Genomic DNA, 461373 nt, shown 5'->3' with positions numbered 1-461373 from the left:
CGTCGTCACGATCGGGCTGGCCTGCTGCACGACGGCCAGGACGCTCGCGGCGCCGTTGAACTGCTGCGCGCCGATCTGGCTCGTGAGCGAGCCGAGTTGCAGCGAGATGACCGCGCCGAACGGGATCGACACGAGGATCGCCGGGGTGATCGACACACTGGCGATGAACCAGAACTGCTGGATGAACTCGCGGATCTGCACCGGGCGGCGGAACATCGCGAGGATGACGTCAAGCCCCATGGCGCACATGCGGCCGAATTCGCGCAACCCCGCGGCGGCCTTTTCCGGCGCGCGGGCGAGCAGGGCGACGGGATTGGTCATCGTCAGGCTCCGCATCCGTTGGGGGGCGGGCCCGAACCGACGCACCGCAGCTTGAGGTTGGTGACCAGGGTGTTGCCGGGGCCGGAAACCAGGCCGGTGAGCAACGGGCTCAGGTCCTCACGCACCCCGCATCCGGTGAAGCCCGGTGTCGAGAAGGTGCTGGTGGCCTTGACCGACGGGGCCGGGAAACCGAGCGGCATCAACGCTTTGATGTTCACCGCGACCGACTGCGCGGTCCGGCAGTTCGGGCCGACGTCGAGGACCTTGCCGTCCACTTTGACGTTCGACAGCTTGATGAACACCTTGTTGGTGACATCGGAATCACCGCACAGGTTGGTGCCGACGGCCTTGCAGTTGGTCGTGGCGCCGGTCTTCACTTCGACCGTCCCGGTGGCGTCGCCGTCCGGGATCAGCTCGACCGTGCCGGTGGCGGGCATGAACCGGAAGGACACGAAGTAGCTCTCCGTCGACGGGATGACGAGCTTGCCGGTGATCGGCACCTTGCCGGACAGGCCGAGGAGCGAGCCGTCGAACCGGCCCTGCGGGAACGTGATGTCGGAACCGAGTTTGGCGACGTGGCTCGTCGTGGCCTGTTTCTCGTCGCCGACGTAGAAACCGAACGGCAGCCCCGCCGCGGCGGCCGCCACCGGCTCGGGCCGGGCCTGCTGCACGGGGGCGGGTTCGGCGGAGGCGGAAGCCAGGGAAAGCGCCCCCAGCCCCAGCACCGCCGGGAGCAGGAAGGCGCGCGGAACGCGCCCGGTCAGCACTGACATTCGGGCTTCCTCACTTCGACTTCTCCGGCCGAACGGCCAACTCGTGCAGACGCTACTGGCGGATGTTGTGCCACACAAGTAATGCGTGGCAGGGGGTTCCGGAAACGGGAAAGGTTGTAATGGGGGTAACTGTTTTGGCGTGGAAGTCGTGAGTGGTAATGACGGTTCTGACCGTCATTACCACTCACGAGACTCGACCTACTTCTTGGTGAGGTTGATCTCCAGGCTGTTCCCGTCACCCGAAGCCATCGCGCTGATCAACGGCGTCAGCAGGCCACAGCCACGGAATTGCGGCAGCTTGTACTCGGCGGTCAGCTTGCCGCCCTTCAGCGGGTTGAAGCCGTGCGCCGAAACCAGCGGGATGTCCGCGGGCCGGTCCGTCTTGCAGGTCGAGCTCGCCAGGATCGGGAAGCCGAACAGCCGGACGGTGAGCAGCTTGACGTCGGCCTTCGTGTCGGCCTTCACCGCGCCGGCGTTGACGGTGCCCGTCACGTCGCCGACCTGGTTGATCTTCACCGTCGCCGAGGCCGGGAAGAACCCGAGGAAGCGGAACTGCACGTTCGACGGCGGCAGCGACAGCTGACCGGTGAACTTGCCCGACTGCGCGTTCAGCTTCGCGGTGAACTCACCGGGGCCGAGCGGGAGCTTCGCGTTCAGCCCGGCGATGGTGGTCTTGCCCTTGACGCCGTAGGTGATCTGCGTGTCGCCCGGCGGCTGCGTCGTGGTGGTGGTCGGCGCGGTGGTCGGGCTCGTCGTCGGCGTCGGCTCCGTGGTGGGCGTCGGCTGCGTGGTCGGAGTCGGCTCGGTCGTGGGAGTCGGCTGGGTCGTGGGAGTCGGCTGGGTCGTGGGAGTCGGCTGGGTCGTCGGAGTGGGCTCGGTGGTCGGTGTCGGCTCCGTCGTCGGGGTCGGCTGGGTGGTCGGAGTCGGAGTGGGCTCCGTGGTCGGCGTCGGCTCCGTCGTGGGAGTCGGCTGGGTGGTGGGGGTCGGCTCGGTCGTCGGTGTGGGCTCTGTGGTGGGCGTCGGCTGCGTGGTCGGCGTCGGCTCCGTGGTGGGAGTGGGTTCCGTCGTCGGGGTCGGCTGCGTCGTCGGCGTCGGTTCCGTGGTCGGCGTCGGCTGCGTGGTCGGCGTCGGCTCGGTCGTCGGCGTCGGCTGTGTGGTGGGCGTCGTCGGGGCGGTCGGTGTCGTCGTGCCACCACCGGCGGGTTTGATCTCGAACGTCCCCAGCTGCTGGTTCTGGCCCGGCTGGACGACGCAGTCCGAGGTGAACGTGCCGAGGTCGGTCGGCTGACCCTGCGCGTTCTTCGGGGTCATGGTGGTGCTGAAGTTCCCGACCGTCACCGAAGCGGTGCCGGGGCTGGGGAACGTGACCGCGGGCGCCTTGCCGCTCGTCTTGACGTGGAACTCGCCCGACTCCGGCACCGGCGTGACCGGGATGGCCAGCGGCAGACCGAGGTTCAGCGTCTTGTCGACCGGATACTTCAGCACCGCGGCGGCCTTCGCGCTGCCTTCGACGGTGGTGGCGCCGACGAGCGTCAGTCCCGAGGTCGCGTCCGCCGGGACGGTGACGTCGACGCCGAACGTGATCGGGGTCGACGTCTTCCCGGCGACGGCGTCGTCCGGCAGGACGGTGTCGATCTTCACGACCAGCGTCTGGTCGCCGATCAGCGGGAACGGGCAGGTGTACTTCAGGGTCAGCGACGCGGGCGCCGCTTCGCTCAAGCCGGCGCCGACGACGCCCAGAGTGGCCGCGACGGCGGCCACCGTGCCGGCGGCCAAGGCTTGCACGGATCTTTTCGACTTCAGTGGGAACTTCACAACGGTCACTCCCGTGGAATCGGGGAAATTGCGTGACACAGCCGAAACGGCGTGGACACGGAAGCGGTAAATTACCTGTGCCCTCGCGCACCGGCAAGGACACCGAATCCGTTTGTCATCCAGGTGGGATCAGGTGACCGATTAACTGGCATCGGCACCCCGCGTGAAATCGCTTTTGTCACTCACGTCAGCGGCGACGGGCGCGCAATTGTCACGCGTGTCCGGAGTCCGTTCACGTTCATTGCGGCCGTACCGAAAGTCCCGCTACGTTCGGCGAATGGAGCAGGCTGCCATCGAGGTGACCGGCCTCGCCAAGCACTACGGTGAAGTGACGGCTCTCGCCGACGTCAGCCTTCGTGTCGGCCGCGGCACCGTGCTCGCGGTGCTCGGCCACAACGGCGCGGGAAAGACGACACTGATCGACATCCTCAGCACCCGCGTCAAACCGAGCGGCGGCAGCGCCAAGGTCTGCGGTTTCGACGTCGTCCGCGCCGGGCAGCACGTCCGGCGGAGGATCGGGGTCACCGGCCAGTTCGCGGCGGTCGACGACGCGCTCTCCGGCCGAGGCAACCTCGAACTCGTCGCCCGGCTGCTGGGCGCGAACCGGCACCAAGCACGGACACGCGCGGCCGAACTGCTCGCCATGTTCGGCCTCGACGACGCCTCGGACAGGCCCGCGAGCACGTACTCCGGCGGGATGCGGCGGCGGCTCGATCTCGCCGCCGGGCTCGTCGGCTCGCCCGCCGTCCTCTTCCTCGACGAACCGACCACCGGCCTCGACCCGGTCAGCCGCGCCGGCCTCTGGGACGGCGTCGAACGGCTCGCCGCACGCGGCACCACCGTCGTGCTCACCACGCAGTACCTCGAGGAGGCGGACAGACTGGCGGATCACGTCATCGTGCTGGGACTGGGGCACGTCACGGTTTCCGGGCGGCCGTCGGAACTGAAGGCCCGGCTCGGGGAACGCACCGCGACCCTGACCTTCGGCACCGGCCTCGCCGCCCGCCGGGCGCTGGCGGCGCTGCACAGACTCGGCATGAGCTGCACGCCGTCGGCCTCCGGCCTGGTGATCGGCGTCGCGCTGTCCGGGCCAGCCGACATCACCGTGCTGGTCCGCGCCCTCGACGCGGCGGGCGCGCCGATGAAGGACCTGACCGTCGCCGAGCCGACGCTCGACGACGTCTACCTTTCCCTGCACCGGAATCCGGCGGTCCGGTCATGACCGAGGCACGGCACCGCGCTCCGGTCACCCCGATGCCGTCCGAGCAGGCGCCCTGGCCGCCGAGCACCTTCACCACCCAGGTCCGGGTGCTCGCCGCCCGGTCGCTGAAGACCGCGTTCGGCGACCGGCGGCTGGTCTTTTTCGGGCTGCTGCAACCGATCGTGCTGCTCCTGCTGTTCAGCCAGGTCTTCAACGGGGTCAGCACGCTGCCCGGTGTCGCGGCCTACCAGGGGTACGTGAACTTCCTCGTCCCGGCGACACTGGTGAACATCGCGATGACCACCGCGATGAGTTCGGGTGCCGGCCTGCTCGCGGAGATCTACAGTGGATTCACCGGACGGCTGCGGTGCATGCCCATCAGCCTTTCGGCCGTCCTGGTGGCCCGCACCATCTCCGACTCCGCCCGGCTCGGCGTGCAACTGCTGGTGACGGCGCTCGCCAGCGTGGTCCTGCTCGGTTTCCGGCCGACCGGCGGCGTTTTCGGTGTCACCGCGGCACTTCTGCTCACACTCGTCGTCGGGTGGTGCCTGAGCTGGATCTTCGTCGCCATCACGACTTGGCTGCGGAAGGCCGAAACCCTGCAGATGGCATCCTTCGTGGTCATGTTCCCGCTGATGTTCTCCTCCAGCGCGTACATGCCGCTCGAGACGATGCCTGCCTGGCTGCGGGTGGTTTCCGCGCTCAACCCGCTGACCTACGCGATCGACGCGACGAGGGCACTCGCGCTGGGGCGGCCGTCGGGGTGGTCGATCCCGGTGTCGCTCGCGATCGCGGCCGTGGCCGCCTTGGCGGGCGGGTGGATCGCTGCCCGGACCTTCCGGTCACCACGGGAATCGGCTCCGCGCTGACTCCTGGTCCCTCGATATCGTGGTCACCGACCAGAACCGAACGAGGACAGGAGCGGGGATGACCGACGATGTGGCCTGCCAGGTGATCAAGGCCGAGCGGGACCGGATCCGCTGTCTCCTCGACGTGGATCGCGACACCTACGACCGCTTGCACGCCCCGGAGTACCGGTTGTGCAACCCGACCGGCACCGTGTGGACGAAGGACGAATACCTGGATCTCCTCACCACCGGGCGGGTCGCCTACCGGGAGCTGGGGCTGATCGGCGACGTGGACACCATCGTCGGCACCGACGTCGTCGTCCTCCGCTACCGGTGCGTCATCGAACTCACCGTCGACGGCGCGGACATCCCGAAGCACGAGGCCTGGCACACCGACGTCTACACCGATACCGGCGGCACGTGGCGTTGTGCCTGGTCGCAAGCCACCGGCATCATGGACCTTCCGCCTGCCGCGCCCTGACCTGGCAGGACCTAGCGCGGCAAGGACTCCAGGTGGTCCACCGCGGCCACCACTCCCCCGGCCGCCGCGAACGAAGCCCGCACCCGCGCGGCAGCCGCGACGTAGGCGGGCTCGGTCAGCACCTCGGTGACCGTGGCCCGGATGTCCGGCGCCTTCACCCGGTCGAAGCGCAGCCGCAGTCCCGCGCCTGCCGCCTCGACCTGCTGGGCCAGCATCGACTGATCGTCCCGGATCGGCGCGATCACCAGCGGCAGCCCGGACGCGAGGGTCTCGCTGACGGTGTTGTGCCCGCCGTGACAGATCACCGCCGCCGCCTTGCGCACCACGTCCGCCTGCGGGATCCGTCTGGCCGTCAGCACTGTTTCGCTGAGCAGTTCGCCGGTGGGGTCGACGACCAGCCCCTGGACCTCGGGCATCCCGGCGAGCGCGTCGACGCATTCGGACAGGAAGCGGCGGCCGAGGGCGGCGTTGGCGGTGCCGAGGGTGGCGAGGACGAGCGGGCGGCCGTCGAGCCGGTCCCACGAGAAACCCACCGGGGGCGCGGGAGCCAGCGCCGGGCCGACGAACCGGACAGCGCCGTCGTCGGCGATCGGACCGGTCAGGGACACGGTGGTGAAGGCCAGGACGAGGTCCGGGGAGAACCGCAGGTCGCCGCAGGACACCTTGTGCCGTGTACGGAGATCTCCCTGCAGCTTGTCCACCCAGGCGGCGATCTTCGGCATGGCCGCCAGCGGATCGCCGAGTTCGGTGGACGTCGACGCGGACGTCACCCAGGGCAGGGCGCGGCGGCTCGCCACCAGGGCTCCCGCGAAGGCCTGCTGATCGGCGATGACGACGTCGGGACGGAACGCGGCCACCGCCTTCTCGACCCCGTGGACCATCCCGTCCGCGAGCGGGACCAGGTACTGCTCCCACAGGAACTTCAGCGCCGCGAACCCGCGCAGCCCCTCGGGACGCCGCTCGACGGCGAACTCCAGCGCGTCCCCGGCCGGGTACACCCGGCCCGCCCGCGTCAGCTCGGACGTCGTGGGTTCCGGGCCGCACCACGCGACGTCGTGACCTCGCCCCACCAGTTCGGCGGCGACCGCGCGCAACGGTGCCACATGTCCGGTGAGCGGTGGGACGACCAGCAGGAAGCGGCTCATCCGCGCGGCCTCCCGTGCCGGGAGATCCAGCTCAGCAGCAGCTCCCGTACCTCGCGGTGCTGCTCGACGAGCACCGAATGCCCCTGGCCTTCGAACACGTGCAACTCGCCTCGGGGCAACAAGGACGTCAGCGCGTCGAGGTCGTCGGCCTGATAGCCGTGACTGCCCAAAATGGACAGTACGGGGCAGTCGATCCCCGCCACCTGGTCCAGGGTCAGCAACGGCCCGAGCGGGACCTCCTCGGCCATCGACGTGGCCATGATCCGTTCGGCCGCCATTCGCGCGAGCCGCCGGTGGTGGGCGCTGTAATTGGCCTCGATCCACTCGAAGCTTTCCTCGACCTTCAAGAACCGCACGGTGTGCTCGAGGATCTGCGCCATCTTGTCCGCCCACAGTTCCGTCGCGGGCTCCGACTCGATGCACACGATGCTACGCACCCGTTCCGGTTTCGCCACGGCGTAGCTGTAGGCGAGGGTGCCGCCGAAACTGTTGCCCACCAGGTGGACCGGCCGGTCGAGGTCGAGCTGGGCCAGCAGGTCGTCGAGGTCGGCGACGAAATCCGCGATCGTGTAACCACGTTCGGGACGTTCGGTCTTGCCGTGCCCGCGCAGGTCGTAGCTGATCACGTCCACCCCGGCGGCGGCGACCGGCGGGGCCAGCGTGAGGTAGAAACTCGCCAGGCTGTCGGTGCCCATGCCGTGCAGGAACACCACGGTCTCCGTGCCCCCGCCGGGCACGAGCTGCACGTTCGTGCGCAGCCCGTTGACGGTCATCGTCGGCACCGCTTCAGCCCCGTTCGCAGAGGCGGGCGGCCACGTAGTCCGCGATGTCGCCGACCCGGAGTTCGATCACGTCGTCGAGATCCTTCTCCGCCAGGAACTCCGCGAGGTTGACGTCCGCGCCGAAGAACTCGGCGAGGATGCTCGCGAAGGTCACCAGGTCGATGCTTTCCAGCTGGAGATCCTCGTGGAAGGTGGTCCGCGGGGTGATCTCGATGCCGAGGACGTCGACATCCCCGACCAGTTCCCTCAGCAACTCCGCCACGGTGCCGAAAACCGACGCCGGGCTGTGCTGTTCGGACGCCGGACTGTGCTGTTCGATCGTCATGTTCTGCTCCTGTTCCTACCCGCGATTCCAGGCCACCACGTAACCGGGGATTCCGGCGAACTCCGCTCCGACACCGATCTCCTCGGCCAGTCCGGCCGGCTCTCCTTCGGCCCGGACCGCGATCCGGGGCGGCGTCGTGCTCTCTTCCCGGACGAGGGCGACCGCGACCTCTCCGGCGGTCGCGACGGCCACCGCCAGCGGCGGCACCACCAGCCCGTGGAGCCCGGTCACCCTGGTCCCGTCGGCGCTCACCCGCAGCTCCGCCGGGTACACGCCGTCCAAGCCGAGTTTCGCGCGGACAGCGTCCTTGATCGCGATCCGTTCCAGCAGCCAGCCGCGCTGCCTCCGGGGCGCGCACGCGGCGAATTCCGCGCGTTCCCCGGCTCCGAGGTAGACGCCGGCGTAGATGTCGCGCGCGGCCGGGCTCGGCCACCGGTCGGTGACCACCGTCCAGCCGCCGGGGTGGTCCTCGGAAAGCCGGTGCCGGTCTGGGAAGGCGTAGACGCGGTGGGCGGGCCGGTCGCACGGGAACCGGATGTCTCGCCACTGCTCGATCCGGGCCAGCACCACCCCGTCCCGCACCAGTTCGGCGTCCATCTCCAGCACGTCCGGCCGCGGCAGCCGGACCCGGACCACGCAGCCGACCGTGGTGCCCGGCGCCGGTTCCGGGCCGTACCAGCTGATCCGGCCCATCGATGTCGGGAACGCCAGCAGCGCGTCCGCCTTGGTGGCCATCAGCCAGCAGCCCAGCAGCTGGCCGACGTTGTCCAGCAGCGCACCGGGCGCCGACGGGACGATGAGTTCGCCGCGGATGTGCCGCTCGCCGAGCCCGATGAGCCTGGCGAGCCCTTGGTACGCGGGACCGTGGAACATCTCGCGGCGCGAGTAGATCTCGGCGGCGCTCAGCGGCGGCGCGGTTTCCGGTCCCGGCGGCGGGGAAGGCCGGGGCGACGTCGGATAACGCCGCGCCAGGTGGACGTCCATACTGGCGTGCGGTCCTATTTGGACGCTGATCCGGCCGCCCTCGCGGGTCATCGAAACCGGCACGCGCGCCGCCGGGGCGGCGATCAGCCACCGGGAGAACGCCGCGTTGCTCACGCCGGTCGCGACCGTTCCCGGCCAGGCCTGTTCCGCCGCCCGGCAGGCCAGGTCGACCAGGGTCGTCGCGGGGACGGTGGGGCGGAAGTCCACCTCGTCCGGCCAGTCCTCGCGCTGGCGGAAGAACCGGTGATCCACCAGGTACGGCATCGCGGCGAGCGAGACGTCCACAGTGGATTCGAAAGTGCGCCGCGCCGCCGCGTTCACCACGCTGGCCGCGGCCTGCCTGGTCTCGGCGAGCAGCGCGGTGAACTCGGCGACGATCGCGTCCGGGATCCCGTCGGCCAGCTCGGAGACCTCGTCGGCGTTCGCGAACATGCCCTTGGCGTCGCCGTCGACCGAGAGCAGCGTGCCCGCCGTGTCGATCCGGGTCCGGCGTGGCTCCAGCGCGTCGAACGCGGGCCGTCCCCCCTCCACCCAGACCGCGGTGGCCACCCGGCGCAGCTGGGCGAGACCGGGCCTGGTGCCGGAGGACGCCGGAATGACCAGATGCGGCCGCGTCCCCAGCGTGTCCGCCACGAACGAGCCGACCTGACCGGCGCCTGCCTGCACGAAGACGCGGGCACCGTCGGCGTGGAGCGCGTCGACGAGTTCCCGGAACCGGACCTTGCGCACCAGATGCGCCAGGTACAGCTCGCGGACCTCCACCGGATCCGCGGGGTACGGCCGTGCCGTGGTCGCCGACCAGACCGGGATCCGCGGCGGCTTCAGGTCCAGTTCCGCCGCGAGCCGGGTGAACGGGCCGAGCCGCGAGCGCATCAGCGGGGTGTGGAACCCGGACCGGAACGGCAGGGTCCTGGCGACGACGCCGTGCTGCGTGCACAGCTTGGCGAGCCGCGCCGCGGCCGCCGGGTCACCGCAGACGATCGTCTGCCGTGGCGCGTTCTCGTGGGAGACCATCAGTTCCGGTTCGGCGGCGAGCAACGCCTCCGCCCGCTCCGCGGAACAGCCGAGTACCAGGAATTCGGCGTCCGGCAGGGTGAATCCCTGCGGCCAGTACCGGTTCAGCATGTCCTCTGTGGACTGTCCGGGGTACATCCCGGCCGCCTGCATCGCGGTCCACTCGCCGACACTGTGCCCGGCGAGGAGATCCGGCGTGATGGCCAGCCGTCGCAGCGCGCTGTCGAGCAGCAACCCGACCTGGGACACGCTCGACGCGCGCGAAAGCACGCTCGTCGTCGACCACTCGGGCCGGTCCAGGCCGAAATGCCGGGCGACGTCGGCGCAGCGCGGCTCCGCGTCCGCCTCCAGCCCTGGGTAGATGAAAGCGGTCTTCGCCCCGGCCTGCTCCAGCAGGGGCGCGGTACTGCACCAGATGTCGTTGGGCCCGTGCCAGGACTGGCCCTCGGCCGCGACCTTCGCGAGCACCCTGCGCGCGACTTCCAGCCGTTTCCCGGTCGGCCCGACGATCCCGATCCGGCACGGGCCGTGCCCGGCGGTTTCGGGGTCCGGACGATCGAGCAGTGCGCGCAGTTCGTCCGGGGTGGACGCCGCGAGCCGCAGGATCCGCTCGGGTTCCCCGGTCACCTTGGCCCGGCGGGGCCGGGCGGGCGCCGGGTCGGCCTCCTCCAGCACCACATGCGCGTTGACGCCACCGAAACCGAAGGCGTTGACCGCCGCCCGGCGCGGGACGTCACCGGCCGCCCAGGGCTCGGCGACAGACAAGGTCCGGAACCGGGTCTTGTCCAGCAGCGGACTCGGATCGGCGCAGTTCAGGGTCGGCGGCAGGACGGCGTGGTGCAGCGCGAGCGCCGCCTTGACCAGTCCGGCGGCCCCGGCGGTCGGCATCGTGTGCCCGATCATCGCCTTCACCGCGCCGATCGCGGCGCGGGGCCCGTCCGGCGGGCCGAACACCTCGGCGAGGGTGGCCAGTTCGGCCGCGTCGCCGGTCGGCGTCGCCGTCCCGTGCGCCTCCAGCAGGCCGAGCGCGCCGGGCTCGGTGGGATCGAGGCCCGCCGACGCCCACGCGCGGCGCAGCGCCAGGGTCTGGCCCGTCACGGCCGGGCTGAGCAGGCTCGCGCCCTTCCCGTCACTCGACGTCCCCGAACCGCGCAGCACCGCGTAGACCCGGTCGCCGTCGCGGCGCGCGTCGTAGAACCGTTTCAGCACGACGATCGCGGTGCCCTCACCGATCAGCAGGCCGTCCGCGTCCCGCGAGAACGGGCTGATCCGCTGGCTCGGTGACAAGGCGCCGAGCTGGGTGAACATCGACCAGAGCGTGTCGTCGTGGCAGTGGTGCACCCCGCCCGCCAGCACGACGTCGCAGCGGCGGCGGGCGAGTTCGCCGATCGCCTGGTCCACGGCCAGCAGCGAGGACGCGCAGGCGGCGTCCACCGTGTACGCGGGACCGCCGAGATCCAGGCGGTTGGCCACCCGTGACGCGGCGAGGTTCGGCACCAGCCCGATCGCGGTGTCGGGCCGGAACTCGCCGAGCGGTTTCAGCAACGCGTCCCGGAGCCTGTCGAGCATCTCCGGCCGCGCCGACGGCAGGAGTTCCCGTACGGCGCCGGTGATCTGGCGGACCGACCGGACCCGCTGGTCGAACCGCTGGAGCCCCGGCGAGAGATAGCCGCCCCGGCCGAGGATCACGCCGACGCGTTCGAGGTCGCCCAGCCGTCGCAGGCCACCGGCGTCGTCGACCGCGGAAGCGGCCACGGCCAGCGCGACGAGCTGATCGGGCTCCATCCCGTCGACGGAGCTGGGGGCGATGCCGAGCGCCGTCGCGTCGAAGTCCAGGCTGTCGGAGACGAAGCCGCCTCGCCGCCCGTAGGTGCGGTCGGGGGTGCGGCCGTCACCGTCGTGGAAACTCGGATCCCAGCGGTGCGGCGGGATCTCGGTGATCGCGTCCGTACCCGAAACGATGTTCTGCCAATATTCGTCCACAGTGGACGCACCGGGAAGGAACACACCCATCCCGACGATCGCGACGGCCTCTTGGTTCACCATAGCGAGGCCGTGTACAGCACCGAGCGGACGTCGGCCGGGCCGTAGGCCAGCTCGAGCAGGAGCGCGGCGGTGCCTTCCTCCGGGTCGATCAACTCGACTTCGCGTCGTTCGTACTCACGCGCGAGCTCCGGTGACACCATGCCGCCGTGGTCGTCCGAGGGCGCCCACGGTCCCCAATGGACGGTCAGTGCCCGGCAGCCGGTGCGGTCGGCCCACTGCTCGCCGAGGGTTTCCAGCGCGTCGTTCGCCGCCGCGTAGTCGGTCTGGCCACGATTGCCCAGCACGGCGGCGATACTGCCGAAGAAGGTCACGAATCCGGGGCGGACACCGAAGTGTTCCAACGCGTCGAGCAACGCCCGCGCACCGTCCACTTTGGTCCCGTACACCGTGCGGAACGACTGCTCGTCCTTGTCCGCCATCAGCTTGTCGTCGATCACCCCGGCCGCGTGGACGACGCCGTCGATCCGGCCGTGCCGGGTGTGCAGGTCCTTGACCACCTGCCGGACGGCGGCGGCGTCGCGGACGTCGAGCGACCGGTAGGCCGCGGTACCACCGGCCGCGCCGATCTGGTCGAGGGTCCTGGCGATCTCGCGCTGGGCCAGCACAGTGCGCACCCGGCGTTCGATGTCCACCAGCGAACCGCCACGCGCGGCCAGAACCGAACGCATCCCCGGTGCGTCGTCCGGCAAGTCCTCGTCGCCGGGTTCGGCCGGCCACGGCGTGCGCCCGGCCAGCTCGATCCGGCATCCGCTCGACGCGAGCGCGACCGCCGCCCGCGCGGTGATCCCGCGGGCACCGCCGATCAGCAGCAGCACCGAATCCGGGGTGAGACCGAGCGCCTTGACCTCCCCGCCGCCGGGCCCGGCGCCCGCGTAGGCGACCGATCCGAGAGTGACGGCGGACGGCTCGAAAGCCGCGCGTCCGGCGGTGTCGTACCGAACGGCGGCAGGCCCGTCGGCGATCACCTCCTCCAGCACTATCCGCGCGAGGTCCACTGTGGACTCCAGCTCGACCAGCCGGACCGGCTCGTTCCGTTCCCGCGCCGCGGCACGGACGAGGCCGCGCAATCCGGCGGTGTGCGCGGATCCTGGCCGCGCCACCACGACCACCGCTCCCTTGGCCTCTTTGATCAGTCCGAAGACCTGCGCCGCGACCGGTTCCTCGGCGTCCGCCAGCGGATTCAGCACGAGGACGATTTCGGCGTCACGCCGCTCCCCCGGTACGGCGCCCGCGTCGGCGAAGACCGCGCGAACGGACTCGGCCAGGTCCTCCTGGCCGGGTTCGAAGCTCACCGCGACCGTTTTGCCGCCCACCCTGGCGAGGTCGGGCGAGCCGAGCGGCGCGGCCACCCTGCCGATCAGGTACCGGCCTGGCGCGCGGCCGGCCGTGGCCTCGACGGGAGCCGGTGTCACGGCGGCCGGTTCGAGCCATTTCCGCAGCCGGGCGGTCAGCGCGCTCGCCGTCCGGTCGCGACTGAGCTGATCCTGGGCGTCGTCGTGCACGCGCCCCGAAAGCCCGAGCTTCGCCAGCAACGACCCCGCGATCTCGGTGCGTTTGATCGAGTCGATGGAAAGATCCGCTTCGAGGTCGAGATCGGCGTCGATCATTTCGGCGGGGTAGCCGGTGCGCTCGCTGATCGCGCCGATCACGGTGGCCAGGACGTCCGTCACGGCGGTCTCCACGACCGGTTCCGGCTCGACGACGGCCACCGGCACGACCGGCGCCTCGACCGGCGGCAGCAGCGCCGGCACGACCGGGGCCTGCACCGAGACCGGAGTGAGCGGGACGGTGCCGAGGTAGCCCAGCATCACGTCCCGTTGCGCAGCCAGCATTTCCCGGCTGGTGCGGAGGAATTCGACGACGGCCTGGTCACGACCGGGCGCGGGCTGGTTCATGGTCGTCCTCGGGATTCGTCGGGCGGGCACGAGCCCATGGGCGGGGACCTCGCCGCCGGGCGCGCGGACGGTCTGGCCGTCCACGGTCCAAGCGGGTCCGGGAAGCGGGCCGACACGGACACGGCCCCGGAAAAGCCGTTCTGTCCGCACGTCGACACCCGTGAGCGCGAGACGCGCGAGCGCCGTGAGGAACCCTCGCAGCCCCGGCCCGCCGGGGTCGCACGCGACCGCGGTGTACGGCCGCTCACCGAGGATGTCCTTGACCAGCCGGGAAAGGACCTGACCGGGGCCGACCTCGACGAACGTGCGCGCGCCCGCCGCGTACATGTCCTCGATCAGTTCGACGAAGCGCACCGGCGAACCGATCTGCGCGGCGAGTTCGGCGCGCACGTTCCCCGGCTCGTACGGCCGGACGGTGCGGTTGGACCACACCGGCGGCCCCGGCTCGCCGATCTCGGCGTTGTCGAGATCGACGGCGAACACGTCGCTCGCCCCGGCCACCAGCGGGCTGTGGAAGGCGCAGGCGACGGGGATCCGCTTGGCCCCGATCCCCTGGTCCCGCAGCTCGCGGACGGCTTCCTCCACGGCGGCCGTTGGTCCGGAAAGGACGGTCTGCCCCGGCGCGTTGTGGTTGGCCAGGACGACGTCCGGCCGGTCGAGGGCGGCCGCCAGTTCCTCGCGGGACGCCTTCACCGCGGCCATCGCGCCAGGGTCAGCGCCCGCGACTTCGGCGATCGAGCGGGCCCTGGCGCGGCTCAGTGCCACCAGGGTCGCGGTGTCGAACGCGCCCGCGACCGACAGCGCGGCCAGCTCGCCGTAACTGTGCCCCGCCAGCAGATCCGGCCGGACACCGAGGTCGGCGAGCAAACCGCACAAGGCCGCTTCGACGAGCCCGAGCGCGGGCTGCGCGACGCGCGTGTCCTTCAGCGCCTCGTCCTGCGCCACGCGCGCTTCCTCGGTGAAGGCGCGCGGCGGGAACGTGGTCGCGGCGACGTCGGGGGCGAGCCGCAGGACGTCGGCCAGCTCCGGGAAGTGCACGAACAGCTCCGCCAGCATCCCCGTCCGCTGGCTGCCCTGACCGGGGAACAGGAACGCGACCTTGCCCGCTTCAGTGTCGCCCGCGGTGAGCCCGCCGCCAGTTTCAGCGGCCTCGCGCAGCTCCGCGACGTCACTCGCGACGACGGCGAGCCGGACCGGCTCGGAGCCGCCCTGATCAGCGGCGAGGGCGGCGAGTTCCCGCAGCGGGCGTCCTTCGTTCGCCGACAGCAGGTTCCGCAGCGCGGCACGGGCGCCGTCCACGTCGGGACCTCGGAGCAGGACCAGCTCGGCGTCCCGGTCGCGCGGCCCGTGCCGTCGTCCCGGTGGCACTCCCGGTGCGGCCAGGACGGCGTGGAAGTTGGTCCCACCGAACCCGAACGCGCTCACTCCGGCGAACTCGCGTCCGCGCGGAACCGGCGTCGGCCGGGCGCCGGTGGAGAAGGTGAAGGGACTGCTCTCGGCGTCCCAGGCGGGGTTCGGCTTGCTCAGGTGCAGCGTGGGCGGCACGACCTCGTGCCACAGCGCCAGCGCCGCCTTCATCAGGCCCGCCAGCCCCGCGGCGCATTTCGTGTGCCCGATCTGGCTTTTCACCGAACCCAGCGCGCAGCTGCCCGGTCCGGCGCCCGCGTCCAGGAAGAACTCGGTGAGCGTGGTCAGTTCGGTGGCGTCGCCGACGACCGTGCCGGTGCCGTGCGCCTCCACCAGCGAGACGTCCGCCGGGGACACCCCGGCGTCGCGGTACGCCCGTGCGAGGGCTCGCCGTTGCCCCTCGGGACGCGGCGCGGTGAGGCCGAGCGCCTTGCCGTCGCTGGCGGCGCCGACCCCCTTGACCACGGCGTACACCCGGTCACCGTCGCGTTCGGCGTCGGCGCGCCGCTTGAGCACGAGACACGCGACGCCCTCGCCGAGCGCGATCCCGTCCGCCGCCGAGTCGAACGGACGGCACCGGCCGGTCGGCGACAGCGCGCCCGCGGAGGTGAACATGAGGTAGTCGTTGACGCCGTTGTGGAGGTCGACCGCGCCGCACAGGACCATCGAGCTCGTGCCCGCCCGCAGTTCCTTCACCGCGAGATCCAGCGCCGCCAGTGAGGATCCGCACGCGGCGTCCACCGTGTAGTTGGTGCCGCCGAGGTCGAGCCGGTTGGCGATCCGGCCGGAGATGACGTTGGCGAGCGTGCCGGGGAACGAGTCTTCGGTCAGTTCCGGCAACTGCGCGAGCAGCTCTTCCGGGACGTCTTCGAGGTAGCTGGGCAGCAGGGCGCGCACGACACCCGCGTTGGCCAGGTCTCCCCCGGCTTCGGCGCCGAAGATGACGCTGGTGCGCTCGCGGTCGAAGCCGCCGTCGCCGTAGCCCGCGTCTTCCAGGGCACGCCGCGCCGTCTGCAGCGACACGAGCTGGGCCGGGTCGATGCTGCCCATCGACTTCGGCGGGATGCCGTAGGCGAGCGGGTCGAAATCGACGGGTGGTAGGAACCCGCCCCATTTCGACGTCGACTGGTCCGCGTAGACCTGCTTGTCCCAGCGCTGATCCGGGACCTCGGTGACGGCGTCCGTACCGCCGAGGACGTTGGACCAGAAGGCCGGGAGATCCGGTGCGCCGGGGAACACGCAGGCCATGCCGACGATGGCGACGTCACCGTCCACAACGGACTCTTCGGAAGTGGCGCGGGCGGTGAGCAGTTCCGCCGCGCCTTCGGTGACTTCCCGGTGCAGGGCGGCGATGTCGGTCCGCCGCTCGCGCAGGACCGTCACCTGGCCCGCCATGTACATCCCCTCGGCGAGCTGGCCGAGGGTGTCGACCTCGACGAGGGCGTCGCCTTCCCGCCGGAGGCCCTTGCTCGCGATCCGCAGCCGTCCGGTGTTCAGCTCCTCCAGCCGTTGCCAGCTCTCCTGAGGCGGGACGCCGTCCGCGTGGAGCCCGGCCTTCAGCGCGGCGAACTCGTCGGTGTACGGGCTGGGCAGGCAGCGGGTGAGGTGTCCGGGCGCGGTCTCCAGGGTGACCGTGGATCCGGCGCCGAGCACGCGGTCCTGGAAGACCTCGGTGATGGCGCCGTGGGTCACGGCCTCCTCGGTGAACAGGTACGCGGTGCCCATCAGGACACCGATTCCCGTGAGCGGCCCCGCCATCGCCGCGACCATCGCGGCGGACCGGGCGTCGTGGATACCGCCCGCGAACAGCACCTCGACGTCCTCGGCGCCGTGTTCACGCAGGACGTCCAGTTGCTGCTCCCACAGCACGAAACTCGACCTGGGGCCGATGTGCCCGCCGCATTCGGCGCCCTCGAAGACGAACCGGCGGACGCCCGCGTCGAGGAACTGCCGCAGCAGGATCGGCGACGGCACGTGGAGGAAGGTCGCGATCCCTTCGGCCTCCAGTGCCTTGGCCTGCGCGGGTTTCCCGCCCGCGATCAGGACACAGCGCGGGCGGGCGGTGCGGACGGCGGCGAGCTGTTCGGCCCGCAAGGCTTCCGGGACGAACCCGAGGATGCCCGCGCCCCATGGCCGTTCGCCGAGCGCTTCGGCGGTGCGGCCGAGCAACTCGGCCGTCTTGGCGCCGTTCGCGGTGGCCACGGCGACGAACGGGAACCCGTCGTGCGCGGCGACGGCGGCGGCGAAACCGGGCTGGTCGCTCACCCGCGTCATCGGTCCCTGCACGACCGGCAGCCGGGTCCCCAGCGTGCGGCACAGCCGTACGCCTTGGCCAGAGGGGCTCACCGGCGGCCGTGTGGCGAGGGAACGCACAACGGATCGGACAGCGCTTTCCGCGTCCTCGAAACGCTTCGCTAGCAGCGCCGACAGCCCGTCGTCGGCCCTGGCCAGTCCGTTCCGTGCCTCGACGGGCACGTCAGCCTCCGGGAACAGGCCGAGCCCGTCGAGGACCACGCCCGCCGCGCCTCCGGCGATCGCGGCCACCGCGGTCCTCGGCCCGATGCCCCCGTACGCCCACACCGGGACGTCGCCGAACCGCTCCAGCAATCGCTGCAGCAGGACGAACGTGGTGAGGTCGGAGCCGCCCGCCTCGGCGCCCTTCGCCACGAGACCGGAGGCGCCGGCGTCGAGCATCCGGACGGCCTGCTCGACGCCGGTCACCTCGGCCAGCACGGGAAGGTCGTCCCTGCCCCGCCGAACTGCCCCTTCGGCCAGCAGGACGAGCCCCGCGCCGCTTTCCCGCACCTCTTCGTCCCGCACGTGACGGCCCGCCGGGATCCGGACCCCGAACGGGACCTTGCCGTCCATTGTGGACCCGATCTCCACGATCCCGAGACCGCCACCCCTGGCGACGGCGGCCGCCAGCCCCGGATCCGGGCGTCCGAGCGGATTGACGCCGAGTACCCGCATGCGCGCCGTCACCTGACTCACCGGCGGACCTCCTGTTCGGCTTGGCTGGTCGGACCTCGCCGGGTTCGGCGATCTTCAGCGGGATTCCCAAGAAATAACCTACTTGCCGCAGAGAGCGCAATACTCTCGTGTGAAAACTCGGAAAACAAGGGAACGCATGCTAAAGTCCGGCGCCGGAAACAAATATGTCGACACGATCAGAACAAGCCTCTGACCTGCACTTTTATCATCCGCATTCCAGGTTTCGGCAGCGCGTCGCTCACCGGCATAACAAAACAGAAGAATTGTCATAGAACGCAGAATCGATAAGCATGGAGCGCATGTGGAAGTGACAGGACGAGTCGTCGTGCTGACCGGCGCGGCACACGGTATCGGCGCCGCCATGGCCCGGCGTTTCGCCGCCGAGGGCGCCGCCGGAGTGGTGGTCTCCGACCTCGACCTCGAGGCCGCGGAGAAGGTCGTCGCCGGGATCACGGCCGCGGGCGGTGCCGCGATCGCGCGCCACGCCGACGCGTCGTCCAAAGAGGACTTGAAGATGCTGGTGACCGAAGCCCGCGCGGAGTTCGGCCCGGTGGACCTGTTCTGTTCCAACGCCGGCGCCGCGTTCGGGACGGGCGTGCACGCGGCCGACGAACAATGGGCGCGATCGTGGTCGATCAATGTCATGCAGCATGTGCACGCCGCGCAGGTGGCGCTACCCGCGATGTTGAGCCGCGGTCACGGCTATCTGCTGATCACGGCCTCGGGCGCGGGCCTGCTGGGCACCCCCGGCGACGCGCCGTACTCGGTGACCAAGCACGCGGCCGTCGGGCTCGCCGAATGGCTGGCCATCACCTACCGGCCGCGCGGAGTGCGGGTCAGCGCGCTGTGCCCGCTCGGTGTGCGGACCGCGTTGCTGGAACCGGGGATCGCCGCCGGGCACCCCGCCGCGCTCGCGATCGCCGCCGCGGCGCCACTGCTGGAACCGGAGGACGTCGCGGAATCCGTCGTGCACGGCCTGGCGTCGGAGGAGTTCCTGATCCTGCCGCACGAATCGGTGCGGGAGACCTATGCCCGCAAGGCGGCCGGTCTCGACGCATGGATCGACCGCACCATCCTCGAAACCGGCGCGCGGAAGAGGTGACCATGGAATACCGCAGGCTCGGCGCGAGCGGACTGTCCGTCAGCGAGATCTCCTACGGCAACTGGCTCACGCACCGCGACGGCGCGGAATGCGTCCAGGCCGCGCTCGACGCGGGCGTCACGACCTTCCACACCGCCGCGGCCTGGGACGGTGGCGCCGCCGAAGAGAACCTCGCCGCGGCGCTGACCAACGCGCGTCGCGACGATCTCGTCCTGTGCACCGGCGTCTTCTGGCCCGAAGGCCCTGGTGTCAACGACGCCGGGCTCAGCCGCAAGCACCTGGTCACGTCGCTGCACGGATCGCTGCGGCGCCTGCGCACCGACTACGTCGACGTCTACCAGTTGCTGCGCTTCGACTACCGCACGCCGCTGGAGGAGACTTTCCTCGCTCTGTCGGATCTGGTGCGGCAGGGGAAGATCCTCTACGTGGGCACGGCGGAATGGACGGCCGAACAGTTACTGGAGGGCCGGTCGATCGCCGACCGCCACGGTGTCCCGCTCATCGCGAACCAGCCGCACTATTCGATGCTCTGGCGGGTCGCCGAAGCCCAGGTGATGCCGGTATGCGAACGCGCCGGGATCGGCCAGTTCGCCTCGGTCCCGCTCGCGCAGGGCGTGCTGACCGGCAAGTACCGGCCGGGCGAGATCCCGCCGGACTCGCGGGGCGCGAAATCGGCCGAGGCGCGGCCACTGCTTCTGCCGGACCTCCTCGAACGCGTCAGCATGCTGCGCGGCGTCGCCGATGAAGCCGGGCTGACCATGGCGCAGCTGGCGCTCGCGTGGACGTTGCAGCACAACACCGTCGCGTCGGTGGTGACCGGGGCGAGCACCGCCGCCCAGATGACCGAGAACGCGAAGGCGGCCGGGGTGGTCTTGGACCTCGACGCGCTGACACGGATCGATCACCTGCTGGGCAGCTTCGTCCAGACGGACCCACGGCTGACCTGGTCGCCACCCGCCGTCGCCTAATTCGCCTACCCGCAGGAATATGCTCTCGCGTCGGTGTCTTCGTGCTGGACGGAAGGTGTGACGGGGACACGCGAGTCGTCCCACCAGACACGCGTGTCGTCCATCAGGTCACATGTGTCGTCCATCCCGTCACGCGAGTCGTCCCGCTGGACACACGACACCGCCACCCGCGCACCACGAACCCTTGCCCCGCTTACCACTCACGAGCCCAGGGCGGTCCGCAGGATGGCCTCGAACCGTTCCGCCATCGGTGGTTCGTCCCGCAGCAATCCCTGCAGCAGCAGCCCGTCCACCAGCCCGACCAGCATCTCGACCCGCACCGGATCATCGGTGTGTCGTCGCGCGAAGTCGGCCAGGGCCGCCATCCAGCGATCAGTCGACTCACGGAGTCTCGGCTCCCGCGCGGCGAGGAGGTACAGCTCGTACTCCGCCAGCAGATGCCCTGGTTCCGCGGCCACCCTGGCCAGCAGAGCGGCGAATTTCGGCAAGGCGTCTCCGCCGGTTTCCTCGGCGAGGACGCGCATCCGCTCGGCGTCTTCGTCCATGCAGCGGGTGAGCGCGGCGGTCAGCAGGTCTTCGATCCCCCGGAAGTGGTACGCGGCCGCCGTCGCGGGCAAACCCGCCTCACGGGCGACCGTGCGGTGACTGACCCCCGACGCGCCGTCCCTCGCGACGATGCGCAGAGTCGCCTCGATCAGTTCCCGTTTGCGTTGCTCACCTTTGGCGAGGCGGCCGTCGGTCACCAGGTCACCTCCTCGCGGATCGTGGTCTTCCGGCTCAGCAGAGGATACGAGAGCAGGGCGATCAGGATGATCAAGCCACCGGCGACGACCGCGACGGTGAAGCCGCCATCCGGCCCGAAGCGGTCGACGGCTTCTCCCGACACCGCGGCACCGAGGGCGACGCCGATGCTGAGGCCGGTGATCGCCCACGTCATCCCCTCGGTCAGCTTCTCCGCCGGGACGATCTTCTCGATCATCCCCATGACGACGATCATCGTGGGCGAGAAGAACAATCCGGCGACGAAGACCACCGCGCACAGGCCGATGACGTCGTCCACGACCAGCAACGGCACCGCGCTCGCGGCCGTGCCCGCGGTACCGATCAGGAGCAGCCGCGGTGGCGCCGTCTTCAGCTTGAGCGTCCCGAAAACCAGTCCCGAGATCGCGGAGCCCACGGCGTAGACCGAAACGACGACGCCCGCCGCCGACGGCGCCCCGGCCTGCCCCGCGAACGCCACGCTGACGACGTCGACCGTGCCGACGATGACGCCGCCCGCCACCAGCGTCAGCACCAGGACCCGCACCGCGCCCAGCCGGATCGCCGAACTCCCCGACGATCCGCTCGACGGCAGGACAGGCGGCTCCGTCGCGCGCTGCGAAACGAACAACAGCACCCCGGCGGCGAGGAGCAACAGCGCGACCAGCGGTCCCGCTTCGGGGAAAACGGTGGTGCACAACGCCACCGAAAGCGCGGGCCCGATGACGAACGTCAGTTCGTCGACCACCGATTCCAGCGCGAACGCCGTATGCAGCCGCGGCGAGTCGCGATAGAGCCCCGACCAGCGGGCCCGGACCATCGCCGCCATGCTGGGCATGAACCCGGCGAGGATCGCGCATACGAACAGCGTCCAAACCGGCGCCTCGAACCGGGCGCAGAGCAGGAGCGCGCCGAGCGCCAGCACGCTGATCCCCGTCACCGGCAGCAGGATCCGGCCCTGCCCCCGGCGATCCACCAGTCGCGAGACCTGCGGTCCGAGCAACGCCATGGACAACGTGAACGCCGCCGAGACCAGTCCGGCGAGGCCGTAGTCGCCGCGCGTCCGCGCCAGCATGGTGATGATCCCGATCCCCACCATGGGGACCGGGATCCTGGCGACCAGCCCTGCGGCAGAGAAGGCGAACGAGCCCTTCGCGGAGAACAGCTCTCGGTACTGGCCTGCCACGGCACACTCCACAACTTGAACAGTCGTTACATTTTGAACAGTCGTTTCACTTTATACACGCGCCCCCTCTGGACCCGCAACGAGCGTCAGCGCCTCGGCCAGCCCGGCCGTCTCGCCGTCCGGCGCGGCCCACGCGACGTACCCGTCCGGCCGCGCCAGGAAGGCCGGACCGGAGTCCGCCTCGACGATCCGGACCCGGCCGTTCACCATCTCCCGGACCTCTTCGGTTCCGGACGCCAGAAGCGCGCGGCCGTCCTCGGACACCAACGGCACCGGAGCGAAGCGGCCGACCAGCGGATGCGCGGAGTCCGGCGCGTAGTCGATGTCGGTCCCGTTCCCCATCTCGATGAAGTGCCGCATGGCCTCGGGGATCCCCAGGGTCTCCCCCAGCACCTCCCGCAGCGCGGCGACCTGCGGACCGGGCCGCATCAGCGCGACCTGGGCCCTGGTGTTGCGCAAAACTCGCTCTCCCACCGGATGCCGCTCCGCGGTGTAAGTGTCCAATAAGGACTCCGGCGCCCGGCCACTCACCACCAGGCCCAGTTTCCAGCCGAGGTTCATCGCGTCCTGGAGGCCCAGGTTCAACCCCTGACCGCCGATCGGCGAATGCACGTGAGCGGCATCGCCCGCCAGGAGCACGCGCCCACGCCGATAGGTGGCCGCCTGGCGCGTGTTGTCACTGAAGCGGATTCCGCCGTCCAGCCTGGTGACCGTCACGTCGACCCCGCTGACCCGGCTGATGCTCGCCCGCATCTCCTCCGCCGTCATCGGCGCGTCCCGATCCCCCGGCCCGCCGTCGAACTCCATGGTGGCGATCTCACCCGGCACCAGCGAAACGTGCACCATCCCGCCGGGGCCGTGCATGGACGACTCCACCGCGCCGGGATCGGCGAGTTCCGCCACGGCGACCCGTCCGGTCATCGTCGCGTCCGTGCCGGGGAACGCGATCCCGGCCCGCTTCCGCACGACACTGCGGCCGCCGTCGCAGCCCACCAGGTAGGCGGCCCGCTCGGACCCGCCGTCGGCGAGCACGGCGCGAACCCCCGAATCGTCCTGGACGATGTCGATGACCTCGCGGCCCGTCCGGATCCGGACGCCGAGCCCGGTCGCCCAGTCGGCGAGAATCCTTTCCAGTACATGCTGTTTGAGAATGAACCCACCGGCCGCGCCAGGCTGTACCTCGGCCTCGACGAGCGGCAAACCGGCGAAATGCCCTCGGGCCCGATTCCCTTTCATCAGCGGAGGAAGTCCTCCGGCGACGGCGAACAGCTCATCCTGCGCCTCCGAGAACGCGTCGGTCAGGCCGCGCATCCGCAGCGATTGCGAGGTGCGGCCGTTGATCCCGCGCAACCCGTAACTCCTGTTCCGGCGCAGCGCCCCGTCCGCCACCTCCAGGACGAGCGGATCCGCGCCGGCCAGCAGCAGCTCGCCTGCCAGCAGCAGGCCGACCGGTCCCCCACCCACGATGATCACGTCGTTCACGACACCCCCAAGGTATTTACAGCGTATATTTACACCGTAAATATGATAGATACACCGTAAACCTGTCAAGCGAAGGATGTGAGGATGACGCGGAGAGAACCGCTGAACCGGGAGAAGGTCCTGGACGCGGCGCTCGCCTTGGCCGCCGAAGAGGGCCTCAAGGGGCTGTCGATGCGCAAGCTCGCCAAGACACTCGGTGTCGAAGCGATGGCGCTGTACAACCACGTCCAGAACAAGAACGACATCCTCGACGGCATCGTGGAACGCGTCTACCGCGGGGTCGAACGGGCCGACCCCGGCTCACCGTGGCCGGAACGGGTGCGGGTCACCGTGCTCAACATCTACCGCGCGCTCGCCGAGCATCCGGCCGTACCGATGGCGTTGGCCACCGACGCGGCCAATCCGAACTCGCTGCAAGCCCTGCTGCCGTTCGACGATCTCATCGGCGCGCTCTACGACGCCGGTTTCGACGACGACGGACTCCGTCAGGCACTGGGCGCCTTGAACAGCCTCGTCTTCGGCTCACTGCTGCTGACGACCACCGGCTTCACCAAGGCACGCAAGGGCGAAGCCGAACGGGAGCAAGAGCAACAGCTTCTCCGGCGAATCGACCCGTCGGTCCTGCCGAACTTCAGCCGCGCGATCCCCGCGCTGAAGGCGCACGACCCCGAGCCTGACTTCATCCGGGCACTGGACCTGCTGATCAGCGGTCTTGTCGCGGCCTCAACATCGGGACCAGGAACCGCCTAGCCACCTCGCGGACCTGCTCGTCGTCGTCCAGATCGACGACCTGGCTGGGCGTGACCAGGAACGAGGCGGAGACACGGGTCATCAGCTCGGCGACGAGTTCGACGTCGACGTCCTCCGAGACGTTGCCCGCCTGCTGCTCGCGGCGGAGCTGACCCGCGACGAACCGCTGGACCGTCGCCAGAGTGCCACCGCCGTCGCTGACCATCGACGGGACGAGCACGTCGGGCTCGACAGCCATCAGCCCGCCGATCAGCGGGTTGCGCCGGATCGCGCCCAGTGCGCTGGCGAACCCCAGCACGACCCGGTCCGCCGCGGTTTCGGCCTGCTGGATGTCGAGCAGGAACCGGTCGAAGTAGCGGCGGAACTCGCGGCGCACCACCTGTTCGACCAGCGCGTCCTTGGTCGCGAACCGGCGATAGGCGGTGATCCGGGAGACGCCGGCCCGGCGCGCGACGTCCTCCATCGTGGACCGCCGGATCCCCATCCGGCAGAACTGCTCGTAGGCGGCGTCGAGCAGCCGAAGCGCGATCTCGTCGGTTTCGTCGGCGCGTTCGAGCGCGTCGGCGAGCGCGCGTTCCAGCAGAGAATCCGGGTCTGGCGTCTTCGCGATGATTGTGCTCTCCTTGAGATACGCGGTTGCACTACTTGTATCACAGTATCAATCCGCAGGTCCGGGACTCAAGGAGGAGTACTGGCGCATGACCGAACTCAATCGACGCAAGATGCTGATCGTCAGTGGCGGAGCGACCCTTTTGGGGGCCATGGGGATGGCCCAGCCCGCCTGGGCGTGGAGTCCGAGCGGTTCGGTGGCCGGGGCGGGGGCGGGCACCGATCCGAAATGGGTGTGGGACGCCGAAGCCGATCCGGTGGTCGCCGCGATGCTCGACCGGGGCGAGGTCGCGGCGGTCAACCAGGCGCTGCGGACCTGGACCAGGAACGACCAGCCGACGCCGTCCGGGCTCCCGCCGGACCTGCGGGAGTTCGTCGATCACGCGCGACGGCTCCCCGCATGGGCCGATCAGTCCACATTGGACTCGGCGGCGGATTTCATGAAGGTCAGCGGACGGTTCGTCAACCTGCTGAACGGACTCGGCGGCGGAATGCTGAGCACCGCCATCCCGAACGAGGCCAGGGCCGTCTACTACTCCAAGGGCGGCGCGGACATGAAGGACCGCGTCGCGAAGACGGCCAAACTCGGCTACGACGTCGGTTCACTCAACGCGTACCGGCCCGACGGCCAGATGATCGTCTCGGCGGTGAAGACCCGCCTGGTGCACGCCGCCGTCCGGCATCTGCTGCCGCGATCACCGCACTGGCAGCAGGGAATCCCGATCAGCCAGAACGACATGCTGGTCACCTGGCACACCTTGCCGACGTACACGATGCGCAAGCTGACCGACTGGCGCGTCCGGGTCTCCCCCGCGCATTCCGCCGCGTATCTGCACAGCTGGCAGGTGACCGGGCACATGCTCGGGATCCGCGACGAGTACTTGCCGTCCACTTGGGACGCGGCTTACGCGCAGTCCGAGCAGGTGCTGGATCCGGCGATGGGGCCGACCCGCGAGGGCGTCGAACTCACCGACATCCTCCTCGACATGCTCGCCGAGCAGACCAGCCCCGGCCGCGCCGACCGGCCGATGGTCAACGCGCTGGCCCGCCACATCATCGGCGACCGGTTCTCCGCGTGGAACGGGATCCCGCGCGAGCCGGTCTGGGACCCGCTGATCGGCACCGCTTTCCCGGCGCTGGTGGCGTTCCACGAGAAGCTCATCCCGCTGCCGCTGGTGCCGCAGGCCGCCTGGGTGCTGGACGAGGCGATCCGGCGGTACATCCGGTTGTGGCTCTCGGAGGGCAGGCCGGTGAACATCGAGATCCCGGACATGAACCGCCCCTCCTGACCTCGTGAGTGGTAAGGACGGTTCTGACCGTCCTTACCACTCACGGGACCCGCGATCCCCTGGGGTCCAGTGCGGTCTGGCGGGGAGGGCGTGTTGCGAAAGCCACTTTCGCAACCTTCAACGTTGCGAAAGTGGCTTTCGCAACGCGACCAGCGGGGCGTGTGCTTGGACCGTCGGCAGGGCTGGTCGTGAGTGGTAAGGCTGGTTCTGACGGACCCGTATTTGCCTACCCACTGATGCGACTGGCGGTCGAGTGTGGAGGATTCGGGACGTTCAACGTCCTGATTCCTCCACGCTCGGTCTCGGTGACGAGGGACTCGGGACGTTGTACGCCCGGAAGCTTCCCCCGTCGCGTATCTGCCACCGGTCGTGACCGGTGCGACCGCGATCCGCTCGACGGTGAAGGAATCAGGACGTTCAACGTCCTGATTCCTCCACCGTCAAGCCCGACAGCCGCGGAACCGCCACCTTCGCTCAGGTCAGGCGTGGGTAGGTAAATGCTGGTCCGCTCTGACCGTCCATACCACTCACGCGGGCCCGCTCAGCCCAAACTGGAGCAAGGCCTCGCATCGGGATCCTGAGCACCCTTGGGCACCCACCGCACGTTCGCGAACGAAGCGGAGAACTTGCCGTCGGTGTACACCAGGAACGGTGTGTTGACGTTCTCCAGGTCCAGCCCGTTGGCGAAGCACGAAACCGGGATCTTCACCGTCGACTTCGGCGCGCCAGCCAGGTCGGTGAACAGCTTGGTGGCGTTCACCTCCGAGAAGCACGGGTAGACACAGTGCATGCTGATCACCGTCCGGTTGGCGGGCGCCTCTTGCACGATCGTGTCGAACTCCAGCGCCGCGTCGGCGTTGAGGTATCCGCGCAGATCGTTGGTACCGGCCGGGTTCTGGAAGTAGAGCTGCGCCGGGCCGGTGCCGGTCCAGGTCGACTTCAGGCCGTCCTGCTGCACGTTGACGTCGGACTGCACGACGGTGATCTCGGCGTGCGAGGCGGTGCCGTCGGGGCCGATCTCGGTACCGCCCCAGTTCTGCGCCGAGCCGATGAAACCCTTGTACGGCGCGACATCGGTGCGGTTGAAGACCTCGAGGTCCTCGGTCGCCGTGCCGCCACCGCCGGTCGAACCACAGGCCACCGGGCCGGCGGTCTCGTCCAGCTGCCCAATGGTGACACGCTGACCGGTCTTGAGGCCGTAGCCGAGTTTGAACAGCGGGTCGTAGTCCGCCGAACCGGGGTTCAGCGGCGTCTGGCACGCGCTCTTCGGCCACGAGTACGACAGGGTGCCCTTGAAACCGCCCTTGACGAGGACGTCCGCGACGCCACCGCCTTCGGTGCCTGGCAGCCATGCCGCCACGAACGCGTCGGAGCGGTTGATCTCCTTGTTCAGGTACAGCGGGCGGCCGCCGACGTAGACGGTGACGACCGGAGCGCCCTTTCCGCGGACCTTGTCCAGCACGGCCAGGTCCTCGGGGTACAGCTTCGAGGCCTCGAGGGTCTTGCGGGTCAGGTCGCCGACGCCTTCCGCGTACGGGGTCTCACCGATGACGGCGATGACGGCGTCGTAGCCCTTCGGGTCGGTGTCGCCCTTCTCGTCGAAGGTGACGTTGACGTCGCCGAGCTGCTGCTTGAGCCCGGCGAGGATCGACGTGGCGTTGGGGAAATCGGCGTTGGTGTTGCCGGTCCCCTGCCAGCTCAGGGTCCAGCCACCGGTCTGGTTCTGGATGCTGTCCGCGCTCTTGCCGACCACGAGGACCTTCGACTTCGGCTTCAGCGGCAGCACGTTGCCGTTGTTCTTCAGCAGCGTCTGCGACGAGCGGACCGCGTCCCGCGCCAGCCACGTCTCCTTCAGCGCTTCGTCGGAGTTCGCGTAGGAACGGTCCGACGGCTTCTGCGACTCGTACAGCCCGGAGCGCAGCTTGACGCGCAGGATGCGGGTCACCGCGTCGTCGATCCGCGAGACCGGGATCTGGCCGCCGTTGACCTGGGCGACGGTGTTGGTGATGAACGCCTTCCAGTCGTTCGGCACCATCACGATGTCGATACCGGCGTTGATCGCCTGCGGGCACGAGGCGTTCGTGCAACCGGGGACCTGGCCGATACCGTTCCAGTCGGACACGACGAGGCCGTCGAAGCCCATCTTGCCCTTGAGGATCTGGTTCAGCGCCTTGTCGCTGCCGTGCAGCTTGCCCTCGTCGATGCCGAGGTCCGCGTTGGTCCAGCTGTTGAACGACACCATCACGGTCTGGGAACCCGCCGCGAGCGCGCCGTAATAGCCCTGGCCGTGAAGGTTGATCATCTCGGCCTCGGACGACGGGTTGACGCCCTGGTCCTGCCCCTTGAGCGTGCCGCCGTCACCGATGAAATGCTTCGCGGTGCCGATCACGCCGTTGTAGCCGATGCGTTTGGTCGAGCCGTCCTGGAGGCCGTTGATCGCCTCGTAGCCGTAGGCACGGGTGATCCGCGGGTCCTCGGAGAACCCTTCGTAGGTGCGGCCCCAGCGGTCGTCCCGCACGACGGCCAGCGTCGGCGCGAACGCCCAGTCCTGGCCGGTGGCGCGGATCTGCCGGGCCGTCGCCGCGGAGACGTCACGCACCAGGCACGGGTCGTGCGCCGCGCCCAGACCGATGTTGTGCGGGAAGACGGTTGCGCCGTACACGTTGTTGTTGCCGTGCACGGCGTCGATGCCCCAGATCACCGGGATCTTCGTCCGGCCGGCCTTCGAAGCGTCCCAGTAGGAGTCGGCGAGTTTCAGCCAGTCCTGCTGGGACGCGTGCTTGTTCTGGTTCGGCCACGAGCCGCCGCCGTTGAGGACCGAACCGATGGAGTACTGGCGGACCTCGTCGGGAGTGATGGCGGCGATCTCGGGCTGCGTCATCTGCCCGACCTTCTCCTCCAGGGTCATCCCCTTGAGAATCTCGGCGATCCGCTGCTCGTCACCGGCCTTCCCCTTGAACCGGCTCTCGACCTTCGGCCAGTCGGCGAGCGTCGGCAGGCTCTTCTCGATCCGGGCGCAACCGTCCCGGTCGAGCGCGGGCTTCCCGATCACGGGCTGCTCGGCGGCGACGGCGCTGGGCGTGGCCGCCAGGGCCCCGCCGAGCAGGGTGAGACTCATCAAGGCGACGATCGGACTTCGGCGCGCGCGAGGACGTCTTGCCATGGTCTGGTCCATTCTGCGGGAGGCGGGGACCGGCCGATCCTCACCGGACCGGACCGCCGCGTCAAGAGTTTCCGGCCGGTACGGATGGTGTTAATTTTTGCCATAAACTAAGATCCGGCGAGTCACCCGGACACGCTCCGCCTGCTGCGCCGCTTGGCGGTATACGGCAGCGCGAACAGGTAGAGGCCGCTGAACATCAACAGGAAGAGCGGCGGCAGCGGCGTGTAAAGCACCCATTGAGCCGAACTGCCCACCGCCACGACGACGAAGCACACGATGACGGTGGCGACGAAGACGAGGGACGTCCACCGGTGGAACGTCCGGATCCGCTTGCTCACGAGAACCTCCTGGAGTCGTTTTGCCTGTGGCGAAGACGCTAGGGATTCCGCGGGCGCAAACGCTTCTCGATTCCTGACCGGTCCGCTTGACCTCCACATTACTTGAGATTTTACCTTCGCGGAAAACGAAGGGAATCAACCATGACCGTCTTGGTGACCGGGGCCACCGGGAACACTGGCCGCCACGTGGTGGCCGAACTCGTCCGGCGCGGCGAACGCGTCCGGGCACTCACCAGGAATCCCGCCGGAGCCCGGCTTCCGGCGGGCGTCGAACTGGTGAAAGGCACGCACACCGCACCCGGAACGCTGTCCTTCGACGGTGTCACCCGGCTGCACATCACCGTGACCGCGGGCCTCGCCGACGTCGGCGCCGAACTGGTCGAACGCGCTGTGGACGCGAGTGTACGGCGCATGACCATCGTGTGGGGCGGTTACGTCGGCCCGACGGAACAGGCCATGGCCGAGTCCGGCGTGGAATGGACCCGGCTGGAGCCGCAGGAGTTCATGTCCAACGCTCTGACCTGGGCCGACTCCGTCCGCACCGACGGCGTCGTCCGGGAGCCGTTCGACCTTCCCAGCGCGGTGGTGCACGAGGGGGACATCGGCGCCGTCGCCGCCACCGCGCTCGTGGAGGACGGGCACTCGGGCAAGGTCTACAACCTCACCGGACCGGAATCACTGACCACGCGCGAACGGATCGCGATCCTCGGCGCCGCCCTGGGCCGCGACATCGGCCTGGAACAGATCACGCGGCAGCAGGCGATCGACCGGCTGCTGGCCGACGGCGTCTCAATGGCGGACGCCGAATACGTGATCGGCTGGCACAGCGATCCGCCGGTGGAGGCGAGGACCGTGGACGCCACGGTCGAGCAGGTGCTCGGCCGTCCGGCGCGGACGTTCGCGCAGTGGGTCGGCGAGCACTTGGACCGGTTCTAGAGCTCGTGAGTGGCAAGGGTGGTTCCAACCGTCCTTGCCACTCACGAGTCCTCCCGGAACCACGTGCCGATGCCCGCCAGCGCACCCGGACCGTAGTCGCCCCTGACGTCGTCGGCCAGATTCGCGATGGTGACCTCGCGCAGCGCCGCGCGCCACTGGACTTCCGCGTTGGCCATCGCGCGGCTGATGGCGCACGGCGCCGTGCACGCTTCGGGCGGTGTCGCCATCGGCCCGCGCTGCCGGATCTCGGTGCAGATGAAGGCCGGGCCGGGACCTTCGATGGCCTCGACGACGTCGAGCACCGTGATCTCCGAGGGCGGCCGGGTGAGGACGTAGCCGCCGGCCTTCCCCTGCACCGACCGGATGAGGTCGGCCCGCGAAAGCGCCTGGAGCTGCTTCGCGAGATAGCTCGGGGAGACGTCGTGCAGCTGCGCCAGGCGCGCGGCGGGCGCGGGTTCGTCGACCGAGGTCAGCACGACGCAGCAGTGCAGGGCCCACTCGACCCCGCCGGACATCTTCACCCGGATGACTCTAACCCGCCTCTTGACTCGGACACAATGTGTCTGAGTATTATCTCGGACATGAGGTGTCCGAGTTAGCGGGCGCTCACCGAGGAAGGACACGGGGTCATGAAATTCGCGATCATCGGCGGGACCGGGCTGATCGGCTCGCAGGTCGTGCGGAACCTGAACGAAGCCGGACACGAGGCGGTGCCGCATTCGCCGTCCACCGGGGTCGACCTCCTCACCGGCCAGGGCCTGGACGCCGCGCTCGACGGCGCCGACGTGGTCGTAAACCTCTCGAACTCCCCGACCTTCGACGACGCCTCGCCCGCGTTCTTTCAGACGTCGATGGACAATCTCGTGGCCGCGGCGAAGAAGGCGGGCACCGGGCATTTCGTGATCCTGTCGATCGTCGGCGTCGACCAGGTCCCCGAACTCGACTACTACCGGGCCAAGACGCTGCAGGAGGACATCCTCAAGAGCAGCGGTGTCCCCTACTCGATCGTGCGCGCCACGCAGTTCATGGAATTCGTCGGCGCGGTCCTGTCCTGGACCTCCGACGAGAACACGGTCCGCCTGCCCAGCACGCCGATCCAGCCGATCGCCGCGGCGGACGTCGCCGCCGCCGTTTCCGAGGTCTCGGCGGGGAAACCCTTGAACGGAACCCTCGACGTGGGCGGCCCGGACGTCTACCCGCTCGACGAACTGGGCCGGATCACCTTGTCCGCCAAGGGAGACACGCGTCCGGTGACCAACGACGAGACCGCGGGCATGTTCTCCGCCGTCCGCGGTGACGTCCTCACCACCAAAGACGGCGCCCGCATCGCCGCTACCCGCTACCTGGACTGGCTCAAGTAGCCGACGAAGTCCGTGAAGGCCTCCTTGAGGGACCAGTATTTGCTTATCCACTGCGGCTGGCGGTCGAGTGTGGAGGATTCGGGACGTTGAACGTCCCGAATCCTCCACAGACGGGCCCTGTTTCGCCTTGCCGCCGAGTGGAGCTTGTGCGGGATGGCGGTGTAGTCGACGGGGGAAGATTGTCCGCCACAGGGCATGACAGGCACGACCTTGATCAACGGAAGATCGGGGACGTTGAGTGTCCCGGATCTTCCGTTGATCAAGACCTGCAACCGGATGTACCCGCGCAACCACCACCCTTGCGCAGGTCAGGCGCAGGCAAACAAGTCCGTGAAGGCCTCCTTGAGGGACTCAGAGTCCCTCAAGGAGGCCTTCACGGACTGACGTGGTTCAGCTGGGCAGCAGCGCCGGGGCGGCGAGGCGGCTGGCGTTCGCCGCCTCGTCGTCCGGCTGGGCCTGGGCGGAGCGTTCCGCCTCGACCCGCGCGAGGTAGTTGGTGACCTCACGCTCCTGCCGGTGCGAGTCCCAGCCCAGCAGCGGCGCCATCAGCGCGGCCACCACCGGCGCCGCCGTCACCCCGCGGTCCCGCTCCTCGATGGAGATCCGGGTGCGGCGCGTCAGGACGTCCTCCAGGTGCAGCGCGCCCTCGTGCGAGACGGCGTAGACCGCCTCTGCCTTCAGGTACTCCGCGGTCCCCGGAATCGGCTCGGCCAGTTCCGGACGCTCCGAAATGGACTCCAGGATGTCGTCGATCGCGGTGCCGTAGCGCTGGAGCAGGTGCTCGATCCGGCGGATCGGCAGCCCCGTGCGCTGGACGAGCGCGTGCCGCGCGCCCCACAGTTCGTGGTAGCCCGTCGCGCCGACGATCGGGAGGCGCTCGGTCCACGACGACGGCGCCGGGCGCCCGAGGTCCTCCACCGCGACGTCGACCGCGTCGGCGGCCATCACCCGGTACGTCGTGTACTTGCCGCCCGCCACGATCACGAGACCCGGCACCGGATGCGCCACGGCGTGCTCCCGCGACAGCTTCGTCGTCGACGTCGCCTTCGCGGCCAGCAACGGCCGAAGCCCGGCGTACACGCCTTCGATGTCGTCAGCGGTGAGCGGCGTGCGAAGGACGGCGTTGAGGTGGCCGAGCACGTAGTCGACGTCCGCCTGGCTGGCCGCCGGATGCTCGCGGTCGAGGTCCCATTCGGTGTCGGTGGTGCCGACGATCCAGTGCCGTCCCCACGGGATGACGAACAGCACGCTCTTCTCCGTGCGCAGGATCAGCCCGGTGTCCAGGTCGATCTTCTCGCGCGGCACCACCAGGTGGATACCCTTCGACGCGCGCACGGTGAACGGCGCGGGGATGCCCGCCGCTTCCGCCATGTCGTCACTCCACACACCGGTGGCCGCGACGACCGTCTTCGCCCGGACCTCGATCTCCGCGCCGCTCTCCCGGTCGACGACCTTGGCGCCGACGACGCGTTCGCCGTCACGGATCAGCGAGGTGACGCGGGCACGGGTCAGCACCGAAGCGCCTTGTTCGGCAGCGGTCCGCGCGATCGTCATCGTGTGGCGGGCGTCGTCGACCTGCGCGTCGTAGTACTGGATGGCGCCGATCAGGGCGTCGTCCGCGAGGCCGGGCGCGACCTTGCCCGCGCCGCGCTTGGACAGATGCCGGTGCCTCGGCAGCGCGCGAGCCCCACCGAGGGTGTCGTAAAGCGTGACACCGGCGCCGATGTAGCCGCGTTCCCAGACGCGGTGCTTGAGCGGCACCAGGAACTTCACCGGCCGCACCAGATGCGGGGCGAGGGTCTGCAGCAGCAGGCTGCGTTCCTTCAGCGCCTCCCGGACCAGCTTGAAGTCCAGGTTCTCCAGGTAGCGAAGCCCGCCGTGGATCAGCTTGCTGGACCGGCTGGACGTCCCGGCGGCGAAGTCGCGGGCCTCGACCAGCGCGACGGAGAGCCCGCGCGACGCCGCGTCGAGCGCGACGCCGGCACCGGTCACTCCCCCGCCGACGACCAGCACGTCGATCTCTTCACGGGCGAGCTTGCGCAGCGTCTCGGCCCGGTAGACCGGGGAAAGCGGTACGGATGACACCTTGTTCCTCCTGTTCATCGGGCTCACTCGACCTCGACCCAGTCGAGCGTGCGGCCGACGGCCTTCTGCCAGCCCGCGTAGCCCACGGCGCGCTGTTCGTCCGTCCAGGACGGCTCCCAGCGCTTGTCCTCGTTCCAGTTCTGTTCCAGCTCGTCGGTGGACTTCCAGAACCCGACGGCCAGGCCCGCCGCGTAGGCGGCTCCGAGCGCGGTGGTCTCGGCGACGACCGGCTTCGACACCGGCACGCCGAGGATGTCGGCCTGCAGCTGCATGCAGAGTTCGTTCGCGGTCACGCCACCGTCCACCCGCAGCACGTCGAGCGTGACGCCGGAGTCGTTCTGCATGGCCTCGACGACGTCGCGGGTCTGGTAGCAGATCGCTTCGAGCGTCGCCCGCGCCAGATGCGCGTTGGTGGTGGCGCGGGTGAGGCCGACGATCGCGCCGCGCGCGTCCGAACGCCAGTACGGCGCGAAAAGACCGGAGAACGCGGGGACGAAGTAGACGCCGCCGTTGTCCTCGACCTGGCGGGCGAGGCTCTCGCTCTGCGACGCGCCGCTGATGATGCCCAGCTGGTCGCGCAGCCACTGCACGGCGGAACCGGTGACGGCGATGGACCCTTCCAGCGCGTACACCGGCTTCTCGTCACCGAACTGGTAGGCCAGCGTCGTGAGCAGGCCGTGCTTCGAGCGGACGACCTCGTGCCCGGTGTTGAGCAGCAGGAAGTTGCCGGTGCCGTAGGTGTTCTTGGCCTCGCCGGGCCGGAAGCACACCTGGCCGACGGTCGCCGCCTGCTGGTCGCCGAGCACGCCGGTGATGGCGACCTCGCCGCCGAGCGGGCCGTCCGCGCGGGTGACGCCGAAGTGGCCGTTGTTCGACGACGGCCGGATCGACGGCAGCATCTGCTTGGGGACGCCGAAGAACGACAGCAGTTCGTCGTCCCACTCCAGCGTTTCGAGGTCCATGAGCATGGTGCGCGACGCGTTGGTCGGATCCGTCACGTGCACGCCGCCGTCGGGGCCGCCGGTGAGGTTCCAGATCAGCCAGGAGTCCGTGGTGCCGAAGAGCGCGTCGCCCTTCTCCGCGTCTTCGCGGACGCCGTCGACGTTCTCCAGGATCCACTGCAGCTTGCCGCCGGAGAAGTAGGTGGCGGGCGGCAGACCGGCCTTGCGGCGGATGACGTCGCCCTTGCCCTCGCGTTCCAGCGCCGAGGCGATCCGGTCGGTGCGGGTGTCCTGCCACACGATCGCGTTGCAGTACGGGCGCCCGGTGCGGCGGTTCCACACGACGGTGGTCTCACGCTGGTTGGTGATGCCGAGCGAAGCCAGGTCCGCGGCGGTCAGCTTCGCCTTGTTGAGCGCGGTGGCGATGACCGAACGGGTCCGTTCCCAGATCTCGGTCGCGTCGTGTTCGACCCAGCCCGGCTTCGGCAGGATCTGCTCGTGCTCCAGCTGGTGGCGGGCGATCTCGTTGCCGCCGTGGTCGAAGATCATGAACCGCGTGCTGGTGGTGCCCTGGTCGACGGCGCCGATGTAGTCAGGCATGGTTGCTCTCCTTAGGAAACGCGCTCGATGTCCTTGGCGGGCAAAGCTTCCGGTGCGGGATCACCGGGGAGGTACCGCTCGATGAAGAACTTGTAGATCGCGCCGCCGATGACCGCGCCGATGACCGGCGCCACGATCGGGATCCACCAGTACGGGTAGCCGTATTGGTCGGTGAACGCGGTGTCGTAACCGGTGAGCCAGGACATCAGCCGCGGGCCGAAGTCACGGGCGGGGTTGATCGCGTAGCCGGCGTTGGTGCCCCAGGCCATGCCGATCGCGACCACCAGGAAGCCGACGACGACCGGGGCCAGGTTCGCGGCGGGCGCGGTGTTGCGGAGGTCGGTGATGGCGAAGATCACCAAGGCGAGGATGGCGGTGCCGATGATCTGGTCGCGGAAGGCGCCCCAGTCACCCACCGGAAGGGTCCCGTTACCCGGAAGGGTGGAGAAGACGCCCTGGGTCTTGATCGTCAGGCCGGGGTCCGCGGCGTTGAGCACCTCGGTGTAGTTCCAGCGCACCAGCAGCGCGCCGAGGAACGCGCCGGCGGTCTGCGCCAAGGCGTACGGGGCGACCTTGCGCCACGAGAAACCCTTGAACACCGCGAGTGCCACGGTGATGGCCGGGTTCAGATGGGCGCCGCTGATCCGTGAAGCCACGTAGATACCGAGCGTGACACCGATGCCCCAGGCCCACGCGATGCTGTCGTGATCCCCGATACCCGCGGCGGCGACCTGGGCCACCACCCCGCAGCCGAACAGGATGAGGATCATCGTCCCGACGAACTCCGCCGCCAGTTCGCCCGCGAGTCCGCGAGCCTTGAGGTTTCGCACCATTGCTTCCTCCACAAAGGACACCGTTGCCCTGTTGAGGCCGAAGTTAAGTTCGCGGAAACGCGGGGTCAACGGACACCGGTCGGCATTGTCGAACGCGTGAAGACGATGTTCGACATTGTCGAATCAGGGCCGGTCGGGCTACGGTTGGGCCGTGCCCGGTCCGATCCAGTCCATCGAGCGCGCCGCCGCGATCCTGCGGTTGCTGGCGCGCGGTTCCGGCCGTCTCGGGGTCGGCGAGATCGCCGATTCCCTCGAACTCGCCAAGGGAACGGCGCACGGGATCCTGCGCACCCTGCAAGGGGTCGGGTTTGTCGAACAGGACCGCGACACCGGGAAATACCAACTGGGCGCGGCGCTGCTGCACCTCGGCACGAGCTACCTCGACGTCAACGAACTCCGGTCACGCGCGATCAACTGGGCCGACGCGCTGGCCGCGCGCAGCGGTGAAGCCGTCCGGATCGGCGCGCCGCTGGAAGGCCGGGTCCTGGTGGTGCACCACGTGTTCCGGCCCGACGACAGCCTGCAGACGCTCGACGTCGGCACGCTTCTGCCATTGCACGCGACGGCGCTCGGGAAAGTCCTTCTGGCCTACGACACCGGTCTCGTGGCATCGTTGCGCACCGGCGGGCCGGAGTCCTACACCCGCCGGACCCTGGTCACCCAGACCGCGATCAAACGCGCCTGCGGCAAGGTGCGCGAGGCGGGCTGGGCGAGCGAGAACGGCGAGATGATCTCAGGCGAGGCCGGGATAGCGGCACCGATCCGCGGGCACGGCGGCATCGTGGTCGGCGCGATCGGGGTGTCCGGCGCGGCGGAACGGATCTGCGAAGCCGACGGCAGCCCGATCCCGCGGCTGCTCGGCCACGTGCGCGACGCGGCACGGGCGGTCTCCCGCGATCTCGGCGCGTCCCGATGGTGATGGAGGTGCTCGCGTGGTCCAGCGCTATGTGATGTCGATCGACCAGGGCACCACCTCGACGCGGTGCATCCTGTTCGACGCGCGCGGCAGGCTGGTGTCGGTCGCGCAGCGCGAGCATCAGCAGCACTTCCCCCGGCCGGGCTGGGTCGAACACGACGCGACGGAGATCTGGCGCAACGTCGCCAGGATCGTGCCCCAGGCGCTCGCCGACGCCGGCGCCGAAGCCGGGCAGGTGGCCGGTCTCGGCATCGCGAACCAGCGTGAGACGACGGTGCTGTGGGACAGGCACACCGGCAACCCCGTCGGGCGCGCGATCGTCTGGCAGGACACGCGCACCGACGCGATGCTCGAACAGCTCGCCCGCGAGCCGGGCGCGGACCGTGTCCGGCGGCTGTGCGGGCTGCCGCTGGCCACGTACTTCTCCGCGCCTCGTATCCGCTGGATGCTCGAAAGGACCCCTGGCCTGCGGGAACGCGCCGAGCGCGGCGACGTCCTGTTCGGGACCGTCGAGAGCTGGCTGATCTGGAACCTGACCGGCGGCCCCGAGGGCGGCGTCCACGTCACCGACGTCACCAACGCCTCGCGCACCATGCTGATGAACCTGCGGACGCTGTCGTGGGACGACGAGCTGCTGGAGTTCTTCGACGTCCCGCGCGCGATGCTGCCGGAGATCCGGCCGTCGACCGAGGTGTACGGGACGACGTCACGGGTGGTGCCGGGGATCCGGATCGCGGCAGCGCTCGGTGATCAGCAGGCCGCGTTGTTCGGCCAGACCTGTTTCGCGCCCGGTGAGGCGAAGTGCACCTACGGGACAGGCAGCTTCCTGCTGCTCAACACCGGTCCGACGCCGGTGCTGTCGACGCACGGCATGCTGACCACCGTCGGATTCAAGATCGGCGACGAGCCCGCCGTGTACGCCCTCGAAGGGTCGATCGCGGTCACCGGGTCGCTCGTGCAGTGGTTCCGGGACGGGCTGGAGCTGATCGGCAGCGCGCCCGAGATCGAGACGCTGGCCCGCACGGTCGAGGACAACGGCGGTTGCTACATCGTGCCCGCCTTCTCGGGGCTGTTCGCGCCGCACTGGCACAGTGAAGCGCGCGGGGTGATCGCCGGGCTGACGTCGTACATCACCAAAGGTCACCTCGCCAGGGCGGTGCTCGAAGCCACCGGCTGGCAGACCCGCGAGGTCGTCGACGCGATGAACGCCGATTCGGGGCTCGCACTGTCGACGCTCAAAGTGGACGGCGGGATGACCGCGGACAACCTGCTGATGCAGTTCGTCGCAGACGTCCTCGACGTGCCGGTGGTCCGCCCGATGGTCGCCGAGACGGTCTCGCTGGGCGCGGCGTACGCGGCCGGGTTGTCGGTCGGATACTGGCCGGATCTGGAGGGCCTGCGCCGGAACTGGCATCGCGCCGGGCAATGGCTGCCGTCGATGAACCCCGCCCGCCGGGACAGCGAGTACTCGCACTGGCGCCAGGCCGTGGAGCTGACGTTCGGCTGGATGCGCCCCGGTCCGACGGCCGCTCCCCCCGGCTCCGACCTGGTCGAGGTCGTCCTGGCCGACCATCGCCGGATCGAGCAGCTCTTCCGGGACCTCCGCAACGACGAGGCCGACCGTCCGGCGCTGATCGCGGAGCTGTCGGCGTCGCTGGTCGCGCATGCCACCGCGACGGAACGGATCGTCCGTCCCGATGCGACGGAGAGCGGCTTCGCGGAGGAACTGCTGGCCGTACTGGAATCCACCGGCTCCGAGAAGGCGTTGGCAGCACTGGAGAATTCGGTGGACGCGCATATCCGTTCCGAGGAACGCGGACTGCTGAACGAACTCAGGCGCACACTGTCCACTTCGGACCGCACCGGTCTCGGCCGGGCGTTCGTCGCGGAACGGCAACGCCAGCTGGACCTCGGCTGCGGGTCCGTCGCGCACGTCCGGGAACAAGGGCCCCGGCTGCGGCTCTCCTGACTTCCGGCGGGGCGTGCTAGCCTGTCGCCGTGCGCCGCTTCACTCGACTCTTCACTCGACTCGTAGTCAAGCGCGCCGGCTGAACCAGGTCGCCGGCGCGCATTCCGGCGACCCCTCGACACGGGGTATCTCGCGGGACCTGGCCCTCCATGGCCTGTTCGTTTTCCCGCCTTTGGAGACCACGATGTCGCTCACCGCTTTCCAGGTTCCCGCCCCTCGTTCGGCCATGCTGGTCCGCCGCCGGATCGCCACGTATTTCGTCGGCGGCGTCGAGCAGATCCCCGGCCTGGTCGACGCGCTCGGCTGCCTCGTCCACGACCTGTCGGTCGACGTGCGCGACGGCGTCCGGGAAAGCACGATGACCTGCGCCGTCCTCATCGCGGCCGACGAGGTCGAGCCGCTACTGGAGCGACTGCGGACCCTCCGCGCGGTCGTCTCGTCCGAACTGCTCTAGATCAAAACTCGTGACTCGCGTGATCAGAGGCGGATCTCGCGTGATCAGACGCCACACACCGAGATCGCCGTCTGATCACGCGAGTTCCGCCTTCAAGCACGTGAGTCACGCCCGCTTGCATGGTTCCATGCAGCCGTCGCCGACTTCTTGACTTAGTTAGGAAGCCTTCTTAACTTCAATTTCATGGCCGAAACTCCCCGGAACAGCAGGTCCCAAGCCTACCGTCGGCTCAGCCTGGCCGAGAAACACGACAACTTCGTCAACCAGTACTCGAGGCGGACCCTGTTCCGGGTGGGCGCGGTGAGCGGCGCGGCACTCACCCTCGGCGGCGTCCTGCAGCCCGGCACCGCCTTGGCCTCCCCCGGACCGACCGTGCTGCTCAACGCGGACAAGGTCGCGGGGTCGGCGCTGCGGCCCTTCGGACGGCACATCGCCTACGGGGCCGACCCGTCCCAGCAGGTCGTGGTCTCCTGGCAGGTGCCCGCGGCGGTGACCGCGCCGTTCGTCCGGATCGGCACGGTGCCCGGCGACTTCAGCCCGCCCATCCAGGCCGAGGTCAGGGCGCTGACCAGCCAGATGTCCTGGCAGCACCCGGTCGAGGAAGTGCCGCCGAACAGCCCGAAGGCGATCACCCAGTACTACCTCCACGCCAGGATCGACCGCCTGCTGCCCAACACCACCTACTACTACGTCGTCGGCCACGACGGTTACGATCCCGCCGCCAGGCTCGGCGAGATGGCGAGTTTCCGCACCGCCCCGGCCCCCGGCGGCGACGGCACGTTCTCCTTCACGGCCTTCGGCGACCAGGGCGTCGGCTACAACGCCGTCGCGACCAGCAGCCTGATCGCGGGCCTCGACCCGGCCTTCCACCTCGCCATGGGCGACCTGAGCTACGCGCTCGAGGGCGAGGGCGGGCATCCGGAGGAAGACCAGTACGACGCCCGGCTGTGGGACTCCTTCTTCGTGCAGAACGAACCCGTCACCGCCGGGATCCCGTGGATGATGGCGCTCGGCAACCACGAGATGGAGGGCTGGTACTCCGCGGACGGGTACGGCGGCGTGCGGGCGCGGTTCACCATGCCGGACAACGCCTGGAACGGCTCCACCTGCATCTACTCGTGGCGGTACCAGAACGTCGGCCTGATCAGCCTCGACGGCAACGACGTCTGCTACAACAGCCCGTCCAACCTGGACTACACCAAGGGCAAGCAGCTCAAGTGGCTCGGCAAGACGCTCGCCGCCTTCCGCGCCGATCCCACGATCGACTTCATCGTCGTCTACTGCCACCAGTGCACGTACTCCACCTGCCATTCCAACGGCGCCGAACTCGGCGCGCAGACGGACTGGGCCCCACTGTTCGACAAGTACCAGGTCGACCTGGTACTCAACGGGCACAACCACATCTACGAGCGCACCGACCCGATCCGCGCAGGCAAGGCCGTCAAGAAGGTGCCTTCGCGCGGAATGACCAACCCGGTCAAGGACGGGACGACCTACATCACCGCGGGCGGCGGTGGCGGCAGTGTCTCCGAGTTCCCGGCTCCCGACACCTACCTCGGCCATGAAACCCCCAACGACTCCCCCGTCCCGATGAAGTACTCCGAACGGGACGGCAAGGACCGCACCAAGAAGGTCACCTGGTCCCGAGTCCGGTTCCGGGGGTACAGCCTGGTCGCGGTCGACGTCGTCGCGGGCACGGGCACCACACCGCCCAAAATGGACGTCCGCGCGATCAGCGCCGACGGCACCCTGGTCGATCAGATCATCGTGCAGCGGTCCTGACCCGGCGGCGGCCCCCGGCACCGCCGAGCACGGGGGCCGCCGCCTTCCCCGCATCGACCGGGAAGTCATTCCACATCGGCCGATCGGCCGGTATCCGGACACGATGTCCGGCCCGGTTTCCGAAGCGCCGAAAGTGTTTCCGTGCGGTCCGCCGCTGTTACGGATTCATGACAAGAACGAGACGGGACAACGATGATCGTCTCTGAACATCGGCATCATGTTCGACGACGAACGAACCAGGCCGATCGCCGTTCCCGGCGCGAATCGGCGGCTACGCCTTCGCGTGACGGTCCTGACCGCTTTTCTTCTGGTCACCGGGATCCTCGGTTACGTGATCTTCCAGGCCAACGCGGAAAGCCTTCCGGCATCGGAAGAACGTGCCGCCACCGTGGTCTTCGACCGCACAGCGGGCAAGCAGGTGATCGACGACAGGGGTTCGGAAAGATTCCGCACGGCGTCGGTGGTGAAACTGTTCATCGCGCTGGACGCCATCACCCGCAAGTCGAGCAAAGCCGACGAATCCCAGCTTTACCGGATGCTGGCGAAAAGCGACGACGCCATCGCCAACACCCTTTGGACCAAGAACGGCGGGCCCGCGATCGTGACCAGGACGGTGGCCGCCGCCGGGCTGAAAAGCACTTCCGCCCCCGCCGACGCGGGCCGCTGGGGCGACACTCTGTCCACTGCGGACGACATCGCCCTGGTGTACCGGCACATCCTCAAACTCCCGAAGGCCAAGCGGAACGTGATCCTCAAGCCGCTACGGGAAGCGACCCGGACCGCCGCCGACGGGTTCGACCAGCATTTCGGCATCCCCACGGCCTTCCAAGACCGGCCTTGGGCCGTGAAGCAGGGCTGGGCGTCCGGACGGGGCGCCGTGGACGCGCACACGACCGGACTCGTCGGTGAGGACGACCGCTATGTCGTCGTCATCCTGTCCAGTTTCGCCGAGGGGACCGACCTCGGTGCGGCGACGGCGAGGGCTACCTCGGCGGCCGTGTCCCTGGCTCCCCGGCTGGAAAAGTGACTTCGGCCGCGTTCTCGACCGAGGTTCTGAAAGCGCTTACAAGAAGCTCGGCGAAACAGGCCCGTGGAGCGGCCGAAACACCTCCGGTCTGAGCTTTCAACACCGCCAGCTGCTCGCCTGCCAGCGGGGCGACCCGATCGAGGAACTGCCCGAGGAACCGCAAGGCCGCGAGCGGCGGGATCCCCGCGCCCGCGAGGTCCGCCACCGCCCGCGAAACGGCCGGGCGCACGACGGCGGGCGTTCCCGCGTCGTCCCGGCCGACCACCCCGTGCCGTTCCAGGCACCGGGCGACGGCGGGCTGGTCGCGGGCGATGTCGGCCACCGCCGCCGCCAGCCGCTCGGCGCCGCCGTCCACTGTGGCCGCTCCGAGCATCGCGCCGATGGACACCAGGTTGAAGCCCTGTTTCTGCAGCGTCGTGATGCGCCGCAGGCGTCGCAGATGAACCGGACCGTAATAGGCGGATCTGCCGTGGCGGACCGGCGGGGGCACCAGACCTCTCGTCTGATGCGCCCGGATATTGCGCGCCGACATGCCGACGATCGCGGAAAGTTCTTCGATCGTGTATCCGGCCGGCCTCGGCGAAAAGGGCTTCACGCCGACCAGCTTAACCAATGGTCGGATGAGTACACCACGAAGCCGGTGCAATGGCGTCGCCACTGTCCACCGGCTGAATCAGCAAGTTGCCATAACCTCATCGGTTCCCGGCCTCGGCCACAAGGTCAACCGGGATGTTTACACGGTTCCATGCCAGCAAATGCCGGATTTGGGCGTTCTCCGCCCCTCGATTACTCCAGTCAGGCGATCTTGGTGGGCCGAGGACTTCACTGCCGTTTTAATGCAGCCAAGACATCTGATGTCTCGACTCTGTCGACGCCCGCGGAGCGCCGCTGAACCCGATGGCCGGTCGTCAAAGTTTCAACCTTTTCACCGGGAGGTTTCTCATGTTCTGGAAACGGATAGCGGTCGCGGCCGTCGCCGCGACCGGCCTGGCCGCGGCGCTGGTGGTGTCCCATCAGGACACTTCCACCGCCGCGATAGAGCCCGTCGCGGCGAAGGTGCCCGCGTTCGACCACATCGTCCTCGTGATGTTCGAGAACAAGGACTACAAGGAGATCAACGGCAGTTCGAAGGCACCGTACTTCAACAAACTCGCCTCGCAGGGGGCGAAGTTCACCAAGGCGTACGGGACGACGCACCCGAGCCAGCCGAACTACATCGCCCAGTTCGCGGGTTCGACGCACGGCGTCGACAGCAACAAATGCCAGGATCTGGGCAACAAGGAGAACATCGCCTCCCAGCTGGCGGGGATCGGCAAGAAGTTCGTCGGCTACGCGGAAAGCATGCCGTCCGACGGCTACACCGGCTGCGAAAAGGGCACCTACGCCCGCAAGCACAACAGCTGGGTCAGCTTCGGCAATGTCCCCGCCTCGGCGAACAAACGCTTCTCGTCGTTCCCGAGCGACTTCACCAAGCTGCCGCACGTCGCTTTCGTGACCCCGGATCTGTGCAGCGACATGCACGACTGCTCGGTCGACACGGGCGACAAATGGCTGAAGAAGAACCTCGACGCGTACGCGCAGTGGGCCAAGACGCACAACAGCCTGCTGATCGTCAATTTCGACGAGGACAGCGGGACGTCGGTGAACCAGATCTACACCACCTTCGTCGGCGCCCACGTGAAGCCGGGCAGCTACAGCGAATCCATCAACCACTATTCGATCCTCCGCACGATGGAGGCGGCGTTCGGCCTGCCGGGCATCGCCAACGCGGCGAACAAGTCGCCGATCACGAGCGTGTGGCAGTAACCGGGTGAACCCCGCGGGCGTGTCCACTGTGGACGCGCCCGCGGGCGGGGAAAGGTGGTCCGCAGCGTGTATCTGTCCACGATCGGCCGCCGGGAGCATCCCGGTGGCGTGTCCAAGAAATCCTTCGCCCTGCTCGGCGGGAACGTCTTCGCCCTGGGCACCGTCAGCCTCGTCACGGACATCTCCTCGGAGATGGTGACGGCCGTGCTGCCGGTGTACCTGGTGCTGGGGCTGCACCTGGGCCCGGCGGCCTACGGCGTGGTGGACGGCCTCTACACCGGCGCGACCGCGCTGCTGCGCCTGGTCGGCGGCTACGTCGCGGACCGGGTCCGGCGGCGCAAGGCCGTCGCGGGCCTTGGCTACGCGATGTCGGCGGTGGCCAAACTGGGGCTGGTGGCGGCGGGCTCGTCGGCGACCGCGATCGGCGTGGTGCTGACGGCGGACCGGACGGGCAAGGGCCTGCGGACCGCGCCCCGCGACGCGCTGATCACCCTGTCGGCTCCCGAGCACATGCTGGGCCGCGCCTTCGGGGTGCACCGGGCGATGGACAGCGTCGGCGCGTTCCTCGGCCCGCTCGCCGCGGTCGGCGTGCTGGCCGTGGCGGGTTCGGCGACCGGGACCGAGGGGTTCGACGCGGTCTTCGTGACCAGTTTCTGCATCGCCGCGGCCGGGGTGCTGCTGCTGGCGCTGTTCGTCCGCGACCACCGCGCGCCCAAGCCGCCGTCGGGAACCGTGTCCTTGCGGGCGGCGGCCGGGCTCCTGCGGGGCGCAGGCGTGCGACGGCTGCTGATCGCCGCCTGCGTCCTCGGCCTCGCGACCATCGGCGACGGGTTCGTGTATCTCCTGCTGCAGGCCAAGGAGGACATCGCCACCGGCTGGTTCCCGCTGCTGGCCGTCGGGACGAACCTGGGTTATCTCCTGCTGGCCGCACCGCTCGGCGCGCTGGCCGACCGGCTCGGCAGGCTGCCGGTGATGCTCGCGGGCTACGGCGCGCTGATCGCCGTCTACCTGCTGCTGCTCAGCCCGCTGACCGGCTGGGCGCTGTTCGCGCTCACCCTCGGCCTGTACGGCGTGTTCTACGCGGCGACCGACGGCGTGCTGATGGCACTCGCCGGCCCGTTGCTGCCGGAGGCGTTGCGCACCACCGGCATCGCGATCGTGCAGAGCGGGCAGGCGCTCGCCTACTTCGTCTCGTCCGTCCTTTTCGGACTCTCATGGCAGTTCTGGGGTGCGACGGCGGCGATCGCGATCGCCGCCGGGACGGTGCTGGTCGCCGTCGCCGCCACCTTCGTTCTCTTGGCTCCCCTCAGGAAGGCACGACCGTGAACACCCGCACCCGCGTCCTGATCGCCGTCACCGGAGTACTCGCGCTGGCCGCGGCCGCCGTGATCTACGTCGGGGTGGCCGGAGCGCGCAACCAGGACACCGCGTCGGCGGGCACCAGCGGCGCCGTCACCCTCGAAAGCGGGCGGTTGCTGTTCCGCAGCACCGCCGACGCCGACCGCGGGCACGTGTCCAGCGTCGCCGCGGCCGATCCGGGCGGCGCGCGGGCGGTGTCGACGGTGTCCTGCAGCCGGGTGTACGCGGCGGGCGGCACCGGGATCTGCCTGCGCCCGGAGACCGGCCTGACCACCTACCAGCTCGCCGTCCTCGACAGCCGTCTCACGGTCACGCAGGAGATCCCGCTGGTCGGGCTGCCCAACCGGGCACGGGTCTCGGCCGACGGAAAGCGGCTCGCGTGGACGGTGTTCGTCACCGGCGACTCCTACAACGGCGGGCGGTTCTCCACCCGCGCCGGCACCCTCGACCTCACCACCGACAGCGTCGAAGGCACGCTGGAGGATTTCGCAGTGACCGTCGAGGGCAAGCCGTACAAAGCGGCCGACTTCAACTTCTGGGGCGTCACCTTCACCCGGCAGCCGGACCGCTTCTACGCCACCATGTCCACCGGCTCCCACCGGTATCTCGTCGAAGGCGACTCCGCGGCCCGGACCGTGAAGACGCTGCGGGACAACGTCGAATGCCCGTCGCTGTCGCCCGACGAGACCCACCTCGCCTACAAGTCGGCCGTCGACGGCGATCCCGCCAAGGGCTGGCGGGTCTCGGTGCTCGATCTCGCGAGCGGCGCCGTGACCCCGCTGGCCGAGACCCGGAACGTCGACGACCAGCCCGCGTGGCTCGACGACCGCACGGTCGCCTACGCCCTCCCCCGCACCCAAGGACATTCCGACGTCTGGACCGTTCCCGCCGACGGCACCGGGGCGCCGCGGCTGCTCATCCCGGAGGCCGAATCGCCCGCCGCCCTCTGACCCTCATTGCCACTCACGACCCGCTGTACCGACGTCTCACCGCCGCGTGCCCGGTCGGACGACACATGTGATCAGACGGACGACACGCGTGACTGGCTGGACGACACGCTCGCCACCAGGGTTCCGCCACGTGCCGTCCGCCCCGTCACACGTGTCGTCCGTCTGATCACGTGAGACGTCCATCTGATCACGCGAGACCGCAGGTACCGAGACACGCTTGGCTCTGATCCGAATCGCCACTCACGACCCGCTGTACCGACGCTGTCCGGCGGCACCCGGTGTTGCGAAAGTGGCCTTCGCAACGCTTCCCGACGAGGCCACGTGCCGGCTTTCCGCTGGCCTAGGCTGACGCACATGAGAGCCGCGCTGCTGATCGTCGACATGCAGGAGATGCTCGTTCCGCTGGTCTGGCGCGGCGAGGAACTGGCGGCCCGGATCGCCACACTGGCTCGGAAAGCCCGTGAGCTGGGCGTTCCGGTGATCGCGCTGCGGCAGATCGGCGCGCCCGGCACCGACTTCGATCCCGCGTCACCGGGCACCCGGCTCAGCCCGCTGCTCGGCCTCGAACCGGCCGACGTGGTGGTCGACAAGACCGCGACGGATTCCTTCCACCGCACCGGCTTGGCGGGCCTGCTCGTCGACCGCGGGGCGGACACGGTGGTGCTCACCGGGCTGGCTACCGACTACTGCGTCGACGCGACCGCGCGGTCCGCGCAGAGCCACGGTCTGGACGTCGTGCTGGTCGCCGACGGCCACGCGCCCTCGTCCGACGGCGATCCCACCGTGGGACTGACCGCCGAACAGGTCATCGCCCGGCACAACCTGCTCCTGGCCACCGCGATCCATCCCGGCGGGCGGCTGCGCGTGGTGCCGGCGGCGAAGGTCGAGTTCACCGCCTGAGCGGGCGTGATCATAGGATCAGCCCGCCATGATCACGAACTTCCTGCTCGACCACTCCGCCCTGGTGCCGGTCGCGATCCTGCTGGTCGCGCTCGTCTGCGCCGGCCTCGGCCTGCTGTTCGCGGGCAGGCGCCGGATCCTGTGGGCCCTCGCCGGGGTGTCGCTGGTCCTGGTCTTCGCGCTGACGCTGGTGCCCACCGGCCGCACGATCGACGAGGTCGGGTGCACGGTCCAGTTCTGGCTGCCCACGCTCGGTGCCGTGGAACTCCTGGCCAACATCGCGCTGTTCCTGCCGCCGGTCTACTTCGCCGCGCTGGCCTCCCGGCGCCCGCTGACGATGCTCGCGGCGGGCTCGGGGCTGTCCGTCGTGGTCGAGGCCCTGCAGGCGTTCGTGCCCGCGATCGGCCGTGCCTGCGACACCAACGACTGGCTGATGAACACCATCGGCGCCGTCCTCGGCGTCCTTCTCGCGGCGGGAACGGTGTGGCTGGTGAACCGCCGCGCTCAGTCGGGCAGTTCGACCGGCGCGATGTCGTCGTAGACGTCGCCCGGACCAGGGTTCGCCGGATCCGTCTCGCCACCGAAGTGGTGCAGGACGCCCCACACCGCGTTGAGCGCCGTCTGGACGGCGCCTTCGGCCCAGCCCGCCGTCCACGAAACGTCGTCACCGGCGAGGAAGAGACCGCGGTGGCGTTCCTCCAGCCTGTCCTGCTTGAAATGCGTGAACAGCCGGTGCTGGTAGCGGTAGTGGCCGGGCAGGTTCGCCTTGAACGCGCCCATGAAATGCGGTTCGGCCTCCCAGGACACGGTTACCGGGTCGCCGATGATGTGCCGCCGGACGTCGACGCCCGGATAGATCTCCTTCAGCGACTGGAGCATCACCTCGACCCGCTCGGACGCCGAGAGCGGCAGCCACTTCAGCGAATCGTCGGCCCACGTGTAGGACAGGCAGATCACCGCGGGCGCGTCCGGATCGTCGCCGAGCAGGTAGGTGCCGCGCGGCATGCGATCGGTCAGCGTCATGCTCATCGTGTCGCGGCCGGTCTCGGGGTCCTTGTCCAGCCAGAACGGCCGGTCCACCGGGACGAAGACCTTCGACGACTCCATGTAGTGCGTGCGCTCGATCGCCGTCCAGTGGTCGATCGGGAACAGCGCCTCGTCGCATTCGATCTTCGACAGCAGCATCCAGCTCTGCGCGGTGAACACCGCCGCCGGGTAGGTGCGGATGCGGCCTTCGGTGTCGGTCACGGTGATGTTGCCCGGCGCGGTGCGGTGCAGCCGGGCGACGCCGGGGTTCGGGCTTCCGCCGTGCAGCGAGCTCAAACTCGTCCCCGCCTGCCAGTACGCGATGTCCTCGGGCGCGTGGTCCCACAGCCGCAGCGGAAGCTGCCTGCTGCCGCCGGTGATGCTGCGGTGCTCGTCGTCGGCGCCGGTGTAGACCACCCGCAGGATCTCCAGGATGGAGTTCGGGAAGTCGGTGTCCCAGCCGCCGGTGCCGAAGCCGACCTGCCCGAAGATTTCGCGGTCGCGGAAGGAGGCGAACGCGGGTGACTGGCAGAGGAAGCCGTAGAACGTCTGGTCGTCCAGGCGTGGCACGAGTTCGTTCCACAGCCGCTTGATCGTCTTCGTGTCGCGCTCGCGGATCGCCTTCTGCATCTCGGTGAACGCGGCCTGCTCGGCCAGCGTGCTGTCCCAGGCGGCCGCGACCTTGCCGAAGTCCGCGGGGAGTTCGTCCGCCGAACGCGCGTAGTGGCTCTCCCCCTTGAGATCGACGACGGTGCTCGAGGTTCCCGGCGCCAGCGGGTTCGGGAACGGCGTGGTCTCCAGGCCGACCTTGTCGATGTAGTGGAAGAGCGCGGTCGACGCCGGCGGGAAGCGCATCGCGCCCATCTCCGCGACGAGGTCGTCCGGGCAGCCCGGGAAGGTGACCGTGCGCAGGCGGCCGCCGATCTCGGCGATCTCGTAGACCACCGGGCGGAGGCCGAGTTTCATCAGCTCGTACGCGGTGACGATGCCCGAGAGGCCGCCGCCGATCACCGCCACCTCGGTGCCGTGCCGGTCGGCGGGGAGCGAGCCGAGACCGGCCGGGTGGGCGAGGAAGTCGTCGTAGGCGAACGGGAAGTCGGGCCCGAACATGGTGATCGGGCGGCCTGCCGGTTCGTCGTGGTGGATCGCGGTCGGGAGGGCGGAGGTCATGCGGAAAGTCCTCGGTACAGATCGGGCCGTCGGTCGGCCAGGTGGGTGTTCTCCAGTCGTGACGCGACGAGCGCGTCGCGGGTGACGTCGGCGCTGATCAGCTCCGGACCGGCGCCCGCGCGGGCGAGCATCTCGCCGGTCGGGGCGACGACGCAGGATCGCCCGCAGTAGGTCAGGTCCTGTTCGGTGTCGCAGCGGTTCGCGTACGCGACGAAGAGCTGGCTTTCGTAGGCGCGGGCGGGCACCAGCGTGTCGGCGACCAGTTCGTACGGGCTCATCAGCGCGGTCGGCACCACGAGCAGTTCGGTGCCAGCCAGCGCGTGGGCCCGCACCAGTTCGGGGAACTCGACGTCGTAGCAGATCAGCAGGCCGATCCGGAGGCCGTCGAGCTCGGCCTGCACGACCGCCTCGGCGCCCGGCTCGAACCAGTCGCGGTCGATGTCGCCGAACAGATGGGTCTTGCGGTAGTTCGCCAGACGGCGTCCGTCCGGGCCGATCAGCTGGACGGCGTTGTACACCCGGCCGCCGTCGGACTCGGGGTAGCCATAGGCCAGCGCGGTGCCGGTTTCCCTTGCCAGCGCGGACATCCGGGCCGCCGTCGGGCCGTCGGCCGGTTCGGCGAGCTCATGGGACCCGGCGCCGATGTGGTAGCCGGTGGTGATCATCTCGGCGGCGACCACGAGGTCGGCGCCCGACACCGCGACGGCGGACGGCAGCTCGGCGTAGGAGCCCTGATGAACGGCGATCTTCACGCCACGACGATATCTACCGTTTTGATGCGCAGAAAAGGGCGAATCATTGCGTATGACGTTGGCAGACCATTGACCTGATGCGGTTCGGCGCAATTCTGCGGCGATTTGTTGTCTTGGTCACCCGCCGGGCGGGGACTCCTCCGCCTGGTCGTCAGCCCAGCCGAGCGCCTCGGTGATGGCCTTCTCCGCGATGGCCGACATCGTCGACATGTAGGTACCGCTGACGTGGTTGTCGTCGAGGTAGACGAGCACGTTGCCGATCACCGGCGGGCAGACCTCGGCCGTGCAGAAGTAGTCGCTGAAGTCGATGAACCGCACATTCGGCGGCAGATCCGACAGCGTCTCGTACGGCGGCTCCTCCGCGTAGAGGTCGTAGCGCGGGGTGGCGCACTCAGGCGCCTCCGCGCCGCGGCTCTCCACGCAAGCCGACGGCGACTGGCCGAAGCGCGGGTTGTCCCGCACGGCCAGCACCGGGATCCCCGCCTCGTCGACCTTGCGCCACTGGGCGACGTAGCCGCCGGGAACCCGCTCCTCGACACCGGTTCGCACGTCCCTGGTGCCGATCGTCATCACCGCGTCGGGCCGGGTCGTGACGATCTCGTCCACCACGGCGGAGTTCCAGTCGATACAGGCCTGGTCACCCGGCACGGCGTCGGAGTCGGTGGAGAACGGGCAGCCGCCGCGGAGGATCGAGGTCACCTCCCAGTTCCGCTGTTCGGCGATCGGCAGCAGGGCGCCGAGGAACTGCCCCGCGTGCGAGTCTCCGGTGACCACGATCCGGCGGGTGGGATGCCCCGAGGTCTCCGAGGTGCAGACCTCGAGATCGGCGTTGCGCGGGGACACCCCGCAGCGGGCCGGGTCGATGCCCGCCCAGTCTTCGGACACGGCGACGAACGACGGGACGAGAGCGGCGTCGGCGGCGCCCCAGTACTTGAAGCCTTCGGTGTGGGCGAGCGCGCCGGGGTGGTCGGGGTCGTCGACCGCGATCGAATAGGTGTCCGCCTGGCTCACGCTCACCCACTGCCAGGCACCCGTCGCGGCGAGCACGGCAGCGAGTGTCGCGACGCCGAATCGGTAGGCGCCCCACCGGGTCCGGGCTCCGATCTCGGACGCGCGGATCGGTTTTTCGACCAGGTGGTGGGTCAGCACCGCGAGGACGAAGGCGAGCGCGATGATCACCGCGCCGCCGCGGAGGCCGACCTCTACCCGGTCACGGGCGACGAGGTAGAACACCAGGACCGGCCAGTGCCAGAGGTAGAGCGCATAGCTCAGGTCACCCAGGTACTTGAGCGGGCGGCTGGACAGGAAGCGGTCCGCGCCACCCTTGAACCCGGTGTCGCCGGCGAGGATCACCAGCGCGGCCGAAAGCGTCGGCCACAGCGCGAGGTAGCCGGGGAAGACCGTCCCGACCTGGAGCACCAGCCCGCAGGAAACGAGCCCCGCGACCCCAGCCCAGCCGAACACGACCCGCGCGGGCCGGGCGACCCGGACACGGTCGAGGACCAAGGCGAGCAGACCGCCGAGCGCGAACTCCCAGGCCCTGGTCAGCGAATCGAAGTACGCCAGCGGCTGGTCGACCGCGGTGAGCCACACCGAGTAGGCCAGCGAAGCCGCGAACACCATGCCCAGGGTCGTGAGCAGCAGCGGAAGGACGTTCCGCCCCGCCTTCTTGGCGATCAGCAGCACCAGCCCGACCAGCAGCGGCCAGACCACGTAGAACTGACCCTGGATCGACAGCGACCAGAAGTGCTGGACCACGCTGGCCGAGTTGTGCTGCGCGAAGTAGTCGGTGGAATCCGCCGCCAGCTGCCAGTTCTCCAGGTAGAGCGCGGAGGCGACGACCTCCTTGATCGTCTGGAACCAGCGGTTCTGCGGCAGCAGCACCGTGCTCGCCGCAATGACCAGCAGCAACACCGTGAGCGCGGCGGGGAACAGCCGTTTGATCATCCGGCCCCACATCGGCCGGTACTCGATCTTCCCGCGCGACGCCGCGCGGTAGAGCTGGCCGGTGACGAGGAACCCGGAGATCAGGAAGAACGCGTCGACGCCGCCGGAGATCCGGCCGAGCCACACGTGGTAGACGACCACCAGCACACACGCCAGCGCCCGCAGCCCCTGGATCTCCGGGCGAAACCGCCGCTCCGTCTCCCGCACACACCACCACCATGATCACCGGGCACCGACGGGCGGGGACCCTACGGCAGGAAGCTGTGAACGAGCTTAGTTCGGATGATCGGATGACTCGCCGGTGGCGCGACACCGATCACGCGTGATCAGACGGACGACACTCGGCGACGGCCGAGTCCTACGCGTGTCGTCCGTCTGATCACGCGCGCCGTCCGCCCAGTCACGTGTGTCGTCCCACCGGTCACGTGAGTTCGCCGTCTGATCACGCGAGTTCCGTCTCTGATCACGCGAGTCACGGGGAGTCGTGCGGGTCAGGTCGACTTCTGGCCGTCGATGCTCTCGCGCAGGATGTCGGCGTGACCGGCGTGCTGCGCGGTCTCGGCGATGACGTGCGTCAGCACCCGGCGCACGCTGCGCACCGCGCCCGGCGGGTTCCACGGCGCGTCCGGCAGCGGATGCGCCGCGGACAGGTCGGGGATCGACGAGACGATCTCCTTCGTTCGCGTGGCCACCTGTTCGTAGCGCTCGAGGATCGACGCCAGGGTGTCGCCGGGCAGCATCCGGAAGTTGTTCTGGTGGTCGATCGCCCACTGCGGGTACTCGCGGGCGGTCCCAGCGCCGAGGTCGGCCCAGGTGACGCCTTCCGGCAGGTCGTAGGCCATCGCGGACGGGCCTTCGACCGCGAAGCGCAGCCACATCTCCTCGATCGAGGCGACGTGTTTGATCAGGCCGCCGAGGCTCAGCTCGCTGACCGTCGGGTGCTCGTCGAGCTGTTCGTCCGTGAGCCCCTTGACCGTGGCGGTCAGCGTGGCGCGGACGGTGTCGAGGGCTTCGAGCAGGTCGGCGTGTTCGGCGTCGAGGTTGGTGGCGGTCATCGGGCCCTCCGGGTTGTCGTTTTCTGGCACACGACAACTCTCGCAGGAGTAGAGGACAGGGTGTGGCCGCTACTGGCGGCATCATGGAAAACATGCCGAAGACTTCCGCACGTCTGCTGTCGATGCTCTCGTTGCTGCAGGCCCGCCGCGACTGGCCGGGAGCGCTGCTGGCCGAGCGGCTCGACATCAGTCCGCGCACCGTGCGGCGCGACGTCGACAGGCTTCGCGAGCTCGGCTACCCCATCGCGACCGTCAAAGGTCCCGACGGCGGGTACCGGCTCGACGCGGGATCCGAACTGCCGCCGCTGCTGTTCGACGACGATCAGGCGGTCGCGCTGGCCGTCGCGCTCCAGATCGCCACCACCAGTGGCGCGGGGATCGAAGAAGCGGCGATGCGGGCGCTGCACACCGTCCGGCAGGTGATGCCCTCGCGGCTGCGGCGCCGGATCGACACCCTGCGGGTGACCGCCGTCGAGTCCCCCGCGAGCCGGTCGGACCCCCGCGTGGACGGCGAAGTCCTGCTGGCGCTCGGAGCGGCCGTGCACGCCCGCGAGATCCTGCGGTTCGACTACGCGGGAGCGGCGACACCGCGCCGTGCGGAACCGCATCATCTCGTCACCTGGCACGGACGCTGGTACCTCGTCGCCTGGGACCTGGACCGCGCGGACTGGCGCACCTTCCGGGCCGACCGGATCACCCCGCGCACCCCGGCCGGTCCGCGCTTCACCCCGCGTGACCTGCCCGCCCCCGATGTCGCCACCTTCGTCGCGAGCCGGTTCCAGGGCTCGTCCGGAACCGGCGAATGGCCGTGCCGGGGCGAGGTGATCCTCGACCTTCCCGCCGCGGCGGTGGCCCATTACGTCCGGGACGGTGTCGTCGAAGAGGCCGGGCCGGATCGGTGCCGTCTGGTGCTGGGTTCGTGGTCGTGGGCCGGGCTGGCGGCGAGTATCGGGCGGTTCGACGCGGACGTCGAGGTCGTCGGGCCCGCTGAGCTGAAGGAAGCCTTCGCCGTCCTGGCCCGCCGATACGCGAAGGCGGCAGGGCCACGGACGAGGTCCCGAGCGCCACGCTCGAGACGTTGAGCGTCCCGTGCGTGGCGCTCGAGACTCTCGGCACCGTCATCCGCTCACGACTTGTGGTGCACCTCCTGCAGGCCGAACACCGGCGTCGGGATGCCCTCGTAGCGCGCTTTCAGCTGTAGTGCGAGGTAAAGCGAGTAGTGCCGGGACTGGTGCAGGTTCCCGCCGTGGAACCACAGCCCCTCCTGCCGGGTGGGCTTCCACATGTTGCGCTGCTCCCCTTCCCACGGGCCGGGGTCCTTCGTCGTGTCCGAGCCGAGGCCCCAGCACTTGCCGACCAGGTCCGCGGTCTCCTGACCGACGAGGTCGGCGACCCAGCCGTTCATCGAGCCGTAGCCGGTGGCGTAGACGACGACGTCCGCCTCGAGTTCCGTGCCGTCGGACAGCACGACCGCGTCACGGGTCAGGTGGTCGACCTGGCCGTGGGCCAGGTTGATCTTCCCGTCGGCCACCAGTTCCGACGCGCCGACGTCGATGTAGTAGCCCGATCCGCGGCGCAGGTACTTCAGGAACAGGCCGGATCCGTCATCGCCCCAGTCGTGCCGGAACCCCGCCGCCTCCAGCCGCGCGTAGAAGTCCTTGTCCCGCTCGCGGATCGCGTCGTACACCGGGATCTGGAACTGCGGCATGATCCGGTACGGGATCGACGCGAAGATCATGTCCGCCTTGTCGGTGGTGATCCCCGCCTGGACCGCGCGTTCCGAATACAGATCGCCGAGCCCCAGGTCCATCAGGGAATCCGACTTGACGATATGCGTCGAGGACCGCTGCACCATGGTGACGTCGGCGCCGTGTTCCCACAGCGCGGCGCAGATGTCGTGCGCGGAGTTGTTGGAGCCGACCACGACGGCCTTCTTGCCCGTGTAGGCGTCCGGGCCGGGGTGCTGTGACGAATGGTGCTGATCGCCCTCGAAGTCGTCCATCCCCGTGAACGACGGGAGATACGGCTTGCCCGACATCCCGGTTGCGAACACCACGTGCCGCGGCGTGAGCGCCAGCTCCTCGCCCTCGCGCACGACGGTCACCAGCCACTGCTGTTTCTCCTCGTCCCAGGACGCGGAGGTCACCTCGGTGCTGGTCCAGTACGGCACCTCCATGAGCCGCGTGTACATCTCCAGCCAGTCGGCGATCTTGTCCTTGGGCGCGAACACCGGCCAGTTGTCCGGGAACGGCAGATAGGGCAGGTGGTCGTACCAGACCGGGTCGTGCAGGCACAGGTTCTTGTACCGCTTGCGCCACGAATCGCCCGGCCGTTCGTTGCGTTCCAGGACGAGCGCCGGCACGTCGAGCTGCCGCAGCCTGGCTCCGAGCGCGATACCGCCCTGCCCGCCGCCGATGACGACGACGTACGGCTGCACCTCGTACCCGAGCCGGGTCTGTTCCTCCTCGCGCTTCTCGGCCCAGGACTTCCGGCCGCGCACGACGCCGTGCTCGACACCTTTCGACCGCTGTTCGTTGCGCCGATCCTCGAAGCCCTTCAGCTCGCGCAGGCTCGTCAGCAGCGTCCAGGCGCCCTCGTCCTTCAGCCGCAAGTGGCCTTTCGCGCGCCCCGTCGCGGTTTCGAACTCCAGCCACGCTTCGGTCACGCCGTCGGCTTCAGTCGGCGTCTCGGTGGTACGGAAGCCCGACGGCTCGATCCGGTCGAGACAGGCGCCGAGCAGGCCGGCGATCCCGTCGCGACCTTCGACCGTCTTGATCGTCCAGGTGAACGCGACCAGGTCCCGCCAGTAACTGTCGACGGCGAAGAGCGCGGCGGCGGCTTCGGCGTCACAGGTGACGAGGGCCGCTTCGAACCGGCTCAGCCAGGCATCGACCCGAGCCTGCGGCGAGCCCGTCGCCTCGATCCGGTCCACCGTCTGTGTCATGGCCACTCCCAAACCTCGGCGTTTCGGCTGTTACCCCGATCACACGCCGCGGGCGGGCGGAGCGGCAAGGGTTGCAGCGTGTTGCAGCACGGCTCCATGGCGCACTCGGTCCGGCCGACCTATGCTGATCCGTCGACGCGATGGTGCGGAGGTGACCCGTGGGCGTGAACAGCTCGGTCCCGCCCGGCGCCGACCTGCCGATGCACGCCCGCGACCTGGTCCGGATGCACGAAGCCGTGATCGGCGGCGGCCGCCCGCGCGTCCGGCCCCGGCCGCTGGTGTCGCGGTCGTGGTCACGCGCGCTGAGCCTGGGGCTCGCCGCCGACGGCGTGAACACCCGCGATTCCGTTTCGCTCGACGAGGTCGCCCGCCGTCGCCGCGCCTCGCCACTGCGGCATGTCGTCGAAGTCCTTGGGCAGGTGCTCGGGACGACGTCCGACACGGCGAACATGCTGCTGGTGGTGACCGACGCCGAGGGCGTCATCCTCTGGCGGGCGGGCTCGCCCTCGGTCAAGCGCCGCGCCGACACCCTGGGCTTCACCGAAGGCGCCGACTGGACCGAGACCAGGGTCGGCACCAACGCGATCGGCACCGCGCTCGCCGAGGCCGCGCCGGTGGAACTGCTCGCCGGGGAGCATTTCGAACAGGGCCAGCATCCCTGGTACTGCACGGCGTCGCCGGTGCACGATCCGCGCACCGGCGACCTGCTCGGGGTGATCGACGTCAGCGGGCCCGCGCTGACCCTGCACCCGGCGATCGGCGCGCTGGTGGAGACCGGGCGACGGCTGGCCGAATCCGAACTCTGGCGGCATCACCAGCAGGGCCTGGACAGGCTGCGCCGAACCGCCGAACCGGTGGTGGCGGGCGCAGGAGGCCCGGCGCTGCTGGTGGACGACGACGGCTGGGTGGCCCATTCCGCCGGCATCGTGCCCGGAGCGCGGATCGCCGCCCCCGTGGAGGGCCGGATCCTCGCCGTTCCTGGATTGGGCGCCTGCCTGCCCGAGCGGCTGACCGAAGGCTGGCTCGTGCGCCCGGCCGACACCGCGCGCCGGGTCCGGCTGGACCTCGAACTCGGGCACGCGCCACTGCTGCGGATGCGGTCGGGCGACGTCGGCTGGGTGCGCACCGTGACACCCCGGCACGCCGGGATCCTGGTGCAGCTCCGCACGGCCGGCCCGGCCGGGCTTTCGGCGGAAGCGCTCAGCCGGGCGCTCTACGGCGACGCCGAACACCTCGTCACCGTCCGCGCCGAGGTCTCCCGGCTGCGACGGCTGCTCGGCGCCATCGTGGACACCCGGCCGTACCGGCTGGCCGCGGGCGTCGATCTATCTGTCCATAAAGGACTTGAAGTCGGCGGCTGAGCGTCCGCCCCAGCACGCTCCCTCAGCACCAGGTGTCGCGAAAGCCACTTTCGGGACACCAGACGTCCCGAAAGTGGCTTTCGCGACACCTCAAGACGCACGAGCAGCCGAACACGACGCGGTTGCCTTACCCCTCACTAGACGCGGGGCTCGCGGCGCCACTCCCGACCTTCGAGCCTGGCCTTCACCCGCAGCAAGGTGGCCGCGATATTGGCCTGGTTGATCCCGGCGCGATCGGGTTCACCGGTGATGAAGATGGCCATCGGGATGAACCACCGCGGCACCCGGAGCCAGTTCGTGACGGTGACGCGGCTGCCGTCGCCGTCGGGCTTGATGTCGTACTCCCAGCGGGAAATCGGGACGAAGAACGGGGTGCGCACCCGGTAGGCGAACCGGCGTCCCGCCTCGGCCTCGACGATCTCGGCGTGGGTCACCCAGCGCCGCAGGCCGTTGCGGTTGCTGCCCGCGAACCAGTTCCCGACGCGTGCCTCGGTCGCGCCGCGGATCCAGCGGGCCTTGCGCAGTTCCTCGGTGCACTCCGCCATCGCGACAGGATCGCTGACGAGCCGGTACACCTTGTCGGGCGCTGCGTCGATCGTGACCTCGCCGGTCGCGATCGGTTCGCTGTAGGTCAGCTTGTCTCTCGGCTTGGTCACCATCGCGCCCTCCCGGTCGGCCTCGTCAGCGCACCAGCACGAGGGCGGCCGGTCAAGACCGGTCGCGAGAAGGGCGCACTTTCGCATAAATCCCGGTGGGTCAGGTCGTCGGTTCGGCAGGAAAAGTGACCTCGAAGCCCAGTGCCCGCAACAGCCCGGTCAGCATCGCCTTGGTGTTCGCCCTTGCCCGTTCGATCAGTCCGGAGTGCTGCGCGGCTTCGGCGATCCGCTTCTCGGCGGCGACGTAGAACTCCCGCTGGTCCTGCGCGGACACCAGCGCCGAAAGCCTGTCGAGCAGACCACGCTCCTGGCCGAAGACGTAGCTGCGCTCGTTGTCCAAAGCGGGTTTCGCCAGCTTGGGTTCGGGCAGCCGCACTTCGACCGACCGCCGGTCTTCCGAGACGGTGAGGGAATTCTCCACCAGCGGTCCGAAGTCGACGTACGCGTCGACAGAGCCCGCCGCCACGAACAGGGTCCGTTCCCCGGCGATGCTCGACGGCACCCACTTGACGTCCTTCTCGATGTCGACGACGACCTGGTAGTCGCCTGCCGCCGCGTGGTACTGGCTCAGATCGCGGACCGCCTGGAGCACCGCGGGCTGCGAACGGTCCACAGTGGACGTTCCGAACGGGTCGAGCTTCGGCAGCAGCCCGGTGAGCTGCAGTGCCGCGCCGACGATCAGGATTCCGGCCAGGGCGAACGCCCCGAGGCGCACCCAGCGTTTCTTCACGCCCACCACCCGCCTCTCCAGTGCAGGGAGTACCCGGCGGACGTCGTCCCGAAGCGCCGGAACCGGTTTCTCGGACGATCGGCGGAACCGGATTCCGCACTTGGAGTAGTTTGGCCGCATGCAGAACGTCTTGCCCGCGCCGGAGAAGACCGGGCTGAACATCTCGGTGCTGCACTGGTCGGGTTTCCTCGGAATCGCCGTGCTGGTGCTGGTCACCTCCGGGATCGGCCTGCCCTCGGTGCTGGTGGTGGCGCTCGGGGTCACCGGCATGGCCACGCTGGCGCTGTCCTGGCTGGGCATCGGACGGCTCGCCGCCTGGCTGCCCGAACGGCGGCTGCACTGGATCGCGGCCTCCTGGTGCGCGCCGCTGCTTCTCGCGCGCCCGCTGTTCAGCGGTGACATCAACAGCTATCTGGCGCAGGGCCTGATAGCGGCCAAGGGGTTCGACACCTATCTCGTGGGACCTGCGGAGGCGCTCGGCGCCGACTCGCCGGTGACGCTCGCGGTCAGCCACTACTGGCGGGACACCCCCGCGCCGTACGGTCCGGCGTTCGTCGCGCTGGCCCGCACGATCGCCCACATCGCGGGCGACGGCTTCGTCCCGACCCTGCTGCTGCACCGCCTGCTGGGGCTGGCCGGTATCGCGCTGATGGCGTGGGCGCTCCCCCGGCTCGCCCGCCGCGCCGGGGTCTCGCCGTCGATCGCCTTGTGGCTGGCCCTGCTCAACCCGCTGGTGCTGTGGCACATCGTGGCGGGCGTGCACAACGACGGGCTCATGGTCGGGCTGATGGTGGCCGGGCTGGAACTCGTCCTCATGGGCGCGGCGAAGACCGGCGCCGCCCGGCCCGCGCTGATCGCGGCGGGCGTGGTCGCGGTGAGCACGGGCGCGAACGTCAAGATCGTGGCCGTCGCGGGCCTGCTGTTCGTCGGCGTCGACCTGTTCCGCCGAGCGACGTCGTCAGGCCGGGTCGCGGTGGCGCTCGGGCTGCCCGCCGGATTCGCGGCGGTCACCGTGGCGATCTCGCTCGGCAGCGGGCTCGGGTTCGGCTGGATCCGCGTACTCTCCGGGGTTTCGGGCCAGGTGCACAGCTGGATGGCGCCCACCAACGAACTCGGCTTCCTCGTCGGCGGGGTGGGCAAGATCTTCGAAGCGGATCTCACCGACGGCGCGATCAAGCTGTTCTCGCTCGTCGGCGCGATCCTCGGCCTCGCCGTCGGGGCGAGGCTTTTGTGGCTCACCTACCGGGAAAAGATGCACCCGCTCTACGGCGCGGGGCTCACCTTCGCCGCGATGCTGGTGCTCGGTCCGGTCGTGCAGCCTTGGTACCTGCTGTGGGCGGTCGCCCTGCTCGCCGTGAGCCTGACGACCGACCGCGGCCGGTGGATCCTCGCCGGGATCAGCGCGCTGTTCGGCGTTCTGCTCCCGCCCGCGAACGGCGGCGCCGTGTCACTCGCGCTGGGTTACCTGATCGCCGTCGTGCTCATCGGCGGCACCCTGTTCTTCCTGAAGCGGCGGAATCTGTTGCCGGAGATCAGGTTCCGCAAGAGCCGGACGTAAGGGCTCCAGCGAGCGGGTGCCCGGACCGTGCCGGTGAGTTCACGCTCGGCACGGTCCAGGCAGTCCTCCAGCAAGGCGTCGTGCATCGGCCGCCACAGCAGCGGGTACGTGAGCCAAGCGGGATTCCGGAGCTTCAGCACCATGAGGTGCACGAGCTCGGTCTCCTCGGTTTCCGTCGCCCGCGTCGTGAACTCGTGGAACCCGTCGAAGCCGCGGGGCGCGGTGAACCGGAACCTCACGGACTTCCCGGTTTCGTAGGACTCGACGCGATACCGCACCGGCCCGTGCCCGCCGTCGGCTCCGGCACCGAGCGGCCGGTCGAACCGCATCGGCGGCCACGCGCCGACGGGCCAAAGCCTGTCGTCGTCAGTGGACAGTGTGTCGATCAGCTCGCCCACGCGCTCTTGCGTCACGTCGACGATCCGGGAATGCCTGTTCCACACGCGCATCGCGCCTCCCAGTTCTAGAGACCTTCCACTAAAACCATAGTAGAGGATAGTCTCTGAAAATGGGACGGCCACCGCGGCACACCGCCGACGACTTCCTCGACGCCGCCGTACGGATCTTCGCCACCGAAGGAGCCGCCGGGGTGACCATGTCGGCCGTCGCCCGCGAGGTCGGCGCGCCAAGCGGATCGATCTACCATCGCTTCCCCGGCCGCCCGGCCCTGCTCGCCGCCGTCTGGTTCCGCACCCTGACCCGCTTCCAGCAGGGCTACCTCGAAGCCCTCGAACGGGAACCGGTCACGGAGGCCGCCGTAGAAGCCGCCGCCCAGGTCGTCCGCTGGTGCCGCGCCCATCCCGCCGAGGGGAAACTGCTCTACGGGGGCGATCGCGTGCTGGGCGTCGACGACTGGAGCGCCGAAGACCGCGCCCGCGCCGAAGACGCCAATCACCGTCTGGACGCGGCGATCACCAAGGTCGTCCGACGGCTGCGTCCGCTGACCGGCCGGAGCACCGACGAGCTGATGCTGGCCCTCGTGGACCTCCCTTACGCCGCGGTCAGGCGACACCTCGATCGGGGCGAGGCACCGCCGCCACGCACCGTCGACCTGGTCGCGAGGACGACCCGCACACTGCTGTCCGGCTGAACTCAGGACCGGACCGGGATCGCGATGGAGAACTCGCCGCCGTCGATCAGGTCGAGCAGCAGGCGGACGGCCCGGCCGGGCGGCCGCCCTCCCCTGGTGGCGATGGTCAGCGGCCAGGCGAGGCCGGGTTCGTCGAGCGGGATGGTCCGCACCCCGGAGAGCAGCCGGAGATCGGGCACGACGGCGATGCCGAGCCCCGCGGCCACATAAGCGGGCACCGCGCGCAGGTCGGCGACCTCGACGACGACGCGCCGCGGGGTCCCGATCGCCTCGAAGGCACGGTCCAGCGCGACCCGGTTTCCGAAGCCGCGCGGATTGTCCACGAACGACTCGCCCGCGAGATCCGCCAAGGTCAGCGACCGCCGGTCACGGAGCCGGTGGCCCTCGGGCAGCACGACGACGAACGGCGCCGAGCCGACCAGCTTGGTGTCGAGCCCGGCGAGATCGGATTCGGGCAGCCCGAGCAGGGCGATGTCGAGCCTGCCCTGACGCAGGTCCTCCGCCAGTCCGGTCGATCCGGCGATCGACACCGTGACCTGCAGTTCCACCAGCGGATACCGCCGGTGGAAGGCGCCGAGCAGATCGGGCAGGTCGAGGTCCCCGACGCTGGTCAAGGTGCCGACGCGGAGACTGCCGCGCAGGCCGGCGGAGGCGTCGGCGACCACCTCGCGCGCCCTGTCGACGGCTTCCAGCGCGGCCTTGGCCTCGGGCAGGAACACCGTGCCCGCCGCGGAAAGCGCGACCCGCCTCGTCGACCGGTCGAACAGCTTGACACCCAGCTCGCCTTCGAGGGCCTGGATCGTCGCCGACACGGTGGACTGGACCGCGTACAGCCGTCGAGCGGCACGGGTGAAACTGAGTTCCTCGGCGACGGCGACGAAACATTCGAGCTGACGGGTCTCCACGACCGTGAATTATCGCAGTTTCGGATAACTGTGACCAGTATTGTTCGTTGGACTTGGATGATCCGCGGACGCACAGTGGAGACATGCTGAACAGCGCCACTCTCCCCCGTCCCGCGCTCGGGCGGATCAGTCACGGCCGAGGCTTCTGGGTCATCGCGGCCGCCTACGCCGCCTCACTGGCCTTCTCCACCGTCCCCACTCCCCTCTACGTGCTCTACCAGCAGCGTGACGGCTTCCCGACCTACGTCGTGACCATCGTGTTCGCGGCGTACGCGGTCGGCGTGATGGGCAGCCTGTACCTCGCCGGTCACGTCAGCGACTGGCTGGGGCGACGGCGGGTGATCCTCGCCGCGACCCTGGTCCAGGCGCTTTCCGCGACGCTCTTCCTGGTCTGGCCTGACGTTCCGGGACTGATCCTGGCCAGGCTCGTCGGCGGCGCGGGGATCGGCGCGCTGACCGCGACCGCCACCGCGCACCTGTCCGAGCTGCGCGCCGTCGCCCGGCCGCGCGAGGACCACGGCCGGGCCGGGCTGATCGCGACGGTGGTCAACATGGGCGGGCTATCGCTCGGCCCCTTGTTCGGCGGCATCTTCGCGAGCTACTCGGCCGAGCCGCTCACCACGCCGTTCGTGTTCTTCCTGGTGCTGCTGCTCGCCTCGGCCATCGCGGTCGCGCTGGTGCCGGAAACGGTGGAACGCGCCGAAGAGCGGCCCGCTTACCGGCCACAACGCGTCTCGCTGCCGTCGAGCGCACGACCCGCTTTCTTCGGCGCGGCGATCGGCGCGTTCGCGGCCTTCGCGATCACGGGGCTGTTCATGGCGCTGACACCGACGTTGCTGGCGCAGGGCATGCACGAAAGCTCCCGGATGCTGGCCGGTCTCGCGTCGTTCTCGGTGTTCGTCGCGGCGGCCGGGGCGCAGGTGGTCTTCACTGGTCTGGCGAGGCGGACCCAGCTGCGGCTCGGCCTCGCGCTGATGGTGACCGGGCTGGTGGCGTTGCCGGTCGCGGTGACGGCGTCGCAGCTGTGGCTCTTCCTCGCGGGTGGGATCGTGGCGGGCGCCGGGGTCGGGCTCGGTTTCCGCGCCTCGGTGGCCACCGTCGCCGCCCTCGCCGAGCCACCGGTGCGCGGCGAGGTGCTCGCGGCACTGTTCCTCGCCGCCTACGCCGGACTGGTATTGCCCATCCTGCTCGTCGGCATTTCGCTGATCTGGCTGCCGAGCGCGTGGGCGCTGATCGGGTTCTCCGTACTGGAACTGGGTTTGCTCGCCTGGTCCGCGCCGAAGGTGCTGACCGGCTGACCGTCCACAGTGGCCGGTCCCGGTGGTGATCCTCGTCAACCCGCGGGCACCCGCAAGGAAAGTGTGCGATCCTGGTCGTGGAACCTCCTGATCGAGGTCCCCGGACGAGTGGGTGCCGTACCCGGCCAGCGACAAGACGGCACTCTGGGAGCGCGTCATGTCGTGGCTTGTCCTTGTTGTTTCGGGTGTTCTGGAAGCCGTGTGGGCCACCGCCCTCGGCAAGTCCGAAGGATTCTCCCGGCCCGTACCGTCGGTGATCTTCGGCGTGACGCTGGTGGCGAGCATGGCGGGTCTCGCCTACGCGATGAAGGATCTCCCGGTCGGCACCGCCTACGCGGTCTGGGTCGGGATCGGCGCCTCGCTCACCGTCGCCTACGGCATGTGGTCCGGTGCGGAAACCGTTTCACTGGCCAGAATCCTGCTGATCGTGGGAATCGTCGCCTGCGTGGTGGGCCTGAAAGTCCTGCACTGAGCCGGAAAGGGGACCGCCCCCGACGCACGGACGACGTCGGGGGCGGTCGGTCCGGGCTCACCCCTGCGTGTGGCCCGGACGGCTAGGCGGTCAGGCGCGCGCCCAAAGCGCGGGGACGTTCGGCGGCTCCCAACCTGCCTGTGCGGTGTGCCCCTGGAGGGCGCGGTAGGAAACGCCGTTGTAGGTGACCGTCGCACCCGCGGCGTAGGTGGTACCGGCCGCCCAGGTTCCGGTGGGCGGGTTCGACGTCGTGTTGGTCGGCGTCGTGGTGGTGCTGCTCGGCGGGTTCGAACCCGAAGTCACCAGCCGCAGGCCGTAGACGCTCAGGATCACCGAGACCGGCTGGAAGTAGAACGTGCCGCCCGAGGTGCAGTTGCCGGAACCGCCGGAGGTGACGCCCTGGGCCTGGTCACCCGCGAGCCACGAGCCGCCGGAGTCACCCGGTTCGGCGCAGGCGTTGGTCCGGGTGAGGCCGGTGACGGTGCCCTGCGGGTAGCTCACCGAGGCGTTCTTCTGCTGGATGGTGCCGCAGTGCCAGCCCGTGGTGGAACCGGAACGGCAGACCGAGGCGCCGATCGCGGCCTCCTGCGAACCCGCCACCGGCACGGTGCCGGGGTAGCGGTTCACCAGCGGCTGCGGGGTGTTGCCCGCGTCGACCCGGACCCACGCGTAGTCGTTGCCGGGGAAGGTGGAGCCCGCGACGGTCCCGCTCGGGTTCGAGGTCCGCGTGCCGGTGGTGCCGCAGTGCCCGGCGGTCACGAAGCCGCCCTCGACCGAGAAGCCGATCGAGCACCGGCCCGAACCGAAGGTGTAGGCGTTCCCGCCGATGACGTCGATCAGCGGGACCGGGCTTTCGGTGCTGGTTTCGACCCGCACCGCGTCGGCGCGCACCCCGGACGCGGTCGCCCACGACTTCGCGGCGGCCTCGCCACCGGCGTGGGCCAGCACGACGATCGAGTTGGTGGTGGTGTCGACGTACCAGCCCGGCACGTTCTTCGGCGCGCTGGTTCCCTTGGCGTCCAACGACCGCTTCGCCGCGTCGAGCTGGGCGGCACTCCGCGCGACGGTCTTCGGGGTCGCGCCTGCCGCACGGACGGTGCCCTCCAGCGCCGCGTCGGTGACCGCGACGGTCAGGTTGGTCCCGGCCGCGTCCAGCCACGATCCGGCGTAGGACGGACCGAGCCGGGTCTTGAGAGCACTGTCGGCGAGCGCCGCCTTCTGCTCTTCCGCGAGGCGGGACCTGGCCTGCTCCGGGCTGATCTTCAGGTCGCGCGACAGGGCCGCGACGATCTCCGACTGGACCTGGTCTGCGGCCGTGACGGTCTGCCCGGCGCTGGCGCTCGGCGTCAGCGCGACGGCCGTGACCAGGCCCGCGCCGGTCAGGGCCGCCGCGGCGGCCGCTACGATCTTTCGGTTCATTTCAGGCGTTCCCTCAGCGACGTTCCGGAAGAAGATCTCGTCCAGACGGTACGAGGCGCCTGCTACAAAAGGTACATACCATTTAGGTCATATCCACCAAGTGGACTGGACCTTTCGACAACTTCCGCGCAGGTCAGCGCACTCCGGCATCCGTGTAGTCCACGCCGTAACCAGGGTTCAACTCGAGATACTTCGAGTAGGTCGGCCGCCGGTCGATCAGTTCGCCGTACACCGCGCGGGACAGGGCGATCATCTCCGCGGCGAAGGGCCCCATCTCCCCCCGTTCGGACCAGCCGACGAGATTCCGCCAGCTCAACGGATTCCCGGCGATCGGGACGGCGACGATACCGGGGATCTCATGGAACAGCGGCTGGCACAGCACCACCGCGTGCCCCGATTCGACCATCTCGATACAGGTCAGCACGTCGGTCTCGTACAGCGAACGCGGCGTGAATCCCGACCGGGCGCACGCGGACGCGAAACAGTCGCCGAAACAGCCGTCCCCCGGCGTCGCGCACCATCTTTCCTCCGCCAGTTCACCGAGTTCGACCTCGTTCTGCTGCGCGCGCTCGTCACGCGCCGACATCAGCACGAACACCGGATGATGTGCGAGCGTCCGCCAGCGGAGACCGGGCTCCGGCGGCGGACCGGCGTCACCGCACACACCGACGAAGGCGAAGTCAAGCGCGCCCTCGAGGGTCATGTCCGCGAGTTTGTTGGACGACCACGACGTATGCGTCGCGACGTGGATGTCGGGATGGGTGGTGCCGAGGCGTTGCAGGAGTGCCCCGAGCATCGGTCCCGTCGCGGAACCGAGCCGCAGGGTCATCGGCTCGCCGGTGCCGGCGTGCTGGGCGAGGCGCGCGGCCTCGTCATGCAGCGACGACACGGCGGGGAGCACCATCTTTGCCCGGTCGAGGACAAGGAGGCCGAGCGCGGTCGGCCTGGTACCCGTGTGATCCCGGAGGAAGAGCTTCCCGCCGAGCGTCCGTTCGATGCGTTTCAGTTGCGCTGTCAGTGCAGGCTGCGCCATTCCGAGCGTGTTCGCCGCCTTCGTGATACTCCCGAGTTCAGCGATCGCGCACATGATGCGCAAGTGGCGCAGTTCCAGCTCCATCCCTCTACGTTAGTAGACATAACTGGACTGGACCAGGCAAACAATTGAGCCAAATGGCTTCGTATCGTCTTTGTTCGTGGTTGCCAACGATGTCAGCGATCTCGGGACCGGCGTGCGGTGGGACTCCTCATCGGCCACTCGAGGACCGGGACAGCGCAGGACATCCGGTCGATTCTCGACGTGGGCGGACGAAGTGATCGCGTAGTCGCGGATCACCGGATATCGCAAGGCCTGATCTGTATCCGGTACTACGATTCCACTGTGAACGCCGGCCCGCTTCGCCGGTCGGCCGGTCGCGCAGGCGGATCGCGAGCGGCAGATCACCCGCGACGCCGCGGGCGCAGGCCAGATCGTTCCGTGAGTTCAGCATGTCAGGGTGATCAGGACCCAGCACGCGCTCGCCGTCTTCCACGGAGGCCTCGAACAACGTGATCGCCCTGGTCAGGTCACCGGCACCCTGGTAAGCGGACGCCTCGGTGTTCCGAGCGCGCAGGGTGAAGGGATCGTCGGTAGAGCCGTTCACAACCGTTGCTCCCCCGTGCCGCGAGCACGATGGCCGTCGTGGGATCGCAGGACGGCTTGGAAGACTTCGATCGTTCCGGCGTCGGGGGTGATCGAGACAGGCCCTGGCTTGTTCGACAGCCAGTGGCAGCCACCCGAGTCCGGCGGCGTCGGCCAGTACCGCGTCCGGCCACCCGGCGCGGACCGTCCGGCCGAGCAGCTCGGCGGTGACACGGTGCTGACGTCCCGCCAACAGGAAAACCACGTCCGGCCGGGCCGGACGGCCACGTCGTACGACCACCGGATGTCGGCGGTCCGACGCTCACCGTCACGGGCGGTAACGGTTCGGGAACGGCACTCGTCCGCGTCGTTTCCACTCTCATAAAGTGCCTTTTTCGCACCCAGGGGAGGGTTCGTGCACATCCACGCGAGAAGGCGGTCCATCAGTTTCAGCGGCCGGACGGTCACGATCAAGGCGGCCGTCAAGGGGCTCAGCAACCGGAAGCACACGTTCAGCGTCGAGAAGATCAGCGGTATCAAGAACATCCCGCCGACGGCGTTCAAACCGGGAAGGCTCATCTTCGAAGTACCCGGCGCCCCCAAGACGATCGTCGAAGACGTGCCCATGTACGCCGACAAGGTGGACTTGAACACCTTCACCTACGGCGGCATGAATTCCAGGAACGTGAAAGAACTCGAAGCGGCGATCCGGAAGGTGATGGACACCTGAGTGTCCGGGTGGCAAGTCCGTGAAGGACTCCTTGAGGGACTCTGAGTCCCTCAAGGAGTCCTTCACGGACAAGGGAACTAGGTTTTCGCTTTGCGGTTCAGGAAGGCCGAAGCCCCGATCCCGTGCGCGGCGACGCTCGCCAGCACGGTCACCGCCATGACGCTCAGCGCGATGTCCGCCGCGTCCCCGTCGAGGGAGTTGTAGGCCAGCAGCCCGAACACGATCGACGCCGCGCCGCGCGGCGCCAGCAGGCCGATGGTCATCCGGTCCCGCCACCGGAAGTCCGTGCGCAGCAAGGTGAGCAGCACCGGGATCAGCCGGGCCACGGTGAGCGCGACGACGCTGACGATCACCACGCCCCAGGTGAGGCCGAACGACAGGACCAGCACCGCGGTGCTGCCGAAGACGAACCACATCAGCAGCCCGCACAGCGAACTGACGTCTTCGGCGAGCCCGAGTTCGTCCTCGTCGGGGTGCCTGGCGGTCTTGTAGGCGATACCGCAGATGAACGCGGCGACGAAACCGTTGCCGCCGATCGCGACGGCGGCGGTGTAGGTCAGCAGCGGCAACGCGACGGCCGCGACCCGCGCCGAGTGCCGGGTCGACCAGCCGTGCCTGCCGGTCACGTTCATCACCACCGCGGCCACCGCGCCGATGACCGAGCCGGCCAGCACGGCGAGCAGCGCCGCCGGGATCGCGGCCTGCAGCGCCTCACCCGGCGTGTTCGCCTGGTGTTTGCTCCCCGCCAGGGTGAGCGCGAAGATGAACACCGGTGCGACGACGCCGTCGTTGTACCCGCTTTCGACGTTCAGCAGGTGCCGCACGCGTTCGGGCACCCGGACGTCGTGCACCACCGATGTCGCCGGGGCGAAGTCGGTGGGCGCGATGATGCAGGCGATCAGCAGCACCGCCACCCAGCCGAGGCCCGGCAGCACCAGCAGGCCGACACCCATGACGATCAGGATCGTCAGCGGCAGCGCGATCAGCAGCAGCCGCACCGCGGTCTTGGCGTCGTGGCCGAGATAGCCGCCCTTGACCGCGGTGGCGTCGACGAACAGCAGCAGCGCGAGGATCAGTTCCGCCGCGTTGAGCGCGATCTCGGTGTTGAGCCCGTTGCCGAGATCGTTGCGGGTGCTGAACCCGATCGCCAGCCCCGCCGCGACCATCGCCATCGGCGCGGTGATCTGCCACCGTTCCAGCCGTGCCGCCGTCATCGTCCAAGCCAGCACGACCACCGCGCCGACGAGCACGCTCTGGATCATCTACCCCGCCCCTCGTTCCCGGTGGACTCCCCTGCCACCGGGAACGAGCATAGAGGCCGTCCACAAAGGATCGCCGATCACACCACCGCGCCGTTGTCGTCACGTTCCCGCGCCCGCGACGGTTTCCGAACCGGACGTCCTGCCCCTGGCCACCGCTTGTCGAGAAGAATCGCGACCGGGGCCGCGGTGGCCACAGTGGACACTGTGCCGGCGATGAGACCGAGCAGGAGCGCGAGGGCGAAGTCGGCCAGCGAACCGTCCCCGAGGAACAGCAGCGCCCCGAGCACGAACAGCACGCCGATCCCGGTGTTGATCGTCCTGGGCAGCGTCTGCAGCACCGCCGTGCCGACGACGCGGGCGAACGGCTCCTTGCGGCGCAGTCCCCGCACTTCCCGGACCCGGTCGAAGACCACCACCGAGTCGTTGACCGAGTAGCCGATCACCGTCAGCAGCGCGGCGAGGAAGACGCCGTCCATGGACTTGCCCAGCCAGGCGAAGATCCCGAGGATGATCAGGACGTCCTGGGCGAGCGCGGCCACCGTGGCCAGCCCGAGGCGCCAGTCGAACCGCACCGCCAGGTAGATCAGCTGCGCCAGCACCGCGAGGCCGAGCGCGATCACCGCCTTGGTGCGCAGTTCGGCGCCGAGGCTCGGGCCGATCTGCTCGTCGCGGATCTCGGTGGCGTCGCCCGCGACACCGGCGACGGCGGCCCGGATCCGTTCGGTGGCGGCCTCGTCGATCGGCTCGGTGCGGACGGAGATGTCCTTCTCACCGGACAGCTGGACGACGGCGCGGGGGAAGCCCGCGTCGGAGACCGCGTCGCGGACCTGTTCGACGTCGGCGGGCGCCGACGTGCTGTATTCGACCACCCGGCCGCCGGTGAACTCGACGCCGAGGCTCGGCCCGGCCACGAACAGTCCCGCGATCGCGGCGATGACGACCGCGCCCGCCACCATCAGCCAGCGTTTCGGTTTGCCGAGGAACTCCGGGTCACGCCGGTTCACCCAGTGGCGGACCTTGCCCTCGTGGGTGAGCCCGGAAAGCCGCGGTTTGCGCGCGATCACGCCCCGCATCGTCAGATGCAACAGCCAGCGCGTGAGCACGAGCGAGATGAACAGGGCGACGATCACGCCGATGGACAGCGTCACCCCGAACCCGCGCACCGGGCCGGACGCCAGCCAGAACAGGAGCCCCGCGGCGAGCAGGGTGGTCACGTTCGAATCGACGATCGCCGACAAAGCCCCGCTGAACCCCCGGCTGACCGACCGGGTCAGCGTGCCTCCTCGTTTGACCGAGTGTTCCTCTCTCGCCCTTTCGAAGACGAGCACCGTGGCGTCGACGGCCATGCCGATGGCCAGGACGAACCCGGCGAGCCCCGGCAAGGTCAGCGTCGCGCCGACGGCGAGCAGGGCGGCATACGAAACCGCGGCGTAGGCCACCAGCGCGCCCACCGCGACCAGTCCGGCCAGGCGGTACACGGCCAGCAGGAACAGCGCGGTCAGCGCCAGGCCGAGCACGGCGGCGCGGGCGCTGGCGTCGATCGCGGCCTCACCGAGGGTGGGGCCGACGGTCCGCTGCTCGATGATCTCGACCGGTGTCGGCAGCGCGCCCGCGTTGATCAGCAGCGCCAGATCCTTCGCCTCGGCCGGGGAGAACCGCCCGGTGATCTGGGTGCTCCCGCCGACGATCCCGACCCCGCAGGCGACCTGCGTGCCGACCTGCGGTGACGAGATCACCTTGTCGTCGAGCGCGATCGCCACCCGGCGGGTCGGATCACCGGGTGGGGCGCAGGCGGCCTGCCCGGTCAGCCGCTCCCAGGCGCGGCCGGAGTCCCCCTTGAAGTCCACGGAAACGAGCCAGCCGCCGCCACCCTGCGAATCGATCGACGAGCGTGCCTCGTCGACGCCTTCCCCGGTCAGCGCTGCCGGGCCGAGCGCGATCTGCTGACCGCTTTCGTCGGAAAGGACGCGGGCGTCCGGTGCGGCCCCCGCGCCGAGCACGGGATGGAAGGACAGTTGCGCGGTGCGGCCGATCACCTCGACGGCCTCACGCGGATCCCGCACGCCGGGCAGTTCGACGATGATCCGGTTGTCCCCGGAGCGGGCCAGCATGGGCTCGGCGACACCCAGCGCGTCGACCCGGCGGCGCAGCACCTCGAGCGTCCGGTCGGTGGTCTCCGCGCCGGCGGTGACGGTGGGCGAATCCTTGGTCTCCAGCACGATCTGCGTGCCACCACGCAGATCGAGCCCCAGACGAGGGGCGGTGGTCAGCAACAGGTACACGGTCGCGGCGAGGACGACCAGCGAGACGACGGCTCGCCCGGTCATGCCCCGCCGCGCGGTTTCGCGCGGCAAGAAGGTTTCTCCTCGATGAGTTCACCCGCGCGGAAAAGGCGCGCGGATTCCCGGTCCGGGCACGCGAAAGACGTGCCCGGCAGCTTCAGACGGCTACCGGGGAAGGAGGAGCGCGATCCCCCAGCGCGAGGCGGTTCGCCGTGCGCGAGGGAGGAGTGACGTCGTCGTGGAGTTCGCTGAGCCGGAGCAGCGTCGTCGACGCCGGTCCGTGCGGGACGGTGCCGAAGAGAGGAAGGTCACCGTGACCGTGCACACCCAGCAGCGAGGGTTCGGCGGCGAGCCTGCCCATGGCGCGCACCGGCGCCACGGCTTTGGAGACCGAGGAGTCGACCGTCGCGTTCGCCCCGCGCGACTCGTCCGCCGAAGCGGAATCACCCGAGTGGAGCGCGAGGAACAGGCCGAGCGCGGTCAGCACGGCGGCGCACAGGACCAGCACGGCCTGCCCGGCCGTCCGGTACCTCCGGCTCTCCAGCCGCTGCGCTGTCATCGACACACTCCCAGGTTCTCGCCGACACCATACCGATGACAGATACGGAAGTACGTATTAAAGTAGTGCTTCACTATGAAGCAAGTAGATGATTTCGCCCGTGATCGCGACAACCTGCTGTTCGACCCGCGGGTGCGGACCGCGCTCACCGGGTTCGCCGCCGACGGCGATCTCGGCGTCCTGGAGGCGGCCGCCGCGATCCGGGCGGCGGCCCGTGGCCTGGACAAACTGCGGTCGGCGGGAACCGACAGCCGCGGGCTCAGCCCCGGCGCGCTGGACATCCTGATCCGCTTGGCGGGCACCGGGACCGGCGTCAGCATCAAGGATCTCGCCGCCTCCGCCGGGGTGAGTTCGAGGAACGTGACCGGCCTGGTCGACACGCTGGAACGGGGCGGCCTCGCCGAACGCGTCCCCGCGCCGGAGGACCGGCGTTCCGTGCTCGCCAGGATCACTCCGGCGGGCAGGACCTGGCTCGACGAGTTCCGGCGGCCGTCACGGCTGGCGATGGCGGAGGTCTTCCGCGATTTCACGCCGGCCGAGACAGCCTTGGTGCGGCATCTCTGCCTGCGCGTGGTGGAAAACCAGGACCGACTGGCCCGTTATCTGGAGGAACGTTCATGACCGGCACGGCACGAGAGACAGTCCAGGCCTATCACCGGGCGAGATTCGCGGGGGACGTGCCCGCCGCGACCACCCTGCTCGGTGACGCCTTCACCTTCCGGAGCCCGATGATGACCGCCGACGCCGACGGGCACCTGGCCGGACTACCCGGTTTTCTCCAGGTCGTCACCGGCGTGGACATGATCAGCGAGCTGTACGGCGACGCGGAGGCCACCCTCGTCTACGACGTGCACACCGTCCTCCCGATGGGGATCCAGCGCACCGCCGAACATTTCCGGCTGCGGGAGGGCCGGATCGAGTCCATCACGCTGATCTTCGACGCGACTCCCTGGCATCCGGCGCTGGCCGCGGAAGGCCCGGCCTGATCAGCCGGAAGCCGCCCGCCGCCACAAGCGCGTGATCCCGGCGCGGACACGGTCCTCCCCCAGTTCGGGCAGCAGCGTGGTCAGATGCTCGGCCGCCAGCGGGGCCAGCAGTGCGTGCGCGGCGTGTTCGGGGTCGGGGACGCCGTCGAGCAGGATCGCCACGTGCCGGTGCCAGAACCGGTAGGCGCCGATGCGGTAGCGCGCGCCGGGCGCCGCCGTCTCCGACATCCGCACCAGGGGCAGGTGCTTGAGCACATAGTCGGCGTACGCGTCGGCGAAAGCCACGAGCCGCTCGACCGGCGGAGCACCGGGACCCAGCGGCGGCGGGCCGTGCAGGATCCCTTCCTGGAGCAGCCGTTCCCGCGCGTCCAGCAACGCGACTGCCAGGCCCGCCTTGTCGCCGAACCGGCGGAAAAGCGTCCCCTTGCCTACCCCCGCGGACGCCGCGACTTGATCCATGGACACCGTGTCGACGCCGTGCTCGGCGAACAGTGCCGCCGCCGCGTCCAGGATCGCGGCCCGGTTGCGCGCGGCGTCGGCACGCTCCTTGGGCGGCGGCGTGCGCAGGAGTTCCAGTGACGTTGCAGAAACGGACTGCGGTCCGCTATGGTCGGGAGGCACATACGGACTATAGTCCGATTAACCGGAGGTAGCGACATGACCGCACTCATCACCCGCGACGAGCTGAAGGCCGCGATCGACGCGAAGACCGTGACGGTCCTCGACGCGCTGGGTGGCGAGTACTACGCCAAACAGCATTTGCCCGGCGCCGTCCCCCTGGTCCTCGCCGACGTCGACGCACGGGCCGCGACCGTGCTGCCCGATCGCGGGGCCGCGATCGTCACCTACTGCTCGAACCCCGCTTGCCCCAACAGCGGACAGGTCGCCGACCGGCTCACCGCCCTCGGCTACACCGACGTCCGCAAGTACCGGGAGGGCATCGAGGACTGGGCGGACGCGGGACTGCCCCTCGAACAGGGCTGAGCCTCAGTCCTGCGGCGGGACACGCCGCCGCAGGATCGGGACCCCGTCGCCGCGGAGTTCGGGCAGATAGGCCGCCCGTCCGGTCATGGCCATGATCAGCGCCAGGGTCGTGCCAGAGACGAGCGGCCCGGACCCGGCGGCGAAGGGGCCGTCGGTCGCTTCCAGCCGCAGCCCGCCGATCCGGCCTTTCGCCATCACCACCAGGTCCGCGCCCTGGTAGTACCCGGCCAGCGCGGTGAGGACGGGAATCGGGTGCTCCCGGCGGATGCCGAGCGGTCGGCGGATGTCCTCGCCGTGGACGATCGCTTCACCGAGCATCGCCATCTTCGGCAGGGGCGGTTTCGTCGTGCTGCTGACGACACGGCGGAACCGTTCGAGTGTCTCTGCGCCGTCCTCGCCCAGCTGTTCGGCCAGTCGCACGGCGACCTGCTTGTCGAAATCGAACCGGCAGCGGATCACCCCGGCGAACCACCGCGCCGGGGTGAGGCTCGCCCCCGCGGTGAGGTGCGCGAGCACCTCCCGCACCGTCAGCCCGGCGCACAGCGACGGCGTCGCCCACTGCTCTTCGGTGAGCCCCGCCAGGTCGTTCGCCAGCGCCGCCCGTTCGGTGCGGATCAGCGGCCAGACCCCGGTCGCGGCGCGATCACGCGCCTTCGGTCCTGAATCCGTCATTCGGAGTCCCTCCAGTCTGCATTCGAAGGTGAGACTCCCGTCGCGGCACGGAATCATCGGTCCTCGATAATCAGCGGCGAAGCACGCCGTGCACCGAGAAAGTGGGGACCGATGATCCAGCGCTGGAATCCGGAGACCGTGGCGGCACCGATCGGGCTGTACAGCCATCTGGTCCGGGTACCCGCCGATCACGAACTCGTCGTCGTGTCCGGGCAGATCGGTGTGCTGCCCGACGGAGAACTGGCGGGACCCGACGCCGAGTCCCAGACCCGCGCGTTGCTCGCCAACCTCGAACGGCTGCTCGAAGCGGCGGGCGCCGGGCCGGAGCGCCTGGTCAAGGTGTTCAGCATGCTCTCCGGCACCGAGCACCTCGACGGCTTCCGCACGGCGATGCGCGAGACCTTCACCCGCTGGTACCCGGAAGCGGACTGGCCTGCCCAGTCGCTGATCGTGGTGGCCGCGCTGGCACGACCCGAACTGGTCGTCGAGGTCGAAGCGCTGGTCGCGGTGCCCAAGCTCGTCCCATGACGATGGGTACGGCGCTGCTCCTCCTCGGCGGCGGGATCCTCCTGGTCATCCTGCTGCTCCTCACCGTCGGGATGCTGCTGGGACGCCGGGTCCGGCGCGGCAGGAAGCGGGGTCGCTACCCCTACCGCTCCGGACCCGGCACCTACGACAACTCGTCGACAGGCGGCCCGCACTGAGCCCGATCAGGACTCCCGGCGCCTCCGTCCGGCGAGGAGGAGCAGGGCGCCGATGGCCAGCATCCCCAGTGCCAGCACCGACATCGTCTTCAACGGCGAGCCGGTGACGGCCAGTCCGGGCGGACGCGGGGTGTTCGGCGGCTGCGGGTTCGGCTTGTCCGGCGGCTGCGGCGTGGGCGGCACCCTGGTGTCGGTTCCGCAGTCGGGGTTCTCCGAACCCGGCGGGCAGTTGCCGCCGGGGGTTTCGGAGGTGACCACGTTGCGAAGGCGGTGGTCACCGGTCGCCGGCTTCCGCACGGTGACGGCGTAGGTGACCGTGGCCTTCTCCCCCGGCTTGAGCTCGCCCTTCCAAGTGAGCTTCGGCGCAGAGTAGGTGACGGTGCCCGTGCTCGCCTTCACGGTGCCGTCGAAGGTGGCGTCGTCCAGCACCTGGGTCAGGTCGTCGGTGAACGTCGCATCGTCCACCGCGGCCTGTCCGGTGTTCTCCACCGTGACGGTGAACGTGACGACCTCGCCCGGTTCGGCCTGGGTCTTGTCCACCGTCTTCTTGATCTTCAGGCTGGACAACGGTGTCGTCGTGCCGCACTTCGGATCCTTGCTGCCCGGCGGGCAGTTGCCGCCGGGGGTGTCGGTGGTGATCACGTTGGTGAGCTTGCCGTCGCCGCCGGTCTTGGTGACCTTGACGCTGTAGGTGACCGTCGCCGTCTGCCCGATCTCCAGATCACCGGTCCAGGTCAGCTTCGGCTCCTCGTAGGTCACCGAACCGATGGTCGCCGCACCGTCCTTCTGGAACACGGCGTCGTCGAGGACCTCGGTGAGGTCGTCGGTGAACGTAGCGCCGGTCAGTTTCGTCTTGCCGGTGTTGCGCACCGTCACCGTGTACTTGACGACGTCGCCAGGGTTCGCCGTGGCCTTGTCCGCCTTCTTCTCCAGTGAGATGCCGGGCACCGGGGTGACGGTCGAGCACGCCGGGTCGCCGGACTGCGGCGGGCAGGTGCCCGGAGTGTTGGTGCTGACGGTGTTCCGCAGTTCGTGGTCGCCCGTGACCGGGTTCTTCACCTTCACCGAATACTTCAGCGTGGTCGACGCCCCCACCGGGAGATCGCCGGTCCACACCAGGTTCGGCGCGGTGAAGGCGAACGTCCCGGCGACCGGCGCCGAAGCGGCGTCCTCCCGGTAATCGGCGTCGTCCAGGACCTCGGACAGATCGTCCGTGACCCGTGCGGCGTCCTCGCCGACCAGGTCGACCTTGCCGGTGTTGGTGACGGTCACGGTGTAGGTGACGACGTCGCCGGGGTTCGCGGTCTGCTTGTCCGACGTCTTCTTGACCGTCAGTTCGCGGGACGGCACGTCCGCGACACAGTTCGGGTCGGTCGAGCCCGGCGGGCAGTTGTTGCTCGGCGTCTCCGAAGTGACCACATTGGACAGTTTCTTGTCGCCGGTGTCCGGGTTCTTGATCTTGACCGTGTAGGTGATGGTCGCGCTCTGCCCGATGCCGAGGTCACCGGTCCACGTCAGTTTCGGTGCCGCGTACGAGACGCCACCGATGGTCGCCGCGCCGTCGTTCTGGTAGTCGGCGTCGTCGAGGACCTCGGTCATGTCGTCGGTGAACGTGGCGCCTGCCTGTGCGGTCTGCCCGGTGTTGGTGACGGTGATCGTGTACTTCACCGTGTCGCCGGGGTCGACCGACTTCTTGTCCGCGGTCTTCTTGATGAGCAGGCCCGACACCGGCGTGGTGGTGCCGCACTTCGGATCCGTCGAACCCGGCGGGCAGTTGCCGCCAGGAGTCTCCGACGTCACCACGTTCTTGAGCCGGTCGTCGCCGGTGTTCGGGTTCTTGACCTTGACGGTGTAGGTCACCGTCGCCGTCTCGCCGATCCCGAGGTCACCGGTCCAGGTCAGCTCGGGTTCCGCGTAGGACACCGCGCCGATCGACGCCGCACCATCGTTCTGGTAATCCGCGTCGTCCAGGACCTGCGTCAGGTCATCGGTGAACGTCGCGCCGGAGATCTTGGTCTGCCCGGTGTTCCGGACGGTCACGGTGTACTTCACGACGTCGCCGGGATTCGCCGACGACTTGTCGACGGTCTTCTCGATGAGCAGGCCCGACACCGGGGTTTCCGTGCCGCAGGCCGGATCCGTGGATCCCGGCGGGCAGTTCCCGCCCGGCGTCTCCGACGACACCGTGTTCTTGAGCCGGTTGTCACCGGTGTTCGGGCTCTTGACCTTGACGGTGTACGTCACCGTCGCCTTGTCACCGACTCCGAGGTCGCCGGTCCAGGTCAGCTTCGGCGAGGCGAACGACACTGCGCCGATCGTCGCGGCACCGTCGTTCTGGTAATCCGCGTCGTCCAGGACCTGCGTCAGGTCATCGGTGAAGATCGCACCGGTCAGCTTAGTCTGGCCGGTGTTGGTGACGGTGACCGTGTACTTCACCACGTCACCGGGGTTCGCCGACTGCTTGTCGGCCGATTTCTCGATCAGCAGACCCGACACCGGAGTCGTGGTCCCGCACTTCGGATCCGTGGAACCCGGCGGACAGTTGCCACCCGGAGTCTCCGAAGTGACCGTGTTGTTGAGCTTCTTATCGCCGGGGACAGGGCTCTTGACCTTGACGGTGTACGTGACCGTGGACGTGGCGCCGATCTCGAGGTCACCGGTCCACGTCAGCTTGGGTTCCGCGTAGGACACCGCACCGATCGACGCCGCGCCATCGTTCTGATAATCCGCGTCGTCCAGCACCTGCGTCAGATCGTCACTGAAGGTCGCACCGGTCAGCTTCGTCTGACCGGTGTTCGTGACCGTGACCGTGTACTTCACGACATCGCCAGGGTTCGCCGAGGCTTTGTCGACGGTCTTCTCGATCTTCAGACCGGAAATCGGCGTCGTCGTCCCGCACTTCGGGTCAGTGGATCCCGGCGGGCAGTTTCCGCCCGGAGTCTCCGACGACACCACGTTCTTCAACTGGTTGTCACCGGTGTTCGGGTTCTTGACCTTGACCGTATACGTCACCGTGGACGTCTCGCCGATCTCGAGATCACCGGTCCACGTCAGCTTCGGCGAAGCGAACGACACCGCACCGATCGACGCCGCGCCATCGTTCTGATAATCCGCATCATCGAGCACCTGGGCCAGATCGTCGGTGAACGTCGCACCGGTCAGCTTCGTCTGGCCGGTGTTGGTGACCGTGACCGTGTACTTCACGACGTCACCAGGGTTCGCCGACTGCTTGTCGACCGACTTCTCGATCGTCACACCCGACACAGGAGTGGTGGTGCCGCACTTCGGATCCGTGGACCCCGGCGGGCAGTTGCCACCGGGCGTGTCCGAAGTGACCACATTGGACAGTGTCTTGTCGCCGGGGTTCGGGTTCTTGACCTTCACCGTGTACGTGACCGTGGACGCCTGGCTGATATCGAGATCGCCCGTCCACGTCAGCTTGGGCGCTGCGTAAGACACCGCGCCGATGGTCGCCGTGCCGTCGTTCTGGTAATCCGCGTCATCGAGCACCTGCGTCAGGTCATCGGTGAACGTGGCACCCGGCAGCTTGGTCTGCCCGACGTTGGTGACCGTCACGGTGTACTTCACGACATCACCGGGGTTCGCCGACTGCTTGTCGACCGACTTCTCGATCAGCAGGCCCGACACCGGCGTCGTCGTCCCACACTTCGGATCCGTGGACCCCGGCGGGCAGTTGCCACCCGGCGTCTCCGAAGTGACCACATTGGACAGTGTCTTGTCACCAGGGTTCGGGTTCTTGACCTTCACCGTGTACGTGACCGTGGACGCCTGGCCGATATCGAGATCGCCGGTCCACGTCAGCTTCGGCGAAGCGAACGACACCGCACCGATCGACGCCGCACCATCGTTCTGGTAATCCGCGTCGTCCAGTACCCGCGTCAGGTCATCGGTGAAGGTCGCACCGGTGAGCTTCGTCTGGCCGGTGTTCGTGACCGTGACGGTGTACTTCACGACATCACCGGGATTGGCCGACTGCTTGTCGACGGTCTTTTCGATCTTCAGGCCCGACACCGGTGTGATGGTGCCGCACTTCGGATCGGTCGAACCCGGCGGACAATTCCCGCCCGGAGTCTCCGACGTGACCACGTTCTTGAGCTGGTTGTCGCCGGTATTGGGGTTCTTCACCTTGACGGTGTAGGTGACCGTCGACGTTCCACCGACGTCGAGGTCGCCCGTCCAGGTCAGCTTCGGTGCCGCAAAGGACACCGTGCCGATCGACGCCGCACCATCGTTCTGATAATCCGCGTCATCGAGCACCTGCGTGAGATCGTCCGTGAAGGTCGCGCCGACGATCTTCGTCTGGCCGGTGTTCGTCACCGTCACGGTGTACTTCACGACATCGCCAGGATTCGCCGACTGCTTGTCGACAGCCTTCTCGATCTTGAACCCCGACACCGGTGTCGTCGTGCCGCACTTCGGATCCGTGGAACCCGGCGGACAATTCCCGCCAGGAGTCTCCGACGACACCACGTTCTTCAACTGGTTGTCACCGGTGTTGGGGTTCTTGACCTTCACCGTGTAAGTGACCGTGGACGCGGCACCGATTTCGAGGTCGCCGGTCCAGGTCAGCTTCGGCGCCGCGTAGGACACCGCGCCGATCGACGCCGCACCATCGTTCTGGTAATCCGCGTCATCGAGGACCTGCGTCAGGTCATCCGTGAAAGTCGCACCGGTCAGCTTCGTCTGGCCGGTGTTCGTGACCGTGACGGTGTACTTCACGACATCACCAGGATTCGCCGAGGCTTTGTCGACAGCCTTCTCGATCTTGAACCCCGACACCGGAGTGGTCGTGCCACACTTCGGATCCGTCGAACCCGGCGGACAATTCCCGCCAGGAGTCTCCGACGACACCACGTTCTTGAGCTGGTTGTCACCGGTGTTCGGGTTCTTGACCTTGACCGTGTAGGTCACCGTGGAAACCGCGCCCACAGCGAGATCGCCGGTCCACGTCAGCTTCGGCGAAGCGAACGACACCGCACCGATCGACGCCGCACCATCATTTTGATAGTCCGCGTCGTCCAGGACCTGCGTCAGATCGTCGGTGAAGGTCGCGCCGGTCAACGTGGTCTGACCGGTGTTGGTGACGGTGACCGTGTACTTCACCACGTCACCGGGATTCGCCGACTGCTTGTCGGCCGACTTCTCGATCGTCAGACCTGAAACCAGTGTGGTGGTACCGCACTTCGGATCGGTCGAACCCGGCGGGCAGTTGCCGCCGGGCGTGTCCGAAGTGACCACATTGGACATCTTCTTGTCGCCGGGGTTCGGGTTCTTGACCTTCACCGTGTACGTCACCGTGGACGTGGCACCGATCTCAAGATCGCCTGTCCACGTCAGCTTCGGCGAAGCGAACGACACCGCACCGATCGACGCCGCACCATCGTTCTGATAGTCCGCGTCGTCGAGAACCCGCGTGAGGTCATCGGTGAACGTCGCACCGGCGAGCTTGGTCTGCCCGGTGTTCCGCACCGTGACCGTGTACTTCACCACGTCGCCGGGGTTCGCAGACTGCTTGTCCACCGATTTCTCGATCAGCAGCCCCGAAACCGGTGTCGTCGTCCGGCACTTGGGATCCGTCGAACCCGGCGGGCAGTTACCACCAGGAGTCTCCGACGACACCGTGTTCTTCAACTGGTTGTCGCCTGTGTTGGGCTTCTTCACCTTGACCGTGTAGGTCACCGTGGACGTCTCACCGACGCCGAGGTCGCCGGTCCAGGTCAGCTTCGGCGCGGCGTAAGTCACCGCACCGATCGACGCCGCACCGTCGTTCTGATAGTCCGCGTCGTCCAGGACCTGCGTCAGATCGTCGGTGAACGTCGCACCGGTCAGCTTCGTCTGCCCGGTGTTCCGCACGGTCACCGTGTACTTCACGGCATCGCCCGGATTCGCCGAGGCCTTGTCGACTGTCTTTTCGATCAGCAGACCGGAAACCGGCGTGGTCGTGCCGCACTTAGGATCCGTCGAACCCGGCGGGCAGTTACCACCCGGAGTCTCCGACGTCACCACGTTCTTCAGCCGGTTGTCGCCGGTGTTCGGGCTCTTCACCTTGACGGTGTAGGTGAATTCCGCGCTCTTCCCCGCCGCGAGCGTGCCGGTCCAGGTCAGCTTGGGAGCCGCATAGGACACCGAACCGGGCGACGCGGTGGCGTCGTTCTGGTAGACCGCGTCGTCGAGCACACCGGTCAGATCGTCGACGACCTTGAGATCCGCCGCGGTCACCCTTCCGGTGTTGGCGACGTTGACCGTGTAGCGGACGGTATCGCCGGGGTTGGCGGACTGCTTGTCCGCGGTCTTCATCACCGTGTAGGACGGAGCGGGCACCTTGGTCTTCGCGCACGCCGCGGCGGGATCGTCCGGGCACCGGTTGCCGGGCGGGACGACCGGCGGCGGTCCGGTCGGGACGGTCGCGCGGTTCACCAGTTCCTTGCCGATGGCGGCTTCGTCGACCTTCACGCGAACTGTCAGCGTGGCCGTCTCTCCGACGGCGAGGCCGTTGACGCTCCAGTCGATCGGCCCGGTCCCGGCCGCCGTGCCCTTCGAAGGAGTGGACGACACGTAGGTCGTACCCGGCGGAAGTGTGTCGCGCACCGTGAGCGCGGGCACGGGGATCACGCCGGTGTTCCGCAGGCCCACCTGGTAGGTCAGGGTGTCCCCCGGTATCGCCTCGGCGAGGTCGACCGTCTTCGTCAGCTGGTATCCCGGCGAGGCGACCGTGTTCCGCACCGTGTTCGACGTGCGTTCCTGCGGGCGGCCGGTGTCCTCGCCGCGGAAGGTCAGTTTCCCGGTGTTGTCGAGTTTGGTGCCGTCCGGCACCGAGGCGCCGACCTTGACCTTGAAGGCGACCTTCTGCGACTGCCCCGGATCCAGGTTCCGCACTCTGCAGGTGACCGCCTGCCCGACGGCCGAACAGTCCGGATTGGACCCGGCCACGAAGGTGACCCCGTCCGGCAGGGTGTCGGTGATCACCACGTTCGTCGCGGTGTCGAGGTCGGTGGTGGTGCCGTCGGCGTGCCGGTTGGCGACGTCGAAGGTGTAGGTGACGTCGCCGCCCTTGGCAACGTACCCCGGCGGGCTGTCGTTCGTGGTGCCTGCCGGGTCGTTGGCCTTGGTGATCTGCAGGTCCGGTTCGAGCGCGTCCGTGACGAGCCAGACCGTCTGCGGGTACAGCGCGTCGCCGACCGTCCCGATCTTCACCTGGAGCGCGCTGGTCCCCGCCGGGACCTTGCCGGTGATGTCGATGCTGCGGGCGTCGTAGCCGACGTTGTTGACCGGATTGGGGACACGCGTGGTGACGTTCGTTCCCGAGCCGTTGGCCGCGACCCGGTCGATACGGCTGCTGAACGCGTTGTCCGTCGAAACCCCCGCCGGCGAGGGCATGGAGACGGTCTGCAGGCTCGACGCGTTCGGGCCGACCTGGAGGTAGTCGCCGGTGATGGGCGCGTCGCCGTCACCCGCGACGATGCCGAGTTCGACGTTGGGCTGGCGCGAGTTCGGGGCCTTGATCCCGCTCAGCGCGATGGTCGCCGCGCTGGGCGCGCCGCCACCGGCGACGCGCTGCAGGCCATCCCACACCTGCAGGTAGCGCAGCGGTTCGCTGGGCAGTTCGTAGGCCACCACGAGCGACCAGCCGCCCCAGCAGCCCAGGTTGGTCCCGCTGATCGACTGCCCCATGCAGGCCTGGATGTCGGCGACCGTGTACTGGCCGACGCCTGCCTTGACCACCGCGTCCGTGACGTCGGCCGCGCCGCCGTAGGTGTACGGGACCGGGAAGCCGGACGTCGCCAGCGCGGGGAACCAGTCGTAGGTGTCGGCGGTGATCCGCTGATACGAGCTCGAACCGGGGGTCTTCATCGAGACCTGGTTGCCGCGGGAGCCGTCGCCGGAGATCCCGTCGGAAGCGACCGGGTTGAACTGCCAGTACAACCGGGCGTTGAGCACCTTCGCACCGGGCGGGACGATCAGGTTCGCCGCGGAGGCGGTGTTCCCCGGTGCGGCCGGGTCGGTCTTGATCCACGACACCGGGCTCGCGTTGCTCGCGGTCTCGTTGCAGATCACCCCGACGCCACACTGCACGACGGAGTTGGCGGCCATCGTGATACCGCCGTGCGCCAGGCCGGAGTACACCGGTTCCGGGCCGATCGGCCGTTCGGTGCCCGCTCCGCGCGGCTGCGTCTGGGCGGTCGCGGGCAGCGGGGCGCCCATCAGCAGGGCCACGACGATCACCGTGAGCAGCGCCATCGCCCGGCGCCACCGATTCCGCCCACGACGTTCCGCCATGCCGCCTCCGCCTCACCCCTCGCTCCCGTCGGCCCAGGTCAGGACGGCGGGGACAGCGAGTCCGATAAACGGTCATCCTGTGTCGGCAAGATCGTCCACGGCAACCGGGATCGACGGTGTCACCTGGATAAAACCCGTTGAGTGGCCCCAAAACCCCCGGACGGGTGATACACCGTCCACAGCGGACGGAATGCGAAGGGAGTGGCGTTTCACGGCGAAAACTGCCATTGTCGAACGCGTGATCGATCTTCCTTACCGTGGTTCCGGTCCTTATTGCTACACGAATTCCCTCGCGATGATGCTCGGCTCCGAAACCCCGCCGACGGACGTGCTCGAAACCGTGACCGGCAGCCCTTTCGGCATGCAGCTGGTCGGCGGTTCGTCGCCGTTCTTCGACGCCTTCGGCTGGGATCCCGACCTCGGCATCGGCGAGGCGCTCGACGTCCTCGGCTGGACGGCCGAAACCGTGAGCGAACCGGATCCGGAGGCCGCGTTCGCCCGGCTCGTCGAAAGCCTGGCCGACGGCCCGGTCCTGATCGGCCCGGTCGAAATGGGGCACCTGCGCCATCAGCCGGGGATGACCGGCCCGATCGGCGCCGACCACTTCCTCGTGGCGCTCGCCTCGGACGCCGGGTCGGTCCTCGTCCACGACCCGCAGGGCTACCCGTACGCGCGGATCCCGCGAGAGGATTTCGCCGCCGCCTGGCGTGCCGAAACCGTCGCCTACGGCAAGCCGCACACGATGCGCGCGAACTTCGCCCGCCACACCGTCGTCACCGACGAAGCCGCGATCAGCGCGGCGCTCCCACGGGCGATCAGGCGGCTGAGCGGCGAGGCCGGCACGGACCTCCCGCCCGGCAGTCTCGGCAACGCCGACGCGGCACTGGCGCTGGCCACCCGGATCGCCTCCGGCTGTGACCCGGACCTGCGCGGCATGCTCATCCACTTCGTGATCCGCGTCGGTGCCCGCAGGCTGTCCGACGCGGCGGTGTGCCTGCGCCGGGTCGGCCACGGCGTGGCGGCGGAGGTCGCCATCAGGCAGGCCCGGCTGATCGGTTCACTGCAGTACGACCTCGTCGTCGAGGACGACGTGCGCGCCGCCGGGACACTCCGGGCACTCGCCCCGGCCTACGAAGAGCTCCGGCTGGCCCTCACGTCATCCTGACGATCTCGCGCACGATCACCTCGGGTTCGGTCTTCGGGACGTAGTGCCCGGACAGCTCGGCGATCACGTGCCTGCCACCGGGCGAGAGCGCCACCCGGTGCGCGTGGGACGCGTTCGCCGCCGCCCGCATCCCGGCGGACATCCCGCCCCCGCCGCGTCCGCCCGACACCACGGTGAGCGGGATGTCCCCGAGCACCGGCGGATCGTGCCGCCAGACGGCCAGTTCGTCGAGGAAGGTGCGGGCCTGCTCCCGCTGGGTCCGCGTCGTCCCGACGGTGAACGCCTCACGTTCGAGGTCCCGGCGGACGTCGTCCGGGATGCCCTTCAGAAGGCCGCGAAAGAGGACTTTGAGCAGGCCGAGCCGCGCGAGTACGGCGCCGGTCCTGAGGATGACGCGTTCACCGGTGCGGAAGGCACGGCCGAAGAGCACCTCCGCCGCCTCGTCGGTCGGGTCGACCAGCACGAGCCCCGCGATCCGCTCGGGACGGCGGGCGGCGGCCTGGCGCACGATCGGCCCGCCCGCGCTGTGCCCGGCGAGGACGTACGGCCCCGTGCCGAAGTGGTCAAGGACGTCGTTGAGGTCGTCGGCCATCCGGCGCAGCGTCCGGCCGCCGGGGTCGGGTGCGCTGCGGCCGAGCCCGGAACGGTCGTAGACGATCGCACGGGCATGCCGGGCGACCTCCGGTTGGACCGCCGCCCAGGACGACCGCGTGGCGGCGGCCCCGGCTTCGAACACGACCGTCGGCCCGGTGAAGCCCTCAGGCCCGTGGAGCACCATCGCGTGGAGCCGACGGCCGTCGCGGGTGACGACCCATTCCGGCTCGCCTTGGGTGTGGCTCATCGCGCGGCGATCCTCCAGCCGGTGGCGTCGAGCTGCCGCCGCCAGAAATCGGCGAAACGTCCTTGCCGCGCAAGGAGTTCCTCGACGGTGCCGTCCTCGGTGAGCTGCCCGTCCTCCAGGAAGACGACCCGGTCGGCGTGCCGGATCCCGGCGATCCGGTGGGTGACGATCACCCGCGTCCTCGGTACGGGATCGGCGCTGAGGGACCGGACGACGGCGTCCTCGTTCTCGGTGTCCAGCGCGCTGGTGGCCTCGTCGACCAGCAGTACCGGCGCCGGTTTGAGCAGCGCGCGGGCGATGGACACGCGTTGCCGCTCACCGCCCGACAGCGCGCCGCCCGCCTCGCCGACGGCCGTGTGGTCCAGCAGCTCGTCGACCCTGGCGAGCGTGACGACCTCGGCGATCCTTTCCTCGCTCGCCGAGGGATCACCGGCCAGGACGTTCTCGCGCACCGAACCCTCGAACAGGTACGGCTGCTGGAAGACGACGGTGACGAGCTCCCGGCGGCCGGCCGCGGACAGCTCGGCGAGATCCGTCCCGTCGGCGAGCACGCGTCCGCTGGTGGGCTGGTGCAGCCCGGCGAGCAGGGCGAGGACGGTGCTCTTGCCGGAGCCGGACGGTCCGACGATCGCCGTCGTCATCCCCGGTTCCAGGGTGAGGTCGAAGTTCTCCAGTACGGCTTCGGTTCCGGGTGAATACCGGAAACCGACGTTCTCGAACCGGATCCGCGGAGCCCGCTTCCCCGGCTGGACGGCCTCGCCCGCCGGGGCGACGGGCGCGGTGAGCACGGTGCGGATGCGGCCGAGCGTGGTGGTGGCGGTCTCGATGCCGGGGGCGAGATCGCCGAGCGCGCTGAACGGCTCCAGGTACCGGGCGATCACGACGATCAGCGCGATCGCCTCGGGCACGCTCAGACCGTTTCGCGTGGTGAGGAGGACGGTCGTCCCGGCGAGCAGGACCAGTGCCAGCTGACCGGCGACGCCGAACAGCACCTGACCGGGGATCTGCAGGCGCAGCAGCCGGACGGTCGCGCCGTGGTGCGCGGCGAGCGCGGCGCCGGCGTGACTGCGCGCGGGTTCGACGCGGCGGGCGGCGCGCAACGTCTGCTGGGTGCGGGCGAACTCGACGATCCGCTCGGTCAGCGTGGTGTTCGCCTCGGCCGCCGCCCGGTCGGCGCGCCGGGTGATCCGCCCGGTCGCCCACAGCGCGCCCAGCAGCACCGGGACCCCGGCCAGCGCGGCGACCCCGAGCGGCCAGGCGATCGGCAGCAGGGCCAGCGCGATCGCGACCGGCAGCAGGACCGCGCCGATGAGCGGGGTGAGCAGGTAGCCGACCAGGCCGACGAGATCGGGACCGGTCGCGGCGATGGCCTGGCGGGCGGTCTGGGTGTTTTCACTGTCCAACCAGGACAGCCGGACGTTCGTCAGATGCTCGGCGACGTCGTGCTGGGCGTGGTCCAGCACGCCGAAACCGAGTTCGAACCCGAGCCGTCCCACGACCGCGTCGACGGCCCAGCCCGCCGCGGTGACGGCGGCGAGCGCGCCCAGCCAGGGCAGCGCTGCCCGGTGATCGGCGCCGAACAGGGCACCCACCAGCGGTACGAGCAGGACGACACCGGTGGCGCGCAGCAGCACCGAAAGCACGGCGAGGACGAGGTAACGCCGGAACGCCGGGCGTTTCGCCTCGGGGATCAGGCCCAGCAGCGTGCGGATCACGCGGTCACCCCCGCACCGGCTCCGGCCTGCCACAGCCGGGTGTAGCGGCCGTCCGACGCCAGCAGCTCTTCGTGGGTCCCGCTTTCGGCGATCTTCCCGTGGTCGAGGACCACGATCCGGTCGGCGCCGGTGACGGTGTGCAGGCGATGGGCGATGACCAGGACGGTCCGGCAGGCGGTGAGCCGGTCGAGTGCTTGTTGCACGAGGTACTCCGACTCGGGATCGGCGAAGGCGGTCGCTTCGTCGAGGACGAGGACAGGGGCGTCCGCGAGGATCGTGCGGGCGATGGCGACCCGCTGGCGTTCCCCGCCGGACAGCTGGGAACCGGCGCCGAGGACGGTGTCGTAGCCCTGGGGCAACCGCAGGATCCGCTCGTGGATCTGCGCGTCGCGGGCAGCGGCGGTGACCTGCTCTTCGGTGGCGCCGGGGACGGCGAGGGCGATGTTCTCCCGCACGGTCCCCTGGACGAGCTGCGGATCCTGCAGCACGAACCCCACCCGGCCGTAGAGTTCGTCGGCGGCGAAGGACCGGACGTCCCGGCCACCGACCCGGATCGTCCCCTCGGTCACGTCGTGGAACCGTGCGACCAGGGCGGCGAGAGTCGACTTCCCCGCTCCCGACGGGCCGACCAGCGCGGTCACCGTGCCGGGTCGCAAGGTCAGGGAAACGTTCTCCAGCACGGGAACCCCGGTGCGGTAGGCGAAGCCCACGCGGTCCAGCTCCACCGTGCCCGGCTCGACACCGTCCCTGACTTCAAGCTCCACTGTGGACAGTTCGGGTTCGTCGAGGACGACCTGGATCCGGCGGGCGGCGAGCATCCCTTCACGGACGCCGCCGAGGCCGTAGCCGATGCCCAGCAGCCGGGCGCCGAACGTGGTGCCCAGCAAGAGGAACGAGATCAGCGTCACCGGCTCCATCGCCATCAGGATTCCGGCGCCGGTGATCAGCAGCAGGAACGTGGCGGGCCGGGTGGCGAAGTCCAGCATGGTCTTCTTGCCGGTGAACGGGCGCTGCCAGTCGCCGAGGAAGCCGATGTACCCGTCGAGCCGCCGCCGGAACGACGACGCCGCCGCGCCGCCGAACACCCGGATCACCGGCTGTCCCTCCAGGTACGCGCCCGCCTCGCCCGCCATCCGTTCCGCCCAGCGCATCGCCTGGCCGGTCTTGGGTCCCGATTGGACGACCATGATCGACGTGGTGACCAGGTAGACGAGGATCGGGACGAGCAGGACGAGGGCGAGCCGCCAGTCGACCGCGAACAGGTACACCAGCACCGCGACCGGCGCGACGACGGCGGCCACCGCGTCGGGAACGGCGTGCGTGACCAGGTAGTGGAGCGAGAGCGTGTCGCCCTGCACGAGTTTCGCGACCGTTCCCGAACCGCGGGCGGTGAACCAGCCCAGCGGAAGCCTCGCGAGCTTGCCCAGCAACCGCTGCCGCAGGTCACGGGCGAACCGCGCGTCGGCCGCGTGCAGCCAGAGCACGAGCGCGGACTCGAGCAGTGTTCCCACGCCGAGCAGCACCAGCGCCGCAACACCGATCGCCCACAGCGATTCGCCGCCCGTGAGCAGCCGCCGGACCAGCTCCACCAGCAGCACGAACGGCGTGAGACCGATCAGGGTCACGATGGCCTGCAGGATCCCGGCGAAGATCAGCGTGCGCCGCACCGGCGCGAGCAGCCGTCCGGCGGCCTGTGCCCGCCAAGCCCCCTTGGTCGCCTTCTCGACCGGCTTCGGGGCCTCGGGCGCCGGTGCTTCCTTCTCGCCGCGGAACCCGCCCATGGCCCGGCCGTAGTACCAGTACGCCCGGCCGTGCACCTCGGACTTGGGGAAACCGAACGTGTCCCGCAGGCGGGTCTTGAGATGTTTGAGCGAGCCCGCTTCGGGTGCCAGCCACGCCTGCCAGTCCGACCAGTCGCGCGTCTCGATCGCCGCGGCCAGCGACGTCGCGTCCAGGCGCGGCACCCAGTGCACGGCCAGCCTCGCGTGGTGGCCCAGCGGGATCAGCCGGTCGGTCTCGTCGTGCTCTTCGAGATAGAGCTCGACGGGGAGGTCCGCCGGGACCACTTCGAGGATCGCGTTGATCGCGGGGATCGAGGCGGAGTCGCCGATCAGCAGATAGCCGGCGGGCGGTTCGGCAGGCACCGCGAAGGACGACGAACCCAGCGACATCACCGGAACCGTCGACCCCGGCCGCGCTTCCCGCAACCAGTGCGACGCGGGACCGGCGGGTTCGTGCAGGACGACGTCGATCGCGAACCTGCCCGACTCCGGATCGGCTTCGGTGAGCGTGTACGCGCGCTGGAACTCCGTCTGGCCGCCTTCCGGGTCCGGGAACCAGAACCGGAGCCAGGCCGTCGGCTCCACGACGACGTCTTCGAACAACGTCGGCGAGACGAACCTGACCCGCACGAAACCCGGCGTTATCTCTTGGGTTTCGACGACGGTCGCTTCGTGGTCCCTGGCCCCGAAACCCCGCATCACCGCGCCTTGGAACCCGCGCGCCATCACAGCCCCTTCCCGGTGGACGCCAGATCGGCCACCATCTCGGCGACCGGCCTGCCCGGCGGGCAGGACCCGATCAGGCCGCGGATCGACGCGGTCAGCAGCAACCGCACGTACTCGGGCCGCGGCACCTGCGGCAACGCGGCGGACGGCGCGGCGAGCCGATCGTCGACGGCCAGCCGGTCGCGGACCGCCTGCCGCTCCCGGTCCAGCCCGTCGCCGTCGGCCTCCTCGGCCGCCATGCTGTTCTCCTCGGACGCCGTCATCGCGATGGTCAGCGACGCGACCGCGCCGCTGAGCACGATCGCCTCGGCGGGCGCGTACCCCCGGCGGACGAGCGCGTCGACCTCGGTGTTCAGCAGGCGCTGACCGCCGTCCCCACGCGGGAACAACAGCTGCAGATAGGTGACCAGGCCCGGCTTCTCCAGCACGAAGGCCCGCATCTGCAGGGCGAACGACAGCAGGTGCTGTTCGAGGTCGTGGTCATGATCGTCCTGAAGCCGCAGCTCGGCCAGGATGCTCTCCCCGACCAGCCGCTCCAGCCCCCACCGGCCGTCGACGTGCCGGTAGAGAGCGGTCGCGGTCACCCCCAGCCGGGCCGCGACCGCCTTCACGCTGAGCCGTCGCATCCCGAGCTCCCGTCCGGCGCGCAGGATGTCGTCCCTCGCGATCTTGGCCGGACGGCCCCCGATATTGGACATCCCACCCCTAGCCCTAGAAAGTTACAGGGGGAAACTAAGGGTAGACTTACTTCGCTGTCAAGTGTCGGCTCACCCGAGGGCACCTGAGCACTTTGCCCGGCTTCACAATGGGGTCGTGAGTGGCGATTCGGGTTAGAACGGACCCGTATTTGTCTACCCGCTGGTGCGACTGGCGGTCGAGTGTGGAGGATTCGGGACGTTCAACGTCCTGATTCCTCCACGCTCGGTCTCGGTGATGAGGGATTCGGGACGTTGTACGTCCGGAAGCTTCCCCCGTCGCGTATCTGCCACCGGTCGTGACCGGTGCGACCTTGATCAACGGAGGATCGGGGACGGTGAGCGTCCCGGATCCTCCGTTGATCAAGATTCAAGACCGGGCGACCGCCCGACAGCCGCGGAACCGCCACCCACGCGCAGGTCAGGCGCGGGTAGGCAAATGCTGGTCCGCTCTAACGCCCCTTACCACTCACGACCCGTCACTCACGACGGCACCGGCGGGGCAGCCGAAGCGGGCCCCGCCGGTGCTTCCCTCCCCGCCCTGCCGGCGAGTCTCAGTGGGTTCAGAACGTGACGGTGAAACCGTCGATGCTCCCGGTGTCGAACCGGTACACGTCCTGCGCGCTCAGCTTCCAGGTGCCGTTGGCCGCCTCACCGGAGGCGTCGACCGTGAAGGTCTGGTGCACCCCGTCTGCCGAGCCGACACCGCCGGAACCCTTGAGCCGGTAGGCCTTGCCGCTCGGCCCGATCAGGTCGAGGACGAGGTCGGCGCTGTAGGTGTGCGACACGTCCACCTTGACCGGCAACGACGCGGAAGCCTTGCCGTCACAGCCTTCCTGGGTCACCGAACTGGTCACCGCCGCCCCGGCGTCCGGAATGGACACCGGCGTGGTGTTCGACTTGGCGCCGCACTTCGGGCCGGGGCCGCCGCTGCCGATGGACGACACGTTCAGCAGCTTGTTCGGCGAACCGCTGCCCGCGTTCTTGATGACACCCGAGCTCGCGCCGTTCACCAGCGCGTCCCGGACCTGCTGCGGCGTGGCGCCAGGATTGGCCGACAGGTAGAGCGCGGCCGCGCCGACGACGTGCGGCGTCGCCATCGAGGTCCCGCTCATACCCGCCGAACCACCGTTGTTCGGGCTCAGCGACGTGATGTTCGTGCCGGGCGCGAAGATGTCGGTACAGCTGCCGTAGTTCGAGAACGACGACCGGTTGTCGCTGGAGTCCGAAGCGTTGACCGTGATCGCTTCCGGCACGCGGGCCGGGCTGGTGTTGCAGGCGTCGGTGGAGGCGTTGCCCGCCGCCACGCCGTAGACGACGCCCGAGGCGATCGACCGCTTGAGCGCGTCGTCACCGACGCCGGGAGCGTCCATCGTCAGGCTCATGTTCGCCACGGCGGGCTTCTGCGCGTTGGCCGTCACCCAGTCGACGGCGTCGATGATGCCGGAGTCCGGACCGGTGTTGTCGCAGCCCAGTGCCTTCAGCCCGACGATCTTGACCTTCTTCGCCACACCGTAGGTCTTGCTGCTGATCGTGCCAGCCGTGTGACTGCCGTGCCCGTTGCAATCCTTGCCGTCTCCGCCCATGAAGTCCTTGCCGAGACTGGCGCGGCCTTCGTACTCCGGGTTCGACGGGTTGATGCCGCTGTCGATGTCGTAGGCGGTGACGCCCGCGCCCTCGTTGGGATAGGTGTAGGCCTTGTCGAGCGGGAGGTCCTTCTGGTCGACCCGGTCCAGGCCCCACGTCGGGTTCTGCTGGGTGCCCGTGCCGCGTGCGGTACCGTCTTCGTAGACCGCCTTGACCGACGGGTCCGCGGCCAGTTTCCGCGCTTCGGCCGGGGTCATGTTCTTGGCCGAGAACCCGCGGACGGCCGTGGTCCACACCGAGCGGACCTCGCCGCCGTACCGCTTCGCCAGATCGGCGGACACCGCCTGCCCGGCCGCGGCGACGTCGTGAAGGACGACGATGTACTGGTCGCCGTAGTGTTCCTTGGCGGGAATCACCGCACCTTCGGCGGCGACGGCGGTTCCGGCGCCGAGTGCGAGCAGCGGGATCGACAAACCGAGTGCCAGCAAGGATTTCGTCTTGTCACGCATGGTGGTCACCTCTGTTTCGGCGAAGTTCACTGGACGGTGAGGGTGTACGTGGCGGTCGCGGTCTTGCCGCCGCTGTCCTTGGCGGTCACCGTGACCGGGTACGTGCCCGGCCGGAACGGCGCGAAGACCTGCATGGTCGAGCTGCCGCCGCTGGACACGCTCCGCGGCGAGAACATCGGGTTGATCGGCAGCCCGGAACCACTGGCGGACAATGTGATCGAGCCGCTGCCGCCGGTCGCGGTGACGGTGGCGCTCACCAGCGAGCCCGCGCGGCCGGAGCCGGACGACGGGTTCACGGTCACCTTCAGGTCGCCCGCGGGAGGTTCGCCCGACCCGACGGTGAGGGTGAGCCCGGCGGTGGCCGTCTCGGTCGTGCCCTTTCCGGAAATCGTGACCTGATAAGCTTTTTCCGGCGTTCCGGCGGCGGTCTCGATGGTCAGTTTCGCCACTTCGCCCGCCTTGATCGTGGCGGGCTGGAACGTGGCCTTGGCGCCCTCGGGCAGCCCCGATGCCGAAAGCGTGACGTTCTCCGCGCCGTTCTTGCCCGGCTTGCTCGTGACACTCGCCGACACGTACTTCCCCGGCAGCACCTTCACCAACGAAGGCGACGCGGCGAGGGTGAAGGCGTCTCCCGGCTGCTCGCCGCCGATCTGCTCGGCGACCCAGTCCCCCATGTCGTTGTTGAGCCTGCTGTAGACGCTGTACCAGCGGAAGTCGCTGCGGCTCCAGGAGGTGATCCCGACGACCTTCCCGCCGACGACGAACGGGCCGCCGCTGTCACCGGGCAGGACGGTCTTGCGGCCGTCGGAGTACCCGGCGCAGATCATCGTCTTCGGGTCGACGCCGTTCTCCACGCCGGTGCACTGGCTCGCGTCGACGATCGGCAGGGTCAGCTTGTGCAGGGTGACGTCCTGAGCGGAGTCGTTGATGTCCTTCTTGCCGTAGCCGAGGCTGAACCCGTCCTTGCCGGGCGTCTCCAGGCCGGTGTCGGCGGAGGTGGCGACCTTCGCGTAGCCGCCCGGCGGGGCCGGGATGTCGCCGTCGACGGTGATCACGGCGACGTCGTAGCCGTTCCAGGGCTGGGTGAACTTGGGGTGGAGCTTGTAGTCGACGGCCTTCAGCTGCGTGCCGCCCGCGCTCTTGAGGTCGTCGAGTCCATAAAGGACGCTCTTCTCGCCCGCCAGTTCCTTGCAGTGGGCCGCGACCATGACCTTCCGCGGCGCGATGACGGAGCCGGAACAGCTCTGCCCCTTCGGCCGCGAGCCACCTTCCCGCAGGGCGGCGATGACGTACGGGTAGTCCTTCACCGACGCGGGCGAGCCGCCGATGCTCTGGCCGTGGACGCCGCCCGAAGGCAAGGACGCGACATCGGTGGGGGCGACGGCACGGGAGGAGTCGGCCGCGACGGCGATACCCGCCGCCGGTGCCAGCGCGGCCAGGGTCAGGGCGACCACGCCGAAGATCCGTTTTCTGCTCACGGTGATTCCTTTCAGGGAAATCGCGAATGCAGGACAACTGTCGGCCGACGGCGGAAACGGAACAATAGTGGAGCGCGGCACCGGATCCACTATTTAAAGAAACAGCCTCTCACCTGGGGTTTCTTCACGAATTACCCAGCGAATCGCCGAATACGGACCCCTAGGGAATGGGGTCAGGCGGTTTTGGAACCTTCCCCGGTCGCGGTACGGAGCAGGTCCTCGGTCAGGACGGTGCGCGACGGCAGTCCCAATTTGCGCAGCGCCCGTCCGACGTGGATCTCGACCGTCCGCGGCGAGAGGAACAGCCGCTCGCCGATCTCCCGGTTGGTGAGATTCTGCGCGGCGAGCCGGGCGACCTCGAGCTCCCTCGGCGACAGCCCCTCGCCGTACCCCTTGCGGCCGCGTCGGGGCATTTCCGGATCACACCGGCGCAGTGACCGGCGGCAGCGGAGCGCGTCGACGGCGGCACCGAGGCTCGCGTACACCGTCTCCGCGGTGGTGAAAGAAGCGACGGCGCGCGCCTGCTCTCCCGCTTCCGAGAAGCAGACGGCCGCGAGTTCGTCCGCGTAGGCGGCGAAGTACGGGAACGGCAGGGCGCAGTACGCTTGCGCGGCGCCAAGCAGCAGATCACCGGCGGCCAGTGTCTCGCCGCGCGCCTGTGTCAGCATCCCCCGGCACAGCAGCGCCGACGCGTTGGCGACGGGCGCGTCCTTGCCGTCGATGCCCTGCCGATACTCCGCGAGCAGTTCCCTCGCCTCGACGTGCTGTCCCAGCCCGAGCATGGTGCGCACGGCGAACGGCATCAGTTCGGCCGCCCAGACCCAGTTGTTCTTGCGGCGCACGGTCTCCAGGCCGTACTCGGCCAGGCGCCGGGCGGCTTGCAGGTCCTTGCCCGCCTGATGGACCGCGACGCGGCCCGCGTACGCCGAAGCCTGCACCGGAACACTGCCCGCGGAAAGCGCGAACGCCGCGTCGAAACTGCGCAGTGCCGCCGTCGGCCGGTGCTGCCCGTACTCGTACCAGCCGAGCACGAGCAGCGGCTCGGCGGCCAGCGAGCTGTCCTTGTCGACCCGCGTCAGCATCGCCCGAGCCTTCTCGGCGACACTCGCCCACTCCCCCATCGCGAGGTCGAGGCGCAGTTCCGTACCGTCGGCCAGCGCGTCGAGATAGGGCTGGTGGTCGTCGCGGATCAGCCGCCGCGCGGTCGAGAGGTAGGCCCGCGCGACCGGGTAGTGCCCGTTCCACGCCACCGCGTCGGCGAGGTTGATGTAGGTGCGGGCCACCTGGCGGCAGACTTCGGCCGATTCCGGGGCCCTCGGGAGGTCCGCGATGTCTTGCCAGGCCTCCGGATCGGCGATCTGCATCCGCGCCGAGAGCCGGTTGGCGGCGATCGCGGCGAGCAGCCCGGCGTCGTGCTCCCCCTTGCTCGCCCGTTCGGCCTCGTCGAGCCAGCGGAAGTTCTCTTCGACCGGGACCGTCCCGATATGCGGCAGCGCCAAGGTGACCAGTCCCCTGGCGAGCAGCGCCTGCCGCCTGCCGAGGTCGGCCGCGCCCAGTTCGATCTCGAGCCTGCCCGCTTCCACCTTGCCGACCTGGTTGATCAGCACCTGGCCGAGGTGGACCCGGATCTCGCCCCGCGCGGCCTTGCTCAGCGGCCATTCGCGCAGGATCTCCCGCAGCAGCCGGACCGTGCCGGCGTGCGCGATGCTGCGCGGCAGTTCCCGGCCGAGCCGGACGGCGAACGACTCGCGCGCGCTCCGCGGCAGGTCCGTGTCCCGCAAAGCGGCTTCGAGCAGACGGCTCGCTTCCTCGGTCCGGCCGTCTTCGATGGCGTTGTCGACCGCGACGCCGGTCCATTGTGTCCACGCGTCGATGTCACCCGCGAGCCGCGCGTGGCGGGCGATGAGCGACGCGAAGGGCTCGGCACCGGACGCGAGCCGGGCGGCGGCGCGTCCGTGCATCGCGCACCGCGAAGGACCGGGAAGCAACGCGTAGACCGCTTCGGCGATCAGCGGGCTCCCCGAGACGTACCGGCCGCGGCCGAGATCCCGCAGCAGTCCCGCCTCCACGGCTTCGGTGACCGCTCCGGAGATCCCGCCGGACGACGCCGACACCGCGCCCAGATCCGGTTCCCCGGCGGATGATCCCAGCACCGCGGCCGCGCGGACGACGTCCTGCGCGGCCTGCCCGATCGCCGTCATCAGCCCGGCGACCCGGCTCCGCACGATCGGCGGCACGGTCGCCGATGCCAGCCTGTCCGCCGAAAGCGCCTCGGCCGTGTCACCGACGCTCTGGACCAAGGCCGTCAGGTCGACGGCGATCCCGGACGTCCGCCGGTGCGCCGCTTCGGCGAAATCCGGCGCGCAGCGGCCGAAGGAGGCGTCCAGCAGTGTCCGCACCTGGTCGGCGGTGAACGCCGGGAGCGAGAGCTGCGCGGCGGTTTCCCGCAGCGGCGGGAATCGGCGCGGACCGCACGCCGCCGCGCTGACCACCACGCTCAGCGACGTCGCCGGGGACGCCGCGAGACCGCGCAGGAACTCCCACGTGTCGTCGTCGGCGGCGTGGACGTCGTCGAGCACCAGTACCGCCGGACCGCAGCCGGTCAGTATTTCGCGCACGGCGCGGAACTCCTGCTGCCGGACGGTGTCGGCGTCCGCGTTCTCCGGGAACGACGGCAGCCACGGCGACCATTCGGGGATCAGCCGTCGCAGGACGCCGGTCACCGGGGAGAAACCCGCCGCATGGGCGGCGGCCACCTCGCTCTTCCCGAGCAGCGCGTCGACCAAGGGCGCCAGACGGCACGGTCGCGCGAAGGAACCGCATCGGGCGGACCAGACCACGCGCGACGCGATCACGGGATGGGCAGCCAGTTCTTCGAGCAGGCGGCTCCGGCCCACACCCGGTTCGCCCTCGACGACGGCGACCGACGGCGGGCTAGCGGCGACGCGCACCAGTTCGGCCAATTCGGTGTCGCGGGCCACGAACACCGGTGCCGCACCGATCGTCGGCATGCTCGGGACCATACCGATAGGACACCCGCCGAAAGGCGGGAACACGAACAGTGACCACGGGCCGGGGGCTTTCCGCTGGTCCACACCACCGGAGTCACGACGTTAGCTCGATCGGGCGACGCCGACCTGCGCTACGCGAAGGCCCGCATCGGCAATACGGACCCTTAGGTATTGCCGCGAACCTTGCCACGAGGCCACCAGAGGGTGAATCTCAGACTGTTCACAGTGCCCCTGTGTCACCTCGTCACAGCGCAAGTCCCCTGCTCGCGCCGGTCGGCCACCCAGTCGGGTAGCCGAAGTCCCCACCAGTCTCTTCCGGGTAGCCGCCCGCGCGTGCTTCGCGTTCGACCATCCAGTTAGGAGTGTTCCGACGGTGAAGATCTCACTCAGGCGCGGGCTGGCCACGGCCTGCGCCGGTGTCGCCGCGATGGTCGCCCTGCAGGCGCCCGTCTCCGCGGCGCCCGCGATCACGGCGGCCACCACGATCCCGATCAAGATGCAGGCGCAGGAGAAGAGCAACTGGTGCTGGGACGCCAGCGGCAACACCATCGCCGCGTACTTCGGGCACTCCATCTCCCAGACCAAGTTCTGCCAGGTCGCGCACAACGAGTCCGGTTCGGACTGTGCGAACAACCAGGGCTACCTGAGCGATCAGCAGCGCGTGTTCCGGTGGCTCGGGTTCAGCAACGTCGGCAGCTACAACTCCTCGGGCCAGACGCTGAGCTTCGCGACCATCAAGGCCCAGGTCGACGCGCGGCAGCCGATCGGCACCCGGATCGGCTGGACCAACGGCGGCGGCCACATGCACGTGCTCTACGGCTACGACAACACCAATGGCGCTACGACGGTGTACTACGGCGACCCGTGGGGTTCGAGCCCTCGCTACAACCAGATGAGCTACAACGCCTACCGGTCCAACAACTCGTTCACCTGGACCCACACCGTCTACGGGATCAAGGACTGAAACCATGAAGCGAACCTTCTTCGGCGCCACGATCCTCGCCATCGGACTGTCACTGGCACTCGGCGGCCACGCGTCCGCGGCCGACGCCCCCAGCGGCGCGCCCACCACCGCCGACCTCGCCGCGGTGTCCACAGTGGTCACCAGTGACGCGACCACCCAGCGGCTCGCCAAGGCGGTGTTCCCCGGCGCCGCCAAGGCCGACACGGCCATCGCGGCCAGGACCGCCAAGGCCGATCCGCGCACGCCGGTGGCGGTGTACCAGCCGACCGCGGGCTTCATCGCCGGAACGTCGGCCGTCCCCGCCGAACTCGCCTACGTCGCCACGCCTGCCACGCTGGGCAACGGCGACGCGGCGACCGTGTGGTCGCAGCGTGAGGGCTCGGGCTGGTCGGTCTACAACGTCGCCTCGGGTGACGTCGAAAAGCGTCTCGCGGCGCGGGCGGGCAAGGGCTATCTCCTGAGCGAGCCCCAGGCAGGCGCCTGGTACTCCGTCGACGGGGACACCGTGACCGTCCTCGACGGCTCTTCGGTCGCGAAGACCGGCGAGAAGATGACACTCGCCGCCTACCGCGAGGCCCTGCAAAGCCGCTACGGCGACAAGCTGCCCGGCTCGACCTACGACCGCACCGGTGCCGCCGGTGGTTACGGCGCCGCCCCGGTGGGCGACACCTCGGTGCCGTGGTGGCCGTACGCACTCGGCGCGGTCTTCCTCGCCGCGGCGGGCGCGCTCGTCACTCTCCGGCTCCGCAGGCAGTAAGCGCCAAGGGTGCCGGGACCGCGCGGGGTCCCGGCACCCTCGCCACTAGGCGAACGTGTAGTCCTCGACCGGGAAGTTCTGTGCCTCCTTGATGGCGTTCAAGGTGGACGACGGCCTCAGCAGGGTCGCCTCCCCGTGCGGGTTGAAGTAATAGCTGTTCGCCGGGGCGCAGTTCCCGAGGGTGAAGATCGAGTCGCCGAGGCGTTCGGTCATCCGGTCGAGGAACGCGTCGTTGGCCTCCTGGGTGACCTCGAACTCGGTCGCGCCGCGCCGCCGCATCGTGCCGAAAAGCCGGTCCATATGGCGCATCTGCGTCTCGATGGTGGTGAAATAGGACAGTCCCGAGTAGGAATACGGGCTGTTGAGTGAAATGAAGTTGGGGAACTTGGGGATCGCGACCCCCTCGTACGCCTGGAACCGGTTCTCCCGCCACCACTTCCCGAGATCCCGGCCGCCGCGCCCGATGATCTCGACCGCCGGGAAGTTCGCCTCCCACAGGTCGAATCCGGTCGCCAGCACCAGGACGTCGATGTCCCGGCGCTTCCCGTCCGCGGTCTCGATCCCGGTCTCGTCGATCCTCGCGATGGACGTCGTCTCCAGATGCACGTGGTCCTTGGTGAAGGCCGGGTAGTACTCGTTGGAGAACGTCGGGCGCTTGCAGCCGAACGAATAGCGCGGCGTCAGGTCCGCGCGCAGTCCCGGATCCCGCACCTGACGGCGAAGGTGCGCCTGGCACCACAGCCTGCCCAGCCGGTTCGCCACCGGGAGCTGCTTGTAGTGCAGGACACCGGAGACCATCATCAGTTCCAGCAGCGCGGTCCCGGTCAGCCGGGCGATCCGCTGGGTGAACGGGACCGCGGCGAACGCGCGCCGGACCGCCTTGGGCACCGGGAAGTCCAGTTTCGGGCTCACCCAGATCGGGGTCCGCTGGTACACGGTGAGCTCCCGCGCGACCTTGGTGATCTCGGGGATCAGCTGGACCGCGGTCGCGCCGGTGCCGATCACCGCGACCCGTTTGCCCGCGAGGTCGTAGCCGTCGTCCCATGCGGTGGTGTGGATGACCTTGCCGCCGAAGGAATCGATCCCGGCGATGTCGGGCTTCTTCGGCTGGGAAAGGAATCCGGTCGCGGTAAGGAGGTACTTCGCGGTGACCGGCTCGTCTCCGGCCCGTGACACCGTCCAGTGCGCGTTCGCCTCGTCCCAGACCGCGCCGGTGACCACCGAGCCGAACCGCATGTAGCGCCGCAGCCGGTACTTGTCGGCGACGTGTTCGGCGTACCGCTTGAGTTCCGCGCCCGGCGCGAAGAGACGCGACCAGTGCGGGTTCGGCTCGAACGAGTACGAGTAGGTGGCCGACGGGATGTCGACGGCCAGCCCCGGATAGCGGTTCACATGCCAGGTGCCGCCGAGATCGGACTCGCGGTCCAGGATGAGCAGATTGTCGTAGCCGAGCCGGTTGAGCTGGATCGCCGCGCCCATCCCGCCGAAACCGGCCCCGACGACGACGGCGTCGTACTGCGTGGTCATGCGTTTTCCTCCCGGTGGGTGTCCTGGTGGAGGCGGGCGCGGTAGCCGTCCCGCTCCGGCGGATCGGCGCGCAGTGCCCGGTCGTCCCGCACCAGCCGCCGGAAGGCGTTGAGCGCCGGTTCGGGAGTCACGGCCGCGAGGGTGGCGAGCGCGCCGACGTAACCGGGCACGGCGATCTCCGCGGCGCGGGTGCGGACGGACGCCACGACGGCGTCGGCGATCCGGCCCGGTTTCACCTTCGGGATCGGCCGCATGTCGAGCCCGGAAGCGAGCGCGGTGTCGACCGCCGACGGCAGCACGGCGGAGACACTGATGCCGTGCGGCGCGTACTCCAGCCGGGTCGCCGCGGTCAGCCCGACGACGGCGAACTTGCTGGCGTTGTAGATCGCCAGTCCCTTGACGGGGAACTTCCCGGCCAGCGACGCGACGTTGACGATGTGTCCGCGACCGCGCTCCAGCATGCCGGGCAGGGCCAGCCGCATACCGTGGACGACGCCGAAGACGTTGACCTCCATGGTCGCCCGGTTCAGCGCGTCGGAAAGGTCGAGGAAACCGCCGTTGGGCATGATCCCGGCGTTGTTGACGAGGACCGCGAGCGGCCCGTTCGCCTCTTCGGCCTCGCCGACGAAAGCAGCGAAGGAGGCCTGGTCGGCGACGTCGAGGTGATGCGCTGTCCCGCCGATGTCGGCGGCGGTGCGCTTCGCGGCTTCGAGGTCGAGATCACCGATGGACACGCGGGCGCCGAGTGCGGCCATGCGTTCCGCGGTCGCCCTGCCGATGCCCTGCCCCGCGCCGGTGATCGCGACATGCGCGCCGTCGAGGTCGAGGTCCGGGTACTTGCTCATGCGCGTACTCCTTCTCGTTCGAAGGCGTCGGCGACCAGGCCGGGCGCCGTCCTCGACGCCGTGGCGAGCACGTGCTCCCGCCGGCGTCCGTCCATGAAGTTGGCGCCCATGGCGGCGAGATCGGCCGGTGCCGGCTCGATCCGGACCACCCGGACACCGGCCGCGCGCAGTTTCCGCGTCTCGTCGTCCACCCGCTTGGTCATCGCCGTCCGCAGCAGGCGTTCCAGCCGGGCCGGGCCGCGTGCCGGAGCGCCGCCTTCGCTGCTCATCGGCGCGATCAGCACGACCTCGCCGACGTCGTGGGTGAGCAGGAGATCGGCCGAGGTCGGCGAAACCGTGCCACCGTCGAGCAGCGGTTGTCCGTCCACAACGGACGGCGGGAACCAGCCGGGGATCGCCCAGGACGCGGCGATCGCCTCACCGAGCCGGGCGGGTGGCGCGTCCGGAGAGCCGAGCGCGACCCGCTCGCCCGACGGATCCGCGGCGATCAGCCAGGTCGCGGGATGCGGGACCCAGCCGCCGGGGGCCAGCGCGTCCCCGAGTTCACAGAGCCGGCCCGCGTCTCCCCTGCCACGGGGCAGAAGTCCGGCAAGACCGGCAAGCGTGTCGACGTCCCGACGAAGCGCGGCGCGGACCAGCCCTGTCGCGGGCCAGCGCGGGGACGGCACGGGCGGGAACCGGTCCGGCACGCGCCGGACATGCGCGGCGACCACGGCATCGCCGCCGGGCGCGCCGGACACCGCGTCGAGGATCGCCTTCGCCTGGATGCCCGCCCCGAGCATGGCGACCGCCTCGGCGCCCGCCGAGGTTCCGACCAGGACTTCCGCTTCACGGGGGTCCCAGCCTGCACGGGTGTGCAGTGCGTCGAGGACCGCGGCGGTCCAGGCGAAGCCCAGGGTCCCGCCGCAGCCGAGCACCAGCGCCCTCGCGGAATGACGTGTCATTTCCGGAACGGTATGTCATTTGAATGCGCGGGGCAATAAGCTGGCGGAATGACGACGGAGACCCCGGTCAGCAGGGCCGCACGGAAGAAGCAGGAACTACGGCGCGAGATCGTGGAGACCGCGTTCGACTGTTTCGCCGAACGTGGCTACCACGCGACCGGGATCGCCGACATCGCCGCGCGGCTGGGCATCGGGCACGGCACCTTCTACCGGTACTTCCAGAACAAGCGGGACATCGTCGACCACGTGATCACTGACCTGGTCGAGAAAGTGGTCGCCGCGCTGGCCGCGGACAACGCGCCGGACGCGGTCAACAGCCTGGCCGAATACCGCAGGCAGAGCGCCCGGATCGGCGACGCGCTCGCCCGGATCTTCGGCAGCGACCCCCGGATGGCCCGGTTCCTCCTGCTCGAAGCGGCGGGCATCGACGCCGAGATGCGGGAACGAGTACTGGACTTCTACGGGACCGCCGCCGAGCTGACCGCGGGCTATCTCCACCACGGTGTCCGCCTCGGGTATCTGCACGAGGATCTGGACGTGGACTCCACCGCCCGCGCGATCAACGGGATGATCCTCGCGTCGGTGCTCTCCGAACTGCGCGATCCGTCACCGGAACGGCAGGCGGCGATGAGCCGAGCCGTCCGTCGTGTCATGTACGACGGGATCGCGGCGTCCCGCTGAAGGAACCGGCCGGCCGGTCCGGGAAGCGACGCACCAGCGGGCGGGGTCCGGGCCGTGCTGGTGGACAGGGTCCATGAAACCGCTCGCCCCTCGCGCGGGTCTAGCGGCGAAAACGCACAGCGGAACCGACGAAAACGAACGTCAAGGTCTCCGCAGGGTTTGGCTGGGCGACTCGCCGAAGGCCGCGCGGTAGTGCGAGCTGAACCGGCTGCCGTCGAGGAAGCCCCATTTCGCCGCGACACGGGTCACCGTCGTGCCTTCACCGGCATCGCGGAGCTCCGCACGGGCCCGGTCCATCCGGACCTGGCGCAGATACGCCATGGGGGTGATGTCCAGATGCCGCCGGAACGCCAGCTGCAGGGCGCGCACCGAGACCCGGCAGGCGCGGGCGATGTCGGCGACACCGAGATCGAGATCCGGATTCGCCTCCATGAAGGCGATCCCGCGGCGCACGGTTTCCGGGACGGCGTCCCGGCGGTCACAGGGCCGGTCGTCGCCCGCACCCGCGGTGAAAGTGTTCAGCGCCATCGCGGCCACCAGCCGCCCCGCCGCGCCGAGCACCAGCGGGCCGTTCACCACGTCCGGCGAGGAGAACAGCCCGGTGACGTATTCGACCGTGCTGCGCCATCGCTGCGCCTTCTGCAGGCTCACCGGTTCGTAGCGCAACCGCTCGATCGCTCCGCCGTCCTGTGCCGGGTCGATCCCGGTGAACAGCGACAGATCCATACTGGTGATCTGCAGGCGCGCGCCCTGCATCCCGGTCCGGTACCCGGTGCCGGGGTGCGCGGCGACGAACACGTCGCCGGTGGCCAGTCTGCGGTCGCCGAGATCGTCCTCGACCTGCACCTCACCCCCCAGCACTCGCAGGAGCACCACTTTGCCCAGCGGCTGGATGACGACCTCGGTGGTCAGCGTGTTGTGCAGCAGGTCGAATTGCAAGTCCCCCACGTCGCAGCGGTTGTGCTCGAACCGGTAGTTCGAGACAGCGCCCCGTACCCGCAGCCGGTTGTCCTGATAGGCCGCGGCGATCAGGGCACGCGCCTGTTCCGGATCGGTGGTCACGAATTCCGTCACCAGCGGTTCGTGCATCGGACCACGCCTCCTTTCCGTTCACCGTAACGAAAAGTCCGCTCGACGGAACGCTACCGCCATGCGGCGGGCACTACCAGGACGGATCGGCGTCATCCGGCTGGTCGGAATGGCTCACCCGCGCGGTCGAGGATCGCCCTGGCTCGCAGTTCGACCGGCTTGTCCACCAGCTGACCGTCCGCGACGGCCACCGAGCCGTCGCCCACGAGTCCGGCCACGCTTTTCGCCCACTCGATTTCGCTTTCCGACGGGGCCAGCTCCCGGTCGGCGACGGGGACCTGGCGCGGGTGCACGCAGAGTTTTCCGGTGAAGCCCAAGGTCTTGGCGTGACCGAGGTCCGCGATGAGCGCCGCCTCGTCGTCGAGTGCCGTGGTCACGCCGTCGATCGGGGCCGCCCTGCCCGCGGCCGCCGCGGCGACGACGAGCGCGGATCGCGCGTACCGCAACGCCTCGTGCGATCGATGGTCGACACCGAGCTGCGCGGCCAGGTCGACACTGCCGAACGCGGGGCGCACCACCGCGTCCGCGCCGCAGACCGCCACCGCGTCGGCGATCCCGGCCGCCGTTTCCACCAGCGGAAGGATCGGCATACCGGGCAGCCGTCCGGCGAGGGCGTCGATCTCGGCGCGGTCTTCGGCCTTGGGCTGCATCACCGCGAGCGCGCGTCCGACGCCCGCGACATCCTCGTGGTACCAAGGGGTTCCGGCGGCGTTGATCCGGACGACCGCCTGATGGCCTTCCGCCAGCCAGGCCCGGACGTGCTCGCGCGCCGCCCCTTTCCGGTCGGGCGCGACGGCGTCTTCCAGGTCGAGGATCACGACGTCGGCACCGCAGGCGGCGGCTTTGGCGAACCTGTCCGGCCGGTGACCGGGCACGAACAGGAAAGTCTTCGCACTGACGAGAAGATCACTCATCGGCGCACCGTTCCGGTGGCTGTCCGCCGACCGTGGCGATCACGGACGGCGGTGACGGTCTCTTCTGCTCCGGCTTCGGCCTGGACGACCATGCCCTGATGGTCGAACAACGGCGAGACGAGACGGTAGTCGAAGGCCAGCCTCCCGCTGATTCCCTGCCGCCGCGCGGCCTCGGCCATCGCGAGTGCCTGCAACGGCCCGTGGGTGAGCAACCCCGGATAGCCCTCGACGTCCCGCGCGTAGTCGCGGTCGTAGTGGATGCGGTGCGCGTTGTAGGTCAGCGCCGAGAACCGGAACAGCAGCGTCGGCGAGATGTCGATCGCCCATTCCCCCTCGGCCACCGGCACCTCCGGTTGCCCGCCGTCCACCTCGGTCCGCCCGGACGCGGCATCGCGATAGACGAGGTCCAGCTCCTCGTCGACCACGACCCGGCCGTCCTGGACGATCTTGTGGCCGGTGACGACGAAGGTCAGCCGCCCGGTCCTGCCCTGTTTCTCCCGCACGGAAAGCACTTCCGTGTGCCGGGTGGCGGACAGCCCGCAGCGCAGCGGCCCGAGCGTCCGCACCCGGCCGCCCGCCCACATCCGGCGTCGTCCGGGCTCCGGCGGCGTGGGGATCGTGGCGCGGAACGGATGCCCGTCCGGCCCCAGGTCTGCCTGCGCCGGCCGGTCCAGCAGGTAGAACCAGTGCCACAGCAGGGGCAGGCCGTCGCGCTCCACGTCCGGCAGTTCGACGTCGAGCAGCGAGGCCAGCGCCTCCGCCGGGCCGGACTGCAGAATTTCCTTCACGCTCGGTCCTCCTCATCGGGGCCGAACTCGGCCCGGATCGACTCGTTGTGCGCCCCCAGCGCGGGAACCGGTCCCATCACCGGTTCCCGGCCGTCCACCTCGACCGGCGGCAGCAACGCCTCCAGCGCGCCTGCCGGGGTTTCCACCGCGCGCCAGCGATTCCGCGCGGCGAGCTGCGGATGCCGGGTGAACTGCTCGGGCGTCCGCAGCCGGGCGTTGGCGATCCCGGCACGCTCCAGCAGGTCTTCGACCTCGTCGGCGGCCAGGCAGGCGAAGGTCTCTTCCAGGATCGCGGTGAGTTCGTCGTCGTTGCCGACGCGGTCGTCGTTGGTCCGGAAGCGCGGATCCTCGACGAGTCCGGGGCGCCCCAGCACGTCCCGGCAGAGCACGACCCATTCCCGTTCGCTCTGCACGCTCAGGAAGACCTTGTCGTCACCGGTGCGGTACGGCCCGTACGGCGAGATCGACGGATGTGCCGCGGCCGTGCGCCGCGGTGGCTCCTTGCCGTAGCGGGAGAAATAGGCGGGCTGGCTCATCCACTCACCGAGCGCGTCGATCATCGCGACGTGCAGGCTCGCGCCCTTGCCGGTGCGCTCGCGGTCGTACAGCGCGGTGAGGATGCCGGTGTAGGCGTACATCCCGGTGGCGATGTCGGCGATCGAGATCCCCGCCTTGGCCGGGGTCTCCGGCGTGCCGGTGGACATCACGAGCCCGGTTTCGCACTGAACCAGCAGGTCGTAGGCCTTCTTCGTCCGATATGGGCCTTCGGGGCCGTAGCCCGAGATCGAACAGTGGATCAGCTCCGGACGTTCCGCGCGCAGCGTCGCGGCGTCGAGGCCGAGCCGTTCCACGGCGCCGGGCACGAGGTTCTGCACGAAGACGTCCGCCCGGCCGATCATCGCGTCGAGCAGAGCCCGGTCGGCCGGATCCTTGATGTCGAGTTCGACGCTTTCCTTGCCCCGGTTGAGCCAGACGAAGTAACTCGACTGCCCGTGCACGGTCCGGTCGTAGTCGCGCGCGAAGTCGCCGGCGCCGCGGCGTTCGATCTTGATGACCCGCGCGCCGAGGTCGGCGAGCTGCCGCGACGCGAACGGCGCGGCGACGGCCTGTTCCAGCGCGACGACGGTGATTCCCTCGAGTGGTGGGCGCATACTGCCTTCCTCGCTGTTCAGGACGGGATGCGGTGCCGTTCGACCAGCTGGCGCGCGATCACGCCGCGCTGGATCTCGTTGGTGCCCTCACCGACGATCATCAGCGGCGCGTCACGGAAGTACCGTTCGACGTCGAACTCGGTCGAGTAGCCATAGCCGCCGTGGATCCGGACGGCGTCGAGCGCGATCTCCATCGCGGCCTCGGAGGCGAACAACTTCGCCATCCCCGCCTCCAGATCCGCGCGCTCACCCGAGTCGTGACGCCGCGCCGCGTGGTGCACCAGCTGACGCGCGGCCTCGAGCTTGGTCGCCATATCCGCAAGATAGTTGCCGATCGACTGGTGCTGCCAGATCGGTTTGCCGAAACTCTCCCGTTCCTGGGCGTAACGCAGGGAATCCTCCAGCGCCGCGCGGCCGACGCCGAGCGCCCGGCAAGCGACCTGGATCCGGCCGATCTCCAGGCCCCGCATCATCTGGGTGAAGCCGCGTCCCTCCTCACCGCCGAGCAGCGCCGTGGCCGGGGCACGGAAACCGTCGAAGGACAGCTCGCAGCTCTCGACGCCCTTGTAACCGAGCTTGGGCAGATCCCGCGAGACCTGGAAACCGGGTCCCTTCTCCACCAGCAGGACGGAGATCCCCTTGTGCGCGGGTTCGGCGGCGGGGTCGGTCTTGCACAGCAACGCGACCAGCTGGGACCGGCGCGCGTTGGTGATCCACGTTTTGCTGCCGTCGACGACGTACTCGTCGCCCTCGCGCCGCGCCGTGGTGCGCAGCGCCTGCAGGTCCGAGCCGCCACCGGGCTCGGTGAGCGCCATCGTCGCGCGGATCTCACCTGTCGCCATCTTCGGCAGGTAGGTGTCCTTCTGCTCCTGCGTGCCATACATGGCAAGGAGTTTCGCGACGACGGTGTGGCCGCCCATCGCGCCGGCAAGGCTCATCCAGCCGCGCGAGAGCTCCTCCGTCACCAAGGCGTAGCACTGGGCGGAGACCTGCGTCTCGCCCCAGGGCTCGGGCACGGCCAGGCCGAAGACACCCATCGCCTTCATCTGGTCGATGAGTTTTTCGGGATAGGTGTTCGTGTGGTCGAGCTCCTGGGCGACGGGCCGGACCTCGCGATCCACGAATTCGGCCACGAGCGCGACGATCGCAGTCTCTTCCTCGGTCATACGGCTATCATGAGCGATGATGACAGGTTAAGTGAAATACCTAATGGTGATAGCCGCATACCGGACCGCGATGTGAAGGGGCGACGGTGGACTTCAAGCAGCTCAAGGCGTTGGTGACGGTCGCCGAGGTCGGCAGTGTGACCCGCGCGGCCGAACTGCTGCACCTCGTCCAGCCCGCCGTCACCCGGCAGATCCGCACCCTGGAGCAGGAACTGGGGGTGCCGCTGTTCGAGCGGACGCGGCACGGGATGCGCCCGACCGAGGCGGGCGCGACGCTGGTCGAACGCGCCCGGCGAGCGCTCACCGAACTCGACCGGGCCCGTGCCGAACTGACCCCGGCACCCGGCGTGGTCACCGGAATCGTCACGGTCGGCCTGCTGGAAAGCGCCGCCGAACGGCTCGCCGCGCCACTGACGGCGGCCGTTCTGCGCGACCATCCCGGCATCGAGCTGCGGCTGCTCACCGCGTACTCGGGGCATCTTCAACGGTGGATCGACGACGGTGACGTCGATCTGAGTCTGCTCTACAACCTGACCAGCACCCCGTCGCTCAATGTCCGCCCGCTGGTGCGCGAACGGCTGTGGGCGGTCGCTCCCCCGTCGGCCGGGCTGGAGCCCGCGAGGGCGGTCCCGTTCACCGAGGTGGCGGCGCATCCGCTGGTCATGCCCTCCGAGGGGCATGCGCTGCGCACTCTCATCGACGGCGCGGCCCGCGAGGCGGGCGTCGAGCCGGTGGTCACCGTGCAGACCAACTCGATGACGCTGCAGAAACGCCTCGTGCTCGGCGGGCACGGCTGGACGATCCTGCCCGGCATCGGCATCGCCGCGGACGTCGCCGACGGCACCCTGAGTGCCGCGCCGGTCAGCGCACCGGAGGTCTGGCGCACCGTCGTCCTCGGCATGCCCCGGACAGGCCGCGTCACCCCCGCCGTCGACGCCGTCGCGCGGGCCCTGGTCCAGCAGATCCACCGGACCGTGCACGAGGGCGAATGGCCTTCGGCGCGGCTCTGGGACGACCGAACAGGAGAAGGATGACCACGCTCCCCCGCACCGGCCACGCCGTCGCCGCCGACGGCACCCGGCTGGCCTACCAGTGGCACGGCACGGGCAGGCCGCTCGTGCTGCTGGCCGGGCAGGCGAACGACCACACCTGGTGGGACCGCACGCGCGGGGACTTCCCGAGCACGATCACCATGGACTACCGCGGCACCGGAGCCAGCGACGCACCCGACTCCGTCTATTCCACAACGGGTTTCGCGGACGACGTGCTCGCCGTCCTCGACGAACTCGGAGTCACCGAAGCCGATGTCTACGGCACCTCGATGGGCGGCCGCGTCGCGCAGTGGGTCGCCGCGCGCGCTCCCGGCCGGGTGCGACGGCTCGTCCTCGGCTGCACTTCGCCAGGCGGCAAGCACGGTGTCGAGCGGTCGAACGACGTGCGGCTGGCGCTGGCCCGCCGGTCCTCTGTGGAGGCTCGGGAAACGCTGGAGGATCTGATGTACACGCCCGCCTGGCGGGCCGCCAACCCAGGGCCGTACCGGGTGCTGGGGGCGCACGGCATGCCGCCGCACGCGGTGCGCGGGCACCTCGTCGCGAGCAACAGCCACGACGCCTGGGACGTGCTCCCGGAGATCACCGCACCCACTCTCGTTCTCCACGGCGACGACGATCTGCTCGCGCCACCGGCGAACGCGCCCCTGCTGACCGGACGAATTCCCGGCGCGCGCATGCATCTCTTCGCCGGGGCACGGCACGCCTACTTCGACGAGTGCCGTCCCGAAGCGAGCGATCTGGTCGGCGACTTCCTGGGATAGACCATGCCGACCGGGTATGTGCCCATCGCGGATTTCTATTTCTCAACCGCAGGGATCACAGCTCATGATGGTCGGCATTCCCGGAGCGAAGGAGCTTCCCTTGCCGCACAAGAACCCCGGTGTCGTGGCGAACGTGGTCCGCGGCTGCCTCGGCAACCTGGTCGAGTGGTACGACTGGTTCGTCTACGCCTCGTTCAGTATTTATTTCGCGGCGAGTTTCTTCCCCGAGGGAAACCTGACGGCCCAGCTGCTGTCCACGGCCGTCGTGTTCGCGGTCGGCTTCCTGATGCGCCCGCTCGGCGGCTGGCTCCTTGGCCTCTACGCGGACAAGTTCGGCCGCCGGTCGGCGCTGACCCTGTCCGTGACGCTGATGAGCTTCGGTTCGCTGACCATCGCCCTCACGCCCGGCTACGCGTCGATCGGCATCCTCGCACCCGTGATCCTCGTGGTCGCCAGGCTCGCTCAAGGCCTCTCGGTCGGCGGCGAGTTCGGTTCGAGCGCGACCTACCTGTCCGAGATCGCCACTCCGGGGCGACGCGGGTTCTACTCGAGTTTTCAGTACGTCTCGATCACCGTCGGCCAGCTCGCGGCCCTGCTGGTGATGATCGTGATGCAGTCGCTGCTGACCGAGGCGCAGATGTATGCCTGGGGTTGGCGGATCCCGTTCGTGCTCGGCGCTATCGCCGGACTCGTGGTGAGGTACCTCCGGCGCAGCATGATGGAATCGGAGCACTTCCAACGCTCTTTGGCCGACAGCTCGCCCTCCCGCGGTGGTCTGCGGGTCCTGCTGCGTTCGCATCGCCGCCAGGTCTTCGCCGTCCTCGGCCTCGCCATCGGCGGGACGGTGGCTTTCTACACCTTCACCAGCTACCTGCAGAAGTACATGGTGAACACGGCGGGAATCCCCAAGCCCACCGCTTCGCTCATCGGTTTCGCCGCCCTGTTCCTGTTCATCTTCATGCAACCGGTCGCCGGCGCCCTCTCCGACCGCTGGGGCCGCCGCCCGGTCATGTTCGGCTTCTCCGTCGGCGGCATGCTCCTGACCGTGCCGATCATGACGCTCGTCGGCAAGACCGGGAACCCGTGGATCGCCTTCCTGCTCATGATCACGGCGCTGGTGTTCCTCAGCGGCTACACGGCTTTGTCGGCGATCATCAAGGCGGAAATGTTCCCCACCAACGTCCGCGCCCTCGGCGTCGGCCTTCCGCACGCACTGGCGACCGCTATCTTCGGTGGGCTCTCGGAACCGATCGCCTTGGCGCTGAAGCAGGCCGGGCACGAGAGCGTGTTCTTCTGGTGGGTCACCGGCTGTATCGCGCTGACTTTCGTGGCTACGTTGGTGGTGCGGGAACCTTCGCGGGGATCGGCTTTGGAGGTTACGGCTTTGCCTGCTCGGGACTCTGTCGCGGGGTGAGGTTTTGGTGGGGCGGGTTGTGGTCGGTTTTCGGCAACGGCCGCTTTCGTGGGATGGTGGCGTGCCGCGGCGGGCGGGTGGGGCGTGGCCGTTTTTCGGCAACGACTGTTTGGCCGGGGCACTCAGGGTGCAGGTCGCATCATCGGGTTGGCGCGCTGCGGGTGTGACAGAGGTCGGTTGCGGAGGGGGCGTGTGGTCGGTTTTCCGCGACGGCCGCCAACCAAAGTGACGAGTCGTGGCCGGTTTTCGGCGACGGGGTTCTGCCAGGGCAACGTAACGGGTCCCGTGTGGAGGCGGCTCGTACGCTCGGCATCGTCGTCGTTTTCCGGCGACGGGCTCAGAACGGTGGTGGTTCGTCGGCGGTGGGCGCCGGTGGCCGGGGTTCGTGCAGTGGTGGTGGTGAGCTGTCGTAGGTCTGCCCTGTCGGGGTGGTGACAGTGAGCGTGCCATCAGGAGCGAGCGTGTAGATCCAGCCGGGTTCGTCCTTGAGCCGGTGATCGCGGCGGCACAGGTCGACCAGATCGTCAGCGCTGGTATGGCCACCGAACTGCCACGGCACGGAATGGTCGAGGTCGCAGGCCTGCGCGACCCGGTGACAGCCGGGTCTTCGGCACTCACGATCCCGCACCCGCACGAACTCACCCAACCCGGCAGTGGGCCGGTACCGCTCCCGCCCCAAGTCCAGTACCTGCCCGGACAACGGGTCGGTGATGATCCGCCGCAGCACCGCGTCCGGACCCGAAGCGATCTCCCGCGCCAGCGACGCCGGGATATGGCCATGCCCGGCCAGATCCGCGGGATCCTCGTTCAACCCGAGATAAGTATTCAAGTCCATATACAGAAACACCTCCGACCGTTCACCGGGCCCACCCTGCCCACCGAGCAGGAGATCGAGAGCGACATCGGCACGCAACTGGTCCAGCGTCCGGGTCTCACCACCCGCCCGCAGCGCCCGCGCCTCCCGGTCGATCCGCGTGTAAGCCGCGGCCACCCTCTCCACCGGGCCGTCCTCGACCTCGATCGACGCGACCCCGGCCTCGCCGTGGCGCACCCGGAGACGACGGCCCGCACGATTGTGCTCGGTACGCCGCTCCGCCCCTTCCCGATCCACGATCCCTGCCACGTGACTCGCCGCTTTCCGGATCTGCTCGGTGTTCTTGCCCTCCAGCCGATCCTCCAGCAGAGCGTCGGCAGCGCGGGCGTCGTCGTCGGACAGCCATCCGGTCGCGGCGGCGACCTTCGCCGCACCCGCACCACTCACCAGCCCCCGGTCCATCAACCCCAACGTGCGAGGCAGCCGGGTCGTCAACGCCTCCGCCGTCGACACCAGCGCCCCCGCGTGACCGTCCACAACAGACAATTCGAAAGCCACCTCCTGCACCACGCTGGAAGCTCCGTCACGATGACGGCTCAACTGTGCGATCGCCCGGAACCGGACCGCCTCCAACCGCGCGATATCCGCCGACGCCTCCTTCGCGACAGCGACGCATTCCACGTCGGTCAGAGCAGAACAATCCTTGTATGAAGCCGAAAAGGCCGAGTAGTCTTCCACGAGAAGAACCGTACAACCGCCCACCGACAATTCCGGGCCACAACGCACATCGCCGTATTTCGGCAACATACCGCGGAAGCAGGGACTCTCAGCAAAGGCAGTCCGGCGGTGAGCAAGCATCCAGCAACAAGGTCGCCGATTTCCGGCAACGATCAGTCCACTTCGAGCAGACCCGCCACACCGTTCTCCAGCCGCCGCGCGAATTCCTCCGAACGGGGAAGCATGGTCTTCTCGTAGACCGCGACCGCCTCGCCGAGACTGGCGGAACCGGCCAGCGCGAGAGCGAGTTCGCAGGCATCGAGCATGGCCAGGTTGACGCCGACGCCGAGCGGAGGCATCAGATGGGCGGCATCGCCGAGCAAGGTCACCGACGGCGTGTGCTCCCACGCGTGCGGGACCGGCAGGACATACAGCGGCCGATCCACATACGGTCCGTCGTTCTCCGTGATCATCCGCAACATCGATGGCGACCATCCGGAAAAGGCGTCAAGCAGATGAGCGCGGATCTGCGAGGTGCCACGGGAACCGACCCAATCCGCGGGGAGGCGCTGGATGATGTAGACCCGGATGTGGTCGCCGCTGTTGCGCTGGGCGAAGAGGCAGCGGTCGCCGTCGGCCGCCGTCGCGCCGCCTTGGCCGACGAGCGCGGCGAGTTCGGGATGCGCGTTCTCGACGTCGTCGAACCAGGCCTCCAGGAAGGTGAACCCGGAGTACTCGGGCACCGCAGCCGACACCGCCGGGCGGACCCGTGACCACGCGCCGTCGGCACCGATGACCAGATCCGTTTCGACGGTCGTCCCGTCGGCGAACCGCAGACGCCCCGGAAGGTCGACCCTCTCCAAAACAGAACCCCACCGCACGGTGCCCGGCTCCAGCGAGTCGAGCAGCAGGCCACGCAGCTGGCCTCGGTCGATCTCCGGTTTGAACAGCTCCCCTTCGGCCGGGACGTGGTGTTCCAGGAGCCGCCCGTTCGCATCCAGCTTGCGCATCTCCTGCCCTTCCGGGCGGGCGAGCGCGTAGAACTCGTCGAGCAGACCGGCTTCGCGCAGCGCGAACTGTCCGTCGTTCGCGTGCAGGTCGAGGTTGCCGCCCTGGTTACGGGCAAGCGGATGCGGGTCGCGGTCGTAGACCGTCACGGGGATGCCGTGCTTCTGCAGGATGCGGGCGCAGGTCAGGCCGCCGGGGCCCGCTCCGATGATGCTGATCGTCATGAACCCAGAAAAGCAGAACGACTTAAAAAGTGCAATGAGTCAACTTAGTGACCGTGACAACTCATGAGGTAGAGTGCAGCGTATGGAGACACCGGGACGGCGCGAACGCAAGAAGGCGGCCACCCGCCAGGCCTTGGCGGACGCCGCCCTGAAGCTGTTCCTGGAGCGGGGCTACGACCAGGTGAGCATCCGCGACATCGCCGACGCGGCGGACGTGTCGACCACGACGCTGTTCAAGCACTTCACCGGCAAGGAAGCGTTGGTCTTCGACGAGGCTCAGGACCGCGAAGCGAACCTGATCGCCGCCGTGCGAGAGCGCGAAGCAGGGCAGAGCGTCGTCGAGGCCCTACGCGAGTACGTGCTCGCCACTTGGCTCCCGCTCACGGCCCATCCCCAGTACCCCGAGTTCACCGCGCTGGTGAGCGGCACCCCCGCGCTGCAGGAGTACGGCGAACGCATGTGGACCCGGCACGCCGCGGCCCTCGGCGCCGCCATCGCCGAAGACGCCGGCGCGGACCACGACGACGTGGCCTCCCGCGCACTCGCGCGGTTCGTCTTGGACATCCCGGCGCTCACCCGCGGCACATCGGACCCGAGGAAGGCCGTCGAGGAGATCTTCGACCTCCTCACGCACGGCTGGCGCTAGTCCTCTTCGGACGGACGAGAGCCGCGCAGCGACCCCGGATGCGCCTTGGCGGAGGGATCGTTGCGGGTCTTGAGCAGACTCGCCACCGTCACCACGACGAGGATGCCGATGATCACCGCGAGGCTGACCGGCGTCGAGATCTCCGGGACGTTCTCGTTTATGTCCACATGGGCCCAGTGCAGGATCAGCTTGATCCCGATGAACCCGAGGATCACCGCGAGCCCGGCCGACAGATACACCAGCCGGTCCAGCAGGCCCTTCACGAGGAAGTACAGCGCGCGCAGGCCCAGCAGGGCGAAGGCGTTGGCGGCGAAGACCAGGTACGGCTCGTCGGTGACACCGAAGACGGCGGGGATCGAGTCCAGCGCGAACAGCAGGTCGATCCCGCCGATCGCGAGCAGCACCACCACCAGCGGCGTGCCCACCCGCTTGCCTTCGAGCCGGGTGAACAGCTTCCCGCCGTCGTAATCCTGCGACAGCGGCAGCAGGCGGCGCGCGGTCCGCACCACCACGTTGTTCTCGACGTCCGGATCCTCGTCCCGGTGCCGGAACAGCTGGATCCCGGTGTAGATCAGCAGCAGCCCGAACAACAGGAACATGAAGGAGAACAACGAAAGCAGCGTGGCACCGAGCGCGATGAAGATCGCGCGCATGATCAGCGCGACGACGATGCCGAACGTGAGCACCTTGTGCTGATGTTCCTCTGGCACCGCGAAGGTGCTCATGATGATCACGAAGACGAAGAGGTTGTCGACCGACAGGCTCTTCTCCACGATGTAACCCGCGAAGTACTGCTGCCCGAAGTCGCCGCCGTGCGCGAGCGTCAGCCAGACGCCGAACGCCACCGCGACCAGGATGTAGCCGATCGACCAGGCCACCGCCTCGCCGAAGCCGACCTTGTGCGGCCGCACGGCCGCGAGAATGAGATCCAGTGCCAGGAGCCCGAGTATCAACCCGATCGTCAGGGTCCAGGTGAGGCCATCGATCTGGAGCATCCGCACCCTGTCTTTCCTCCGACGGCAGGTGCCAAGATCCTAAGTGCGACTCCCCCGGTCCGCATTCGCATCACCCGGCGCCGCGTCCAGCAGGGCCGCGAGCACGGCCTTGATCAGCGGGTGATCCGCGCTCCCCCGGCGGACAGCGGCGAACACGCGGCGCAGCGGCGGCTCACCCCGCAAGGGGATGGCGACCGAACCGGGGACCGCGGTGAAAGCGTTGCGCGGCACCAAGGCCACGCCCTCACCCGCGGCGACCAGGGTGGTGATCGCGCGGAAATCGTCGGAGACATGCCGGATCTCCGGGTTGGCGCACGCGATCATCAGCACGTCGCGGCAGGGATTCCCTGGCTTGGGGGCGATCCAGTCGTCGTCGGCGAGTTCGTCGATGTCCACTTCGGACGCTTCCGCGAGCCGGTGCGCGGTGGGCAGCACGACGTCGAACGGCTCCACGTACAACGGGAACCGGGTGAGCCTGCTTTCATCCGTCCGTGGCGAGAGCCGGTACTCCTCGGTGATCGCCAGATCGACCTCGCCGTCGAGCAGCAGCGGGATGCTCGCGTGCCCCTCGACGTCCTGCACCTGAATGGAGACCCCTGGCGAACCGGCGCGCAGCGAGGCGATGGCCGGTGCGACGACCATGGTGATCGCGGAGGCGAAACTCGCCAGCCGCACCATCCCCTGGACACCGGAGTCGAGCGCGGCCAGCGTGGCGTGCGCCCGTTCCAGTTCGGCGGCGACGGCGTTGGCGTGTACCACCATCAGCTCGCCGGCGGAGGTCAGCGAAACCCGCCTGCCCCACCGGCGGAGCAGCTGCTGGCCGCACTCGGCTTCGAGGGCGGCCAGCTGCTGGGAGACCGCGGACGGCGTCAGGTGCAGCGCCTGTCCCGCCGCCGTCACGGTGCCGTGGTCGGCGAGGGCGCGCAGCACGCGCAGCCGTCGCGGATCGATCATTCCTCCATCATGGACCTTGCTGTCACGAACGCGTCGACGGCCCGGTTCACGTCCTCGGTCGAATGCGCCGCCGACATCTGCGTCCGGATCCGGGCCTTACCGTGCGGAACCACCGGGTACGAGAAGCCGACCACGTAGATGCCCTGGTCGAGCAGCAGATCCGCCATCCTGCCCGCCTTGGCGGCGTCGCCGATCATCACCGGGATGATGGGGTGCTCGCCGGGGAGCAGGTCGAAGCCCGCTTCGGTCATCCGGCGGCGGAACAGCTCGGTGTTCGCCCGCAGCTTGGTCAGCAGCTCACCCGAGGAGCCCAGGAGTTCCAGCGTGGCGAGCGCGGCGGCGGTGATCGACGGCGCCAGCGAGTTCGAGAACAGGTACGGCCGCGAACGCTGGCGCAGCATCTCGACGATCTCCGCGCGGCCCGAGGTGTAGCCGCCGCTCGCCCCGCCGAGCGCTTTGCCGAGGGTGCCGGTCAGCACGTCGACCTTGTCCTGGACGCCGAACAGCTCCGGCGTGCCACGGCCGGTCGGGCCGGTGAAGCCGACGGCGTGCGAGTCATCGACCATGACCAGCGCGTCGTAGCGCTCGGCCAGCGCGCAGATCTCGTCGAGCGGCGCGAGGTAGCCGTCCATCGAGAACACGCCGTCGGTGGCGATCATCCGGTACCGCGCACCGGAGGCCTCCTTCAGCCTGGCTTCCAGGTCCGCGACGTCGCGGTTGCGGTAGCGCATCCGCTTCGCCTTGCACAGCCGGACGCCGTCGATGATCGACGCGTGGTTGAGCTCGTCGGAGATGATGACGTCCTGGTCGGTCAGCAACGTCTCGAAGAGCCCGGCGTTGGCGTCGAAACACGAGCTGTAGAGGATCGTGTCCTCGGTGCCGAGGAACTCCGAGAGCTTCGCCTCGAGTTCCTTGTGCGGCTGCTGGGTCCCGCAGATGAACCGCACCGAGGCCATGCCGAAGCCCCAGCGGTCCAGTGCCTCTTGCGCGGCCTTGACCAGCACGGGGTGGTCGGCGAGACCGAGGTAGTTGTTGGCGCAGAAGTTGAGGACGTCGCCGTCGGCGACACTGACCGAAGCCCGTTGCGGTCCCTGGATCACCCGTTCGCCCTTGTACAACCCGGCTTCCCGGATCTCGGCGAGCCCGGCCTTGAGGTCGTCGCGCATCGCGCCGTACATCAGTTCTCCGTCCAATCCAGGATGACCTTGCCGCAGCGGCCTTCCCTGGCCGTCGCGAACGCCTTTTCGTACTCGGTGTAGCCGAACCGGTGGGTGATCACCGGCGAGATGTCGAGCCCGGCCTGCAACAGCACGGACATCGAGTACCACGTCTCGAACATCTCACGCCCGTAGATCCCCTTGAGCTGGATCATCTTCAGCACCACGGACGCGATGTCGACCGACACGTCGGACGCGGGCAGGCCGAGCAGTGCGATACGGCCGCCGTGGGACATGTTCGAGATCATGTCCCGCAGCGCCTCGGGGCGTCCGCTCATCTCCATGCCGACGTCGAAACCCTCGGCCATGCCGAGCCGTTCCTGCGCCTCGGCGATGGTCGACGAGGAGACGTCCAGCGCGAGATCGACGCCGACCTTGCGGGCCAGTTCCAGGCGGTGCTCGCTGACGTCGGTGACGACGACGTTGCGCGCGCCCGCGTGGCGCGCGATGGCGGCGGCCATGATGCCGATCGGGCCGGCGCCGGTGACCAGCACGTCCTCCCCGATGACGGGGAAGGACAGCGCGGTGTGCACGGCGTTGCCCAGCGGGTCGAAGATCGCGGCGATGTCCAGGTCGACCTTGGTGCGGTGCACCCAGGCGTTCATCTCGGGCAGCACGGCGTACTGCGCGAACGCGCCGTCGGTGTGCACGCCGAGGCCCTTGGTCCTGGCGCACAGATGACGCCGTCCGGCCTTGCAGTTGCGGCAGCTTCCGCAGACGAGGTGCCCCTCGCCGCTCACCAGGTCGCCCACCTTGACCGTCGTCACCGACCGGCCGATCTCGACCACCTCGCCGACGAACTCGTGGCCGATGACCAGCGGCGCGGCGATGGTGCGCGCCGCCCAGTCGTCCCAGGAGTCGATGTGCAGATCGGTGCCGCAGATACCGGCGCGCAGCACGCGGACCGCGACGTCGCCGGGGCCGACGGCGGGGTCCGGAACGTCGGTGAGTTCCAGACCTGGTGCTCGGTCGGCTTTGACCAATGCCTTCATGGCGCGAAGTCTGGCCTGGCGGCGCTGTTCAGTCCATCGCGAGTTTCTGAAATCCCTCGTTAGCGTATCTTCACAAGGGCGGGTACCAGCGCTTCGCCACCTTCGGATGCGAACGAAGCCACCCGATCAGGGCGTTCTCCCCGTAGGAAGCGAGCAACGGGTTGTCCTCGTCCTGGCTGACCCCGCGGGCGGCCGCCGCCAGTTCGGCGGGCAGCTCCAGCGGTTCGACGACGGCGTCGAGCCGTGGCGCGAGGAAGAACGGCACCGAGTAGCGGTCCACTCCGGCGGGCGGGCTGAGCACCCGGTGCCGGGTCGCCCGCAGGTAGCCCTGGGTCGCGATCTCCAGCATCTCGCCGATGTTGACCACGAAACCGCCGGGGATCGGGGTGGCGTCGATCCACCCGCCGTCGTCGTCCAGCACCTGCAGACCACCGATCTCGTCCTGCTGCAGCAAGGCGAGATAGCCGTAGTCCTTGTGCGAGCCGACGCCCTGTTCCTCGTCGGCGGCCTGCCTCGGCGGATAGTGGACGATCTTCAGGTGGGTAGCGGCTTCCTCGTCGAACCAAGCGTCGAAGTAGCCCTCGTCCTGCCCCAGGCTCGCCGCGAGGGCCCGGAGCACCTCCCGGCTCACCCGTAACGCCTCCGCTTGCCACGCCAGCGTGATCTCGCGCAGCTCCGGTACCGCGTCAGGCCACTGGTTCGGGCCGATCAGCCGTACCCAGGCCGGATCGCCGGGCGCGGGTTCGACCGCTTCGCGTTCCGGGCCGACGTCGATCTGTTCACGCCAGTCGCGGGAACCGCCGGTGTATTCGTTGCCGGTCCGGGTGTAGCCCCGGAACTGCGGCGACCCGACGTTCTCGATCGTGAGCTTGTCCGACTCGGGCAACGCGAAGAAACGGCGTGCCACCGAAAAGATCTCTTCGCTCAGCTCCGGAGGCACCCCATGCCCGACGATGTAGAAGAACCCGACCTCGCGAGCCGCCCGGCGGAGGTCGGCGAGGAATTCCTCACGATCACCGGGGTCGCGGAAGCGTGAGAGATCGAGTACGGGCAAGGTCGTCATGAGAGCTTCCTTCCGGGACACGGACCAGCACGAAGTCCGGCCGGGGCACGAGTTCGAAACCGATCGACTGGTACAGGCGGATGGCCGAGGTGTTCGACGCCGCCGCGTGCATCATCGGTGTCTCGCCGCGGGCCCGGATCCCCGCCGCGACCGCGCGGATGAGCCTGGTCGCCAGCCCCTGACCGCGATACGCGGGGTCGGTGCAGACGGCGCTGATCTCGGTCCAGCCGGGCGGGTGCAGCCGCTCCCCCGCCATCGCGATCAGGGCGCCGTCTCGCCGGATTCCCAGATAGGTCCCCAATTCGACGGTCCGTTTCCGGAACGGCCCCGGTTTGGTCCGCTCGACGAGGTCCAGCATCTCCGGGACGTCGTCCGGTCCCAGCCGGATGGCTTCGGGATCTTCGGCGGCTTCGAGCGCGACGTCGACCAGCCGTACCCCGCCGATCCTGTCGACGACCTCCCACTCCGGCGGGACGGGCAGCGAGTTGTGCACGGTGACCGTCGCGCCCGGACCCGCCAGCGCGGCGACGTCGGCCCAGACCCCGTCGTCCGGTTCGGGTGGCAGGGCGAGGAAGGGCGCGACGTCGACCTGGTAGCGCAGGACCTGGCCGGAACGTTCGGCGAAACGTGTGTGCTGCCCGGTCAGCGAAGCCCAGACCGGATCGTCGAGAGGGATGACCATGACGGCTGCGACATCGGCGGGCGGGCTTTCATTCCCGCTCCCACATCCTGAACAAGCGTGCGCGACACCGGTCCGGCCGTTAACTCTCGAAAGATCTGGACGAGAGGCGGTATGCGATGACTTCCCGGACTGACGGCAGCCCGGTGCGCCTCGCGGTCGAACTCGACGGCGACGGCGCACATCCCGCGGCGGGACTCGGTGACGAGCGCCCGGTCGCCGAACGACTGAGCCCGCACACGCTGGTCGATCTCGTCCTCGCGGCCGAGATCGCGGGGTTCACGCTGGTCACCTTCGACGATTCGCCGCTGCCGCCGCCGAGCGGTCTCCGGCTGGAAGCGCTCGGCCGGGCCGCGTACGTCGCCACGCGGACGAACCGGATCGGCCTCGGCGCGACCGCGCACGTGACCACCACCGAGCCGTTCCATGTCGCGACCCAGCTGGCGAGCCTCGACCACGCGTCGCACGGCCGGGCCGCCTGGCTGGTCGGCGCGGCCGACGACGCGGACTCCCTCGCCACCGTCGGCGTCGGTCCGCTGGATCCGGCGGGGCTGAGCCGGGAGGTCACCGACGTCGTCGACGTGGTGCGGCGGCTCTGGGACTCGTGGGAGGACGACGCCGTCATCAAGGACGTCGAGTCCGGCCGCTACCTGGATCCCGACAAGGTCCACCACGTCGACTTCGAGGGCACGGCGTTCTCGGTCAAGGGCCCGCTGATCACGCCGAGGCCGCCGCAGGGCCTGCCGGTCGTGATCGCCCCGGAACACCTGGTGGACGAGGCTCGGCCCGACGTCGTCCTGGTCGGCGGCAGCGGACTCGACGACCTGCGCCGCCGGGTCCATCGGGCGCGGGAATCCGGTACGCCCCGCGTCTTCGCCGAAGTCGAGGTCCTGCTGAACACGAAGGAGACGGCCGAAAAGCGGCTGCGGCGCCTCGACTCGTCGATCCGCTGGGAGCACACCGAACGCCTGCGGTACACCGGTTCCACCGACGGTCTCGCCGATCTGCTCGCGTGGCTGGGCACGGTCGTCGACGGTGTCCGGCTGCATCCGGCGGAGCTGGCGGCCGATCTGCCGCCGCTACTCGAAACCGTGCTCCCGAAACTCCGCACCCAAGGGGTGCTGAGCGTGCCCGAGCCGGGCACGACCCTGCGCGCGGCACTCGGCCTGCCCCGCCCCGTCAACCGTTTCGCCGCTTCGAGGGGATGATCGTGAGCGAACACGCGCAGCTGCACCTCGGTGTCTTCTACGTCGGTGTCGGCGCCCAATACCTGTGGGACGACCCGTCGAACGGGGCGCACACCGAGATCGAAACCTACGTCTCGGTGGCCCGGACGCTGGAACGCGGCCTGTTCGACGCGTTCTTCCTCGGCGACGGCCAGCGCGTCCGCGAGAACCGGGGACGGATCCTCGCCCTCGACGTCGCCGGGCGGCCGGACGCGATCACGCAGCTTTCGGCGCTCGCCGCCGCCACCACGCACATCGGCCTGGTCGCCACCCAGAACACCACCTACAACTTCCCCGCCGACCTCGCCCGCCGTCTGTCCACACTGGACTTCCTGTCCGGCGGGCGAGCAGGCTGGAACATCGTCACCACCGACAACGCCTGGACGGGCGCCAACTTCCGCCGGGGAGGCTGGCTCGACCACGAACGCCGCTACGACCGGGCGGACCAGTTCGTCGAGGCCGCCTCCGCGTTGTGGGCGGGCGATCGTGCCGTGATCGAGCGGCGGACCGACCTCGTCGGCCTGCGTGCCGCGGCGACGGTCCCCCGCAGCCCGCAGGGGCGGCCGGTGCTGTTCCAGGCCGGTGATTCCCCTGGCGGACGCGAACTCGCGGCGAAGCACGCCGACGTCGTCTTCTCGGCGAACACCGCGTACGACAAGGCGCTCGCCTACGCCACCGATCTCCGGGCGCGGCTGGCCAGGCACGGGCGTCCCGCCGACGCCGTCCGGATCCTGCCCGGCGCCACCGTGGTCCTCGGCGACACCCCGGCCGACGCGGCCGAACGCAGCGAGGACATCCGGCGGCGGCAGCTCAACCCGCAGCGCGCCATCTCGTTCCTGGAGCAGTACTGGGGCCGGGACCTTTCCGGGTACGACCCGCACGGCCCGCTGCCGGACGTCGAGCCGACCGAGGAGGAACTGGATCCCTCACGCGGGACCCTCTCCGTCGAGCATCGCACCGGCAAACTCGACCGCATCCGGCAGTGGCGCGAGCTCGCCGAAAGCAAGAACCTCTCGATCCACCAACTGGTCCTGGAGGTCCAGCCGCGCGAGCACTCCTTCGTCGGCACGCCGGGGCGGATCGCCGACGAATGGGCCCGCTACGTCCGGGACCGCGCCGTCGACGGGTTCAACATCAGCCCGCATCTGGTCCCCGCGGCGCTCGACGACATCGTCGACAAGCTGGTGCCGGAACTCCAGGACCGAGGGGTCTATCGCACCGCGTACGAAGGCACGACGCTGCGCGAGCACCTGAAGCTGCCGAAGGCCGGCCTACGCCGATGAAACCGTGAGGTCCGCGCCGGGGTTCGGCCCGAACCAGTCGAGGCAGACGACCATCGCGTCGTCGGCGGCGGGCCCGCCGCCGCGGTGCTCGCCCAATTCGGCGAGCACCGCCCTCGGCACGTGGGCCGCGGGCAGATCGGCGGTCGCGACGATGGCCTCGGAGAGTTCACGGTCGCCGTAGAGCTCACCGTGCGGGCCGGCCGAGTTGTAGACGCCGTCGCTCACGAACACGAAGCGGTCACCGGGCGCCGCCTGCAGGCGTTCGACGGTGTACGAGGTGTCCTCGAAGGTGCCGAGCGGCAATTGCTCGTCGAAGGTGACCCGCTCGGTCTCCCCGTCGCGGAACCGCCACAGGCGGGGCGATCCGGCGTCGACGGCGTCGATCGCGCCGGTGGCGAGGTCGAACTCCAGCAGGAGAGCCGCGACATGCTCCTGGCCACGATGCTGGGCGTAAAGGGCCTGGTCGGCGAGTTCGGCCTGGGCGTCGAGCGGGATACCTGCCCGCCGGGCGTTGCGGAGCGCGTTGACGGCGAGGTTGGTCAGCAGTGCCGCGCTCGCGCCGTCCCCCATGCCGTTGACCAGCGTGACCGACAGCTTGTGCGCCGAGGCCGACCAGTCGAAGCAGTCGCCGTAGATGGCGTACGCGGGTTCGAGCTGCCCGCCAAGGGCGAATTCGGGGCGGGCGCAGGCGCGGCCGGGGAGCAGCTGCCATTGCATCTCGGCGGCGAGCGTGAGCCGGGACGACCGGCGTGCCTGCACGTAGAGGTCGGTGTCGCGGTCGGCGACGAAGACCTCGTGCGCGAGCGCCTCGGCGAACCGGCCGAGTTCCGCCCACACCGGCGGCTCCTGGTCTTCGGGGAGGGTGACGACGAGGACGCCGAGCCGGTCTCCGCGCACGGACACCGGGAGGTGGGCGCGGATGCCGTCCTCGACGGTCTCGAACGTCGCGCCCTGCGTGGTGAAGGCCTCGCCCGCTGTCGTGTCCGCCACCGGCACCGGGTCGGTGGTGTAGGGCAGCACGGTCACCCGGCGCAGTTCGGCGAGACTGTAGTCGGCCATCAGCAGGTCGACGGCGACGGCGTCGAAATGCTCCTTGAGCGCCGAGCGCAATCCGTCGAGCAGCTGATGCGGCTGAACGCCTCTCAGAATCCGCTCGACCGCCAAGGATCTGTCCACCTCATCGCCTCCCGCACCACGCCGTGCGGGCCGGCCGATGGGCGTACCGCGACCAGCTGAGCTGACAGTTCAGCATAAGGATGCGAGAGTGGGTGTCGTGAATCGGTCCTCCGAGCCGCCCGGCACCGAAACGGTGGCGGCGGCGGTGGCCGAGACGGCCGAGTTGCTCGAGATCATGTTCGAACGCGCTCGCGAGGCGTCACCGCGTCCGCTGTCGACGTCCCAAGTACGTGCCGTCGTGGCGCTCGACCACCACGACGGCCTGAACCTGCGCGCGCTCGCCGAGCTGCTCGGTTCGACCCCGCCGCTGGTGAGCCGCCTGTGCGACCGGCTGGAGGCGGTCGGATTCGTCGACCGGCTGCCCGGTACGAACAGCCGGCGGGAGCTCACCTTGCGGCTCAGCGACCGAGGCCGCGCCTACCTGCGTGACCTGCGGGCACGCCGCCGCGAAAGCCTGGGGGCGGTGCTTGAGAAGCTCACCCCGGAGGCCAGGACCGCGCTCGCCACCGGGCTTCGCGAGTTCCGCGAGGCGGCGGAGTTCTGAAGCCGGGACGGTGGTTTGTCCGCCGCTGGAGTAGGGTCACTGTTGTCATATGACAACAGTCGTGCCACCGTGGACGCGGGTGCGACACGAACACCCTGGAGGTGTGGTGCCGGAGACCGACGACTCCGCCGTCCGGGACCTGCTGTCGCGGATCTTCGACGTCGGCCAGGAAGACCTGATCGACGACTGGGTCCGCCGGCAGCTGACCGATTCGCCCGCCTGGACCGGCGAGCAGGAACTGCGGCGCGAGGCCAAAGAACTGCTCGGCGCGCTCCGCGGGGCCCTCGACACCGAGCTGCGCCTGGAACGGATCGTCGACCGCGACGAAGCCGTCCGCGCCGCGCTGCGGGGGTTGTCCGAGCGACGGGCGCGGGCCGGTGCCGCGCCGACCTCCACCGCGATGGCGATCCTCGGCCTCAAGCGGACCACGCTCGCCGCCATCGAAAGCCACACCGGGGACCCCGAGGTCCGCTACCGGGCTTCCTTGCAGGTCAACCGGTTCCTCGACGCCGCGAGCCTGCTCACGTTCTCGGTGTACGTCGAAGGCCGGGAAGAGATCATCCGGCGGCAGCACCAGCAGATGCTGGAACTGTCCACCCCGGTGGTGCGGCTGTGGCGCCAGGTGCTGGCCGTTCCCCTGATCGGCACCCTCGACAGCTCCCGCACGCAGGTGGTGATGAACAGCCTCCTGGAGGCGATCCAGGCCCACGAGGCCAGGGTGGCGATCATCGACATCACCGGCGTGTCCACAGTGGACACCGCGGTGGCGCAGCATCTCCTGCAGACGGTCAGCGCGGTCCGGCTCATGGGCGCGGAATGCCTGATCAGCGGTGTCCGGCCGTCGATCGCGCAGACCGTCACCCAGCTCGGTATCGACCTGTCGCATATCGAGACCCGCGGTTCGCTCGCCGACGCGCTGGCCACGGCGATGCGGCTGATCGACGACCACTCGCGGCCCGGCGTGGTGACCGGGTGAACCCGCGCGCGGGTCTGCCGATCCTGCGGCTCGGGGACATCCTGATCAGCGGGCTGCTCAGCGATCTCGACGACACGACCGCGCTGCAGTTCACCGACGAGCTCACCACCCGGATCTCCGACGAGGGGATCCGCGGGGTCATCCTCGACATCTCCCGGCTGGAGATCATCGATTCGTTCGTCGCGCGCGTGCTGATGGAACTGGCCGCGACCGGACGGCTTCTCGGCGCCAGGATGATCGTCGCCGGGATGCGCCCGGCCGTCGCGATCACGCTGTCCGATCTGGGCTTGCGGCTCACCGGCGTCCAGACCGCGCTCAACGCCGAACAAGCCATGGAACTCCTGGGATGGCGACGTCCCGCCGAGGCCGCCGAAGAGGCGCCTCGTGCTTCCTGACGAGCTCATCACCCCGGAAGCGCGTGACCACGCCGTGCGCGCCGAAGAGGATCTGCTCACCGCCCGCCACGCGGTCCGGGCCGACGCGGTCGCGGCCGGTTTCTCGATCGTCGACCAGACGAAGATCGTCACCGCCGCGAGCGAACTCGTCCGCAACGCCTACATCCACGGCGGTGGCGGCACGATGACCATCGCCGCCGTACGGGACCGCCGGGGACGCGTGGGGATCGCCCTGTCCGTCCGCGACGAAGGTCCCGGCATCGACGACGTCGACCAGGCCATGACCGACGGGTTCAGCACCGGCGCCGGCCTCGGGCACGGCCTCGGCGGCACCCGGCGGCTGGTCGACGAGTTCACCATCGACACCAGACCCGGCGAGGGCACCACGGTCACCGTCGTCCGCTGGAAGCCATGACCGTCGTCGACGCGGCACTCACCCGGCTGATCCACATCGACCACATCAGCGCGGTCTACGCCGCGACGAGGGCCGCTCGCGAGGTCGCGGCCGAAGCGGGTCTTCCCGAAGTCCTCGCCGAACGCACCGCCGTCGTCGCCTCGGAGCTGGCGACCAATCTCGACAAGCACGCCGCCGACGGCGCCGTCTTCGTCCAGCGCTCGCTGGCCGGGCCGGGAGTGGAGGTCCACGCCGTCGACACCGGCCCTGGGATGGACGATCTGGCCCACTGGCGCGTCGACGGCAACACGACCACCGAAACGCTCGGCACCGGCCTCGGCGCCGTCGGCAGGCTCGCGACCGAGTTCCGCATCCGGTCCGCGGCGGGCGTCGGCACCGTCGCGGCCGCCAGGATCCTCGCGCCCGGACACCAAGGCGCCGATGTCGCTCACGTCCGGCTCCCCCGCGAAGGCGAAGAGCGGTGCGGAGACGCGCTGGCCGTCTCGGCGATGCCCGGCGTCCGCACGGCCGTCCTCGTCGACGGGCTCGGTCACGGTCCCGAAGCGAGCGACGCCGCGGAAGCTGCGATCGCCGTGTTCCGCCGCGATCCGGACCGGGCGCTGCCCGAGCACCTGAACGCCATGCACCGGGCACTGCGGCAGACCAGGGGCGCGGCGGTCGCGCTCGCCCGGCTTTCCGAACGCGGGCTCGAGTTCTGCGGTGTCGGCAACATCAGCGGGCTCGTGCTGACGCCGGGGCACACCAGGCCGTTGCTGAGCGTTCCCGGCGTCGTCGGCCTCACCCTGCCGCCTGTGCGGGTGCGGACGCTTTCCTTGACCGGCCAGGAACTTCTCGCCCTGCACACCGACGGGATCGGCACCGCCTGGCGCGGGCAGGCCGCGCTCGGCCCGCTTCCGGCGACGGCGCTGTTCGCCGCGGATCTCGCGCACCGGCACCGCGACCTGCGCGACGACGCCGCGCTGATCGCTTTCGGACCGGGAAAGGGACTTTCGTGACAGACGTCGTCCGGTTGCGCCGCCGGGTGCGCGAGGCGTGCGCGGCCGCCGGTGTCCCGGCCGATCAGCGCGCGCGGCTGGTGCTCGCGGTGACCCTGCTCGCCGAAAGCGGTCCCACGACGGAACTCTCGTCGGCCATGGCCGACGGCAGGCTGTCCGTCACGCTGGAGTCCGCCCGGCCCGTCGGGCAGCCTGAGCGCAACACCCTTCCCCTCCTGCCCGCTCCCGGCGACGGCGCGAGCCTGACCTGGCATCTCGACGCGGGCACCGGGCCGCTGCCGGTGCCCGGCGACGACGAGACGGCCACACGGGACGAAATGCTGGCGCTGGTCGCCCGCGCCGACGCGGTCGCCAAGGAGCAGCGCGAGCTCAAACACGAACTGGCCGAGACGAACAGCGGCGTGCTCGCGATGTACGTCGAGCTGGAGGAACGGGACGAACAGCTCCGGAAGGCGCACGCGGTGATCTTCCGCGAACTGGAGGACGCGCTGCGCCCGCCGCCACCGCCCGCCGGGCCCTTCGAACTGGCCGTGCACTACGCGCCGAGCCAGCAGGATTCCCCGACCGGCGGGGATCTCTACGACTGGTTCGTCCTTCCTGACGGCTGTGTCCACATCACGCTCGTCGACGCGGTCGGGCACGGTGTCACCTCGACCCGGCACGCCCTGACCGTCACCCACGCGATCCGCACCCTGGCGCTGGAAGGCCATCCGTTCCGCGACCTGATCGGCCGCACCGCCCGCACGCTGGCGACGATCGAACCCGAGCTGATGGCGACCGTGCTGCTGGCGCGGCTGGATCCGGCGACCGGCGGCGTCACCTTCGCCAACGGCAGCCATCCCCGTCCCGTCCTGGTCACCGCCGACGGCGGCACCGAACTGCTCGCCGCCGCGACGTCGGGCCGGGGCGTCGGTTTTCCCGACCCCGGCAGCGAAAGCCTCATCCACCGCACCCTCGCCGACGGCGACCTGCTCGTCATCTACACCGACGGGCTGGTCGAAAGCCGCAAAGACTTCCAGGAAGGAGAAGAACGACTGCTCGCGGCCGCGCGGCGCAACGCCGGACGGCCGACCGCGGAGATCCCGGACGCCCTCGCCACCGAGATGCTCGAAATCGTCCTGCACGCCGACGACACCGTGGTCATCGCGATCCGGCACCGTCCGGGTTACGGTGACGCGTGATGAGGGAAGACGCCGAGCGCGACGCAGCGGACGCCGCGCTGCTCGACGCCCTCCGCGCCGGTGACATCGCCGCCGGCGAAGCGCTTTTCCGGCGGCACGCCGAACCGCTCCGCCGGATCGCGGCGGGCTGGGTCGCCGAGCCCGCCGAACGGGACGATCTCGTGGCCGAGGCCTTCGTGCGCGTGCTGAGCGTCATCCGCTCCGGCGGTGGCCCGCGGGAGAACCTCCGGCCCTATCTCGCGGTGACCATGCGGAATCTGGTGGTCAAATGGAGCCACCACCACAAGCGGGTCGAGTTGTACGGCACGACCCCGGCGACCGAGGAGGCCATCGGGACCGTGGGCGCGGAAGAACTCCTCATCCTCCGCTCGAACGCCCGGCTGGCGTGGACCGCCTACTGCGCGCTCCCCGGCCGCTGGCGGACCGTGCTGTGGCGGACCGAAGCCGAGGGCGACTCGCCGAGGGTGGTGGCCCCGCTGCTGGGGGTGTCTCCCAACGGCGCTTCCGTCCTGGCCCTGCGCGCCCGTGAAGGACTGCGCCAGGCCTTCCTTCAGGCGCAGGTCCCCGAAACGGGAACGCCGTGCTGCCAGGAGGCACGGCGCCGGATGGGCGCGTGGCTCCGCGGCGGGGTTCCCGGCCGCCGGGCGGATCTGATCGCCGGGCATCTGGCGGGCTGCGAACCCTGCCGGACCGTCGCCACCCGGCTCGACGAGGTCAATCGCGAGATGCCCCGCTCCGTCTCGGCCTGATCGCCTCAGCCGGGAACCGGGGTGCTCTCCCCCGCGATCCGCAGCGCCTCCACCAGTTCGCGGTACAGCGTGTCGGTGGCGAACAACTGTTCGTGGCTCCCGCTCGCCCGCACGCGGCCGTCCTCCATCACCACGATGGTGTCCGCGTCGATCACCGTGGACAGCCGGTGCGCCACGGTCACCACGGCACCCTCGCGGGCCAGCCGCCGGATGCAGCCGTGGATCGCGCTCTCGGTCCGGCCGTCGACCTGCGCGGTCGCCTCGTCGAGCAGCACGACGTCCGGCGTGCGAAGGATCGCCCTGGCCAGCGCGATCCGCTGGCGTTCCCCGCCGGACACCGACGTCGACGAGAGCGGCGTGTCCAGGCCGTCGTCGAGTGCGGCGATCTTGTCGCTCAGCCGGACTTCGGCGAGCGCCCGCCGCACCTCTTCCCCGGTCGCGTCCGGATGGGTGAAGAGTAGGTTCTCCCGGATCGTCCCCGGCACGATCGGCGTCTCCTGCTCGACGTAGGCCAGCCGCCTCCGCACCTCCGCGTACGGCAGGTCCGCGTACTCACGCCCGTCCAGCAGCACGGACCCCGACAGCGGATTCACGAACCGCATGATCAGCGACAGCATCGTGGTCTTGCCCGCGCCGGAAGGCCCGACGATCGCGGTGTGCCCGCGTCTCGGGATCGTCAGCGAGACCTCCCGCAGCGCCGGATCGCCGCCGTAGCCCGCGGTCACTTCGCGCAGTTCCAGTACCGGGCCGTCCAGCTCGCCCGACGGCCGCGAGCGCGCGGAGGCCTTGTCCTCTTCGTCCTCTTCGACCTCCAGCGCGTCCATGTCCCGGATCCGCCCGGCCGCGGCGAGCCCCGCCTGCAGCGCGGTCATGTTCTGGCTCAGTTCGGTGATCGGCTCCATCAGCGCGAACGCGTACAGCAGGAACGCGATGAGGCTCGACACCTCCAGCAGGCCCGCGTCGACGCGCCAGGCGCCGAGGCCGAGGATCACCAGGATCGCGCCCTGGATCCCGGACCAGGCCACCACCCAGGCGACCGCCTGTCGCCGCACCGCGCGAACGCCGTGCACGGTCGCGGCCTCCGCGTCGACCAGGATCCGTTCGGACTGCCGGGTTTCGGCGCGGCTGGCCTTCACCGTCCGGATCGCCCGCAGCGCGCCTTCCAGCACACCGCCGAGCCTGCCCACCCGGTCTTGCGCCTTCTCCTGTTCCTTCGCGATGGCGGGCATGAGCCACGCGAACAGCGCGATCACCACGAGCACGGCCGCCACCGTCGTCGCCAGCAGGACCGGGTCGAGCACGCTCATCAGGACCAAGGTGCCCGCGAGCATGACCACACCGTTGATCAGGCCGATCACGCTGGACGACGCCGCTTCGCGCAGCAGCACCGTGTCCGAGGTGACGCGGGTGACCAGCTCCCCTGTCGGCCTCTTGGTGATCGCCGGGATGGTCGCGCGGAAGAACCGCCGCACCATCGATTCCCGCGCCTTCAGCACCACCCGCTCGCCGACCGTGCCGAGCAGGATCCACTGCGTCAGCCAGATCACCGAACCGACCAGCATCAGGCCGAGCAAAGCCAGTACGGGTCCGGCCGGCGACGTCGACGAACCAAGCGAGTCGAGCACCCACTTCGTGACCATGGGCGTGGCGAGACCGGTCGCGGAGCCGAGCAGGGCGAGCACCAGGCCGATCGCGAGTGCCCCCTTGTGTGGTCTCGCGAACGACCACAGCACCTTCAATCGTGGAGTGTTCATGGTTCCTAATGGAACACGCATGTTCTAAAATCGTCAAATGAGTTCCATATCGGCAATCGAGGTACGGTACTGGCCATGAGCGAGGGTGTGGTCACCGAGACGGGTGTCCGGGCGAGGACCCGGCGCGCGATCCTGGACGCGGCCATCGAGACGTTGACGAAGCAACCGGGCGCCACGCTGGCCGACATCGCGGCGGCGGCGAACGTCGGGCGCACGACGGTGCACCGGTACTTCGCGGAACGCTCGGACCTCATCGACGCCATCAGTCACGACGCCCTCGACAAGATCTCCCGGAGCACCGAACGGGCCCGGCTCGACGACGGCCCCGCTCCGGCCGTGCTGGCGAGGCTGTGCCAGGAGTACTTCGAGCACGCCGACGTCTTCCAGCTGCTGTTCACCATGCCGGATCTGATGACCCGCCCCGAATGGGAAGAGGAGAGCGACGACGACCGTGCCCTGCTGGGGGTCATCGAACGCGGGCACGCCGAGGGCTCGATCGATCCGGCGATGACGAAGGAATGGCTGCTGCAACTGCTGTGGAGCCTGCTTTACACGGCGTGGGGCCTGGTGCGCGAGAAGACACCGAAGCACGACGCGCTCACTTTGTGCTTGCGCAGCCTGGAAAAGGTCATCGCGGTCGGCTGAGGTCCTCAGTAACCGTATGCGCCGCCACGCAATGCCGTGGCACCGCCGGGGCAGGTGAAGATGATCCGGTACTCCCCCTGGCCCCGGCCGTAGGCGTACCGGTCACCGTTCGAACAGTCGACGAAGACGTGGAAGTCCGTTCCCGAGCAGGAAAGCGCGTAACCCGATCCGGAAAGCCACGGATCCCGGCAATCCAGCGAAGGGCCACGTGGAGGTACTTCGGCTTCGGTCCCGGACGACCGGGCGGTGGTGCCGCTGTAGCCCCGTCCGGTGATCAGGTCGAGCCACGTGTAGCCCGCCTCGGCCGCGGCATCGGCCGCCGGGGCCGATCCCACCGCGATCGCGACGGCGCACAACACACTGATTCCCAGCGAATTCCGGAACTTCATACCGATCACTCCCCCTTGCCTGTCCGGGACAAGAGCAGCTTGGCGAGGACGGAAAATCAGGGCAAGAGCCAAAAGGGCCGTCCGGAAGGGAAGACTTGTCGAGGGCAAGCCAAATATGGCGCACTGCCGAGTTCCTGGCGTGCGCCCATCCGGCCGCGACGCACCTCTGAGCCTCCGTCACCTGAGAACCACAAGACCCGAGGCGAAGGACACCTTCCATTCGTGCAATGAGGGGAAAGCCCCCTTCCGCTCACTCATCGCCGACAAGCACCCATCCGCGTCCCTGGCACGACACCTTGCCTTGCCCTTCGATAAGTCCTCCGAAGGGATGACGCGGACGCGCGCCGCTTCGATGATCCTTTCCCGGTGATGGAAAAAACCGACACCCGCACGGGTGCCGCCTGGGGAATCCTCTTCGGAGGGCTCGCGGTCTTCGTGGCCGTGCCCGCACTGCTGCTGGCGACCGGGTACGACACGATCAAGCCGTCCGCGGATTCGGCCGCGGAACTCTCCCTCGCGGGCGCACTGATCCCCGCGCTGGCCGGGATCCTGCTGATCCGCGGGATCCCGCTCCACGCGCCGAGACTGCTCCCGCGGGTGCCCGACAGGCGCGCGCTGAGCAGACAAGCGACGGCCTTGGCGTTGATCGCCTTCCTGTGGCCACTGGCGTTGTTCCTGGTGTCCGAGATGGGACAGCACGCTCTGGTCCGCGACATCTGGGCGCTCGCCAAACCGCTCGTGTTCCTGGTGCTGCCACTGGTTCTTCTGCGAACCCTCCGGCCGCGCGAGGAACCGGATCCGTTCCGGCTCACGTGGCTGCCCCGGCAGGCCTGGCAATGGCTCGCGCCGATCCCGGCGGTACTCGTGTTCGGCTGGCTCTACATTCTGGGACCATTCTCGCCGCCGCTCCCCAGCGCGGACGACTATCCCGATCCGGTCTACCTCGCAGTGGGCGCGACGCTGACCTTCTTCACCGCGAACGTCCTCGAAGAGGTCTTCTTCCGCGGCATGCTGCAGACCCGCTCGAAGCGCTTTTCGGGCGCTGGCCCGGAATCCTGCTCTCGTCACTGCTGTTCGCGTGGCTGCACCTGCCGACGCACGGCCAGGGAACGCTTCCGCTCACCCTCGGCGCGATCGTGGCCTTCCAAGGGTTCTTCGGCCTGTTCACCGGCTACCTGTGGTCGCGCTACCGCAACCTGTGGGCGCCGATCGCCGCGCACACCGCGATGAACACCCTGCCCCTGCTGTTGATGTGAGCCTGCGACTCGGTCGCGTGCCTGGTCCGTGAAGGCCTCCTTCCCTACCTTCAGGGTAGGCAAGGAGGCCTTCACGGACCGAACCTGCGATTATGACCGGCTGGGCCGGTTACGCGCCGATGGTGGCCGCGTCGATGACGAACCGGTAGCGGACGTCGCTGTTCTCGACCCGGTCGTAGGCCACGTTCACCTGGTCGGCCGAGATCGTCTCGATCTCCGCGCCGATCCCGTGCTCGGCGCAGAAGTCGAGCATCTCCTGGGTCTCGGCGATCCCGCCGATCATCGAACCGGCGAGCACCCTGTTCCCGCCGAGCAGCGAGAAAGCGTTGTAGGACAGTGGTTCGCCGGGCGCGCCGACGTTCACCATCGCGCCGCCGACGCGCAGCATGCCGAGGTAGGAGTCGACAGGCAGGGTCGCCGAAACGGTGTTGAGGATCAGGTCGAAGCGGCCGCGCAGCGTCTGGAACGTCGACGCGTCACCGGTCGCGAAGTAGTCCTTCGCACCCAGCTTCAGTCCGTCTTCCTGCTTCTTCAGGCTCTGGCTGAGCACGGTGACCTCGGCGCCCATGGCGACCGCGATCTTGACCGCCATGTGGCCGAGCCCGCCGAGGCCGACGACGGCGACCTTCTTGCCGGGTCCGGCGCCCCAGCGGTTCAGCGGGGAGTAGGTGGTGATGCCCGCGCACAGCAGCGGGGCGGCGATGTCGAGGCCGATCCCCTCCGGGATCCGGCAGACGAAGCCGTCCTTCACCACGATCTGGCGGCTGTAGCCGCCGTAGGTGTTCTCGCCGTCGAAGCCGACACCGTTGTACGTCTGGATGTTGCCCTTGACGCAGAACTGCTCGGTGCCCGCAAGGCAGCACTCGCACTCGCCGCAGGAATCGACCATGCAGCCGACCCCGACACGGTCGCCGACCTGGTACTTCGTCACCCCGGAGCCGACCGCGGCGACGACGCCGGCGATCTCGTGGCCGGGCACCATCGGGAAGATCGCGCTGCCCCAGTCTTCCTTCACCTGGTGGATGTCGCTGTGGCAGATCCCCGCGTACGCGATGTCGATCAGCACGTCGTCCGGACGCAGGTCGCGACGCTCGATCGTCGTCGGCGACAGGGCGGCGCCAGGGGATGGCGCGGCGATGGCGTGCGTGGTCGTCGTCATGAAACCCTCCGAAGGAAAACAGTGAGACCATGTAAGAGGTCACTTACAACTACGTAAGAGGGCTCTTACATATTCCACGACCGGGACGGTGTGATCCACGACATGGGCGGCAAGTACCACCACGGCGACCTCCGCGCCGAACTCGTGCGGGTCGCGCTCGACCTGATCGCCGAGCAGGGACTGGGCGCGTTCTCCGTCGCCGAGGTCGCCCGGCGCGCGAAAGTCAGCCCCGGCGCGCCCTACCGGCACTTCCCGGACAAGGAGAGCCTGCTGGCCGCGATCGCGGCCACCGTCGCCTGCCAGCTGGCCGACAAGGTGCACGACGCCATCGAGGCCGAGGCTGAGCCCGTCGCGGCCCTCGCCGCCGCCGCCGGCGCGTACACGGAGTACCTGATCGAGCGCCGGGCCGGGATGAACATCATCTACTCGGACGGCCTGCAGGGCCCCGAGCACGCCGGACTGCACGAGCAGACCCGCCGCCTGACCGACCAGTTCGTCATGCTCTGCCTCACCGTCGCCGACCGGCCACAAGACGGGCTGGAGCTGATGGAGCAGTTGTTCACCCAGGCACACGGCTACGGCACGTTCTATCTCGACGGCGTCTTCACGAAACAGGGCTACTCCACCGAAGTCGTCGTCCGGAAGTCGGTCGAGGCCGCCCGCGCCGCGATCGAGGGCCGCGCGAAAATGTGACGTGATTCACGTCTGATTTGTCCGATTACCGGGGCTCCCCGCGCCGACAGGATGCAAAGCGCAATCCACTCGACAGCGAGGAGAAGCGCGTGAGCATCGGGCAAGACATCGGATCGTGGCGGGAACTGGGCCGCCATACGAGTACCGCGGCGGTACTGGCGGGTGGTGTGCTCGTCGGCGCGATCACCATCTACGTGGCGGCGAGCCTGCTGCCGACGGCGATCGAGGAGATCGGCGGACGGCCGTTGTACGCCTGGACCATGACGGCGTTCCTCATCGCCCAGGTCGTCGCGACCATGCTGGTGGGCCAGTCCCTTTCCCGGTTCGGGGGCAAGGGTTCCTATCTGATCGGCTTCGGCGTCTTCGCCGCGGGCTCGGTGCTTTGCGCGGTGAGCCCGTCGATGCAGGTCCTCCTTCCCGGCCGTGGGATGCAGGGGCTCGGCGCCGGTCTGCTGACCGGACTGGGCTTCGCGCTCATCCATTCGGCGCTGCCGTCCCGGCTGTGGAGCCGCGGAAGCGCCCTGATCTCCGCGATGTTCGGGGTCGGCAACTTCGCGGGCCCGGCACTCGGCGGGTTCACCGCCCAGTTCGGTTCGTGGCGGTCCGCGTTCGTTGCCCTGGCCGTGGCGGCGGCCGTGCTGGCGATCTTCGTGCCACGGGCGCTTCCCGGCGGCGAACGGGCGGCGCAGGCACCGCCGGTCCCGGTCGCGTCGCTGTCCCTGGTCGTCGGTGCCGCCGGAGCGGTGAGTGTGGCCGGGATCCTCTCCGACACCCTCGCCATGGCGGCCTTCATCGCGCTGGGTCTCGTCCTCGTGGCCGCTTTCCTGGTGACGGAGAACCGCGCGACGGCGAGTGTGCTGCCGGGGTCGGTGTACCGGCGGGGTTCGCGGCTGCGGTGGATCTACCTGACGATCATGGTTCTGGCGTCCGGTGTGGCCGTGGAGACGTTCTTGCCGTTGTTCGGCCAGCGGCTGGGCGGGCTCCCGCCCGCGGCGGCGGGATTCTTCGCCGCAGCGCTTTCCCTGGGCTGGTCCGTGAGCCAGCTCTTCAGCGCGTCGGCCCATAAGACCCGGCGGCTCGTCCTCGCCGGGCCCGCCTGCCTCGCCGCCGGGTTCGTCCTGCTGGGACTGCTGCAGGCCGATCGGCCGTCGCTGCCGGTGGTGCTCGCCTGGCTGCCGGTGCTCTTCTTCGGTGGCACGGGAATCGGCATCGCGATGCCGCATCTGTCCGTCGCGGCGATGACTTCCGCACCGGACGGCGAAGGCGGGAAGGCTGCCGCCGCGATCGCGACGATCCTGACGATGTCGACGGCGTTCGGTGCAGCGGTCGCCGGCCTGCTGGTCAACCTTGGCGGGTCTTCGGTGGTCACCTCGGCCCGATGGCTGCTGTTCGGCTTCGCCGCCGTCTCGGCCCTCGGCCTGTTCACCGCGCGCCGGGCCGTCTGAGTCCGATCAGCTCCGGGAGCGCTTCCCGCGCACGCGCGGGGGCGCTTCCGGGCAACGGCCGTCACAACGGATGTGCGCCCAGACGATCTTCCCGCCGCGCAGCCGCTCGCGCCGGACACCCCACTGCACCGCCACCCCGTCGACGACGAGCAGACCCCGTCCGCGGGGATCCTCGATCTGCGAACAGCGCGCCCGTGGCTGCTCGATGCTGACGTCCGCGACCTCGATGCGGACCGCGCACGGGGTGACGCCGCGCCACAACTGGATGTGGCGTGCGCCACCACCGTGCACGTAGGCGTTGGCGACCAGTTCCGTCGCCGCCAGCAGGACGTCGTCACGATGGCCCTCGCCGAGATCCGGCAGGCATCTGACCACCCAGGCGCGCATGTCCGGCAACGCCCGTGGCGTCGTGGCTCGCAGGTCAAGCACCCAGGTTCCCGGCACCGGATGCTCCGCGATACTGATCATGGAGCCACCCTTCCCCGTTACGCGACCTCGCTGCTGAAGTCGCACGTTCGGGTTACCCAGAACACCCGTTGGTCAACCACGGCCGTCAGGGCGCGATGCTCCGGAACCCGCGCAAGCGCAGGCTGTTGAACACCACGAAGACCGAGCTGAAGGCCATCGCGGCACCGGCGATCATCGGGTTGAGCAGGCCCGCGGCCGCCAGCGGAAGCGCGCCGACGTTGTAGGCGAAAGCCCAGAACAGGTTGCCCTTGATGGTGCGCAGGGTCCGCCGGGAAAGCCGGATCGCGTCCGCCGCCGCCCGCAGGTCACCGCGGACCAGCGTCAGGTCACCGGCCTCGATGGCGACGTCGGTGCCGGTGCCCATCGCCAGGCCGAGGTCGGCCTGTGCCAGCGCGGCCGCGTCGTTGACGCCGTCGCCGACCATCGCCACGACCTTGCCCTCGCCTTGGAGCCGCTTGACGACGTCGACCTTGTCCTTCGGCAGCACCTCGGCGATCACCGTTTCGATCCCGACCTCGGCCGCCACCGCGCGGGCGACGGCCTCGTTGTCGCCGGTGAGCAGCACCGGGGTCAGCCCCAGCCCGCGCAGCCGGGAGATCGCCTCGGCGGACGACGGCTTCACGGTGTCCGCGACGACCAGGACCGCCCTGGCCTCCCCGTCCCAGCCGACCACGACCGCCGTGCGGCCGAGCTTCTCCTCCGCGGCCTTGGCTTCCGCCAGCGCGGGCGTCAGGTGATGACTCCACTGCTCCAGCAAGGCACTCCGGCCGACCAGCACCGCCGAGCCGTCGACGATCCCTTGCACACCAAGGCCTTCGAGGCTGGTGAACTCTTCGACGGCCGGGAGTTCCCCGGTGCGTTCCCGTGCCGCGCGGGCGATGGCTTGCGCGATCGGGTGCTCCGACGCGTCTTCCAGCGCGCCCGCCAGCCGCAGCGTCGTCTCCTCGTCGGCACCTTCGGCCACGTGGACGGCCACCAGCGACATCTGCCCCGTGGTCACGGTGCCGGTCTTGTCGAGGACGACCGTGTCGACGGCGCGGGTCGATTCCAGCACTTCCGGGCCCTTGATCAGGATCCCGAGCTGCGCGCCCCGGCCGGTGCCCACGAGCAGCGCGGTCGGCGTCGCCAGGCCCAGTGCGCACGGGCAGGCGATGATCAGGACGGCGACCGCCGCGGTGAACGCGGCCGCGACCGAACCGCCGGTGCCGAGCCAGAACATCAGCGTGCCGACGGCGAGCGCGATCACGATCGGCACGAACACCGCCGACACCCGGTCCGCCAGCCGCTGAACCTGGGCTTTTCCGGTCTGGGCCGCCTCGACGAGCTTCGCCATCTGCGCCAGCTGCGTGTCGGCGCCGACACGGGTCGCACGGACGACGAGCCTGCCGCCCGCGTTGACCGTCGCCCCCGCCACCGGGTCACCGGGGACGACCTCCACCGGAACACTCTCGCCGGTGAGCATGCTCGCGTCGACCGCCGACGCGCCTTCGGTGATCACGCCGTCGGTCGCGATCTTCTCCCCCGGCCGCACCACGAACTCCTCGCCCGTCGCGAGTTCGCCGATCGGGATGCGGACTTCCTTGCCGTCACGGAGCACCGCGACGTCCTTCGCGCCGAGTTCGAGCAGGGCACGCAGTGCCGCACCCGCCCGCCGCTTGGACCGCGCTTCGAAATAGCGTCCGGCGAGGATGAACGTCGTGACACCGGCGGCGACCTCGAGATAGATGTTGCCGTCGCCCGCCATCCGCTGGACGGTGAGCTCGAAGGGATGCGTCATCCCCGGCGTTCCGGCCGTGCCGAACAGCAAGGCGTACAACGACCACAGGAACGCGGCCAGCGTGCCCATCGAGATGAGGGTGTCCATTGTGGCCGCTCCGTGGCGCAGATTCGCCCATGCCGCCTTGTGGAACGGCCAGGCCGCCCACACCAGCACCGGTGCGGCCAGCGTCAGCGAGATCCACTGCCAGTAGGTGAACTGCAACGCGGGCACCATCGCGAGGAGGATCACCGGCACCGACAGCACGGCGGAACCGATCAGCCGCTGCCGCAGCGGAGCGGTCGGATCGCTCTCCTCGGCGGGTTCTTCCGTCTCCACCGCGGGCAACGCGGCGGAGTACCCGGCCGCCTCGACCTGTTCGATCAGCAGGCCCGGCTCGATGTCGGCCGGGTAGCTGACCTTCGCCTTTTCCGTTGCGTAGTTGACCGTCGCGGTGACACCGTCGAGCTTGTTCAGCTTCCGCTCGATGCGCATGGCGCACGAGGCGCAGGTCATCCCGGTGATCGCGAGTTCGACCTCGGCGTCGGCCACCCGTGCGGTTCCGGTGCTCATCGGTGGCTCCCTTCCCCTGTCGCGACGGTGAATTCGGCGGTCCGGACCTTGCCGTCGTGCTGGAAGTCCAGGAACAGCCGGTAAGTTCCGCCCGTCGGGACCTCCGCGAAGAACGTCACCGCGGGCCCGGCCGGGGTCCGGCCGTCACCGGGTTCGCCGTCCGGGTGGACGTGCAGATACGCGAGGTCGCCGCCGCGCAGCGCGACCAAGTGCCCGTAGGCACCCAGGTACGGCTGCAGATCGGTGACGTCGCGGCCGTTCTTGGTGACGGTGAGCGTCACCTTCGACGACGCGCCCGGCGCGAGTTCGCCGTCGAGGTGAACCTGGTAGCCGTCGACCTCCGCGACGTGCGAGGGCCGGTACCCGGCGGGCTGGAAGTCACCGGCGGCGAAGACGTCGGCGCCCAGGGTCGTCGCCTCTCCGCCGCTGGGCTTGAAGTCGGCGAAGACGCGGTAGATCCCCGCGTCGCCGACGGTCAGCGGCACGGTCCACGTGCCGTCCTCGCCGAGTTCGGGGTGGATGTGCTGGAAGCCCGCGGTGTCGCGGCGGACGACGATGAGATGCATCCGCTTTTCGTGTTCGACGTCGTAGGCGGTCACCGGCGCGCCGTCGGCGCCGAGGATCCGGAAGGTGAAAGGGGCCGTCGTGCCGGGAGTGAGCGTCGTGATGGTGGGCGTGAGGGTGTAGCCGCCCCTGGTCGACGCGAGCCCGGCGGGTTCGTGGTCCTGTTTGCCGTGCGCCGCTTCCGTGACGGTGCCGCCGTGGGTGTCCGAGTGCCCGGTGTCCTCACCACCTGGCACGCCGGCGGCGCCGGCAAACGGACCGACAGCGGTGCCTGCCGCCCAGGCGCCACCGGCGACCAGGGCGAGGACCACACCGTAGACGGAGAGCTTCGCTGCTGTGTTCATCGTGGAAGTCCTTAGTGCGGGTGCCAAGCCGCTCAGGCGGTCAGCTGATATCCGGCTTCTTCGACGGCGGCGCGCACTTCGGCGGCCGCGGGTTCACGGGAACCGGTGACGGTCACGGCGCCGGTCGGCAGATCGACCCGGACGCCGGTGACGCCGTCGATCTTGGAGACCTCTTCGGTGACCGAGGTCGCGCAGTGGCCGCAGGTCATCCCGGTGACGGTGTAAGTCGTTTCGCTCATGGACCCAACGTACATACCCCAGGGGGGTAACGCAACGGCCTAAAGGTACCCCGGCAGGGTATCGTGCGTCACATACCCCTGAGGGGTAGCCTGGCGATCAGCCGCGCGCCCGGATCGCCGTCCGTCGCGCGCAGCGATCCGCCGTGCCGGACGGCGATGTCGCGGGCGAGCGTGAGGCCGAGGCCGGTACCTCCCGCGTCCCGCGCGCGGGCGTCGTCGAGCCGGGCGAACCGGTCGAAGACGCGCTCGCGATCAGCGGCGGGAATGCCGGGACCGTCGTCGATCACTTCGAGGACCGCCTCGCCCGCCTCCCGCCGGAGCCGCACGGTGACGGACGAGCGCGCGTGCCGCACCGCGTTGTCGAGCAGGTTCCGCAGCAACCGTTCCAACTGGACGGGTTCGCCGGGCACCGGCGCCGGACCGTCCACATCGGACACCACGATGGGACCTGGTTCGAGCGCGCGTTCGGCGACCTGCTCCCCCACCACGTCGGCGAGGTCGACGACGTCTTCCGGGATCGCCGCCGGATCGACGGCCAGCTGGAGGAGATCCGCCGTGATGCGCTGCAGTCGCTGGACGTCGAGCAGCGACCGGCGGGCGACGGCGGGCCAATCCGCGCGATCGGCGTGGGTGAGCGCGACCTCCAGGCCGGCGCGGAGGCTCGCCAAGGGACTGCGCAGTTCGTGACTGGCGTCGGCGACGAAGCGTTCCTGCTGGTCATACGCCTGCTGCAGCCTGTCGAGGGTCGCGTTCGTGGTGGTGGCCAGCCGGGCGACCTCGTCACGGGACGGGGGCACCGGGACCCGGCGGTCGAGCCTGCTCCCGCTGACCTCGGCCAGTTCACGGCGGATCGCCTCCACCGGGCGCAGCGCCCGCCCGGCGGCGAGCCAGGCGGCCAAAGCGGTGATCAGCACCGCGAGCGGGACGAAGAACCGCAGGGTGTCGTCGAAGGTCCCCAACGTCCGGAGCGTCTCCCACGGCAGCACGAACAGATAGACCGTGAGCCGACGGCCACCGCTGTCGATCACCTTCCCCACCACGGTGTATTCGCGATATTCGCGCCACTGCGGATGGTCACCGGGCTTGAGCGTGGCCTTGGTGGTGACCTCCCAGTCCGCGGGCGCCCCGGTGGGCGCGGGCGGCAACGACGTCCACGCTGGATCCCAGCGGCGCAGGTTCTCGCTGCTGGCGACCGGTCGCCCGGCGTCGTCGACCACCTCGAACAGGGCGTCACCGGCGAGCGGCACCGGTTGCCCGGTCCGGTAGCCGTCGGCGAGGCTGGTCAGCTGAACCCTCGTCGCGTTCACGGCGCTGCCCGACAGTTGCGAGCTCAGCAGCTCGCGGGTGCTCAGCCAGCCGAGGGTGAACACGATCGCGCAGAGCAGCGCCGCCGAGAGCGCGGTGCTCCTCCGCACCGACGAGGGCCACCAGCCGGTCATTCGCTCACCAGCCGGTAGCCGGCGCCGCGCACGGTCGCGATGGTGTGCCGCCCGAACGGCGTGTCCAGTTTGCGCCGCAGCGCGCTCACGTAGACCTCCACGATGTTCGGGTCGCCCCGGTAGGCCAGATCCCAGACCTGGTCGAGGATCTCCCGCTTCGTCACCAGCTGCGCGCCGTTCCGCACCAGGCATTCGAGGACCGCGAACTCCTTGGTGGTCAGCGACACCGGCGTCCCGGCGCGGCGGCACGTCCGCTTGGCCGGGTCGAGCACGAGATCACCGAACTCCAGCACACCCGCGGACCCCGAGGCGCCTCGCCGGATGAGGGCCCGCAGCCGGGCGGTGAGCACGACGTACGAGAACGGCTTGCTCAGATAGTCGTCGGCGCCGGTGTCGAGCGCCTCAGCCTCGTCGTACTCGCCGTTCTTCGCCGTCAGCATGAGGATCGGCGTCCTCACCCCGCGTTCCCGCAGCGCCGCGCAGACGCGGTAGCCGTTGAGCTTCGGGAGCATGATGTCCAGCACGATCACCTGATACGGGTGCAGCTGGGCGAGTTCGAGCCCTTCGAGACCGTCGTGGGCGAGGTCGACCGCGTAGCCGTCGGCCTCGAGTCCCCATTGGAGGGTTTCGGCCAACCGCATTTCGTCTTCCACCACGAGCACGCGCATGCCACGATCTTCGCAGATCGCCGCCACTGTTCCTGAAGCGTTCTTCAGGTTGTTTCAGGAACCGTTCAGGTGCTTCCCGCCATGATCGCGGAATGAACACAATGGACGGACACGCCGCGAGCGCGGTCGATGTCGTGAAGGTCTACGGCCGGGGTGACACGGCGGTGCGGGCGCTGGACCACGTGACTTTGGACTTCCCGCGAGGCCGGTTCACCGCGATAATGGGGCCTTCGGGTTCGGGCAAATCGACCCTCATGCACTGCCTCGCCGGACTGGACACCGTCGACGGCGGCCGGGTCCACATCGGACGAACGGACCTCACCGGCCTGTCCGACGCCGAGCTGACCAGGCTGCGCCGGGACCGGGTCGGGTTCGTGTTCCAGTCGTTCAACCTCCTGCCGACCATGAACGCCGAGGAGAACATCCTGCTCGGGCTCCGGCTCGCGGGCCGCCGCCCGGATCCGGCGTGGTTCGACACCGTCGTCGGCACCCTGGGGCTCCGGCAGCGCCTGCGGCACAAACCGGGTGAACTCTCCGGCGGCCAGCAGCAGCGGGTGGCGTGTGCCCGCGCGCTCGTCGGCAGGCCGGACGTCGTGTTCGCCGACGAGCCCACCGGCAGCCTCGATTCGCGGTCCGGCGCCGAGGTGCTCGACTTCCTGCGCACCTCGGTCCGCGAACTCGGCCAGACCGTGGTGATGGTGACCCACGACCCGGTGGCGGCCTCGTACACCGACCGCCGGGTGGTGCTGGCCGACGGCCGGATCGCCGAGTTCTCCGGGCTGGGGGCGTGATGCTGCGAACCGTGCTCGCCGGGTTCAAGGCCCGGCCGCTGCGGCTGCTGCTGTCGGCCATCGCCGTCACCCTCGGCGTGACCTTCGTGGCCGGTTCCTTCGTGCTCACGGACGCCGTCGGCGCGGGACTGCGGGCAGCGGTCTCCTACGAGACGCGCGGGGTGGACGCGTCGATCGAGGCGAAACGGGGCGCCGACCTCGACGACGCGACGCTTGAGAAGGTCCGTCAGGTACCGGGGGTCGCCGCCGCTGAGGGCCGGACCACCATCAGCGCACCCTTGCTCGGCCCCGACGGGCGTCCGCGAGACGCCGCCGCGACCGCGTTGAGCACCGACGAGAAGCTGCGGCCGTACGACCTCGCGAACGGCCGCTTTCCTGGTACCACCGGGGAAATCGCGATGGAACGGGACAGCGCCGACGGCTTCGAACTGGGCAAGCCCGTGACCGTGCTGGACGAAACCGGCGGCCGTCACACGCTGACACTGGTCGGCACGTTCCACCGTCCCGCCGGTCTTGGCGGGACGAATTTGCTGGTGTCACCGGAAACGTTGCGGCAACTGGTCCCCAAGGCGACATTCGGCCAGATCGTCGTGCGTGCTTCACCCGGCGTCGGCCAGGCACAGCTCGTCGCGGACCTGAAGAAGACGCCGGGCGTCTCGGTGATGACGGGGAAAGAGGCCGCCGCGCAGCTGCTGCGGGAGACCGCGCCGGACACGGCCGGGCTGGCGAAGTTCTTCACCGCCTTCGCTGTCCTCGCCATGGTGGTGGCCGCGATGGTGATCACCAACTCGTTCACCATCCTCGTCGCCCAGCGATCGCGCGAGCTGGCCTTGCTGCGGTGCGTGGGCGCCAGGAAACGGCAGGTCTTCGGCAGCGTGCTCGCCGAGGCGGCGGTGGTGGGCGCGGTCGCGTCCGCGGTCGGGCTGTTCGGCGGGCTGGGTGTCGCCGCCGCGCTGCAGGCCGTCGCGGGTCAGGAGACCGTGTACCTTCCCTTGACCACTCGGACCGTGGTCGCCGCCGTGGCCATCGGGATCCTGGTGACCGCGCTCGCGGCGGCGATCCCGGCGTGGTCCGCGACCAGGGTCGCGCCGATCGAAGCCCTGCGGACGCCCACCGAAGCCAAACGCGCCGGACGGCCTCGCGCGATCGTCGCGGTGATCCTGTTCGCCGCCGGTGTCGGAACGGGCGTGCTGGCCCATCAGTCCACAGTGGAGGATGGCGCCGCCCTCGCCATGGTGGCGATGGTCGCCTTGCTTGGCGCGACCCTGGCCGCCGGACCGCTGGTGGTGGGACCGATCGTCCGCGCGCTCGGCTCGCTCGTGCCGGGGCGGCCCGCCGACCTGGCCGCGCTCAACGCCGGCCGCAACCCCAAACGCACCGCCGCCAGCGCCGCCGCGCTCACCATCGGCCTCGCCGTCGTCGCGCTCGCGACCACCGTGGCCGCGGGCGTCGAGGCTGGCCGGAGCCGAGGACTGGACGACCAGCTCGCCGCGGATTTCACCGTCACCTCGGTGGTCACGACGAAGCCTCTCCCGGCCTCGCTCGCGGACACCCTCGCGGCCGTGCCCGGCGTGACCGCCACTTCGGTCCGCCGCTCGTTCTCGGGAGACTTGGGCACGTACGGCACGTATCAGCTGACCGCCGTCAGCGGCGACCTCCTGCGCCCGACGGTGCTCTCCGGCCGCCTCGGCAGGCTCGGCCCCGGCGAGATCGCCATCGGCAAGGACCTCGCCGACCAGACCGGGCTCGCCGTCGGCGACACCGTGCGCTCCCTGCGCGTGGTGGCGGTCTACGACAGCGTGGACGCTCCGGGAGTCGATCTGGGATTCGCGGTGGTCGATCTCGCGGAGCAGCGAACGCTCGCCATGAACGACGAGAGCTACGACGGGAGCGTGCTCGTCAAGACCGCCGATCCCGATCAGGCCAGGACGGCACTGGAGCAGGCGCTGACCGGCACGCCGCTCGCGAAACTGAGCAGTGTGCAGGAGATCAAGGAACAGGCGGCCGCGCCGTTGCGGGAAACGCTGAACCTCATGTGGGCGCTGACCGCGCTGGCGGTGCTGATCGCTTTCGCCGGGATCACGAACACGCTTTCGCTGTCGGTCCTGGAGCGGACGCGGGAATCGGCGCTGCTGCGCGCGCTCGGTCTCACGCGCGGCGGGCTCGGCGCGGCGCTGACCGCGGAGTCGGTGTTCGTCGCCGTTCTCGGTGCCGCTTGCGGGTTGTCGGTGGGGATCGCCTCCGCGTGGCTGATCACGGAGGTCGCGTCGGGCGGCGGTGAGCCGATCGTGTTCGCGCCACCCTGGGGACGGCTGGGGGTCCTGGTCGCGGCGGCCCTGCTCGCGGCTCCGCTGGCAGCCTTGGTCCCGGCCCGGCGGGCCGGACGAGTTCCCGTCACCGCCGGCCTCGCAGCGGCTTGAGCGCGATGTCCCCAGCGCCACGTTCGAGACGCTCAGTGTCCCGAGCGTGGCGCTGGGGACATCGCCGGCAGGCTCAGGCCAGCCGGAGTTCCCGGCCCGGCAGGGACCGCCGCCGATCCGTCACCAGGATCATGGCGAGGGTCCCGATTCCCAGCCACACCACCAGCTGCACGATCCCCGACGTCAACCCGTCGATGCCCGTCAGCAGCGACCGCAAAGCGACCAGGGCGCCGTTGGTCGGCAGGATGCCCAGCACGGTCCCGAAAAACCCAGGCACGGTCGAGACCAGCGAAGCGCCGACAGTGAGGACGAGGATCGCGAGGGCGGCGAAGCGGCCGGGACGCTTGAAGATCGCCACCAGCGCTTGGTTGACCACGGTGAACGTCCCGGCCGCGAGCACGAGCACCACCAGCAGGGTCACCGCCTTGCCGAAGCTCAGGCCGAGGAACGCCCAGAACACCCCGGTCAGGATCAGGGCGGTCAGCATCGCGAGCGTCGCGCCGGGGACGGCCGCGGCGAGGATGATCCGCCAGCTCGGTTCCCGTGTGGTGCGCACGCTCGGCGGCACCGCCTGGATCACCTGGTACGTCGCCAGCGCGCACACCCACAGCGCCAGCACGAGGATCAGCGCCACCGCGCCTTCGCCAAACGTGCCCGAACCCGCGGTGTCGGCGATCGCGGGGGTGGCGGCGACCTGCTTGAGGTGCTCGCGTTCGGCCTGGGTGTAGTCGGGCACCTTGCCCCGGCCGTCGTTCAGGCCCTTGGCCAGTTCCGAGGCGCCCGACTCGGCACGTTTGCTGCCGTCGGCCGCGGCGCGGGCGCCGGTGGCGAGATCGCCCGCGCCGGTGGACAGGGTGGTCGCGCCGCCCGCGAGCTGACCGGAGCCGTCGGCGAGCTGCCGCGCTCCGGAATCGGCCGCCTTGACACCGGCGTCGAGTTTCCGCGCGCCGTCGGCGGCCGAGCCGATGCCGCTCGCCAGCTCCTTCGACTTGTCCGCGAGCTGCTTGTTCCCGTCGGCGACCTTCTGCGAGCCCGCCGAAAGGTCTTGCACCGCCTTCTTCGTCTGCACGACGGCGTCGCGGATTTCGGCGCGTTTGCCGTCGAGGATCGCGGCGTCGGCCGTGAGCTTCTCCGAAGCGGCTTTCAGGTCGGCGCAGAATTTGGTGTCACCGGTGCATTTCTGCGCGAGTTCGGCGAACTTGCGCGCCGAATCGCCCGCCGTGGGCAGCGCGTCGATGATCCCGACGGCCTTGTCCGCCAGCGGCGAGATCTTGTCGGCCAGCTGCTTGTTGCCGTTCGCGACCTGCTGCGCCCCATCGGCCAGTTCCCTGGTCAGCCGGGGTAACTGGGCGGTGTCCTTCTCGGCCTTGGTCAGCCCTGACGACAACTGCCCGGACCCGGCGGTGAGCTGTCCGGTCCCGTTCGCGAGCTTGCGCGCCCCGTCCGCCAGCTGCCCGGCCGCGCCGCTGAGTTTTCCCGCCCCACCGGCGAGTTCACCGGCGCCGGACGCGAGTTTCCCGGTCCCGTCGGACAGTCCCCGCAGCCCGACGACGAGCTGGTCGCCGCCGTCGGCCGCGGTCACCAACTGCTGATGGATCGAGGAGAACCCGACGTACAGATTGTCCACATAGGTCTCGACGATCTGCCGGTTGAGCGCGGTGAGCGTCGCGTTCGCGACCTCACGGCTGGCCACCGGATCGACGAGACCGGTGCGCTGCGACGTCTCGACGCGCATGATCGCCTGCTTCGCGTCGAGCGGCTTTCCCGTCGTCGACGTGGCCTGCGCGGAGAAGTTCGGCGGAATGGTCACGACCGTCGAATAGGTCCCGTCGGAGATACCCTTCTTCGCGTCCTCGGCGTCGGTGAGCACCCAGGTGTACGCGGAATCCTCGCCGTGCACGAGGTTTCCGGCCAGTTCACGGCCGAGCGGGATCAGCTGCCCGTTCACCGTAACCGGCTCGTCGGTGTTGACGACGGCCGCCTTCGCCGCGCCGTGGTTGTCATCGGGCGACCAGAACGCCCACGCCAGCCCGAGCGCGACGATCACCGGGACGAGCACGATCCCGAGCCAGGTCTTCCAGGTCAGCGGGCCGAAAGCGGTCGCACGGGCGGAACCGGTGAAGAAGCGGGACATCAGCGGACCTCGGCGGGGACGGGAGCGGGCGCCATGGCGAGGCCCGCGACGGCGGTGGTGGGCAGCAGATCCCGCACGATGGCGAGGCTCTGGCAGGACACGGCGAACGTCGCGGCCCTGCTCGCGAACGCCTCTCTCAACCCGGCGCGCTGCGCGGTGGCGACGACGGTGTCCAGATCGTCAAGAAAGACGAGGCCGACACCTTCGTCCAGCGCGCGGCGGACCTCGCCGGCGGGATCGTCGGTTTCCTTGCAGGCGACGAAGGCGACGTTCCGGCGGACGGCGTGCGCGTGCTGCGGCAGCACCCGGCCGAGGACCTTGAGATCGCCGCGGACGTGCGGGACACGGCCGGCGAGCGCATAGAGCAGGGCGCTCTTGCCCGCCGGGCCGGAACCGTGCACGGCCAGGATCTCCCCCGGTCCGATGTGCAGTTCGAGGTCGCGGAAGACGGTCCGGCCGCGGTCGTCGTCGACGCGGAGACCGGCGGCGCTGATCACTTCGAGCGAGCCGGGCGACGGCCAGTCGGCGAGCCGGAGTTCGTGGACGAGACCGTCGCCCTCGGCGTCGAACACCGGGAGTTTGCGGTCCAGCCACGGCGGCAGGCCCCAGGCGCGCGGCCCCAGCAGCGCGAGGATCGCCGGGACCAGGGTCATCCGCACCAGGAAGGCGTCCACGAACACGCCCACGGCGAGGCTGAACGCGATCGGCTTGATCGTCGCGCTGCCGTCGGGGACGAACGCGGCGAAAACGCCCAGCATGATCACCGCCGCCGCGGTCACCACTCTCGACGCGGACACGAAACCCGTCTCGATCGCTTTGTGCGCGTCGCCGTGGTGGACGTAGTCCTCCCGGATCCGGGACACGAGGAACACCTCGTAGTCCATGGCGAGTCCGAAAAGGACACCCATCAGGATGATCGGCAGGAAGCTGATCACGCTGCCGGTACGGGTCACGCCCAGCGCGTCGGCCAGATGCCCCTGGCCGAAGACGAACGACGTGGCCCCGAAGGCGGCGCCGATCGAGAGCAGGTAGCCGAAGGTGGCCTTGAGCGGAACCAGCACCGAGCGGAACACCATCGCCAGCAGCACCAGGGAAAGCCCGACGACCAGGATGCCGAACGGCAGCAGCGCGTCGCCGAGCTGCGCGGACACGTCGATGCCGACGGCGGTGAACCCGGTGACCGCCGTCTGCACGCCGTACCGGTCCTTGAACTGCCCTTCCATCGACCGCAGCCGCTCGACGAGTTCGTCGGTCGCCGCGTCGTAGGCGCCGGTCGTGGGCACGACCTGGATGATCGCGGTGTCGCCCTTGGGATTCGGCGTGGCGAGCGGGACGACGGCGACGCCGGGGACCTTGCGGATGTCGTCGGCGATGCCGTTGGTGATCCCGACCGGGTCGGTGGTCGACAGGATGTCCGCGGTGACGACCAGCGGCCCGTTGAAGCCGGGCCCGAAATGCTCGGCGACGACGTCGTAGGCGACGCGGGCCGGGGTGCCGTCCTCGTCGGTTCCGTTGTCCGGCAGGGCAAGGCGGAGATCCAGCGCGGGTATCGACGCCACCCCGAGCACGCCGACGATCAGCGCGATCGTCACCCACGGGGACTTCGTGGCGAGCCGGACCCAGCGCAGGCTGAACCGCGCCTTCTTCTTGCGCTTGACCTTGCGCGGTTTCTTGGGCCGCAGCCGCTCGCCCGCGAACGCCAGCAGCGCGGGAATCAGCGTGATGGCCACGATCACCGCGACGGCGACCCCGCCCGCCGCCGCGACACCCATCACGGTCAGGAACGGGATCCCGGCGACGAACAGGCCCAGCAGCGCGATTACCACGGTGAGCCCGGCGAAGATGACCGCGGACCCGGCGGTCGCGGTCGCCCTGGCGATGGACTCCTCGACTTCGAGTCCTTCGGCGAGCTGGTCGCGATGCCGGGACAGCAGGAAGAGCGCGTAGTCGATGCCGACGGCGAGCCCGAGCATGACCGCGAGCATCGGTGCCGTGGAGGACACCGTCGCGACCGAAGTCGCCGCGTAGACAAGCGCCACCGAGACACCGACGCCGAGGATCGCCGTCAGCAGCGGCATTCCTGCCGCGATGAACGAACCGAACACCATCAGCAGCACCACGAGCGCGATGACGAGACCGATCCCCTCGGTGGGGCTGAGCTTGGGCACCTTGTCCGAGAACGCGTCGCCGCCCGTGAGCACCTCGGTGCCGTGGCCGATCCGGTTCTCCAGGTCCTGCGCGATCCCGGCGAGCGCGGTCCGGGTCGACGGCTGGATGTCGGCCAGCCCGACGTCGAGCTGCACGGTGACCAGCGCGGCGCGGCCGTCCTTGGACACGGCGTCGTGGACCGCCTCGTCGAAGGGATTCACCACCGTCGAGACCTGCGGCGCCCTGGTCAGCTCGGGTGCCACCGCGGTGACGGCGTCGCGCACGGCGGCGGAGTCGGCCCGCTGCCCTTCGGGGACGAGCACGACCAGTTGCGCCGAGGTGCCGCTCACCTGCGGGAAGACCCGGCCGAGGTGGTCGAGCGCTTCCTGGGACTCCGAGCCGGGGATCGCGAACGTGTCGTCGGTGCCCTGGCCGAACAGCAGCGCCGCCCCGCCCGCGACGCACAGCACCACCAGCCACAAAGCGGTGACCAGGACGCGTCCGCGAGCGGCCAGCCTGCCGAGGCGGTAGAGGAATGACGACACGATCGGCTCCCGGCGCTCGTTGGATACAACGCGTATCGTAATGCACTCTGTATCCGATTCACGATGTATCCTGTCCCACAGCCGGGTGAACCGGGGGCGTACGAAAGAATGGCGAAATGACCGAGGAGCGGGGCGCCACCATGACCAGGCGCCGGGCGGACACCCGCCGACGGCTGATCGACGCGGCGTACGAGGCCTTCTCCGAACGCGGCATCCGGGACACCCCGGTCGAGCTGATCTGCGAGCGCGCCGGCTTCACCCGCGGCGCCTTCTACTCGAACTTCAGCAGCAAGGAAGACCTCTTCCTCGCCCTGTTCCAGGAGGAGACCACGGTCCGGCTCGAGCGCTTCCGTGGCGCCACCGAGAGCGTGCTCGGCGAGGTCGTCCTCCGCGCGGACGACGGCCTCTCCCGCACCCTGGGGCGGATCGCCGACCTGTTCATGGTCGCCCTCAGCGCGGACAAGAACTGGTACCTGCTGTGCGCGGAATTCCGCACCCAGGGCCTGCGGCAGCCGGAGATCCGCGACCGGATCGCCGCCGCCTTCCGGTACTTCCACACCGAACTGGGCAAGGTCCTCGTCGGCGCGCTCGACCGGATGGGCCGGGAACTGACGATCTCGCCGGACGACGCGGTGCTCGTGCTGATCGCCCTCTACGAGCAGGGACTGCAGAACTACCTGCTGGACGGCAGCGAACTCCCCGCCGACGGCCGGTTCGTCAGCGAGCTGATCCCGAAGGTGATGGCCTCCCTCATCGTCCCCGCCCGAAGCTGAGTCACCGCGAGCCTCGCGAGTGGTGAGTCGCGTTTGACCGCACTTCCCACTCACGACCACCCCGAGGCCGTTGCTCAAGACAACCCGGCTCAGGTTGTGAAAGCCACTTTCGCAACCTTCAACGTTGCGAAAGTGGCTTTCACAACACCAGCGCGTTCCGGCAGTGCCGGCGTTTCATCGGGATTTCATGACTCCGACCTACGGTCCGGGCACGGATCCGCACCAGCGGACCGGAAGTACCCGAGGAGACGTGCATGAGCCCGGCAGGCCGGACCCCGTACAACATGGTGACACCACGGGACGACGCGCCGAGTCCCGGTGAACAGGACGGGCTGGTCGGACCGGGCTGGAGCTGGGCCGCGTTCTTCACCCCGTGGGAGGACGGCCGCCCGGCGCCCAAGTACCGGTGGACGCTGTTCGACACGGCCGCTCACGCCGTCGAAGACCTTCGTCGCTGTCTCGAAGACGGCAGCGTCGGCAGGCGCGGTGCCCTGTGCTCGTCCGTGCTCCGGAAACGCGGCGCCCCACGGGAACTGGTGCTGTGCGACGCCGCGGACTGGGCGTACGTCGTCCACGAGGTCCGCGCCGGAGTACACCTGGCCGACGCCGCCGACACCTACTTCGCGCGCTGGCGCCGAGACATGACGGGACACCGCTTCACGATCATCAACGCCGGCGTGCCGACCGTCTGGTGAGGTCCAGGCCTTCCAGCGCGAGCGTGCGCTGCTGGGCGTCACCGTCGGGTCCGATGGTGGTGAGCACCCATTCGAAGTGCTCCCTGGCGGCCACGGGTTCGCCCGCGGCGAGATGGGTGCGGCCGAGCCGGTTGCGGATCTCGGATTCCATCCCGACGATGGTCTCCTCGGTGACCGCCGTCAGCGCCCGCCGCTGGAGTTCGAACGCCTGGTCAAGATTCCCGAGTTCCAGTTCCGCCGCGCCGAGCCGGACGAGACTGGTCGCGATCAGCAGGCCGTCCGTAGTCTCCTCGGCGAGTTCGACGGAACGCCGGAGGTCCAACGCGGCTTCGGCGAACCTGCCGGTTTCGAGGCGGACGGTGCCGCTGTGACACAGCACCCGCGCCAGCATCCCCGGACTGCCGATCTCCTCGCTCAGCTCGCGGGCGCGACCCAAGTGGGCGAGCGCGTCCTCGTGCTCGCCCCGCAGGTAGGCGAGATAGCCGAGCGCGGACATCGCCCGTTCGGCGATCCACCTGTCCCCCACCTCGTCCGCCAGGACCATCACCCGCTGCATCCCTGGGATCGCGCGCTCGTGATGCCCCTCGATCAGGTCCGCCATGGTGAGCCCGCCCAGTGCCCGCGCCTCCACGCCGCGGTCGCCGGAGGCCTGACCCGCCCGCAGCGCGTCGTCGAACCAGCCTCTCGCCCGGTCCAGCTGCCCTTGCATGGCGTAGGCGTAGCCGAGGCAGAATCGCAGCGACGAGATCAGGCGTTCGTCCTCGGCCTGTTCGGCCAACGGCAGCGCGACCTGGAGAGCCGTCCGGCATTCGTGGTACCGCTGCTGGCGCGCGAGATAGTCGACCAGCCCCTCGGCGATCGAGCACGCGAGGCCGTCCAGCCCGGCTTCGGCCGCTTGGGTGACCACCTCGGGCAGGTCACCGGCAGCGTCCAGCCAAGCGGAGGCATCACGCTGCCCGGTGAACGGCCCTCGGCCGGACTCGACCGGGAACCGCGCGACGCCCCATTCGCTCGCTTGGCGGGCGGCGCTGACGTACAGCCCGTACACCCGTTTCCGCGCCGCTTCGGCGGCCTCCTCGGGCATCTCCCCCGCGAGCCTTCGCGCGTAGACCGCCACCAGGTCGTGCAGCCGGTAGCGGCCGCTCGCCGGTTCTTGCACGAGGCTCGCGTCGACGAGGCTTTCCAGCAGGCACTCGGCTTCGGCGGGCGAGCAGTCGAGCAGGGCGGCGACCGAGAGCCGGTCGAATTCCGGCGTCGGGGACAGGCCGAGCACGCGGAAAGCGTTCTGTTCGGCGGGCCGCAGCTGGTCGTACGACAGGCGCAGCGCCACCTCGACGCTGCGATCCTCGGCGGTCAGTTCGCCGAGCCGCCGCTCGTCGTCCGACATCCGGTCCACCAGGTCCTTGAACGTCCACATCGGACGGTTCTGCAACCGGGCGCCCGCGATCCGCAACGCGAGCGGCAGCCGCCCGCACAGTCCGGCGAGCGCGCGCACGGCGAACCGCTCACCCTCCGCCCTCGGCGCACCCACGATCCGGCCGAGCAGCTTCTCCGCCGCTTCGAGGCCCAGCGCACCAAGGGAAACGCGGTGATCGGCGTCCAAACCGGACAGACGGCGGCGGCTGGTCACCAGCACACGGCTACCCGGTCCCGACGGCAGCAAAGGGCGCACCTGGCCTGCGGACTCGGCGTTGTCGAGCACCAGCAGCAACCGCAGGTTCGCGGTCGCCGCCCGCCACGACGCGGCCAGTTCGTCGAGATCGTCCGGCATCACGCCGTCCTCGACACCGACCGCGCGCAGCAACCGGCGCAGCGCGCGTTCCGGCGTCACCGGCTCACGGCCTTCGGTGTAGCCGTGCAGATCCACGAACAACGCGCCGTCCGGGCAGCACTCGCGGAGCCGATGCGCCGCATGTACCGCGAGCGTGGTCTTCCCGGCGCCGGGAACCCCGTCGACGGCGTCGACCGAGACCGCCTCCGGCTCGCCGTCCTCGACGAGCAGCGCGAGTTCCCGGTCCCTGCCGACGAGTTCGCCGTTGGTGGCGGGCAGTTCGTTGCGGATCCGGCGCGGCGTCTCCCGGCGCTGGGCCACGCCGAGCACGGCGTCGTCACCGCGCAGGACGGCTTCCTGGACCTGCCGCAGCTCCTCGCCCGGCTCGACACCGAGCTGCTCCACCAGCCGCGCACGGACGTCGGTGAACACCTCCAGCGCCTCCGCCTGACGCCCGCCGCCGTAGAGCGCGCGCATCAGCAACGCGGCAAGCGGTTCGCTCGGCGGGTCGGCCGACACCAGGGCCGACAGTTCGCCGATCACCTCGTCGAACCGGCCGAGTTTCAGCTGTGCCCACAGTTTCCGGCGCAGCAACAGCAGCCTGCGTTCCTCCAGCCGCCGCCGCTCCCCCTGGACGAACGCGCCGGGCAGCCCCGTCAACGGCTCGCCGTGGAACAGGCGGAGCGCGTCGGCGAAAGTGTTCACCGCGGCGACGAGATCACCCTGTTCCTCGGCGGCCGCCGCGACGACCGCGACCTCTTCCAGCCGCGCCACGTCCAGCCGCACTCCGCCGCTGGCGAACCGGTAGCCGCCGCGGTCGGACACGATCACCGAGTCACGGGGCTTCTCCCCGGAGGTGTCCAGGCATTGCCGCAGCCGCCGGACGTACACCGGCAGCACATTCGACTCCGGCGGCTTTTCCCAGAGCCCGTCGGTGAGTTCGTAATGGCTGACGGTCACGTCCGGGCGCAGCAGCAGCGCTGCCAGCACGGCCTGCTGCCGGACCGGGCCGAGATCCAGCCGTTTCTCTCCGTGCCAGGCCCGCAACGGGCCGAGCACCTCGAACCGAAGGCGCGATTCGGCCATGATCCCCCCGTCGTCGATCATCAGCCCGGCACCACGATCCCGTGATCGAACGCGTAGACGATCGCCGCCGCCCGGTCCCGCAGCTGGAGTTTGGTGAAGATCCGGCCGATATGGCTTTTCACGGTCACCTCCGAGATGACGAGTGCCGAGGCGATCTCCGCGTTGGTCAGCCCTCGGCCGATCGCGCGGAGCACGTCCTGTTCCCGCGGTGTCAGCAGTTCGGGTGACCGGCCGCCGCTGCCGTTCCCGGCGGCCTGCCGGTACGCGACGAGCACCCGGCCGGTGACCCCTGGATCGAGCCAGGCGTCGCCCCCTGCGACCGCCCGCACCGCACGGATCAGGTCTTCGGCGGGGGAATCCTTGAGGACGTAGCCCGCCGCGCCCGCCCGCAGCGCGTCGGCCAGCAGGTTGTCGTCGTCGAACGTGGTCAGCGCGAGCACCGGCGGATGGCCTGCCGACCGCCGCAGCCGCCGGGTCGCTTCGACCCCGCCGACGTTCTTCATCCGCAGGTCCATCACGATGACGTCGACCTCGTGCGCGGCCAGCGCCGCGGGCACCTCCGAACCGTCGCCGCATTCCCCCGCGATGACGAATCCGTCGCGGCGCCGCAGGATGCGCCGCAGCCCGGAGCGGACCAGCTCCTGATCGTCGACCAGCAGCACCTGGATCTCGGCGGCGGTCACGGCTTGGTCCCCGGCACGGTGACTTCCACGATCCACTGCCTGCCCTGAGGACCGGCTTCGAGGTCGGCGCCGAGCTGGGCGGCGCGGACGGCCATCCCCGCCAGTCCCGAGCCGTCCTCGGCCGTGCGCCGGACCGTCCCGGAAAGGGTGTTGCTGACGATGAGCTTCACCCCCGGCCGGCCGGCGTTCAGCCGGACCTCCGCGTTCGCGCCAGGGGCGTGCTTGACGACGTTGACCAGTGATTCCTGCACGATCCGGTAGAGGCCCAATCCGTCCGAGGCGCCTACCCGGCCGAGGTCGCCTTCCTGTGTATAGCGCACGTCCAGCCCGGCGGCCCTGGTGCGTTCCACCAGCGTCGCGATGTCCTCCACGCCCGGCAGCGGCGCGTTTCCCGACGGCTTGTCGGCGAGCAGGCCGACCGTGCGGCGGATGTCGGCCATCGCGGCGCGTCCCACCTGCTCGGCTTCGGTGAGCGCTTCGATCGCCTCGTCGACGTCGCGGTCCTGCTGCAGCGCGTGCCGGGCCCCGGTCAGGTGCAGCAACGTGATGCTGAGCGAGTGCCCGACGACGTCGTGCACCTCGCGCGCGATCCGCTGTCGTTCGGCCAGCAAGGCCTTGTCACGGGAAGCGTCACGGTTGTCGCGTTCGGCGTCCAGCACCCTGGTGTACCAGCGGACCATGAGCCCGCCGCTCAGCCCGAGCAGGATCGCCACCATGTACACCGGCCCGCCGACGAGCCCGCCCCAGATCCCTCCCACGACCAGGACCAGTTCACCCGCGACGGTGACGACGGCGATCCCCCACGTCGTCCGCAGGACACTGCCCGCCTCGGTGGCGGCGACCAGCAGCAGCAACGGCGCGAAATCCGGGAGCACGGGCTCGATGAGCAGGACCGAGGCGGCGGTGATCAGCGCCGTCATCCGCACCCACGGCATGATCCAGTCGGTGGCCACCCAGATCACCGACGGCGCGATCACGATCAGCCCGACGAGCGCCATCGGCTCAGGGGGCAGCAGGGCGTCCCGCTGCACCAGCGCGACCGCCGTGAACACGAAACTCACCGCGCTGGCGCACAACGCCCCCCACCAGGGCAGGGACAGTCCGGCACGGGTGAGGCTGACCTGCACCCGTGCCCGGAACCGGTCCCGCAAGATCTCCAGCACGGCTTCAGCCTAGGAAGTGCGGGGACGCCCGTCATCGTGCGGTGGGCGGCACCCGTCTCCGCCCACGGTAGGAGGCCGGGAAACTCACTCCTTGCCGAGCGCGACCCACTTCAGTTTCTCCTGCTCCCGTTTCGGCAGGCCCGCGACGACCAGGTCGTAGGAGTCCTCGATCAGCTCCCGGACGAAGTCGTCGGTCAGCGAACCGTCCAGGTGGACGGTGTTCCAGTGCTGCTTGTTCATGTGGTAGCCGGGGATGATCGCCGGATGTTCGGCGCGCAGCCGGACCGCCAGGTCGGGCTCGCATTTGAGGTTGATCCGCAGCGGTTTTGCCTTGAGCGGGCTGAGCGCGAACATCTTGCCCGCGACCTTGAACACGCTGGAGTGCTCGTCGAACGGGAACTCCTCACGGGCACCAGGGAAGCCGAGGCAGAGCTTCCGGAGAGCGGCTGGGGTCATGGCGTTCAGCCTAAGCGCCCCCACCGACAGAAAACTGTCCTGTCGTGCTCATTGACCGGCCGTCGGTGATTCCTTGACGATGAACGGAGCCGACTGGGTGGAGGCGGAACACATGCGCGTGAAGCATCTCGCGGTGGCGGGGATCCTGCTGCTGGGCATCGTCCCCGGAGTCGCCGCGGCGGCCCCCGAGACCCCGGTGGAAAGCACTGCCACGAGCGGCTGGGTGGGCACTTGGGCGGCGGCGCCCGCGGCCGGGGTGGCCGGGACGGACAACGGCTACCCGAACTTCTCGATCCGCAACATCGTGCACACCAGCGCCGGCGGGCACGAGGTGCGGGTGCGCCTGTCCAACGCCTTCGGGCGGACGCCGGTGCTGTTCGGCCGGGTGACCGTCGCGGTCGCCGCGGGCCCGGACACGCCGCAGGCGGTCCCCGGCACGATGCGCACGCTGACCTTCGGCGGCGACCGTGAGGTCACCGTGCCGCCGGGCGCCGACATCCTCAGCGACGGCGCGGCGCTGACCGTGCCGAGGGACGGCGACCTCCTGGTGACCACGTACACGCCGACGCCGTCCGGCCCGGTCACCTACCACCCGCTGGCCATGCAGAACTCGTACTTCACCCGGAACGGCGACAAGGCCGCCGACGAGTCGGCCGCGGCGTTCCCGGAGAAGACCGCGGTCTGGCACTACGTGTCCGGAGTGGACGTCCGGGGTCCCGGTCTGCGGGGCAGTGTCGTGGCGATCGGCGACTCGATCACCGACGGCGCGAACTCGACCTGGGGCGCGAACCTGCGCTGGCCCGATCAGCTCGCCGACAAGATCAGCGCGCGCATGGGCGTGCTCAACGCCGGGATCAGCGGGAACCGGCTGCTGCTCGACGGCGGCAACTACGGGGTCAACGCGCTGGCCCGGCTCGACCGGGACGTGCTGAGCCAGTCCGGCGCGCGGACGGCGATCGTGTTCGAGGGCATCAACGACATCCAGCAGACACCGCATCAGGCCGATCCGAACAAGATCATCTCGGCGCTGAAGCAGATCGCCGGACGGGCGCACGACCGCGGCCTGCGGGTGCTGGGCGCCACGATCACGCCGTGGAAGGGCTGGGGTTCGTACACGCCGCAGCTGGAAGAGACCCGGCAGGCGGTCAACCGGTTCGTCCGCACCAGCAAGCTTTTCGACGGATACATCGACTTCGACGCGGTGATCCGTGATCCGGCCGACCCGCAGCGGATGAAACCCGAGTACGACTCCGGCGATCACCTCCACCCAGGGGACAAGGGTTTCACCGTCATGGCGGACGCCGTCCCGCTGCAGCGGCTCAAGTAGGAAAATCAAGGGCTGCGCCAGGCCGTTCCGTGGGGCACGATGAGCTGATGGCGATCACGAATGACTAGCGGCGAAAGCGGTATCCGAGCGACGGCGCGATCGGTCCGGTTCGCCGAACACGAAGCACGCGCGGACACGCTCCGGGCACAGCTCACGGATCTCCACGGGACGATCCGGCTGGCGAAGCGGACGTCGAACCTGTTCCGGGCGCGGACGGCGACCAGCACACCGGGGCTCGACGTCTCGGGGTTCACGAACGTGCTCGACGTCGACCCGCTGGCGCGCACAGCCGACGTCGAGGGCATGGTCACCTACGAGCAACTGGTGGACGCGACCCTGCCCCACGGGCTGATGCCGCTGGTCGTCCCGCAGCTCAAGACGATCACGCTCGGCGGCGCGGTCACCGGCCTCGGCATCGAGTCGTCCTCGTTCCGCAACGGCCTCGTGCACGAGTCGGTGCTGGAGATGGAACTGCTCACCGGTGACGGCCGGATCGTCGTCGCACGGCCGGACAACGAGCACCGCGACCTGTTCCACGGCTTCCCGAACTCGTACGGGACGCTCGGCTACGCGCTGCGGTTGAAGATCGAACTGGAGCCGGTCAAACCGTACGTGCGGCTCGACCACGTCCGGTACGAAGACACCGGAGAGTACTTCGCGGCGCTCGGTGAGGCCTGTCGGGACGGGTCGGCCGACTTCGTGGACGGGACGGTCTTCGGGCCGGGCGAGCAGTACCTGACGCTGGGCACGTTCACCTCCTCGGCGCCCGCGACCAGCGACTACACGTGGCTCGACATCTATTACAAGTCGATCCGCGAACGCGGGACCGACCATCTGAGCGTCCGGGACTATCTGTGGCGCTGGGACACGGACTGGTTCTGGTGCTCGCGGGCGTTCGGCGTCCAAAGCAGGCTCCCCCGGCTCCTGCTGGGCAGGAAACTGCTGCGGTCGTCGGTCTACTGGAAAGCGGTCGCGCTCGACCGTCGCTTCGGGATAGCCGCGAAGCTCCTCAAGCTGCGCGGGCTTCCCCCGGAGGAGACCGTCGTTCAGGACATCGAAGTGCCGCTGTCGCGGGCCGCGGAGTTCCTGGACTTCTTCCGCCGCGAGATCCCGATCAGCCCGGTGTGGATCTGCCCGCTGAAGCAGCGGCCGGGTGGCGTGAACTCACCGCTGTACGAAATGGACCCCGAAACGCTGTACGTCAACTTCGGGTTCTGGTCCGCGGTCCCGCTGGACCCAGGCGAGGCCCCGGATACCCACAATCGGCTGATCGAGGCCGAAGTGACCCGACTCGGCGGGCGGAAGTCGCTGTACTCCGACAGTTTCTATACCGAAGACGAGTTCTGGCGGCTGTACAACGGCGACGCCTACCGGAAGCTGAAGACGGTTTACGACCCCGACGGCCGCTTGCTCGACCTGTACGCGAAATGCGTGCGGCGGCGGTGATCGGGTCCGGGAAGAGAGAGACGAACATGGCTGAGACGACGACCGTCGGGAAGATCTTCGAGCGGTTGCTCGGCCCGAACGCTGAAGTGTCCATCACCGCCTACGACGGCAGCAGGAGCGGCCCGGCCGACGCGCCGGTCTCGATCCAGGTGCGGTCACCGCTGGCGCTGACGTACCTGCTGTCGTCCCCCGGAGACCTCGGCCTGGCACGTGCCTACGTCGCCGGCGCGCTCGACGTGGACGGTGATCTCTACTCGGCGTTGCGCGCGCTCGTGGCGCAGGTCGATCAGCTCAGCCCCGCGGACCGGGTGTGGCTGCTGCGCAAACTCGGTCCCACGCATCTGCGCCGCGTCGCCCCGCCCGCCGAGGAACTGCCGAGCAGGCTCAAGCGCACCGTCGACGGGTTGCGGCACTCGAAAGCGCGCGACAGCAACGCGATCTCGAATCACTATGACGTCTCGAACCGGTTCTACGAACTGGTACTCGGCCCGTCGATGGCCTACACCTGCGCCGCGTATCCGTCCGACGTGTCTTCGCTGGAAGAGGCGCAGGCGCACAAATTCGACCTGGTGTGCCGGAAACTCGGCCTGCGGCCAGGCATGCGGCTGCTGGACGTCGGCTGTGGCTGGGGCGGGATGGTCGAACACGCCGTCGCGCACTACGGCGTCGAGGCGCTTGGTGTCACCCTTTCGCGCGAGCAGGCGCAATGGGCACAGAAGGACATCGTGACCAAGGGCCTCGCGGACCGCGCCGAGGTGAGACACCTCGACTACCGCGACGTCACCGAAACGGGCTTCGACGCGGTGTCGTCGATCGGGCTCACCGAGCACATCGGCGCCCGCAACCTGCCGTCGTACTTCCGTTTCCTCGCCGGGAAACTGAAGCCGCACGGGCGCATGCTGAACCACTGCATCACCAACCCGGACACTTCGGTGGCGCACCGGTCACGAGGGTTCATCGACCGGTACGTCTTCCCCGACGGCGAACTGGAGTCCGTCGGCGAGATCGCCACCGCGATGCACGACAGCGGGCTCGAAGTGCGGCATTCGGAGAACCTCCGCGAGCATTACGCCACCACCCTCGGCGCCTGGTGTGCCAACCTCGACGCGAACTGGGACGAGGCCGTCGCCGAAGCGGGCGCCGGGCGAAGCCGCGTCTGGGCGCTGTACATGGCCGCGTGCCGCCTCGCGTTCGAGCGGCGGGAGATCGAACTGCACCAGGTGCTCGGGGTGAAGGTCGGCGAGGACGGTGACGCGGCCATGCCGTTGCGGCCGGACTGGGGCGTTTAGCTTTCAGTGGCGAAAGGCTTCGGCGAGCCACCACGAGCCGCCGTCGTCGGCGATCTTGGCGTCGATGACGAGCGGCGCGTCCCGTGGCCCGCCGAGCCATTCCTTGACGGCGGCCAGATCACCGACCGACCGCACGGTGACGCCGTCGCAGCCGAACCCGCGGCCGATCGCGGCGATGTCGGTGTCGGGGAACCGGACGGTGGTCATGTCGGCGTCACCGAAGTGGTGGATCTCGGCACCGTACGCGGCGTCGTTGTAGACGACGATCACGAGTGGGATACGTAGCCGTACCGCGGTTTCCAGCTCGGAAACGGCCATGTGGAACCCGCCGTCGCCGACGCCGAGCACCGGTAGCCGATCCGGCCGGGCCAGCGCCGCGCCGATCGCCGTCCCGAGACCGAGCCCGATACTCTGGAACGCCTGGGTGAAGCAGAAGCCGTTCTCGTCGGGGACGGACAGGTACGCACTCGGATAGCCCATGAAGTTGCCGGAGTCGATCGAGACCATACGTTCGGCGGGCAGGATCTCGTCGAGCCGTCGGCTGAGCGTGCGCGGATCGATACGCCCGTCGCCGGATAGGTCGTTATACGGGACGTCGTTCCATCGTGTGCCTGTGGGGGCTTCGCGGCTCCTTTGGTGGCCGCGCTTGTCGAGTTCCGCGTGGACGTCGACAGCGGTGCCGGCGACGTCGCCGACCACACCGAGGTCGATCGGGCGGTGCGCGCCGAGCGCGGCCTGTTCGACGTCGACCTGGACCAGCCGGGCGGCCGGGCCGAGGAGCGTGCCGTGCCGGGTGGTCCACATGTTCAGCGCGCAGCCCCAGCCGATCACGAGGTCGGCGTCGACGATGAGGTCCGCCGTTCGTGGTGACGAAAAGCCGCCCGAGATCCCGAGTGAGAAGGGGTCGTCGTGGAAGAGGCCGTGTGCCACCGCCGAGGTCGCCAGCAATGCACCGGAGATCTCCGCGAGTTCCCGGAGGGGCACCGCGCTCGCCCGCGCGCCGCGGCCGGCGATGAACACCGGCCGCCGCGCTTCGGCGAGAAGATCGGCCAGTTTCGCGACCATCCCCGCGTCCGGCCTGATCGGCGCCGGACCGCGGACCTTCGGTATTTCGACCGCTTCGGGCGCTTCCTGGGCTTGGACGTCGAGCGGGAGGTTGAGCAGGACGGTCCGGCGCTGCTGCACGGCCGTCCGGTACGCGCGGACGGTGTCGGCGACCGCGGTGGGCGCGCTGTGGACGCGTTCCGGCACGGCGCCGACGGCGGTCGCGAGCGCGTCCTGGCCGATCCGGAAGTTCGACAGCACCGCCGACGCCGCGGTGTCACCGGTCAGGACGATCATCGGGGTCCGGCTCTTGGCCGCCTCGGTGATCCCGGTGAGCGCATTGGTCAGCCCGCAGCCCTGGTGGAGACTCAGCACCGACACGCGGCCGCTCATCCGCGCGTACGCGTCGGCCATACTCGCCGCGCCGCCCTCATGCCGCGCGGCGACGAACCGCACTCCGCCCGCCCGCAACCCGTTGGTGACCACGAAGTTGCCGCTGCCCACGACCCCGAACGCAGCCCCAACGCCAAGCTCCGCCAGCGTGCGGCCGACCAGCTCCGCGACGTTCATGCCCGCTCGACCAGTGCGTAGACCCTGGCCGGGCTGCCGGAACCGCCGACGATCGGGAGCGGGCTGACCACCAGCAGGGCTCCGGTCGGCGGCAGGCGCACCAGGTTCCGCAACTGGGTCAGGCCATGTTTTCCCGCCCCCAGAAGGAGTTCATGGCAGGGGAAGGCCGGTTCGAGAGCCGGCGCCTGTCCCGCGTCGGTGCCGACGGTCTCCACCCCGAACCCGGTGATCGGCGCCTCCTCCGCGAGCCAGCGGGCACATTCCGCCGACACGCCCGGCGTATGCGGACCGTTCTCGTCGTTGTTGAGGAAGGTCTCCTGATCGTGCGAACGAGCGTCCCAACCCGTGCGGTAGAGCAGCCAGCCGCCGTCGGGCAACGGCCCGTTCTCGCGCTCCCACTCGCGGATGTCTTCGATGGAGAGCAGGAAGTCCGGATCCTCAGCCGCGCGAGCCGACGCGTCGAGCACCACGGCCGGGGCGACCAGCGAGCGCAGCGGCACCTCGGAAACGTCGTGGCCGTCCTTGCCCGACAGCCAATGCACGGGAACGTCGAGATGGGTCCCGGTGTGCTCGCCGGTGTGGATGTTGTTCCAGTACCAGCGCGGCCCGCGTTCGTCGTAGCGGCTGATCTCCTCCAGGCCGAACGGGATCGTGTTCGCGAACGGCTCCGGCAGCTGCAGGATCGGGGTGCTCGCGCTCAACGGGGCGGTGAGGTCGACGACCTCGATCGTGCCCGTGGTGATCGCGGTGGTCAACTGGGCCAACAACGACATGCCTGCCTCCAGGGGGTGACTGCGGCGTCTCGGCCACCTTAGACGCGTGGTCCGACAAGATTGTCGGATGTCGCTGATACGTTGCGCCGCGGATTCAGGCGAAGTGAGGAGAACATCAATGGCAGAGGTGGCGCTGCGGCTGGTCGAGGATTCCGATCTCGACACCCTGTTCGAACAGATGCGTGACCCCGAGTCGGTTCGGATGGCCGCGTTCATCTCCAGGGACCCCGACGATCGCGAAGCGTTCGACACGCATATGGCGAAGTTGAGGTCTTCTCCGGACATCATCCTGCGTGCGGTGACCGGTGAGGGACGTTTCCTCGGCACCGTAGGCAGTTTCGTCGTGGAAGGCGACACTGAAGTCACCTACTGGATCGACCGTTCGGCGTGGGGGCAAGGAATCGCCAGCCAGGCACTCGCACTGTTGCTCGACATCGTCGAGGTCCGGCCCTTGTATGCCCGCGCTGCCGGCGACAACCTCGGATCGCTTCGGGTTCTGGAGAAGGCAGGTTTTACGATCATCGGCACCGAGAACGCCTACGCGTCCGCGCGGGACACCGAAATCGAGGAAACCATCTTGCGCCTCAGCTAGTTTTCCTCCCGGCCGGAGATCATCTTCGGACAGATTCCGCTGTCTTCAAGGGCAGACTCATAGCAGCGATGCGGCAGGCTCGGGCGGTGTGGTTTTCGTATCCGGCAGATGTCAGGCTGGATCACCACAGAGAGCCAAGGAGCGAGAGATGTCCATGATTCGTCGGATCGCCTCAGCAAGCGTGCTTGCCGCGACAGTGGTGGGCGCCGTCCTGTCACTGGCCGAAGCGCCCAGCCTGGAGACCGGCTGGCCGAGTGCAGCGAGCAGCGCCCCTGACGGAAGCAGCCTGTCTGTCACCTCGCTGAATCCCGACACCGACTATCCGCATCCGAAAGCTGAGAACTCGGCCATACCGCGTGATCGTCGTCAACCGACATCGGTTCAGGTGGCCCTGGCCATCTGAACCGCTCGGCACAGACAGTCGGACGCACGCTGCGGTAGGGGCGGATCCAGGACATGGGTGCCGAACGGGTCGCCCGCCTGCCAGCCGGGAATGCACACTCGACGCCATCGTCGGCAACCGTCCACGCGAGACCATGGGCTGACTCAAACCTCCTGCCGAGGCAGGTGGCACACCAACCCTCGAATTTCGCCCAACAGTTGATCGCGTTCTTTTGTGACCCGCGCTCACCTTGGCAGCGCGGCAGCGACGAGAACACCAAGGGATTACTGCGCCAGTACCTTCCCAAAAGAACCGACCTGTCCGGGTATTCACAAGGCGAACTCGATGCCATCGCAGACGAACTCAACGACCGGCCACGGCAGACGCTGAACGACTCAAGCCGATCGAAGCGTTCGACAAAGTGTCGCCAGACCAGAGGCGGTGCACTCACCAGTTGAAACCACCCAAGAATACTTTTCACATTCGCACACTTGTTCGATTCTTGGTATTATCGTGGGGTGTCCAGCCAACGAATCCTCGAACCGCCACACGAGCTGTGGCGTGCCGGTGCGCGGGAACTCGCGCACGGTGTGGTCGAGCGCATGTCGGTGGCACGCCAGGCGTTGGCGGAGGTCGGTCAGTTTCTGGTGGAGATCGAGTCCCGTGGTCCGATGGAGTTGTTCGGGCATGGTTCGACGGCGGGCTGGTTCGCCGAAACCGCCCGCATCAGCCCAAAGGAAGCCCGCGACACCGTAGCGCGGGCGTTGGCGCTGAACGAGGGCCGGAACTTGGACGGCACCCCCGCGCCTGCGTTTGCTCCGCTCGCGGGTGCGGCCGCAGCTGAGGGGGATCTTGGCCCTCAGCAGCTGGACCCGCTGCTGGCGGTCTTGAAGAGGATCCCGCCTGAGGTGTCGGAGGAAGACCGGTCAGGGGCGGAACAGATCCTGGTGAACCTTGCCCGCCATGCCGGTCCGCAGCAGATCGTCAACGGCGGGGCTGAACTGCTGGGCCACCTCGACCCCGACGGCAGCGAACCCAAGGACGAGGACCTCAAACCACCGTCGCGTGAGGTGCACTTACGCAAACGTGACGACGGCTGGTGGCGCTTGAACGGTCTGCTGGATCCGGAGTTCGGGGCTCGCGCGAATGCGCTGTTCGAGACCTGGGGGCAGCGAAGACCCGTCGACGAGGACGGCAACCGCGACCCCCGCACCCCCGGCGAACGCCACGGCGACGCACTCTTCGACGCCATCCACTACGCGATGACCAACGACAAAGCACCAACCTTATCCGGGGACCGCACCACGATCGTGGTCACCATCCCCCTGGAGACCCTGACGTCGGGACTGGGGTCAGCGTGTGTGGACGAGGTCTCGCAGATCACCGCACGTCATGCCCGGATGTTGGCCTGTGACGCCAAGATCATTCCCGCTGTGCTCGGGTCGGAGAGTGAGCCGCTCGACATCGGCCGCGCCGCCCGCACCGTCACCCCCGCGCAACGCCGGGCCCTGAACCTTCGGGATCACGGCTGTGCCTTCCCCGGCTGTCACCGCAAACCCAAACATTGCGAAGCCCACCACATTCTTCCGTGGGGGCACCTGGGCGATACCGACCTGACCAATCTGTGCCTGCTCTGCCGCTACCACCACATGGTCATCCACGGACAATCCGGCTGGACAGTCCGCATGGCCGCCGACGGACGGCCGGAGTTCGTTCCGCCGCAATATCTGGACCCGCTACAGAAGCCACGACGTAACCATCGCTGAACCCCGAGGGAGCCCGCCACCACCACCGGCGACGGGCCCCTCGGCATGCCCACACCCAGGTCCACCCCCAGCCGCTTCCCGAGATCGATGGCCTGTCGAAGAGGAGCCGATGATCCTCTTCTGTCCCTCCTGGTCGACCTCCACGTACGGCGGCTCATCGAAGAGCCGTACCGCCTTCACGAACCGGGTGAGATGCCCGCCGGGCCGCCCGATCGATAGCACAGGTGTCGCACAAGTCTTCGGCCCATTTGCGCAACCTTCAGGCTCTGCATGAGCCGGTTGTGCAGCACCAGTCGCTCGTTGACCGCGGCAACCTCCGCCACCCCGCCACCCCGCCAGTCCGATTCAGTCCACAATCACCAGATCCAGCCCCTGCAGCCGATCCCGGTCCGCGATGACGTCGATCTCGGTGATCTTCCCGTCCTCGAACGCGAACGCGAGCACCACCGAAGGCCGTCCCTCGTCCGCCATCACCAGGCCGACGCCGCCGTTCACCAACGCGAGCTGAGTGACAGCCGCCCGCACCGACGCGGCAGCCGCACCACGCGCGACAACAGGCGCGCCACGCAGGAAGACCGGCGTGCGCGAGGGGCCCGCCGCCTTGTCGGCACGGAGGACGACGTCGGGGTGGAGCAGTTCCAGGAGTGCTTCGAAGTCTCCGCCGCGGGCCGCGGCCAGGTAGGCGTCGACGACCTGGCGCCGTCGTGCGAGGTCGGGTTCCGCGGCGGTGGAACGGCCTTGGACACGGCGCCGGGCGCGGCTCGCGAGTTGCCTCGCGGCGGCGGGGGTGCGGTCGATCAGCGGCGCGATCTCGTCGAACGGCACCGCGAACATGTCGTGCAGGACGAACGCGAGCCGCTCGGCGGGGGCCAGCGTGTCCAGGACCACCAGCATCGCCAGCCCGATCGAGTCGGCGAGCTCCGCGTCGGCGGCGGGGTCGACCGAGGTGTCCGCGGGCTCGGCGGACGCGGCGTCGAGTGGTTCTTCCCGCCGGTGGTCGCGCGAGCGCAGCACGTTCAGGCACACCCGCGCCACCACGGTGGTCAGCCAGCCGCCGAGGTTCTCGATCTCCGCCGCGTCGGTCCGGTTGAGCCGCAGCCACGTGTCCTGGACGGCGTCCTCGGCCTCACTGGCCGAGCCCAGCATCCGGTACGCCACCGCCCGCAGCCTGACGCGGTGCTCCTCGAAACGTTCCGTCAGCCGATCCACCGCACTCCTCGTTCCCGCAGAACCCCGAGCACATTTAACAACCACCGAGATCGTCGGCGAACCGCACACCCGACGATCGGTACGCGGCGGCCCGGTCGGCGGCCGCCTGCGGTGTCAGGACCTCGTTCTTCGCGTAGTAGACCCAGTCCACCTGTTCGAGGTAGGTGCTCGTGCCGCCGGAGTGCTGGGTGAGGTCGATGAACCACTGGTTCACATTCAGGGACATGTCCTGCCGCGGGTACACGTCGAACGGCCCGCCGCGGTCGTGATCCGCGACCAGCGCGCCGTCGATGTAGTACCGGACATGGCCGTCGGACACGGTCGCGGCCACGGAGTGCCAGCCGTCGATACTGCGGCGCTGGCTGTCGCTCTTGTTCTCGGCGTACCACGGGTCCGGCGTGTAGGTGTGCCAGCTGGTCTGGAAATTCACCGGTCCCGCCTCGCCCCAGCCGCCGTTGGGCAGATACTCGGAGAAGTCCAGTTCGCTGTAGATCGGGTCGTTGTCGTAGCGGAGCGGGCTGATGGTGAAGAACGTCTGGTTGATCCGGTCGCCGTCGGGGCCGGACGACGGCGCGTCGGAGAAGCGGATCCGCGCCGCGTAGGTCCCTTCGAAGAACCGCCGGTCGGGCTGCATGACCTCGGTCTGGGTCGTACCCGCGGGCGTGCCGTCGGTGGCGGAGGCGAGTTGCAGCACCTTGTCCCCTCCGGATGTCGGGAACGTGATGCCTTCCGGAGCCCATCGCGCACCACCGACGCCGGGCCCTCCCACTCCGGAACGCGCCTCCCAGCCGTGCTGAGCAAGGAGACCGTCGGTGTGCGAGGCGTAGTGGAAATCGTCGAACAACGCCCCGCAGGCGGCCGCCCCGGTCGCGGTCCCCGGCGCCATCCCGAGTGCGGCCACCGACAAGGCGGCGACGGCCACAAGACGCAACTTCCCCGGTGCAGACATCGTCGTCTCCTTTACCACTGGTCAGTTTCCACCAAGGTCGCCCGGCGAACTGGTAAAGTCAATAGGTCTAGACAACTTGTCCACCAGCCAATTCCCGGCGACCACTGGGTAGGCTGCGCCTCATGCGGCGAACAGAGGTCAAGGAACGGCTGCGCCACCTCATCGAGCGGCGGCAGCCGGGCGAAGTCCTGCCTTCGGAGCGCGCGCTGAGTACCGAGATCGGCGTCTCCCGTCCGACCCTGCGGGCCGCGATCGACGAACTGGAACGCGACGGTCTCGTGGTCCGCGAGCACGGCCGGGGCACGTTCACCGCACCACGCAAGATCTCCCAGGACCTCGTGCCCGCCACTGGCGGCGAGCAGTTCGCGCCGCCCGCCGAGGGGCATTGGAGCAGCCGGGTGATCGACTTCGCGACCACACCGGCGGGCGCCCGGCTCGGCAAACGGCTCGAGGTCTCCCCCGGTCATCCGCTGGTGGCCGTCACCCGGATCCGCGTCGTCGAAGACGCGCCGATGGCGATCGAGCGGATCCTGGTCCCGCGAGACCTGGTGCCGGACATCACGGCCGCCGGCTTCGAGTCCGGCTCGTTCTACGAACTGCTCCGCACGCGGTACGAGGTCGTTCCCGCGACGGCCGTGCAGGTCATCGAACCCACCGTGACCGACGCCGACGAATCCGGCCTGCTCGACGTCCCGCTGCACTCCCCCGCGCTCCTGTTCGAGCGCACCACCCGCGACGCGGACGGCCGCGTGATCGAGTACACCCGCTCGATCTACCGGGGCGACCGCTACCGCATCACCTCGCACCTGAAGTTCGACCACACCTCCGGCTGACTCCGGCGTGCCGGGGCGGCCCGCCGGAGCGTCCATGTAAGACTGCCGGGCGATGTACACCCCGTCCGATCTCGCCGACCTGCTCGAATGCGAGCACCGCAGCCTCCTGAACCAGGCGCTGGCCGCCGACCTCCCCGGAGCGCCGCGGCCGGGCTCCGGGCCGGATCAGCTGGCCGTCACGCACGGGCGCGCGCACGAGGCCGCGACGCTGGACAAGCTGCGAGGCGAGCGGAGCGCCGTCGTCGAGATCGACGAACGTGACCCGGTCGTCGCCGCGAAGGCCACCGAAGAGGCGCTACGGGCCGGTGCGCCGGTGATCTACCAGGCTGTCTTCCACGACGGCGAGTTCTCCGGCCGCGCCGACTTCCTGATGCGGGACGACGAAGGCCGCTACGAGGTCTACGACACGAAGCTGGCCAGGCACGCGAAGCCCGCCGCGGTGGTCCAGCTGACCGCGTACGCCGACGCCCTGCGCCGGGCAGGCTGGCCCGCCGGTCCGCAGATGCATTTGCTGCTGGGCGATCACAGCACCCGTTCGTTCCGCGTCGACGACTTCCTCCCGCTGGTGGACCGCCTCCGCGCCCGGCTGCGGGACCGGCCGCCGAAGCTGCCGGTCCCGATCTGGGCCGACGAACGACCCGCCTGTGGCGGCTGCTCCTTCTCCTCGCACTGCGCGAGCGCCCGCGAAGCCGACCGCGATCTTTCGCTGGTCGCGGGAATGCGCGGTGACCAGCGGCGCAAACTCGTCGCGGCGGGCCTCGAAACCATCGACGCGCTCGCGGCGGCGGAGCCGGAAGACCGGCCGCGCGACATCTCGACGACGTCGTTCACCACGCTGCGTGCTCAGGCCGCGATCCAGGTCCGGCAGGACGCCACCGGGCAGATCGCCTACGAGATCATCGATCCGGACGCGCTCGCCGAGCTTCCCCCGCCCGCGCCCGGCGACGTCTTCTTCGACATGGAAGGCGACCCGTACGCCCTGGCAGGCGAAGGGCTCGAATACCTCTTCGGCGCGGTGACGGACGAAGACAGCACGAAGTTCACGCCGTTCTGGGCGCACAACCGGTCTCAGGAGAAGCGGGCCTTCGAGGAGTTCGTCGACTTCGCCACCGCGAGGCTCACCGAACATCCCGGCTCGCACGTCTACCACTACGCCCCGTACGAGGTCACCGCGATCAAGCGGCTCGCCGCCGTGCACGGGACCCGCGAGGACGCCGTCGACCACCTGCTGCGCAGCGGCGGCCTGGTAGACCTGTATTCCGTGGTGCGCAAGGCACTCCGGGTCTCCCAGCGGTCGTACTCCATCAAGTACCTCGAACCGCTCTACATGCCCGAAGCCCGCGACGGCGACGTCAAGACGGCGGTTTCGAGCATCGAGGCGTACGAGGAATACCTGACGCTCACGGCCTCCGGCGAGACGGAACACGCGGACGAAGTACTGCGCGGGATCAGCGACTACAACGAATACGACTGCGTCTCCACCCTCCGGCTGTTCGAGTTCCTCCACAAGATCCGGGTGCAGGAAGGGATCCCGCTCGCCGAGCCGCCGGAAGAGTCCGATGTGGACGCTCTGCTCCGCCAGACCGAGGAAGACGTCGCCGCGCAGAAACGCGCCGAACGCGCGGCGCAGCTGGCCGCCCTGGTCGATCCGCTGCTGGACGGACTGCCCGACGATCCGGCCGAGTTCACCGGTGAGGACCGCGCCCGCGCGCTGCTGGCCGCGTCCGTCGGCTATCACCGCCGCGAGACGAATCCGGCGTGGTGGGAGTACTTCCGCCAGCTCGCCGCCCCGCTCGGTGACCTGGAGACCGACAACGCCTGCACCGTCCCGGTCGCCATGGAGGCCGGGGAATGGGTGCCGCCTTCGGGCCGGGTCCGCAAGGCGAAGCGCTCGCTGAGCCTCCGCTGCGACCCGGACCGGCCACATCCCTTCGCCCCCGGCGACGACGTCCGCCTGCGGTACGGCGCCGCCGCACGGGACGCGAAGGTCGTCTCGGCCACCGCCGTCGAACTGACCCTCGAAGAAAGCTGCCCGCCCGACGAGACCACGGCCGACCGGCCGGTCGCGGTGCTGCCCGGCAGTCCCGTCCGGCCCTCCCCCAAGGACGACGCGGTCGCGGATCTCGCCCGGCTCGTCGTCGAAGCGCTGCCGGTGCTGCCCGCCCATCCCGGCGTCGACCTGCTCCGCCGCACGACACCCCGGCTGCGCGACGACGGCACCCTGCCCGAGCCGGGAACGGATCTGGTGAGCACGGTGATCGAGGCCGTCGAGGCGCTCGACGGCTCCGCGCTCGCCGTCCAGGGCCCGCCGGGCGCGGGCAAGACCTACCTGGCAGGCAGGCTGATCGCGAAGCTCGTGCGCGCGGGCAAGACGATCGCCGTCACCTCGACCAGCCACAAGGCCGTGGAGAACGTGCTGTCCGCCGCGCTGAAGAACGCGCCGGACCTGCCGTGCGCCAAACGCGCCAAGCGGACCCCGGATCCGGCCGCGCCCTGGGAGCAGCCGAAGACCAACCCCGCGCTGGTGAAATGGCGTGAGGAGCACGACACCGGCCATCTGGTCGGCGGGACCGCGTGGACGTTCGCGAACGCCGCGATCCGAGAAGAGCCGTTCGACCTGCTGATCATCGACGAGGCGGGCCAATTCGCCCTCGCCGACGCGCTCGCGGTGTCGATGTGCGCCAAGAATCTCCTGCTGCTGGGTGATCCGCAGCAGTTGCCGCAGGTCGTGCAGGGCACGCATCCCGCGGGGGCCGAGGCGTCCGCGCTCGGGCATCTGATCGGCGACGCCGACATCATCCCGGCCGAACTCGGCTACTTCCTCGACGAGACCCGCCGGATGCATCCGGCCGTCTGTGCGCCGGTCTCGCGGCTGTCCTACGCGGGCCGCCTGCACTCGCATCCCTCGGCGGCCGAGCGGGCGATCAACGGTGTCGAAGCGGGCCTGTATCTCGCCGAAGTCGACCATCACGGCAACACGACGCGGTCGGTCGAGGAGGCCGAGGCGGTCACCGCGCTCGTCGCCGATCTCCACGGCCGCGCCTGGACCGATCACGGCGATCCCCGGCCGCTCGGCGACGAGGACATCCTGGTCGTGGCTCCCTACAACCTCCAGGCCCGCGTGGTCGCCCGCGCCCTGGACCAGGCCGGGCATCCCGGCGTGCGGGTGGGCACCGTCGACCGGTTCCAGGGCCAGGAGGCGCCGGTGGTGATCACCACCATGACCTCGTCGTCGGCGATCGATCTGCCGCGTGGCCTGGACTTCCTGCTCTCCCGTAACCGGCTCAACGTGGCGCTCTCGCGGGCGCAGGCACTCGCGATCGTGGTCTGCTCGCCCCGGCTGGTCGAAGCCGACATCCGCACGGTCGACCAGATGCGGCTGGTTTCGGGCATGCTCGGGTTGATGACCGAAGCCGTGCCTTGGCACGCAGGACGGAGTGGACGATGACCGAGAACAGCCCGGACAAGAAGCCGGAGATCCTCGACGCCGAGATCGTGGAGGACGCCCCCACGCCGCCGGTCGAGGTTCCGGAGCCGGACTACAGCGAATCCGGGGTGCCCTCGTTCGACCACGTGCGGGACCGGATCGAGCAGCGGTACACGACGTCGATCGGCTCGACCGAACTCGCCGGCCTCGGCGGCAAGGAGGACGTCGCCTCGCTGGACAAGAAGATCGCCGACCGCGACAAGGCCGCCAAGGACAAGCTCGCCGAGATCCGCCGCGCGATGCGAGAGCAGTGAGCTAACCCCAGTGCGGTGAGCCGGCCTTCATCGCGATGGCGCGTGCCTTCCGATAGTGCTCGGCGGCCGCCTCTCGCAGATCGAGGGCGGTGGCCAGCTCACCGAGGTAGTACGCGACCGGGCGGAGGGTGAGCATTCCGCTTCCTGCCCCGGCGATCTCGCCGTCGGCGGGGAGAAGCTCGGCGTAGAGGCGTTCCATCGCCGCACGGTCGCCGAGTTCGATCGCGACGACGGCGTGCAAGCAGGTGCGGGCTTCGTACAGCAGGTCCCGTGGAGAATCCGGGATCGGGAGGACCGGCCGGCACCAGCTCTCGTAGGCTCCGTAGCTCTCTTCGCGTGCTTCGGGCGGCAAGCCGCGCTGGATCCGGTCACAGAACAGCGCGAGGGCGAGAATCCCGTTGTCCACTCCGGACATCGCCGTCCCGGCGAGCCCCGCCGCCGCGGCCCGATAGGCCGCTTCCCCGCCTTCACCGGTCATCGCGGCCCGCATCGCGCGATACCACCGGGTGAACACGCCGACGAGCGGAAGGCCGTACCGTTCCCCGAGTTCGTCGGCGGCCGCGGCATGCCGGTCCGCGGCCGCGAAATCCGCGAGCGCGCTGTCGGCCTGCACGAGCACGAGGTGACCGAGCACCTCGAACGTCACCAGCCCGTGCCGGGTGGCGAGGTCGACCAGTTCCGCGCCGATCCCGGCCCGCCGCGAGGCGAGGCCCGCACGGTCGAAGGACTGCAGGAACCGGGCGTTGAGCGCGAAGGCCAGCAACGCCGGATCGTCGAGCCGCCGGGCGAGTTCCTCGGCTTCCCTTGCCGCCTCGCGAGCCCGCCGGCCGCCCGCGTTCCGCAGTTCGACGGCGAGTGTCGCCAGCAGACGGCATCGCTCGGCCACGCGTCCGGCCGGCAGCGCGGCGAGGGTTCGCTCGACGGCGTCCGCGATCCGGGAGGCCAGTGCCGGGTCGTCGTTTTCGGTCCAGACGGCGGGGACGTCGAAGGCGCCGATCACCCGCGCGGTCAGCAGCGGATCGGCCGGCTTTTCCGCCAGTTCCAGCGCTTCGGCGCGATGCCGCCGGGACTGGCCGAGGCCGCCTGCCACGGCCGACGCGCGGGCCTTGCCCATGATCAGCTCCAGCCGCTTCTCCGTGTCGGAGGCACCGGACCGGTCGTACGCGGTGAGCGCCGCGTCCCACAGTCTCGCCGCTTCCGCCTGCGCGAAACGCTTTTCCGCTCGCTCGGCGGCGGCCCGCGCGTAATGCGCGGCACGCTCGGGGTGCTCTTCGGACAGGAGGAAATGGTGTGCCAGGGCATCCACGTCGTCCGGGCGGAGATCCGCCAGCGCTTCGGCGATCTTGCCGTGCTCGCGGCCCCGCCGCGAACGGGAGAGATCGTGGTAGAGCGTGTCCCGTACGAGAGCGTGCGCGAACCGGAACCGGCGCGGTGCCCGTTCGATCAGGAACCCGCGCCGGACCGCGATTTCCGCCGCGTCAAGCGCGGTTTCCCCCACCAGGGCCTCGAGTACGTCCAGATCGACGTCCGTGCCGATCACCGCCGCCCGCCGCACCACATCGCGGACTCCGTCCGGGAGCACCTCCACCCGGTGCCGGACGACGTCGCGGACGCCCGGCGGCACCGCGGCCAGGGCGGCCGGGCCCTCGTCGGCCAGCAGGCGGGCGAGTTCGCGGACGAAGAAGGCGTTCCCGCCGCTGCGACGGTGCAGCGCCGCGGCGGTTTCCGGATCGATCTCCTCCCCGGTCGTGGCCCGGACCAGGCGGGCGATCTCGGTCTCGGGCAGGCCGCCGAGGTAGACGCGCACCGGCTCGGCCCGTGCGGCCCGGCCGAGGAACTCCGTCAAGGGGGCGGGCAGGTCGGTCCCGCGATAGGTCGCGACGATCAGCACCGGCTCGTCGAGTACCGAAGTCAGCAACGCCAACGTCTCCTCGCCTGCCCACTGCAGGTCGTCGAGGACCAGCAGCAGTGGCGTGGCACCGGCCAGATAGGACGCGACCGCCTGATGCCAGCGCCAACGCGCGGTCACGGGATCTTCGGTCGCCGGGTCCGCCGTCGGCGCGGCGCCGTACCCGGCGTCGGCGAGGGTGGCGAGAATCCGGCTCCACGCGTAGGCGGGCGGCAAGCCCTCACCGTCGGGATTGCTTCCCCAGGCTGTGGTCCAGCCTCGCGCGGCGAGACGGGCGGAGAACGCCTCGGCGAGCGCGGTCTTCCCCGCGCCGGGGTCGCCGGAGACGAGCACCAGCCGGGACCGGGCCGCGGCTTCCTCGAGTTTCGCCAGCTCCGTGTCGCGGCCGATCAGGGGCCGCTCGGCGATCTTGGGCACGGACGGCTTCAGCCGGGGTGCTTGCGCCAGGATGTCGGCTTCCAGGTCACGCAGGGCCGCGCCGGGGTCGAGACCGAGTTCGACGGCGAGCAGTTCGCGCGCGACGCGCAACACGGCGAGCGCGTCACCTTGCCGTCCCGATCGGTAGAGCGCCAGCGCCAGCAGCCGGGAACCGTTTTCCCGCAACGGGTATTCGCGTACTCGCGGTTCCAGCTCGGGGATCACTTCGGCCGCCCGCCCGAGCGCGAGGAGGGCTTCGGCACGGAGTTCCCCCGCCAGCAGCCGGAGTTCGGTCAGCCGGGAGACCTCGCCGCGCGCCCAGCCCTCCTCGGCGAACCCGGCGTACGCGGGCCCGCGCCACAGCGCGAGCGCGGTGTCCACTTGCGACAGTGCCGCGTCCGCTCGGTGGGCGTCGAGCAGTTCGCGGGCCATGGTGACGGCGGCCTCGAATTCCCAGGCGTCGACGGAGTCCGCGCGCAGGGCGTACCCACGGGCGACGGTGACGAGCAACCGCGCGGGCTCACGCGGCGCGCGATCCGGCTCCAGCGCGCGACGCAAGGCGCCGACGAAGGTCTGGACGGCGCCGACAGCGCCCTCGGGCGGCCGCTCCCACAGGTCGTCGACCAGGCGTTCCACCGGTACGACCCGGCCGCGGGCGATCAGCAGCCTTGCCAGCACCGCCCGGTGCCGCGGGCCCTTGAGCCCGACCTCACCCCGCGCGTCCTCGGCCACGAGCGGGCCGAGCACCCCGAACCGCATCGCCACCTCCCGCTTCACCGACGGTGATCATCGTGCCCCGGCCGCTCGGTCGCCGCTGACCGGGTGCTGATTCGGCGAGGGGACGCTGGTGATCACGACGACCAGGAAGGTACTCATGCGTATCACCGGATTCGACTACCAGCGCGTGCCCGTGGCGGACGGCGTGGCACTCAACGTCGCCGTCGCCGGGAGCGGCAGCCCGATCGTGTTGCTGCACGGCTTCCCCGAGACCCACCTCATGTGGCGGCACGTGGCGGCGGATCTGGCGGCGGACCACACCGTCCTCTGCCCTGACCTGCGAGGATACGGCGAGAGCGACAAGCCCGCCGACACCGGCGAGACCTACTCGAAGCGCTCGATGGCGGCCGACGTCGTCGCCGTCGCGCAGGCCTTCGGCCATGACCGGTTCGCCCTCGCCGGGCATGACCGCGGCGCGCTGGTGGCGCTGCGGGCCGGGCTCGACCACACGGACAAGGTGAGCCATCTCGCGATCCTCGACGTGCTGCCGACACTGGACATGTGGGATGTCCTGCACGGCGTCGGCGCGGCTGTCGGCTTCCACCTCTACCTGATGGCTCAGCCGCCAGGACTGCCGGAACAGCTGATCGCCGCCGCGCCCGACGCGTTCTTCGGTCACTTCCTCGACGCGTGGACACAGCAAGGCGACGCGATCCCCGCCGACATCCGGGCTTCGTACCTGGAGGCCTCGCGGAACGCGGTGACCTCGATCGTCGCCGACTACCGCGCGTCGGCGGGCATCGACGTCGAGCACGACAAGGCGGACCGGGAAGCGGGCAACCGGCTCGCCATGCCGCTCACCGTGCTCCAGCAGGACTGGGGCGCCGCGCTCGGCTACGACGCCGTCGCGCTCTGGGGCGCGTGGGCGAAGGACCTGGACCACCGGACCGTCACGTCGGGACACTTCATGGCCGAGGAATCACCGTCGGAGGTGGTGGAAGCGCTGCGAGCCCTGCTGACGCGCTAGGGACTAGCCCCTGGGTTTCGGCATGGATTTGCTCGGTGCGACGGTCGCGATACGTCCTTGTGTTTCGACCGGCGCCCGTGCGTTCGGGTAGCCGGGCACGGCATGGCCCTCCGCCCCGCAGACGACGGTCGCACCAGGCGTCGTCCAGCGGCCGCTCGCCGTTACAGCACCATCGCCCTCCCTCCGAACTGACCCGAACGGCGCAACCCTCGCATCCACCCGCGCCAATCCGAGGGACCTTCGCGTTTATCCCTCGTTGTGCGGGGTATCGGTTCTCCGCAAGACAGAACGAGGGGCCTGACATGAAACACACCGCCCGACGCGCGCACACCATCGCCCGCGATCTTCTTTCCCTCACCAGATCAGGTGAGGCCGACCGGCTCGCCACCGCGCTGGTGTCCATCGCGTCGTCCCACGGCCGGGGACCGGCGCTCGGGGACGTCGTCGGCCGCCTGGTCGACACCTTCTCCTTGGCGGCCAAGGATCGCCGTCGTTCGCTGCGGATCGGTGAACCGTTCACGCTGCGCCTGCGGGACCCCGCGGGCCTGACGGTCCGGCCCGACAAACTGGACCCGGGGGTGGCCGCGATCGTCCGCGCCATCGCCGCCAGCGTCCGCGACGACCGGGCCACCTGCGCCGACCAGATCGGCGAGGCCTGCGAGAACGCCGATCTGGCCCAGCGGATCCGGGTTCTGGCGCATTGCCTGGTCTGGACTTCGGATTTCCTCAGTACCGACACCACCGCCTATCCCCCGGTGCTGTCCTGCCTGAAGGGATCGCTGCCCGCATCGTCCACAGTAGACATTGCGCGGTTCGGATGACTTCCCGGCGAACAGGTGGACATCCCTTGCGCGGCACGGCAGGCTGGAAGACCGCGCACGAAGTCCGAGTCCCCGATGACGGGCGCACCTTGGCGGCAGTTCCCCCGACCCAGGAGCGCAGACGTGGACGAGGTAGCGCCATCGACGGTACCCGCGGACTCCCGTGCCGCCGCCACGGCGAGACGGTTGCCCAACCCGGACAGCAGACTCGTCCGGGCGGCCGTCGCGGGTGATCCGGACGCGATCCGGGAACTGGCCCGCTTCCTTTCCCCGCACGTGTTCCGCTACTGCGCCGTCAGGCTCGGGAGCGCCGGGACGGGAGCTTGCGACGCACAGGACTGCGCGCAGGAGGTGCTGCAGGCGGTCTTGATCGCCTTGCCCCGCTACCGGTACCGCCCGGACCGGTTCCTCGCGTTCGTCCTCGGGATCGCGGGACACAAGGTGGCCGACCTCCACCGGCGCCGCTCCCGCGAACCGGTCGCCTCCGTCCCCGAGGTCGGCGACGGCCTGGCCCTCTGGGCCCGCCGCGACCCGGACGAGCTCGAACGGCTGGAGCACCGCATGCAGGCCGGGGTCCTGCTGGCCCGGTTGCCGATGCCACACCGGCAGGTGCTCGTGCTCCGGTTCGTGTTCGGTCTTTCGGCCGAGGAGACGGCCGAACGGCTCGGCCTGCCGAGCGCGGGAGCGGTCCGCACGGCCCAGTTCCGGGCGCTGGCGCGGCTGCGCACCCTGCTCACCGAGCGGAACGCCCGTTACGCGACCGATGTCCCGATCATCGGACAGGCCGCCGTACCGGAGCTCGTCCCGGTATAGAACCGTCCACTTCGGACGAACGATTTCTTGTACGGCGCTTGTACGAGAGTCCTCCATCCTGTGCACCTATTCGGGGAAACACTGGAGGACAGAAATGAAGATCCGATCCAGGATCGTCAGAGGCGCCGTCGGCACGATCGCGCTGGCCGGGGCGATCATGCTCGGCGGCGCGGGTGAGGCGCTGGCGGCGTCGGGCACGGTGAACACCGACTCCGGGGTGGCGGTGACCGTGCGGTCGAGCCCGAACACCGGCGCGAGTTCCGTCGGCACGGTCGCGAGCGGCACCGCCGTCACGATCGACTGCCAGACGAACGGCTCGACGGTGACCGGCAAGTACGGCACCACCGACATCTGGGACTACGTGCCGTCGAAGGGCGGCTACATCAGCGACGCCTACGTCTACACCGGCTCGGACGGCCGGGTCGCCCCGGACTGCGCCGGCAGCACCCTCTCCTGCTCCACCGCGGGCACCGGAAACCCGAGGACCTGCGCCGAAGCCGTCGCGTGGGCGAAGGCGCACGTGCACACCAACAACGACCCGGACTACTACCGCTGGTGCGACCGGATCAATTCGTGGGCCTACGGCTGGACCGCGAGCGGCTCGGAGACCGCCTACGTCCACTGGACCCAGCTCCCCAGCTCCTACAAGCACCCCGGAGACACTCAGGTCCCCGCGGGCGGGCTCGCCTTCTTCAGCAACGGCGGCACCGGGCACACGATGATCTCCATCGGCGGCGGCAAGTTCCTGTCGAACGACATCCACGGCAAGGGCAGCTTCACCGAGACCACGATCTCGGAGATCAAGAGCGCGTGGAACTACACCTATCTCGGCTGGTCGCAGCCGTGGTTCAAGATCAACCACTGATCTCGGACCGCCTCGGGCGCTGCCGGACGAAGGGGGTCCTCGTCCGGCAGCGCCACTCCCGTTTGTCAGCCGCGCTCAGCACTCGAAAGCGCCCTTTCGTCGCATCGTGATAAAAAATGGCCACTCCATCGGGTTAGAGTTGCCGGATGGGCACCGGCGCTCTCGCCACTCCCGCACCACGGGAGCAGCGTGTGCTCATGCAGGCGATGCTCACCCGGCTGCCCGAGTTCAGCGACCGTCTCGCCCGGTTGCTCAGCGACGAGGACGAGTTCTACCACCAGGTGGACAGCACCGCGCCGGACGAGTTGCGCAAGGTCTGCCGGGCGAATCTCGAACGGGCGCTGACAGCGCTCGTCGAGGGGCGCGGGCTCCCGCTCGACGCCGCCCGCAAGACCGGGCTGGCGCAGGCCCGGCAGGGTATCCCGCTGCCGTCGGTGCTCCGCGCGTTCCGGATCGGCGGGATCTTCGTCTACGAGCGCCTGCTGGAACTGGCGGGCCCCGGCTTCATCAACCCGGCCCGCACGGTGGAGATCAACTCGAACGTGTGGAAGACCATCGACCTCTACTCCGACGCGCTGACCACCGCGTACAGCGAGGTCGCCGCCGAACTCTCCCACGAGAAGCTCGCCCTGCTGGACGGCCTGCTGCAGGGCCGGTTCGCCACCCAGGCGGAACTCGAGAACGCCGCGAAAGAACTCGATCTCCCGGCGGCGGGCACGTTCGTCGCCGTCGTGACCGAAGCCGTCGAGCCGGACGAGCGCCCCGGCGTCGAGGCGCTGCTGCGGGCCCGGCGCTGGAAGTCGGTCTGGCGGCGGGGATGAGCAAGCCGTTCAACGGATTCCTCGAAACACCGGACGCGGTGCACCGGGCAAGGATCGCCCGTCGTTCGCTGGCCACCGGCGCCACCGGGGTCGCCGTCTTCGGCGACAAACCGGTCACCACGCTGGTCGCGAGCGCGCCGGCGATGTCACGAGACGTCGTGCGCTCGGTGCTCACCGGGCTGCTGGTGCTGCCCAAGGCCGAACGGCAGGTCCTGCTCGACACGCTGATCGCGTGGTTCGCCGGGCACGGCTCCGCGAAGGAGGCCGCGGACCGGCTGATCGTCCACCCGAACACGGTCCGGTACCGGCTGCGCCGGGTGCCGGAACTGACCCGGCGCGATCTGACCGACCCGGTCGACGTCGGGGAACTCTACGTGGCGCTGGAGGCGGTCCGCCTGGCGGACGACCGGGGTTAAGGACGCCTGTCCGGCGCCATGTCGGCGTCGATGATCCTCGCGAGGTCCAGCAGCGTGTGCCCGAGACCGGGCCGCGCGCGGTCGTGGAGACCGGCAAGGTCACCTCGGGATTCGCCAACCTCGTCCACTGTGGACGGCGGCAGGCCGCGGACAGGACGACGTCGGGATGCGGGGACCGCCGTCCGGGACGCCATCGTGATCTCCTGGCGCCGAGGTCACGGATCACGTTCCCGTGCAACGAAAGCAGCGCGGCGACGTCCGCGACCGCGTCACGGAGTTCGACGTCGGTGATGGAATCCGAGTAGGCGCCGATGTCCAGCGCGCGGGGATCGTTCGGGTCCTGCGGCACAAAGTTCCTTTCCACGCACCGGAAGTCGTCCGATGGTGGTCCCGCTCACGTTGTTCCAGGGAACAAACATGTTTGGCTGCCTGCGCCGAATGGCGGCACCCGTGCCGCCAGCGGATCCCGTGCCGGATCCGGCATCCCGACCGGGGAGTCGTCGAGAATCTCTTGCCAGGTCGGAGTCTTCCCCGGCCAGCCGAACCGCCGCGCGGTCTCATCGGGAAGTCCCAGCACCACCGGGGAATTCGCCACCGGCTGACCGGATTCCGGCAGGTTCCACGCACCGGCGTCCCTGGCCTGCGACAGCATCGTGCTCGACTCGGGGACCCAGACGTCGGGCCCGCCGGAGGTGGTGGTCCCGAGCAGGTCGGCGGTTTTGGCCGACTCGCTCGCGGTCACGGTGACACTGAAGCATTCTTGCTGCGGCACGGTCGCCGCGAGCCGCGTGAGCACCGGCGCGATGTCGGGCGCGGCGGTGATCCCGACCGGTGTCAGCGCGTCACAACCGTTGCCCGCCAAGCGGGCCCGGAGATAGTCGACTCCCCACCAGGCGCCGAGCGCGATCACCGGCAACAGGCTCAAGACGACGACGGGCGCGGTGAAACGCCCACCACGCCTCGGGCCTACCTGCATGCGCATGCCTCCGAGGTGCGGTGTGAGGACCTGGGATGTTGCCCAATCCGCCCGCGCACGTCAACCCTCGGGTAACTTAGCGCCCCCGAGTGCGGCGAATGGCCTAACCGAAGTAGCGTCCTGCCCCGATGTGGGCACCGGCCGACCGCCACCATCCGGCGTCGCCGGTGGAATCGATCCCGTCCGCGATCACCGTCGCGCCCGCCATGTTCGCGGTCTCGATGAGGTTCCGCAGCGACCGCTCCGCCAGCGGCTCCGTCCGCCGCTCGGCCAGCCGGGGAGCGATCCGGACCGTCCGGACGGGCACGTCCACGAGGCAGACGACGTCACCGGTCATGCCGAAGTCCTGCAGTTCGGCGTCGACGCCGATCTCGGCGAGGAGATGCAGGTTGTCGACGGTCTCCCCGAGTTCGGCGAGCACGGCACCGGCGGGGAACCCCAGCCGCAGCCGCGAAGGGCCGAGACCGGTCGCGGCGAGCACGCTCCGCACCGAGCCGACGAGATCGGGATCCGCGGCCTGATGCGGGGTCAGCCCCACGACCATCGGGAGCCGGTCGTCCGACTCCTCGCACGCGGTGCGGATGAGCCATTCGCCGAGCGGCACGATGAGCCCGGTCTCGTCGGCGAAACGGACGCAGGTGTCGTGACCGATCCGGCCGTGGCGGGGATGGTTCCACGCGAGCCGCGCCTCGATGCCCGCGGGCTTGCTGTCCGCGAGCCACGTCAGCGGCCGGAAGTCGACCGCGATCTCACCGGTTTCCCAGGCTCCTGCCATGGAGACGGCCAGGCCGAACTCGTGCCGTTCCCTGGTGTCGAGGGCGGAGTCGGACAGTGCCCACTGCCGGTAGCCGTTGGCCTGCGCCCGGCGCAGGGTCATGTCGGAGACGCGCAGCAGTTCGTTCGGCGCGATGTCGCGGGGCGGCCGGTGCACGACCCCGACGCAGGCCGAGACCGCGACCCCGCTGCCTCCTTCGAGGTAGACCGGTTCGGACAGTTCCTGGTTGATCATGCCGATCACGGTGGCGACGTCCGGGCTGGCGGCGGTGTTCTGGATGAGGATGCCGAACTCGTCGCCGCCGATCCTGGCGACGAGCGCTTCCTCGCCGCCTACGACGACCCGGAGCTTCGCGGCGACGTTCTTCAGCAGGTCGTCGCTCTGCTTCTGCCCGAGCCCGCCCGCGATCAGCGAGAATCCGTCGAGGTCGAGGTGGTAGACCGTGACACCGAAGGCCGGGTCGGCGTGCCGCAGCGCCTTCTCCAGGCGGGTGCCGAAGAACTGCCGGTTCGGCAGGCCGGTCAGCGGATCGTGCAGTGCCTGACGGCTCAGCTGCCGCTGGAGCAGCGAGACGTCGGTGTCGCCGTCGACGAGCGTGATCAGCTGCTGGGGTTCGCCCGCCGGGTCGCGGATGACCGCGCCGGTGAAGGCGGCCCACGTCGGTTCCTCGTCGTCGGTGACGAGTCTTCGCGACAGTTCGAGCCGCCGGCTCTCGCCTTCGAGCAGCTTCCGGTAGCCCTCGCGCAGGCCTTCCGCGTCTTCCGGGTGGATCAGGTCGTAGAGGTTGAGCCCGATCAGGTCGGTGACGGGCCTGCTGAGCAGGTCGGCGAACGCCGGGTTCACCCGCTGGACGCGGCCGTCCACCCTGGTGACGGCCACCCCGGTCTTCGAGCCGGTGAGCAGCTGCTCGAAACGCGCCTGCGTGAGGACCAGTTCACGCCTGGTCTCGCGTTCGAGGGTGACCAGCGTGCGACTCAGATCCTCTTGCTGCGTCTGGATGCTCTCGCGCAAGGCCTCGCCGTAGCCGGACGCGAGCGCGCCGAGCACCTGCAGCACCCGTTCGGGGAGCGACTTCACGCTCCGCAACTCCGGTTCGTGCAAGAGCCCCTTGCCGAGTACCTCCATCGTGCGACGCAGGCTGTCCGGCCCGACACACCTGAGCGCGACGAGCCGCGCGCCGGCCTCGGCGGCCTGCGCGGGCTCGGCGTCGTCACTCAGCACCGCCGCGAAGATCTCGTCCAGCAGAACGGAGAAATGCTCTTCGATCTGGGCGTGGGTATACGGAAGATACGCCGTACTGGTGACAAGGTACGCCCATTTGCGAGCGAGCGTCGCCCTGGTCGGCGCGGCATTCTTCCGCTTCGGCGATGCGGAGGATGAAGTTCTCTTCGAGGTGTCCGGCGATACGGAGATCTCATCGCCGTTCGGAAGTGGGGCAGTCACGTCCGCCGGTCCTGGGGTCGTTTTCGTATTCCGCGGTGAAGGAACATCCTCCACGATTTTCTGAGCGTACTCACGGTTTACCGGTCACCCAATCGGGTGGTAACGCTACGATACTGCAACACCGACCGTGTCCCTCAGCCATTCGCGTGTGGCGTCCCGGTACAGGGACGCGTTGCGGTGCAGCGCCAGCGAATGTCCGGCACCGGGCAGAACATACGTGGAAAGTTCGGCCTCGGGCCGGTAATACGGCGCTTCCGCCGGACGCAGCGTCGCGCCGCTCGAACAGTCCCGCAGCGCGAACAAACCGCAGAACAGGATGTCCTTCTCGCCGACCGCCTGGAAAACCGGCACCCGGATCGCTTTCGTCGCGGGCAGCACGATGCCGAACACGGCGACGGTGCCCATTCCGGGGACCGAAACCTGATCCTTTGTCGCCTCGTCCGCGGCAATGACCTGCGGGTCGGCATTTTCCGCCGCGTAGAACAGTCCGGCGCGCGCTCCCGGTTTCGTCGTGAAATAGAGCGGATCGCTGCCCAGTGAACCGAGCCTGTCGTCCGCGAACGCGGGCTGCAGACCGAAAAGCACGCCGAAGGTCAACGCGGGCACCGACGGCAGATGCGTCATACCGGTGAGGATCACGCCGTCCACGTCCTGATACGTCGACGCCTCGGCCGCGACGATGCCCGAACCGACCGAATGCCCGACGATCACGACCTTCGCGAACGGCGTGCCACCGACCCGCCCCGCGCGCAGGTGGCCGACCACCTCGTGCATCGATCGCGCCAGCGCCGGCAGCAGGAGCGGAAGGCTGAGCGGTTTGCTGCTCCCGCCCGAACCGAGCTGATCCGCCGCGAAGGTCGCGTAGCCGTGCTTGGCCATGTCGCGCTGGTACGAATAGTGGTCCGGGTCGTAGGGCAGGTCCCAGTAGGCGCTGTTGTAGGTGCCGCCGTGCACCAGCAGCTGAACGGCGTCGGGGGCCGGGCCGTCGGGCAGGCAGAACCGGCCGTGCACCGTGGCGGGCTCACCGAGCGGGCCGGTGACCGGCAGATCCAGGTCGGAACAACGGATTTCGACGGCCGCGGCCGGGGCGGCGACCAGGAAACCACCGAGGAGCGCGCAGCAGGCGGCCACCGCGGAGGCCAGTTTGAGCGGCATTCTCACAGAACCCTCTCCGGAATCGGAACGCTCGGAAGGAGCACGAACCCTACACCTGGTAATCGAACGCTCACCGTCAGCCCGTACTTCTCGGCACCACGGTCATCGGCAACCGGTTCGGCTGCATCGTCGCTTTGATCTTGGGAAAGACCTTCACCCCCGGTACCGGTTCCAGCCGCCACTTCGCGCCGATCGTCGCCGCCACCAAGGCGATCTCCGCGGGAGCGAACTGATGACCGGGGCACAGCCGGGCGCCGGCGCCGAACGGGATGAACGCGCCCTTCGGCACCTCGGCGGCCCGTTCCGGCTCCCAGCGATCCGGGTCGAACCGTTCGGGTTCGGGGAACCAGCGCGGATCGCGGTGCAGCGTGTGCTGGCTGACCGCGACCTCGGTGCCGGCGGGGATCCGCACACCGCCGAGTTCGACGTCCTCCCGCGCGCGCCGCATCAGGATCACCGGCGGGGTCCGGCGGACGACCTCGTTGATGATCCGCTGCGTGCGGACCAGGCGCGGCAGGTGGTCGAACCGCGCGGGCCCGCCGCCGAGCACCTCGTCGACCTCGGCGTGGAACGCGCGCTCGATGTCCGGCCGCATCCCGATCTCGTGGAAGAACCAGGCCAGCGCGACGGCGGTGGTCTCGGCGCCGGTGGTGAGGATCGTGATGACCTCGTCCTCCACCTGCCGGTCGGTCATCTTCTCGCCGGTCTCGTCGTCCTTGGCCAGCAACAACATCGACAGCAGGTCGCCCTGATCGCCGCCCTTCTCACGCGCCTTGAGCACCGCGTCGCCGATGACCCGCCGGAGCCGCGCGGCCGCGGCGTCGAACTCGCGGTTCGCCGGGATCGGCAGCCGTTCCACGAACTTCGGCGAGAAGGCCCGGACCATGACGTACTTCAGCATGATCGGGATCGACCGCTGGATTTCGGCGAGCGCCTCGTCGCCGAGTTCGGCGGAGAACAGCGTGCGCCCGGAGATGGTCAGCGCGAGATCCTGCATCCGCCGGTCGAATTCGACCACCTCGCCCGGTTCCCAGGAGTCGGCAAGGTCTACAGCGACCTTCGTCATCGTCGTCTCGGCGTAGAGCGCGATGCGGCTTCGCTGGAAAGCGGGCAGCATCATCCGCCGTTGCCGCTGGTTGAAAGCGCCGTTGGAAGTGGCGAGGCCGTCGCCGAAAAGCGGCCGCATCTTGTCGAACACGATGCCTTTGTCGAACTTCCCCGCGTCGACGGCGAGCAGCCGCCACGCCAGTTCCGGCGTGGTGACGAGATAGACCGGCATCGGGCCGAAGTCGAGGCGGACCACGTCACCGTGCGAGCCCAGTGACGACAGCAGCTTCACCGGGTCGCGCAGCATCGGCACGGTGTGCCCGAGCAGCGGCCAGCGGCCTGGTGCGACGGGGACGCCCAGAGGTGGTGCCATCGTGCTCTTCTCCCGGTACCTGGACGCTGAACCCGGTCACTTTAGGACCGCGGGGCCGCGCACGGGGTTCCGCGGCCGCACATCCACACGATCGGACGATGGTCGTCCGGTACCCGCTACACTCCTGTGCCCCAACGGATTCCAACCGAACGGCGGCGACGACGGTGACTTCGAACCTGAGCTGGGTGCCCCCCGAGGTCGACACGACGGTGCCGAATCCCGCCAGGGTCTACGACTACTGGCTCAACGGCGACCACAACTTCCAGGCCGACCGTGACCTCGGCGAACAGATCCTGCGGATCATGCCGGGGATCCGCGACGCGGCCAGGCTCAATCGCGCCTTCCTGCGGCGCGCCGCGCTGCACATGGTGGAGGCGGGGGTGCGGCAGTTCCTCGACATCGGCTCCGGCATCCCGACCGTCGGGAACCTCCACGAGATCGTCCAGGGGATCGACCCGTCCTGCCGGGTGGTCTACGTCGACCGCGAATCGGTCGCCGTGGCGCACGCCAAACTCCTGCTGCGCGGCAACGACCGGTGCGCGGCTATCCAGGCCGACCTCCGCGACGCCAACGACATCTTCGACGCGCCCGAAACACGGGAACTGCTGGACCCTGAGCAGCCGATCGGGCTGTTCATGTTGCTGCTGCTGCATTTCGTGCCGGACTCGTGGGATCCGCACGCGATTCTGGCCCGCTACCGGGAGCGCCTCGCCCCCGGTAGCTTCCTCGCCATCTCGCATGTCGCCGCCGACGCGGACTCGAGCGGTCTCGACGAGGCCATCGAGGCGTACAAGAGCACCCAGAACGACCCCATCCCCCGGACCCACGACCAGGTGCTTTCGTTCTTCGAAGGCTTCGACGTCATCGAGCCCGGCGTCGTCGGCTGCGCGATGTGGAATCCCCAGGGGGCGGGCGACATGTCCAACGATCCGGAGATCAACTCGCTCCCGTACGCCGGGGTGGGCCGGAAACCCTCGTGAGTGGCCGTGATCGAACACCGCACTCGCGTGATCAGAGACGGATCTCGCGTGAGTCACGCCTCAGGGCAGGACGTCGGTCACGGTGTCCTTGATGACCTGCCACTTACCGTGCTCACGGACCAGCGTCAGGCTGATCGTGTAGTGCCGGTCGATGTTCTGCGACGGAACCTTGTAGTAGGCGTCGAGGATCGCGTAGCCCATCGCGCAGTTCTCGACGACGGTGTGGGTCACCGTCCATGGCATGCTGTACTCGTACGGGACCTTGAACTGCTCGTTGACCACCGGGTCGACGTTGGCGTCGTAGCCGATGAACAGCTGCCCCCGGCGCCCGACGGTCACCATGTTCTTGTGGATGATCGCCCGGTAGCGGGCTTCGTCGCGTTTGTTGAAGCTGTCCATGTCCTCCCACACCGCGCGGTCGAACGCGCGCTGACAGGTTTGCCGTTCCCCCTCGGCCCGCTGATCACTGGCCGCCGCCGCCGCGGGCACGCCGATTCCCGCCGCCGCCACGACCAGCCCGGCCGACGCCGCGTAATACCGCTTGCGCATAGGGTTCTCCTCATCACGTCCCGTAATCCGTCCACCGGAAGATTCCCCTGACGGCGCATCACAGCTGCATCACTTCCGCACCGGCGCGGGCGCGAAGCCGGTTAACCTCGCCGGAGGGGGTGTGATGGAGTTCCGGATCCTGGGGCCGGTGCAGTGCCGGAACGGCGCACGGCCGCTGAAGCTGGCGGGTTCGCGGCAGGAGCGCATCCTGGCCGCGCTGCTGCTCGGCGCCGATCGCGTTGTCTCGGTCTCACGGCTGGTGGACGTCGTCTGGGACGAGGATCCGCCCGCCACGGCCATCCGCCAGATCCGCAATCTCACCACGGCATTGAAACGTTCCCTCGTCGCCGAGGGCGCCCCTGAAGACGTCTTGACCGCCGAAGGGCCCGGTTTCGTCCTGCGCCCGCGCGCTTTCGACCTTCGCACGTTCGAGGAGCACGTCTCGCGCGGCGAGTTCCGCGAGGCGCTCGGCTGCTGGCGCGGACCCGCTCTGTCCGGTGTGGACAGTATGGCTTTGCGCGGCGAGGCCGACGAGCTCGACGAGCGCCGTCTGTCCATTATGGAACGTTGTCTCGACGAGGAGATCGCCGCCGGCGAGGATTCCGTCGCGGAACTGACGGCCCTGGTCGCCGAGCACCCGTTCCGTGAGGCGTTCACCGGGCTGCTCATGCGCGCGCTGCACCAGCAGGGCAGGCAGGCCGACGCGCTGAACGTCTACCGGCGGACACAGAGGCGGCTGGCCGACGAGCTCGGGATCGATCCGGGCACGAAGGTGCGCGAACTCTACGAGCGGATCCTCCGCGACGAGCCGGAGTACGGCAAAGCCCGCTGTTTCCTCCCTTACGACGTCCCGGACTTCATCGGGAGAGAAGGCGAGATCGGCAGACTGCTCGACGCGGTCCGGCTCGGCAGGCCGGTGGCCGTCGACGGAATGGCCGGTGTCGGCAAGACCTCGCTGGCCGTCCACGCCGCGCACCGGCTCGCCGCCGATTTCCCCGACGGGCAACTGTTCGTCGATCTGCACGGCCATTCCCCGGCCCGCGAGCCACTTCCCCCCGAGGCCGCGCTCGAAGCCCTGCTCGGGCAATTGGACGTCCCAGCGAGCAGGCTCCCCGGCGGTGTGGACCGGCGAGCCGAGCTGTGGCGGACCAGAACGGCGGGCCGGTCCTTGCTCGTGCTGCTCGACAACGCCGCCGACGCCGAACAGCTACGGCCGCTTCTTCCCGGTTCGGCCACGGTCGCCCTCGTCGTCACCGGAAGGCGCCGTCTGTCCGCCATCGACGGCGCCACGGCGATCAGTCTCGAAGTCCTGCCGGACGAACAGGCGGGCGCCTTGTTCGCGGCCGCCTCAGGACGGCCGGACTCGGGAGTGGCCGCGCTGTGCGGCAACCTCCCGCTGGCGATCCGGCTCGCGGCCGCCCGATTGCAGAATCGTCCACACTGGACAGTGGAGACACTCGTCGCGCGGCTGGGGTCCGAACAGGACCGGCTGGCCGAACTGAAGGTCGCCGGACGCGACGTCGCGGCGGCGTTCGCACTGTCCTATCGGGAACTCGACGCCGGGCAACAGCGGATGTTCCGGTTGCTGGGCCGGAATCCAGGGGCCGACATCGGCGTTCCCGCCGCGGCCGCGCTGGCCGGTACCGGCGAACAGGAAGCCGAACGCCTGCTGGAGGACCTGCTCGACGCCCATTTGCTCAGGCAGCCGGCGCTGGGCCGCTATGGGTTTCATGACCTGATCGCCGAGCACGCCCGCACCTTGTCCCGTGACGACGAATCGGCTCCCGCGGTGAGCAGGCTGCTCGATCACTATCGCGACGGCGGCGGCTCCGGCTGGTACGAGACGGAACGGGCCAACCTGGTCGCGATGACCCGCCACGCCCTCGGCACCGGTCGCGACGAGCATGCCTGGCGGATCGCCGCGGCCACCGCGGAACACCTCCGGGAGAGCGGGCACCTCGACGAACTGCTCGCCGTGGCGCGAACCGGTGTCACCGCCGCCCGCCGGATCGGTGACGCGCACGCGATCCAGCTGAGCCTGGCGAGCCTCACCCTGGCGTTTTGGGAGAACGGACGGCTCACGGAGGGGATGGACTGCGCGCTGGATCGGCTGGCCGTCGTGCGCGGATCCGGCGACCGCGCGGCCGAGGCGATCGCGCTGTCCAGAGTGGGCGCCCTGCACGGCATGCTCGGCCGCTACCCCGAGGCGATCCGGTTCTATCGCGACGGCCTCACCGTCGCGGACGAGATCGCCGCCCCCGAGGTCACCGCCACGCTCTGGACCAACCTCAGCAACGCGCAGGAGGTCCTCGGCAGGCTTGACGACGCGCTGGCCGCCGCCCGGCGGTCGGTGGAACTGCGCGCGGAACCCCGCGGCCGGATCCTGAGTTCGGCCCAGCTCGGCCTTGTCCTCGCCCGGCTCGGCCGGTTCGAGGAAGCGTTCGAGGTCATCGGAGGCTCGATCGCCGCCTCGCGGGATCTCGGGTATCTGTTCGGCGAGGCGTGGAGCCGGATCGACCACGCCGACGCGCTGTTGCTCGCCGAGCGGCCGGGTGACGCGCGCGAGCAGGCCGAACGCGCCTGCGAGATCCTCACCCGGCTCAACCATCCGCTGCTGCTGGCCATGGCGGCCAACAGCCTGGGCACCGCCTGCCGCGCGCTCGGCGAGACGTCGGCGGGGCTCCGGCAGCATCGCCTCGCGCTCGAAACGGCGAGACGGATCGGCTACCGGCTGCAGGAAGCCCGCGCGCTGGCCGGGATCGGGCAAGCCGGCGCCGCGCGCGACCACTATGCCGCGATGGGCCTGCCCGCCGGACCGCTGAAGGTCGTCACCCGAGGAATTCGGTGAGCAGGCCGCGCAAGACGTCCGGCTGGCGGAGGACGCCGTGGTCCTGCCCCTCGACGGTGGCGTACCGGGCGCCGGGGATCGTCTCGGCGACCGCGCGGGCACCTGCCCGCATCCAGGCGTCGCTCTCCCCGCCGTCCATGACGAGCGTGGGCACGGAGATCTTGGCCAGCCTGTCGGCGGGCAGCACGTTGCCGGGACCGCACAGGGCGAGGTCGTAGGGCAGCGTGTGGGCGAGTCCGGCGAACCAGGCCCAGAACGCGTCGTCCCGCATCCCCTTGACGATCTCGGCCGGGGTGTTCGTCCCCTCGACCAGGAAGAGTTCCGCCGCGCCGTCGCGGTCGCCGTCGGCGATCAGTGCCCGGACGCGGTCGAAGAGGTCGGCGGCCGGCCTGGGGCGGCTGTCGTCGACGACGTACGGCGGCTCGTACACGGCGAGCCTGGTCATGGCGACGCCTCTGGCGGCCGCCTCCAGCCCCAGCACGGCTCCCGACGAGTGCCCGAAGACCGCCGCGGAACCGCCGACGTGGTCGATCAGCGCGGCGAGGTCCTCGACCTCGCGCTCCACCGAATAGACCGCACCCGCGCCGCTGCCGCCCCGCCCGCGCCGGTCGTAGGCGATCACGGTGAAATCAGGGGCCAGCGTCGCGGCGAGACCTGCGACCGTCGTCCGGTCGTTGAAGGCTCCGCCTGCCAGGATCACCGGTGCGCCCTCCCCCGTCCGATCGAAGGCGATCAGGGTGCCGTCGGCCGAGTTCACGGTCTCGAACGAGGTGGTCATCAGGTCCTCCACGGGGTCACTTCGACTTTAGCGTCGTCCGTGGGTCGGAGCCGACGACCACCGCTCGACATCAGTTCCGGAGATTCCCGAAGAACGCGCGGAGTTCGGTCACCACGTCGTCCGGGACGGCCATCGCGACCATATGGCTCGGGCTCTCGTGATCCGCCCAGCGCGCGACGTCGTTCTTGCGCGAGGCGATCTTGCGCAGGGCGGCCGGGCCGCCGTGCGAGACACCGGTCGGCACCGCCGTCTGGTCGACCGGCATCGCGGCCGCGCCCTCGTAGTACGGCCACAGCGCGGTCGCGCCGGTCCCGGTCAGCCAGTACAGCGTCGCGTTGGTGAGCAGCAGGTCGCGGTCGATCGGCTCGGCGGGCGCCGCGCCTTCGGGCCAGCCGTCGAACTCCTTGAACCGTTCGACCAGGTAAGCCAGCTGCGCGACCGGAGAGTCGAGGAAACCGAAACTCAGCGTCTGCGGCCTGTTCGTCAGGTACGGCGCGTAGCCGCTGCCGCCCGCGAACCGCTCCATCAGCCCCGTCAGATCGGCCTGGTCCTGTTCGGTGAGCCCTTCGAAATCGGCCGGATCCCCCATCGGGACACCGAGTCCGGACGTGATGTGCGAGCCGATGACGTGCTCGGGCGCGTGCACCGCGAGACAAGGCGTCACCAGCGCGCCGGCGTCGTTGCCGTGCGCGCCATAACGTTCGTAGCCGAGACGGCTCATCAGCACGGCCCAGGTCCGCGCCACCCTCGCGATGTCCCACGGCTGCTCGTCGGCCGGTTCGGGGAACGGCGAGAAGCCGAAGCCCGGCAGGGACGGCGCGACGACGTGGAAGGCACGCGACGGGTCGAGCCCGTGGGCCCGAGGGTCGGTGAGCGGCCCGAGGACGTTCAGGAATTCGGCGATCGAGTTGGGCCAGCTGTGCGTCATGATCAGCGGGATCGCGTCCGGTTCCGGCGACCGGACGTGCAGGAAGTGCACGCGCTGGCCGTCGATCTCGGTGGTGTACTGCGGGAACTCGTTGAGCTGCTTCTCCCACGCTCGCCAGTCGTAGCCGTCTCGCCAGTACTCGGCCAGGTCCTTGAGGTAGGCGACCGGGACGCCCCTGCTCCACTCGGCACCGGGCAGCGCCGACGGCCAGCGGGTGCGGGCCAGCCGGTCGGTCAGGTCGTCCAGATCGGACTGCGGGATGTCGATGCGGAACTGCTCGATGTCGGTCATGAGCCGACCATACGGACCATTCAGGCCAGAAACTGACCTGAATGGTCCGCATTCGGTCGGCTAAACGCGGACGATCTGGGTCGCGCCGAAGGTGTCCTTCACCGGCACCTCCACGGTCTTGCGCCGCACGGTCACGCGCAGGACGTCCTGCCGCTGCGTCGGATCCGAAACGGCCAGCTGCCAGCCGTTCCCCGTCCGTCCCAGCGCCACCGACGCCGGACCGGACACCGACACCTCGTCGACCGAGCCTGCGGCGAAGAAGTTCGCCAGCAGCGTCGCGTTCCACAGCCGGACGGCCTGCACGGTCACGGTGTTGGACCGCACGCGCCACGTCCAGGCCGAGGCGATCGTCTCCAGCACCGACGCGGCGGGCAAGACGGCGTACGCGTAGCTCGCGCCCGAAGGCCTGGCCCCGTGCTCGATCACCAGCTTCTGGTAGCGCCGGGTGTAGGGCACGGTGGTGCCCTTGGTGTTGGCACCCTTGTCGACGTCGCGCCAGGTCCCCGTCCGGTCCTCGCGCAGCGCGGTCACCTCGGCGTCGTCGAGCAGGACGTACCCACCGACCTTCTCCAGGTGCAGCCATCGCTTGCGCCGCAAGGACTCCGAGCCGCCGACGAGATGGCCGTCGGCGAGCAGGACACCCGAGCCGTTCTCGCCGAGGTTGCGGTTCTCGATCGTGGTCCGGATCCACTCGCCCGAAGTGTCGGTGATCCCGGCACCGAGGCACACCACCCCCGACGGCGTGAAGAAGTACGACTTCTTCACGGTCAGAGTGCCGTCCTGCGAGACGAAGTCGAGGGCGTGCGCGCCGTGCCGCGCGTCCCAGCGAACGCCGCCGCAGTGGTCCTTGCCGGTCAGCGGCACCTGCTCCAGCGCCGGGGTGGCGCCGGTCTTGGTGGTGGTGCCCGGCAGCAGCCGCGGGTCGACGGTCGGCCAGTATGCGTCGGTGAAGTGTCCCTTGGCCTTGGGCAGGAACAGGTACAGCGAACCGTCGCCGGTGTACCAGCCGTGCAGGTTCATGGAGTTGACCGACTCGTACCGCGAGATCCGGGTCGAGGCGACGCCGAGCGAGGCCGACCAGCCTTCGCTGATGTGCACCATCCGGTCCTGCTGGCCGAACACGCGGTGCGTCGCGACCGTGGGTGCCGGGCGGATCCCGGTCGCCAGCAGCTCCTGCGCGAATTCGATGCCGGGGATGCCGACGAGGTCGGGGCCCGGCGCGAACCGTTCGGGATCGGGGATCTTCAGGTACGGCGCGAAGGTGTCCTCGGTGATCCATTTCGCGGCGAGCCCGCCGAGTTCTTCCTTGCGTTTCCCGTTCGCCGACCGCGCAAGCAGCACGATCGCGCCGGTGAGCTGATGCCCGATGTCGTGCGCGGATTCCCCTTGCCGGGAAAGGAACCGGCCGCGGACCGACTCCATCAGCGCGCCCGCGTAGACGAACGGCGCGAAGGTGTCGGAAACCAGTCCGTACGCCGCGTCGCGGACGTCGGCGGGCAGCTCGAACTCAGTGCCCTTGGTGACGTGGATGGCGGACGCGACGGCGGTGAGCAGGACGATCCCGTAGTGGCCTGGATACGGCACCGAATCGTGCTGGATGAACGAGCCGTCGGTGTGGAAGCCGTCGCCGGCCGCGCGGTGGAGTTTGGCGATGACGCTCGCCACTCCCCCGCCTTCGACGTCGGTGAAGGCCCCGACGCCGCGTTTGATCCGTTCGGCGTCGCCGAGCATCGCGCCGGACACGATGGAGATCGTCGACTTGTCCGCGCGGTTGGCGCCGGTCTCGACGACGCTCGGGTTGTTCGTGCGGAGGTTCGGGTTGCCGGAGAACTTCAGTACCGGCTTGAGGTACTTGGCGAGTTCGTCCTGGGTCAGCTCGTCGGCGACGGTGGCGAGGATGTGCAGCAGATAGAGCGGGATGCCGATCTCGTAGGTGTACCAGTTGCCGATCTCGGCGGTCTTCTCGCTGTACTGATCGCTGGTGTACAGCAGTTCCAGCGCCGCCTTGATGCGGCCGAGCACGGCCGGGTCGCCCGCCAGCGCGCCACCGGGGGTGCCCCAGTTGACCGCGATCGCGCGGAGCCTCGCGTACATCGACGTCGTGAACTCGCTGCCGGGACCGAGCGGGAGATCCTTCCACAGTGGACCGCTGCCGCTTGTCATGCTGTCGTGATAGGACTTCGCCACCCGGTCCAGGTTCGCCAGCGCGGCGGCGCGTTCCGCCGACGGCCGGTCGATCCCGGTCTGGAGTTCGCGGTAGCCGGTGATGATCGAAGCCATACCCGCCGTCCCCGCAGCCTTTGCTTGAGCTGACGAGGGACTCGCGAGAGCGGTCGTGAGCGCTACCGAAGCGGCCGCGGCCGCGCCTCCCCGCAAGGCCGTTCTCCTGTCGACGTAACCGAATCCGGGCATGGCGAAGCCTCCCAAGGGGTCGAAGACGCGTACTGAGGGCGGCGGCGGGTGCTGCGTCTCGTGAGTGATTTGGGCCGTTGGAACGACCCAAATCACTCACGAGCGTTTCTAGCGTTTCCCGTCGGTCCTGCGGGGCAGGTCCCACGGGTTGTTCTCCTGCAACGGTTCCGGCAGCAGCGCGTCGGGGAAGCCCTGCCAGGCGATCGGCCGCAGGAACCGCTCGATCGCGGCGGTGCCGACCGAGGTGCTGGTCGGCGCGGTGGTCGCCGGGTAGGGACCACCGTGTTCCTGTGCCCAGCTGACCGTGACCCCGGTCGGCCAGTCGTTCCACAGCAGGCGACCGGCGACGCGGGTCAGCGACGGGAGTACCGGGCGGATCCAGTCCACATCGGACTCTTCGCCCTGGATGGTCGCGGTGAGACCGGGTTCCATCACGCCGAGCAGGCTGACCAGCTCGGCCTGGTCCGTGTAGGTGACGATCAGCGACGCGGGCCCGAAGCACTCCTCGCGGACCGTGTCGGCGTCGGACAGGAAGGCCTTGGCGGTGGTGGCGAGCAGGGTCGCGCCGTGCGAGATCCCTTCCGCGCCACCGGATTCCGACAGCACCTCGACGCCATCGACGTCGCTCAGCTTCGCCAGTCCGTCGGCGAAACCGGCCGCGATGCGCTCGTTGAGCATCGGCTGCGCCGGGATCGTCGAGACGGCCTCGCGCAGGGTGTCTTCCAGGCCGTGGCCCTCGGGCAGGAACAGCAGTCCCGGCTTGGTGCAGAACTGCCCGGCACCGAGGGTGAACGAACCCGCGTACGCCTTGGCGATCGCCTCGCCGCGCGCGTCGATCGCCGACTGCGTGACGACGACGGGGTTGACACTGCCGAGCTCGCCGTAGAACGGGATCGGCGACGGACGCGAAGTCGCGATGTCGAACAGCGCGCGCCCGCCCGGCACCGAGCCGGTGAACGACGCCGCCTGGATCCGCGGGTCCTTCAGCGCGGTCACGCCGTTCTGCTGGCCATAGACGACCGCGAAGATCCCTTCCGGCGCACCGGCCTTGATCAGTGCCTCACGCAGGATCTCGCCGGTGCGCGCGGACAGCTCCGGGTGACCGGAGTGCGCCTTGAGCACAACGGGGCATCCGGCGGCCAGCGCCGACGCGGTGTCGCCGCCCGCGACGCTGAACGCGAACGGGAAGTTGCTGGCGGCGAACACCAGCACCGGCCCGATCGGGGTGAGCAGACGGCGGATGTCCGGCCGCGGTCCCATCGGCCACGCGGCGTCCGCGTGGTCGACGGTGGCGCCGAGGAACGAACCGTCGGCCAGCACCTCGCCGAACAGGCGCAGCTGGAACGTCGTGCGCTTGAGCTCACCCTGCAGCCGCGGGGCGACCGGGAGATGCGTCTCCTGGTTGGCCAGCGCGACCAGCTCGTCGGCGGCCGCGTCGAGGGCGTCCGCGGCCGCGTTCAGCCATGCGGCTCGCTGGACTGGGGTCGCGGCCGCCGCCGTGCCTGCCGCATCGGCGGCAGCCGCGAGGATCTGTTCGAGCGTGGCGGGATCTGTTGCCTGGCTCATGGTTTTCTTTTCTCCTCAACGAGTTCTTGTGCGGCGCTGACGGCGGCGATGAGATCCGCCCAGCGTCCAGGGCCGGCGAGGCCGAGGTGGTACAGGTGCAGTTCGGTGGCGCCTGCCTTGCCGAGTTCGGTGGTGTAGGCCTCGATGTCGGGCACCGGGCTCGCCGCCACAGCGGTGATGTAGCTGCCGACGGCGACCTTCTCCGGCAGCTTCGCCCGTGCCGTCGCGACCGCGCCCACGCTGGGGTGACCGGGTACCCAGTTCTGCAGCACCACCGCGTCGACGTCGTCCGGCGCCGACGGCGTCAGCCCCGGCAGCGCGCCGGTGACCCACGGGTCCATCGCGCCGTGCAGCACGATCCGGGGGCCGGACGGGATCTTCGCGAGCACTTCACGCCGGAGCGCGTCCGTCGCCTTCTGGCGGGCGTCGAGCAGAACCTGCCGCAAGGTGGGCAGGATCTTGTCCTCGGTGGCCCGGAGGTCACCGCTGTCGATCAGCCGCCGGACCTCGGCCCGCAGCTTGCCCAGCGCCTTCGCCGGGTCCTGACCGGCGGCGGCCCAGGTGTCGAGACAGGCGTCGCAGCAGCAGATCGACAGCAGCCGCGCCACCGCGGGCGACCAGACGCCGTCGGTCTTCTCGTGCTGGTGCTGGTGCACGGCGCCGAGCGGGCCGCAGGCTTCGAGGATCACCGTGGCGAAGCCGAGTCCGGCGAGGCTTTCCGCCGTCACGTTCGCCGCGTACTCGCGCACCGCGGGCTGGCCGGGGCACAGCGCCCACGGGTACCGCTCGCCGAAGCAGTTCCGCACGGTGTAATCCGGGAACTGGAGGCCCAGCTGCGAGTTGTGCGTCAGCACGATCCACGCCGCGGCCGGGATCCCCGCCTCGTTCAGCAGCCGGACGGCGTCGCCCGCGCTGTCGCGGCTCTCCACCCAGTCCGGTTCGGCGGGCTTCAGCTCACCCCAGGCCTCGTCGCGTACCGGCCGGTACAGCGCCGCGTGGCGTGCGACGACCGAGGTGCGCTCGGGCGACCAGGGCGTCGCCGCGCGGGCGCTGTGGTACGACACCGCGACGGCGACCTCGTCGACGCCGAGTTCCCGTACGCGCTCGACGAAACCGGGATCGTCGACGACGTCCCAGGGGTAGGCGTATCCGGTGACCTTCACCCGGTCACCACCGTGCTGTGTTCGGTTCGAAGTTTCCGACGAACTTCCGCATATAGGTCACGTCATCCCGTTTGGTCTGTCCACTGCGGACATAGTCTTCATGGGCCCGTGCCAGCGCGTCGGGGTCGAGCTCGATCCCCAGCCCCGGCTTGTCGGGCACCGCGACCGCACCGTCGACGAACTCCAGCGCACCCGGCGCGATGACGTCGGCCGTCTTCCACGGCCAGTGGGTGTCGCAGGCGTAGGTCAGGTGCGGCGTCGCCGCGGCCACGTGCACCATAGCGGCCAGGCTGATCCCGAGATGACTGTTCGAATGCATGGAAAGCCCCACGTCGAAGCATTCCGCCGTGATGGACAGTGCCTGAGTGTCCCGCAGGCCACCCCAGTAGTGATGGTCGGACAGGATGACCCCGACCGCTCGCTGCCGGAAGGCGGGCTCGATGTCCGCGAAGCGCACGACGCACATGTTCGTGGCCAGCGGCATGTTCGCCTTCTCGGCGACCCGCGCCATGCCTTCGATACCCGGCGTCGGGTCTTCGAGGTACTCCAGGACGCCGTCGAGCTCCTCGGCGACCCGGATCCCGGTTTCGACGGTCCAGGCCGCGTTCGGGTCGATGCGGAGCGGGTGGTCCGGGAACGCCTCGGCGAGCGCGCGGATCCCGGCCATCTCCTGGTCGGGGTCGAAGGCACCGCCCTTGAGCTTGATGGAGCGGAAGCCGTACTCGTCGACCATCCGCCGTGCCTCGCCGACGAGTGCCTCCGGCGTGGTCACCTCGCCCCACGAGTCCGCCTCGGCGCCGATGTGGGCGCCGAACTTGTAGAACAGGTACGCGGAGAAGTCGACGGCGTCCCGCGCCTTGCCGCCGAGCAGGTCCACCACCGGCCTGCCGAGGTAGTGGCCCTGCGCGTCGAGCGCGGCGACCTCGAACAGCGAGTACACGCTGGCCACGGTCTTGCTGACGGAGAATCCGCCGGTGAGCCCGTGCGCGTCGGCGAAGACGACCTCGCCCAGCGTGGTGGCGACCTTCCGGCGGAGGCCCGGCAGGTCGAACACGTCGTGTCCCTTGAGCTCCGGCAGCACCTTGCGGACCTGTTCGAGGAACGCGAGGTCACCGTAGGACTCGCCGAGGCCGACCACGCCGTCCTCGCAGATCAGCTGGACGACACCGCGCAGCGCGAAGGGCTCGTGCACGCCCATCGCGTTGAGCAGCGGCGGGTCGGCGAAGGCGACCGGGGTCAGGACTACGTCGAGAACCTTCATCTTCAGGCACCGGCCTCGACGGACTTGAGGACGGCGAATCCGTCGTCGACGATCTTCTCCAGGCGGGCGATCTGGTCGCCCGTCGGCTCGACCAGCGGCGGCCGGACCGAGCCGACCTTGTCACCGCGAAGCCGCGCAGCGGCCTTGACCAGCGACACGGCGAAACCCTGTCCCTCGTCCCGCAGCGCCACGAGCGGCAGGTAGAACCCTGCGAGCAGCGCCTCCATGACCGCGTCGTCCTTCTCCGCGAGCGCGCGGTGGAAGCGGGCCGCGATCTCGGGGGCGAAGCAGTGCACGGCCGAGGAGTAGCGCGCCACGCCGACCGCGGCATAGGCACGCGCGGAGACCTCGGCCGTGGGAAGACCGTTGAAAAACAGGAAATCACGGGCGCGGTCGGTGTCGACCGAACGGATCGTGGTGATGATCCGGCTCATGAGTTCGACGTCGCCGAAGCCGTCCTTGAGACCGACCACCGACGGGATGTCGAGGAGCTCAACGGCGGAGTTCGGGGTGAACACACCGGTCGAACGGTGGTACACGATCACCGGGATCGAGGAATCCCCGACGGCGTACCGGACGTGGTCGACCAGTCCGGAAGGCGGACCGGTCACCAGGTACGGCGGCAGGAGGAGGACGCCGTCCGCGCCGCCCGCCTCCGCCGCCGCGATCCCGGCACGAGCCGTCGCGGCACCACCGCCGGCGCCGACCCAGACGGGCACCCGCCCGGCGACGACCTCACGAGCCTTACGCAGGATCGCTGCGTGCTCGTCCGGGGACAGCGAGCTGAATTCGCCCGTACCGCAGGCGACGAACAGTGCGCCGGCTCCGGCGGCCACGTGGCTCTCGACGGTTTCCGCGAACACGTCGAGGTCGAGTTCCAGCCCCTCGGTGAAGGGGGTCAAGGGGAACGCCAGTAGGCCGTCGAGCTCAATCTTGGTCTGCGCCATGGATTTCTCTTTCGTTCTTATCGGTTGATCACGGGTTCGGGTCCCGTTCAGGCGGGCACGGTGGTGCCCTCCTGCGACTTGCGAGGGGTGACGTCGTCGTCGCGGTCGATGGTGTCGATGATCTCGTCGGTGGTGGCCTTGCGCTCGGGCATGAGGTAGCCGAGCCCGATGAACAGCGCCAGCGAGACCAGGATCGGGGTGGACACGGTGACCGCGAGGGTGGCGTTGTAGCCGTAGTAGGCGATCGCGTAGGCGATGAGACCGCCCGCCCACGAGATCAGCGCCGCGCGGGAGCCGGAGCGGCGGAACGCCGGCAGCATGCCGAGCAGCAGCGGTACCGAGATCGGGCCCATCAGCGCCGCGACCCAGAGCACCACGATACCGAGCACACCGCCGAGTTTCTCGGCCTGCGTGGCCACCGCCATGGTCAGCACGACGAAGATCACCGTCGAGATCCGCGCGGCGAGCAGCCCCTGCGATTCGGTGAAGCTCCGGGCCTTCTTCCACAGCACCGGCATCATGTCGCGGGTGATGACCGCGGAGATCGCGTTGGCGTCGGAGGAGACCATCGCCATGGTGTGCGAGAAGATCCCGGCCAGTACCAGCCCGACCAGCCCCGGCGGGAGGAACGTCGTGGTCATGATCGCGTAGGCGTTGTTGGGGTTGGAGATGTTCGGGATCAGCAGCGGGGCGGCGAACATCGGGAACATCATGACCAGCGGCCACACCAGGTACAGGATCGAGGAGAGCCGCGCGCCGCGACGGGCTTCGTAGGTGTTCGGCGCGGCCATGTAGCGCTGCGCCAGGTTCCACATACCGCCGTTGTACTCCAGCGTCTTCACCAGCACGTAGACGAGCAACACCACGGTGGTGAACTTCGACGTGGTCGGGTTGAGGTGGGCGGGCGGGAGGTCTCCCCACACGGTCCACAGGCCGGAGACTCCGCCGAGCTTGTCCAGCACGACCCACAGCATCACGATCGCCGCGATGGCCTGGATGACGAACTGGCCGAAGTCGGTGAGCGCGTCGGCCCACAGGCCGCCGACGGTGCAGTAGATCAGCGTGATCGAACCGGTGATGACGATGCCCCAGGTGTAGGGCACGCCCGCGAAGACGTTGAGGATCGTCGCGACCGCGAACCACTTCGCCGCGATGTCGAAGATCTTCAGGAGGCTGCCGCTCCAGGCCAGCGCCTGCTGGGTGGGCACGTTGAAGCGCTTCGCCAGGTACTCGAGCGGCGAGGCGACACCGAGCTTCGAGCGCAGGCGGTTCCAGCGCGCGGCGAACAGCCAGCTGCCGATGCCGACGCCGATACCGATACTGGCCATGCCCCAGAAGTAGACGGTGATGCCGTCCGTGTAGGCGACGCCCGCGTACGCGACGAAGAGGACCGCGCTGTAGCCGGACATGTGGTGGGAAATACCGGCCAGCCACCACGGCATCTTCCCGCCGGCGGTGAAGAAGTCGCTGACCGTGTTGACCCGGCTGTGCGACCACAGCCCGATCACCACCATCAGCACGAAATACGCGGACACCATGATCCAGTCCAGCAAATGCACCGCTGACTCCTTTCCGCGTTCACGAAGGTCCAGCCCGACCTGTTCACATTCATGAACGGAGTCTGTTATAGTGATTATGTTCATCTATAAGAACGCTGTTCGGGACGCTAATATGGCCAGGGTCACAAGTCAACGGCCGGTTGGAGGAGTGCGGATGCCACAGCAGGGAGCCCCCGCTGTCACGGTGGAGAACGGCGCGTCCGCGGCGCCTGAGCCCGCCGGGGTCAAGTCGGCCCGGCGGGCGATCGATCTCATCGAGACCTTCGCCGCGAACGACGTGTGGCTTTCCCTGTCGGATCTCCACGCGCGGACCGGTTTCCCCAGGTCGAGCCTGCACGGACTGCTCCGCACGCTGCTCGAAGCCGGCTGGCTGGAAGTCGACACCAACACCGCCCGCTACCGTCTCGGCGTCCGCGCGCTGATCTGTGGCACGGCGTACCTGGACCGCGACCCGGTCGTCCCGTACGCGACCGAGGCGCTGGAGCGGATCCGGGAGAAGACCGGTTTCACCGCGCACTTCGCGCGCCGCGAGGGCACCGACGTCGTCTACCTGGAGACACGCGAGTCACGGCACTCGACGCATCTCGTGTCCCGCGTCGGCCGCACGCTGCCCACCCACGCGACAGCGCTGGGGAAGGCTTTACTGGCCGAACTGACGCACGACGAGATCGACGGGCTCCTGACCGGGGAACTGTCGGCGCTGACCCCGAACACCATCACCACGGCCGAAGCGCTGCACGCCGAATGCGCGAAGACCCGCGAACGCGGCTATGCGGCGGAAATCGAGGAAGGCAGCCTCGGTGTCCGGTGCGTCGCGGCCGTGATCCCGTACCGCATCCCCGGCACGGACGCGATCAGCTGCTCCATGCCGATCACCGAAGTCACCGACGCCGACGCCCGGCGCGTCGGCGAACTCCTCGCCGAAATCACCGCGGAACTCGGCCAGCAACTGCGCCGCGCCGGCATCCGCTGATCATCCCGCACTTCCTTTACTGACAAGGGGTTCACATGGCAGACCAGCGCGTCCTGATCACCGGCTCGGCGGGCATCGTCGGCACCCTGATGCGGTCGAGGCTGCGCCGTTCCGGCCGGGTGCTGCGGCTGCTCGACCTGGCCGCGCAGCCCGAAGCCGCGGGCGGCGAGGACGTCGAGCTGATCATCGCGTCGGTGACCGACCCCGAAGCGATGACGAAGGCGTGCGCGGGCGTCGACGCGGTGATCCACCTCGGCGGGCACAGCCGCGAGAGCTCGTGGGAAGCCACGCTCGACGTCAACATCAACGGCACCCACACCGTCCTCGAAGCCGCGCGGGCGGCGGGCGTGCCACGCGTGATCCTGGCTTCCAGCAACCACTCCGTCGGCTTCCGCCGCAACGACGAGGCTGGCGAGAACGGCCTCCCCGCCGACTCCACCCCGCGACCCGACACCTACTACGGCGTCAGCAAGGCGGCCATCGAAGCGCTCGGCAGCCTGTACCACTCGCGGTTCGGCATGGACGTGATCGTCATCCGGATCGGCTCATGCTTCGAAAGTCCGCTCGTCCTCGGCCCGCGCGGCCTGACGACCTGGCTCTCCCCCGACGACGGCGCCCGCCTGTTCGAGGCCTGCCTGAGCTACCCCTCCCCCGGCTACCGGCTGATCTGGGGCGTCTCCGACAACACGCGCCGGATCTACTCGCTCGCCGAAGCCGAGGAGCTGGGCTACAAGTCGCTCGACAACGCGGAAACCTACGCGGACCAGCTGGCGGACATGCCCGCTCCGACCGGGGTGGCGGCCGAGTACGTCGGCGGTCCTTTCTGCACCGCTCCGCTGGGGGCGTACAACCCGCTCTGACCGCTGGTCTCGTTCGGAAGTCCGTGAAGGCCTCCTTGAGGGACTCAGAGTCCCTCAAGGAGGCCTTCACGGACTTGCCACTCACGGCCAGCCGGGGCGACCGAGTTCCCGCAGCGCGGCCAGTTCCGCCGGTGGCCGACCGGGGTGCACGATCCCCAGCCGACGGGTGGCTCTGGTCATGGCCACGTAGAGATCGTTGTGGCCTTGCGCCGCGGCGCCGAGGATTCCGGCCGGGTCGGCGATCAGGACCGAATCGAATTCCAGGCCTTTGGCCTGCGCGGGGGTGAGCAGGACGGCCTCGCCGGTCAGGTCCGGCGGGACGGCGAGGGACAACGCGGCGGCCAGCGGCTCGACGAGGTCGTTCGGGGCGATGATCCCGAGTTGACCGTCGGTGTGCACCGTGGCGAGGTCCGCGACGGTCGCGATCAGGCCGGTCCTGGAGGTGCCGATCCGCCACGGTGGCTCACCGGTCGAGCGGACCGACCGGAGCGGGGGCGTTCCGGGATGGTGGACGGCGAGCAGATCCGCGGTGGCGGCCATGATCTCCGACGGCGTGCGGTAGTTGACCGTGAGCCCGGCGAGCCGCCACCGATCCCCCACATGCGGCCGCAGCACGCGGTCCCACGACGCGGTGCCCGCCGGGCTCCCGGTCTGGGCGAGGTCCCCGACGACGGTCATCGATCTGCTGGGGCACCGGCGCATCAGCATCCGCCAGTCCATTTCGGACAGTTCCTGCGCCTCGTCGACGACCACGTGCCCGAACGTCGCCTGCCCGGCGCCGAGCAAGGCCGCGGCCTCGTCCAGCAACGGGATGTCCGCGGCGCTCCAGCCGTCCGCCCGTTCGCCGAGGAGGTCCGACACCACACGCTCCGGCGTCAGCGGCGGCCACAGCATGTCGAGTACGGCCCGGACGCCGGTGTCGGCGAGCAAGGAGTCCCGCAAACCGGTCCGGTCGATCTCGTCCGACAGGGTCCGCGGCCCGTCGTCCTGGTCGATCACGACGCCGGCGGCGGCGAGCGCGCGCAGATCGGCCTCGCCGAGGCGGCCGTCCGGGCTGCCGCCATCGATCGCCTCCCCCGTTTCGGTGAGCACGACCGCCTCCATCTCCGCGATCAACCGCCGCGCGAGCACTTCCACGATCTCCCGGTGGAAGACCAGCCTGGCCTGGTTGTGCGGCAGTCCGGTCCGCCTGGCTTTCCGCAGGGCACGGCCGCACTCGCGCGGGCCGAGCCGCAACACCTGCTGCTCGAACTCGATGTCGACCGGGTGATCCGGGACCCGGACCCGCGACCGCACCGCCGCCGCCAGCCGTTCGGCCATGACCGCCGCGCCCTTGAACTCGACGGTTCCCGGCGGATCCACCCGGCTGACCTCGACGTCCGGTCTCAGGTCGGCGATGGTCGTGGTCACCACGCTGTTCTCGCCGAGGCCCGGCAGGACCTGGCCGATGTAATCGAGAAAGACCCGGCTGGGACCCACCACCAGAACACCGCGCGTGCGCAGGAGCGGACGGGTGTAGAGCAGGTACGCGACCCGGTGCAGCGCGACGGCCGTCTTCCCCGTGCCGGGACCGCCCTGCACCACCAGCACCCCGCCGGACTCGTGCCGGACGATCCGATCCTGTTCGGACTGAAGGGTGCTGACGATGTCGCGCATCCGACCGGTCCGCTCCGCGGTCACGGCGGCCAGTAACGCGGCCTCGCCGACCAGGCCGTCGTCGACGGCACCGTCCGGGTTCAGCAGTTCGTCGTCCAGCGCGACGACGGTCCGGCCGCGTGTGGTGATGCGCCGTCGTCTCCGCACGCCGTCGGGAGCGTTCGCCGTCGCGGTGTAGAACGCCTGCGCCACCGGCACCCGCCAGTCCACCAGCAACGGTTCGCCGCCTTCGCCCCGGAACAGGCCGAGCCTGCCGACATAGACGCGCCTGCCGTCGTGCAGGTCCAGCCGCCCGAAACACAGCCCCTGCTCCACCGCGTCCAAGCGGGCCACCTCCGCCCGCCAGACACCGGCGGCTTCCCGGTCCCCGGCCGCGGCCAGCCGCTCGGCCGCCTCCTCCCGCATGGCGTCCAGACGGGCGTACAGGGTCGCCACGTATTCCTGTTCCCTGTCGATCTCACTGCCGGGCACGCGTCCCCCTCGGGTCGGCGATCAATGCCATCGAGCGTGCACCGCGACCTCCGGGAGAAACAGTCTTGTTCTTTTCCGCCGCCTCAGCCGGGTTGCTCGACGATCACGGCGAGGACGCGGGCGACCTGAGCCGTCAGCTCTTCGGGGTCGGCGTCACGCAGCGCGGGTGTGCCGATGATCCGGCGCATCAGCCAGGTGCCCGCCAGCAGGGCGAGCCCCAGCTCGGCGCGTTCCCCGGCATGAGCGCCTTCCAGCGCGCCGGTGAAACGCGCGCCGACGTGGTTGCCGATGCCTGCCCGCATGATTTCCGCCGCTCTCGGATTGGCCGCCGATTTGAGCAGCAGTTCGAACGGGCCGAGATGGTCGGCGTCCGGGGCGGTGCGGGCGACGAGAGCGCGGGCGGTCAGCTCGGCGAGGTCGGCCGGGTCGCTCGGGATCATCGTGGGCTGCGCGAACGAGACATCGACGACCTCGGCGAACAAGGCTTCCTTGGAGCCGAAGTAGCGGTTGATCAAGATCGCCGTCACGCCTGCCTCGGCCGCGATCTCGCGGAGGCCGACCCCGTCGTAGCCGTGGCGGGTGAACGCCGTGATCGCCGAATCGAGGATGGCCTGCCGGGTCGCGGCCGCGTTGCGGGCTCGGGGTGTGGTGCGGCTCATGCGAGCAAGTCTACAGGTGGTTACATAACTGAGCGTAGTATACAGCTGTAGACATAGCTCGCCTCGGAAGGATTTCTCATGGATCTGCAGCTCACCGGACGCCGGGCACTGATCACCGGCTCGACATCCGGGCTCGGGGAGGCCACCGCCCGACTGCTCGCCGCCGAAGGTGCCGAGGTCGTCATCCACGGACGTGACACCCGACGCGCGCAGGCGATCGCCGGCTCGATCATCGAAAACGGCGGGAAAGCGGTCATCGCGGTGGGCGATCTCGGCACCGACGACGGCGCGGACCGGACCGCCGAACAGGCACTCGACGGCGGCGTCGTCGACATCCTGGTCAACAACGCCGGCGCCTACGAACATCTGAACTGGGCCGAGGCCACCGCCGATGTCTGGCTGACCACCTACAACGTCAACGTCGTCTCCGGCGTGCGGATGATCCAGCGGCTCGTTCCCGCCATGCGCGAGCGCGACTACGGCCGGGTCGTCACCATCGGAGGCGGGCTGGCCACGCAGCCGTTCGACAGCCACCCGCACTACAACGCGTCACTGGCCGCCCGGCACAACCTGGCGGTCTCGCTCGCCCGCGACCTGGCGGGCACGCGCGTGACCTCCAACATCGTCGCGCCCGGCGCGATCCTCGTCCCCGCCGTCCAGGAGTTCCTGACCGCACTGGCGCCGGAACGCGGCTGGGGCCGGACCTGGGAGGAGATCGAGCACGCCTCGGTCCGCGAGATCGTGCCCAACGACCGCGTCCGCTACGGCAGGCCCGACGAAATCGCCGGCGCCGTCGCCTACCTGTGCGGCCCGCACGCCGAGTACATCAGCGGCGCGACGATCCGCGTCGACGGCGGCACCGTCCGCGGGGCCTTCTGAGGTCTCAGCCGATCACGACGGACTGGAAGGTCACCGGGATCCGCGGCGGGCCCGTCCCGTCACCGGTGCCTTGGGACTCGTCCACGCCGCCACTCGCGACCTTGTCCAGCACCTGCAGGCCCGCGTCGGAAATGCTCCCGAACACCGTGTAGTCCGGGGGCAGTTCCGCCGAACCGAAGACCATGAAGAACTGGCTGCCGCCCGAGTTCGGTGCCTGGGTCTTCGCCATGGCGAGGATCCCGCGACCGTACTTGAGCTCCGGGAAGATCTCGTCCGGAATGGTGTACCCCGGCCCGCCCATGCCGCTGGCCTCCGGGTCACCGCACTGGAGCATCTGCAACCCGGACGTGCCGATCCGGTGGCACGAGGTGCTGTCGTAAAACCCTTGCCGCGACAGCGAAAGGAAGTTCGCCACGGTGCACGGCGCGAGCGCGCTGTCCAGGGTCAGCCCGATGTCACCCGCGGTCGTCCTGAGCGTGACCGCCGTCGTACCGGACGCCGGGGTCGGGCCCGCGGCGGGCGGGGTGGCCTTCTTCGGTACGTGGCCGCCGCTCGTGTCCGCCGGATACGCGCATTCGGTCGGATCCGCCAACGGCGTGGGGCGCTTCGGCAGCGGAAGCCGGTCTGTCGGGATCTGCACCGGGCTCTGCGTAGTCGTGTCCTGGGCACTCGACGTCGGAGCGGCCGACGAAGCCGCGGCCTCGCTCTTCCGATCCGGCAGGAAGAACCCCGGCGCCACGAAGCCCGTGATCGCCACGACGGCGACCACCACGACCAGTCCCAGCACACCCAGCCCGATCCAGAGCGCCGTCTTGTTCGACGCCGGCGGAGGCGGCTGTTGCGGTGCGCCGTACCAGCCCGGCTGCTGGTACGGCTGCTGCGGCGGCTGGGACATCTGTGCTCCTGTCATCCTGAGGATGTGCAGGTCCACTTTGGCCTATCACCACGAGGGAAGTCACGGCATCCCCCACGGAGCGGGGTCCCCGTTCGCCGGAACGGGCCGGATCTCGAGGTCTGGGTGGTCGCCCGCGCGATGCACGACGGCTTCTTCGCCGCGCCGCAGGTCGAGCTGGACGTCGCCGTTCGGCAGCCGCCGCCAGCGTTTCGGCCTCCCCCACCGGTCGCGGACGGTCAGCTCCCCTTCCAGGTCGGTCCGCAGCACACAAGGCGCCCCGGCCTCACTGGTCACCTTGACCCAGCGTGTCCTGCCACCTTGCCGTGAGGCGCTGAGCAGGAACGCGCCCTGCGTCCGGAAGTCGCGCAGCGCGGCGTCCGCCCAGCCGGCGGGTACGGCCGGGAACAGCCGGATGACCCCGCCCCAGCTCTGCACGAGCATGTCGTGCAGCGACTGCGCCGCCGAGAGCGGCGTCTCGATGACCGGGCCGGATTCCTTGTACATCGTGTTCGGCTGGATGTAGCGCCGCTGCAGCTCCCCGAGGTAGAACTCGGCCTTCTCGCCGCGCAGCATCTGTGCCGACATCGACGCGGCCCCGGTGAACGTGTAGCCCTGCAACGCGCCCTCGAAGCCCACCCAGTGGTCGAGCGAGGTCTCGATGACGTGCCGGTGCTCCGGCCGCTCCCAGGTGATCTCGTACAGCGGGTAGATCTGCAGCAGATGCGAGTAGTGCCGATGCGACTTCGCGAACGGCACCCCGGCGCCGATCATGTAGCCGTCGGCGTCGGCCGGATACGGGACCAGCGTGACCAGGACCTCCCGCCACCGCCGCGCGAGCGGGTCTTCGATCCGCAGTTCCGCCGCCGATTCCAGCAGCGTCTTGCATCCCCAGCGGATCAGCGCGAGATCGTAGTTGCAGTCGGGCGCGTTGACGCCGTACTCCGGGGAGAACGTCGGCGGCAGGTGCAGCTTCCCGTCCGGTCCGGGTGCGAGGAAATGCAGGTAGTAGTTGATCGCCTTGCGCAGCAACGGGAACAGCGTGTCACGCAGGAGGCGCCGGTCCATCGTGTGCCGATAGGACAGCCAGACGTTGTGCAGTGCCCAGGTGAGATTGCCGACCTCCGGCGTCGGCGTCTCCTGGCCGGGGACGCCGACCGGGAACCCGGAGTTCGTCCCGGCCGCGCCGTTGAGCAGGTTCATGTCGGTCGTGCGCGGGATACCCGCGGAATCGTGCTGGTACGGCTCGGCGACCTGGCTCGTCAGGTTCGCGCGGTATTTGCCGAGCGAGTGGCTGACGGCGTCCAGTTCCAGGTGGTTCGAGCCGTGGATAAGCCAGTACTCCAGCTGGACGTTGAGGTTCCACCAGGTCGCGGGCCACGGGGTCGGTTCCAGCCACGGTCCGCAGGTCGCCATCACCGGCGCTTCTTTTCGCGCGGCCGAGGCGACCTTGTACAGCTGGATCCAGTAGAAGCTCTGGAGCCGGGTGTCCGGAATGGACAGGAAGCCGTGCCGGTAGTAGTCGTGCCACCAGCGGCGGTGATCGATCGCGAGGACGTCGAACGGCTCGGCCCGGCGGACCGTCCTCAGCGCTTCCCGTGCGGCCGTCCTCTTCGGATGTGACCAGGCGACGGACGTGTACAGCGTGCGCTTGGATCCCCTGGCGACCTCACGCCACGCCGTGACGTGCTCACCGCCCGCCAGCAGGCTCTGCACGGACAGCCTGCTGTCACCACTGGTTTCCAGGCTCGCGGGTGGATTGGCGACGTACCCGGCGGGCGGCGGCTTCCCGAACTTCGGATCCGTTCTCGGGCTCACCGCCTCGGCCGGGTGGAACACCCACGCGAAGCCGCGCTCACCCTCGGTCGGCTCGATCTCGACGGCCAGCAGCGACTGTCCGGTGTGGACGATCGCCCGCACCGAAAGACTGCCCGCGGCGGTGGTGATCGTTCCCCTGAGTTCGGCGTTCCAGAGGTCCATCCGCCAGTCGATCCCGGTGATGGCGCCGACCGGTTCGAGGGTGAAATGGCCGATCGGCAGCCTCGCGAGCCCGAACAGGGAACCGAATTCGGGCCGGTGATCCTGTACCTCGCTGTGCTGGACGTTGAACCGGACAGCGTTCCTGCCCGGTTCCGCGTAGATACCCGAGCCCAGGAAACCGTTGCCCAGGAACGGGCCTTCGTACCAGGTCTTCGGCATCCTCCGCCAGACCAGGTCCGCGGCGGCGAGGAAACCGGGCCAGTCGAGGCCGCTGTCGATCTCCGCCGCCGAGGCGGACGGCGCGAACCCGGCCGCCGCCACACCCGCCAGCGCCCCGCCGAGCACCGTCCTGCGCGTGATGTCCATGCTCAGACCTCCTGGTCGAGTCCCCATGCCGGAGTACCGCGGTCGCCGGGTACGTCGCGAGGCTCCATGACCGGACGAGTGCCGCGCCGCGTGACGACGGCCGTCCCGCCGCGGCCGAGCGGGATCGAGATCGCGCCCGGACCTTCGGCCCGCCAAGGCAATCGCCGCCCGCGCGCGTCACGGACCTCGATGTCACCGGGGATCCCGTGCTGGAGGGTGAGCGGCTCCCCCGCTTCGCTGCGGACGCGGATCCATTCGGTCGCGCCGTTCCGCCGGGAAGCGTCCACCAGGAAGGCGCCCTCCGCGCGCAGGCTTTCGAAGGAGGCGTCCGGCCAGGCCCGCGAAACCGACGGAAAGACCTTCAGGACGTTGTGATCGCCTTGGAGGAGCATGTCCACAACGGACTGCGCGGCGGTGATCGGGCTTTCGATCGCGAGGTTCGCGCCTTCGCGGTACATCGTGTTCGGCGTCAGCTGGGTGTCCGCGACGACGGTCCCGTCGAGGAAGATCTTCAGGTAGCGCAACGCTTCCTCGGGCGCGTCCATCACGGAACTCATCGACGACGCGGCGGCGAAACTGTAGCCGTGCCATTTGTCCTGGATGCTCGACCAATGCGCGAACGTACGGCGCATGACGTCCCGGTCACCGGGGCGGTCCCAGAGTTTCTCCCGCAGTGGATAGAGCCACAGCAGATGCGAGAAGTGCCGGTGTGATTCGGCGAGGGGCACACCGTCGCCGATCAGCACTCCCCGATCGGGATCTTGGTGATACGGAACCAGTTTCTCGCCGATCTCGCGCCACGCGGGTACGCGCGGGTCGTCGATACGCAGCTTGGCCGCGGATTCGACGAGGGTGCGCGCGGCCCAGCGGATCAGCGACAGGTCGTACGTGCAGTCGGCCGCGTCGGCGTACTCGGGCGACCGCGTCATCGGCAGATGCAGCCTGCCGTCCGGTCCGGTGACGAGGAAGTGGCGGTAGTAGTTGAGCGCCTTGGCGAGCGTCGGGTACAGGACGTCGCGCAGGATGCGGACGTCCATGCTGTGCCGGTACGCGAGCCAGACGTTGTGCAGGCCCCAGATCAGGTTCCCGGTCTGGTCGTTCTTCGTGGCCGGGCCGGGGATCCCGACCGCGCGGGTGCCGCCGGGCCGCAGCCGCCAGTCCCCCGGATGCGAGAGCGCGTACGTGTCGCCGTCCCGGTACGCGGGAGGGACCGAGAGTTCGAGATTGGCGTGGTCTCGCCGGAAGGTCTCCGTGACGGCGTCGAGCTCGGGATGGTTGCTGCTGTTGACGATCGGGTACGTGACCTGGACGTTGAGGTTCCACCACACCGCCGTCCAGCTGTTGCCGACCTCCGGGAACCACGGCCCCCATTCGGCGACGACCGGGCCGTCGGCGCGGGTGGCGCAGGCGGTCTTGTACAGCTGGATCCAGTAGAACCGCTGGATCCTTTTGTCCGGAATGGACACGAAGCTGCGCCGGTAGAAGGCGTTCCACCAGCGCCGATGGCGGGCGACGAGCACGTCCGGATTCGACGCCGACGCCCGGTGGACCGTCCTGATCGCTTCGGCCGTGTGAGTCGGTTCGGGAAACCCGTACGCGACCGTCGCCGCCAGGAGCCGTCGCGTACCGATGGTCCGCTCACGCCACGCCGTCGTGTAGCCGCCGCCCGCGTGCAGCGGCTGCTCGCAGTACCGGACAGCGCCCGCGCTGCCGAGCTTGGGAGCGGGATTGGCGGTGTACTCGGGCGGTTTGCGGATCGTCCTGGTCGTGGCCGACTCGATCGGCGTGAACCCCCAGTCCGCGGCCGCCTCTCCGGTGAGCGAGACGAGGAGGAGGTCCTGGTCGTTGTGGACCAGCGCGGAGAACCGCACCGAACCCCGTGTGGTGGTGATCGTGCCGCCGAGTTCGGCGTTGTACAGATCGAGGTGCCAGTCCACCGCCGTGATCGCGCCCGCGAAGGTGAGGGTGAGGTAGCCGATCGGGAGCCGTGAGTACCCGATGCCCGCTTCCCACTGTCCTCGCTGGTCCTGGACACGGGAGTGGCTGAGCATCACCTTGAGGACGTTCGGCGCCGCCCCCGCGTAGAGCTGGACGCCGAGGAAGCCGTTCGCGAGGAACGGCCCCTCCTGCCAGCTCTTCGGCATGCGCTTCCAGACCATGCGCGCGTCGTCGGCCACTCTCCGGTGGACGTCCCCGGACGCCTCCGCCGGAGCGACCCCTCGCGCCCACAGACCGCCGAGCGCGGCGGTCCCCGCGGCAGCCTTCAGCATCGATCGCCTGGACAGCCCGCTCATGGGTCGCCTCCAGATTCATACTACGTTTACCGCAGTTCAAGCCCTGGCGACCGGCATGTTTCCAGAGAACTGCACGCTTTGGCCAGAGCGCTCACCCGGAAAGCGGCAGATACATCCGACCATCGGCCAGTTGCGCGGCAAGCGCGAGCGGTTAAGCGGTACTCAGGCAGCACGACGCGCGCGTGCCTCAGCCGCGCGGTACGCGGCGGCCAGTTCGACGGCCACCTGCTTCGGTTCCGTACGGAGTCGGTTCGGCAGCGTCTGGAGCACCGCGATTCCCGCGGCGGTGTACCTGCCGTTTCGCGCCAGTGTCGCGGCGTACTGCTGCTTACCGAAGTGGAAGTCGTACGAGTCGATCTCCCACGCGAGCCGGACCTTGCCGAAGTAGCCGTCCGGCGTGCCGATGTACTCGCCGTTCTCCGTTCTCAGTTGCCGGTTCCAACTCGGTTCGGGCAAGCCGGAGAGCCGCCACACTTTCATCGCGTCGATCTCCGCGACCGACCGTGCGCCGGCCGCCACGTGCCGGAGCGCTGCTCGCGGGATCGCGGTGCCACGGTTGCTGCCGCCTTCGAGCTCCTCCAGTAATGTCGCCGGCTTTGCCCCGCCCGACTGCACTGCCTCGGCGAGCAAGGCGGAAACCACCGTCGGCGACTTGAGCCTGCGGCACAGGTCAAGAACTGCGCGAACGAGCGGCGCCACGGGAACGCCGTCCTCGAAGACCGCCGTCGGCATTCGGGTAGTGCGCTCGACGACCACGAATCCCGAGCTGCCGATCTTGTGTTCGTGTGGGACCAGGAGATGCACCTCCAGCGGCCCGGCAGGCACCGCACGCAGGCCTTGGCGACGACAGGCCGCCGCGCCGGTCACCACGGCGCCTGGTCCGGCGTACAGCAACGCCGCATCGACCGACTGCCGATAGCTGGGTTCACCGGCGGTGAGCAGGACAACGCCTGGCAGCAGCCTTCGCCAAGGGCGCCCAGGAAGACAGCGCCGATAGCAGGTTCTGGCAGGAACGCCGAGCTCCACGAGCCGGGCGACGGTTATCACCCCGCCACTACTGTGCTGGTGGAGCCGTTCGGGGTCGTCGGCCCAGTCTCCGATTTTCACCCCATGATCGTCAGCTCCTGGACAGCGCCGCCGCCAGCCCCTTCCGCGCCACCTGTGGACAACTCGCCACACCAGCACCACTGTGGATAACTGACCGGCTGTCCTGAAGGCCACCTTTGAGACGTTGATCGTCTCAAAGGTGGCCTTCAGGACAAGCGACTCAAGCCGGAAGCGGAGGCAGCGCCGGAGCGTCCAGCCAGGCGTCGAAGAAAGCGGCAAGCGAGCGCCCAGCGAAGCGTTCCGCGAGCGCCACAAACCCAGCGGTGCTCACCAGACCATGCCGGTTCTCCACCGCCCAAGCCTTCACCAGCGGGAAGAAGACCTCGTCGCCGACGAGAGAACGCAAGGCGTGCAACAGAAGGCCGCCGCGTTTGTACACCCGCTCGTCGAACATCCGCGACACTCCGGGGTCGGCGAGGCGCAGGTCCGCGGGCTTCGCCTTCATCCGCGCGTGCCACGTCTTCGCCCACGCGTGGGCGGTCTGCCCGCCGGATTCCTCGGACCAGAGCCATTCCGCGTACGTCGCGAAGCCCTCGTTCAGCCAGATGTGGCGCCAGTCGGCGACGGTCAGGCTGTTGCCGAACCACTGGTGCGCCAGTTCGTGCACGACGAGCCGCTCGTGGGTGCGCCGCCCGTCGACGTGGTTGGCGCCGAAGATCGACATGCCCTGCGCTTCGATCGGGTCGTCGAGGTCGTCGTCGGTGACCACGATGACGTATTCACCGAACGGGTAAGGACCGAACAGCCGCTGCAGCGAGTCCATGATCTTGCCCTGGCGCCCGAAGTCGCGCGAAAAAGGGCGGCGCAGGCGCGGCGGGACGGCGGCCCGTTGCGGGACCGCAGCGAGCACGGTGTCACCGTCGATGCTCATCCGGTACGCCGAAACCGACGGTTGCGAAAGCCAGCCGGGCTGCGGGCCGGAGACCAGTTCGACGTCGTCGTACCGTCCGATTTGGACACTCATCAGATACGTCGGCGTCGGCTCCGGGCGTTCGAAGACCCACCGCGTGGTGCTCGCGCGCGAAAGCCGCGACACCAGGTTCCCGGTGACGGCCACGAGGTACGGCGAAGACGTCGTCAGCGCGACACGGTAGGTCGCTTTGTCCGCCGGATGGTCGTTGCACGGGAACCACGACGGCGCCCCGACCGGCTGGCTCGCGACGAGCGAGCCATCGGTCAGTTCGTCCCACCCGATGTCGCCCCACAGTCCGGGAAGCGGCCGCGGATTACCGACATAGTGGATCTCCACCAGGAACTCGCTACCGAGAGCCAACGACTTTGCGGGCTTCACCTGGAGCTTGTGCCCGCGCCGCGTGTACTTGGCCGGTTTCCCGTTGACCAGGACCCGGTTGATCCGAAACTCGCCGAAGTCGAGTGTGAACCGCGACAGCGCCTGCGTCGCCTCCGCGGTGATACCCGCGGAGGCCGACAGCCGGTTGGGACCGATCTTGTAGTCCAGCTCCAGATCGTAGTGCCGGACCCGGTAACCGCCGTTACCGTGATGGGGCAGATAGGAGTCGCCGGAGGTGTCCGCGCCGGGCGAGGGCTGCGCGGAGGCCTTCGAAATCACCCGCGAAAGACCCCGCTTCCTCTACTTCGTCCAGGCCGAGATGGGATTGCCCAGCCAGCGCGAGTCGGCGGGAACCGCGTCACCCCTGGTCACCAGAGACCCCGGTCCGACGGTCGTCCGCGCGCCGATGCTCGCGCCAGGAAGCACGATACCGTGCGGCCCGAGCGTCGCTCCCTCGTCCAGGGTCACCGGCGACATCGTCATGATCCGGTCGTGGAACAGGTGCGTCTGCACGACACAGCCGCGGTTGATCGTCGCGCCGTCGCCGAGGCTCACCAAGTCCGACTCGGGCAGCCAGTACGTCTCCAGCCACACCCCGCGGCCGATCTTGACGCCCATGGTCCGCAGCCACGCCGGAAGCAGCGGAGTGCCGCCGAGCGAACCGATCAGCCACGGCACGGCGAGCGCCTCGACGAAGGTGTCGGCGAGTTCGTTGCGCCAGACGAACGAGCTCCACAGCGGGTGGTCGACCGCGCGGAACCGGCCGACCAGCAGCCACTTCATCGCGGTGGCGGTCAGCGCGGCGGCGGCACCGGCGGCCAGCAGCAGCGGCCCGCCGAGCAGCACCGCGACCAGGAACCCGAAGGACGAAGCGAGCGCGAAGATCCCGGCGGCGACCAGCACGGTCAGCGCGACACCGCACATCACCGGCACGATCCGGCACAGTTCGACGAGCGCGCGGGCCGCCTTCAGCCGCAGCGGCGGCGTGTACGTGCGGCTCGTGTCGGACTCGCCGACCGACCGGCGGACCGGCAGCGGCGGCATCCCGAGGTACGAGGAGCCCTTCTTCGCCTTCAGCGGAGCCGAAGACAGCACGCCGACCAGACCGCGTTTGGGCACCGAACGGCCGGGCGCGGCCATCCCCGAGTTGCCGAGGAACGCCTGCTTGCCGATCCGCGCCGGCGCGACGTGCAGCCAGCCGTGGCCGAGTTCGTAGGTGGCGACCATGGTGTCGTCCGCGAGGAACGCGCCACTGTCCACCTGGGTCATCTTCGGCAGCGCGAGAACGGTGGACGCTTCGACGTTGCGGCCGACCTTCGCCCCGAGCATCCGGAGCCACACCGGGGTGAACAGGCTGGCGTACAAGGGGAACAGCCCCTCACGCGCCATACCCATCAGCCGTTCGGTCGCCCAGACCTGCCACGCGACGCGGCCGTGCACGGGGTGGTAGCCCTCGACCATGCCGATGCTCAGCGAACGGACGCCGACGAGCACGAGCAGGGCGTACGCCAGGAAGTACGCGACGGTCGCCAGCGGCGTGAACAGCAGCGCCTGACCGAGCGCGGCGCCCAGCGAAGGCGTACCGGCGATCGCGTAGCCCAGCACCGCGACGGCGGGCAGGGCGGCGACGGCGGGCAGCAGCCCCAGCGCGACCGAGGTCGCGCCGTACACCGACGCCCAGAAGCGTGAACGCGGCGGGCGGCTCGACGGCCACTTCAGCGCGTCCTTGGCGGCGCGGGCGGCGGGCGCACCGGCCCAGCGCTGCCCGGTCGGCACGTTGCCGCGGACGGTCGACCCGGCCGCGATCTCCGCGCCCTTGCCGATCCGCGCGCCGGGGAACAGCGTGCTGCGCGCACCGATCCGCGCGTCGGCGCCGATCCGGATCTTGCCGATGTGCACGAGGTCGCCGTCCACCCAGTGCCCGGTCAGGTCGACCTCGGGTTCGATGGCGGCACCGCGGCCGAGTTTCAGCATGCCGGTGACCGGCGGCGGCGAGTGCAGGTCGACGTCCTTGGCGATCCGCGCGCCGAGTGCCTTGGCGTACGTCGTCATCCAGGAAGCGCCGGCGACACTGTCCGCGCCGCTGAATTCAGCGAGCTTCTCGGCCGTCCACAGTCGCAAGTGGACGTTCCCGCCACGCGGGTAGCTTCCGGGACGGACACCGCGCAGCAGCAGCCGCGCACCGGTCGCCGAGATCGCGATCCGGCCCGCCGGGCTGAACAGCGCGACCCACGCGACGGCGATCCACACCCAGTTCAGCGTCGGCGCCCAGGCGAAACCGGCCAGCGACAGCACGTTCGACAGCGTCGCGGCGATGGTCGTCCAGCGCAGGCCGACCAGGCCCATCAGCGGGATCGTCAGCAACGACTGGATGATCCCGGCCTTGCGCGGGGTCGGGGCGATGTCGCGTCGCTCGGTCTTCTGTCCGCTCAGCGCGTCCAGCATCGACGCGAGCGCGCCGAGCTTCGGGTTGGCGTAGATGTCGTTCACCGACACCTGCGGGTGCCGGGTGCGGATCCGCGCGATCAGCTGGGCGGCCGTCAGGCTGCCGCCGCCGTTGGTGAAGAAGTCGGCCTTCGGGTTGTCGACCGAGACACCCAGGATCTCCGCCCAGCCTTCGGCGAGCCAGCTCTCCGTCGGCGACAGACCGGATTTCGCGGCGTCCACAGTGGACAGCGGCCAGGGCAGGGCGTTGCGGTCGACCTTGCCCGAGGTCCGCGTCGGCAGGTCTTCGACCAGCGCCAGCAGCGGGACGAGCGCGGCGGGCAGCTGCTCACGCAGCCTGGTCGCGGCCTCGTCGTGGTCGAATTTCACGCCTTCGGCTGGCACGACGTACCCGACGAGCACCTGGTTGCCCGCCTTGGTGCGGCGGATCGCGGCGGCGGCACCCTGCACTCCGGGCAGCGCCTGGAGCGCGGCGTCGACCTCGCCGAGTTCGATGCGGCGGCCGCCGAGCTTGACCTGCTCGTCGAGACGCCCGAGGAACAGCAGGCCCTCGGCTTCGGCGCGGACCATGTCACCGCTGCGGTACGCGCGGCGCCAGCCCAGCGACGGCAGCGGCGCGAACTTCTCGGCGTCCTTCTCCGGGTCGAGGTAGCGGGCCAGGCCCACACCGCCGATGACCAGCTCGCCGGTCTCCCCCATCGCGACCGGGTCGCCCGCTTCGTTGACGACGGCGAGCTGCCAGCCGACCAGCGGCAGGCCGATCCGGACGGGCCCTTCCCCGGTCATCTGCGCGGCGCAGGCGACGACGGTGGCCTCGGTCGGGCCGTAGGTGTTCCAGACTTCGCGGCCTTCGACGGCGACGCGTTCGGCCAGCTCGGGCGGGCAGGCTTCGCCGCCGAAGATCAGCAGGCGGACGTCTTCGAGCGCGTCGGCGGGCCACAGCGCGGCCAGCGTCGGAACGGTCGAGACGACGGTGATGCCCTGAGCGACCAGCCAGGGGCCGAGGTCGACGCCGGTGCGCACCAGCGAACGCGGCGCCGGGACCAGGCAAGCGCCGTGGCGCCAGGCGAGCCACATCTCCTCGCAGGACGCGTCGAAGGCGACGGACAGTCCGGCGAGCACGCGGTCGCCGGGACCGATCGGCTCCTCGGTGAGGAACAGCTGGGCCTCGGCGTCGACGAAAGCGGCCGCCGAGGCGTGCGAAACCGCGACGCCCTTCGGCTTACCGGTCGAACCGGAGGTGAAGATGATCCAGGCGTCGTCGGTCGGCGCGGGCGAACCCTCGACGCCGCCCGGCGAGCCGAGGACGGTGATCACGCCGCCGTCGGTGAGGACGGCGGCGACGTCGGCCTCACCGAAGACCAGTTCGGCGCGCTCGTCCGGGTCGTCCGCGTCGACCGGCACGTAGGCGGCGCCGACGGACAGGATGGCGAGGATCGCGACGTAGAGCTCGGCGGTGCCGGAGGAGATCCGGACGCCGACCCGGTCGCCGACGCCGACGCCGTTGGCGGTCAGCTTGCGGCCGTAGGCGTCGATCTCCTCGACGAGCTTGCGGTACGACAGTGTGGTCTCGCCGTCGTCGATCGCGCCCGCGTTGGGGTGGCGGGCGGCGGTCTCGGCGAGGATGTCGATCAGTGTGCGCTCACCGGCGCCGAGACCGGACCAGAACAGGGCACGGTCGGCGACGGGAGCCGGGGACGGGGCGACGGTGACGTCGGCGACACAGGCGATCGGCCGGGAATCGGCGGTCAGTGTCATCGGCTCATCACCACGGGCAGGGCATAACCATGGGCGCGCAAGCCCATCACACACCTTTCGCGAAGTGCGTCATTCGGGCTCGCTCTCCGAATGAGGCGCCCGCTAGCAGACCAATCACTTTACCGCAGGTGAACGACATATCTCGGGAGGGTCTCGGCAGAGTGTCGAAGCTCACCGGCGGACACGCCGAAACCCGAGGTCATCGACGTGTCCACCCTGTGAACTATTCACCTACATAGTGAGAATTCAGCGAGTCTTCGGTTTTCCGGCCGATTTACCGGCCGCTTTTCCGCCGACCTTGGGCCGTTGCTTCTTTTCGCGTACCCGGACATTCACCCGTACGGGGCTGCCCTCGAAGCCGAATCGCTCACGGAACTTGCGTTCGATGAACCGGCGATAGCCCGCCTCGAGGAATCCGGTGGTGAAAAGGACCAGCGTCGGCGGCCGAATGCCCGCCTGGGTCGCGAAGAGCACCTTCGGCTGCTTGCCGCCACGCACCGGCGGCGGGGTCGCGGCGATGAGGTCGGCCAGCCAGCCGTTCAGCTGACCGGTCGGGACGCGCTGGTCCCAGGACTTCAGTGCGGTCCGCAGCGCGGGCGCGAGCTTACGGACGGACCGGCCGGTGAGCGCCGAGATGTTGACCTTGTCCGCCCACGGCACCCGGACCAGGCCGCGTTCCAGTTCGCGGACCATGGCGTGGCGGCGGTCCTCGTCGACGAGGTCCCACTTGTTGAAGGCGAGCACGCACGCGCGGCCCGCCTCGACGACCATCGTCAGCACCCGCAGGTCCTGCTCCGAAAGCGGTTCGGCGGCGTCCAGCAGCACGATCGCCACCTCGGCGGCGTCGATCGCGGTCTTGGTCCGCAGCGACGCGTAGTACTCCGCGCCATTGGCCGAGTTGACGCGCTTGCGCAGACCCGCCGTGTCGACGAACCGCCAGATGTCGCCGTCCAGTTCGACCAGCGAGTCGACCGGATCGACGGTGGTACCGGCGACCGAGTCCACGACGGAGCGTTCTTCGCCCGAGATCTTGTTCAGCAGGCTGGACTTGCCCACGTTCGGCTTGCCGACCAGCGCGACCCGGCGCGGGCCGGCGGTGGCGCGTTCGCCGTCGCGCGGCATCGACGGCAGCGCCTTGACGATGGCGTCGAGCAGGTCACCCGAACTGCGGCCGTGCAGCGCGCTGACCGGATGCGGTTCGCCGAGGCCGAGCGACCACAGTGACGCGGTGTCGGCGAGCAGGCGGTCGTCGTCGACCTTGTTGGCGACGAGCAGCACCGGCTTCTTCGAGCGGCGCAGCACCTTCGAGGCGGCCTCGTCGGTCGCGGTCGCGCCGACACTGGCGTCGATGACCAGCAGCACCGCGTCGGCGGTGGCCATCGCGATCTCGGCCTGCGCGGCGACGGAGGCCTGCAGCCCGGTCGCGTCCGGCTCCCAGCCGCCCGTGTCGACCAGGGTGAACCGGCGGCCCGCCCAGAAGGCGTCGTAGGCGACGCGGTCCCTGGTCACGCCGGGGACGTCCTGCACGACCGCCTCGCGACGGCCGAGGATGCGGTTGACCAGGGTCGACTTGCCCACGTTGGGCCTGCCGACGACGGCGAGGACCGGCTGCGCGAGCTGCGCTTCCTCCTCGGCCTCGCCCGCGGCGATCTGGGCGTCCAGCGCGGTGAATTCGGACTCGTCGGACCAGGAGCCGTCGACCTCGCCGACTCCGTCAAGCTCTGTCATTGCTTACTTCACATTCTGTCGCGTGTCTTGGAGCCCGTGCTCCAAGCGCCATTCGTCCAGTGCCTTCACGAGGTCCGCGAGCGCGAGGCGAAGCCGCTCGGTTCCCTCCTCCAGCCCTGTCCTTCCCTTCCCGATCTCGGGAGTGAAAGGTTCGCCGACCATGATGTCGACGCGTGGCCGCCAACGCCTCTTGGCGCCGGCGGGTTTGTACGTCCCCCGAGTGGCGACCGGAACCACGGTCGCCTTCCCGGCGCGGACCAGGAAGGCCGCGCCGCGCTCGAAGTTTTCGGCGTCACCGAGTCCTCGGGTGCCTTCGGGGAAGATCCCGACCGCACCGCCGTCCTCGAGCACCTTGACCGCCATCATCAGCGGTTTGCGGTCCACCGCACCCCGTTTCACCGGGATCTGGCCCAGTTTCGGGAAGAACCAGCCGACGAACCCCCGGAAGAGTTCGGCCTTGACCAGGAACGCGGTGCGCCGCGAGAACATTCCGAACAGCAGCGCCGGTTCCGCCATCGAGCTGTGATTGGCCATGAACACCACCGGCCCGGACGCCGGAACGCGCTCGGCGCCGTGCACCCGGACCCGGAACGCGGGCCGGACGATGAACTTCGAGATCCCCCGGCCGAAGGTGTGGTACGGGTCGCTCGCGCCCTCGGGCAGTCCTTTCGCGCTCACCGCGCGGCCTCGGCGGGGCAGCCTTCGAGAATGCCGCGGTGCAGGGCCAGTTCCGCCAGCGCGACGATCACCTGATCGATGTTGAGCGCCGAGGTGTCCACCTCGACGGCGTCATCTGCCGCGCGCAGAGGCGAAGCCGCCCGCGTGGAGTCCAGGCGGTCGCGCCGTTCCACCGCCGCCTTCGCGACATCCACGGTGGATTCACGACCGGCGGCGGAGTCCTGCGCGCTGCGGCGCGCGGCACGGACCTCGGCCGAGGCGGTGAGGAAGATCTTGAGCGGGGCCCCCGGCGAGACGACGGTGCCGATGTCACGGCCTTCGACCACGATGCCGCCGACCCGGCCGAGCACCTCGTCGATGATCTCGCGCTGCCGGGCGACCAGCAGTTCTCGGACCGCGGGGACGGCCGAAACCGGGGACACCGCCGTGGTGACGTCCGAGCCGCGGATCTCGGCGGCGACGTCCTCGCCCGCGAGGGTCACGGTCGCTTCGTCGGGGCTGGTCCCGATGCCGAGTTCGGCCTTCCTGGCGACGTCGGAGATCGCGTCCGCGTCGGCCAGGTCGGTCCCGGCGCGCAGGACGGCGAGGGTGACCATGCGGTACATCGCGCCCGTGTCGAGGTAGCCGGCGCCGAGCTTCGTCGCGAGCTTCCGCGAAACCGTGGATTTCCCGGTCCCGGACGGGCCGTCCATCGCGACCACACCACGCAGGGCTCCCGCCACCGAAACTCTCCTCAGCTCATCCGTCGCTCATCTGATCGACGTCCATTCTGCCTGGTGGCGAACGACACGCCTCAGCCGCCCACGGCGAAGTCGCCGAATCTGCCCGCTAGCGCCGCTAGACAAACTATCGACACTATTGCTAGCGTTCACATTGTTCCTAGCGCTGCTAGCTTCCGGAGTCGGAGACCATGACCAGAATCAAGATCGCTTACGGCCTGTCCATCGCCCTCGTGCTCTTCGTCCTCTACTTCGGCACCGGTTACGTGTTCTTCCCCGCGACCCAGACCGGCGGCTTCGGCCTGCCTGTCATGCCACCCGAAGGCGATCCGATCCTCGCGGTCAAGGGCGTCCGGGACATCGGCACGGCGCTCGTGCTGCTCGCGCTGCTCCTGTTCAGGAATGTCCGCGCGGTGGGCTGGGGGCTGCTGGCGCTGGCGTTCATCCCGGTCGGCGACATGCTGATCGTGTTGACCCACAACGGTTCCCCCGCCGCCGCGTTCGGCATCCACGGCGCGACGGCCGCGGTGATGGTGCTGATCTCGGCGTTGTTCCTGATCCGCCCGGCGCAAAACGGACAGTGAGTTATCGTTGTTCACGTGAACGTCGAAGTGACCCCGCTCCCCGGAATAGGCGTCCGCAAGGACTTCGCCACCCGCCACGGCCGCCGTGTGGGTGTGGTGACCCATCGTGACGGACACGTCGAGCTGATCGTGTCCAAAACGGACGATCCCGACGCCTGTCTGGCCTCGCTTCCGCTCACCACCGACGAGGCGGGCGCGCTGGCGAATCTGCTCGGCGCGCCCCAGCTGGTCGCCCAGCTCACCGAAGAGCACCGGGACCTGCCTGGCATCAACACCAAGCAGCTCCCGATCAAGTCGTCGTCACCGTTCGACGGGCGGACGCTGGGCGACACGGCCATGCGGACGCGGACGAGCGTCTCGGTCGTCGCGGTGATGCGGGCAGGCCAGGTGCACCCCTCCCCCAACCCGGACTTCAACCTCACCGCGGGCGACGTGCTCGTCGCGGTCGGCACGTCCGAAGGTCTCGAAGCCGCCGTCAAGATCTTGAAGTACGGCTGATCGCGGATGGATCACACCGCACTGTCCTTGATCGAACTCGGGGCGGTCTTCTTCGGGCTGGGCGCGTTGGGACGCCTCGCCGGGAAGATCGGGATGTCCCCGATCCCGCTGTACCTGATCGGTGGCCTGTGCTTCGGGCAGGGCGGGCTCATCCCGCTCGGCGACATCGGTGACTTCACCCACCTCGCCAGCGAGATCGGTGTCGTCCTGCTGCTGCTCCTGCTGGGCCTGGAGTACTCGGCGGCCGAACTGTTCACCGGGCTGAAACGCTCGTGGATGGCGGGCGTCGTGGACATCGTGCTCAACGCCGCGCCGGGCGCGATCGTCGCGCTCATCCTCGGCTGGGGCCCGATCGGCGCGATCGTCATGGCGGGTGTCACGTACATCTCGTCGTCCGGGATCATCGCGAAGGTACTCGGCGACCTCGGGCGGCTCGGTAACCGGGAAACGCCGGTGGTGCTGTCGATCCTGGTGTTCGAGGACCTGGTGATGGCGCTGTACCTGCCGATCCTCACCGCGGTGCTCGGCGGCGTGAGCTTCCTCGGCGGCCTGAAGGCCGTCGGGATCTCGCTGATGGTGATCACGGTCGTCCTGGTGATCGCGCTGAAGTTCGGCCGGTACGTCTCCGCGGCGGTGGACAGCCCGGACCGCGAGGTCTTCCTCCTCAAGGTCCTCGGCGCGGCCCTGCTGGTCGCCGGCGTCGCCTCGGCGATGCAGGTTTCGGCCGCGGTCGGCGCGTTCCTGCTCGGCATCGCGATCTCGGGTTCGACGGCCGAGAACGCGACACACATGCTCGAACCGCTGCGAGACCTCTTCGCGGCCGTGTTCTTCGTCGTGTTCGGGCTCAACACCAACCCCGCCTCGATCCCGCCCGTACTCGGCTGGGCGGTCGTGCTGGCGGTGGCGACCACCCTCACGAAGGTCGGCACCGGCTGGTGGGCCGCGCGGAGACAAGGCATCGGGAACATGGGCCGGGCGAGAGCCGGGGCCGCGCTGGTGGCACGGGGCGAGTTCTCGATCGTCATCGCCGGGCTGGCGGTGGCGGCGGGCGCGGTGACCGGCGAACTCGCGGCGCTCGCGACGGCGTACGTGCTCCTGATGGCGATCCTCGGCCCGACGGCCGCGCGGATCGTGGAACCGGTGGCCCGCGCCTTGCAGCGCCTGCCTTTCGGCTCGAAGAGCCCCGCCTCCCAAACCGGCTGACCCTTCGGTCCCGAGTGGCGATTCGGGTTCTACTGGGCCGAAAGTCAAAGGTGGCGTGTCGAGCGGATCTCGCGTGATCAGAGGCGGATCTCGCGTGATTGGAGACGGAACTCGCGTGATCAGACACCGCACACCCGAGATCGCCGTCTGATCACGCGAGTTCCGCCTTCAAGCACGTGAGTTCCGCCTCCAAGCACGCGAGTCACGTCTCCCGTCCCGGCGCCCCCCACTCACCTGAAGTACATGAAGGCCCCCTTCCTTGCGCCTAGGTACAGGAAGGGGGCCTTCACGGACTGGACCTGCGAACGACTTAGCCGCGTTCCAGGCCTGAGACGGTCGCCGGAGCGATCTGCGCCGGAGCCACCGGAAGCGCCGCCGGAACGGCCGACGGACCCGAGCCCACGACCGGCAGCGCCAGCGAGGTCTTGCCGAGGTCCACCGTGATCTTCGGGTACTGCGACGGCCCCGAGATGAACGAGCCGTCCGTCCCGCCGATGATCAGCGCGAGCTGATGTCCTTGCGGGACAACGTGATCCGTACTCGCCAGCCGGAACGTCATGGTGTACGGCTGCCCCGGCGTCAGCGGCGACTCCTGGCTCAGCGAACGGTAGTTGGCCAGATCCGCCCAGCCGCGGCTGATGACGTTCAGTCCCACCGAGACCGCGTCAGTGCTCGTGTTCAGGTAGCAGGCGTCGTTGCCCGTCGCGCTCGAACCCCAGCACGACTGCGTCAGCTCGTTCTTGATGCCTTCCTTGGGCCCGGTGTAGTTCCGGATGGTCGCCGGGCCGTAGTCCACCAGGATCGCCGAAAGCCGCGCCGTGGAGGTCGACGGCGTCGCGGTCACGGTCACCTTCGCCGTCCCGGACACCTGGAGGTCCTTCGCGAGCGCGCCGGTGCTGAACAGCACGCGTCCGCTCGCGGTCTCCGTTGGCCTCGCGGCCCAGCTGTTCGACGTCTGACCCGAGGAGTCCGTGAACGACGCCGTCCCCGTTCCCGCGGTCGTCCCGAGCGTGCCGACACCCGGAGTGCTGCCGGACGCGGGACGCAGGGTGACGGCGTTCCCCGCGGGCCACGCGGCCTGGTCCACCCAGACGTCGGGCTCGCGTTCCACGCTCGCGCCGGGGGTCTTCTCGATGCCGTTGTCGACGCCGAGCAGGTAGTGGTCGAACCACTTGTGCAGGGTGTCGACCCAAGCGGACCGCCGGTAGTCGAACGGATCGACGTGGCCGGCCTGCGTCAGCCACACCTTGCGCTCGACGTTGAGCGCTTCCCACCACTGCCCGAAGTTGATCGTCTTGACGTTCAGGTCACCCAGGCCGTGCGAAGCGAGCACACTGGCCTTCACCTTCGAGGCGCTCTGTACGTAGTCCCTGTCGAGCCAGAACGCGTTGTAGTCGCCGTTCGAGGTCGCGCCCGCGGTGAGCTTCTGGTTCGCCGCGCCGCAGTTCTGCCCGCCGTTGCGCTGGGACACGGTCTGTGCCAGCCCCGCCGGGCTGCCCTGGCGCAGGCTCGCGCCGTCGGAGCGGTAGTAGTCGTACCAGGAGCTGATGGCGCCGATCGGCACGATGGTCTTGAGCCCGTCGACGCCGGTCGCGGCGACACCGTTGGCCACCGTGCCGTCGTAGGACTTCCCGATCATGCCGACCGCGCCCGTCGACCAGGACGCGTTCGTCCTGGCCGAACCGGTCGCGGTCGTGTAGCCGTTCGCCCGGCCGTTGAGCCAGTCGACGACCTTGCGCGCCGAGTTGATGTCCGAGGGCCCGCCGATGTCGGTGCAACCGCGGGACTTGTTGGTACCGGCCAGATCCACCAGTACCACGGCGTAGCCGCGGGGCACGAAGAAGTTGTCGTAGTAGAGCGGGAACCCGACCGGCCTGCCCGACGGGTCGTAGGTCTTGAGCTCGCTCTCGTTGCCCCGCCCGCAGCACGAGTAGTACGGGCTCGCGTCCATGATGACCGGGACCTTCGTGCCCTGCGCCGCCGGTTCCTTCGGGCGGATGATGTCGGCGGCGACCCGGTCGGAGCGGCCGTCGCCATCCCCGTCGAGGCCGATGTCGACCCAGGCCGTCTCGCGGACGGCCTGGGCGAAGTCGTAGACCGGTTCGCTGCCCCGCGGTTTCGCCGCGGACTGCGGCGCCGCGACCACGGCCGCGGCGACCGCCAAAATCCCTGCCAGCACGACTGTTTTCACGGTTGAGCCCTTCCCCGTCGGCTGAAAGCCCGTCAAGAAGAGCTAAACGCGATGAACACCGGTGCAGTAGAGCGGAAAGTCTTAGAGATCGACGGCGCGGTAGAGCGAGCCGACCTCTCCCCGGTTCAGCCGCCGGACCGAGCCCGACCGCTGGTTGCCGAGCTGGACGTCGGCGAGCGCGGTCCGGACCAGTTTGCGCACCGGATGCCCGGTGGCCGCCATCAGCCGCCGCACGATGTGCTTGCGGCCCTCGTGGATGACCAGTTCGATCTGGGTCCGCCCGGCCAGCATGTCCTTGACCCGGAACTGGTCGACCTTGATGATGCCGTCCGGCAGCTCGAACCCGGCGCGCAGTTCCTTGCCGAGGCCCCGCGGAACGATGCCCTCGACCTCGGCGAAGTAGGTCTTCAGCACCTGGAACGAGGGGTGCATCAGCCGGTGGCCGAGGTCGCCGTCGTTGGTCATCAGCAGGAGACCTTCGGTGTTCTCGTCGAGCCTGCCGACGTGCACGATTCCGGGAGTCTCCTCCCACCGGCCGCGCAGGTAGTCGCCGACGCACGGGCGGCCGCGGTCGTCACTCATCGTGCTGTGCACGCCCTTGGGCTTGTTCAGCACGAGGTAGACGAGGTCCTCGCGGACCTGGACGCGGGTGCCGTCGACGTGGATCACGGAGTTGTCCGGATCGACCCGGCGGCCGAGTTCGGTGACCACCTTGCCGTCCACGCTCACGCGACCACGCACGATCAGGTCCTCGGCCGCGCGCCGCGAGGCGACGCCTGCCTGCGAAAGGACCTTCTGCAGCCGAATGCCGTCGGGATGCGGGTCAGATGTCATCGATGGTGTCCACTTCGGGTAGCAACGGAGCGATGGGCGGAAGGTCGGCCAAGGACGAGAGGCCCAGTCGCTCCAGGAACAGCTCGGTCGTCACGTACAGCGTGCCAGTGGTTTCGGGGTCGGTCCCCATCTCCTCGATCAGGCCGCGTGCCAGCAGCGTCCTGATCACCCCGTCCACGTTCACCCCTCGGACGGCGGCGACCCTGGCCCTGGTCACCGGCTGCCGATAGGCGATCACGGCGAGGCTCTCCAGTGCGGCTCGCGTCAGCTTGGAACGCTGGCCGTCGAGCAGAAGCTTCTCCACGAACGGGGCATAGACGTCCCTAGTGTAGAACCGCCACCCTTCGCCGACTCGGCGCAGGTCGATTCCGCTGGACCGGTCCGTGAACTTCTGCGACATCGTGCGCAGCGCCACGGTCACCCGCGACTCGGGCTGACCGACGGTCTCGGCGAGCGATTCCTCGTTGATCGGCGAGTCGACGACCAGCAGCAACGCCTCGAGTGCCGCTTCGAGCACCTCGTCGGAGGTGACGTCGGGGTAGTCGCCGTCACCGGCCGCCACAAGCCCTTCGTCAGCGGGCGGCTCGGCGACAGGCGCGTCGGGCTCCGAAGTCTCTTCGGGCTCCACCGGGGTCTCTTCGGTCTTCTCGGTCTCTTCGGGGCTCACCCGTACTCCTCGTCCTCGACGGCGGCGCGGTCGTGTTCGGCCGCCACCGACGCCTCCGCCACGGACCCGCCGGTCCAGCGCACATGCAGTTCGGCGAGCGCCTCCAGCTGCTCGAACTGGACCGAAGACTCCCGGTACAGCTCCAGCAGCGCGAGGAACCGCGCCACGATCTCGACGGTGTGCTCGCAGTCCTCGACGAGCTCGCTGAAGGTCGCTTCGCCCCGTTCCGCGAGCTTGAGCCGCAGCAGCGCGGCGTGTTCGCGCACCGAGACCCGGCCCATGTGGATGTGCGCGATCGACACCGTCGGCGGCGGCTTCGGCTTGAAGACCGCGACCGCGATCTCGGAGAACTTCCCCACGTCGACGCCGAGCATCACCTCGGGCAGCAACCCCATGAACCGGTCTTCGAGCGCGACCGAACGCGGGTAGCGCCGCAGCGCGCCTGCCTCCAGCTCGCCGAACAGCGCCGCGACCTGCTTGTACGCCCGGTACTGCAGTACGCGCGCGAACAGCAGGTCCCGTGCTTCGAGCAGGGCGAGGTCGTCTTCGCTCTCCACCTCGGCGGCGGGCAGCAGCCGTGCCGCCTTGAGGTCGAGCAGGGTCGCCGCGATGACCAGGAACTCGGTCGTCTCGTCGAGGTTCCAGTCCGTGCCGAGCGCGCGGGTGTAGGCGATGAAATCGTCCGTGACCCGGTGCAGCGCGACTTCGGTGACGTCGAGCTGGTGCTGCGAGATCAGCTGGAGCAGCAGGTCGAAGGGGCCCTGGAAGTTCGCCAGGTTCACCTTGAACTTGGACGTGCTCAGCTCTTCACTGGCCAGTCCTTCGGGGACCATCCCGCCGTGCACGGTCTCGTGCACGGCGGGGGTCTCGTCTGCTTCTGTCCGCTCGACCGGCTCCGGGCCGCTGGGAGCAGCCGCGGCCGGGTCGTCCATCAGCTCTCGGTCTCTTTCCCGTCCTCGCTGCCCGCCCGCAATCGCTGGACGAGTACCGACTCCTCGCCCGCCGCGTCGAAGTCGGCCAGCAGCACGGCCACCGCCTCGCGGACCAGCCTGCCGCGGTCGAGCACGAGCCCGTGCTTCGCCCGGAGGTTCAGCCTGGCCTGCTCCATCGCCAGCAGTTCGTCGCCGGAGACGTAGACGGTGATCTTCGCGTCGTGCTTGGTCCTCCCCGAACCGCTGCGCGCGGCACGGGTCAGCTGGTCTTTGTGCGCTGTCTCGTCCCCGGAACCGTTCCCGTTGCCGCTCCCCGTCGAGGGGGCCGGCTGCGCGGGCGCGGGCGGGAGATCGAGGGCCGGGCTGGAGGTGATCCTGAAAAGTTCGGACGCTCCGGGCAGGGAAGCTCGCCTGCTCACCGAGCGATCACCTCGCGTGCCAGCGCGCGATAGGCCGCCGCGCCGGCCGATTTGGGAGCCCACGTCGTGATCGGCTCGCCCGCGACCGTCGTCTCGGGGAACCGCACGGTGCGGTTGATCACCGTGTCGAACACGGTGTCGCCGAATGCCTCCACCACTCTCGCCATGACCTCCTTCGAGTGCAGGGTTCTCGGGTCGTACATGGTGGCGAGAATCCCGGTGATGTCCAGTTTGGGGTTGAGGCGTTCCTGCACCTTCTCGATGGTGTCGATCAGGAGCGCTACGCCTCGCAGACTGAAGAACTCGCACTCCAGCGGGATGATCACACCGTCCGCGGCGGTCAGTGCGTTCACCGTCAGCAGGCCTAGCGAGGGCTGGCAGTCGACAAGAACATAGTCGTAGTCGTTCATGACCGGACGAAGCACCCGTAACAAAGTGTGTTCGCGCCCTACCTCTGCGACCAACTGGACCTCGGCCGCGGACAGGTCGATGTTGCTCGGCAGCAGGTCGACGCCGTCCACCCTGGTCTTCCGGATGACGTCGGTGATGCTGACCGAGCGCTCCATGATGACGTTGTAGACCGTCTGGTCCAGTTCGTGCGGCTGAATGCCGAGGCCGACCGAAAGCGCGCCCTGGGGATCGAAGTCGACCAGCAGCACCCGGCGGCCGCATTCGGCCAGCGCCGCGCCGAGGTTGATGGTCGAGGTGGTCTTGCCGACCCCGCCCTTCTGGTTGCACATGGCCATCACCAGTGCGGGACCGTGCCGCTCCAGCGGCCGCGGTTCGGGGATCTCGCGCAGCGGGCGGCCGGTCGGGCCGATGCCTTCCCTTTCGCGTTCCTGCTGCTTCGTTTCTTTGGCGCGTTTGGCCTTGCGGCCACGGGAAGAGATCGTGTCCTCCGACGGTTCGTCGCCGTCGTGTTCGGCGGGGGTTGCGATGGTCACCTGGTGGAGGCTCGCCGCGGCCGAACCAGCGGACGCGGACGGCTTCGCCGGCTCGTTCGGTGTCGACATGGCGCGAAATCTCCTCCTCGGCAGGGTCGTCGGCAGCCTATGCGCGATTCGCGAGTCGTGACAAAGAGGCTCGCCGGGACCGACAGGGTCGATTAGCCGAGCGCGCGGGGATGTGCTGTCGCGTAGACCTCGCGGAGCGTGGTGACCGTGACCAGCGTGTACACCTGGGTGGTGGTCACCGAAGCGTGGCCGAGCAGTTCCTGCACGACACGGACGTCGGCGCCGCCTTCGAGCAGATGCGTGGCGAAGGAGTGGCGCAACGTATGCGGGGAGACGCCTGCCGTGATGCCCGCGGATTCCGCGGTGTCCTTGAGAACCTGCCACGCGCTCTGCCGGGAAAGCCTGGAGCCGCGGGCGTTCAGGAACATCGCCGGTGTCCCCCGTCCGCCCGCGGCGAGCGCCGGCCGCGCGCGGACGAGGTACGCGTGCACCGCTTCGAGCGCGGGACGGCCGATCGGCACGATGCGCTGCTTGCCACCCTTGCCGTCGAGCAGCACGGTCCGTTCGGCGTCGTCGATGTCGTCGACGTCGAGCCCGACGGCCTCGGAGATCCGAGCGCCGGTGGAGTAGAGCAGTTCGAGCAGCGCCCGGTCCCGCAGCGGCCGTTCGCCCTCGGGCGGCGGGGTTTCCAGCAGTCTCAGCACGTCGTCCACCGGCAGCGCCTTGGGCAGCCGCTTGGCCGCCGCGGGCGGGCGGACCTCGCGGGCCGGGTCGTTCTCGGTGATGCCGTCGGCGTGCGCGAACTTGTGCAGCCCGCGCACCGCGACCAGCGCACGGGCCGCCGAGGACGCGGCCAGCGGCTGATGGTCGTCGTCGCCCTCACGCAACGCGGCGCCGAACGAGGTGACGTGCGCCGGGGTGACATCGGTGAAGCGCTCGACGTCGGCGCCGCCGAGATACGCGGTGTACCGCCGCAGGTCACGGGAATAGCTGTCGAGGGTGTTCCGCGCGGTTCCGCGTTCGACCACCAGATGGTCGAGGTACGCGGCGACCACCTGGGCGACTCCGGCACCGCCAGCCCGTGACACACGGACACTCTAGGACCACCGGGCCACGATCGGGGGTTCGCCGCGCGTACCACGCCGCAGGTGTGAAACGGGCTACCTTGTGAGCATGTCCCAGCAACCGGACCCGGAGGAGATGCGCGTCGGCACCGCCGAGCGCGAAGAGGCGGCGCGTCTGCTCGCCGACCACTACAGCCAGGGGAGGATCACGCCGGACGAATACGAGGGCCGGGTCCTAGCCGCGTACGAGGCGGCGACAATCGGCGAACTCCGGCCGCTGTTCCAAGACCTGCCCGCGCCGCATCCGGCGTACCTGGGACGGCCGCGGTTCGAGCCGCCGCCGGTCGTCCCCGCCTACCAGCAGCAGGCCGTGCTCGTGCCGTACTCGCCGAAGTCGAAGGTCGCCGCCGGGGTGCTGCAGATCGTGCTGCCGTTCGGGATCGGGCGCTTCTACACCGGCCATGTCGGGATCGCGCTCGCCCAGCTGGCGGTCGTGGTGTTCACCTGCGGCATCGGGGTGGTCTGGCCGATCGTCGACGGGATCGTGCTGCTGGCGAACGGCGGCACCGACGCGCAAGGCCGCCGTCTGCACGACTAGGGCCTCCCCCGCAGACGTTGTGAAAGCCACTTTCACAACGCTGAAGGTTGCGAAAGTGGCTTTCACAACGCCACACACCGCCGGACAGCGTCGGTGCAGGGGTCGTGAATGGCAAGGCTGGTTAGAACGATCCTTGCCACTTACGAGTCCTAGAGGCCGCGCGAAGCGAACTTCGTCGGCCTGTCCTCCCAAGGAGCGTCCGAAGGCCGCGTCGAAGCAGCTCCCGTGAGCACCGCGTGCGCGGCGAGCACACCGCCGACGGTCGCCCCGTTCACCAGCTCACCGGCCAGCGCCATCCGGACCGCCTCGGCGAGCGGGAACTTCCGCATGACGAGGTCGGCCTCCTCCTCGCCGAGAACCTCCCTGTCCACTTCGGACAGTTCGCGGGCGAGGTAGACGCGGACGACCTCGTCGGTGAAGCCGGGCGACGCCGCGACGTCGACCAGGGTCTCCCAGCGCCCGGCGCTGAGCCCGACCTCTTCGACCAGCTCGCGTTTGGCCGCGCCGACGGGGTCCTCCCCCGCCTTGTCGATCAGCCCGGCGGGCAGTTCCCACAGCCGCCGCCCGATCGGGTGACGGTACTGGTGGATCAGCGTCACCGCACCGTCCTCGTCGAGCGCCAGGACGGCGACGGCGCCGAGGTGCTCGACGACCTCACGGCGAGCGGTGCCGCCGCCGGGCATCACGACCTCGTCGACCCGCAAGCCCACGACGCGTCCGATGTGGACGTCCCTTGTGGACGCGACGGTGAACTCGTGCTTGCCTGGCTCGGTCACCGGGCTCCCGTCTGAGCCGTCTCGGGCAGCTCGACCGGCAGCCGCTCGGCGACCTTGCGGTCCACGACCGCCTTCACGAACGCGCTGAAGAGCGGATGCGGCCGGGTCGGGCGGCTCTTGAGCTCCGGGTGCGCCTGGGTGCCGACGAAGAACGGGTGCTTGTCGGCTGGCAGCTCCACGAACTCGACCAGGTGGTCGTCGGGCGAGGTGCCCGAGAACACCAGACCGGCGTCGGAAAGGCGCTTGCGGTAGGCGTTGTTGACCTCGTAGCGGTGACGGTGCCGCTCGGAGACCTCGGTGCTGCCGTACGCCTTCGCGACCTGCGAGCCCGGCTTGAGCTTCGCGATGTAGGCACCGAGCCGCATCGTTCCGCCCATGTCGCGCTCGCCCGCGACGACGTCGCGCTGGTCGGCCATCGTGGAGATGACCGGGTTCGGGCCGTCCTCGAACTCGGCCGAGTTCGCGTCCTTGATGCCCGCCAGGTTCCGCGCCGCGTCGATCACCATGCACTGCAGGCCGAGGCACAGTCCCAGCAGCGGCAGCCCGTGGGTGCGGGCGTAGGCGATGGCGCCGACCTTGCCCTCGATGCCGCGCACGCCGAACCCGCCCGGAACCAGCACACCGTCCACATCGGACAGCGCGGCGGCCGCGCCGGCCGGGGTCTCGCAGGAGTCCGAGGGGACCCAGGAGATCTGCACCTTGGCGCGATGGGCGAAGCCGCCCGCGCGCAGCGCCTCGGTCACCGAAAGGTACGCGTCCGGCAGGTCGATGTACTTGCCGACGAGCGCGACCCGCACCGTCTCCGACGGGTTGTGCACGCGGTCGAGCAGGTCGCCCCACACGGTCCAGTCGACGTCGCGGAACGGCAGCCCGAGACGGCGCACCACGTAGGCGTCGAGCGCCTCACGGTGCAGCACCTTCGGGATGTCGTAGATCGACGGCGCGTCGGGGCAGGCGATGACGGCCTCGGTGTCGACGTCGCACATCAGGCCGATCTTGCGCTTGAGGTCCTCCGGCAGCTCACGGTCGGCGCGGCAGACGAGCGCGTCGGGCTGGATGCCGATGTTGCGCAGCGCGGCGACCGAGTGCTGGGTCGGCTTGGTCTTCAGCTCGCCCGACGGGGCGAGGTACGGGACCAGCGAGACATGGAGGAAGAAGCAGTGATCGCGGCCGACGTCGTGGCGGACCTGACGGCAGGCCTCCAGGAACGGCAGCGACTCGATGTCGCCGACGGTGCCGCCGACCTCGGTGATCACGACGTCCGGGCTGTTCCCGTCCTCGTCCGCGCCCGCCGCGGCGGTGATCCTGGACTTGATCTCGTCGGTGATGTGCGGGATGACCTGCACGGTGTCGCCGAGGTACTCACCGCGGCGCTCCTTGGCGATGACCTCGGAGTACACCTGTCCGGTGGTGACGTTGGCCTTGCCGTCGAGAGCCCGGTCGAGAAAACGCTCGTAGTGCCCGATGTCCAGATCGGTTTCGGCGCCGTCGTCGGTGACGAACACCTCACCGTGCTGGAACGGGTTCATGGTGCCTGGATCGACGTTGAGGTACGGATCCAGCTTCTGCATCGTGACCCGGAGCCCACGTGCGGTAAGGAGCTGACCCAGGCTGGAAGCCGTGAGTCCCTTACCCAGAGAGGAGGCAACGCCTCCGGTGACAAAGACATACTTGGTAGCCCGCGACTGAAGTCCCACGGGCTTCCACCTTATCGCACGCCCGCCGAAGCGCTCACCGGCCACGCCGCAAGCGTCCGATGGAGTGGAAAACCGCTACCCTCGCGACGTGACAGACGCGCACGACACCTGGACCGCACCGGTCGCGGAAGGCCCGCTGGACGCCGACATCCGCGTCCCCGGTTCGAAGTCGATCACCAACCGGGCCTATGTCCTCGCCGCGCTCGCCAGCGCGCCGACGCGGGTGCGGACCCCGCTCGACTCCCGTGACGCGCGGCTGATGCTCGGCGCCATCTACGCCCTCGGCGCGCACTCGCAGGGCAGCATCGGCGGCTACCTCGTGCACCCGCTCGGTCCCGGCCGCGTCCATCCCGACGAGACCGTCCGGGTGGAACTCGGCAACGCGGGCACGGTCGCCCGGTTCACCCCCGCGCTCGCCGCGCTGGGCACCGGCCCGGCACTGTTCGACGGCGACGAGGCCATCCGCCGTCGTCCGATCGGGCCGCTGCTGAAGGCGCTGCGCGGTCTCGGCGCCCGCATCGACGACGACCGCCGCGAGGCGCCACCGTTCACCGTCTACGGCGAAGGCGGCCTGCGTGGCGGCAAGGTCGATCTGGACTCCTCCGCGTCGAGCCAGTTCCTGTCCGCGCTGCTGCTCGCGGGCCCGTCGTTCCAGCAGGGCGTCACCGTGCGCCTGGTCGGCGGCGCGGTGCCGAGCGAGCCGCATATCGCGATGACCACCGAGATGCTCCGCCGCTTCGGGGCCACTGTGGACCGCGAGGGCGCCGAATTCCACGTCGCCCCGACGAGGCTCTCCTGCCCCGAGTACATCGTCGAGCCGGATCTCTCGACGGCGGCACCGTTCGTCGCCGCGGCGGTCGCGACCGGCGGCACGGTCCGGATCGCGGGCTGGCCGCAGCGGACGACCCAGCCTGGCGACTGGCTCCGCAGCCTGCTGCCCGTCCTCGGCGCGACGGCCGAACTCGACGCGGGCGGCCTGACGGTCACCGGCAGCGGCACGATTCCCGGCGTCGAACTGGATCTGCACGACGTCGGCGAGCTGACGCCGGTGATCGCGGCGCTGCTCTGCTTCGCCGAGGGACCGTCGATCATCTCCGGGGTGGCACATCTGCGCGGTCACGAGACCGACCGCCTGACCGCGCTCGCCACCGAACTGTCGTCGCTCGGCGCCGACGTCCGCGAGACCGAAGACGGGCTGCGGATCACGCCGGCGCCGCTGCACGGCGGGAAGTTCCACACCTACGACGATCACCGGCTGGTGATGGCGGCCGCCGTCCTGGGGCTGCGCGTCGAAGGGCTCGAAGTGGAGAATCCGGGGACGGTCGGGAAGACCTTCCCCGAATTCGCCGAAGCCTGGACCTCGATGCTCGGCTAGCCACCGGCGAACGGCGAGCCGCGCCACAGGGCGAGGGTCCGCAGCAGGTCTTGAGGACTGAGGTGCGGGTCCGGGTGGTCGTGAGTGGTAAGTGTCGTAGGGCGGAGCAGCATTTACCTGCCCACGCCTGACCTGTGCGTGGGTGGCGGTTCTGCGGATGTCGGGCTCGACGGTCGCAGGCTCGCGCCGGTCTCGTTCAACGGCCGGAATCTTCCCCGCTCGACCGCCAGTCGCACCAGTGGGTAGGTAAATACGAGTCCGTGAGAACGACACTTACGCTCACGACCACCCGGCGCCGATAGCCACTCCACGGACAGCCACCGGCGAGGGCGCCAGGCGGTTCAGCCCGCGGAGCGTTCTCCGTCGTCCTCCGGGAACAACGTTTTCAGCGTGACCGCGCGGTTCACCCGCACATGCTCGACAGCGTGGGCCCGCGCGCGATCCGCGTCACCCGAAGCGATCGCGTCGTAGAGGCGGCGGTGCTCGTCGAGCAGTTCGCCCCAGTGCTCGTTCTGGCTGGTGAGCCAGCGCAGCCTGCCCTCGAGCGGGCGGAGGATCTCGTGCAGCAGCCCGTTCCCCGCCAGCGCGACGATCTCGTCGTGAAAGCGGGTGTTGAGCAAGGTGATGCGGGCCGGGTCGCCACTGTCGGTGGCACGCGCGGCCTCGGCGAGCAGACGTTCGAGCACACGGAGTTCCGGTTTACCCGCCCGTTCGGCGGCCAGTCCGGCGGCGAGCCCTTCGAGCGCCTCCCGGACGTCGAACAGCTCCTCGACGTCGGCCTTGGCCAGGTGGCGCACGACGATGCGCCGGGGTGACTGGACGGCGAGGAACCCTTCGGCCTCCAGGCTGCGGATGGCCTCGCGCACCGGGACCCGCGAGACACCGAGGTCTTCGGCGAGTTCCCGTTCGACCAGCCGGTCCCCCGGCTTCAACCGTCCGTCGAGGATCCGTTCGCGCAGCTCGTCGCGGACCCGCTGCCGGGTCGCGGCCAGCGGCTGCCGCGGTCCTTCCTCGGCCACCCGACCCCCTCTCTCAACACTGCTGTAACAGCCCGTAACCCGAGTTTATCGGCAGAAACCTTGACGGCGGGCCACCGCGGGGTGATATTTGGGATGCCAAATTTTGGGATACCAAATCGACCGGAGTTACCCGTCGATCGGAGGCCCGTATGACCGCCGCCCCAGCCACCCGGACCGAAGGCCACGCAGCGGATCAGCCCGATCCCCGGCTTTGGAACGAGGATCTCGCCCCGGCGAAGGAACGCCGCTGGAAGGTCTACGACATCTTCGCGCTGTGGATGTCGGACGTGCACAACCTCGGCAACTACACCTTCGCGGCGGGCCTGTTCGTCCTCGGGCTGTCGGCGTGGCAGGTCTTCACCGCGCTGCTGACCGGCTTCGTGCTCATCTACTTCGGCATGAACCTGATGGGCCGGATCGGGCAGAAGACCGGCGTCCCCTTCCCCGTCGTCGCCCGCCTCAGTTTCGGCACCTTCGGCGCGAACCTGCCCGCGCTGATCCGCGCGATCATCGCGATCTTCTGGTACGGCATCCAGACCTACCTCGCCTCCGTGGCCATCACACTGCTCGTGCTCGCGATCGATCCAGGGCTGAAACCGTTGACAGAGGTGGGTTTCCTCGGTCTGCACGCCCTCGGCTGGATCTGTTTCGTCGCGCTGTGGCTCGCGCAGGCGCTGGTGCTCACCCGCGGTATGGAGGCCGTGCGGAAGTTCCAGGACTGGTGTGGTCCCGGCATCTGGGTCGTGATGATCGCGCTCGCGGTGTGGGTGCTGGCCGCGGCGGACTGGAACATCTCCTTGACGAGCAACCCGAAGTCACTGTCCACAGGGGAGCAAGTACGGCAGTGGTTCGGCGCGGTGGGCCTGATCCTGTCGATCTACGGCACCCTGATGCTCAACTTCTGCGACTTCTCCCGGTTCGCCCCGAACCAGAAGACGGTGCGGCGCGGCAACTTCTGGGGTCTGCCGATCAACTCGACGGCGTTCGCGCTGCTGTCCGTGCTCGTCACCGCCGGCAGCCTCCAAGTGTTCGGCCAGGCCATCACCGACCCGGCCGAACTGCTGGCCCGCATCGACAACACGCCGGTGCTGATCATCGGCGCGCTGACCTTCGCGATCGCCACCATGGGCGTGAACATCGTCGCGAACTTCGTCTCCCCCGCCTACGACCTGGCCAACATCTGGCCGAAACGGATCACCTTCACCATCGGCGGGATGATCAGCGCGGTCGCCGCGTTGTGCGTGCTGCCGTGGAAGCTGTACTCGTCGCCCGCGGTGGTCAACTACTTCCTCGGCGGCCTCGGCGCCTTCCTCGGTCCGCTGTTCGGCATCATGATCGTGGACTACTACCTGGTGAAACGCGGCCGGATCGACGTCGACAAGCTGTTCGTCGCCGGACCGGATTCGCCGTACCACTACAAACGCGGGTTCAACCCGCGGGCGATGGTCACGTTCCTGCCGACGGCGGCGTTGGCAGCGGTCATCGCCCTGGTGCCGTTCTTCGCCCCCGCCGCGCCGTACTCGTGGTTCATCGGCACCGGTTCCGCGGCGGCGCTCTACTTCGTGGTGTCACGCAAGCAGCGGGCCGCGTGATGCGGATCCTGGTGACCAATTGCAACACCACCGAGGCCATGACCAAGGAGATCGAGGCGGGCGCCCGTGCCGCGGCGAGCCCCGGCACCGAAATCCTGGCCAGAACGCCCTTGTGGGGCCCGGAATCGGCGGAAGGGTGGCTGGACAGCTTCTTGAGCGCCGCGGCCGTCCTCGACCTCCTGAACGGGCTGGACGAACCGTTCGACGCGCTCGTGATGGCAGGCTTCGGCGAGCACGGACGGGAAGGCGCCAGGGAACTGCTCGACGTCCCCGTCGTCGACATCACCGAAGCGGCCGCGCATCTGGCTTGCCTGCTGGGAAGACGCTACGGCGTGGTGACCACATTGGACCGGACGTGCGGGCTGATCGAAGACAGCCTGCACGCCTCGGGTGTCGCGCAGAACTGCGTCGGCGTCCTCGGTGCCGGGCTCGGCGTCCTCGAACTGACCGACGAACGCCGGACGGAATCGGCGCTCCTGACCGCCGGGCGCCGTGCACGGGACGCGGGCGCGGAGGTCCTCGTCCTCGGCTGCGCCGGGATGACCGGCCTCGATCGCCGCATTTCGGCGATGCTCGACATCCCGGTGATCGACGGCGTCGCCGCGGCGGTCCGCCTGGCCGAATCGCTGGTGGCGCTGAACCTCAAGACCAGCCGGGCAGGCTCCTACGCTCGCCCGCTCCCCAAAACCCGCACCTGGCCCACCCCTCGCCCACGCGATTAGTCACCTGGATGCGAGTCTCGGCAGGGCCCCGTGCGCTCACGTTGCGAAAGCCACTTTGGGGACGTCAGACGCTGCGAAAGTGGCTTTCGCGACACGCCCTCGGGCAGCGCCCACGAAGGTCAGTTGCCCGCGGCGGCGATACCAGGGGCCGGGGCCTGGGCGTTGCCCGCGATGCCGTAGCGCCCCGCGCCGCCTTCGAGCTGCTCGCGCAGCGCCATGATCGTGGTGACCCGGCCCGCCGCGGTGTCCGCGTTGTCCACAGTGGACAGAATGGAAGTCGACGAGGTGTCGGCGCGGACGACGCCGATCGCGCCGGTGCCGTCGGCGGATCCCGCGTCGCCCGCCAGGACGGTGCCCGCGCCGGAACGGTCGAGCTGCGCGGCGAACCGCGCGACGGTCGAGGCGCGGTCACCGGCGCCGTCGCCGGTGTACTTGGAGCCGGTGAGCACGATCGCGAGCTGCGCGGGCTTCACGTCGCCGCCGGTCTTGAGGAAACCGCCGTCGGTGAGCCCGCCGAGCGCGGCCGCCAGCTCCACCGGGGTGGACTGCGGCTGCGCGTTGTCCTTGTTCAGCAACGCCACCGAACCGAGCAGAGCGCCGGCGAGCGTGCCGGGGTCACCCGCGGTCGGGAACTGGACACCGGCGGGCTGCAGGCGGGACACGACGTCACGCAGCTGGTCGGACCGCATCGGGTCGGAGAACGCCTCGGTCAGCTGGATCTCACCGGTGACGGCCGCACCCGACTGCCCGATGAGCTGCTTGAGCGCGTCGCGGTCCGCGGGCTTGGCGTCTTCCGTGGTCACCAGCACCACGGAACGCTTGTCCAGCTGACCTGCGACGACCTTCGGCCCCATCGCACCGGCGAACGCGTCCGCGTCACCGAGCCGGGCGTTGAGCGAGTTTCGCTGCGCCTCCAGATCCGCGACCTGGGAACCCAGGTCCTCCTTCTGGCTTGCGAGGCCCGAAAGCAGCGAACCGTTCAGCGCCGTGGACCCGAGCACCACCCCGAGCGCGAGCGCCAGGAAGCAGGCGGCGATGGAAACGATGTGGTACCGCAGTGAAATCACGTGAAAAGTCCCTTGCCCCAGGCGATGAACGAGTTCCAGGTCTCGCGGATCCAGTCGAGGTAGACCGAACCGACGTCCGAGACCAGCAGCGCGGCCGCGACGGCCACCAAGGTCGCCACGACCAGCAGGACGATGGCGCCGATGGACACCCGGCTGCGGTGCAGGGTCGCGACCGCCTTGCCGTCGACCAGTTTCGTGCCGAGTTTGAGCCTGGTGAGGAACGTCGACGGGTTCGACCCGGACCGGCCGTGGTCGAGGAATTCCCGCAACGTCGCCTGGAAACCGACGGTGACCACCAGGCTCGCCTCGTGCGCGTCGGCCAGCAGCAGCGCCAGATCCTCGGCGTTGCCCGTCGCGGGGAAGGTGACCGCGCCGATCCCGAGGTCCTGGATGCGCTCGACACCCGGCGCGTGCCCGTCCGGCTGCGCCGGGACGACGACCTCGCCGCCGCTCCGCAGCGTTTCCGCGCCGATCCCGTGCGGGTCGCCGACGATGACGTCCGGCTGATATCCCTGCGCTCGCAGGGTGTCGGCCCCGGCATCGACACCGATCAGCACCGGCCGGTGCTCGGAGATGTACTTCTTCAGCTTCTTGAGGTCTTCGGCGTGCCCGTTGCCGCCCGCGACCACGAGGGCGTGCCGGTCGCGCAGCGGAACCCGGATCTCCGGAACGCCGACGCCGTCGAGGATGAGACTGCGTTCCCGGCGCAGGAACTCGATCGTGTTCGCGGAGAACGCCTCCAGCTGGGTGGACATCCCGGCCTTGGCCTCGATCATCTGATCCGCGACGCTCTCGCGCGTCTGCTGGATCCCCGATCCGAGCTGCCGCTCACCGATGTAGACGACGCCCTCGTGCAGGCGGAGTTTCGTGCCGTCCTTCACCTTGCGCAGCAGTTCGCCGCCGACCGAATCGACCAGCGGGATCCCCGCTTCGAGCAGGATCTCCGGGCCCAGGTTGGGAAACCGGCCGGAGATCGACGGCGACGCGTTCACCACCGCGGCGACTTCGGCCTCCACCAAGGCATCGGCCGTCGACCGGTCGAGATCGAGCTGGTCGAGGACGACGATGTCGCCGGGGCTCAACCGGCGGAGCAGCTCGCGCGTGCGCCTGTCGACCCTGGCGACGCCAATGATCCCAGGCAGGGTCTCTTGGTTACGCGTGAGCAAGCCGGTGAGCTTCATGCGACCGATAGTGACAAATCCGCGCGGCCTTCTGCGTCCGCCACGCCGATGAAAACACGCCGATTAACCCACACCGGATCGGGCTACACGGTCTTGACCGGTACTATTTCGACTTCTTTCGCTTTCCGCCGCGACGAGCCTTCGGCTTGTCCGGCGCGCTCTTGTCGGCCTCGGCGACGGCGAGCAATTCCTCCGCGTGCGCCCGGCCGGTCTCGGTGCTTTCCATTCCGGCGAGCATCCGCGCGAGTTCGACGACGCGCTCCGACTGCTTGAGCACGCGCACCCCGCTGCGGGTCACCCCGCCGCTGGTGCCCTTGTCCACCACCAGATGCTGATCGGCGAACGCGGCCACCTGCGGCAGGTGCGTGACCACCAGGACCTGGTGACTGCGCGCCAGCCGCGCGAGCCGCCTGCCGATCTCGACCGCCGCGCGGCCGCCGACCCCGGCGTCGACCTCGTCGAACACCAGCGTCTGCACGGTGTCCGCATGGGCGAGGACGACCTCGATCGCCAGCATCACGCGCGAAAGCTCACCGCCGGAAGCGGCCTTGTGCACCGGAAGCGGCGGTGCGCCGTTGTGCGCGCGCAGCAGCAGCTCGACGTCGTCGACCCCGTCGGGACCGGCGTGCACGAGCCTGCCTTCGACCTTCACCGCGTGCGAGTCGCTCTCGTCCACGGTGCGCCGCTCGACGGTGATCTCGATCTCCGCCTGCCCCATGGCGAGCCCGGACATCTCGGAAGTGATCGCCTCGGCCAGCTCGGCGGCGGCCTCGACCCGCGCCTCCGACAGGCGGAGGGCGTGCTCGGCCAGCGTCGTCGCGAGTTCGTCACGACGTTTGGCCAGCTCGGCCAGCGCCTCCTCGGAGGTGTCCATCGTGGACATCCGGCGGCGGGCGTCGTCGGCCCAGGCGAGCACACCGTCCACATCGGCCGCGTACTTGCGGGTGAGCCGCTTCAGATCGGCCTGGCGCGCGAGCACCTTCTCCAGCAGCGCCGGGTCGGCGTCGAGCGTTTCGAGGTAGCTGCCCAGCTCGGCGCCCACTTCGGACAGCAGCACCGAGGCTTCGTCCAGCCGGGGACCTAGTTCACGCAGCACGGCGTCCTCGGAACCGGTCAGGTGCCGCGTCGCCTCGCCGATCAGCCCCAGCGCGCCGGGCACGTCCGGATCCCCGTCCGGCGATCCGGCGACGGCGGCGTGCGCCGCGCTCGCGGCCCCGCGCAGCTCGTCGACCGCGGCGAGCCGCTTGATCTGCTCGGTGAGCTCGGTGTCCTCGCCGGGTTCGGGCGCGACGGCGTCGATCTCGGTGAGCCCGTGGCGCAGCAGATCGGCCTGCTGGGCCATCTCACGGGAACGAGTCGATCGCTCGGTCAGCTCGGCGACGACGGCGAGCCATTCGTCGCGCACCGCGCGGTACTGCTCGAGCGGTTCGGTGACGGCCTCGCCGGCGAACCGGTCGATCACCGCGCGCTGCTCGGCGGGCCGCAGCAGCCGGAGCTGATCGTTCTGCCCGTGGACCGCGATCAGCTGCTCGGACAGGTCGGCCAGCACACCGACCGGCACCGAACGGCCGCCGAGGTGGGCGCGGGACCGGCCGTCGACCGAAACCGCGCGCAGCGCGATGACGCTGCCGTCCTCGTCGACCTCCGCCCCGGCATCGGTGACGATCCGGGTGGCGCCCTCGGCACCGCCCAGCTCGAACCGGCCTTCCACGAAGGCCTTCAGCATTCCCGTCCGCACCTTGGACACTTCGGCTCGGCCGCCGGAGAGCAGGTGCAACCCGCTGACGACCATCGTCTTGCCCGCACCCGTCTCACCGGTGACCACGGTGAAGCCCGCGTGCAGTTCCAGCAGGGCGTCCTCGATGACTCCGAGGCCCTGGATGCGCATCTCGGCCAGCACGACGCCCACCGTAGCGGCCCACCCCGACCATTCCCGCACCCGGCACGTCGTGAACGGGCCTTTGACGACGAAAGTTGTCTTCAAAGGCCCTTTCAGGACATCCGTCAGCGGGCGTGTCGCTCCCGCCAGCCCTTGATCGGCAACGAGAACTTGTGCACCAGCCGGTCGGTGAACGGGCCTTCCCACAACCGGATCAGCCGCACCGGCACCCGGCCACAGGTGACCCGCACGGTCGCACCGGCGGGAAGATCGAAGGTCCGCGATCCGTCGCAGGTCAGGACGGCGGACGAGCCGTCCGGATCGATGGCGACGGTGATCTCCGAGTCGCGGGAGACGACCAGCGGCCGGGAGAACATCGCGTGCGCGTTGCTGGGGACCACCAGCAGTGCCTGGACGTCCGGCCAGATGATCGGACCGCCCGCGGAGAACGCGTACGCCGTCGAACCGGTCGGAGTGGCGCACAGGACGCCGTCGCAACCGAAGGACGACACGGGCCTTCCGTCGACCTCGATGAGCGCGTCCAGCACCCGCTCACGCGAGCTCTTCTCGACGCTGGCCTCGTTGAGCGCCCACGTGTGGACGGTCTCCTCGCCGTCGACACTGACCACGACGTCGACGGTCATCCGCTCTTCGACCTGGTAGTCGCCGTCGACAGCGCGCTGGACGGTGTCGGCGAGCTTGTCCGAATCGGCCTCGGCGAGGAACCCGACCCTGCCCAGGTTGACGCCCAGCACCGGGACGCCGTTCGGCCTCGCCAGTTCCGCGGCCCGCAGCAGCGTGCCGTCGCCGCCGAGCACGAACACCAGCTCGGTGCCGGCGGCCGGGTCCTGCTCCGGCGCCATGACCGTGCAGGGCGCGCCGATCCCGCCGTCCGCCTCCAGCATCTCCCGGACGTCCTCGTCGAGCACGCGCAGCCGCACACCGGCCTTGGCGAACCGGGCCGACACCTCGCGTGCCGCGTCCCGTGTCGCGTCCCGGTCCGGGTGCACGACCAGCAGTACCTCGCGATCGCTCATTGGGGTCCCTCCAGGACTGCGGTGCGCACGAGCCGCTCGGCGTCGGTGCCGAGGGTCTCCCCCGCCCCACGGGTAAGCCAGACGAAGTATTCGACGTTCCCGGACGGCCCTGGAAGCGGGCTCGCCACGACGCCGCGCAGGCGCAGGTCCAGCTTCTCGGCCTCGGCGAGCACGCCCAGCACCGATTCGGCCCGCAGCTCCGGGTCACGGACGACGCCGCCGCTGCCGAGCCGGTCCTTGCCGACCTCGAACTGCGGTTTCACCATCGGCACCAGATCGGCGCCGTCCCGCGCGCAGGCCGCCAGCGCGGGCAGCACGAGTTTGAGCGAGATGAACGAGAGGTCCCCGACCACGAGGTCGACCTGGCCGCCGAGGTCCTCCGGGGTCAGGTTGCGGACGTTCGTCTTGTCGAGGACGACCACGCGGTCGTCCGTGCGCAGGCGCCAGTCCAGCAGGCCGCGGCCGACGTCGGCGGCGATCACCGTGGCGGCGCCGTTGCGCAGCAGGACATCGGTGAAGCCTCCGGTCGAGGCGCCCGCGTCGAGGCAGCGCTTTCCCTCGGTGGAAAGACCTTGCGAGGTAAAGGCTTCGAGCGCGCCGAGCAGTTTGTGCGCGCCTCGGGAGGCCCAGCCGGGATCGTCGCCGTCGCGCACCACGATCGGCGCGCCGGACTCGACCCCGGTCGCGGGTTTGGTGGCCACCATCCCGCGGACGGTGACCTTGCCTTCGGCGATCAGCGCGGACGCCTGCTCACGGGAGCGGGCCAGACCCCGCCGGACGAGCTCCGCGTCCAGGCGGGCGCGTTTGGGCACGCGGTCAGACCTTGTCGATGGTGGACAGTGCCACCGTCAGCTCGGTGTGCACGGCTTCGAAACGTTCGACGTGCTCCGAGAGCGGAAGCGCGGTCAGGTCGTCGAGACCGGCCACGGCTTCGTCGATCCCGGCACGGGGATCCGTGTCCTGCTGCGCGAACTGGTCCGGCGGCGGCCCCGGCACCGGCGGCGGGCCGGGAACCGGGGGTCGCGGAACGGGGTGGAAGTGGTCTTGCACCCCACCAAGTTAGCAGCGCTGGTCAGGCGAGGCGCAGCTCGCCGAGCGCGGCGCGGGCGGTGTCGCCCACACCACGGACCTCGGTGATCTCCGACTCCCAGGCCACCGCGCACAACGCGCGCAGCAGGTCGAGGGCGTCGCCTTCACCTTCGGCCTCGAGAACGTCGCCCTGCGCGGTGACCCGCCAGCCGTCCTTGGGCCCGACCTCGAGCAGGTCCGCCCGGCTGCTCAGCCCGGACAGGTCCGCCGCGAGGTAGCGCGGACGCTCCTCGGGCCGCGCCTTCAGCAAGGACGTCGCGTCGGCGACACCGGTCAGAACGCAGAGCGCGTCGAGCCCGGCCGCGACCGCGCCCTCGATGTCGGTGTCCAGCCTGTCACCCACGACGAGCGAGCGCTCCGCACCCGCGTCCCGCGCCGCCGTGGTGAACAGCAACGGCGCCGGTTTGCCTGCCACCAGCGGTTCGACGCCGGTGGCGGTGCGCAGCGCGGCCACCATCGACCCGTTGCCCGGCAGCAGACCGCGTTCGGTCGGCAGGGTCGCGTCGACGTTGGTCGCCACCCATAGCGCGCCCGCGCGGATGGCGAGACACGCCTCCGCGAGAGCGGCCCAGGTGTTCTCCGGGGAGTGTCCTTGTACGACGGCCGCCACGTCCGGACCGGCTTCCCGGACCGTCCGCAGCCCCGCCGACTCGATCTGGGCGACCAGGGACTCCGTGCCCACGACGAGCACCACAGTGCCCTGAGGCAGCCGCTCGCCCAGCAGGGCGGCGGCGGCCTGAGAGCTCGTGTGGACCTCGTCGGGGGTCGCGGGGAGCCCGAGTGCCTCCAGATGCGCGGAGACCTCAGCGGGCGCTTTGGAGGCGTTGTTCGTCACCCACCGGACGGCGGTGCCGTGGTCCCGGAGCGCCCGGAGTGCTTCCGGTGCGCCAGGGACCACCTTGCTGCCGTGATAGACCGTGCCGTCGAGGTCGAACAGGACCGCGTCGTACCCGGCCGACAGGGCGTCAGCCATTCGTGAGCTCCGCGGCGCGCTCGGCGGCGTCGGTCTCGTCCTCCTCGTCGGCCTCTGCCGCGTTGAGGAACCAGCGGATCGCCTCGTCCTTGCGGTCGGCGGCGGCGAGGTTGTCGGCGTAGGCGTAGAACAGCCGGGCGCTCCACGGGTCGCGCTTCTCCGCCTTGAGGTCGTCGCCCTGGAGGGAGACGACGGCGGCGTCCAGCTGGCCGAGGTCGCGCCGCGCGCCCGCCGCGACGATCGCGAGTTCGATCTGGGTCGCCTTGGACAGGCTCTCCTTGTTGACTTCTTTCGCGAGGTCGAGTGCCCGCTCCGGGCGGCCGATGGCACGCTCCGCGTCGGCGATGATCGCGATGTGGTCGTCGGTCCGGGTCATCCGGCGGACGGCCCGCAGCTCGGAAAGGGCCTCCGACCAGTTGCCGGCGTGGTAGGCGACCAGGCCGAGCGCCTCACGGACGATCGGGACCCGCGACGCCTTGGCCTTCGCGTACTTGGCGTGCTCCATCGCGGCTTCGGGGTCTTCGTCGACGAGGCCGCCGGCCGCGACAAGGTGCTTGCCGACGGTTTCCGCGAGCGCCTTGGGCAGCGTGCGGAGTTCCCGGCGGACCTCCTCGTCGAGATCGGAGAACTCGATGCCCTCGGGCAGCTCCGGAGCCGAAAGCAGCTCGCGCGCCAAGGTCTCGTCGTCGACCGGCCGGTCGTCGACGCGCGGCGAGGAACGGAAGTCCTTGCGGCCCTCGGAACGGTCACGCTGGGGACGGTCGCCACGCTTGTCGTCGTACCGCTTCTCCGGACGGTCTCCGGACGGACGGTAGGACGGACGCCGGTCGTCGCCGCCCCTGTTGTCACGGCTGTCACGGCTGTCACGGTCGCCGTAGGACTTGCGCTCGTAGCTTCCACCGCTGCTGGGACGGCGGTCGCCCGAAGAGGGGCCGCGGCGGTCGTCACGGCGGTTGTCACGGTCGCCGTTGTAGCCGCCGGAACGGGAGCCACCGCGGTCGTCGCGGTAGGACGGACGTCGGTCGTCGCCGCCCCTGTTGTCACGGTTGTCGCGGTCGCCGTAGGACTTGCTCTGGGGGCGTCCTTCGTAACGGTTGCCGGACGGGCGGTCGTCGGAGCGGCCGCGGTTGTCCGAGCCGTAGCCGGAACGTGCCGGGCGGCTGTCGGAACGCTTCTCGTACCGGCCTTCGGAACGGCTGTCCGAGCGGTTGTCGGACCTGCTGTCGGAGCGGTTGTCGTAACGGCGCTCGGGACGGCTTTCGGACGAGCGGTACCCGCCGCGGTCGCCACCACGGCTGTCGCGGCTGTCGGAGCGGTACCCACCACGGTCACCGCCGCGGTTGTCCCGGCTGTCGGAGCGGTACCCACCACGGTCACCGCCGCGGTTGTCCCGGCTGTCCCGGTTGTCGGACCGGTAACCACCGCGGTTGTCGCTGCCACGGCTGTCACGACGGTCGTCCGAACGGTAGCCGCCCCGGTTGTCGCCGCCGCTGCGGCTGTCCCGGCGGTCGTCGGACCGGTAGCCGCCTGCCCGACGGTCGTTGTCGCGACCACCGGACCGGTCGTCACGACGGTCGCCGGAGCCCCGGCGGTCGTCGTTGTTGTAGCGCGGACGGCTGTCGTCACGTCCCGCTCCGGCGAACCGGCCGCCACCGGAGCGCTGGTCACGAGGACCGTCGCCACTGCGCGCGGGCTTGCCGGAGTAGCTGCTCGTACCGCGGGCGCCACGGTCGTCACGGCGCGGGCGGCCCTGGTAGCCGCCGTCACGGCCGCCCCGGTCCTGCCTGCCGCCGGCGGAACCGCGCCGGTCACCTCGCTGCGCGTCAGACCGGCCTCCGCGGGGACTGTCGTCCCGGCGACCCGACCGGCCGGACGCGCCATCATCTGAGTCACGTCGACCGAACTCGGACACCTGGCCTCCTGCCACTATTGAAAAAGTTTTCGACACTTGAGCCCACCCGTCGGGCGAGCCAACGGACCATTCTAGTCCGTCCGTGGACATGAAAAGAGACAGGGCCCTGACCGGGGAGAACCTGTCAGAGGTTCTCGACCCTGGTCAGGACCCTGTCCTGAAGTTAGTCCGGCGGTGTCCTACTCTCCCACAACCCTTCGGTTGCAGTACCATCGGCGCTGTCAGGCTTAGCTTCCGGGTTCGGAATGGGACCGGGCGTTTCCCTGACGCTATAACCACCGAAACACTACGAAACAACACACACTCGTTTGTTCCCACAAACAGTGTGGTGTTTCAGAGCTGTAGAGTGGATGCGTAACATCTTTGTGGGCAAGTCCTCGGCCTATTAGTACCAGTCAACTCGACAACACATTACTGTGCTTCCATTTCTGGCCTATCAACCCAATGGTCTGTTGGGGGCCTTAACCCACATGGGGTGGGATACCTCATCTTGGAACAGGCTTCCCGCTTAGATGCCTTCAGCGGTTATCCCTTCCGAACGTGGCCAACCAGCCATGCCACTGGCGTGACAACTGGCATACCAGAGGTTCGTCCGTCCCGGTCCTCTCGTACTAGGGACAGCCTTCCTCAAGTATCCTACGCGCGCGGCGGATAGGGACCGAACTGTCTCACGACGTTCTAAACCCAGCTCGCGTGCCGCTTTAATGGGCGAACAGCCCAACCCTTGGGACCTACTCCGGCCCCAGGATGCGACGAGCCGACATCGAGGTGCCAAACCATGCCGTCGATATGGACTCTTGGGCAAGATCAGCCTGTTATCCCCGGGGTACCTTTTATCCGTTGAGCGACACCCCTTCCACCAGGTGGTGCCGGATCACTAGTCCCGACTTTCGTCCCTGCTCGACATGTCTGTCTCACAGTCAAGCTCCCTTGTGCACTTGCACTCAACACCTGATTGCCAACCAGGCTGAGGGAACCTTTGGGCGCCTCCGTTACTCTTTAGGAGGCAACCGCCCCAGTTAAACTACCCATCAGGCACTGTCCCTGAACCAGATCATGGTCCGAGGTTCAGATTCCCAATCCGACCAGAGTGGTATTTCAACAACGACTCCACCAACACTAGCGTGCCAGCTTCACAGTCTCCCACCTATCCTACACAAGCCGAACCGAAAACCAATACCAAACTATAGTAAAGGTCCCGGGGTCTTTCCGTCCTGCCGCGCGTAACGAGCATCTTTACTCGTAGTGCAATTTCGCCGGGCCTGTGGTTGAGACAGCCGGAAAGTCGTTACGCCATTCGTGCAGGTCGGAACTTACCCGACAAGGAATTTCGCTACCTTAGGATGGTTATAGTTACCACCGCCGTTTACTGGCGCTTAAATTCTCAGCTTCACCCCGAAGGGTTAACCGGTCCTCTTAACGTTCCAGCACCGGGCAGGCGTCAGTCCATATACATCGTCTTGCGACTTCGCATGGACCTGTGTTTTTAGTAAACAGTCGCTTTCCGCTGGTCTCTGCGGCCACCCACCCCTAGCCCGCGAAGGGCTTCAGAGTGTTTGGCCCCCCTTCTCCCGAAGTTACGGGGGCATTTTGCCGAGTTCCTTAACCACAGTTCACCCGATCGCCTTAGTATTCTCTACCTGACCACCTGTGTTGGTTTGGGGTACGGGCCGTGCACGCACTCGCTAGAGGCTTTTCTCGGCAGCATAGGATCACTCTACTTCACCTCAATCGGCTACGCATCACGTCTCAGCCTTAATGAATGGCGGATTTGCCTACCATTCGGCCTACACGCTTACACCAGTACTACCACTCACTGGCGGAGCTACCTTCCTGCGTCACCCCATCACTCGACTACTACGGAATCAGATCCCACGCTCCACACTCGCGCATTCACCCGAAGGCTTCAACACGAGGCTTTGGGTGGTTAGTATCAACCGCCTCATCCTGGGCGCACGTGCTCGGGTACGGGAATATCAACCCGTTATCCATCGACTACGCCTGTCGGCCTCGCCTTAGGTCCCGACTTACCCTGGGCGGATTAGCCTGGCCCAGGAACCCTTGGTCATCCGGCGGCAGAGTTTCTCACTCTGCATTCGCTACTCATGCCTGCATTCTCACTCCCGCACCCTCCACGACTGGCTTCCGCCGCCGCTTCCCTGGATGCAGGACGCTCCCCTACCCATCCACACGACTGGACACTCCCTCAAGGGAAGCATCGATCTGTATGTGTGAATGACACAGCTTCGGCGGTGTGCTTAAGCCCCGCTACATTGTCGGCGCAGGACCACTTGACCAGTGAGCTATTACGCACTCTTTCAAGGGTGGCTGCTTCTAAGCCAACCTCCTGGTTGTCTGGGCAATCCCACATCCTTTCCCACTGAGCACACACTTAGGGGCCTTAGCTGGTGTTCTGGGCTGTTTCCCTCTCGACGACGAAGCTTATCCCCCGCCGTCTCACTGCCACACTCTCACACCACGGTATTCGGAGTTTGGTTGATTTCGGTAACCCGGTAAGGCCCCTAGACCATCCAGTAGCTCTACCCCCGCGGTGAAACATGTGACGCTGCACCTAAATGCATTTCGGGGAGAACCAGCTATCACGGAGTTTGATTGGCCTTTCACCCCTACCCACAGCTCATCCCCTCAGTTTTCAACCTAAGTGGGTTCGGCCCTCCACGTCGTCTTACCGACGCTTCAGCCTGGCCATGGGTAGATCACTCCGCTTCGGGTCTAGACCACGCGACTATATTCGCCCTATTCAGACTCGCTTTCGCTACGGCTACCCCACACGGGTTAACCTCGCCACGCAGCACTAACTCGCAGGCTCATTCTTCAAAAGGCACGCCATCACCTCAACATCACAAGGATGTGCTCGGGCTCTGACGGCTTGTAGGCACACGGTTTCAGGTACTCTTTCACTCCCCTCCCGGGGTACTTTTCATCTTTCCCTCACGGTACTAGTCCGCTATCGGTCTTCAGGAAGTATTTAGGCTTACCGGGTGGTCCCGGCAGATTCACAGCAAATTCCACGAGCTCGCTGCTACTCGGGAACACCAGACAAACAATCCACAACGTGTTTTCGCGTACGGGACTCTCACCCACTCCGGTCGCCCATCCCAAGGCGTTCCACTAACACGCGCAATCATTCCGAGGACTGTCAGATCCTCGACGCTGGGTCCCACAACACCACACACACAACGCCTGACAGCTTGACATGTGCATGGTTTAGCCTCTTCCGCTTTCGCTCGCCACTACTCACGGAATCACGGTTGTTTTCTCTTCCTACGGGTACTGAGATGTTTCACTTCCCCGCGTTCCCTCCACACACCCTATATATTCAGATGCGGGTAACACCACATAACTGGTGCTGGGTTTCCCCATTCGGAAATCCTCGGATCACAGCTCGGTTGACAGCTCCCCGAGGCATATCGCAGCCTCCCACGTCCTTCATCGGCTCCTGAAGCCAAGACATCCACCATGTGCCCTTAATAACTTGACCACAAAGATGCTCGCATCCACTCTACAGTTCTCAAACACCACACCAGAAACAAACAACCAGGGTGTGAACCCCTCGGCGTGTTGCCTCAGGACCCAACAGCATGCCAGCGAACAATGCTTCCAACCTCCCAGGAGCACCCGTTCCACGCACCCGAAAGTGCAGTACTAGAGCGTCCCGGCAAAAGCCGGCGACACCATGACCAGTAGTTCCACAATTCCTTGAGCAACCCAGGCAGAAACACATTCGGTTTCTAGGCCCGAGCCACTCCACAGTCTTGGTCTCGGGTATCCCGAGGACTGTGGATGTGTTGCTCCTTAGAAAGGAGGTGATCCAGCCGCACCTTCCGGTACGGCTACCTTGTTACGACTTCGTCCCAATCGCCAGTCCCACCTTCGACCACTCCCCCCGCTTACGCGGTTGGGCCATGGGCTTCGGGTGTTACCGACTTTCATGACGTGACGGGCGGTGTGTACAAGGCCCGGGAACGTATTCACCGCAGCGTTGCTGATCTGCGATTACTAGCGACTCCGACTTCACGCAGTCGAGTTGCAGACTGCGATCCGAACTGAGACCGGCTTTAAGGGATTCGCTCCACCTCGCGGTATCGCAGCCCTCTGTACCAGCCATTGTAGCATGTGTGAAGCCCTGGACATAAGGGGCATGATGACTTGACGTCATCCCCACCTTCCTCCGAGTTGNCCCCGGCAGTCTCCCACGAGTCCCCGCCATGACGCGCTGGCAACGTAGGATAAGGGTTGCGCTCGTTGCGGGACTTAACCCAACATCTCACGACACGAGCTGACGACAGCCATGCACCACCTGTACACCAACCACAAGGGAAGCCCCATCTCTGGGGATGTCTGGCGCATGTCAAGCCCAGGTAAGGTTCTTCGCGTTGCATCGAATTAATCCACATGCTCCGCCGCTTGTGCGGGCCCCCGTCAATTCCTTTGAGTTTTAGCCTTGCGGCCGTACTCCCCAGGCGGGGCGCTTAATGCGTTAGCTACGGCACGGACAACGTGGATGTCGCCCACACCTAGCGCCCAACGTTTACAGCGTGGACTACCAGGGTATCTAATCCTGTTCGCTCCCCACGCTTTCGCTCCTCAGCGTCAGTATCGGCCCAGAGACCCGCCTTCGCCACCGGTGTTCCTCCTGATATCTGCGCATTTCACCGCTACACCAGGAATTCCAGTCTCCCCTACCGAACTCAAGTCTGCCCGTATCGCCCGCACGCTCCACGTTAAGCGTGGAGTTTTCACGAACGACGCGACAAACCGCCTACGAGCTCTTTACGCCCAATAATTCCGGACAACGCTCGCACCCTACGTATTACCGCGGCTGCTGGCACGTAGTTAGCCGGTGCTTCTTATCCAGGTACCGTCACTTGCGCTTCGTCCCTGGCGAAAGAGGTTTACAACCCGAAGGCCGTCATCCCTCACGCGGCGTCGCTGCATCAGGCTTTCGCCCATTGTGCAATATTCCCCACTGCTGCCTCCCGTAGGAGTCTGGGCCGTGTCTCAGTCCCAGTGTGGCCGGTCACCCTCTCAGGCCGGCTACCCGTCGTCGCCTTGGTAGGCCATTACCCCACCAACAAGCTGATAGGCCGCGGGCTCATCCTGTACCGCCAGAACTTTCAACCAACCCCCATGCGAAGGTCGGTGATATCCGGTATTAGACCCAGTTTCCCAGGCTTATCCCAAAGTACAGGGCAGATTGCCCACGTGTTACTCACCCGTTCGCCACTAATCCACCCGAAGGCTTCATCGTTCGACTTGCATGTGTTAAGCACGCCGCCAGCGTTCGTCCTGAGCCAGGATCAAACTCTCCAACAATGTCAAATTTGATCGAGGCAAATAATACTTGCTCTCAAAGGAACCTCATACGAGGTTACATATACATAAGCTCTACTGGCTTAGTTCACTAGCACACTGTTGAGTTCTCAAGCAACACACCCCGAATCGCACCACAACTAAGCGGCCTTATCCGAAGCAGTCATTCCTAGCAGTTTTTGGTGGGACACCCACTCAATCGCCTGAGGCGAGAGCTTGGTTCGTGTCCCGGTCGGCCACCCGGTTTCCCTGGCGACGAAGAGAACTTTACATGGCCGGAAACCCCCGAAAACAGGGGGGTACCTTAACGACATTCGCGCAGGTCAGAGGCCATAAACGGGCCCGCGCCCGGCGATCACGCGGTGATCGGCCGGGGAGACCCCAGGTGAACTCCCGTGCAAGAACATTGCTCCGAGTACATTGCACCGTATTGATCCCACCGATTGCTCCGATTAGCGTCGGGCTCATGAGTACTGCGGAACTCGACGGCATCTCCGTCGCTTACGACGACCTCGGCACCGGGTTGCCCGTCGTCCTCGTCCACGGCCATCCCTTCAACCGTTCGATGTGGCGTCCCCAGGCCGAACGCTTCAGCCAGGAGGGCTACCGGGTCATCACGGCGGACCTTCGCGGGTACGGCGAGACCACCCTCCCCTCGCAAAGCAAGAAGACGGGGCTCGACGTCTTCGCCAAGGACATCGCCCGCCTCGCGGATCGCCTCGGCCTCGGGCGCTTCGTGCTCGGCGGCCTCTCCATGGGCGGGCAGATCGTCATGGAGTTCCACCGGACCTATCCCGAGCGCGTCGCCGGGCTCCTGCTCGCCGACACCTCCGCACAGGAGGAGACGGAGGAAGGCAAGCGCGTCCGCAACGAGACCGCGGACCGGGTCCTCGCCGAGGGCATCGGCTGGTACGCCGACGAGGTGCTCACGAAGATGGTCTCCCCGGAGAACGTCCGCGCGATGCCGGACGTGGCGGCGCACGTCTTACAGATGATGCGCACGACTCCACCCGATGGAGCCGCTGCCGCACTAAGAGGACGCGCGGAGCGGCCCGACTACCGGGACAGCCTCACCCAGGTGAAGGTGCCGAGCCTGATCGTCGTCGGGACCGAGGACGAGTTCACCCCGGTCTCGGACGCCGAACTCATGCGCGAGCTGATCCCCGGCTCCACCCTGGCGGTGATCGAAGGCGCCGCGCACATGCCTAACCTGGAGCGCGAGGCCGAGTTCAACACCGTGTTCGCCCAGTTCTTGAAAGAGACAACCTGATGACCCAGAAGACCGTTTTCGTGACCGGTGCCAGCGCCGGGTTCGGCGTCGAGATCGTCCGCCGGTTCGCCGCCGACGGCGCCAAGGTCGTCGCGGCCGCGCGCAGCAAGGACCGGCTCGACAAGCTGGCCGACGAGCTGGGTGACAACGTCCTGCCGGTCGAGCTGGACGTCCGTGACGCCGACGCGGTGGCCGCGCTCCCCGGCGCGCTGCCCGCCGAGTTCGCCGAGGTCGACCTCCTCGTCAACAACGCCGGCCTCGCGAAGGGGCTCGAGCCCGCCCACCGGGCGAAGCTCGACGACTGGGACCAGATGATCGACACGAACATCAAGGGGCTCGCGCACCTCACCCGCGCGTTGCTGCCCGGCATGGTCGAACGCGGCCGCGGGCACGTGATCAACATCGGCTCGGTCGCGGGCACCTACGCGTACCCCGGCGGCAACGCCTACGGCGCGACCAAGGCGTTCGTGCACCAGTTCAGCCTGAACCTGCGCGCGGACCTGCAGGGCACCGGTGTCCGGGTGACCAACGTCGAGCCGGGCCTCGTCGGCGGGACGGAGTTCTCGGTCGTCCGGTTCGAGGGCGACCAGGGCAAGGCCGACAACGTCTACAAGGGCACGACGCCGCTGACGGCCGCCGACGTGGCCGAGTCCGTCTTCTGGGCGGCTTCGCAGCCGGAGCACGTGAACATCAACGTCATCGAGCTGATGCCGGTGGTTCAGAGCTTCTCCGCGCTTCATATCCATCGAGAGCAGTAAGACCGAAGAGGTCGAAGAGCGCCTGCTGTTCCGGGCTCCGCTCGGTCAGCAGGCGCCGCGTCCGCGGGCGGCCGCCGGTGGACGGATACCGCAGGACCGTCTCCCCTATCCCCGCGAGACTGTCCATCAGTTCGCGGACCGACAGGTTCATCCCGGCGCGGTCGGCGTCGCGCCGCATGAGGTGCGTGACCGTCGACGCGAGCACCGTGACCAGCGTGTGGATCGCGATCCGATGCGGGGTCCAGTCCCAGCGCGGGGCCGGGCCCGCGACGGCGGGGCCGGTCAGCCAGCGGAACGTCGAGTCGAGGTGGGTCCGGGCCCGGTACGCGGTGACGACCTCGGACACCGGCCAGTCGTGGTCGGTGACCAGCACCTGTTTGCCGAAGAACTCGTCGTGCAGCCGCGACACGGCGGCGTCGTCGACCTTCCAGGTCAGCCGGATCTCCCCTGGCCTGGTGCCCGCGAGTGAAGGTGAGAGCACCCGTTCGACGCGGCGGCCGCGCGTGATCCGGGCGATTTCGGCGTTCACCTGGCCTCGGTCGCCTCGATAGGTGCCCGAGGCCAGCGCGGCGTCGAGGCCGGCGAGCTCGCGGGTCGCGGTGCCGAGTTCCTCGCCGAACGCGCGGGCCTGCGCGTTGTGCAGGGTTTCCGAATGGGTCAGGATCACGCGCCGCCGCACACCCGCGACCGCGGCTCGGGTGTCGAAGGCGGTCAGCCCCGCGAAGCGCTCCGGGTCGACGGGCTTGCGCGCGGACGCCGGTTTCGCGAGCAGGTCCGGGTGCTCCGAAAGCGGCAACGCGCCGACGAAATGCCGTCCGAGGTCCAGTTGCGCGGCCTGGCCCGCGGTGAAGACCAGCGTGACGTCGTCCGCGGGATACAGCGAGCGCAGGTCGTCGGCGAGCGCGGCGAACGGCGGCGCTCCCTCCCTGGGGTACGCGTGCGACACCAGCGGGATCGCGCCGTCCTTGGTCACGACGAGGCCGAGCCCGGCGAGTTCGCAGCGGCAGGGATCGGCCGTGGTGAAGGTGGCGAACTGCGGGACGTCGACGGCGAGCGCGGCGTTCCCCGTCCCCAGTGAGGAGAGCACCGCGTCGGCGACGGTGGTCTCGATCCGTGCGATGCGCTCCGGCGTGAGGCGTTGCAGCGCCCGCCAGTGGTTCGGCGGGTCGGCTTTCAGGAACTCCCGCGCGACGCTGTCGCGCCACCAGTCGGCCAAGGGCGTTTCCGGCGCTGTCGCCCGGTGCAGGACGGCGAGCGCGAGATGCGTCCCCAGGGTGGTCGCGGCGCGCTGGGCTCCGACGGCGTCGTCGACGCGGCGCACGAAGTCGAGCCGTCGCAGAGTGGCCCACACCGCCGCGACGTCGCCGAAGGTCCTGTGCCGTGCTTCGCCGGGTGCGGAGACGTCGCCGTCCATCGCGCGCCCGATCTCCTCGGCTGTGCCGAGGTAGCGCTGGGAAACCACACGGGGCTCGCCGTCGACCCTGGCGGAGGTGACGAGGTAGTAGTAGGTCCGCCCGCCGACCTTCTTGCCGATCACCGAAGCCACACTTTAGGTAATACACTCCGGACAGGCGATGGGCAACCAGGATCGCGCCCTGACCAGCGGAAACGGTGAGCTTACCCACGTGGGTGACAGGGTGGCGGGATGCGCACTGGCAGCTGGAGCGAGTCCGGCCATAGCGTGCGGGAATGGCATCCCCTGCTGACGCGACCGCCCCCACCACCTCGGCGATGCGCCGTGCGCTCGCCAGGGCCCGCGACGGGAAGACACTCGACCTCATCGAAGCCTCGATCCTGCTCCAAGCGCGGGGCGACGATCTCAAGACGCTGTCCGAGCACGCCTCGCGCGTCCGGGACGCCGGGCTCGTCGCGGCGGGCCGTCCGGGCGTGGTCACCTACAGCCGTTCGGTCTTCATCCCGCTGACCCGGCTGTGCCGGGACCGCTGCGGCTACTGCACGTTCGCGACCGTTCCCGGCCGCGTCGAATCGCCGTTCCTCTCCCCCGACGAAGTCCTCGACATCGCGCGCAAGGGTGCCGCGATGGGGGTCAAGGAAGCGCTCTTCACCCTCGGCGACCGTCCCGAAGACCGCTGGACGGCGGCGAAGGACTGGCTCGACGCGCACGGCTACGACGACACGCTGTCCTACGTCCGGGCGATGGCGATCCGGGTCCTCGAAGAGACCGGTGTGCTGCCGCATCTCAACCCCGGCGTACTGACCTGGCAGGACTTCCAGCGGCTCAAGCCGGTTTCGGCGTCGATGGGCATGATGCTGGAGACGACCGCGAAGCGGCTGTACACCGAGAAGGGCGGCCCTCACTACGGCTCGCCCGACAAGGACCCCGACGTCCGCCTGCGGGTCCTCGAAGACGCCGGCCGCAGCTCGGTGCCGTTCACGACCGGCATCCTGATCGGCATCGGCGAGAACTTCGAGGAGCGCGCCGACTCGCTGTTCGCCATCCGCAAGGTCGCGAAGACCTACGGCGGCATCCAGGAAGTCATCGTGCAGAACTTCCGCGCGAAGCCGGACACGAAGATGCGCGCGACCCCGGACGCCGACCTCGAAGAACTCGCGGCGACCATCGCCGTCGCCCGGCTGGTGCTCGGGCCGAAGATGCGCATCCAGGCTCCGCCGAACCTGATCGGCCAGCAGTACGAGCTGATGCTGAACGCCGGCATCGACGACTGGGGCGGCGTCTCCCCGCTGACCCCGGACCACGTCAACCCCGAACGCGCGTGGCCGCAGATCGACGAGCTCAAGCGCCGCACCGAGGCGCTCGGCTTCACCGTGCGCGAGCGGCTCCCGATTTACCCGGAGTACGTCAAGACCGGCGAGCCGTGGCTGGACCCGCGGATGAACGCGCACCTCGCGCCGCTCACCGACACCGAGACCGGGCTGGCGATCGAAGAGGCGATCCCGGTGGGCATCCCGTGGCAGGAGCCGGACGGCGGCTGGAAGGAGGCCGGGCGCACCGATCTGCACGTCGAGGTCGACACCGTCGGGCGCACCGAGGACCGCCGCAGCGACTTCGACTCGGTCTACGGCGACTGGGCCGAGATCAAGGGCAACATCAAGACCGCGCCGCAGCGGTTCGACACCGACATCCGGGATGCCTTGCGCAGCGCGGAAAAGGACCCCGCCGGGCTGTCGGACGACGAGGCTCTGGCGCTGCTGCACGCCGACGGGCCCGAACTCGACGCCTTCACCAAGATCGCCGACGACCTGCGGCGAGAGGTGAACGGCGACGACGTCACCTTCGTCGTCACGCGGAACATCAACTTCACCAACGTCTGCTACACCGGCTGCCGCTTCTGCGCGTTCGCCCAGCGGCGCACCGACGCCGACGCGTACACGCTTTCGCTGGAGCAGGTCGGTGACCGGGTCGACGAGGCGTGGGCGGCGGGCGCGACCGAGATCTGCATGCAGGGCGGCATCCACCCGGATCTGCCGGGCACCGCGTACTTCGACCTCGCGGCCGAGGTCAAACGGCGTCAGCCGGGCATCCACCTGCACTCCTACAGCCCGATGGAGGTCGTCAACGGCGCTTCGCGGACGAACCTCTCGATCGAGGACTGGCTGGCCCAGGCGAAGGCGTCCGGCGTCGACTCGCTGCCGGGGACGGCCGCGGAGATCCTCGACGACGACGTCCGCTGGGTGCTGACGAAGGGCAAGCTGCCGACGTCGGAGTGGATCAACGTCGTCACCACCGCGCACAAACTCGGCATCACGACGACGTCGACGATGATGTACGGCCACGTCGACACCCCGGCGCACTGGGTCGGGCACCTGAAGCTGCTGGCGAAGTTGCAGCGCGAAGGCCTGGAGCGCAACGGGCGGCGCGGGTTCAGCGAGTTCGTGCTGCTGCCGTTCATCCACCAGAGTTCCCCGATCTACCTCGCCGGGCTGGCCAGGGCGGGTACGACGCTGCGCGAGAACCGCGCGGTGCACGCGCTGTCCCGGCTGCTGCTGCACGGGATGATCGACAACATCCAGAGCTCCTGGGTGAAACTCGGCGAAGAGGGCAGCCGCGCGGTGCTGCGGGGCGGGGTCAACGACATCGGCGGGACGCTGATGGAGGAGACGATCAGCCGGATGGCGGGCGCGGCCAACGGGTCGTACAAGACGATCAGCGACATGCGCGCGATGGTCGAGCCGCTGGGCCGTCCGCTGCGGCAGCGGACCACCGAGTACGGCACGCCGACGGCGGAACGGATCGCGGCGGCCGAGGCGTCCGACGGTGTCGCGACCGCGGTCCGGCGGCCGTTGCTGCCGCTTGTCACCAGCTGACGAAAAGTCCCTGACGGCCCCCTGAACCGCGTACAGGCGCGGGGAAGGGGGCCGTCACGTTCCGTGTGGCACCGCTCACAAGGCGCGGGGGTCGCGGGCGTTTTCTGTGCTAAACCCGAGAATCACTTCCGGGCAGCCGAGAGGACGTCGATGACCGCGAGCGCAGTCCAAGTGGCCGACACCGCCCGCTATCCGCTCTCCGAACCGGGAAGCCCGGCGTGGCGCGAAATCGTTTCCCGGACCCGCGCCGAACTGCGGGAAACGGGTTGCAGCGTCCTGGCCGACTTCATCCGCCCGGAGCTCAGAGACGTCCTCCGCCAGGAAGGCGCGAGGATCGCTCCGGAGGCGTACGCGAAGGTCGAACGCGTCAACGCCTACAACATCGCCATCGACACTCCGTTACCGGAGGACCATCCCGGCCGCACGATCATGGAGCGCGGCAACGCCTTCGTGGCGCGCGACCGGATCCCCGCGAACGCGATCATCCAGCAGCTGTACACGAGTCCCGAGTTCCAGCGGTTCGTCGCCGACTGTTTCGAGCTCCCCGCGCTCCACGAACTCGCCGATCCGCTGTCGGGCCTGGTGCTCAACGTGATCGAACCGGGCCGCTCGCATCCGTGGCATTTCGACACCAACTCCTACACCGTCAGCATGCTCACGCAAGAGGCGGCCGACGGCGGTGCCTTCGAATATTGCCCGAACATCCGCTCCGAAGCGGCGGAAAACTTCGACGACGTCCATGCCGTCCTTTCGGGCGAAGGGAGTCACCTGATCCGACGCCTCACGCTGCGTCCCGGTGATCTTCAGCTGTTTCGCGGACGCTTCGCCCTTCACCGCGTGAGTAGTGTTCAGGGGGCAGTCGCCCGCCATTCCGCGATCTTCGCGTACAGCGAGCGCCCTGGGGTCATCGGCAGTCCGGAGCGGACGAGACAACTGTTCGGCCGGGTCCTGCCGGAACACGTCGCTTCCGCGGCGGTCCGGGGCGATCAGCTGCTCGACTAAGTCAGGAGCTTGGCCGTGCCCTTGGATTCGACCGGCAAGATCAATTTCGACGACATCTACACCGAGCCTGATCCCCGTCCCTTCTTCGGCACCTTGCGCAGACTGGACTACGACATCCCCCAGCAGGCCAAGGCCTACTTCGCGAAACTGATCGACGAGTACCGCTCGGAGCGGGACGTCGAGGTCCCGACCGTGCTCGACCTCGGCTGCTCTTACGGTGTCAACGCCGCGCTGCACAGATGCGACACCTCGATGGAGCGGTTGTACGACCACTACGCGGCCGCCGGGTCGCTGAGCCGGGACGAGCTGATCGCGCGTGATCGCCGGATGGTCGAAAGGCTCGCCGTCAGCGACGAAGTCCGCTTCATCGGTCTCGACGCCTCCGCGCCTGCTCTGGACTACGCGCTCGCTGCGGGCTTCATCGACGAAGCGATCCACGCGGATCTGGAGAACGAAGACCCGACAGAGGCACAGCGCGCGCTGCTGGCCGATGTCGACATCGTCATCTCGACCGGCTGCGTCGGCTACGTCACCGAGAAGACACTCGTCCGGATCGCGCAGGAGAACCGGCCGTGGATGGCGCATTTCGTGCTGCGGATGTTCTCCTACGATCCGGTGGCCGCCGGCCTCGGCGAACTGGACTACGAGACGGCCGGGATCGACGGCGTCTTCCGGCAGCGGAAGTTCGCTTCGGAAGCGGAACAGGCCCAGATCCTGAACAATCTGTCGGTCGCGGGCCTCGACCCGCGTGGGCTGGAGGCCGACGGCCGGCTGTACGCGCGGCTGTTCGTCTCCCGCCCGACCGGCGCGGCCGGCGGGCTCGCCTCCGCGCTGAACGCCCTTCCCCTTCGAGATCAAGGATGATCGTGAGCAGTCCGGAACTGTCCACCCGCACGTTCGGCAACGAGGACGTCCTGCCGCGGGTCCCCGTCCCCAGCCTGGAGGACACCTGCCGCCGGTTCCTCGAGTGGTGCTCGCCGCTGCTCACCCCCGGTGAGCTCGCGGAGACCGAAGGCGCCGTCGCCGAGTTCCTCGCGGCGGGAAGCCCTGCACACGAGCTGCAGAGCGCGCTGGAGGCCTACGACAGCCGCGAAGACGTCCGCAGCTGGCTCGACACCTTCTGGCCGTACCGCTATCTCGGCCGCCGCGACCGGATCGCGCTCAACGCGAACTTCTTCTTCCTGTTCTCCGAGTCCCCGCTGGGGCAGCTGGAGCGAGCGGCCGAACTGGCCGCGTCGGCGGTGGACTACAAGCTGAAACTCGACGAGGAACTCCTGCCGCCGATCGTGCTGCGCGGGCAGCCGCAGTCGATGGTGCAGAACAAGTTCCTGTTCTCGGCGACGCGGATCCCCGGCGCCGTGCAGGACACCGCGCGGACGCCGTACCGCGAGGACTGGCCGGGGCCGTCGAGGGCGCGGCACATCGTGGTCTTCCACCGCGACACCCCGTTCCGGATGGACGTCATCGCGCCGGACGGCCGCCCGTACTCCCCCGACCAGCTGGTCGCGGGGCTGCAGGCGATCGTGAAGTCGGGAACCTTCGTCGAGGATCCGGAGACCGCCGCCGGGCATTTCACCACCAAGGCCAGGGCGGAGTGGGCGGCGACGCGTGAGGCGTTGCTGGCCGCCGGGAACGCGTCCGCGCTCGACGACATCGAGACGGCGTTGTTCTGCCTGTGCCTGGAGGACTTCACCCCGGCGGGCACGCAGGAGGCGTGCGACAAGCTGCTGCACGGCGACAGCGGCAACCGCTGGTTCGACAAGGCCGTCTCGCTGATCGTGTTCGAGGACGGCACGGCGGGGATCAACGTCGAGCACTGCGAACTGGACGGGACCACGATCCTCGGGTTCACCGACGCGCTGCTCAGCGGGACACGGCTGGAGCGGCCGCCCGCCGACGGCGTCCCGGCGTCCGAGGTCATCGAGTTCGTCCTGGGTGACGCGCTCCGCGAAGACGCCCGCGCCGCTGCCGCGTCCTTCGCCGCGTACGCCGACGCGACCGCTACGAAGACGGTGTCCTTCACCGACTTCGGCGCGAAGCGGGCGAAGGAGCTGGGGATGTCCCCCGACGGCTTCGCGCAGATGGCGTATCAGCTCGCGCACAAGCGCGCGAAGGGGATCACCGGAGCGACGTACGAGTCGATCGCGACACGGCAGTACCAGAACGGGCGCACCGAAGCGATGCGGGTGGTGACGCCCGAGGTGCTGTGGTTCGTCCAGGTGATGGAGGATCCGGAGGCCGACCGGCAGACGCGTCAGGCGGCTTTCCGCGCGGCGGCCGCGAAGCACGTCACGCGGGCGAAGGAGTGCCAGGCGGGCGACGCACCGGAGCAGCACCTGTGGGAGCTGCAGCTGATCCAGAAGCGGCGCGGCGTCGAGGACTCCCCGTCGCTGTACTCGTCGCCGGGCTGGCTGAAGATGCGCAACGACTACCTGAGCACCAGCTCGGCGCCGTCGGTGAACATCCGGTACTTCGGTTTCGGGTCGACCAGCCCGCAGTGCATCGGGATCGCGTACGTGCTGCTACCGGACAGCCTCAACATCTACCTGTGCACGCCGAAGCACGTGGCGCACGAGATGGAGCTGTTCGCGTCGGAACTCGCCACGGCCGTAACCGAGTTGCAGGAGCTGCTGGCCTGAGGCGTGACTCGCGTGCTTGAAAGCGGAACTCGCGTGCCTGGAGGCCGCACTCGGATGTGCGGCGTCTGAGCACGCGAGTTCCGTCTCCGAGCACGCGAGTGCGGCCTTCAGGCACACCCGCGCGGGTCGATAGGATCCGCTGGTGCTGGGGAAAGCGATCTTGATGGTGGCCGGGACGGCGCTGGTGGTGACGGGGTGCAGTACGCCTCCGCCGCCGCCACCGCGGCCGATCCCGACCATCCACACACCGGAGCCGGGGACGGTCGAACCGGCGGGTTGCCTCGGCACCGGGGTGACGGTGAAGTCCGGGCCGGTCGAGGTCGCGCTCGGGCACCGCGCGGTCGTGCTGACCTTGACCAACTGCGGCACGGCACCGCGCACGCTCACCGGCTATCCCGAAGTCCGCTTGCTGGACAAGGAAAAACGGCCGATGACCGTCGAGGTCGAGCACGGGTCGTCGTATATGGCGATCGATCCGGGGGTCAGCCCGCAGACGGTCCAGCCCGGCGGGACACTGCTGTCGGTGATCTCGTGGTCGAACACCGTCACCGCCGGTTCGCCGGAAGCGGGCGCCTATGTGACCGTCTCGGCCGCCAAGGGTGACCCGGAGCAGCGGATCGCGGTCGACACCGACCTCGGGACCACCGGCAAGCTGACGCTGACGGCCTGGAACGCCGCACTCAAGCACTAGCCGATCAGGAGCCCCTCGAAGAAGTCCGGCGCCGACACGATCACGAATCCCAGCAGTCCCATCGGCACCGCGGCAAGAGCGACCTTGGCGGCTTGCCGGGGCGAGCGGATTCCCCGCCAGGCGACGAACACGATGGCGATCACCGTCGCGACCAGCAAGGTTTCGACACCGAAGCGGTCGGACCGCCGGACGAGGTCGGCGACCAGCAGACCCAGGACGGCCGCGGTGGCCACGGTGCCGCGGCGATCCGTCCGGCCCAAGGCCTCGAACAGAAACCCGGCGACGACACCGCCGGCGACCGCCAGCCCGCACCACAACACGAGCTTCGACAGGTCGATCGTGTAGGGCATGCCCGCGTACTTGATGCTGTACATCACCGCTTTGCCCACGTAGAACGCGAGAACGGCCGCCACCAGCGCGCACACCGCCCGGACCACCGCCCGCCGCCGGGGCAGTCCGGGGACGACCGCGACGATCAGCACGATCCAGATGGTGAAGCTGTGCGCCAGCGGCCGCAACGCCTCGCTGTAGTAGGCGTAGGCACCGAGCGCGCCGGAAGCGGCACCGGCCACGAACGCCACCACATCAGGGAATCTGAAGTAGTCAGACGGGCGCTTCCCCACTTCGACCGGCATTTGTCCCCCTCGCTGATCACCGTAAGTCTTCCACGGGTGCCACCAGGGTGAGCCCACGCGGCTCGTAACCGTCGAAGTACGGCATCGGGACGTGCGTGAGGATCAGGAACAGAGTGGTCAGGACGGCCACCTGCGGGAGCTTCAGTTCGCGGCGGCCGAGCCAGAGCCACAGCACGACCACGAAGTTGGTCACCAGCAGGAATCCCCAGCGGGCGTCGTCCCAGCCGCCGAACGCCAGCAGCGTCGGTGCCGCGATCGCGGCGACGGGGATCACCGCGGTGAACGAAGGCTTGTGCAGGTAGAGGAACCCCGCGACCACCACGATCGCGATCGGCAGCAGGTACAGCAGCACACCGGTGATCGAGTACAGCCGCCAGCTCTCGGCCTGGGTGCGCCCGAAGAGGTTCAGCGCGTCGACCCGGTACTTGAAGTCCGTTGTGGACAGTGATCGCCGGAGAGCGTCGACGGTGCCGGGAGCGGCAGGCGGCAGTGCGAGGATCGTCAGGCCGAGCACCACGGCCGGGGCGAGCAGCGCGCAGGCGCGCCGGAACGGGACCTTCCGCAGCAGGGCGAAACCGAACACCGGAAGCACGGTGAGCAGTGCGATTTCGTGCACCGTCACCGAAAGCGCCATCATCGCGCTCGCGAGCACCGGCCGGTTCCGGTGCACTGCCCACAACGCGCCGAGCAGCAGGAGATACAGCGTCTGGTCGAGGTAGCCGACCTCGTGGAACAGATAGCCGCCGGTCGGCAGCAGGAGCCACGCGACGATCAGCAGCCGCCGGCTTTCGGTGCGGCTGCGGAAGAACGCGAGTGCCACGGCCGCCAGCACCGCGCCGAGGACGACGAAGCTCGCGACCGCGAGGACCAGGTAGCCGTGCCCGAACGGTTTCAGGAGTGTGCCCACGAGGAACCGGCGATGGAAACCGTCGGTCAGGGAAACGGCCTGCAGGGTCGCCGCCCACTCCCCCGGCAGCCGGAACCCGGTGTATCCCGCGACGAGGACGGCGATCCCGAACAGCGCGATGAGGCTCCGTCTTCGCGGAGTCTTCCCGAGAACGGGAGCGGGTTCCCGTTCGAGCAAGGTGGTCATGACGCCAAGCTAGGAACGGATCATGCAGCTCCCGTGACTGTCTCGCGACAGTCCCGCCACAGCTTCGTTACATAGTTGTCGAAGTGAGGAACGCTTGGTCCGCCCCGTCGGCGACGAACGCGGTCCGCGCCTTGCCGTTCGCGGGCAGCTCGCAGGAAAGCCACTTCACCCCGGACGGGACGAGTCCCTTCAAGGACTCGGGCACCGCCGGGGAACCCGCATGGCACTCGTGGTCGTCCAGCACCTTCGCGGCGGCGTCGCCACGCAGCCGTACCACCGCGGACAGCCGGTAATCGGTCGGCCCTGGCGCCGCGGCACGGCCTTCCGGAGCGCCCATCTTCTCTTCGACCCAGGACGCCTCGACGATCTCGCCGACTTCCGGGAACGTCTCGGCGACCGGCCCCGGATCGGTGTGGACGGCCGCTTCTTCCGGCGGTGCCGGGTCACAGGCCGCGAGCAGCAGGACCGCGGCCGTGATCACCGTCGTCTTCCCCATGGTGCGCATGGGGACATCTTGGCTCAGGCGGTGAGCTTCAGGATGTCGATTCCGCGAGTGTTGTCGGCGACGTAGACGTAACCCTTGTGCCAGTAGGGCGCCCACGCGGCGGCGTCCGCCGGGCGGAAGTAGGCGATCTGCTTCGGGTCGGTCGGGTCGCTGACGTCGAGGAACCGCGTGCCCTGCGCGTAGAACGACTGCACGAGGACCTTGCCGCGAACGTCGAAGTAGTGCGCGGAGCAGTCACCCGTCGTCGGGTCGCTGCCTTCCTGCCCGGCGACGCTCCAGGTGCCGACGGACTTGAGGCGGAACGGCTTCTCCGACGTCGAACGCCAGCCTTCGCCGTCGTACGAGTTCTGTAGCGACGAAATCGTCAGCACACCGTCACCGGCGCAGCCGTCGAGGAAGCTCTCTTCGGTGGCGTAGATGAGGTCGCGGCCGTGCCAGCGGTTCGAGTCCGCGCCGTCGGCCGAACGGTGTCCCGCTGGGTGGAAGCTGTTGTGCATGAACTTCGACGGCGCCGCCGTCTCCTCGATCCCGCCGCCCGCGTAAGGGATCGGCTGGAACGCGGTCGCCCGGCGGACCTTGCCCTGCACGGGATCGCGGTGATACCCGCTGGTCCAGTAGCCGCGGACACCGCCGCGCCCGGACACCCACGCCACGCCTTCGTCGTCGACCTGGACGTCGTGCACGTAGTCGGTCTTGCCGTCGTTGCGCGCGAGTTCGATCGGATCCGGCGCCGTCTTGGGGTTGCGCGGATCGCGGATGTCGGTCACCCAGATCGGGCGGCCACCCCAGTCCGCGGGCTGGTTCGCGGCCTTCGCCGGGCCGCCGGTCCAGAGGTACCGGCAGTCGTCGACGCAGCTGGTCGTGTGACCGGCGGGCACCTTGGTGTAGCTCAGGATGGCCGGTTTTTCCGGGTTCTTCAGGTCGATGATGTAGATGCCGGACTCGCCGGTCTTCGTGGTGCCGCCGAAGGCCCGCGGGTCCCTCGCGAGGAAGACGAGCTTGCGCTTGACGTCGACCTCGGTGTCCTCGGTCTCCCACAGTCCCGGCAGGCTGACCTCGCCGATCAGCTTCGGCGCCGCGGGGTTCTTCGTCAGGTCGTAGACCTTCAGGCCGAATTCGCCGGAAACCGCCATGACGTCGCGGTGGCCGTACTGCAGGAAGCCCATGGCGATGGCGCCTTGCGCGTCGGGCACGTTGCCCACGGCCTTGACGTTCTTCACCGCGCCGGGTGCCCCCGCGACCCGGACCTTCTCACTCGCCGGCTTGTCCTCCTCGCCGCAGGCGGCGGCGGGCAGGCCGGTGGCGATCAGGGTCGCGGTGACCGTGGCGATCGCCAGGCACGAACGGAGCAACCAGTTTCCTCGCACAGAAACCTCCCAGGCCGGTTCCTCATCCTATGATCACCACTTTGCTCGCACACTATGATCATCACTTTGCCCGCACAACCGCCATTGGTCGGGGCGGGACTGCTATGACATGACCATGCGCTTGCGTCTTCTGGCCCCGTTCCTCGTCGCCGCCCTGGTCGCCGCGGGCTGCACGGAATCCGGCGAACCGCCCGCACCGGACGTTCTTCGCGTGGGACTGCCGGTACCGGTCTCCACCAACCCGGCGGACGCCCGCGATCAGGCGGGCAGGCTCGTCACGAGCGCACTGTGGACGCCGCTGGCGGACTATGACCCGGTGACCGGGAAGGCGACACCGCGCGCGGCCGAGTCGATCGGCAGCACCGACCGCACGACGTGGACGGTCAAGCTGAAGGACGGCGGGCAGTTCCACGACGGCACCCCGGTCACCGCGCAGTCCTATGTGGACACCTGGAAGGTAGTGGCGGGGGAAAGCTGGGCGGGCTCGAAGGTACTGAAGGATCTGGTGCGGGCCAAGGAGATCACCGCGCCGGACCCGCTGACGATCCGGCTCGTCCTCGACCGGCCGTCCGGGCAGATCCCCGCCCTGCTCTCCTCCCCCGCGCTGGTCCCGCTGCCCGCTTCGGCCTTGGCCTCACGTGACTGGATCCGGTTCTTCGCCCAGCCCGTCGGCAACGGGCCGTTCCGCATGGACGGCGGCTGGCAGCCCACGGGCGCCAAGCTGGTCCGGGTCGCGGACGCGCCGGGTAAAGCGCGCGTGATCGAACTGAAGACCGGCGACGCGACGGCGCTGTACGACGCCGTCAAGTCCGGGAAGCTCGATCTGTCCACCGTGGTCCCCGGTGAGCGGCACGAAGCGATGCACGCCGATTTCGCGCAGCGGCACGTGATGTGGGCGCTCCCGAACGTCTCCTACCTCGGTTTCCCGTTGACCGCGCCACAGTTCTCCGAAGCCACCGTCCGGCACGGTTTCGCACTCGGCGTCGATCGCGCCGCACTGGAGGCCGGTGTCCTGGACAAGCAGGTGGACCCGGCGAAGTCCCTGCTGCCGCCCGCCGTCGCCCCCGGTGAACGCAGCAGTACCTGCCGCCCGTGCACGTTCGACGCCGGGGCGGGGAAGGCCCTGTTGACCCAGGCGGAGTTCCCCGCCGCTCCCGTCCACTTCGGACAGTTCCAGCCCCGCTGGCTGCGCCCGCTGGCGGAGCAGGTCACCAAGGCGGCCGGAGTCCCGCTCTCCCCGGATCCCGGCGAAGGCCCGTTCGCGATCGACGTGGACCTCGTGACGCCGAGCCCGCAGGAGGTGCTGGCCAAGATCGTCGAGCTCACCGGTTACACCAGTGACGGGTTCGCCGACCTGCTGAAATCGGCCGAGGAGACCGAATCCGCCGACAGCGGCGAGGTCTACCGTCTGGCGGAGAACCAGCTGCTGCGGGATCTGCCGGTCGCGCCACTGTGGTCCGGGCACGGGCACGCAGTCTGGGCGGAGCGGGTGGGCGAGGTGAAGGCGACGACGTTCGGGAGCGTCGATCTCTCAGCGGTGACCCTCCGGTAGCCCGAGCGTGCACTCGCCCGCGACGACGTCGATGAAGGCCGAGGTCAGCGGGTCGGGCGCGCTCCGGCAGTAGGCGGCCAGTGTGCGCCGGATCGCCGGTTCGGGCCGCAGGACCCGGCCGTGGAAGCCTTCGGGCAGCACGTTCGCCGGGACCAGCGCGGGACCGAGGCCCGCCGCCGCGAGCACCGGGGCCGCCGCGGTCTGTTCGGTCCGGACCGCGGCCCTCGGCTGGAATCCCGCCGCGGCGCAGGCCTGGTCGACGAGATCGGCGAGCCCGTTGCCCGGCGCGTAGTGCACCCACGCGCAGTCGGCGAGGGTCGCGAGGTCGACGACGCCGGTGCCGTCGTCTTCGCGGGGCCCGTCGATCGGCAGGACGACGACGAACTCCTCGGTGCCGAGTTCGCGGACCGGCCCGTCCCAGCCCGGCGGGACCGGGCCGACCGCGACATCGGCCTCACCCGACGCCATGGCGTCGCGGAGTTCGTCCGCGTGCCGGAACTCCACCAGCCGGACGTCGACCTCCGGCCGCTCCCGGCGCCACACCCGCAACGCGGCGGGCAGGACACCGAGACCGACCGAGTAGACCGTGGCGATCTGCAGTTCCCCGGCTTCCAGCCCGGACGCCTGCCGGGCCGCGCACCGCGCGCGTTCGGCGTCGGCGAGGGTGGCGCGGGCGTGCGGCAGCATGGCGCGCCCCATCGGCGTGAGGCGGACGGTGCGCGGCAGGCGTTCGAGCAGCGGCCCGCCGACCCCCTTCTCCAGCGCGCGCACCTGATGCGACAGCGCGGGCTGCGTCACGTGCAGCAACTCCGCCGCCCTGGTGAAGGAGCCGGTGTCGACGACGGTCACCAGGTATTCGAGCTGCCGCAGGCTGGTCATGAAGAGAGTTTATCGGAGCGGTGATATCTATGCCTTGGACTTATCTCGGCGCCGGGTCCAAGCTCGGTGACATGAACGAAGAACGCAAGGTCGCCCTGGTCGCCGGGGCCAACGGGGTCATCGGCAAGAACCTGATCGAACACCTGGAAGCCCAGCCCGGCTGGCGGGTCATCGGCCTGTCGCGGCGCGGCGGCCCCGGCCAGATCGCCGTCGACCTGCTCGACGCGGACGACACCCGCGCGAAGCTCGGCGGCCTGGACGACGTCACGCACGTGTTCTACGCGGCCTATGTCGACAAGCCGACCTGGGCCGAACTGGTCCCGCCGAACCTGGCGATGCTGACCAACCTGGTCGACGCGATCGAGCCCGCCGCGCCCGGCCTGCGCCACGTCAGCCTCATGCAGGGTTACAAGGTCTACGGCGCCCACCTCGGCCCGTTCAAGACCCCGGCACGCGAGGACGACGCCGGGCACATGCCGCCCGAGTTCAATGTGGACCAGCAGCAGTTCCTGGAGCGGCGGCAGGCGGGCAAGAGCTGGACCTGGTCGGCGATCCGGCCGTCGGTGGTCGGCGGCACGGCGCTCGGCAACCCGATGAACCTCGCGCTGGCCATCGCCGTCTACGCCTCGATCTCGAAGGAACTCGGCCTGCCGCTGCGCTTCCCCGGCAAACCCGGCGCGTACGACAGCCTCCTGGAGATGACGGACGCCGGACTGCTGGCGAAGGCCACCGTCTGGGCCGCCGGCTCGGAGAACGAGGCGTACAACATCGCGAACGGCGACCTGTTCCGCTGGAGCGAACTCTGGCCGAAGATCGCCGCGTACTTCGACCTGGAGGTGGCGCCCCCGCTGCCGATGTCGCTGGACGTCGTCATGGCGGACAAGGAAGAACTCTGGACCTCGATTTCCGCCAAGTACGGCCTCGAGGTGCCGTACAGCGCCGTCTCGTCTTCGTGGGGCTTCGCGGATTTCGTGTTCAGCTGGGATTACGACATGTTCGCGGACGGGTCCAAGGCGCGGCGGGCCGGTTTCCACGAGTACGTCGAGACGTCGTCGATGCTCTTCCGGCTGTTCGACGAGTTCAAGAAGGCGAAGGTGATCCCGTGACTTCGGGGGGCCGGCTGCGCGAGAGCGTGACTCGCGTGACCGGGCTTGGGGCAGTCGCCCGCTAGCCTCGCCCGATGTACGGCATCGCGGTCGCCGTGACGGTCAGGAACTGCACGTTCGCCTCCAGCGGCAGCCCGGCCATGTACAGCACGGCGTCCGCGACGTGGCGGGCGTCGAAGGTCGGCTCCGCCTTGACGCTGCCGTCGGCCTGCGGGATGCCGTCCGCCATCCGCAGCGTCATCTCGGTGGCGGCGTTGCCGATGTCGATCTGTCCACAAGCGACGTTCCAGGCCCGGCCGTCGAGGGAGATCGACTTCGTCAGCCCGGTGACCGCGTGTTTCGTCGCGGTGTAGGCGACGGACGCGGGACGCGGGGCGTGCGCGGAGATCGAGCCGTTGTTGACGATCCGGCCGCCGCGCGGATCCTGCGCCTTCATCAGCCGCACGGCCTGCTGCGCGCACAGGAACATCCCGGTCAGATTGGTGTCGACGGCGCGTTTCCAGTCCGCGAAGGACAGTTCGTCGACGGTCCCGCCCACGGACACGCCCGCGTTGTTCACCAGGAGATCCAGCCGTCCCCACTCCGCGCGCACCGTCTCGAACAACGCGGCGACGGAATCGGGATCGGCGACGTCGGCAGGCACGGGAAGCGCTTTCGCGTCCCCGCCCGCGGTCTCGGCCAGCGCCTCCGCGCGGCGGCCCGCGAGCGCGACCCGGTAACCGGCGCCGAGTAACGCGCGGGAGATCTCCCGGCCGAGCCCCGAACCCGCACCCGTGACGATCGCGGTCCTGCCGTTGTCCATCGATCCTCCTCGCAGACCGTGCCGGACCGATCCGGCTCGGTGATTTTTTTCCGATTACCCGCGTCCGTTCAGGCTAGCGCGCCGTCGCCGGGGCAAAACGTTCACCCGGCGGCCGTCGCGCCTTAAGGAAAACCGGTAACCCCTTCACCACACCGAGGCGATTCACCGGATGTGCCCAGGGGGAATTCACACCGTTCACTCCGACGCGGGAGCGCGGAACGGTGAAGAAGAATCCACGCTTCCAGCTGGTCCAAACCGGTGACCAGACCATCCGATGGCGGCTGCTCGGCGGAAACAACGTGTCGCTGGGTTCGGCCCCCGACGACTATCCGCGAGCCGAGGAATGCCTTGTCGCGATCGCCTGGCTCAGCACGAACATCACCGAGCTGACCAGCGATTTCAGTCATCTCAGCGGGGGTCGCTGGCGGTGGCGCCTGCATACGGAAGACCGCATCGTCGCGATCGCCACTCATGCGTACGGACGGCGTATCGAGGCCCAGCGCGGACTCGACCGCTTCCGGTCGGCCACCACCGAGGCGGCCATCGGAGAAGGGATCGAAACCATCGCCGACTGGCGGCGGAAATACCGTCGCGATTCCGGCGGACATTCACCGAATCGTTCTCCGTGACGGCTGATCACGGAAAGTGCGTTCCCCGGAGATTAACCACCATGACGTCGGGCGGGAACGCGAAGCACCGTAACCGGACAGTGTTGCGGAGCGAGGATTGTGCCAAGTCACGGAATCCCGTGACGACTTGGGGACTAGAGAAAGAGTGCAAACAAGATGCGTGCTCGTACCACTCGGTTTCTCGGCGCCACCGCGATCGCCGCGTGTGCCTGCCTCACCCTGACCGGCACCGCCTCGGCGGTCGCCCCGGCCAACGGCCTCTCCGAGGTCATCGCCGCGGCGGGCTCGGACACCACCGTCGACATCACCGGCGCGATCCTGGCCAACGCGAACAGCGGCGCCTGGAACAGCGACCCCGACAACTACGTCAACGTGCCGCCGGTGCTCGCCGCGGGCCAGACGTTCACCGTCCCGGCCGACCCGTTCGCCGACCAGGTCGTCTACAGCGCGAGCAACCCGGCCCCGAACGGTTCGTCGCAGGGCAAGGCCGCGCTGAAGGCCTCGGCCGAAGCGGGCGACGGCAAGATCGACATCGCGCGGTCGTCCTCGGCCCGCGGCTCGTCGGACCCGTCCACCTTCGAGTTCTTCGCCTTCGCCACCGACGGCGTCACCTGGTCGTCCTCGGCCACCGGTTCCGGTGCGGGCCTGACCCTGACGCTGGCGCAGCTGCGCGGCATCTACGACGGTTCCATCACCAACTGGAACCAGGTCGGCGGCGCCAACTCCCCCATCGCGGTCTACCTGCCGCAGACCGGTTCCGGCACGCTGAGCTTCTTCACCGGCACCGTCCTCGGCTTCGACCCGACCACGAAGCCGGTCACCATCAAGCGGTTCCAGGAGCACGACGGCAACTCCATCCCGGCCGCCGACCGCGCCAAGGCCATCGCGCCGTTCTCCATCGCGCAGTGGATCGCGCAGGGCAACGCGGTGACCGCCGACAAGCGCGCGGGCTTCACCGTCAACCCGCTGACCGGTGCCGGCTTCAACGGCTCCCCGGTCGCCGGTTCCGCCGGTAACTACACCCCGGCCTTCACCACGGCGTTCCTGGGCGCGCGCAGCGTCTACAACGTCGTCGACTCCCGCACCCCCAGCTACGACCAGGCCAAGCGCGCCGTCGGCTTCGACGCCGGTGACTCGGCTTCGACCGCCAGCCCGCTCTGCGGTGGCCAGCTCGCCACCACGATCAAGCGGTACGGCTTCCTGACCGTGTCGGGCCCGAACGGCCTGTCCTGCGTCAAGTCCTGAAGTAACGAAGAAACGGCCCGGTGCGCTGGTGCGCACCGGGCCGTTTTCCTTGGTGAGAACTACTTCTTGGGCGCGACGCCCAGCGCGGCGAGCGCCGGGTCGGTCATGATCACGCCCGCACCGGTGACCGGGTCGTAGCCAGGGGCGCCGAGGTCGATCGCGGTCGAGGTCAGCGCGTTCCTGATCTCCGCCGGGGTCGCGGCGGGCTTGCCCTGCTTCAGCAGCGCGGCGATGGCGGCGGCGCTCGGCGCGGCGGCGGAGGTCCCGAAGAACGGCTGGAACCCGGTCACCGAGGTCGCGACGCCGTCGGCCGCGGTGATGTCCGGCTTGTTCCGCGTCGCGCCACCGGTCGAGGTCACATTGCCGGGGGTGATCGCCGAACCGTCCGGGTTGTAGAACTGGTGACGGCGACCGTCCGAAGTGAACCGCTCCCACTTGCTGGCGGCGGTGAACAGGCCGGGGAAGGGACCGGCCGGGTTCGCCGGGTCACCGGTCTCGAGCGCGCGGCCGAAGGCACCGGCGGCCGGGGCGGCCGCGACACTGAAGGCGTTGACGGCCGCCGAGTGGCCGGAGGTGACACCGTTGGTGCTGAAGGCTTTCAGCGAGCCGGAGGGGACGAAGCGGCCGCGGATCACGTTGAGCGCGATGAACCGGTCGGAGCCGCTGTACTTGACCACGGCGACCTTGAAGCCCGAACCGCTGGCCGGGACCTGGGCGATCTCGTACGGGTTCTGGCTGCCGTTCTGCGCGTTCTCGCTGGAGGCGACGACCGAACCGGACGAGTTCAGGACGAACAGGTCGTAGTCGCTGGTGGCCTTGCCCCACGGGTCGGACCAGAACAGGGTGACGTAGCGGCCGACCGAGTTCGGCGAAAGCGCGTTGTACAGCTGGGTCGTGCCGCTCGGGTCGAAGTCGTGCGGCGTCCCGGTGATCCCGGAGATCTTGCTGGTCGAGCCGCGGAAGTCACCCTCGTAGTAGCCGCTGGTGCCGTCGGTCAGGTTGCCCGAGTTCCCCGCGGAGGAGAAGTAGAGCACGCCCGCGGCGGTCACGTCGTTGACGGCCTGCGCGACCGGGCCGTCCTGGAACGGCGACTCGTCGAAGTAGGACACGTCGTCCACGATGATCGTGCACTTGCCGGTGGTGCGCAGCGCGCGGATGTTGTCGGCGAAGCTCTGCTCGCTGGTGAAGGCGGTCGCGAAACCGAGCGTGGCGCCGGGGGCCATGTCGTGGATGATCTCCAGCATCGCGGTGCCCTCGTCACCGCTGCCCGCCTGACCGGGGAGGACGTCGACGGCGGGGAGTTCGCCGGCGGTCTGGGACGCCTGGAGCGACTTGACGCCGTCCGAGAGCACGCAGACCTTCTGCCCGGCGCCGGTGACGCCGTACTTGGTGCGCGCGGTGTCGTTGCCGTGCGCCTTGTCGCCCTCGGCGACCTGCAGCGCGGCGGCGGTCTGCTTGACGGCGGCCTGGCGCCGGTCCTGCGGCGCGGACTCGTTCCAGGTCATCGCCTGGGAAGCGGCCTTGACCTCGGCGACGTCCCCGCGTCCGGCGATCCCGTCGACGGCGTTCAGGGGAAGGTCGGCGCGGATCGAGCCGGTGGGCGAGGCGTACCGGACGGTGCCGCCCGCGGCCTTGACGGCGTCCACCAGCGACTGCCCGGCGCCCTTGATGTCCACCGCGACGGTGCCGGCGTCGCTGACGCCCAGCCCGGTCCGGTATTCGGGCAGCTTGCCTGCCAGGCCCTTGTCCGCGCGGAGGCGCTTTTCGACGACGAGCTGACTCGACTGCTTGCGCTCAGCCGGGGTGAGGCTCTTCTTGATGCTCTGCAGTGCGGTGATCCCGGACTGCGTGCGCGCCTCCTCCGACGGCTGGGCACCGGAAACCGCGGTCGACAGCAGCAAAGCGCCGACCGCGACCGGAACCGAGCATGTGACCACCCGGCTGAATCTGCTCATCGAACTCTCCCTGTTTTGAAACGACACAGCCCGTAACAGGAATCCCTTCGGTTGCCCGAATGAATTACCCTGACCGGGTGTATTGGGGAGAATCTAAAGAGCTACCGGTGATGAGTCCACCGACCAAAGTCTGGAACGGGCGAAGATCCACAACATGAGACGGATTTCAGTCCGAAAAGACCGAAATCCTGGATTACGCCCAGGCCGGGAACAATCGCCAAAGCGCCAAGGCCGCGAGCGCACCCATCGTGAGCAGCACCGGCCCGGTGATGACGTAGGTCGAAACCGGACGCCACCGGCGATAAAGGAAAGTCGCCCCGGCCGCCGCCGCCACGAAACCGCCGAAGGCCAGCACCAATCCGGCCCAAGCGGCGCCGTCACCGGTCCGGCCGTCCTGCGCGTCCGCCCTGCCGTTCTGCGGGACGGGCCGGAACGGCCGCCCCTCCAGCGCCGCGGTCACCACCGTCGCCTCTTCCGACGCCAGCGGCCACCAGGACGCCGACGTCACCAAGGTCAGCCGGTCGTTCTGGGTCTTGCCGTAGTCGGCGCCCTCGTCGAGCGGCCTGGTCGCCGTCTCGGTCACCCGATAGACGGACTTGCCCTGCGTCGTCGCGACGACGATCTCGTCACCTTGCCGCAGGCTGCCGAGCGCGCCGAACGGCCCGCCGTAGCCGGCGTTGCGGCCGGCGATCACGGCGTTGCCCGGCTGACCGAGCCCGGCCGTTCCCGGCACGTGACCCGGCCCGGACGCGGTCTCGCTGCTCGACGCGCCCTCGATGACCACCTGCTGCACCTTGAGCGCGGGGATCTCCAGGACGGCCACCGGTTTGCCGAACTCGGCCGGTTTGGCGGGCGGCCCGCCTCCGAACAGGCTCTGACTGGCGCCCAGCGCCACCCCGATCTCGCCCCGGATCTCGGTCAGCGCCTTCCGCTGGTCGCCCGACTGCAGCATCGGGCCCAGCGCGTAGACGACCAGCCCCAGCGCCACCAGGGTGGTGACCAGCCAGGCGAACACGACCGTCCCGATCCAGCCGGGGCCGAACCGCAGGAACTGTTTCTCTTCGACCTCCGTGCTCACGCCACGCCGCCCGAGGGCTTACGGCGCAGCAGACCGATCAGCACCGCCAGCACCCTGGTCAACCAGGCGGGCACCGGCCGCCCGGCCGCGACGTACGCCGTCGCGGACGGGAGGGTCGCCAGGATCACCAAGGCCACCAAGGGGATCAGCGCGCCGAGCGCACCGGCACCGGCGAACTTCGGGATGTCGATCGACTCGGCGAGTTTCTTCGCCGCCGCCACGCTTTCCGGGGTCGGGGCGACCGCGGGAACGAGTCCGGCGGCGGCAGGCGCCGTCGTTCCGGCCGACGAACCCTGACCGCCCGAAGGTCCGCCGAGCGAAGGGTTCGAAGCGGGCGTGACCCCGTTCGCCCCCGGCGGCGGCGGGTTCTTCGCCGCTTCCTTTTCCCCGCAGGCCTTTTCGGCGGTGCCGGTGCCGATCTTCGCGACCCGCGCGGACGCGGTGGTGGCCAGGCCGGGGCTCAGGCGGGTCATCCCCGGCGGAAGCAGCGCCTGCCCGAAGCCCGCGGCGAGCCCGGCGAACGACTTCAGCTGGTCCTGCTTCTCCTTCAGCGGCTTGCAGTTCGCGTCGATCAACGGGTTGACCGGGACGGCCATGTATTCGACGAAGGTGAGCGGGTACGCGCCGTCCTTGGTCACGGTGCCGGTCTCGACCGTTCCGTCGGGACCGGTCTTCATCGAATCGGCCGCCAGCTGAAGGCTCTGCTCGGTCGGCGCGACGAAGTTCCCCTTGCCGTCCGGGAGGGCCACCGGCGTCCAGCGATTGATCGTCGCGGTCGCGAGGTCGGTGATCACCCAGTTGACACAGCCACCGTCGCAGTCCGCGCCACGACCGGCGACGGCGTTGTCCACGGTTTTGCGCACCGCCAGCTGCCCGGTCTTCGCGTCGACGTTGTGCACCTTCGCACTGCCGGGGTCGAGCGCGCCCAGATCCTTGATCGTCCCAGGGGACTTCCCGTTCAGCTCGCCGAAGTAGGCCTTGCCGAGCGCGGGGAAGACCCAGTCCGCCGGCGCCGTCCCGGCGAGGACCTTGGTCAGGGCCAACGGGACCGTCCCCGGTCCCGACTCACCGGTCACCCCGAAGAAATCGGCGCTTCCGTTGTAGCCGGAGCGACGGTTCGCCGCGACCAGCCCGGCGGGCTGGCCGTCCTTGATCGCCGAAAGCGCGCCGTTGCGGGCGACCAGCGGCGAACCGTCCTTGAAGACGCCGCCCCGGCCACCGGCGTCGGGGTTCTGCCCGCCCTTCGTGAACATGTTCGCCAGCTCGGCGTTGGTGAACGCCATCGTGCCGGTGAGCTTCGAGCCGAGCGGGTTCCCTTCGTCGTTGACATCGGTCGGGGACCACCCGACCGCGGCGATCACCGCCGCGTTGATCGCGACGGGGACGTACTCCCTGGACCGGACAGTCTGCGCCGCCAGCGCGTTCCCGCTTCCGGTGATCATGAGATCGGAAGCGCCCTTGTCGAACGCGGTCAGCCCGGTGTCCTCGGTCTCGTTCACGATGTTGGCGGGCTGCTCGGCCCCCGTGGGAGCGCACAGCGCCTGGTTCCAGGCGACCGCGGTCCGGCCGAGCCGCTCCGGCATGCTGGCGTCGAGCGTGTTCCTGCCGATTCCCTTGCAGCCCTTGACCCCGATACCCGGCAGGTACGGGGTGAACTTGATCGAGTCGTCGACCCAGGTCACGCTCTTGCCCGTGGCATCCTGCGCGGTGATCTGGATCGTGACGCTGCAGGGATTGTTCTCGTCACAGGTGAAGGAGAATTGCCGCCTGGACTTCGCGCCGGTCACCGGATCGACGACCACGGGATTGTCCGCCCACGGGACCTTGGGGAATTTGTCCCCAGGATTCACCGCTTTCTCATAAGTGGTGTAAAGCGGATCCCAGGCGACGGGATGCGGGCGCAAGGTACCGCGCGGGATCGACGTGTCGAAGACGATGTCGCCGCTCGTGGCGCTCCGCACCCTTTCCATCATCTGCATACCCGCGTTCTGCCCGGCGAATTCGTCGCCGAACTGGTCCTGACAGTAGGACTGCACCCTGGTGAGCAGCGTGCTGTCCTTCTGCCACGGCGGGACGTAGACCTTCTTCATCAAATTGTCCGGCACGTCTTTCGGGCAGATGACGAGTTTCGCCCTCGCCCCCTTGGCCAATCCCGAAAGCGTGATCCGCAGCGGGTCGCCGTTCTGGGCAGCCGAGAGATCGGCGGGCTCGGTCTTGAGCCGGTACGGCGGATTGGTGGGCTGCTGCGCCTGCGCGGCGGGAACGGACACCCCCGCGACCGCCAGTATCCCGCAGATCAGCACGACCCCGGCTCGTCTTGCGCGGACCAGGAACACGGACGACTCCCCAGATTTCACGCGACCCAACGTCCCCGAGTCACCCGTTCGGGGTCAACGGGCTGGAACCGTATGCCCGCACTGATTCACACACGCCCCGTCGGGCGTTCTCCGTGTGGACACCTTTCCCGGCCACGGGCACCACATACTGGCCGCATCGAGGGGCGACGTGGTGTGCCCTGAACTCCTTTACTTGCCAACACGAAGGAAGGCCGCTCGTGACCATCGCGCCACCCCGGCCCGAACCGTCCCCACCGGGAGCCCCGGTGCGGCGGGCGATCACCGAAGTCCTGTCGCGGGCCGACCGCGCGTTCCGCCGGGTCACCACCGGTGCCGGGCTGACCATGCTGGCGATCCTCGTGGTCATCGGCTTCTTCCTCGTCTACCGGTCCGGGCCCGCCTTCGACACCGCCGGTTTCGGTTTCTTCGCCACCATCCGGTTCGATCCGGCCTCGGGTGTGCTCGGCGTGCTCGGCCTGCTCTACGGGACGATCGTGGTCGCGCTGATCGCGGTCCTGATCGCGGTCCCGCTGAGCATCCTGGCCGCGCTGTTCATCACCGAGTACTCCAGCGGGAAGATCCGCGGGTTCCTGACCGGGCTGGTCGACCTGCTCGCCGCGATCCCGAGCCTGCTCTACGGCCTGTGGGGCTTCGCCTTCCTCGGCCCGCAGATCATGCCGATCTCGTTGTGGCTGACCGAAAACCTCGGCTGGTTCCCGCTGTTCTCCGACAAGGAGAACGCGCTGTACATCCAGTCGATGTTCATCGCGGGACTGGTGGTCTCGCTGATGGTCCTCCCGATCACGACGTCGGTGATCCGGGAGGTGTTCGCGCAGACGCCGCCCGGTGAGAAGGAGGCGGCGCTCGCGTTGGGCAGCACCCGCTGGGGCATGGTCAAAACCGTCATGCTGCCGTTCGGGCGGGGCGGGATCATCGGCGGTTCGATGCTCGGGCTCGGCCGCGCGCTCGGCGAGACGATCGCCGTTTCCCTGCTGCTGCCGCAGGTTCCGGAGATCACGAACCACATCCTCCAGTTCGGCGGCGCGACGATCTCCGGGTTCATCGCCAACAACTCCGGCGCGTCCGGGCTCGCGCTGTCCGGCCTCATGGCGGCGGGACTGGTGCTGTTCGTGTTCACCCTGGCGACGAACTTCACCGCGTCGGTGATCATCTCCAAGAGCCGTTCGGGCGCGGGGGTGGACGCGTGACCACGACTCTGACTCCCCCTGTCGCGCCCGCCCCGCGCAAACTCGTCAAACGACGGCCGTCGGAAACCACCAGGCAGGACCGGCTCGCGGCGATCGGCTGCGCGGTGTCGGCCACGCTGCTGACCTGGTTCGTGATGCATCTGCTGCTGGACTCCCCCGGCTGGCTGGCCGACCTGATCGTCACGTACCTGCTCTACCTGGCGATGCTCTACCTGGTCACCCGCGACAGGCTGGGCAGGCTCGCCGCGTCGGACCGGCTCGTGTCCACCGTCGTCGTCACCGGGGCGCTGGTCCTGCTCGCCCCGCTGCTGTCGCTGCTGATCTACATCGTCGTCGAAGGCGCGCCGTATCTACGGCCCGCGTTCTTCACCCACGACATGTCCACGGTCGCGCCGACCGATCCGGTGACCGAGACCGGCGGTCTGCACGCGGTCGTCGGCACCCTCGAACAGACCGCGCTGACCCTGGTCCTGGTGGTGCCGCTGGGCGTGCTCACCGCGGTGTTCCTGAACGAGACGCGGTCCAGGTTCCGGCGCCCGGTGCGGATCATGGTCGACGCGATGAGCGGCCTGCCGTCCATTGTGGCCGGTCTGTTCGTATACGCGGCCCTGATCATCCCCGGCATCCAGGCGGGCGTGGGACTGTTCAGCTACAACGGGATGATGGCCACCCTCGCGTTGACGATGGTCATGCTGCCGACCGTGACCCGGACGGTGGACGTGGTGCTCCGCCTCGTCCCGGACGGCCTGCGCGAAGCGTCGTTGGCGCTCGGCGCGAGCCGGGCCCGCACGGTGTGGTCGGTGGTGCTCCCGACCGCGCGGACCGGGGTGACGACCGCCGTGATCCTCGGCATCGCCCGTGTGGCGGGTGAGACCGCGCCGCTGCTGTTCACGTCGTTCGGCGCGCTCGGGATGAACGCCAACCCGTTCTCCGACCCGCAGGAGAGCATCCCGCTGTTCATCTACCGGTTCATCAAACAGCCGCTGGAGAACGTCCAGCAGCGTGGCTACGTCGGCGCGCTCGTGCTGATCCTGCTCATCTTCGGCCTGTTCGCGATCGCCAGGCTGGTGGGCCGCGACCGGTCGAAACGCAAGGCGAAGAGAACCACCGTCAAGACACAGGAGAACCGGTGACCGACACTGAAGTGTCCTACGTGGACAGTCCGGCGCGCCCGCTGGTCGAGCTCACCGGCGGACCGCCGCCCGGTGCGGCGGCCCTCGAATCCCGTGAGATCGGCGCCTGGTTCGGTGACCGTCTCGTGCTCGAAGGGGTCTCACTGCGGATGCCCGCCAAGGAGGTGACCGCGCTCATCGGCCCGTCCGGCTGCGGCAAGTCGACCTTCCTGCGCATCCTCAACCGCCTGCACGAACTGGTGCCGTCGGCGTCGCTGACCGGCGAGGTCCTGCTGGACGGCAAGGACATCTACGCCGACGGGACCCGTCCGCAGCAGGTCCGGCTGCGGATCGGCATGGTGTTCCAGAAGCCGAACCCGTTCCCGGCGATGTCCATTCGCGACAACGTCCTGGCCGGGCTCAAGCTCGCCGGCGTCAAATGCGGCGACAAGGACGCGCTCGTCGAGCAGAGCCTGGAGCGGGCCGGGCTGTGGCGCGAGGTCCGGGACAGGCTGAGTTCCCCCGGCGGCGCGCTGTCCGGCGGGCAGCAGCAGCGGCTCTGCATCGCGCGTTCGCTCGCCGTGCAACCGAACGTGCTGCTGATGGACGAGCCCTGCTCCGCGCTCGACCCGACGTCGACCCGGCGGATCGAGCAGACTATCGCCGAGATCGGGCACGAGGTGACGGTCGTGATCGTCACGCACAACATGCAGCAGGCCCAACGGGTTTCGGATCACTGCGCGTTCTTCCTCGCGGCCGAGAACGAACCCGGCCGGGTGATCGAGCACGGCCCGACGGACACGATCTTCAACGCGCCGTCGGACGAACGCACCCACGACTACGTGAACGGGCGATTCGGATGATCCGCAGGCTGGCCGCGCTGGGCGGGGTCGCGGTGGCGCTGTCGCTGGTCATCACTCCGGGGGCGGCGGCGCTGACCCCGGTCACCGGCTCCGGGTCCAGCTATGTCGGCCCGGCGATGAACGACTGGCAGAACGGCGCGAAGTCGCGCGGTATCCCGATCAACTACTCGGCCAACAGCTCACCCGCCGGGGTCAACCAGTTCGGCGACCGGACGGTCGACTTCGCCGGGACCGAAGCCGAAGTGTCCTCGATCATCGCGGCGGGCGGCGGCGGACTGTCCGCGCAAACCCGCGGCTACCAGTACGTCCCGGACGTCGCGGGCGCGATCGCGCTGATGTACAACGTCAAGGACCAGGCCGGGAACCGCGTCGACTACCTGCACCTCAGCCGGGAGGTGATCGGCCGGATCTTCAGCCGGGACATCGTCCGCTGGAGCGATCCGGCCATCACCGCGACCAACGGCGGGAAGTCCCTGCCGGATCAGCCCATCACCCTGGTCGGCCGAACCGGCCAATCGGGCACGACGGCGTTGTTCTACGACTTCATCGCGCACGCCGCGCCCGACGCCTACAACCGGTTCGTCTCCCGCAACATCGGCAACGGCATGGGAAACCTGCCCGCGGGCGTCCGCCCCATCCAGCTACCGGGGCAGGGCCCGGACTCCGAGTGGTACCGGCTGCTCGCGGACTCGGACCAGATCGCGACCGCCATGAGTGACGCGACCATCGCGTTCTCCATCGGCTACGACGAGTTCGCCTACGCCCAGCGGCACCATGTGCCGACGGTATGGGTGCAGAACGGCGCGGGCCAGTACACGCAGCCCTACGCGGAGAACATCGCGGCCGCGTTGAAGCACGCGGAACTGCGGCCCGACCTGAGCCAGAAGCTGGACCGGGTCTACACGAACACCGATCCGAAGTCGTACCCGATCTCGGCGTACTCGTACATCATGATGCCGTGCACCAGCGGCCGCGACACCTGCCGCGGCGGCTACGGCGATCCCGGCAAGACCGAGACGATCACCTCGTTCCTGGAACACGTCGCGTGCGACGGCCAGATCAACATGGCCAGGGTCGGCTATTCGCCGCTGCCGCCGAACCTGTCGCAGGAGATCATGAACTCCAACACGCGGCTCACCGGGCAACCGCCGAAGCAGCTGAACGCGGACAACTGCGGTAACCCGACCTTCCGCGGCAGCCTCGGCGCCGGCGCGGCCAGCCCGCCCGACCCGCTCGTGACCGGCGGGATCATCAACCCGGACGGGAAGCCCAAGACAGGTCCGGGTGCCGCGGGCCCCAGCGCTTCCGCCGGTCCCAGCGCGGGTCCGGCCAGCGGCGACAAGACCTCCACCGCGACGGCGGGTCCCGACGACGAGTCCGCGGGCGGCGGCTCGAAGAACTGGCGTGAGGCCTCACCGGCGGCATACGACGAGGGCGGGTTCGGCGGCTTCGGGGGCTGGGCGGCGCTGGTGCTCTTCGTGGCGATCGTCGCCCCCCTGGCCATACGCGGCCTGATCCGAAAGATACGAAGTTCCTGAGCCCCGAGCGCCACGCCTGGGACGCTCAACGTCTCAAGCGTGGCGCTCGGGAGTTCAGGGGAAGGTGAGCACGATCTTTCCGCGTCCGTGGCCGGTCTCGATCTCCCGGTGCGCCGCCGCGGCCTGGTCGAACGGATACGTCCGCCGCACCAGGAAACGCAGCTCTCCCTTGGCGTACAACGACGCCAGCAGCCCCAGCCGCTCGGCCGACCGCGTACCGGTGACCACTCGCGCCCCCAGTTCGAGCGCGCGGGCGTGGTCGACCAGGGTGAGCACACGGTCCGGATCCCCGACCAGCTCCAGCGAGAGGTCGAAGGCGACCCCGCCCGCCCCGTCCAGCGCCGCGTCGACACCGGACGGCGCGAGGGCACGGACCCGATCGGCGAGGCCATCGCCGTAGACCACCGCCTCGGCGCCCAGCGAACGGACGTAGTCCTGGTTCGCCTCGCTCGCCGTCCCGATCACCCGCGCGCCGCGCAACGCGGCGAGCTGGACGGCGGCCGTGCCCACCGCTCCCGCCGCACCGTGGATCAGCAGTGTCTCGCCGCGGGCGATCCGCAAGGCGTCCAGCGCCAGGTACGCCGTCTGCGTCCCGGCGGTGAAACCGCCCGCGACCTCCCAGGGCATCTCCGCCGGCTTCGGCGTGACGTTCTCCGCGGGCACGACGATGTACTCGGCGTAGGCCTGCACGGCGGTGAAGCCGAGCACCTCGGCCCCCGCGACGAGGCCGGTAACCCCGGAACCGGCCTCGTCGACGACCCCGGCGAACTCGTTACCGGGGACACGCGGCCAACGCAGCTCGAGTCCTGCGGGTTCCCAGCCCGCCCGCACGGCCGCGTCGTACGGCTGCACCCCCGCCGCCTTCACCCGCACCCGGACCTCTCCCGCCCCGGCGTGCGGCTCCTCCAGCTCCAGCACCCGGAGCACTTCCGGGCCACCGGCTTCCGTGAACGCGGCCGCTTTCATCTCGTTCCTCCAGTTCGTTCCCCAGCTGTCGGAACCCAGCCTGATACCTCCAGTTAGCTGGAGGTCAAGAACTGTCGGTGTGACGTTCTAAGCTTCGGACGTGACGAGCTACCGCATCTCCAGGGCAAGCGCTTCCGACGCCGTCAAGGTGACAGCGCTGTTGCACGATTCGGCCGCCTATCAAGGGGAGTACGCGTCGATTCTCGAGGATTACCGGGTCACCGAGGACTACATCGCCACCCATCCCTCGTTCGTCGCCCACGCGCAGCGGGACGTGGTCGGCTTCTACAGCCTGATCGAGTACCCCGCCGAACTGGACCTGCTGTTCGTCGCCGACGCGGCTCAGGGCACGGGCATCGGCGCGTGGCTGGTCGAGCATATGCTCGGGCAGGCCGCGGACCTCGGCATGACCGAGATCCGCGTCGTCTCCCATCCGCCTGCGGCCGGCTTCTACGAGCGGATGGGCGCACGCCGGGTCGGTGTCCTCCCGCCCAGTCCGCCGAAGGTCACCTGGGAGCGCCCGGAACTGGTCTTCGACGTCAAGCGTCCACCGCGCGGCTGAACCGGCCGATCAGTTTGCGCAGGTGCCCGGCGAACTCCGGCGAGTCGACGACCTCGAAGTCGGCGTCGAGCAGGCCCAGGTAGAGCGCCAGGTATTCCAGTGTGTCCGCACCGGCTTTGAGCAGGCAGGTCCGCTCGTCGACGGCTTCGACGACGACGGCGGGCGGGACCTTGGCCGCGGCTTCGGCGGCCGGGGCGTGCAGCCGGATCGTCGCGTGGTGCCGCCACAGTGCCGCGCCCACACCGCGTTGGAGGTAGCCCACAACGCCGCCTTCGGGCGGTTCGCGCTGCTCGAAACGCCGCCCGTTGGGGGTGCGCGGCCGCACCCGGTCCGCGCGGAAGGTGCGCCAGTCCTGCTTGTCGACGTCCCAGCCGACGAGGTACCACCGGCGGCTCATGTGCACGACACGGTGCGGCTCGACCTGCCGTCGCGTCTCGGAACCATTGTGCCCCAAGTAATCGAACCGCAAGGTCTCGCTGTCACGGCAGGCGTTGGCGATGACCGTGAGCACTTCGGCTTCGACGGTGGGACCGCCGCCCTGCACGGCGAGCGTCGCGGAATTCAGCGCCTCGACGCGGCGCCGCAGCCGTGAAGGCAGCACCTGCTCCAGTTTCGCCAGCGCGCGCACCGAGGTCTCCTCGATCCCCGCGATCGTGCCGCCCGCGGCCGTCCGCAGGCCCATCGCCACCGCGACGGCTTCCTCGTCGTCAAGCAGCAACGGCGGCATGGCGGCGCCGGCACCCAGGACGTAACCACCGGAGACACCGGGAGTCGCGTCGACCGGATAGCCCAGCCCGCGAAGCCGCTCGACGTCGTTCCGGATGGTCCTGGTCGTGACGCCGAGCCTGTCCGCCAGTTCGGGGCCCGTCCAGTTCCGCCTGGTCTGCAGGAGCGACAGGAGTCGCAGCAGTCTCGCCGAAGTTTCCGCCATGGATCCCACCTTGCCCACCATTGCGGAACGAACCTTTCCGCAATGGCTTCTAGCTTAGCTCTCATGAACGACATCAAGCGCTTCCGCATCGCCATCGACCAGGCCGAACTCGACGATCTCAAGGACCGCCTCGACCGGACCCGCTGGCCGCGCGAGGTCACCGGTGACTGGAGCCGGGGCGTCCCCGTCGCCTACCTCAAAGGGCTGGCCGAGTACTGGGCCGACGGCTTCGACTGGCGTGCCCAGGAAGCGGAACTGAACGAAATCCCGCAGTTCACCACCGAGATCGACGGCCAGACCATCCACTTCCTGCACATCCGCTCCGCCAGGCCGGACGCGCTGCCGCTGATCCTCACGCACGGCTGGCCGAGTTCGCCGTTCGAATTCCGCGAACTCGTCGTTTCGCTGGGCGACGAGTTCCACCTCGTCATCCCGTCCCTGCCCGGCTACGGTTTCTCGACGTCACAGGGCCCCGGCTGGGGCAACCTGTTCCGCGTCGCCCAGGCGTGGATCACGCTGCTGGATCGCCTCGGCTACGAGCGCTTCGGCGTCCATGGCACCGACGCGGGTGCCGGGGTCGCGAGCATCCTGGGGATGATCGCCCCGCATCGCGTGGCAGGCGTGCACCTGACCGGCACCGGTGCCGCCATGCCGCTCGGCCCCGCCCTGGACCTCGACGGGCTGTCCGGCAAGGACCGTGACCGGGCCGAACAGTTCAACCGCAGGCAGCTCGACGGGTTCGGCTACCTGCACCTTCAGGCGACCAGACCGCAGACGCTGGCGTATTCGCTGAACGACTCACCCGTCGGCCAGCTCGCGTGGATGGTGGAGAAGTTCGCCGAATGGACCGACCCCGCCAAGAAGCTGCCGGAGGATGCCGTCGACCTGGATCACCTCCTGGCATCGGTGAGCCTGTTCTGGTTCACCGGCGCGGGCGCGTCGTCGGCGCACGCGATGTACGAAGGCATGCAGGTCTACCGGCAGATGGCACAGGGCGGCTGGGACAGCGACGGCGAAACACCCGCGGGCCCGCCGCGCGGCATCGCCGTCTTCGCCGGGGACACCACGATCCGGAGTCTCCAGGACGGTCCGGTGGCACACTGGACCGAGCATGACACCGGCGGCCACTTCCCGGCGATGGAGGTCCCCGGCCTGCTCGCCGAAGACCTTCGCACCTTCTTTCGCAGGCACCGCTGATGACGACGGAGACCTTGAGCCCGCGAGCGCTCAACCGGGCGACCCTGGCCCGGCAACTTCTGCTGGAGCGCTCCGGCCTGCCCGCCGTCAGCGCGATCGAGCGGCTGGCGGGGCTCCAAGCGCAGGCGCCCGACGCTTCCTACGTCGGCCTCTGGTCGCGGTTGCGGAACTTCCAGGCGGACGACTTGGCGAAACCGCTGGCCGCCCGCGAAGTCGTCCGGTCGACGCTGATGCGGGGAACGGTGCATCTCGTGACGGCCGAAGACGGCCTCGCCCTGTGGCCGACCATCAGACCGGTGGTCGAACGCGGTTTCCTCGGCCATTACTCGCGGGAGATCGCCGGGCTGGATCTCGGCGAGATCGCCGAGGCGGGGCGGGCTCTGCTGGCCGAAGGGCCGCGCACCCGCGCCGAGATCCGGAGCGCGCTGGCCGAGCGGTGGCCCGGCGTCGATCCCACCACACTCGCCTACGCGGTCGGCGGGCTTCTCCCGCTGGCACACGCGACCCCGCGCGGCTTGTGGCGGCAGACCGGCCCCGCCGCGTTCTCCCTGCTCGAAGACTGGGTCGGCGGACGGATCACCGACGGGATCTCCCTCGACGACCTGGTGCGGCGCTATCTCGCGGCGTTCGGCCCGGCGACCGTCCGCGACGCCCAGGTCTGGTCGGGACTCACCAAGCTCAAGGAAGTGTTCGAACGGCTCCGGCCGCGGCTGCGCATCTTCACCGACTCCGCGGGCAAGGAACTGTTCGACCTCCCCGACGCGCCGCGTCCCGATCCGGAAACCCCGGCGCCGCCCCGATTCCTTCCCGAATACGACAATGTCCTGCTCTCCCACGCCGATCGCGTGCGCGTGATCCCGGACGGCCGCCGCGTGCCACTGCCACCGGGTAACGGCGGCCGCCGGGGCACCCTGCTCGTCGACGGTGAATTCCTGGCCATCTGGGCGATCAAAGGGGCAACCCTGACGATCGAATCCCGGAAGCCCTTGCGAGATCAGGATTCGATCGCCGAAGAGGGGCTGCGGCTCTTGGAATTCGCAGTGCCCGGCCAAGACCACGACGTACGTTTCGGCATCGGCGGATAACAGTCCGGCCTTTTGCCGTAACGAAGGGCGCCGTTCGGGCGAAGCAGGCCCCAAAGAGCCTGAAGGGAGCGGGCCCGTGAACAGGAACTACGGATTCATGACGGTGCTGGCGGGGCTGAGCGCGCTCGCGGTCATCGCGGTGGCGGCGGTCTGGCGGTACCCGAACACTTCGGACGTCACGGCGGTGATCACCGCGGCGGGAACGGTGATCGGCACCGTGGTCGGCGCCTTCTTCGGCGTGAACGCGGCGTCCGCGGGACGGGTGAAAGCCGAGGAAAGCCGGGATCAAGCGACAGCGGCTTTGGTCAAGGTCGCCGGTGAGGCGGACAAGGGCAGCGACGTCGCGAAAGCGGCGATGGAAGGCGTGCGCTGACCGTCCCTTGTGGACGCTCAGCCGAGCGCGTCGAGCAGGGCGAGGTCCGGCGGGACGAGAGTGGTGGACAGCACCAGCTCCCGAACCAGGTTGTCGTTCAGCGCGTTGCCGACCGGCTCGCCGACCTCCTCGCGCCGCAGGCCGAAAACGCCGCCGGCGGACAACCGCGCCCGGACGTCGATGACGACGTGCTCGACGCGGCGGCTGGTCCACGTCTCGCCGGGGCGGAGTTCCGTGAGCACTTCGGCCGTCTGCTGGCGGGACAGCGGCTGCGGGTTGAGGTCATGCAGGAGGTAGCGCTGACCGAAGACGACCAGGACCAGGCGTTCCTCCGGGCTGAGGCGCCAGCGGCGGGGCGGCACGGTGACGTCACCGTGCCGGGTGACGGGCTGCCCTCCGTCGGCACCGGCGACGTACAACTCGAGCAGGTGCTCCCGCCTGCCCGACCCGCGAACGAACAACGGCGTGTACCCGTCCGACAGGGGGATCGGCTCCTCACCGCGCGAAAGCCAGCGGGAGTTCGGCATGCGAATGGGCAACTGGCCGGTGTTGCTGACCCACCACTGGCCGCCGGTGAAGTTCAGCAGCCCGTGCCTGCGGCTGACCTGCAGGTCGTTCTCCCCCACGCAGACGTCGACCTGCGGCCGATTGCGCCCGAAGGAGATCTCGCCGCCCTCGCCGGGGTCGACGGATACGCCTCCGGCGAGCGTCAGGGCGAACACCGCGCCAGGGACCGACCGGGGCACGCCGAGCGCCAGGCTTTCGTGCGCCGTCGTGAGCCGCTTCATCGAGCCTCCTCCTGTCCCCCGGCAGTATGCGGCACTCCGCCGGGGACGGGTCCCCCGTCGTGTTCGTCCGTATCGTGGAGACCATGATTGACTTCTCCAAGGACACCGTCTTCAAGCTCACGCCGTGCAAGCCGAAGGACATCGCGCCGACGGTGCAGCCGATCATCATCCCCGGCGAGGAGATCATCTCGTCGTTCAAGGCGGTGCGCGACTTCGTGGTGTTCACGAACAAGCGGCTGATCGCGGTGAACGTCCAGGGCATGACCGGCAAGAAGAAGGACTTCACCTCGCTGCCCTACAACAGGATCCAAGCGTTCTCGATCGAGACCGCGGGCACCTTCGACCTGGACGCCGAACTGGACCTCTGGTTCAGCGGACTGGGGAACGTGCGCCTGGAGTTCCGGGGCTCGGACATCCGGGCGATCGGCCAACTGATCGCGACCCACACGCTCTAGGTTTCTTGCGCGATTAGCCGACTACTTGCGGTCGGTCGATCGGTCGCGGGCGGGCGTGGGTCAGGTTGTCGTGAGTGTCTTGGGCCGTTCTAACGACACTAATCACTCACGACCCCCTGCACCGGCCGTCGGCTCCACACCTTCACTCTCGTCATACGCTCATGGCTGGCGAGGACGGTTAGAGCCAACCGTGTCTTAGGCACCCACAGTCGGACGACACACGTGTCTGAACGGACGACACGCGTGGCTAGGCGGACGACACGCGCGTGTCGTCCGCCTAGCCACGCGTGTCGTCCGTCTGATCACGCGCGCCGTCCACTCAGTCACGCGAAAGTACCGGCGTGGTCGTGAGTGGCAAGGATGGTTAGGACCATCCTCACCACTCACGACCAGCCCTGCCGACGGTCACCAAGCACACGCCCCGCTGGTCGCGTTGCGAAAGCCACTTTCGCAACCTTCAACGTTGCGAAAGTGGCTTTCGCAACGCGCACTCCCCGCCAGACCGCACTGGACCCCAGGGGATCGCGGGGTCTCGTGAGTGGTGAGGACGGTCGAGAACCGTCCTCACCACTCACGAGACCTACATGTTGATCTTTTGATCACCGGTCTGGGGCGACCTGGGCATGATCGCTACTTTGGCCGCTGACCTGCACGGATAGGGCTGGACACTTCTCACGTGTTCTCGCCCCTACTCGACGTCTGACGGCCTGGAGACGGCCTGGCCCTCGCCCACCCCTCCCCCATCTCCCCAATACGAAGCCATCCACGCGGCCTTCGCGTCGGGTCAAGGCACGCTTTCCCGCCTTGACCCGACGCGACGGCCGTTGTGACGATCTGACATCGGGGCGGTGGCTCCGCGTAACAGCCGTTGGGCCGTTTGCGACATCGCTGGCACGAATGTCTCAGCGAGGAGGCCGACGTGCTCATTGGCGTACCTGCGCGCCGCTGGCGGCGGCGACACCTGTCCACGGCTTCAGCGGGTGCACCGCCCGGCCGGTGGGCGGAGCGGAGCGGCAGCCCGCCGTGTCGGGCAAGGTGCGCCCGCAGGCGAGACGCGGACGCAAGGTGACCAGCGCGCCGCCGACGGCGGCGCGCCTTGATCCCATAGAGCCAAGTTCGACACGTACCTCAGTAACACTCCCAGAGACAACTATCGGACCATGAGCGCATTGATATGGAAAGGGTACGAGTGGACGACTCCTGGTATTCGCGAGAGCTTCCCGTCTTGGAAGCAGTGGTAGGAAAGTTTGAAGAATATACAAGCGGGACATACCCAGAGGTCTCGGACTTGGTAGAATCCACAGGATTTAAAATGGACCAGGTCATTAAGGCACTGGACGCTTTGGACGGCGAGTATTTAGAGGTTCGTCGCGGAGTGGGAAATCCCGCAAAATGGTACGTTCCCCGCATATTCTCATCCGCACGTCGCGCCGTGGGCCAGTGGCCGACTGGCGAAAACCTCGCCGATCGAGTAATCGCAGCAATCGATGAGACCGCAAATAACACTTCAGACCCAATAGCCAAGGGGCGACTCAAGAAAGTAAGCGAGACACTAGGCGGAGCAGCAAAGGAGATACTTACTAAAGCACTAGCAGAAGTTGTAGCCCGACAGGTTGGTGCATAGATATGACGTATGATCCCGACGAAAAGTCGGCCACTCAAATATGTCACGAGTTGATTGACCTATGGAAGAGCCGCCAGAACGGCGAGACGAAGTTTCGCGAGCGAGGTTCTCGACCAAACTTGAGAAAGTTCCTCTCCGTCTTCGGGCTCGTTGCTCATACTTACAGAATCGGCGAACAAGCTCTCGTCATGTACGAGTCGAGCTTGGTAATCGAGACCTTTCCCCTCTTGCGTGCGACCTATGAATCTGCACTGACCGCGCACTGGGTAGCACAAAGTTCAGATGGCGCCGAGGCCTTGCTAAATAAGGATGTACAGGGCCGCAAGGCGGCCGCAACAACACTAGCCAAGGCTCGATCAGCAATCTTACGCTCCGGCTCGCAGCAATTTCCAGGCGCAGATGCAGAGTTCCTTAAGACCTCGTCTGGCAACCAGGCGAGAAATTTTGAAAAGCTATGCGAAGATTTGGAACTCGCTGGAGCCGACGCCTACGCCTACTACAGGCTAATGAGCTGGTACACCCATCCCACGGCACGCCTCATCGACCTCTACATAGAGCCGAGCGACGACTTGACAGAGGTCGAATCTCTACGGCAAGTCCCAGAACAAATGGATGCTAATATGTGGGTTCACTTTCTCGCATACTCACTCATCTGGGCCGGTCGAGCTATAGACTTCATCGACGAGGAACACCTTCATAGAAGCAGGATTCGTGAGCTTGCTCGCCTATTGCACATCCCAGACGCCCTAAACCTTTCACCAGAAGCAATCCGTCGATCAGGAAGAGCGGCCAGAGAAGAAAGGAGAGCGAACTGGAAAGGCCCAAGAAAAGCTAGGTAAAAACAGCGGAATCTTGATTCCGTATCGCGTCTTCAATCCGCAAAAGTATCGAAGAATGAATCGACAGCCCACAAAGTTTTAACCTGCTAACCCAAACTACTTCTCGGCTCTCGTCACTAGTTTGCTCAGATCCCCCGATGCGACGAGCACGGAAACAGATTGAGAACTCTTGCCGCACCTCGCCATCGTCGTACGCGATGACGTGGTTCGGATTCGAGTACAACCCAATGACCCCGGTCACCTCGCACTCGATCCCGGTCTCCTCGCGCACCTCCCGAACAGCGGCCTGTGACAGGGTCTCGCCGAGTTCGAGCTGTCCACCAGGGATCGAGTACAGGTCGTTGTCGGTCCGCCGGATCAGCAGAATGCGACCTTCGTCGTCCTGGATGAACGCGGACACGGCGACCGCGATGCTGTTCGCCTTCGGCGCGTTCGGGTCGTTGAGATAGTCAACGCGTGCCATGGGTGGCCTCCCAGAAGGTGGTGGGCTTGGCGGCGAGGTTCCAGACGGCTTCGAAGCTCTCCGAGTAGGTCTCGAAGAGGTCCCCGGCGGATAGCCGGCGGAGGTGCAGGGACGGGGCGTGGGCTCCCTGGAAGCCGTAGACGTGAGTGTTGATGATCATTTCGTCGTCGAAGCGGAAGATCGAGTTGTAGAGCGTGGTGTTGTGGAAGCGCATCTCCACCCCGATCAGCGGCCGGTAGAACGCCAGTGCGTTGCGGATGCGCGCCGCAAGCGTCCCGTCGCCTAGCTGCTCCTCGTCGCCACGCAGAGCGATGCTCTCCCCCTCGGGATCTCCGAAAATCAGCCGAATCTTGGCCCCGGCCTGGGCTTTCGCGGTCAGGTCCTTGATGAACCGCGGGCGCTCCACCAGGAACAGCGCGGCGTGGACCAGGACCTCAACGGTGTCCGACGCTTCCTTGATCAGCCGGTCCCACAGTTCGACGGGGATGGCGTTGCGGTGCGGGAACACGCGCACGACCTCGGCGGCGGCCGTCTCGGCCTTGCGCTCCGGGGCCACCGAGTCCGGCCACAGGTAGGTCTCGGACTCGCGCGCCATCGCGGCGATCTTGTGCCGGTGCTTCGGGTACGGCGTCCGCCCCTTGGTGATCCACCGTTCCACGGTCTTCTGGTCAACCCCAGTGGCGTCGGCGACTTGTTCCAGCGTGAGGCCGTTGCGCAGCAGGGCGTCCCGCAGGCGTTCGTTCGGCATCCGCCCCCCAGGGACTTGCTGGGGCGTCTTCGACCGTACCAAGGACGTCCCTGGATGTCCTGCCATGCGGTTATCGGGTCCCACGGTCTGACGGAGAACAGAAGCAACGAGAGGTGAACGATGAGCCGCAGACACTCCGGGACGCGCATGCCGCCGCAACTGCTCGGCGTCCGCGGTCGGTCGCGGGCATGTCGGAGTGGCTGAAGTTCCATCAAGCCAACGCACGCATGTACAGCGAGGTGGACCGATGGCACCACCACGAACTCAAGGATCGGGTGGGTTTCGAGGAACGCAAGGCCGAGGAGGTGGCCGCACAGATCAGCTTGGTCAAGAACGGGTCGTGAGTGGTGAGGTCGGTCGAGAACCGTCCTCACCACTCACGAGACCTACATGTTGATCATGTGCCCGGCCAGCCCGTGGATGGCTTCCTTCACGGCTTCACCCAGGGTCGGGTGAGCGTGCACGTTCCGCGAGATTTCGTGCACCGTCAGGTCCCACTGCTGCGCCAGGGTCAGTTCCGGCAGCAATTCGGTCACCTCGGGGCCGATCAGGTGCGCGCCCAGCAGCTCGCCATGCGTAGCGTCGCTCAGGATCTTCACGAAGCCGACGGCCTCGCCGAGGCCGTGCGCCTTTCCGTTGGCGGTGAAGGGGAACTTCGCCACCTGGACGTCGAAGCCCTTTTCGCGGGCCTGCTCTTCGGTCCAGCCGAAGCTGGCGATCTGCGGCTGGCAGTAGGTGGCACGCGGGATCATGACGAAGTCGAGTTCCATGGTCTCGGCGCCCGCGATGGTCTCGGCGGCGACGACGCCCATGGACTCCGACGCGTGCGCGAGCATCAGTTTCGCGGTGACGTCGCCGATGGCGAAGATGTGCGGGACTCCTGTGCGGCCGCGCGAGTCGATGGCGATGGCGCCGCGGTCGGTGAGTTCCACGCCGGTCTTGTCCAGGCCATATCCCTCGGTCCGCGGCTGGAAACCGATGGCCTGCAACACCTTGTCCGCTTCCAGGACCCTGGACTCGCCGTTCTTCGACACGGTCACCAGCACGCGGTCGCCGGTGTCGTCGATGGCCTCGACCTTGGTCGAGGTCAGCACCTCGATGCCGAGTTTCCGGTAGCGGCGGGCGAGTTCGGCGGAGACCTCGGCGTCTTCGAGCGGGACCATCCGGTCGAGGTACTCGACGATGGTCACCTTGACGCCGTAGTTGTGCAGCACGTAGGCGAATTCGACGCCGATCGCGCCCGCGCCGGCGATGACGATGCTCTCCGGCAGCTCGTTTTCCATGATCTGCTGTTCGTAGGTGACCACGCGGTCGCTGCGGGTGGTACCCGGCAACAGACGTGCCGTCGCGCCGGTGGCGATCACGCAGTTGTCGAAGGTGATCCGCTCGCCGTTGACCTCGATGGTGTTGGCGTCGAGGAACGTGCCGTGCCCGTCGTATTCGGTGATCTTGTTCTTCTTCATCAGGAAGTGCACGCCCTTGACGCGACCGTCCGCGACCTTGCGGCTGCGGTCGAAGGCGGCCTGGTAGTCGAAGGTGACCTTCCCCTCGACCTGGATCCCGAAGGACTTCGCCTCTTTGGTCACGATGTGCGCGAGTTCGGCGTTGCGCAGCAGTGCCTTCGACGGGATGCAGCCGACGTTGAGGCACACCCCGCCCCAGTATTTCTCCTCCACGACCGCCGCGCTCAGCCCCAGTTGCGACGCCCGGATCGCCGCCACGTAACCGCCGACCCCGGCCCCCAGAACAACGACGTCATAGTGTGCACTCATACGTCGAAACCTACCCCTCACCGGAGCCGTCCGAAGGGTGAGACTGCCTACTCGGGGCGGGAGCCGCGGACCTCGATCAGCAGGTCGGTCACCGCGGCCATGATCCGCGCGGTTGCCTCTTCCAGCACCTCGCGCGACGGCGACGACGTCATGAGGTCCGAAAGGTCCACCGGCGGCCCCGCGATCAGGTTCACCGTCTTGCGGGGGAAGGCGCGCGGCAGCACGGCGTCCGACGGCAGCAGGTGGTGCGTGCCCCAGTTCGCCAGTGGGATCACCGGGACACCGGTCTCCAGCGCGATCCGCGCGATCCCGGTCTTGCCGCGCATGGGCCACCCGTCCGGGTGATCTGTGAAGGTCGCTTCCGGGAAGATGACGACGCATTCACCCTCACGGACGGCGCTGACGGCGTCGCGGTACGCGTCCGACGCGGTGGCCGCGCCTCGATACACCGGGATGTGCCCGCCCGAGCGCATCACCGAGCCGACCACCGGCGCGTCCCACAGGCTCGCCTTCGCCAGGTAGCGCGGCACGCGCCCGTGCGCGAGGCAGTACGCCGTGACCGTCGTCGGATCGGCGAACGAGAGATGGTTCGACGCGACCAGGAACCCGCCGGACGACGGCAGGTGCTCGCCGCCGCGCACCCGGAACCGGGTGAACAGCACCAGGAACGGCCAGACGACGTTGATCGCGAGGCTGAACCAGGCGCCCCGGCCGGCGCGGGCGAAGCGCCGGCCGAAGGCGATCATCTGGCGGAACGTCAGCAAGTCACCCGAGACGGGGCTCAGCGCGGTCCAGCGTTCACGGGGTATCGGCACCATGGACGTAATTCGTAGCCGAACCCGCCCCGGTTCGGCTGGATCCCCGCGCGAACGCGGCGCGGATCACACGCGTTCGAGGACCACCACGGGGATCTCGCGGTCGGTCTTCTTCGCGTACTCGTTGTAGTCCGGCCAGACCGCCGCGAGCTTCTCCCACAGCTTGGCGCGCTCTTCACCGTCGATGGTCCGGGCGCGCGCGGTGAACTTGTCCGCCTTGACCTGCGCCTTGACCTCGGGGTTCGCCTGCAGGTTCTTGTACCAGCCGGGGTCCTCCGGCGCCCCGCCCTTGGAGGCCACGATCACCGGGTTGTTCTCGTCGTCGAACTGGTAGATCAGCGCGAACTTGCGGTCCTCGCCGGTCTTGCGGCCCTTGGTGGTGAGGATCAGGCAAGGCGCGCCCTTCTCCCAGTCGTGGCCCACCTCGCCGTCGGTCTCTTCGTAGCGACGGACGTGCTCGTCACCGAAAAGCATGTCTGCGTTCCTCTCCTCGTGCTCGGGTGTGGCGCCCTGCCAGTCTGCCGCGAACCGGTCGGTCGCGCTGATCAACTCGTGCAGGATGCCGGCCTCATCGAACGCGTGACCGGCGTCGCCGACCATCATCAGTTCCGCGGTCGGCAGCACCTGGCTGAGTTCCCACGCGGTGATGGCCGGGGTGACCACGTCGTAGCGTCCCTGGACCAGAACGCAAGGAATGTCCCGAAGCTTCCCGGCGTCACGGAGCAGCTGGTCCTCGGCCAGCCAGCCACCGTGCCGGAAGTAGTGGTTCTCGATCCTCGCGATCGCGAGGGCGAATTCGGGATCGCTGAACGCGTCGATCACCTCGTCCCGCGGGCGCAGTTTGACCGTTTCCCCCTCCCAGCGGCTCCACGCGATCGCGGCGGGCCCGTGCACGGCGGGATCGGGATGGCTGAGCAGTTCGTGATAGACCTCGATCAGGTTCTCCTGGCGGCGCGAAAACGGCACCGGGGCCAGGAACCGCGACCACGCCTCGGGGAAGAGGAACGCCGCTCCCCCGCCGTAGAGCCATTGCAGTTCCTTCACCCGCAAAGTGGCCACCCCGCGCAGGACGAGTTCCGTGACGTGAGCGGGATGTGTTTCCGCGTAGGTCAGCCCGAGCACACTCCCCCATGAGCCGCCGAAGACCATCCAGTGTTCGATGTCGAGATGCTCGCGCAACCGCTCGATGTCGGCGACGAGGTGCCATGTCGTGTTGACCGAAAGATCGGCTTCCGGGGTGGCACAGTTCGGAGTGCTGCGCCCGCAGCCGCGCTGGTCGAAAAGTACGATCCGGTATCGCTCCGGATCGAACAGTCTGCGATGTCTCGGGCTCGAACCACCTCCAGGGCCACCGTGCAAGAAGATCACCGGTTTGCCCTCGGGATCGCCGCATTCCTCCCAATAGATCTCATTGCCGTCACCGACAGGCAACATCCCTTGGACGTAAGGTTCGATTTCCGGGTAAAGGCCGAGCATGTCCGCCACTATGCCCCAAACGCCAGCTTGGAGGATCGATGAAGGCCCGCCCCCACGTGACGCTGGAAGATGTGGCGCGCACCGCGGACGTGTCGCTCGCGACCGCGTCCCGCGTACTCAACGGCACCGCCACCGTCCGGGGAGATCTCCGCGAACGAGTGATCGCCGCGGCCGCCGACCTCTCGTATACCCCCAATGCTCACGCTCAGGCATTGGCCGGTGGCTCACAGCCCACCGTCGGGGTCATCTGTCACGACGTCGGCGACCCGTATTTCGCCGCGATCGCCGGCGGGATCATGCGCGTGGCGAGTGAAAACGATCTTCTCGTGATGCTCGCGAGCACTTTCCGCGATCCGGCGAAGGAGGTCGCGTACGTCTCGACGCTGCGCGCCCAGCGTGCCTCGGCCATTCTGCTGATCGGTTCCGCGTTCGAAGACAAGGCTTGGGAAAAGGCGATGGCCGCCGAACTGGAGCCGTACCGCCGCGGCGGTGGGCATGTCGCCGCGGTCAGCAGGCATCGCGGGCTCAAAGTGGACACCGTCCAGCCCGACAACCGGGGCGGCGGCGCCGAACTGGCGAAGGCGCTGCTGGACCTGGGGCACCGGCGGTTCGCCGTCCTCGCCGGACCGAAGAGCCTCACCACCGTCATAGACCGCCTCGAGGGCTTCGCCGCGGAGCTGCTGGAGCACGGCGTCGAGCTGGCCGAAGACGACGTCGTCGAGGCGGCGTTCACCCGCGACGGCGGTTACGAGGCGATGGAGAAGGTCCTCGCCCGGCCGCGGAAGCAGTGGCCGACGTGCGTGTTCGCGGTGACCGACGTGATGGCGATCGGCGCGATGGCGGCCCTGCGCGACGCGGGTGTCTCCGTCCCCGGTGAGATGTCGATCGCCGGTTTCGACGACATCCCGGTAGTGCGCGATCTCACGCCCGCGCTGAGCACCGTCGCGCTGCCACTGGAGAAGCTGGGCGAACGGGCCATGGACCTGGCACTCAAGGCCTCGCCAGGAACCCGGCCGCGCGTGGTGCGCATGTCCGGCGAGGTCGTCCTGCGCTCCAGCACCGCTTCCCCTGCTCGCTGAAACCCTTGTGCGGGGCCCGCGGCGTGACTTAACGTGGTCCGAGAAAGCGCTTTCTCACCCCCGCGCCACGGAGACCCGATGACCTTGATCGCCCTGCCCACCGCCGACGGCGGACTGGCGGAGTGGACGCCGCAAGGGGCGGAAACGCCCGCGAAACCGGTGTCACCGCCGACCTCCCGGATCGCCTACGCGGCCGCGCACGTGGTCGCCGACCCGCTCGCCGCCGCCGATCCCGAAGAGGGCGCGGTACTGGACTGGGAAACGACGCTCGCCTTCCGCGAACACCTGTGGTCCTGCGGCCTCGGCGTGGCCGAGGCGATGGACACCGCGCAGCGCGGCATGGGCCTGGACTGGGGCACCACCCAGGAGCTCATCCGGCGCACCGGCGCGCTCGCCGCCGGACGGCCGTGGGTGGCAGGCGTCGGCACCGACCAGCTTCCCGGCGGCGGCGCGACCCCGGAGTCCATTGTGGACGCCTGGCGGGAGCAGCTGGACCTGGTCGGGGAAGCCGGGGCGATCCCGGTCGTGATGGCCAGCCGGGCGCTGGCCGCGTCGGCGTCCGGGCCCGAGGATTACCATGCCGCGTACGGGAAACTGCTCTCCGGCGCGGACCGTCCGGTCCTGCTGCACTGGCTGGGCGAGCAGTTCGACCCGGCGCTGGCGGGGTACTGGGGCCACGGCGACGTCCGCGAGGCCGCCAAGGAACTGGGCAGGCTCTGCGCCGAACACTCCGGCGTGATCGCGGGCGTCAAGGTCTCCGTGCTCGACGCGTCGATCGAGACTGAATTCCGCCGCGCGCTGCCCGAAGGCGTCAAGTGCTATACCGGCGACGACTTCAACTACCCGGAACTGATCGCCGGTGACGACCAGGGCCACAGCGAAGCGCTTCTGGGCATCTTCGACGCCGTCGCGCAGGTCGCGGGCGCCGCGCTCGCCCGGCTCGACGAAGGCGACAAAGCGGGCTTCCACGGCCTGCTGGACCCGACGGTGGCACTGAGCAGGGCGATCTTCCGCGCGCCCACCAGGAACTACAAGACCGGTGTCGTGTTCCTCGCCTACCTCAACGGGCACCAAGACCACTTCCGGATGGTCGCGGGCCGCGAATCGGCCCGGTCCATCACGCATCTGGCCGAACTGCTCCGGCTGGCGGACTCCGCCGGGGCACTCACCGACCCGGAGCTCGCCGTCGCGAGGATCCGGCCGCTGCTGGCCGCGGCGGGGGTGGCGTGATGGACCGGTTGAGCCTGAACCAGATCACCACCAAGGCGTGGTCGCTGCCGGAGGCCGTGGCGGGCTGCGCCGAGGCGGGGGTCCGCTGGATCGGCCTGTGGCGCGACAAGGTCGCCGAGACCGGCGTCGAGGAGACGGCCCGGCTGCTCAAGGAGTACGACGTCGGCGTGTCGTCGTTGTGCCGTGGCGGGTTCTTCACCGGGATCACCCCGGAAGAGTCCCCTGTGGACGGTGTCGCCCAGACCAGGGAGGCGATCGACGAAGCGGCCGCGCTGGGCGCGGACGTCCTCGTCCTGGTAGTCGGCGGGGTCAACGGCGATCTCAAGTCATCGCGGCAGCGGGTCGCGGACGCGGTCGGCGAACTGGCCCCGTACGCCGGTGAGCGCGGCGTACGGCTCGGCCTGGAGCCCCTCCACCCGATGCAGTGCGCCGAACGCTCGGTGCTGTCCACTGTGGATCAGGCGCTGGCGATCGCGCTGGAGCATCCGGCCGAGCAGGTCGGGGTGATCGTCGACGAGTTCCACGTGTGGTGGGACCCGCGGATCGAGGAGTCGATCGCCGCGGCGGCCGGGCGGATCGCCGGTTTCCATGTCTGCGACCAGAAGGTTCCGCTGACCGACACGCTGCTGGGCCGCGCGCTGCCCGGTGACGGCCCGATCGACCATCGGCACCTGAAGGCGTGTGTCGAGGCCGCCGGGTACACCGGGCCGATCGAGGTCGAGGTGTTCGACGCCGACCTCTGGCGCCGTCCCGGCGGCGAAGTCCTCGCCGAGACCATCAAGGCGTACCGCGATCACGTCGCTTGAGACCTGACGAAAGTAAGGAGCACTCGCTGCCCTGGGTGGGCTGTCCGGGCGGCCGTGGTTTCCTACCGTTCGCGGTATGAAACCACGGTTGCTCTGGTGGCTGGGCACGGCGCTGCTCCTGCTCGCCGTCCACACCGAGTGGAACGTCCCCCTCGCCGCCTGGGTGTTCCCGATCTTCCTGCTCCGCTACGCCCGGCAGATCCCCGTCCGGCGCGCGATCCTCATGGTGGGCCTGTCCCTGCTGATCGGGCAGTTGGTCTGGCTCGGGGTCACCGGCCTGCTGTTCGTGCTCTCCGGTCTGCTCGCCTTCACGCTGCTCGCGGTGCTGCAGACGACGGCGTTCCTGGCCGACCGCCTGCTCGCCGACCGAGCGGGGCCGGTGAAGACACTGGTGTTCCCGGTGACGCTCGTCGCGGGCGAGTACCTCTTCAGGCTGATCACCGACTTCGGCGACTTCGGCGCGCTCGGCAGCACCCAGTCCGGGAATCTGCCGCTGCTGCAGACGGCGTCCGTGACCGGCGTGTACGGCCTCACCTTCGTCCTCGCGTGGTTCGCCTCCGTGGTGAACACCGGTTGGGCGGACGGCTGGCCGCGGGTCAAGCGCACGGCGCTCGTCCACGCTTGCGTGCTCGGCCTGGTGTTCCTCGCCGGTGGCGCGCGATTGCTGTTCGACGCCCCGACGACGCATACCGTCCGGATCGCGGGGATCAGTCCCTCGGCCGACGCCAACAAGGCGAGCTCCGACGCGCTGGAGCGGGTCGGCGTCAAGTACTGGCGTGCCGAAGAAGTCAGCGCGGCCGATCCGGTCGCGGTCGGGGCGGCGCTCGCGCCGGTCACCGAAGATCTCGTGACCAGGACCCGGCAGCAGGCGTCGGCGGGGGCGAAGATCGTTGTCTGGCCGGAAACGCATGCCCGTGTACTGGAACGCGACCAGGACGCGCTGCTGAAGCGGGTCGGCGCCGAAGCGAAGCAAGCGGGCATCCACGTGGAACTCGCCTACGCGCTTTACACCAAGCAGGCTCCCTATATCCGCAACGTGGCCGTGCTCGTCGGACCGACCGGCGAAGTGGCGTGGACCTACGACAAAACGCATCCGACGCCGATGGAACCGATGACTCCCGGCCCCGGCACGGTCCCCACCGCGGATTCGCCACACGGACGGCTCGCGACGGTCATCTGCTACGACGCGGATTTCCCCGGTCTGATGCGCCAGGCCGCGGACAAGGAGACCGCGCTGATGCTCGTCCCCGCCAACGACTGGCAGGGATTCGGCTCGCTGCACGCGGAAAAGGCCACGTTCCGCGCGGTGGAAAACGGTTACTCACTCTTCCGCCACTCCATCCACGGAAATTCCACAGCCGTGGACGATCAGGGCCGGATTCTCGGGCACGCCGACTATTTCCGCACCGACCAGCAGACGCTCGTCGCGGATCTCCCGGTACAGCCGAGAACACAGACCGTGTACAGCCGTGTCGGTGACGTGTTCGCCTGGCTGTGCCTCGCCGCCGCCGCGCTCTGTCCTTTGTGGACATACCGGCGGAGTCGCACAGGGAAACGTTAGCGCGCCGTTACGGACGGGGTGGTGTTCGTAACGTCTTGGCCGAAAAGAACAGTGTTCAACGGTTAAGCTCCCCCGCATGCCGAAACTGCTGGTGGTGGAAGACGACGACGCGATCGGTGGCGTCCTCGAATCGACCCTCCGCCTCCACGGTTACGAGGTTTCCTGGCAGCGCGATGGGCGCACCGCGCTCGCGGCCGCGGAGGCCGACGACATCGACTTCGTCCTGCTCGACCTCGGTCTGCCGGATCTGGACGGGGTCGAGGTCTGCCGTCGGCTGCGCGCGGCGCTGCCCGGCGCGGTCCTGGTCATCCTGACCGCCCGGCAGGAGGAGATGGACGTCGTCGTCGGCCTGGAGGCGGGCGCCGACGACTACCTCACCAAACCCATCCGCCTCGGCGAACTGCTCGCCAGGGTGCGGGCGCATCTGCGGCGCGGGACCGCTCCGCCGGAGAGCAGGCCGGCGATCGCCGTCGGCCATCTGCGGGTGGACACCGCCGGGCGGCGGGTCAGCGTCGGCGGCCGGGAGATCTCTTTACGGGCCAAGGAGTTCGACCTGCTCGCGCGGCTGGCCGAACAGCCGGGCGTCGCGGTCAGCCGGGACACCCTGATGTCCGAGGTGTGGGACGCGCACTGGTACGGCTCCACGAAGACCCTCGACGTCCACATCGCCGCGCTGCGCCGGAAGCTGACCGAATCGGCGCCCACCCCCGAGCAGGCGCCGAGGATTTCGACGCTGCGCGGCCACGGATACCGCCTGGAACAACCCTTCGAGGGCTAGCTTGCCGGCCGCGCGGTCGTGATCAGAGGCGTGACTCGCGTGATTGGACACGTGACTCGCGTGACTGGCCTTGGGGCTAGTAGTCGCGTAGGTCCGAGACCTCGTCGCGGGCGGCGAGTCGCGCGATCCACGCTGACGCCGCCACGCACGACACGATCACCACGGCCCCCAGCGTCGCGAGGTATCCGTGCGGGAAGGCCACCCATTCCACCGGCGTGAGCAGGACGAACAACACGCCGAGCAGATGCCCGCCGATCAGGCCACCGCCGCCGACGATGAGCGCGTCGCCCGCGATGAACGTCGCCACCTGACGGCGTTTCCCGCCGAGAGTGCTGACGATCAGCAGGTCGCGGCGCCGTTCGTTGAGCGCCAGCCCGAACGACGGCCCGGCCGCGGCCGCGGCGAGCAAGAGGGATGCCACCTTGTCCACCGTGGCCGCGGTGCAGCCGTCACGGGTGAGGGCGGACGAGATAGCGAACGCGACCGCCAGCGCGACGAGCGCCACCGATCGCGCCAGCAGCGCGCTCCGCCACGAAATGGACAGCGCGAGCACTCCCGCGAGTCCTGAGACCAACGGCCTGAGCGCCCCGCCGATCACCCGTTTGCCCTTGCGCAGCCCCAGTTCCACCAGGCGCCACAACAGCATCGTGCCGCCGGCCCAGCCGAGCAGCGGCCAGAAGAAGGCGAGCGCGAGCAGGACGAAGTCGAGGCCGTAGGGCGACCACCACGGCGGCCCGTCGTCGGCCGGGACGAAATACCACTCGCGTACCACCGGCGGCAGGACGGCGACCGTCGCGACGAGCAGCCCCGCGAACAGCAAGAGAACGATTTCCCAGGTGAGCACCAAGCCGGTTCCGGGGAGAAAACCGCACACCAGCGACAGCACGACGCCGGTGAGGCCACCGGCCAGTCCGGCGGCCGCGGCTTCGGCCGAGGCCAGCCCGAGAACCTGCCGTCCGGTCGCGCCGCGGGCGCGCAGGAGGTCCTGATCCCCCCGCAGCGAACGCTCCGACGGGGCGGCCAGCAGCACCACGAGCACCGTCGCGGGCACCCAGGGCGGCGCCGGATCCCAGGCCCAGCCGTGCACCGCGAGCAACGTGGTCACGAGCGCGGCCCCGGCGGCGGGCACACCGAGCCGCACGGGACGCACGCGCGCGATCCCGCCGACCCACAACGCCATCGCCGCGATCATCGGTCCCGCACCAGCTTCCCGTCGACCATCGCCCAGCGTTCGCCGAACAGCCCGGCCGGGGCCTGGTCGACCGTGGCCACCAGCAGCCCGGCGGCCAGCCGGTCCGCGGCCAGGACGAGCCTGCCGAGCAGCCGCTCCCCCGCCCGCCGGTCCAGCCAGCCCGCCGGATCGTCGGCGAGGATGAGTTTCGGCGCGGGCGCGAGCGCCCTGGCCAGGATGGCCAGCCGGATCTGCTCCCCCGTCAGGTCACGGGGTGCCTTCTTGGCGAAGCCGGTGAGGCCCACCAGTTCCAGCGCGCCGTCGACGGCGTCACGGACCGCGGTGCCGGTCCGGCCCGCGAGGACCAGCGGCAGGGCGACGTTGAGCCGGACGTCGAGGTCGCGCAGCAGCCCGCCGTCCTGCAGCACCAGCCCGATCAGGTCGGGCCCCGGCGGCGACGGCTCGAACGCGGGCCAGTCGACGGTGCCCGCCGTCGGCTTCTTCATCCCGGCGAGCAGGTGCAGCAGCGTGGTCTTCCCGGCGCCCGCCCTGCCGGTCACCACCGCGCGGGTCTCCGCGCCGATCACGCAGTTGACGCCGTGCACGGCCACCACCGCGGTCAGCCCGGAACCATAGGTGTGCGCCAGTTCGTCGGTGCGGACCAGTGGTGCGGTCACGCCACTCTCACGATCCGGTGCGCGGCCGCCGCGATCCCGTGATCACGGGTCGCCACGACGACGGCCGTCCCGCGGGTCGCGACGGCGCACAGCAGATCCATGAGTTCGAGGGCGGCGAGCCCGTCGAGTTCGCCTGCCGGTTCGTCGGCGACGACCACCTCGGGTGCCCCGGCCAAGGCGACGGCGACTCCGGCCCGCGCGCCTTCCAGCGCCGACAGCGCGTCCGGATAGACGTCGCCACGTCCGGCGAGACCGACGAGTTCGAGCAGGTCGACGGCGTTTTCGAGGGAGCGGCGGCCGGCGAGCCGTCCCGCCAGCAGGATGTTCTGCCCGACGGTGAGGTGACCGAAGAGGTTTCCGCGCCTGAGCAGCACGCCGACGCCGGGCGCACCCTCGGGTGCGTCGCCACTTCCGGCGGGCAGCACGGCCACACATTCGCCCGAGGCGGCGAACCGGACGAGGGGGACGGATCCGGGCCTCGGGCCGGCCAGTACGGCGGCACGTCGGCGCATGGCCCCAAGGTAAAGCGAACGGGGTCAACATCGCCTTGAACTCAGGTCAACGGACGGCAAAATATCGCGTCGGGTGGGTGATCCTCACCCTCGTCGGCCACACTCGGTCCGTGCGCCGCCGGATCGTCACCCTCACCGTGCTGGCCGCGGTGCTGGCGATCACCCTCTTCGGGGCGCCGCTGGCCATCGCGGTCGCGCGGTTCCACGAGGGCAACTCGACCCACGACCTGGAACGGGCCGCCGACACGGTCGTCCTCGACGTGACCGGCGAGCTCGCCAACGGCCGGGTCCCGGAACTCAAACCCGTCAAACCGGACAAGGGCCGGATCCGCGGCATCCGGGTCGGGGTCTACACCCCGACCGGCAGGCTCCTGGTCGGCGACGGTCCGGCCACAGAGGACCGGTTCGTCCGCGAAGCGCACTACACCGACATGGCGACCGGGACCCGCGAAGACGAGGTGGTACTGGCCGTCCCGGTGATCAGCGGATCGTCGCTGGTCGGCGTGATCCGCACCGCCCATCCCCGCTCCGAACTGGACGACCGGATCCGGCTGACCTGGTTGAAGATGGTCGGGCTCGCCGTCATCGCGATCGGCGCCAGCTGGCTGATCGCGCGCCGGATCGCCACCCGGCTGGCACGGCCGCTGGAGGATCTCGCCGGCACCGCGGAACGCCTCGGCGAGGGCGACTTCACCGCGCGCGCCCACCGCACCGGGGTCCGCGAGATCGATCAGGTCGCCGAAGCGCTCGACACCACCTCCGTGCGGATCGGCGAGACGCTGGAACGGGAACGGACTTTCTCCTCCGACGCTTCTCACCAGCTGCGGACCCCGTTGACCGGGCTGCGCCTGCAACTGGAGGCGGCACTGGAAAGCCCCGACCGCGACCCCTACGCGACGATCCGCGACAGCATCGCGTCGGCGGACAGGCTGGAACGCACCATCGACGACCTGCTGGCGCTGGCCAAGCAGACCAGGGCCCCACGCGCGCTGCTCGACCTGGGCAAACTCTTCGAAGAGGTCCGCCAGACCTGGCACGGCCTGCTCGCCGGACGCGGCCGCGCGCTGCGGATCAGCGGCCGCGAGGCCCTGCCGGCGCGGGCGGCGGACGCGGCCGTGCGCCAGGTGCTCGCCGTCCTGCTGGACAACGCGGCGACGCACGGGCGCGGCACGGTCACCGTCCTCGCGCGGGACGCCGGGGACGCGCTGGCCATCGACGTGAGCGACGAGGGCGTCATCGCGGACGGGCACGACCCGTTCGTGACCGAGGAGCAGAGCGAGGAACGCGAGGGCCACGGGATCGGGCTGCGGCTGGCACGGAGCCTGTCCGAGGCGGAGGGCGGGCGGCTGCGGCTGACGAGCCCCTCGCCGACGACGTTCACGCTGCTCTTGCCCGCGGAGCGCCCCTCACCGCGTGAAGAAGGCCCGGTCCTGGCGAGCTAGGGGGGGTTACTCGCCAGGCCGGGCCGGTAGGAGGCAAACGCGCCCCGACAGCGCGCACGGCATGCCACCTGAAAGAAGACGGTAAAGACCAGCGGGCCAACAGACGGTACACGCCGGATTAACTGACACTTTGCTTTTAAATGTCACAGAGATTCGATGACCACCCGGCCGGGCTGAATCGATCGTGGGAAGATTGGGCGTATGACCACCGAGCCGACGCCGAGATGGCGGAGACTGGAGCCGGACGAACGCAAGGAACAGATCTTCGCCTGCGCGGCCCGTCTTTTCGGGGAACGCCCGTACTCGGAAGTGTCCACATCGGACATCGCGACCGAGGCCGGGGTGGCCAGGGGTCTGATCAACCACTACTTCGGCACCAAACGCGAACTCTATCTGGAGATCATCCGGCGGGCGCTGACCGTGCCGCGGCTCGCGGTCGAGATCCTGCCGGAAGGCCCGCTCGAACTGCGCGCCGACGTCGCCATCGAATGGTTCCTCGACATGGTCACCAGCCAGGAGAAGATGTGGCTGGCCGCGATCGCGCCGGAAGGCATCGGCCGGGACCTCGAAGTCGAACGGATCCTCGAAGAGGCCGACCGCGAATCGGCGGACAGGGTGCTCGAAGCGGTCGGTCTCTCCCGCGAGAGCGAACACGGCCAGGAACTGAACGCGCTGGTCCGCGCGTTCGGCGGGATGGTCAAGGCGGCGGGCCGCGAATGGCTCGTACGCGGTTCGCTCGACCGCGCGCAGGTGCACACGCTGCTCAGCAAATCGCTGGTCACGCTGGTCGGCGAGGTCTTCCCCGAGATCCAGCGCGCCGCTCCGCGCGGCTGACGTGAGAAGCCCCCGGCACCTCGAGGGGGAGGTGGGTGCCAGGGGCTTCGGGACCGGTGACTGAGCACCGGTATCCCTCCACACTACGCCGATCCGCTGTCAGCGCTCTGTCAAACTTCCGAGCGCGGTCAGCTGGACGAGCCGGTGTTCGAGCCCGTCGAGGCAGCGCTCGACCGCGTAACCGTAGAGCCGCTCGTAATAGCCCGCCGCGAGATCGGGGTCCGCGACCAGCGCCGAGACCGACTCGCCCAGCGCCGCCATCCCCGGCAGATCCGTGCGGGTGCGGTACGCCGCGTAGCCCTCGGTCCGGTCGAGCTGCAGCGCCATCGCGCTCTCGCGGTCGTCCTCCATCGCGACGAACTGGCAGGCGGTGGCGAGCAGCAGGTTGTAGGCGAACGGCGCCTCGCCGCCGAAACCGGCCGCGAGCAGGCGGCCGATGCCGGTGTTCATGGTCGGCACCGCGGCGGCGACCGACGGCCCGAACAGGGCCAGCCGCCGCGCCGAACCGGGATAGCGCCGCAGCACGGTCCGCACGGTGGGCAGGAACCCCTCGAACCAGGCCCGCCACGGCAAGGTCTCGTCGGGCAGGGTCAGTTCGCCGACCACCCGGTCCAGTACCGCGACGACGACGGTGTCCCGGTCACCCACGTGGTGGTAAACCACCGCGGGGTAGGCGTCGACGGCGGCCGCGAGCTGCCGCAGCGTCCAGTTCTCCAAGCCGGACTCGGCCGACAGCTCCAGCGCGGCGTCGATGATCCGGGCCTTGGTGACCGCCGGTCTTCCGGAAGCCACGCGCGACCGCGGCCGGGAACCCGTGTCTTCGGAAAAAGTCGGCATGCGGGCTACCGTATCCGCACTCCGTTGGTACGAAAGTGGGGGCTTCGGGCAGGATCGTGGCATGCCCCGCGCGCGTGTGAACGGCCTCGAGCTCGAGTACGACACCTTCGGCTCCCCCGCGGATCCGCCGCTCGTCCTGGTGATGGGGCTCGGTGCCCAGATGGTCACCTGGGAGATCGGCTTCTGCGAACTGCTCGCCGGTGGCGGCTTCCACGTTGTCCGGTTCGACAACCGCGACATCGGCCTCTCGACCTATCTGGACGATCTCCCCGCGCCGGATCTGGCCGCGCTCGCCGCGGGTGACCTGACCTCCGCGCCGTACCTGCTGTCCGATCTCGCCGCCGACGTCACCGGGTTGTTCGACGCGCTCGGGTTCGACCGCGCGCACGTCGTCGGCGCGTCGATGGGCGGGATGATCGTGCAGCAGCTCGTGATCGACGCGCCGGAGCGGCTGCTCAGCCTCACCTCGATCATGTCGACCACCGGGGACCCCTCGGTCGGGCATCCGGAGCCCGCCGCGCTCGCCGGGCTGACCCGGCCGCCCGCCGCCACCCGCGAGCAGGCGATCGAGGACGGCGTCGCGTGGTTCAAGCTCGTGGGCTCGCCAGGACATCCCTCCGACGAGGAGTTCCTGCGGATGAAGGCCGCGCGCAACTACGACCGGGCGAACCATCCGGCAGGCGGGCTGCGGCAGGCCGCCGCCGTCGTCGCTTCGGGTGACCGCACGGCGAAGCTGCGCGAGGTCCACGTCCCGACGCTCGTCATCCACGGTGAGAGCGACCCGCTGATCAACGTCTCCGGCGGGAAGGCGACAGCGGAAGCGATCCCCGGCGCCGAACTGCTGCTGTTCCCCGGAATGGGTCACGAACTGCCGCGGCAGCTGTGGCCCGCGATCGCCGAAGCGATCATCGCGCACGCGCGCAAGGCCTGAGGCGTCAGGATTTCGTCAAAAAACACCGCCGGGGCGTAGGAAAGCCGTTCACGCGGGCGGCACGACCGGTTACGCGGAGTTGACTGGCCGGATGAGGAATCCCGAGTGCTTCGGTTTCCCGTTCGGCTGTGTGGCCGTCGTCTGCGCCGCTTCGGTGGCCGGTCTGCTCGGCTCGGCACGACATCACGGCTTTTCCTTGGCGGCCTTGGCTTTCGTCGTCCTCGTCGCCGGTGCCGTGACCAGTTTGGCGGCGGCAGCCGGGACCGGGCTGATCGCCTGGAGCGTCCACTCGGGCTTCACCGTCGGCGGGCTCGGCGAGCTCGAATTCACCCCCGAAACCGGCGTCGCCGCCGCCGTCTTCTGCGGGGCGACGCTCGTCGGAGCGGCTTATCGCGGCCGGTGGGTTCAGCGGGCGACGACCATCGCGACCACGGTCGTGAAGGATCCGCCGACGTTCAAGGTCAGCACGTTCCGCACGCCGTCGATCTGAAGCGGCCCGGCGGTTCCCGCGACCTGGCGCGCGGCGTCGTGCACCATCCGCACCCCGGTCGCGCCGACCGGGTGACCGAGCCCGAGCAGCCCGCCGCCGGGGTTCACCGGGAGGACGCCGTCCCGCGCGATCCCGCCGGATTCGACCAGCCGTCCCGCGCATCCCGGCGGGGCGGCGCCGAGGTGCTCCAGCGCCACGAGCGCGGTGATGGTGAAACAGTCGTGCAGTTCGACGACGTCGATCTCCTCGGCGCCGGGGACCTTCGCGCGCCAGTACGCGTCGAGCACCGCGCCCCGCAGATGCGGGAACAGGTACTCGTGCCCTTCGGCGCGATCCAGCTTGCCCCGCAACGACAAATGCGCCGTCCGGTGGCCGAAGCCAGTCAGCCGGGGGACGTCCGAGAGGTCGCGGCCGACGCGTTTCGCCCAGTCCGCGGCGAATCCGGCCGAGGCGAGCACGATCGCGGCGGCCCCGTCGGAGATGCGGCCGCAGTCGTTCTTGCGCAGGACTCCTTCCACGACGGGGTTCAGCCGGTCGTCCTGGCCGAACGAGCCGTCGGGGAACCGCCAGTCCCGCGCCTGCGCCATCGGGTTGAGCGCGGCGTTCGCGAAAGCGTTGCGGGCGAACAGGCCCAGATGTCCGTGATCGAGCCCGTACCGCCAGTCGTAGGCGTCGGCGACGTCGGCGAACAAGGCGGGCCAAGGGAATTCGGCCGTTTGCGCCTCTTCGCCGACCCAAGCCGCGGAGCCGAGATGCCCGGCCGCGGTCCGCGCGTCGGTGTTGCGCATGAGCTCCAGCCCGGTCACCAAGGCGACGTCGTAGCGGCCGGACTCGATATCGGCGCTCGCGGCGAGCACCGCCGTCCCGCCCGAGGCGCACGCGGCCTCGTGCCGGGCACTCGGCACGCCGTCCAGGTCCGGGACGGCCGCCACCAGCAACCCGCCGAGGTGGGCCTGGCCGGTGAACAACTCGGCGGCCAGGTTCGCGACGTGGGCGACACCGATGTCGTTCGCCTCGACCTGCGCGTCGACGAGGGCGTCGGGCACGACTTCCTCGAACATCTCGACGAGCCCGCCGCCCTCCTTCGCGAAGTTCCGTGCGAAATCGGTCTGTGCCCCGCCCAGTACGAAGACCGTCATCGGCCCGATCCACTCCGTTGTGCCGGGTCCGAGTCGCCCCACCCCCTGGAAGGGGCGACTCGGACGGCGGCTTTTCCGGCCCTTCGCCGCCTGCCCACACCCCTCCGGTGGGCGGGCGCGAAGGGGATCACTCAACTACAGGAAGGTTCCAGCTGGTCCGCCCGGACCCAGGTCGCGTGAAAACCGAGCGGGACACGCTGGGGCAACAGGACCCTGGCCACGGGTCCGGCAGCGAGATCGGCGGCGTCGAAGATGTCCAGCTCCGAGCGCCCCTCACGCTCGTCCTGGACAAAGGTCACCAGATAGCCGTCATCGGAATCGGCGGCCGCGCCGTCGCGAGGTGCGAACGGCGCCTCACTGCCCCACCGGCCCGGACCGAAACGGTGTTCGGTCTTCGTGCCGGCACGATTGTCGTAGCACACCAGGCCGTCGAACTTGAGCGTCGAGTCCGGCGAGATGTGCACCGCGTAGGAGAAGCGATTCCGGCCGCCGACCACCCTCGAGTCGACGGACGGAAATTCGGTGTTGTCGTCGTCGAGCTGGTTCTCCAGGCACTGTCCGGTCCGCAGGTTGAACCGGTACCGGTGCAGCGAGGCGTCCAGCCGCAGGTACGAAAGCATCTTGGCGAGCGGGGTGCGCGCGTCGGCGCGCGGTTGCGGACGCTGGACGCGGCAGACGTCGAGGACGATTTCCTCGCCCTGCTCCCAGGAGTTGACGACGTGGTAGATGTAGCACGGGCTGGCTTCGAACCAGCGGATCTGGCTACCGTTACCGTAGCGGGGCAACACCCCGAACCGGCTCGGCAGCGACCGGTCGAACAGCAGCTTGTGCCGTCCGTTGCGCGCCGCCTCCATGTCCTGGACCAGCGGTAAGTCCATCAGCACGGCGTAGTTCTCGGTGATCGCCATGTCATGCGGCAGGCGCGGGCCGGGGAGTTCGATCTCGGTCGTGCTCGCGACCTTGCCGTCCGCGCTGATCACGCCGTAGCGCAGGTACGGCGGCCGCGGCCCGTAGTCGAACCAGAACATCTCGCCGGTGCGCTCGTCGACCTTCGGATGGGCCATCATGTCGCCGACCAGCGTGCCGAGGAAGTCCTCGGCGCCCAGCGTCTCCAGCGAGAGCGGGTCGACCGCGTACGGCGTGCCGCACATGTACCAGGTGGAGAGCACCTGGCCGCGGTGGAAGATCAGGTCGGTGTTGGCGCTGTCCTTGACGTTCAGGCCGTGCGTGTTGCCGAACGGGTTGCCCTTGGGCGACTCCATGACGCCCTTCCAGAGCGCCTTGCCCGCCGCGGATTCGGCCTCGAAGGCCTTGGTGCGGACCCAGCGGTTGCGGTAGCGGGCCTTGCCGTTCTCCAGGTGGACGGCGTGGATCATGCCGTCGCCGTCGAACCAGTGGTAGCGGCCCTCCGGCTCGAACCGCGGGTTGGGCCCGTTGCGCAGGTACACGCCGTTGAGGTCGGCGGGGATCTGGCCGATGACCTCGAGATCGCTCGCGTCGATCTCTTCGCCGACCGGGGCGTAGACGCCCATCAGGTACGGGTTGACCTCGGGTTCCCCGGTGGCGGCTGCCACCAGGATCGGCTGCTCGGAGGTACTGGTCATCGGTTCTCCCCGGTTGGTTCGCGTTGACCGATTGGCTGAGACACTATGATTTCTGTAGTCAGCTGTCAATAGGCTTCTTTTGCTGTAGTCAGTAGTACGCTGACAGCGACACCATCAGAGAGGCACGTACGTGACAGAGGCGACGGCGCACCGCGTCAGGCCGGCGGGCGATCCGCTGCGCCGGGCGCTCGAACTGCTCGGCGACCAGTGGACGCTGCTGATCCTGCAGAGCCTTTTCCTGCGCTTCCGTCGTTACGAGGAGCTCCGGCTGCGGCTCGGCATCTCCCCCACCGCGCTGTCCGGGCGGCTGCGCGAAATGGTCGACGCGGGCATGCTCGTCCGCACGCCGTACCGGGACGCGCGCCGGACCCGGCACGAGTACCGGCTCACCGAACGCGGTCTCGAACTGTGGCCGCTGCTGATCTCGATCTGGGCGTGGGAACGGGAATGGGTCGAGGGACGGCGTGCCGTGCTGCCGACGCTGATCCACCTCGACTGCGAACTGGCCACCTCGGCACCGCTCGGCTGCACCTCCTGCGAACGCCGGGTCGACGCCCGCGACGTCCGCGCGCGACGGCTCGACGACACCGGCGTCGTCGAAGCGACCGCGACGAAACGCTTCCGCCGCAAGGACGCCGAGTCCCTCGCGGGCGATCCGCTGATGTTCTTCCCCGACACCATGGAACTCCTCGGCGACCGCTGGTCGACGGGCCTGGTGGTGAGCGCGCTGCTCGGGGCCCGGCACTTCTCGGAGTTCGAACGCGAACTCGGCATCGGGCCGAGCGTGCTTTCGGGCAGGCTGTCGAAACTCGTGGAGGTCGGCGTACTGCGGACAGGGATCGCGAAGACCCGCACCGACGCGCACGACTACCGGCTGACGGCGAAAGGCCTCGCGTTCTTCCCCGCCCTGGCCTTCATCGCCGAGTGGTCGCGGGGTTTCGAAGCGCCGGGGCAGGAACCCGACATCACCCTGGAACACGTGGACTGCGGCAACCGGCTGAAGCCGATCCTGCTGTGCGACCACTGCTGGCGGCCGCTGCTGCGGAACCGGATCCAGTTCGGTGGTCCGGTCCAGCTGCCCGCGCCGCCCAGGTGACGTAAATCGACTCGCCAATCCGGACCGTTCCTGACAGGCTGACGTGGTCACACGTCGTCACCTCGGAGGTAGCAATGACTGAACCCGCACCGTCCCCAGCGGATGGCGAAGAGGACGACACGAAGCGCAAGTTCCGCGAGGCGCTGGAGCGCAAGCAGGCCCAGTCCCGCTCCGGTTCGGCCCACGAGAACGGCGGCGGGAAGAACCTGCACGCGCACGGTCCGGCCGCGAACAAGCGCACCTTCCGTCGCAAGAGCGGCTGAGTCCCGCCGCCCGTCCGGCCTGCTGGACCATGACTCGAAAGCCACTTTCGAGACACCTGATGTCTCGAAAGTGGCTTTCGCGACGTTGAGCCCGTGACTGGCGTGATCAGGCTCCGCACTCGCGTGCTGCCCGCCCGACCACGCGAGTCCCGCCTCCAATCACGCAAGTGCGGAGTCTGATCACGCGAGCGCGGCCCCCGATGCCATGAACGGTCCGTTCCTGGCAAATTTTGCAAGGAACGGACCGTTCACGGCGTTACGGGACGGGAGACCTACACGGTCAGGATCGACCGCAGGCCGCCGACCTCGGTCATCCGGCGCTCGGCCAGCCTGTCGGCCGCCGCCGCCGGCGGGACCCCATCGGCCTTGGCCAGCGCGAACACCGCCTTGGTGGTGTCGAAGATGGCCGTCGTCTTGCGCTTCGCCCGCGCGAAGTCGAAGCCGTGCCGCTCGTCGTCGACCTGGATCACGCCACCGGCGTTGACCAGGTAGTCCGGCGCGAAGAGGATGCCGCGGTCGTCGAGCAGCTTGTCGACACCGGGGTGCGCGAGCTGGTTGTTGGCCGCGCCGCAGACGATCTTGGTGCGGAGCTCGCCGACGGTCTCGTCGGTCAGCACCCCGCCCAGCGCGCACGGCGCGAAGACGTCGAGTTCGGTGCGGATCAGCGCGTCGAGGTCCTCGACGACCTCGACGGCGGGGTACGCCGCGCGGGTGCGCTCGATCGCCGCCGGCGAGACGTCGGTGATGACCACCTGCGCGCCCGCCTCGATCAGATGCCCGACGAGGATGTGCCCGACCTTGCCGACCCCGGCGACGCCGACCTTGCGGCCCGCGAGGTCCGGGACACCCCAGACGGCGTCCGCGGAGGCGCGCATGCCCTGGTAGGTACCGAAAGCGGTGAGCACCGAGGAATCGCCGGCGCCGCCGTTCTCCGGCGAGCGGCCCGTGACGAACTCCGATTCACGGGCGACGATGTCCATGTCCTGCACGTAGGTGCCCACGTCGCAGGCGGTGATGTAGCGGCCGCCCAGCGTCTGGACGAACCGGCCGAAGGCGCGAAGCAGCGCTTCGGTCTTGTGCTTGTGGGGGTCGCCGATGATGACGGCCTTGCCGCCACCGAGGTCGAGCCCGGCGAGCGCGTTCTTGTAGGCCATCCCCTTCGACAGCGCGAGGACGTCCGCGAGCGCGGCTTCCTCGGACGCGTAGGGGTAGAACCGGGTCCCGCCCAGCGACGGCCCGAGCGCCGTCGAATAGATCCCGATGATGGCCTTCAGGCCGGTGGCCTGGTCCTGGCAGAAAACGACCTGTTCATGGCCGGTGCCTTGGCCGAACACTTCGGTCACTGTGGTGACTCCTTGTCATGGAGTGCACGCTGCTTGTGGCGCACGTGCGAAGTTCCTGGAACAAGCACAGTCCCCGCACGAAGGTCATCCGGCGGCGACGGTGCCACACTCGCAAACTTAGCCGACGATCTCGCCCAAGATGCGAAGTGCGGAGTCGAGTTGACTGTCGGACAGGTACGGTGCCGGGCCGAACCTCAGGTACGGGCCGCGGCTGTCGGTCCGGACGCCGCGTTCGGCGAGCGCGGCTTGCAGCGCGCCGGCGTCGGCGCACTTCAGCGACAGGAACCCGCCGAGGCGGTCGAGCGGTGTTTCCCGGTCGCGGGTGATGACGTCTTCGGGCAGCCCGAGCTTGTCGAAGCCCTCGGCGAGGAACCCGACCTGGTGCCGCGAGACCTCCCGCAGGAACTCGGGCGTGAGGCCCTGTTCGGCGAAGAACCGGAAGACGCGGGCGCCCCGGTAGTGGCTCGTCGGGTCGTAGGTCGCCCCGGCGAACCGGTCCGATCCGGAGGCGTAGGCGGTCTGACCGGAACGGCGCTCGTCCGCGAGCGCGCCGAATTCGGCGTACCAGCCGGTGACGACCGGCCGCAGTTCCTGCGCGTGCGCGGGCATCCGCAGGAAGCAGTTGCCCTCGCCGAGCTGGAGGTACTTGTAGCCGCCGCCGAGGACCCAGGCGTTGGTGAGCCCGAGGTCGTGCAGCGCGAACGGGACGGCGCCCAGCGCGTGGTAGGCGTCGACGACGAGGTTCACCGACTTCGACAGGCAGACGTCGGCGAGGTGCGCCAGGCCCGGCACGAGCCGGGAGGTCTCGAACAGCACGGCCGAGACGAGCACGGCGGCGGTGTCTTCGGTGACCTCGGCCGCGACGCGTTCGGCCAGCGTGCTGACCGGCGACGCGGGCACGCGGACGACCTCGACACCCTCTTCGGCCAGCCTGCCCAGCTGACGGCGCAGCGTGTGGAACTCCCCGTCGGTGGTGACCAGGCGCGGGCGGCGCGGGAGGTCCATCGCCGACAGGAACCGGATCACCAGATCGTGAGTGCTGGCGCCGAGCGCGATCCCGCCGTGCGGGTCACCGAGCAGCGTCCGGAACCCGGCTCGCATCTCGTCGGCCTTCGCGAAGGCGCGGTCCCACTTCGTGTCGACCTCTTCGGCCGCGTCGGCGAAAGCCTCGAGAAGGCCTTCGCGGGCGACGTCCGGCCAAGCCTGGTGTGAATGTCCCGTCAGCAGGATCCGGTCCGCCACACCGAATTCCGTGTAGTGCGCCGCGAGCGCGTTGGGGTCGCCGCGGAGTTCGTCGAGGGTCGTCACAGCCTGCTCCGCACTGCCCAGAGGTCCGGGAACATCGGGGAGAAAAGCGTCGTACGCAGGTAATGCGCCCCCGACGAACCCCCCGTCCCGGTCTTGTCTCCGATGGTGCGCTCGACCATTTTCACGTGCCGATACCGCCACTCCTGCATCCCTTCGTCCAAGTCGACCAGGTGCTCCGCCACCACGGACGGCCCTGTGTCGTCGCGGTAGACCCGCAGCAGAACCTCTTGGAGCGCCGGAGAGGGTTCGAGTGGCTTGGTGACATCGCGCCCGGTCGGGACGTCGTACCCCTTCACCGCGAGGTAGGCGGTGAAGGAATCGAAGAGCGACGGCCGTGCCATCGCGTCCGCGATCTGGGCACGCTGATCACCGCCCTCGGGGTAATGCGCGAACACCCGCTCGTCCCGGCGGCCGAGAACGGCCTCCAGAACACGGAATTGAGCCGACTGGAACCCGCTCGAAGCGTCGAGTCGCGCACGAAAGCTGGTGAACTGGCTCGGAGTCATCGTCTCGAGCACATCGATCTGCGCGACCACCACCTTGAAGATAGTCAGGATTCGCCTCAGTGTGCGCGTGGCGTGAGCCGTGTTACCCGCTTCGAGCTGCTCCTGCAGGTAAAGCGCCTCGTGGAGAACTTGTTTGAACCAAAGTTCATACACTTGGTGGATCACGATGAAGAGCAATTCGTCGTGCTCGTCGGACCGGGGATGCTGCGCGTCCAGCACTTCGTCCAGCGAAAGGTAGGACGTGTAGCTCAATGCGGCCTGGGTGTCGTTCATTTTTCTGTCACTCCATAGGTATCGCGCCGACCGCGGTCACCGGTCATGGTTCGGTCACCTCGTCGAAATGGCGTTGCGCCGCCGGAGCGAGCGCCTGATAGAGATCGTGGAAGAGTTCGACCGCGGCCGCCCGGTTCGGCGGAGCGGGGATCAGCCCGACCGGGAGTTCCGGATCGAGTGACGGGAAGGCGCGGAAGGTGTGCGTCAGCCAGGTTCGGACCCCGAACGCCTCGGCGTCAGGCAGGTCGCCTGAACATCCGCCGAAATCCCGGACGAACGCGTCGTAACGCGCTGAGAGACCATCGAGGTTCCAGGCCCTGGCGGCGAACCGCCGGACGTCGAGCCCTGCCGAAGGTTTGCCGAGCATCAGCCCGGCGTGTTCGGAGACGTCGAGTTCGGCCAGCAGGGCGAGCACCTCGGCCTCGCGGTCGTGCGGGGCGATCCAGGTGCCGTCCTGCACCGGGCCGAAGCCGAGGAAACGCAGGCGGCGCACGAGCCGTTCCCGCGCCTGGCGGCGGCTTTCCGGGATGCTCTGCCACAGCACGGTCCACTCCCCGGCCTCGCGTTCGCGCCTGCCGAGGGAGAAGATCCGGCGGTCACCGTCCTCCAGCAGCGCGATCGTGCGGCGGGTCAGCGAGTAGTGGACGAGCCTGCCCGCCTTGTGTCTCGCGAGCAGGTCGCGGCGGGCGAGCCTGGCCAGCGCGATCCGCGCGGCGCCGTCGGAGAAGCCGAGCCCGGCGAGCACGGCGACCAGGCCGCCGGACCAGACACGGCGGCTCTCGCGCGGCGACACGTAGGTGCCGAGCAGCGTCATCACCAGCTCTTGGGGGCCTGGGTCGCCGTGGGATTCGGGCATGCGCGCAACTCTATACACCTCAGGCCGCTGCGGTGTAGCTTGATTCGAGTGACGTACTTCGCGGATTTGAGCTCGCGTCAGGTCGCGGCGTTCGCGTCCGATGCGCGCGTTCCCGTGCTGCTGCTGCCGGTGGGCGCCGTCGAACCGCACGGACCGCACGCGCCGCTGGGCACCGACCCCCTGATCTCGCGGGGGATGTGCGAGCGCGCCGCCGCGCGGCTGGCGGGCGATCCCGGCGTTCGCGTGCTCATCCTGCCCGAGGTGCCCTACGGCGTCACCCGGTTCGCGGCCGGGTTCGCGGGCGGCGTCTCGATCGGCGAAGAGACCTTGTACGCGCTGCTGACCGAGATCTGCGGGGCGCTCGCCGAGCAGGGCCTCACCCGGATCCTGCTGGTCAACAACCATTTCGAGCCCGCGCACCTGGCCGTGCTGCGCCGGGTGGCGGAGACCGCGGGCGTCGGTTTCGTCGACCTCGTCCGCCGCCGGTACGCGGCCCGGCTCACCGACGAGTTCCGCTCCGGCGAGTGCCACGCCGGGCAGTACGAGACGTCGCTGGTGCTCGCCGACCGGCCGGATCTGGTCGACGCCGCCGTCCAGCGCGACCTGCCCGCGGTCCACGTCGACCTGGCACGCGGCGGGGTCACGGACTTCGCGTCGGCGGGGATGACCGAGGCCTACTGCGGAAACCCCGCCCAGGCGACCGCCGAGGAAGGCGAGAAGACCTTCTCGGTGCTCACCGACATCCTGGTCGAAGCGATCCGGGAGCTGGCATGACCTTCAACCTGGCGACCCATTTCGTCGACCGCCTCCCCGGCGAGCGGACGGCGTTGCTGTGCGGCGACGAGGAAGTCACGTACGCCGGACTGGCGGCGCTGGTGAACCGCGCCGGGAACGTGCTGCGCGACCTCGGTGTCCGAAGTGGACAGCGAGTCCTGCTGGCGCTGAACGACAGCGTCGAGTTCGTGGCCGTCTGGTACGCGGCGCAGAAGATCGGCGCGGTCACCGCCGAGGTCTACTCGTTCTTACAGCCCAAGGACTACGCGTACTACCTGGCCTATACTGAAGCCGTCGTCGTCATCGCGGACGGCTCGACGCTGCCCGCGCTGCGCGAGGCCGGGGCGCGGAACCTGCTGGTGATCGGCGATGTGGAGTTACTCCCCGGCGAGTACTCGTTCGCTTCGCTGGTCGCGGCGGCCTCGCCGGACCTGGAAGCCGCGCCGACCACCCTGGACGACATCGCGATCTGGAAGTTCACCACCGGGAGCACCGGTTCACCCAAGGCGTGTGTGCATCCGGCGCGCAGCGCGCTGGAGAGTTTCGACCGGTACGCGCTCGGCGTGCTCGGTCTCCGCGAGGACGATCGCGTCCTGGCCGTGCCGAAGCTGTTCTTCGGCTACGCGCGGGATCTGACCGCGTTGTTCCCGTTCGGCGTCGGCGCGTCGGGCATCGTGTTCGGTCAGCGCAGCACCGCCGAGCTGCTGTTCTCGCTGATCGAGCGCTACCGGCCGACGATCCTGGTCAACGTGCCGACGATGATGAGCGCGATGATCGCCCACCCGGCTGCGTCCACTGTGGACATGAGTTCGCTGCGGCTCGCGACGTCGGCGGGCGAGGCGCTGCCTTCGGAGCTGCACCGCAAGTGGGACGCCCTGTTCGGGGTCCCGGTGATCGACGGGATCGGCTCTTCGGAGGCGTACCACATCTATCTGTCCAATGTGCCCGGTGCGCAGCGGGTCGGCAGCCTCGGCCGCGAGGTCCCCGGTTACCGCGCGCGGATCCTCGACGAGAGCGGCGATCCGCTGCCGGACGGCGAGATCGGCACCCTGGAGGTCACCGGTCCGACGATCGCGCGCGAGTACTACGGCGACGAGGAGAAGACCGCGCGGACGTTCCACGGCGACACCCTGCGCACCGGCGACCTGTTCAGCCGCGACACCGACGGGTTCTTCCACCACCACGGCCGCGCCGACGACCTGCTGAAGGTGTCCGGAGTGTTCGTCGCGCCGAGCGAGATCGAAGACTGCCTGATCGGTCACCCGGCCGTCGTCGACTGCGCGGTGCTGGGCGTGACGGTCGACGGCCTGGTCGTCCCGCGGGCGTGCGTCGTCCTGGCGGACGACGTTTCGGTGACCGCCGAAGAACTGAAGGACCACGCGCGGGCGCAGCTGGCGAAGCACAAATATCCGCGCGAGGTCGTGTTCGTGACCGAACTCCCCCGCACCGCCAACGGGAAACTCGATCGGCGCGCGTTGCGCCGGGTGGAGGCAGAGTGAGCAGGATCGTCGTCGTCACCGGCGGGACACGCGGGATCGGCGCGGCCATCGCCGCCCGGTTCCAGGCCGCCGGTGACCAGGTGCACGCCCCCGGCCGGGCCGACTGCGACGTCACCGACGAAGCCGCCGTCGCACGGTATTTCGACGGCCTCGGCCCGGTGGACGTGCTGGTGAACAACGCCGGGATCTCGGCTAGCGCCCCGCTGGCGAAGACGTCACTGGACCAATGGCGGACTCAGTTCGAAGTCAACGCGACCGGCGCTTTCCTGTGCACCCGCGCGGTTCTGCCCGGTATGCGGTCGCGCGACACCGGCCGGATCGTCACCGTCGCCTCGACGGCGTCGCACATCGGCTACCGCTACACGGCCGGCTACACCGCGTCGAAGCACGCCGCCGTCGGCCTGATGCGCGCGACCGCCGCCGAGGTCGCGGGCACCGGCGTCACCGCGAACGCCGTCTGCCCGGCCTTCGTGCGCACGGACATGACGGCCGCCTCGGTGGCCCGGATCCAGGAACGCACCGGCCGCGACGAGGCCGACGCGGAAGCCGCCCTCGCCGCCGCGTCCCCGCTCGGCCGCCTGCTCGAACCCGACGAGGTCGCCCACGCGGTGACCTTCTTCGCGGCCGCCGAAGCCGCCGCGATCAACGGACAGACACTCGTCCTCGATGGAGGTGGGATCCAGTCATGAGCCCGTTCCGCGCCACGCCGCCGATCACGGCGAACTGGGAGCACTTCGAGTTCACCGTGGACGACGGTGTCGCCACGGTCACCTTGGACCGCCCCGAAAAGCTGAACGCGCTCACCTTCGACATCTACGCGGACCTTCGCGACCTGCTGGCCGAATTGCCGCACCGCGGCGACGTCCGGGTGCTGGTCATCACCGGCCGCGGACGCGGATTCTGCTCCGGCGGCGACGTCGAAGAGATCATCGGCGAGCTGCAGAAAATGGAATCCGCGGAATTGCTCGAATTCACCCGCATGACCGGCGCGGTGGTGAAGGCGCTGCGTGAGTGCCCCATCCCGGTGATCGCCGCGGTGAACGGCGTCGCGGCGGGCGCGGGTTCGGTGATCGCGCTGGCCAGTGACTTCCGGCTGCTGGCGTCGTCGGCGAAGTTCGCTTTCCTGTTCACGAAGGTCGGCTTGGCCGGTGCGGACATGGGCTCGGCGTACCTGCTGCCGCGGCTGGTCGGGCTGGGCCGGGCGACGGAACTGCTGATGCTGGGCGACAAGATCGACGCCGCGCGGGCAGAGGCCATCGGGCTGGCTTCGCAGGTCGTTCCCGACGCCGAGCTCGCCACCGAGGCTTCGGCGTTGGCGCGGCGGTTGGCCGATGGCCCGGCGCTGGCGTACGGGACGACGAAGGTGCTGCTGACGCGGGAACTGGACATGGATCTGGGAAGTTCGATCGAACTCGAAGCCATCACCCAGGCTTTGCTGATGACGGCGAAGGACCATGGCGAGTTCTACGCCGCCTGGACGGCGGGGCGTTCGCCTCGGTGGACCGGACGATGATCCGGTAGTCCATTGTGGATGGACAGATTCTCCAGCCCACAGCGGATTCCGCAGTCCTGCCGGAGGAGCGCCCCCGCGTCCGATCGGCGGTTCACGCCGCTGCCCGTGCTTCGCCATACTCCGGTGAGCGGCGTTCTCGGGAGGGGTTCACGTGGTGCGGGGAAAGATCTTGCTGTGCGGATTCTTCTCGGTTCTTCTGCTCGGCGGGACCGTCGCCGTGGCCGACGCGCAGGAGGCGTCGGGCTCGGCGGCACCGGTCGACCTCGGCGCGTTCCGCGGCGACAGCCACAGTGACGTCACCGGGATCAACGACGACGGCGCCATGGTCGGCGAGTACTGGACCACGGCCAGAGGGCCGATCGCCTTACGCTGGAACCCCGACGGCACGACGACCCGGCTCGCGGTACCGGCCGGGTATTCCGACACCGGACCACGGGCCATCAACGCCAAGGGGTTCATCGCCGGTACGGCCTACAACTCCCGTTACCTTCAACGGCCCGTGCTGTGGCGGCCGGACGGCTCGTTCACCGAACTGAGCTCGCCCGATGTCAACGGGTATTCGGCAGCCACCGCGATCAACTCCGGCGGAGTCGTGGCCGGCACCGTCGCGACCGGCACCATCTCGGTCAAACGCGCGGCGCGGTGGGACGCGAACGGCGTCATGACGTTGCTTCCCTTGGCACCGGGCGACACCCAGTCCGAGGCCGCGGCGATCAACGACGCGGGCGTGATCGTCGGGACCTCCGGGGACCAGGCCGTACGCTGGAACCCCGACGGCACGGTGGTCCGGCTGACCCCGCTTCCCGGCGCCACCCTCGGCTCAGCTCAGGGCGTCAACAACACCGGGTTCGTCGTAGGCGGTTCCGGCGGCCACGCGGTGCGCTGGGCCGCGGACGGCTCCGTCACCGCCCTGCCCTCACTCCATCCCGAGAACCCCTGGAGCCTCGCCAAGGCGATCAACGACTCCGGTGTCATCACCGGCAGCTCGGACACCGCTTTGATGTGGGACGCCCGTGGCACGATCACCGACCTCGGCGCGCTTGCGGGACACCGCCAGAGCGAAGGTGTGGCGATCAATGCACTCGGCGTCGTGGTGGGCCACTCCCGCGGAGATTCCACGTACAGCCTGCACGCCGTGCGGTGGACGGCACCGGGCAGGATCACCGACCTGGGCCGTTCGTTCCCTGGGTACGAACGCTCCGAGGCGTTCGCGATCAACGCACGCGGACAGGCCATCGGCGAATCCCTGCAGTCGGGCGACGAGGATCACTCCGTCACCTGGACACGCCCCGACGTCCTCACCGACCTCTCCCCGGACAACGACAACCGGAAGGCCAAGGCCATCAACGCGCACGGCGTCATCGTGGGAGTCGGAACCCGGTACCGGAAGAGGCGCATCGCGATCCGCTGGGAGCTGGACGGGACCATCACCAAGCTCGTCGGCCCGGAAAGCCACGACTACCACTCGTACGCCTCGGGAATCAACGACAGCGGGGTGACCGTCGGCAGCTCGGGTTCCCGGCGCGGCCGCGGCCAGCCGACGCGATGGGCCCAGGACGGTACCCCGACCCTCTTGCCCCTCCTGCCCGGCGACGACGGTGGCAGTACGGACGCGATCGACAACCGAGGGGTGATCATCGGAAGTTCCGGCCCTCGCGACGACACCAGCCTGCACGTGGTCCGCTGGGACCCGGACGGAAAGGTGACCGAACTGAAGGGTCTGCCCGGCGAGAAGTACACCACCGCCACAGCTCTCAACAATCGTGACGAGATCGTCGGCCACTCCGGGTCTCACCCCATCCGGTGGAACCCTGACGGCAGCATCACCACGCTGCCGGTCCCCGAAGGCGCCCGCACCTGCGAAGCGAAGGGGATCAACGACTCCGGAGTCGTGGCGGGCTTCTGCGAATCCAGTGCCGTCGGACTCCCGGTGGCGCTGCGGTGGGCTCCGGACGGCACCGTGACCGTGCTGCCGCCGCTCCCCGGCGGGCACCAGACCAAGGCCAACGGCATCAACGCCCTCGGCGAGATCGTGGGCTTCTCCGGCAACAGCGACAGCCAGATACACGCGGTGCGCTGGCTCGCCACCGCCGGGAACGCGGAGGTTCAGCCGGTCAGCCAGTAGCCGATCCCGCGCGTGGTGTGGCTCGTTCCGTGAAGGCCTCCTTGAGGGACTCTGAGTCCCTCAAGGAGGCCTTCACGGACTCACCCGGCCGAGGGGACTGTCGCGGTGACCGTTACCACCCGCTGGGCACGTGCTCTCTCCAGCGCAGCGTTGTGAAAGCCCGAAGACGCGCGAGCGGCCGAGCGCGCCACGTTTGCCTTACCCCTCAATCAGTCCTCTGAATGCGGATCGCCAGAAGCCGCCAGCAATCGGTCGGCCAGGACCCGGCACCGCTCCCCCAATTCCACCGGCTCGATCACCTCGAACGCATGCCCCAGCACCACCACATGCATCAGCAAAAAGTCGAGATCCCCCGCCCCGCTCACCACCTCACACCGCGAACCACCCCGTTCCCGCACGACGGCCGCCGAAGCCGGAATCTGCGCCCGCACGACAGAAGCGGGCGCGTGCACCAGAAATCGGGCCTGATGCCGATAGACCCGGCTGGCCACGTTCTCCTGGACATAAGCCGCCGCGTCGGGCGCCGGACGCGGCCGGAATCGCCAAGAACGCGCGGAGACCTCGGTCATCTTGTCGACGCGGAAAGTGCGCCAATCGTCGCGATCCAGGTCGAAAGCCAGCAAGTACCAACGCGGACCGGAAGCCACCAGCCGGTACGGCTCAACCCGCCGCGAAGCGACCACGCCGGCAGACGGATACCCGAAGCCCGCCTCGACCTCGTCGCGGCACGCGCGGGCCAGTGTCATGAGCACGTCGGGGTCGATCGGCGCACGGCTTCCGTCGAAGGCCACGATCGAGCCGGACAGTGCGCGCACCTCGCGTCGCAGTCTGGCCGGGAGCACCCGGTCGAGTTTCGTCAACGCCCGCAGCGCGGCGTCACCGCTGCCCGCGCCGGCGAGCAGCGAGACCGCGGTGGCGATCGCTTCCTCGTCGTCCAGCAGCAACGGCGGCATGTCGTGGCCGGGGCCGAGCTGGTAGCCGCCACCGACACCGTTGCTGGCCTGCACCGGATAACCGAGCGCGCGCAGCCGTTCGACGTCCCGCCGGATGGTGCGCGCGGTGACGCCGAGCCGGGCCGCCAGTTCGGGACCGGTCCACACCGCGCGCTGCTGGAGCAGCCCGAGCAGGGTGAGCACCCGCTCGGTCGTCCCTCGCTCGTCCTCCATGTCACCCATCGTGTCAGAGATAGCGGACCGATCCTGTCCGCTAGGCATGTCAGGGTGGCCCCATGAACCGCAAGAGCCGCGAATTCCAGGTCACCTTCGACGCCCACGACCCGAAAGCCCTCTCCCTCTTCTGGCGGGACGCCCTGGGTTACGTCCACCCCGGCCCGCCTGGGGTCGAGGTGCCCGAGGGCACCGACCCGCTGGACGCCTGGGACGAGTTCCTCGAACGTGTCGGCGTTCCCGAGGATCAGCGCAACACTCGATCCGCCCTCGAGGACCCGGACGGCCTGGGTCCGAAGATCTTCTTCCAGCAGGTCCCGGAGGGCAAGATCGCCAAGAACCGCGTCCACCTCGACATCCGGGCCGCACCCGGCCTCGAAGGGGAAGAGCGCATGGCGGCGTTCGAAGCCGAGTGCGACAGGCTCGTCGCACTCGGGGCGAAGCGGGTTCAGCGCTTCGAGCCCGAGCAGCCGCTGAGCCTCGGCTTCATCGTGATGAACGACCCGGAGGGCAACGAATTCTGCCTAGACTGACGTGACGGCGATCGCGTTGTCCTCCAGGGAGCCGAAGTACAGCTTCCCGGCCCGTTCGCGGACCCCGACGAGCACGTGGAATCCGTCGATCTCCCCGCGCAGTTCGTGGACCTGCTTCCCGTCCGGGGTCACCGCGCGCACCCCGCACTCCCTCGCGGGTGCGGGCTGCAGGGCCGTCGGCAGCGCCCGGACACCGGCCCGCAGCGGCGCGGGAAGCTTCTGCACCAAGGAAAGCGCGGGGACCTTCGGGCTCGCCACGGTGATCCAGATCAGCCCGTCGCTACCGGTCGAGATGTTGTCGGGGTAGCCCCACAGCTCGTCGACGAGGTAGTCCCGTTCGCCTGCCCGGTCGCCCGTGAGCCAGACGCGTGAGACCCGGCAGGCGCCGGTCTCGGCGACGGCCACATAGGACTCGTCGGGCGGCAGCGCGACGCCGTTGGCGAACTGGAAACCGTCGGCGAGCTGGTCGATCTTCCCGTCGGGTGTCCGGCGCAGCAGCCTGCCGCCGCCGGTCTGCTCGATCAGGTCGTCACGCCACTTCTCGATGCCGAAGAGCCGCGACGAGTCGGTGAAGTACACCGTCCCGTCGGCGGCCACGGCGGCGTTGTTGCAGAACACGAAGTCCAGCCCCACCGCCGACGTCGCCAGAGTGGTGACGTCGCCACCGGCCAGCGGCATGGTCAGCAGACCAGCCTTGGCGTCGCAGATCAGGAGGTCTTCGCCGAAGAGTTCCAGCCCCAGCGGGCGGCCGCCGGTGTCGCCGAGGACGTCGATCCGCTTGCCGTCCGGCGAGACGCGCAGGATCCGCCCGTCGTCGACGCCGGTGTAGATCCGTCCCTGGTCGTCGACCACGACGTCCTCGGGACCGTGCCCGTTGACCGGGATGACCGTGACCTCGCCGAACGCCATCGCGTGTCTCCTAGCGATAAGTGAGCAGTTGTGCGGCTTCCGCCTCGAAATGCGGATGTTCGTTGAACGACAACAGGGTCACCCCGCCGCGGCCGGACACCAGTTTGGTGATGCCCGCGTTGACGGTGACCCGGTTCAGCTTCAGCAGCCCCGCCTCGGGCGTGCCCATGAGCGCGCCGCAGACCGTGGCGATCACCCCGCCGGAGCTGAAGACGACGGCGTGCTCACCCTTGCCGAGTGACGCCACGACGTCCGCCAGCGCGCCCTTGACCCGGTCCAAGAACCGGGGCCAGGTCTCGGCGCACGGACCGGAGGCCCCCGCCGAAACCCAGGCGCTCAGCGCCCCGTCCAACGCGGCCTGATACTCCCGCGAATCGGTCTGCCGGGCACCGGACGCGTGATGCTTCGCGATGTCGACGTGGTCGTACTCGTTCCAGCGCTCGTCCTCGACGACGGCGATCCCGGAGCCCAGCACCTTCAGCGCCGTCGCGGCCGTGTCCCGTTGGCGAGCCAGGGAACCCGCTCGCGCCTGGGTGAACTCGACGCCGCGTCGCAGCAGTTCTTCACCGACCACAGTGGACTGTTCGAAGCCGCGCGGCGAGAGCTGGTCGTAGTTCTCCGCGCCGAACGACGCTTGCCCGTGCCGGACCAGGTAGATCGCACCCATCTACGCGTGCCCCTCTCCGATGATCCGGCGGCAGCGCCCGTCCAGGTAGCCGACGAACCGCCAAAGGTCCCTCAGCGCCGGATTGTCCGTCTGTCCTTTGTGGAATCGGTAGTAGATCTGCTGAATCACCGCCGCGAGCCGGAACAGGCCGTACACCTCGTAGAACGTCCAGTCGCCGATCGCGAGACCGGAGCGTTCCGCGTACCTCCGCACGAACTCCTCGCGCGTGTACATCCCCGGCACGTGCGTCGGCTGACGGCGGCTGAGCTTCATGACGTCGTCATCGTCGTCCTGCACCCAGTACGCGAGGGTGCTGCCGAGTTCCATCAGCGGATCGCCGAGGGTGGCCATCTCCCAGTCCAGCACGCCGATGATGTCGAGGCCGTCGTCGAGCACGAGGTTGTCGAGCCGGTAGTCGTTGTGGATCAGGCAGATCTTCACCTCGGACGGCTGATTCTCCTTCAGCCACGCCATCACCTCGGCGCAGTCCGGGACGTTCTCCGTGCGTGCCTTGAGGAACCGCTCGGACCAGCCACGCACCTGGCGTTCGACGTAGCCGGCGCCCTTGCCGAGATCGGCCAGCCCGGCGGCCTCGACGTCGACGGCGTGCAGTTCCACCAGTCTGTCGACGACCTTGCCGCACAGCTCACGCGCGCCTTCCGGCGGCAGGTCGAGACCTGCGGGCAGATCTCCCCGCAGGATCAGGCCTTCGAGGCGCTCCATTACGTAGAAGTCGCCGCCGAGCACGGTTTCGTCGTCGCAGAAGGCGAGAACCTCGGGCACGTAAGGGAAGACAGGCCGCAAGGCCTGCTGGACCCGGAACTCGCGGCGCATGTCGTGCGCGGAAGCGGCCTTGTGTCCCAGAGGCGGGCGGCGCAGGATCAGTTCCCGGTCCGGATAGGTCAGCAGGTACGTGAGGTTCGAGGCGCCGCCGGGGAACTGGCGGACCTCGGGCGGCGAGTCGCCGGTCACGGCCAGCCAGGCGTGCACCGCGGCGGGGTCGAAAGCGTCCTCGCCGCGCACCTCGACGGTCTTGTCCGCGGCCGAAGTCACGCGAACTTCTTCAGCACCGACACCGGGACGAACCGGAACACCTTCGCCAGCGCGCTCCACGGCCACGACGGGACGAACGCCTTCGCTTTCTCGGCTTCGATCGCCTTGACCAGCGCCTGCGCGCCCGCCTCGGCCTTGGTGGCGAGCGGGATCTTCGAGATGTCCACGTTCATTTCCGACTCGATGAAGCCGGGCAGCAGCTGGGTGACCTTGATCGGCGTCTTCATCAGCTCGATCCGGGTGCCCTCGGTCAGCGCCGAGACGCCCGCCTTCGAGGCGGCGTACGCGGTCAGGTTGCCGGGGAAGGCGCGGAGCGCGGAGAAGGAGGAAACCACGACGAGGTGGCCTTCCTTCTGCTTGCGGAAGATGCCGACGGCGGCCTCGATCTGAGCGGCCGCGGCGAGGAAGTTCGTCTGCAGGGTCTGGCGGTTGGCGTCGAACCGGCCGGTGCCGACCCGCTGTCCCTTGCCGAGCCCCGCGTTGACGATCACGCGGTCGAGGGAGCCGAGTTCTTCACGGAACTCCTCGAAGACGGCGAAGACCTGGTCGTGGTCGTTCACGTCCAGCTTCCGGGTGACCACGGTGATGCCGGGATAGGCCTTCCTGAGTTCCGCGGCGAGGGCGTCGAGCCGGTCGGCACGGCGGGCGGCCAGCGCCAGATTGCGGCCTCTGGCGGCGTACTGCCTGGCCATTCCCTCGCCGAGTCCGGAGCTCGCCCCGGTGATCAGGATGTTCTTCCGCAGGACCATGACTGGAGCTTACCGGTTGGTAACAAGTCCGGCGGCCCTCGGACGGATGGCTGCCCCCGGCGCCTGGAGTTCGCCGGGGGCAGCCTGTCCGAAAAGGTCTTACTTCACCTGGAGCAGCTTGTTCGCGGTGCCCCCGGTCGGGTTGCTGATCTTGCCGTCGGCAGCCGCGGCGACCAGGCCTTCGGAGACCTGGGCCGGGGTGGCGTCCGGGTGCGCCGAGAGGTACAGCGCGGCAGCGCCGGCGACGTGCGGCGAAGCCATCGAGGTACCGCTGATGGTGTTCGTGGCGTCGTCACCGGTGCCCCACGACGACGTGATGTCGACGCCAGGGGCGTACAGGTCCACGACCGAACCGTAGTTCGAGAAGCTGGCCTGCTTGTCGGTCTTGTCGCTGGCGGCCACCGTGATGGCCTCCTTGACCCGCGCCGGGGAGGTGGTGCCGGCGTCGGAGGACTCGTTGCCCGCCGCGAGCGCGAAGGTCACGCCCTTGCCGATGGCTCCCTTGACCGCCTCGTCCAGGGCGTCGTCCGCGCCACCGCCCAGGCTCATGTTGGCGACCGACGGGGCCTTGGCGTTCGCCGCGACCCAGTCGACACCGGCGACGACACCCTCGGTGGTGCCGCTGCCGTTGGCGTCCAGCACGCGGACGCCGACGATCTTGACGCCCTTGGCCAGGCCGTGCTCCGTGCCGCCGATGGTGCCGGCGACGTGCGTGCCGTGACCGTGCTCGTCCTGGGGGGTGTCGTCGTTGTCGATGAAGTCCTTGCCGCCGGTCGCGCGGTCACCGAAGTCCTTGTGCGAACCGCGGACACCGGTGTCGATGACGTAGGCGGTGACGTTGTCGGCCTTCGTCGGGTAGGTGTACTTGTTGTCGAGCGGCAGGTCCGCCTGGTCGACGCGGTCAAGGCCCCACGACGGCGGGTTGTCCTGGGTCTCGCTGATCTTGAACGTCTTGTTCTGGACGACGTACGCGACCTGCGGGTCAGCGGCGAGACGCTTCGCGGCGGCCTCGTCGGCCTTGATCGAGAAGCCGTTCAGCGCCGAGCCGTACGTGCGGGACAGCGTGGTGCCGTACTGACCGGTGAGGCCCTGCGCCTTGGAAGCGACGTTCGCCTTGACCTCGTTGGCCGCGGCCATGCCCTGGCCGACCGCGGTGGGCTTGAGGACGACGATGTAGCTGCCGCCGACCGCGTTGGCCACACCGGCGTCGCGGATCTCGCCCTGCTGGGCGGCGTTGGCCGCACCGGCGCCGAACGTGGCGACAGCCGCGGTCACGCCGGCGAGCGCGACGCCCGCCACGAGCCCGCTACGGGTCTTTCGGGACTTCAGGTTCTTCCGGGACTTGCTCACTGGTTCCCTTCCTGCCGCGCCGTGCGGATCACCCTGGAGGATGATCGTTGCTGAGGCCATGCAAACCGGTGCGCCAGGTGGCGGGCAATGATTCACAGTTACCAGTACTAGGCCGAAAGGAGTAACGCCACTCGTCCGGAAAGTCGTTTTCTCCTGGCAGAAGGTGCCCCTGGAGTGTTACCCCCGACTGATAAAGTTATTCGTGTTGTTATCAATTCCGGCGGTGGCACGAAACGGCAGGCGGGGGCGGTCGGGCGACATATGGTGGCGGGGAGCGCGGCGGACCGGGTGATCACGGACGATGAAGAAGAACCGCGTACCGCGTTCGCCACGGCGTTGCGTTCGGCCATCGCCACCAGCGGACTGAGTCTCGACCGTATCCAAGCCCGGCTTCTCGCACGCGGCGCGTCGGTCAGCGTCACCGCATTGAGTTACTGGCAGTCCGGTAAGCGTCAGCCGGAACGACAGAGTTCGCTGTCCGCGGTCCGGGTCCTCGAGGAGGTACTGGGGATTCCCGCCGGTTCGCTGCTCAGCCTGCTGCCGCCACCGCGGCCGCGCGGGGCGTCGTCACGCCGGAGCCGGGCCACCACCGAGCAGCCGCTGACCTTCCCGCTCGAAGCGCTTCAGGCGCTGCTGGAGAAGGTCGGCGCGCCCAACGCGCTCGAACAACACCATCAGCTGAAACTGGTCGGCCTGCACGACCTGTGCGAGATCGCCGAGGACGGCGGGCAGCGCGCGGTGACCGCGCGGGCGGTGTTCCAGGCGGGCGCGGACGGGCAGGACCGCTGGCTGCTGGTCTACGCCCAGGGCGATCCGGAAGCCGGGCCGCCGGTGCTGAACACGCTGCGCAACTGCCACGTCGGCCGCGCCGAAGTCGACGACGAGCACGGGCTCACGGTCGCCGAACTGCTCTTCGACCGGCCCATCGACCGCGGCGAGACACACCTGATCGAGTACTCCCTGACCAATCAAGGACCGCCATACCCGGAATGCCGGAACACGCATTACCGCGAGTTCCGGCGTCCGGTGCGGGAGTACCTGCTGGAGATCCGGTTCGCCCCGGACACCGTCCCGGCGAAGTGCTGGCAATACTCGCGCCAGAACACCTCGCCGCTGGACCGCCGGGATCTGAAGCTCGACCAGAACAACGGCGTCCACGCCGTCGCGCTCGACTTCGGCCCCGGCGTCTTCGGCATCGACTGGGAGTACTAGTGCAGCTTGTTGCGCAGCACCTTCCCGGTCGCGTTACGCGGTAGTTCGTCGAGGAACTCCACGTCACGCGGCACCTTGTAGCGGGCGAGGTTGGCCTTGACGTACTCGCGCACGCCGTCGACGTCCAGGTCCGACTTCTCGGCCCGCACGACGAACGCCTTCAGCCGCTGCCCGAACTCGGGATCCTCGACGCCGACGACCGCGGCCTCGAGTACGTCCTCGCGTTCGACCAGCAGGTTCTCCACCTCGATCGGGAAGACGTTCTCGCCGCCGGAGACGATCATCTCGTCGTCACGGCCGTCGATGAACAGCAAGCCGTCCTCGTCGAAATGGCCGACGTCGCCACTGGAGAGCAGCCCGTCGATGATCTCCTTGTTGCGCCCGTCGGTGTAGCCCTGGAAGCTCAGCCCGCTGCCGACGAACACCCGGCCGGTGACATGCGGCTCGGTGATCCTGCCGCCCTTCTCGTCGTACAGCGCGACCTTGCAGCCCACCGGCGCGCGGCCGACCGTGCCCGGCGCCTTGCGCCAGTCCTCGGGGGTCGCGACCGTCGCGACCGCGACCTCGGTCGAGCCGTAGAGGTTGTGCACGACGTCCCCGAACGCGGCGGTCGCGCGGTTCCCGAGGTCCGGGGACAGCGCGGAGCCTGCGACGAAGATGATCCGCAGGGACGAGGTGTCGTATTTCGCGCGGACCTCCTCGGGCAGGTCGACGATCCGCTGCAGCATCGTCGGCACGAGGACCAGCGTGGTGCACCGGTTCTCCGCGACCCCGCGCAGTGTCTCCTCCGGTACGAACTTGCGCCGCATGACGACCTTCGAGCCGAGCGCGAAGGACAGGATGAACTGCGACAGCCCGGTGCCGTGGAACAGCGGCGCGCCCATGTACGTCGCTTCGCCGGTCCTCAGCGGGATGCGGTCGAGGAACTGCGCGGAGGCGAGCGCGGAGGTGTGCGGCCGCGGTGCGCCCTTCGGTGTCCCGGTGGTGCCGCTGGTCAGCAGGATGAACCCGCCCGGTTTGGCGGGCGCGGGCCACGGGCGGTCGTCGGTGCTGGCGACCAGTTCGGTGACGACCGGGATGTCAGTGGAGCGCGCGGTGCCGGAATCGACCCACGCGAGGTAGTGGTCGACCTCGCCCTCGACCGCGTCCAGCAGGTCGGTGAACTCCTGGTCGTACACGAGCGCCGTGACGCCTTCGCGCTTCGCGACGTCCGCGAGCTGCGGTTTGGCGAACCCGGTGTTCATCAGCAGCAGCTTCGCGCCGAGTTTGCCGGAGGCGAGCATCGTCAGCACGAGACCGCGGTGGTCGCGGCACAGCGCGGCGATCACCGAACCAGGGCCGAGGCCGCGTTCGGACCACGCCCTGGCCAGCGCGTTCGACTGGGTGTCGAGCTGCTTGAAGGTCAGCGGGCCGAGCTCGTCGATGATGCCGGTCGCGGTCGGGTCCCGGCGGGCGGCGATCATGTTCGCCCCGGCGAACGGACCCCACTTCCGCACCATGACCAGCGAACGCAGGCCCTCGTCGACGCGCGGGATCGGGAGCAGGCCCGCCTGGCGCATCACGTCGATGCTGCGCACGGTCTCGGTCACCTTGCCCGCCACCAGGGTGGCGAGGCCGGTGGGGTTTCTCATCCGGGCACCTCCGTTGCTGCTGCGGCGAGACACCATGCCGGCGGCGTTCGCGTACCGGCGGTATGGGGTTGCTACTCGACAGTAGCCGACCGATAGCGCAGGCGCACTAGCCGTCTGGTTACAGAAATGTCGGTGGAAACCACCACAATGTGAGTGTGCAGGCGATCGCAGGTCAAGAGGAAGATGGCGACTTCGCGATCTCGATTTCCGGGCAGCCGTCGCGGCAGGGCTTGAAGCTCGCGGAGTTCGTGGACGAGGTGCGGAGGGCGGAGGCGGAGCATTCGCCCCGGTGGGTGTTCCCGTCGGTCGAGAAGGTGTACCCGGCGTTGATCAAGGCAGGCGTCCGGGTGCGGCGGTGTCACGACCTGGCGCTGACCGAAGGGCTGCTGCTGGCCCACGAAGGCCGTCCGCAGGAGTCCCGGAGCCTGCGCGCGGCGCTGGCCAGGGCGAACGGGCAGGAGGCGCCCGCCGACGAGCCGCCACTGTGGGCCGAGGACGACCAGCCGACGCTGTTCGAGACGCGCGGCCCTCGGCTGCCGTCCGGTGTCACCGTGGCCGACGCGGCGCGCCGGGTGCTGGCCGAACAGGAGAAGTGGGTCGCGCTCGCCGAGCATCCGGAACGGCTCCGGCTGCTCTTCGCGGCGGAGTCGGCGAGCGCGCTGGCGGCCGCGGAGATGTCGGCCGACGGGCTGCCGTGGCGAGCGGATCTGCACCTCGAACTGCTCGCCGAGCAGCTCGGCCCCCGTGTCCCGGCCGGGCAGCGGCCGAAACGGCTGGTCGAGCTGGCGGCGAAGATCAGCGACGCGTTCGGCGGGCGCCCGGTCAATCCGGACGCCCCGGCCAGCGTCGTCCGGGCGCTCGGACGGGAAGGTATCGAGGTCACGTCGGCGAGGAAGTACCTGCTGCGCGACATCGACCACCCCGCCGTCCCGCCGCTGCTGGAGTACAAGGAACTCGCGCGGCTGCATTCGGCCAACGGCTGGACCTGGCTCGACGAATGGGTGCACGACGGGCGGTTCCGCCCGCATTACGTCGTCGGTGGGGTCGTTTCCGGACGCTGGGCGAGCCGGGGCGGGGGCGCGCTGCAGATCCCGAAGGTGCTGCGGACCTGCGTCCGGGCCGATCCGGGCTGGAAACTGGTGGTCGCCGACGCCGCGCAGCTGGAGCCGCGGGTGCTGACGGCGTTGTCCGGCGACCGCAAGCTGGCCGACGTCGCGGCGGCCACGGATCTGTACGCGAGCCTTGCCGAGGCGATGTTCTCGGGAGTGCGCCGCGTACCGGTGCCCGCGTGGGACGACAGGGACGATCGGGACAGGGCGAAGATCGCGATGCTGTCGGCGATGTACGGCGGCACGTCCGGCGAGGCGGGACCACTGCTGGCGTTGCTGCGGAACAGGTTCCCGGACGCGGTGTCCTATGTGGAGCGTGCCGCGCAGGCGGGGGAACGCGGCGAGCGCGTCCGCTCCCGGCTGGGCCGGACCTCGCCCGCGCCGTCGGAGGCCTGGCGCGCGCTGACCGGCGGCGTCGCGGAGGACGAGGCCGGCGAGCTCAAGGCGCGCCAGGCGTCGCGGAACTGGGGCCGCTTCACCCGCAACTTCGTCGTGCAGGCGAGCGCGGCCGACATGACCGCGGTCCTGCTGGCGACCCTGCGCGGCAAGCTCCCCTCCCCCGCGCACCTGGTGTTCTTCCAGCACGACGAGGTACTGGTGCACACCCCCGCCGAGTTCGCCGACGAGGTCTCGCAGTCCATCGTGGACAGCATGACGGAGGCGGCGCGGATGCTGTTCGGGGCAGCCTGCCCCGTCCGGTTCCCGCTGCACATCGCCGCCGTCGACACCTACGCCGACGCCAAGTAACCCCGCCGCGCCGTCCCTCTAATCACACGTGCCGTCCCCCTGATCACACGTGCCGTCCGTCTGATCACGCGAGTTCGCCTTTCAAACACGCGAGTCCCGCCTTCAAGCACGCGAGTTCCGTCTCTGATCACGCGAGTTCCGCTCTCCGCGCCAGGGAACACGCGTGGCTGGCCGGACGACTCGCGTGATCAGATGGACGACACTCGTGATTGAAGGCGCGACACACGTGATTGGACGGCGAACTCGCGTGATTGGAGGCGGAACTCGCGTGATCAGGCGGCGGCGTCGTCGAGGGCCTTGATGACGCGCTTGAGGGAGACCGGGTGGGCGGTGCCGAGCGTCTGGGCGAAGAAGCTGACCCGCAGTTCCTCGATCATCCACCGGATCTCCCGCAAGGCGGGCGACGAAGTCCCCGGCGGCAGCGCGTCCAGCGCCGTCTTGTACTCGGTGCGCAGCCACGCGATGTCGCCGGTCCGCTGGATGTCGCGCGTCGGCTCGGTCGGGAGCTTCTCCAGCCGGCGTTCGATCCCCCTCAGGTACCGGACGACGTGCTTCAGCCTGTCCTGCCCGGTTTCGGTGACGAAACCCTTGTGCACCAAGCCGTCCAGCTGAGCCCGGATGTCCGCGAGCGAGTCCTTCGGGCCGCGGGTGTCGGCCAGCCTCGTCTCGACGTCGTTCGCCGCGCGCAGGATCTTCTCGACGTTGGTCAGCACGTCGAGCACTCCGGTGTTCAGCCCGGCGCGCACCTTTTCCAGCAGGACGGCGAAACCGGCCTCGTCCCAGCTCGGGCCGCCGTTGTCGGCCACGAGTTTGTCGACGGCGCAATCGACACAGTCTTCGAGCAGCGCCGCCACCGAACCGTGCGGATTCCGGTTCAGCACGAGCTTCGAGGAGTTGCCGAGGTTGCGGGTGATGAACTTCATCGGCGACGCGATGTTCAGCCGCAGCATCCGCCGTGTACCCGCCCACATCGACTGTTCCTGCTGCCCCGGCGTGTCCAGCAGCCGCACCGCGACCGTGCCGCCCTCGTCGACCAGCGCCGGATACGCCTTGACGTCGTGTCCGCGCTGTTTGCTCGCGAACACCTTCGGCAGTTCGCCGAACGCGGGCGACGTCAGGCCCTGGCGCTCGATGCTGTCGGCGGCCTTGGAGATCGTCGCGCGCACCTGGCCGCTCAGGTCTCGTTTGAGCGCCTCGACGTCCTTGCCCTCGGACACCTTCTTGCCGCGGACGTCGACCACGCGGAAGGTCATCTTCAGATGCTCGGGCACCGCCGACAGCTGCCACGCGTCGTCGGGGATGACCACCCCGCGCAACGCTTCCAGCTCGTCGGCGGCAGCGTGCAGCAACGGCCCGTCGGCCGGGCCGACCCGTGACAGCACCAGTTTCGCGTGATCGGGCGCCGGCACGAAGTTGCGCCGGATCGCCTTGGGCAGCGACTTGATCAGCTGCGTCACCAGTTCTTCGCGCAGGCCGGGGACCTGCCAGTCGAAACCGTCCGGGGTGACCTGGTTCAGCACCGGCAGCGGGATGTGCACGGTGACGCCGTCCGCGTCCGCCCCCGGCTCGAACTGGTACGTGAGCTTGAAGGTCTGGCTGCCTTGGGTCCAGAAGTCGGGGTAGTCGGCTTCGCGCACGCCACCCGCGGTCTCGTTGATGAGCATCGCCTTCTCGAAGCTCAGCAGATCGGGCTCGGTGTGCCGCGCCTTCTTCCACCAGCTGTCGAAATGCCGCGCGGAGACGACGTCGGCCGGGACGCGCTGGTCGTAGAACTCGAACAGGGTCTCGTCGTCGACCAGGATGTCGCGGCGGCGGGCCCGGTTCTCCAGGTCCTCGACCTCGTCGAGCAGCGCGCGGTTCTCGCGGAAGAAATGGTGCCTGGTCTCCCAGTCGCCCTCGACCAGCGCGTGCCGGATGAACAGCTCGCGGCTCGTCTCCGGGTCGATCCGGCCGTAGTTGACGCGGCGGTCGGCCACCAGCGGCACGCCGTACAGCGTCACCTTCTCCAGGGCCATCACGGCGCCCTGCTTGCGTTCCCAGTGCGGCTCGGAGTAGTTCCGCTTCACCACGTGCCCGGCGAGCGGCTCGACCCATTCCGGCTCGATGCGCGCGTTGACCCGGCCCCACAGGCGCGAGGTCTCGACCAGTTCGGCCGACATCACGAACCGCGGCTGCTTCTTGAACAGCGCCGATCCGGGGAACACCGAGAACCGCGCCCCGCGCGCGCCGAGGTAGTCGCCCTTGGCCGGGTCCTTGAGCCCCACATGTGACAACAGCCCGGCGATCAGCGACGTGTGCACACGTTGCGGATCGGCCGGGCCGGTGGCGGGGGTGGTGAGGGTGATGCCGAGCGGTTTGGCCAGCTGGCGCAGCTGGCTGAAGATGTCCTGCCATTCGCGGATGCGCAGGTAGTTCAGGTACTCGTTGCGGCACATCCGGCGGAACTGGCCGGTGGACAACGCCTTCTGCTGTTCGCTGACGTACTCCCACAGGTTCAGGTACGCCAGGAAGTCGGACGTCTTGTCCGCGAACCGCGCGTGCTGCTCGTCCGCCGCCTGCTGCTTCTCCGCCGGCCGCTCACGCGGGTCCTGAATGGACAGTGCGGCGGCGATGATCATCACTTCGCGGACACAGCCGTTGCGTGAGGCCTCCAGCACCATCCGCGCCATCCGCGGGTCGACCGGGAGCAGTGCGAGCTTGCGGCCGGTCTCGGTGAGCTTCTTGCCGTCCGACATCTCGAACGCGCCGAGTTCCTGGAGCAGCTGGACGCCGTCGGTGACCTGACGGCGGTCCGGCGGCTCGACGAACGGGAACGCCGCGATGTCGCCGAGGCCGAGCGAGGTCATCTGCAGGATGACCGACGCCAGGTTGGTCCGCAGGATCTCCGGATCGGTGAACTCGGGCCGGGCGTCGAAGTCGTCCTCGGAGTACAGCCGGATGCAGATACCGTCGGAGGTCCGGCCGCAGCGGCCCTTGCGCTGGTTCGCCGACGCCTGCGACACCGGCTCGATCGGCAGCCGCTGGACCTTGGTGCGGTGGCTGTACCGCGAGATCCGGGCGGTGCCGGGGTCCACGACGTATTTGATGCCCGGCACGGTCAACGACGTCTCGGCGACGTTGGTGGCGAGCACGACCCGGCGCCCGGTATGCCGCTGGAACACGCGATGCTGGTCCGACGACGAGAGCCGCGCGTACAGCGGCAGGATCTCGGTGTTCCTGAGGTCCTGTTTGGACAGCGCGTCCGCGGCGTCGCGGATCTCCCGCTCGCCGGAGAGGAACACCAGGATGTCGCCGGGGCCCTCGTGCTGGAGCTCGTCGACGGCGTCGCAGATGGCCTGTGTCTGATCCCGGTCCTGGTCGGCGTCCGGATCGTCGGGGTCGATGATCGGCCGGTAGCGGACCTCGACCGGATACGTCCGGCCGGAGACCTCGACGATCGGCGCGTCGCCGAAGTGCTTCGAGAACCGCTCCGGATCGATCGTCGCCGAGGTGATGATCACCTTGAGGTCGGGGCGGCGCGGCAGGAGCTGTTTGACGTAGCCGAGGATGAAGTCGATGTTGAGGCTGCGCTCGTGCGCCTCGTCGATGATCAGCGTGTCGTACTGCCGCAGCATCCGGTCGGTCTGGATCTCGGCCAGGAGGATGCCGTCGGTCATCAGTTTGACCAGGGTGTCCTGGCCGGACTGGTCGGTGAACCGGACCTTGTAGCCGACGGCCTCGCCGAGTTCGGTGTTCAGCTCGGAAGCGATGCGATCGGCGACCGTGCGCGCGGCCAGCCGCCTCGGCTGCGTGTGCCCGATCTGGCCCCGGATCCCGCGGCCGAGTTCGAGACAGATCTTCGGCAGCTGGGTCGTCTTCCCGGAACCGGTCTCGCCCGCGACGATCACCACCTGGTGGTCGCGGATCGCGGCGGCGATCTCGTCCTTGCGCTGGCTGACCGGCAGCTCTTCGGGATACGAGATCTTCGGGACGCCGTCACGACGGCGGGTGACGCGCAGTTCCGCGGCCTCGATGTCGGCCTCGATCCGCGCGGCGACCGACTCGGCGTCGCGCGTTTTCCGGGCACCGTCGAGCCGGCGCCGGAGGCGGTGCTCGTCGCGCGACATCAATTCGGGCAGGCGAGCGCGCAGGGCGCCGAGCGGGGAAGGTTGAGCAGCCATGACCGGGACCAGGATAGCCGTGCGTGACGAACGGGGCCTCCGAATATGCCGGAGACGACATCCCGCTGGTCAGGAGTGCCGGAGGGAGGCCGGGGTGAGGTCGGACAGGGTGCGGTGCCCGGACAGGCCCATGGTCAGGTCGAGGTCGGCGAGCAGGCTCCGCAGCACGTGCCGGACGCCCTCCTCCCCCGCGTGCGCCAAGCCGTACACCCACGGCCGCCCGACCAGGACGGCCTTCGCCCCGAGCGCGAGCGCCTTGACGATGTCCGCACCGGTGCGGATCCCGGAGTCGAACAGGACCTCGAGCCTGCCGCCGACGGCGGCCACGATCTCCGGGAGCACGTCGAGCGAGGCGACGGCACCGTCGACCTGGCGGCCGCCGTGGTTGGACACGACGATCCCGTCCATCCCCGCGTCGACGGCGCGGCGCGCGTCGTCGGAGTGCTGGATGCCCTTGAGCACGATCGGGCCGTCCCAGTGCTCGCGCAGGAACGGCAGCCGGTCCCAGGTGCTGTCGGTACCGGTGATCATCGAAATCCAGCGCAGGATCGCGGTGGGCGGGTCCAATTCGGGTGTCTGCTCCAGCAGGCCGCGGAACACCGGGTCGCTCAGCGGGACACCGAGCCCTTCGCCCTTGATGAACGGCAGGTACGCGTGGTCGAGGTCGTTCGGGCGCCACGCCAGCGTCCAGGTGTCGAGCGTGACCACGAGCGTGGTGAAGCCCGCGGCCTTCGCCCTGGCCAGGATGCTCGCGCAGACGTCGTTGTCGGTCGGCCAGTACAGCTGGAACCAGCGCGGCCCCGCACCACTGGCCTCGGCGACGTCCTCGATGCTCGTGGAGGACGCCGTCGACATGACGTAGGGCAGGCCGACCGACGCCGCCGCTCGGGCGGCCGCCGGTTCGGCGCCCTCGTGCACGATCGACTGGACGCCGACCGGCGCCAGCAGGACCGGCGCCGGCACCGGTGTCCCCAGGACGGTCGTCGACAGATCGCGTTCGGTGGCGCCGGTGAGCATCCTGGGCACCAGGCGCCAGCGGTCGAACGCCTCCCGGTTGGCCCGCGCGGTGGCGCCCGAACCGGCCGACCCGGCGACGTACCAGAACGGCCCCGGCTCCAGGATCTCCCGCGCCGACTCCTCCAGCTTCACGGCGTCGGTGGAGCACGGCGGGAAGGTCCCGCCGAGCCCCTGCAGGTAGATCTCGTTCTGGTAGCCACCGAACCGCTCGGTCACCAGGGCCTCCTCGTCAAGTCACCGGTGCCGGCTCTTCGCGGTCCCGAGTGGTCGAATTCTTCCGGACGATACTCGCCGGTAGCAACCAGGTGAGTTTCTCCGAGCGGATGACCGCGACCGGACCGATCACGGCCAGCAGGAGAACGTAGCCCGCGACGAACGGCGCGACCCGCGAGTCCAGCCCGGCCGCCGTCGCCATCGCGGCGAGCACGAGCGAGAACTCGCCGCGGGTGAGCACGGTCAACCCGATGTTCACCCCCGCCTGGCGGCCGAACCCGTGCAGCCGCGCGGCCAGCGCGCCCGCGCCCAGGTTCAGCACGATCGTCAGCGCCACCGCGATCAGCACCGGCACGACCACCGAACCGACCGCGTTCGGGTCGATGCTGAGCCCGAAGATGAAGAAGAACAGCGCGCCGAACGCGTCCCGCAGCGGAAGCACCAGCTTGTGGATCCGCGGCGCGACCTTCGACCCGCCGAGCATCATGCCGACCATGAACGCACCGATGGCGTCGGACACCCCGACCTCCTCGGCGACGGCCGCGCCCATGACGGCGACACCGACGAAGCAGACTGTCAGCAGTTCGTCGTCGGCCGAACCGAACAGCTTCGACACCACCCGGCCGCCCCAGCGGGCGAGCGCGGCCATCACGATCAGGAACGCGAAGGCCTTGCCGAAGTCGGCGACGGCCGAGCCGAAACTGCCCGCTCCGGACAGCACCGGCTGCAGCAACGCCAGGTACAGCGCGAGGAACAGGTCCTCGATCACGATGATGCCCATGATCAGCCGGGATTCGGGGTTGTTCATCCGGCGGGATTCGAGCAGGAGTTTGGTGACGATCGCCGACGACGAGATGCCGATGGCACCGGCGATGACCAGCGCTTCCCTGGTTCCCCAGCCCAGCAGGAAGCCGAAGGCGAGCCCGCCCCCGATGTTGAGGATCAGGTAGATCAGCCCGGACCAGACGAGTTTTCGCCCGCCCTTGGCGAGGTCGTCGAGGGAGAACTCCAGGCCGAGGTAGAACAGGAGGAAGACGAGGCCGAGCCCGGCGAGGACGCCGAGTTCCTTCGGATCGTCCACAAGGGACAGTCCGGGGGTGTTGGGGCCGAAGACGAATCCGGCCAGCATGAACAGGGGGATGGTGGGCAGCCCGATACGGGCGCCTGCTCTGGCGATGACACCGGCGGCGAGGAACGCACCGCCGACGGCCAGCAGGGCATGACCGGAACTCATGGAGACCTCCGATGGTGGCTGATGCGGGAGTGAGGACCGGCTCAGCCAGGAGGTGCCCGCGCGGGAGCCTGGGGCACCGCGCGGGTGACGACGACGGGTTCGCCCTGCTCAGGGACGGGACCGGCGTCGAGGAGCTCGACGGTCGCCGTTTCGGCGGGCTCGTCGGCGAGGGGGACGGCTTGGCCGCCGTGGAAGGCGGGCAGCGGATGGGTCGCGAAGACGGCGACCGGGTCTTCCTTCGCGCGGCCGTGCCCATGGGGAACCGTCGGCGTGACGAAGGCGAAGACGAGCAAGATCAAGAGAAAGAAGACGGAACTGTGCCGTGGGGCGGGGGCACGGTTCGTCGTCATCTGCCGCCGACTTTACCAGTCCTTTATAGACAAATCGACGAGAGATCTGTCACGGCTCCCGCCACATGGGCCGCATCGGCGGCCCGCCCTCGACCGCGAAAGCCGGTCCGTGGTCACGGAAACCCAGCCGCCGGTACAGCTTCGCGCTCTCCGGGCTGCTGGCTTCCAGATACGCGGGCACGGCGCCGTTGCGGTCGAGCCCGTGGCGCATGAGCCGCGCGCCGATCCCCTGCCGCTGCGCGCTCCTGCGGACACCGATGAACTGCGCGTGGTGGTGGTCGCCGCCGGGAGCGTGCCCGGTCATCAGCTCGAACAACGCGGCGAGCCTGCCGATCTCTTCCCCGGTGAGTCCGGTGAACGCGTCGCCGTCCACGTCCTCCTCGCCGCCGGGTGTCCAGAGGACGGCTCCGGACAGGTCGTCGGTGACGTCGACGTGGCCGCCCGCGGAGAGGGTTCCGCGCACCATCGCCCGATGGAAGATCGACAGCGCCACCGCGCGGCGCCCGGCACCGGGAAAGACCCACACGCTGACCGGATCGTCGTGGAAGGCCTCGGTCAGCACGTCGACCACGGTGTCCAATTCGGACGGTTCGGCGGCGCGCACGGTCATCGTCCCGCCCGCAGCGTCGCGAGTTCCTCGTCGTCACCTTCGAGCGGGCCGCCGATCGCGGCGTAGGTCTCGGGATCCCTTGTCCGCAACACTTCCGCGCGCAGGAAACCCGCCAGTGCGGCGACGACCACGAGACCGGGCAGTCCCCAGCGCAGCAGGAAATTGCCTGCCGGGCCGAGCAGGAGATCGAAGTTGAGCAGGATCAGCGCGAGGACGGCCGACAGCGCGAGGATCGCCAGTCCGGGCGCGATCCAGCGGCGCCAGGCGTTTTCGACCTGGCGGCGGCGTTTGAAAAAGCCGATCACCGAAAGCGAGACGGCGATCATGATCACCACGACACCGGTCGACGCCGTGGTGCCGAGCCAGGTGAACAGTTCGGTCACCGGGTCGCGGCCCGCGACCGCGAAGAGGGCGACGACCACCAGGGCCAGCGCGGTCTGCGTGAGCGAACCGCCCACGGGCGCGCCGGTGCGCTTGCTGGTCTTGGCCAGCGAGCGCGGCAGCAGCCCTTCCCTGCCCAGCGCGAAGAAGTAGCGTGCGACGGCGTTGTGGAAGCTCAGCAGCGCCGCGCACTGGCCGGTCACGAAAAGCGTGTACGCGATGTCGGAGAAGGTGCCACCGAGATGCTGACCCGCCAGGTTGAACAGCAGATCCGGCCCCTGGGCGGCCGCCGTGGTGACGATGACGTCGGGCCCGGCGCCCACCGCCAGCGCGAGCGACGAAACGACGTAGAGCACCGCCGTGAGGCCGATCGCGGCGAACGTCGCCCTGCCGACCGTGCGGCTGGGTTCGCGCGTCTCCTCGCCGTAGGTCGCCGCGCCCTCGAAACCGATGAACGCGGCGGCGGAGAACGCGAACACCGCGCCCACACCGGTCGTGAACAGGCTCGACGGCTCCAGCGGAACCCAGGAAACGCTGCCACCGGCGGGATTCGCGAACAACGCGATGTCGACGATCGCGACGACGGCGACTTCGAGGCACAACGCCACCCCGAGCACCTTGGCGTTGAGATCGACCCGCAGGACACCGAGCACGCCGACGATCAGCACCATCACCAGCGCGCACAGCCACCACGGCGGCGGGGACCCGGTGAGCGTGCCGAGCCAGGTCGACACCGACCAGCCGAACAGGCCGTAGATGCTGATCTGGATGGCGTTGTAGGAGATCAGCGTGACGAACGCGATCCCGGCGCCGGTGGATTTGCCGACCCCGTTGGCGACATAGGGATAGAACGCGCCCGCGTTGGTGATGTAGCGGCTCATCGCCGCGTACCCGACCGCGAACAGCCCCAGGATCGGGGCGAGCAGGAGGAACGACAGCGGCACACCGACACTGCCGGTGACCGCGTAGTTCGTCGGGACCCCGCCCGCGATGGCGAAGAGCGGACCCGCCGCTGCCACCACGAAGAAGACGATCTGGGCGGCTCCGAGCCGCCGGTGACCGAGACCGCGCCTCGGCCTGTGCGTACCCATGGACCCGTCCCCCCGGACGTCGGTTTGTCAGCGAACACGGTCGGTTCGCGTTCTTGATCTTGCGAAAGCCATCCCACCTTAGGGCCGGGCAACCCGGTGAGATACGTCCGTTCAGGCTAAAAACGGACCTCGGGTCGCAGCGGTACGCGGGCTACCGCTATTTTGGCCGTCCCGCACTACAACGCCGGAGGGCGTGCCATTCATGCGTCGGCTGACCTTGGTCGATTCCCTGTTCTTCCTCGCCCACGACGAGTTCACCGGAAAACCCGCGCTGCGACGCACCGGACTCGGCATCGGAATGGCCGGTGCGGCGCTCTGCGATCTCCTCCTCGCCGAGCGGATCACCGTGGAACGCAAGCGAATCCGGCCGCTGACCCGCCGCGGCCTGGCGCATCCCGCACTGGACGGGGTGTTCACGGAAATCCTCGGCGAACGCGAGCGGCACACCGTCCGGGAATGGGTCGGCCATCTCCGGCAGGATCTCGGGGAAACGGTCGCGGGCAATCTGCTCGCCGCGGGAGTGATCGACCGCGAGACCGACCGGGTGCTCATGCGGAAGAATCACCGGTACCCGCCGCGCGATCTGCTGATGTCGACGGCCGCGCGCAGCAAGGCGAGGACGGCCGTCCTCGGCACCGAACGGCCGGATCCGCATTCGGTCTGCCTGGCCCTGCTGGCCTGGACCGTCGGTCTCGACGATCTCTGCGAACCGGAACTCGACCGCGCCGGCCTGCGGGCCTGGGCCGAGGAAACGCACCGGGAACTCCCGCGGGCGCTCGCCGAGCTGATCTCGGGCGTGGACGCGGTGGGGGCCGCCGTCGTCTACACCGGCGACAGACGGTGACCGGCGGCCGCGCGGAGGGAGTCCCCCGCGCGGCCTGGCAGCTCAGTCGGTGTGGGCGGTGACCACCGGGTTCGCGGCGTACAGCCCGTAGAACGTATAGCTCTTCTTGTTCTTTTCAGGACATGCCCTCGGGCTCGTGACCGTCCGGTTTTCGCTCGGCCAGTAGACCTTCACGTAGGCACACTTGCCATCCTTCTTGGTGTCCAGCACCCAGCCGGAGATGGCCACGGTGTTACCACCACACCGGACGGTGAACTGGGCCCAGCCGCCCGGCGGGTAGAGGTTGTACGGGTTCTCCTGGCACACCACTTCCTTGCGCGGGGCTTGGCCGTCGATCGCCTGAGCCGCCGTGGCGGGAGTGGCCGCGAACAGCGACCCGAACGCCATCACCGCACCCGTGGCGGCGAGCCCGAACTTCTTGATGTTCATCTTTCATCCCCTCGGTAGTGGACCCTGCCCCACGAACCGTGCCAGGCGCCTCAGGGTGTCCCGCGCACTTTTAGTCCTGGTTGAAACATCGCCAAAACGTGCTTCCCGTGCGTTAATTCCTTCGGGGAACCTGGGGAGGGGGAAGCTGTGCTGCGCGTGCATTTTTCCGGGGAGGATCTGGCTCGGGTCAGGGTCGCGACGAGGCCGGATCCGATGTGGGAGACGACGTTGAGCCTGCATCGGCTGCAACGCGGGGACGGTGATCTGCCGGTGCGGAAATGGCGCGGCACGGTCCGCAGCCGTCTGCCGAAGGCGGCCGGACCGTTGCTGACGCTGGTCCCGCCCAGCGGGTACTTCCCCGATTTCCTGACGCCGTCCGGCGAGGATCTCGACGAGCAACTGGAGGCGCTGAGCGGCACCTGCCGCCGCGCTCTGCGACGGGATCTGGCGACGCTGGCCCGCTCCCGGAAGCCGACCCCGTGGGCACGGGATCTCGGCGACGCCCATCCGGCGGCGCTCGGCGCGCTGGCGCGGGCGGTCCGGTCCTACCATCGTGCGGCGATCGAGCCGGTGTGGAACGAGATCCTCGCGCGCTTCGATCGTCAGCGAGCCCTGCAGGCGCAAGTCTTGCTCACCGAAGGTGTGGAGGGGCTGTTGCGCGGGCTTTCCGCCTCGATGCGCTGGAAGGCGCCGGTGCTCGAAGTCGACTACCCGGTGCGCCACGACCTCCGTCTCGCCGGACGGGGGCTGCTGCTCGTCCCGTCGTTCTTCTGCTGGCGGACCGGGGTGACGCTGGTCGCGAACGACCAGGTGCCGGTACTCGTGTATCCGATCGAACAGCGGGCTCCCGAGGTCGTGCCCCATGACCGGGGACCGGCCATGGCCGCGCTACTGGGGCACACCCGCGCGGCAGTCCTGGAGACGATCGCGGAGGGCGGGCGGACCAGCGATCTGGCGCGCCGCGCCGGGATCTCCGTGTCCTCGGCGAGCCAGCACGCCACCGTGCTCCGCGAGGCGGGTCTCGTGCTCAGCGTGCGCCAGGGCAACACGGTGCGGCACCACCTCACACCGCTGGGGTCGGCCTTGCTCCGCAAAAATCTTTAACCGGCTGAACCCCTTGCCGGAAACTGTCACCCATGGTTATCGTGTGCGCACGCCGCAGCAACACCGATGAGAAAATGACAATTCTCTGCAGAAAGGGACACCTTTCATGAGTAACGCCCTGCGGCCCGCGATGCACCGCGCTCTCGGTGCGGTCTCCGTTCTCGCTCTCGCCGTTTCCGGCCCTGTCGCGCTCTCTTCACTCGCGTCCGCCGAGCCCGTCCCGGCGTCGGCGTCGGCGTCGATCTTCGCCTCCGGTGGCGACCTCGCCTCGCCGGAGAAGAAGGAGATCGCGATGCAGATCGTCTCCAGCGCGGAAAACTCTTCTCTGGACTGGAAAGCGCAGTACTCCTACATCGAGGACATCGGTGACGGCCGCGGGTACACCGCCGGCATCATCGGGTTCTGTTCCGGCACCGGCGACATGCTCGATCTCGTCGAGCGGTACACCAAGTCGGTTCCGGACAACCCGCTCGCGGACTATCTCCCGGCGCTGCGGAAGGTCGACGGCAGCGATTCGCACGAAGGCCTCGGCAGTGGTTTCGAAAACGCATGGAAGGAGGCCGCCGGCCGTTCCGATTTCAAGGAAGCGCAGAACGGCGAACGCGACCGCGTCTATTTCGACCCGGCGGTGAACCAGGCGAAATCGGACGGCCTGGGCGCACTGGGACAATTCATCTACTACGACGCCATCGTGATGCACGGTCCTGGCACCAGCCAGGCCAGCTTCGGCGGCATCCGCTCGGCCGCGCTCCAGAAGGCGAAGCCGCCGTCCCAGGGCGGTGACGAGAAGACGTACCTGAAGGCGTTCCTCGACGCGCGGCGGGTGGTCATGAAGCAGGAAGAGGCGCACGCGGACACGTCGCGGATCGACACCGCGCAGCTGGTCTGGCTCAACGACGGCAACCTCGACCTGCACACCCCGCTGAAGTGGAAGGTCTACGGGGACCCGTACGAGACCGGCTAGCGCCCGGTGGTCGTGAGTGGCAAGTCGTGTTCCACCCCGAATCGCCACTCACGACCCCCGCGGGCCAGCCGCTACTTTCGCGTGACCGAGTGGACGGCACGTGTGATCAGACGGACGACACTCGTGACTGGACGGACGACACTCGGCCACCGCCGAGTCCCACCGCGTGGCGTCCGTCCAATCACGCGTGTCGTTCATTCAGTCACGTGTGTCGTCCCACTGGTCACGTGAGTTCCGGGTCTGATCACGTGAGTCACGGCTCTGATCACGTGAGTGCGGGGGCTGGGCACGTGAGTCACGGCTCGCGGACGGTCTAGGCGGTGGCCAGCAGGTCCTCGGCGGTCCGTGTGTTGATCACCCGGTCCGGCTCGATGCCCAGCTCGGTGGCCCGCACGCAGCCGTAGACCAGCCAGTCCAGCTGCCCCGGCGCGTGCGCGTCGCTGTCGATCGCGAAGTCGCAGCCCAGGTCCACGGCCAGGTTCAGCAGCCGCGTCGGCGGGTCCCGGCGTTCGGGACGCGAGTTGATCTCGACGGCGACCCCGTTGTCCCGGCAAGCGGTGAACACCGCCTCCGCGTCGAACTCCGATTCGGGCCGCTTCCCGCGCGCCCCCATCACCAGCCGCCCGGTGCAGTGCCCCAGCACCCGGACCCGCGGATGCGACACCGCCGCGATCATCCTCGGCGTCATCTCCCGAGCGGGCATCCGCAGCTTCGAATGCACGCTCGCGACGACGAAGTCCAGCCGCTCCAGCAGGTCTTCCTCCTGGTCGAGAGTGCCGTCGAGGTGGATGTCGACCTCGATGCCGTGCAGGATCCGGAACGGCGCCATCGTCTCGTTCAGTTCCGCGACGACGTCCATCTGCCGTCGCAGCCGCTCCGGCGAGAGACCGTTGGCGACGGTCAGCCGCGGCGAATGGTCGGTCAGCACCATCCATTCGTGCCCGAGCGCACGGGCGGCCTCGGCCATCTCCTCGATCGGGCTCCCGCCATCGGACCAGTCCGAATGGGTGTGGCAGTCGCCGCGCAGCGCGGCCCGCATCGGGCCGCCGTCGGGCAGCTTCGGCTCGCCGATCTTCTCGAAGTACGCGGGACGGCGGCCGGCGAGGACGTCTTCGACGACGGCCGCGGTCGCCTTGCCGATGTTCGGCAACGCGGTCAGCGTGCCCGCCTCGGCACGTTTGCGCAGGTCATCGGGCTTGACCTTGGCGATCACCGAGGCCGCCTGCCGGAACGCCCGCACCCGGTAGGACGGCTCGCCCGCGCGCTCCAGCCGGAACGCGATCTCCCTCAACGCCTGCGCCGGTTCCATGGCTCCCTGTCTACCCCGTCAGCGGCGAAGAGGCAGCTCATGAAGGGCGACATCGCGCAACTCGCCGTCGCGGATCCCGGCGGTCTGATACGTGCAGAACGGCTGCCGACGCCGGTCGGTCGGCGAGCCGGGGTTCAGCAGCCGCAGCCCGTTCGGCGTGACCGTGTCCCAGGGAATGTGGCTGTGCCCGAACACGAGGACGTCGGCGTCCGGGAACTGCTCGTCGCAGCGCTGCTCGCGGCCCTGTTTGCCGCCGGTTTCGTGGATGACGGCCAGCCGGACACCGCCGAGTTCGGCCCGCGCGATCTCGGGGAGCCGTGCCCGCAGGTCCGCGCCGTCGTTGTTGCCCCAGACCCCGATGAGCCGCTCGCTCCGGGCTTCGAGCTCGTCCAGCAAGGCGGCCTCGACCCAGTCACCGGCGTGGACGACGACGTCCGCCGCGTCGACCTCGCGCCAGACCTGTTCCGGCAGCGCCTTCGCGCGCAGCGGCAGATGCGTGTCGGCGATGAGCAGCAGGCGCATCACTCGGCTCCGATGGCCTCGAGGATCCGGTCCAGGAAGTCACCGATGTGGGCGCGCAACAGTCCCGCCGCGCCGTCGGCGTCACCCTTCTTCGCCGCCGCCAGCACCGCCTTGTGTTCGGTCCATTCCTTGCGCCAGCTGGGATTCGCCTCCCAGCCGACCACGCTGATCAGTGCGGCGCGGTCCTTGAGGTCGTCCAGCATCGAGACCATCAACGGGTTGCCGCAGCCGCTGTAGAGCGCGCGGTGAAACCGGCGGTTGAGCAGGCTGAGCGCGGCCTGGTCCTTGTCCGCGATCGCCGCCGACGCCTCCTTCAGCGCCTCCGCGGCGTCTTCGAGCAGGTCCGGCGAGCGGCGTTCCACCGACCGGCGCACGGCCTCGGGCTCCAGCACCATGCGGACGTCGTAGACGGACCTCGCCAGCTCCGCGTCCACCACGCACACCGACGCGCCCTTGTAAGGGCTGAACGTCACGAGCCCCGAGTTCGACAGCACCTTGAGCGCCTCGCGGACCGGCGTCTTCGACACCCCGAGCCGGGCCGCGAGCTCGGCTTCGACCAGCGGCTGCCCTGGCTTGAGCTCGCGGGTGAGGATGCCGCGGCGGATCTCGTCGAGCACCACTTCGGTACGCGAGGCGGGCAAGCTGAAGGTCGAAGACATCGAGCAATCATATATGAGATGTCATACTCGGGTCATGAAAGCCCCCGAGGATCTCCGCAGCCACCGCTGGTTCGGTGGCGACGAGCTGCGCGGTTTCAGCCACCGCGCCCGGAGCAGGCAACTCGGCTACAACCCGGAGGAACACCTCGGGAAGCCCGTCATCGCGATCCTCAACACCTGGAGCGACATCAACCCGTGCCACATGCATCTGCGCGAACGCGCGGAACAAGTCAAGCGCGGGGTGTGGCAGGCGGGCGGGTTCCCGCTGGAATTCCCCGTCGCGACGCTTTCGGAGACCTTTCAGAAGCCGACTCCGATGCTCTACCGCAACCTGCTTTCGATGGAGACCGAAGAAATCCTGCGGTCCTACCCGATCGACGGCACCGTCCTCATGGGCGGCTGCGACAAGACGACGCCCGCGTTGCTGATGGGCGCGGTGAGCGCCGGCCTGCCCGCGATCTTCGTGCCGGCGGGCCCGATGTTGCGCGGGCACTGGCGGAACGAGGTACTCGGCAGTGGCACCGACATGTGGAAGTACTGGGACGACAAGCGCGCCGGGCTGATCGGCGACGCGGAACTGTCCGAATTGGAGCGTGGGCTCGCCCGCTCCCCCGGAACCTGCATGACGATGGGAACGGCGTCCACGATGATGTCGGTCGCCGAGGTCCTCGGGCTGACCTTGCCCGGCGCGGCGTCGATCCCCGCCGTGGACTCGGCGCACCACCGGATGGCCGCGGCGAGCGGCGCGCGTGTGGTGGACATGGTGTGGGAGGACCTCACCATCACGAAGATCCTCGACAAGCGCGCGTACGCCGACGCGATCACCACCGTGCTGGCGCTCGGCGGCTCCACGAACGCCGTCATCCATCTGATCGCGATGGCCGGTCGCGGGCGGATCCCGTTGTCCGTCGACGATTTCGACGCGATCGCGCGCCGGGTCCCGGTACTGGCGGACATCCGGCCCGGCGGGGTCTGGCTGATGGAGGATTTCCATTACGCGGGCGGACTTCCCGGCCTGCTTTCCCGGCTGACCGATCTGCTGCACACCGATCGCGTCACGGTCACCGGCCGGCCCCTCGGCGAGACACTGGAAACGGCGCGGGTGCACAACGACGACGTCATCCGCACCCGCGACAACCCGGTCGCCGCGGAGGGTGGAGTCGCGGTGCTGCGCGGAAATCTCGCTCCTTCGGGGGCGGTGATCAAGCACATCGCCGCGGACCCGCGGCTGCTCGTCCACACTGGACCCGCGGTGGTTTTCGACGACTACAGGGACTTGAAGAAGCGCATCAACGACCCCGCCCTCGGCATCACCGAGGACTCGGTCCTGGTGCTGCGCGGATCCGGCCCGCTCGGCGGCCCCGGCATGCCCGAATACGGGATGCTGCCGCTGCCCGATCACCTGCTGACCAAGGGGGTCCGGGACATGGTCCGGGTTTCCGACGCCCGGATGAGCGGCACCAGCTACGGCGCCTGCGTGCTGCACGTCGCACCGGAATCCCACGTGGGCGGACCACTCGCGCTGGTCCGCGACGGCGATCCGATCACATTGGACGTCCCTTCGCGACGGCTGACCCTCGACGTCGATGATGCGGAATTGCAACACCGCCGGGAACAGTGGACCACCCCGCCCCCGCGGTACGAACGGGGTTACGGCGCGTTGTACTCCGAACACATCACGCAAGCCGACGAGGGCTGTGACTTCGACTTTCTCGCCAGAGTGGGCGAAAATCCGGAACCTGACGCCCAGTGACCACCCGACGGAGTGACCCGCTCACCCAACCGGGCGAGTTGCAAGCTCACAAAACGCCCCCCGTATCTTGAACGTACGTCCGGAACGTGTGGAAGGCCCGGATGTTCGATCACGACGTCCAGGCTCACTGGACCGTGGAGGGTGGAGAGTTGCCGCAGGAACCGCGCTGGCCCGAGTCCCACGCTGAGCAGACGGACATTCTCCCGGTCGTCACGTCCGGGTTCGCGGAGTCTGCCACGCCGCAGGAGCCCACGCCACCGAAACGCCGACGGAGCTACCGCAAGGCCGCCTTCATCGGCGGCGGCGTGTTCGGCCTACTGGTCGTCGCGTACGCCCTCGACGTGCTGGTCTCCCAGGGCAGCGTCCCCCGCGGCGTCACCGTCGCCGGGGTCGACGTCGGCGGGATGGACCGCACGGCGGCCGAGAAGGAGCTCAAGGGCACCATCGAGCCGCGGCTGACCCGGCCGGTGAAGGTCGCCGCGGGTGACGCCGAGGAGTCGCTGGCGCCGAACACGGCAGGTCTGCGCCTCGACTGGCCCGCCACCCTGGACCAGGCGGGCGATCAGCCGCTGAGCCCGTTCACGCGGATCGCGTCGTTCTTCTCGACCACCGAGGTCGGCGTCGTCACGCAGACCGACGACGGCAAGCTCACCGCCGCGCTGGAGAACCTGCGCGACAAGGTCGACCGCGACCCGGTCGAGGGCACCGTCCGCTTCGAGGAGGCCAAGCCGGTCGCGGTCGAGCCGAAGACCGGGCAGAAGCTCGACGTCGAGGCCGCGAAGAAGACCATCCTTGACCGCTGGGCGACCGGCGAGCCGCTCACGCTCGCGGTCACCCAGACCCCGGTCAAGGTCTCCGCCGAGGCCGTCCACGCCGCCCTCGACCAGATCGCGAAGCCCGCCGTGGCGTCGCCGATGGTGATCAAGGGCGAGGGCAAGGACGCGATCGTCAAACCCGAAGCCATCGCGGCCGCGCTGACCTTCGAACCCGCCGACGGCGGCGTGCTGAACCCGAAGGTGGACAACAACAAGATCATCGAGGCCGCGGGCCCGCAGCTGAAGCCCACCGAGAAGGAGGGCAAGGACGCGCAGATCGTCTTCGAAGGCGGCAAGCCGACCGTCCAGCCCTCCGAGGACGCCAACGTCGTCGACTGGGAGCCGAGCCTCAAGCCGGTGCTCGACGTGCTCAAGCGCACCGCGCCCCGCGAGCTGCCGGTGACCTACAAGAAGACCCCGGCCAAGGTGACCACCGAGCAGGCGAACCAGCTCGGCATCAAGGAGGTCGTCAGCGAGTTCAAGACCGGCGGATTCGCCGCGGACTCGGGGACGAACATCCGGGTCGTGGCGCAGAAGGTGAACGGCGCCATCGTGAAGCCGAACGAGACGTTCAGCCTCAACGGGTTCACCGGGCCGCGCGGCGCCCCGCAGGGTTACGTCGAGGCCGGTGTCATCAAGGACGGCGCACCCGGCCGCGAGGTCGGCGGCGGGATCTCGCAGTTCGCGACCACGCTGTACAACGCCTCGTACTTCGCCGGGATGAAGGACACCGAGCACAAGGAGCACAGCTACTACATCAGCCGCTACCCCGCCGCGCGCGAGGCGACCGTGTTCCAGAACCACGGCGGCGGCAGCGTGATCGACCTGAAGTTCACCAACGACGGTGACACGGGCATCGCGATCCAGACCATCTGGACGCCGTCGGACATCACGATCCGGCTGTGGGGCACCAAGAAGTACACCGTCGAGTCGATCCCCGGCGGCCGCAGCAACCCGTCCGACCCGCCGACGAAGCCCGGCCCGGCCGAGAACTGCAAGCCCAGCAACGGCGCGCCCGGCTTCACCACGTCGGACACACGGGTCATCAAGGACGCCGCGACGGGCCGCGAGGTCCGGCGTCACACCCGGAACGTGCACTACAACCCGCAGCCGAAGATCACCTGCGGCACGGAGTAGTCCCGGAAGTACATGAAGGCCCCCTTCAGTGCGCCTAGCGCCGTGAAGGGGGCCTTCATGTGGCAGTAAGGCAAAGATGTCAGGCCGGCTCGCCGGTGTACCGGCTTCGGATGTTGCGAAAGCCACTTTCGCAACGTTGAAGGTTGCGAAAGTGGCTTTCGCAACACCTCCGACTCACCGTGTCCGAGGTGAGCGAAGACGTGACTCGCGTGATCAGAAACGGAACTCACGTGATCGGACGGCGAACTCGGTGAACGTCGCCTGATCACGCGAGATCGCCCGTCTCACCTGAACACGACACCTCCTCCTCGATGCACTTGCGAGGGTTCACTGAAAGCGTCCGGCGGAGTACTCTGAGTGGTGAACCCGATCGAGCGGGGGTGGCCACCTCGTGGACTCCAAGGCGACCTTCCGGCAGATCCTCGCGGTCGGTGAACTGCGGGCGATCTGGTTCGCGGAACTCCAGTCGATCCTCGGTGATCAGGTGGCCAGGGTCGCCCTGTCGGTGCTGGTGTTCCAGCGGACCGGTTCGGCGACCTGGCCGGCGCTGACCTACGCGCTCACCTACCTGCCGGACTTGATCGGCGGACCGCTGCTCGGCGGGCTGGCCGACCGGTTCCCCCGCCGCGCGGTGATGGTCTGCTCCGACGTCGTCCGGGCGATCCTGGTCGCGGTGCTCGCCGTCCCCGGCATCCCGTTGCCCGTACTCGCCGCCGTGCTCGTGGTGGTGCAGCTGGCGAACGCGCCGTTCACCGCCGCGCAGGCCGCCGTCCTGCCGTCGGTGCTGAGCGGGGACGCCTATGTGCTGGGCCAGTCCCTGCTGAAGATCACCAACCAGGTCGGCCAGCTCGCCGGGTTCGCCTTGGGCGGCGCGGTGATCGCCGTGATCGGGCCCGGACGCGGGCTGGCCGTCGACGCGGTGACGTTCGGGGTCTCGGCGATCGTCCTCCGGCTGGGTGTCCGTGCCAGGGCCGCTTCGGGTTCCGGCGGACCGGCGACGTCGACCCTGCGGCGGCTTTCGGCGGGTGCCCGCACGATCTGGCGTGACCGCCGGTTGCGCGCGCTGGTCGGCCTGGCCTGGCTGGCGGGTTTCGTGATCGTGCCGGAAGGTCTCGCCGTGCCCTACGCCGCGGAGATCGGCGGCGGGGCGGCGACGGCCGGGCTGCTGCTCGCGGCGCATCCGGCGGGGATCGTGCTCGGCGTGTTCGTGCTGGGCAGGCTGGTGCGGCCCGAAATCCGGCTGCGGATGGTCGGGATACTGGCGCTCGGCGCGATCGTGCCGCTCGCGGCGTTCTGGTTCCGGCCCTCGCTCCCCTACGCCGCCGGACTGCTCGTGCTGTCCGGGATGTGCGCGGCCTACCAGGTCACCGCGAGCACCACGTTCATGCGCTTGGTCCCCGACACCGAACGAGGCCAGGCTTTCGGCCTCGCCGGGTCGGGACTCATCGCCGTGCAGGGAATCGGGCTGATCGCCGGCGGCCTGCTCGTCGGCGTGCTCGGCTCACCCGCGACGACGGTCTCGGTCATCGCATTGGCCGGTCTCGTTGTGGCTGTTCCGGCCACCTGGGCTTGGCGCCACGTGGCCCCGCTTCACCCCCTTTGACCGGAACCGGATGTTCACCAGTTCTGCCCGCGCATGGAGCTCACCCCCTCCGCATCCCGATCCGGTCACGCGTGGTGCACCCACGCCTACCCATACAGCGTAGTGACACCTAGTATCCAACCGATTACGTTCGTCACCGTGGCGCTAACGAATTGGGCGCTGTGGAAGCTACCCAACCGCGGCTTGATCGGCTTCGTCCTCCTGGTGGACGTCGCGGCGATCGCCGGATCCGCCTGGTCTTTTCTCCGGCTCCCGTTCAGTCAGGGCGATGCCATCCCCTTCGCGATCCTGATCACCAGCGTCGTGTTGTACACGGAGTTGTCACGTCCGGTGGAACGAGTGCGGGAACGGTTCGCGGGAACGCCGCACATCTCGCTCGACAGCGTCTGGACCTTCGCCGCCGTACTGCTGATGCACCCTGGGCTGGCCGCGCTGGTCATCGGCGCGTCGTTCTTCTACCGCTGGTTCCGCGGGCAGCCGAACCCGTTGTTCCGGCGGACGTTCTCCATGTCGGCCACCGTGCTGTCGGGTTTCGCGGCCGCCGCCTACCTCGCCCGCTACGCCGCCCCGTTCGACGCGCTCCCCCGCGACGTCTCGTCGTTCGGGTCGATCGTCGTGGCGGGCGGAGTGTTCCTGCTGGTCAACACCGTGCTGATGACGGTCGCCGTGTACTACGGCACCCCGCACGACAAGCTGCGTGACGCGCTGGCGAAGCCGTTCGAGTACGCGCTCGAAGCGGCGACGATCGCCCTCGGTGTCATCGTGGCGTGGGCGCTGCGGGACTGGCCGGTGGTACTGCTGCTGGTCGTCGGGATCACGCTGGTGCTGCACCGCGGTGTCCTGCTGCGGCAGCTGAAACGGCAGGCGAGCAGCGACGCCAAGACCGGGCTGCTCAACGCCAAGGCGTGGCGCGAGGCCGCGGCCGACGAACTCGACCGCGCGCGGCGCGCGGGACGGCGCACCAGCCTGCTGATGGTGGACGTCGACCGGTTCAAACTGATCAACGACCGGCACGGGCACCTGGTCGGCGACCGGTATCTGGCGGCGATCGCGGAAACGCTGCGCACCGAGGTGCGCGGTACGGATCTGGTCGGGCGGTTCGGCGGGGAGGAGTTCGTCGTGCTGCTGCCCGGCACGTCCGCCGTGCACGCCCACGCGATCGCGGAACGGATCCGGTCGAGTGTGGCCTCCCGTGCCGGTGACCTGCCGGAGCACGTCACCGTGTCGATCGGGCTGGCCGACCGGCCGGGGGTCGCCGACCTGGACACGGTGATCGCCGTCGCGGACAGGGCGCTTTACGAGGCGAAGAACACCGGGCGGAACCGGACCTCGGGCTACCAGGTGACCGGCTGACCCATCCCCCCGCGTTGTCACCGACCGACGCGACACCAGCGGCGGCTACTACGGTGAGGTGATGGGGAATCTCGTACTGCTCGACGCACCGTCCAACCTCGGCCTGCGCCCGCCCGCCGAAGGAGTGATCCCAGGCTGCTACAAGGCGCCGGGCGCGCTGCGTGACCACGACCTGCTCGCCCGGTTGGGCGCGACCGACGGCGGCGTGGTCACACCGCCGCGGTATCTGCCCGCGTGGTCGCCGGAAAGCGGCGTCCGGAACGCGGAAGGCATCGCGGCCTACACGGCGGCCCTCGCCGGGCGCCTCGCGAAGATCCGCGCGGACGGCGGCTTCCCGGTCGTGCTCGGCGGCGACTGCTCGATCGCGCTCGCCGCGATGCTGACCCTGCGTCGCGAAGGACGCTTCGGCATCGCCTATTTCGACGGTCACGACGACTTCCGGCACCTCGGCAACTCCGACCACGTCGCCAACGTCGGCGGCGAAGCGCTTGCCGTCGTGACCGGCCGAGGCGCACCGGAACTGGCCGATGTGGACGGCCTTTCGCCCTACGTCCGCGACGAGGACGTCCTCGTGCTCGGCGTTCGCGAGGAGGAATCCGCCGAGGCAAGGGAAACCGGGCTTCGCGTCGTGACCAGCCAGGAGATCATGGCGTCCGGCACCGACGGCGCGCTCGCCGCCGCGCGCGAGATCTTCGCGCCGCTGGACGGTTTCTGGATCCACATCGACATCGACACCCTCGACCCGGAGTTCGTGTCCGCCGTGGACAGTCCCGATCCCGGCGGGCTCAGCCCGGACAAGCTCGTCGCCCTGCTGCGGGGTCTCGTCGCGATCCCCGGCGCGGCAGGGCTGGAACTGACCATCTTCGATCCCGACCTCGACCCCGACGGCACACAGGCCGCCCTCGTGACGGACTGCCTCGTGCGCGCGCTGGAAGGAACCCGATGACCAAGGTGACCGTCGCCGACGGCTCGTTCGACGCCCCGCTCTGGCTGCCCGAATCCGGCTCCGGCCCTGGCCTGGTGCTGATCCAGGAGATCTTCGGCCTTGACGACTACCTCAAGTCGGTCGCCGCCGACCTCGCGAAGCTCGGCTACGTCGTGGCCGTGCCCGAACTGTTCTGGCGGATCGCCCCCGGCTGGTCGGCCACGCACGACGAAGCCGGTGTCTCGGCGTCGATGGAGGTCGCCGGCAAACTCGACCCCGCGCGCGCCGTTTCCGACGTCCTCGCGACCCTGGCGACGCTGCGTTCCCTGCCCGGATCCGGCGGCAGGGCGGGTGTCTTCGGCTTCTGCCTCGGCGGCTCGATGGCCTACGCGGCCGCCGCCGAGGGCGATCCGGACGTCGCGGTGTCGTACTACGGGTCCCGTGTCCCGGAGCAGCTTTCGTTGCTGGACAAGATCACCTGCCCGATCCAGTTCCAGTTCGGCGGCGCCGATCCCTACATTCCCGCCGAAGGGGTGCGTCGCCTGGCCGACGCGGTCGCCACGCATGACGGGGCGGAGATCCACGTCCACGAAGGCGCGGGGCACGCGTTCCACAACCATGTGGCGCCGATGTTCCATCAGCCCGAGCCCGCCGCGGCCGCCTGGGAGCTGACCCTGGAGTTCCTGCGGAGGACCTATCCCGTGTAAGACCGCGGACGGACTGCACAGGACAGCGCCTAGCAGCGGCAGAGACCGTCGTCGCGAACCGCGATACCGCAACCGTCGCAGTAGTCGACCCCGGCAGTTCGCGTCGGGGTCGATGTCGGGCGAGCGATCGGTCGCCGAGACGGTTTTGCCTTGCCGGGTTTCGCGTCATGGCGGAGCCTGGAAATCGCCGCGTTGGTGACTCCGACATACCCCGCTTCCTCGACCGCCTCCCGCCATTTACGGTTGCTCGCGTCCGGATGAGTTCGCAACCACTGAACTGCGAAGCCTTGCCACGATACGGCTCCGGCGGCACGGCGCCGCTTGTTTCCGGAAGTGCTCCGCCGGGTGTTCGCCGCCCGGTTGTCGCCGGCTGAGGTCTTGGCTTTCGGCGGCGGCGGCGGTGTAGCGGCGGGCAGGTCGCGCCGTAAACGCTCGATCACTCGGGTCGTCGCCTTCTTGTGGCCTGCCTGCTTCAAGGCACGCTCGCACTCGCGGTTCGTGCCCTGTGGGAAGGCGGTCAGCCACTTCCGGGCAGCTGACTCCCAGGTACCTCCAGAGGCGGCGGGTGGCAGCTTGCGGGGACCCTTGGGCGCCGAAATCCGCGTCTTGTGCCGAGGCTGCCCACCTCTGTGGATGCTCCACCCGTGAGCCGGGGCCTCCCCGAAAACCACCGGATCCGGGATGTCGTCGTCCGGGCTGTACTCCGGCTGTACGTCGCCCCGATGTGCGCGGGTCTGGTACCAATCGTCGATCCCCACCACGGCCGGCCGCCCCCTCTGCCTCCTGTTGCCCGTGAATCTTGAATCGTGTCGATGGCCGAATCCGCAACACAGGGAAGGTCAACTGTTACGTGTGAGCGACCGTCACGCCGGAATATGTCGGTACCTCGCGATAGTTTCCCCACCATGGCCACATTGGTGAGTTTTCACGCCCACCCCGACGACGAGTGCATCGTCGCGGGCGGCGTCATGCGCAAGGCTTTCGAAGAAGGCCACCGTGTCGTGCTCGTCGTCGCGACCAGGGGCGAGGTCGGCGAGGTCCCGGACGGGTTCCTCGACGAAGGAGAGGAGTTGTGGCAGCGCCGCGTGCAGGAGACGCACGCTTCGGCCGAGGTGCTGGGGGCCAAGCGCGTGGAGTTCCTGGGGTACACCGACTCCGGCATGATGGGCGAGCCGCGCAACGACGTGCCCGGCACGTTCTGGCAGGCCGACGTCGAGGAGGCCGCCCAGCGGCTGGCCGAGATCCTGCGCGAGGAGCAGGCCGACGTCCTGACCGTCTACGACGACAACGGCGGCTACGGGCATCCGGACCACATCCAGGTGCACCGCGTCGGCATGCGCGCGGCCGAGCTGGCCGGCACGCCGCGGGTCTACGAGGCGACGAGCAACAGTGACGAGATGCGCCGCGGCATGGAGGAGGCGGTGCGGACGGGGCAGATGAAGGCCGAGGACCTCCCCGACTTCGAGGACGGTTCCGAGTTCGGCAAGCCCGAAGCGATCCTGACGGCAAGGGTCGACGTCGGCGCGTACCTGCCGCACAAGCGGGCCGCGATGCGCGCGCACGCCAGCCAGATCAGCGAAGACTCGTTCTTCCTCGCGATGCCCGACGAGGGTTTCGCGCAGGCTTTCGGCGTCGAGTGGTTCATCCGCGCGGGGCAGGGGCCGGGTATCACCGAGACCGACCTGATGGCGGGGCTCTGACCGATGGGCATGTGCGGCGCGTACCTGCGCGTCACCTCCGGTGACCTGCGCGAGCTGATCGAGGAACCCGATCGGTACTGGGAGTACGCAGAAAAGGCCGAAGGCACCGAGCGAGCGGCGGACGTCGACAAGGCGTGGCACGCGCTGTGGTTCCTGGTCCAGCGAGCCGGGTTCGAGGTCGACTTCGTGCTGGGCGGGACACTGCTGGGAGAAGCCGACAGTGACGGGCCGCCGCGGCACTTCAGCGCGGACGAGGTCCGGACCATCTCGGCGGAGCTGTCGCGGACCGGATTCGACAAGCTTTCGGACGGTGTCGCGCTCTCGGATCTCGAAACCGAGGGGATCTACCCGTCGATCTGGGACGAGCCCGACGCGCTGGACTACGTGCGGGGCTACTACGACGAGCTCGTGACGTTCTTCGCCGGGGCCGCGAAGGCCGGGGAGCCGGTCGTCACGATCATCACCTGACGACGCCACTGCCGTGCAAAGTCCGTGAAGGCCTCCTTGAGGGACTCAGAGTCCCTCAAGGAGGCCTTCACGGACTTGCCCTTCCCGCAGCGCGGTCAGGCAGTGGCGGCGGTGACGTCCAGTTCGACGAGCTGACCGGGATAGCCGAGCTGCGCGACACCGAGCAAGGTGCTCGCCGTCGTGAAGGCCTCCCCGATCTCCGACTCGACGAACCGGTCCCAGACGGACGAAAGCACGTCGGCGTCCGGCGTGACGACGTAGATCACCGTGCGCACCACGTCGGCCGGGGTCGCCTCGGCGAAGGACAGCGCGGCGGCGGTGTTCGCGACGACCTGGTCGACCTGCGCGAGCACGTCACCGTCGACGACCTTGCCGTCTTCGGTGAGCGGGCACTGGCCTGCCAGGTGGATGTCCCGCCGTCCTTCGACGACGGTCACGTGGTGGTAGGTGGGCGTGGGGTGCAGACCGGGCGGATGGTGGCGTTGAATGGTCACGATCCGCATCCTCACCGTACCGGCCTCGGCCGGCCAACTGGATTTTCCGGGAGACCTCGCCATGCGCAGGACGATCGACTGGACCGGCGACGCGGTCACGATCATCGACCAGACCGTGCTCCCCGCCGAGTATCGCGTGCTCGAACTGCGCACGGTCGGCGAACTCGTCGGCGCCATCCAGCGGCTCGCGGTCCGAGGGGCACCGGCGCTCGGCGCGGCGGGAGCGCTCGGCGTGGTGCTCGCGACCCGCGCGAAAGGGGACGTCGAGGCCGAGGCGCACCGTGTCGCCCAGGCCCGGCCGACGGCGGTCAACCTGAGCTGGGGTGTCTCCCGCGCGCTCGCGAAGCTCCCGGAGGGGCCGGAAGCCGTCCTCGCCGAAGCGCTGGCGATCCTCGACGAGGACGAGCGGATCAACCACGAGGCCTCCCGGCTGGCGGCCGAAGTGGTGCTCGAACACTGCGAGCGGCGGCCGTTGCGACTGCTCAGCCACTGCAACGCCGGCCATCTCGCGACGGTCTCCTGGGGCAGCGCGCTCGGCGTCGTCTGGCATCTGCAGACCCGCGGCCTGGTCGAATCCGTGCTGGTCGACGAGACCCGGCCGCTGCTGCAGGGTGCCCGCCTGACCGCGTGGGAACTGGCCGAAGCCGGTGTCCCGTACCGGATCCAGCCCGACGGCGCGGCCGCCGCCGCGATGAGCCGGGGCCTGGTCGACTGCGTGCTCGTCGGCGCCGACCGGATCGCCGCGAACGGCGACGTCGCCAACAAGATCGGCACCTACGGCCTGGCGATCGCGGCGAATCACCACGGGGTCCCGTTCGTGGTCGTCGCCCCGTCGTCCACTGTGGACACCTCGATGCCGGACGGCGCCGGGATCGTGATCGAAGAACGCGACCCCGGCGAGGTCCTGAGCTTCGGCGGTACGACGGTCGCGCCCGAAGGCGCGGAGGTGTTCAACCCCGCCTTCGACGTGACACCGCACGAGTTGATCACCGCGGTGGTCACCGAGCGGGGCGTGCTGCGCCCGTGAGCAGCTTGGTGAACAGGGCGGTCATCTCGGCGTCGTCGTAACTCAGCGGCAGCGTGTCGAAGTAGTACCGGACCAGGCCTGGCCCGGTTCTGACGACGATCCCGAAGTCGATCGTCCGCCCTTTCGCCCGCACGGTCCCGTGATATTCCTGGAACTTCGTGTGCGTACCCGCCGCCGACCGGTCGGCCGCCAGCCGGACTTCGGTCATCGCGCCCGACAACCTGCCGAGTTCACGGAGGGCGTCCTTCTCGATGGGGCGGAACCATTCCGTCCGGTCGTGATAGCGGCGCCCCTGGGTGACCTCGCCGTCCTTCAGCACCACGCGGTAGACGGCCGGATACCGCACCATCCGGCCGTTGATCACCGCTTCGTTGGCCGCTTCGTAGAAGACGACGTCCCGGTTCACCACGATCTTCACCGGGGTGAACCGGAACGTCGGGAAGGCTCCCAGCAGGGTCCGCAGGTTGTTCTCGATGTTCGCCCTGCCCGCCACCGGCGCGGCACTGCCCGCTTCGGCCAGTGTCCCGTCGGCCGCGAAGATGCCGCCGTACAGCCGAACCCTGGCTTCACGCGCTTCGGGAGTCTCCGAGCGCATCGCCCCGAATTCCGTCTGTTTCGTGATGAAGGCGAAGGCGGACGGCGAAACCGTGCCTTCGACCCGCTCCAGGACTTTTCGCACCCGGTCAGCTTGGCAAGGCAGGCCGGGCGAAGTCGATTACCCGCCGGGTAATGCCGGGCTAGAAGGATTCCAGGCAGGACGGCTCGCGGTCGGTGGCGAACGCCGCGGTCGCCCGCGAAACCGCCCCGGCGGTCCGCTCCTTGATCCGGCCCGCCGCGGCCAGCGTGCTCGGCCGGGTCCCGCCGAGGAAGACGGCGCCGAGGTCGATCACGTCCAGTTCGAGGTCCGGGGCGTCCTCCACCCTGGTCACCTCGGCGTTCCCGGCCGCGTCGGTGACGAGCCGCCAGTTCCCGGTGTTCCACGGGCAGAAGGCGTCGCGGACCCCGAACACCAGGTCCACCGGTACGCCGTAGCGGCGGGTGACCAGGGCGCGATCGACGTCGACGAGCCGCACCCACAGCGAGTCCCCGGCGGACCTGGTCATCTTGCGGGGGTCGGCGAGCAGGTGGATGAGCGGTTCGTCGAGGGCGGCGTTCAGCTCGATCGTGGTGGTCAGGTCGTAGTCGAGGAGATAGCGGTACAGGGTCGCGTACGCCTGCGGCGTGGTCGCGACCAGTTCGATCACCCGCAGGGTCCCGCAAGGCCCTTGTTCGTTCCAGTCGCTCTTCACCCGGTATATCGCGTAGGCGTCCGGCAGCACGGCGAACTTCAACGCCGTGAACTCCCGGCGCCGGTATTCCGGGTCGTCGAGGACGAACTCCCACGCCGTGTCCGGCCGGTCGAGCGCGCCGACCCGGTGGGGCGCCTCTTTCTCGTAGATCGACCTGATCAGCGGGATCGCCTGGTCCAGCCCGACTTCGCGCACCCGCTCGGATCCGAGTTCGACACCGGGCCGGAACCCGGCCTTCGCTTGAATCGTCGCGCGGTAGAACTGCGCTCCGAGGCCGTAGCCGAACCGGGGATAGATGACCGATTCCGAAGCCCACAGCGCGGCGACCGGTTCACGGGCGTCCTCGTGCAGGCCGTGCAGCTGCGCCCGCATGATCCGGGTGAGTACTCCCCGCCTGCGATGCCCCGGTGCGACACCGACCGAAGTCACGGCAGCGAGCGGCGTCTGCCCGCCGCCCGGCACGGTGATCCTGCGGGTGAGCACTCCCCCTGTCCCGATGATCTCGTCGCCCTCGAAGACGCCGTGCCAACGTTCAGGCTCGAACACCAGCTCCTCGCGGCGCTTCAGCGCGTCCGTGGGATCGAGATTGAACGCGCGCGCGAGCATGTCCGCGAACGTGGACAGGTCGTCGGTGGTCAGGGTGCGGAGGGTCAAGCCGTCATCGCTCACCCAGCCGTCCTACGCTGTTTCACCGACGACCGCCACGCATTAAAGCGCGGACTTCAGGGCCGCGGCCCGATCACCTCGCTCTTTTCCCGCACCTCGATGGCCATGGCGGGGCAGGAATCCGCCGCGTCCAGCACCATGTCGTCCGGATCCACCTCGCCCTTGATCGCCGTCGCCGTCGCGCCTTCGAGTTCGAAGACCGACGGCATCAGCGCTGCGCACATCCCCGAGCCGATGCACGTGTTGCCATCGACCTCGACTTTCCAGCTCATGCTCACCATCCGATCGGCATGGAGCGGGGCCCCCGCACCAGCATCTGCGTCTTCCACACGATATCGCCGTCGAGGCGCAGTCCGGGAAGATCTCGCAGCAATGCCCGCAACGCCTCCTGCAGTTCCAGCCTCGCCAGCGGGGCACCGAGGCAGTGGTGCACACCGTGCCCGAAGCCGAGGTGGGGATTGGCTTCCCGGCCGAATTCGAGGGTTTCCGCCGAGGTGAACTGGAGCGCGTCCCGGTTGGCGGCACCGATCGCGACCATCACCGGCTCGCCTTCCTTCACCAGCACGTCACCCACCTGGATGTCTTCGGTGGCGTAGCGGGCGAACCCGGCCCCGGCGCCCAGCGGGATGAAGCGCAGCAGTTCCTCGACCGCGGCCGGGATGAGGTCCAGGTCCGCGCGCAGGCGGGCGAGCTGTTCCGGCTGTTCGAGCAGGGCGTAGACGAAGTTGGGGATCTGGCTGGCGGTGGTCTCGTGCCCGGCGACCAGGATGCCGATGCACATGTCGACCAGTTCCAGCTCGCTCAGCTTGTCGTGGACGTCGCGCGCTTCGATCAGCGCGGTCATCAGGTCGTCCTGGGGCTCGGCGCGGTGCTGCTCGACGAGCACGTGCATGTACGCCCGCAGCTCGTCCTGGTTGGCCATCATCTCTTCGGTGGTCAGCGGGCTGGTCGACAACGCGGCGTCGCTCCACACGCGGAACTTCGGCCGGTCCTCGACGGGGACGCCGAGCAGTTCGCAGATCACCGCGACCGGGATCGGCAGCGCGTAGTCCTCGACCAGGTCGACGGGCTGTCCCTTGGCCTTCATGTCCTCGATCAGGCCCGCCGCCAGCTCGGCGACCCTCGGCCGCAGCGTTTCGACACGGCGCATGGTGAACGCCTTCGCGACCAGCGTGCGCAGCCGGGTGTGGTCGGGCGGGTCCATGCTCAGGATCCCGCCGGGCCGCCTGCCCGGCGCCATCCGCGGCTCGTCCTTGTCCACGGCCATGGCGCGGGAGAACCGCCGGTCGCCCAGCACGAGACGCGCGTCGGCGTAGCGCACGGCGAGCCACGCCGGTTCACCGTGCGGGAGCCGGACGCGGATCATGCCCTCGGCCGCGCGGGCGGTGGCGTAGGCCGCGTCGAGTTCGAGTCCCGCTTCCTGGTTGAAGGGATAGGCGACGAATTCGGTGTCAGTGGTGGTCATTTGTCCGGAAACCCCCCGGCTCGGCGGTTTGTAAGCAACTGCTTACAACGCTAGCCACGATCACGCTGAGCGTCAATGCGCCTACGGTGCGACGCCCCGTTAACCTGTGCGGACCGGGGGAGGCGCGATGACGGAAGAACCGCAAGCCCGCAAGCGTGACGCGGCCGCGACCAAGGCGGCCTTGCTCGACGCGGCGGCGGCGCTGTTCGCCGAGCGCGGCTTCGACCGGACGACGGTGCGGGACATCGCGAAGCTCGCCGGAGCCAATCAGGCGCTGCTGTTCCGCTACTTCGGTTCCAAGGACGCGCTGTTCGAGGAGGTCCTGGCGCGCGGTGGGCGCGAGCAGATCGCCACCACACCGCCGGGTGAACTGCTCGGGACGGCGTTGCGCAGCATGCTGGAGACCGACAAGGGCCGCGATCGCTCGCTAGACGCCTACCTGCGTTCCACGGGGCACGACAGTGCCGCGGGCGCGGTCCGGCGGCAGCTCGGCGAGGAGTACGCGAAGGTGCTCGCCACGTTGACCGACGCCGACGACGCGGATCTGCGGGCCGACCTCATCCTGGCCTGGCTGCTCGGCATCGGCCTGGTCCGCGAGATCACCGGCAAGGAACCGCTGGCGAGCGCCGATCCCGACGACGTCTGCCGTCTGGTTCTCGGCGCGGCGCGGACACTGCTGGAGCGCAGCGGCTAATTGCGTCGCCGACTGCCGCCCGGTGTTCTACGGTCGGTTCGTGATCTTGTTCCCCCCTGCGGGCACCGAAGCCGAGTTCGACGCGCTGACCAGGCAAGACCTGCTTCCGGCGGTGACGTCGCTGACCGGATCGCTCAGCCTCGGCGAAGTCGTCCCGTTCACCGAGGGCTCTCTGCCGGTGTACGCCGTCGGCGACGATCTGGTGCTCAAGCTGTTCCCGCCGGTGCACCTCGACGAACTCCCCACCGAGCGGACGATGCTCGAGGTCCTGCACGGGAAACTGCCGATCCCGACCCCCGCCGTGCACGACGTCGGCGAGCGGGACGGCTGGGGCTACGTGCTCATGGAACGCCTGCGCGGCGAAACGCTGAAGGACGCTTGGCCGAAACTGTCCACAGAGGACAAGAACCGGCTCGCTCCCGAGCTCGGCGAGGCGCTGGCCGCCCTGCATTCGCTGCGCGACCCGCGGCTCGACGTCCTCGACCCGCCGGACTGGGCCACGTTCGTCGCCGAACAGCGCGCGAACGTCGTCGAGCACCACCGGCGGACCGGGCTCGACGAAAGCTGGATCGCGCGGATCCCGGCGTTCCTCGACTCCGTCGACCTGGGCATCCCGCCCGTCGTCCCGCTGCACACCGAGTTCATGCGCGACCACGTCATGGTCGTCCACGACGGCGAACGGCCGCGGCTGACCGGGCTCTTCGACTTCGAACCGGCGATGCGAGGCGCGGCCGAGTACGACTTCGTCGCCGTCGGCCTGTTCGTTTCCGGCGGGGACAAGGACTTCCTGCGACGGCTGCTCACCGGGTACGGCACCGAACCGGACGAGGAGTTCTCCCGTCGCTGCCTGGCGTACGCGTTCTTGCACGTCTACAGCAATTTCACCTGGTATCTGAAGGTTCTTCCGGCGCCGGACGAACCGACGCCGGACGCCCTCGCCCGCGCCTGGTGGTAGCCGCTAGGGCAGCGCGCGCCGCAGCAACTCCGCCAGGTGCAGCGCCCGCCGCCCGTCGAGCTGCTCGATCTGCGTCCGGCAACTGAAGCCGTCCGCGACCACCTCGGTCCCCTCGGCCGCGGCGCGGATCGCGGGCAGCATGCGATCTTCGGCGCAGGCGACGGAGACGTCGTAGTGCCCGCGTTCGAAGCCGAAGTTGCCCGCCAGTCCACAGCAGCCGGAGTCCATGGTGGAATTGTGGATACCCGCGGCGCGCATCGCGGCCTCGTCGGCGCCGAAGCCGAGCACGGCGTGCTGGTGACAGTGCACCTGGCTGAGCGCTTCGACGTCCAGCGAACGGAATTCCAGCGGCGAGTCCGCCACGAGTTCGGCGAAGGTGCGGGTGCGCCCGGCGAGCAGTTCCGCCACCGGGTCACCGGGCAGGAGCGCCGCCAGATCGCCGCGGAAGAGAGCCGTGCAACTCGGCTCCAGCCCGGCCACCTGATACCCGGCCCGCAGATACGGTTCGAGGACGGAAAGCGTACGGCGCAACACGTTCTTCGCCACATCCAGCTGCCCGGTGGACACCCAGGTGAGGCCGCAGCAGACGCCGCGATCGGGCAGGACGACGTCGTAGCCCGCCGCGGTGAGCACCTCGGCCGCGGCGTCGAGGACGTCCGGCGTCAGGTGGTTGTTGAAGGAGTCGGGCCACAGCACGACCCGCCGGGGGCCGGTCGCCCAGCGCTTGAGGTCGGCGCGGCGCCGGGTGAAGGGCGTCTTGGCGAACGTCGGCAGGTCCCGTTCCGGCGCGATCCCGCCGAACTTCTTCAGCAGGCCGGAGAACCGGCGCGACATCGTGTTCGCCACGCGCGGCGCCAGCGAGGCCGCGCGCAGCCACACCGGGAGCCAGCCCATCGAGTAGTGCGACGCCGGACGCAGCCGCCCCTTGTGGTGCTGGTGCAGGAATTCCGCCTTGTAGGTCGCCATGTCGACGTCGACCGGGCAATCGGACAGGCAGCCCTTGCACGACAGGCAGAGATCCAGCGCCTCGGCGACCTCTTCCGAGCGCCAGCCGTCGGTGATCACCTCGCCGTTGACCATCTCGGCGAGCAGATGCGCGCGGCCGCGCGTCGAATGCTTCTCCTCGCGCGTGGCGCGATAACTCGGGCACATCACACCCGCTCCGGTGGTGTTGCGGCATTTCCCGACGCCGACACAGCGCCGCATCGCCTGCCCGAAGCTCCCCTGATCCTCCGGATACGCGAGCGCGGTGACGTCTTCGAGCTCCAGCGGCGCGCGCCGCACCCGGAGATCCGCGTCGACCGGCCGGGGATTCACCAGGATGCCGGGGTTCATCATCCCCGCCGGATCGAAGATCCCCTTGAACCGGGCGAAAAGCGCGAGGATCTCGGGACTGTACATCCGGGACAGCAGCTCCGAGCGGGCCTGGCCGTCACCGTGCTCCCCCGACAGCGAGCCGCCGTGCGCGGCGACCAGGTCCGCCGCCTCTTCGAGGAACGACCGGAAACCGGAAATCCCTTGCGGGGAAAGCAGGTCGAAGTCCAGGCGCAAGTGCAGGCAGCCTTCGCCGTAATGGCCGTAGACCACGCTTTTGCGGCCGTGCCTTCGCATGAGTTCCTTGAACTCGCGCAAGTAGGCACCCAAGCGCGCGGGCGGGACAGCGGCGTCTTCCCAGCCGGGCCAGGCCTCCTCGCCCCCGGCCAGCCGGGTCGCGAGGCCGGCGCCTTCCTCGCGGATCCGCCACAGGCGCTTCTGCGCGGCCGCGTCGTCCAGCAGCGCGGATCCGGTGAGCGCGCCGCGCAGTCCGTCGATCAGCCCGCGAGCCCGGTCCGGATCTTCCATCTCGACGAACAACCAGGCACCGCCCGGCGGGAGCCCGTCGGCGCGGCCCGGCTCCAGCAACGCGACGAGGTCCGCGTCGACGCCCTCCACGGTCAGCGGCGACCACGGCAGGATCGACGGGACGGCGTCGGCCGCGGCGATGTCGGACTCGAAGCCGAGCACCGCGAGCACCTTGCGTTTCGGCACCTCGGCGAGCGAGACCGTCGCCCCCAGCACGGTGACACAGGTGCCCTCGCTGCCGACCAGCGCCTTGGCGACGTCGAAACCGTTCTCCGGCAACAGGTGCTCCAGCCCGTATCCGGACACTCGCCTGCTGAACGAGGACAGTTCGGTGCGCAGCAACGCGAGGTTTTCGCGCACGAGCGCGCGGAGTTCGGAGAAGACGCGGCCTTCGGTACCGGGCCTGGCCGCCCGCGCGTCCACTTCGGACGGCGAGGTGGGCCCGACGGTCAGCCGGGTGCCGTCGTAGAGCAGCACGTCCAGTTCGCGGACGACGTCGACCGTGCGGCCGTAGGCGACCGAATGCGATCCGCAGGCGTTGTTGCCGATCATCCCGCCGATCGTGCAGCGCGAATGCGTCGACGGGTCGGGGCCGAACCGCAGCCCGTGCGGCGCGGCGAGCGCCTGGAGGTCATCGAGGACGGTGCCAGGCGCCACCCTCGCCGTCCGCGAGCCTGGATCGAGGTCGAGGACGCCGCCGAGATGGCGCGACGTGTCGATCACGACGCCGGGCCCGCACGAGTTGCCCGCGACGCTGGTGCCGCCGCCGCGGGCGATCACCGGCAGCCCGGCCTCCCGGCAGGCGGCGACGGCCTCGATCACCTCGTCGACGCTCCTCGGCAGCACCACGCCCCGTGGCACGTGGCGGTAGTTGGAGGCATCGGTCGTGTACAGCGCCAGTGTCGCGGCGTCGGCCAGGATCTCCACGGAGTCCATTCAAGACAACAGCGGGCCGGGACGCACGCTCTCCGGCCGGGTATGTCCGAAAGCCGCTCCCGCACCGGACGTGAGCCGGGCTTCGGCGAGTGCGTCCGCTTCGGCCAGCGGTGTGGTGCCGTTGGCCGAAGCGGCGTCGAGGAGCCGCCGTGTCGTCGCTTCGAGCGCCTCGACCCTGTCGAGCGCCTGTTCGTGCGTGAGTTTTCCGGCTTCGCGGCCCAGCGTGTAGACGACTCCCCCGGCGCTCGCGACGAAATCCGGAATCCACAGGACACCCCTGGCGGCGAGGTCGTCCGCCACGGCGTCGTCGGTGAGCTGGTTGTTGGCCGGGCCGACGACGAGCGGCGCCGCGACCTCGGCGCCAGGGCCGAACACGCCGCCGATGGCCGCCGGGATCAGGACGTCCGCCTCGATGCCGAGGACCTGCTCCGGCCGGACCCGGCCGAACCCACGTTCCGCGGCGGCCCGCAGCCGCCGTTCATCCACATCGGACACGGTGACGTCGGCGCCCTGCGCGGCCAACGCGGTGGCCAGGTGCTCGCCGACCGAGCCGTAGCCGCTGATGACCACTTTCCGGTCCTTCATCCCGTCGCTGCCGAAGACAGCCCGCGCGCCCGCGCGCAGGGCGGCGAGGACGCCGACGGCGGTCGGCCCGCTGGACGAACCGGTGCCGCCGTGCTCCTCGGGCACGCAGAACACGTGCGGGGTCCGCTCACGCAACACGAGCATGTCCTCCGGACCGGTGCCGACGTCCGGACCCGCGAGATACCCACCATCGAGTGATTCGATGAGGTCGGCGTGGTCGAGCAGGATGTCCCGTCGCCGCTCGGGGCCCGGCACGCTGTCGAGCGCGACGACACTCTTGCCGCCGCCGAAGTCCAGGCCCGCGACCGCGCATTTGCGGGTCATCGCCGCGGACAGCCGGAGGACGTCGTCGATCGCGTCGTGGACGCGCGGATAGACCTTGAACCGGCAGCCGCCGACGGCCGGGCCGAGCGCGCTCGAATGCACGGCGACCATCGTGGTCACCCCTGACCGGCGCCCCCGCCGGACGATCAGCTCCTGTACGGACATCCCACTTCCTTCCACGCATTCAGTCGACCAACTGCGCTGAAGTTAGGCTGATCTCCAGGTTCAGCGGCGCTCTGCCGAACGATATTCGGCAGAGCCAGGGAAGGAGCGAGCGTGGACGAACTTGATTCGGCGATCATCCGGGAACTCCAGGCGGATGCGCGGCAGTCGAACCGCGACATCGCCCGCAAGGTCGGTGTCGCGCCGTCGACCTGCCTGGAACGGATCCGGCTGCTGCGGGAACGCGGCGTCATCCGCGGCTATCACGCGGACATCGACCTGCGCAGCCTCAACCGCGGCGTGCAGGCGATGGTCTCGGCGCAGGTGCGGCCGCTGAGCCGGGAGGTGATCGACTCCTTCCAGCGTTCGGTCGCGGAATTGCCGGAGGTCCTTTCCGTCTTCGTCACCGCCGGCAGCGACGATTTCCTGATCCACGTCGCCGCGCAGGACATCGATCAGCTCCACTCCTTTCTGGTGGATCGATTGTCGAAGCGCAAAGAGATCGTCGGCTTCCGGAGTTCGATCATTTTCCGGCATCTGCGCAAGACCGAGCTGGAACCCCTTCAGCGCCGAATACCAGGTGACAGTCCCTAGGTGGACACCCCTGAATACGCGACACGCCACCCTTGAGTCCGCCCGAAATCCGAGACTTCGCATCGGAGGAGACGGAAACTGTCGGGGGTATGGGTTCGACTGTACGGAGCGGAACAGAAAGGAGGCGCGCCATGGACGTTCGGACAGAGCTGAACCATCGTGAGCGGGCCACCCTGAGAGCCGTGGCCGAGGGCCACGCCGAGATCAGCTGCAGCTGCGAGCCGGATCTGTTCGTCGACGGTCTCGCCTGCTGCGACCAGCACACCGCGCATCGCCTCGCCCATCTCGGCCTGGTGGCGCCCGCCAGGGGCGGCCACTGGGGCGAACGCGTTCCCGCCCTGCTCACGGCGGCCGGAGAGGTGGCCTTGGGGGGCCTCCTCAGCCCCGAGGTGGCCGCGTAAACAGGTTGCCCGGACAGCCCCGGAGCGTCACGCTTCGCCGATGCGTGTCTTTCTGGAGACCGAGCGGCTCCTGCTGCGGCAGTTCACCGGCGACGACGTCGACGACCTGTTCGCGCTCTACGACGACCCCGAAGTCATGCGCTATCTCAACGGTGGCGAACCCGCCGATCGGGCGGAGATCGAAAACCGTGACCTTCCCGCCTTTCTCGGCTACTACGAGCGTTTCCCCGGTTACGGGTTCTGGGCGGCGATCGAGAAATCCGGCGGCGCTTTCCTGGGGTGGTTCCATTTCCGTCCGCTGCGCGGTCATCACACGGACGATCCCGAACTGGGATACCGGCTGAACCGGTCCTCCTGGGGCAAGGGGTATGCGACCGAAGGGTCGCTCGCGCTCCTGGAGAAGGGTTTCACCGAATTCGGGGCCGAGCGGATCTGGGCGGCGACCATGGCGGTGAACCTGGGCTCCCGGCGGGTGATGGAGAAGATCGGGATGCGCCACGTCCGGACCTTCCACGAGCACTTCGACAACCCGATCCCCGGAACCGAGGAGGGCGAGGTCGAGTACGCCATCACCCTGGCGGAGTGGCGCGCCCGCCCTCACCCGTGATCAGACGGCGAACTCGCGTGATTGGACACGGAACTCGCGTGATCAGACGGCGAACACCGTGTTCGCCGTTCAATCACGCGTGTTCCGCCTCTGATCACGCGAGTTCGCTGTCTGATCACGGGGTGGGGAGCCAGGTCTCGCCGATCTCTTCGGTGAGGGCCTCCCCGCCGGTCAGGTCCGCCAGCCAGGCGTGGAAGGTGTCGCCCTGGTCCGGCGCGAGCCCGACGTCGAAATGCGCAACGTCCTCGAACCGCGTCGCGTGCAGCAGGTACGGCGACGAGCGGATGTCGTTCTCCAACCGTCCGGCCCGGTCGTAGTCGACGACGACCTCCACGAGCCGCAGCCGCCGGTACTCGCGCACCCCGATGGCGTCGACGGCCTCCGAGACGGCCTGTCCGTACGCGCGGATCAGGCCTCCGGCGCCGAGAAGCACCCCGCCGAAGTACCGGGTCACCACCGCGACGGTGTCGGTGAGCTCGCGGCGGCGGAGCACCTCGAGCATCGGGATGCCCGCCGTGCCCGCGGGCTCGCCGTCGTCACTGGAGCGCTGGGCACGGCCGTCGGCGCCCAGCACGAACGCGTGGCAGTGGTGCCGGGCCGCCGGATCGGCCTTCTTCCTGGCGGCGATCACCTCACGGGCGGCCTCTTCCGAAGTGACCGGGGCGAGCGCGCAGAGGAACCGGGAGCGCCGTATTTCGATCTCGTTGACGCCGGCACCCGCCACGGTGAGATAACGATCCGCCATCGGCCGAGTCTCTCAAACCGGGCAGTTCGCTCTGCCGTTCGGGCGATCCGGCGGTCACCTCGGGTCACCGTGACACCGGTGAAACTCACTCTTCCGCGCGATCCAGGTCACACTACCGAGCGACGTGAGCGATCGTTTACGCTGATCAGCGCGCTGGTGCCCCACTCAGTGGACATGTCGTTCCAGCCAGTGGGCAGATGATGTTTGAAGTCAACGCCCGCGTGGCATTTCCCACCCCGACCAACCGACGTATGTCGATAACAGCGATTTCACACTATCGTCATAAGACCGGCGAACCCGGAAGTAATACGTGCGCCCCGCCTGCCATCCACCACAACGGTCTGGCGGGACCCGGCGCGCGGCAGTACACATGAGACACACAAGCGCATCGGCCGCCCAGTGCAGTGCGGCTCTACGAGGCCTGCCCCCGTTTCGCGGGCAGGATCGTTCCCTCTCGACTGACCATCGCGGTCCCGGACCACTTCGTTAACTGGTTCACGTCCGAACCACCCGAACGGAGTGCTACCGGTCGCGCCGACGCCTTGGGAGGCGGCCAGCCGTGACCCACCATGCCAGCAACAAGGGCAGCAAGGCCCCCGAAGGCCTTTATGACCCGGAGTTCGAGCACGACGCCTGCGGTGTCGCGTTCGTCGCCGACCTCTCCGGAAAGCGCGATCACGGCATCGTCGCCAAAGCGCTGATCGCGCTGCGGAATCTGGAACATCGCGGAGCCCGCGGCGCGGATCCGGAAACCGGCGACGGCGCCGGCATCCTCATCCAGGTCCCCGACGAGTTCTATCGCGAAGTCGTCGGCTTCGACCTGCCCGAACCCGGCGCGTACGCCGTCGGCACGGCTTTCCTTCCGCGGGAGGAGATCCCGCGCGGCCGCGCGATGACGACCATCGAGCGGGTCGCCGCCGAAGAGGGCATGCGCGTGCTCGGCTGGCGCGACCTCCCGGTCCACACCGAACACGTCGGGACGGGCGCGGCCGAGACCATGCCGCATTTCAGCCAGCTGTTCCTGGCCGGACAGGACGCGCTGGAAGGCCTGGCGCTGGAACGCGCCGCCTTCGTGGTGCGCAAACGCGCCGAGCACGAGCTGGCCGAGGACGACGTCTACTTCCCGAGCCTGTCCTGGCGGACCATCGTCTACAAAGGAATGCTCACCGAGCCGCAGGTCGAGAAGTTCTTCGCCGACCTCACCGACGAGCGGGTCATCAGCGCCATCGGCCTGGTGCACTCCCGCTTCTCCACCAACACCTTCCCGTCGTGGCCGCTGGCGCACCCGTACCGGTACGTCGCCCACAACGGTGAGATCAACACCCTGCGCGGCAACCGGAACTGGATGGACGCGCGCGAGGCGCTGCTCGAATCCGACCTGATCCCCGGCGATCTCAAGCGGATCTACCCGATCATCACGCGCGGCGCGAGCGACTCGGCCTCCTTCGACGAGGTCCTGGAACTGCTCCACCTCGGCGGCCGGTCGCTGCCGCACGCGGTGCTGATGATGATCCCGGAGGCCTGGGAGAACCATCAGGAGATGGACCCCGCGCGCCGCGCGTTCTACGAGTTCCACTCGACGCTGATGGAGCCGTGGGACGGGCCCGCGCTGGTCTCCTTCACCGACGGCACCCGGATCGGCGCGGTGCTCGACCGCAACGGCCTGCGCCCTGCGCGGTACTGGGTCACCGAGGACGGCCTCGTCGTCCTCGCCAGCGAGGTCGGCGTGCTGGAGCTGGAGCAGTCCACGATCGTCCGCAAAGGACGGTTGGAGCCGGGCCGCATGTTCCTCGTGGACACGGCCGCAGGCCGGATCGTCGAGGACGACGAGATCAAGAACGAGCTCGCCACCGAGCACCCGTACGACGAATGGGTCGAGGACGGCCTGCTGCCGCTCGAAGGGCTTCCCGCGCGGGAGCGCGAGATCCCGGCGCACGGCGCGCTCGTGCGCCGTCAGCAGGCCTTCGGCTACACCGAAGAGGAACTCGACGTCCTGCTCGAACCGATGGCCCGCACCGGCGCGGAGCCGATCGGCTCGATGGGCAACGACTCCCCCATCGCGTCGCTGTCCAGCCGCCCGCGGCTGCTGTTCGACTACTTCATCCAGCTCTTCGCCCAGGTGACCAACCCGCCGCTCGACGCGATCCGCGAGGAACTGGTCACTTCGCTCGGCACCCAGCTCGGCGCGGAGCCGAACCTGCTCGTCTCCGACGCGAAGTCGTGCCGCCGGATCGTGCTGCCGTTCCCGGTTCTCGACAACGACGAGTTCGCGAAGCTGGTGCACGTCAACGACGACGGTGACCTGCCCGAGTTCCAGTCGGTCACCGTGAACGGCACCTACGACGTCCACGGCGGCGGCGAGGCGCTGGTGCGACGGCTCGGCGAGATCCGCGCCGAGGTGTCCGCGGCCATCGCCGAGGGCGCGCGGCTGATCGTGCTCTCCGACCGCGGGATCGACGAAGACCACGCGGGTATCCCGTCGCTGCTGCTCACCGGCGCCGTCCACCACCACCTGGTCCGGGAGAAGACCCGCACCCAGGTCGGCCTCATCGTCGAGGCAGGCGACGCGCGCGAGGTGCACCACATCGCGCTGCTGATCGGCTACGGCGTCGCGGCGGTCAACCCGTATCTGGCGATGGCGACCGTCGAGGAGATGGCCGACCAGGGCCTGATCCCCGGCGCCACCGCCAAACAGGCCACCGCGAACCTGATCAAGGCGCTGGGCAAGGGCGTCCGCAAGACGATGTCGAAGATGGGTGTGTCCACAGTGGCCTCCTACACCGGCGCGCAGATCTTCGAGGCGGTCGGGCTCGGCGACGAGGTCGTCCAGGACTGCTTCACCGGCACCACCTCCCGGCTCGGCGGCGTCGGCTTCGACACGCTCGCGCTGGAGGTCGCGCAGCGGCACAGCCGGGCCTTCCCGCGCGACGGGTTCCGCGCGAACCACCGCGAGCTGGAGACCGGCGCGGACTACCAGTGGCGCCGCGAGGGCGAACCGCATCTGTTCAACCCGCAGACGGTGTTCAAGCTGCAGCACTCCACCCGCGCCGGGAAGTACGAGGTCTTCAAGGAGTACACGAAGTCCGTCGACGACCAGGCGCAGAAGCTGTACACGCTGCGCGGGCTGTTCGACTTCAAGATCGGCAAGCGGCCCGCGGTGCCGATCGAGGAGGTCGAACCGGTCTCCGAGATCGTCAAGCGGTTCGCCACCGGCGCCATCTCCTACGGGTCGATCTCGTCGGAGATGCACGAAACGCTGGCCATCGCGATGAACCGCCTCGGCGGCAAGTCGAACACCGGTGAGGGCGGCGAGGATCCGGACCGGCTCTACGACCCCGAGCGCCGCAGCGCGGTCAAGCAGGTCGCGAGCGGCCGGTTCGGTGTCACGAGCGAGTACCTGGTCAACGCCGACGACATCCAGATCAAGATGGCGCAGGGCGCGAAGCCCGGCGAGGGCGGCCAACTGCCCGGTGCGAAGGTGTACCCGTGGATCGCGAAGACGCGGCATTCCACGCCGGGCGTCGGGCTCATCTCCCCGCCGCCGCACCACGACATCTACTCGATCGAGGATCTCGCGCAGCTGATCCACGACCTCAAGAACGCCAACCCGGCCGCGCGCATCCACGTGAAGCTCGTGTCCGAGGTCGGCGTCGGCACGGTCGCCGCCGGTGTCTCCAAGGCGCACGCGGATGTCGTGCTCATCTCCGGGCACGACGGCGGCACGGGCGCTTCCCCGCTGTCGTCGATCAAGCACGCCGGCGGCCCGTGGGAACTCGGGCTCGCCGAGACGCAGCAGACGCTGCTGGCCAACCGCCTGCGCGACCGGATCGTCGTGCAGACCGACGGCCAGCTCAAGACCGGCCGCGACGTCGTCATCGCCGCGCTTCTCGGTGCCGAGGAGTTCGGTTTCGCGACCGCGCCGCTGGTGGTGTCGGGCTGCATCATGATGCGGGTGTGTCACCTCGACACCTGCCCGGTCGGCGTCGCGACGCAGAACCCCAAGCTGCGGGCGAAGTTCAGCGGCAAGGCCGAATACGTGGTGAACTTCTTCGAGTTCATCGCCCAGGAGGTCCGGGAGTACCTGGCGGAGCTGGGTTTCCGGTCCATCGCCGAGGCCGTCGGCCACGCGGAGATGCTCGACAAGCGCAAGGCGATCGACCACTGGAAGGCCGCCGGTCTCGACCTGTCGCCGATCTTCCACGTGCCCGACTCGGCGCCCGCCGGGCTGCGCCACCAGCAGACGGTGCAGGACCACGGACTGGAGAAGGCGCTCGACAACACGCTGATCCAGCTCGCCGAGGGCGCGCTGTCGTCCGGGGACAAGGTGCGGCTGGAGCTGCCGGTCCGCAACGTGAACCGGACCGTCGGCACGATGCTCGGCCACGAGCTCACCAAGCGGTGGGGCGGCGAGGGCCTGCCGGACAACACGATCGACGTCACCTTCACCGGGACCGCCGGTCAATCGTTCGGCGCTTTCGTGCCCAAGGGCATCACCCTGCGGCTCTTCGGTGACGGCAACGACTACGTCGGCAAGGGCCTGTCCGGCGGGCGGCTCGTCGTGCGGCCGCCCGAGGTGGCGCGGTACAACGCCGAAGAGCACATCATCGCGGGCAACGTGATCGGCTACGGCGCGACCAGCGGCGAGATCTTCATCCGCGGCAAGGTCGGCGAGCGGTTCTGCGTGCGGAACTCGGGCGCGCTGGCCGTCGTCGAGGGCGTGGGCGACCACGGTTGCGAGTACATGACCGGTGGCCGTGTCGTCGTGCTCGGGAGTGTCGGCCGGAACTTCGCGGCCGGGATGTCGGGCGGCGTCGCGTACGTGCTGGACCTGCCCGCGCACCGGACGAACCCGGAGATGGTCGACATCGACCCGCTGGATTCGTCCGATGTGGACTTCCTGCGCGAGGCGCTCGAAAAGCATTACGACGAAACGGAGTCCGCGGTCGCGCGTGCGCTGCTCGCCGATTGGGACGCCGCCGTCGACCGGTTCGGCAAGGTCATGCCGAAGGACTACAAGCGGGTGCTCGCGGCTCAGGCGGAAGCCGAGCGCGACGGGCGTGACGTGAACGAGGCGATCATGGAGGCAGCTCATGGCTGATAATCGCGAAGCCGGCTATGAGTGCCGACTGGGTGCGGGTATCCCGCAAGACACGGAGGCCGCACATGGCTGACCCCAAGGGCTTTCTGACCACCACGCGCGAGACGCCGAAGAGCCGTCCCGTCGACCTGCGCCTGATGGACTGGCGTGAGGTGTACGAGGACTTCGCGACGTCGAAGCTGCAGAAGCAGGCCGGGCGCTGCATGGACTGCGGTATCCCGTTCTGTCACCAGGGCTGTCCGCTCGGGAATCTCATCCCCGAGTGGAACACGCTGACCTGGCGCGACGATTGGCGTGACGCGGCCGAGCGGCTGCACGCGACCAACAATTTCCCGGAGTTCACCGGGACCCTCTGCCCGGCGCCGTGCGAGACGGCGTGTGTGCTCGGGATCAACGACGATCCCGTCACCATCAAGCGGGTCGAGATCTCGATCATCGACCGGGCCTTCGAGGAAGGCTGGGTCACGCCGCAGGAGCCGGTCGCGAAGACCGGCAAGAAGGTGGCCGTGATCGGGTCCGGCCCGTCGGGACTCGCCGCGGCGCAGCAGCTCACGCGCGCGGGCCACAGTGTCGTGGTCTTCGAGCGGGCCGACAAGATCGGCGGGCTGCTGCGCTACGGCATCCCCGAGTTCAAGATGGAGAAGCACCGGCTCGACCGTCGTCTGGACCAGATGCGGGCCGAGGGCACGGAGTTCCGGACTTCGGTGAACGTCGGCGTCGACGTCGGTGTCGAGGAGCTGAAGTCGTCCTACGACGCCGTGGTCCTCGCCGGTGGCGCGACCGCGTGGCGTGACCTGCCGATCCCCGGCCGGGAGCACGACGGCATCCACCAGGCGATGGAGTTCCTGCCGCCCGCCAACCGCGTCGCGGCCGGTGAGCTGGGCGTGTCGCCGATCAGTGCCGAGGGCCTTGACGTCGTCGTCATCGGCGGCGGCGACACCGGCGCGGACTGCGTCGGGACCTCGCACCGTCAGGGCGCGAAGTCGGTGACGCAGCTGGAGATCATGCCGAAACCGCCGCTTTCGCGGTCCGGCGCGCATCCGTGGCCGACGTACCCGATGATCTACCGCGTCTCGTCCGCGCACGAAGAGGGCGGCGAGCGGCTGTACTCGGTCAACACCCAGGAGTTCGCCGCCGACGCCGACGGCCGGGTGCGGGCGCTGAAGCTGGTCGAGGTGCGCAACGAGGGCGGCAAGTTCGTCCCGGTCGAGGGCACCGAGAAGGAGCTGCCCGCGCAGCTGGTGCTGCTCGCGATGGGCTTCGTCGGCCCGGAGCGGGAAGGCCTGCTGGAGGCGCTCGACGTCAAGCTGGACCAGCGCGGCAACGTCGCCCGCGACAAGGCGTTCAAGACCAGCGTCGACAACGTGTTCGTGGCAGGCGACATGGGCCGTGGCCAGTCGCTCATCGTGTGGGCGATCGCCGAAGGCCGCTCCGCCGCGGCCGGGGTGGACGCGTTCCTCACCGGACGGGACGTCCTGCCCGCACCGATCGCCCCGACCGACCGGCCCCTCACCTAGGGCTCTTTCCAGTACATGAAGGCCCCCTTCGTTGCGCTAGACGCGGTGAAGGGGGCCTTCATGTACTTGTTGCCGCTGCCGACTCGGGCCCGGTACCGGCCCTTCACGTATTCAGTCCTCTGCTTGCTTTACGTGATCGCTCGTTAGTCCTTTCGAGTGAAAGAATGCCTGAAAGCGCATACCTGAGGGTGATGCCGACGGGCTTTCGGTATCGGTTGTATCAAGGAGTAGCTCTCGTGCGGCGGTGGGGACCGGCAAGACCTGCCGGGGCCGCCGGACGGGATTCCCAAGGAGGGGGTTCCTTTTCATGCCCATTGATCTGAGCACGCCCTTGGAATGGAAGACGGCGACCGGCGACGCCGCGAAAATGCTCGAAGAACTACAGCCGAACATTCTCAAAGCGCACGCTCGCGACCATTTCTCCGCACTCTTCCTCCGTTTTTCGGAGGAAAAGAGCGCGAAAAAGTTCCTCACGTCGCTCGTCCCGCTGATGAAGTCGGCGAAGGTCCACCTGACCGAGGTCGAACGCTTCAAGACCGAGGGCGCGAAGGGGTCTCCCTACGTCGGCGCCGGGCTGACCTCTGCCGGTTACCGGTTCCTGAAAGTCGTTGCACCGCAAGATGAATCCTTCCGTCGCGGCATGCGCACCCAGGACACCCGCGACAGGCTGAACGATCCGCCCCGCTCCACCTTCGACAGCGGGTACCACGACGAGATCCACGCCGTCGTCATCATCGCCGACGCCGCCGACGCGCCGATGACCGCACGCCGGAACGCGGTTCTCGCGCTGATTCCGTCGACGATTTCCGTCGTCGCCGAGGAAACCGGACTCGGCCGGGTGAATTCGCGCGGCGAGGGGATCGAACATTTCGGTTACGTCGACGGCCGGAGCCAGTCGCTCTTCCTGGTCGAGGACATCCACGTGGAAAAGACGGGAACGGACGGGACCAGCGTCTGGGATCCGAGTGCGCCCTTGAACCAGGTGCTCGTGGCGGATTCCGCGGCCCCGGATCCCACCGTGCATTTCGGCAGTTACCTCGTTTTCCGCAAACTCGAACAGAATGTGCGGCGATTCAAGCAGGCCGAGGAGGCGCTGGCGGATCAGTTGGGGCTCACCGGCGAAGACCGGGAACGCGCGGGGGCGATGGTCGTCGGCCGGTTCGAGGACGGCACACCGCTGACCGCGCAGCGGCAAGAGGGTGCGGAAAGCCCGGTACCGAACAACTTCGACTACGGAAGTGACGTCTCCGGCGCCAAATGCCCCTTCCAGGCGCACATCCGGAAGACGAATCCACGCGGCAGCGGCGGGGCGGAACCACTCCCGCAGGAACGCCTGCACCTGATGGCGCGGCGGGGCGTGCCCTACGGCGAACGGGCCGACGACCCGAACGCCGACCTGCCGCCGTCGGCCCGGCCCAGCGGCGGGGTCGGCCTGTTGTTCATGGCGTTCAACGCGGCGCTGGGCAACCAGTTCGAGTTCACCCAGCAGACCTGGGCGAACAACCCTGGGTTCCCGATTCCCCCGGTCGGGGTGAAGCCGCCGGGCCTCGATCCGGTCATCGGCCAGGGCCCGCGTCCGGAATCCGTCTACACCAAGGACTGGGCGGGGACGCGGACGGTGACCGCGGATCCGTTCCCGCAGGCGGTGACACTGAAGGGCGGCGACTACTTCTTCATGCCCTCACTCGCCTTCCTGCGCGGACTGGCAGGCAGGGGCTGATCTTTCACGCACTGCGACCGGTTCCGGTGACCGAATGGCGGGCTATCCGCCAAACGTCACCGGAACCGGCGCGAAGCGGATATTCAGCCACCAGCCGTCGGAGATAACCTGCGAAACGGGCCGGCCCTGGGCGTGCCGGCCACCGGGAGGGCGCCGGTCACACTGGGGGTGGCCGGCGCCCGCTCCCTCCTGCGTCCCAAACCTGCTGCTTCCCTCCGCCCGCATCGCGACGCGTAGTACTTTGTCCGGTGCGGTAAGCGACATCGCGCTTCGGGGAGGGAGCTCGGATGAACCGGCATGAACGGCTGACGGCTTTATTGGACATGGTGGGAGAGCGGGAAAAAGTCGACGTCGAGGTTTCGGCGGGCGAACTCGGTGTCTCCCCCGCGACGATCCGGCGGGACCTCGATCATCTGGCGGGCCGCAACCTCGTGGTCCGCACGCGCGGCGGCGCCGTCGCGAGCAACGTCGCCTACGACCTTCCGTTGCGGCACAAGGCGGCGCGCAACGCGCCCGAGCAGCAACGGATTTCCGCCGCCGCGTCGAGAATGGTCGATCCGGGCATGGTGATCGGCCTCAACGGCGGCACCGCGAGCACCGAAGTGGGGCGCGCGCTCGCGACCCGGCCGGACATGGGCGAGCCGAGCGGCGGGCCGCTGCTCACCGTGGTGACGAACGCGCTCAACATCGCCCACGAGCTCGCGGTGCGGCCCAACATCAAGATCGTGGTGACCGGCGGGGTCGCGCGACAGCAGTCGTTCGACCTGTCCGGGCCGCTGTCGCATCTGTTCCTCGACCAGATCTCGCTGGATCTGGTGTTCCTCGGGGTGGACGCGTTCGACCCGGTGCACGGCGCGCAGGCGCACCACGAGGGCGACGCGAGCACGAACCGGCTGATGGCCGCCCGCGCCCGTCAGGTCGTCGTGCTCGCCGACAGCGGGAAACTCGGCGGTCACGCCTTCGCGAAGATCTGCGGGACCGCCGATGTCGACGTTCTCGTCACCGACGGCCGCGCGGATCCCGAGCGGGTGCACGCCTTCGAGGAGGAAGGCGTGCGGGTGGTCAAGGCTTGAGCCGGTCCAGAGCGAGCAGGGCCGCGCCGAGCCTGCCCGCCTCGTCGCCGAGCTGCGCGATCCGCAGTTCCGGCATCCGCTGGAACTGCAGGTTCGCGCTCAGCCAGGCCCGCACCGGCTCGAGGACGTAGTCGCCCGCGGTGAACAGGCCGCCGCCGAGGACGATGACCTCCGGCGCGAGCAAGGTGACGAGGGTCTTGATGCCGTGGCCGAGGCCTTCGAGCGCGTCGTTGACCACGGAGATCGCGGCCTCGTCGCCGTGCCGGGCGGCGTCGACCACCTGCTCGGCGCCTTCGGCCGGACGTCCGGTGTGCTCGCTGTAGCGGCGGGCGATGGCCGACGCGGAGGAGATCGCCTCGAGACATCCTGTCGCGCCGCAGCCGCACGGCAGCCGGTGACCGACGTCGATATGCCCGATCTCGCCGCCTTGCCCGCCCGCGGCGTACAGCTTGCCGTCGAGCTGGAGCGCGGCCGCGATGCCAGTGCCGACCGGGATGAAGGCGGCGTCGGTGCAGCCCTTGCCGGCGCCGACGCGGAACTCCGCGAGCCCGCCGGCGCGGACGTCGTGCCCGAACGCGAACGGCAGCCCCAGCCTGCTGTCGAGCATTTCGCCGAACGGGACGTCCCGGAAGTCGAGGTTCGCGGAGAACCGGGCCACGCGCTCGACGTCGTCGACGATGCCGGGGATGACCACGCCGACGGCGTCGGGTGTCCCGGTGCCCGCCTGCTTGCCCAGTGTTTCCACGATCCGCGCGACCTGGTCGGCGAGCGCCTCGCCGTCAGCTCCGCGCGCCGTCGGCTCACGCAGGCTGGCCAGGTCCTTCAGGTCCGCGTCGTACAAGGCCGCCTTGATGGACGTTCCGCCGACATCGAGTGCCGCCACCGCTGGAGTCATAGCTGGATTTTGGCATGCGCCCTACCGCGGGCGGCAGGGTTCCGTCAGCCGCGCGGTGTCAGGTACCCCTGGGAGAACGCGGTGGCCACGGCCGCCGCCCGGTCGTTGACCCCGAGTTTCGTGTACACGTGCAGCAGGTGCGTCTTCACCGTCGCTTCGCTGATGAACAGTCGCTTCGCCGCCTCGCGGTTCGTCGAGCCCTGGGCGATCAGCTCCAAGACCTCCAGCTCACGCTGAGAGAGCGGACCCGAGGCAGGCTGCCGCATCTGCCCCATCAGCCGGGTCGCGACGGCGGGGGAAAGCATCGCCTGCCCCTGTGCGGCCGCCTCCACCGCGCGGAACAGTTCGTCCCTCGGCGCGTCCTTCAACAGGTAGCCGGTGGCACCGGCCTGGATGGCGGGAAGCATGTCGCTGTCGGTGTCGTACGTGGTGAGCACGAGAACCCTCGAAGTCACTCCGCGTTTCGCCAGCTCCTTGATGGCCGTGACACCGTCGGTGCGGGGCATCCGCAGATCCATGAGGATCACGTCGGGCCGCAGCCTCACCCCGGCGGTGATGGCCTCCTCGCCGTCCCCCGCCTCACCGCTGCTTCTGCCCGCCGGACAGCCTCCGGAACCGGGTGTCGATCTTGTCGGTCAGGCCGAGGGTGCCGAGCAATTCCCGCCAGTCCGCCGGTTCGCGGTAGAAGGAGCTGTACAGCCGCATCGCCTCGCCGACTTCGAGCTTGTCCGGCAGCTCGCTCTCCTGCAGCTGCGCGCCGAGCAGGTGCCGGCGCTCACCGGTTTCGCGCCGTGGATCGATCCCGCAGACCCGGATGCTCCCGCCGTCCGGGACGCGCAGTCCCTCGACGCACTCGACGGTCGTGGTCTTGCCCGCTCCGTTGGGCCCCAGGATTCCGAAGATCTCGCCTCGCTCGACGGTGAAGCCGACACCGTCCACCGCGGTGTGGTCGCCGTAGCGTTTGACGAGGCCGTCTACCTCGATGATTGCCATACGCTGACCATGCCGCCCGGCGGGGGTGCGCCGAATCGACCGGGCGGCCAAGCCCCGGTGGATCCTTCATCCACCGATCGGTGGATGCCTGCCGGCGGCGAGGGTCCCGATTCCGTCGTAACGAGCCTGCTCCGATCGGGTTCCGTCACATTGACCGGACGCTTCGTGGCGACCTACGCTCGACCGGCCAGACGACGGGCACCCGGAACGCGGTGAGATTCCGCGCGGTCGCGCCACTGTGACCTCGAACCAGCCGGTTCGGGGAAGCCAGACCCGGAGCCGTCGTGTCACCCCTGAAGAGGCCGCGCTAGCCCGAGGAGGTCCCACCGCCATGTCCGAAGCGGTAGCCGCAGTACCCGTTCCCGTCCGGATCCCCGTCCGAGAGATCCTGCCCTGGGCGGTGCTCGTCATCCTCCTTTCGCTGATCGCGCTGTACTTCGTCAGCGCCGAGCAGGGTGCGGTGTCGGTGTTCGCGAATTCGTACGTCCACGAGTTCGTCCACGACGGCCGGCACCTGCTGGCCTTCCCCTGCCACTAGGCGGCACGCGCCCCATGATGAGGACCTTGCTGGTCCGCGGCATGCTCGCGGGCCTGGTCGCCGGTGTCCTGGCGACCCTTTTCGCCTACTTCTTCGGTGAGCCTTCGGTCGAGACCTCCATCGGTCTCGAAGGCACCGCCGCGCATTCGCACAGTGCTCCGGGTGCGGCTCCGGACGCGCACGAACACGCTCCCGCCGAGGCCGAGGCCGCGGAGGAAGAGCTCGTCACGCGTGGCGTGCAGAGCACCGTCGGCCTGCTGACCGGCGTCGGCCTGTACGGCGTCGCTGTCGGCGGGCTGTTCTCGCTCGCGTTCGCGTTCGTCTACGGACGGCTCGGCACCTTGCGGCCGCGGGTGACCGCGGCGCTCCTCGCCGGTGGCGCCTTCGTGGTCGTGTTCCTGGTGCCGTTCCTGAAGTACCCGGCGAATCCCCCTGCCGTCGGGCAGGCGGGCACGATCGGGAGCCGGACCTCGCTGTACTTCGGCTTCGTCGCGCTCTCGCTGCTGATCGGTCTCCTCGCGGCGGCGTTCGGCCGGAAGCTGGCCGACAAGCTCGGCGCGTGGCGCGGCGGGCTGATCGCCGCGGGCGGGTACGTCGTGCTGATCGGGGTGGCGGCGGCGCTGCTGCCGTCGATCGACGAGGTCCCTGCCGGGTTCCCCGGTTCCACACTGTGGACCTTCCGGCTGGCGTCGGTCGGCACGCAGGTGGTGCTCTGGACCGCGCTCGGCCTGGCCTTCGGGGCTCTGGCCGAGAAGGCGTTGGCGCGCAAGGAAGTCGCTAGCCCGCAGCCCGGCTGACCGGCTCCCACGAGCGCCATTCCGCGACGCGGTCCCGGTGCAGTTCCATGATGACGTCGAAGTCCCCGTCGCCGAGCAACAGGCGGCGGGGCGGCGCGTCACTGGCCACCAGGTCGAGGACGGCCTCGGCGACCTTCACCGGGTCTCCGGGGACACCGTCGGCGTACTTGGCCATCAGGGCCGCGCGAACCGGATCGTAAGCGGGGTTCGCCGGTGAGATCTTGAGACTGGCGCCCATGAAGTCGGTGGCGTAGATCCGCGGCTCGACCAGGGTCACGTGGATCCCGAAGCCGTCGACCTCCTGCGCGAGCGCGTCACTGAAGCCTTCGAGCGCGAACTTGCTCGCGTTGTAGAGGCCCATGGTCGGCACGGCCATCAGGCCGCTCACGCTCGACATCTGCAGGATCCGGCCCGCCCCCTGTTTCCGCAGCACCGGAAGCACGGCTTGGGTGACCCACAGTGCGCCGAAGAAGTTCGTCTCCATGATGGCCCGCGCGTCGTCCTCGCCGATCTCTTCGACCGCGCCCATCAGGCCGAAGCCCGCGTTGTTGACGACGACGTCGATCCGCCCGAACACTTCGGCGGCCTCCTCGACCGTCGTGAAGACCGAAGTCCTGTCCGTGACGTCGAGTGGCAGTACGACCAATCTGCTTTCGCTCGCCGCCACCAGATCATCCAGTGACTCGGGGCGGCGCGCCGTGCCCACGACATTGTCCCCCGCCTTGAGCGCGTGCTCGGCGATGAGGCGACCGAACCCGCGGCTGACGCCGGTGATGAACCAAGTACGCATTTCCTGCTCCTCCAGATCGAACGAGACGAACCGTCTCGTCTCGTTGTGCTACCATACCGGCATGGCAGGAAACGTCAAGTCCCCGGATCCGACCCGGCGAAACGAACGCTCCCGACAGGCGATCCTGACCGCGACGACCGAACTGCTCGGGGAGGTGGGCTACCCGAAGCTGGCGGTGGAGGCCATCGCGTCGCGGGCGGGGGTCGGGAAGCAGACGATCTACCGGTGGTGGCCGGACAAGGGCGCGCTGGTGCTGGACGCGTACCTGACCATGGTCCAGGGGGCCGGTGAGCTGACCTTCCCGGACACCGGCGACCTCGAGGCCGATCTGCGCACGGTCCTCCGGTCTACGGTGAACCCGTTGGCGGACAAGGGATACGAGGGCTATTACCGCGCGTTGCTGACCGCGATCCAGGGTGATCTGAAGCTGTCGGCGGAGCTCGACGAGCGGCTCATGCGGCCTTGGCTGGAGGCGACCCGTGCGCGGTTCCGCCGGGCCGCGACGGCGGGGACGGTCGACGGCACCGACATCGAAACGGGGGTGGATCTGTTCTACGGGGCGGTGTACTACCGCTGGCTGCTGCGGACCGGCCCGCTCACCGCCGAGTTCGGCGAGTCGGTGGTCCGGCTGGTGCTGCGCGCGCTACGGCCGCCTTCAGGCACCGGGTGGGACGAAGGGCAGGCCGGGCCGAGCGCCACCCTCGATCAAGTGCATGAGACCCACGGTGTCGACGTGGAGCTCGACAGCGTCGGCGAGCCGTTCCAGCATGCTCTCCCGGAGCACGCCGAAACCAGGAGCACCGTCGACCGGTGACCAGTCCGCGACCTCGCCCAGCCAGGCGCGGCGGAAACCGTCGTTCTCGAAGGCGCCGTGCCACATCGTGCCCCACACCGCACCCTGCCGGTAGCCGTCCAAAAAGGACTCGGCGGGGCCGGTGGCCGTCACGGCGCCGTGGTGGATTTCGTACGCCTCGACAGCCTGGCCTCGCCACGCACCCGTGGGACGGGCCAGTACCTTGTCCGCGCTGAACGAGACACGGGTCGGCAGCAGGCCGAGACCGGGGACCGTCCCGGCGCCGGATTCGACGTCGTCCTCGATCTCGGCGGCCAGCATCTGATAGCCGCCGCAGATCCCCAGTACCGGACGGCCCGCTTCGGCGCGCGTCCGCACGGCGTCCGCCAGACCGCGGGCACGCAGCCACGCCAGGTCGTCCACAGTGGCGCGGGACCCCGGCAGGATCACCACGTCGGCGGACAGGACCGTGTCCGGATCGGCCGTCAGCGCGACCGAGACACCGGGCTCGGCGGCGAGCGCGTCGACGTCGGTCGCGTTGGAGGCACGCGGAAAACGCACGACGGCGATCCGCAGGGATCCGCCCGAAGCACCCCAGCCCGCGGCGGCCAGCGCGTCCTCCGAGTCGATCCACACCTGGTCGAGCCAGGGCAGCACGCCGAAGACCTCGCGGCCGGTGAGTTTCTCCAGTGTCTCCAGTCCCGGCCGCAGCAGGCCGACGTCGCCGCGGAACTTGTTGACCAGCCAGCCCGAAACCAGCGCTTGGTCCTCCGCAGACAGGAGAGCGAGGGTGCCGAACATCGCGGCCATGACGCCGCCGCGGTCGATGTCGCCGACGACGACCACGGGCAGGCCGAAGCGCCGTGCCAGCCCCATGTTGACGTAGTCGCCTTCGCGCAGGTTGATCTCGGCCGGACTGCCCGCGCCTTCGCACAGCACGACGTCGAAGCGGCGTCGCAGCGTGGAGAATGTGTCGAAGGCGATCTCCGCGAGCCCTGCCCTGCCTGTCGCGTACTCCCCCGCCTCCAGCGTGCCGAACGGTTTCCCGAGCGCGACGACGTGACTGCGGCGGTCGCTGCCGGGTTTGAGCAGGACCGGGTTCATCGCGGCCTCGGGTTCGACCCCGGCCGCCCGCGCCTGCAGCCATTGCGCGCGGCCGATCTCGGCACCGTCCGCGCACACCATCGAGTTGTTCGACATGTTCTGCGACTTGAACGGCGCGACCCGGACGCCCCGGCGCGCGAGCCAGCGGCACAACGCGGCGGTGACCAGGCTCTTGCCCGCGTCCGACGTCGTCCCCGCGACGAGCAGGCCGCTCACCGGGTGACCGCGACCGCGACGGCGAGCGCGGCCAGGCCGACAGCCCTCGAAAGCCGGACAGCGCGGCGCACGTCCACCGGTTCCGGTTCGCGGCCGTCGCCGAGGACACCGCGGCGTTCGGTGCGGCCGCCGTAGCTGTTCGTCCCGCCGAGCCGGACCCCGAGCGCGCCCGCGAAAGCGGCCTCGACCTGGCCCGCGTTCGGACTCGGATGATGTTTCCCGTCGCGGCGCCAGACCCGGAACGCGGCTTTGGCAAAGCCGCCCGCGAGTGGCGCCGAAGCGACGGTCAGCGCCGCGCCGACGCGGGAGGGAACCAGATTCGCCAGGTCGTCCGTCCTGGCCGACGCCCAGCCGAAGTTGGCGTACTTCGGCGAGCGGTAGCCGACCATCGCGTCGAGCGTGTTGAGCGCCCGGTACCCCAGCAGACCGGGGATCCCGGCGACCGCTCCCCACAGCAGCGGCGCGACGACGGCGTCCGAAGTGTTCTCCGCGATCGACTCGGTGGTGGCGCGCGCGAGTTGCTCGGTGTCGAGATCGGTGGCGTCGCGGGCGCACAGATGCGACAGCCGCCGCCGCGCGGCGGGAAGGTCACCGTCGTCGAGCAGCCGGGCCATGCGCGTGCCCTCGGCCGCGAGCCCCCGGCCGCCCAGAACCACCCAAGTGGACGCCGCGGTGAGCGCGAACCGCGCGAAAGGCCGCTTCCGGGTCCAGAACTGGGCCGCTACACCCAATCCGGTGACGGTGCCGGCGCAGGCGGCGGTGTACGCCGCTCCCCTCGCCTTCGAATCAGCCCAAACCCGCTGCTCAAGGGCTTGCGCGGCGCGCCCGAAACCGGCGACGGGATGCCCGCGCCGTGGATCTCCGAAGACGGCGTCGGCGACGTAACCGGTAACGAGTCCGGCTGCGGTGGCGGCTTGTCGGAGTGGCACGTGGCGAACGGTAGCGCGTGCACGAGAATGCGGGGTATGACCAAGCTGACGCATCGCCTCGCGGGGGTTCTCGAGACCCTCGCGAGGGCACTTCGCCGTTACTCGCGCGACGACGGCAAGGTGCTGATATTGGGCGGCGTCCGCTCTGGGAAGTCACACCACGCCGAGGGCCTCGCGTCCCGCCACCCGCACCTGACCTACATCGCGCCCGGACTGCCGCCGAGCGCCGACGATCCCGAATGGGCGGCCAGGGTCGCCGCGCATCGCGCGCGACGGCCGTCCCACTGGAAGACGATCGAGACCACCGACCTGGCCACGGTGCTGCGCACGGCGACACATCCGCTGCTCATCGACTGCCTCGGCACCTGGATCAGCCGGGTGCTCGACGAGGTCGGCGCCTGGGAGCAGCGCCAGGGCTGGGAACGGCGGCTCGACGACCGGCTGGAGGACTTCCTGGCGGCGTGGGCGCAGGCCGACGTGCCGGTGATCGCGGTCAGCAACGAGGTCGGCAGCGGTGTGGTGCCCGCGACGGTGTCCGGGCGCGTGTTCCGTGATGTGCTGGGCGCGTTGAACAACCGGGTGTCCGCCGTATCCGACCGGACCGTGCTGGTCGTCGCCGGACGGATGCTGGACCTGCCTTAAGGAGCCGCCATGCGTATCCCCGCCCCGGACGCCGCCGCCGAAGCCGCCGCGCGCGTCAGACTGGACGGCCTGGTCAAGCCGCTGGGTTCGCTCGGCAGGCTCGAGGACCTGGCCGCCTGGCTCAGCGCCGCGCACGGCACCGTCCCGCCGCGGCCGCTCGACGACGTCCGCGTGGTCGTGTTCGCCGGTGACCACGGGGTTTCCGCGATGTCGGCGTATCCGCGGGAGGTCACCGCGGCGATGGTCCGGGTGTTCCTGGCCGGGAAGAGCGGCGTCGGTGTGCTGGCCGCGCAGGCCGGGGCGACGGTGCGGGCGCTGGACATCGCCGTGGACTGGGACGGCACGGACGTGCCCGCCGAGGTCACCGCGCACAAGGTCCGGCGGGGGTCCGGTTCGATCGACGTCGAGGACGCGCTCGCCGAGGGCGAGGCGCGGGCGGCGTTCGAGCACGGGCTGGCGATCGCGGACGAGGAGATCGACGGCGGCGCGGATCTGCTCATCCCCGGCGACATGGGGATCGGCAACACGACGATCTGCGCGGCCGTGGTCGCATCGGTACTCGGCCTGGCGGCGGACGACGTCGTCGGCACCGGCACGGGGATCGACGAAGACGGTCGGGCGCGGAAGGTAGCGGTCGTCGAGGCCGCGCTGACCAGGGCAGGTGCGGTGAAGGACCCCTTCGCGGTGCTGACCGCTCTCGGCAGCGCCTGTCTCGCCGCGACGGCGGGCTTTCTCGTGCGCGCGGCGGCCCGCGGGGTGCCGGTGCTGCTCGACGGCGTGTTCTCGGGGGCCGCGGCGCTCGTCGCACGGGAGATCGCGCCGGGCGCCGAGCGGTGGTGGCTGGCCGGGCACCGGTCGACCGAACCGTCGCAGGCGTACGCCTTGAAGGCGCTCGGGCTGGACCCGATCCTCGACCTCGGGCTCCGGCTCGGCGAGGGCAGCGGCGCCGTGCAGGCGGTGCCGACGCTGAGGGCCGCGCGGGCGATTCTCGCGGACATGGGGCTGCTGGCGGATCTGGCTTGATCGCCGACGCGCTGAAGATGGCCTTCGGGACCCTGACCACGGTCCGGGTCCCGGCGCCGAAACTGATCGACCGGCGGGTGGCAGGCGGCGCGATGGTGCTCGCTCCGCTGGCCGTCGTTCCGCTCGCGGCGGTCGCTTCGGTGATCGTCTATTCAGGTGATCTCGTCGGCTTGCCCGCCTTCGCGTCGGCGGCGCTCGCGATCGGCGCGGTGGCGCTGGGCAGTCGCGGGCTCCATCTGGACGGGCTCGCCGACACGGCCGACGGCCTCGGCGCTTCCTACGATCGCGAACGGGCGCTGGAGGTCATGCGGCGCGGGGATTCCGGGCCGACCGGGATCGCGACCCTGGTGCTGGTGCTGCTCGTGCAGGTCGGCGCGCTGGCCGGGGCGATCTCGGCCGGGCACGGGGTCGCCGCGGCCGCGATCGCCGTCGTCGCCGGACGCGGTGTGCTCTCGCTGTGCTGTGCGCACGGTGTCCCCTCGGCCCGGCCGGAAGGGCTCGGCGCGACCGTCGCCGGTTCGGTGCCGGTGTGGACGGCCGCGCTGGTGTTCGCCGTGCTCGCCGGAGGGGCGGCGCTGGTGCTTCCGTGGCGGCAAGGGCTGATCGCGGTGGCGCTGGGATATCTGGCCGCGTCGGCGCTGCTGGCCCGGTGCGTCCAGCGGCTGGGCGGGGTCACCGGGGACGTGCTCGGCGGATGTGTCGAGGTGGCCGTCGCGGGGATTCTGGTCGCTTCGTCGTTCTGTGGGGTGTGATGCGAAAGTGGCTTTCGCGGCACCGTCGATCCCGACACACGCGGAACCCGGCAGGCACTCACGAGGAGGCAGGGTCACCCGCCGCGAGCTTCTCGTCGATTTCCGGGATCCAGAAGCACAGTTCGAGGGTCTTCATCCCGGCCCAGAGACTCAGTTTCCGGCTTTGCGAGACCAGGGCGAGCGCGGCGAACAGGAGCAGCACCGCGAGCCCGGCGGCGACGAACGGATGCTTGCCGGCGAAGATCTCGACGATCGCCGCGACCGCACCGGCCAGCAACGGAGGCGCGCAGTTGCGCACCATGAGCCCGGACGCGCGCAGCCTCGTGACGTCGACCGCGACCTCCTTGTCGTGCAGCTGCAGCGCGCTCAGCAGGAGATGCGTGTTCTCCTTCAGGAACGCGCGGTCCTTGGCCTCGGGCGAGCGCTTGAGAAACACCTCGACCGGGTTCCGGTCGCGCCTGCGCGGCACGATCCGCTCCAGCGCCTCGCCGAGCGGATAGGCCAGATAGCCCAGCAGGAAACTCAGCACAACGATGACGACGACCAGCATCACGGTCGGCACGCCACCGATGCTCGCGGCCGTCAGGATGTGGAGCTTCGCCCCGAGGTAACCGAAGAACGCGACGTAAAGCGCGCCGGGGATGGTGTAGGCGAAGAGATCGAAGACGCCGATCACGAAGTTCACCGGCTCATCCAACCATTTCGCGCGCGGTGTGGCGTCAGAATCTGTGCTCGCGCACGCGATCGGCCTGGATCCGCTCGAACCGCTGAGCCTCTTCCCCGGTGATCAGGACGGCGTCGTTGTCCGGGCCCCTGGCACCCATGAGCCGGGTGAACCGGTCCGCCTTGCCCGGCCGCCAAACCAGGTCACGGGTGAACTCGTGGAGGTCGTCACCGTGACCGTCGGCACGCACCACGGTCATCGGATCATCCAGTGTGAACCGGCCGAGCACGATCGCCCAGTGGTAGAACTCCGGGCCCCACCTCGGTTCGACGGCCCGACGGCCACCGGTCCGCTCGGCCATCTTGGTCTTGAACCACTCGACGAACTCCTCGGTGACGGGCAGGTAGTCCTGGTACTCGCGGCCGGAGTCGATCCGGTAGATCTGGTCGGACTTCCGCCAGGTCAGGTCGACGGTGAGGGATTCCTCGGAGGAGGGCGTTCCCCGGACCACGGTCCAGGGATCGCTCAACGGGTGGTTACGGCTGACGATGGCCCAGTAGCTCAACGAACCTCCAACGCCAAGGCCGCCAGGAAACGGTCCACCGTCTCCCGGTCCCGGACAGCGATCCGCAGGTACCGCGCGTCCAGGCCAGGAAAGGTGTCCCCGCGCCGGACGGCGAACCCGTTGTCCCGCAACCGTTCCCGGACACCGTCGGCACCGGGAAGGCGGACGAGCACGAAAGGCCCTCGCGGCTCCCCCAGTACCTCGACGCCCAGCGCGGTCAGGCCCGAGACCAGGTACTCCCGGTCGGATTCCGCGGCGGCCGCCAGCTTCTCGGCCTCCTCCAACGCCGCCGGACGGCAGCACGCCACCACGGCGACGGCGGCCAGCGACGACACCGACCAAGGCGGCTGGACGGCGCGCAGAGTGTCCACAACGGACTCGTCCGCCAGGACGTACCCGGCGCGCAGCCCGGCGATCCCCCAGGTCTTCGTCAGGCTACGGAGAACGACGAAATCCGGTTGTCCCGCGACGCTCTCGACCTCGCCGGGGACGGCGTCGAGGAAGGCTTCGTCGACGACCACCAGGCGGCCGGGACGCCGCAAGGCGAGCAGGTCCGCGGCCGGGTGCAGCACCGAAGTCGGGTTCGTGGGATTCCCGACGAACACCAGGTCCGCGTCCTCCGGAACGCCGCCCAGCCGGAAACCGTCGTCGGGTGACAGGAGAACACGGTGCACGGGATGACCGGCCGCGCGCAGAGCGGCTTCGGGTTCGGTGAACTGCGGATGCACGACCACCGCGTGCCGGGGCCGCAACGCCGTGGCCAGCAAGGTGAAGGCCTCGGCCGCGCCCGAGGTCACCAGCACTTGGGACTCCGGCAGCCCGTGCCGGGCGGCCACCGACGACACAGCGGCGGTGACGTCCGGGTACGCGGCCAGGTCGTCCAGTGCCGCCGCCAGTTCGGCGCGCAGCCAGGCAGGCGGCGCCGGGAGCCGGACGTTGACCGCGAGATCGACGAGCCCTTCGCCGACCTCGCGGTCTCCGTGGTGCCAGAGGTCGTAGTCAGCCATGGGCCCGCACCGCGGCGGCGAACCGCTCGGCGAGTTCGGGGTAGCCCGCCCAGTGGACGTGCAGGTAGGACGCGTGCAGCGACGCCGACGCGAAGCCGTCGGGCGTGCGGTCCCAGCCCCAGGCCGGGGTCGGGCCGCTGCCGGGTTCGACGATCGTGCGATGGAACTCGTGCCCGGTGACGCGTTGCCCGGCGACGGTCAGCACGGTGTCCGCGGGCGAGAAAGCCTTGCGGTAGCCGAGTTTCCCGCGTTTGGTCATGGTGGCGGAGGCGTCGAGGACGCCGGTCATCGGCATCCCGTCGATGTCCTGGCACAGGTACAGCAGGCCGGCGCATTCGGCGACGACGGGCATTCCGTCGCCGATCGCGCGCGCCACCGCCGTCCGCAACGGCACGTTCGCCGACAGCTCTTCGGCGTGCACCTCGGGGAAGCCGCCGCCGAAGTACAGCCCGGCGCAACCCTCCGGAAGTTCCTTGTCCTGCAAGGGATCCACCTCGACGACATCGACGCCGGCGGCGGACAGCAGTTCGTCGGCCTCGGTGTAGCGGAAGGTGAACGCCGGACCGGCCGCGACGGCGACGACCGAACGCCGTCCCTCGTGGGCGAGCGGCGGCCGCCAAGGTTCCCCGGAAAGCCGGGGCGCCGAGCTGGCGATCTGGACGACGGCGCCGAGGTCGACACCGTCGCTGATCCAGCCCGCCAGCTCCGGCAGGAGCCGCTCCGACTCGCTCGCGCGTTCGGCCGCCGGGACGAGGCCGAGGTGACGGCTGGGCGCGTGGATCTCTTCGTTGCGGTACAACGTTCCCAGCAGCGGGACCCCGGTCGCTTCCAGCGCGGTGACGATCTCGTCCGCGTGCCGCTGCGAGCCCAGTTTGTTGAGGATCACCCCGGCGAGCCGGACGCGGGTGTCGTACTGCGCGAAACCGAGCACGGTCGCGGCGACACTGCGCGACGCCGCCGAGGCGTCCACGACGAGCACCACCGGGGCGTCCAGCAGCCGCGCGACATGCGCCGTCGAGGCGTAACCCTCGGTGCCCAGCGCCCCGTCGAACAGGCCCATCACGCCCTCGATGATCGCGATGTCGGCCCCGGCGGAACCGTGCCGCAGCAACGGGATCAGCTGGTCTTCACCCTGCAGGAACGGGTCGAGGTTGCGGGCGGGCCGCCCGGTCGCGAGGGCGTGGTAGCTCGGGTCGATGAAGTCGGGGCCGACCTTGTGCCCGGACACCTTCAGTCCTCGCGCGCGCAACGCCGCCATCAGGCCCGCGGCGATCGTGGTCTTGCCGTGCCCGGAACCGGGCGCGGCGATGACCACGCGATTCACCATTCGATGCCCCGCTGGCCTTTTTGCCCGGCGTCCATCGGATGCTTCACCTTGGTCATCTCGGTGACCAGGTCCGCGGCCTCGATCAGCTCCGGCGGCGCGTACCGGCCGGTGATCACGACATGCTGGTGCCCTGGACGCGCGGTCAGCGTGGAGACGACGTCGTCCACTTCGAGCCAGCCCCATTTCAGCAGGTAGCTGAACTCGTCGAGGACGTAGAAGTCGTGGGTTTCGGCGGAGAGACGGCGTTTGATCTCGGCCCAGCCCTCGCGGGCGTTGGCGGCGTGATCCTCGTCGGACCCGGCCTTGCGCGCCCAGCTCCAGCCCTCGCCCATCTTGTGCCACTCGACAGCGCCGCCCTGGCCGGTGTCCTCGTGCAGCTTGCCGAGCGCGCGGAACGCGGCTTCCTCGCCGACCCGCCATTTCGCCGATTTCACGAACTGGAACACGCCGATCGACCAGCCCTGGTTCCACGCCCGCAACGCCATCCCGAACGCGGCCGTGGATTTCCCCTTCATCTCGCCGGTGTGCACGGCGAGCAAGGGACGGTTGCGACGCTGACGGGTGGTGAGACCGTCGTTCGGCACCGTTTCCGGTTTGCCCTGTGGCATTACGCGGCCCTCCCGGAGATCCGCGTGCGGACGGCACCCGCGAGCGTGTCGGCGGCGACCTCGGTGACCGGGACATGTTCCGCGCCAAGGTGTTCCGCGAGGTCCGCGGCGAGCCCGAGGCGCATTTTGCCGCTCTCACAGTCCATCACGACCGACGTCACGTTCCCGGCCAGCAAACCGGCCGCCTGCTGTGCCCGCTGGACGGCGTCGGCGCCGCTGGTCGCCCGGCCGTCGGTGACGACGACGAGCAGCGGACGTCGCAGCGGATCCCGGACCGCTTCGATCCGCAGCACCCGTGCCGCTTCGAGGAGTCCCTCGGCCAGCGGCGTGCGGCCACCAGTCGCGAGACCGTCCAAACGGGACGCGGCGGCGTCGACGCTGATGGTCGGCGGAAGCGCGAGTTCGGCACCGGAGGCGCGGAAGGTCACCAGGCCCACCTTGTCGCGGCGCTGGTAGGCGTCGAGCAGCAAGGACAGAACGGCGGTCTTGACCTCGCGCATCCGCTGACGCGCGCCCATCGAGCCGGACGCATCGACGCAGAACAGCACGAGGTTGCCTTCGCGTCCCTCACGCCGGGCGAAGCGCAGATCCTGCGGCCGCACCACGAGCCCGGCGCCGCTGCGGCCGCGGGACCGCTGGTGCGGCGCGGCCGCGCGCACGGTCGCGAGCAGATGCGGATGCCCGTCCTTGGTCCCGGCGGGCTGGACGCCGATGGTCCGCCCGTTGTCGGTGATCGCGCGGGACCGCCGCCCGGCGGCGCCCTCACCGGTGCCCTTCACCTCGAAACGCCTGGCACGAAAGGCTTCCCCGGCGCCGACCGGCTTCTGGTCACCGCCGCTCTGGCCCCCGCCCGAGGGTTCCTGGGCGCCTTCCGACGACGGAGCTTCGCCCTCTGAGGGGGGCGGCGGGGTGCCCGAGCCAGGGCCGTCGTCTTCCGGGCCGGGACCTTCAGGCTCGGCGTCCTGCAACGCCTGCTCCAGCTGCTCCTCGGAGATTCCTGGCGCGTCGAAGGGATTGCGGCGACGGCGGTGCGGCAGCGCGAGCCGGGCCGCGACCCGGACGTCCTCGGTGGTCACCTCGGTCCGCCCGGCCCAGGCGGCGTGCGCGACCGCGGTCCGCGCGGTCACGATGTCCGCGCGCATACCGTCGACCTCGAACGAGGCACAGACCTCGGCGATCTGCCGCAGCGCGTCGTCCGGCAGCTTGACCGACGGCAGAAGTCGTTGTGCCGCCTCGATGTCGGCCGCCAGTTCGGCGTCGGCCGCGGCGTACTGGCCGGCGAAACCGTCGGGATCCGCCTCGTAGGCGAGCCGCCGCCGGACGACCTCGACGCGCAGTTCAGGATCCCGGCTGGACGCGACCTCGACGGTGAGCCCGAAGCGGTCCAGCAGCTGCGGGCGCAGTTCGCCTTCCTCGGGGTTCATCGTGCCGATCAGGACGAACCGGGCGGCGTGCGACACCGAGACACCCTCGCGTTCGACGGTCGCGCGGCCCATGGCGGCGGCGTCGAGCAGCGTGTCGACCAGGTGGTCGTGCAGGAGGTTGACCTCGTCCACGTACAGCAGCCCGCGATGCGCGGCCGCGAGCAGGCCGGGCTGGAAATCGGTGACGCCGTCGGCGAGCGCGCGCTCCAGGTTCAGCGAGCCGATCACGCGGTCCTCCGCCGCGCCCACCGGCAGTTCCACCAGCCGCGCGGGACGGCGGTGCGCGGCCGAGCCCTCGGCGTGCGGGCCGTCCGGGCAGGCCGGGTCGGGTTCGACGGGGTCGCAGGAGAACCGGCACGCGTCCACGACGTCGACGCCGGGCAGCAGACCGGCCAGCGCCCGGACCATCGTGGATTTCGCCGTGCCCTTCTCCCCGCGCACGAGCACCCCGCCGACGGCGGGCGAGATGGAGGAAAGCACCAGCGCCAGGCGCAGATCCGACATCCCCACAACGGCGGTGAACGGGTACGGCTTCACAGCTCTCCTCGTCGTAGACGACCTCCAGCCGATCATCGCATAGGAATTCCGTCGTCTAGCGTGACCGAGGTGCGCGAAAAATCACCCCTGACGGTGGTCGGGATCGGGGCCGATGGCTGGTCCGGCCTGTCCGCGCAGGCCAGAGAAGCGGTGCTGCGCGCGGACGTCGTCGTCGGCGCCCCGCGCCAGCTCGCGTACCTGCCGGCCGGAGTGAAAGCCGAACCGTGGCCCAGCCCGCTCCTGCCCGCCCTGGACGACTTCCTCGCGGGCCGAAGCGGCGTCTGCGTGCTGGCCAGCGGCGATCCGCTCCTGTCCGGTATCGGGACGACGCTGATCCAGCGCGGCCACGACGTCGAGGTCCTGCCCGCGCTCTCCTCGGTGACGCTCGCGCGAGCGAGGCTCGGCTGGTCGGCCGAGGAGACCGAGGTGGTCACGGTCGTCGGCCGCGCGATCGGCCGGGTGAACCGGGCGCTGGCGCCCGGCCGGAAGATCCTCGTCCTCGGCGCGAACGCCGAAGACCTGCTCGACCTGCTCAAAGCCCGCCGGTACGAGAAAAGCCGTGTCACCGCGCTGTCCGATCTCGGCGGCCCCGAGGAGCGGATCGGGCCCGGCACGCTGACCGTGTTCGCCATCGACGCCGACGGTCCCGCGCTGCCGCTGACCGGTCTGCCGGACGACGCCTTCGAACACGACGGCCAGCTCACCAAACGTGACCTGCGCGCGTCCGCGCTGGCCAGGCTCGCGCCGTCGCCCGGCGAGCTGCTGTGGGACGTCGGCGCGGGCGCGGGCAGCGTCGGGATCGAGTGGTCCCGCGTGCATCCGCTGAACCGGGCGATCGCCCTCGAACGCTCACCGGAGCGGGTCGCCCGGATCACCCGGAACGCGCACGCGCTCGGTGTCCCGGAACTCGACGTGGTGATCGGTGCCGCGCCGGACGCACTCGAAGGACTGACCAGGCCTCACGCGATCTTCATCGGTGGCGGGCTGACCGTGCCCGGTGTCCTGGACGCCTGCCTGGCGACCGGCGCGCGGATCGTCGCGCACGGCGTGACCCTCGAATCCGAACAGGCCCTGGCCCGCGCGTACACCGAACACGGCGGCGAGCTGATCCGCGTCGGCGTCGAGCAGGCGGCGCCGCTGGGCGGATTCACCGGCTGGACCCCGGCGCGAGCCGTCACACAGTGGAGCATGCCTTGACAGTGCACTTCATCGGCGCGGGCCCCGGCGCCGCCGACCTCATCACCGTGCGGGGGCGTGACCTGCTCGGCCGCTGCGGAACCTGCCTGTACCCCGGCAGCATGACGCCGACGGCGCTCCTTGAGTACTGCCCGGACGGCGCGGTCCTCATCGACACCGCGAACCTCGACCTGCCCTCGATCGTCGAGCGCATGGTCGAGGCCCACGGGAACGGCCACGAGATCGCGCGGCTGTGCTCGGGCGATCCGTCGATCTACAGCGCTGTCGCCGAGCAGATGCGCCGCCTCGACGCGGCCGGCGTTCCCTACGACGTCACCCCCGGCGTCCCCGCGTTCGCCGCCGCGGCCGCGCTGCTCAACCGCGAACTGACCGTGCCCGAAGTCGGCCAGAGCCTGGTCATCACGCGGGCGCAGGCCCGGTCCACGGCCATGCCACCGGGTGAGACGCTGGCGAACTTCGCGCGCACCGGCACCACCCTCGCGCTGCATCTGGCGATCAACCGGATCGAGCAGGTAGTCGACGAATTGCGGCCCTTTTATCGGGAAGACTGCCCGGCGGCGGTGGTGGCGCTGGCGAGTCAGCCGGGTGAGCAGGTGCTGCGCGGCACGCTCGGTACCATCGCCGCCCAGTCCCGCGAAGCCGGGATCAGCCGGGCCGCGATGATCTTCGTCGGAGAAGTACTTGCGGCAGAAGGGTTTCCCGACAGCTTCCTGTATTCGGCCACCCGTGATCGCGCAAGTCAACCGGAGTCCTTGTGAAGAATCTACGCTGGGGCCTGCTGGCCGCCGGGACCATCGCCGCCGAGTTCGCGGCGGGGGTCGAAGAGAGCAAGCACGGTGTCCTGGAGGCCGTCGCCGCGCGATCCGGTGACCGGGCGGCCGAGTTCGCGAACCGCTTCGAGATCCCGAAATGCTATGGCTCCTATGAGGATCTGCTCGCGGACCCGGACGTCGACGCGGTCTACATCTCGACGCCGCATCCGATGCACGGCGAGTGGGCGATCCGCGCGGCCGAGGCGGGCAAGCACGTCCTGTGCGAGAAACCGCTGACCGTTTCGGTCAGTGAGGCCGAAAAGGTCATCGAGGCGGCCCGCGTCAACGACGTCTTCCTCATGGAGGCGTTCATGTACCGGCTGCACCCGCAGATCCGGCGGCTGGCCGAGCTGATCTCGTGCGGCGCCATCGGCGAGGTCCGCGCGGTGGACGTCGCCTTCAGCTACAACTTCGCCGTGCCCCGGCTCACCGACCCCGCGCTGGGCGGCGGCGGGATCTTCGACGTCGGCTGTTACTGCACCTCGCTCGCGCGGCTGGTCTCGCAGGCGGCGACCGGGCAGGCCGTCGTCGAGCCCGAAGAGGTGCTCGGGATGGCGAGGCTCGACGCGAACGGCGTCGACGAATTCGCGTCCGGGCTGCTGCGGTTGCCGGGCGGGATCATCGCGCAGCTGTCCTGCGGGTTCCAGCTGACGCAGGACGACCACATCCGCGTGTACGGCTCGCAAGGGCAGCTGTATGTGCCGAAACCGGCGTGGATCCACGAAATGCGCAAGCCGAAGACCTCGCGGATCGTCCTCACGCCGGAGGGCGGCGAGCCCGAGGTGATCGAGGTCGAAGCGACTCAAGGCCTCTTCTCTCGCGAGGCCGATCACGTCGCCACGCATCTCGCCGACCGGCAGGCACCCGAACTCACCTGGGCAGAGACGCTCGCCAACCTGCGCACGCTGGAACGGTGGCGCGCGGCCGTGGCCCGATGACGCTGCTGATCCTGGGCGGCACCGGCGAAGCGCGGGAACTCGCGAAAGCGTTGGGCGACCAGGGCGAACACGTCGTGTCGTCGTTGGCGGGCCGCGTCGCGCGCCCGAAACTGCCCGACGGCGAAGTGCGCGTCGGCGGCTTCGGCGGCCCGGAAGGTCTCGCGCGCTGGCTGACCGAGAACGACGTCGACGCGGTGATCGACGCCACCCATCCCTTCGCCGAACGCATCGGCGCCAACGCGGCCGAAGCCGCCCGCTCGACAGACATTCCGTTGCTGAGGCTGGCCCGGCCCGGCTGGACCGAACAGCCCGGCGACACCTGGCGCTGGGCCGACGACCTCGGCCACGCCGCGCGGCTGCTCCCAGCGCTCGGCGAGCGCGTGTTCCTCACCAGCGGACGTCAAGGTCTCGACGCCTTCGCCGGGCTGGAGCTCTGGTTCCTGATCCGCTGCGTCGATCCGCCCGAGGTACCGCTCCCCCGGCGGCACGAACTCCTGCTCGACCGCGGGCCGTACACGGTGGAGAAGGAACGCGCGCTCATGGAGCGGCACGACGTCCGGGTGCTCGTCACCAAGGACAGCGGCGGCGCGATGACCGCCGCGAAACTCACCGCGGCCCGCGACCTCGGCCTTCCGGTGGTCGTCGTCCGGCGCCCGCGGCGGCCCGAAACGGCCAGCGTGACGACAGTTCAGGATGCCTTAACCTGGATCGGCGCCGCGACGAAGGGCAGCCCTGCGTAAGCCGTTCGGACCAGACCCGTTAGCGTTGCGCCGATGCGTTTGATCGCGGTCACGCTGGGGTTGCTCTCCGCCTTGTGCGCGTTGGCTTTCCCCTTCCTGCCGGTGGTGCAGGACACAGCGGAGGTCGTCTGGCCAACGGGCGGCGACACCCGCTCCGTCAACGCGCCCTTGACCGGGTACTGGGCCCAGGATCTGCGCGTCGATCTGCCGTGCACGACCGTCCGGTCACTGGACGCGCGTTCGCAGGGCCAGGCACTGTTGTTCTCCACCGTGCCCGACGGCCGTACCGATCCGCGCGCGGGCAAGGGTGTCGGCCTGCAGCTGCGCATCGACAACGGCGTGCTGCTCGCCTCCAGCCAGGGCCAGCAGATCGTGCAGCAGCCGCTTCCTCCTCAGTCAGCGTCACAGGACAAATGCGATATCAAGCTCCGGGCCGACGCGAACCAGATGACGCTGACCGTCGCCGAGACAGTGGTGTTCCACGCCGAGGGCGACGTCCGGCCGCGGCTGGTCGGGATCTACTCCTCGATCAACGCGGGCAAGGACCCGATCGACGGCCTGCACGTCTCGGTCGTCCCGGACACCCGCTACCAGACCTCGCCGACCCTGCTGAAGTGGATCATCGGCGTGATCGCGGCGCTGTCGTTCATCGGCTGCCTGATCGCGGTGTGGCGGATGGACTCCGGCTTCGCCCGCCGCGCGCCGCGCTGGGCGCCGGTCGGCTGGTGGCGGCTGACCGCCCGCGACGCGACGGTGATCATCGCGCTCGGCGCGTGGGTCTTCATCGGCCCGGTCACCTCCGACGACGGCTACATCCTCACGATGTCCAGAGTGGCCGAGGAAACCGGCTATCTCACCAACTACCACCGCTGGTTCGGCGTCGCCGAGGCCCCGTTCGGCTGGTTCTACCACGTCTATCAGCTGATGGCGCACGTCAGCACGGTGCCGCCGTGGATCCGGCTCCCGTCGTTCCTGCTCGGGGTGCTGAGCTGGCTGCTGATCAGCCGTGAGGTCATGCCGCGGCTGGGCACCCAGGTCCGGATGAGCCGTGCGGCGGGCTGGGCCGCGGCCGCGGTCTTCCTGGTCTGGTGGATGCCGTTCAACAACGGTGTCCGGCCGGAACCGGTCGCCGCGCTGGGCTCGCTGCTGGCGATCTGCGCGGTGGAACGCGCCCTCGTGACGCGCCGCCTGCTGCCGCTGGCGCTCGGTCTCACCGCGGCCGGGTTCACCCTGGCCGCGACGCCGACCGGGCTGATCGCGGTCGCACCGTTCCTGGTCGCCGCCCGCCCGCTGTTCAAACTGGTCCGCCAGCGCGCCGAGAACGGCTGGCTGCCGGTGCTCGCGCCGGTGCTGGCCGCCGGGCTGCTGGTGCTGGTCGTGGTGTTCGCCGACCAGACCTTCGCCACCGTCCAGGAGGCGACCCGGATCCGCACGCTGGTCGGCCCGAACCTGTCGTGGTTCCAGGAACTCGCGCGCTACCAGTTGCTCTTCGAAAGCCTTCCGGACGGATCGGTACCACGCCGGTTCCCCGTCCTGCTGGTGCTGCTGTGCACCGGGACCTGTCTGGTGGTGCTGCTGCGCCGCGGCCGGATCCCCGGCGCCGCGCTCGGCCCCAGCCGCCGCCTGATCGGCACGGTCGCGCTGTTCTTCCTGCTGCTGGCGCTGACCCCGACCAAGTGGACGCATCACTTCGGCGCGTTCGCCGCGGTCGGCGCGGCCATGGCGGCGCTGACCGCGCTGGCGACCAGTTCCACGGTGCTGCGGTCGAGACGGAACCGGGCGGCGTTCCTCGCCGGGCTGCTCGTGGTCGGCGCACTGGCCGCGACCGGGCCCAACTCGTTCTGGTTCGTCTCGAAACTCGGCGTGCAGTGGACCGCGGTGGCGCCGTCGATCGGCGGGCTCCCGCTGTCGACGATCCTGCTGGTCGCGGCCGGGATATCCGGCGTGTACGCGTTCGTGGAGAACGTCCGCGCGCACCGGCCGGGCCAGCAGGCGGGACCGCAGGAAGGACGGAGCCGCTCGCTGCGGCTCGGGTCGCTCTCGCTGGTGGTCGTCTGTGGCCTGATGGCCGGGGGCGAGTTCGTCAGCATGGCGTGGGCGATCCACAACCAGCAGGGTTCCTACAGCCTCGGCGCCGCGAACTTCGGGCATCTGTTCGGCAAGAGCTGCAACCTCTCCGACCACGTGATGGTGGAACGCGACGCCGCGACCAGCATCCTGCGGGCCCAGCCCGAACAACGGACGGTGCCGGTCAAGAAGGAGGAGCCGCCCGCCGGGCAGACTCCGCCGCCGCTGCCCGATCCGGAACAGGACAACGGCCGCGTGCAGACCGGGTTCCACACCCGCGCGATCGACGACAAGGACCCCCTCGCGGAACCTCCGCACGGTTTCAAACCCGACGAGGTCCCGATGTGGAGCAGCTTCCTCGACCCCGAGACGCGGGCCGGGCGGCTGCGCAGCGACTGGTACGCCCTCGCCGAGAAGCCCGCGGACGGCCAGATCGTGGTCGCGACCGCGGGCGCGTCCCGGCGGCCGACGTCGGTCAGCCTCGATTACGGCGTGAACACCCCTGAAGGCGTGAAGGTCGTCCGCAGCCAGTTCGTGCTCCCGCCGGGCGCCGGGACCAACGGCTGGAACGACACCCGGATCAACCTGCGCGACCTGCCCGCCGAGACGACGTCCGTGCGGATCAACATCGTCGACAACGACCTCACCGAGGACGGCTGGATCGCCGCGTCCGCGCCGCGCGTGCCGACGTTCACCACGCTGACCGAGAAGATCGCGGGCAAGCCGGTGTACGTCGACTGGCCCGCGTCGTTCGTGTACCCGTGTGTGGAGCCGGTGACCTCGCACGACGGCATCTCGAAGATGCCGGAATACCGGATCACCGCGGGCGCCGTCGCCGACGAGGCGAACTGGGCGTCCAGCACCAACGGCGGCCCGATCGGCTGGCTCGAAGAGGTCGCCGCCGAACCCGAGGTGCCCAGCTACCTGATCGGCCAGCCGAGCCAGTCCTGGGGCCAGCTGCTGCAGGTCGAACCGTTCACCGAGGGGATCGCGCCGACGATCATCCACGGCGAGAAGGTCGTCCCCGGCTGGTGGTCGCCGGGTCCGGGGCCGCGGCAGCCGAACGGCAAGGACCCGACCCGCTAGGCGTCACTCGCGTGTCTGAACCCGTGACTCACGTGATTGGAGGCGGAACTCGTGAGTTCCGCCTCCAATCACGTGAGTGCGGTGTCTGATCACGCGAGTTACGGGGTCAGGGCGGTCAGGGCCGGAGGCAGGGCGCCCTCGTGCAGGACGCCGAGCCGCTGCGTAGCGCGGGTAAGGGCGACGTAGAGCTCAGCCGCGCCGCGCGGGCCGTCGGCGAGGATCCGGGCGGGGTCGACGACGAGGACGGCGTCGAACTCGAGTCCCTTCGTCTCCGAGGCGGGCACTGTCCCCGGCACTCCCGGCGGCCCGATCACGACGCTGGTGCCTTCACGCCCGGCCTCGTCCTTGACGAACTCCTCGATGGCGCCGGCCAGGGAGTCCGCCGAGACCTGACGGGCCCACGGCTGGACACCGTTGGAGCGCACCGACTCCGGCGCCGTGACCTCGGGCGCGAATTCGGCGAGCACCGACGCCGCGACGGCCATGATCTCCGACGGCGTGCGATAGTTCACCGTCAGCGACCGGTAGACCCAGCGGCCCGGCACGTACGGCGCCAGCATCGCGTCCCACGACCGCGCCCCGGCCTCGGACCGGCGTTGCGCCAGATCCCCGACGACGGTGAACGACCGGTTGGGACAACGCCGCATCAGCACCCGCCAGTCCATTTCGGACAGTTCCTGCGCCTCGTCGACCACGACGTGCCGGTACGTCCAGTCCCGGTCCGCGGAGGCACGCTCGACGAGGCTGCGCGTGTCCTGCTCGACGAACCGGTCGGCGAGTTCGTCGGCGAAGAGGAGGTTCTCCGCGGACAGCATGACGTCCTCGTCCATCTCCTCACGGTCGAGTTTCATCGTGTCCAGCACACCTTCGGCGTACTCGGCCTCGGCCTTCTTTTCCCGCGCGAGGGCCTTTTCCGCCGCCTGGTCCGCGCTTTTGTCGCGGCCGAGCAGGTCGACGAGTTCGTCGAGCAGCGGCATGTCCGACACCGTCCAGGCTTCCCCGTCGGCCCGCAGCAACGCCTGGTCGGCGCCGGCCGCGCGAATCCGTTCCGGCGACGAGAGGAGCGAGCCCAGCAGGCTTTCGGGGGTCAGGATCGGCCACAGCGTGTCGAGCGCGGTGGTGAACGTCTCGCTCTCGGCCAGTTCCTTGAGCAGGTCCTTCCGCAGCCGCTCCCATTCGTCGCGGTCGTCCCTGGACAGCCAGCCGCGCCCGATCCGCGCGATCGCCCGCTCGGTCAGCACGTAGGTGACGATCTCGATGAACGTCACCCGCGCTTCGTTGTGCGGCAGACCGCTCTTGCGTGCCTCGTCCCTCGCCCAGTCCGCGGTCTCGGCGTCGATCCGCACGGTGACGTCGGCCAGGTCGATCAGCACCGGCTCCTCCGGCAGCCGCTGACGGTCGGCGACGGCGGCCTTGAGGACGTCCAGCATCTTCAGCGACCCCTTGAGCCGCGTCGCCTCCGGGCCGTCCTCCGCGGTGACGTGCTTGCCGGGGACGAAATCGCCGGTGGTCATGAACACCACGTCGGTCTCGCCCAGCGACGGCAGCACCCGGCCGATGTGGTGCAGGAACGCCGGATTCGGCCCGACCACGAGCACGCCGTGGCGTTCCATCCGCTCACGCTGGGTGTAGAGCAGGTACGCGACGCGGTGCAGTGCCACCACGGTCTTCCCGGTACCCGGACCGCCCTCGATCACGAGCACGCCGGGGTGCTCGTGCCGGATGATCTCGTCCTGTTCGGACTGGATCGTCGCGACGATGTCGCGCATCCCCTCGCCGCGCGGCGCGTTGACGGCCGCGAGCAGCGCCGCGTCACCTTCCGCGTCGCCGCCGGGGCGGCCGAACACCTCGTCGGTGAACCCGAGCAGCTCCCGCCCGTGCGTGTGGAACTGGCGACGCCGGCGCATCTTCTCCGGCGTCGCGGCGGTCGCGGTGTAGAACGGGCGCGCCGCCGGTGCCCGCCAGTCGAGCAGCACCGGTTCGTAGTCGTTCTTCTCGTCGAAGAGACCGATGCGGCCGATGTGGGACGTCTCCCCCGCGACGCTGTCCAGCCTGCCGAAGCACAGGCCGTTGTCGACGACGTCCAGCCGCCGCGACTCCCTGCCCAGCGCGCGTACCTCGACGTCACGTTCCATGGCCGTCCCGCCGGTTCCCCCGAGCGCGGCCCGGAACTCCCCCTTCACCCGCGCGCGTTCGGCGTCCAGGCGCGCGTAGAGCCCGGCCACGTAGTCGCGTTCGGACCGGAGCTCTTCTTCATGACCCTGAGTTGACACAGACTCCCATTTCGCCAGGTTTCGGCTACGGCGAGTGAGTCTGAAGCATGACGGGGGTCTTGTGGCAAGTCCCCCCATGCGCTATATGTTTATTACGGAGGGAGTTACTCCGTCTACTTCTCTGCCCCGTCGGGCCCTGCATCCACCTAAGTCGGCGCGTGTTGCGAAAGCCACTTTCGCAACGTTGAAGGTTGCGAAAGTGGCTTTCGCAACGCCCGCGGGGGCAGCGGAAGCAGCGGGGGCGCGAGCGGGGTCGGCCCAGACGGTTACGAAGGCCTCCTTCCCTACTCTGACGGTCGCGAAGGCCTTCTTCCCTACTCTGACGGTAGCGAAGGAGGCCTTCGCAACGCTGCCGATGCGGCTTTGCCGAGCCCCATGCCCTGGACATGTCGCGAAAGCCACTTTCGCAACGCTGAAGGTTGCGAAAGTGGCTTTCGCAACACCCGGCTCACCATCCTTTGCGGACAGTTCAGGGAACTCTCACGCGCACGGTGGCGCGTAGTCGAGCCCCGGAAAGTACCTCTCCCACTCTTCCCTGGTGATCCTCGGCGTCGCCAGCCTGCAGATCTCCTCGCCCACGCGATCCGTATCCGTCTGCCACAGCTGGACGCCGCTGCTCCCGATCGCGAGCGTATGCCCGTCGTCCCGGTACGCCAGCGAGTTGACCGTCGCGGCGAAGCCGGTGAGCTGCGCCGATTCGACGGGGTGCCGCGGATCGGTCAGGTCCCAGACACGCACCGTCCGGAACGCCGACGCCGCCAGTTCCTTGCCGGTCGGGCCGAACGCGAGATGCCCGACACCTTCGGGGTTGCCGCCCAGTTTCGCCAGCCGCGCGGCGTGCGCGCGGTCGGTGATGTCCCAGAGGTAGACGTTCCGGTCGCTGCTGCCCGCGGCGACCGTGCGGCCGTCGGGGCTGAGCGCCATCTTGAACAACGCGCCGCCGTCGGGTCGCAGGGTCGACACCAGGCCGGGCTTGCGGGGATCGGCGACGTCCCACACCGTCACCGCCGACGAGTCGAGCCCCTGACCGCCCACCAGCGTCCGCCCGTCGGGGGTGAACGCGAGCGACCAGACCGTGCCGTCGCCGACCGGCAGGATCCTCGGTTCGGCGAACCGGCTGGGGTCATGGACGTCCCAGAGCTGGATCGGCCCGTCGTCGAGGCCGGAGGCGAAGGTCTTGCCGTCCGGGCTGAACGCGAGCGAATACGTGGGTTTCACCCCGGTCGACGCCGTCAGTTTCGGCGCCGCCGGATCGCTGATGTCCCAGCGCTGGAGCACGAACGTCCCGGCGACACCGGCGCCGTCGTGCGCGGCCAGCGCGAGGCTTTTCCGGTCCGGGCTCAGCGCGAGGGCGGTGACGGTGGCCGGGCCGGGGAGTTTCGCGAGCTGTCGCGGGGCGCGGAGGTCGTCCATCGCCCAGAGCCGGACGTCGTCCCCGGCGGTGACGAGGATCCGCCCCTGTTCGGTGAACAGGCCCGCGTTCCAGCCCGCGCTCGAAGCCAGCGCCAGTTCGCCGACGTCCTGCAGCCGGACGGTCCGGTCGGCGCTGGTCGACACGATGGTCTTGCCGTCCGGGGAGAACGCCGTCCACCAGATGGCGTTCGTGTGCCCGGACAGCGGCGGCAGTTCCTTCGCCGGTCCCGTGACGTCCCAGAGGCGCACGGACTGGTCGTCCCCCGCGGTCACCACCAGCCTGCCGCTGGGGCTGAACCCGGCCGCCCAGACCACGGCCGGGGTGGTCAGCGTCGACAGCTGCCGGGGCGCCGCCGGGTCGGCGACGTCCCAGAGCTTCGCCGTCCGGTCCCAGCTGGTGGTGATCAGCCGCTTGCCGTCCGGGCTCCACGCCGGGGTGAGCTGCAGGTCCTGGTGTCCGGAAAGGACGGAGCGCTTCCGCGGCGCGGCGGGTGTGGTGACATCCCAGAGTTCCGCCGTCCAGTTCGTGTTCGTGACCGCGAGCAGCTTGCCGTCCGGGCTGAAGACGGCGCGTTCGAGCTGCTCGGCGGGGAGCACGCCGAGCGGTTTCGGCGCGCCGGGATCGCCGACGTCGGTGAGCCGGACGGTGTGATCCGCCGAGCCGGTGACGAGAACGCGGCCGTCGGGACTGAAGTCGACGGAGAGCAGCACCTCACGGTGCCCGGTGACGTCCACCTTCCGCACCGGATGCCGCGGCTCGGTCAGATCCCAGAGCCGGACCGCGTGCTCGCGGGTGACGCTCGCCAGCACGCGTCCGTCCTTGCTGACCGCGAGCGGGCCGCGGACCTCCTCCGAACCGGGCAGCGTCGCGAGGAGCACCGGATGCCGCGAATCGGCGATGGACCACACCTGCGTCGCCCGGTACGAGTCGGAGGTGATCATGAGCTGCCCGCTCAGGACGACGGTCACGTCACCGGGATCGAAGGTCATCCGGGTCGCGAACGGCGCCGCCATGGACGCGAGCAGGCCGTCGTGCGTCTCCTGGATCGGCGCGAGCCGGTACGCGGCCAGGCTGAGCTGTGTCGACAGCGCCGGGTTCGACTCCCGCAACGTCTTCGCGTCGACGACGGCCTTGCGCGCGAGCGCCACGTTCCGCTGATCGGTCGCGGTGTTCCCGGCGTCGACGGCGTACACGACGGCCACGACCGCCAGGATCAGCAGCACGTGGAGGAGCACGACAAGCCTTCGCAGCCTCCGTGTCCGTTTGCGGCCGACGGCGGTTTCCTCGGCTTCGGCGTCGAGCCCGGCCTTCAGGAACTGCTGTTCGCGTGTGCTCAGCGCGTCCGGTTCCCTGGCGGACCATTCGGCCGCGAGACCCAGCCGGGTGCCGCGGTAGAGGCTGCCCTTGTCGCGGTCCAGCGATTCCCACAGGTCGGTCGCCTCGGCCAGCTGCCGGTGCAGGCGGTGCCCTTCGCGGTCCTCCGCGAGCCAGTCACGCAGCCGGGGCCAGCTGCGGATCAGGGCTTCATGGGCGATCTCGACGCCGTCGCGGTCGAGGACCAGCAGGCGCGCGTCGGCGAGGCGTTCGAGGACGTCCGTAGTCGCCGAATCGTCGTCGAGTTCACGCCGGTTGAGACGTCGCTTCGTGTCTTCGGTGCCTTCGCCGAGCGCGGTGAGCCGAAGAAAGATCTGCCGGACGACGGCGCGCCTGTCCGGTTCGAGATCCGTGTAGACCGCCTCCGCGGTCTGCGCGATCGCGTTGAGGATCCCGCCGGTCGCCTCGTACGCCGCGCTGGTCAGCGTGATCCCCTGGCGCCGCCGCCAGGTCTCCAGCAGCGCGTGCGAGACGAGCGGGAGCATCGCGGGCTGGCCGGTCGCGTCCGCGACGAGCGTGGTGACCAGCGCCGCCTCGACCCGGCAGCCCGCGCGGACGGCGGGTTCGACGATCGCGGTCCGGAGCTCGTCGGCGCTCATCGGGCCGACCATCACCTGCGCGTCGGTGAGCGCCTCGACCAGGCCCGCGTGACGGCAGAGGTGACCGTAGAAGTCCGCGCGGACGCCGAGGACGACCCTGGTCCCGTGGTCGTCGCGGGCGGACGCCAGCAGCGCGTCGACGAACTTGTCCCGTTCGGTCTGGTCCCGGCAGAGGGTGTAGACCTCCTCGAACTGGTCGACGATCAGCAGCCGCCCCTCGACGTCGAGATCCTCTTCGAGCGGGTGCGCGCCCGGCGTGCGAAGGACGACGGGGCGTTCGCTCGCCGCCGCGAGCCCGGCCCGCAGGACGGACGACTTTCCCGAGCCGGAAGCGCCGAAGACACCGACGAGCCGTCGACGGCCGAGCTTGCCGGTCAGCTCGGCGACCAGGCGTTCGCGGCCGAAGAACCGGGCGGCGTCGGCGGTCTGGAACGCGGCCAGTCCCAGGTACGGGAGTTCGGTGTCGTCGCGTTCGCCGAAGGCCGCGGCGAGCCCGGCGGCGACCGCGCGCCAGCGTTCCTCCCAGGCCACGACGTCGCCGCCGCACGCGGTGACGTACGCGGTCGTGACGGCGAGTCCCGGCAGCTTCCGGCCGCCCGCCGCGTCGGACAGCGCGGCGGCCGAGTAGCCCGCGCGGGACGAAAGCTCCCGGTACGTCGGCCCGCCGGCCTCTTCGCGGAGCAGGCGGAGATCCGCCGCGAACCGTACGACGACCTCGTCGCCCGGCCCCAGCGGGCGCTCGCGTCTCGGCACCAGGCCCCCCTGATCGTCGAAGCGTTATCGAAGGGACATTGTTCACCGAAAACGGCCGGACACTGTACAAAAGTTCTGCGCTACAACCGATGGCGTGCCGATTCGAACCCCTTTGGTGAGCGTGGTCTTCGCCGGTGTCCCCGAGCCGCCCGAGTCTTCTGAACTGGAGGTGGTCGCCCATACCCCCGACGAACGCGAGGCGGTCTGGCACGCCACCGCGCTGCGCCCGGACGTCCTGGTCCTGTCCGTTCACCCGCCCGCGCTCGACGGGCTCGCCGTGACGCGCGAAGTGGCTTCCCGCGTACCGGGAACCGCCGTGCTCGTGCTGACCCCGCCCGGTGACGGCGAACTCGTGGTCGCCGCGATGCTCGCGGGCGCCCGCGGCGTCCTGTCCCGGACCGCCGGCCACGACGACCTGGTCCGGTTCATCCAGGGGGTGGCGGCGGGCGCGGTCGTGTTCGGCGAGCGCGCCGCGGACCGGCTCTACGGTCTGCTGGCCGAGTCCCGGCCGATGCGGGTGTTCCCCAGGCTGACTTCACGCGAGCACGAGGTGCTCGACCTCCTGGCGGGCGGGCTCGTGGTCGCACAGGTGGCGCGACAGCTGGGGGTCGCCCCCAAGACCGTGCGCAACGTCGTGTCGTCGATCCACGCCAAGGTCGGCACGGACGACCGTGAAGTGCTGCTGGGCCAGGCCCGGAACGCCGGGCTCGGCCGTCACTCGTAGCTGCGCGGCGTCCAGACCACTCCGTTCTCGGCGCGGGTCTTGGACGAACCCACGATCAGCAGGCAGCGCATGTCCACTTCCGCGGGATCCAGGGTGCCGAGGGTGACGACGCGGATGTCCTCCTCGGGCCCGCCGACGTCGCGGGCGACGACCACCGGCGTCTCCGGCGCGCGGTGCCGCAGCAGGACGTCGCGGGCCTGCGCGAGCTGCGTGGTCCGCGTGCGGGACGCCGGGTTGTACAACGCGAGCACGAGATCCGCCGCGCCGGCCGCGTCGAGCCGTCGTTCGATGATCTCCCACGGCTTGAGCCGGTCGGACAGCGAGAGCACGCAGTAGTCGTGGCCCAGTGGCGCGCCGACCCTGGACGCGGCCGCCTGCGCGGCGGTCACGCCCGGCACGATCCGCACCCGCGTTCCCGCGCCGTGCCCGGCGGCGAGCTGCTCCAGCACCGCGGACGCCATCGCGAAGATGCCGGGGTCACCCGAGGACACGACCGCGACCTTGGCGCCGTTCGCGGCCAGCTCCAGCGCCTCGACGGCACGTTCGGCCTCGACGCGGTTGCCCGACGCGTGCCGCTGCTGGCCCGCTCGCTGAGGAACCCGCGCGACGTACGGGCCGTAGCCGACGACATGCTCCGCCGCGGCCAACTCTTCGGTCGCTTCGGGCGTCAGCCAGCCAGGACCCGCCGGACCGAGGCCGACGACCACGACTTCGCCGCCGGTGTGCGTTTCCGGCGTCCGGGTGACCTCGGGTTCGCCGTCGAGCCGGGACGCGTACGCCGGGCTGGGGAGCAGCGCCAGCGAGAAGTACGGCACCGACTCCGGGTCGACGTCGGCCAGCGGCTCGACACGCTGCGCCTGCCAGGTCGCGCGTTCGATGTAGAAGGCGTCGTCCAGCTTCCCGGCCTCGGCCAGCGCCTCGCGGACGTTGCCGAACGTGCGGCCGAGTTTGAGCACGGCCGCGGCCTGCGTGTCGGCGAGGCGTCGCGCGAGTTCCGGCGCGGGCAGGGTGCCGGGCAGGATGGTGAGGACCTCGTCGCGCTGCACCAGCGGGCGGCCGAGCACCGACGACGCCGCGCTGACCGACGTCACGCCGGGCACCACGGTCGCCTCGTAGCGGTCGGCGAGCCGTTCGTGCATGTACATGTAGGAGCCGTAGAAGAACGGGTCGCCTTCGCAGAGCACGACCACGTCGCGTCCGGCGTCAAGGTGCTCGGCGAGCCGTTTCGCGCTCAGCTCGTAGAAATCGGCGATGGCGCCTTCGTAGCCGCCGGGGTGATCCGTGGTCTCGGTCGTGACCGGGTAGACCAGCTTTTCTTCGAGCTGGCCGTCCCGCAGGTACGGCTCGGCGACCGAACGCGCGATGCTCCGGCCGTGCCGCGCGCTGTGATAGGCGACGACGTCGGCCTCGCCGATCAGCCGTGCGGCCTTGACCGTCATCAGTTCCGGGTCACCGGGACCGAGCCCGACACCCCAGAGTTTCCCGAGCCCGCTCATTCGACCTCACTCGCCATCGCGTTGATCGCGGCGACGGCCATCGCGCTGCCGCCGCGGCGTCCGTGCACCACCAGGTACGGCGCGGGTGCCCGCTCGGCGAGCTCCACTTTGGACTCGGCGGCGCCGACGAAACCCACCGGGACACCGATGATCGCCGCCGGGGCGCCGACCCCCTCGTCGAGCAGCTCCAGCAGGCGGAACAACGCGGTGGGAGCGTTGCCGATCGCCACCACGGAACCGGGCAGCTTGTCGCGCCAGAGTTCCAGCGCGGCCGCGGAGCGGGTGGTCCCCATCCGCTCCGCGAGCCCCGGCACCTTCGGGTCGGACAGCGTGCACAGCACCTCGTTGGCGGAAGGCAAACGTTTGCGGGTGACGCCGGAGGCGATCATGTTGGCGTCGCAGAGGATCGGCGCGCCCGCTTCGAGCGCCGCGCGGCCGGACTCCACCACGTCGAGGCTGTAGCGGAGGTCGTCGACCAGGTCGACCATCCCGCAGGCGTGGATCATCCGCACGGCCAGCACCGCGACGTCGTCGGGGAGGATCGCGAGATCCGCCTCCTCGCGGATGGTGGCGAACGAATGCCGGTAGATCTCGGCCCCGTCCCGGATGTAGTCGATCACTGCTGTCCCTTCTTCGCCAACGTCGCCAACGTCTCCGTCAGCTCGCCGACGGGGACGAACGCCCCGTCGACCAGATAACCGTCCTCCGTCGCGAGCACGTCGACGTGCTCGTGCGCGGGCTTTCCGCACCGCCGTTCACAACCGGCGAAGTGAGCTCTCGGGGCCCTGCCGACCCGAGCCGCGTCGGCCCGGACGTCGGCAAGCGACTTCGCGCAGCCCGGACGTCCGATGCAGGCGCTGACGCCGAGCGACGGCGCGTCCGGATCGGCGACCAGCCCCGTGCCCGCTTCCAGGGGTCCGAGGACCAGGATCGACCGCCACGGGGTGACCACGGCGTTCCCGGCCTTCGCGATCGCTCGCGCCTGAGCCGAGGTCAGGCGGCCGAAGACCGGCGCGACGACGACCGCATCGCCGATCGGCCCGATGGGCAGGCCGGGCCTCGTCGCGAAGGCCCGCGGCTCGGTCCGCTCGCCGGGGACGCCGCTGAGCAGCGGTTCCGGATCGGGGAGTTCGCTGACCCGCCAGGCCGTCCCTCTGGTCCGGAGGAACGCGCGCGCGACCGAGATCAGCGCGTCGACGGCGTGTTCAGAGGGGACGCGCAGACCGGTGTCGTCGCCGGCGAGCAGCAAGGCTCCGTCACGCCAGCAGACGTCGGCGCCTTCTCCCGCGACGTCGCCTTGGCCGCCGTCGAGCGCGAAGAGGAAGCGTCCCGGAAGTCCGGCCAGCTCGGGGACGGCGCACAGGGCTCTGTCGAGCGCGGAGGCGAGCTCCTGGGCGACGTCACTCAAGGGCGAAGCGAGGATGTTGCGGACGCGTTCGTGTGACGGCGAGGGCAGGAGCCCGGCGGTCGCGAGCCTGCTCGCGAGACCGGGACGGGTGACGCCGCGAAGCTGGACGTTGCCGCGAGAAGTCAGGTGGAGCGCACCGTCGCCGAGGTCTTCGGCGGCGTCCGCGAGAGCCGAAAGCCGGGCCGCGGTGATGGCGCCGCCGGGCAGCCGGACCCTGGCGAGCGGACCGTCGGCGGCGTCGTGCGTGGCGAAAACACCAGGGCACGCGTCGGCTCGGACACGTGCGCTCGCGGACATGCGCTCACTGTAGATGGCTCGTTTCAGGGAGAGTAACCATCGGATCGAATGTAGTAGATGTGCTACATTCGATCGCAGCACTGAGATGGGGGTGACCTATGAGAGATCCACACGACGTGATGATCTCCGTCCAAGATCTCCGGATGCGGTACGGGACGAACGACGTACTCCACGGCGTGGACTTCACCGCGCACCGTGGCGAGGTGATCTGCCTGCTGGGACCGAACGGGGCGGGCAAGACCACGACGATCGAGATCCTCGAAGGCTTCCGGATGCGGTCCGAGGGCGAGGTCAGCGTGCTGGGCGTCGACCCGGCGCACGCGGACGAAAACTGGAGGGCGCGACTGGGGGTCGTGCTCCAGGCCTGGCGGGACCACGCGAAATGGCGGGTGCGGGAACTACTGGAGCATCTCGGCGGCTACTACGCGCCGTACTCCACGGACGGCATCAAGCGGCCGTGGGATCCGGACGAGCTGATCGCCGCGGTCGGGCTGACCGCGCACGCGGACAAGCGGGTCCGGATGCTCTCGGGCGGGCAACGGCGCCGTCTCGACGTCGCGATCGGCATCGTCGGCCGCCCGGAACTGCTGTTCCTCGACGAGCCGACCGCCGGACTGGACCCGGAGGCGCGGCGCGAGTTCCACGAACTCGTGCACCGGCTGACCGATGACGACGACACGACGATCCTGCTCACCACGCACGACCTCGACGAGGCCGAGAAGCTGGCCGACCGGATCCTGATCCTGAACCACGGCCGGATCGTGGCCGACGGTTCGGCCGACGCGCTGAGCAGGCAGATCGCCGGCGAGGCCGAGGTTCGCTGGACGCTGGACGGCCAGCGGTTCGTCCACTCGACGACGGAATCGACGAAGTACGTACACGAACTGTTCAAGCAGCACGGGGACGCCATCGGCGACCTGGAGGTCCGGCGGGCGTCGCTCGAAGACACCTACATGACCCTGGTGCGCCAGGCGGAATCCCCGCTCGCGGAGGTGGGTGCGCGATGAACCCGATTCAGCACAGTGTCCGGCTGGGCGTGCGGCGAGGCTGGCTCGAGACACGCCAGAACCTGACCAACGCCGAAGACCTGTTCAACATCTTCCTCTTCCCGGCGCTCTTCGTGATCGCCATGTTCTTCATGCGCAACGCGAAACTGCCGGGAACGGAGTTCTCGCTCGGCGCCGCGACCGTGCCGAGCGTGCTGGGCGCTTCGATCGTGTTCAGCGGCATGCTCGGGATGGCCGGGGTTCTCGCCGTCGAACGCGAGGACGGCACGCTGCTGCGCGCCAAAGCCACTCCGAACGGCATGTTCGGTTACCTCGTCGGGAAGGTCGTCACGGTCTCCGCCGGAACGGTCATCGGAATCCTGCTGGTCCTGATCCCGAGCCTGTTCCTGTTCGACGGCATCGCGCCCGGCGGGCTGACATCGTGGCTGGGCCTGCTGTGGGTGCTGGCGCTCGGCCTGCTCGCCACCTTGCCCATCGGCGCGATCTTCGGCTCGCTGACCGCGAACGCGCGCAGCATCGGGCTGATCATGCTGCCCACCACCGGCCTCGGCGCGATCTCCGGGATCTTCTACCCGATCACCGCGCTGCCGGAATGGCTGCAGTACATCGGACAGGTGTTCCCGATGTACTGGCTCGGCCTCGGCATGCGGTCGGCGCTGCTGCCGGATTCGACGGTGCTGGTCGAGATCGGGCATTCGTGGCGGACTTGGGAGACCCTGGGCGTACTGGCGGCGTGGGCCGTGATCGGATTGACGCTGGCCCCGGTCGTCCTGCGGCGGATGGCACGGCGCGAATCCGGGTCCTCGGTGGCGGCACGACGGGAAAAGGCGATGCAGCGAATTGGCTAGCTCATGAGCGAGGTCGTTTACAACCGGATCGCGATGCTACGGGCGGAACGCGGCATCTCCCGCCGCGAGCTCGCCGATGCGCTGGGCGTGCACTACCAGACCATCGGCTACCTCGAACGCGGCGAGTACAGCCCGAGCCTCTACCTCGCCTTGCGGATCGCGGGATTCTTCGAGGTGGCGGTGGAGATCATCTTCTCCACCGCGCCTTTCCCGCGGATCGGTGACTCTTCGGAAAGATCAGCGTGAGCCTGCGGCCCCAGGCGTGGCCGCAACCAGGCACGACCAGGGTGAAGCCGCCTGAAGGGCACATCACCTTGACTCCCGCCGGACCGCACCGGAGAGTGAGCGGGAACCCACGCGACGGCAGAGGGAGGAACCCGGTGAGAGTCCGGGGCGGTCCCGCCACTGTCACCCCTCGGGCACCGGAGAGGGGAAGCCAGGAACTCCGGCCGTCGCGACCACACGACACGGGGCGCGGACACCCCGAGTGAGGACTGCCGTGATCCTGCTTCTGTCCACTTCGGACACCGACCTGCTCAGCGCACGGGCCAGCGAAGTCGACTACCGGCTCGCCAACCCCGCCCGGCTCGACCTTGCCGAACTGCCCGCTCTGCTCGACGGCGCCCAGATCGTCGTCGTCCGGATCCTCGGGTCCGAGCGGAGCTGGCAGGAGGGGCTCGACACGGTCCGCGCGAGCGGCGCGCACGTGGTGGTCCTCGGCGGCGAGCAGACACCGGACGCGCAGCTCATGAAGCTGTCCACGGTCCCGGCAGGCACGGCGGCCGAGGCGCACGCGTACCTCGCGCAGGGCGGCCCGGCCAACCTCACCCAGCTGCACCGGTTCCTGAGCGACACGCTGCTGCTCACGGGTGACGGCTTCGAGCCGCCCGCCGTCCAGCCGCTGTGGGGCGTCCTCGAACGCGAGCCCAAGACCACGACCGGCCCGGTCATCGCGATCCTCTACTACCGCGCGCATCACCTGTCCGGCAACACCGAGTTCGTCCACGCCCTTTCCGACGCCATCGAGGACGCCGGGGGCCGCGCGCTCCCGATCCACTGTGCCTCCCTGCGCACCCGCGAACCGGAGATGATGGCCGAGCTGGCCAAGGCCGACGCGCTCCTGGTCACCGTGCTCGCCGCCGGCGGCACGAAGCCGTCGGAGGTCGGCGCCGGCGGGGACGACGAGGCGTGGGACGTCTCCGAGATGGCCGCGCTCGACATCCCGATCCTCCAGGCACTTTGCCTCACCAGCGACCGCGAGACCTGGTCCGCCAACGACGACGGCCTCTCCCCGCTCGACGCGGGCAACCAGATGGCCGTCCCCGAGTTCGACGGCCGCCTCATCACCGTCCCGTTCTCGTTCAAGGAGATCGACGACGACGGTCTCCCCAAGTACGTGCCGGACGCCGAGCGCGCGTCGCGGGTCGCCAAGATCGCGCTCGCCCACGCCCGGTTGCGGCACACACCGCCGCCGGAACGCAAAATCGCGCTGATGCTGTCCGCGTACCCGACGAAGCACTCCCGCGTCGGCAACGCCGTCGGCCTCGACACCCCCGCGTCCGCGATCGAACTGCTGCGCCGTATGCGCGACCAGGGCTACGACCTCGGCGAGGACCCGTTCCCCGGCGTCGAGCCCACCGGCACCGACCAGCCGGACGGCGACGCCCTGATCCACGCGCTCATCGCCGCGGGCGGCCAGGATCCGGAGTGGCTCACCGAAGAACAGCTGTCCGGCAACCCGATCCGCGTCCCGGCCGACAAGTATCGCGCGTGGTTCGCCGAGCTCCCCGCGGAACTGCGCGAGGGCATGGAGGAGCACTGGGGCCCGGCGCCCGGTGAGCTGTACGTCGACAACGGCGACATCGTCCTCGCGTCCCTGCAGTCCGGCAACGTCATCCTGATGATCCAGCCGCCGCGCGGGTTCGGCGAGAACCCGGTCGCGATCTACCACAACCCGGATCTCCCGCCGAGCCACCACTATCTGGCCGCGTACCGCTGGCTGGAGGAGGAGTTCGGCGCGCACGCCGTCGTCCACCTCGGCAAACACGGTTCGCTGGAATGGCTTCCCGGCAAGACCGCCGGTCTCTCGGACTCCTGTGCGCCGGACGCCGTCCTCGGCAATCTGCCGCTGATCTACCCGTTCCTGATCAACGACCCCGGCGAGGGCGCGCAGGCGAAACGGCGCGCCCACGCCACGATCGTCGACCACCTGATCCCGCCGATGGCCCGCGCCGAGAGCTACGGCGACATGGCCCGCCTGGAACAGCTTCTCGACGAGCACGCCAACATCGCCGCGATGGACCCGGCGAAGCTGCCCGCGGTCCGCGCGCAGATCTGGACGCTCATCCAGGCCGCGAAGCTCGACCACGACCTCGGTGTCGAGGAACGCCCGCACGACGCGGAGTTCGACGACTTCCTGCTGCACATCGACGGCTGGCTGTGCGAGGTCAAGGACGCCCAGATCCGCGACGGCCTGCACATCCTCGGTGCCGCGCCGGAAGGCGAGGCGCGGATCAACCTCGTGCTCGCGATGCTGCGTGCCCAGCAGATGTGGGGCGGCAAACAGGGCGCGGTCCCCGGTCTGCGGTCCGCGTTGGGGCTCAAGGAGAACAGCGACACTCCACTGTCCGAAGTGGACGCTATCGAGCAGAAGGCGCGGGCGCTCGTCGTGGCGATGGAGGCCCGTGACTGGTCCCCCGCCGCCGTCGCCGAGGTCGTCGCCGACGTGCCGGAACACCAGGAGGTCGCGCACGTGCTGACCTTCGCCGCCACCGAGATCGTGCCGCGGCTGGCGGGCACCGGAGCCGAGATCGACGCCGTCCTGCACGCGCTCGACGGCGGCTACATCCCCGCCGGTCCCAGCGGTTCTCCGTTGCGCGGCCTGATCAACGTGCTGCCGACCGGCCGCAACTTCTACACCGTCGACCCGAAGGCCATCCCGAGCCGTCTCGCCTGGGAGACCGGGCAGGCGCTCGCCGACTCGCTTCTCCGCCGCTACAAGGAAGACACGGGTGACTGGCCGCGTTCGGTCGGCCTGTCGGTCTGGGGCACGTCGGCCATGCGCACCTCGGGTGACGACGCCGCGGAAGTCCTGGCGCTGCTGGGAGTCCAGCCGGTCTGGGACGAGGCTTCGCGGCGGGTCACCGGGATCGAGGCCATCCCGCTCGCCGAACTCGGGCGCCCGCGTGTCGACGTCACCGTGCGGATCAGTGGTTTCTTCCGCGACGCCTTCCCGCATGTGATCACACTGCTGGACGACGCCGTGCGCCTGGTCGCGAACCTGGACGAACCGGACGAGCAGAACTTCGTCCGCGCCCACACCCGCGCGGATCTGGCCGCGCACGGCGACGAACGCCGTGCCACCACGAGGATCTTCGGGTCCAAGCCCGGCGCGTACGGCGCGGGCCTGCTGCCGCTGATGGATTCCGGGAACTGGCGCGACGACAAGGATCTCGCCGAGGTCTACGCGGTCTGGGGCGGATTCGCCTACGGCCGTGACCTCGACGGCAGGCCCGCGCGCGAGGACATGGAGAACTCGTACAAGCGGATCGTGGTCGCGGCCAAGAACACCGACACCCGCGAGCACGACATCGCCGACTCCGACGACTACTTCCAGTACCACGGCGGGATGATCGCGACGGTCCGCGCGCTGACCGGCACAGCGCCCGCGTCCTACGTCGGCGACAGCACCACGCCGGACGCGGTCCGCACCCGCACCCTCGGCGAGGAGACCGCCCGCGTCTTCCGGGCCCGCGTGGTCAATCCGCGCTGGCTGGCGGCGATGCGCAAGCACGGCTACAAGGGCGCCTTCGAACTGGCGGCGACGGTCGACTACCTCTTCGGGTTCGACGCCACGGCCGGGGTGGTCGGCGACTGGATGTACGAGAAGCTCACCGAGTCCTACGTGCTCGACGAGGTCAATCAGGAGTTCCTGCGCCAGGCCAACCCGTGGGCGCTGCGCGGCATCATCGAGCGCCTGAACGAGGCGGCCGATCGGGGACTGTGGGCGGAGCCGGACGCCGACCTTTTGGCTCAGCTGCGCGAGGTCTACTTATCGCTGGAGGGGGACCTCGAATCCTGACGTCACCCCTTGGAGCGGGGGCATGGCACTCCCGGCGGTACCACTGTCGTATGCGCAGAACTTAGCGTGACAGGGGCGGTGGGATGACAACGATCGGGAGGACAGCGATGATCAAGCGTCTGTTGAAGGTCGTGCTTCGCCACGGTTGCTGCTCGGCGTGCACCGGTCAGGGCTGCGGCTGCTGCGACGCCTGTAAGTAGTTCAGGGGCGGACACCCGCGATATGAGTGTTCGCGCGGCGGACGTCGGCGGCGAGGGCCCCTACCTCGATCACCCGGCGTCCGGCCGCCTCCAGTGTCTCGGCGCCGACGCAGTCGACGAACACCGACGGCTCGCGCCAGGCGAACACGACGCGCGGGAGGCCGGCGTCGAGGATGAGCTGGGTGCAGCTCCGCGGATGTGATGTCCGGGAGCTGCACGGCTCCAGCGACGTGTACATCGTCGCCTCCGCCAGTCTCGGGTCTCCGGGTTCGAGTTTGGCGAGCGCGGCTTCTTCGGCGTGGTTGGCGGGATCGCCGTCGCCCGAATAGCCGGTGGAGATCACTTCGCCGTCGGCGTCGGTGATGACAGCGCCGACGCGGAACGTGCGCGGCGGGCAGTTCTCGGCCAGCGCGATGGCCTCGCGCAGGCGCAGAATGTCCACTTCGGACGGTTCTGGCGTCGCGTGGTATTCCAGCACGGCGATTTCGCCCAGCCGGGTGTTTTCGACGAGCGTGAGTCCTCGCGGGAACGCGCCTGGTCCGGTGAACCGCGGAGCGCGCGGATCACCGACGAAGAACGGCGCGACGGCCAGGTGCAGTTCGTCGACGAGCCCTTCGGTGAGGAACTGTGTGTGGATCGCGCCGCCGCCTTCGACCATCAGCCGCCGGACGCCCCGCGCGTGCAGGTCGGCCAGCAGACCGCGCAGATCCGTCAGCTCGACGACGGTCGCCTTCACCCCGGTGACGACGCCGGGCGGCGCGTAGACCAGCTTCTCCACGTCCCCGACGGTGAAGAACTTCGCGGCCGGGTCGAGCGACCCGCTCCGGGTGAGCGTGACCTTGACCGGCTGCTCCGGACGGCCCGCCGCGACCCGCCCGGCGACCAGCTCCGGCGAGCGGACCAGCAACCGGGGGTCGTCCGCGCGGACCGTGTTCGCGCCGACCAGGATCGCGTCCGACGCGGCGCGCAGCCCGTCCACCCTGGCCCAGTCGTCCTCGTTGGACAGCACTAGCCGGGTGTCGGTCGCGTCGTCGAGGTAGCCGTCCAGTGAGACAGCGGCGGACAGCAGGACATGGGGGCGTTCGGTCACGTCCGCCAGTATGCCCCCGCTAAATCGGTCGCACCGCGGACGCGTGCGGGCTAGGCTGGCCCGATGTTCTTGTGAGACGAACCTGCGCCCTCATCCACCTCCTTCGCAGGGAGTCTCATGTCTTCTTCCTTGACGCTTTCCGACGTCACCTTCACCTGGCCGGACGGCGTTCCGGTATTCGAGCGCCTCTCGCTCACCATCGGGGTGGGCCGAACCGGCCTGGTCGGCACCAACGGATCCGGTAAGTCCACGCTGCTCAGGCTGCTGGCCGGTCGCCTGAAGGCCACCACGGGCTCGGTGACCGCGCCCGGCGAACTCGGCTACCTGCCCCAGAACCTCGTCCTCGACACCGAACGCCGCGTCGACGACGTGCTGGGCGTCACCGCGATCCGCGCGGCGATCAGGGCCGTCGAGAGCGGTGCTGCCACCGAAGAGCACTTCGCCGCCATCGGCGACAACTGGGACGTCGAGGAACGCACCCGCGCGATCCTCGACAGGCTCGGCCTGTCCGCCGTCCGGCTGGATCAGCGGGCGGGCGAACTGTCCGGCGGCGAACTCACGCTGCTCGGGCTGGCCGCCCTGCTCCTGCGGCGGCCCGCCGCGCTGCTGCTCGACGAGCCGACGAACAACCTCGACCTGCGGGCCCGCGAACTCGTGCACCGCGAGGTGGCGGCCTGGAGCGGGATCCTCGTGGTCGTCTCGCACGATCGCGAACTGCTTCAGCTCGTCGACCGGATCGACGAGGTCCGCGACGGCGAGGTGACGACGTACGGCGGCAACCTCGCGGACTACGAACACGCCGTCGAGGTCGCCCAGGAAGCCGCGCGGCGGCATCTGCGCGCGGCGGAATCCGACGTCAAGCGGCAGAAGCGGGAGCTGGTCGAGGCCGGGATCAAACTCGCCCGGCGCGCCCGCTACGGCCAGAAGATGTGGGACCAGAAGCGCGAGCCCAAGGTGCGGATGCGCAAACGCCAGGAGGACGCGCAGATCGCCGCGGGCAAGCACCGGAACCTGCACACCGACAGGCTGGAGGGCGCCGTCGAAGCGCTGAAGGCCGCCGAGGACCTGGTGCGCGAGGACGCCGAGATCCGCGTCGAACTGCCGGAGACCACGGTCCCGCGAGGGACGGACGTGCTCCGGATCGACGCCGTGCCCCGATTCGGCCCGGCGGTGAACCTGCACGTCATGGGCCCCGAGCGGATCGCGCTCACCGGCCCGAACGGGTCGGGGAAGACCACCCTGCTCCGCACGATCACCGGCGAGCTCCCGCCGAAGTCGGGCGAAGTGGGGCTGTTCGTGCCCGCCAGGCTGCTCCCCCAGCGGCTCGACATCCTCGACGACACGCTGTCCATTGTGGACAACGTGCGGCTGGTCGCGCCGTCGCTCACGGACAACGAGATCCGCGCGCGGCTGGCGCGGTTCCTGTTCCGGGGCACGACGGCCGACCGCGAGGTCGCGTCGCTGTCCGGCGGGGAACGGTTCCGCGCGACACTGGCGACGCTGCTGCTGACCGAACCGACGCCGAGACTGCTGCTGCTCGACGAGCCGACGAACAATCTCGACCTGGCGAGTGTCCGCCGGCTCACCGAGGCGTTGCTGGCCTACCGGGGCACGCTGATCGTGGCGAGCCACGACCGGCCGTTCCTCGCCGACATCGGCATCACGAGGTGGCTGAACACGGAACTCACGTGATCAGAGCCGTAACTCGCGTGATCAGAGCCGTAACACGATTCAGCACGTGAGTTCCGCCTTCAAGCACGCGAGTTACGGGTTCAAACACGCGAGTTACGGGAATCAGGCGTCGAAGTCCACGGTGACGGCGTCGGACACCGGCACGGACTGGCAGGTGAGCACGAACCCGGCGTCGACTTCGGCCTTCTCCAGGGCGAAGTTGCGCCGCATGTCCACCTTGCCGTCGCAGATCTTCGCCCGGCAGGTGCCGCACACTCCGCCCTTGCAGGCGAACGGCAGGTCCGGCCGGTACTTCTGCGCGCCGTCGAGCAGGGAGGACTCGCGCGGCAGCGTCATCGTCGTCGACCGGCCGTCGAGGACCAGCGTCACTTCGCTGGACGAACCCACGACGGCCGGGTCGACGTGCCGCACCGGCTCCGGCGGAGTGTCCACATAGAACAGTTCCTGGTGGATCTTCTCTTCGGCCACGTCCAGGGAGCGCAGGAGTTCCTGCGCGCCGGTCACCATCTCGAACGGTCCGCACAGCCACCAGTGCGAGACGTCCTCGACCGGGATCAGCACGGTGCACAGGCGCCGCAGCTTTTCGACGTCGAGCCGTCCGGTGAACAGTTCTGCCTCGCGCGGCTCACGGGAGAGCACGTGGACGAGTTCGAGCCGCGCGGGGTGACGGTCCTTCAGATCCGCGAGGTCGTCGGCGAACATGACCGTGTCCGTGCGGCGGTTTCCGTAGAGCACGGTCACCGTCGCGTCGGAGTCGCTGAGCAGCGAAGACGCGATCGACAGCACCGGCGTGATCCCGGACCCGGCCGCGATCAGCACGTGGTGCCCGGCGGCTTCGAGATCGGGGCTGAAGCTGCCGGTGGGCGGCGCGACCTCGATCTCGTCGCCGGGTTTCACGTCGCGCACGAGCCACGACGAGAACAGCCCGCCCGGCACCTCGCGCACACCGACCCGCGGGGCCGCCCCGGCGGGCGCGCAGATCGAGTACGAGCGGCGTTCGTCGCGGCCCTCGACCTCGCGGCGCAGGGTCAGCGACTGACCGGCCTTGAAGCGGAAGGTTTCGGCGAGGTCTTCGGGCACGTCGAAGGTCACGGCGACGGCGTCGTCGCACAGCCGCTGGACGTCGGACACCTTCAGGGTGTGAAACCCGGTGCGGCGCAGGATCGCGGTCACGCTAGATCTCCTTGACGTGTTCGAACGGTTCGAGGCAGAACCGGCAGCGGCGCAAGGCTTTGCACGCTGTCGCACTGAACCGGGACTGCTCCTCGGTGTCCGCCGAACCACAATGGGGACAGCGGACCGAGGACACCGCCGGGCTCAGCGTGAGCGGGATCGGGCCGGTCCGCCGCGGCGCGGCCCCCGGCGGCGCGATCCCGGCCTCGGCCAGTTTCCGTTTGCCGTCTTCGGTGATCCAGTCGGTGGACCACGCCGGCTGAAGCACCGTGCGGACCTCGACGTCGCCGTAGCCCGCGCCGGTGAGCGCGTGGACGAGGTCGTCGCGCATGGTGTCCATCGCCGGGCACCCGGTGTAGGTCGGGGTGATCGCCACGACCACCCGACCGCCGGATTCGGACACTTCACGCAGCACGCCGAGGTCGGCGAGGGTGAGCATCGGCAGCTCCGGGTCGGTGACCGTGGCCGCCACGGCGTACGCGGTCACCATGTCGCGTCCGGGTGTTCCCTGGCGACGCTCTGCAGGGTCGCCAGCAGGAAGCCCATCCGCTCGGTGTGCACGCCGTCGCGGCCCATCCGGCCGGAAACCCCGGCGAGCGCGCCGACCTCGGGCCGGGTCAAGTGAGCGACGGCCAGCACCTGGTCGAGGATCGCGTCGAATTCGGGCCGCAGCGACGGCGACTCGACGAACTCGACCTCGTGCGCGGCGAAAAGCTCGCCCACGTACGGCCAGACCGCGTCGAGGCCTTCCTGCATGCGCTCGTGGGACAGCTCCGTGCCGTCGCCGAGCCGCACGGCCCACTGCGCGGCGTAGTCGCGGTGGTAAGCGACCTCTTTGACGCCCTTGTCCGCGATGGCCGCCAGCACCGGGTCCACAGAGGACTGAAGCCGTTGCAGCAGGGCCAGCCGCCAGATCGAGAACACCAGCAGCCGCGCGATCAGATGCCCGAAGTGCCCGCCTTCGAGTTCGGCGAGGCGGACGTTGCGGTACTCCTGCTCGCCCCGGAAGAACGCGTACGAATCCTCGGTGCGCTCGCTGCCGTCCGCTTTGCCCGCACGGGCGAGCAGCAGCCGGGCCTGTCCGAGCAGGTCGAGCGCGATGTTGGCGATCGCGACCTCGTCCTCGAGCTCGGGCGCGTTCGTGCACCACTCCTGCAGCCGGTGCGAGAAGATCAGCGCGTCGTCGCCGAGCATCAGGCAGTAGGCCGCCAGCCGCGCACCGTCCACACCGGACGGAACCGTGGTGTCCACACCGGACAGCGGATCCTCGAACCCGGTGCCGAAGGCCCAGCGCGAGTCGTTTTCCTCGGTGATCGCCTCGTAGGCGTTGTCGAAACTCATGTCAGATGTGGGGGACGTTGTCGGGGATGTCGTAGAACGTCGGGTGCCGGTACACCTTGTCGCCGCTGGGCGCGAAGAACGGGTCCTTCTCGTCCGGTGAAGACGCCGTGATGTCGGACGCGCGCACGACCCAGATCGACACGCCCTCGTTGCGGCGGGTGTACAGATCCCGCGCGTGGTGCAGCGCCATGTCGTCGTCCGCCGCGTGCAGCGAACCCACGTGCACGTGATTCAGCCCGCGCTTGCCCCGGACGAAAACCTCGTACAACGGCCAGTCGTGCTTCATGCCGAAACCTCTTTCTTCGCCGCGTGGGCGGCCGCGGCTTCCCGCACCCATGCACCGTCTTCCTGCGCCCGGCGCCGGTGCGCGACGCGCTGGGCGTTGCAGGGGCCGTTGCCCTTCAACACGTTCTTGAACTCGTCCCAGTCGACGGCGCCGAAGTCGTAGTGCCCGCGTTCGGCGTTCCACTTCAGGTCCGGATCCGGGAAGGTGACACCCAGCGCCTCGGCCTGCGGGATGGACATGTCGACAAAGCGTTGCCGAAGCTCGTCGTTGGTGTGGCGTTTGACCTTCCACGCCATCGACTGCGCGGTGTTCGGCGAATCCGCGTCCGGCGGGCCGAACATCATCAGCGACGGCCACCACCAGCGGTTCACCGCCTCCTGCACCATCTCCCGCTGCTTCTCGGTGCCGCGCATCATCGTCATCAGCAGTTCGAAACCCTGCCGCTGGTGGAAGGACTCCTCCTTGCAGATGCGGATCATGGCGCGGGCGTACGGCCCGTACGAGCTGCGGCACAGCGGGACCTGGTTGCAGATCGCCGCGCCGTCGACCAGCCAGCCGACCACGCCGACGTCGGCGAAGGTCAGCGTCGGGTAGTTGAAGATCGACGAGTACTTCTGCCTGCCGTTGATCAGCTTGTCGGTCAGGTCCGCGCGGTCGGCGCCGAGGGTGGCCGCCGCCGAGTACAGGTACAGGCCGTGCCCGGCCTCGTCCTGCACCTTGGCGAGCAGGATCGCCTTGCGCCGCAAGGAAGGCGCGCGGGTGATCCAGTTGCCCTCGGGCTGCATGCCGATGATCTCCGAATGCGCGTGCTGCGCGATCTGGCGGATCATCGTCTTGCGGTAGCCCTCGGGCACCCAGTCGCGCGGTTCGATGCGCTGGTCACGCTCGATGGTCGCCTCGAAGTGCTTTTCGAGGTCTTCCTCGGGCAATGTGGCTGTCATGACTGCTCCTTCGCCACCAGGGTCAGGACGTCGTACTTGGCGACCGAGTCGCCGTCGGCGTTGGTGACGTCGGCGTCCCAGCGGACCTCGCCGTACTCCTGGTCGATGCGCGGGGTGATCTGCTTGGCGGTCAAGGTCACCGTGAGGGTGTCGCCGACCTTGACCGGGGTGAGGAACCGCAGGTTCTCCAGGCCGTAGTTGGCCAGCACCGGACCGGGCTCCGGCGAGACGAACAGGCCGGCGGCGAAGGAGACCACGAGGTAGCCGTGCGCCACGATCCCGCCGAACAGCGGGTTCGCCGCGGCCGCTTCGGGGTCAGTGTGCGCGTAGAAGGTGTCGCCGGTGAACTCGGCGAAGTGGTCGACGTCGGACTGCAGGACCTCACGCGGCCCGGCGACGACCGAGTCGCCGATCTTCAGTTCAGCCAAGGACTTCCGGAACGGGTGGACGTCCTCCGCGTTGCGCGGCGCGCCGGTGACCCAGCGGCCGGTGACCGTGCTCAGCACGGCGGGCGAACCCTGGACGGCGGTGCGCTGCATGTGGTGCAGCACGCCGCGGACGCCGCCCATCTCCTCGCCGCCACCGGCGCGGCCGGGGCCACCGTGCACCAGCTGCGGCATCGGCGAACCGTGTCCCGTCGACTCCTTGGCGTCTTCGGCGTCCAGCACCAGCAGGCGGCCGTGGTACGGCGCGACACCGAGGACGACCTCGCGCACGAACTCCTGGTCCGCGGACACGATCGAGCCGACCAGGCTGCCGCCGCCGCGTGCCGCGAGCTCGATGACCTGCTCGGTCGAGGTGTAGGGCAGCAGCGTCGACACGGGTCCGAACGCCTCGACCTCGTGCGGCTCGGAACGCTCCGGGTCGGCCTTCAGCAGCACCGGCGAGATGAACGCGCCACGTTCGGCGTCCGCGCCGACGACGTCGACCTGCTCCGGGTCGCCGAAGACGACCGTGCCGACGTCCAGCAGCGCCTTGAGCGATCGCCGGACCTCCTCGCGCTGCTCCAGGCTGGCCAGGGCGCCCATCCGGACCCCTTCGGCGGTGGGGTTACCGACGACGGTCTTCGCCAGTCGCGCGCTCGCGGCCTCGGCGACGGCGTCCAGCAGGTCGGCGGGCACGAAGGCACGGCGGATGGCGGTGCACTTCTGGCCCGCCTTGACCGTCATTTCCGTGGTGAGCTGCTTGACGAAGAGGTCGAACTCGGTGGTGCCGGGCCGCGCGTCCGGGCCGAGGATCGACAGGTTCAGCGAGTCGGCCTCGGCGTTGAACCGGACGGAGTTGCGCACGATCGCGGGGTGCGTGCGCAGCTTCTGCGCGGTGGACGCGGAGCCGGTGAACGAGACGAGGTCCTGGGCGGTGACGTGGTCGAGCAGGTCACCGACGCTGCCCGCGACGAACTGCAGCGTGCCCTCGGGCAGGATGCCGGATTCGATGATGATCTCGACCAGCCGCGCGGTCAGGTACGAGGTCTGGCTGGCCGGTTTGATCAGGCTGGGCACACCGGCAAGGAACGCGGGCGCGAACTTCTCCAGCGGGCCCCAGACCGGGAAGTTGAAGGCGTTGATCTGGACGGCGACGCCGCGCAGCGGGACGGCGATGTGCTGGGCGACGAAGGTGCCGCCCTTGCTCAGCGGCTCGACGTTGCCGTCGACGTAGACGGTGTCGTTCGGCAGTTCGCGCTTGCCCTTGCTGGAGTAGGCGAACAGGACGCCGATACCGCCGTCGATGTCGACCATCGAGTCACCCTTGGTGGCGCCCGTCCTCGCCGAGAGCGCGTACAGCTCTTCGCGGTGTTCGCGCAGGTGGGAGGCCAGAGCCTTCAGCAGTGCGGCGCGCTGGTGGAAAGTCAGCTCACGCAGCGCGGGGCCACCGGTGCGGCGGCCGTACTCCAGCGCGGCGGCGAAGTCGATGCCCTCGGAGGAGACACGGGCGACCTCCTCGCCCGTCGAGGCGTCGTGCAGCGGTACTCCGTCAGTTCCCGCCGTGTGCCACCCGCCGGAGACGTAGCTGCGCAGCAATGCCATTAGTCGACCCTTCACCATGGTGGGATTTACAGACCGTCCGTTCAGTAATTGACTGTAGCCCGTGACCGGGGTCTTGCAAACCCCCTGTTGGCGGGGGACCCTTGACATCCGCCCGAAAACACGCCTTTACTGGCGACACCCATTAACAACCGTCCGTTCGGTCAGTAACTAGGTGGTTTCGGTTTGACTAACGCCGCGCACACGATGTTCGCCGACGACCTGGCGTCCAACGCGCTGGGCATCGAACTGGTCGAGGCCGCCGAAGGGCACGCCGTCGCCACCATGCGGATCACCGAAACGATGGTCAACGGGCACGACATCGCCCACGGCGGCTATGTCTTCCTGCTCGCCGACACGACGTTCGCCTGCGCCTGCAACAGCCACGGCCCGGTGACGGTCGCGTCCGGCGCGGAGATCTCCTTCGTCGCCGCGGGCAAGCTCGGCGACCACCTCATCGCCACCGCCACCGAGCGGACCCGCTACGGCCGCAACGGCATCTACGACGTCACCGTGCACCGGGAGACCCCCGACGGCCCGGAGGTCGTCGCCGAATTCCGCGGCCGCAGCCGCACCATCCAGAAGGCATGACGATGACTTTCAGCGACGACGCCGAAAATCTGACCATCGACGAACTCCAGGCGCTGCAGCTGAAACGCCTCCGGTGGACGCTGCGGCACGCCTACGACAACGTGCCGTTCTACACCCGGAAGTTCGACGAGGCCGGGGTTCACCCGGACGACTGCAAAACGCTGGAAGACCTGGCGAAGTTCCCCTTCACCACCAAGCAGGACCTGCGCGACAACTACCCGTTCGGCATGTTCGCCGTGCCGGAGTCGGAGGTCAGCCGGATCCACGCGTCCAGCGGCACCACCGGGAAGCCGACCGTCGTCGGGTACACCGCCCAGGACATCGACACCTGGGCGACGGTGATGGCCCGGTCGATCCGCGCGGCGGGCGGGCGGCCGGGCGACAAGGTCCACGTGGCCTACGGATACGGCCTGTTCACCGGCGGCCTCGGCGCGCATTACGGTGCCGAGAAGCTGGGCTGCACAGTGATCCCGGCGTCGGGCGGCATGACCGCACGCCAAGTGCAGATCATCACCGACTTCAAACCCGAGATCATCATGGTCACCCCGTCGTACATGCTGACGCTCCTCGACGAGTTCGAGCGACAGGGCGTCGACCCGCAGTCGAGTTCGCTCAAGGTCGGCATCTTCGGCGCGGAACCGTGGACCGAGCAGATGCGCACGGAGATCGAGGAACGCGTCGGCATCGACGCCGTCGACATCTACGGCCTGTCCGAGGTGATGGGCCCCGGCGTCGCGCAGGAATGCGTCGAGACCAAGGACGGGCTGCACATCTGGGAGGACCACTTCTTCCCCGAGGTGATCGACCCGTTCACCGAAAAGCCCACCGACGCCGAGGGCGAACTGCTGTTCACCTCGCTCACCAAACAGGCGCTGCCGATCATCCGGTACCGCACGCGCGACCTCACCCGGCTGCTGCCGGGCACCGCGCGGCCCGCGTACCGGCGGATGGAGAAGGTGACCGGGCGCAGCGATGACATGATCATCCTGCGTGGCGTCAACGTCTTCCCCACGCAGATCGAGGAAGTCGTGCTGGTGACCCCCGCGCTCGCGCCGCATTTCCAGCTGATCCGGTCCACGAAGGGCCGGATGGACCACCTGACCGTCCGTGTCGAGGCACGCCCGGACGCGAACCCCGACCAGCGCGCCGAGGCCGCCGCCCGGCTGATCGCCGGAGTCAAGGACGGGGTCGGCGTGAGCGTCGGCGTCGAGGTCGTCGACCCGGACACGCTGGAGCGTTCGCTGGGCAAGATGCGCCGCGTACTCGACGAACGGGACCGCGGTTGACCACCCCGGCACGCCGGGGGCGCCCCGGCTACGACCTCGAGTCGCTGCTGCAGGTGGCCGTCCGGCTGTTCAACGAACGCGGCTACGACGGCACCAGCATGGAGGACCTCTCCCGCAAGCTCGGCATCACGAAATCCGCGATCTACCACCACGTGCCGAGCAAGGAGGAGCTGCTGCGGCTCGCCGTCGACCGCGCGCTGAACGGCCTGTTCGCCGTCGCCGCCGAGACGGAATCCTTCGAGGGCAGGGCGATCGAGAAGCTGGAGCATCTGGTGCGGGGCAGTGTCCTCGTGCTGGTCGAGCAGCTGCCGTTCGTGACGCTGCTGCTGCGGGTGCGCGGCAACACCAAGATCGAGCGGGCGGCCCTGGCGCGGCGGCGCGAATTCGACCGGCTGGTCACGGACCTGGTGAAACAGGCCGAGACCGAAGGCGACGTGCGGCCCGACATCGATCCCGCGGTCACCGCGCGGCTGCTGTACGGCATGGTGAACTCGCTGATCGAGTGGTACCGGCCGCGCCGGGGCTCGGCGGGGACGGAACTGGCGGACGCGGTGTGCAAGATCGCTTTCGAGGGCCTTCGGGCCCAGTAACTGGCGGAACCCCCCGCCGCAACTCGCGTGCCCGAAGCCGCAACTCGCGTGCCCGAAGCCGCAACTCGCGTGATTGAAGCCGTGACTCGCCTGACCGGAGCTGTTCCGGCTCCAGACACGCGAGATCCGGCTCCAATCACGTGAGATCCGCCTTCAGTCACGCATGTTCCGGCTTCGGCTACTCCCCCGCTGCCTGCGGCGGGCGCCGCGCCTGCCAGATCAGCGCGTCCCGCAGCTGCTGGATGAGCTGTTCGTCGTCCGCCTCCGACGGATCGCCGCCGAGCGGGATCCAGCGTTCGCCGACCTCGGCCCCGTTCTCGAAGCTGGTGATCACGATGCCCGCGTACGAGACGAGTTCGTCCCCGGTGTCACTGTGGATCCGGACGTCACGATGCTGCAACCGGACACTGACCCACCGTCCGACGCGGCGGACCGGATCGCGTTCAGCACTGGTCATTCGTCCCTACCCATGACACCCGGTCCCCCCGCCACGAACGTCGGTTCGAAGGCTCTCGGAGTTACCGGCGGGTCGTTCCGAATGAATAACGGCAGGCGGCCAGGTGAAACAGTTACGCTCGGCCCATGAGCACCGATCCGGAGACGCCCGTTCCGAACACCACGGCGCAACCGGCCGGGCAGTAGCCTGCTAAATCGTGGATCTCCTTCCCTTCGGCGAATACGCGGCCTCCCTCAACCGGAAACGCACCGCGGCGGGAGTACTGCTCCGCGACGATCGGTCGCGAGTGCTCCTGGTGGAAACCACGTACAAACCCGAATGGGAGATCCCAGGCGGCGCGGTCGAGGCCGAGGAAGCTCCGTGGGCGACAGCGGCCCGCGAACTCCACGAAGAGCTGGGTATCACCCGCGCCCTCGGTGCGTTGCTGGTCATCGACCACATCCCCACGCAAGGGGTCATGCCGGAGGGACTGGCGTTCGTCTTCGACGGTGGCTTGATCACCGAACGGGAAGTGCGTGGCATCCAGTCGACCGATCCTGAAATCAGCTCGGTAGGGCTGTACTCGCTGGCCGAGGCCGATCGACTGGTGAAGGCGCCCCTCCACGGCCGGATCGGCGCCGCGCTGCACGCGGTGAACAGCGGAGAGACGGTGTTCCGCGAATCAGGTCGACCACCCGGCTTCCTGTCCGAAACAGTTACGCTCGGCCCATGAGCACCGATCCGGAAGCCCGGCGGCGCCGCCTCGAACCGGCCGCGCGGCGCGCCGAGATCCTGGCGGCCGCCCGGCGGTTGTTCGGCGAGGGCACCTACGCCTCGGTTTCGACGTCGGACATCGCGAAGGCCGCCGGGGTGGCGAGGCCGCTGATCAACCACTACTTCGGCGGCAAACGGGAGCTGTACCTGGAAGTCGTCCGGCAGATGATGATCGTGCCGGCGCCGGTGATCGAGAACCTGCCCGAAACCACCGCCGAGGAGCGGCTCGCGATCAGCGTCCGGCACTGGATCGAGGTCGTCGAACGCAACGAGCAGGCGTGGCTGACGGCGATCGGCACGGAGGCCGTCGGGCGTGACCCGGACATCGAGCGGATCATGCTGGAGGGTGACGAGATCGCCGCGGACAGGGTGCTCGCGGCCGCGCTGATGAGCGACGTCACCGAGGGTCGCGAAGAGCTCCGCGCGATGATCCGGTCGTACGGCGGGATGCTGCGGGCCGCGTCCCGCGAATGGCTGGTCCGCGGCACGCTCGGCCGGGACGAGCTACGGGTCTTCCTCACCGATTCGATCCTGCACCTGCTGCGGGTCACCTACCCGGCCGTGCTCGCATCGCGTTCCGCCGGGCGTAGGCCGCCGGCGTCATCCCCTTCCAGCGTTTGAAGGCGTAGATGAAGCTCGACGCCTCGGCGTAGCCCAGCCGCAGCGCGACGTCCTCCACGCTGAGCGCGCCGGTGTCCAGCATCTCCTCGGCGAGGGCCTGGCGGACCTCGTCCAGCAGCGCGCGGTAGCCGGTCCCGGCCTCGAACAGCCGCCGTCGCAGCGTGCGAGGGCTGAGCGCGAGCCGCCGCGCGACCTCCTCCATGCCCGCGTCGACACCGCCGAGCCGCACCAGCCGTTCCCGCACCTGCTGCGCGATCCCGGAGCGCTCACGTTTCCGCGACACCAGCAGATCGCATTGCGCGGCGCAGACCGCGACCGTCTGATCGTTGGCCTGCGGCAGCGGTTTGTCGAGGAAGAGCGGGTCGAGGGTGGCGACGTGCGACGGCGCGGAGAATGACGGCGCCAGTCCGAAGGTACGCACGTATTCGTCCACACTGGACGGTTTATCGTGCCGGAAAGCCAGTGTACGCAAGGAGATGTCCGGCAGGATGTCCCGCATGACGGTGTGGATGGCGCCGAGGTCGCGCAGCACCAGGAAGCGGGCGACGTCGCCCGGCACGCGGCTGTCGTCCATGGTCAGCGCGAGCCGCCCGGCCTCGACGGCCACGTGCGGGATGCAGAAGGTGAAGCTCAAGTCCAGATACCGCAGGGCGAAGCGCATCGCGTCCCCCAGCGTCGGGCTGCTGATGCACGCGAAGCCGAAGATGCCGAAGGCGCTGACACGGTATCGCCTGCTCAGCCGCAGCGCGACGTCGTCCCCGCCACCGAGTCCGCGCACAAGGCGCCGGACCACCGCGAGTTCCTGGCGCGCGTCGACCTGGCCGTCGACGGGAGCGTGCTCGTAGGACTCCAGCCCCTCGACACCGTTCTCGGCGGCGAAGCGGGCCATGAGCACGATGCTCGCCGTGCCGCGCGGGTAGTCCCAGTCCCGGATCACCGGCGGCGGTAGTTCCATGGCCGGGATTATGGATCCCCTCGCACCAATCGGCGCATTGAGGACCGTAACTGTCCTTGATCCCGTTTAAGGTGGGCGGTATGTCCGACACGTTGAGCAGGCGCGCGCTGAACCGCGCCATGCTGGACCGGCAACTGCTGCTCCGGCGTTCGAAGCTGACCGCGCTCGAAGCGGTCGACCATCTCGCCGGGTTGCAGGCGCAGGCGCCGAATCCGCCGTACTTCGCGCTCTGGACACGACTGCACGGCTTCCGCCAGGAAGAGCTGGCGAACCTGCTGCTGGACAAGAGTGTCGTGCGGATCGCGCTCATGCGCGGCACGGTGCACCTGGTGAAGCCGTCGGACGCGCTGGCGTGGCGGCCGATCGTGCAACCCCTCTACGACCGCTCGGTGACCGGCAACACCCAGTTCGGCCCGGACATCAAGGACCTCGACCACCAGGAGATCGCCCGCACCGCCCGCAAACTGCTCGGCGAACGGCCGCTTTCGTCGGCCGGACTCGGCGCGGAACTCACCAAGCATTGGGAGGGCGTGGCGCCGTCGTCGCTGGTGCACGTCGCGCGGGCGCTGCTGCCGCTGGTGCAGATCCCGCCGCGTGGTGTGTGGGGCAAGTCGGGACAGCCGACGTATCAGACCACCGGCGACTGGCTCGGCGCCGAGCCGGACGAGTCGCCGTCACCCGAAGCGATGTTCAAGCGCTATCTGGCCGCGTTCGGGCCGGCGAGCGTGCAGGACGCGCAGGCGTGGGCCGGGATCACGAAACTCGGCGACGTCGCCGAGCGGCTGCGGCCGGAGATGCGGACGTTCCGCGACGAGAACGGACGTGAGCTCTTCGACCTGCCCGAGGCCTCGCGCCCTGATCCGGACACGCCCGCGCCCGCCCGGCTGCTGGGCCCGTTCGACCAGACCGTCCTGTCCTACGCCGACCGCACACGGGTGATCAGCGACGAGTACCGCAAGGTCGTCATCACGCAGAACGGCCTGGTCAAGGGCACCATCCTGGTCGACGGGTCGGTGAAGGGCTTCTGGGAGATCAAGGCGGTGAAGAAGGCGGCTTCGGTGGTGATCACGCCGTTCGAACGCGTCCCGAAGCGCGATCTGGACGCACTGGAAAGCTCCGCCTACCGGCTCCTGACCTGGGCCCACCCGAAGGCCGAGAGTCACTCCGTGGAGATCGTGGCCGAAAATCTCGATTGAATGGCCGGTCGTGTACTTCCACCGGGGGTGAGGGCTGCGTAACTTCGATCGGCATGGGCAAGACGAGCGTGCTGATCGTGGGAACGGGTTTCGGCGGGGTCGGGACGGCGATCGAGCTCAAACGCGCCGGGTTCGACGACTTCACCATCCTGGAGAGCGCCGCCGAACCCGGCGGCGTCTGGCGGGAGAACACGTACCCCGGCGCGGGCTGCGACATCCCGTCGCCGCTGTACTCGTTCTCCTACGAGCCCAATCCCGACTGGCCGAAGCGGTTCTCGCTGCAGCCCGACATCCACGAATACCTCAAACGCGTGGTGCGCCGCTACGGGCTCGAACCGCACATCCGCTTCGACACCCGCGTCACCGGCGCGTCCTTCGACGAGGAACGCGGGCTCTGGCGGGTCGAGACCGCCGGCGGCGAGACGTTCGAAGGAGGCGTCTTCGTCCCCGCAGTCGGGCAGCTCTCGCGGCCGGTGCAGCCGGACATCCCCGGCCAGGAAACCTTCGAGGGCCCCAGTTTCCACTCCGCCCGCTGGGATCACGACGTCGATCTGCGCGGCAGGAAGGTCGCGGTGATCGGCACCGGCGCGAGCGCGATCCAGTTCGTGCCCGAGGTCCAGCGCCAGGCGGGTGAGCTGACGGTGTTCCAGCGCACCGCGCCCTACATCATGGCCAAACGGGACACCCGCTACCGGCGGTGGCAGCAGCGGCTCTTCCGGCATCTCCCGGCCACCCAGCTGCTCGGCAGGCTCCGGATCTTCCTCCTCGCCGAGTACGCCACCTACGCGATGACCAAACATCCGTTCCTGGCCAAGATCTTCGAACTGCGGACGGCCCAGCTGCGCCGCCGCCACCTCAAGGACCGGGCGCTGCGCGAGAAACTCACCCCGGACTACCCGCTGGGCTGCAAACGGATCCTGTTCACCAACGACTACCTGCCCGCGCTCGCGCAGCACAACGTCGCCGTGGAGACGCGGCGCATCAGCGCGATCACGCCGTCCGGGGTCCTCACCGAGGACGGCGTCGAGCACGAAGCCGACGTCATCGTCTACGGCACCGGTTTCGCGGCGACCGACTTCCTCGGCGACCTCAAGGTGGAGGGTCTCGGCGGCCGGACGCTGTCCGACGCGTGGAAGGGCGGCGCGCGGGCGTACCTCGGGATGACCGTGCCGGGCTTTCCGAACCTGTTCTGCGTCTACGGGCCCAACACGAACCTCGGCGCGGGCTCCATCATCTACATGATCGAACGGCAGGCCCGCTACATCCGCCAGGCCGTCGAACACCTGAGCCGCCCCGAAGTGTCCTATATGGACGTCGTCCCCGAGGTCGAGCAGCGCTACGACGAGGAGGTCCAGCGACGGCTCGGCCGCAGTGTCTGGTCGGCCTGTGTCAGCTGGTACCGCCAGGACGACGGCCGGGTGAGCACGAACTGGCCGGGTCTGGTGACCGAGTACGACCGCCGGACGAAAACGCTCGACCTCGGCGACTACCGGACGGCGGGACCGCGATGAACTACGACGTGCTGGTGATCGGCTCCGGTTTCGGCGGCAGCGTGACCGCGCTGCGGCTCACCGAGAAGGGGTACCGCGTCGGCGTGCTGGAGACCGGCCGCCGGTTCGCCGACGACGAGTTCGCGAAGACGTCGTGGCGGCTGCGGAAGTACCTGTGGGCCCCGAAACTGGGCTGCTACGGCATCCAGCGCCTCACCCTGCTGAAGAACACGTTCGTGCTGAGCGGCGCGGGCGTCGGCGGCGGTTCGCTCGTCTACGCGAACACGCTCTACGAACCCCCGGACACCTTCTACGAAGACCCGCAGTGGGCGCACATCACCGACTGGAAGGCCGAACTCGCCCCGCATTACGACCAGGCGAAGCGGATGCTGGGCGTGACGGAGAACCCGCTGGTCACCCCGGCCGACCGCGTCCTGCGCGAGGTCGCCGAGGACATGGGCATCGCGGGCACCTACCGGCCGACCCCGGTCGGCGTCCACTTCGGCGAGCGCGACGTCGACCCGTTCTTCGGCGGCGAGGGCCCGCTGCGGAAGCCGTGCACGCACTGCGGCGAATGCATGACCGGCTGCCGCGTCGGCGCCAAGAACACGACCGTCAAGAACTACTTGTACCTGGCGGAGAAAGCGGGTGCGGAGGTCCATCCGCTGACCACCGCGGTCTCGGTCCGGCCGGTCGGCGGTGGTTACGCGGTCGACACCGTCCGGACGGGACGCTGGGCCCGCAAGGGCAAGCGGACCTTCACCGCCGATCAGGTCGTGTTCGCCGCCGCTTCTCTCGGCACACAAAGGCTTCTGCATTCCTTGAAGGACTCCGGCACCCTGCCGGAGCTGTCGCCGCGACTGGGTTTGCTCGCCAGGACGAACTCCGAGGCCGTCCTCGCCGCACGGTCGCTGCGGAAGGACACGGACTTCACCCGCGGCGTCGCGATCACGTCGTCGATCCATCCCGACGCCGTCACGCACGTCGAGCCGGTGCGTTACGGCAAGGGCAGCAACTTCATGGGCCTGCTGACGACGGTCCTCGTCGACGCCGAGCCGGGCAAACGCCGATGGGCGCTGGGCGCGCGTGCACTGTGGCGGAACCGGCGGGACCTGGTGCGGCTGCACAACCCGCGGCGGTGGTCGGAGCGGATGGTCGGGCTGCTGGTGATGCAGACGATGGACAATTCCGTGACCACGTACACGAAACGCGGGCTCTTCGGCCGCCGGATGACCACGAGACAGGGCATCGGCGACCCGAATCCCGAGTGGATCCCGGCGGGGCACGAGATCACCCGGCGGGTGGCGGACAAGATCGGCGGGCTGGCGCAGGGCGCGTGGACGGATCTGGCGAACATCCCGATCACCGGCCACTTCATCGGCGGCTGCACGATCGGCGACAGCGCCGAGACCGGCGTCGTCGACCCGTACCAGCGGGTGCACGGCCATCCGGGACTGCACATCGCCGACGGTTCGGCGATCTCGGCGAACCTCGGGGTGAACCCGTCGCTGACCATCACCGCGCAGGCGGAACGCGCGATGTCGTTGTGGCCCAACAAGGGTGGGACCGACCCGCGGCCGCCGCTCGGCTCCTCCTACCGGCGGCTGTCCCCTGTCGCCCCGCTCAAGCCCGTCGTGCCTCCAGAAGCTCCCGCGGCCCTGCGGCTGCCCCTGACCCCGCTCTGATCCCCCTCTGGATGCGGTCCTTCGCCCACGCAAGGACCGCACTCAGTCACCTGCATGTGGTGGTCCGCTCACTCGCCGGACCTGGTGGTGACGTTGTGAAAGCCACTTTCGCAACCCTCAACGTTGCGAAAGTGGCTTTCGCAACGCGCTCGCCTGTGGCCGCACAACCGTCCTCTGGATGCGGTAGGCCACCCTGCCGACTACCGCATCCAGAGGACGAAACCCGTGAAAGTGGAAAGGGCGGGTGCCGTCGCCCGCGCGACGCCGGCACCCGCCCCGGTCTAGCGGATCATCACGGGAGACCGGCCAGGCCCGCGCTCACCGTGTTCGACCACGAGTAACCCTGCGAGGCGTCCCAGTTGATCGACCAGGTCATCGCGCCCCGGATCGTCGGGTACGTCGTCGACGGCTTGTACGAACCGCAGTTCGTGCCCTTCGCGAGGCAGTTCAGCGCGTTGACCGTGTTGCCGGGCGCCTGGTAGCCACCACCGGCGGCCGAACCCGAGGCGGGCAGGCCGAGACCGACCTGGTCGGGCCGCAGGCCGCCCTGCAGCTGGATGCAGGCCAGCCCGGTGAGGAAGTCGACCGTGCCCTGCGAGTAGACCTTCTGGTCGCAGCCGAGCATCGAGCCGCTGTTGTAGTACTGCATGTTGACGATCGTCAGGATGTCCTTGACGTTCAGCGCCAGCTTGAAGTACTCCGCGCCGGTGCTCTGCATGTCGATCGTCTGCGGCGCCATGGTGATGACCGTGCCGCCGCCCGCGTGGATCGCCCGCAGCGCCTGCGCCATGTAGGTCGAGTTGACGCCGTTCTCGAGGTCGATGTCGACGCCGTCGAAGCCGTAGGACGCGATGAGCGACTTCATGCTGTTGGAGAAGTTCGTCGCCGCGGCCGAGGAGTCGACGCGGATCGTGCCCTTCTCGCCGCCGACGGACAGGATGACCTTCTGCCCGCGCGCCTGCGCCGTCTTGATGTCGGCCTTGAACTGCGCGTCGGTGTAGCCGCCGAGCTGGCTCGACAGCCCCGAGTCGAGGGTGAAGGTGACCGCGCCCGGCGTGGTCGTCGCGTCGGCGAAGGACACCGCGATGATGTTGTACTTCGTCGGGACGTCAGCGAGCTTGAGCGCCTTCGCGCCGTTGTAGAAGTTCTGCCAGTAGCCGGTGATCACGTGCTTCGGCAGGTTCCCGGTCGGCGGGTTGCCCGTCGTGGTCGTCGGCGGGTTCGACGTGGTCGGCGAGATGCTGGTGGTGGGCGACGCCGTGGTGGTGGTCGGCGTCGTGGTCGGCGAGCCTCCGGGGCCGTCGAGGTTGACGTCGTCGACGAAGTACGCGGGCTGGCCGTACCAGCCGTGCAGATAGATGTCGACGCTGGTGGTGGACGCGCCGGTGGTGAAGCTCAGCGAGAGCTGCGACCAGCTGCCGGTGCCAGGGGTCCAGGTGTTCTTGTCACCCGTTCCGGTGCCGGTGACACCCAGGTAGGTGTAACTGCCCTGCACCCACGCCGAAAGCGTGTACGCGGTGTTGGCCTTGACCGGCACGCTCTGCGAACAGCGGGCGTTGTCCTGACCGGCGGGGGTGGCGCTGAGCGCGCGGCTGCCCGAGTGGACCGGCGTGCTGACCACCTCGGACGTACCGCTGCAGGTCCAGCCGCTCGTGGTCCCGAGTTCGAAACCGGGGTTGGTCAGGATGTTGGCGGCCGAGGCGCTGCCCGAGACCGCGAAAGTCACCCCCAGGCACACGGCCACTGACGACAGCAGGGCGAGGAACGCGTGTTTCGGCTTCACTTTCACGACTGGCCTCCACGAACGGGTGATGTCGGCCACATCAAAATGGACTAGACCAATACAACTGTCAAGGGTTCGGTTAGAGGAGGCCATACGAAAGTCGGCTCGGTGGAAGCGGCAGAATGCAGGGTCCGAGAGCACCCGAGGGCGGATTCAGGAGCGTGGGAGTGAGCGTGCAGGGCCTGCAGACAGTCGAGCAGAAGATCGCCGAAGAACTCGGCGTGCGCGAGGGGCAGGTCAAAGCGGCCGTCGACCTGCTGGACGGCGGATCGACCGTGCCGTTCATCGCCCGGTACCGCAAAGAGGTCACCGGGATGCTGGACGACACCCAGCTGCGCACGCTCGAAGAACGCCTCCGCTACCTGCGGGAACTCAACGAGCGCCGGGTCGCCGTCCTGGACTCGATCCGGAGCCAGGGCAAGCTGGACGAGGCGCTCGAAGCCTCGATCATGGCGGCGGACACCAAGTCCCGCCTCGAGGACATCTACCTGCCGTACAAGCCCAAGCGGCGGACGAAGGCGATGATCGCCCGCGAGGCAGGCCTGGAGCCGCTCGCGGACGGGCTCATGAACGACCCGAACACGGATCCGCAGGCCGCCGCCGCGGTGTTCGTCGACGCCGACAAGGGTGTCGCGGACGCGCAGGCCGCGCTGGACGGCGCCCGCGCGATCCTCGTCGAACGCTTCGCCGAAGACGCCGACCTGATCGGCGAGCTGCGCGAGAAGATGTGGACGGAAGGCCGTCTGGCCTCGAAGGTCCGCGACGGCAAGGCCGAAGAGGGCGCGAAGTTCTCCGACTACTTCGAGTTCTCCGAGCCCTACACCAAACTCCCCTCGCACCGGATCCTCGCGATGCTGCGCGGCGAGAAGGAAGAGATCCTCGACCTCACGATGGAGTCGGAGGAGCCTTCCGAGGAGCCCAAGACCGGGCCGACCGAGTACGAGAGCCGCATCGCGTACAAGTTCGGCATCGCCAACGAGGGCCGTCCGGGCGACAAGTGGCTCGGCGACACCGTCCGCTGGGCGTGGCGCACGAAGATCCTGCTGCACCTGGGCATCGACCTGCGGATGCGGCTGCGCCAGTCGGCCGAGGACGACGCCGTCCGCGTGTTCGCGGCGAACCTGCGCGACCTGCTGCTCGCCGCCCCGGCAGGCACCCGCGCCACGATGGGCCTCGACCCCGGCTTCCGCACCGGCGTCAAGGTCGCGGTCGTCGACGACACCGGCAAGGTCGTCGGCACCCACGTGATCTACCCGCACCAGCCCGCCAACAAATGGGACCAGTCCATCGCCGAACTCGCCGCGCTGTGCGCCCGGCACAAGGTGGACCTGATCTCGATCGGCAACGGCACCGCGTCGCGCGAGACCGACAAGCTGGCAGGCGAGCTGATCAAGAAGCACCCGGAACTGAAGCTGACCAAGGCCGTCGTCTCCGAGGCCGGAGCTTCGGTCTACTCGGCGTCGGCGTTCGCGTCGCAGGAACTGCCGGGCATGGACGTCTCGCTGCGCGGCGCGGTCTCCATCGCGCGGCGGCTGCAGGACCCGCTGGCGGAACTGGTGAAGATCGACCCGAAGTCGATCGGCGTCGGGCAGTACCAGCACGACCTGTCCGAGATCTCGCTGTCGCGTTCACTCGACGCGGTGGTCGAAGACTGTGTGAACGCGGTCGGCGTGGACGTCAACACCGCGTCGGCGCCGCTGCTGACCCGCGTCTCGGGCATCACGACGACGCTGGCGGAGAACATCGTGGCGCACCGCGACGAGAACGGCCCGTTCAAGACGCGGACCGGGCTCAAGGAGGTCGCGCGGCTCGGCCCCAAGGCCTTCGAGCAGTGCGCGGGCTTCCTCCGCATCCCGGACGGCGACGACCCGCTCGACTCGTCCTCGGTGCACCCTGAGGCCTATCCGGTGGTGCGGCGGATCCTGTCCTCGACCGGCACCGACCTGCGCGCGCTGATCGGCAACACCCGGACGCTGCAGGCGCTGAAGCCCGCCGAGTTCGTCGACGACACCTTCGGCCTCCCGACGGTGACCGACATCCTCGCCGAACTCGACAAGCCGGGCCGTGACCCGCGTCCGGCGTTCAAGACCGCGACCTTCGCCGACGGCGTCGAGAAGATCGGCGACCTCAAGCCCGGCATGCGCCTGGAAGGGGTCGTGACGAACGTGGCCGCGTTCGGCGCGTTCATCGACGTCGGCGTGCACCAGGACGGGCTCGCGCACGTCTCGGCGCTGTCGAAGAACTTCGTCAAGGACCCGCGTGAGGTCGTGAAGCCCGGCGACATCGTCAAGGTGAAGGTGCTGGAGGTCGACGTGCCGCGCAAGCGGATCTCGCTGACGCTGCGCCTGGACGACGAGCCCGGCAAGCCTGCCCGCGAGCAGGGCGGCCGTGACCGCGGCCAGGGCGGCGGTCAGCGTCAAGGCGGGCAGCGCCAGGGCGGTCAGGGCGGACAGCGTCAGGGCGGCGGCAACCGCGGTGGCGGCGGCCGGGGCGGGAACTCCGGCGGTGGCGGTTCGCTGGCGGACGCCCTCCGCAAGGCCGGTTACGGCAAGTAGCGGCTACGACGGCGGACGGGCCGGTTCGGTCTCGACGAGCCAGATCGGCCCGTCCGCGCAGTCGACCCTGGTCCCCTTACCCGGTTCCAGGCTGGTGCGCAGCACGCGCACCCACTCGCCGGCGACCTTGCCGAACGGACCGGGCGTTCCGGTGCCGTAATGGAACGTGCGGACTTGGTTGTGCAGGTCCGAAGCGGTTCCCGACCAGTCGAGGAAGCTGAACTCGGGTTCCATCATGCCCGCGTACGTGGCCTCGTCCGGGTTCTGCGGCTCGCCGCCGTATCCCTCGGCGACACGGGCCAGGGCGAAGACGAGCAGATCGCCGATGACCGGCGTCACGTGCCGCCAGAACGCGTCGAACTCGACGAATTCCGGCAACGAGATGCCTTCGCGCCGCGCCACGACGTTGCCGGTGTCGATGCGCTCGTCCATCCAGTGCACGGTCACGCCGATGTCCGGGTCACCGTTGCGGATGGCCCACTGCACCGGCGCCGGGCCGCGATAGCGCGGCAACGACGAACAGTGCACGTTGAGCACACCGAGCCTCGGCGCGTCGAGCACGACCCGCGGCAGCCGCCACGAAAAGCCGCAGACCACGGCGACATCGATGGCGTAGCCGCGCAGGGCCGTGGCCATGCTCTCCGGGCTCGCCGGCAGCAGGAGGTCGATGTCGACCGGCATGCCGCCGAGGATGTCCGTCACTTTCTCGCCCATGTTCGGGTAGCTCGGCCTCCGTGACCGGCGGGCGCGCCCGGTCAGATACAGCGATGGCCGATGGCCGCCTCGCACACATCCCTCGTGCAGCGCGGCGAAAACATCCGAACGAAACGAAACGAGCGCCACCCGGAGCGCGGATGGAGTCTGCCCGTGAAAAGAACTCAACGGTCCGAAGTTCCGGAGGCCGCGCGGGCACGTGCCCGCAATCGCGAGGCCGCCGCGTCTTCGAAGCCTTCGAGCGAACGTTCCGCCCGGCCCCAGCAGTTGTTCGCCTCCGTCACGGCCCCTGTGTCGGCCAAGGCGCTCGCCAGATTGCCCAAGGCGAGCGCGAGCTGCCATTGTTCACCGAGTCGCTGGTGAACGTCGACCGAACGACGGTGGAATTCGACGGCTTCCTGATAGCGCCCGAGCGCGCGATACGCTTCCCCCGTCGCGTTCCATGCTTCGGCTTCCCTGCTCCGATCGCCCAGCCTTCGGTGCAGAGCCGCGGCCCGGTTGAACGATTCCAGGGCATGGTCGAACTCTTCGAGTGCCATCTGCACCCGCCCGAACTCGATCAGCCACCATGCCTCCCAAGGCATGTTGTCGAAGTCGTGGGCGATACTCAACGCGGTTTCCATTGATTGAGCGGCTTCGAGGAATCGGCCCGAATCGCGCTGAATTCGACTGGCGCACCGGAGCGCCTCACCTTCACGTCCCCGGTCTCCGAGTTCGCGGTACAGCGAAAGCGCGCGGGCGATGCGCTGCTCGGCTTCTTCGAGTCTGCCCAGCTCGGCACTGACATTGGCCAGGTTGTTGGTCGCGATGGCTTCCCAGCCCCGGTCGTCGAGAGTGGACGCGAGCGCGAGGGTCCTGGCGAAATACGACTGCGCCTCCACCAGCTTGTGGTCGCGCAGGAGCGCCAGCCCTATCCCGTTCAGTGAGGACGCTTCGCCGGCACGATCGCCGAGGTCCGCGCGGATGGCGAGGGCGGCTTGGTGATACGTGATTCCTTGCGCCACGTCACGGGATTGGGTGTGCAGCTTCCCGAGACTCTCCAGCACCTCCGCCTCGCCTGCCCTGTCCGCGACGTGCCGTGCGGCGTTCAGTGCGATCGTGCCGGTCACCCGCCAGTCGTCGAACTGGTTCCGGTTGGCGTAGATCCGGCTGAGCGTCGCATGCAGCCGCCAGGCGATGTCGGGCATGGCCGCCTCGGCTCCCGCACGGGTCGCGGCCACCAGATTCGCCCGCTCCCGTTCGAACCACCGCATCGCCTCGCGGTAACCGGAGAAACCGTGCGGCTCCGCCTCTTCCGTGTCCGCCGGGACCGGGAAACGCCACGCGGCAGGCATGATCGCGGTCAGTGCCGCGTCGGCCATCCGCAGGTACCACAGCAGCAATCTCCGCAGCGCCGCTCCGATGGCGGCCGCGTCCTCATGCTGGCGCACCTGGTCGATGGCGTAGGCCCGCAACAGATCGTGCAGCTGGTAGCGATCGGTCGATGGCTGTTCGACGAGGTGGACGCCGACCAGGTGGTCGAGCAGCCGCCGGGCCACGCCGACGGGAAGCCCGGCCAGCGCGGCGGTCGCGGCGGCACCGAATTCCGGACCGGGATGCAGGCCGAGCAACCGGGACAACCGCGAAGCGTCGGCCGACAGCGCACGATAGGACCAGGCGAACACCGCGCGGACCGCGTCCGCTTCGTCGTCGTCTCCCGCGGTGAGCGCGTCCCAGAGCACTGATTCGTCCCGCAGATCCCTGATGAGCTCCCGCAAGGGCATCGAGGGCCTTCCGGCCGCGCGTTCCGCGGCGATTCTCAACGCGAGCGGCAGCCGCGCGCACAACCGGGCCAGCTCGGTCAGTTCGGCGGAGTCGTCCGCGGGACGGTAGTCACCCACCACCCGGCGGATCAGCGACACGGCGTCCGGTTCGGGCAGCATGGTCAGCGTCAGGCGACGGGCGCCGTCCCTGGCGACGAGACCCGGCATGCTGTTGCGGCTGGTGACCACGACCAGGCAGCCGGCCGCACCGGGAAGCAACGGCCTGACCTGACCCACGCTGGAAGCGTTGTCCAGCACGATCAGCATCCGGCGGCCGGCGAGCCGGGAGCGATAGAGCGCCGCACTCGCTTCGACGTCGACCGGAATCGCCGCGCTCGGCAGATCCAGTGCCCGCAGGAATCGATCCAACGCCTCCTCCGGGGTGACCGGTGAGCCCGGATCGTAGCCGCGAAGGTTCACATACAGCTGTCCGTCGGGGAATCGGTCGTGAACGCGATGGGCCCAATGCACGGCGAGCGACGTCTTGCCGACACCGGCGGTGCCGACGATGACGCACAACGCGGGCACCATCGCGTCCGCTTCGTCCTGGGAAAGCATGAGGTCCAGCCTGGCGAGCTCATCGGCGCGATCGACGAAACCACGCACATCGCCGGGAAGCTGACGAGGCGTCGGACCCGTGTTGTCCCGTGGCATGTCCTCAGCCCGCTAAGCCGACGATTGCCGCAGCGAGACACCTTTTCGCTCCACGAACTCGGCGATCTCTTCGCCGTTTTCGTAGAGGGAACTGATGAGCTCGTACCATCGGTCGACGTCGTCGGCCTTGAGCGACCTGACAGCACCTTCGGCCAGACCCGTCCGACTGTAGACGACTTGATAGACGGCCTTCGTCCCGAGCGTGACTATTTCGGGCAATTCACCATTCCGCTCGAACCCGGCGACATCGTCGAGCCCGACGACACGAATGCGTTCACCGCATTCACTCCGCTGCAGAAGTGAGTTCAGCTCCCATTGCAGATATGCGCTGATCGGCTCGGCGACAACCCGCACCCGATACAGATGAACACCATTTCCGGCCGCCCGCCCGTAATACTCCGTCAGGCTTTCACGCCGTTCGGAGATCAACCGGAGAGCCTGATTCCAGTCGCCTTTGACAAAGGCTTCCCAGCTTGGACTGTCTTTCTCCCGAAAGCTCTGCCCGCGCTCAAGTTTCCAACAGTCGCGTTCTTCGATGTCCCGGAAGCGGGACCGGAAATCCTCGTAGTAGGCATCCAGCCCCAACGACTCCCCTGCCACGCCGTCCGGTCTGTCATACATCAGGGATGTCCACCTTTGCCGTGATCATCATGGTGCGTGGGACGATAATCAACCGTTCGTCCCGGCCGACACTCACCCCCGCCGGAAGTCGATCCCGGTATGCTTCGGTAAGGTCTCGGCCGATTACCGCGACATCCCCGTTATCCAGCTCCCAGATGTCCGGGCAGGCCGGTGTGTCATCGGTCATTCCCAGCTCGAGAGCCGACTTTCCCCAGCGCTGCGCGAACGATGCCGAAGCATCGGCTTCCCATCGACCAGACAAGGTGACCCCCTCTGCCTGCGAACGAGCGAACGTTCACCTTACTGCCGTCACGGCAATGACCGCAATGAACGGCGAATCAGGCAGATCTTGATGTGCATATCCGCAAGATCGGCGTCGGAAAGCCACTGATTGGGGCATCGACCGCACACGGGAACGCATGTTTGAACACTCTTCGCATCATGCGATTAGCCCAATAGCAGTAAGGTGAATACTTTCGAGGTCGATTCAGTCAACCTGGAGAATGATCGCGCCGAAGCGGGCGGGCGGGGAATCCGCGGTCGCCGACCCGGATTCCCCGCCCTCGGCTCAGCTCACGGGTTCATCGCGTAGGCGCCGGAGAGGTCCCGCACCAGCGACCACACGTGGTCGAAGCGGGCCGCGTCGACGACCGGCTTCCGGATCGAGGCCAGCGCGAGCGCCTGCTGCGCCTCGGTCGAGGACGACTTCCCGTGCAGGTCGACCGCGGCGACGCTGAAGTCCTGCACCAGCGTGCCGAAGATCTGGTCGACGACCTCGGTCTCGATACCGGTGATCTCCGCCTGCTCCAGCACCAGCTGCCCGTAGACGACCAGCGTGAACAGCTCCGTCAGCGCGAGCCCGAAGTCGAGGTCTTGCTGCTGCGTCTCGTCCGGGGTGGCGTCGGTGAACAGCTTCACCAGCGCCTCGGCCTGTTCGGTGAACCGCGCGACGTTCGGGATCGCGGACGCCTTGGCATAGGCCTCACGCCAGTCGTGGAACCGCACCTTGGACAGCCCGCGCGCGGGGCCCTGGCGGAACAGGAACTCGTCGTCGGCGGCGTCGGAGCGCGTCGGCACGGGCTCGTAGTCCTGCGGCGCGAACAGGTACGCGGGCACGAACTTCGCGATCAGCGCGAGGTTCACCGCCACCGTGCCTTCCAGCTTCGGCAGGCCGTCGATGTCGTTCTTCGACATCGCGAGGTAAGTGTCGGCCTCGAAACCCTTGGCCGCCACCACATCCGCGACCAGGCCGATGACCTTCTGCGCCTCGGTGGTCACCTTCATCTTGGTGATCGGGTTGAACAGCAGGTACCGGCGGTCGTCCGCGTTCGCGCTGCGGAAGTAGTCCACGGCGCGGTCGGAGAACAGCTTCATCGCGACGAGCCGCGCGTACGCCTCGACGAATTCCCGGCGCACGTGCGGGAAGTCGGTGACCTTCTTGCCGTAGAGCACCCGGTTGTGCGCGTGCGTGATCGCCTCGTACAGCGAGTGCGTCGACATCCCGATGCCGCCGAAGCACAGGTTGAACTTGCCGATGTTGACCGTGTTCAGCGCCGCGGAGAACGCTTCGGCGCCGACGTGCAGAATGTCCTCTTCGGACACCGGGTAGTCGTCGAGCTCGAACTCGGCGACGTACATCTGGGACGGGACGACGTTCTTCACCACGCGGTAGTTCGGGTGCTCCGAGTCCGCGTAGAAGAACACGTACTGGTCCGGGCCCTCGACACCGTCGATGCGGCCGAACACCGACACGGTCCGCGCGCAGTTGCCGTTGCCGATGTAGTACTTCGACCCGTTCGCGCGATAGCCGCCCTCGCCGTCCGGGGTGAGCACGAGGTCCGACGAGTAGATGTCGGCGCCATGCTCCTTTTCGGACAGTCCGAACGCGGCGACGCCGCCTGCCGCGAGCGAGTCCGCCGCGCGTTTGCGGGCGGCCTCGTTCGCGCTCTGCCACACCGGGCCGAGGCCGAGGATGGTGACCTGCCACGGGTACCAGTAGTTCAGGCCGTAGAAACCGAGGATTTCCGAGAGCGCCGCGACGCGCGCGGTGTCCCAGCGCTTGTCGGGGTCGCCCTCGGCGTTGGCGCCAGGAGTGAGGAACGTCGAGAACAGGCCTTCCTTGCCCGCGAACTCGATGAAGTCCGCGTAAAAGGTCCGGTCGTGATAGTCCTCGACGAGCTTGCGCTTGCCGCGTTGTTCGAACCACTCGATGGTGGCACGCAGCAGGCGACGCGTCTCCGGGTCGAACTGCCGGGGGTCGTACCCGCCAGGGTTCAGCAACAACGCGGTCGCCTTTTCGCTCATGGTCACTCCTGGTCAGCCGAAGTTACTACTCGGTAACCGTATCGCGCCGCTTCGCCGTCCGGCCACCGAACTCGATCGAAGTCACCCGTCCATGCTCGTCACGCAGGAAGCGCGCGGCGGGGCGACGGGTGTCGGCGGCCTTGGCCAGCACGTCTTCACCGACGAAGACGACCTCGAACGCGGGCGGGGACGGGATGTCCTCGACGTTCACGACCATCTGCCCCCACAGGGCGCCGTCCCGGTCGGAGATCTCGAACCCCAGGTCACCGGTCTCGAACCGGCCGAGGTACTCGGCGGAATCCGGCTGGGGTGACGGCGGGGCGCTCGCGATCGGGGGCAGCCCCACGAGGTTCTCCAGGCACCAGTCGACGACGCGGGGGCCGAGCGCCCCGCCGCCCCCGCTGTTGGTCAGCACGGTGACCGCGAAGTCCTCCTCCGGCAGCGTGACGAACTCCGAGATCTGCAGGTTGCCGACGTTGCCGCCGTGCCGGACCAGCCGCGCGTCGCCGTGGCGCGTGCGCAGCCAGCTGAGCCCGACCTCTTCGAACGGCAGCGCCGCGGCGCGCTGGGGCGCGCGCAGGAGATCACGGGTCTCGGCGGTGAGCGGCGCCTTGCCCGCCGACTCGCCTGCCAGGAAGAACCGCGCCCATTTCAGCTGGTCGGCGGCGGTCGACCACAGCCCGCCGCTGGCGCTGTCCGCGCGGGTCAGGCCGACGGTGTGCTCGACGGCGGGCCCGGCCTCGCCCAGCGCGTGGCCGACGGCGTGACCGCGGGTGAGCACCTCCCACGGGAAGTAGTACGACTCGGTCATGCCGAGCAGTTCGAGCAGCCGGGTGCGGACCAGCTCCTCGAAGGGAACGCCGGACACCACCTCCGCGACCCGTCCGGCCAGCTGGAAGCCGGCGTTGCAGTAGGAGAACGCCGCACCGGGCGGGAACACCTGCGGCAGGTCGCCGAACCGGGCGATCGCCATGGCCAGCGCGTCGTCACCCCAGCCGGTGCCGAAGTCCACGTCGCCGAGGAACCCGGCCGAGTGAGTGAGCAGATGCCGCAGGGTCACCGACTTCTGCGCGACCGGATCGGCGAGCTCGAGCCCGTCAAGGTACTCGACCACCGGCTTGTCGAGGTCCAGTACGCCGTCTTCGACCAGGGCGAGCACGGCGGCCGCGGCGAAGGTCTTGCTGGTGGAGCCGATCATGAACAACGTGCCGGTGGTGACCGGCTGCCCGGTGTCCACACTGGACACCCCGGTGGCGAACACCGAGTCCTCGCCCCGGTGCGTCACACCCACCACGGCTCCGGGGACGCCCGCCTCACGCGCCCATTCGTCGAGCAGGCCTTGAAGTTCCTTCGACACTCGCGTCACCTTTCACGCCGGGGCTGGTCGAACCAGCGTTTCACCGGGCGCGGATGCCGGGCTCGTGGAAACCGACGAACATCGCCCGCCCACTTCGTCGGGCCGCGCGAACGCCGTGCGGGGGAAATCACGTAGCACGGGAGATCACGTCCCAGGTACACTCGACTTGCGGTCCGCTCAGTTCTGCCTCGGGCCGCGTTTCGTTGTCGAAGACCACGCGCCGCGGCCCCCGAGGTCTGCGCCGGGCAGGACAACCGTTCCTATCCTTACGGAGATACCAGGGCGCTCCCGCGCCCATACGCTTATGAGCACACCTACCTTCACCGAACTCGGCCTGCCCGAAATCCTCGTCGACGCGCTCGCCGAGCAGGGCGTCACCAGCCCGTTCCCGATCCAGGCCGCCACGCTGCCGCATTCGCTGGCAGGCCGGGACGTCCTCGGCCGCGGCCGCACCGGCTCCGGCAAGACCTACGGCTTCGTGCTGCCCGTCCTCGCGCGGCTCGCCGAGGGCCCGACCCGGCGCCGCCCCGGCCGTCCGCGCGCGCTGGTCCTGGCGCCGACCCGCGAACTGGCCACCCAGATCGAGGCGTCGTTCCTGCCGCTGGCCAAACCGCTCGGCCTCAAGGTCACCACCATCTTCGGCGGGGTCAGCCCCAACCCGCAGATCACCCGGCTGCGTGACGGCGTCGACATCGTCGTCGCCTGCCCCGGCCGCCTCGCCGACCACATGCGCTCGGGTGAGGCGAAACTCGACCACGTCGAGATCACCGTGCTGGACGAGGCCGACCACATGGCCGACCTCGGCTTCCTGCCCGACGTCCGGCGCATCATGTCCGAGACCCCGGAGCGCGGGCAGCGGCTGCTGTTCTCCGCGACCCTCGACGCGGGCGTCGACGTGCTGGTCAAGCGCTTCATGCACGACCCGGTGACGCACAGCGTCGACTCGGCCCAGTCGCCGGTCTCGACCATGGAGCACCACGTGCTGCACCTGGAGGAGACCCACCGGCTGCCGGTGCTGATCGACCTCACCGCCGCGCCGGGCCGCACGCTGGTGTTCACCCGCACGAAGCACCGCGCCAAGCAGCTGACGCGCAAGCTCATGGCCTCCGGCGTGCCCGCGGTCGAACTGCACGGCAACCTCGGCCAGACCGCGCGGACGCGCAACCTGGAGGCGTTCGCCTCCGGCGCGGCGAAGACGCTGGTCGCGACCGACATCGCCGCCCGCGGTATCCACGTCGACGACGTCACGCTGGTCATCCACGCCGACCCGCCGGTCGAGCACAAGGCGTACCTGCACCGCTCGGGCCGCACGGCACGGGCCGGAGCGTCCGGCACCGTCATCACGCTGATGACCGACGAGCAGGTCAGGGACGTCCGCGACCTCACCCGCAAGGCGGGCATCAAGCCGACCACGACGCAGCTCGGCCCCGGCCACCCGCTGCTGTCGGAGCTGGCGCCCGGCGAGCGTTCGTTCACCGCGTCGCCGCGGCGGCCGATCGTGGACACGCGGCCGAAGAAGGTCACCGCCGGCGGTGAGGCCATCCGCGGCAAGGGCGAGGAAGAAGAGCGCCCCGCCAACCGGGGCACCAGGACCGGTCGCGGCCGTGGCCCGTCCGCCGGTGGCCGCGGTGCTTCCGGTGGCGGCCGGGGCCGTGGCGGTTCCTCCGGCCGTGGCGGCTCCTCCGAGGGCCGTTCGCGTCAGCCTCGCGCCGATGGCGACCGCCGCGGTGGCGCTTCCGCTGGTCAGGGCCGTCGTGCGGCCGAGACCACCGGACGTCGCGAAGGTGCGCCGAAGGGCGGCCAGGCTCGTCAGGGACGCCACAGTGCCGCCGAGTCCCAGCCGCGCCGGGGTGGTTCCGGTGCCTCGAAGTCCCAGTCCTCGCGTAACCAGTCCGGTGGGGCTCCGGCCCGCCGTGGCGGTGCCGCCGCGTTCTCCTCGGGGACCCGCGCCGGCTCACGCCGCTCGCGCTAGTCCGCCCTCCATCACGCGAGTTCCGCCCCCGATCACGTGAGTTCCGCCTCCAGTCACGCGTAATCCGTCGCCCGACACGGCGTCGCCGAGCCCGCTCGGCGTGCGGCCCGGCGGATCTCGCGTGACTGGAGGCGGATCTCGTGTGACTGGGGCCGGATCTCGTGTGTCTGGGGGCGGGTTACGCGTGTCGGGCGGCGGAGCGGGCTTCAGCGGCCGCGCGCCGCTCTTCGAAACGCGACGCCTGGGTGTCGAGGCCCTTCAGGAACTGATCGAGCTCGTCCCTGGCCTTCTCCCCCACCTCGCCGAGCCCCTCCAGCTCGAAGACCTTCCACTGCCGCAGCAACGGCCAGATCACCTCGTCGTGATGGATCCGCAGGTCGTAGATGCCCGCCTTCGCGATCAGCGCGGCCTTCCGCACGAAGCTCGGGATCACCGCGCCCGGCATCTGGAACTGGACGACCTCGTCGGTGATGGCGCGCATCATCGCGTCGGGGGAAAGCTGCAGCGACGCCTGCACCAGGTTCCGGTAGAAGATCATGTGCAGGTTCTCGTCCATCGCCACGCGCGCGAGCAGCTTCTCGCACAACGGGTCCTGCGTGTACTTGCCGGTGTTGCGGTGCGAAAGACGCGTCGCGAGCTCCTGGAACGACACGTACGCGAAGACGTTCAGCAACGGCTTGTCGCCGCTGTCGTACCCGGCCTGCATGGTCTGCATCCGGGCCCGCTCCAGCTCGACCGGGTCCACCGCGCGCGTCACCAGCAGGTAGTCGCGGATGCAGATGCCGTGACGGCCCTCCTCGGCTGTCCACCGGTGCACCCAGGTACCCCACGCGCCGTCGCGGCCGAAAGCGCGCTCGATCTCGCGGTGGTAGCTCGGCAGGTTGTCCTCGGTGAGGAGGTTGACCTCCAGCGAGGTCCGCGCGATCGGCGACACCCGTGACTGCTCGGGGTCCCACGCCTCCCCGCCGAGATCGGCGAAGTTCCGGCCCTCGTCCCATGGCACGTACTCGTGCGGCATCCATTCCTTGGCCACCGAGAGATGCCGGTTGAGGTTCTCCTCGACCGTCCCCTCGAGCTCGAACATCAGCCGGGTGCTTTCGGGGACCGCCATGCGTTTCGTCCTTCCGGGCTACGGAAAACGCCTACCTACGACACCGTAACTTACGGTGCCGTAGGTGAGCCAGGCACGGAAGATGAACGTGCGGTCTCGTGAGTGGTAAGGCCGGTTCTGACGGACCCGTATTTGCCTCCCCACTGGTGCGGCTGGTGGGTCGGGTGTGGAGGATTCGGGACGTTGAACGTCCGGAATCTTCCCCGTCACGTCGTCTACCCCAGGGTGTGGTCGACATGACCTTGATCAAGATCCGAGACCGGGCGACCCCGTGACGGTGAAGGAATCAGGACGTTCAACGTCCTGATTCCTTCACCGTCGAGCCGACAGGCCCGGAATCGCCACCCACGCGCAGGTCAGGCGTGGGTAAGCAAGTATGGGTCCGATCCAACCATCCTCACCACTCACGAGGCCTAAAGCGAGGCCGTCAGCCCCCGCGCCCGCAGGACCGAACGCTCCAGCGGCCGGAACACCAGCAGCTCGATGCCGACGCCGACCAGCAGGATCAGGAAGATCGCCGAGATCACGCCTTCCATGCTGTTGAACGACGAACCTTCGTTCAGGTACGCGCCGAGCCCCTTGCCCAGCGCCGGGGACAGCGCGATCAGTTCCGCCGCCATCAGCGAACGCCACGAGAACGCCCAGCCCTGTTTGAGCCCGGCCAGGAAACCGGGCAGCGCGGCGGGCAGCAGGATGTGCCGCGCCGACGAAAGCCGGTTCGCGCCCATCACCTGGCCGACCCTGGGCAGGATCGGCGGGATCTGGTCGATGCCCGAGACGAGGCCGTTCGCGATCGAAGGCACGGAACCCAGCAAGACCACGAAGTAGATCGACGCGTCGTTCAGCCCGAACCACAGGATCGCCGCCGGCACCCACGCCACCGACGGGAGACTCTGCAGCCCGGTCAGGAACGGCCCGACCGCCGAGCGGACGAGCCGCACCTTCGCCACCAGCAGGCCGAGCGGGGTCCCGATGACCACGCCGATCAGGAAGCCCAGCGCGGCCCGGTGCACCGACGTCCACACGAACTCGAAGATCTGGCCCGTGGTCGTGATGTCGACGAGTTCGCCCCACACCGCCAGCGGTGAGGGCAGCATCGACTCCGGCCAGAACGCGGCGGCCCACAGTGCCTGCCACAGCGCGACCAGCAGGGCCAGGAAGACCACCGGCGGTACGAAACCGCGCAGGAACCGCTTCCCCCGGCTTTCCCGGCGTTCCCCGGTCGGGGTGTCGAGCGAGTCGAGTCCCGCGCCGACGGCCTCGTCGGCCTCTTCCGCCGAAGTGTCAGGGCGGTCAAGCCGCGGCATGGGTACTGATCACCTCCCGGAGGTGACCGGTGATCTCCAGCGTCAGCTCTTCGGCGTCGGCGGCCTGGACCTCGCGCCATTCCCGCACGACCCGGCCCGGCCGCGACGAGAGCAGCACGACCCGCTGCCCGAGCCGGACGGCCTCGCGGACGTCGTGGGTCACGAACAGCACCGAAGTGCCGGTGCTGCGGTAGACGCGCAGCAGTTCGCCCTGCAGGACGTCGCGGGTGATGGCGTCGAGCGCGGCGAACGGCTCGTCCATCAGCAGCAGCGACTGCTCGGGGTCACCGCCGACGCGCAGGGTCGCGGCCAGCGCCCTGGCGAGCGCGACCCGCTGCCGCATCCCGCCGGACAGCTCGTGCGGCCGCTTGTCGCCCGCGCCGCCGAGGCGGACGAGTTCGAGCAGTTCGGCGGCCTTCTCGCGGCGCTCGGCCCGGCTGAAACCGGCGAGACGCAGCGGCAGCTCCACGTTGCGGGCCGCGGTCAGCCACGGCATCAGCGCGGCCTCCTGGAACATCACCGCGGGCCGGGAGGTTTCGAGCGTGATCGAGCCGGACGTCGGCCGGTCGAGGCCCGCGACCAGGTTCAGCAGGGTGCTCTTGCCGCAGCCGGAGGCGCCGAGGAGACAGACGAACTCGCCGGGGGCGACCGTCAGATCCATCCCGTCGAGGGCCACGACGGCGCGGCCGGTCGGGCCGAACGCCTTCCGGACCCCGTCGAGCCGCACGGCGACACCGGTGGACAGGCCGGGCTCCAAGGTGGTCGTCATCGCTGATCCCCTCCGGTCACTTCGTCAGCCCGGGCGCGTTCACGCCGGGCTTGCCCTGCTCTTTGAGCACGGCGTTGAGCGGGCCGAAATCGGCGAACCCCTTGAGGTCCACCGCGGATTTCACCACACCCGCGGTCACCGAGTCCTTCGCGAGCTGGCTGAAGGTCGACGCCACCGGGTCGATTCCGAGGTCGATGCCGGAGAACGCGCGGTCGAGAACGGCCTCGCTCAGTGTGCTGCCCGCGAGCGCCTTGAGTTCTCCGTTGACCACCTTCTTCGCCTCGGCGGGGTTGGTCTTCGCCCAGTCGATGGCGGCGAGTTCACCCTTGAGGATGGCGGTGACGGTCTCCGGGTGCTGCTGCAGGAACTCGCTGCGGACGATCACGACCGTGGTCGGGAACTTGCCTTCCGGCCACAGGGTCTTCTCGTCCAGCAGGACCTTCGCGCCCGCGTCCAGCACGAGCCGCGATGACCACGGCTCCGGCAGCCAGCCGCCGTCGAGCTCGCCCTTCTTGAAGGCGTCGAACGTCTTCGGGTTGTCGAGATTGGTGATCTTGACGTCGGCCAGCTTCTTCTCGGCGATGAACTTCTTGAGCGCGACGTCCTGGGTGTTCGCCAGCGACGGCGTCGCGATGTTCTTGCCGGTGAGCTGCTCGGGCGTGGTGATCTCGGGCTTCACCACGAGCTGCGCGCCGCCGCTGACCGCGCCGGAGACGAGCTGGATGGCACCCTTGGACTTGGTGAAGGCGTTGATCGCCGGCCCGGAGCCGATGAAGGCGATGTCGAGCGAGTTGCCGAGCAGCGCGTTGACCTCTTCGGGCCCGGCGTTGAACGTCTGGGTGGTGAGCTTCGTCGAGCCGAGCTCCTTGGCGAAGAAGCCGTTCTTGACCCCGATCAGCGCGGGCGCGTGCGTCACGTTGGGGAAGTATCCGACGCGAACCTCACCGGCGGCACCCTGGCTCTTCTGCTCCGCCGGGGCGGTGGCGTTGTCCGCGCGTGAACACCCGGCGATTCCTCCGCCCAGGGTCAGGGCGGCGAGTGCCGCGGCCAGGATCCGGGTTCTGTGGTGGGTGCGCACGGATGTCGCCTTTCGGGGGATACAGCTCGGCCTCGGGTGGTGGCCGCAGAGTCGCATGTTCGGCCATGCGTATGCATCGTCATCCGCATGACGGGATTGATCCGGCGAAACCTTGACACCAGGCGAGACAGCTGTTCCACATATCAGGACGGCCGTCCCATGACCATGACCCCCGCTCGGGCGTCCTCCCGGTGTAACGGTCCGGGCCGAACGGGCGAATCACGGTTGGCGACGACCGGACAACCGGAGCGTGCCGCGAAGAACCACCAGGGGGAGACGGCAGGTGGCGGTGAAGCACCCCCGGAGCTTGGCGATGGCGGGTGTGCTGACCACCGGGATCGGGATGGGCGTCGCCGCGACGACGCTCAAGATCGCCGACGGCACGCACACCGCGCTCGACACCACCCTGTCCACCACGACCGGGTTCCTCTTCCTCCTCGCCGGCGCCGTCGCGCACGTGCGCCGCGCCTCGAACCCCATCGGCCTGCTCATCGCGGTGGCCGGGCTCGCGTTGTTCGCCGAAGACCTGCAGTTCGCCAGGGAGCCCGTCGCGCACACCGCCGGGCTGGCGCTGACGGCCGCGTCCAGTCCGGTGATCGCGCACCTCGTCCTCGCCTTCCCGCACGGGAACCTGCGCTCACGCTGGGAACGCGTACTCGCCTTCTCCGCGTACGCCGTGGTCTTCGGGGCGGCCGTCCTCGGCCTGCTGGTCAACGACGACCCGGAGAACCTCGCCGCGGTCGCCGCGTCACCGGAGGCCGAACAGCTGGTCAAACGGCTGTTGGAGCTGGTCGGCGCGCTGATCGGCGGCGGGGTCGTGGTGGTCCTGCTCTACCGCTGGCTCTCCGGGCGGCTTCCGCAGCGGCGGCTGCTCTCCCCCGTCCTCGCGATCGCCGTGGTCGGCGCGGTGAGCACCACGGTCGGCAGCGCGCTCGGCTCGGCGAATCCGGTGTCCGATCCGCTGCTGGACGCCTACCGGATCGCGTTCTGCCTGTGGCCGCTGGCGTTCCTGATCGGGGTGCTGCGGGCGCGGGTCGGCAACGCGGAGATGATCCGGCTGCTGCTGGAGCGTGACGGCTCCGGGCTGGCCGCGCTCGTGCAGGACGACGAGGTGTGGAAGGACAGCCGGTCGATCGACGCGCTCAACGCCGCCGCCGGGCTGGTGCTGGACAACCAGCGGCTCGCCGCGGAACTGGAGGAACGCCTCGTCGAGGTCCAGGCGTCCCGTGC

The 461373-nt window shown here is 69.2% G+C and carries 385 protein-coding genes, 3 rRNA genes, 6 pseudogenes and 2 riboswitches (2 of these 396 cut by a window edge); of the genes and pseudogenes, 175 read left to right on the top strand and 219 right to left on the bottom strand.

Features of this window, described 5'->3' with window-relative positions; genetic code table 11:
* The 3 genes from AMYAL_RS0128385 to AMYAL_RS0128375 all read right to left on the bottom strand — a co-directional run.
* Positions 1-321: the 5' end (the start) of an MlaE family ABC transporter permease gene (locus AMYAL_RS0128385; protein WP_039794205.1), read on the bottom strand. It extends 483 nt beyond the left edge of the window; 321 of the gene's 804 nt are visible here — the first part of the coding sequence; the start codon lies at positions 319-321; its stop codon lies off the left edge, out of view.
* 2 nt (positions 322-323) lie between these two features.
* Positions 324-1094: a hypothetical protein gene (locus AMYAL_RS0128380; RefSeq protein ID WP_020634661.1), complete on the bottom strand. Its 771-nt coding sequence runs from the start codon at positions 1092-1094 to the stop codon at positions 324-326.
* A 198-nt stretch (positions 1095-1292) separates the two neighbouring features.
* A complete protein-coding gene (locus AMYAL_RS0128375) occupies positions 1293-2909 on the bottom strand; it encodes a DUF6801 domain-containing protein (RefSeq protein WP_026467528.1) in 1617 nt (538 codons plus the stop codon).
* 277 nt (positions 2910-3186) lie between these two features.
* Here AMYAL_RS0128375 and AMYAL_RS0128370 point away from each other — a divergent pair, with 277 nt between their 5' ends.
* The 3 genes from AMYAL_RS0128370 to AMYAL_RS0128360 are packed head-to-tail and all read left to right on the top strand — an operon-like array spanning position 3187 to position 5439.
* Entirely contained in the window at positions 3187-4131 is a 945-nt protein-coding gene (locus AMYAL_RS0128370; RefSeq protein ID WP_020634660.1) for an ATP-binding cassette domain-containing protein, read from the top strand.
* Positions 4128-4979, top strand: coding sequence for an ABC transporter permease (locus AMYAL_RS0128365; protein ID WP_020634659.1), 852 nt, complete (start codon positions 4128-4130; stop codon positions 4977-4979). Before AMYAL_RS0128370 ends, AMYAL_RS0128365 begins: the two co-directional genes overlap by 4 nt.
* 58 nt (positions 4980-5037) lie before the next feature.
* Positions 5038-5439, top strand: coding sequence for a nuclear transport factor 2 family protein (locus AMYAL_RS0128360; protein ID WP_020634658.1), 402 nt, complete (start codon positions 5038-5040; stop codon positions 5437-5439).
* Between the two features lie 11 nt (positions 5440-5450).
* Here the strand turns inward: AMYAL_RS0128360 and AMYAL_RS0128355 are convergent, their stop codons facing one another.
* Genes AMYAL_RS0128355 through AMYAL_RS0128335 form a run of 5 tightly spaced genes read right to left on the bottom strand, consistent with a single transcriptional unit; the run spans position 5451 to position 18028 of the window.
* Positions 5451-6584 carry a glycosyltransferase gene (locus tag AMYAL_RS0128355; RefSeq protein ID WP_020634657.1) on the bottom strand — a complete coding sequence of 378 codons (1134 nt, stop codon included), beginning with the start codon at positions 6582-6584 and terminating at the stop codon, positions 5451-5453.
* Complete coding sequence (locus tag AMYAL_RS0128350) at positions 6581-7366, bottom strand: alpha/beta fold hydrolase (protein ID WP_020634656.1); 786 nt, start codon at positions 7364-7366, stop codon at positions 6581-6583. The genes AMYAL_RS0128355 and AMYAL_RS0128350 overlap by 4 nt, the downstream gene beginning before the upstream one ends.
* 4 nt (positions 7367-7370) lie before the next feature.
* On the bottom strand, positions 7371-7691 hold the full coding sequence (locus tag AMYAL_RS0128345) for an acyl carrier protein (RefSeq protein WP_020634655.1): 321 nt from the start codon (positions 7689-7691) through the stop codon (positions 7371-7373).
* Between the two features lie 15 nt (positions 7692-7706).
* Positions 7707-11735, bottom strand: coding sequence for a type I polyketide synthase (locus AMYAL_RS0128340; RefSeq protein WP_020634654.1), 4029 nt, complete (start codon positions 11733-11735; stop codon positions 7707-7709).
* The gene (locus AMYAL_RS0128335) at positions 11729-18028 is read right to left on the bottom strand and encodes a type I polyketide synthase (RefSeq protein ID WP_026467527.1); all 6300 of its coding nucleotides are present in this window, start codon (positions 18026-18028) and stop codon (positions 11729-11731) included. The genes AMYAL_RS0128340 and AMYAL_RS0128335 overlap by 7 nt, the downstream gene beginning before the upstream one ends.
* A 301-nt stretch (positions 18029-18329) precedes the next feature.
* Here AMYAL_RS0128335 and AMYAL_RS0128330 point away from each other — a divergent pair, with 301 nt between their 5' ends.
* Complete coding sequence (locus tag AMYAL_RS0128330; RefSeq protein WP_026467526.1) at positions 18330-19130, top strand: SDR family oxidoreductase; 801 nt, start codon at positions 18330-18332, stop codon at positions 19128-19130.
* 2 nt (positions 19131-19132) lie between these two features.
* On the top strand, positions 19133-20098 hold the full coding sequence (locus AMYAL_RS0128325) for an aldo/keto reductase (RefSeq protein ID WP_020634651.1): 966 nt from the start codon (positions 19133-19135) through the stop codon (positions 20096-20098).
* Between the two features lie 200 nt (positions 20099-20298).
* Here the strand turns inward: AMYAL_RS0128325 and AMYAL_RS0128315 are convergent, their stop codons facing one another.
* The 3 genes from AMYAL_RS0128315 to AMYAL_RS46260 are packed head-to-tail and all read right to left on the bottom strand — an operon-like array spanning position 20299 to position 23525.
* Positions 20299-20841, bottom strand: a complete 543-nt coding sequence (locus AMYAL_RS0128315; protein ID WP_020634649.1) for a TetR/AcrR family transcriptional regulator — start codon at positions 20839-20841, stop codon at positions 20299-20301.
* On the bottom strand, positions 20838-22043 hold the full coding sequence (locus AMYAL_RS0128310; RefSeq protein WP_020634648.1) for an MFS transporter: 1206 nt from the start codon (positions 22041-22043) through the stop codon (positions 20838-20840). The genes AMYAL_RS0128315 and AMYAL_RS0128310 overlap by 4 nt, the downstream gene beginning before the upstream one ends.
* Positions 22044-22094: 51 nt before the next feature.
* On the bottom strand, positions 22095-23525 hold the full coding sequence (locus AMYAL_RS46260) for an FAD-dependent monooxygenase (RefSeq protein WP_020634647.1): 1431 nt from the start codon (positions 23523-23525) through the stop codon (positions 22095-22097).
* 84 nt (positions 23526-23609) lie between these two features.
* Here AMYAL_RS46260 and AMYAL_RS0128300 point away from each other — a divergent pair, with 84 nt between their 5' ends.
* Positions 23610-24275, top strand: a complete 666-nt coding sequence (locus AMYAL_RS0128300; protein WP_020634646.1) for a TetR family transcriptional regulator — start codon at positions 23610-23612, stop codon at positions 24273-24275.
* Here AMYAL_RS0128300 and AMYAL_RS0128295 read toward each other — a convergent pair.
* A complete protein-coding gene (locus tag AMYAL_RS0128295) occupies positions 24229-24804 on the bottom strand; it encodes a TetR/AcrR family transcriptional regulator (protein ID WP_280632828.1) in 576 nt (191 codons plus the stop codon). The genes AMYAL_RS0128300 and AMYAL_RS0128295 overlap by 47 nt on opposite strands.
* 169 nt (positions 24805-24973) lie before the next feature.
* Here AMYAL_RS0128295 and AMYAL_RS0128290 point away from each other — a divergent pair, with 169 nt between their 5' ends.
* On the top strand, positions 24974-26173 hold the full coding sequence (locus AMYAL_RS0128290) for an oxygenase MpaB family protein (protein ID WP_020634644.1): 1200 nt from the start codon (positions 24974-24976) through the stop codon (positions 26171-26173).
* Between the two features lie 541 nt (positions 26174-26714).
* Here AMYAL_RS0128290 and AMYAL_RS0128285 read toward each other — a convergent pair.
* Both AMYAL_RS0128285 and AMYAL_RS0128280 read right to left on the bottom strand, forming a co-directional pair.
* Positions 26715-29291, bottom strand: coding sequence for a glycoside hydrolase family 3 protein (locus tag AMYAL_RS0128285; protein WP_020634643.1), 2577 nt, complete (start codon positions 29289-29291; stop codon positions 26715-26717).
* A gap of 167 nt (positions 29292-29458) precedes the next feature.
* Positions 29459-29674 carry a hypothetical protein gene (locus AMYAL_RS0128280; RefSeq protein WP_020634642.1) on the bottom strand — a complete coding sequence of 72 codons (216 nt, stop codon included), beginning with the start codon at positions 29672-29674 and terminating at the stop codon, positions 29459-29461.
* Between the two features lie 141 nt (positions 29675-29815).
* Here AMYAL_RS0128280 and AMYAL_RS0128275 point away from each other — a divergent pair, with 141 nt between their 5' ends.
* Entirely contained in the window at positions 29816-30610 is a 795-nt protein-coding gene (locus tag AMYAL_RS0128275) for an NmrA family NAD(P)-binding protein (RefSeq protein WP_020634641.1), read from the top strand.
* A gap of 41 nt (positions 30611-30651) precedes the next feature.
* Here AMYAL_RS0128275 and AMYAL_RS0128270 read toward each other — a convergent pair whose 3' ends face one another.
* Complete coding sequence (locus AMYAL_RS0128270) at positions 30652-31125, bottom strand: Rrf2 family transcriptional regulator (protein WP_039795810.1); 474 nt, start codon at positions 31123-31125, stop codon at positions 30652-30654.
* A 114-nt stretch (positions 31126-31239) separates the two neighbouring features.
* On the opposite strand from AMYAL_RS0128270, the gene AMYAL_RS0128265 reads away from it, so the two are divergent.
* Positions 31240-31971, top strand: coding sequence for an SDR family oxidoreductase (locus AMYAL_RS0128265; RefSeq protein ID WP_020634639.1), 732 nt, complete (start codon positions 31240-31242; stop codon positions 31969-31971).
* A gap of 390 nt (positions 31972-32361) precedes the next feature.
* On the opposite strand, the gene glpD is transcribed toward AMYAL_RS0128265, so the two are convergent.
* From glpD to AMYAL_RS0128245, 3 genes are read right to left on the bottom strand one after another with little or no spacing between them, the layout of a single operon-like run.
* Positions 32362-34074: a glycerol-3-phosphate dehydrogenase gene (gene glpD / locus AMYAL_RS0128255; RefSeq protein WP_020634637.1), complete on the bottom strand. Its 1713-nt coding sequence runs from the start codon at positions 34072-34074 to the stop codon at positions 32362-32364.
* Positions 34075-34079: 5 nt separating this feature from the next.
* A complete protein-coding gene (gene glpK, locus AMYAL_RS0128250) occupies positions 34080-35597 on the bottom strand; it encodes a glycerol kinase GlpK (protein ID WP_020634636.1) in 1518 nt (505 codons plus the stop codon).
* Positions 35598-35608: 11 nt separating this feature from the next.
* The gene (locus AMYAL_RS0128245) at positions 35609-36430 is read right to left on the bottom strand and encodes an MIP/aquaporin family protein (RefSeq protein ID WP_020634635.1); all 822 of its coding nucleotides are present in this window, start codon (positions 36428-36430) and stop codon (positions 35609-35611) included.
* A gap of 151 nt (positions 36431-36581) precedes the next feature.
* On the opposite strand from AMYAL_RS0128245, the gene AMYAL_RS0128240 reads away from it, so the two are divergent.
* The 5 genes from AMYAL_RS0128240 (at position 36582) to AMYAL_RS0128220 (ending at position 42578) form a co-directional block, all read left to right on the top strand.
* On the top strand, positions 36582-37349 hold the full coding sequence (locus AMYAL_RS0128240; RefSeq protein ID WP_026467522.1) for an IclR family transcriptional regulator: 768 nt from the start codon (positions 36582-36584) through the stop codon (positions 37347-37349).
* A gap of 13 nt (positions 37350-37362) precedes the next feature.
* Positions 37363-39315, top strand: coding sequence for a glycerol kinase GlpK (glpK, locus tag AMYAL_RS0128235; protein ID WP_020634633.1), 1953 nt, complete (start codon positions 37363-37365; stop codon positions 39313-39315).
* A gap of 184 nt (positions 39316-39499) precedes the next feature.
* Positions 39500-39769 carry a hypothetical protein gene (locus tag AMYAL_RS0128230; RefSeq protein ID WP_020634632.1) on the top strand — a complete coding sequence of 90 codons (270 nt, stop codon included), beginning with the start codon at positions 39500-39502 and terminating at the stop codon, positions 39767-39769.
* Positions 39770-39952: 183 nt separating this feature from the next.
* Positions 39953-41551: a purple acid phosphatase family protein gene (locus AMYAL_RS0128225; RefSeq protein ID WP_020634631.1), complete on the top strand. Its 1599-nt coding sequence runs from the start codon at positions 39953-39955 to the stop codon at positions 41549-41551.
* 217 nt (positions 41552-41768) lie between these two features.
* A complete protein-coding gene (locus AMYAL_RS0128220; RefSeq protein WP_020634630.1) occupies positions 41769-42578 on the top strand; it encodes a serine hydrolase in 810 nt (269 codons plus the stop codon).
* Here the strand turns inward: AMYAL_RS0128220 and AMYAL_RS0128215 are convergent.
* A complete protein-coding gene (locus AMYAL_RS0128215; RefSeq protein WP_020634629.1) occupies positions 42535-43173 on the bottom strand; it encodes a MerR family transcriptional regulator in 639 nt (212 codons plus the stop codon). The two genes, AMYAL_RS0128220 and AMYAL_RS0128215, sit on opposite strands and share 44 nt — an antisense overlap.
* A gap of 347 nt (positions 43174-43520) precedes the next feature.
* Between AMYAL_RS0128215 and AMYAL_RS0128210 the strand changes: the two genes are divergently transcribed.
* From AMYAL_RS0128210 to AMYAL_RS0128190, 5 genes are all read left to right on the top strand, one after another.
* Positions 43521-44384 carry an alkaline phosphatase family protein gene (locus AMYAL_RS0128210; RefSeq protein ID WP_020634628.1) on the top strand — a complete coding sequence of 288 codons (864 nt, stop codon included), beginning with the start codon at positions 43521-43523 and terminating at the stop codon, positions 44382-44384.
* A gap of 66 nt (positions 44385-44450) precedes the next feature.
* Positions 44451-45710 carry an MFS transporter gene (locus AMYAL_RS0128205; RefSeq protein WP_026467521.1) on the top strand — a complete coding sequence of 420 codons (1260 nt, stop codon included), beginning with the start codon at positions 44451-44453 and terminating at the stop codon, positions 45708-45710.
* Positions 45707-46693 (top strand): TolB family protein, encoded by a 987-nt coding sequence (locus AMYAL_RS0128200; RefSeq protein WP_020634626.1) that lies wholly within the window; start codon positions 45707-45709, stop codon positions 46691-46693. The genes AMYAL_RS0128205 and AMYAL_RS0128200 overlap by 4 nt, the downstream gene beginning before the upstream one ends.
* A 354-nt stretch (positions 46694-47047) precedes the next feature.
* A complete protein-coding gene (locus AMYAL_RS0128195) occupies positions 47048-47593 on the top strand; it encodes a cysteine hydrolase family protein (protein ID WP_020634625.1) in 546 nt (181 codons plus the stop codon).
* A gap of 28 nt (positions 47594-47621) precedes the next feature.
* Entirely contained in the window at positions 47622-48134 is a 513-nt protein-coding gene (locus tag AMYAL_RS0128190; RefSeq protein ID WP_020634624.1) for a VanZ family protein, read from the top strand.
* Here the strand turns inward: AMYAL_RS0128190 and AMYAL_RS0128185 are convergent.
* The 4 genes from AMYAL_RS0128185 to AMYAL_RS0128170 all read right to left on the bottom strand — a co-directional run bounded on the left by AMYAL_RS0128185 (position 48098) and on the right by AMYAL_RS0128170 (position 53543).
* The gene (locus tag AMYAL_RS0128185) at positions 48098-49789 is read right to left on the bottom strand and encodes a flavin monoamine oxidase family protein (RefSeq protein WP_020634623.1); all 1692 of its coding nucleotides are present in this window, start codon (positions 49787-49789) and stop codon (positions 48098-48100) included. The two genes, AMYAL_RS0128190 and AMYAL_RS0128185, sit on opposite strands and share 37 nt — an antisense overlap.
* Positions 49786-50541 (bottom strand): carbon-nitrogen hydrolase family protein, encoded by a 756-nt coding sequence (locus AMYAL_RS0128180; protein ID WP_020634622.1) that lies wholly within the window; start codon positions 50539-50541, stop codon positions 49786-49788. Before AMYAL_RS0128180 ends, AMYAL_RS0128185 begins: the two co-directional genes overlap by 4 nt.
* 117 nt (positions 50542-50658) lie before the next feature.
* Positions 50659-52695: an acyltransferase family protein gene (locus tag AMYAL_RS0128175; RefSeq protein ID WP_020634621.1), complete on the bottom strand. Its 2037-nt coding sequence runs from the start codon at positions 52693-52695 to the stop codon at positions 50659-50661.
* Positions 52696-52979: 284 nt separating this feature from the next.
* A complete protein-coding gene (locus AMYAL_RS0128170) occupies positions 52980-53543 on the bottom strand; it encodes a DinB family protein (RefSeq protein WP_020634620.1) in 564 nt (187 codons plus the stop codon).
* A 92-nt stretch (positions 53544-53635) separates the two neighbouring features.
* On the opposite strand from AMYAL_RS0128170, the gene AMYAL_RS0128165 reads away from it, so the two are divergent.
* The gene (locus tag AMYAL_RS0128165) at positions 53636-54625 is read left to right on the top strand and encodes a helix-turn-helix transcriptional regulator (protein ID WP_020634619.1); all 990 of its coding nucleotides are present in this window, start codon (positions 53636-53638) and stop codon (positions 54623-54625) included.
* Between the two features lie 44 nt (positions 54626-54669).
* Here AMYAL_RS0128165 and AMYAL_RS0128160 read toward each other — a convergent pair whose 3' ends face one another.
* Positions 54670-56487: a flavin-containing monooxygenase gene (locus AMYAL_RS0128160; protein ID WP_020634618.1), complete on the bottom strand. Its 1818-nt coding sequence runs from the start codon at positions 56485-56487 to the stop codon at positions 54670-54672.
* 158 nt (positions 56488-56645) lie between these two features.
* Between AMYAL_RS0128160 and AMYAL_RS0128155 the strand changes: the two genes are divergently transcribed.
* Positions 56646-57848, top strand: a complete 1203-nt coding sequence (locus tag AMYAL_RS0128155) for a sigma-54-dependent transcriptional regulator family protein (RefSeq protein WP_020634617.1) — start codon at positions 56646-56648, stop codon at positions 57846-57848.
* Between the two features lie 137 nt (positions 57849-57985).
* Here AMYAL_RS0128155 and AMYAL_RS0128150 read toward each other — a convergent pair whose 3' ends face one another.
* Positions 57986-58507: an SRPBCC family protein gene (locus tag AMYAL_RS0128150; protein WP_020634616.1), complete on the bottom strand. Its 522-nt coding sequence runs from the start codon at positions 58505-58507 to the stop codon at positions 57986-57988.
* A gap of 97 nt (positions 58508-58604) precedes the next feature.
* Positions 58605-59240, bottom strand: coding sequence for a DUF4230 domain-containing protein (locus AMYAL_RS0128145; protein WP_026467520.1), 636 nt, complete (start codon positions 59238-59240; stop codon positions 58605-58607).
* A gap of 112 nt (positions 59241-59352) precedes the next feature.
* On the opposite strand from AMYAL_RS0128145, the gene mptB reads away from it, so the two are divergent.
* Positions 59353-60792 carry a polyprenol phosphomannose-dependent alpha 1,6 mannosyltransferase MptB gene (gene mptB / locus AMYAL_RS0128140; RefSeq protein WP_020634614.1) on the top strand — a complete coding sequence of 480 codons (1440 nt, stop codon included), beginning with the start codon at positions 59353-59355 and terminating at the stop codon, positions 60790-60792.
* Here mptB and AMYAL_RS49370 read toward each other — a convergent pair.
* The gene (locus AMYAL_RS49370) at positions 60696-61241 is read right to left on the bottom strand and encodes an SRPBCC family protein (protein WP_157358218.1); all 546 of its coding nucleotides are present in this window, start codon (positions 61239-61241) and stop codon (positions 60696-60698) included. The two genes, mptB and AMYAL_RS49370, sit on opposite strands and share 97 nt — an antisense overlap.
* Positions 61242-61300: 59 nt before the next feature.
* Here AMYAL_RS49370 and AMYAL_RS0128130 point away from each other — a divergent pair, with 59 nt between their 5' ends.
* Positions 61301-61882: a TetR/AcrR family transcriptional regulator gene (locus tag AMYAL_RS0128130; RefSeq protein WP_020634612.1), complete on the top strand. Its 582-nt coding sequence runs from the start codon at positions 61301-61303 to the stop codon at positions 61880-61882.
* Positions 61883-61884: 2 nt separating this feature from the next.
* On the opposite strand, the gene AMYAL_RS0128125 is transcribed toward AMYAL_RS0128130, so the two are convergent.
* Complete coding sequence (locus AMYAL_RS0128125; protein WP_020634611.1) at positions 61885-62787, bottom strand: LysR family transcriptional regulator; 903 nt, start codon at positions 62785-62787, stop codon at positions 61885-61887.
* Between the two features lie 83 nt (positions 62788-62870).
* On the opposite strand from AMYAL_RS0128125, the gene AMYAL_RS0128120 reads away from it, so the two are divergent.
* Both AMYAL_RS0128120 and AMYAL_RS0128115 read left to right on the top strand, forming a co-directional pair.
* The gene (locus AMYAL_RS0128120; RefSeq protein WP_020634610.1) at positions 62871-64085 is read left to right on the top strand and encodes an MFS transporter; all 1215 of its coding nucleotides are present in this window, start codon (positions 62871-62873) and stop codon (positions 64083-64085) included.
* Positions 64086-64162: 77 nt separating this feature from the next.
* Positions 64163-64231, top strand: a riboswitch (guanidine-III (ykkC-III) riboswitch).
* A gap of 11 nt (positions 64232-64242) precedes the next feature.
* Positions 64243-64557, top strand: a complete 315-nt coding sequence (locus tag AMYAL_RS0128115; protein WP_039795806.1) for a DMT family transporter — start codon at positions 64243-64245, stop codon at positions 64555-64557.
* A gap of 90 nt (positions 64558-64647) precedes the next feature.
* Here the strand turns inward: AMYAL_RS0128115 and AMYAL_RS0128110 are convergent, their stop codons facing one another.
* The 3 genes from AMYAL_RS0128110 to AMYAL_RS50440 all read right to left on the bottom strand — a co-directional run bounded on the left by AMYAL_RS0128110 (position 64648) and on the right by AMYAL_RS50440 (position 67616).
* Positions 64648-65976, bottom strand: a complete 1329-nt coding sequence (locus AMYAL_RS0128110) for an alpha-lytic protease prodomain-containing protein (RefSeq protein WP_020634608.1) — start codon at positions 65974-65976, stop codon at positions 64648-64650.
* Between the two features lie 133 nt (positions 65977-66109).
* The gene (locus tag AMYAL_RS0128105) at positions 66110-67093 is read right to left on the bottom strand and encodes a LysR family transcriptional regulator (protein WP_020634607.1); all 984 of its coding nucleotides are present in this window, start codon (positions 67091-67093) and stop codon (positions 66110-66112) included.
* Positions 67094-67220: 127 nt separating this feature from the next.
* Positions 67221-67616, bottom strand: coding sequence for a tetratricopeptide repeat protein (locus tag AMYAL_RS50440; protein WP_245193093.1), 396 nt, complete (start codon positions 67614-67616; stop codon positions 67221-67223).
* A 393-nt stretch (positions 67617-68009) separates the two neighbouring features.
* Here AMYAL_RS50440 and AMYAL_RS0128095 point away from each other — a divergent pair, with 393 nt between their 5' ends.
* A complete protein-coding gene (locus tag AMYAL_RS0128095; RefSeq protein WP_020634605.1) occupies positions 68010-68324 on the top strand; it encodes a hypothetical protein in 315 nt (104 codons plus the stop codon).
* A gap of 77 nt (positions 68325-68401) precedes the next feature.
* Here AMYAL_RS0128095 and AMYAL_RS0128090 read toward each other — a convergent pair whose 3' ends face one another.
* The 3 genes from AMYAL_RS0128090 to AMYAL_RS0128080 form a co-directional block, all read right to left on the bottom strand.
* A complete protein-coding gene (locus AMYAL_RS0128090) occupies positions 68402-69586 on the bottom strand; it encodes a cation:proton antiporter (RefSeq protein WP_020634604.1) in 1185 nt (394 codons plus the stop codon).
* Between the two features lie 77 nt (positions 69587-69663).
* A complete protein-coding gene (secD, locus tag AMYAL_RS0128085) occupies positions 69664-71940 on the bottom strand; it encodes a protein translocase subunit SecD (protein ID WP_026467519.1) in 2277 nt (758 codons plus the stop codon).
* 85 nt (positions 71941-72025) lie between these two features.
* Positions 72026-72427, bottom strand: a complete 402-nt coding sequence (locus AMYAL_RS0128080; protein WP_245193091.1) for a hypothetical protein — start codon at positions 72425-72427, stop codon at positions 72026-72028.
* Between the two features lie 75 nt (positions 72428-72502).
* Between AMYAL_RS0128080 and AMYAL_RS0128075 the strand changes: the two genes are divergently transcribed.
* On the top strand, positions 72503-73048 hold the full coding sequence (locus tag AMYAL_RS0128075; RefSeq protein WP_020634601.1) for a MarR family winged helix-turn-helix transcriptional regulator: 546 nt from the start codon (positions 72503-72505) through the stop codon (positions 73046-73048).
* The gene (locus AMYAL_RS0128070; RefSeq protein ID WP_020634600.1) at positions 73045-73413 is read left to right on the top strand and encodes a nuclear transport factor 2-like protein; all 369 of its coding nucleotides are present in this window, start codon (positions 73045-73047) and stop codon (positions 73411-73413) included. The genes AMYAL_RS0128075 and AMYAL_RS0128070 overlap by 4 nt, the downstream gene beginning before the upstream one ends.
* On the opposite strand, the gene AMYAL_RS0128065 is transcribed toward AMYAL_RS0128070, so the two are convergent.
* Positions 73414-73989 (bottom strand): TetR/AcrR family transcriptional regulator, encoded by a 576-nt coding sequence (locus AMYAL_RS0128065; RefSeq protein ID WP_026467517.1) that lies wholly within the window; start codon positions 73987-73989, stop codon positions 73414-73416.
* 81 nt (positions 73990-74070) lie between these two features.
* Here AMYAL_RS0128065 and AMYAL_RS0128060 point away from each other — a divergent pair, with 81 nt between their 5' ends.
* A complete protein-coding gene (locus AMYAL_RS0128060; protein ID WP_020634598.1) occupies positions 74071-74397 on the top strand; it encodes a rhodanese-like domain-containing protein in 327 nt (108 codons plus the stop codon).
* 3 nt (positions 74398-74400) lie between these two features.
* Here the strand turns inward: AMYAL_RS0128060 and AMYAL_RS0128055 are convergent, their stop codons facing one another.
* Positions 74401-75069 (bottom strand): maleylpyruvate isomerase family mycothiol-dependent enzyme, encoded by a 669-nt coding sequence (locus AMYAL_RS0128055; protein WP_020634597.1) that lies wholly within the window; start codon positions 75067-75069, stop codon positions 74401-74403.
* A gap of 111 nt (positions 75070-75180) precedes the next feature.
* Here AMYAL_RS0128055 and AMYAL_RS0128050 point away from each other — a divergent pair, with 111 nt between their 5' ends.
* Both AMYAL_RS0128050 and AMYAL_RS0128045 read left to right on the top strand, forming a co-directional pair.
* Positions 75181-75597, top strand: coding sequence for a RidA family protein (locus AMYAL_RS0128050; protein ID WP_020634596.1), 417 nt, complete (start codon positions 75181-75183; stop codon positions 75595-75597).
* Positions 75594-75773, top strand: coding sequence for a hypothetical protein (locus AMYAL_RS0128045; RefSeq protein WP_020634595.1), 180 nt, complete (start codon positions 75594-75596; stop codon positions 75771-75773). The genes AMYAL_RS0128050 and AMYAL_RS0128045 overlap by 4 nt, the downstream gene beginning before the upstream one ends.
* A 6-nt stretch (positions 75774-75779) precedes the next feature.
* Here AMYAL_RS0128045 and AMYAL_RS0128040 read toward each other — a convergent pair whose 3' ends face one another.
* Positions 75780-84071: a DUF7927 domain-containing protein gene (locus AMYAL_RS0128040; protein ID WP_026467516.1), complete on the bottom strand. Its 8292-nt coding sequence runs from the start codon at positions 84069-84071 to the stop codon at positions 75780-75782.
* Between the two features lie 238 nt (positions 84072-84309).
* Here AMYAL_RS0128040 and AMYAL_RS0128035 point away from each other — a divergent pair, with 238 nt between their 5' ends.
* Positions 84310-85236 carry a hypothetical protein gene (locus AMYAL_RS0128035; RefSeq protein ID WP_020634593.1) on the top strand — a complete coding sequence of 309 codons (927 nt, stop codon included), beginning with the start codon at positions 84310-84312 and terminating at the stop codon, positions 85234-85236.
* On the opposite strand, the gene AMYAL_RS0128030 is transcribed toward AMYAL_RS0128035, so the two are convergent.
* The 7 genes from AMYAL_RS0128030 to AMYAL_RS0128000 form a co-directional block, all read right to left on the bottom strand.
* On the bottom strand, positions 85223-86077 hold the full coding sequence (locus tag AMYAL_RS0128030; protein ID WP_020634592.1) for an alpha/beta fold hydrolase: 855 nt from the start codon (positions 86075-86077) through the stop codon (positions 85223-85225). The two genes, AMYAL_RS0128035 and AMYAL_RS0128030, sit on opposite strands and share 14 nt — an antisense overlap.
* On the bottom strand, positions 86074-87792 hold the full coding sequence (locus AMYAL_RS0128025; protein WP_020634591.1) for an ABC transporter ATP-binding protein: 1719 nt from the start codon (positions 87790-87792) through the stop codon (positions 86074-86076). The genes AMYAL_RS0128030 and AMYAL_RS0128025 overlap by 4 nt, the downstream gene beginning before the upstream one ends.
* The gene (locus tag AMYAL_RS0128020; protein WP_020634590.1) at positions 87789-90299 is read right to left on the bottom strand and encodes an ABC transporter ATP-binding protein/permease; all 2511 of its coding nucleotides are present in this window, start codon (positions 90297-90299) and stop codon (positions 87789-87791) included. Before AMYAL_RS0128020 ends, AMYAL_RS0128025 begins: the two co-directional genes overlap by 4 nt.
* The gene (locus AMYAL_RS0128015; RefSeq protein WP_020634589.1) at positions 90299-90997 is read right to left on the bottom strand and encodes a TetR/AcrR family transcriptional regulator; all 699 of its coding nucleotides are present in this window, start codon (positions 90995-90997) and stop codon (positions 90299-90301) included. Before AMYAL_RS0128015 ends, AMYAL_RS0128020 begins: the two co-directional genes overlap by 1 nt.
* Positions 90998-91557: 560 nt before the next feature.
* Positions 91558-93090: a S8 family serine peptidase gene (locus AMYAL_RS0128010; RefSeq protein WP_026467515.1), complete on the bottom strand. Its 1533-nt coding sequence runs from the start codon at positions 93088-93090 to the stop codon at positions 91558-91560.
* A 26-nt stretch (positions 93091-93116) separates the two neighbouring features.
* The gene (locus AMYAL_RS0128005) at positions 93117-94568 is read right to left on the bottom strand and encodes a trypsin-like serine protease (RefSeq protein ID WP_020634587.1); all 1452 of its coding nucleotides are present in this window, start codon (positions 94566-94568) and stop codon (positions 93117-93119) included.
* Positions 94569-94741: 173 nt separating this feature from the next.
* Positions 94742-97579 (bottom strand): helix-turn-helix transcriptional regulator, encoded by a 2838-nt coding sequence (locus AMYAL_RS0128000; RefSeq protein WP_245193089.1) that lies wholly within the window; start codon positions 97577-97579, stop codon positions 94742-94744.
* A gap of 373 nt (positions 97580-97952) precedes the next feature.
* Here AMYAL_RS0128000 and AMYAL_RS0127995 point away from each other — a divergent pair, with 373 nt between their 5' ends.
* Together AMYAL_RS0127995 and AMYAL_RS0127990 are read left to right on the top strand one after the other, a co-directional pair.
* A complete protein-coding gene (locus AMYAL_RS0127995) occupies positions 97953-98543 on the top strand; it encodes a papain-like cysteine protease family protein (protein WP_020634585.1) in 591 nt (196 codons plus the stop codon).
* Between the two features lie 4 nt (positions 98544-98547).
* Positions 98548-99300: a hypothetical protein gene (locus AMYAL_RS0127990; RefSeq protein WP_020634584.1), complete on the top strand. Its 753-nt coding sequence runs from the start codon at positions 98548-98550 to the stop codon at positions 99298-99300.
* Positions 99301-99345: 45 nt separating this feature from the next.
* Here AMYAL_RS0127990 and AMYAL_RS0127985 read toward each other — a convergent pair whose 3' ends face one another.
* From AMYAL_RS0127985 to AMYAL_RS0127975, 3 genes are read right to left on the bottom strand one after another with little or no spacing between them, the layout of a single operon-like run.
* Complete coding sequence (locus tag AMYAL_RS0127985) at positions 99346-100827, bottom strand: flavin-containing monooxygenase (RefSeq protein ID WP_020634583.1); 1482 nt, start codon at positions 100825-100827, stop codon at positions 99346-99348.
* Positions 100824-101672 carry an SDR family oxidoreductase gene (locus AMYAL_RS0127980; protein WP_020634582.1) on the bottom strand — a complete coding sequence of 283 codons (849 nt, stop codon included), beginning with the start codon at positions 101670-101672 and terminating at the stop codon, positions 100824-100826. Before AMYAL_RS0127980 ends, AMYAL_RS0127985 begins: the two co-directional genes overlap by 4 nt.
* Positions 101669-102616: a patatin-like phospholipase family protein gene (locus AMYAL_RS0127975; protein WP_026467512.1), complete on the bottom strand. Its 948-nt coding sequence runs from the start codon at positions 102614-102616 to the stop codon at positions 101669-101671. The genes AMYAL_RS0127980 and AMYAL_RS0127975 overlap by 4 nt, the downstream gene beginning before the upstream one ends.
* A 48-nt stretch (positions 102617-102664) precedes the next feature.
* Between AMYAL_RS0127975 and AMYAL_RS0127970 the strand changes: the two genes are divergently transcribed.
* A complete protein-coding gene (locus AMYAL_RS0127970; protein WP_020634580.1) occupies positions 102665-103297 on the top strand; it encodes a TetR/AcrR family transcriptional regulator in 633 nt (210 codons plus the stop codon).
* Positions 103298-103438: 141 nt separating this feature from the next.
* Here AMYAL_RS0127970 and AMYAL_RS0127965 read toward each other — a convergent pair whose 3' ends face one another.
* The 5 genes from AMYAL_RS0127965 to AMYAL_RS0127945 form a co-directional block, all read right to left on the bottom strand.
* Positions 103439-104386 (bottom strand): helix-turn-helix transcriptional regulator, encoded by a 948-nt coding sequence (locus AMYAL_RS0127965; RefSeq protein ID WP_020634579.1) that lies wholly within the window; start codon positions 104384-104386, stop codon positions 103439-103441.
* A 92-nt stretch (positions 104387-104478) separates the two neighbouring features.
* The gene (locus tag AMYAL_RS0127960; protein WP_020634578.1) at positions 104479-105300 is read right to left on the bottom strand and encodes an HpcH/HpaI aldolase/citrate lyase family protein; all 822 of its coding nucleotides are present in this window, start codon (positions 105298-105300) and stop codon (positions 104479-104481) included.
* Positions 105297-106088, bottom strand: coding sequence for an HTD2 family dehydratase (locus AMYAL_RS0127955; RefSeq protein WP_020634577.1), 792 nt, complete (start codon positions 106086-106088; stop codon positions 105297-105299). The genes AMYAL_RS0127960 and AMYAL_RS0127955 overlap by 4 nt, the downstream gene beginning before the upstream one ends.
* Positions 106085-107239, bottom strand: coding sequence for a CaiB/BaiF CoA transferase family protein (locus AMYAL_RS0127950; protein WP_020634576.1), 1155 nt, complete (start codon positions 107237-107239; stop codon positions 106085-106087). The genes AMYAL_RS0127955 and AMYAL_RS0127950 overlap by 4 nt, the downstream gene beginning before the upstream one ends.
* A gap of 17 nt (positions 107240-107256) precedes the next feature.
* Entirely contained in the window at positions 107257-108405 is a 1149-nt protein-coding gene (locus AMYAL_RS0127945; RefSeq protein ID WP_020634575.1) for an acyl-CoA dehydrogenase family protein, read from the bottom strand.
* An 86-nt stretch (positions 108406-108491) separates the two neighbouring features.
* On the opposite strand from AMYAL_RS0127945, the gene AMYAL_RS0127940 reads away from it, so the two are divergent.
* The 3 genes from AMYAL_RS0127940 (at position 108492) to AMYAL_RS0127930 (ending at position 111632) form a co-directional block, all read left to right on the top strand.
* Positions 108492-109439, top strand: a complete 948-nt coding sequence (locus AMYAL_RS0127940) for a LysR family transcriptional regulator (protein WP_020634574.1) — start codon at positions 108492-108494, stop codon at positions 109437-109439.
* Positions 109436-110218, top strand: a complete 783-nt coding sequence (locus AMYAL_RS0127935; protein ID WP_020634573.1) for an alpha/beta fold hydrolase — start codon at positions 109436-109438, stop codon at positions 110216-110218. Before AMYAL_RS0127940 ends, AMYAL_RS0127935 begins: the two co-directional genes overlap by 4 nt.
* A 64-nt stretch (positions 110219-110282) precedes the next feature.
* Positions 110283-111632, top strand: coding sequence for an MFS transporter (locus tag AMYAL_RS0127930; protein WP_020634572.1), 1350 nt, complete (start codon positions 110283-110285; stop codon positions 111630-111632).
* A gap of 337 nt (positions 111633-111969) precedes the next feature.
* Here AMYAL_RS0127930 and AMYAL_RS0127925 read toward each other — a convergent pair whose 3' ends face one another.
* A complete protein-coding gene (locus tag AMYAL_RS0127925) occupies positions 111970-113184 on the bottom strand; it encodes an HNH endonuclease signature motif containing protein (protein WP_020634571.1) in 1215 nt (404 codons plus the stop codon).
* A 152-nt stretch (positions 113185-113336) separates the two neighbouring features.
* Positions 113337-114395, bottom strand: coding sequence for an FAD-dependent oxidoreductase (locus AMYAL_RS0127920; protein ID WP_020634570.1), 1059 nt, complete (start codon positions 114393-114395; stop codon positions 113337-113339).
* An 82-nt stretch (positions 114396-114477) separates the two neighbouring features.
* On the opposite strand from AMYAL_RS0127920, the gene AMYAL_RS0127915 reads away from it, so the two are divergent.
* Positions 114478-115041 (top strand): TetR/AcrR family transcriptional regulator, encoded by a 564-nt coding sequence (locus tag AMYAL_RS0127915; RefSeq protein ID WP_020634569.1) that lies wholly within the window; start codon positions 114478-114480, stop codon positions 115039-115041.
* On the opposite strand, the gene AMYAL_RS0127910 is transcribed toward AMYAL_RS0127915, so the two are convergent.
* The 6 genes from AMYAL_RS0127910 to AMYAL_RS46255 all read right to left on the bottom strand — a co-directional run bounded on the left by AMYAL_RS0127910 (position 115038) and on the right by AMYAL_RS46255 (position 120944).
* On the bottom strand, positions 115038-116036 hold the full coding sequence (locus AMYAL_RS0127910; protein ID WP_020634568.1) for a TerC/Alx family metal homeostasis membrane protein: 999 nt from the start codon (positions 116034-116036) through the stop codon (positions 115038-115040). The two genes, AMYAL_RS0127915 and AMYAL_RS0127910, sit on opposite strands and share 4 nt — an antisense overlap.
* A gap of 39 nt (positions 116037-116075) precedes the next feature.
* Positions 116076-116990 (bottom strand): LysR family transcriptional regulator, encoded by a 915-nt coding sequence (locus AMYAL_RS0127905; protein WP_020634567.1) that lies wholly within the window; start codon positions 116988-116990, stop codon positions 116076-116078.
* Entirely contained in the window at positions 116987-118168 is a 1182-nt protein-coding gene (locus tag AMYAL_RS0127900; RefSeq protein WP_020634566.1) for a glycine C-acetyltransferase, read from the bottom strand. Before AMYAL_RS0127900 ends, AMYAL_RS0127905 begins: the two co-directional genes overlap by 4 nt.
* The gene (gene tdh / locus AMYAL_RS0127895) at positions 118168-119199 is read right to left on the bottom strand and encodes an L-threonine 3-dehydrogenase (RefSeq protein ID WP_020634565.1); all 1032 of its coding nucleotides are present in this window, start codon (positions 119197-119199) and stop codon (positions 118168-118170) included. The genes AMYAL_RS0127900 and tdh overlap by 1 nt, the downstream gene beginning before the upstream one ends.
* A 70-nt stretch (positions 119200-119269) precedes the next feature.
* The gene (locus tag AMYAL_RS0127890; protein ID WP_020634564.1) at positions 119270-120262 is read right to left on the bottom strand and encodes an isopenicillin N synthase family dioxygenase; all 993 of its coding nucleotides are present in this window, start codon (positions 120260-120262) and stop codon (positions 119270-119272) included.
* Positions 120213-120944, bottom strand: coding sequence for a GNAT family N-acetyltransferase (locus AMYAL_RS46255; protein WP_020634563.1), 732 nt, complete (start codon positions 120942-120944; stop codon positions 120213-120215). The genes AMYAL_RS0127890 and AMYAL_RS46255 overlap by 50 nt, the downstream gene beginning before the upstream one ends.
* Before the next feature lie 116 nt (positions 120945-121060).
* Here AMYAL_RS46255 and AMYAL_RS0127880 point away from each other — a divergent pair, with 116 nt between their 5' ends.
* Positions 121061-122149 carry an LLM class flavin-dependent oxidoreductase gene (locus tag AMYAL_RS0127880; protein WP_020634562.1) on the top strand — a complete coding sequence of 363 codons (1089 nt, stop codon included), beginning with the start codon at positions 121061-121063 and terminating at the stop codon, positions 122147-122149.
* Entirely contained in the window at positions 122146-123450 is a 1305-nt protein-coding gene (locus AMYAL_RS0127875) for an LLM class flavin-dependent oxidoreductase (RefSeq protein WP_020634561.1), read from the top strand. The genes AMYAL_RS0127880 and AMYAL_RS0127875 overlap by 4 nt, the downstream gene beginning before the upstream one ends.
* Here the strand turns inward: AMYAL_RS0127875 and AMYAL_RS0127870 are convergent.
* Positions 123439-124626, bottom strand: coding sequence for a PP2C family protein-serine/threonine phosphatase (locus AMYAL_RS0127870; protein WP_020634560.1), 1188 nt, complete (start codon positions 124624-124626; stop codon positions 123439-123441). The genes AMYAL_RS0127875 and AMYAL_RS0127870 overlap by 12 nt on opposite strands.
* Before the next feature lie 88 nt (positions 124627-124714).
* Here AMYAL_RS0127870 and AMYAL_RS0127865 point away from each other — a divergent pair, with 88 nt between their 5' ends.
* From AMYAL_RS0127865 to AMYAL_RS0127835, 7 genes are all read left to right on the top strand, one after another.
* Positions 124715-125170, top strand: coding sequence for a MarR family transcriptional regulator (locus tag AMYAL_RS0127865; protein ID WP_020634559.1), 456 nt, complete (start codon positions 124715-124717; stop codon positions 125168-125170).
* Between the two features lie 106 nt (positions 125171-125276).
* Positions 125277-126146, top strand: coding sequence for an STAS domain-containing protein (locus tag AMYAL_RS0127860; protein WP_039795800.1), 870 nt, complete (start codon positions 125277-125279; stop codon positions 126144-126146).
* Positions 126143-126541, top strand: a complete 399-nt coding sequence (locus AMYAL_RS0127855) for an STAS domain-containing protein (RefSeq protein ID WP_020634557.1) — start codon at positions 126143-126145, stop codon at positions 126539-126541. Before AMYAL_RS0127860 ends, AMYAL_RS0127855 begins: the two co-directional genes overlap by 4 nt.
* Positions 126531-126956 carry an ATP-binding protein gene (locus AMYAL_RS0127850; protein WP_020634556.1) on the top strand — a complete coding sequence of 142 codons (426 nt, stop codon included), beginning with the start codon at positions 126531-126533 and terminating at the stop codon, positions 126954-126956. Before AMYAL_RS0127855 ends, AMYAL_RS0127850 begins: the two co-directional genes overlap by 11 nt.
* Positions 126953-127951, top strand: coding sequence for an ATP-binding protein (locus tag AMYAL_RS0127845; RefSeq protein ID WP_020634555.1), 999 nt, complete (start codon positions 126953-126955; stop codon positions 127949-127951). The genes AMYAL_RS0127850 and AMYAL_RS0127845 overlap by 4 nt, the downstream gene beginning before the upstream one ends.
* Positions 127948-129132: a PP2C family protein-serine/threonine phosphatase gene (locus tag AMYAL_RS0127840; RefSeq protein WP_020634554.1), complete on the top strand. Its 1185-nt coding sequence runs from the start codon at positions 127948-127950 to the stop codon at positions 129130-129132. Before AMYAL_RS0127845 ends, AMYAL_RS0127840 begins: the two co-directional genes overlap by 4 nt.
* Entirely contained in the window at positions 129132-129881 is a 750-nt protein-coding gene (locus tag AMYAL_RS0127835; protein WP_020634553.1) for a sigma-70 family RNA polymerase sigma factor, read from the top strand. Before AMYAL_RS0127840 ends, AMYAL_RS0127835 begins: the two co-directional genes overlap by 1 nt.
* Before the next feature lie 5 nt (positions 129882-129886).
* Here the strand turns inward: AMYAL_RS0127835 and AMYAL_RS0127830 are convergent, their stop codons facing one another.
* On the bottom strand, positions 129887-131635 hold the full coding sequence (locus AMYAL_RS0127830) for an ABC transporter ATP-binding protein (protein ID WP_245193085.1): 1749 nt from the start codon (positions 131633-131635) through the stop codon (positions 129887-129889).
* A gap of 75 nt (positions 131636-131710) precedes the next feature.
* Between AMYAL_RS0127830 and AMYAL_RS0127825 the strand changes: the two genes are divergently transcribed.
* Positions 131711-132280, top strand: coding sequence for a TetR/AcrR family transcriptional regulator (locus AMYAL_RS0127825; protein ID WP_020634551.1), 570 nt, complete (start codon positions 131711-131713; stop codon positions 132278-132280).
* Positions 132281-132285: 5 nt separating this feature from the next.
* Here AMYAL_RS0127825 and AMYAL_RS46250 read toward each other — a convergent pair whose 3' ends face one another.
* On the bottom strand, positions 132286-132669 hold the full coding sequence (locus AMYAL_RS46250; protein WP_051137553.1) for a hypothetical protein: 384 nt from the start codon (positions 132667-132669) through the stop codon (positions 132286-132288).
* An 836-nt stretch (positions 132670-133505) separates the two neighbouring features.
* Between AMYAL_RS46250 and AMYAL_RS50435 the strand changes: the two genes are divergently transcribed.
* A complete protein-coding gene (locus tag AMYAL_RS50435) occupies positions 133506-133925 on the top strand; it encodes a CPBP family intramembrane glutamic endopeptidase (protein ID WP_245193083.1) in 420 nt (139 codons plus the stop codon).
* A 109-nt stretch (positions 133926-134034) separates the two neighbouring features.
* On the opposite strand, the gene AMYAL_RS0127810 is transcribed toward AMYAL_RS50435, so the two are convergent.
* Positions 134035-135084, bottom strand: a complete 1050-nt coding sequence (locus AMYAL_RS0127810) for an NAD(P)-dependent alcohol dehydrogenase (RefSeq protein ID WP_020634549.1) — start codon at positions 135082-135084, stop codon at positions 134035-134037.
* A gap of 90 nt (positions 135085-135174) precedes the next feature.
* Between AMYAL_RS0127810 and AMYAL_RS0127805 the strand changes: the two genes are divergently transcribed.
* Complete coding sequence (locus tag AMYAL_RS0127805) at positions 135175-135777, top strand: TetR/AcrR family transcriptional regulator (RefSeq protein ID WP_020634548.1); 603 nt, start codon at positions 135175-135177, stop codon at positions 135775-135777.
* 89 nt (positions 135778-135866) lie between these two features.
* Positions 135867-137222, top strand: a complete 1356-nt coding sequence (locus tag AMYAL_RS0127800) for an MFS transporter (protein ID WP_020634547.1) — start codon at positions 135867-135869, stop codon at positions 137220-137222.
* A 6-nt stretch (positions 137223-137228) separates the two neighbouring features.
* On the opposite strand, the gene AMYAL_RS0127795 is transcribed toward AMYAL_RS0127800, so the two are convergent.
* The 6 genes from AMYAL_RS0127795 to AMYAL_RS0127770 all read right to left on the bottom strand — a co-directional run bounded on the left by AMYAL_RS0127795 (position 137229) and on the right by AMYAL_RS0127770 (position 143273).
* On the bottom strand, positions 137229-137690 hold the full coding sequence (locus AMYAL_RS0127795; RefSeq protein WP_020634546.1) for an ATP-binding protein: 462 nt from the start codon (positions 137688-137690) through the stop codon (positions 137229-137231).
* A gap of 85 nt (positions 137691-137775) precedes the next feature.
* Positions 137776-140019, bottom strand: coding sequence for a heavy metal translocating P-type ATPase (locus AMYAL_RS0127790; RefSeq protein WP_020634545.1), 2244 nt, complete (start codon positions 140017-140019; stop codon positions 137776-137778).
* On the bottom strand, positions 140016-140927 hold the full coding sequence (locus AMYAL_RS0127785; protein WP_020634544.1) for a hypothetical protein: 912 nt from the start codon (positions 140925-140927) through the stop codon (positions 140016-140018). The genes AMYAL_RS0127790 and AMYAL_RS0127785 overlap by 4 nt, the downstream gene beginning before the upstream one ends.
* A gap of 32 nt (positions 140928-140959) precedes the next feature.
* The gene (locus AMYAL_RS0127780; RefSeq protein WP_020634543.1) at positions 140960-141166 is read right to left on the bottom strand and encodes a heavy-metal-associated domain-containing protein; all 207 of its coding nucleotides are present in this window, start codon (positions 141164-141166) and stop codon (positions 140960-140962) included.
* A gap of 68 nt (positions 141167-141234) precedes the next feature.
* The gene (locus AMYAL_RS0127775) at positions 141235-142605 is read right to left on the bottom strand and encodes a sensor histidine kinase (RefSeq protein ID WP_020634542.1); all 1371 of its coding nucleotides are present in this window, start codon (positions 142603-142605) and stop codon (positions 141235-141237) included.
* Complete coding sequence (locus tag AMYAL_RS0127770) at positions 142602-143273, bottom strand: response regulator transcription factor (protein ID WP_020634541.1); 672 nt, start codon at positions 143271-143273, stop codon at positions 142602-142604. The genes AMYAL_RS0127775 and AMYAL_RS0127770 overlap by 4 nt, the downstream gene beginning before the upstream one ends.
* 101 nt (positions 143274-143374) lie before the next feature.
* Here AMYAL_RS0127770 and AMYAL_RS0127765 point away from each other — a divergent pair, with 101 nt between their 5' ends.
* Together AMYAL_RS0127765 and AMYAL_RS0127760 are read left to right on the top strand one after the other, a co-directional pair.
* Positions 143375-144064, top strand: coding sequence for an ABC transporter ATP-binding protein (locus tag AMYAL_RS0127765; RefSeq protein WP_020634540.1), 690 nt, complete (start codon positions 143375-143377; stop codon positions 144062-144064).
* On the top strand, positions 144064-146484 hold the full coding sequence (locus tag AMYAL_RS0127760) for an ABC transporter permease (RefSeq protein WP_020634539.1): 2421 nt from the start codon (positions 144064-144066) through the stop codon (positions 146482-146484). The genes AMYAL_RS0127765 and AMYAL_RS0127760 overlap by 1 nt, the downstream gene beginning before the upstream one ends.
* 73 nt (positions 146485-146557) lie before the next feature.
* On the opposite strand, the gene AMYAL_RS0127755 is transcribed toward AMYAL_RS0127760, so the two are convergent.
* Both AMYAL_RS0127755 and AMYAL_RS0127750 read right to left on the bottom strand, forming a co-directional pair.
* Positions 146558-148618, bottom strand: coding sequence for a YhgE/Pip domain-containing protein (locus AMYAL_RS0127755; protein ID WP_020634538.1), 2061 nt, complete (start codon positions 148616-148618; stop codon positions 146558-146560).
* Complete coding sequence (locus AMYAL_RS0127750; RefSeq protein WP_020634537.1) at positions 148618-151311, bottom strand: MMPL family transporter; 2694 nt, start codon at positions 151309-151311, stop codon at positions 148618-148620. The genes AMYAL_RS0127755 and AMYAL_RS0127750 overlap by 1 nt, the downstream gene beginning before the upstream one ends.
* Before the next feature lie 116 nt (positions 151312-151427).
* Here AMYAL_RS0127750 and AMYAL_RS0127745 point away from each other — a divergent pair, with 116 nt between their 5' ends.
* On the top strand, positions 151428-152084 hold the full coding sequence (locus AMYAL_RS0127745; protein ID WP_020634536.1) for a TetR/AcrR family transcriptional regulator: 657 nt from the start codon (positions 151428-151430) through the stop codon (positions 152082-152084).
* A gap of 254 nt (positions 152085-152338) precedes the next feature.
* Complete coding sequence (locus AMYAL_RS0127740; RefSeq protein ID WP_020634535.1) at positions 152339-152779, top strand: hypothetical protein; 441 nt, start codon at positions 152339-152341, stop codon at positions 152777-152779.
* Here AMYAL_RS0127740 and AMYAL_RS0127735 read toward each other — a convergent pair.
* From AMYAL_RS0127735 to AMYAL_RS0127720, 4 genes are all read right to left on the bottom strand, one after another.
* Positions 152751-155657 (bottom strand): AfsR/SARP family transcriptional regulator, encoded by a 2907-nt coding sequence (locus AMYAL_RS0127735; protein WP_020634534.1) that lies wholly within the window; start codon positions 155655-155657, stop codon positions 152751-152753. The genes AMYAL_RS0127740 and AMYAL_RS0127735 overlap by 29 nt on opposite strands.
* Entirely contained in the window at positions 155657-156319 is a 663-nt protein-coding gene (locus AMYAL_RS0127730; RefSeq protein ID WP_020634533.1) for a response regulator transcription factor, read from the bottom strand. The genes AMYAL_RS0127735 and AMYAL_RS0127730 overlap by 1 nt, the downstream gene beginning before the upstream one ends.
* Positions 156316-157482 carry a sensor histidine kinase gene (locus tag AMYAL_RS0127725; protein WP_020634532.1) on the bottom strand — a complete coding sequence of 389 codons (1167 nt, stop codon included), beginning with the start codon at positions 157480-157482 and terminating at the stop codon, positions 156316-156318. The genes AMYAL_RS0127730 and AMYAL_RS0127725 overlap by 4 nt, the downstream gene beginning before the upstream one ends.
* 84 nt (positions 157483-157566) lie before the next feature.
* Positions 157567-157938, bottom strand: a complete 372-nt coding sequence (locus tag AMYAL_RS0127720; RefSeq protein WP_020634531.1) for an MmcQ/YjbR family DNA-binding protein — start codon at positions 157936-157938, stop codon at positions 157567-157569.
* A 112-nt stretch (positions 157939-158050) separates the two neighbouring features.
* On the opposite strand from AMYAL_RS0127720, the gene AMYAL_RS0127715 reads away from it, so the two are divergent.
* From AMYAL_RS0127715 to AMYAL_RS0127705, 3 genes are read left to right on the top strand one after another with little or no spacing between them, the layout of a single operon-like run.
* Positions 158051-159265, top strand: a complete 1215-nt coding sequence (locus AMYAL_RS0127715) for an SGNH/GDSL hydrolase family protein (RefSeq protein ID WP_026467510.1) — start codon at positions 158051-158053, stop codon at positions 159263-159265.
* A gap of 60 nt (positions 159266-159325) precedes the next feature.
* The gene (locus AMYAL_RS0127710) at positions 159326-160711 is read left to right on the top strand and encodes an FAD-binding oxidoreductase (protein WP_020634529.1); all 1386 of its coding nucleotides are present in this window, start codon (positions 159326-159328) and stop codon (positions 160709-160711) included.
* 26 nt (positions 160712-160737) lie between these two features.
* A complete protein-coding gene (locus AMYAL_RS0127705) occupies positions 160738-162000 on the top strand; it encodes a class I SAM-dependent methyltransferase (protein ID WP_026467509.1) in 1263 nt (420 codons plus the stop codon).
* Positions 162001-162003: 3 nt separating this feature from the next.
* Here AMYAL_RS0127705 and AMYAL_RS0127700 read toward each other — a convergent pair whose 3' ends face one another.
* Positions 162004-163614: a thiamine pyrophosphate-binding protein gene (locus AMYAL_RS0127700; RefSeq protein ID WP_020634527.1), complete on the bottom strand. Its 1611-nt coding sequence runs from the start codon at positions 163612-163614 to the stop codon at positions 162004-162006.
* Complete coding sequence (locus tag AMYAL_RS0127695; RefSeq protein ID WP_020634526.1) at positions 163611-164387, bottom strand: cyclase family protein; 777 nt, start codon at positions 164385-164387, stop codon at positions 163611-163613. Before AMYAL_RS0127695 ends, AMYAL_RS0127700 begins: the two co-directional genes overlap by 4 nt.
* Before the next feature lie 118 nt (positions 164388-164505).
* Here AMYAL_RS0127695 and AMYAL_RS0127690 point away from each other — a divergent pair, with 118 nt between their 5' ends.
* The 4 genes and pseudogenes from AMYAL_RS0127690 to AMYAL_RS0127685 all read left to right on the top strand — a co-directional run bounded on the left by AMYAL_RS0127690 (position 164506) and on the right by AMYAL_RS0127685 (position 167127).
* Positions 164506-164979 (top strand): GNAT family N-acetyltransferase, encoded by a 474-nt coding sequence (locus tag AMYAL_RS0127690; RefSeq protein WP_020634525.1) that lies wholly within the window; start codon positions 164506-164508, stop codon positions 164977-164979.
* Positions 164980-165127: 148 nt separating this feature from the next.
* Complete coding sequence (locus AMYAL_RS49365) at positions 165128-165382, top strand: hypothetical protein (protein ID WP_143267817.1); 255 nt, start codon at positions 165128-165130, stop codon at positions 165380-165382.
* Positions 165383-165588: 206 nt separating this feature from the next.
* Positions 165589-165819: pseudogene (locus AMYAL_RS48580) on the top strand (transposase); the annotation flags it as partial.
* Between the two features lie 60 nt (positions 165820-165879).
* On the top strand, positions 165880-167127 hold the full coding sequence (locus AMYAL_RS0127685; RefSeq protein WP_020634524.1) for an HNH endonuclease signature motif containing protein: 1248 nt from the start codon (positions 165880-165882) through the stop codon (positions 167125-167127).
* 345 nt (positions 167128-167472) lie between these two features.
* Here AMYAL_RS0127685 and AMYAL_RS0127680 read toward each other — a convergent pair whose 3' ends face one another.
* Complete coding sequence (locus AMYAL_RS0127680; protein ID WP_020634523.1) at positions 167473-168336, bottom strand: sigma-70 family RNA polymerase sigma factor; 864 nt, start codon at positions 168334-168336, stop codon at positions 167473-167475.
* Between the two features lie 34 nt (positions 168337-168370).
* On the bottom strand, positions 168371-169285 hold the full coding sequence (locus AMYAL_RS0127675) for a glycoside hydrolase family 16 protein (protein WP_026467508.1): 915 nt from the start codon (positions 169283-169285) through the stop codon (positions 168371-168373).
* 122 nt (positions 169286-169407) lie between these two features.
* On the opposite strand from AMYAL_RS0127675, the gene AMYAL_RS0127670 reads away from it, so the two are divergent.
* From AMYAL_RS0127670 to AMYAL_RS0127660, 3 genes are read left to right on the top strand one after another with little or no spacing between them, the layout of a single operon-like run.
* Positions 169408-170118 (top strand): GntR family transcriptional regulator, encoded by a 711-nt coding sequence (locus tag AMYAL_RS0127670; RefSeq protein WP_020634521.1) that lies wholly within the window; start codon positions 169408-169410, stop codon positions 170116-170118.
* A 52-nt stretch (positions 170119-170170) separates the two neighbouring features.
* Entirely contained in the window at positions 170171-173566 is a 3396-nt protein-coding gene (locus AMYAL_RS0127665) for a TM0106 family RecB-like putative nuclease (RefSeq protein ID WP_020634520.1), read from the top strand.
* Positions 173563-173859, top strand: coding sequence for a hypothetical protein (locus AMYAL_RS0127660; RefSeq protein ID WP_020634519.1), 297 nt, complete (start codon positions 173563-173565; stop codon positions 173857-173859). Before AMYAL_RS0127665 ends, AMYAL_RS0127660 begins: the two co-directional genes overlap by 4 nt.
* Position 173860: 1 nt before the next feature.
* On the opposite strand, the gene AMYAL_RS0127655 is transcribed toward AMYAL_RS0127660, so the two are convergent.
* Entirely contained in the window at positions 173861-176944 is a 3084-nt protein-coding gene (locus AMYAL_RS0127655; protein WP_209447327.1) for an ATP-binding protein, read from the bottom strand.
* 115 nt (positions 176945-177059) lie between these two features.
* Between AMYAL_RS0127655 and AMYAL_RS0127650 the strand changes: the two genes are divergently transcribed.
* The 5 genes and pseudogenes from AMYAL_RS0127650 to AMYAL_RS51080 all read left to right on the top strand — a co-directional run bounded on the left by AMYAL_RS0127650 (position 177060) and on the right by AMYAL_RS51080 (position 181665).
* Entirely contained in the window at positions 177060-177929 is an 870-nt protein-coding gene (locus AMYAL_RS0127650) for an alpha/beta hydrolase (RefSeq protein ID WP_026467507.1), read from the top strand.
* A 302-nt stretch (positions 177930-178231) separates the two neighbouring features.
* Complete coding sequence (locus AMYAL_RS0127645) at positions 178232-178750, top strand: hypothetical protein (RefSeq protein ID WP_020634516.1); 519 nt, start codon at positions 178232-178234, stop codon at positions 178748-178750.
* Between the two features lie 123 nt (positions 178751-178873).
* Positions 178874-179563 carry a sigma-70 family RNA polymerase sigma factor gene (locus AMYAL_RS0127640; protein WP_026467506.1) on the top strand — a complete coding sequence of 230 codons (690 nt, stop codon included), beginning with the start codon at positions 178874-178876 and terminating at the stop codon, positions 179561-179563.
* A gap of 94 nt (positions 179564-179657) precedes the next feature.
* A complete protein-coding gene (locus AMYAL_RS0127635) occupies positions 179658-180428 on the top strand; it encodes an SH3 domain-containing protein (protein WP_020634514.1) in 771 nt (256 codons plus the stop codon).
* Positions 180429-180574: 146 nt separating this feature from the next.
* Positions 180575-181665: pseudogene (locus AMYAL_RS51080) on the top strand (PucR family transcriptional regulator).
* Here AMYAL_RS51080 and AMYAL_RS50420 read toward each other — a convergent pair.
* The 5 genes from AMYAL_RS50420 to AMYAL_RS0127605 all read right to left on the bottom strand — a co-directional run bounded on the left by AMYAL_RS50420 (position 181662) and on the right by AMYAL_RS0127605 (position 187434).
* Positions 181662-181859, bottom strand: coding sequence for a hypothetical protein (locus tag AMYAL_RS50420; RefSeq protein WP_245193077.1), 198 nt, complete (start codon positions 181857-181859; stop codon positions 181662-181664). The pseudogene AMYAL_RS51080 and the gene AMYAL_RS50420 overlap by 4 nt on opposite strands.
* A 200-nt stretch (positions 181860-182059) precedes the next feature.
* Entirely contained in the window at positions 182060-182647 is a 588-nt protein-coding gene (locus tag AMYAL_RS0127620; RefSeq protein WP_063712256.1) for a substrate-binding domain-containing protein, read from the bottom strand.
* 97 nt (positions 182648-182744) lie between these two features.
* Complete coding sequence (locus tag AMYAL_RS0127615) at positions 182745-184859, bottom strand: EAL domain-containing protein (RefSeq protein WP_020634511.1); 2115 nt, start codon at positions 184857-184859, stop codon at positions 182745-182747.
* Between the two features lie 105 nt (positions 184860-184964).
* Positions 184965-186014 carry an alpha/beta hydrolase gene (locus tag AMYAL_RS0127610; RefSeq protein WP_020634510.1) on the bottom strand — a complete coding sequence of 350 codons (1050 nt, stop codon included), beginning with the start codon at positions 186012-186014 and terminating at the stop codon, positions 184965-184967.
* A gap of 76 nt (positions 186015-186090) precedes the next feature.
* Entirely contained in the window at positions 186091-187434 is a 1344-nt protein-coding gene (locus AMYAL_RS0127605) for a cytochrome P450 (protein ID WP_020634509.1), read from the bottom strand.
* A gap of 164 nt (positions 187435-187598) precedes the next feature.
* On the opposite strand from AMYAL_RS0127605, the gene AMYAL_RS0127600 reads away from it, so the two are divergent.
* Entirely contained in the window at positions 187599-188414 is an 816-nt protein-coding gene (locus AMYAL_RS0127600; RefSeq protein ID WP_020634508.1) for an SAM-dependent methyltransferase, read from the top strand.
* Positions 188415-188474: 60 nt separating this feature from the next.
* Here the strand turns inward: AMYAL_RS0127600 and AMYAL_RS0127595 are convergent, their stop codons facing one another.
* Positions 188475-188963: a hypothetical protein gene (locus tag AMYAL_RS0127595; protein WP_020634507.1), complete on the bottom strand. Its 489-nt coding sequence runs from the start codon at positions 188961-188963 to the stop codon at positions 188475-188477.
* A 124-nt stretch (positions 188964-189087) separates the two neighbouring features.
* Between AMYAL_RS0127595 and AMYAL_RS0127590 the strand changes: the two genes are divergently transcribed.
* Positions 189088-191811, top strand: a complete 2724-nt coding sequence (locus AMYAL_RS0127590; RefSeq protein ID WP_020634506.1) for an AfsR/SARP family transcriptional regulator — start codon at positions 189088-189090, stop codon at positions 191809-191811.
* Here AMYAL_RS0127590 and AMYAL_RS0127585 read toward each other — a convergent pair.
* The 8 genes from AMYAL_RS0127585 to AMYAL_RS0127550 form a co-directional block, all read right to left on the bottom strand.
* Positions 191792-192589, bottom strand: coding sequence for an alpha/beta fold hydrolase (locus AMYAL_RS0127585; RefSeq protein WP_039795792.1), 798 nt, complete (start codon positions 192587-192589; stop codon positions 191792-191794). The genes AMYAL_RS0127590 and AMYAL_RS0127585 overlap by 20 nt on opposite strands.
* Positions 192590-192659: 70 nt before the next feature.
* Positions 192660-193808, bottom strand: a complete 1149-nt coding sequence (locus tag AMYAL_RS0127580) for an epoxide hydrolase family protein (RefSeq protein ID WP_020634504.1) — start codon at positions 193806-193808, stop codon at positions 192660-192662.
* Between the two features lie 60 nt (positions 193809-193868).
* Positions 193869-196220 (bottom strand): polysaccharide lyase 8 family protein, encoded by a 2352-nt coding sequence (locus tag AMYAL_RS0127575; RefSeq protein WP_026467503.1) that lies wholly within the window; start codon positions 196218-196220, stop codon positions 193869-193871.
* Positions 196221-196328: 108 nt separating this feature from the next.
* Positions 196329-197786, bottom strand: coding sequence for an aldehyde dehydrogenase (NADP(+)) (locus AMYAL_RS0127570; RefSeq protein ID WP_020634502.1), 1458 nt, complete (start codon positions 197784-197786; stop codon positions 196329-196331).
* The gene (locus AMYAL_RS0127565; RefSeq protein WP_020634501.1) at positions 197783-198949 is read right to left on the bottom strand and encodes a hypothetical protein; all 1167 of its coding nucleotides are present in this window, start codon (positions 198947-198949) and stop codon (positions 197783-197785) included. The genes AMYAL_RS0127570 and AMYAL_RS0127565 overlap by 4 nt, the downstream gene beginning before the upstream one ends.
* A 4-nt stretch (positions 198950-198953) precedes the next feature.
* Complete coding sequence (locus AMYAL_RS0127560; RefSeq protein ID WP_020634500.1) at positions 198954-200210, bottom strand: glucarate dehydratase family protein; 1257 nt, start codon at positions 200208-200210, stop codon at positions 198954-198956.
* A 2-nt stretch (positions 200211-200212) separates the two neighbouring features.
* Complete coding sequence (locus AMYAL_RS0127555) at positions 200213-201157, bottom strand: 5-dehydro-4-deoxyglucarate dehydratase (protein WP_020634499.1); 945 nt, start codon at positions 201155-201157, stop codon at positions 200213-200215.
* Positions 201158-201204: 47 nt separating this feature from the next.
* Positions 201205-202716 carry a sodium:solute symporter family protein gene (locus AMYAL_RS0127550; RefSeq protein WP_020634498.1) on the bottom strand — a complete coding sequence of 504 codons (1512 nt, stop codon included), beginning with the start codon at positions 202714-202716 and terminating at the stop codon, positions 201205-201207.
* 154 nt (positions 202717-202870) lie between these two features.
* Between AMYAL_RS0127550 and AMYAL_RS0127545 the strand changes: the two genes are divergently transcribed.
* Both AMYAL_RS0127545 and AMYAL_RS0127540 read left to right on the top strand, forming a co-directional pair.
* A complete protein-coding gene (locus tag AMYAL_RS0127545) occupies positions 202871-203689 on the top strand; it encodes an IclR family transcriptional regulator (protein ID WP_020634497.1) in 819 nt (272 codons plus the stop codon).
* A gap of 35 nt (positions 203690-203724) precedes the next feature.
* Positions 203725-204549: an NAD-dependent epimerase/dehydratase family protein gene (locus tag AMYAL_RS0127540; protein WP_020634496.1), complete on the top strand. Its 825-nt coding sequence runs from the start codon at positions 203725-203727 to the stop codon at positions 204547-204549.
* Between the two features lie 81 nt (positions 204550-204630).
* Here the strand turns inward: AMYAL_RS0127540 and AMYAL_RS46235 are convergent, their stop codons facing one another.
* Positions 204631-206610, bottom strand: coding sequence for a HelD family protein (locus AMYAL_RS46235; RefSeq protein ID WP_143267818.1), 1980 nt, complete (start codon positions 206608-206610; stop codon positions 204631-204633).
* A gap of 149 nt (positions 206611-206759) precedes the next feature.
* Positions 206760-207335: a TetR/AcrR family transcriptional regulator gene (locus AMYAL_RS0127530; RefSeq protein WP_020634494.1), complete on the bottom strand. Its 576-nt coding sequence runs from the start codon at positions 207333-207335 to the stop codon at positions 206760-206762.
* 78 nt (positions 207336-207413) lie between these two features.
* Here AMYAL_RS0127530 and AMYAL_RS0127525 point away from each other — a divergent pair, with 78 nt between their 5' ends.
* The gene (locus tag AMYAL_RS0127525; RefSeq protein WP_020634493.1) at positions 207414-208214 is read left to right on the top strand and encodes an SDR family NAD(P)-dependent oxidoreductase; all 801 of its coding nucleotides are present in this window, start codon (positions 207414-207416) and stop codon (positions 208212-208214) included.
* Positions 208215-208218: 4 nt separating this feature from the next.
* Here AMYAL_RS0127525 and AMYAL_RS0127520 read toward each other — a convergent pair whose 3' ends face one another.
* The 9 genes from AMYAL_RS0127520 to cmk form a co-directional block, all read right to left on the bottom strand.
* Positions 208219-209109, bottom strand: a complete 891-nt coding sequence (locus AMYAL_RS0127520) for a peptidylprolyl isomerase (protein WP_026467502.1) — start codon at positions 209107-209109, stop codon at positions 208219-208221.
* A 60-nt stretch (positions 209110-209169) separates the two neighbouring features.
* On the bottom strand, positions 209170-211452 hold the full coding sequence (locus AMYAL_RS0127515; protein WP_020634492.1) for a glycosyl hydrolase family 95 catalytic domain-containing protein: 2283 nt from the start codon (positions 211450-211452) through the stop codon (positions 209170-209172).
* A 2-nt stretch (positions 211453-211454) separates the two neighbouring features.
* Entirely contained in the window at positions 211455-213746 is a 2292-nt protein-coding gene (locus AMYAL_RS0127510) for a glycosyl hydrolase family 95 catalytic domain-containing protein (protein WP_020634491.1), read from the bottom strand.
* 162 nt (positions 213747-213908) lie between these two features.
* Positions 213909-214853, bottom strand: coding sequence for a hypothetical protein (locus tag AMYAL_RS0127505; RefSeq protein WP_051137552.1), 945 nt, complete (start codon positions 214851-214853; stop codon positions 213909-213911).
* A 160-nt stretch (positions 214854-215013) separates the two neighbouring features.
* Entirely contained in the window at positions 215014-216423 is a 1410-nt protein-coding gene (locus AMYAL_RS0127500) for a M1 family metallopeptidase (protein ID WP_020634489.1), read from the bottom strand.
* 21 nt (positions 216424-216444) lie between these two features.
* Positions 216445-220347: a Pls/PosA family non-ribosomal peptide synthetase gene (locus tag AMYAL_RS0127495; RefSeq protein WP_020634488.1), complete on the bottom strand. Its 3903-nt coding sequence runs from the start codon at positions 220345-220347 to the stop codon at positions 216445-216447.
* A 246-nt stretch (positions 220348-220593) separates the two neighbouring features.
* Positions 220594-222075: a ribosome biogenesis GTPase Der gene (gene der / locus AMYAL_RS0127490; protein ID WP_020634487.1), complete on the bottom strand. Its 1482-nt coding sequence runs from the start codon at positions 222073-222075 to the stop codon at positions 220594-220596.
* A 3-nt stretch (positions 222076-222078) separates the two neighbouring features.
* Positions 222079-222753, bottom strand: a complete 675-nt coding sequence (locus tag AMYAL_RS0127485) for a lysophospholipid acyltransferase family protein (protein WP_020634486.1) — start codon at positions 222751-222753, stop codon at positions 222079-222081.
* Positions 222750-223454, bottom strand: coding sequence for a (d)CMP kinase (cmk, locus tag AMYAL_RS0127480; RefSeq protein WP_020634485.1), 705 nt, complete (start codon positions 223452-223454; stop codon positions 222750-222752). Before cmk ends, AMYAL_RS0127485 begins: the two co-directional genes overlap by 4 nt.
* A 209-nt stretch (positions 223455-223663) precedes the next feature.
* On the opposite strand from cmk, the gene AMYAL_RS0127475 reads away from it, so the two are divergent.
* The 3 genes from AMYAL_RS0127475 to AMYAL_RS0127465 are packed head-to-tail and all read left to right on the top strand — an operon-like array spanning position 223664 to position 225757.
* A complete protein-coding gene (locus AMYAL_RS0127475) occupies positions 223664-224056 on the top strand; it encodes a DUF4267 domain-containing protein (protein ID WP_020634484.1) in 393 nt (130 codons plus the stop codon).
* Positions 224057-224071: 15 nt separating this feature from the next.
* Positions 224072-224554 (top strand): cation:proton antiporter regulatory subunit, encoded by a 483-nt coding sequence (locus AMYAL_RS0127470; protein ID WP_020634483.1) that lies wholly within the window; start codon positions 224072-224074, stop codon positions 224552-224554.
* A 6-nt stretch (positions 224555-224560) separates the two neighbouring features.
* Positions 224561-225757 carry a cation:proton antiporter gene (locus tag AMYAL_RS0127465; RefSeq protein WP_020634482.1) on the top strand — a complete coding sequence of 399 codons (1197 nt, stop codon included), beginning with the start codon at positions 224561-224563 and terminating at the stop codon, positions 225755-225757.
* A gap of 310 nt (positions 225758-226067) precedes the next feature.
* Here the strand turns inward: AMYAL_RS0127465 and AMYAL_RS0127460 are convergent, their stop codons facing one another.
* The 6 genes from AMYAL_RS0127460 to AMYAL_RS0127435 form a co-directional block, all read right to left on the bottom strand.
* A complete protein-coding gene (locus tag AMYAL_RS0127460; protein ID WP_020634481.1) occupies positions 226068-227936 on the bottom strand; it encodes a Xaa-Pro dipeptidyl-peptidase in 1869 nt (622 codons plus the stop codon).
* Positions 227937-228029: 93 nt separating this feature from the next.
* Positions 228030-228782: a pseudouridine synthase gene (locus AMYAL_RS0127455; RefSeq protein WP_020634480.1), complete on the bottom strand. Its 753-nt coding sequence runs from the start codon at positions 228780-228782 to the stop codon at positions 228030-228032.
* Complete coding sequence (gene scpB / locus AMYAL_RS0127450; RefSeq protein ID WP_020634479.1) at positions 228772-229449, bottom strand: SMC-Scp complex subunit ScpB; 678 nt, start codon at positions 229447-229449, stop codon at positions 228772-228774. The genes AMYAL_RS0127455 and scpB overlap by 11 nt, the downstream gene beginning before the upstream one ends.
* Positions 229446-230381 (bottom strand): segregation and condensation protein A, encoded by a 936-nt coding sequence (locus AMYAL_RS0127445; RefSeq protein WP_020634478.1) that lies wholly within the window; start codon positions 230379-230381, stop codon positions 229446-229448. The genes scpB and AMYAL_RS0127445 overlap by 4 nt, the downstream gene beginning before the upstream one ends.
* On the bottom strand, positions 230381-230800 hold the full coding sequence (locus AMYAL_RS0127440) for a hypothetical protein (RefSeq protein WP_020634477.1): 420 nt from the start codon (positions 230798-230800) through the stop codon (positions 230381-230383). Before AMYAL_RS0127440 ends, AMYAL_RS0127445 begins: the two co-directional genes overlap by 1 nt.
* On the bottom strand, positions 230797-231744 hold the full coding sequence (locus tag AMYAL_RS0127435) for a ParA family protein (RefSeq protein ID WP_245193075.1): 948 nt from the start codon (positions 231742-231744) through the stop codon (positions 230797-230799). Before AMYAL_RS0127435 ends, AMYAL_RS0127440 begins: the two co-directional genes overlap by 4 nt.
* Between AMYAL_RS0127435 and AMYAL_RS50415 the strand changes: the two genes are divergently transcribed.
* Complete coding sequence (locus tag AMYAL_RS50415; protein ID WP_245193073.1) at positions 231737-231874, top strand: hypothetical protein; 138 nt, start codon at positions 231737-231739, stop codon at positions 231872-231874. The genes AMYAL_RS0127435 and AMYAL_RS50415 overlap by 8 nt on opposite strands.
* Before the next feature lie 31 nt (positions 231875-231905).
* Here the strand turns inward: AMYAL_RS50415 and xerD are convergent, their stop codons facing one another.
* Positions 231906-232808, bottom strand: a complete 903-nt coding sequence (xerD, locus tag AMYAL_RS0127430) for a site-specific tyrosine recombinase XerD (RefSeq protein ID WP_020634475.1) — start codon at positions 232806-232808, stop codon at positions 231906-231908.
* A gap of 118 nt (positions 232809-232926) precedes the next feature.
* Here xerD and AMYAL_RS0127425 point away from each other — a divergent pair, with 118 nt between their 5' ends.
* Entirely contained in the window at positions 232927-233415 is a 489-nt protein-coding gene (locus AMYAL_RS0127425) for a DUF1707 domain-containing protein (RefSeq protein ID WP_020634474.1), read from the top strand.
* A gap of 149 nt (positions 233416-233564) precedes the next feature.
* Here AMYAL_RS0127425 and AMYAL_RS0127420 read toward each other — a convergent pair whose 3' ends face one another.
* Positions 233565-234191, bottom strand: coding sequence for an NUDIX domain-containing protein (locus AMYAL_RS0127420; RefSeq protein ID WP_020634473.1), 627 nt, complete (start codon positions 234189-234191; stop codon positions 233565-233567).
* Positions 234188-235888 (bottom strand): CTP synthase, encoded by a 1701-nt coding sequence (locus AMYAL_RS0127415; protein WP_084702160.1) that lies wholly within the window; start codon positions 235886-235888, stop codon positions 234188-234190. Before AMYAL_RS0127415 ends, AMYAL_RS0127420 begins: the two co-directional genes overlap by 4 nt.
* Positions 235889-235976: 88 nt before the next feature.
* On the opposite strand from AMYAL_RS0127415, the gene aroA reads away from it, so the two are divergent.
* Positions 235977-237263, top strand: a complete 1287-nt coding sequence (aroA, locus tag AMYAL_RS0127410; protein ID WP_020634471.1) for a 3-phosphoshikimate 1-carboxyvinyltransferase — start codon at positions 235977-235979, stop codon at positions 237261-237263.
* A 341-nt stretch (positions 237264-237604) separates the two neighbouring features.
* Here the strand turns inward: aroA and AMYAL_RS0127405 are convergent, their stop codons facing one another.
* Entirely contained in the window at positions 237605-238282 is a 678-nt protein-coding gene (locus tag AMYAL_RS0127405; protein WP_020634470.1) for a GntR family transcriptional regulator, read from the bottom strand.
* 149 nt (positions 238283-238431) lie between these two features.
* On the opposite strand from AMYAL_RS0127405, the gene AMYAL_RS0127400 reads away from it, so the two are divergent.
* Positions 238432-239874, top strand: coding sequence for an NCS1 family nucleobase:cation symporter-1 (locus AMYAL_RS0127400; RefSeq protein ID WP_020634469.1), 1443 nt, complete (start codon positions 238432-238434; stop codon positions 239872-239874).
* Positions 239874-240596 (top strand): aspartate/glutamate racemase family protein, encoded by a 723-nt coding sequence (locus AMYAL_RS0127395; protein WP_020634468.1) that lies wholly within the window; start codon positions 239874-239876, stop codon positions 240594-240596. The genes AMYAL_RS0127400 and AMYAL_RS0127395 overlap by 1 nt, the downstream gene beginning before the upstream one ends.
* A 119-nt stretch (positions 240597-240715) precedes the next feature.
* Here the strand turns inward: AMYAL_RS0127395 and AMYAL_RS0127390 are convergent, their stop codons facing one another.
* From AMYAL_RS0127390 to AMYAL_RS0127340, 11 genes are all read right to left on the bottom strand, one after another.
* On the bottom strand, positions 240716-241663 hold the full coding sequence (locus tag AMYAL_RS0127390) for a copper transporter (RefSeq protein ID WP_020634467.1): 948 nt from the start codon (positions 241661-241663) through the stop codon (positions 240716-240718).
* A complete protein-coding gene (steA, locus tag AMYAL_RS0127385; RefSeq protein WP_020634466.1) occupies positions 241660-242844 on the bottom strand; it encodes a putative cytokinetic ring protein SteA in 1185 nt (394 codons plus the stop codon). Before steA ends, AMYAL_RS0127390 begins: the two co-directional genes overlap by 4 nt.
* Before the next feature lie 103 nt (positions 242845-242947).
* A complete protein-coding gene (gene recN / locus AMYAL_RS0127380) occupies positions 242948-244744 on the bottom strand; it encodes a DNA repair protein RecN (protein WP_026467500.1) in 1797 nt (598 codons plus the stop codon).
* Positions 244745-244848: 104 nt separating this feature from the next.
* The gene (locus AMYAL_RS0127375) at positions 244849-245760 is read right to left on the bottom strand and encodes an NAD kinase (protein WP_020634464.1); all 912 of its coding nucleotides are present in this window, start codon (positions 245758-245760) and stop codon (positions 244849-244851) included.
* Positions 245757-246572 carry a TlyA family RNA methyltransferase gene (locus AMYAL_RS0127370; RefSeq protein WP_020634463.1) on the bottom strand — a complete coding sequence of 272 codons (816 nt, stop codon included), beginning with the start codon at positions 246570-246572 and terminating at the stop codon, positions 245757-245759. Before AMYAL_RS0127370 ends, AMYAL_RS0127375 begins: the two co-directional genes overlap by 4 nt.
* A gap of 4 nt (positions 246573-246576) precedes the next feature.
* On the bottom strand, positions 246577-246756 hold the full coding sequence (locus tag AMYAL_RS0127365; protein ID WP_020634462.1) for a hypothetical protein: 180 nt from the start codon (positions 246754-246756) through the stop codon (positions 246577-246579).
* A gap of 76 nt (positions 246757-246832) precedes the next feature.
* On the bottom strand, positions 246833-247822 hold the full coding sequence (locus AMYAL_RS0127360; protein ID WP_020634461.1) for an HAD-IIA family hydrolase: 990 nt from the start codon (positions 247820-247822) through the stop codon (positions 246833-246835).
* Complete coding sequence (locus tag AMYAL_RS0127355) at positions 247815-249734, bottom strand: hypothetical protein (protein ID WP_020634460.1); 1920 nt, start codon at positions 249732-249734, stop codon at positions 247815-247817. Before AMYAL_RS0127355 ends, AMYAL_RS0127360 begins: the two co-directional genes overlap by 8 nt.
* Before the next feature lie 166 nt (positions 249735-249900).
* A 5S ribosomal RNA gene (gene rrf / locus AMYAL_RS0127350) occupies positions 249901-250017 on the bottom strand.
* Positions 250018-250099: 82 nt separating this feature from the next.
* A 23S ribosomal RNA gene (locus AMYAL_RS0127345) occupies positions 250100-253236 on the bottom strand.
* 318 nt (positions 253237-253554) lie between these two features.
* Positions 253555-255071, bottom strand: a 16S ribosomal RNA gene (locus AMYAL_RS0127340).
* Together the 16S, 23S and 5S rRNA genes form the textbook arrangement of a ribosomal RNA operon.
* A 463-nt stretch (positions 255072-255534) precedes the next feature.
* Here AMYAL_RS0127340 and AMYAL_RS0127335 point away from each other — a divergent pair.
* On the top strand, positions 255535-256338 hold the full coding sequence (locus AMYAL_RS0127335) for an alpha/beta fold hydrolase (protein WP_020634459.1): 804 nt from the start codon (positions 255535-255537) through the stop codon (positions 256336-256338).
* Positions 256338-257096 carry an SDR family oxidoreductase gene (locus tag AMYAL_RS0127330; protein ID WP_020634458.1) on the top strand — a complete coding sequence of 253 codons (759 nt, stop codon included), beginning with the start codon at positions 256338-256340 and terminating at the stop codon, positions 257094-257096. The genes AMYAL_RS0127335 and AMYAL_RS0127330 overlap by 1 nt, the downstream gene beginning before the upstream one ends.
* On the opposite strand, the gene AMYAL_RS0127325 is transcribed toward AMYAL_RS0127330, so the two are convergent.
* Entirely contained in the window at positions 257035-258642 is a 1608-nt protein-coding gene (locus AMYAL_RS0127325) for an IS1634 family transposase (protein ID WP_020634457.1), read from the bottom strand. The two genes, AMYAL_RS0127330 and AMYAL_RS0127325, sit on opposite strands and share 62 nt — an antisense overlap.
* A gap of 185 nt (positions 258643-258827) precedes the next feature.
* Here AMYAL_RS0127325 and AMYAL_RS0127320 point away from each other — a divergent pair, with 185 nt between their 5' ends.
* The 5 genes from AMYAL_RS0127320 to AMYAL_RS0127300 all read left to right on the top strand — a co-directional run bounded on the left by AMYAL_RS0127320 (position 258828) and on the right by AMYAL_RS0127300 (position 265715).
* Positions 258828-261383: a bifunctional FO biosynthesis protein CofGH gene (locus AMYAL_RS0127320; protein ID WP_020634456.1), complete on the top strand. Its 2556-nt coding sequence runs from the start codon at positions 258828-258830 to the stop codon at positions 261381-261383.
* A gap of 150 nt (positions 261384-261533) precedes the next feature.
* Positions 261534-262385 carry a HalD/BesD family halogenase gene (locus AMYAL_RS0127315; RefSeq protein ID WP_020634455.1) on the top strand — a complete coding sequence of 284 codons (852 nt, stop codon included), beginning with the start codon at positions 261534-261536 and terminating at the stop codon, positions 262383-262385.
* Positions 262386-262406: 21 nt separating this feature from the next.
* Positions 262407-263249, top strand: coding sequence for a class I SAM-dependent methyltransferase (locus AMYAL_RS0127310; RefSeq protein ID WP_020634454.1), 843 nt, complete (start codon positions 262407-262409; stop codon positions 263247-263249).
* Positions 263246-265024 (top strand): choline/carnitine O-acyltransferase, encoded by a 1779-nt coding sequence (locus AMYAL_RS0127305; RefSeq protein ID WP_020634453.1) that lies wholly within the window; start codon positions 263246-263248, stop codon positions 265022-265024. The genes AMYAL_RS0127310 and AMYAL_RS0127305 overlap by 4 nt, the downstream gene beginning before the upstream one ends.
* Positions 265025-265166: 142 nt before the next feature.
* Entirely contained in the window at positions 265167-265715 is a 549-nt protein-coding gene (locus AMYAL_RS0127300) for a DUF4232 domain-containing protein (RefSeq protein ID WP_143267839.1), read from the top strand.
* On the opposite strand, the gene AMYAL_RS0127295 is transcribed toward AMYAL_RS0127300, so the two are convergent.
* The 4 genes from AMYAL_RS0127295 to AMYAL_RS0127280 form a co-directional block, all read right to left on the bottom strand.
* Positions 265712-266299, bottom strand: a complete 588-nt coding sequence (locus tag AMYAL_RS0127295) for a DUF6518 family protein (protein ID WP_143267840.1) — start codon at positions 266297-266299, stop codon at positions 265712-265714. The two genes, AMYAL_RS0127300 and AMYAL_RS0127295, sit on opposite strands and share 4 nt — an antisense overlap.
* Before the next feature lie 67 nt (positions 266300-266366).
* On the bottom strand, positions 266367-267443 hold the full coding sequence (locus tag AMYAL_RS0127290; protein WP_020634450.1) for a hypothetical protein: 1077 nt from the start codon (positions 267441-267443) through the stop codon (positions 266367-266369).
* Between the two features lie 67 nt (positions 267444-267510).
* Complete coding sequence (locus AMYAL_RS0127285) at positions 267511-267948, bottom strand: hypothetical protein (RefSeq protein ID WP_020634449.1); 438 nt, start codon at positions 267946-267948, stop codon at positions 267511-267513.
* A 14-nt stretch (positions 267949-267962) separates the two neighbouring features.
* Positions 267963-269300, bottom strand: coding sequence for an LVIVD repeat-containing protein (locus AMYAL_RS0127280; protein ID WP_020634448.1), 1338 nt, complete (start codon positions 269298-269300; stop codon positions 267963-267965).
* 124 nt (positions 269301-269424) lie between these two features.
* On the opposite strand from AMYAL_RS0127280, the gene AMYAL_RS0127275 reads away from it, so the two are divergent.
* Positions 269425-270867, top strand: a complete 1443-nt coding sequence (locus tag AMYAL_RS0127275; protein WP_084702159.1) for a peptide ABC transporter substrate-binding protein — start codon at positions 269425-269427, stop codon at positions 270865-270867.
* On the opposite strand, the gene AMYAL_RS0127270 is transcribed toward AMYAL_RS0127275, so the two are convergent.
* On the bottom strand, positions 270847-271746 hold the full coding sequence (locus AMYAL_RS0127270) for a LysR family transcriptional regulator (RefSeq protein ID WP_020634446.1): 900 nt from the start codon (positions 271744-271746) through the stop codon (positions 270847-270849). The two genes, AMYAL_RS0127275 and AMYAL_RS0127270, sit on opposite strands and share 21 nt — an antisense overlap.
* 71 nt (positions 271747-271817) lie before the next feature.
* Here AMYAL_RS0127270 and AMYAL_RS0127265 point away from each other — a divergent pair, with 71 nt between their 5' ends.
* Positions 271818-272852 carry an SDR family oxidoreductase gene (locus tag AMYAL_RS0127265; protein ID WP_026467497.1) on the top strand — a complete coding sequence of 345 codons (1035 nt, stop codon included), beginning with the start codon at positions 271818-271820 and terminating at the stop codon, positions 272850-272852.
* A gap of 61 nt (positions 272853-272913) precedes the next feature.
* Here AMYAL_RS0127265 and AMYAL_RS0127260 read toward each other — a convergent pair whose 3' ends face one another.
* Positions 272914-273654: an SDR family oxidoreductase gene (locus AMYAL_RS0127260; protein WP_020634444.1), complete on the bottom strand. Its 741-nt coding sequence runs from the start codon at positions 273652-273654 to the stop codon at positions 272914-272916.
* Positions 273655-273875: 221 nt separating this feature from the next.
* Between AMYAL_RS0127260 and AMYAL_RS0127255 the strand changes: the two genes are divergently transcribed.
* Both AMYAL_RS0127255 and AMYAL_RS0127250 read left to right on the top strand, forming a co-directional pair.
* Entirely contained in the window at positions 273876-274283 is a 408-nt protein-coding gene (locus tag AMYAL_RS0127255) for a YegP family protein (RefSeq protein WP_020634443.1), read from the top strand.
* Positions 274284-274439: 156 nt separating this feature from the next.
* A complete protein-coding gene (locus tag AMYAL_RS0127250; RefSeq protein ID WP_020634442.1) occupies positions 274440-275528 on the top strand; it encodes a substrate-binding domain-containing protein in 1089 nt (362 codons plus the stop codon).
* 59 nt (positions 275529-275587) lie between these two features.
* On the opposite strand, the gene AMYAL_RS0127245 is transcribed toward AMYAL_RS0127250, so the two are convergent.
* From AMYAL_RS0127245 to AMYAL_RS0127235, 3 genes are all read right to left on the bottom strand, one after another.
* Positions 275588-277483, bottom strand: a complete 1896-nt coding sequence (locus AMYAL_RS0127245) for a S8 family serine peptidase (RefSeq protein WP_020634441.1) — start codon at positions 277481-277483, stop codon at positions 275588-275590.
* 193 nt (positions 277484-277676) lie between these two features.
* Positions 277677-278561 (bottom strand): sortase, encoded by an 885-nt coding sequence (locus AMYAL_RS0127240; RefSeq protein ID WP_020634440.1) that lies wholly within the window; start codon positions 278559-278561, stop codon positions 277677-277679.
* The gene (locus tag AMYAL_RS0127235) at positions 278558-280918 is read right to left on the bottom strand and encodes a hypothetical protein (RefSeq protein ID WP_245193068.1); all 2361 of its coding nucleotides are present in this window, start codon (positions 280916-280918) and stop codon (positions 278558-278560) included. The genes AMYAL_RS0127240 and AMYAL_RS0127235 overlap by 4 nt, the downstream gene beginning before the upstream one ends.
* A 197-nt stretch (positions 280919-281115) precedes the next feature.
* On the opposite strand from AMYAL_RS0127235, the gene pstC reads away from it, so the two are divergent.
* From pstC to AMYAL_RS0127215, 4 genes are read left to right on the top strand one after another with little or no spacing between them, the layout of a single operon-like run.
* On the top strand, positions 281116-282105 hold the full coding sequence (gene pstC, locus AMYAL_RS0127230; protein ID WP_026467495.1) for a phosphate ABC transporter permease subunit PstC: 990 nt from the start codon (positions 281116-281118) through the stop codon (positions 282103-282105).
* Positions 282102-283238: a phosphate ABC transporter permease PstA gene (gene pstA, locus AMYAL_RS0127225; protein WP_020634437.1), complete on the top strand. Its 1137-nt coding sequence runs from the start codon at positions 282102-282104 to the stop codon at positions 283236-283238. Before pstC ends, pstA begins: the two co-directional genes overlap by 4 nt.
* Before the next feature lie 41 nt (positions 283239-283279).
* Positions 283280-284080 carry a phosphate ABC transporter ATP-binding protein gene (locus tag AMYAL_RS0127220; protein ID WP_209447326.1) on the top strand — a complete coding sequence of 267 codons (801 nt, stop codon included), beginning with the start codon at positions 283280-283282 and terminating at the stop codon, positions 284078-284080.
* Positions 284077-285618 (top strand): substrate-binding domain-containing protein, encoded by a 1542-nt coding sequence (locus tag AMYAL_RS0127215; protein WP_020634435.1) that lies wholly within the window; start codon positions 284077-284079, stop codon positions 285616-285618. Before AMYAL_RS0127220 ends, AMYAL_RS0127215 begins: the two co-directional genes overlap by 4 nt.
* Before the next feature lie 54 nt (positions 285619-285672).
* On the opposite strand, the gene AMYAL_RS0127210 is transcribed toward AMYAL_RS0127215, so the two are convergent.
* Positions 285673-286584, bottom strand: a complete 912-nt coding sequence (locus tag AMYAL_RS0127210; protein ID WP_020634434.1) for an NADP-dependent oxidoreductase — start codon at positions 286582-286584, stop codon at positions 285673-285675.
* Between the two features lie 100 nt (positions 286585-286684).
* Here AMYAL_RS0127210 and AMYAL_RS0127205 point away from each other — a divergent pair, with 100 nt between their 5' ends.
* Positions 286685-287146 (top strand): GNAT family N-acetyltransferase, encoded by a 462-nt coding sequence (locus AMYAL_RS0127205; RefSeq protein ID WP_020634433.1) that lies wholly within the window; start codon positions 286685-286687, stop codon positions 287144-287146.
* Here AMYAL_RS0127205 and AMYAL_RS0127200 read toward each other — a convergent pair.
* Entirely contained in the window at positions 287124-288077 is a 954-nt protein-coding gene (locus tag AMYAL_RS0127200; RefSeq protein WP_026467494.1) for a helix-turn-helix transcriptional regulator, read from the bottom strand. The two genes, AMYAL_RS0127205 and AMYAL_RS0127200, sit on opposite strands and share 23 nt — an antisense overlap.
* A 63-nt stretch (positions 288078-288140) precedes the next feature.
* Here AMYAL_RS0127200 and AMYAL_RS0127195 point away from each other — a divergent pair, with 63 nt between their 5' ends.
* From AMYAL_RS0127195 to AMYAL_RS0127185, 3 genes are all read left to right on the top strand, one after another.
* Positions 288141-289274: an epoxide hydrolase family protein gene (locus AMYAL_RS0127195; protein WP_020634431.1), complete on the top strand. Its 1134-nt coding sequence runs from the start codon at positions 288141-288143 to the stop codon at positions 289272-289274.
* Positions 289274-290359, top strand: coding sequence for a winged helix DNA-binding domain-containing protein (locus AMYAL_RS0127190; protein ID WP_020634430.1), 1086 nt, complete (start codon positions 289274-289276; stop codon positions 290357-290359). The genes AMYAL_RS0127195 and AMYAL_RS0127190 overlap by 1 nt, the downstream gene beginning before the upstream one ends.
* Positions 290360-290435: 76 nt before the next feature.
* Entirely contained in the window at positions 290436-290732 is a 297-nt protein-coding gene (locus AMYAL_RS0127185; protein ID WP_020634429.1) for a hypothetical protein, read from the top strand.
* Between the two features lie 17 nt (positions 290733-290749).
* On the opposite strand, the gene AMYAL_RS0127180 is transcribed toward AMYAL_RS0127185, so the two are convergent.
* Entirely contained in the window at positions 290750-291520 is a 771-nt protein-coding gene (locus tag AMYAL_RS0127180; RefSeq protein WP_020634428.1) for an FHA domain-containing protein, read from the bottom strand.
* Positions 291521-291603: 83 nt separating this feature from the next.
* Between AMYAL_RS0127180 and AMYAL_RS0127175 the strand changes: the two genes are divergently transcribed.
* A complete protein-coding gene (locus AMYAL_RS0127175) occupies positions 291604-291975 on the top strand; it encodes a PH domain-containing protein (RefSeq protein ID WP_026467493.1) in 372 nt (123 codons plus the stop codon).
* Positions 291976-292898: 923 nt separating this feature from the next.
* Here AMYAL_RS0127175 and AMYAL_RS49360 read toward each other — a convergent pair.
* Positions 292899-293081: a hypothetical protein gene (locus AMYAL_RS49360; protein ID WP_143267842.1), complete on the bottom strand. Its 183-nt coding sequence runs from the start codon at positions 293079-293081 to the stop codon at positions 292899-292901.
* Positions 293082-293164: 83 nt separating this feature from the next.
* Here AMYAL_RS49360 and AMYAL_RS49355 point away from each other — a divergent pair, with 83 nt between their 5' ends.
* Entirely contained in the window at positions 293165-293599 is a 435-nt protein-coding gene (locus AMYAL_RS49355) for a hypothetical protein (protein WP_143267843.1), read from the top strand.
* 119 nt (positions 293600-293718) lie between these two features.
* Complete coding sequence (locus AMYAL_RS49350; RefSeq protein ID WP_143267844.1) at positions 293719-294438, top strand: DUF5677 domain-containing protein; 720 nt, start codon at positions 293719-293721, stop codon at positions 294436-294438.
* Here the strand turns inward: AMYAL_RS49350 and AMYAL_RS0127170 are convergent.
* Both AMYAL_RS0127170 and AMYAL_RS0127165 read right to left on the bottom strand, forming a co-directional pair.
* On the bottom strand, positions 294431-294901 hold the full coding sequence (locus tag AMYAL_RS0127170) for an NUDIX hydrolase (RefSeq protein ID WP_020634426.1): 471 nt from the start codon (positions 294899-294901) through the stop codon (positions 294431-294433). The genes AMYAL_RS49350 and AMYAL_RS0127170 overlap by 8 nt on opposite strands.
* On the bottom strand, positions 294888-295649 hold the full coding sequence (locus tag AMYAL_RS0127165) for a helix-turn-helix domain-containing protein (RefSeq protein ID WP_020634425.1): 762 nt from the start codon (positions 295647-295649) through the stop codon (positions 294888-294890). The genes AMYAL_RS0127170 and AMYAL_RS0127165 overlap by 14 nt, the downstream gene beginning before the upstream one ends.
* A gap of 113 nt (positions 295650-295762) precedes the next feature.
* Here AMYAL_RS0127165 and AMYAL_RS49345 point away from each other — a divergent pair, with 113 nt between their 5' ends.
* Complete coding sequence (locus AMYAL_RS49345; RefSeq protein WP_026467492.1) at positions 295763-295993, top strand: AMED_5909 family protein; 231 nt, start codon at positions 295763-295765, stop codon at positions 295991-295993.
* A 42-nt stretch (positions 295994-296035) separates the two neighbouring features.
* On the opposite strand, the gene lpdA is transcribed toward AMYAL_RS49345, so the two are convergent.
* The 4 genes and pseudogenes from lpdA to pip form a co-directional block, all read right to left on the bottom strand.
* Positions 296036-297421 (bottom strand): dihydrolipoyl dehydrogenase, encoded by a 1386-nt coding sequence (gene lpdA, locus AMYAL_RS0127155; RefSeq protein WP_020634423.1) that lies wholly within the window; start codon positions 297419-297421, stop codon positions 296036-296038.
* Positions 297422-297468: 47 nt separating this feature from the next.
* Entirely contained in the window at positions 297469-298239 is a 771-nt protein-coding gene (locus tag AMYAL_RS0127150) for a lysophospholipid acyltransferase family protein (RefSeq protein WP_020634422.1), read from the bottom strand.
* A gap of 63 nt (positions 298240-298302) precedes the next feature.
* Positions 298303-298710: a nitroreductase family deazaflavin-dependent oxidoreductase gene (locus AMYAL_RS51075; protein ID WP_425332239.1), complete on the bottom strand. Its 408-nt coding sequence runs from the start codon at positions 298708-298710 to the stop codon at positions 298303-298305.
* A gap of 63 nt (positions 298711-298773) precedes the next feature.
* Positions 298774-299712: pseudogene (gene pip / locus AMYAL_RS0127145) on the bottom strand (prolyl aminopeptidase); the annotation flags it as partial.
* Between the two features lie 38 nt (positions 299713-299750).
* Here pip and AMYAL_RS0127140 point away from each other — a divergent pair.
* From AMYAL_RS0127140 to AMYAL_RS0127120, 5 genes are all read left to right on the top strand, one after another.
* The gene (locus AMYAL_RS0127140) at positions 299751-300791 is read left to right on the top strand and encodes a LacI family DNA-binding transcriptional regulator (protein WP_020634420.1); all 1041 of its coding nucleotides are present in this window, start codon (positions 299751-299753) and stop codon (positions 300789-300791) included.
* Positions 300792-300869: 78 nt separating this feature from the next.
* Positions 300870-302021, top strand: coding sequence for a dihydrodipicolinate synthase family protein (locus AMYAL_RS0127135; RefSeq protein WP_020634419.1), 1152 nt, complete (start codon positions 300870-300872; stop codon positions 302019-302021).
* On the top strand, positions 302021-302827 hold the full coding sequence (locus AMYAL_RS0127130; RefSeq protein ID WP_020634418.1) for a sugar phosphate isomerase/epimerase family protein: 807 nt from the start codon (positions 302021-302023) through the stop codon (positions 302825-302827). The genes AMYAL_RS0127135 and AMYAL_RS0127130 overlap by 1 nt, the downstream gene beginning before the upstream one ends.
* 76 nt (positions 302828-302903) lie before the next feature.
* Positions 302904-304388: a nitrilase-related carbon-nitrogen hydrolase gene (locus AMYAL_RS0127125; protein ID WP_020634417.1), complete on the top strand. Its 1485-nt coding sequence runs from the start codon at positions 302904-302906 to the stop codon at positions 304386-304388.
* Positions 304389-304464: 76 nt separating this feature from the next.
* Positions 304465-305166: a response regulator transcription factor gene (locus tag AMYAL_RS0127120; RefSeq protein WP_020634416.1), complete on the top strand. Its 702-nt coding sequence runs from the start codon at positions 304465-304467 to the stop codon at positions 305164-305166.
* A 76-nt stretch (positions 305167-305242) separates the two neighbouring features.
* Here the strand turns inward: AMYAL_RS0127120 and AMYAL_RS0127115 are convergent, their stop codons facing one another.
* From AMYAL_RS0127115 to AMYAL_RS0127105, 3 genes are read right to left on the bottom strand one after another with little or no spacing between them, the layout of a single operon-like run.
* The gene (locus AMYAL_RS0127115) at positions 305243-306346 is read right to left on the bottom strand and encodes an FtsX-like permease family protein (RefSeq protein WP_245193067.1); all 1104 of its coding nucleotides are present in this window, start codon (positions 306344-306346) and stop codon (positions 305243-305245) included.
* Between the two features lie 8 nt (positions 306347-306354).
* Positions 306355-307014 carry an ATP-binding cassette domain-containing protein gene (locus tag AMYAL_RS0127110; protein ID WP_020634414.1) on the bottom strand — a complete coding sequence of 220 codons (660 nt, stop codon included), beginning with the start codon at positions 307012-307014 and terminating at the stop codon, positions 306355-306357.
* Positions 307011-307526 carry a P-loop NTPase family protein gene (locus tag AMYAL_RS0127105; protein WP_020634413.1) on the bottom strand — a complete coding sequence of 172 codons (516 nt, stop codon included), beginning with the start codon at positions 307524-307526 and terminating at the stop codon, positions 307011-307013. Before AMYAL_RS0127105 ends, AMYAL_RS0127110 begins: the two co-directional genes overlap by 4 nt.
* 77 nt (positions 307527-307603) lie before the next feature.
* On the opposite strand from AMYAL_RS0127105, the gene AMYAL_RS0127100 reads away from it, so the two are divergent.
* Positions 307604-308968, top strand: coding sequence for a sensor histidine kinase (locus AMYAL_RS0127100; RefSeq protein WP_020634412.1), 1365 nt, complete (start codon positions 307604-307606; stop codon positions 308966-308968).
* A gap of 201 nt (positions 308969-309169) precedes the next feature.
* Positions 309170-309802 (top strand): TetR/AcrR family transcriptional regulator, encoded by a 633-nt coding sequence (locus AMYAL_RS0127095; protein ID WP_020634411.1) that lies wholly within the window; start codon positions 309170-309172, stop codon positions 309800-309802.
* Positions 309803-309901: 99 nt separating this feature from the next.
* On the opposite strand, the gene AMYAL_RS0127090 is transcribed toward AMYAL_RS0127095, so the two are convergent.
* Positions 309902-310639, bottom strand: coding sequence for a TetR/AcrR family transcriptional regulator (locus AMYAL_RS0127090; protein WP_020634410.1), 738 nt, complete (start codon positions 310637-310639; stop codon positions 309902-309904).
* Positions 310640-310700: 61 nt separating this feature from the next.
* Here AMYAL_RS0127090 and AMYAL_RS0127085 point away from each other — a divergent pair, with 61 nt between their 5' ends.
* On the top strand, positions 310701-311570 hold the full coding sequence (locus AMYAL_RS0127085; protein ID WP_020634409.1) for an alpha/beta fold hydrolase: 870 nt from the start codon (positions 310701-310703) through the stop codon (positions 311568-311570).
* Between the two features lie 91 nt (positions 311571-311661).
* A complete protein-coding gene (locus tag AMYAL_RS46230; protein ID WP_020634408.1) occupies positions 311662-312060 on the top strand; it encodes a hypothetical protein in 399 nt (132 codons plus the stop codon).
* On the opposite strand, the gene AMYAL_RS0127075 is transcribed toward AMYAL_RS46230, so the two are convergent.
* Both AMYAL_RS0127075 and AMYAL_RS0127070 read right to left on the bottom strand, forming a co-directional pair.
* Complete coding sequence (locus AMYAL_RS0127075) at positions 311976-313199, bottom strand: acetyl-CoA acetyltransferase (RefSeq protein WP_026467490.1); 1224 nt, start codon at positions 313197-313199, stop codon at positions 311976-311978. The genes AMYAL_RS46230 and AMYAL_RS0127075 overlap by 85 nt on opposite strands.
* Positions 313200-313330: 131 nt before the next feature.
* Positions 313331-314803, bottom strand: a complete 1473-nt coding sequence (locus AMYAL_RS0127070) for a carotenoid oxygenase family protein (protein ID WP_020634406.1) — start codon at positions 314801-314803, stop codon at positions 313331-313333.
* Positions 314804-314933: 130 nt separating this feature from the next.
* Here AMYAL_RS0127070 and AMYAL_RS0127065 point away from each other — a divergent pair, with 130 nt between their 5' ends.
* Together AMYAL_RS0127065 and AMYAL_RS0127060 are read left to right on the top strand one after the other, a co-directional pair.
* The gene (locus AMYAL_RS0127065) at positions 314934-315899 is read left to right on the top strand and encodes a winged helix-turn-helix transcriptional regulator (protein WP_020634405.1); all 966 of its coding nucleotides are present in this window, start codon (positions 314934-314936) and stop codon (positions 315897-315899) included.
* Between the two features lie 74 nt (positions 315900-315973).
* Positions 315974-316162, top strand: coding sequence for a DUF5302 domain-containing protein (locus tag AMYAL_RS0127060; RefSeq protein WP_020634404.1), 189 nt, complete (start codon positions 315974-315976; stop codon positions 316160-316162).
* Positions 316163-316434: 272 nt separating this feature from the next.
* Here the strand turns inward: AMYAL_RS0127060 and AMYAL_RS0127055 are convergent, their stop codons facing one another.
* The 4 genes from AMYAL_RS0127055 to AMYAL_RS0127040 form a co-directional block, all read right to left on the bottom strand.
* On the bottom strand, positions 316435-317505 hold the full coding sequence (locus tag AMYAL_RS0127055) for a Glu/Leu/Phe/Val family dehydrogenase (protein WP_020634403.1): 1071 nt from the start codon (positions 317503-317505) through the stop codon (positions 316435-316437).
* A 117-nt stretch (positions 317506-317622) separates the two neighbouring features.
* Entirely contained in the window at positions 317623-318813 is a 1191-nt protein-coding gene (locus AMYAL_RS0127050) for a kynureninase/PvdN C-terminal domain-containing protein (RefSeq protein ID WP_020634402.1), read from the bottom strand.
* Positions 318810-319592, bottom strand: coding sequence for a tryptophan 2,3-dioxygenase (locus AMYAL_RS0127045; RefSeq protein WP_020634401.1), 783 nt, complete (start codon positions 319590-319592; stop codon positions 318810-318812). Before AMYAL_RS0127045 ends, AMYAL_RS0127050 begins: the two co-directional genes overlap by 4 nt.
* Before the next feature lie 43 nt (positions 319593-319635).
* A complete protein-coding gene (locus AMYAL_RS0127040) occupies positions 319636-320448 on the bottom strand; it encodes a PaaX family transcriptional regulator (protein WP_020634400.1) in 813 nt (270 codons plus the stop codon).
* Between the two features lie 48 nt (positions 320449-320496).
* Between AMYAL_RS0127040 and AMYAL_RS0127035 the strand changes: the two genes are divergently transcribed.
* From AMYAL_RS0127035 to AMYAL_RS0127015, 5 genes are all read left to right on the top strand, one after another.
* Positions 320497-321222 (top strand): creatininase family protein, encoded by a 726-nt coding sequence (locus tag AMYAL_RS0127035; protein WP_020634399.1) that lies wholly within the window; start codon positions 320497-320499, stop codon positions 321220-321222.
* The gene (locus AMYAL_RS0127030) at positions 321219-322721 is read left to right on the top strand and encodes a benzoate-CoA ligase family protein (RefSeq protein WP_020634398.1); all 1503 of its coding nucleotides are present in this window, start codon (positions 321219-321221) and stop codon (positions 322719-322721) included. Before AMYAL_RS0127035 ends, AMYAL_RS0127030 begins: the two co-directional genes overlap by 4 nt.
* A complete protein-coding gene (locus tag AMYAL_RS0127025; RefSeq protein ID WP_020634397.1) occupies positions 322718-323410 on the top strand; it encodes an SDR family NAD(P)-dependent oxidoreductase in 693 nt (230 codons plus the stop codon). The genes AMYAL_RS0127030 and AMYAL_RS0127025 overlap by 4 nt, the downstream gene beginning before the upstream one ends.
* Entirely contained in the window at positions 323407-324234 is an 828-nt protein-coding gene (locus AMYAL_RS0127020) for an enoyl-CoA hydratase family protein (protein ID WP_020634396.1), read from the top strand. Before AMYAL_RS0127025 ends, AMYAL_RS0127020 begins: the two co-directional genes overlap by 4 nt.
* A gap of 154 nt (positions 324235-324388) precedes the next feature.
* Complete coding sequence (locus tag AMYAL_RS0127015; protein ID WP_245193065.1) at positions 324389-326359, top strand: hypothetical protein; 1971 nt, start codon at positions 324389-324391, stop codon at positions 326357-326359.
* Positions 326360-326568: 209 nt separating this feature from the next.
* Here AMYAL_RS0127015 and AMYAL_RS0127010 read toward each other — a convergent pair whose 3' ends face one another.
* Positions 326569-327525 (bottom strand): helix-turn-helix transcriptional regulator, encoded by a 957-nt coding sequence (locus tag AMYAL_RS0127010; RefSeq protein WP_020634394.1) that lies wholly within the window; start codon positions 327523-327525, stop codon positions 326569-326571.
* 62 nt (positions 327526-327587) lie between these two features.
* On the opposite strand from AMYAL_RS0127010, the gene AMYAL_RS0127005 reads away from it, so the two are divergent.
* A complete protein-coding gene (locus tag AMYAL_RS0127005; protein WP_020634393.1) occupies positions 327588-328058 on the top strand; it encodes a VOC family protein in 471 nt (156 codons plus the stop codon).
* Here the strand turns inward: AMYAL_RS0127005 and AMYAL_RS0127000 are convergent.
* The 5 genes from AMYAL_RS0127000 to AMYAL_RS0126980 all read right to left on the bottom strand — a co-directional run bounded on the left by AMYAL_RS0127000 (position 328050) and on the right by AMYAL_RS0126980 (position 332786).
* Positions 328050-328967 carry an SMP-30/gluconolactonase/LRE family protein gene (locus AMYAL_RS0127000; protein WP_020634392.1) on the bottom strand — a complete coding sequence of 306 codons (918 nt, stop codon included), beginning with the start codon at positions 328965-328967 and terminating at the stop codon, positions 328050-328052. The genes AMYAL_RS0127005 and AMYAL_RS0127000 overlap by 9 nt on opposite strands.
* 10 nt (positions 328968-328977) lie before the next feature.
* Positions 328978-329634 carry a histidine phosphatase family protein gene (locus tag AMYAL_RS0126995; protein WP_020634391.1) on the bottom strand — a complete coding sequence of 219 codons (657 nt, stop codon included), beginning with the start codon at positions 329632-329634 and terminating at the stop codon, positions 328978-328980.
* Positions 329635-330687, bottom strand: a complete 1053-nt coding sequence (locus AMYAL_RS0126990; RefSeq protein ID WP_020634390.1) for a phosphotransferase family protein — start codon at positions 330685-330687, stop codon at positions 329635-329637.
* Positions 330684-331436, bottom strand: coding sequence for an SDR family oxidoreductase (locus AMYAL_RS0126985; protein WP_020634389.1), 753 nt, complete (start codon positions 331434-331436; stop codon positions 330684-330686). The genes AMYAL_RS0126990 and AMYAL_RS0126985 overlap by 4 nt, the downstream gene beginning before the upstream one ends.
* Positions 331437-331535: 99 nt before the next feature.
* Positions 331536-332786, bottom strand: coding sequence for a S8 family peptidase (locus tag AMYAL_RS0126980; protein ID WP_020634388.1), 1251 nt, complete (start codon positions 332784-332786; stop codon positions 331536-331538).
* A gap of 261 nt (positions 332787-333047) precedes the next feature.
* Here AMYAL_RS0126980 and AMYAL_RS0126975 point away from each other — a divergent pair, with 261 nt between their 5' ends.
* On the top strand, positions 333048-333998 hold the full coding sequence (locus AMYAL_RS0126975; RefSeq protein WP_020634387.1) for a hypothetical protein: 951 nt from the start codon (positions 333048-333050) through the stop codon (positions 333996-333998).
* Here AMYAL_RS0126975 and AMYAL_RS0126970 read toward each other — a convergent pair.
* Entirely contained in the window at positions 333995-335629 is a 1635-nt protein-coding gene (locus tag AMYAL_RS0126970) for an acyl-CoA synthetase (RefSeq protein ID WP_020634386.1), read from the bottom strand. The genes AMYAL_RS0126975 and AMYAL_RS0126970 overlap by 4 nt on opposite strands.
* 149 nt (positions 335630-335778) lie before the next feature.
* Between AMYAL_RS0126970 and AMYAL_RS0126965 the strand changes: the two genes are divergently transcribed.
* A complete protein-coding gene (locus tag AMYAL_RS0126965; protein WP_020634385.1) occupies positions 335779-337485 on the top strand; it encodes a bifunctional 3'-5' exonuclease/DNA polymerase in 1707 nt (568 codons plus the stop codon).
* Between the two features lie 272 nt (positions 337486-337757).
* Here the strand turns inward: AMYAL_RS0126965 and hrpA are convergent, their stop codons facing one another.
* The 6 genes from hrpA to AMYAL_RS0126935 all read right to left on the bottom strand — a co-directional run bounded on the left by hrpA (position 337758) and on the right by AMYAL_RS0126935 (position 346541).
* Positions 337758-341591, bottom strand: a complete 3834-nt coding sequence (gene hrpA, locus AMYAL_RS0126960; protein ID WP_020634384.1) for an ATP-dependent RNA helicase HrpA — start codon at positions 341589-341591, stop codon at positions 337758-337760.
* Between the two features lie 123 nt (positions 341592-341714).
* Complete coding sequence (locus tag AMYAL_RS0126955; RefSeq protein ID WP_020634383.1) at positions 341715-342878, bottom strand: lactate 2-monooxygenase; 1164 nt, start codon at positions 342876-342878, stop codon at positions 341715-341717.
* A gap of 13 nt (positions 342879-342891) precedes the next feature.
* On the bottom strand, positions 342892-344109 hold the full coding sequence (locus AMYAL_RS0126950) for a cation:proton antiporter (RefSeq protein WP_020634382.1): 1218 nt from the start codon (positions 344107-344109) through the stop codon (positions 342892-342894).
* A 41-nt stretch (positions 344110-344150) separates the two neighbouring features.
* Complete coding sequence (locus AMYAL_RS0126945) at positions 344151-344408, bottom strand: hypothetical protein (RefSeq protein WP_245193062.1); 258 nt, start codon at positions 344406-344408, stop codon at positions 344151-344153.
* 100 nt (positions 344409-344508) lie between these two features.
* Entirely contained in the window at positions 344509-345069 is a 561-nt protein-coding gene (locus AMYAL_RS0126940) for a GNAT family N-acetyltransferase (protein WP_020634380.1), read from the bottom strand.
* On the bottom strand, positions 345066-346541 hold the full coding sequence (locus AMYAL_RS0126935; protein ID WP_020634379.1) for an APC family permease: 1476 nt from the start codon (positions 346539-346541) through the stop codon (positions 345066-345068). Before AMYAL_RS0126935 ends, AMYAL_RS0126940 begins: the two co-directional genes overlap by 4 nt.
* A 202-nt stretch (positions 346542-346743) precedes the next feature.
* Between AMYAL_RS0126935 and AMYAL_RS0126930 the strand changes: the two genes are divergently transcribed.
* On the top strand, positions 346744-347385 hold the full coding sequence (locus AMYAL_RS0126930) for a GOLPH3/VPS74 family protein (RefSeq protein ID WP_020634378.1): 642 nt from the start codon (positions 346744-346746) through the stop codon (positions 347383-347385).
* 42 nt (positions 347386-347427) lie between these two features.
* On the opposite strand, the gene AMYAL_RS0126925 is transcribed toward AMYAL_RS0126930, so the two are convergent.
* The gene (locus tag AMYAL_RS0126925) at positions 347428-347814 is read right to left on the bottom strand and encodes a hypothetical protein (RefSeq protein ID WP_020634377.1); all 387 of its coding nucleotides are present in this window, start codon (positions 347812-347814) and stop codon (positions 347428-347430) included.
* A gap of 147 nt (positions 347815-347961) precedes the next feature.
* Here AMYAL_RS0126925 and AMYAL_RS0126920 point away from each other — a divergent pair, with 147 nt between their 5' ends.
* Together AMYAL_RS0126920 and AMYAL_RS0126915 are read left to right on the top strand one after the other, a co-directional pair.
* Positions 347962-348918 (top strand): ArsR/SmtB family transcription factor, encoded by a 957-nt coding sequence (locus AMYAL_RS0126920; RefSeq protein ID WP_020634376.1) that lies wholly within the window; start codon positions 347962-347964, stop codon positions 348916-348918.
* Positions 348919-349024: 106 nt separating this feature from the next.
* The gene (locus AMYAL_RS0126915; RefSeq protein WP_020634375.1) at positions 349025-349882 is read left to right on the top strand and encodes a chitosanase; all 858 of its coding nucleotides are present in this window, start codon (positions 349025-349027) and stop codon (positions 349880-349882) included.
* 313 nt (positions 349883-350195) lie between these two features.
* On the opposite strand, the gene AMYAL_RS0126910 is transcribed toward AMYAL_RS0126915, so the two are convergent.
* Genes AMYAL_RS0126910 through AMYAL_RS0126900 form a run of 3 tightly spaced genes read right to left on the bottom strand, consistent with a single transcriptional unit; the run spans position 350196 to position 352372 of the window.
* A complete protein-coding gene (locus tag AMYAL_RS0126910; RefSeq protein WP_020634374.1) occupies positions 350196-351191 on the bottom strand; it encodes a PHP domain-containing protein in 996 nt (331 codons plus the stop codon).
* 18 nt (positions 351192-351209) lie between these two features.
* The gene (locus AMYAL_RS0126905) at positions 351210-351713 is read right to left on the bottom strand and encodes a metallophosphoesterase family protein (protein WP_020634373.1); all 504 of its coding nucleotides are present in this window, start codon (positions 351711-351713) and stop codon (positions 351210-351212) included.
* Positions 351713-352372: a GntR family transcriptional regulator gene (locus AMYAL_RS0126900; protein WP_020634372.1), complete on the bottom strand. Its 660-nt coding sequence runs from the start codon at positions 352370-352372 to the stop codon at positions 351713-351715. The genes AMYAL_RS0126905 and AMYAL_RS0126900 overlap by 1 nt, the downstream gene beginning before the upstream one ends.
* Positions 352373-352406: 34 nt before the next feature.
* Here AMYAL_RS0126900 and araD point away from each other — a divergent pair, with 34 nt between their 5' ends.
* The 8 genes from araD (at position 352407) to AMYAL_RS0126860 (ending at position 362833) form a co-directional block, all read left to right on the top strand.
* The gene (gene araD, locus AMYAL_RS0126895; RefSeq protein WP_020634371.1) at positions 352407-354125 is read left to right on the top strand and encodes an L-arabinonate dehydratase; all 1719 of its coding nucleotides are present in this window, start codon (positions 352407-352409) and stop codon (positions 354123-354125) included.
* Between the two features lie 149 nt (positions 354126-354274).
* Entirely contained in the window at positions 354275-356077 is a 1803-nt protein-coding gene (locus AMYAL_RS0126890) for a VanW family protein (RefSeq protein ID WP_026467486.1), read from the top strand.
* Between the two features lie 391 nt (positions 356078-356468).
* Positions 356469-357680, top strand: coding sequence for an MFS transporter (locus AMYAL_RS0126885; RefSeq protein WP_020634369.1), 1212 nt, complete (start codon positions 356469-356471; stop codon positions 357678-357680).
* 138 nt (positions 357681-357818) lie between these two features.
* On the top strand, positions 357819-359033 hold the full coding sequence (locus tag AMYAL_RS0126880; protein WP_245193060.1) for a GGDEF domain-containing protein: 1215 nt from the start codon (positions 357819-357821) through the stop codon (positions 359031-359033).
* Positions 359034-359094: 61 nt separating this feature from the next.
* The gene (locus tag AMYAL_RS0126875) at positions 359095-359979 is read left to right on the top strand and encodes an arginase family protein (protein WP_020634367.1); all 885 of its coding nucleotides are present in this window, start codon (positions 359095-359097) and stop codon (positions 359977-359979) included.
* Positions 359976-360665, top strand: coding sequence for a dienelactone hydrolase family protein (locus AMYAL_RS0126870; protein ID WP_020634366.1), 690 nt, complete (start codon positions 359976-359978; stop codon positions 360663-360665). The genes AMYAL_RS0126875 and AMYAL_RS0126870 overlap by 4 nt, the downstream gene beginning before the upstream one ends.
* A gap of 905 nt (positions 360666-361570) precedes the next feature.
* The gene (locus AMYAL_RS0126865; RefSeq protein WP_020634365.1) at positions 361571-362365 is read left to right on the top strand and encodes a PIG-L family deacetylase; all 795 of its coding nucleotides are present in this window, start codon (positions 361571-361573) and stop codon (positions 362363-362365) included.
* 3 nt (positions 362366-362368) lie between these two features.
* The gene (locus AMYAL_RS0126860; protein WP_020634364.1) at positions 362369-362833 is read left to right on the top strand and encodes a YfbM family protein; all 465 of its coding nucleotides are present in this window, start codon (positions 362369-362371) and stop codon (positions 362831-362833) included.
* Between the two features lie 95 nt (positions 362834-362928).
* Here the strand turns inward: AMYAL_RS0126860 and AMYAL_RS0126855 are convergent, their stop codons facing one another.
* Complete coding sequence (locus tag AMYAL_RS0126855) at positions 362929-363336, bottom strand: RidA family protein (RefSeq protein ID WP_245193058.1); 408 nt, start codon at positions 363334-363336, stop codon at positions 362929-362931.
* Positions 363337-363388: 52 nt separating this feature from the next.
* Here AMYAL_RS0126855 and mtnA point away from each other — a divergent pair, with 52 nt between their 5' ends.
* Positions 363389-364354 (top strand): S-methyl-5-thioribose-1-phosphate isomerase, encoded by a 966-nt coding sequence (gene mtnA / locus AMYAL_RS0126850; protein ID WP_020634362.1) that lies wholly within the window; start codon positions 363389-363391, stop codon positions 364352-364354.
* Here the strand turns inward: mtnA and AMYAL_RS0126845 are convergent.
* From AMYAL_RS0126845 to AMYAL_RS0126830, 4 genes are read right to left on the bottom strand one after another with little or no spacing between them, the layout of a single operon-like run.
* Positions 364326-365033 (bottom strand): nuclear transport factor 2 family protein, encoded by a 708-nt coding sequence (locus AMYAL_RS0126845; RefSeq protein WP_020634361.1) that lies wholly within the window; start codon positions 365031-365033, stop codon positions 364326-364328. The genes mtnA and AMYAL_RS0126845 overlap by 29 nt on opposite strands.
* Positions 365034-365091: 58 nt before the next feature.
* A complete protein-coding gene (locus AMYAL_RS0126840; protein WP_020634360.1) occupies positions 365092-366312 on the bottom strand; it encodes a GNAT family N-acetyltransferase in 1221 nt (406 codons plus the stop codon).
* Between the two features lie 53 nt (positions 366313-366365).
* Positions 366366-366581 carry a ferredoxin gene (locus AMYAL_RS0126835; RefSeq protein ID WP_020634359.1) on the bottom strand — a complete coding sequence of 72 codons (216 nt, stop codon included), beginning with the start codon at positions 366579-366581 and terminating at the stop codon, positions 366366-366368.
* 2 nt (positions 366582-366583) lie between these two features.
* Positions 366584-367774: a cytochrome P450 gene (locus tag AMYAL_RS0126830; protein WP_020634358.1), complete on the bottom strand. Its 1191-nt coding sequence runs from the start codon at positions 367772-367774 to the stop codon at positions 366584-366586.
* Between the two features lie 127 nt (positions 367775-367901).
* On the opposite strand from AMYAL_RS0126830, the gene AMYAL_RS0126825 reads away from it, so the two are divergent.
* Together AMYAL_RS0126825 and AMYAL_RS0126820 are read left to right on the top strand one after the other, a co-directional pair.
* On the top strand, positions 367902-368468 hold the full coding sequence (locus AMYAL_RS0126825) for a TetR/AcrR family transcriptional regulator (protein WP_020634357.1): 567 nt from the start codon (positions 367902-367904) through the stop codon (positions 368466-368468).
* A 40-nt stretch (positions 368469-368508) separates the two neighbouring features.
* Positions 368509-369423 (top strand): aminoglycoside phosphotransferase family protein, encoded by a 915-nt coding sequence (locus AMYAL_RS0126820; protein WP_026467484.1) that lies wholly within the window; start codon positions 368509-368511, stop codon positions 369421-369423.
* A 3-nt stretch (positions 369424-369426) separates the two neighbouring features.
* On the opposite strand, the gene AMYAL_RS0126815 is transcribed toward AMYAL_RS0126820, so the two are convergent.
* Both AMYAL_RS0126815 and AMYAL_RS0126810 read right to left on the bottom strand, forming a co-directional pair.
* Positions 369427-372192 (bottom strand): FAD-binding and (Fe-S)-binding domain-containing protein, encoded by a 2766-nt coding sequence (locus AMYAL_RS0126815; RefSeq protein WP_026467483.1) that lies wholly within the window; start codon positions 372190-372192, stop codon positions 369427-369429.
* A gap of 9 nt (positions 372193-372201) precedes the next feature.
* A complete protein-coding gene (locus AMYAL_RS0126810; RefSeq protein ID WP_020634354.1) occupies positions 372202-373275 on the bottom strand; it encodes a Glu/Leu/Phe/Val dehydrogenase dimerization domain-containing protein in 1074 nt (357 codons plus the stop codon).
* A 111-nt stretch (positions 373276-373386) separates the two neighbouring features.
* Between AMYAL_RS0126810 and AMYAL_RS0126805 the strand changes: the two genes are divergently transcribed.
* The 3 genes from AMYAL_RS0126805 (at position 373387) to AMYAL_RS0126795 (ending at position 374874) form a co-directional block, all read left to right on the top strand.
* Positions 373387-373866: an Lrp/AsnC family transcriptional regulator gene (locus AMYAL_RS0126805; protein ID WP_020634353.1), complete on the top strand. Its 480-nt coding sequence runs from the start codon at positions 373387-373389 to the stop codon at positions 373864-373866.
* Between the two features lie 131 nt (positions 373867-373997).
* The gene (locus AMYAL_RS0126800) at positions 373998-374267 is read left to right on the top strand and encodes a hypothetical protein (protein ID WP_020634352.1); all 270 of its coding nucleotides are present in this window, start codon (positions 373998-374000) and stop codon (positions 374265-374267) included.
* 40 nt (positions 374268-374307) lie between these two features.
* Positions 374308-374874 (top strand): GNAT family N-acetyltransferase, encoded by a 567-nt coding sequence (locus AMYAL_RS0126795; protein WP_020634351.1) that lies wholly within the window; start codon positions 374308-374310, stop codon positions 374872-374874.
* Positions 374875-374989: 115 nt separating this feature from the next.
* Here the strand turns inward: AMYAL_RS0126795 and AMYAL_RS0126790 are convergent, their stop codons facing one another.
* The gene (locus AMYAL_RS0126790) at positions 374990-375619 is read right to left on the bottom strand and encodes a YigZ family protein (protein ID WP_020634350.1); all 630 of its coding nucleotides are present in this window, start codon (positions 375617-375619) and stop codon (positions 374990-374992) included.
* A 559-nt stretch (positions 375620-376178) separates the two neighbouring features.
* Here AMYAL_RS0126790 and gltB point away from each other — a divergent pair.
* The 4 genes from gltB (at position 376179) to AMYAL_RS0126765 (ending at position 385027) form a co-directional block, all read left to right on the top strand.
* Positions 376179-380717 carry a glutamate synthase large subunit gene (gene gltB, locus AMYAL_RS0126785; protein WP_020634349.1) on the top strand — a complete coding sequence of 1513 codons (4539 nt, stop codon included), beginning with the start codon at positions 376179-376181 and terminating at the stop codon, positions 380715-380717.
* Positions 380718-380782: 65 nt separating this feature from the next.
* Entirely contained in the window at positions 380783-382234 is a 1452-nt protein-coding gene (locus AMYAL_RS0126780) for a glutamate synthase subunit beta (RefSeq protein WP_020634348.1), read from the top strand.
* A gap of 307 nt (positions 382235-382541) precedes the next feature.
* Entirely contained in the window at positions 382542-383954 is a 1413-nt protein-coding gene (locus AMYAL_RS0126770; protein ID WP_026467482.1) for a Dyp-type peroxidase, read from the top strand.
* 287 nt (positions 383955-384241) lie between these two features.
* Positions 384242-385027 carry a DeoR/GlpR family DNA-binding transcription regulator gene (locus AMYAL_RS0126765; protein ID WP_026467481.1) on the top strand — a complete coding sequence of 262 codons (786 nt, stop codon included), beginning with the start codon at positions 384242-384244 and terminating at the stop codon, positions 385025-385027.
* On the opposite strand, the gene AMYAL_RS0126760 is transcribed toward AMYAL_RS0126765, so the two are convergent.
* The 3 genes and pseudogenes from AMYAL_RS0126760 to AMYAL_RS46220 form a co-directional block, all read right to left on the bottom strand.
* Complete coding sequence (locus AMYAL_RS0126760; RefSeq protein ID WP_020634344.1) at positions 385017-385910, bottom strand: ROK family protein; 894 nt, start codon at positions 385908-385910, stop codon at positions 385017-385019. The genes AMYAL_RS0126765 and AMYAL_RS0126760 overlap by 11 nt on opposite strands.
* Positions 385911-385966: 56 nt before the next feature.
* Positions 385967-386506, bottom strand: a pseudogene (locus AMYAL_RS46225) (LuxR C-terminal-related transcriptional regulator); the annotation flags it as partial.
* Positions 386505-386915 (bottom strand): annotated as a pseudogene (locus AMYAL_RS46220) (ATP-binding cassette domain-containing protein); the annotation flags it as partial. The pseudogenes AMYAL_RS46220 and AMYAL_RS46225, both read right to left, overlap by 2 nt.
* A 331-nt stretch (positions 386916-387246) precedes the next feature.
* Here AMYAL_RS46220 and AMYAL_RS0126745 point away from each other — a divergent pair.
* Together AMYAL_RS0126745 and AMYAL_RS0126740 are read left to right on the top strand one after the other, a co-directional pair.
* Positions 387247-387453 (top strand): CbtB domain-containing protein, encoded by a 207-nt coding sequence (locus tag AMYAL_RS0126745; RefSeq protein WP_020634341.1) that lies wholly within the window; start codon positions 387247-387249, stop codon positions 387451-387453.
* Positions 387454-387467: 14 nt separating this feature from the next.
* Positions 387468-388250 carry a CbtA family protein gene (locus tag AMYAL_RS0126740; RefSeq protein WP_026467480.1) on the top strand — a complete coding sequence of 261 codons (783 nt, stop codon included), beginning with the start codon at positions 387468-387470 and terminating at the stop codon, positions 388248-388250.
* Here AMYAL_RS0126740 and AMYAL_RS0126735 read toward each other — a convergent pair.
* Positions 388231-389040, bottom strand: a complete 810-nt coding sequence (locus AMYAL_RS0126735) for an SDR family NAD(P)-dependent oxidoreductase (protein WP_020634339.1) — start codon at positions 389038-389040, stop codon at positions 388231-388233. The two genes, AMYAL_RS0126740 and AMYAL_RS0126735, sit on opposite strands and share 20 nt — an antisense overlap.
* Between AMYAL_RS0126735 and AMYAL_RS48570 the strand changes: the two are divergent.
* Positions 388991-389662, top strand: a pseudogene (locus AMYAL_RS48570) (TetR/AcrR family transcriptional regulator); the annotation flags it as partial. The gene AMYAL_RS0126735 and the pseudogene AMYAL_RS48570 sit on opposite strands and share 50 nt — an antisense overlap.
* Before the next feature lie 33 nt (positions 389663-389695).
* Here AMYAL_RS48570 and AMYAL_RS0126725 read toward each other — a convergent pair.
* Positions 389696-391153: a cobyric acid synthase gene (locus AMYAL_RS0126725; protein ID WP_020634337.1), complete on the bottom strand. Its 1458-nt coding sequence runs from the start codon at positions 391151-391153 to the stop codon at positions 389696-389698.
* The gene (locus tag AMYAL_RS0126720; RefSeq protein WP_020634336.1) at positions 391150-392082 is read right to left on the bottom strand and encodes a cobalamin biosynthesis protein; all 933 of its coding nucleotides are present in this window, start codon (positions 392080-392082) and stop codon (positions 391150-391152) included. Before AMYAL_RS0126720 ends, AMYAL_RS0126725 begins: the two co-directional genes overlap by 4 nt.
* 36 nt (positions 392083-392118) lie before the next feature.
* Here AMYAL_RS0126720 and AMYAL_RS0126715 point away from each other — a divergent pair, with 36 nt between their 5' ends.
* The 3 genes from AMYAL_RS0126715 to AMYAL_RS0126705 are packed head-to-tail and all read left to right on the top strand — an operon-like array spanning position 392119 to position 394499.
* Complete coding sequence (locus tag AMYAL_RS0126715) at positions 392119-392724, top strand: bifunctional adenosylcobinamide kinase/adenosylcobinamide-phosphate guanylyltransferase (RefSeq protein ID WP_020634335.1); 606 nt, start codon at positions 392119-392121, stop codon at positions 392722-392724.
* 9 nt (positions 392725-392733) lie between these two features.
* A complete protein-coding gene (gene cobT / locus AMYAL_RS0126710) occupies positions 392734-393747 on the top strand; it encodes a nicotinate-nucleotide--dimethylbenzimidazole phosphoribosyltransferase (RefSeq protein ID WP_020634334.1) in 1014 nt (337 codons plus the stop codon).
* Entirely contained in the window at positions 393744-394499 is a 756-nt protein-coding gene (locus AMYAL_RS0126705) for an adenosylcobinamide-GDP ribazoletransferase (RefSeq protein ID WP_020634333.1), read from the top strand. The genes cobT and AMYAL_RS0126705 overlap by 4 nt, the downstream gene beginning before the upstream one ends.
* Positions 394500-394557: 58 nt before the next feature.
* Here the strand turns inward: AMYAL_RS0126705 and AMYAL_RS0126700 are convergent, their stop codons facing one another.
* Genes AMYAL_RS0126700 through AMYAL_RS0126675 form a run of 6 tightly spaced genes read right to left on the bottom strand, consistent with a single transcriptional unit; the run spans position 394558 to position 400631 of the window.
* Entirely contained in the window at positions 394558-395184 is a 627-nt protein-coding gene (locus tag AMYAL_RS0126700) for a hypothetical protein (protein ID WP_020634332.1), read from the bottom strand.
* A 34-nt stretch (positions 395185-395218) separates the two neighbouring features.
* Positions 395219-395728: a hypothetical protein gene (locus AMYAL_RS0126695; protein ID WP_020634331.1), complete on the bottom strand. Its 510-nt coding sequence runs from the start codon at positions 395726-395728 to the stop codon at positions 395219-395221.
* A complete protein-coding gene (gene cobC, locus AMYAL_RS0126690; protein WP_020634330.1) occupies positions 395725-396735 on the bottom strand; it encodes an Rv2231c family histidinol phosphate aminotransferase CobC in 1011 nt (336 codons plus the stop codon). Before cobC ends, AMYAL_RS0126695 begins: the two co-directional genes overlap by 4 nt.
* Positions 396728-398062 (bottom strand): cobyrinic acid a,c-diamide synthase CobB, encoded by a 1335-nt coding sequence (locus AMYAL_RS0126685; RefSeq protein ID WP_026467479.1) that lies wholly within the window; start codon positions 398060-398062, stop codon positions 396728-396730. The genes cobC and AMYAL_RS0126685 overlap by 8 nt, the downstream gene beginning before the upstream one ends.
* Positions 398056-398670 (bottom strand): cob(I)yrinic acid a,c-diamide adenosyltransferase, encoded by a 615-nt coding sequence (gene cobO, locus AMYAL_RS0126680; RefSeq protein ID WP_020634328.1) that lies wholly within the window; start codon positions 398668-398670, stop codon positions 398056-398058. The genes AMYAL_RS0126685 and cobO overlap by 7 nt, the downstream gene beginning before the upstream one ends.
* Entirely contained in the window at positions 398670-400631 is a 1962-nt protein-coding gene (locus AMYAL_RS0126675; RefSeq protein WP_020634327.1) for a putative cobaltochelatase, read from the bottom strand. Before AMYAL_RS0126675 ends, cobO begins: the two co-directional genes overlap by 1 nt.
* Before the next feature lie 60 nt (positions 400632-400691).
* Between AMYAL_RS0126675 and cbiE the strand changes: the two genes are divergently transcribed.
* From cbiE to AMYAL_RS0126650, 5 genes are read left to right on the top strand one after another with little or no spacing between them, the layout of a single operon-like run.
* A complete protein-coding gene (gene cbiE, locus AMYAL_RS0126670) occupies positions 400692-401828 on the top strand; it encodes a precorrin-6y C5,15-methyltransferase (decarboxylating) subunit CbiE (protein ID WP_020634326.1) in 1137 nt (378 codons plus the stop codon).
* Positions 401825-402586, top strand: coding sequence for a precorrin-4 C(11)-methyltransferase (gene cobM / locus AMYAL_RS0126665; protein ID WP_026467478.1), 762 nt, complete (start codon positions 401825-401827; stop codon positions 402584-402586). The genes cbiE and cobM overlap by 4 nt, the downstream gene beginning before the upstream one ends.
* A complete protein-coding gene (locus AMYAL_RS0126660; protein ID WP_020634324.1) occupies positions 402583-403578 on the top strand; it encodes a Gfo/Idh/MocA family protein in 996 nt (331 codons plus the stop codon). Before cobM ends, AMYAL_RS0126660 begins: the two co-directional genes overlap by 4 nt.
* On the top strand, positions 403575-404318 hold the full coding sequence (locus AMYAL_RS0126655; protein WP_026467477.1) for a cobalt-precorrin-6A reductase: 744 nt from the start codon (positions 403575-403577) through the stop codon (positions 404316-404318). The genes AMYAL_RS0126660 and AMYAL_RS0126655 overlap by 4 nt, the downstream gene beginning before the upstream one ends.
* Positions 404319-404351: 33 nt before the next feature.
* Positions 404352-407471: an arabinosyltransferase domain-containing protein gene (locus tag AMYAL_RS0126650; RefSeq protein ID WP_020634322.1), complete on the top strand. Its 3120-nt coding sequence runs from the start codon at positions 404352-404354 to the stop codon at positions 407469-407471.
* A gap of 98 nt (positions 407472-407569) precedes the next feature.
* Here AMYAL_RS0126650 and helR read toward each other — a convergent pair whose 3' ends face one another.
* Positions 407570-409744, bottom strand: a complete 2175-nt coding sequence (helR, locus tag AMYAL_RS0126645; RefSeq protein WP_020634321.1) for an RNA polymerase recycling motor ATPase HelR — start codon at positions 409742-409744, stop codon at positions 407570-407572.
* Between the two features lie 480 nt (positions 409745-410224).
* The gene (locus AMYAL_RS0126640) at positions 410225-413884 is read right to left on the bottom strand and encodes a WD40 repeat domain-containing protein (protein ID WP_020634320.1); all 3660 of its coding nucleotides are present in this window, start codon (positions 413882-413884) and stop codon (positions 410225-410227) included.
* 94 nt (positions 413885-413978) lie between these two features.
* On the opposite strand from AMYAL_RS0126640, the gene AMYAL_RS0126635 reads away from it, so the two are divergent.
* Entirely contained in the window at positions 413979-414608 is a 630-nt protein-coding gene (locus tag AMYAL_RS0126635) for a LuxR C-terminal-related transcriptional regulator (protein ID WP_245193057.1), read from the top strand.
* On the opposite strand, the gene AMYAL_RS0126630 is transcribed toward AMYAL_RS0126635, so the two are convergent.
* The 3 genes from AMYAL_RS0126630 to AMYAL_RS0126620 are packed head-to-tail and all read right to left on the bottom strand — an operon-like array spanning position 414599 to position 417809.
* Positions 414599-416104: a precorrin-2 C(20)-methyltransferase gene (locus tag AMYAL_RS0126630; protein ID WP_020634318.1), complete on the bottom strand. Its 1506-nt coding sequence runs from the start codon at positions 416102-416104 to the stop codon at positions 414599-414601. The two genes, AMYAL_RS0126635 and AMYAL_RS0126630, sit on opposite strands and share 10 nt — an antisense overlap.
* Complete coding sequence (locus AMYAL_RS0126625) at positions 416101-416724, bottom strand: precorrin-8X methylmutase (protein WP_020634317.1); 624 nt, start codon at positions 416722-416724, stop codon at positions 416101-416103. Before AMYAL_RS0126625 ends, AMYAL_RS0126630 begins: the two co-directional genes overlap by 4 nt.
* Positions 416721-417809, bottom strand: coding sequence for a hypothetical protein (locus AMYAL_RS0126620; protein ID WP_020634316.1), 1089 nt, complete (start codon positions 417807-417809; stop codon positions 416721-416723). The genes AMYAL_RS0126625 and AMYAL_RS0126620 overlap by 4 nt, the downstream gene beginning before the upstream one ends.
* Before the next feature lie 98 nt (positions 417810-417907).
* On the opposite strand from AMYAL_RS0126620, the gene AMYAL_RS0126615 reads away from it, so the two are divergent.
* The 4 genes from AMYAL_RS0126615 (at position 417908) to cobN (ending at position 423745) form a co-directional block, all read left to right on the top strand.
* A complete protein-coding gene (locus AMYAL_RS0126615; RefSeq protein ID WP_026467474.1) occupies positions 417908-418816 on the top strand; it encodes an ABC transporter ATP-binding protein in 909 nt (302 codons plus the stop codon).
* Positions 418813-419664: an ABC transporter permease gene (locus AMYAL_RS0126610; RefSeq protein ID WP_020634314.1), complete on the top strand. Its 852-nt coding sequence runs from the start codon at positions 418813-418815 to the stop codon at positions 419662-419664. The genes AMYAL_RS0126615 and AMYAL_RS0126610 overlap by 4 nt, the downstream gene beginning before the upstream one ends.
* 3 nt (positions 419665-419667) lie before the next feature.
* The gene (locus tag AMYAL_RS0126605; protein WP_020634313.1) at positions 419668-419910 is read left to right on the top strand and encodes a helix-turn-helix transcriptional regulator; all 243 of its coding nucleotides are present in this window, start codon (positions 419668-419670) and stop codon (positions 419908-419910) included.
* A 124-nt stretch (positions 419911-420034) separates the two neighbouring features.
* Positions 420035-420110: riboswitch (cobalamin riboswitch) on the top strand.
* 53 nt (positions 420111-420163) lie between these two features.
* A complete protein-coding gene (cobN, locus tag AMYAL_RS0126600; RefSeq protein ID WP_020634312.1) occupies positions 420164-423745 on the top strand; it encodes a cobaltochelatase subunit CobN in 3582 nt (1193 codons plus the stop codon).
* A gap of 201 nt (positions 423746-423946) precedes the next feature.
* On the opposite strand, the gene AMYAL_RS0126595 is transcribed toward cobN, so the two are convergent.
* On the bottom strand, positions 423947-425035 hold the full coding sequence (locus AMYAL_RS0126595; RefSeq protein ID WP_020634311.1) for a dihydrofolate reductase family protein: 1089 nt from the start codon (positions 425033-425035) through the stop codon (positions 423947-423949).
* Between the two features lie 117 nt (positions 425036-425152).
* Between AMYAL_RS0126595 and AMYAL_RS0126590 the strand changes: the two genes are divergently transcribed.
* Positions 425153-426727, top strand: coding sequence for an ABC-F family ATP-binding cassette domain-containing protein (locus tag AMYAL_RS0126590; protein ID WP_020634310.1), 1575 nt, complete (start codon positions 425153-425155; stop codon positions 426725-426727).
* Between the two features lie 102 nt (positions 426728-426829).
* Here the strand turns inward: AMYAL_RS0126590 and paaE are convergent, their stop codons facing one another.
* From paaE to paaZ, 6 genes are read right to left on the bottom strand one after another with little or no spacing between them, the layout of a single operon-like run.
* Positions 426830-427900 carry a 1,2-phenylacetyl-CoA epoxidase subunit PaaE gene (paaE, locus tag AMYAL_RS0126585; RefSeq protein ID WP_020634309.1) on the bottom strand — a complete coding sequence of 357 codons (1071 nt, stop codon included), beginning with the start codon at positions 427898-427900 and terminating at the stop codon, positions 426830-426832.
* A 1-nt stretch (position 427901) separates the two neighbouring features.
* Complete coding sequence (gene paaD, locus AMYAL_RS0126580; RefSeq protein WP_020634308.1) at positions 427902-428390, bottom strand: 1,2-phenylacetyl-CoA epoxidase subunit PaaD; 489 nt, start codon at positions 428388-428390, stop codon at positions 427902-427904.
* Positions 428384-429241, bottom strand: coding sequence for a 1,2-phenylacetyl-CoA epoxidase subunit PaaC (gene paaC / locus AMYAL_RS0126575; RefSeq protein ID WP_020634307.1), 858 nt, complete (start codon positions 429239-429241; stop codon positions 428384-428386). The genes paaD and paaC overlap by 7 nt, the downstream gene beginning before the upstream one ends.
* Position 429242: 1 nt before the next feature.
* The gene (paaB, locus tag AMYAL_RS0126570; protein WP_005168080.1) at positions 429243-429527 is read right to left on the bottom strand and encodes a 1,2-phenylacetyl-CoA epoxidase subunit PaaB; all 285 of its coding nucleotides are present in this window, start codon (positions 429525-429527) and stop codon (positions 429243-429245) included.
* The gene (gene paaA, locus AMYAL_RS0126565; protein ID WP_020634306.1) at positions 429524-430468 is read right to left on the bottom strand and encodes a 1,2-phenylacetyl-CoA epoxidase subunit PaaA; all 945 of its coding nucleotides are present in this window, start codon (positions 430466-430468) and stop codon (positions 429524-429526) included. The genes paaB and paaA overlap by 4 nt, the downstream gene beginning before the upstream one ends.
* Positions 430465-432495: a phenylacetic acid degradation bifunctional protein PaaZ gene (gene paaZ, locus AMYAL_RS0126560; protein WP_020634305.1), complete on the bottom strand. Its 2031-nt coding sequence runs from the start codon at positions 432493-432495 to the stop codon at positions 430465-430467. Before paaZ ends, paaA begins: the two co-directional genes overlap by 4 nt.
* Positions 432496-432699: 204 nt before the next feature.
* On the opposite strand from paaZ, the gene paaI reads away from it, so the two are divergent.
* Genes paaI through AMYAL_RS0126545 form a run of 3 tightly spaced genes read left to right on the top strand, consistent with a single transcriptional unit; the run spans position 432700 to position 434959 of the window.
* Complete coding sequence (gene paaI, locus AMYAL_RS0126555; protein ID WP_020634304.1) at positions 432700-433083, top strand: hydroxyphenylacetyl-CoA thioesterase PaaI; 384 nt, start codon at positions 432700-432702, stop codon at positions 433081-433083.
* Positions 433080-434369 carry a phenylacetate--CoA ligase PaaK gene (gene paaK, locus AMYAL_RS0126550; RefSeq protein ID WP_020634303.1) on the top strand — a complete coding sequence of 430 codons (1290 nt, stop codon included), beginning with the start codon at positions 433080-433082 and terminating at the stop codon, positions 434367-434369. The genes paaI and paaK overlap by 4 nt, the downstream gene beginning before the upstream one ends.
* A complete protein-coding gene (locus AMYAL_RS0126545) occupies positions 434366-434959 on the top strand; it encodes a TetR/AcrR family transcriptional regulator (RefSeq protein ID WP_020634302.1) in 594 nt (197 codons plus the stop codon). Before paaK ends, AMYAL_RS0126545 begins: the two co-directional genes overlap by 4 nt.
* A 178-nt stretch (positions 434960-435137) precedes the next feature.
* Here the strand turns inward: AMYAL_RS0126545 and AMYAL_RS0126540 are convergent, their stop codons facing one another.
* Positions 435138-435416 (bottom strand): hypothetical protein, encoded by a 279-nt coding sequence (locus AMYAL_RS0126540; protein WP_020634301.1) that lies wholly within the window; start codon positions 435414-435416, stop codon positions 435138-435140.
* A 196-nt stretch (positions 435417-435612) separates the two neighbouring features.
* Between AMYAL_RS0126540 and AMYAL_RS0126535 the strand changes: the two genes are divergently transcribed.
* Positions 435613-436128, top strand: coding sequence for an NUDIX domain-containing protein (locus tag AMYAL_RS0126535; protein ID WP_020634300.1), 516 nt, complete (start codon positions 435613-435615; stop codon positions 436126-436128).
* A complete protein-coding gene (locus tag AMYAL_RS0126530) occupies positions 436125-436790 on the top strand; it encodes a TetR/AcrR family transcriptional regulator (RefSeq protein WP_020634299.1) in 666 nt (221 codons plus the stop codon). The genes AMYAL_RS0126535 and AMYAL_RS0126530 overlap by 4 nt, the downstream gene beginning before the upstream one ends.
* Here the strand turns inward: AMYAL_RS0126530 and AMYAL_RS0126525 are convergent.
* Positions 436717-437745, bottom strand: coding sequence for an AraC family transcriptional regulator (locus AMYAL_RS0126525; protein WP_020634298.1), 1029 nt, complete (start codon positions 437743-437745; stop codon positions 436717-436719). The two genes, AMYAL_RS0126530 and AMYAL_RS0126525, sit on opposite strands and share 74 nt — an antisense overlap.
* Before the next feature lie 80 nt (positions 437746-437825).
* On the opposite strand from AMYAL_RS0126525, the gene AMYAL_RS0126520 reads away from it, so the two are divergent.
* From AMYAL_RS0126520 to AMYAL_RS0126510, 3 genes are read left to right on the top strand one after another with little or no spacing between them, the layout of a single operon-like run.
* Positions 437826-438941 carry a winged helix DNA-binding domain-containing protein gene (locus AMYAL_RS0126520; protein WP_020634297.1) on the top strand — a complete coding sequence of 372 codons (1116 nt, stop codon included), beginning with the start codon at positions 437826-437828 and terminating at the stop codon, positions 438939-438941.
* A gap of 53 nt (positions 438942-438994) precedes the next feature.
* Positions 438995-440452 (top strand): flavin-containing monooxygenase, encoded by a 1458-nt coding sequence (locus AMYAL_RS0126515; RefSeq protein ID WP_020634296.1) that lies wholly within the window; start codon positions 438995-438997, stop codon positions 440450-440452.
* Complete coding sequence (locus AMYAL_RS0126510) at positions 440449-442116, top strand: GMC oxidoreductase (protein WP_020634295.1); 1668 nt, start codon at positions 440449-440451, stop codon at positions 442114-442116. Before AMYAL_RS0126515 ends, AMYAL_RS0126510 begins: the two co-directional genes overlap by 4 nt.
* A 292-nt stretch (positions 442117-442408) precedes the next feature.
* Here AMYAL_RS0126510 and AMYAL_RS0126505 read toward each other — a convergent pair whose 3' ends face one another.
* Positions 442409-443905 (bottom strand): chitinase, encoded by a 1497-nt coding sequence (locus AMYAL_RS0126505; RefSeq protein WP_020634294.1) that lies wholly within the window; start codon positions 443903-443905, stop codon positions 442409-442411.
* 161 nt (positions 443906-444066) lie between these two features.
* On the opposite strand from AMYAL_RS0126505, the gene AMYAL_RS0126500 reads away from it, so the two are divergent.
* A complete protein-coding gene (locus AMYAL_RS0126500; protein ID WP_020634293.1) occupies positions 444067-446454 on the top strand; it encodes a Tex family protein in 2388 nt (795 codons plus the stop codon).
* A 3-nt stretch (positions 446455-446457) separates the two neighbouring features.
* On the opposite strand, the gene AMYAL_RS0126495 is transcribed toward AMYAL_RS0126500, so the two are convergent.
* From AMYAL_RS0126495 to AMYAL_RS0126470, 6 genes are all read right to left on the bottom strand, one after another.
* Complete coding sequence (locus AMYAL_RS0126495) at positions 446458-447168, bottom strand: methionyl-tRNA formyltransferase (protein WP_020634292.1); 711 nt, start codon at positions 447166-447168, stop codon at positions 446458-446460.
* A gap of 164 nt (positions 447169-447332) precedes the next feature.
* Positions 447333-449624 carry an ATP-binding protein gene (locus tag AMYAL_RS46215; protein ID WP_051137550.1) on the bottom strand — a complete coding sequence of 764 codons (2292 nt, stop codon included), beginning with the start codon at positions 449622-449624 and terminating at the stop codon, positions 447333-447335.
* A gap of 12 nt (positions 449625-449636) precedes the next feature.
* The gene (locus AMYAL_RS0126485; RefSeq protein ID WP_039794131.1) at positions 449637-450245 is read right to left on the bottom strand and encodes a DUF6879 family protein; all 609 of its coding nucleotides are present in this window, start codon (positions 450243-450245) and stop codon (positions 449637-449639) included.
* Positions 450238-450507: a hypothetical protein gene (locus AMYAL_RS0126480; RefSeq protein WP_026467469.1), complete on the bottom strand. Its 270-nt coding sequence runs from the start codon at positions 450505-450507 to the stop codon at positions 450238-450240. The genes AMYAL_RS0126485 and AMYAL_RS0126480 overlap by 8 nt, the downstream gene beginning before the upstream one ends.
* Positions 450508-450818: 311 nt before the next feature.
* Positions 450819-452549 carry an acyl-CoA dehydrogenase family protein gene (locus tag AMYAL_RS0126475; RefSeq protein WP_039794130.1) on the bottom strand — a complete coding sequence of 577 codons (1731 nt, stop codon included), beginning with the start codon at positions 452547-452549 and terminating at the stop codon, positions 450819-450821.
* A gap of 25 nt (positions 452550-452574) precedes the next feature.
* Entirely contained in the window at positions 452575-453906 is a 1332-nt protein-coding gene (locus tag AMYAL_RS0126470) for a serine hydrolase (protein WP_020634287.1), read from the bottom strand.
* A gap of 304 nt (positions 453907-454210) precedes the next feature.
* On the opposite strand from AMYAL_RS0126470, the gene AMYAL_RS0126465 reads away from it, so the two are divergent.
* Entirely contained in the window at positions 454211-455878 is a 1668-nt protein-coding gene (locus AMYAL_RS0126465) for a DEAD/DEAH box helicase (protein WP_020634286.1), read from the top strand.
* A 178-nt stretch (positions 455879-456056) separates the two neighbouring features.
* On the opposite strand, the gene AMYAL_RS0126460 is transcribed toward AMYAL_RS0126465, so the two are convergent.
* From AMYAL_RS0126460 to AMYAL_RS0126445, 4 genes are all read right to left on the bottom strand, one after another.
* On the bottom strand, positions 456057-456989 hold the full coding sequence (locus AMYAL_RS0126460) for an acyl-ACP desaturase (protein WP_020634285.1): 933 nt from the start codon (positions 456987-456989) through the stop codon (positions 456057-456059).
* 413 nt (positions 456990-457402) lie between these two features.
* Positions 457403-458296 carry an ABC transporter permease gene (locus tag AMYAL_RS0126455; RefSeq protein ID WP_020634284.1) on the bottom strand — a complete coding sequence of 298 codons (894 nt, stop codon included), beginning with the start codon at positions 458294-458296 and terminating at the stop codon, positions 457403-457405.
* Positions 458283-459065: an ABC transporter ATP-binding protein gene (locus AMYAL_RS0126450; RefSeq protein ID WP_020634283.1), complete on the bottom strand. Its 783-nt coding sequence runs from the start codon at positions 459063-459065 to the stop codon at positions 458283-458285. The genes AMYAL_RS0126455 and AMYAL_RS0126450 overlap by 14 nt, the downstream gene beginning before the upstream one ends.
* A gap of 16 nt (positions 459066-459081) precedes the next feature.
* Positions 459082-460143: an ABC transporter substrate-binding protein gene (locus tag AMYAL_RS0126445; RefSeq protein ID WP_020634282.1), complete on the bottom strand. Its 1062-nt coding sequence runs from the start codon at positions 460141-460143 to the stop codon at positions 459082-459084.
* A gap of 313 nt (positions 460144-460456) precedes the next feature.
* Here AMYAL_RS0126445 and AMYAL_RS0126440 point away from each other — a divergent pair, with 313 nt between their 5' ends.
* Positions 460457-461373: the 5' portion of a sensor histidine kinase gene (locus AMYAL_RS0126440; protein WP_020634281.1), read on the top strand. It continues 604 nt past the right edge of the window; only the first 917 of its 1521 coding nucleotides appear in the window; it begins with the start codon at positions 460457-460459; its stop codon lies off the right edge, out of view.

The sequence above is a fragment of the Amycolatopsis alba DSM 44262 genome (assembly GCF_000384215.1).
Taxonomy (GTDB): Bacteria; Actinomycetota; Actinomycetes; order Mycobacteriales; family Pseudonocardiaceae; genus Amycolatopsis; species Amycolatopsis alba.
Note: the sequence above shows the minus strand (reverse complement) of the source record. Positions and strands in the feature narration are given on the sequence as shown.

Excerpts from the sequence above, each read along its gene's own strand:
- AMYAL_RS0127515 (WP_020634492.1), bottom strand. The coding sequence starts at position 211,452 with ATGGACATCACGCGCAGGACGGTGCTCGGCGGGGCGCTGGCGGGTGTG.
- AMYAL_RS0126910 (WP_020634374.1), bottom strand. The coding sequence starts at position 351,191 with ATGGAACCGGCGCAGGCGTTGAGGGAGATCGCGTTCCGGCTGGAGCGC.
- AMYAL_RS0126765 (WP_026467481.1), top strand. The coding sequence starts at position 384,242 with ATGAACCGGCATGAACGGCTGACGGCTTTATTGGACATGGTGGGAGAG.
- AMYAL_RS0127655 (WP_209447327.1), bottom strand. The coding sequence starts at position 176,944 with ATGCGGTTCGGGGTGCTCGGCCCGCTCGTGGCCGAGGACGCGCGGGGT.
- AMYAL_RS0126975 (WP_020634387.1), top strand. The coding sequence starts at position 333,048 with ATGGTGGCGGGGAGCGCGGCGGACCGGGTGATCACGGACGATGAAGAA.
- AMYAL_RS50415 (WP_245193073.1), top strand. The coding sequence starts at position 231,737 with ATGGTCACCTGGTGGAGGCTCGCCGCGGCCGAACCAGCGGACGCGGAC.
- AMYAL_RS0127880 (WP_020634562.1), top strand. The coding sequence starts at position 121,061 with ATGACTTCCCGGACTGACGGCAGCCCGGTGCGCCTCGCGGTCGAACTC.
- AMYAL_RS0128130 (WP_020634612.1), top strand. The coding sequence starts at position 61,301 with ATGGGACGGCCACCGCGGCACACCGCCGACGACTTCCTCGACGCCGCC.
- AMYAL_RS0128270 (WP_039795810.1), bottom strand. The coding sequence starts at position 31,125 with ATGTCCGGCGGGGTCGAGTGGGCCCTGCACTGCTGCGTCGTGCTGACC.
- AMYAL_RS0126525 (WP_020634298.1), bottom strand. The coding sequence starts at position 437,745 with ATGGAACTACCGCCGCCGGTGATCCGGGACTGGGACTACCCGCGCGGC.
- AMYAL_RS0126790 (WP_020634350.1), bottom strand. The coding sequence starts at position 375,619 with ATGGCGGATCGTTATCTCACCGTGGCGGGTGCCGGCGTCAACGAGATC.
- AMYAL_RS0128015 (WP_020634589.1), bottom strand. The coding sequence starts at position 90,997 with ATGTCCAATATCGGGGGCCGTCCGGCCAAGATCGCGAGGGACGACATC.
- AMYAL_RS0127975 (WP_026467512.1), bottom strand. The coding sequence starts at position 102,616 with ATGACACGTCATTCCGCGAGGGCGCTGGTGCTCGGCTGCGGCGGGACC.
- AMYAL_RS0126930 (WP_020634378.1), top strand. The coding sequence starts at position 346,744 with ATGCGTCGGCTGACCTTGGTCGATTCCCTGTTCTTCCTCGCCCACGAC.
- AMYAL_RS0128285 (WP_020634643.1), bottom strand. The coding sequence starts at position 29,291 with ATGAGTCTCACCCTGCTCGGCGGGGCCCTGGCGGCCACGCCCAGCGCC.
- AMYAL_RS0126615 (WP_026467474.1), top strand. The coding sequence starts at position 417,908 with ATGAGAGATCCACACGACGTGATGATCTCCGTCCAAGATCTCCGGATG.
- AMYAL_RS0127010 (WP_020634394.1), bottom strand. The coding sequence starts at position 327,525 with ATGGAGGACGAGCGAGGGACGACCGAGCGGGTGCTCACCCTGCTCGGG.
- AMYAL_RS0127580 (WP_020634504.1), bottom strand. The coding sequence starts at position 193,808 with ATGACCGACATCGAGCAGTTCCGCATCGACATCCCGCAGTCCGATCTG.
- cobT (WP_020634334.1), top strand. The coding sequence starts at position 392,734 with ATGCGTATCCCCGCCCCGGACGCCGCCGCCGAAGCCGCCGCGCGCGTC.
- AMYAL_RS0128090 (WP_020634604.1), bottom strand. The coding sequence starts at position 69,586 with ATGATCCAGAGCGTGCTCGTCGGCGCGGTGGTCGTGCTGGCTTGGACG.
- paaI (WP_020634304.1), top strand. The coding sequence starts at position 432,700 with ATGTTCGCCGACGACCTGGCGTCCAACGCGCTGGGCATCGAACTGGTC.
- AMYAL_RS0127455 (WP_020634480.1), bottom strand. The coding sequence starts at position 228,782 with ATGACATCTGACCCGCATCCCGACGGCATTCGGCTGCAGAAGGTCCTT.
- AMYAL_RS0127690 (WP_020634525.1), top strand. The coding sequence starts at position 164,506 with ATGGCAGAGGTGGCGCTGCGGCTGGTCGAGGATTCCGATCTCGACACC.
- AMYAL_RS0127835 (WP_020634553.1), top strand. The coding sequence starts at position 129,132 with ATGAGGGAAGACGCCGAGCGCGACGCAGCGGACGCCGCGCTGCTCGAC.
- AMYAL_RS0126510 (WP_020634295.1), top strand. The coding sequence starts at position 440,449 with ATGAACTACGACGTGCTGGTGATCGGCTCCGGTTTCGGCGGCAGCGTG.
- AMYAL_RS0127675 (WP_026467508.1), bottom strand. The coding sequence starts at position 169,285 with ATGTCTGCACCGGGGAAGTTGCGTCTTGTGGCCGTCGCCGCCTTGTCG.
- paaB (WP_005168080.1), bottom strand. The coding sequence starts at position 429,527 with ATGAAGCACGACTGGCCGTTGTACGAGGTTTTCGTCCGGGGCAAGCGC.
- AMYAL_RS0126515 (WP_020634296.1), top strand. The coding sequence starts at position 438,995 with ATGGGCAAGACGAGCGTGCTGATCGTGGGAACGGGTTTCGGCGGGGTC.
- AMYAL_RS0127795 (WP_020634546.1), bottom strand. The coding sequence starts at position 137,690 with ATGATCAGTATCGCGGAGCATCCGGTGCCGGGAACCTGGGTGCTTGAC.
- AMYAL_RS0127115 (WP_245193067.1), bottom strand. The coding sequence starts at position 306,346 with ATGGCGTTGTGGGTCGGCGGGATCGCGCGCGTGCGTCCCGTGCGGCTC.
- AMYAL_RS0127560 (WP_020634500.1), bottom strand. The coding sequence starts at position 200,210 with ATGAAGGTTCTCGACGTAGTCCTGACCCCGGTCGCCTTCGCCGACCCG.
- AMYAL_RS0127140 (WP_020634420.1), top strand. The coding sequence starts at position 299,751 with ATGAAGGCCCGCCCCCACGTGACGCTGGAAGATGTGGCGCGCACCGCG.
- AMYAL_RS0126925 (WP_020634377.1), bottom strand. The coding sequence starts at position 347,814 with ATGAACATCAAGAAGTTCGGGCTCGCCGCCACGGGTGCGGTGATGGCG.
- AMYAL_RS0128210 (WP_020634628.1), top strand. The coding sequence starts at position 43,521 with ATGTTCTGGAAACGGATAGCGGTCGCGGCCGTCGCCGCGACCGGCCTG.
- AMYAL_RS0128265 (WP_020634639.1), top strand. The coding sequence starts at position 31,240 with ATGAAATTCGCGATCATCGGCGGGACCGGGCTGATCGGCTCGCAGGTC.
- AMYAL_RS46215 (WP_051137550.1), bottom strand. The coding sequence starts at position 449,624 with ATGCCACGGGACAACACGGGTCCGACGCCTCGTCAGCTTCCCGGCGAT.
- AMYAL_RS0126995 (WP_020634391.1), bottom strand. The coding sequence starts at position 329,634 with ATGGGTGCGATCTACCTGGTCCGGCACGGGCAAGCGTCGTTCGGCGCG.
- AMYAL_RS0127070 (WP_020634406.1), bottom strand. The coding sequence starts at position 314,803 with ATGACCAGTACCTCCGAGCAGCCGATCCTGGTGGCAGCCGCCACCGGG.
- AMYAL_RS0128055 (WP_020634597.1), bottom strand. The coding sequence starts at position 75,069 with ATGACGGATTCAGGACCGAAGGCGCGTGATCGCGCCGCGACCGGGGTC.
- AMYAL_RS0128365 (WP_020634659.1), top strand. The coding sequence starts at position 4,128 with ATGACCGAGGCACGGCACCGCGCTCCGGTCACCCCGATGCCGTCCGAG.
- AMYAL_RS0127130 (WP_020634418.1), top strand. The coding sequence starts at position 302,021 with ATGGACCGGTTGAGCCTGAACCAGATCACCACCAAGGCGTGGTCGCTG.
- AMYAL_RS0127125 (WP_020634417.1), top strand. The coding sequence starts at position 302,904 with ATGAAACCACGGTTGCTCTGGTGGCTGGGCACGGCGCTGCTCCTGCTC.
- AMYAL_RS0127755 (WP_020634538.1), bottom strand. The coding sequence starts at position 148,618 with ATGTCCCGCTTCTTCACCGGTTCCGCCCGTGCGACCGCTTTCGGCCCG.
- AMYAL_RS0127590 (WP_020634506.1), top strand. The coding sequence starts at position 189,088 with ATGGAGTTCCGGATCCTGGGGCCGGTGCAGTGCCGGAACGGCGCACGG.
- AMYAL_RS0127545 (WP_020634497.1), top strand. The coding sequence starts at position 202,871 with ATGCCACAGCAGGGAGCCCCCGCTGTCACGGTGGAGAACGGCGCGTCC.
- AMYAL_RS0126900 (WP_020634372.1), bottom strand. The coding sequence starts at position 352,372 with ATGTCTTCGACCTTCAGCTTGCCCGCCTCGCGTACCGAAGTGGTGCTC.
- AMYAL_RS0127945 (WP_020634575.1), bottom strand. The coding sequence starts at position 108,405 with ATGACCGAGGAAGAGACTGCGATCGTCGCGCTCGTGGCCGAATTCGTG.
- AMYAL_RS0127120 (WP_020634416.1), top strand. The coding sequence starts at position 304,465 with ATGCCGAAACTGCTGGTGGTGGAAGACGACGACGCGATCGGTGGCGTC.
- AMYAL_RS0126605 (WP_020634313.1), top strand. The coding sequence starts at position 419,668 with ATGAGCGAGGTCGTTTACAACCGGATCGCGATGCTACGGGCGGAACGC.
- AMYAL_RS0128105 (WP_020634607.1), bottom strand. The coding sequence starts at position 67,093 with ATGGAGCTGGAACTGCGCCACTTGCGCATCATGTGCGCGATCGCTGAA.
- AMYAL_RS0128300 (WP_020634646.1), top strand. The coding sequence starts at position 23,610 with ATGACGCGGAGAGAACCGCTGAACCGGGAGAAGGTCCTGGACGCGGCG.
- AMYAL_RS0127105 (WP_020634413.1), bottom strand. The coding sequence starts at position 307,526 with ATGCGCCGACGTGCCGCCGTACTGGCCGGCCCGAGGCCCGGATCCGTC.
- AMYAL_RS0127335 (WP_020634459.1), top strand. The coding sequence starts at position 255,535 with ATGAGTACTGCGGAACTCGACGGCATCTCCGTCGCTTACGACGACCTC.
- AMYAL_RS49370 (WP_157358218.1), bottom strand. The coding sequence starts at position 61,241 with ATGCGCGTGTGGAACAGGCATTCCCGGATCGTCGACGTGACGCAAGAG.
- AMYAL_RS0127695 (WP_020634526.1), bottom strand. The coding sequence starts at position 164,387 with ATGTCGTTGTTGGCCCAGTTGACCACCGCGATCACCACGGGCACGATC.
- AMYAL_RS0127215 (WP_020634435.1), top strand. The coding sequence starts at position 284,077 with ATGATCCGCAGGCTGGCCGCGCTGGGCGGGGTCGCGGTGGCGCTGTCG.
- AMYAL_RS0128380 (WP_020634661.1), bottom strand. The coding sequence starts at position 1,094 with ATGTCAGTGCTGACCGGGCGCGTTCCGCGCGCCTTCCTGCTCCCGGCG.
- AMYAL_RS0128010 (WP_026467515.1), bottom strand. The coding sequence starts at position 93,090 with ATGCGTGACAAGACGAAATCCTTGCTGGCACTCGGTTTGTCGATCCCG.
- AMYAL_RS0126780 (WP_020634348.1), top strand. The coding sequence starts at position 380,783 with ATGGCTGACCCCAAGGGCTTTCTGACCACCACGCGCGAGACGCCGAAG.
- AMYAL_RS0127910 (WP_020634568.1), bottom strand. The coding sequence starts at position 116,036 with ATGCTCCAGATCGATGGCCTCACCTGGACCCTGACGATCGGGTTGATA.
- AMYAL_RS0127170 (WP_020634426.1), bottom strand. The coding sequence starts at position 294,901 with ATGGCACGCGTTGACTATCTCAACGACCCGAACGCGCCGAAGGCGAAC.
- AMYAL_RS0127045 (WP_020634401.1), bottom strand. The coding sequence starts at position 319,592 with ATGAACGACACCCAGGCCGCATTGAGCTACACGTCCTACCTTTCGCTG.
- AMYAL_RS0127875 (WP_020634561.1), top strand. The coding sequence starts at position 122,146 with ATGATCGTGAGCGAACACGCGCAGCTGCACCTCGGTGTCTTCTACGTC.
- AMYAL_RS50435 (WP_245193083.1), top strand. The coding sequence starts at position 133,506 with ATGGCTCGCGCCGATCCCGGCGGTACTCGTGTTCGGCTGGCTCTACAT.
- AMYAL_RS0126715 (WP_020634335.1), top strand. The coding sequence starts at position 392,119 with ATGACCAAGCTGACGCATCGCCTCGCGGGGGTTCTCGAGACCCTCGCG.
- paaZ (WP_020634305.1), bottom strand. The coding sequence starts at position 432,495 with ATGGCATTGCTGCGCAGCTACGTCTCCGGCGGGTGGCACACGGCGGGA.
- AMYAL_RS0127425 (WP_020634474.1), top strand. The coding sequence starts at position 232,927 with ATGTCCCAGCAACCGGACCCGGAGGAGATGCGCGTCGGCACCGCCGAG.
- AMYAL_RS0127930 (WP_020634572.1), top strand. The coding sequence starts at position 110,283 with ATGATGGTCGGCATTCCCGGAGCGAAGGAGCTTCCCTTGCCGCACAAG.
- AMYAL_RS0126865 (WP_020634365.1), top strand. The coding sequence starts at position 361,571 with ATGGCCACATTGGTGAGTTTTCACGCCCACCCCGACGACGAGTGCATC.
- mtnA (WP_020634362.1), top strand. The coding sequence starts at position 363,389 with ATGCGCAGGACGATCGACTGGACCGGCGACGCGGTCACGATCATCGAC.
- AMYAL_RS0126795 (WP_020634351.1), top strand. The coding sequence starts at position 374,308 with ATGCGTGTCTTTCTGGAGACCGAGCGGCTCCTGCTGCGGCAGTTCACC.
- AMYAL_RS0127915 (WP_020634569.1), top strand. The coding sequence starts at position 114,478 with ATGGAGACACCGGGACGGCGCGAACGCAAGAAGGCGGCCACCCGCCAG.
- AMYAL_RS0127785 (WP_020634544.1), bottom strand. The coding sequence starts at position 140,927 with ATGAACACAGCAGCGAAGCTCTCCGTCTACGGTGTGGTCCTCGCCCTG.
- AMYAL_RS0127150 (WP_020634422.1), bottom strand. The coding sequence starts at position 298,239 with ATGGTGCCGATACCCCGTGAACGCTGGACCGCGCTGAGCCCCGTCTCG.
- AMYAL_RS0127270 (WP_020634446.1), bottom strand. The coding sequence starts at position 271,746 with ATGACCAGCCTGCGGCAGCTCGAATACCTGGTGACCGTCGTCGACACC.
- AMYAL_RS0127825 (WP_020634551.1), top strand. The coding sequence starts at position 131,711 with ATGAGCGAGGGTGTGGTCACCGAGACGGGTGTCCGGGCGAGGACCCGG.
- AMYAL_RS0127030 (WP_020634398.1), top strand. The coding sequence starts at position 321,219 with ATGACCTTCAACCTGGCGACCCATTTCGTCGACCGCCTCCCCGGCGAG.
- AMYAL_RS0127260 (WP_020634444.1), bottom strand. The coding sequence starts at position 273,654 with ATGGACAACGGCAGGACCGCGATCGTCACGGGTGCGGGTTCGGGGCTC.
- AMYAL_RS0127060 (WP_020634404.1), top strand. The coding sequence starts at position 315,974 with ATGACTGAACCCGCACCGTCCCCAGCGGATGGCGAAGAGGACGACACG.
- AMYAL_RS0127540 (WP_020634496.1), top strand. The coding sequence starts at position 203,725 with ATGGCAGACCAGCGCGTCCTGATCACCGGCTCGGCGGGCATCGTCGGC.
- AMYAL_RS0128370 (WP_020634660.1), top strand. The coding sequence starts at position 3,187 with ATGGAGCAGGCTGCCATCGAGGTGACCGGCCTCGCCAAGCACTACGGT.
- AMYAL_RS0127585 (WP_039795792.1), bottom strand. The coding sequence starts at position 192,589 with ATGACCACCTCGTTCGAGACCGTGAACTCGGCCGACGGCACCCTGATC.
- AMYAL_RS0127935 (WP_020634573.1), top strand. The coding sequence starts at position 109,436 with ATGACCACGCTCCCCCGCACCGGCCACGCCGTCGCCGCCGACGGCACC.
- der (WP_020634487.1), bottom strand. The coding sequence starts at position 222,075 with ATGACAGAGCTTGACGGAGTCGGCGAGGTCGACGGCTCCTGGTCCGAC.
- AMYAL_RS0127740 (WP_020634535.1), top strand. The coding sequence starts at position 152,339 with ATGAGCCCGGCAGGCCGGACCCCGTACAACATGGTGACACCACGGGAC.
- AMYAL_RS0127845 (WP_020634555.1), top strand. The coding sequence starts at position 126,953 with ATGACCGTCGTCGACGCGGCACTCACCCGGCTGATCCACATCGACCAC.
- AMYAL_RS0126935 (WP_020634379.1), bottom strand. The coding sequence starts at position 346,541 with ATGGGTACGCACAGGCCGAGGCGCGGTCTCGGTCACCGGCGGCTCGGA.
- AMYAL_RS46255 (WP_020634563.1), bottom strand. The coding sequence starts at position 120,944 with ATGGTCATCCCTCTCGACGATCCGGTCTGGGCTTCGCTGACCGGGCAG.
- AMYAL_RS0126825 (WP_020634357.1), top strand. The coding sequence starts at position 367,902 with ATGACGGAAGAACCGCAAGCCCGCAAGCGTGACGCGGCCGCGACCAAG.
- AMYAL_RS0128345 (WP_020634655.1), bottom strand. The coding sequence starts at position 7,691 with ATGACGATCGAACAGCACAGTCCGGCGTCCGAACAGCACAGCCCGGCG.
- AMYAL_RS0127555 (WP_020634499.1), bottom strand. The coding sequence starts at position 201,157 with ATGGCGCAGACCAAGATTGAGCTCGACGGCCTACTGGCGTTCCCCTTG.
- AMYAL_RS0128245 (WP_020634635.1), bottom strand. The coding sequence starts at position 36,430 with ATGGTGCGAAACCTCAAGGCTCGCGGACTCGCGGGCGAACTGGCGGCG.
- AMYAL_RS0127775 (WP_020634542.1), bottom strand. The coding sequence starts at position 142,605 with ATGACCGGCTGGTGGCCCTCGTCGGTGCGGAGGAGCACCGCGCTCTCG.
- AMYAL_RS0128225 (WP_020634631.1), top strand. The coding sequence starts at position 39,953 with ATGGCCGAAACTCCCCGGAACAGCAGGTCCCAAGCCTACCGTCGGCTC.
- AMYAL_RS0127265 (WP_026467497.1), top strand. The coding sequence starts at position 271,818 with ATGAACGAAGAACGCAAGGTCGCCCTGGTCGCCGGGGCCAACGGGGTC.
- AMYAL_RS0127165 (WP_020634425.1), bottom strand. The coding sequence starts at position 295,649 with ATGCCGAACGAACGCCTGCGGGACGCCCTGCTGCGCAACGGCCTCACG.
- AMYAL_RS0128075 (WP_020634601.1), top strand. The coding sequence starts at position 72,503 with ATGAAGCAAGTAGATGATTTCGCCCGTGATCGCGACAACCTGCTGTTC.
- AMYAL_RS0127495 (WP_020634488.1), bottom strand. The coding sequence starts at position 220,347 with ATGACACTGACCGCCGATTCCCGGCCGATCGCCTGTGTCGCCGACGTC.
- AMYAL_RS0127315 (WP_020634455.1), top strand. The coding sequence starts at position 261,534 with ATGACCGCGAGCGCAGTCCAAGTGGCCGACACCGCCCGCTATCCGCTC.
- AMYAL_RS0127905 (WP_020634567.1), bottom strand. The coding sequence starts at position 116,990 with ATGATCGATCCGCGACGGCTGCGCGTGCTGCGCGCCCTCGCCGACCAC.
- AMYAL_RS0127960 (WP_020634578.1), bottom strand. The coding sequence starts at position 105,300 with ATGAGTGATCTTCTCGTCAGTGCGAAGACTTTCCTGTTCGTGCCCGGT.
- AMYAL_RS0126685 (WP_026467479.1), bottom strand. The coding sequence starts at position 398,062 with ATGGTGAATCGCGTGGTCATCGCCGCGCCCGGTTCCGGGCACGGCAAG.
- AMYAL_RS0126905 (WP_020634373.1), bottom strand. The coding sequence starts at position 351,713 with ATGCGCCTGCTGCTCATCGCCGACACGCATCTGCCGCTGCGCGCGAAG.
- AMYAL_RS0127200 (WP_026467494.1), bottom strand. The coding sequence starts at position 288,077 with ATGGCGGAAACTTCGGCGAGACTGCTGCGACTCCTGTCGCTCCTGCAG.
- AMYAL_RS0126950 (WP_020634382.1), bottom strand. The coding sequence starts at position 344,109 with ATGAGTTCCGGTCATGCCCTGCTGGCCGTCGGCGGTGCGTTCCTCGCC.
- AMYAL_RS0127445 (WP_020634478.1), bottom strand. The coding sequence starts at position 230,381 with ATGGACGACCCGGCCGCGGCTGCTCCCAGCGGCCCGGAGCCGGTCGAG.
- AMYAL_RS0127250 (WP_020634442.1), top strand. The coding sequence starts at position 274,440 with ATGCGTGCTCGTACCACTCGGTTTCTCGGCGCCACCGCGATCGCCGCG.
- AMYAL_RS0127005 (WP_020634393.1), top strand. The coding sequence starts at position 327,588 with ATGAACCGCAAGAGCCGCGAATTCCAGGTCACCTTCGACGCCCACGAC.
- AMYAL_RS0127700 (WP_020634527.1), bottom strand. The coding sequence starts at position 163,614 with ATGAACGTCGCGGAGCTGGTCGGCCGCACGCTGGCGGAGCTTGGCGTT.
- AMYAL_RS0128030 (WP_020634592.1), bottom strand. The coding sequence starts at position 86,077 with ATGAGCCACACCCAAGGCGAGCCGGAATGGGTCGTCACCCGCGACGGC.
- AMYAL_RS0127635 (WP_020634514.1), top strand. The coding sequence starts at position 179,658 with ATGAAGATCCGATCCAGGATCGTCAGAGGCGCCGTCGGCACGATCGCG.
- AMYAL_RS0128185 (WP_020634623.1), bottom strand. The coding sequence starts at position 49,789 with ATGACCTCCGCCCTCCCGACCGCGATCCACCACGACGAACCGGCAGGC.
- paaC (WP_020634307.1), bottom strand. The coding sequence starts at position 429,241 with ATGAGTTTCGACAACGCCTACGAGGCGATCACCGAGGAAAACGACTCG.
- cobO (WP_020634328.1), bottom strand. The coding sequence starts at position 398,670 with ATGCCACAGGGCAAACCGGAAACGGTGCCGAACGACGGTCTCACCACC.
- AMYAL_RS0127510 (WP_020634491.1), bottom strand. The coding sequence starts at position 213,746 with ATGAGCGGGCTGTCCAGGCGATCGATGCTGAAGGCTGCCGCGGGGACC.
- AMYAL_RS0126455 (WP_020634284.1), bottom strand. The coding sequence starts at position 458,296 with ATGCCGCGGCTTGACCGCCCTGACACTTCGGCGGAAGAGGCCGACGAG.
- AMYAL_RS0126485 (WP_039794131.1), bottom strand. The coding sequence starts at position 450,245 with ATGTATGACAGACCGGACGGCGTGGCAGGGGAGTCGTTGGGGCTGGAT.
- AMYAL_RS0127285 (WP_020634449.1), bottom strand. The coding sequence starts at position 267,948 with ATGCGCACCATGGGGAAGACGACGGTGATCACGGCCGCGGTCCTGCTG.
- AMYAL_RS0128000 (WP_245193089.1), bottom strand. The coding sequence starts at position 97,579 with ATGCCGACGATCGGTGCGGCACCGGTGTTCGTGGCCCGCGACACCGAA.
- AMYAL_RS0127375 (WP_020634464.1), bottom strand. The coding sequence starts at position 245,760 with ATGAGCGATCGCGAGGTACTGCTGGTCGTGCACCCGGACCGGGACGCG.
- AMYAL_RS0126870 (WP_020634366.1), top strand. The coding sequence starts at position 359,976 with ATGACCAAGGTGACCGTCGCCGACGGCTCGTTCGACGCCCCGCTCTGG.
- AMYAL_RS0126590 (WP_020634310.1), top strand. The coding sequence starts at position 425,153 with ATGTCTTCTTCCTTGACGCTTTCCGACGTCACCTTCACCTGGCCGGAC.
- AMYAL_RS0127720 (WP_020634531.1), bottom strand. The coding sequence starts at position 157,938 with ATGACCCCAGCCGCTCTCCGGAAGCTCTGCCTCGGCTTCCCTGGTGCC.
- AMYAL_RS0126520 (WP_020634297.1), top strand. The coding sequence starts at position 437,826 with ATGTCCGACACGTTGAGCAGGCGCGCGCTGAACCGCGCCATGCTGGAC.
- AMYAL_RS0128220 (WP_020634630.1), top strand. The coding sequence starts at position 41,769 with ATGTTCGACGACGAACGAACCAGGCCGATCGCCGTTCCCGGCGCGAAT.
- AMYAL_RS49365 (WP_143267817.1), top strand. The coding sequence starts at position 165,128 with ATGTCCATGATTCGTCGGATCGCCTCAGCAAGCGTGCTTGCCGCGACA.
- AMYAL_RS46230 (WP_020634408.1), top strand. The coding sequence starts at position 311,662 with ATGAGGAATCCCGAGTGCTTCGGTTTCCCGTTCGGCTGTGTGGCCGTC.
- AMYAL_RS0128325 (WP_020634651.1), top strand. The coding sequence starts at position 19,133 with ATGGAATACCGCAGGCTCGGCGCGAGCGGACTGTCCGTCAGCGAGATC.
- AMYAL_RS0128070 (WP_020634600.1), top strand. The coding sequence starts at position 73,045 with ATGACCGGCACGGCACGAGAGACAGTCCAGGCCTATCACCGGGCGAGA.
- AMYAL_RS0127990 (WP_020634584.1), top strand. The coding sequence starts at position 98,548 with ATGAAGCGAACCTTCTTCGGCGCCACGATCCTCGCCATCGGACTGTCA.
- AMYAL_RS0127620 (WP_063712256.1), bottom strand. The coding sequence starts at position 182,647 with ATGCGCATGCAGGTAGGCCCGAGGCGTGGTGGGCGTTTCACCGCGCCC.
- AMYAL_RS0126650 (WP_020634322.1), top strand. The coding sequence starts at position 404,352 with ATGCGTTTGATCGCGGTCACGCTGGGGTTGCTCTCCGCCTTGTGCGCG.
- AMYAL_RS0127765 (WP_020634540.1), top strand. The coding sequence starts at position 143,375 with ATGGACGGACACGCCGCGAGCGCGGTCGATGTCGTGAAGGTCTACGGC.
- araD (WP_020634371.1), top strand. The coding sequence starts at position 352,407 with ATGAAAGCCCCCGAGGATCTCCGCAGCCACCGCTGGTTCGGTGGCGAC.
- AMYAL_RS0127020 (WP_020634396.1), top strand. The coding sequence starts at position 323,407 with ATGAGCCCGTTCCGCGCCACGCCGCCGATCACGGCGAACTGGGAGCAC.
- paaD (WP_020634308.1), bottom strand. The coding sequence starts at position 428,390 with ATGGTGACCGCGTACGCCGTGGCGGCCACGGTCACCGACCCGGAGCTG.
- AMYAL_RS0128040 (WP_026467516.1), bottom strand. The coding sequence starts at position 84,071 with ATGGCGGAACGTCGTGGGCGGAATCGGTGGCGCCGGGCGATGGCGCTG.
- AMYAL_RS0127770 (WP_020634541.1), bottom strand. The coding sequence starts at position 143,273 with ATGCGCGTGCTCGTGGTGGAAGACGAAATGCGGTTGGCCGAAACCCTC.
- AMYAL_RS0127275 (WP_084702159.1), top strand. The coding sequence starts at position 269,425 with ATGACCATGCGCTTGCGTCTTCTGGCCCCGTTCCTCGTCGCCGCCCTG.
- AMYAL_RS0127780 (WP_020634543.1), bottom strand. The coding sequence starts at position 141,166 with ATGAGCGAAACGACTTACACCGTCACCGGGATGACCTGCGGCCACTGC.
- lpdA (WP_020634423.1), bottom strand. The coding sequence starts at position 297,421 with ATGAGTGCACACTATGACGTCGTTGTTCTGGGGGCCGGGGTCGGCGGT.
- AMYAL_RS0127525 (WP_020634493.1), top strand. The coding sequence starts at position 207,414 with ATGGATCTGCAGCTCACCGGACGCCGGGCACTGATCACCGGCTCGACA.
- AMYAL_RS46235 (WP_143267818.1), bottom strand. The coding sequence starts at position 206,610 with ATGCGGGAGGAGGCGGCCGAGCGGCTGGCCGCGGCCGGGGACCGGGAA.
- AMYAL_RS0127190 (WP_020634430.1), top strand. The coding sequence starts at position 289,274 with ATGACGACGGAGACCTTGAGCCCGCGAGCGCTCAACCGGGCGACCCTG.
- AMYAL_RS0126620 (WP_020634316.1), bottom strand. The coding sequence starts at position 417,809 with ATGTCCGCGAGCGCACGTGTCCGAGCCGACGCGTGCCCTGGTGTTTTC.
- AMYAL_RS0126770 (WP_026467482.1), top strand. The coding sequence starts at position 382,542 with ATGCCCATTGATCTGAGCACGCCCTTGGAATGGAAGACGGCGACCGGC.
- AMYAL_RS0127645 (WP_020634516.1), top strand. The coding sequence starts at position 178,232 with ATGAAACACACCGCCCGACGCGCGCACACCATCGCCCGCGATCTTCTT.
- AMYAL_RS0128340 (WP_020634654.1), bottom strand. The coding sequence starts at position 11,735 with ATGGTGAACCAAGAGGCCGTCGCGATCGTCGGGATGGGTGTGTTCCTT.
- AMYAL_RS0128160 (WP_020634618.1), bottom strand. The coding sequence starts at position 56,487 with ATGACACAGACGGTGGACCGGATCGAGGCGACGGGCTCGCCGCAGGCT.
- steA (WP_020634466.1), bottom strand. The coding sequence starts at position 242,844 with ATGAAGCTCACCGGCTTGCTCACGCGTAACCAAGAGACCCTGCCTGGG.
- AMYAL_RS0127790 (WP_020634545.1), bottom strand. The coding sequence starts at position 140,019 with ATGAGCACCGGAACCGCACGGGTGGCCGACGCCGAGGTCGAACTCGCG.
- AMYAL_RS0126540 (WP_020634301.1), bottom strand. The coding sequence starts at position 435,416 with ATGACCAGTGCTGAACGCGATCCGGTCCGCCGCGTCGGACGGTGGGTC.
- AMYAL_RS0127745 (WP_020634536.1), top strand. The coding sequence starts at position 151,428 with ATGACCGAGGAGCGGGGCGCCACCATGACCAGGCGCCGGGCGGACACC.
- AMYAL_RS0126810 (WP_020634354.1), bottom strand. The coding sequence starts at position 373,275 with ATGTCCGTACAGGAGCTGATCGTCCGGCGGGGGCGCCGGTCAGGGGTG.
- AMYAL_RS0127210 (WP_020634434.1), bottom strand. The coding sequence starts at position 286,584 with ATGAAAGCGGCCGCGTTCACGGAAGCCGGTGGCCCGGAAGTGCTCCGG.
- AMYAL_RS0127465 (WP_020634482.1), top strand. The coding sequence starts at position 224,561 with ATGGATCACACCGCACTGTCCTTGATCGAACTCGGGGCGGTCTTCTTC.
- AMYAL_RS46250 (WP_051137553.1), bottom strand. The coding sequence starts at position 132,669 with ATGAAGTTCCGGAATTCGCTGGGAATCAGTGTGTTGTGCGCCGTCGCG.
- AMYAL_RS0126985 (WP_020634389.1), bottom strand. The coding sequence starts at position 331,436 with ATGGTCCTGCGGAAGAACATCCTGATCACCGGGGCGAGCTCCGGACTC.
- AMYAL_RS0128120 (WP_020634610.1), top strand. The coding sequence starts at position 62,871 with ATGCTGAACAGCGCCACTCTCCCCCGTCCCGCGCTCGGGCGGATCAGT.
- AMYAL_RS0127520 (WP_026467502.1), bottom strand. The coding sequence starts at position 209,109 with ATGTCCCAGCCGCCGCAGCAGCCGTACCAGCAGCCGGGCTGGTACGGC.
- AMYAL_RS0127245 (WP_020634441.1), bottom strand. The coding sequence starts at position 277,483 with ATGAGCAGATTCAGCCGGGTGGTCACATGCTCGGTTCCGGTCGCGGTC.
- AMYAL_RS0126875 (WP_020634367.1), top strand. The coding sequence starts at position 359,095 with ATGGGGAATCTCGTACTGCTCGACGCACCGTCCAACCTCGGCCTGCGC.
- AMYAL_RS0128050 (WP_020634596.1), top strand. The coding sequence starts at position 75,181 with ATGATCCAGCGCTGGAATCCGGAGACCGTGGCGGCACCGATCGGGCTG.
- AMYAL_RS0127180 (WP_020634428.1), bottom strand. The coding sequence starts at position 291,520 with ATGAAGCGGCTCACGACGGCGCACGAAAGCCTGGCGCTCGGCGTGCCC.
- AMYAL_RS0128290 (WP_020634644.1), top strand. The coding sequence starts at position 24,974 with ATGACCGAACTCAATCGACGCAAGATGCTGATCGTCAGTGGCGGAGCG.
- paaA (WP_020634306.1), bottom strand. The coding sequence starts at position 430,468 with ATGACAGCCACATTGCCCGAGGAAGACCTCGAAAAGCACTTCGAGGCG.
- AMYAL_RS0126460 (WP_020634285.1), bottom strand. The coding sequence starts at position 456,989 with ATGGCGGTCCCCGAAAGCACCCGGCTGATGTTCGAGCTCGAGGGGACG.
- AMYAL_RS0127890 (WP_020634564.1), bottom strand. The coding sequence starts at position 120,262 with ATGACGACCTTGCCCGTACTCGATCTCTCACGCTTCCGCGACCCCGGT.
- AMYAL_RS0128195 (WP_020634625.1), top strand. The coding sequence starts at position 47,048 with ATGAGAGCCGCGCTGCTGATCGTCGACATGCAGGAGATGCTCGTTCCG.
- AMYAL_RS0126830 (WP_020634358.1), bottom strand. The coding sequence starts at position 367,774 with ATGACCACCACTGACACCGAATTCGTCGCCTATCCCTTCAACCAGGAA.
- hrpA (WP_020634384.1), bottom strand. The coding sequence starts at position 341,591 with ATGTCGCGCGACGAGCACCGCCTCCGGCGCCGGCTCGACGGTGCCCGG.
- AMYAL_RS0128230 (WP_020634632.1), top strand. The coding sequence starts at position 39,500 with ATGTCGCTCACCGCTTTCCAGGTTCCCGCCCCTCGTTCGGCCATGCTG.
- AMYAL_RS0126610 (WP_020634314.1), top strand. The coding sequence starts at position 418,813 with ATGAACCCGATTCAGCACAGTGTCCGGCTGGGCGTGCGGCGAGGCTGG.
- AMYAL_RS0128360 (WP_020634658.1), top strand. The coding sequence starts at position 5,038 with ATGACCGACGATGTGGCCTGCCAGGTGATCAAGGCCGAGCGGGACCGG.
- AMYAL_RS0126800 (WP_020634352.1), top strand. The coding sequence starts at position 373,998 with ATGGACGTTCGGACAGAGCTGAACCATCGTGAGCGGGCCACCCTGAGA.
- AMYAL_RS0126835 (WP_020634359.1), bottom strand. The coding sequence starts at position 366,581 with ATGAGCTGGAAAGTCGAGGTCGATGGCAACACGTGCATCGGCTCGGGG.
- AMYAL_RS0127660 (WP_020634519.1), top strand. The coding sequence starts at position 173,563 with ATGACCGAGAACAGCCCGGACAAGAAGCCGGAGATCCTCGACGCCGAG.
- AMYAL_RS0127710 (WP_020634529.1), top strand. The coding sequence starts at position 159,326 with ATGACTAGCGGCGAAAGCGGTATCCGAGCGACGGCGCGATCGGTCCGG.
- AMYAL_RS49360 (WP_143267842.1), bottom strand. The coding sequence starts at position 293,081 with ATGGGATCAAGGCGCGCCGCCGTCGGCGGCGCGCTGGTCACCTTGCGT.
- AMYAL_RS0127085 (WP_020634409.1), top strand. The coding sequence starts at position 310,701 with ATGCCCCGCGCGCGTGTGAACGGCCTCGAGCTCGAGTACGACACCTTC.
- AMYAL_RS0127985 (WP_020634583.1), bottom strand. The coding sequence starts at position 100,827 with ATGACCACGCAGTACGACGCCGTCGTCGTCGGGGCCGGTTTCGGCGGG.
- AMYAL_RS0127475 (WP_020634484.1), top strand. The coding sequence starts at position 223,664 with ATGACCAGAATCAAGATCGCTTACGGCCTGTCCATCGCCCTCGTGCTC.
- AMYAL_RS0126860 (WP_020634364.1), top strand. The coding sequence starts at position 362,369 with ATGGGCATGTGCGGCGCGTACCTGCGCGTCACCTCCGGTGACCTGCGC.
- AMYAL_RS0126745 (WP_020634341.1), top strand. The coding sequence starts at position 387,247 with ATGTCCGAAGCGGTAGCCGCAGTACCCGTTCCCGTCCGGATCCCCGTC.
- AMYAL_RS0128165 (WP_020634619.1), top strand. The coding sequence starts at position 53,636 with ATGCCGAAGACTTCCGCACGTCTGCTGTCGATGCTCTCGTTGCTGCAG.
- AMYAL_RS0127670 (WP_020634521.1), top strand. The coding sequence starts at position 169,408 with ATGCGGCGAACAGAGGTCAAGGAACGGCTGCGCCACCTCATCGAGCGG.
- AMYAL_RS0127920 (WP_020634570.1), bottom strand. The coding sequence starts at position 114,395 with ATGACGATCAGCATCATCGGAGCGGGCCCCGGCGGCCTGACCTGCGCC.
- AMYAL_RS0127175 (WP_026467493.1), top strand. The coding sequence starts at position 291,604 with ATGATTGACTTCTCCAAGGACACCGTCTTCAAGCTCACGCCGTGCAAG.
- AMYAL_RS0127810 (WP_020634549.1), bottom strand. The coding sequence starts at position 135,084 with ATGACGACGACCACGCACGCCATCGCCGCGCCATCCCCTGGCGCCGCC.
- AMYAL_RS0127715 (WP_026467510.1), top strand. The coding sequence starts at position 158,051 with ATGCGCGTGAAGCATCTCGCGGTGGCGGGGATCCTGCTGCTGGGCATC.
- AMYAL_RS0126940 (WP_020634380.1), bottom strand. The coding sequence starts at position 345,069 with ATGACCGTGCGCGCCGCCGAACCGTCCGAATTGGACACCGTGGTCGAC.
- AMYAL_RS0127095 (WP_020634411.1), top strand. The coding sequence starts at position 309,170 with ATGACCACCGAGCCGACGCCGAGATGGCGGAGACTGGAGCCGGACGAA.
- AMYAL_RS0127395 (WP_020634468.1), top strand. The coding sequence starts at position 239,874 with ATGCGGATCCTGGTGACCAATTGCAACACCACCGAGGCCATGACCAAG.
- AMYAL_RS0127605 (WP_020634509.1), bottom strand. The coding sequence starts at position 187,434 with ATGGCACCACCTCTGGGCGTCCCCGTCGCACCAGGCCGCTGGCCGCTG.
- AMYAL_RS0127830 (WP_245193085.1), bottom strand. The coding sequence starts at position 131,635 with ATGAACACTCCACGATTGAAGGTGCTGTGGTCGTTCGCGAGACCACAC.
- AMYAL_RS0128190 (WP_020634624.1), top strand. The coding sequence starts at position 47,622 with ATGATCACGAACTTCCTGCTCGACCACTCCGCCCTGGTGCCGGTCGCG.
- AMYAL_RS0128020 (WP_020634590.1), bottom strand. The coding sequence starts at position 90,299 with ATGGCGCGCGGGTTCCAAGGCGCGGTGATGCGGGGTTTCGGGGCCAGG.
- AMYAL_RS0128150 (WP_020634616.1), bottom strand. The coding sequence starts at position 58,507 with ATGGTGACCAAGCCGAGAGACAAGCTGACCTACAGCGAACCGATCGCG.
- AMYAL_RS0127320 (WP_020634456.1), top strand. The coding sequence starts at position 258,828 with ATGCGCCGTGCGCTCGCCAGGGCCCGCGACGGGAAGACACTCGACCTC.
- AMYAL_RS0127290 (WP_020634450.1), bottom strand. The coding sequence starts at position 267,443 with ATGACCACCTTGCTCGAACGGGAACCCGCTCCCGTTCTCGGGAAGACT.
- AMYAL_RS0127950 (WP_020634576.1), bottom strand. The coding sequence starts at position 107,239 with ATGCGCCCACCACTCGAGGGAATCACCGTCGTCGCGCTGGAACAGGCC.
- AMYAL_RS0126855 (WP_245193058.1), bottom strand. The coding sequence starts at position 363,336 with ATGCGGATCGTGACCATTCAACGCCACCATCCGCCCGGTCTGCACCCC.
- AMYAL_RS0126735 (WP_020634339.1), bottom strand. The coding sequence starts at position 389,040 with ATGCGTACTTGGTTCATCACCGGCGTCAGCCGCGGGTTCGGTCGCCTC.
- glpK (WP_020634636.1), bottom strand. The coding sequence starts at position 35,597 with ATGCCTGACTACATCGGCGCCGTCGACCAGGGCACCACCAGCACGCGG.
- AMYAL_RS0126495 (WP_020634292.1), bottom strand. The coding sequence starts at position 447,168 with ATGGGCGAGAAAGTGACGGACATCCTCGGCGGCATGCCGGTCGACATC.
- AMYAL_RS0127970 (WP_020634580.1), top strand. The coding sequence starts at position 102,665 with ATGACGACGGAGACCCCGGTCAGCAGGGCCGCACGGAAGAAGCAGGAA.
- mptB (WP_020634614.1), top strand. The coding sequence starts at position 59,353 with ATGCAGAACGTCTTGCCCGCGCCGGAGAAGACCGGGCTGAACATCTCG.
- cobC (WP_020634330.1), bottom strand. The coding sequence starts at position 396,735 with ATGGCTGACTACGACCTCTGGCACCACGGAGACCGCGAGGTCGGCGAA.
- AMYAL_RS0127760 (WP_020634539.1), top strand. The coding sequence starts at position 144,064 with ATGCTGCGAACCGTGCTCGCCGGGTTCAAGGCCCGGCCGCTGCGGCTG.
- AMYAL_RS0126530 (WP_020634299.1), top strand. The coding sequence starts at position 436,125 with ATGAGCACCGATCCGGAAGCCCGGCGGCGCCGCCTCGAACCGGCCGCG.
- AMYAL_RS0127075 (WP_026467490.1), bottom strand. The coding sequence starts at position 313,199 with ATGACGGTCTTCGTACTGGGCGGGGCACAGACCGATTTCGCACGGAAC.
- AMYAL_RS0127575 (WP_026467503.1), bottom strand. The coding sequence starts at position 196,220 with ATGCCCGGATTCGGTTACGTCGACAGGAGAACGGCCTTGCGGGGAGGC.
- AMYAL_RS0127360 (WP_020634461.1), bottom strand. The coding sequence starts at position 247,822 with ATGGCTGACGCCCTGTCGGCCGGGTACGACGCGGTCCTGTTCGACCTC.
- AMYAL_RS0127195 (WP_020634431.1), top strand. The coding sequence starts at position 288,141 with ATGAACGACATCAAGCGCTTCCGCATCGCCATCGACCAGGCCGAACTC.
- AMYAL_RS0127400 (WP_020634469.1), top strand. The coding sequence starts at position 238,432 with ATGACCGCCGCCCCAGCCACCCGGACCGAAGGCCACGCAGCGGATCAG.
- AMYAL_RS0127650 (WP_026467507.1), top strand. The coding sequence starts at position 177,060 with ATGCGTATCACCGGATTCGACTACCAGCGCGTGCCCGTGGCGGACGGC.
- AMYAL_RS0128080 (WP_245193091.1), bottom strand. The coding sequence starts at position 72,427 with ATGACAGCGCAGCGGCTGGAGAGCCGGAGGTACCGGACGGCCGGGCAG.
- AMYAL_RS50420 (WP_245193077.1), bottom strand. The coding sequence starts at position 181,859 with ATGGCGTCCCGGACGGCGGTCCCCGCATCCCGACGTCGTCCTGTCCGC.
- AMYAL_RS0126970 (WP_020634386.1), bottom strand. The coding sequence starts at position 335,629 with ATGAGAAACCCCACCGGCCTCGCCACCCTGGTGGCGGGCAAGGTGACC.
- AMYAL_RS0126915 (WP_020634375.1), top strand. The coding sequence starts at position 349,025 with ATGAGTAACGCCCTGCGGCCCGCGATGCACCGCGCTCTCGGTGCGGTC.
- AMYAL_RS0127530 (WP_020634494.1), bottom strand. The coding sequence starts at position 207,335 with ATGAGCCGCACCACACCCCGAGCCCGCAACGCGGCCGCGACCCGGCAG.
- AMYAL_RS0128115 (WP_039795806.1), top strand. The coding sequence starts at position 64,243 with ATGTCGTGGCTTGTCCTTGTTGTTTCGGGTGTTCTGGAAGCCGTGTGG.
- AMYAL_RS0126450 (WP_020634283.1), bottom strand. The coding sequence starts at position 459,065 with ATGACGACCACCTTGGAGCCCGGCCTGTCCACCGGTGTCGCCGTGCGG.
- AMYAL_RS0126475 (WP_039794130.1), bottom strand. The coding sequence starts at position 452,549 with ATGAGCGAAAAGGCGACCGCGTTGTTGCTGAACCCTGGCGGGTACGAC.
- AMYAL_RS0128060 (WP_020634598.1), top strand. The coding sequence starts at position 74,071 with ATGACCGCACTCATCACCCGCGACGAGCTGAAGGCCGCGATCGACGCG.
- AMYAL_RS0126740 (WP_026467480.1), top strand. The coding sequence starts at position 387,468 with ATGATGAGGACCTTGCTGGTCCGCGGCATGCTCGCGGGCCTGGTCGCC.
- AMYAL_RS0127900 (WP_020634566.1), bottom strand. The coding sequence starts at position 118,168 with ATGTACGGCGCGATGCGCGACGACCTCAAGGCCGGGCTCGCCGAGATC.
- AMYAL_RS0126630 (WP_020634318.1), bottom strand. The coding sequence starts at position 416,104 with ATGAGCGGGCTCGGGAAACTCTGGGGTGTCGGGCTCGGTCCCGGTGAC.
- AMYAL_RS0128170 (WP_020634620.1), bottom strand. The coding sequence starts at position 53,543 with ATGACCGCCACCAACCTCGACGCCGAACACGCCGACCTGCTCGAAGCC.
- AMYAL_RS0126465 (WP_020634286.1), top strand. The coding sequence starts at position 454,211 with ATGAGCACACCTACCTTCACCGAACTCGGCCTGCCCGAAATCCTCGTC.
- AMYAL_RS0127040 (WP_020634400.1), bottom strand. The coding sequence starts at position 320,448 with ATGCCCGAATCCCACGGCGACCCAGGCCCCCAAGAGCTGGTGATGACG.
- AMYAL_RS0127665 (WP_020634520.1), top strand. The coding sequence starts at position 170,171 with ATGTACACCCCGTCCGATCTCGCCGACCTGCTCGAATGCGAGCACCGC.
- AMYAL_RS0127090 (WP_020634410.1), bottom strand. The coding sequence starts at position 310,639 with ATGCCGACTTTTTCCGAAGACACGGGTTCCCGGCCGCGGTCGCGCGTG.
- AMYAL_RS0127000 (WP_020634392.1), bottom strand. The coding sequence starts at position 328,967 with ATGGCGTTCGGCGAGGTCACGGTCATCCCGGTCAACGGGCACGGTCCC.
- AMYAL_RS0127980 (WP_020634582.1), bottom strand. The coding sequence starts at position 101,672 with ATGAGCAAGTACCCGGACCTCGACCTCGACGGCGCGCATGTCGCGATC.
- AMYAL_RS0127135 (WP_020634419.1), top strand. The coding sequence starts at position 300,870 with ATGACCTTGATCGCCCTGCCCACCGCCGACGGCGGACTGGCGGAGTGG.
- AMYAL_RS0128355 (WP_020634657.1), bottom strand. The coding sequence starts at position 6,584 with ATGAGCCGCTTCCTGCTGGTCGTCCCACCGCTCACCGGACATGTGGCA.
- AMYAL_RS0127705 (WP_026467509.1), top strand. The coding sequence starts at position 160,738 with ATGGCTGAGACGACGACCGTCGGGAAGATCTTCGAGCGGTTGCTCGGC.
- AMYAL_RS0126655 (WP_026467477.1), top strand. The coding sequence starts at position 403,575 with ATGACGCTGCTGATCCTGGGCGGCACCGGCGAAGCGCGGGAACTCGCG.
- AMYAL_RS0127330 (WP_020634458.1), top strand. The coding sequence starts at position 256,338 with ATGACCCAGAAGACCGTTTTCGTGACCGGTGCCAGCGCCGGGTTCGGC.
- AMYAL_RS0127595 (WP_020634507.1), bottom strand. The coding sequence starts at position 188,963 with ATGCGCAAGCGGTATTACGCGGCGTCGGCCGGGCTGGTCGTGGCGGCG.
- AMYAL_RS0127965 (WP_020634579.1), bottom strand. The coding sequence starts at position 104,386 with ATGCACGAACCGCTGGTGACGGAATTCGTGACCACCGATCCGGAACAG.
- tdh (WP_020634565.1), bottom strand. The coding sequence starts at position 119,199 with ATGAAGGCATTGGTCAAAGCCGACCGAGCACCAGGTCTGGAACTCACC.
- paaK (WP_020634303.1), top strand. The coding sequence starts at position 433,080 with ATGACGATGACTTTCAGCGACGACGCCGAAAATCTGACCATCGACGAA.
- AMYAL_RS0128110 (WP_020634608.1), bottom strand. The coding sequence starts at position 65,976 with ATGAACCGAAAGATCGTAGCGGCCGCCGCGGCGGCCCTGACCGGCGCG.
- AMYAL_RS0128275 (WP_020634641.1), top strand. The coding sequence starts at position 29,816 with ATGACCGTCTTGGTGACCGGGGCCACCGGGAACACTGGCCGCCACGTG.
- AMYAL_RS51075 (WP_425332239.1), bottom strand. The coding sequence starts at position 298,710 with ATGCTTTTCGGTGACGAGCACGTCCGTCGCTACGAAGAGACCGACGGC.
- AMYAL_RS0128045 (WP_020634595.1), top strand. The coding sequence starts at position 75,594 with ATGACGATGGGTACGGCGCTGCTCCTCCTCGGCGGCGGGATCCTCCTG.
- AMYAL_RS0127570 (WP_020634502.1), bottom strand. The coding sequence starts at position 197,786 with ATGAGCCAGGCAACAGATCCCGCCACGCTCGAACAGATCCTCGCGGCT.
- AMYAL_RS0127610 (WP_020634510.1), bottom strand. The coding sequence starts at position 186,014 with ATGCCGCTCAAACTGGCCTCCGCGGTGGCCGCCTGCTGCGCGCTCCTC.
- AMYAL_RS0127735 (WP_020634534.1), bottom strand. The coding sequence starts at position 155,657 with ATGATCGACGACGGGGGGATCATGGCCGAATCGCGCCTTCGGTTCGAG.
- AMYAL_RS0127305 (WP_020634453.1), top strand. The coding sequence starts at position 263,246 with ATGATCGTGAGCAGTCCGGAACTGTCCACCCGCACGTTCGGCAACGAG.
- glpD (WP_020634637.1), bottom strand. The coding sequence starts at position 34,074 with ATGAACAGGAGGAACAAGGTGTCATCCGTACCGCTTTCCCCGGTCTAC.